This window comes from Hyphomicrobium sp. 99 (genome assembly GCF_000384335.2).
In the GTDB taxonomy this organism is placed as follows: Bacteria; Pseudomonadota; Alphaproteobacteria; order Rhizobiales; family Hyphomicrobiaceae; genus Hyphomicrobium_B.
The window spans coordinates 684,913-1,146,285 of sequence record NZ_KQ031382.1; the positions used below are offsets into that span (position 1 = coordinate 684,913).

Annotated in this window: 413 protein-coding genes, 2 tRNA genes, 1 other RNA gene, 3 pseudogenes and 1 riboswitch (2 of these 420 cut by a window edge); of the genes and pseudogenes, 208 read left to right on the forward strand and 211 right to left on the reverse strand. The window is 59.8% G+C overall.

Features of this window, described 5'->3' with window-relative positions; translation table 11 throughout:
- A protein-coding gene (locus G359_RS03605) for an amylo-alpha-1,6-glucosidase (RefSeq protein ID WP_045837604.1) crosses the window boundary here: on the forward strand, positions 1 to 1,634 show its 3' portion. 544 nt of this gene lie to the left of the window's left edge; only the last 1,634 of its 2,178 coding nucleotides appear in the window; its start codon lies beyond the left edge, outside the window; the stop codon is at positions 1,632 to 1,634.
- Between the two features lie 35 nt (positions 1,635 to 1,669).
- Here G359_RS03605 and G359_RS03610 read toward each other — a convergent pair whose 3' ends face one another.
- A complete protein-coding gene (locus G359_RS03610; RefSeq protein WP_045835021.1) occupies positions 1,670 to 3,445 on the reverse strand; it encodes an ABC transporter ATP-binding protein in 1,776 nt (591 codons plus the stop codon).
- A 228-nt stretch (positions 3,446 to 3,673) separates the two neighbouring features.
- On the reverse strand, positions 3,674 to 4,237 hold the full coding sequence (locus tag G359_RS03615; RefSeq protein ID WP_156150660.1) for a hypothetical protein: 564 nt from the start codon (positions 4,235 to 4,237) through the stop codon (positions 3,674 to 3,676).
- Between the two features lie 390 nt (positions 4,238 to 4,627).
- On the opposite strand from G359_RS03615, the gene G359_RS03620 reads away from it, so the two are divergent.
- Complete coding sequence (locus tag G359_RS03620) at positions 4,628 to 5,887, forward strand: DUF763 domain-containing protein (protein ID WP_045835023.1); 1,260 nt, start codon at positions 4,628 to 4,630, stop codon at positions 5,885 to 5,887.
- Here G359_RS03620 and G359_RS03625 read toward each other — a convergent pair.
- Positions 5,884 to 6,297: an NUDIX hydrolase gene (locus tag G359_RS03625; protein WP_045835024.1), complete on the reverse strand. Its 414-nt coding sequence runs from the start codon at positions 6,295 to 6,297 to the stop codon at positions 5,884 to 5,886. The two genes, G359_RS03620 and G359_RS03625, sit on opposite strands and share 4 nt — an antisense overlap.
- A 143-nt stretch (positions 6,298 to 6,440) precedes the next feature.
- On the opposite strand from G359_RS03625, the gene G359_RS19880 reads away from it, so the two are divergent.
- Positions 6,441 to 6,704: a hypothetical protein gene (locus G359_RS19880; RefSeq protein WP_082072781.1), complete on the forward strand. Its 264-nt coding sequence runs from the start codon at positions 6,441 to 6,443 to the stop codon at positions 6,702 to 6,704.
- A gap of 110 nt (positions 6,705 to 6,814) precedes the next feature.
- Here the strand turns inward: G359_RS19880 and G359_RS03635 are convergent, their stop codons facing one another.
- Complete coding sequence (locus tag G359_RS03635; protein ID WP_045835026.1) at positions 6,815 to 7,024, reverse strand: hypothetical protein; 210 nt, start codon at positions 7,022 to 7,024, stop codon at positions 6,815 to 6,817.
- A gap of 195 nt (positions 7,025 to 7,219) precedes the next feature.
- Between G359_RS03635 and G359_RS03640 the strand changes: the two genes are divergently transcribed.
- The gene (locus G359_RS03640; RefSeq protein ID WP_045835027.1) at positions 7,220 to 7,435 is read left to right on the forward strand and encodes a 2TM domain-containing protein; all 216 of its coding nucleotides are present in this window, start codon (positions 7,220 to 7,222) and stop codon (positions 7,433 to 7,435) included.
- A 137-nt stretch (positions 7,436 to 7,572) separates the two neighbouring features.
- Positions 7,573 to 9,474 (forward strand): aminodeoxychorismate synthase component I, encoded by a 1,902-nt coding sequence (gene pabB, locus G359_RS03645; protein ID WP_052699173.1) that lies wholly within the window; start codon positions 7,573 to 7,575, stop codon positions 9,472 to 9,474.
- Here the strand turns inward: pabB and G359_RS03650 are convergent.
- From G359_RS03650 to G359_RS03660, 3 genes are all read right to left on the reverse strand, one after another.
- A complete protein-coding gene (locus G359_RS03650) occupies positions 9,439 to 9,684 on the reverse strand; it encodes a hypothetical protein (RefSeq protein ID WP_045835028.1) in 246 nt (81 codons plus the stop codon). The two genes, pabB and G359_RS03650, sit on opposite strands and share 36 nt — an antisense overlap.
- A gap of 120 nt (positions 9,685 to 9,804) precedes the next feature.
- Complete coding sequence (locus tag G359_RS03655) at positions 9,805 to 10,020, reverse strand: hypothetical protein (RefSeq protein ID WP_045837606.1); 216 nt, start codon at positions 10,018 to 10,020, stop codon at positions 9,805 to 9,807.
- Between the two features lie 130 nt (positions 10,021 to 10,150).
- A complete protein-coding gene (locus G359_RS03660) occupies positions 10,151 to 11,962 on the reverse strand; it encodes a hypothetical protein (RefSeq protein ID WP_156150661.1) in 1,812 nt (603 codons plus the stop codon).
- A 486-nt stretch (positions 11,963 to 12,448) separates the two neighbouring features.
- Between G359_RS03660 and G359_RS03665 the strand changes: the two genes are divergently transcribed.
- A complete protein-coding gene (locus G359_RS03665; protein ID WP_045835030.1) occupies positions 12,449 to 13,339 on the forward strand; it encodes an alpha/beta hydrolase in 891 nt (296 codons plus the stop codon).
- A gap of 103 nt (positions 13,340 to 13,442) precedes the next feature.
- On the opposite strand, the gene G359_RS03670 is transcribed toward G359_RS03665, so the two are convergent.
- Entirely contained in the window at positions 13,443 to 14,195 is a 753-nt protein-coding gene (locus G359_RS03670; RefSeq protein WP_045835031.1) for a DUF2147 domain-containing protein, read from the reverse strand.
- 278 nt (positions 14,196 to 14,473) lie between these two features.
- On the opposite strand from G359_RS03670, the gene G359_RS03675 reads away from it, so the two are divergent.
- From G359_RS03675 to G359_RS03685, 3 genes are read left to right on the forward strand one after another with little or no spacing between them, the layout of a single operon-like run.
- Complete coding sequence (locus tag G359_RS03675) at positions 14,474 to 15,604, forward strand: ABC transporter permease (RefSeq protein ID WP_045835032.1); 1,131 nt, start codon at positions 14,474 to 14,476, stop codon at positions 15,602 to 15,604.
- Positions 15,601 to 16,353: an ABC transporter ATP-binding protein gene (locus tag G359_RS03680; protein ID WP_045835033.1), complete on the forward strand. Its 753-nt coding sequence runs from the start codon at positions 15,601 to 15,603 to the stop codon at positions 16,351 to 16,353. The genes G359_RS03675 and G359_RS03680 overlap by 4 nt, the downstream gene beginning before the upstream one ends.
- Positions 16,346 to 17,449, forward strand: a complete 1,104-nt coding sequence (locus G359_RS03685; protein ID WP_045835034.1) for an HlyD family secretion protein — start codon at positions 16,346 to 16,348, stop codon at positions 17,447 to 17,449. Before G359_RS03680 ends, G359_RS03685 begins: the two co-directional genes overlap by 8 nt.
- Positions 17,450 to 17,524: 75 nt before the next feature.
- Here the strand turns inward: G359_RS03685 and G359_RS03690 are convergent, their stop codons facing one another.
- The 5 genes from G359_RS03690 to bcsS all read right to left on the reverse strand — a co-directional run bounded on the left by G359_RS03690 (position 17,525) and on the right by bcsS (position 25,563).
- Entirely contained in the window at positions 17,525 to 18,679 is a 1,155-nt protein-coding gene (locus G359_RS03690; RefSeq protein WP_045835035.1) for a tellurite resistance TerB family protein, read from the reverse strand.
- Between the two features lie 91 nt (positions 18,680 to 18,770).
- Positions 18,771 to 21,908 (reverse strand): efflux RND transporter permease subunit, encoded by a 3,138-nt coding sequence (locus G359_RS03695; RefSeq protein WP_045835036.1) that lies wholly within the window; start codon positions 21,906 to 21,908, stop codon positions 18,771 to 18,773.
- Positions 21,908 to 23,122 (reverse strand): efflux RND transporter periplasmic adaptor subunit, encoded by a 1,215-nt coding sequence (locus G359_RS03700; RefSeq protein WP_045835037.1) that lies wholly within the window; start codon positions 23,120 to 23,122, stop codon positions 21,908 to 21,910. The genes G359_RS03695 and G359_RS03700 overlap by 1 nt, the downstream gene beginning before the upstream one ends.
- Complete coding sequence (locus G359_RS03705; protein WP_045835038.1) at positions 23,119 to 23,775, reverse strand: TetR/AcrR family transcriptional regulator; 657 nt, start codon at positions 23,773 to 23,775, stop codon at positions 23,119 to 23,121. Before G359_RS03705 ends, G359_RS03700 begins: the two co-directional genes overlap by 4 nt.
- 975 nt (positions 23,776 to 24,750) lie before the next feature.
- Positions 24,751 to 25,563, reverse strand: a complete 813-nt coding sequence (gene bcsS, locus G359_RS03715) for a cellulose biosynthesis protein BcsS (protein ID WP_245279919.1) — start codon at positions 25,561 to 25,563, stop codon at positions 24,751 to 24,753.
- A 475-nt stretch (positions 25,564 to 26,038) separates the two neighbouring features.
- On the opposite strand from bcsS, the gene G359_RS03720 reads away from it, so the two are divergent.
- Positions 26,039 to 26,461 carry a hypothetical protein gene (locus G359_RS03720; RefSeq protein WP_045835040.1) on the forward strand — a complete coding sequence of 141 codons (423 nt, stop codon included), beginning with the start codon at positions 26,039 to 26,041 and terminating at the stop codon, positions 26,459 to 26,461.
- Positions 26,462 to 26,523: 62 nt separating this feature from the next.
- On the opposite strand, the gene G359_RS03725 is transcribed toward G359_RS03720, so the two are convergent.
- The gene (locus tag G359_RS03725) at positions 26,524 to 27,003 is read right to left on the reverse strand and encodes an invasion associated locus B family protein (protein WP_245279920.1); all 480 of its coding nucleotides are present in this window, start codon (positions 27,001 to 27,003) and stop codon (positions 26,524 to 26,526) included.
- A gap of 512 nt (positions 27,004 to 27,515) precedes the next feature.
- On the opposite strand from G359_RS03725, the gene coxB reads away from it, so the two are divergent.
- The 12 genes from coxB to G359_RS03785 all read left to right on the forward strand — a co-directional run bounded on the left by coxB (position 27,516) and on the right by G359_RS03785 (position 41,680).
- A complete protein-coding gene (coxB, locus tag G359_RS03730; RefSeq protein ID WP_052699174.1) occupies positions 27,516 to 28,496 on the forward strand; it encodes a cytochrome c oxidase subunit II in 981 nt (326 codons plus the stop codon).
- A 93-nt stretch (positions 28,497 to 28,589) separates the two neighbouring features.
- Positions 28,590 to 30,215: a cytochrome c oxidase subunit I gene (gene ctaD, locus G359_RS03735; RefSeq protein ID WP_045835042.1), complete on the forward strand. Its 1,626-nt coding sequence runs from the start codon at positions 28,590 to 28,592 to the stop codon at positions 30,213 to 30,215.
- An 87-nt stretch (positions 30,216 to 30,302) separates the two neighbouring features.
- Positions 30,303 to 31,226 carry a heme o synthase gene (locus G359_RS03740; RefSeq protein ID WP_045837609.1) on the forward strand — a complete coding sequence of 308 codons (924 nt, stop codon included), beginning with the start codon at positions 30,303 to 30,305 and terminating at the stop codon, positions 31,224 to 31,226.
- A gap of 7 nt (positions 31,227 to 31,233) precedes the next feature.
- Positions 31,234 to 31,398 carry a protein CoxF gene (locus tag G359_RS03745; protein WP_082072782.1) on the forward strand — a complete coding sequence of 55 codons (165 nt, stop codon included), beginning with the start codon at positions 31,234 to 31,236 and terminating at the stop codon, positions 31,396 to 31,398.
- A 3-nt stretch (positions 31,399 to 31,401) separates the two neighbouring features.
- Complete coding sequence (locus G359_RS03750) at positions 31,402 to 32,025, forward strand: cytochrome c oxidase assembly protein (protein WP_045835044.1); 624 nt, start codon at positions 31,402 to 31,404, stop codon at positions 32,023 to 32,025.
- A 124-nt stretch (positions 32,026 to 32,149) separates the two neighbouring features.
- Entirely contained in the window at positions 32,150 to 33,088 is a 939-nt protein-coding gene (locus G359_RS03755; RefSeq protein WP_045835045.1) for a cytochrome c oxidase subunit 3, read from the forward strand.
- Positions 33,089 to 33,238: 150 nt separating this feature from the next.
- Positions 33,239 to 33,613 (forward strand): DUF983 domain-containing protein, encoded by a 375-nt coding sequence (locus G359_RS03760; protein WP_082072783.1) that lies wholly within the window; start codon positions 33,239 to 33,241, stop codon positions 33,611 to 33,613.
- Positions 33,614 to 33,615: 2 nt separating this feature from the next.
- Positions 33,616 to 34,410 (forward strand): SURF1 family protein, encoded by a 795-nt coding sequence (locus tag G359_RS03765; RefSeq protein WP_045835047.1) that lies wholly within the window; start codon positions 33,616 to 33,618, stop codon positions 34,408 to 34,410.
- Between the two features lie 84 nt (positions 34,411 to 34,494).
- Positions 34,495 to 35,889, forward strand: coding sequence for a threonine synthase (thrC, locus tag G359_RS03770; RefSeq protein WP_045835048.1), 1,395 nt, complete (start codon positions 34,495 to 34,497; stop codon positions 35,887 to 35,889).
- A 2-nt stretch (positions 35,890 to 35,891) separates the two neighbouring features.
- Complete coding sequence (locus tag G359_RS03775; protein WP_045835049.1) at positions 35,892 to 37,193, forward strand: M16 family metallopeptidase; 1,302 nt, start codon at positions 35,892 to 35,894, stop codon at positions 37,191 to 37,193.
- A gap of 6 nt (positions 37,194 to 37,199) precedes the next feature.
- Positions 37,200 to 37,808 carry a GNAT family N-acetyltransferase gene (locus G359_RS03780; protein ID WP_045835050.1) on the forward strand — a complete coding sequence of 203 codons (609 nt, stop codon included), beginning with the start codon at positions 37,200 to 37,202 and terminating at the stop codon, positions 37,806 to 37,808.
- Between the two features lie 14 nt (positions 37,809 to 37,822).
- Positions 37,823 to 41,680: an EAL domain-containing protein gene (locus G359_RS03785; RefSeq protein ID WP_245279921.1), complete on the forward strand. Its 3,858-nt coding sequence runs from the start codon at positions 37,823 to 37,825 to the stop codon at positions 41,678 to 41,680.
- Between the two features lie 32 nt (positions 41,681 to 41,712).
- Here the strand turns inward: G359_RS03785 and G359_RS03790 are convergent, their stop codons facing one another.
- Complete coding sequence (locus tag G359_RS03790; RefSeq protein ID WP_045837610.1) at positions 41,713 to 42,330, reverse strand: YqgE/AlgH family protein; 618 nt, start codon at positions 42,328 to 42,330, stop codon at positions 41,713 to 41,715.
- A gap of 157 nt (positions 42,331 to 42,487) precedes the next feature.
- Between G359_RS03790 and G359_RS03795 the strand changes: the two genes are divergently transcribed.
- Both G359_RS03795 and G359_RS03800 read left to right on the forward strand, forming a co-directional pair.
- Positions 42,488 to 43,312, forward strand: a complete 825-nt coding sequence (locus tag G359_RS03795; protein ID WP_045835052.1) for a protein-disulfide reductase DsbD domain-containing protein — start codon at positions 42,488 to 42,490, stop codon at positions 43,310 to 43,312.
- Positions 43,313 to 43,363: 51 nt separating this feature from the next.
- Entirely contained in the window at positions 43,364 to 43,861 is a 498-nt protein-coding gene (locus G359_RS03800) for a peroxiredoxin (RefSeq protein WP_045835053.1), read from the forward strand.
- Here the strand turns inward: G359_RS03800 and rnhA are convergent.
- Genes rnhA through ispH (G359_RS03815) form a run of 3 tightly spaced genes read right to left on the reverse strand, consistent with a single transcriptional unit; the run spans position 43,853 to position 46,332 of the window.
- On the reverse strand, positions 43,853 to 44,338 hold the full coding sequence (gene rnhA, locus G359_RS03805) for a ribonuclease HI (RefSeq protein ID WP_045835054.1): 486 nt from the start codon (positions 44,336 to 44,338) through the stop codon (positions 43,853 to 43,855). The two genes, G359_RS03800 and rnhA, sit on opposite strands and share 9 nt — an antisense overlap.
- Positions 44,335 to 45,306: a homoserine kinase gene (locus tag G359_RS03810; protein ID WP_045835055.1), complete on the reverse strand. Its 972-nt coding sequence runs from the start codon at positions 45,304 to 45,306 to the stop codon at positions 44,335 to 44,337. Before G359_RS03810 ends, rnhA begins: the two co-directional genes overlap by 4 nt.
- Before the next feature lie 21 nt (positions 45,307 to 45,327).
- Positions 45,328 to 46,332: a 4-hydroxy-3-methylbut-2-enyl diphosphate reductase gene (gene ispH / locus G359_RS03815; protein WP_045835056.1), complete on the reverse strand. Its 1,005-nt coding sequence runs from the start codon at positions 46,330 to 46,332 to the stop codon at positions 45,328 to 45,330.
- A gap of 175 nt (positions 46,333 to 46,507) precedes the next feature.
- Between ispH (G359_RS03815) and G359_RS03820 the strand changes: the two genes are divergently transcribed.
- The gene (locus G359_RS03820; RefSeq protein ID WP_245279922.1) at positions 46,508 to 47,158 is read left to right on the forward strand and encodes a hypothetical protein; all 651 of its coding nucleotides are present in this window, start codon (positions 46,508 to 46,510) and stop codon (positions 47,156 to 47,158) included.
- Positions 47,159 to 47,267: 109 nt separating this feature from the next.
- Here G359_RS03820 and G359_RS03825 read toward each other — a convergent pair whose 3' ends face one another.
- The 9 genes from G359_RS03825 to G359_RS03870 form a co-directional block, all read right to left on the reverse strand.
- Positions 47,268 to 47,759, reverse strand: a complete 492-nt coding sequence (locus G359_RS03825) for a F0F1 ATP synthase subunit B family protein (protein WP_045835058.1) — start codon at positions 47,757 to 47,759, stop codon at positions 47,268 to 47,270.
- Positions 47,760 to 47,769: 10 nt separating this feature from the next.
- A complete protein-coding gene (locus tag G359_RS03830; protein ID WP_045835059.1) occupies positions 47,770 to 48,324 on the reverse strand; it encodes a F0F1 ATP synthase subunit B family protein in 555 nt (184 codons plus the stop codon).
- Between the two features lie 47 nt (positions 48,325 to 48,371).
- On the reverse strand, positions 48,372 to 48,596 hold the full coding sequence (locus G359_RS03835; RefSeq protein WP_045835060.1) for a F0F1 ATP synthase subunit C: 225 nt from the start codon (positions 48,594 to 48,596) through the stop codon (positions 48,372 to 48,374).
- Positions 48,597 to 48,658: 62 nt separating this feature from the next.
- Positions 48,659 to 49,375, reverse strand: a complete 717-nt coding sequence (locus G359_RS03840) for a F0F1 ATP synthase subunit A (protein WP_045835061.1) — start codon at positions 49,373 to 49,375, stop codon at positions 48,659 to 48,661.
- A 50-nt stretch (positions 49,376 to 49,425) separates the two neighbouring features.
- The gene (locus G359_RS03845; RefSeq protein WP_045835062.1) at positions 49,426 to 49,839 is read right to left on the reverse strand and encodes an AtpZ/AtpI family protein; all 414 of its coding nucleotides are present in this window, start codon (positions 49,837 to 49,839) and stop codon (positions 49,426 to 49,428) included.
- A 666-nt stretch (positions 49,840 to 50,505) separates the two neighbouring features.
- The gene (gene smc, locus G359_RS03855) at positions 50,506 to 53,967 is read right to left on the reverse strand and encodes a chromosome segregation protein SMC (RefSeq protein ID WP_045835064.1); all 3,462 of its coding nucleotides are present in this window, start codon (positions 53,965 to 53,967) and stop codon (positions 50,506 to 50,508) included.
- Positions 53,968 to 54,025: 58 nt separating this feature from the next.
- The gene (locus tag G359_RS03860) at positions 54,026 to 54,838 is read right to left on the reverse strand and encodes a DsbA family protein (protein ID WP_245279923.1); all 813 of its coding nucleotides are present in this window, start codon (positions 54,836 to 54,838) and stop codon (positions 54,026 to 54,028) included.
- A 13-nt stretch (positions 54,839 to 54,851) separates the two neighbouring features.
- Positions 54,852 to 55,529 carry a DsbA family protein gene (locus G359_RS03865; RefSeq protein ID WP_045837611.1) on the reverse strand — a complete coding sequence of 226 codons (678 nt, stop codon included), beginning with the start codon at positions 55,527 to 55,529 and terminating at the stop codon, positions 54,852 to 54,854.
- A gap of 167 nt (positions 55,530 to 55,696) precedes the next feature.
- A complete protein-coding gene (locus G359_RS03870; RefSeq protein WP_045835066.1) occupies positions 55,697 to 56,251 on the reverse strand; it encodes a DUF721 domain-containing protein in 555 nt (184 codons plus the stop codon).
- Positions 56,252 to 56,348: 97 nt separating this feature from the next.
- Between G359_RS03870 and mutY the strand changes: the two genes are divergently transcribed.
- Positions 56,349 to 57,479: an A/G-specific adenine glycosylase gene (gene mutY / locus G359_RS03875; protein WP_045835067.1), complete on the forward strand. Its 1,131-nt coding sequence runs from the start codon at positions 56,349 to 56,351 to the stop codon at positions 57,477 to 57,479.
- Between the two features lie 23 nt (positions 57,480 to 57,502).
- Here mutY and G359_RS03880 read toward each other — a convergent pair whose 3' ends face one another.
- The 3 genes from G359_RS03880 to G359_RS03890 all read right to left on the reverse strand — a co-directional run bounded on the left by G359_RS03880 (position 57,503) and on the right by G359_RS03890 (position 60,578).
- Positions 57,503 to 58,618, reverse strand: a complete 1,116-nt coding sequence (locus G359_RS03880; protein ID WP_045835068.1) for a site-specific DNA-methyltransferase — start codon at positions 58,616 to 58,618, stop codon at positions 57,503 to 57,505.
- Between the two features lie 164 nt (positions 58,619 to 58,782).
- Positions 58,783 to 59,433: a ribonuclease HII gene (locus G359_RS03885; protein WP_082072785.1), complete on the reverse strand. Its 651-nt coding sequence runs from the start codon at positions 59,431 to 59,433 to the stop codon at positions 58,783 to 58,785.
- A 32-nt stretch (positions 59,434 to 59,465) separates the two neighbouring features.
- Positions 59,466 to 60,578, reverse strand: a complete 1,113-nt coding sequence (locus G359_RS03890; protein ID WP_045835069.1) for a PA0069 family radical SAM protein — start codon at positions 60,576 to 60,578, stop codon at positions 59,466 to 59,468.
- Between the two features lie 151 nt (positions 60,579 to 60,729).
- On the opposite strand from G359_RS03890, the gene G359_RS03895 reads away from it, so the two are divergent.
- Positions 60,730 to 61,437 carry a TIGR04283 family arsenosugar biosynthesis glycosyltransferase gene (locus G359_RS03895; RefSeq protein WP_045837613.1) on the forward strand — a complete coding sequence of 236 codons (708 nt, stop codon included), beginning with the start codon at positions 60,730 to 60,732 and terminating at the stop codon, positions 61,435 to 61,437.
- Positions 61,438 to 61,443: 6 nt separating this feature from the next.
- On the opposite strand, the gene moaB is transcribed toward G359_RS03895, so the two are convergent.
- Both moaB and G359_RS03905 read right to left on the reverse strand, forming a co-directional pair.
- Entirely contained in the window at positions 61,444 to 61,986 is a 543-nt protein-coding gene (gene moaB, locus G359_RS03900) for a molybdenum cofactor biosynthesis protein B (RefSeq protein ID WP_045835070.1), read from the reverse strand.
- Positions 61,987 to 62,004: 18 nt separating this feature from the next.
- A complete protein-coding gene (locus G359_RS03905) occupies positions 62,005 to 62,889 on the reverse strand; it encodes a uracil-DNA glycosylase (protein ID WP_045835071.1) in 885 nt (294 codons plus the stop codon).
- 157 nt (positions 62,890 to 63,046) lie between these two features.
- Between G359_RS03905 and G359_RS03910 the strand changes: the two genes are divergently transcribed.
- From G359_RS03910 to G359_RS03920, 3 genes are all read left to right on the forward strand, one after another.
- A complete protein-coding gene (locus tag G359_RS03910) occupies positions 63,047 to 64,729 on the forward strand; it encodes an electron transfer flavoprotein-ubiquinone oxidoreductase (RefSeq protein ID WP_045835072.1) in 1,683 nt (560 codons plus the stop codon).
- A gap of 231 nt (positions 64,730 to 64,960) precedes the next feature.
- On the forward strand, positions 64,961 to 66,781 hold the full coding sequence (locus tag G359_RS03915; RefSeq protein ID WP_045837614.1) for a tetratricopeptide repeat protein: 1,821 nt from the start codon (positions 64,961 to 64,963) through the stop codon (positions 66,779 to 66,781).
- A 66-nt stretch (positions 66,782 to 66,847) separates the two neighbouring features.
- Positions 66,848 to 67,717: a 4-(cytidine 5'-diphospho)-2-C-methyl-D-erythritol kinase gene (locus G359_RS03920; RefSeq protein ID WP_045835073.1), complete on the forward strand. Its 870-nt coding sequence runs from the start codon at positions 66,848 to 66,850 to the stop codon at positions 67,715 to 67,717.
- A gap of 12 nt (positions 67,718 to 67,729) precedes the next feature.
- On the opposite strand, the gene G359_RS03925 is transcribed toward G359_RS03920, so the two are convergent.
- Positions 67,730 to 68,746 carry a polyprenyl synthetase family protein gene (locus tag G359_RS03925; RefSeq protein ID WP_045835074.1) on the reverse strand — a complete coding sequence of 339 codons (1,017 nt, stop codon included), beginning with the start codon at positions 68,744 to 68,746 and terminating at the stop codon, positions 67,730 to 67,732.
- Positions 68,747 to 68,848: 102 nt separating this feature from the next.
- Here G359_RS03925 and G359_RS03930 point away from each other — a divergent pair, with 102 nt between their 5' ends.
- The 7 genes from G359_RS03930 to glyS all read left to right on the forward strand — a co-directional run bounded on the left by G359_RS03930 (position 68,849) and on the right by glyS (position 74,814).
- Positions 68,849 to 69,082 carry a putative signal transducing protein gene (locus G359_RS03930; RefSeq protein ID WP_045835075.1) on the forward strand — a complete coding sequence of 78 codons (234 nt, stop codon included), beginning with the start codon at positions 68,849 to 68,851 and terminating at the stop codon, positions 69,080 to 69,082.
- Positions 69,069 to 69,869: a tRNA1(Val) (adenine(37)-N6)-methyltransferase gene (locus G359_RS03935; protein WP_045835076.1), complete on the forward strand. Its 801-nt coding sequence runs from the start codon at positions 69,069 to 69,071 to the stop codon at positions 69,867 to 69,869. The genes G359_RS03930 and G359_RS03935 overlap by 14 nt, the downstream gene beginning before the upstream one ends.
- Positions 69,870 to 69,964: 95 nt before the next feature.
- Positions 69,965 to 70,795 carry a S49 family peptidase gene (locus G359_RS03940; RefSeq protein ID WP_045835077.1) on the forward strand — a complete coding sequence of 277 codons (831 nt, stop codon included), beginning with the start codon at positions 69,965 to 69,967 and terminating at the stop codon, positions 70,793 to 70,795.
- Between the two features lie 20 nt (positions 70,796 to 70,815).
- Positions 70,816 to 71,025 (forward strand): hypothetical protein, encoded by a 210-nt coding sequence (locus tag G359_RS03945; protein ID WP_045835078.1) that lies wholly within the window; start codon positions 70,816 to 70,818, stop codon positions 71,023 to 71,025.
- Between the two features lie 146 nt (positions 71,026 to 71,171).
- Positions 71,172 to 72,122, forward strand: a complete 951-nt coding sequence (locus G359_RS03950; protein WP_045835079.1) for a glycine--tRNA ligase subunit alpha — start codon at positions 71,172 to 71,174, stop codon at positions 72,120 to 72,122.
- Entirely contained in the window at positions 72,119 to 72,505 is a 387-nt protein-coding gene (locus G359_RS03955) for a hypothetical protein (protein WP_045835080.1), read from the forward strand. The genes G359_RS03950 and G359_RS03955 overlap by 4 nt, the downstream gene beginning before the upstream one ends.
- Positions 72,506 to 72,645: 140 nt before the next feature.
- Complete coding sequence (gene glyS, locus G359_RS03960) at positions 72,646 to 74,814, forward strand: glycine--tRNA ligase subunit beta (RefSeq protein WP_045835081.1); 2,169 nt, start codon at positions 72,646 to 72,648, stop codon at positions 74,812 to 74,814.
- A gap of 90 nt (positions 74,815 to 74,904) precedes the next feature.
- Here the strand turns inward: glyS and G359_RS03965 are convergent, their stop codons facing one another.
- The 4 genes from G359_RS03965 to G359_RS03980 all read right to left on the reverse strand — a co-directional run bounded on the left by G359_RS03965 (position 74,905) and on the right by G359_RS03980 (position 79,144).
- Positions 74,905 to 75,207, reverse strand: a complete 303-nt coding sequence (locus tag G359_RS03965; protein WP_045837615.1) for a hypothetical protein — start codon at positions 75,205 to 75,207, stop codon at positions 74,905 to 74,907.
- Between the two features lie 178 nt (positions 75,208 to 75,385).
- Positions 75,386 to 77,287 (reverse strand): ABC-F family ATP-binding cassette domain-containing protein, encoded by a 1,902-nt coding sequence (locus tag G359_RS03970; RefSeq protein WP_045835082.1) that lies wholly within the window; start codon positions 77,285 to 77,287, stop codon positions 75,386 to 75,388.
- Positions 77,288 to 77,328: 41 nt separating this feature from the next.
- Positions 77,329 to 77,679: a DUF3147 family protein gene (locus G359_RS03975; RefSeq protein ID WP_045835083.1), complete on the reverse strand. Its 351-nt coding sequence runs from the start codon at positions 77,677 to 77,679 to the stop codon at positions 77,329 to 77,331.
- Positions 77,680 to 77,683: 4 nt separating this feature from the next.
- Positions 77,684 to 79,144 (reverse strand): DUF4339 domain-containing protein, encoded by a 1,461-nt coding sequence (locus G359_RS03980; RefSeq protein ID WP_245279924.1) that lies wholly within the window; start codon positions 79,142 to 79,144, stop codon positions 77,684 to 77,686.
- A 173-nt stretch (positions 79,145 to 79,317) separates the two neighbouring features.
- Between G359_RS03980 and ndk the strand changes: the two genes are divergently transcribed.
- Together ndk and G359_RS03990 are read left to right on the forward strand one after the other, a co-directional pair.
- Entirely contained in the window at positions 79,318 to 79,740 is a 423-nt protein-coding gene (gene ndk, locus G359_RS03985; protein WP_045835084.1) for a nucleoside-diphosphate kinase, read from the forward strand.
- A 56-nt stretch (positions 79,741 to 79,796) separates the two neighbouring features.
- Positions 79,797 to 80,312: a DinB family protein gene (locus G359_RS03990; protein WP_045835085.1), complete on the forward strand. Its 516-nt coding sequence runs from the start codon at positions 79,797 to 79,799 to the stop codon at positions 80,310 to 80,312.
- Between the two features lie 100 nt (positions 80,313 to 80,412).
- On the opposite strand, the gene G359_RS03995 is transcribed toward G359_RS03990, so the two are convergent.
- The 3 genes from G359_RS03995 to purN form a co-directional block, all read right to left on the reverse strand.
- A complete protein-coding gene (locus tag G359_RS03995; protein ID WP_045835086.1) occupies positions 80,413 to 80,607 on the reverse strand; it encodes a hypothetical protein in 195 nt (64 codons plus the stop codon).
- 383 nt (positions 80,608 to 80,990) lie between these two features.
- Positions 80,991 to 82,352, reverse strand: coding sequence for a cytochrome P450 (locus G359_RS04000; protein WP_045835087.1), 1,362 nt, complete (start codon positions 82,350 to 82,352; stop codon positions 80,991 to 80,993).
- Between the two features lie 194 nt (positions 82,353 to 82,546).
- Positions 82,547 to 83,200, reverse strand: coding sequence for a phosphoribosylglycinamide formyltransferase (purN, locus tag G359_RS04005; RefSeq protein ID WP_045835088.1), 654 nt, complete (start codon positions 83,198 to 83,200; stop codon positions 82,547 to 82,549).
- Positions 83,201 to 83,415: 215 nt separating this feature from the next.
- Here purN and G359_RS04010 point away from each other — a divergent pair, with 215 nt between their 5' ends.
- On the forward strand, positions 83,416 to 84,732 hold the full coding sequence (locus G359_RS04010; protein WP_045835089.1) for a glycosyltransferase: 1,317 nt from the start codon (positions 83,416 to 83,418) through the stop codon (positions 84,730 to 84,732).
- Here the strand turns inward: G359_RS04010 and G359_RS04015 are convergent.
- The gene (locus tag G359_RS04015) at positions 84,725 to 85,816 is read right to left on the reverse strand and encodes a glycosyltransferase family 4 protein (protein WP_045835090.1); all 1,092 of its coding nucleotides are present in this window, start codon (positions 85,814 to 85,816) and stop codon (positions 84,725 to 84,727) included. The genes G359_RS04010 and G359_RS04015 overlap by 8 nt on opposite strands.
- 196 nt (positions 85,817 to 86,012) lie before the next feature.
- Entirely contained in the window at positions 86,013 to 86,282 is a 270-nt protein-coding gene (locus tag G359_RS04020) for a hypothetical protein (RefSeq protein ID WP_045835091.1), read from the reverse strand.
- A 264-nt stretch (positions 86,283 to 86,546) separates the two neighbouring features.
- Here G359_RS04020 and G359_RS04025 point away from each other — a divergent pair, with 264 nt between their 5' ends.
- Positions 86,547 to 88,367, forward strand: a complete 1,821-nt coding sequence (locus G359_RS04025) for a methanol/ethanol family PQQ-dependent dehydrogenase (RefSeq protein ID WP_045835092.1) — start codon at positions 86,547 to 86,549, stop codon at positions 88,365 to 88,367.
- A 100-nt stretch (positions 88,368 to 88,467) separates the two neighbouring features.
- Here the strand turns inward: G359_RS04025 and purM are convergent, their stop codons facing one another.
- The gene (purM, locus tag G359_RS04030; protein ID WP_045835093.1) at positions 88,468 to 89,598 is read right to left on the reverse strand and encodes a phosphoribosylformylglycinamidine cyclo-ligase; all 1,131 of its coding nucleotides are present in this window, start codon (positions 89,596 to 89,598) and stop codon (positions 88,468 to 88,470) included.
- Between the two features lie 220 nt (positions 89,599 to 89,818).
- Here purM and G359_RS04035 point away from each other — a divergent pair, with 220 nt between their 5' ends.
- From G359_RS04035 to G359_RS04065, 7 genes are all read left to right on the forward strand, one after another.
- Complete coding sequence (locus tag G359_RS04035) at positions 89,819 to 90,955, forward strand: DUF2066 domain-containing protein (RefSeq protein ID WP_045835094.1); 1,137 nt, start codon at positions 89,819 to 89,821, stop codon at positions 90,953 to 90,955.
- A 197-nt stretch (positions 90,956 to 91,152) separates the two neighbouring features.
- Entirely contained in the window at positions 91,153 to 91,707 is a 555-nt protein-coding gene (locus tag G359_RS04040; RefSeq protein ID WP_045835095.1) for a CDP-alcohol phosphatidyltransferase family protein, read from the forward strand.
- 50 nt (positions 91,708 to 91,757) lie between these two features.
- Positions 91,758 to 92,843, forward strand: a complete 1,086-nt coding sequence (locus G359_RS04045) for an AI-2E family transporter (protein WP_045835096.1) — start codon at positions 91,758 to 91,760, stop codon at positions 92,841 to 92,843.
- 8 nt (positions 92,844 to 92,851) lie between these two features.
- Positions 92,852 to 93,526 carry a P-loop NTPase family protein gene (locus G359_RS04050; protein ID WP_045835097.1) on the forward strand — a complete coding sequence of 225 codons (675 nt, stop codon included), beginning with the start codon at positions 92,852 to 92,854 and terminating at the stop codon, positions 93,524 to 93,526.
- 93 nt (positions 93,527 to 93,619) lie between these two features.
- Positions 93,620 to 95,788 (forward strand): RNA degradosome polyphosphate kinase, encoded by a 2,169-nt coding sequence (locus G359_RS04055; protein WP_045835098.1) that lies wholly within the window; start codon positions 93,620 to 93,622, stop codon positions 95,786 to 95,788.
- Positions 95,789 to 95,803: 15 nt separating this feature from the next.
- Positions 95,804 to 97,339 carry a Ppx/GppA family phosphatase gene (locus G359_RS04060; RefSeq protein ID WP_045835099.1) on the forward strand — a complete coding sequence of 512 codons (1,536 nt, stop codon included), beginning with the start codon at positions 95,804 to 95,806 and terminating at the stop codon, positions 97,337 to 97,339.
- A gap of 77 nt (positions 97,340 to 97,416) precedes the next feature.
- A complete protein-coding gene (locus G359_RS04065) occupies positions 97,417 to 98,343 on the forward strand; it encodes a DnaJ C-terminal domain-containing protein (protein ID WP_045837617.1) in 927 nt (308 codons plus the stop codon).
- A 211-nt stretch (positions 98,344 to 98,554) separates the two neighbouring features.
- On the opposite strand, the gene rnd is transcribed toward G359_RS04065, so the two are convergent.
- The gene (gene rnd / locus G359_RS04070) at positions 98,555 to 99,709 is read right to left on the reverse strand and encodes a ribonuclease D (protein WP_082072788.1); all 1,155 of its coding nucleotides are present in this window, start codon (positions 99,707 to 99,709) and stop codon (positions 98,555 to 98,557) included.
- Between the two features lie 246 nt (positions 99,710 to 99,955).
- Here rnd and aspS point away from each other — a divergent pair, with 246 nt between their 5' ends.
- Complete coding sequence (gene aspS, locus G359_RS04075) at positions 99,956 to 101,752, forward strand: aspartate--tRNA ligase (protein ID WP_045837618.1); 1,797 nt, start codon at positions 99,956 to 99,958, stop codon at positions 101,750 to 101,752.
- A gap of 106 nt (positions 101,753 to 101,858) precedes the next feature.
- Here aspS and G359_RS04080 read toward each other — a convergent pair whose 3' ends face one another.
- On the reverse strand, positions 101,859 to 102,146 hold the full coding sequence (locus G359_RS04080) for a hypothetical protein (RefSeq protein ID WP_045835101.1): 288 nt from the start codon (positions 102,144 to 102,146) through the stop codon (positions 101,859 to 101,861).
- A 184-nt stretch (positions 102,147 to 102,330) separates the two neighbouring features.
- Between G359_RS04080 and panE the strand changes: the two genes are divergently transcribed.
- The 4 genes from panE to G359_RS04100 all read left to right on the forward strand — a co-directional run bounded on the left by panE (position 102,331) and on the right by G359_RS04100 (position 104,878).
- Complete coding sequence (panE, locus tag G359_RS04085; RefSeq protein ID WP_045835102.1) at positions 102,331 to 103,266, forward strand: 2-dehydropantoate 2-reductase; 936 nt, start codon at positions 102,331 to 102,333, stop codon at positions 103,264 to 103,266.
- Between the two features lie 88 nt (positions 103,267 to 103,354).
- The gene (locus G359_RS04090; protein ID WP_045837619.1) at positions 103,355 to 103,867 is read left to right on the forward strand and encodes a thioredoxin family protein; all 513 of its coding nucleotides are present in this window, start codon (positions 103,355 to 103,357) and stop codon (positions 103,865 to 103,867) included.
- Between the two features lie 73 nt (positions 103,868 to 103,940).
- Positions 103,941 to 104,027, forward strand: a tRNA-Leu gene (locus tag G359_RS04095).
- Positions 104,028 to 104,575: 548 nt separating this feature from the next.
- A complete protein-coding gene (locus G359_RS04100; RefSeq protein WP_045835103.1) occupies positions 104,576 to 104,878 on the forward strand; it encodes a hypothetical protein in 303 nt (100 codons plus the stop codon).
- Between the two features lie 164 nt (positions 104,879 to 105,042).
- On the opposite strand, the gene secD is transcribed toward G359_RS04100, so the two are convergent.
- Together secD and G359_RS04110 are read right to left on the reverse strand one after the other, a co-directional pair.
- On the reverse strand, positions 105,043 to 107,634 hold the full coding sequence (gene secD / locus G359_RS04105) for a protein translocase subunit SecD (RefSeq protein WP_082072789.1): 2,592 nt from the start codon (positions 107,632 to 107,634) through the stop codon (positions 105,043 to 105,045).
- Between the two features lie 9 nt (positions 107,635 to 107,643).
- The gene (locus tag G359_RS04110; RefSeq protein WP_045835104.1) at positions 107,644 to 107,937 is read right to left on the reverse strand and encodes a hypothetical protein; all 294 of its coding nucleotides are present in this window, start codon (positions 107,935 to 107,937) and stop codon (positions 107,644 to 107,646) included.
- A 370-nt stretch (positions 107,938 to 108,307) separates the two neighbouring features.
- On the opposite strand from G359_RS04110, the gene G359_RS04115 reads away from it, so the two are divergent.
- A complete protein-coding gene (locus G359_RS04115; RefSeq protein ID WP_045835105.1) occupies positions 108,308 to 109,432 on the forward strand; it encodes a class I SAM-dependent methyltransferase in 1,125 nt (374 codons plus the stop codon).
- Between the two features lie 207 nt (positions 109,433 to 109,639).
- Here G359_RS04115 and G359_RS04120 read toward each other — a convergent pair whose 3' ends face one another.
- Together G359_RS04120 and G359_RS04125 are read right to left on the reverse strand one after the other, a co-directional pair.
- Entirely contained in the window at positions 109,640 to 110,131 is a 492-nt protein-coding gene (locus G359_RS04120; protein ID WP_045835106.1) for a hypothetical protein, read from the reverse strand.
- Positions 110,132 to 110,561: 430 nt separating this feature from the next.
- Positions 110,562 to 112,277: an arylsulfatase gene (locus G359_RS04125; protein WP_045837621.1), complete on the reverse strand. Its 1,716-nt coding sequence runs from the start codon at positions 112,275 to 112,277 to the stop codon at positions 110,562 to 110,564.
- Positions 112,278 to 112,718: 441 nt separating this feature from the next.
- Here G359_RS04125 and G359_RS04130 point away from each other — a divergent pair, with 441 nt between their 5' ends.
- The gene (locus G359_RS04130; RefSeq protein WP_052699175.1) at positions 112,719 to 114,842 is read left to right on the forward strand and encodes a tetratricopeptide repeat protein; all 2,124 of its coding nucleotides are present in this window, start codon (positions 112,719 to 112,721) and stop codon (positions 114,840 to 114,842) included.
- A 6-nt stretch (positions 114,843 to 114,848) separates the two neighbouring features.
- On the opposite strand, the gene G359_RS04135 is transcribed toward G359_RS04130, so the two are convergent.
- The gene (locus tag G359_RS04135) at positions 114,849 to 115,742 is read right to left on the reverse strand and encodes a LysR substrate-binding domain-containing protein (RefSeq protein WP_045835107.1); all 894 of its coding nucleotides are present in this window, start codon (positions 115,740 to 115,742) and stop codon (positions 114,849 to 114,851) included.
- Positions 115,743 to 115,841: 99 nt separating this feature from the next.
- Between G359_RS04135 and G359_RS04140 the strand changes: the two genes are divergently transcribed.
- Positions 115,842 to 117,038, forward strand: coding sequence for an MFS transporter (locus G359_RS04140; RefSeq protein ID WP_045835108.1), 1,197 nt, complete (start codon positions 115,842 to 115,844; stop codon positions 117,036 to 117,038).
- A gap of 63 nt (positions 117,039 to 117,101) precedes the next feature.
- On the opposite strand, the gene G359_RS04145 is transcribed toward G359_RS04140, so the two are convergent.
- The 5 genes from G359_RS04145 to G359_RS04165 form a co-directional block, all read right to left on the reverse strand.
- Positions 117,102 to 117,368, reverse strand: coding sequence for a hypothetical protein (locus tag G359_RS04145; RefSeq protein WP_045835109.1), 267 nt, complete (start codon positions 117,366 to 117,368; stop codon positions 117,102 to 117,104).
- On the reverse strand, positions 117,365 to 118,762 hold the full coding sequence (locus G359_RS04150) for an FAD/NAD(P)-binding protein (RefSeq protein WP_045835110.1): 1,398 nt from the start codon (positions 118,760 to 118,762) through the stop codon (positions 117,365 to 117,367). Before G359_RS04150 ends, G359_RS04145 begins: the two co-directional genes overlap by 4 nt.
- Positions 118,759 to 119,931 carry an FMNH2-dependent alkanesulfonate monooxygenase gene (ssuD, locus tag G359_RS04155; RefSeq protein WP_045835111.1) on the reverse strand — a complete coding sequence of 391 codons (1,173 nt, stop codon included), beginning with the start codon at positions 119,929 to 119,931 and terminating at the stop codon, positions 118,759 to 118,761. The genes G359_RS04150 and ssuD overlap by 4 nt, the downstream gene beginning before the upstream one ends.
- A gap of 137 nt (positions 119,932 to 120,068) precedes the next feature.
- Positions 120,069 to 120,656 (reverse strand): FMN reductase, encoded by a 588-nt coding sequence (gene msuE / locus G359_RS04160; RefSeq protein WP_045835112.1) that lies wholly within the window; start codon positions 120,654 to 120,656, stop codon positions 120,069 to 120,071.
- A 284-nt stretch (positions 120,657 to 120,940) separates the two neighbouring features.
- Positions 120,941 to 121,225, reverse strand: a complete 285-nt coding sequence (locus G359_RS04165; RefSeq protein ID WP_045835113.1) for a hypothetical protein — start codon at positions 121,223 to 121,225, stop codon at positions 120,941 to 120,943.
- Positions 121,226 to 121,558: 333 nt separating this feature from the next.
- Here G359_RS04165 and G359_RS04170 point away from each other — a divergent pair, with 333 nt between their 5' ends.
- The 3 genes from G359_RS04170 to G359_RS04180 all read left to right on the forward strand — a co-directional run bounded on the left by G359_RS04170 (position 121,559) and on the right by G359_RS04180 (position 127,631).
- The gene (locus G359_RS04170) at positions 121,559 to 122,863 is read left to right on the forward strand and encodes an NRAMP family divalent metal transporter (RefSeq protein ID WP_245279925.1); all 1,305 of its coding nucleotides are present in this window, start codon (positions 121,559 to 121,561) and stop codon (positions 122,861 to 122,863) included.
- Between the two features lie 402 nt (positions 122,864 to 123,265).
- The gene (locus G359_RS04175; RefSeq protein ID WP_082072791.1) at positions 123,266 to 124,477 is read left to right on the forward strand and encodes an efflux RND transporter periplasmic adaptor subunit; all 1,212 of its coding nucleotides are present in this window, start codon (positions 123,266 to 123,268) and stop codon (positions 124,475 to 124,477) included.
- A gap of 1 nt (position 124,478) precedes the next feature.
- The gene (locus G359_RS04180; protein WP_045835114.1) at positions 124,479 to 127,631 is read left to right on the forward strand and encodes a multidrug efflux RND transporter permease subunit; all 3,153 of its coding nucleotides are present in this window, start codon (positions 124,479 to 124,481) and stop codon (positions 127,629 to 127,631) included.
- Here G359_RS04180 and G359_RS04185 read toward each other — a convergent pair whose 3' ends face one another.
- A complete protein-coding gene (locus G359_RS04185) occupies positions 127,632 to 128,876 on the reverse strand; it encodes an MFS transporter (RefSeq protein ID WP_045835115.1) in 1,245 nt (414 codons plus the stop codon).
- A gap of 53 nt (positions 128,877 to 128,929) precedes the next feature.
- A complete protein-coding gene (locus G359_RS04190; RefSeq protein ID WP_052699176.1) occupies positions 128,930 to 129,475 on the reverse strand; it encodes a PRC-barrel domain-containing protein in 546 nt (181 codons plus the stop codon).
- 245 nt (positions 129,476 to 129,720) lie between these two features.
- On the opposite strand from G359_RS04190, the gene G359_RS04195 reads away from it, so the two are divergent.
- Positions 129,721 to 130,569, forward strand: coding sequence for a fumarylacetoacetate hydrolase family protein (locus G359_RS04195; protein ID WP_045835116.1), 849 nt, complete (start codon positions 129,721 to 129,723; stop codon positions 130,567 to 130,569).
- Between the two features lie 2 nt (positions 130,570 to 130,571).
- Here the strand turns inward: G359_RS04195 and G359_RS04200 are convergent, their stop codons facing one another.
- Positions 130,572 to 133,916, reverse strand: a complete 3,345-nt coding sequence (locus tag G359_RS04200; RefSeq protein ID WP_045835117.1) for a hypothetical protein — start codon at positions 133,914 to 133,916, stop codon at positions 130,572 to 130,574.
- A gap of 308 nt (positions 133,917 to 134,224) precedes the next feature.
- On the opposite strand from G359_RS04200, the gene G359_RS04205 reads away from it, so the two are divergent.
- The 6 genes from G359_RS04205 (at position 134,225) to G359_RS04230 (ending at position 140,195) form a co-directional block, all read left to right on the forward strand.
- Positions 134,225 to 134,719, forward strand: a complete 495-nt coding sequence (locus tag G359_RS04205) for a Fur family transcriptional regulator (protein ID WP_045835118.1) — start codon at positions 134,225 to 134,227, stop codon at positions 134,717 to 134,719.
- A gap of 122 nt (positions 134,720 to 134,841) precedes the next feature.
- The gene (gene znuC / locus G359_RS04210; RefSeq protein WP_245279926.1) at positions 134,842 to 135,744 is read left to right on the forward strand and encodes a zinc ABC transporter ATP-binding protein ZnuC; all 903 of its coding nucleotides are present in this window, start codon (positions 134,842 to 134,844) and stop codon (positions 135,742 to 135,744) included.
- Positions 135,745 to 136,548: a metal ABC transporter permease gene (locus G359_RS04215; RefSeq protein ID WP_045835119.1), complete on the forward strand. Its 804-nt coding sequence runs from the start codon at positions 135,745 to 135,747 to the stop codon at positions 136,546 to 136,548.
- Between the two features lie 35 nt (positions 136,549 to 136,583).
- On the forward strand, positions 136,584 to 137,849 hold the full coding sequence (gene ispG / locus G359_RS04220) for a flavodoxin-dependent (E)-4-hydroxy-3-methylbut-2-enyl-diphosphate synthase (RefSeq protein WP_045835120.1): 1,266 nt from the start codon (positions 136,584 to 136,586) through the stop codon (positions 137,847 to 137,849).
- A gap of 222 nt (positions 137,850 to 138,071) precedes the next feature.
- Positions 138,072 to 139,394 carry a flavin-containing monooxygenase gene (locus G359_RS04225; RefSeq protein WP_045835121.1) on the forward strand — a complete coding sequence of 441 codons (1,323 nt, stop codon included), beginning with the start codon at positions 138,072 to 138,074 and terminating at the stop codon, positions 139,392 to 139,394.
- 150 nt (positions 139,395 to 139,544) lie between these two features.
- Entirely contained in the window at positions 139,545 to 140,195 is a 651-nt protein-coding gene (locus tag G359_RS04230) for an outer membrane protein (protein ID WP_045835122.1), read from the forward strand.
- A gap of 26 nt (positions 140,196 to 140,221) precedes the next feature.
- On the opposite strand, the gene G359_RS04235 is transcribed toward G359_RS04230, so the two are convergent.
- Positions 140,222 to 141,127 carry a polyprenyl synthetase family protein gene (locus G359_RS04235; protein ID WP_045835123.1) on the reverse strand — a complete coding sequence of 302 codons (906 nt, stop codon included), beginning with the start codon at positions 141,125 to 141,127 and terminating at the stop codon, positions 140,222 to 140,224.
- A 101-nt stretch (positions 141,128 to 141,228) separates the two neighbouring features.
- On the opposite strand from G359_RS04235, the gene mtgA reads away from it, so the two are divergent.
- From mtgA to G359_RS04255, 4 genes are all read left to right on the forward strand, one after another.
- The gene (gene mtgA / locus G359_RS20305) at positions 141,229 to 142,632 is read left to right on the forward strand and encodes a monofunctional biosynthetic peptidoglycan transglycosylase (RefSeq protein ID WP_052699177.1); all 1,404 of its coding nucleotides are present in this window, start codon (positions 141,229 to 141,231) and stop codon (positions 142,630 to 142,632) included.
- A gap of 177 nt (positions 142,633 to 142,809) precedes the next feature.
- On the forward strand, positions 142,810 to 142,995 hold the full coding sequence (gene rpmF / locus G359_RS04245) for a 50S ribosomal protein L32 (protein WP_045835124.1): 186 nt from the start codon (positions 142,810 to 142,812) through the stop codon (positions 142,993 to 142,995).
- A gap of 156 nt (positions 142,996 to 143,151) precedes the next feature.
- On the forward strand, positions 143,152 to 143,556 hold the full coding sequence (locus G359_RS04250) for a hypothetical protein (RefSeq protein ID WP_045835125.1): 405 nt from the start codon (positions 143,152 to 143,154) through the stop codon (positions 143,554 to 143,556).
- Between the two features lie 166 nt (positions 143,557 to 143,722).
- Positions 143,723 to 145,495, forward strand: coding sequence for a GGDEF and EAL domain-containing protein (locus tag G359_RS04255; protein WP_052699178.1), 1,773 nt, complete (start codon positions 143,723 to 143,725; stop codon positions 145,493 to 145,495).
- 40 nt (positions 145,496 to 145,535) lie between these two features.
- On the opposite strand, the gene phaR is transcribed toward G359_RS04255, so the two are convergent.
- Complete coding sequence (phaR, locus tag G359_RS04260; protein ID WP_045835126.1) at positions 145,536 to 146,180, reverse strand: polyhydroxyalkanoate synthesis repressor PhaR; 645 nt, start codon at positions 146,178 to 146,180, stop codon at positions 145,536 to 145,538.
- A 278-nt stretch (positions 146,181 to 146,458) separates the two neighbouring features.
- Here phaR and G359_RS04265 point away from each other — a divergent pair, with 278 nt between their 5' ends.
- Positions 146,459 to 147,649, forward strand: a complete 1,191-nt coding sequence (locus G359_RS04265) for an acetyl-CoA C-acetyltransferase (protein ID WP_045835127.1) — start codon at positions 146,459 to 146,461, stop codon at positions 147,647 to 147,649.
- A 94-nt stretch (positions 147,650 to 147,743) separates the two neighbouring features.
- Positions 147,744 to 148,472, forward strand: a complete 729-nt coding sequence (gene phbB, locus G359_RS04270) for an acetoacetyl-CoA reductase (protein ID WP_045835128.1) — start codon at positions 147,744 to 147,746, stop codon at positions 148,470 to 148,472.
- 113 nt (positions 148,473 to 148,585) lie between these two features.
- Here the strand turns inward: phbB and G359_RS04275 are convergent, their stop codons facing one another.
- From G359_RS04275 to gloB, 3 genes are all read right to left on the reverse strand, one after another.
- Complete coding sequence (locus G359_RS04275; protein ID WP_045835129.1) at positions 148,586 to 150,565, reverse strand: NYN domain-containing protein; 1,980 nt, start codon at positions 150,563 to 150,565, stop codon at positions 148,586 to 148,588.
- A 207-nt stretch (positions 150,566 to 150,772) separates the two neighbouring features.
- Entirely contained in the window at positions 150,773 to 151,222 is a 450-nt protein-coding gene (locus G359_RS04280) for a cupin domain-containing protein (RefSeq protein WP_245279927.1), read from the reverse strand.
- 22 nt (positions 151,223 to 151,244) lie between these two features.
- Positions 151,245 to 152,015: a hydroxyacylglutathione hydrolase gene (gene gloB, locus G359_RS04285; protein ID WP_045835130.1), complete on the reverse strand. Its 771-nt coding sequence runs from the start codon at positions 152,013 to 152,015 to the stop codon at positions 151,245 to 151,247.
- A 157-nt stretch (positions 152,016 to 152,172) separates the two neighbouring features.
- Between gloB and G359_RS04290 the strand changes: the two genes are divergently transcribed.
- A complete protein-coding gene (locus tag G359_RS04290) occupies positions 152,173 to 152,913 on the forward strand; it encodes a class I SAM-dependent methyltransferase (protein WP_045835131.1) in 741 nt (246 codons plus the stop codon).
- On the opposite strand, the gene metW is transcribed toward G359_RS04290, so the two are convergent.
- Both metW and G359_RS04300 read right to left on the reverse strand, forming a co-directional pair.
- Positions 152,910 to 153,575, reverse strand: coding sequence for a methionine biosynthesis protein MetW (metW, locus tag G359_RS04295; RefSeq protein WP_045835132.1), 666 nt, complete (start codon positions 153,573 to 153,575; stop codon positions 152,910 to 152,912). The two genes, G359_RS04290 and metW, sit on opposite strands and share 4 nt — an antisense overlap.
- Positions 153,572 to 154,774 carry a homoserine O-acetyltransferase MetX gene (locus G359_RS04300; protein WP_045835133.1) on the reverse strand — a complete coding sequence of 401 codons (1,203 nt, stop codon included), beginning with the start codon at positions 154,772 to 154,774 and terminating at the stop codon, positions 153,572 to 153,574. The genes metW and G359_RS04300 overlap by 4 nt, the downstream gene beginning before the upstream one ends.
- A gap of 152 nt (positions 154,775 to 154,926) precedes the next feature.
- On the opposite strand from G359_RS04300, the gene hisC reads away from it, so the two are divergent.
- Positions 154,927 to 156,030, forward strand: coding sequence for a histidinol-phosphate transaminase (gene hisC, locus G359_RS04305; protein ID WP_045835134.1), 1,104 nt, complete (start codon positions 154,927 to 154,929; stop codon positions 156,028 to 156,030).
- Positions 156,030 to 156,998 carry a prephenate/arogenate dehydrogenase family protein gene (locus G359_RS04310; protein ID WP_045835135.1) on the forward strand — a complete coding sequence of 323 codons (969 nt, stop codon included), beginning with the start codon at positions 156,030 to 156,032 and terminating at the stop codon, positions 156,996 to 156,998. The genes hisC and G359_RS04310 overlap by 1 nt, the downstream gene beginning before the upstream one ends.
- A 17-nt stretch (positions 156,999 to 157,015) precedes the next feature.
- Here G359_RS04310 and G359_RS04315 read toward each other — a convergent pair whose 3' ends face one another.
- The 7 genes from G359_RS04315 to ftsE form a co-directional block, all read right to left on the reverse strand.
- Complete coding sequence (locus G359_RS04315; RefSeq protein WP_045835136.1) at positions 157,016 to 157,438, reverse strand: hypothetical protein; 423 nt, start codon at positions 157,436 to 157,438, stop codon at positions 157,016 to 157,018.
- A 280-nt stretch (positions 157,439 to 157,718) separates the two neighbouring features.
- A complete protein-coding gene (locus tag G359_RS04320; protein WP_045835137.1) occupies positions 157,719 to 160,109 on the reverse strand; it encodes an adenosylcobalamin-dependent ribonucleoside-diphosphate reductase in 2,391 nt (796 codons plus the stop codon).
- A gap of 681 nt (positions 160,110 to 160,790) precedes the next feature.
- Entirely contained in the window at positions 160,791 to 161,093 is a 303-nt protein-coding gene (locus G359_RS04330) for a hypothetical protein (RefSeq protein WP_045835139.1), read from the reverse strand.
- 145 nt (positions 161,094 to 161,238) lie between these two features.
- On the reverse strand, positions 161,239 to 162,051 hold the full coding sequence (locus G359_RS04335; RefSeq protein ID WP_245279928.1) for a lysophospholipid acyltransferase family protein: 813 nt from the start codon (positions 162,049 to 162,051) through the stop codon (positions 161,239 to 161,241).
- Entirely contained in the window at positions 162,044 to 162,688 is a 645-nt protein-coding gene (locus G359_RS04340; RefSeq protein ID WP_045835140.1) for a YdcF family protein, read from the reverse strand. The genes G359_RS04335 and G359_RS04340 overlap by 8 nt, the downstream gene beginning before the upstream one ends.
- Before the next feature lie 175 nt (positions 162,689 to 162,863).
- The gene (locus G359_RS04345) at positions 162,864 to 163,976 is read right to left on the reverse strand and encodes a cell division protein FtsX (protein WP_045835141.1); all 1,113 of its coding nucleotides are present in this window, start codon (positions 163,974 to 163,976) and stop codon (positions 162,864 to 162,866) included.
- Complete coding sequence (gene ftsE, locus G359_RS04350; protein WP_045835142.1) at positions 163,960 to 164,616, reverse strand: cell division ATP-binding protein FtsE; 657 nt, start codon at positions 164,614 to 164,616, stop codon at positions 163,960 to 163,962. The genes G359_RS04345 and ftsE overlap by 17 nt, the downstream gene beginning before the upstream one ends.
- Positions 164,617 to 164,781: 165 nt before the next feature.
- Between ftsE and hpt the strand changes: the two genes are divergently transcribed.
- A complete protein-coding gene (gene hpt / locus G359_RS04355; protein WP_045835143.1) occupies positions 164,782 to 165,324 on the forward strand; it encodes a hypoxanthine phosphoribosyltransferase in 543 nt (180 codons plus the stop codon).
- A 94-nt stretch (positions 165,325 to 165,418) separates the two neighbouring features.
- Positions 165,419 to 165,781, forward strand: coding sequence for a response regulator (locus G359_RS04360; RefSeq protein ID WP_045835144.1), 363 nt, complete (start codon positions 165,419 to 165,421; stop codon positions 165,779 to 165,781).
- Between the two features lie 28 nt (positions 165,782 to 165,809).
- On the opposite strand, the gene moaA is transcribed toward G359_RS04360, so the two are convergent.
- From moaA to mobA, 3 genes are all read right to left on the reverse strand, one after another.
- Complete coding sequence (gene moaA, locus G359_RS04365) at positions 165,810 to 166,835, reverse strand: GTP 3',8-cyclase MoaA (protein ID WP_045837631.1); 1,026 nt, start codon at positions 166,833 to 166,835, stop codon at positions 165,810 to 165,812.
- A 259-nt stretch (positions 166,836 to 167,094) separates the two neighbouring features.
- Positions 167,095 to 167,646, reverse strand: a complete 552-nt coding sequence (gene mobB, locus G359_RS04370) for a molybdopterin-guanine dinucleotide biosynthesis protein B (protein WP_045835145.1) — start codon at positions 167,644 to 167,646, stop codon at positions 167,095 to 167,097.
- Positions 167,647 to 167,651: 5 nt separating this feature from the next.
- Entirely contained in the window at positions 167,652 to 168,284 is a 633-nt protein-coding gene (gene mobA, locus G359_RS04375; protein ID WP_045835146.1) for a molybdenum cofactor guanylyltransferase MobA, read from the reverse strand.
- Between the two features lie 156 nt (positions 168,285 to 168,440).
- Here mobA and G359_RS04380 point away from each other — a divergent pair.
- A pseudogene (locus G359_RS04380) lies at positions 168,441 to 169,667 on the forward strand (P-loop NTPase); the annotation flags it as partial.
- 30 nt (positions 169,668 to 169,697) lie between these two features.
- A pseudogene (locus tag G359_RS21090) lies at positions 169,698 to 170,003 on the forward strand (gamma-butyrobetaine hydroxylase-like domain-containing protein); the annotation flags it as partial.
- A 32-nt stretch (positions 170,004 to 170,035) separates the two neighbouring features.
- Here G359_RS21090 and G359_RS04385 read toward each other — a convergent pair.
- From G359_RS04385 to G359_RS04395, 3 genes are all read right to left on the reverse strand, one after another.
- Positions 170,036 to 171,055 (reverse strand): c-type cytochrome, encoded by a 1,020-nt coding sequence (locus G359_RS04385; RefSeq protein WP_045835147.1) that lies wholly within the window; start codon positions 171,053 to 171,055, stop codon positions 170,036 to 170,038.
- Between the two features lie 208 nt (positions 171,056 to 171,263).
- Positions 171,264 to 172,280 (reverse strand): S1C family serine protease, encoded by a 1,017-nt coding sequence (locus G359_RS04390; RefSeq protein ID WP_045835148.1) that lies wholly within the window; start codon positions 172,278 to 172,280, stop codon positions 171,264 to 171,266.
- A 143-nt stretch (positions 172,281 to 172,423) separates the two neighbouring features.
- Positions 172,424 to 174,367, reverse strand: a complete 1,944-nt coding sequence (locus G359_RS04395; RefSeq protein WP_045835149.1) for an acyl CoA:acetate/3-ketoacid CoA transferase — start codon at positions 174,365 to 174,367, stop codon at positions 172,424 to 172,426.
- 287 nt (positions 174,368 to 174,654) lie between these two features.
- Between G359_RS04395 and G359_RS04400 the strand changes: the two genes are divergently transcribed.
- Positions 174,655 to 176,106 (forward strand): MFS transporter, encoded by a 1,452-nt coding sequence (locus G359_RS04400; protein WP_045835150.1) that lies wholly within the window; start codon positions 174,655 to 174,657, stop codon positions 176,104 to 176,106.
- A gap of 78 nt (positions 176,107 to 176,184) precedes the next feature.
- Here the strand turns inward: G359_RS04400 and G359_RS04405 are convergent, their stop codons facing one another.
- On the reverse strand, positions 176,185 to 176,709 hold the full coding sequence (locus tag G359_RS04405; RefSeq protein ID WP_245280106.1) for an S-adenosylmethionine decarboxylase family protein: 525 nt from the start codon (positions 176,707 to 176,709) through the stop codon (positions 176,185 to 176,187).
- A 275-nt stretch (positions 176,710 to 176,984) separates the two neighbouring features.
- Positions 176,985 to 179,306: an AsmA family protein gene (locus G359_RS04410; protein ID WP_045835152.1), complete on the reverse strand. Its 2,322-nt coding sequence runs from the start codon at positions 179,304 to 179,306 to the stop codon at positions 176,985 to 176,987.
- Between the two features lie 255 nt (positions 179,307 to 179,561).
- Here G359_RS04410 and G359_RS04415 point away from each other — a divergent pair, with 255 nt between their 5' ends.
- Positions 179,562 to 180,287 (forward strand): thermonuclease family protein, encoded by a 726-nt coding sequence (locus G359_RS04415; RefSeq protein WP_045835153.1) that lies wholly within the window; start codon positions 179,562 to 179,564, stop codon positions 180,285 to 180,287.
- A gap of 39 nt (positions 180,288 to 180,326) precedes the next feature.
- Here G359_RS04415 and G359_RS21095 read toward each other — a convergent pair whose 3' ends face one another.
- The 3 genes from G359_RS21095 to G359_RS04425 form a co-directional block, all read right to left on the reverse strand.
- The gene (locus tag G359_RS21095; RefSeq protein WP_082072794.1) at positions 180,327 to 180,572 is read right to left on the reverse strand and encodes a saccharopine dehydrogenase NADP-binding domain-containing protein; all 246 of its coding nucleotides are present in this window, start codon (positions 180,570 to 180,572) and stop codon (positions 180,327 to 180,329) included.
- A 17-nt stretch (positions 180,573 to 180,589) separates the two neighbouring features.
- On the reverse strand, positions 180,590 to 182,494 hold the full coding sequence (locus tag G359_RS04420; RefSeq protein WP_082072795.1) for an OmpA family protein: 1,905 nt from the start codon (positions 182,492 to 182,494) through the stop codon (positions 180,590 to 180,592).
- 285 nt (positions 182,495 to 182,779) lie between these two features.
- A complete protein-coding gene (locus G359_RS04425) occupies positions 182,780 to 183,541 on the reverse strand; it encodes an FCD domain-containing protein (protein ID WP_045837634.1) in 762 nt (253 codons plus the stop codon).
- A 179-nt stretch (positions 183,542 to 183,720) separates the two neighbouring features.
- Between G359_RS04425 and G359_RS04430 the strand changes: the two genes are divergently transcribed.
- The 4 genes from G359_RS04430 (at position 183,721) to G359_RS04445 (ending at position 189,231) form a co-directional block, all read left to right on the forward strand.
- Positions 183,721 to 185,364, forward strand: a complete 1,644-nt coding sequence (locus G359_RS04430) for an L-lactate permease (protein WP_045835154.1) — start codon at positions 183,721 to 183,723, stop codon at positions 185,362 to 185,364.
- A gap of 95 nt (positions 185,365 to 185,459) precedes the next feature.
- Positions 185,460 to 185,912 carry a (2Fe-2S)-binding protein gene (locus tag G359_RS04435; RefSeq protein ID WP_045835155.1) on the forward strand — a complete coding sequence of 151 codons (453 nt, stop codon included), beginning with the start codon at positions 185,460 to 185,462 and terminating at the stop codon, positions 185,910 to 185,912.
- 2 nt (positions 185,913 to 185,914) lie between these two features.
- Entirely contained in the window at positions 185,915 to 188,275 is a 2,361-nt protein-coding gene (locus G359_RS04440) for a xanthine dehydrogenase family protein molybdopterin-binding subunit (RefSeq protein ID WP_156150664.1), read from the forward strand.
- A gap of 347 nt (positions 188,276 to 188,622) precedes the next feature.
- On the forward strand, positions 188,623 to 189,231 hold the full coding sequence (locus G359_RS04445; protein WP_045835156.1) for an HdeD family acid-resistance protein: 609 nt from the start codon (positions 188,623 to 188,625) through the stop codon (positions 189,229 to 189,231).
- Between the two features lie 57 nt (positions 189,232 to 189,288).
- Here G359_RS04445 and G359_RS04450 read toward each other — a convergent pair whose 3' ends face one another.
- Complete coding sequence (locus G359_RS04450) at positions 189,289 to 190,272, reverse strand: zinc-dependent alcohol dehydrogenase family protein (protein WP_045835157.1); 984 nt, start codon at positions 190,270 to 190,272, stop codon at positions 189,289 to 189,291.
- A 481-nt stretch (positions 190,273 to 190,753) separates the two neighbouring features.
- Between G359_RS04450 and G359_RS20310 the strand changes: the two genes are divergently transcribed.
- Both G359_RS20310 and G359_RS04455 read left to right on the forward strand, forming a co-directional pair.
- Positions 190,754 to 191,008, forward strand: coding sequence for a hypothetical protein (locus G359_RS20310; RefSeq protein ID WP_156150665.1), 255 nt, complete (start codon positions 190,754 to 190,756; stop codon positions 191,006 to 191,008).
- Positions 190,995 to 191,981, forward strand: coding sequence for a 6TM ABC transporter family protein (locus G359_RS04455; RefSeq protein ID WP_045835158.1), 987 nt, complete (start codon positions 190,995 to 190,997; stop codon positions 191,979 to 191,981). Before G359_RS20310 ends, G359_RS04455 begins: the two co-directional genes overlap by 14 nt.
- Here G359_RS04455 and G359_RS20875 read toward each other — a convergent pair.
- Positions 191,960 to 192,634, reverse strand: coding sequence for a response regulator transcription factor (locus G359_RS20875; RefSeq protein ID WP_245279929.1), 675 nt, complete (start codon positions 192,632 to 192,634; stop codon positions 191,960 to 191,962). The two genes, G359_RS04455 and G359_RS20875, sit on opposite strands and share 22 nt — an antisense overlap.
- 243 nt (positions 192,635 to 192,877) lie before the next feature.
- Positions 192,878 to 193,144, reverse strand: coding sequence for a hypothetical protein (locus G359_RS21100; protein ID WP_371199089.1), 267 nt, complete (start codon positions 193,142 to 193,144; stop codon positions 192,878 to 192,880).
- Between G359_RS21100 and G359_RS04465 the strand changes: the two genes are divergently transcribed.
- Complete coding sequence (locus G359_RS04465; RefSeq protein WP_371199091.1) at positions 193,055 to 193,789, forward strand: outer membrane protein; 735 nt, start codon at positions 193,055 to 193,057, stop codon at positions 193,787 to 193,789. The genes G359_RS21100 and G359_RS04465 overlap by 90 nt on opposite strands.
- A 110-nt stretch (positions 193,790 to 193,899) precedes the next feature.
- On the opposite strand, the gene G359_RS04470 is transcribed toward G359_RS04465, so the two are convergent.
- Both G359_RS04470 and G359_RS04475 read right to left on the reverse strand, forming a co-directional pair.
- Positions 193,900 to 194,112: a hypothetical protein gene (locus tag G359_RS04470; protein ID WP_045835160.1), complete on the reverse strand. Its 213-nt coding sequence runs from the start codon at positions 194,110 to 194,112 to the stop codon at positions 193,900 to 193,902.
- Positions 194,113 to 194,345: 233 nt separating this feature from the next.
- On the reverse strand, positions 194,346 to 194,810 hold the full coding sequence (locus G359_RS04475) for an NUDIX hydrolase (protein ID WP_082072796.1): 465 nt from the start codon (positions 194,808 to 194,810) through the stop codon (positions 194,346 to 194,348).
- Positions 194,811 to 194,840: 30 nt separating this feature from the next.
- On the opposite strand from G359_RS04475, the gene G359_RS04480 reads away from it, so the two are divergent.
- The 5 genes from G359_RS04480 (at position 194,841) to G359_RS20320 (ending at position 197,917) form a co-directional block, all read left to right on the forward strand.
- The gene (locus tag G359_RS04480; protein WP_045837637.1) at positions 194,841 to 195,254 is read left to right on the forward strand and encodes an NUDIX domain-containing protein; all 414 of its coding nucleotides are present in this window, start codon (positions 194,841 to 194,843) and stop codon (positions 195,252 to 195,254) included.
- 11 nt (positions 195,255 to 195,265) lie between these two features.
- The gene (locus tag G359_RS04485; RefSeq protein ID WP_045835162.1) at positions 195,266 to 196,201 is read left to right on the forward strand and encodes a DnaJ C-terminal domain-containing protein; all 936 of its coding nucleotides are present in this window, start codon (positions 195,266 to 195,268) and stop codon (positions 196,199 to 196,201) included.
- A gap of 17 nt (positions 196,202 to 196,218) precedes the next feature.
- The gene (locus G359_RS04490; RefSeq protein WP_052699180.1) at positions 196,219 to 196,575 is read left to right on the forward strand and encodes a chaperone modulator CbpM; all 357 of its coding nucleotides are present in this window, start codon (positions 196,219 to 196,221) and stop codon (positions 196,573 to 196,575) included.
- A gap of 26 nt (positions 196,576 to 196,601) precedes the next feature.
- Positions 196,602 to 197,525 carry a PfkB family carbohydrate kinase gene (locus G359_RS04495; RefSeq protein WP_045835163.1) on the forward strand — a complete coding sequence of 308 codons (924 nt, stop codon included), beginning with the start codon at positions 196,602 to 196,604 and terminating at the stop codon, positions 197,523 to 197,525.
- A gap of 254 nt (positions 197,526 to 197,779) precedes the next feature.
- A complete protein-coding gene (locus tag G359_RS20320) occupies positions 197,780 to 197,917 on the forward strand; it encodes a hypothetical protein (RefSeq protein WP_156150666.1) in 138 nt (45 codons plus the stop codon).
- A gap of 553 nt (positions 197,918 to 198,470) precedes the next feature.
- Here the strand turns inward: G359_RS20320 and G359_RS04505 are convergent.
- From G359_RS04505 to G359_RS04535, 7 genes are all read right to left on the reverse strand, one after another.
- The gene (locus tag G359_RS04505; RefSeq protein ID WP_045835165.1) at positions 198,471 to 200,441 is read right to left on the reverse strand and encodes a hypothetical protein; all 1,971 of its coding nucleotides are present in this window, start codon (positions 200,439 to 200,441) and stop codon (positions 198,471 to 198,473) included.
- Positions 200,442 to 200,628: 187 nt separating this feature from the next.
- On the reverse strand, positions 200,629 to 201,300 hold the full coding sequence (locus tag G359_RS04510; RefSeq protein ID WP_045835166.1) for a sulfite oxidase-like oxidoreductase: 672 nt from the start codon (positions 201,298 to 201,300) through the stop codon (positions 200,629 to 200,631).
- Complete coding sequence (locus G359_RS04515; protein ID WP_045837639.1) at positions 201,297 to 202,316, reverse strand: LLM class flavin-dependent oxidoreductase; 1,020 nt, start codon at positions 202,314 to 202,316, stop codon at positions 201,297 to 201,299. The genes G359_RS04510 and G359_RS04515 overlap by 4 nt, the downstream gene beginning before the upstream one ends.
- Before the next feature lie 117 nt (positions 202,317 to 202,433).
- The gene (locus tag G359_RS04520) at positions 202,434 to 203,870 is read right to left on the reverse strand and encodes an FGGY family carbohydrate kinase (RefSeq protein WP_045835167.1); all 1,437 of its coding nucleotides are present in this window, start codon (positions 203,868 to 203,870) and stop codon (positions 202,434 to 202,436) included.
- Complete coding sequence (locus G359_RS04525; RefSeq protein WP_045835168.1) at positions 203,861 to 205,138, reverse strand: NAD(P)/FAD-dependent oxidoreductase; 1,278 nt, start codon at positions 205,136 to 205,138, stop codon at positions 203,861 to 203,863. Before G359_RS04525 ends, G359_RS04520 begins: the two co-directional genes overlap by 10 nt.
- Positions 205,138 to 206,517, reverse strand: coding sequence for an NAD(P)/FAD-dependent oxidoreductase (locus G359_RS04530; protein ID WP_045837640.1), 1,380 nt, complete (start codon positions 206,515 to 206,517; stop codon positions 205,138 to 205,140). The genes G359_RS04525 and G359_RS04530 overlap by 1 nt, the downstream gene beginning before the upstream one ends.
- Positions 206,518 to 206,619: 102 nt before the next feature.
- A complete protein-coding gene (locus G359_RS04535; RefSeq protein ID WP_045835169.1) occupies positions 206,620 to 208,206 on the reverse strand; it encodes an amino acid permease in 1,587 nt (528 codons plus the stop codon).
- A gap of 124 nt (positions 208,207 to 208,330) precedes the next feature.
- Between G359_RS04535 and G359_RS04540 the strand changes: the two genes are divergently transcribed.
- Positions 208,331 to 209,104 carry a DeoR/GlpR family DNA-binding transcription regulator gene (locus G359_RS04540; RefSeq protein ID WP_045835170.1) on the forward strand — a complete coding sequence of 258 codons (774 nt, stop codon included), beginning with the start codon at positions 208,331 to 208,333 and terminating at the stop codon, positions 209,102 to 209,104.
- A 23-nt stretch (positions 209,105 to 209,127) separates the two neighbouring features.
- Here the strand turns inward: G359_RS04540 and G359_RS04545 are convergent, their stop codons facing one another.
- The 10 genes from G359_RS04545 to G359_RS04590 form a co-directional block, all read right to left on the reverse strand.
- Positions 209,128 to 209,670 carry a peroxiredoxin gene (locus tag G359_RS04545; protein ID WP_045835171.1) on the reverse strand — a complete coding sequence of 181 codons (543 nt, stop codon included), beginning with the start codon at positions 209,668 to 209,670 and terminating at the stop codon, positions 209,128 to 209,130.
- Positions 209,671 to 209,778: 108 nt separating this feature from the next.
- Positions 209,779 to 210,270: a DoxX family protein gene (locus G359_RS04550; protein WP_082072797.1), complete on the reverse strand. Its 492-nt coding sequence runs from the start codon at positions 210,268 to 210,270 to the stop codon at positions 209,779 to 209,781.
- Positions 210,248 to 211,033: a molybdopterin-dependent oxidoreductase gene (locus tag G359_RS04555; RefSeq protein WP_045835172.1), complete on the reverse strand. Its 786-nt coding sequence runs from the start codon at positions 211,031 to 211,033 to the stop codon at positions 210,248 to 210,250. Before G359_RS04555 ends, G359_RS04550 begins: the two co-directional genes overlap by 23 nt.
- The gene (locus G359_RS04560; RefSeq protein WP_045835173.1) at positions 211,030 to 211,893 is read right to left on the reverse strand and encodes a cytochrome b/b6 domain-containing protein; all 864 of its coding nucleotides are present in this window, start codon (positions 211,891 to 211,893) and stop codon (positions 211,030 to 211,032) included. The genes G359_RS04555 and G359_RS04560 overlap by 4 nt, the downstream gene beginning before the upstream one ends.
- An 80-nt stretch (positions 211,894 to 211,973) precedes the next feature.
- Positions 211,974 to 212,252, reverse strand: coding sequence for a pentapeptide MXKDX repeat protein (locus G359_RS04565; protein WP_045835174.1), 279 nt, complete (start codon positions 212,250 to 212,252; stop codon positions 211,974 to 211,976).
- 200 nt (positions 212,253 to 212,452) lie between these two features.
- Positions 212,453 to 212,980, reverse strand: coding sequence for a hypothetical protein (locus tag G359_RS04570; RefSeq protein ID WP_045835175.1), 528 nt, complete (start codon positions 212,978 to 212,980; stop codon positions 212,453 to 212,455).
- Between the two features lie 165 nt (positions 212,981 to 213,145).
- Positions 213,146 to 214,771, reverse strand: coding sequence for an ABC-F family ATP-binding cassette domain-containing protein (locus tag G359_RS04575; protein WP_045835176.1), 1,626 nt, complete (start codon positions 214,769 to 214,771; stop codon positions 213,146 to 213,148).
- A 208-nt stretch (positions 214,772 to 214,979) separates the two neighbouring features.
- Positions 214,980 to 215,579 carry a hypothetical protein gene (locus G359_RS04580; RefSeq protein ID WP_045835177.1) on the reverse strand — a complete coding sequence of 200 codons (600 nt, stop codon included), beginning with the start codon at positions 215,577 to 215,579 and terminating at the stop codon, positions 214,980 to 214,982.
- A complete protein-coding gene (locus G359_RS04585; protein ID WP_045835178.1) occupies positions 215,576 to 216,241 on the reverse strand; it encodes a hypothetical protein in 666 nt (221 codons plus the stop codon). Before G359_RS04585 ends, G359_RS04580 begins: the two co-directional genes overlap by 4 nt.
- Positions 216,238 to 217,008, reverse strand: coding sequence for a MotA/TolQ/ExbB proton channel family protein (locus G359_RS04590; protein WP_045837642.1), 771 nt, complete (start codon positions 217,006 to 217,008; stop codon positions 216,238 to 216,240). The genes G359_RS04585 and G359_RS04590 overlap by 4 nt, the downstream gene beginning before the upstream one ends.
- 218 nt (positions 217,009 to 217,226) lie before the next feature.
- Between G359_RS04590 and G359_RS04595 the strand changes: the two genes are divergently transcribed.
- Positions 217,227 to 218,624 (forward strand): sensor histidine kinase, encoded by a 1,398-nt coding sequence (locus tag G359_RS04595; protein ID WP_371199093.1) that lies wholly within the window; start codon positions 217,227 to 217,229, stop codon positions 218,622 to 218,624.
- The gene (locus G359_RS04600) at positions 218,621 to 219,289 is read left to right on the forward strand and encodes a response regulator (RefSeq protein WP_045835180.1); all 669 of its coding nucleotides are present in this window, start codon (positions 218,621 to 218,623) and stop codon (positions 219,287 to 219,289) included. Before G359_RS04595 ends, G359_RS04600 begins: the two co-directional genes overlap by 4 nt.
- 62 nt (positions 219,290 to 219,351) lie before the next feature.
- On the opposite strand, the gene G359_RS19580 is transcribed toward G359_RS04600, so the two are convergent.
- The 7 genes from G359_RS19580 to G359_RS04635 all read right to left on the reverse strand — a co-directional run bounded on the left by G359_RS19580 (position 219,352) and on the right by G359_RS04635 (position 227,960).
- Complete coding sequence (locus tag G359_RS19580; protein WP_052699181.1) at positions 219,352 to 220,212, reverse strand: nucleotidyltransferase domain-containing protein; 861 nt, start codon at positions 220,210 to 220,212, stop codon at positions 219,352 to 219,354.
- Positions 220,213 to 220,534: 322 nt separating this feature from the next.
- Positions 220,535 to 221,251, reverse strand: coding sequence for a TetR/AcrR family transcriptional regulator (locus tag G359_RS04610; protein ID WP_082072799.1), 717 nt, complete (start codon positions 221,249 to 221,251; stop codon positions 220,535 to 220,537).
- Between the two features lie 230 nt (positions 221,252 to 221,481).
- Positions 221,482 to 221,841 (reverse strand): YybH family protein, encoded by a 360-nt coding sequence (locus G359_RS04615; RefSeq protein WP_045835181.1) that lies wholly within the window; start codon positions 221,839 to 221,841, stop codon positions 221,482 to 221,484.
- A gap of 334 nt (positions 221,842 to 222,175) precedes the next feature.
- Entirely contained in the window at positions 222,176 to 222,556 is a 381-nt protein-coding gene (locus G359_RS04620) for a hypothetical protein (RefSeq protein WP_156150668.1), read from the reverse strand.
- Positions 222,557 to 222,965: 409 nt separating this feature from the next.
- Entirely contained in the window at positions 222,966 to 223,169 is a 204-nt protein-coding gene (locus G359_RS04625; RefSeq protein ID WP_156150669.1) for a hypothetical protein, read from the reverse strand.
- Positions 223,170 to 223,465: 296 nt separating this feature from the next.
- Positions 223,466 to 224,779, reverse strand: coding sequence for an efflux RND transporter periplasmic adaptor subunit (locus tag G359_RS04630; RefSeq protein WP_245279931.1), 1,314 nt, complete (start codon positions 224,777 to 224,779; stop codon positions 223,466 to 223,468).
- 1 nt (position 224,780) lies between these two features.
- A complete protein-coding gene (locus tag G359_RS04635; protein ID WP_045835185.1) occupies positions 224,781 to 227,960 on the reverse strand; it encodes an efflux RND transporter permease subunit in 3,180 nt (1,059 codons plus the stop codon).
- Between the two features lie 723 nt (positions 227,961 to 228,683).
- Here G359_RS04635 and G359_RS04640 point away from each other — a divergent pair.
- Positions 228,684 to 230,237, forward strand: a complete 1,554-nt coding sequence (locus G359_RS04640) for a cytochrome P450 family protein (RefSeq protein ID WP_082072800.1) — start codon at positions 228,684 to 228,686, stop codon at positions 230,235 to 230,237.
- A gap of 126 nt (positions 230,238 to 230,363) precedes the next feature.
- On the opposite strand, the gene G359_RS04645 is transcribed toward G359_RS04640, so the two are convergent.
- Complete coding sequence (locus G359_RS04645; RefSeq protein ID WP_156150670.1) at positions 230,364 to 231,470, reverse strand: glycosyltransferase; 1,107 nt, start codon at positions 231,468 to 231,470, stop codon at positions 230,364 to 230,366.
- A 1,008-nt stretch (positions 231,471 to 232,478) separates the two neighbouring features.
- On the opposite strand from G359_RS04645, the gene G359_RS04655 reads away from it, so the two are divergent.
- Positions 232,479 to 233,318 carry an alpha/beta fold hydrolase gene (locus tag G359_RS04655; protein WP_045837646.1) on the forward strand — a complete coding sequence of 280 codons (840 nt, stop codon included), beginning with the start codon at positions 232,479 to 232,481 and terminating at the stop codon, positions 233,316 to 233,318.
- Positions 233,319 to 234,111: 793 nt separating this feature from the next.
- Here the strand turns inward: G359_RS04655 and G359_RS04665 are convergent.
- From G359_RS04665 to G359_RS04695, 7 genes are all read right to left on the reverse strand, one after another.
- On the reverse strand, positions 234,112 to 235,125 hold the full coding sequence (locus G359_RS04665; protein ID WP_045835189.1) for an FAD:protein FMN transferase: 1,014 nt from the start codon (positions 235,123 to 235,125) through the stop codon (positions 234,112 to 234,114).
- Positions 235,126 to 235,148: 23 nt separating this feature from the next.
- A complete protein-coding gene (locus G359_RS04670; RefSeq protein ID WP_045835190.1) occupies positions 235,149 to 235,958 on the reverse strand; it encodes a DUF4198 domain-containing protein in 810 nt (269 codons plus the stop codon).
- Between the two features lie 30 nt (positions 235,959 to 235,988).
- Entirely contained in the window at positions 235,989 to 236,501 is a 513-nt protein-coding gene (locus tag G359_RS04675) for a DUF2271 domain-containing protein (protein WP_045835191.1), read from the reverse strand.
- Positions 236,502 to 236,512: 11 nt separating this feature from the next.
- Positions 236,513 to 237,166, reverse strand: a complete 654-nt coding sequence (locus tag G359_RS04680; RefSeq protein WP_082072801.1) for a PepSY-associated TM helix domain-containing protein — start codon at positions 237,164 to 237,166, stop codon at positions 236,513 to 236,515.
- Entirely contained in the window at positions 237,166 to 237,960 is a 795-nt protein-coding gene (locus G359_RS04685) for a tetratricopeptide repeat protein (RefSeq protein WP_052699182.1), read from the reverse strand. Before G359_RS04685 ends, G359_RS04680 begins: the two co-directional genes overlap by 1 nt.
- Positions 237,957 to 238,640 (reverse strand): Fe2+-dependent dioxygenase, encoded by a 684-nt coding sequence (locus G359_RS04690; protein WP_045835192.1) that lies wholly within the window; start codon positions 238,638 to 238,640, stop codon positions 237,957 to 237,959. The genes G359_RS04685 and G359_RS04690 overlap by 4 nt, the downstream gene beginning before the upstream one ends.
- A 73-nt stretch (positions 238,641 to 238,713) precedes the next feature.
- Positions 238,714 to 241,164 carry a TonB-dependent receptor gene (locus tag G359_RS04695; RefSeq protein WP_052699183.1) on the reverse strand — a complete coding sequence of 817 codons (2,451 nt, stop codon included), beginning with the start codon at positions 241,162 to 241,164 and terminating at the stop codon, positions 238,714 to 238,716.
- Between the two features lie 408 nt (positions 241,165 to 241,572).
- On the opposite strand from G359_RS04695, the gene G359_RS04700 reads away from it, so the two are divergent.
- The 5 genes and pseudogenes from G359_RS04700 (at position 241,573) to G359_RS04725 (ending at position 245,066) form a co-directional block, all read left to right on the forward strand.
- The gene (locus G359_RS04700; RefSeq protein ID WP_371199025.1) at positions 241,573 to 241,881 is read left to right on the forward strand and encodes an ester cyclase; all 309 of its coding nucleotides are present in this window, start codon (positions 241,573 to 241,575) and stop codon (positions 241,879 to 241,881) included.
- Between the two features lie 90 nt (positions 241,882 to 241,971).
- Positions 241,972 to 242,484: a hypothetical protein gene (locus G359_RS04705; RefSeq protein ID WP_156150671.1), complete on the forward strand. Its 513-nt coding sequence runs from the start codon at positions 241,972 to 241,974 to the stop codon at positions 242,482 to 242,484.
- A gap of 1,016 nt (positions 242,485 to 243,500) precedes the next feature.
- On the forward strand, positions 243,501 to 244,253 hold the full coding sequence (locus tag G359_RS19585; protein ID WP_082072804.1) for a helix-turn-helix transcriptional regulator: 753 nt from the start codon (positions 243,501 to 243,503) through the stop codon (positions 244,251 to 244,253).
- Positions 244,254 to 244,515: 262 nt separating this feature from the next.
- Positions 244,516 to 244,629 (forward strand): annotated as a pseudogene (locus G359_RS04720) (NYN domain-containing protein); the annotation flags it as partial.
- A 50-nt stretch (positions 244,630 to 244,679) separates the two neighbouring features.
- Positions 244,680 to 245,066, forward strand: a complete 387-nt coding sequence (locus G359_RS04725; RefSeq protein WP_371199027.1) for a succinylglutamate desuccinylase/aspartoacylase family protein — start codon at positions 244,680 to 244,682, stop codon at positions 245,064 to 245,066.
- A gap of 134 nt (positions 245,067 to 245,200) precedes the next feature.
- Here the strand turns inward: G359_RS04725 and G359_RS04730 are convergent, their stop codons facing one another.
- From G359_RS04730 to map, 3 genes are all read right to left on the reverse strand, one after another.
- A complete protein-coding gene (locus G359_RS04730) occupies positions 245,201 to 246,784 on the reverse strand; it encodes a B12-binding domain-containing radical SAM protein (RefSeq protein WP_045837652.1) in 1,584 nt (527 codons plus the stop codon).
- 310 nt (positions 246,785 to 247,094) lie between these two features.
- Complete coding sequence (locus G359_RS04735) at positions 247,095 to 248,822, reverse strand: sulfatase-like hydrolase/transferase (protein ID WP_045835196.1); 1,728 nt, start codon at positions 248,820 to 248,822, stop codon at positions 247,095 to 247,097.
- 274 nt (positions 248,823 to 249,096) lie between these two features.
- Positions 249,097 to 249,855, reverse strand: a complete 759-nt coding sequence (map, locus tag G359_RS04740; RefSeq protein ID WP_045835197.1) for a type I methionyl aminopeptidase — start codon at positions 249,853 to 249,855, stop codon at positions 249,097 to 249,099.
- Positions 249,856 to 250,371: 516 nt separating this feature from the next.
- Here map and G359_RS04745 point away from each other — a divergent pair.
- Together G359_RS04745 and G359_RS04750 are read left to right on the forward strand one after the other, a co-directional pair.
- Positions 250,372 to 252,309 carry a DEAD/DEAH box helicase gene (locus G359_RS04745; RefSeq protein WP_045835198.1) on the forward strand — a complete coding sequence of 646 codons (1,938 nt, stop codon included), beginning with the start codon at positions 250,372 to 250,374 and terminating at the stop codon, positions 252,307 to 252,309.
- A gap of 199 nt (positions 252,310 to 252,508) precedes the next feature.
- Positions 252,509 to 253,336 (forward strand): hypothetical protein, encoded by an 828-nt coding sequence (locus G359_RS04750; RefSeq protein WP_045835199.1) that lies wholly within the window; start codon positions 252,509 to 252,511, stop codon positions 253,334 to 253,336.
- A gap of 311 nt (positions 253,337 to 253,647) precedes the next feature.
- Here the strand turns inward: G359_RS04750 and G359_RS04755 are convergent, their stop codons facing one another.
- The gene (locus G359_RS04755) at positions 253,648 to 254,481 is read right to left on the reverse strand and encodes an oxidoreductase (protein ID WP_045835200.1); all 834 of its coding nucleotides are present in this window, start codon (positions 254,479 to 254,481) and stop codon (positions 253,648 to 253,650) included.
- An 82-nt stretch (positions 254,482 to 254,563) separates the two neighbouring features.
- Between G359_RS04755 and G359_RS04760 the strand changes: the two genes are divergently transcribed.
- The gene (locus G359_RS04760) at positions 254,564 to 255,211 is read left to right on the forward strand and encodes a TetR/AcrR family transcriptional regulator (RefSeq protein ID WP_045835201.1); all 648 of its coding nucleotides are present in this window, start codon (positions 254,564 to 254,566) and stop codon (positions 255,209 to 255,211) included.
- 53 nt (positions 255,212 to 255,264) lie between these two features.
- On the opposite strand, the gene G359_RS04765 is transcribed toward G359_RS04760, so the two are convergent.
- Positions 255,265 to 255,341, reverse strand: a tRNA-Arg gene (locus G359_RS04765).
- A gap of 134 nt (positions 255,342 to 255,475) precedes the next feature.
- On the reverse strand, positions 255,476 to 255,793 hold the full coding sequence (locus G359_RS04770) for a hypothetical protein (protein ID WP_052699186.1): 318 nt from the start codon (positions 255,791 to 255,793) through the stop codon (positions 255,476 to 255,478).
- A 257-nt stretch (positions 255,794 to 256,050) separates the two neighbouring features.
- Here G359_RS04770 and polA point away from each other — a divergent pair, with 257 nt between their 5' ends.
- Positions 256,051 to 259,035, forward strand: coding sequence for a DNA polymerase I (gene polA, locus G359_RS04775; RefSeq protein WP_045835202.1), 2,985 nt, complete (start codon positions 256,051 to 256,053; stop codon positions 259,033 to 259,035).
- 99 nt (positions 259,036 to 259,134) lie between these two features.
- On the opposite strand, the gene G359_RS04780 is transcribed toward polA, so the two are convergent.
- Positions 259,135 to 260,520: a polyhydroxyalkanoate depolymerase gene (locus G359_RS04780; protein ID WP_052699479.1), complete on the reverse strand. Its 1,386-nt coding sequence runs from the start codon at positions 260,518 to 260,520 to the stop codon at positions 259,135 to 259,137.
- Between the two features lie 257 nt (positions 260,521 to 260,777).
- On the opposite strand from G359_RS04780, the gene G359_RS04785 reads away from it, so the two are divergent.
- Positions 260,778 to 262,115, forward strand: a complete 1,338-nt coding sequence (locus G359_RS04785; protein ID WP_245279932.1) for an NTP/NDP exchange transporter — start codon at positions 260,778 to 260,780, stop codon at positions 262,113 to 262,115.
- A 59-nt stretch (positions 262,116 to 262,174) separates the two neighbouring features.
- Here G359_RS04785 and infA read toward each other — a convergent pair whose 3' ends face one another.
- The 3 genes from infA to G359_RS04800 form a co-directional block, all read right to left on the reverse strand.
- Positions 262,175 to 262,474: a translation initiation factor IF-1 gene (infA, locus tag G359_RS04790; protein WP_045835203.1), complete on the reverse strand. Its 300-nt coding sequence runs from the start codon at positions 262,472 to 262,474 to the stop codon at positions 262,175 to 262,177.
- Between the two features lie 92 nt (positions 262,475 to 262,566).
- Complete coding sequence (locus G359_RS04795; RefSeq protein ID WP_013214405.1) at positions 262,567 to 262,773, reverse strand: cold-shock protein; 207 nt, start codon at positions 262,771 to 262,773, stop codon at positions 262,567 to 262,569.
- A 285-nt stretch (positions 262,774 to 263,058) separates the two neighbouring features.
- Positions 263,059 to 263,514, reverse strand: coding sequence for a YcbK family protein (locus G359_RS04800; protein WP_045835204.1), 456 nt, complete (start codon positions 263,512 to 263,514; stop codon positions 263,059 to 263,061).
- A gap of 412 nt (positions 263,515 to 263,926) precedes the next feature.
- Here G359_RS04800 and G359_RS04805 point away from each other — a divergent pair, with 412 nt between their 5' ends.
- Together G359_RS04805 and G359_RS19900 are read left to right on the forward strand one after the other, a co-directional pair.
- On the forward strand, positions 263,927 to 264,388 hold the full coding sequence (locus tag G359_RS04805; protein ID WP_045835205.1) for a hypothetical protein: 462 nt from the start codon (positions 263,927 to 263,929) through the stop codon (positions 264,386 to 264,388).
- Between the two features lie 248 nt (positions 264,389 to 264,636).
- Positions 264,637 to 264,891: a hypothetical protein gene (locus tag G359_RS19900; RefSeq protein WP_245279933.1), complete on the forward strand. Its 255-nt coding sequence runs from the start codon at positions 264,637 to 264,639 to the stop codon at positions 264,889 to 264,891.
- 33 nt (positions 264,892 to 264,924) lie between these two features.
- Here the strand turns inward: G359_RS19900 and G359_RS04815 are convergent, their stop codons facing one another.
- The 3 genes from G359_RS04815 to fumC form a co-directional block, all read right to left on the reverse strand.
- On the reverse strand, positions 264,925 to 265,161 hold the full coding sequence (locus tag G359_RS04815) for a ribbon-helix-helix domain-containing protein (protein WP_045835207.1): 237 nt from the start codon (positions 265,159 to 265,161) through the stop codon (positions 264,925 to 264,927).
- On the reverse strand, positions 265,162 to 265,389 hold the full coding sequence (locus G359_RS04820) for a DUF4169 family protein (protein ID WP_045837656.1): 228 nt from the start codon (positions 265,387 to 265,389) through the stop codon (positions 265,162 to 265,164).
- Between the two features lie 189 nt (positions 265,390 to 265,578).
- Positions 265,579 to 266,970, reverse strand: coding sequence for a class II fumarate hydratase (fumC, locus tag G359_RS04825; protein WP_045837657.1), 1,392 nt, complete (start codon positions 266,968 to 266,970; stop codon positions 265,579 to 265,581).
- A 1,190-nt stretch (positions 266,971 to 268,160) separates the two neighbouring features.
- Between fumC and G359_RS04835 the strand changes: the two genes are divergently transcribed.
- Positions 268,161 to 269,081, forward strand: coding sequence for a hypothetical protein (locus tag G359_RS04835; protein WP_156150672.1), 921 nt, complete (start codon positions 268,161 to 268,163; stop codon positions 269,079 to 269,081).
- Positions 269,082 to 269,144: 63 nt separating this feature from the next.
- On the forward strand, positions 269,145 to 269,351 hold the full coding sequence (locus G359_RS04840) for a hypothetical protein (RefSeq protein ID WP_045835210.1): 207 nt from the start codon (positions 269,145 to 269,147) through the stop codon (positions 269,349 to 269,351).
- Here G359_RS04840 and G359_RS04845 read toward each other — a convergent pair.
- From G359_RS04845 to ssrA, 3 genes are all read right to left on the reverse strand, one after another.
- Positions 269,344 to 269,532, reverse strand: a complete 189-nt coding sequence (locus tag G359_RS04845; protein WP_045835211.1) for a hypothetical protein — start codon at positions 269,530 to 269,532, stop codon at positions 269,344 to 269,346. The genes G359_RS04840 and G359_RS04845 overlap by 8 nt on opposite strands.
- Positions 269,533 to 269,897: 365 nt before the next feature.
- Complete coding sequence (locus tag G359_RS04850; protein ID WP_045835212.1) at positions 269,898 to 270,578, reverse strand: SspB family protein; 681 nt, start codon at positions 270,576 to 270,578, stop codon at positions 269,898 to 269,900.
- Between the two features lie 102 nt (positions 270,579 to 270,680).
- Positions 270,681 to 271,073: a transfer-messenger RNA gene (gene ssrA, locus G359_RS19905) on the reverse strand.
- Positions 271,074 to 271,245: 172 nt separating this feature from the next.
- On the opposite strand from ssrA, the gene G359_RS04860 reads away from it, so the two are divergent.
- The 9 genes from G359_RS04860 to pssA all read left to right on the forward strand — a co-directional run bounded on the left by G359_RS04860 (position 271,246) and on the right by pssA (position 279,693).
- Complete coding sequence (locus tag G359_RS04860; protein ID WP_045835214.1) at positions 271,246 to 272,028, forward strand: CPBP family intramembrane glutamic endopeptidase; 783 nt, start codon at positions 271,246 to 271,248, stop codon at positions 272,026 to 272,028.
- Between the two features lie 47 nt (positions 272,029 to 272,075).
- The gene (locus tag G359_RS04865; RefSeq protein WP_045835215.1) at positions 272,076 to 272,870 is read left to right on the forward strand and encodes a thymidylate synthase; all 795 of its coding nucleotides are present in this window, start codon (positions 272,076 to 272,078) and stop codon (positions 272,868 to 272,870) included.
- A 433-nt stretch (positions 272,871 to 273,303) separates the two neighbouring features.
- Positions 273,304 to 273,825, forward strand: a complete 522-nt coding sequence (locus G359_RS04875; RefSeq protein WP_045835217.1) for a dihydrofolate reductase — start codon at positions 273,304 to 273,306, stop codon at positions 273,823 to 273,825.
- A gap of 240 nt (positions 273,826 to 274,065) precedes the next feature.
- Positions 274,066 to 275,262 carry an FtsH protease activity modulator HflK gene (gene hflK, locus G359_RS04880; protein WP_045835218.1) on the forward strand — a complete coding sequence of 399 codons (1,197 nt, stop codon included), beginning with the start codon at positions 274,066 to 274,068 and terminating at the stop codon, positions 275,260 to 275,262.
- A 1-nt stretch (position 275,263) separates the two neighbouring features.
- Positions 275,264 to 276,163 carry a protease modulator HflC gene (gene hflC / locus G359_RS04885; protein ID WP_045835219.1) on the forward strand — a complete coding sequence of 300 codons (900 nt, stop codon included), beginning with the start codon at positions 275,264 to 275,266 and terminating at the stop codon, positions 276,161 to 276,163.
- Positions 276,160 to 276,345, forward strand: a complete 186-nt coding sequence (locus G359_RS04890; protein WP_045835220.1) for a DUF2065 domain-containing protein — start codon at positions 276,160 to 276,162, stop codon at positions 276,343 to 276,345. The genes hflC and G359_RS04890 overlap by 4 nt, the downstream gene beginning before the upstream one ends.
- Before the next feature lie 162 nt (positions 276,346 to 276,507).
- Positions 276,508 to 277,974, forward strand: a complete 1,467-nt coding sequence (locus G359_RS04895) for a Do family serine endopeptidase (protein WP_045835221.1) — start codon at positions 276,508 to 276,510, stop codon at positions 277,972 to 277,974.
- A 44-nt stretch (positions 277,975 to 278,018) separates the two neighbouring features.
- A complete protein-coding gene (locus tag G359_RS04900) occupies positions 278,019 to 278,732 on the forward strand; it encodes a phosphatidylserine decarboxylase (RefSeq protein ID WP_045835222.1) in 714 nt (237 codons plus the stop codon).
- A gap of 49 nt (positions 278,733 to 278,781) precedes the next feature.
- Positions 278,782 to 279,693 (forward strand): CDP-diacylglycerol--serine O-phosphatidyltransferase, encoded by a 912-nt coding sequence (gene pssA, locus G359_RS04905; RefSeq protein ID WP_045835223.1) that lies wholly within the window; start codon positions 278,782 to 278,784, stop codon positions 279,691 to 279,693.
- A gap of 2 nt (positions 279,694 to 279,695) precedes the next feature.
- Here pssA and G359_RS04910 read toward each other — a convergent pair whose 3' ends face one another.
- The 9 genes from G359_RS04910 to G359_RS04950 all read right to left on the reverse strand — a co-directional run bounded on the left by G359_RS04910 (position 279,696) and on the right by G359_RS04950 (position 289,174).
- Positions 279,696 to 281,141 carry a mannose-1-phosphate guanylyltransferase/mannose-6-phosphate isomerase gene (locus tag G359_RS04910; protein WP_045835224.1) on the reverse strand — a complete coding sequence of 482 codons (1,446 nt, stop codon included), beginning with the start codon at positions 281,139 to 281,141 and terminating at the stop codon, positions 279,696 to 279,698.
- Positions 281,142 to 281,309: 168 nt separating this feature from the next.
- A complete protein-coding gene (locus G359_RS04915; protein WP_052699187.1) occupies positions 281,310 to 283,289 on the reverse strand; it encodes an ATP-binding protein in 1,980 nt (659 codons plus the stop codon).
- Positions 283,290 to 283,311: 22 nt separating this feature from the next.
- On the reverse strand, positions 283,312 to 284,187 hold the full coding sequence (locus G359_RS04920; RefSeq protein ID WP_045835225.1) for a sensor histidine kinase: 876 nt from the start codon (positions 284,185 to 284,187) through the stop codon (positions 283,312 to 283,314).
- Positions 284,188 to 284,395: 208 nt separating this feature from the next.
- The gene (locus G359_RS04925; RefSeq protein ID WP_045837659.1) at positions 284,396 to 285,121 is read right to left on the reverse strand and encodes an energy transducer TonB family protein; all 726 of its coding nucleotides are present in this window, start codon (positions 285,119 to 285,121) and stop codon (positions 284,396 to 284,398) included.
- A gap of 17 nt (positions 285,122 to 285,138) precedes the next feature.
- Entirely contained in the window at positions 285,139 to 285,588 is a 450-nt protein-coding gene (locus G359_RS04930) for an ExbD/TolR family protein (RefSeq protein WP_045835226.1), read from the reverse strand.
- Complete coding sequence (locus G359_RS04935; protein ID WP_045835227.1) at positions 285,588 to 286,256, reverse strand: MotA/TolQ/ExbB proton channel family protein; 669 nt, start codon at positions 286,254 to 286,256, stop codon at positions 285,588 to 285,590. The genes G359_RS04930 and G359_RS04935 overlap by 1 nt, the downstream gene beginning before the upstream one ends.
- Before the next feature lie 15 nt (positions 286,257 to 286,271).
- A complete protein-coding gene (locus tag G359_RS04940) occupies positions 286,272 to 286,730 on the reverse strand; it encodes a hypothetical protein (protein WP_045835228.1) in 459 nt (152 codons plus the stop codon).
- Positions 286,731 to 287,001: 271 nt separating this feature from the next.
- Positions 287,002 to 288,633 carry a Wzz/FepE/Etk N-terminal domain-containing protein gene (locus tag G359_RS04945; RefSeq protein WP_045835229.1) on the reverse strand — a complete coding sequence of 544 codons (1,632 nt, stop codon included), beginning with the start codon at positions 288,631 to 288,633 and terminating at the stop codon, positions 287,002 to 287,004.
- 163 nt (positions 288,634 to 288,796) lie between these two features.
- Positions 288,797 to 289,174: a hypothetical protein gene (locus tag G359_RS04950; RefSeq protein WP_045837660.1), complete on the reverse strand. Its 378-nt coding sequence runs from the start codon at positions 289,172 to 289,174 to the stop codon at positions 288,797 to 288,799.
- A 195-nt stretch (positions 289,175 to 289,369) separates the two neighbouring features.
- Here G359_RS04950 and G359_RS04955 point away from each other — a divergent pair, with 195 nt between their 5' ends.
- Positions 289,370 to 290,338 (forward strand): 2-hydroxyacid dehydrogenase, encoded by a 969-nt coding sequence (locus tag G359_RS04955; protein WP_045835230.1) that lies wholly within the window; start codon positions 289,370 to 289,372, stop codon positions 290,336 to 290,338.
- Positions 290,339 to 290,667: 329 nt separating this feature from the next.
- Here the strand turns inward: G359_RS04955 and G359_RS04960 are convergent, their stop codons facing one another.
- Entirely contained in the window at positions 290,668 to 292,005 is a 1,338-nt protein-coding gene (locus G359_RS04960) for an amidase (protein WP_045835231.1), read from the reverse strand.
- 234 nt (positions 292,006 to 292,239) lie between these two features.
- Between G359_RS04960 and G359_RS04965 the strand changes: the two genes are divergently transcribed.
- On the forward strand, positions 292,240 to 293,442 hold the full coding sequence (locus G359_RS04965) for a pyridoxal-phosphate-dependent aminotransferase family protein (RefSeq protein WP_045835232.1): 1,203 nt from the start codon (positions 292,240 to 292,242) through the stop codon (positions 293,440 to 293,442).
- A gap of 12 nt (positions 293,443 to 293,454) precedes the next feature.
- Here G359_RS04965 and G359_RS04970 read toward each other — a convergent pair whose 3' ends face one another.
- From G359_RS04970 to G359_RS04980, 3 genes are read right to left on the reverse strand one after another with little or no spacing between them, the layout of a single operon-like run.
- Positions 293,455 to 295,323, reverse strand: a complete 1,869-nt coding sequence (locus G359_RS04970) for a cisplatin damage response ATP-dependent DNA ligase (protein WP_045835233.1) — start codon at positions 295,321 to 295,323, stop codon at positions 293,455 to 293,457.
- Positions 295,324 to 295,325: 2 nt separating this feature from the next.
- Positions 295,326 to 296,345 (reverse strand): ligase-associated DNA damage response exonuclease, encoded by a 1,020-nt coding sequence (locus G359_RS04975; protein WP_045835234.1) that lies wholly within the window; start codon positions 296,343 to 296,345, stop codon positions 295,326 to 295,328.
- 49 nt (positions 296,346 to 296,394) lie between these two features.
- Entirely contained in the window at positions 296,395 to 296,601 is a 207-nt protein-coding gene (locus tag G359_RS04980) for a DUF465 domain-containing protein (protein ID WP_045835235.1), read from the reverse strand.
- A 246-nt stretch (positions 296,602 to 296,847) separates the two neighbouring features.
- On the opposite strand from G359_RS04980, the gene G359_RS19910 reads away from it, so the two are divergent.
- The 4 genes from G359_RS19910 to G359_RS05000 all read left to right on the forward strand — a co-directional run bounded on the left by G359_RS19910 (position 296,848) and on the right by G359_RS05000 (position 298,761).
- Positions 296,848 to 297,024 (forward strand): YdcH family protein, encoded by a 177-nt coding sequence (locus G359_RS19910; RefSeq protein ID WP_082072806.1) that lies wholly within the window; start codon positions 296,848 to 296,850, stop codon positions 297,022 to 297,024.
- A gap of 384 nt (positions 297,025 to 297,408) precedes the next feature.
- Positions 297,409 to 297,768, forward strand: a complete 360-nt coding sequence (locus tag G359_RS04990; protein WP_045835237.1) for an ArsR/SmtB family transcription factor — start codon at positions 297,409 to 297,411, stop codon at positions 297,766 to 297,768.
- The gene (locus G359_RS04995) at positions 297,746 to 298,240 is read left to right on the forward strand and encodes an SRPBCC family protein (protein ID WP_045835238.1); all 495 of its coding nucleotides are present in this window, start codon (positions 297,746 to 297,748) and stop codon (positions 298,238 to 298,240) included. The genes G359_RS04990 and G359_RS04995 overlap by 23 nt, the downstream gene beginning before the upstream one ends.
- The gene (locus tag G359_RS05000) at positions 298,237 to 298,761 is read left to right on the forward strand and encodes an SRPBCC family protein (RefSeq protein ID WP_197077528.1); all 525 of its coding nucleotides are present in this window, start codon (positions 298,237 to 298,239) and stop codon (positions 298,759 to 298,761) included. Before G359_RS04995 ends, G359_RS05000 begins: the two co-directional genes overlap by 4 nt.
- Positions 298,762 to 298,835: 74 nt before the next feature.
- Here G359_RS05000 and G359_RS05005 read toward each other — a convergent pair whose 3' ends face one another.
- Both G359_RS05005 and G359_RS05010 read right to left on the reverse strand, forming a co-directional pair.
- A complete protein-coding gene (locus G359_RS05005; RefSeq protein ID WP_245279934.1) occupies positions 298,836 to 299,819 on the reverse strand; it encodes a catalase family peroxidase in 984 nt (327 codons plus the stop codon).
- A gap of 312 nt (positions 299,820 to 300,131) precedes the next feature.
- On the reverse strand, positions 300,132 to 300,899 hold the full coding sequence (locus G359_RS05010) for a DUF1236 domain-containing protein (protein WP_045835240.1): 768 nt from the start codon (positions 300,897 to 300,899) through the stop codon (positions 300,132 to 300,134).
- 293 nt (positions 300,900 to 301,192) lie between these two features.
- On the opposite strand from G359_RS05010, the gene G359_RS05015 reads away from it, so the two are divergent.
- Positions 301,193 to 301,498, forward strand: a complete 306-nt coding sequence (locus G359_RS05015) for a hypothetical protein (protein WP_045835241.1) — start codon at positions 301,193 to 301,195, stop codon at positions 301,496 to 301,498.
- A 50-nt stretch (positions 301,499 to 301,548) separates the two neighbouring features.
- On the opposite strand, the gene G359_RS05020 is transcribed toward G359_RS05015, so the two are convergent.
- Complete coding sequence (locus tag G359_RS05020) at positions 301,549 to 302,763, reverse strand: polyhydroxyalkanoate depolymerase (protein WP_045835242.1); 1,215 nt, start codon at positions 302,761 to 302,763, stop codon at positions 301,549 to 301,551.
- A gap of 129 nt (positions 302,764 to 302,892) precedes the next feature.
- Between G359_RS05020 and G359_RS05025 the strand changes: the two genes are divergently transcribed.
- Positions 302,893 to 303,549, forward strand: coding sequence for a glutathione S-transferase family protein (locus G359_RS05025; RefSeq protein WP_045837662.1), 657 nt, complete (start codon positions 302,893 to 302,895; stop codon positions 303,547 to 303,549).
- Positions 303,550 to 303,735: 186 nt separating this feature from the next.
- Positions 303,736 to 305,697: an acyltransferase family protein gene (locus G359_RS05030; protein WP_045835243.1), complete on the forward strand. Its 1,962-nt coding sequence runs from the start codon at positions 303,736 to 303,738 to the stop codon at positions 305,695 to 305,697.
- A gap of 12 nt (positions 305,698 to 305,709) precedes the next feature.
- On the opposite strand, the gene G359_RS05035 is transcribed toward G359_RS05030, so the two are convergent.
- Positions 305,710 to 307,335, reverse strand: coding sequence for an acyl-CoA synthetase (locus G359_RS05035; protein WP_045835244.1), 1,626 nt, complete (start codon positions 307,333 to 307,335; stop codon positions 305,710 to 305,712).
- Positions 307,336 to 307,640: 305 nt separating this feature from the next.
- Here G359_RS05035 and G359_RS05040 point away from each other — a divergent pair, with 305 nt between their 5' ends.
- Entirely contained in the window at positions 307,641 to 307,958 is a 318-nt protein-coding gene (locus G359_RS05040; RefSeq protein WP_045835245.1) for a helix-turn-helix domain-containing protein, read from the forward strand.
- Positions 307,959 to 308,038: 80 nt separating this feature from the next.
- Positions 308,039 to 309,775 (forward strand): SulP family inorganic anion transporter, encoded by a 1,737-nt coding sequence (locus G359_RS05045; protein ID WP_045837663.1) that lies wholly within the window; start codon positions 308,039 to 308,041, stop codon positions 309,773 to 309,775.
- Here G359_RS05045 and G359_RS05050 read toward each other — a convergent pair.
- Positions 309,760 to 310,506: a DUF1013 domain-containing protein gene (locus G359_RS05050; RefSeq protein WP_045835246.1), complete on the reverse strand. Its 747-nt coding sequence runs from the start codon at positions 310,504 to 310,506 to the stop codon at positions 309,760 to 309,762. The two genes, G359_RS05045 and G359_RS05050, sit on opposite strands and share 16 nt — an antisense overlap.
- A gap of 241 nt (positions 310,507 to 310,747) precedes the next feature.
- Between G359_RS05050 and G359_RS05055 the strand changes: the two genes are divergently transcribed.
- The 9 genes from G359_RS05055 (at position 310,748) to mutL (ending at position 323,284) form a co-directional block, all read left to right on the forward strand.
- Entirely contained in the window at positions 310,748 to 311,185 is a 438-nt protein-coding gene (locus tag G359_RS05055) for a MaoC family dehydratase (protein WP_045835247.1), read from the forward strand.
- 51 nt (positions 311,186 to 311,236) lie between these two features.
- A complete protein-coding gene (locus G359_RS05060) occupies positions 311,237 to 312,163 on the forward strand; it encodes a bifunctional riboflavin kinase/FAD synthetase (protein ID WP_045835248.1) in 927 nt (308 codons plus the stop codon).
- Positions 312,164 to 312,348: 185 nt separating this feature from the next.
- On the forward strand, positions 312,349 to 315,507 hold the full coding sequence (ileS, locus tag G359_RS05065) for an isoleucine--tRNA ligase (RefSeq protein ID WP_082072808.1): 3,159 nt from the start codon (positions 312,349 to 312,351) through the stop codon (positions 315,505 to 315,507).
- 166 nt (positions 315,508 to 315,673) lie between these two features.
- Complete coding sequence (gene lspA, locus G359_RS05070) at positions 315,674 to 316,192, forward strand: signal peptidase II (protein WP_045835249.1); 519 nt, start codon at positions 315,674 to 315,676, stop codon at positions 316,190 to 316,192.
- Positions 316,193 to 316,254: 62 nt separating this feature from the next.
- Positions 316,255 to 316,731: a hypothetical protein gene (locus G359_RS05075; protein ID WP_045835250.1), complete on the forward strand. Its 477-nt coding sequence runs from the start codon at positions 316,255 to 316,257 to the stop codon at positions 316,729 to 316,731.
- Positions 316,732 to 317,034: 303 nt separating this feature from the next.
- On the forward strand, positions 317,035 to 318,396 hold the full coding sequence (locus G359_RS05080; RefSeq protein ID WP_371199032.1) for a M16 family metallopeptidase: 1,362 nt from the start codon (positions 317,035 to 317,037) through the stop codon (positions 318,394 to 318,396).
- 5 nt (positions 318,397 to 318,401) lie between these two features.
- Positions 318,402 to 319,823, forward strand: a complete 1,422-nt coding sequence (locus tag G359_RS05085; protein ID WP_045837665.1) for a M16 family metallopeptidase — start codon at positions 318,402 to 318,404, stop codon at positions 319,821 to 319,823.
- Between the two features lie 223 nt (positions 319,824 to 320,046).
- On the forward strand, positions 320,047 to 321,402 hold the full coding sequence (locus G359_RS05090) for a hypothetical protein (protein WP_045835252.1): 1,356 nt from the start codon (positions 320,047 to 320,049) through the stop codon (positions 321,400 to 321,402).
- 28 nt (positions 321,403 to 321,430) lie between these two features.
- Complete coding sequence (gene mutL, locus G359_RS05095; RefSeq protein WP_045835253.1) at positions 321,431 to 323,284, forward strand: DNA mismatch repair endonuclease MutL; 1,854 nt, start codon at positions 321,431 to 321,433, stop codon at positions 323,282 to 323,284.
- A gap of 255 nt (positions 323,285 to 323,539) precedes the next feature.
- Here mutL and bfr read toward each other — a convergent pair whose 3' ends face one another.
- Complete coding sequence (gene bfr, locus G359_RS05100; RefSeq protein WP_045835254.1) at positions 323,540 to 324,037, reverse strand: bacterioferritin; 498 nt, start codon at positions 324,035 to 324,037, stop codon at positions 323,540 to 323,542.
- Between the two features lie 144 nt (positions 324,038 to 324,181).
- Positions 324,182 to 324,517: a hypothetical protein gene (locus tag G359_RS05105; protein WP_045837666.1), complete on the reverse strand. Its 336-nt coding sequence runs from the start codon at positions 324,515 to 324,517 to the stop codon at positions 324,182 to 324,184.
- A 320-nt stretch (positions 324,518 to 324,837) separates the two neighbouring features.
- Between G359_RS05105 and G359_RS05110 the strand changes: the two genes are divergently transcribed.
- Positions 324,838 to 326,136, forward strand: coding sequence for a sugar MFS transporter (locus G359_RS05110; RefSeq protein WP_045837667.1), 1,299 nt, complete (start codon positions 324,838 to 324,840; stop codon positions 326,134 to 326,136).
- 2 nt (positions 326,137 to 326,138) lie between these two features.
- On the opposite strand, the gene rsmD is transcribed toward G359_RS05110, so the two are convergent.
- Together rsmD and G359_RS05120 are read right to left on the reverse strand one after the other, a co-directional pair.
- On the reverse strand, positions 326,139 to 326,711 hold the full coding sequence (rsmD, locus tag G359_RS05115; RefSeq protein WP_045835255.1) for a 16S rRNA (guanine(966)-N(2))-methyltransferase RsmD: 573 nt from the start codon (positions 326,709 to 326,711) through the stop codon (positions 326,139 to 326,141).
- The gene (locus G359_RS05120) at positions 326,711 to 327,505 is read right to left on the reverse strand and encodes a pseudouridine synthase (RefSeq protein ID WP_045835256.1); all 795 of its coding nucleotides are present in this window, start codon (positions 327,503 to 327,505) and stop codon (positions 326,711 to 326,713) included. The genes rsmD and G359_RS05120 overlap by 1 nt, the downstream gene beginning before the upstream one ends.
- Before the next feature lie 128 nt (positions 327,506 to 327,633).
- On the opposite strand from G359_RS05120, the gene G359_RS05125 reads away from it, so the two are divergent.
- A complete protein-coding gene (locus G359_RS05125; RefSeq protein WP_045835257.1) occupies positions 327,634 to 328,095 on the forward strand; it encodes a nucleoside deaminase in 462 nt (153 codons plus the stop codon).
- Between the two features lie 830 nt (positions 328,096 to 328,925).
- Here the strand turns inward: G359_RS05125 and G359_RS05135 are convergent.
- Both G359_RS05135 and purD read right to left on the reverse strand, forming a co-directional pair.
- Positions 328,926 to 329,924: a patatin-like phospholipase family protein gene (locus G359_RS05135; RefSeq protein ID WP_045835259.1), complete on the reverse strand. Its 999-nt coding sequence runs from the start codon at positions 329,922 to 329,924 to the stop codon at positions 328,926 to 328,928.
- A 41-nt stretch (positions 329,925 to 329,965) separates the two neighbouring features.
- A complete protein-coding gene (gene purD / locus G359_RS05140) occupies positions 329,966 to 331,243 on the reverse strand; it encodes a phosphoribosylamine--glycine ligase (RefSeq protein ID WP_045835260.1) in 1,278 nt (425 codons plus the stop codon).
- A gap of 92 nt (positions 331,244 to 331,335) precedes the next feature.
- On the opposite strand from purD, the gene xseA reads away from it, so the two are divergent.
- Both xseA and G359_RS05150 read left to right on the forward strand, forming a co-directional pair.
- Positions 331,336 to 332,802 (forward strand): exodeoxyribonuclease VII large subunit, encoded by a 1,467-nt coding sequence (gene xseA, locus G359_RS05145; protein WP_052699188.1) that lies wholly within the window; start codon positions 331,336 to 331,338, stop codon positions 332,800 to 332,802.
- Between the two features lie 109 nt (positions 332,803 to 332,911).
- Positions 332,912 to 333,151 carry a DUF2093 domain-containing protein gene (locus G359_RS05150; protein ID WP_045837669.1) on the forward strand — a complete coding sequence of 80 codons (240 nt, stop codon included), beginning with the start codon at positions 332,912 to 332,914 and terminating at the stop codon, positions 333,149 to 333,151.
- A 13-nt stretch (positions 333,152 to 333,164) separates the two neighbouring features.
- Here G359_RS05150 and lpxK read toward each other — a convergent pair whose 3' ends face one another.
- Positions 333,165 to 334,190 carry a tetraacyldisaccharide 4'-kinase gene (gene lpxK, locus G359_RS05155; protein WP_052699189.1) on the reverse strand — a complete coding sequence of 342 codons (1,026 nt, stop codon included), beginning with the start codon at positions 334,188 to 334,190 and terminating at the stop codon, positions 333,165 to 333,167.
- Positions 334,191 to 334,193: 3 nt separating this feature from the next.
- Positions 334,194 to 336,197: a glycosyltransferase N-terminal domain-containing protein gene (locus G359_RS05160; RefSeq protein WP_082072809.1), complete on the reverse strand. Its 2,004-nt coding sequence runs from the start codon at positions 336,195 to 336,197 to the stop codon at positions 334,194 to 334,196.
- A gap of 207 nt (positions 336,198 to 336,404) precedes the next feature.
- Here G359_RS05160 and G359_RS05165 point away from each other — a divergent pair, with 207 nt between their 5' ends.
- A complete protein-coding gene (locus G359_RS05165; protein ID WP_052699190.1) occupies positions 336,405 to 337,142 on the forward strand; it encodes a fused DSP-PTPase phosphatase/NAD kinase-like protein in 738 nt (245 codons plus the stop codon).
- A 37-nt stretch (positions 337,143 to 337,179) separates the two neighbouring features.
- Here the strand turns inward: G359_RS05165 and G359_RS05170 are convergent, their stop codons facing one another.
- The 3 genes from G359_RS05170 to ubiA form a co-directional block, all read right to left on the reverse strand.
- Positions 337,180 to 338,991 (reverse strand): ABC transporter ATP-binding protein, encoded by a 1,812-nt coding sequence (locus G359_RS05170; RefSeq protein ID WP_082072810.1) that lies wholly within the window; start codon positions 338,989 to 338,991, stop codon positions 337,180 to 337,182.
- A complete protein-coding gene (locus G359_RS05175; RefSeq protein WP_045835261.1) occupies positions 338,988 to 339,266 on the reverse strand; it encodes a DUF4170 domain-containing protein in 279 nt (92 codons plus the stop codon). Before G359_RS05175 ends, G359_RS05170 begins: the two co-directional genes overlap by 4 nt.
- 276 nt (positions 339,267 to 339,542) lie before the next feature.
- Positions 339,543 to 340,511, reverse strand: coding sequence for a 4-hydroxybenzoate octaprenyltransferase (gene ubiA / locus G359_RS05180; protein WP_045837674.1), 969 nt, complete (start codon positions 340,509 to 340,511; stop codon positions 339,543 to 339,545).
- A gap of 117 nt (positions 340,512 to 340,628) precedes the next feature.
- On the opposite strand from ubiA, the gene G359_RS05185 reads away from it, so the two are divergent.
- The 11 genes from G359_RS05185 to hisG all read left to right on the forward strand — a co-directional run bounded on the left by G359_RS05185 (position 340,629) and on the right by hisG (position 354,214).
- Positions 340,629 to 341,375: a 16S rRNA (uracil(1498)-N(3))-methyltransferase gene (locus G359_RS05185; protein ID WP_045835262.1), complete on the forward strand. Its 747-nt coding sequence runs from the start codon at positions 340,629 to 340,631 to the stop codon at positions 341,373 to 341,375.
- Positions 341,376 to 341,477: 102 nt separating this feature from the next.
- A complete protein-coding gene (locus G359_RS05190) occupies positions 341,478 to 342,860 on the forward strand; it encodes a glutamate--cysteine ligase (RefSeq protein WP_045835263.1) in 1,383 nt (460 codons plus the stop codon).
- Positions 342,861 to 343,604: 744 nt separating this feature from the next.
- Complete coding sequence (locus tag G359_RS05200) at positions 343,605 to 345,077, forward strand: FAD-binding oxidoreductase (protein ID WP_045835265.1); 1,473 nt, start codon at positions 343,605 to 343,607, stop codon at positions 345,075 to 345,077.
- Positions 345,078 to 345,079: 2 nt separating this feature from the next.
- Positions 345,080 to 346,303 (forward strand): FAD-binding protein, encoded by a 1,224-nt coding sequence (locus tag G359_RS05205; protein WP_052699192.1) that lies wholly within the window; start codon positions 345,080 to 345,082, stop codon positions 346,301 to 346,303.
- A gap of 26 nt (positions 346,304 to 346,329) precedes the next feature.
- Positions 346,330 to 347,694, forward strand: coding sequence for a glycolate oxidase subunit GlcF (gene glcF / locus G359_RS05210; protein WP_045835267.1), 1,365 nt, complete (start codon positions 346,330 to 346,332; stop codon positions 347,692 to 347,694).
- A complete protein-coding gene (gene cobT / locus G359_RS05215) occupies positions 347,691 to 348,737 on the forward strand; it encodes a nicotinate-nucleotide--dimethylbenzimidazole phosphoribosyltransferase (protein WP_045835268.1) in 1,047 nt (348 codons plus the stop codon). The genes glcF and cobT overlap by 4 nt, the downstream gene beginning before the upstream one ends.
- Positions 348,734 to 349,501 carry an adenosylcobinamide-GDP ribazoletransferase gene (gene cobS / locus G359_RS05220; RefSeq protein ID WP_045835269.1) on the forward strand — a complete coding sequence of 256 codons (768 nt, stop codon included), beginning with the start codon at positions 348,734 to 348,736 and terminating at the stop codon, positions 349,499 to 349,501. Before cobT ends, cobS begins: the two co-directional genes overlap by 4 nt.
- Positions 349,502 to 349,540: 39 nt before the next feature.
- On the forward strand, positions 349,541 to 350,740 hold the full coding sequence (locus G359_RS05225; protein WP_045835270.1) for a GNAT family N-acetyltransferase: 1,200 nt from the start codon (positions 349,541 to 349,543) through the stop codon (positions 350,738 to 350,740).
- 118 nt (positions 350,741 to 350,858) lie between these two features.
- Positions 350,859 to 352,313 carry a histidine--tRNA ligase gene (gene hisS / locus G359_RS05230; protein ID WP_045835271.1) on the forward strand — a complete coding sequence of 485 codons (1,455 nt, stop codon included), beginning with the start codon at positions 350,859 to 350,861 and terminating at the stop codon, positions 352,311 to 352,313.
- 3 nt (positions 352,314 to 352,316) lie between these two features.
- Positions 352,317 to 353,495: an ATP phosphoribosyltransferase regulatory subunit gene (locus tag G359_RS05235; protein ID WP_045835272.1), complete on the forward strand. Its 1,179-nt coding sequence runs from the start codon at positions 352,317 to 352,319 to the stop codon at positions 353,493 to 353,495.
- The gene (hisG, locus tag G359_RS05240) at positions 353,492 to 354,214 is read left to right on the forward strand and encodes an ATP phosphoribosyltransferase (protein WP_045835273.1); all 723 of its coding nucleotides are present in this window, start codon (positions 353,492 to 353,494) and stop codon (positions 354,212 to 354,214) included. The genes G359_RS05235 and hisG overlap by 4 nt, the downstream gene beginning before the upstream one ends.
- 155 nt (positions 354,215 to 354,369) lie before the next feature.
- On the opposite strand, the gene recQ is transcribed toward hisG, so the two are convergent.
- The 4 genes from recQ to G359_RS05260 form a co-directional block, all read right to left on the reverse strand.
- The gene (recQ, locus tag G359_RS05245) at positions 354,370 to 356,556 is read right to left on the reverse strand and encodes a DNA helicase RecQ (RefSeq protein ID WP_045835274.1); all 2,187 of its coding nucleotides are present in this window, start codon (positions 356,554 to 356,556) and stop codon (positions 354,370 to 354,372) included.
- A 348-nt stretch (positions 356,557 to 356,904) separates the two neighbouring features.
- The gene (locus tag G359_RS05250) at positions 356,905 to 358,263 is read right to left on the reverse strand and encodes a TIGR03808 family TAT-translocated repetitive protein (RefSeq protein ID WP_045835275.1); all 1,359 of its coding nucleotides are present in this window, start codon (positions 358,261 to 358,263) and stop codon (positions 356,905 to 356,907) included.
- A 64-nt stretch (positions 358,264 to 358,327) separates the two neighbouring features.
- The gene (locus tag G359_RS05255; RefSeq protein ID WP_045835276.1) at positions 358,328 to 358,972 is read right to left on the reverse strand and encodes a pyroglutamyl-peptidase I; all 645 of its coding nucleotides are present in this window, start codon (positions 358,970 to 358,972) and stop codon (positions 358,328 to 358,330) included.
- Between the two features lie 58 nt (positions 358,973 to 359,030).
- Entirely contained in the window at positions 359,031 to 359,447 is a 417-nt protein-coding gene (locus G359_RS05260) for a DUF983 domain-containing protein (RefSeq protein ID WP_045835277.1), read from the reverse strand.
- Between the two features lie 270 nt (positions 359,448 to 359,717).
- Here G359_RS05260 and G359_RS05265 point away from each other — a divergent pair, with 270 nt between their 5' ends.
- The 5 genes from G359_RS05265 to modC all read left to right on the forward strand — a co-directional run bounded on the left by G359_RS05265 (position 359,718) and on the right by modC (position 364,455).
- Positions 359,718 to 361,106 (forward strand): aminotransferase-like domain-containing protein, encoded by a 1,389-nt coding sequence (locus G359_RS05265; protein WP_045835278.1) that lies wholly within the window; start codon positions 359,718 to 359,720, stop codon positions 361,104 to 361,106.
- Between the two features lie 11 nt (positions 361,107 to 361,117).
- Positions 361,118 to 362,080, forward strand: coding sequence for a carbon-nitrogen hydrolase family protein (locus tag G359_RS05270; protein ID WP_245279935.1), 963 nt, complete (start codon positions 361,118 to 361,120; stop codon positions 362,078 to 362,080).
- Between the two features lie 144 nt (positions 362,081 to 362,224).
- Positions 362,225 to 363,031: a molybdate ABC transporter substrate-binding protein gene (modA, locus tag G359_RS05275; protein WP_052699193.1), complete on the forward strand. Its 807-nt coding sequence runs from the start codon at positions 362,225 to 362,227 to the stop codon at positions 363,029 to 363,031.
- 42 nt (positions 363,032 to 363,073) lie between these two features.
- Positions 363,074 to 363,772, forward strand: coding sequence for a molybdate ABC transporter permease subunit (gene modB, locus G359_RS05280; RefSeq protein ID WP_045835280.1), 699 nt, complete (start codon positions 363,074 to 363,076; stop codon positions 363,770 to 363,772).
- The gene (gene modC / locus G359_RS05285; RefSeq protein ID WP_045835281.1) at positions 363,769 to 364,455 is read left to right on the forward strand and encodes a molybdenum ABC transporter ATP-binding protein; all 687 of its coding nucleotides are present in this window, start codon (positions 363,769 to 363,771) and stop codon (positions 364,453 to 364,455) included. Before modB ends, modC begins: the two co-directional genes overlap by 4 nt.
- Before the next feature lie 7 nt (positions 364,456 to 364,462).
- On the opposite strand, the gene G359_RS05290 is transcribed toward modC, so the two are convergent.
- Positions 364,463 to 364,855, reverse strand: coding sequence for a winged helix-turn-helix domain-containing protein (locus G359_RS05290; RefSeq protein WP_045835282.1), 393 nt, complete (start codon positions 364,853 to 364,855; stop codon positions 364,463 to 364,465).
- Positions 364,856 to 365,208: 353 nt separating this feature from the next.
- On the opposite strand from G359_RS05290, the gene G359_RS05295 reads away from it, so the two are divergent.
- From G359_RS05295 to G359_RS05325, 7 genes are all read left to right on the forward strand, one after another.
- Positions 365,209 to 366,363: an ABC transporter substrate-binding protein gene (locus G359_RS05295; RefSeq protein ID WP_045835283.1), complete on the forward strand. Its 1,155-nt coding sequence runs from the start codon at positions 365,209 to 365,211 to the stop codon at positions 366,361 to 366,363.
- A gap of 54 nt (positions 366,364 to 366,417) precedes the next feature.
- On the forward strand, positions 366,418 to 367,428 hold the full coding sequence (locus tag G359_RS05300; RefSeq protein ID WP_045837676.1) for an ABC transporter ATP-binding protein: 1,011 nt from the start codon (positions 366,418 to 366,420) through the stop codon (positions 367,426 to 367,428).
- Positions 367,425 to 368,363: an ABC transporter permease gene (locus G359_RS05305; RefSeq protein WP_156150673.1), complete on the forward strand. Its 939-nt coding sequence runs from the start codon at positions 367,425 to 367,427 to the stop codon at positions 368,361 to 368,363. Before G359_RS05300 ends, G359_RS05305 begins: the two co-directional genes overlap by 4 nt.
- On the forward strand, positions 368,353 to 369,171 hold the full coding sequence (locus G359_RS05310) for an ABC transporter permease (RefSeq protein WP_045835284.1): 819 nt from the start codon (positions 368,353 to 368,355) through the stop codon (positions 369,169 to 369,171). The genes G359_RS05305 and G359_RS05310 overlap by 11 nt, the downstream gene beginning before the upstream one ends.
- Positions 369,172 to 369,195: 24 nt before the next feature.
- Positions 369,196 to 370,623 carry a gamma-aminobutyraldehyde dehydrogenase gene (locus G359_RS05315; RefSeq protein WP_045835285.1) on the forward strand — a complete coding sequence of 476 codons (1,428 nt, stop codon included), beginning with the start codon at positions 369,196 to 369,198 and terminating at the stop codon, positions 370,621 to 370,623.
- A 160-nt stretch (positions 370,624 to 370,783) separates the two neighbouring features.
- Entirely contained in the window at positions 370,784 to 371,845 is a 1,062-nt protein-coding gene (locus G359_RS05320; RefSeq protein ID WP_045835286.1) for a phosphotransferase enzyme family protein, read from the forward strand.
- Positions 371,846 to 371,974: 129 nt separating this feature from the next.
- The gene (locus G359_RS05325) at positions 371,975 to 373,054 is read left to right on the forward strand and encodes an AraC-like transcriptional regulator QhpR (RefSeq protein WP_045835287.1); all 1,080 of its coding nucleotides are present in this window, start codon (positions 371,975 to 371,977) and stop codon (positions 373,052 to 373,054) included.
- Between the two features lie 29 nt (positions 373,055 to 373,083).
- Here the strand turns inward: G359_RS05325 and fabG are convergent, their stop codons facing one another.
- From fabG to G359_RS05365, 8 genes are all read right to left on the reverse strand, one after another.
- On the reverse strand, positions 373,084 to 373,863 hold the full coding sequence (gene fabG / locus G359_RS05330) for a 3-oxoacyl-ACP reductase FabG (protein WP_045835288.1): 780 nt from the start codon (positions 373,861 to 373,863) through the stop codon (positions 373,084 to 373,086).
- A gap of 64 nt (positions 373,864 to 373,927) precedes the next feature.
- On the reverse strand, positions 373,928 to 374,737 hold the full coding sequence (locus tag G359_RS05335; protein WP_045835289.1) for an ABC transporter permease: 810 nt from the start codon (positions 374,735 to 374,737) through the stop codon (positions 373,928 to 373,930).
- A 4-nt stretch (positions 374,738 to 374,741) separates the two neighbouring features.
- The gene (locus G359_RS05340) at positions 374,742 to 375,602 is read right to left on the reverse strand and encodes an ABC transporter permease (RefSeq protein ID WP_045835290.1); all 861 of its coding nucleotides are present in this window, start codon (positions 375,600 to 375,602) and stop codon (positions 374,742 to 374,744) included.
- Positions 375,599 to 376,663, reverse strand: coding sequence for an ABC transporter ATP-binding protein (locus G359_RS05345; protein ID WP_045837678.1), 1,065 nt, complete (start codon positions 376,661 to 376,663; stop codon positions 375,599 to 375,601). Before G359_RS05345 ends, G359_RS05340 begins: the two co-directional genes overlap by 4 nt.
- Before the next feature lie 132 nt (positions 376,664 to 376,795).
- Positions 376,796 to 377,950 carry an ABC transporter substrate-binding protein gene (locus tag G359_RS05350; protein ID WP_082072812.1) on the reverse strand — a complete coding sequence of 385 codons (1,155 nt, stop codon included), beginning with the start codon at positions 377,948 to 377,950 and terminating at the stop codon, positions 376,796 to 376,798.
- 232 nt (positions 377,951 to 378,182) lie between these two features.
- Entirely contained in the window at positions 378,183 to 378,878 is a 696-nt protein-coding gene (locus tag G359_RS05355) for a cysteine hydrolase family protein (RefSeq protein ID WP_045835291.1), read from the reverse strand.
- 10 nt (positions 378,879 to 378,888) lie between these two features.
- A complete protein-coding gene (locus G359_RS05360; RefSeq protein WP_045835292.1) occupies positions 378,889 to 379,317 on the reverse strand; it encodes a diol dehydratase small subunit in 429 nt (142 codons plus the stop codon).
- A complete protein-coding gene (locus G359_RS05365) occupies positions 379,314 to 381,596 on the reverse strand; it encodes a propanediol/glycerol family dehydratase large subunit (RefSeq protein ID WP_045835293.1) in 2,283 nt (760 codons plus the stop codon). The genes G359_RS05360 and G359_RS05365 overlap by 4 nt, the downstream gene beginning before the upstream one ends.
- Positions 381,597 to 381,851: 255 nt before the next feature.
- On the opposite strand from G359_RS05365, the gene G359_RS05370 reads away from it, so the two are divergent.
- Entirely contained in the window at positions 381,852 to 383,189 is a 1,338-nt protein-coding gene (locus tag G359_RS05370) for an aminotransferase class III-fold pyridoxal phosphate-dependent enzyme (protein ID WP_052699194.1), read from the forward strand.
- Between the two features lie 33 nt (positions 383,190 to 383,222).
- Positions 383,223 to 384,701 carry an aldehyde dehydrogenase family protein gene (locus G359_RS05375; protein WP_045835294.1) on the forward strand — a complete coding sequence of 493 codons (1,479 nt, stop codon included), beginning with the start codon at positions 383,223 to 383,225 and terminating at the stop codon, positions 384,699 to 384,701.
- A gap of 9 nt (positions 384,702 to 384,710) precedes the next feature.
- On the opposite strand, the gene G359_RS05380 is transcribed toward G359_RS05375, so the two are convergent.
- The 5 genes from G359_RS05380 to G359_RS05400 form a co-directional block, all read right to left on the reverse strand.
- Positions 384,711 to 385,472 (reverse strand): ABC transporter permease, encoded by a 762-nt coding sequence (locus tag G359_RS05380; RefSeq protein ID WP_045835295.1) that lies wholly within the window; start codon positions 385,470 to 385,472, stop codon positions 384,711 to 384,713.
- A complete protein-coding gene (locus G359_RS05385) occupies positions 385,469 to 386,395 on the reverse strand; it encodes an ABC transporter ATP-binding protein (protein ID WP_045835296.1) in 927 nt (308 codons plus the stop codon). The genes G359_RS05380 and G359_RS05385 overlap by 4 nt, the downstream gene beginning before the upstream one ends.
- Before the next feature lie 62 nt (positions 386,396 to 386,457).
- Positions 386,458 to 387,207, reverse strand: a complete 750-nt coding sequence (locus G359_RS05390) for an SDR family NAD(P)-dependent oxidoreductase (protein ID WP_045837681.1) — start codon at positions 387,205 to 387,207, stop codon at positions 386,458 to 386,460.
- 53 nt (positions 387,208 to 387,260) lie between these two features.
- Entirely contained in the window at positions 387,261 to 390,476 is a 3,216-nt protein-coding gene (locus G359_RS05395; protein WP_045835297.1) for an efflux RND transporter permease subunit, read from the reverse strand.
- Between the two features lie 33 nt (positions 390,477 to 390,509).
- Positions 390,510 to 391,679, reverse strand: a complete 1,170-nt coding sequence (locus G359_RS05400; RefSeq protein WP_245279936.1) for an efflux RND transporter periplasmic adaptor subunit — start codon at positions 391,677 to 391,679, stop codon at positions 390,510 to 390,512.
- A gap of 509 nt (positions 391,680 to 392,188) precedes the next feature.
- Here G359_RS05400 and G359_RS05405 point away from each other — a divergent pair.
- The 9 genes from G359_RS05405 to G359_RS05445 all read left to right on the forward strand — a co-directional run bounded on the left by G359_RS05405 (position 392,189) and on the right by G359_RS05445 (position 402,174).
- The gene (locus tag G359_RS05405) at positions 392,189 to 392,806 is read left to right on the forward strand and encodes a TetR/AcrR family transcriptional regulator (RefSeq protein WP_045835299.1); all 618 of its coding nucleotides are present in this window, start codon (positions 392,189 to 392,191) and stop codon (positions 392,804 to 392,806) included.
- 130 nt (positions 392,807 to 392,936) lie between these two features.
- Positions 392,937 to 394,253: a PQQ-dependent sugar dehydrogenase gene (locus tag G359_RS05410; protein WP_052699195.1), complete on the forward strand. Its 1,317-nt coding sequence runs from the start codon at positions 392,937 to 392,939 to the stop codon at positions 394,251 to 394,253.
- Between the two features lie 33 nt (positions 394,254 to 394,286).
- Positions 394,287 to 395,288, forward strand: a complete 1,002-nt coding sequence (gene hpnA, locus G359_RS05415) for a hopanoid-associated sugar epimerase (protein ID WP_045835300.1) — start codon at positions 394,287 to 394,289, stop codon at positions 395,286 to 395,288.
- The gene (locus G359_RS05420) at positions 395,285 to 396,442 is read left to right on the forward strand and encodes a glycosyltransferase (RefSeq protein ID WP_045835301.1); all 1,158 of its coding nucleotides are present in this window, start codon (positions 395,285 to 395,287) and stop codon (positions 396,440 to 396,442) included. Before hpnA ends, G359_RS05420 begins: the two co-directional genes overlap by 4 nt.
- Positions 396,439 to 397,329: a squalene synthase HpnC gene (gene hpnC / locus G359_RS05425; protein ID WP_045835302.1), complete on the forward strand. Its 891-nt coding sequence runs from the start codon at positions 396,439 to 396,441 to the stop codon at positions 397,327 to 397,329. The genes G359_RS05420 and hpnC overlap by 4 nt, the downstream gene beginning before the upstream one ends.
- On the forward strand, positions 397,319 to 398,161 hold the full coding sequence (gene hpnD, locus G359_RS05430) for a presqualene diphosphate synthase HpnD (RefSeq protein WP_045835303.1): 843 nt from the start codon (positions 397,319 to 397,321) through the stop codon (positions 398,159 to 398,161). Before hpnC ends, hpnD begins: the two co-directional genes overlap by 11 nt.
- Positions 398,162 to 399,415 (forward strand): hydroxysqualene dehydroxylase HpnE, encoded by a 1,254-nt coding sequence (gene hpnE / locus G359_RS05435; protein ID WP_045835304.1) that lies wholly within the window; start codon positions 398,162 to 398,164, stop codon positions 399,413 to 399,415.
- 30 nt (positions 399,416 to 399,445) lie between these two features.
- Complete coding sequence (shc, locus tag G359_RS05440; RefSeq protein ID WP_045835305.1) at positions 399,446 to 401,446, forward strand: squalene--hopene cyclase; 2,001 nt, start codon at positions 399,446 to 399,448, stop codon at positions 401,444 to 401,446.
- A gap of 47 nt (positions 401,447 to 401,493) precedes the next feature.
- Complete coding sequence (locus G359_RS05445) at positions 401,494 to 402,174, forward strand: phosphorylase family protein (RefSeq protein WP_045835306.1); 681 nt, start codon at positions 401,494 to 401,496, stop codon at positions 402,172 to 402,174.
- Here the strand turns inward: G359_RS05445 and hpnH are convergent.
- Positions 402,118 to 403,266, reverse strand: coding sequence for an adenosyl-hopene transferase HpnH (gene hpnH / locus G359_RS05450; RefSeq protein ID WP_045835307.1), 1,149 nt, complete (start codon positions 403,264 to 403,266; stop codon positions 402,118 to 402,120). The genes G359_RS05445 and hpnH overlap by 57 nt on opposite strands.
- Positions 403,267 to 403,312: 46 nt before the next feature.
- Positions 403,313 to 404,242, reverse strand: a complete 930-nt coding sequence (gene ispH / locus G359_RS05455) for a 4-hydroxy-3-methylbut-2-enyl diphosphate reductase (protein ID WP_045835308.1) — start codon at positions 404,240 to 404,242, stop codon at positions 403,313 to 403,315.
- Positions 404,243 to 404,592: 350 nt separating this feature from the next.
- Between ispH (G359_RS05455) and G359_RS05460 the strand changes: the two genes are divergently transcribed.
- Positions 404,593 to 407,202 (forward strand): hopanoid transporter HpnN, encoded by a 2,610-nt coding sequence (locus G359_RS05460; protein WP_045835309.1) that lies wholly within the window; start codon positions 404,593 to 404,595, stop codon positions 407,200 to 407,202.
- Positions 407,203 to 407,268: 66 nt separating this feature from the next.
- Here G359_RS05460 and hpnJ read toward each other — a convergent pair whose 3' ends face one another.
- Positions 407,269 to 408,693: a hopanoid biosynthesis associated radical SAM protein HpnJ gene (gene hpnJ, locus G359_RS05465; protein ID WP_045837683.1), complete on the reverse strand. Its 1,425-nt coding sequence runs from the start codon at positions 408,691 to 408,693 to the stop codon at positions 407,269 to 407,271.
- A gap of 11 nt (positions 408,694 to 408,704) precedes the next feature.
- Complete coding sequence (hpnI, locus tag G359_RS05470; RefSeq protein WP_045835310.1) at positions 408,705 to 409,838, reverse strand: bacteriohopanetetrol glucosamine biosynthesis glycosyltransferase HpnI; 1,134 nt, start codon at positions 409,836 to 409,838, stop codon at positions 408,705 to 408,707.
- Positions 409,839 to 409,970: 132 nt separating this feature from the next.
- On the opposite strand from hpnI, the gene G359_RS05475 reads away from it, so the two are divergent.
- On the forward strand, positions 409,971 to 410,921 hold the full coding sequence (locus G359_RS05475) for an MlaA family lipoprotein (protein ID WP_045837684.1): 951 nt from the start codon (positions 409,971 to 409,973) through the stop codon (positions 410,919 to 410,921).
- Positions 410,922 to 411,106: 185 nt separating this feature from the next.
- On the opposite strand, the gene G359_RS05480 is transcribed toward G359_RS05475, so the two are convergent.
- On the reverse strand, positions 411,107 to 411,691 hold the full coding sequence (locus G359_RS05480; RefSeq protein WP_245279937.1) for an ABC transporter substrate-binding protein: 585 nt from the start codon (positions 411,689 to 411,691) through the stop codon (positions 411,107 to 411,109).
- 313 nt (positions 411,692 to 412,004) lie between these two features.
- On the opposite strand from G359_RS05480, the gene dxs reads away from it, so the two are divergent.
- The gene (dxs, locus tag G359_RS05485) at positions 412,005 to 413,939 is read left to right on the forward strand and encodes a 1-deoxy-D-xylulose-5-phosphate synthase (protein ID WP_045835312.1); all 1,935 of its coding nucleotides are present in this window, start codon (positions 412,005 to 412,007) and stop codon (positions 413,937 to 413,939) included.
- A gap of 72 nt (positions 413,940 to 414,011) precedes the next feature.
- Here dxs and G359_RS05490 read toward each other — a convergent pair whose 3' ends face one another.
- From G359_RS05490 to G359_RS05510, 5 genes are all read right to left on the reverse strand, one after another.
- Positions 414,012 to 414,287, reverse strand: coding sequence for a hypothetical protein (locus tag G359_RS05490; RefSeq protein WP_245279938.1), 276 nt, complete (start codon positions 414,285 to 414,287; stop codon positions 414,012 to 414,014).
- A 447-nt stretch (positions 414,288 to 414,734) separates the two neighbouring features.
- Complete coding sequence (locus G359_RS05495; RefSeq protein WP_045835313.1) at positions 414,735 to 415,193, reverse strand: hypothetical protein; 459 nt, start codon at positions 415,191 to 415,193, stop codon at positions 414,735 to 414,737.
- A 146-nt stretch (positions 415,194 to 415,339) separates the two neighbouring features.
- A complete protein-coding gene (locus G359_RS05500) occupies positions 415,340 to 416,212 on the reverse strand; it encodes a DUF1289 domain-containing protein (protein WP_245279939.1) in 873 nt (290 codons plus the stop codon).
- Positions 416,213 to 416,318: 106 nt separating this feature from the next.
- The gene (locus G359_RS05505) at positions 416,319 to 417,035 is read right to left on the reverse strand and encodes a CbtA family protein (protein ID WP_045835315.1); all 717 of its coding nucleotides are present in this window, start codon (positions 417,033 to 417,035) and stop codon (positions 416,319 to 416,321) included.
- A gap of 18 nt (positions 417,036 to 417,053) precedes the next feature.
- Positions 417,054 to 417,266: a CbtB domain-containing protein gene (locus tag G359_RS05510; protein ID WP_045835316.1), complete on the reverse strand. Its 213-nt coding sequence runs from the start codon at positions 417,264 to 417,266 to the stop codon at positions 417,054 to 417,056.
- A gap of 42 nt (positions 417,267 to 417,308) precedes the next feature.
- Positions 417,309 to 417,442: riboswitch (cobalamin riboswitch) on the reverse strand.
- Positions 417,443 to 417,470: 28 nt separating this feature from the next.
- Between G359_RS05510 and G359_RS05515 the strand changes: the two genes are divergently transcribed.
- The 3 genes from G359_RS05515 to G359_RS05525 all read left to right on the forward strand — a co-directional run bounded on the left by G359_RS05515 (position 417,471) and on the right by G359_RS05525 (position 420,726).
- Entirely contained in the window at positions 417,471 to 418,031 is a 561-nt protein-coding gene (locus G359_RS05515) for a histidine phosphatase family protein (RefSeq protein WP_045835317.1), read from the forward strand.
- Between the two features lie 270 nt (positions 418,032 to 418,301).
- Positions 418,302 to 420,023: a pyrroloquinoline quinone-dependent dehydrogenase gene (locus tag G359_RS05520; RefSeq protein ID WP_052699196.1), complete on the forward strand. Its 1,722-nt coding sequence runs from the start codon at positions 418,302 to 418,304 to the stop codon at positions 420,021 to 420,023.
- A gap of 91 nt (positions 420,024 to 420,114) precedes the next feature.
- Entirely contained in the window at positions 420,115 to 420,726 is a 612-nt protein-coding gene (locus G359_RS05525; protein ID WP_045835318.1) for a c-type cytochrome, read from the forward strand.
- Positions 420,727 to 420,728: 2 nt separating this feature from the next.
- Here G359_RS05525 and G359_RS05530 read toward each other — a convergent pair whose 3' ends face one another.
- The 9 genes from G359_RS05530 to G359_RS05570 all read right to left on the reverse strand — a co-directional run bounded on the left by G359_RS05530 (position 420,729) and on the right by G359_RS05570 (position 428,687).
- The gene (locus G359_RS05530) at positions 420,729 to 421,571 is read right to left on the reverse strand and encodes an ankyrin repeat domain-containing protein (protein WP_156150674.1); all 843 of its coding nucleotides are present in this window, start codon (positions 421,569 to 421,571) and stop codon (positions 420,729 to 420,731) included.
- A 115-nt stretch (positions 421,572 to 421,686) separates the two neighbouring features.
- Positions 421,687 to 421,977 carry a hypothetical protein gene (locus G359_RS05535; RefSeq protein WP_045835319.1) on the reverse strand — a complete coding sequence of 97 codons (291 nt, stop codon included), beginning with the start codon at positions 421,975 to 421,977 and terminating at the stop codon, positions 421,687 to 421,689.
- Complete coding sequence (locus G359_RS05540; protein ID WP_045835320.1) at positions 421,974 to 422,648, reverse strand: hypothetical protein; 675 nt, start codon at positions 422,646 to 422,648, stop codon at positions 421,974 to 421,976. The genes G359_RS05535 and G359_RS05540 overlap by 4 nt, the downstream gene beginning before the upstream one ends.
- Before the next feature lie 61 nt (positions 422,649 to 422,709).
- Positions 422,710 to 424,095 (reverse strand): APC family permease, encoded by a 1,386-nt coding sequence (locus tag G359_RS05545; RefSeq protein WP_045835321.1) that lies wholly within the window; start codon positions 424,093 to 424,095, stop codon positions 422,710 to 422,712.
- Positions 424,092 to 424,277, reverse strand: a complete 186-nt coding sequence (locus tag G359_RS05550) for a hypothetical protein (RefSeq protein WP_045835322.1) — start codon at positions 424,275 to 424,277, stop codon at positions 424,092 to 424,094. The genes G359_RS05545 and G359_RS05550 overlap by 4 nt, the downstream gene beginning before the upstream one ends.
- Positions 424,278 to 424,286: 9 nt before the next feature.
- Entirely contained in the window at positions 424,287 to 424,673 is a 387-nt protein-coding gene (locus tag G359_RS05555) for a hypothetical protein (protein WP_045835323.1), read from the reverse strand.
- A 17-nt stretch (positions 424,674 to 424,690) separates the two neighbouring features.
- Entirely contained in the window at positions 424,691 to 424,981 is a 291-nt protein-coding gene (locus tag G359_RS05560) for a hypothetical protein (RefSeq protein ID WP_045835324.1), read from the reverse strand.
- 358 nt (positions 424,982 to 425,339) lie between these two features.
- Complete coding sequence (locus G359_RS05565; protein ID WP_082072815.1) at positions 425,340 to 427,310, reverse strand: glycosyltransferase; 1,971 nt, start codon at positions 427,308 to 427,310, stop codon at positions 425,340 to 425,342.
- A 12-nt stretch (positions 427,311 to 427,322) separates the two neighbouring features.
- Positions 427,323 to 428,687 carry an HlyD family secretion protein gene (locus G359_RS05570; protein ID WP_245279940.1) on the reverse strand — a complete coding sequence of 455 codons (1,365 nt, stop codon included), beginning with the start codon at positions 428,685 to 428,687 and terminating at the stop codon, positions 427,323 to 427,325.
- A gap of 530 nt (positions 428,688 to 429,217) precedes the next feature.
- Here G359_RS05570 and G359_RS05575 point away from each other — a divergent pair.
- Both G359_RS05575 and G359_RS05580 read left to right on the forward strand, forming a co-directional pair.
- Entirely contained in the window at positions 429,218 to 431,515 is a 2,298-nt protein-coding gene (locus G359_RS05575; protein ID WP_052699199.1) for a TonB-dependent receptor domain-containing protein, read from the forward strand.
- A 275-nt stretch (positions 431,516 to 431,790) separates the two neighbouring features.
- Complete coding sequence (locus tag G359_RS05580; protein ID WP_197077530.1) at positions 431,791 to 432,705, forward strand: cell envelope integrity protein TolA; 915 nt, start codon at positions 431,791 to 431,793, stop codon at positions 432,703 to 432,705.
- A gap of 153 nt (positions 432,706 to 432,858) precedes the next feature.
- Here G359_RS05580 and G359_RS05585 read toward each other — a convergent pair whose 3' ends face one another.
- The 5 genes from G359_RS05585 to G359_RS05605 form a co-directional block, all read right to left on the reverse strand.
- Positions 432,859 to 433,254, reverse strand: a complete 396-nt coding sequence (locus tag G359_RS05585) for a hypothetical protein (RefSeq protein ID WP_045835327.1) — start codon at positions 433,252 to 433,254, stop codon at positions 432,859 to 432,861.
- Positions 433,255 to 433,347: 93 nt separating this feature from the next.
- Positions 433,348 to 434,238 carry a dienelactone hydrolase family protein gene (locus G359_RS05590; RefSeq protein WP_045835328.1) on the reverse strand — a complete coding sequence of 297 codons (891 nt, stop codon included), beginning with the start codon at positions 434,236 to 434,238 and terminating at the stop codon, positions 433,348 to 433,350.
- A gap of 159 nt (positions 434,239 to 434,397) precedes the next feature.
- Positions 434,398 to 435,264, reverse strand: a complete 867-nt coding sequence (locus G359_RS05595) for an efflux RND transporter periplasmic adaptor subunit (protein ID WP_045835329.1) — start codon at positions 435,262 to 435,264, stop codon at positions 434,398 to 434,400.
- Entirely contained in the window at positions 435,264 to 435,470 is a 207-nt protein-coding gene (locus G359_RS05600; protein ID WP_045835330.1) for a DUF1656 domain-containing protein, read from the reverse strand. The genes G359_RS05595 and G359_RS05600 overlap by 1 nt, the downstream gene beginning before the upstream one ends.
- The gene (locus G359_RS05605; RefSeq protein WP_045837690.1) at positions 435,467 to 437,500 is read right to left on the reverse strand and encodes an FUSC family protein; all 2,034 of its coding nucleotides are present in this window, start codon (positions 437,498 to 437,500) and stop codon (positions 435,467 to 435,469) included. Before G359_RS05605 ends, G359_RS05600 begins: the two co-directional genes overlap by 4 nt.
- 198 nt (positions 437,501 to 437,698) lie before the next feature.
- Between G359_RS05605 and G359_RS05610 the strand changes: the two genes are divergently transcribed.
- Positions 437,699 to 438,355 carry a TetR/AcrR family transcriptional regulator gene (locus tag G359_RS05610; RefSeq protein ID WP_045835331.1) on the forward strand — a complete coding sequence of 219 codons (657 nt, stop codon included), beginning with the start codon at positions 437,699 to 437,701 and terminating at the stop codon, positions 438,353 to 438,355.
- Between the two features lie 70 nt (positions 438,356 to 438,425).
- Positions 438,426 to 439,466 (forward strand): LLM class flavin-dependent oxidoreductase, encoded by a 1,041-nt coding sequence (locus G359_RS05615; protein WP_045835332.1) that lies wholly within the window; start codon positions 438,426 to 438,428, stop codon positions 439,464 to 439,466.
- Here G359_RS05615 and G359_RS20325 read toward each other — a convergent pair.
- A complete protein-coding gene (locus tag G359_RS20325; protein WP_156150676.1) occupies positions 439,456 to 440,004 on the reverse strand; it encodes a hypothetical protein in 549 nt (182 codons plus the stop codon). The two genes, G359_RS05615 and G359_RS20325, sit on opposite strands and share 11 nt — an antisense overlap.
- A 1,016-nt stretch (positions 440,005 to 441,020) precedes the next feature.
- Between G359_RS20325 and G359_RS05625 the strand changes: the two genes are divergently transcribed.
- The 7 genes from G359_RS05625 to egtD all read left to right on the forward strand — a co-directional run bounded on the left by G359_RS05625 (position 441,021) and on the right by egtD (position 448,545).
- On the forward strand, positions 441,021 to 441,842 hold the full coding sequence (locus G359_RS05625; RefSeq protein WP_045835334.1) for an ABC transporter permease: 822 nt from the start codon (positions 441,021 to 441,023) through the stop codon (positions 441,840 to 441,842).
- A gap of 18 nt (positions 441,843 to 441,860) precedes the next feature.
- Positions 441,861 to 443,129, forward strand: coding sequence for an ABC transporter ATP-binding protein (locus tag G359_RS05630; RefSeq protein WP_045835335.1), 1,269 nt, complete (start codon positions 441,861 to 441,863; stop codon positions 443,127 to 443,129).
- A 1-nt stretch (position 443,130) separates the two neighbouring features.
- Complete coding sequence (locus G359_RS05635) at positions 443,131 to 444,162, forward strand: glycosyltransferase (protein ID WP_197077532.1); 1,032 nt, start codon at positions 443,131 to 443,133, stop codon at positions 444,160 to 444,162.
- 6 nt (positions 444,163 to 444,168) lie between these two features.
- Positions 444,169 to 445,560: a glycosyltransferase gene (locus G359_RS05640; RefSeq protein ID WP_045835337.1), complete on the forward strand. Its 1,392-nt coding sequence runs from the start codon at positions 444,169 to 444,171 to the stop codon at positions 445,558 to 445,560.
- A gap of 117 nt (positions 445,561 to 445,677) precedes the next feature.
- A complete protein-coding gene (locus G359_RS05645; RefSeq protein ID WP_045835338.1) occupies positions 445,678 to 446,124 on the forward strand; it encodes a VOC family protein in 447 nt (148 codons plus the stop codon).
- A 127-nt stretch (positions 446,125 to 446,251) separates the two neighbouring features.
- Positions 446,252 to 447,580, forward strand: a complete 1,329-nt coding sequence (egtB, locus tag G359_RS05650) for an ergothioneine biosynthesis protein EgtB (RefSeq protein WP_045835339.1) — start codon at positions 446,252 to 446,254, stop codon at positions 447,578 to 447,580.
- On the forward strand, positions 447,580 to 448,545 hold the full coding sequence (egtD, locus tag G359_RS05655) for an L-histidine N(alpha)-methyltransferase (protein WP_045835340.1): 966 nt from the start codon (positions 447,580 to 447,582) through the stop codon (positions 448,543 to 448,545). The genes egtB and egtD overlap by 1 nt, the downstream gene beginning before the upstream one ends.
- A 21-nt stretch (positions 448,546 to 448,566) precedes the next feature.
- Here the strand turns inward: egtD and G359_RS05660 are convergent, their stop codons facing one another.
- Positions 448,567 to 448,839 carry a hypothetical protein gene (locus G359_RS05660; protein ID WP_197077533.1) on the reverse strand — a complete coding sequence of 91 codons (273 nt, stop codon included), beginning with the start codon at positions 448,837 to 448,839 and terminating at the stop codon, positions 448,567 to 448,569.
- A 373-nt stretch (positions 448,840 to 449,212) separates the two neighbouring features.
- On the opposite strand from G359_RS05660, the gene G359_RS05665 reads away from it, so the two are divergent.
- From G359_RS05665 to G359_RS05675, 3 genes are read left to right on the forward strand one after another with little or no spacing between them, the layout of a single operon-like run.
- A complete protein-coding gene (locus tag G359_RS05665) occupies positions 449,213 to 450,616 on the forward strand; it encodes a sensor histidine kinase (RefSeq protein ID WP_245280108.1) in 1,404 nt (467 codons plus the stop codon).
- 31 nt (positions 450,617 to 450,647) lie between these two features.
- Entirely contained in the window at positions 450,648 to 451,061 is a 414-nt protein-coding gene (locus G359_RS05670; RefSeq protein ID WP_045835343.1) for a response regulator, read from the forward strand.
- A 2-nt stretch (positions 451,062 to 451,063) separates the two neighbouring features.
- Entirely contained in the window at positions 451,064 to 452,092 is a 1,029-nt protein-coding gene (locus G359_RS05675) for a sensor histidine kinase (RefSeq protein ID WP_045835344.1), read from the forward strand.
- Here G359_RS05675 and G359_RS05680 read toward each other — a convergent pair.
- Both G359_RS05680 and G359_RS05685 read right to left on the reverse strand, forming a co-directional pair.
- Entirely contained in the window at positions 452,087 to 452,431 is a 345-nt protein-coding gene (locus G359_RS05680; protein WP_052699200.1) for a response regulator, read from the reverse strand. The genes G359_RS05675 and G359_RS05680 overlap by 6 nt on opposite strands.
- 62 nt (positions 452,432 to 452,493) lie before the next feature.
- Positions 452,494 to 454,887 (reverse strand): hybrid sensor histidine kinase/response regulator, encoded by a 2,394-nt coding sequence (locus G359_RS05685; protein WP_082072817.1) that lies wholly within the window; start codon positions 454,885 to 454,887, stop codon positions 452,494 to 452,496.
- A gap of 168 nt (positions 454,888 to 455,055) precedes the next feature.
- Here G359_RS05685 and G359_RS19595 point away from each other — a divergent pair, with 168 nt between their 5' ends.
- The 8 genes from G359_RS19595 to G359_RS05720 all read left to right on the forward strand — a co-directional run.
- Entirely contained in the window at positions 455,056 to 455,346 is a 291-nt protein-coding gene (locus tag G359_RS19595) for a hypothetical protein (RefSeq protein WP_052699201.1), read from the forward strand.
- Positions 455,347 to 455,541: 195 nt separating this feature from the next.
- On the forward strand, positions 455,542 to 455,976 hold the full coding sequence (locus tag G359_RS05695) for a response regulator (RefSeq protein ID WP_052699202.1): 435 nt from the start codon (positions 455,542 to 455,544) through the stop codon (positions 455,974 to 455,976).
- 18 nt (positions 455,977 to 455,994) lie between these two features.
- On the forward strand, positions 455,995 to 456,411 hold the full coding sequence (locus G359_RS05700; RefSeq protein ID WP_045837695.1) for a response regulator: 417 nt from the start codon (positions 455,995 to 455,997) through the stop codon (positions 456,409 to 456,411).
- A 305-nt stretch (positions 456,412 to 456,716) separates the two neighbouring features.
- A complete protein-coding gene (locus G359_RS05705) occupies positions 456,717 to 457,760 on the forward strand; it encodes a cupin domain-containing protein (protein ID WP_045835345.1) in 1,044 nt (347 codons plus the stop codon).
- A gap of 92 nt (positions 457,761 to 457,852) precedes the next feature.
- A complete protein-coding gene (locus tag G359_RS20335) occupies positions 457,853 to 458,017 on the forward strand; it encodes a hypothetical protein (RefSeq protein WP_156150678.1) in 165 nt (54 codons plus the stop codon).
- Between the two features lie 102 nt (positions 458,018 to 458,119).
- Positions 458,120 to 459,115 (forward strand): UDP-glucuronic acid decarboxylase family protein, encoded by a 996-nt coding sequence (locus G359_RS05710; RefSeq protein ID WP_045835346.1) that lies wholly within the window; start codon positions 458,120 to 458,122, stop codon positions 459,113 to 459,115.
- 6 nt (positions 459,116 to 459,121) lie between these two features.
- Positions 459,122 to 460,147 carry a glycosyltransferase gene (locus G359_RS05715; protein WP_082072819.1) on the forward strand — a complete coding sequence of 342 codons (1,026 nt, stop codon included), beginning with the start codon at positions 459,122 to 459,124 and terminating at the stop codon, positions 460,145 to 460,147.
- Between the two features lie 113 nt (positions 460,148 to 460,260).
- Positions 460,261 to 461,373: the start of a Tex family protein gene (locus G359_RS05720; protein WP_045835348.1), read on the forward strand. It continues 1,188 nt past the right edge of the window; the window shows 1,113 of its 2,301 coding nt (coding positions 1-1,113); its start codon is at positions 460,261 to 460,263; the stop codon falls past the right edge of the window.

Here is a 461,373-nt window from a genome sequence, read left to right on the forward strand (position 1 = left end):
TTGTCTATTCGGGTCTGGACAGCGTTGTCCGTCAAACGACCGTTTATATCGATCCTGAGCCCGTTTCTTTGAGGGAGACGTCGGCGTTCTTTCGTCTACATATCCCGGCCAAAGGGACACAGCGCGTTTTCGTGACGGCGGTGGCGGAAAGTGATCGGGCAAGAGCCCCATGCTCTTACGCCAAAGGATTGCGCGACGCGCAGCGCCACCTCCGCCGAACCGAGCAGCAAGCAACGAGCATCGAGGTTTCGCAACCCGATCTCGACCACGTGCTGAAGCGCTCTTTGGCGGATTTGAGGTTGCTGATTACAGAGACGCCCGACGGACCCTATCCCTATGCGGGAACGCCTTGGTATTCGACGACTTTCGGCCGCGACGCGCTGATAACGGCGCTGCAAGTATTGTGGCTTGATCCGTCCATAGCCCGCGGCGTCCTTCGTCGCCTCGCGCGTTATCAAGCTCAATCGCACGATGCTGCGGCCGACGCGCAGCCCGGAAAAATTCTCCACGAAATGCGCAACGGAGAGATGGCGGCGCTGCGCGAAATCCCCTTTGGCCTCTATTACGGCAGCGTAGATTCCACTCCGCTCTTCATCGTCTTGGCTGGAGCCTACATCACAGCCACTGGCGACAAAGATTTCCTTCGCGAAATTTGGCCCGCGATCCTGAAAGCGCTGGAATGGATAAATGGTCCTGGTGATCCCGACGGCGACGGGTTTGTCGAATACGCGCGTGAGACGGAAGAAGGTTTGTCGAACCAGGGATGGAAGGACAGTCACGACGCGATTTTCAATAAGGACGGCAGTCTTGCCGAGGGGCCGCTCGCGCTGGTCGAAGTGCAAGGCTATGTCTACGAGGCAAAGAACGTCGCGGCGCGTATGGCGACCATGCTCGGCCAGGATGATCTGGCACGCCGGCTGCAGGATGAAGCCGCCGCGCTACAGAAGAACTTCGAAGAGCAGTTTTGGTCGCCGGAACTTGGCACATACGCTGTGGCCCTTGATGGCCGCAAACGACGTGTCGATGTGAGATCGAGCAACGCCGGTCATGCGTTGAGTTCGGGCATCGCCGATTCCGAAAGGGCGATGCGCGTCATCAAGCAGATGCTGTCGCCGAATTTCTTCTCGGGCTGGGGCATCAGAACGATCGCGACGACGGAAGCTCGGTACAATCCGATGTCGTACCACAACGGATCGATCTGGCCGCACGATAACTCGATGATTGGGGCGGGTTTCGCGCGCTACGGACGATCTGATCAGATCGAGGCCGTCTTCAATGGACTGCTCGATGCAGCACTCAATATGTCCCAGGGCAGATTGCCGGAACTGTTCTGCGGCTTTCGGCGTCGCGCTGGGCGCGCGCCCATTCTCTATCCGGTGGCGTGCTCGCCGCAAGCTTGGGCAAGCGGCTCGATGTTGCATCTCTTGAAATCGTTGATGGGCCTTGAAATCGACGGAGCATCCCGGACCATCACGCTGAAGGCTCCGTACTTGCCGGAGCGTGTCGGCGAGATGAGAGTTCGAAATATGCGCGCAGGCGCGGGCGTCGCAGACTTTATTCTCCGCCGGAAGAACGGCGCCGTGACGATCGACGTTGCGGATTGCCGCGACGGCGCAAAAGTCTTGCTGAGATAATTGGTTTCGCCGCGATTGCGCGGCGAAACCAATTCCTATGCGGCAGCCGATTTCAGACGCCGCACTTCAAGATCGACGAGCGATTTATACGCGCCGGCCTTGTTGATCAGGGTTTCGGGAGTGTCGTCTTGCACCACCTCGCCATTTTGAATGACGATGATGCGATCGAAGTTGCGAAGCGTCGAGAGCCGGTGCGCAATTGCGATCACCGTTCGCCCGTGCATAAGCGTCGTGAGCGCCTCTCTGATCATCTCCTCGGAATGGCTATCGAGCGCGGATGTCGCCTCGTCGAGGAGAAGGATGGGCGCGTTCTTCAGAAACGCTCGCGCGATCGCGACCCGCTGCCGTTGACCGCCCGAGAGCTTGGCGCCTCGGTCGCCGACGATGGTATCAAGCCCGGCGGGCAGCTGCTCGATGAAGCTCAGGCATCGCGCCATTCGGGCCGCTGCCATAACTTCGTCGTCGCTGGCGCCGGGGCGGCCATATCGAATGTTCTCGCGGAGCGTCCGATGAAACAGGCTGACGTCCTGAGGCACGACGGCAATCGCCTTTCTTAAGGAATCGTCGGGCAGAAGCGCGCCAACTTCTCCATCGATGAGGATCGCGCCGGATTGAACGTCATAGAACCGCTGGATGAGTGAAAAGATCGTCGATTTTCCAGCGCCCGAGGGACCGACGATACCAACTCGCGTGCCGGGATCGATTTTGAAATTCAATGACGAAAAAACTTGCTTCCCATCCGGATAGGCGAAGCTGACATCGCGGAATTCTACCGCACCTCGCGCGGCAGCAACCCGCTTCGACGAGGAATTGACAGGCATCGCGTGCGGCGTCAGCAGCGTCCTCAAAGCTTCGGAAAAGCGCGCCAGATGTTGCGTAACGTCAACGAGTGCCACCGCAAGATCGCGCGTAGCACTCAGAATGGAAATGCCGAGCGTCGAAACGAGGACGACATCGCCTGCCGTTGCCTGTCCCCGCTGCCAGAGCACGATCGACCATGCAAGCACGCAGCACGTCAGCACGGCGGTCACAACGGCATGAAAGATCCGAAGACGCTCGAGAAAGTACAGGCTCTCCTTGCGGGCGCGCACCTCACGGCTGATGACGCCGCCAAGGCGGCGATGTTCGCTCCGCATCCGCCCAAAGGCTTTGACGACCGAAATGTTGGAAATGACGTCGATCATGTCGCCGTCGACGTTCGCTGCTTCGCGAGCGTACCCATGATGAAGCGGCGTGCCGCGAGCTGCCCAGTAAAACATAAGGACGACCACGACACCGACGATCGCGGTCAGCGTCAAAGCCATCGCGACACTCACTGTTGTCAAATAGATGATTGAAACGGCCGTCGCGATGAGCGGAGGCATCGCGTTGAACGTCACCATGGTCTCGGTCGTATAAAGCGCATTAGCCGTGGCCGTGATCCGGCTGGTGAGCGCGCCTGGAGCTTGCCCGTGGAAAAAACTCGGAGCATGGCCCGTCAAATGCCGGAAAAGCTTTCGCCGCACGCGCCCGGAAACGCCCGTAAACGTCGAATGGCCAATCCAAGCTGCTAGCCGCCAAGAGAGGTTGTCGGCCGCAATGAAACCAATGAGCAGTGCGAAGGCGAACCAAACGGCTCCGTGTCGTGAAGGATCAGAAAGCGCGTCCACCAGCTTCTTCAAACCGTATTGGGTTGAAACCGAAAAGGTGACGGCAGCTGTCACCGACAGCAGAATCGCAACGTGGCTCCACCGGTAGCCACTCAGTATCGCGATGATAAAACGGTATGGGTGCTTTGCAAAAGCCGACAAGTCGCTCGTCAAAATACGCATCCCTCAAGCAGCACTTCAGTTCGCCGGTCGCACTACAATTTCAGCAGTCGACGGACGATCTCCATATGTGGATGATCTAAAGATCTTCGATCCGTTTAACTCAGTCGATGTGGCGATCAGGCAAGCGCGCGGCTGCGACTGGTTAACTCAGTGTGAATGACGAACGTGCACTCCCGTTCGAGAGCGTCCCCGCTTGCCGTTCGGAACTGTGATTTCGCTCCTAAGTTCCTACATGATGACGGGGCAAGTAGGATTGAAGGCCATGACGAAGATTTTGATTGCCCTCTCTACCGCTCTCATTTTCGGCGCCTCTTCGGCTGTTTTAGCGCAGGAGATCGTCAGCACGCCGTCGGGAGCGTCGCCGGTTACGACTCCGACAACTAGTCCGCTGACGCCCACGGCGCCGAACAATATCACCACAGTGCAGTCGAGTTCGGCGGTTCCCGGAGCCGTTAGCCCCACGGCGACGGAGGCCGATAGGGTCGACCCATCCGCACGGAGTTCGTTGCAAGTTTTAATTGATCCGTCGAGTTCGAATGTATCGATTTTGAGTGGGGACGTACTGTCGTCGCCTCCGCCGGCAGCATCGGGTGTGGCGCTTAACGCGCTGCTTCTGCCGACCGCGACAACTACGCCTTCTGCCCCCTCTGCCCTGTCACCGAGCCTGTACCCCTCCATCATCGCCGAACCGACCTCCACCGCGACCTTCCTGTCGGCATTTTCCGGTGTAACGTCGACAACCGGTCTGTCATCTGTCGGAGCTATAAGAGGTTCATCTTCTGCGACGCCCACGCCACGGATCACGAGCAGGAGTGCGCGTTAGGGCCGGTAAGTTTCGAGCCGCCGGATGCGCTGGTTCGACGCAAGAAAAACTTTGGGCACGGTCTGCCGGAACAATCAAGCTGAAGCGTGGTTCATTAACCGCAAGGGGCAAGGCCTCACATTCTTGAGGACGGCTCCCAGCAGAATTTCTCGCAGATATCCAAAATTGAAAGAGGAATTTGTGCATGAAGCTAGGTGAGTTCACGCGGCGCGCACGTGCGTCCCGGCTAGACAGGAAAGCGAAATTCGAGGCGGCGTTCGAGCGCGCCCGCCGCGATTTGCAAATGTCTGAAGGAACGTCATTGTGGTCGCGGCCGACGACTCATCATACGTTTATCAGAGGCAGTTCTGATGGGACCGATGGCACAACGTACAGGTAGCGCTGATCTTCCGCTTCACAGCGGTCACGTTCCCGCGTGGCTTTCGGCTCGCATGGCCGCGCTCGGTGCGGTCATATGCCAGGCGATCGTGCAAGAATACGGGCGAGACGAATTGTTGGCGCGTCTCGCCCATCCGTTTTGGTTCCAATCGTTCGGCTCCGTGATGGGAATGGACTGGCATTCTTCCGGCGTCACGACGAGCGTCATAGGAGCGTTGAAGCGCGGGTTGCGGCCCTCACAAGACGAACTCGGGGTTTATGTGTGCGGCGGTCGCGGCAAGCAATCGCGTCAGACGCCGCAGGAATTGAACGAAATCGGTGAACGGGTTGGCATCGACGCTGACGAATTGATAAGGACGAGCCGTCTCGTCGCCAAGGTCGACAGCGCCGCCATTCAGGATGGCTTCGACCTTTATCTTCACGGCTTCTTCGTTACCCGTGAAGGCCACTGGACCGTCGTCCAGCAGGGTATGAATACGGATAATCGGCAGGCTCGCCGTTATCATTGGTGTTCGCAGTCGAAGTCGAACTTCATCGATGAGCCACATACCGCGATCGACGGTCCGGTCCAGGGCGAAATCGTCAACCTCACGGATCGTCGGGCGGAGGCATCACGATCTGCGCAACTCGATCTTCTTTCGACGTTAGGTCCCGATAAAATCGTTTCACGGTTGTTGGCGGACTCGGAGCTCGATGCTCCGCAAGAGCAACAGCTCTCCCTGCCGCATCTTTCGCTCCCAGATCGCCACGAGGTTCGCTCGAGCGACGTTTTTATCCGCCGCCTTCATGGAACATTGGCCGCGGCCGCCGAGCAGGGTCCGAAAGATTTTCCCGATTTGCTGCTGACGCCAGGCGTCGGAGCAAGAACGGTTCAATCGCTGGCGATGGTCGCGGAGGTCGTCCACGGTGCCCCCTACCGCTTTCAAGATCCCGCGCGATTTTCGCTGGCGCACGGTGGCAAGGATCGGCACCCTTACCCGGTGCCGACGAAGGTTTACGACGAGACGATCAGGGTTCTGAAGTCCGCCGTCCAGAAGGCCAAGCTCGGAAACAGCGAGACGCTCGCCGCGCTTAAGAGATTGGATGAGCAGGCGCGGCTGCTGGAACGCACGGCCGATGGGCCGACCTTTGACGACTACCTCGCTCAGGAACGAGCAAATTCATCATCCTTTGGCGGCCGCTCGGTTTTTGGATGGGAGAGTTCCCCGCAACCGTTGTCAAAGGCCCGCGGCGCCGCTTAGCGTTTGCGTGGCGTTTCGAGACCGGCGATGAGTGCTTTCAGCCCAGGCTCCCGCACCTTCTTGATGGCCTCGTCCTGAGAAAACCAAACACGCGTTCGTTGGCCCTGCTCGCGCCAGGTCTTCCGTTCCTTCTTCACCCAAAGAATGTAGCAGGCGACGGTAAGCACGCGCGTTTCATCCGGCATTTGCTTCCGGTAGCGATAACTGCCAATCGGCAGACTGGCGATTTTGCCGGTCACCCCGGCTTCCTGTTTCGCCTCTCGCGCTGCCGCTTTAGGATCGCTGAGCCGCTTTGAAGGCCATCCTTTCGGGATGACCCATCGTCCCGTTTCTCGAGAGGATACGAGAAGGACCTCCAGTCCCTCGCGCGTTTTCCGAAGGGGCAGGGCACCAACCTGTAGAATTGTCATAAATTGTCTTCCAGTTCTGCAGGTAAGACCACATCGCTCATTATCATCGATTTGAAGGACGCCACAGAGTTCGGAGGGCTGCCCGGAACCTTCCTCTCTTGGGGCCCGTTATTTTTCCAATCCCGATAATGGAGGAAGCATAGATGGCAATCTATACCGATCCGCACACCGGTCAGCGCCGGGAGGTCGATAACCTTTCACGCTCTCGGATAACTTCGTCGTCAATTGGAATGATCGCACTGCTGATCGGGTTGGCGCTGATAGGCTGGTATTTGTTCGGCCGCGTCATTCCCACGGTCGATAGAACGAATACTGGCGCTTCGACAGTTACTGAGCCCGTAACCTCGCCGACATCGCCGAACGCAAGCCCGACGCACCCCGCACCTTCGCCAAACCCTGGCCCGTGATACGCCGGCATGAGTAAAAAATTTCGGCCGGATAACCCGCGTTATCCGGCCGAATTCTGTTATCGTCGTTCCTCGACCGCTGAAGGGATCCAGGCTAAAGTGAAGCCCCGCTATTTTGACTTTATCTGTTCGGACTTCGCCTGTTCTGAGAGTTTCTCAACGAGGCCTTTGTCAATGAGCGGAGGTCGGCGATCGACGGGCCGCACCGGCTCGTCACGGGTACGATCGACGGCGATCGCATCGCTGCCCGGGAACGTCTCCCGGAGGGCCTCGTCGAGTTCCTTATCGACCTGAGCCTTCGGCTTCTCGCTACTGCCCATCGGGATCTCCAAATCGCCCTCGTGATCGGGCTCTCAAGCTGCGTGCCCGCAACGGCATCAAATCCAAACGCCCGCGAGTAAAACAAGGTTCCGATATCGCGGACGGACGATTGACAATAGATTTTTGAGCGCGAGCACCGGAAACCCGTTAGATAGCAGCAGCGGATTTCGCGCGATTGTTGGTCGGAGACCGAAATGGACAAACTGCTCCAAAACAAAGGCTTCAGGATTCACTTGCTGGCTTACGTCCTCGTCAATGCACTTCTTGCGATAATAAATTTTTTGAACCCGCAGACGATCTGGTTCTACTGGGTGCTCATCGGCTGGGGCATCGGCCTCGCAGCTCATGCCTATTCCGTATGGCGCGCGCCATCTCGCCCGGTGAGACCCGTGCGGCCCATTCGTAGGTGAACGGTTTCATCATTGTCGAGACACAGATTCAACCGCGACCGTATTTGGCGGCCGGCTGAATCTGCTGGGCGAAATCTCGCAGATTTGTTGAGCACGACGCAGTGGCAATCCCGCGACGGCCGCGCTAGAAGCGGCTCATGCATTCCTCTTCATCAAAGACCGCGGGGACGGCCGCTGCGGACCCCTCCCAAGCAAGTTCTGCCGGCTCGGCCAGGCCCACCTCGCCAAGCCTCGCCGAAGGCTTCGTGCTGCTCGACAACAGCACGAGCCTCGAAGCCGTATCGAAGCTCTTCGAGAAGCCGGTCGAGATCATCCGCGCCGACGCTCCGGAAGACGTTGAGGCTGCGCTCGTAGCCTTGCAGGCCGGCATTGCCCGGGGCCTGCACGCAGCCGGGTTCTTCTCCTACGAGCTTGGCTATCTGCTCGAGCCGAGGCTGACGCATCTTCTGCCCGAACGGCGCAAGGTCCCGTTCCTCTGGTTCGGCCTTTACACCGCGCCGCGCGAGATGACGGGCGCCGAGGTGCAGGGTTGGCTGACGGAAGAGGCGATCGGAAATCCGACTCTGGGCGAGCTGGCCCACAGCTGGGATAGCGTCTCCTATTTGAAGCGCTTCGAAGAAGTTCAAAAGAACATCCGCAGCGGCGACATCTACCAGCTCAATCTCACTTTCAAGGCGAAGTTCAATCTCGAGGGCTCTCCGCTTGCCCTCTACCGCGACCTGCGTCTGAAGCAGCGCGTCGCCTATGCAGGCCTCGTCGATACCGGCGATGTCACCATTGTCTCCGCCTCGCCCGAACTCTTCATCGACCTTCACGATCGCATCATTGAAACCCGCCCGATGAAGGGAACCGCGCCCCGCGCCGGTACGCCCGAAGGCGAGGCTGAGGTGCGCCAGGGGCTTTCGACCGACATCAAAAATCGCGCCGAAAATCTGATGATCGTCGACCTGATGCGCAACGACTTGGGGCGCATCGCCGATCTCGGGTCGGTGACCGTGACCGATCTCTTTACGATCGAGACATTCAAGACCCTTCATCAGATGACGTCGGGTGTCCGCGCCCACCTGAAGGACGGCGTCGGCATTCGAGACATCCTGAAGGCCATCTTCCCGCCGGGCTCCATCACGGGGGCTCCAAAAATCCGGGCAATGGAATTGATCCGCGAACTGGAAACAGAACCGCGCGGCGTCTATTGCGGAGCTATCGGAAGTTTCTCTCCGGACGGTTCGGCGCAGTTCAACGTCGTCATCCGCACGGCCGTGATCGACCGGAAGGGCGCCGGCGAAATGGGTATCGGATCCGGTATCGTCGCCGACTCCGACGGGCCGAAAGAATATGCCGAGTGCCTGCTCAAGATGAAGTTCCTGACGGATCCTGTTCGCCGGTTCGAGCTGATCGAAACGATGCTCTACGTGCCGGGCGATGGCGTGTGGCTGAGGGGCTATCATTTGGCGCGGCTGGCCGCGTCCGCGGCGTACTTCGGATTTGTCTACGACGCCGAGAAGGTGCGCGACGCGATCGATAAGGCTATCGCTGAACAGCCCGGCCAACGGCTGCGCGTAAGACTGCTTCTTGACGAGGACGGAGCCGTTAGCGCCACAGCAACGCCTCAGCCGGAAGGCGCCGCCGATGCTGTCATCCGCTACGTCATTTCTGATACGCGCGTGAACAGTGGCGACCTGTTCCTGTATCACAAGACGACCCGACGCGAGCTTTATGACCGGGAGTGGAAACACTATTCCGAGACGCTCGGCGCCGATGAGGTGGTCTATCTCAATGAGAATGGCGAACTTGCCGAAGGCAGCCGCACGACGATATTTGTCGAACGTGACGGCAAGCTCCTGACGCCACGACTCGCGGCCGGCCTGCTACCCGGAACGCTTCGGGCTGCGCTGATTGATGAGGGAAGAGCCGTCGAAGCCAAGCTGACCATCGAAGACGTCAGCACGGCAACCGCGATATATCTCGGAAATTCCGTGCGCGGACTTATTCGCGCCGAACCCCTAGTGCCGCGCCTCTCTGGCGACAACCGGCACTAGAAGCGATTCGCTTTCAACCGTTACTTGCGTAACGGGACTGATCGTCTTGACCGAAGTCTTCGTCTCTCGATGAGAGGCGACGGCGATCGCCGCAAGTGCCGCAAGCGTCAACGCAACCGCTGTTATTATGGCTTTCGATGAAAGCCGTGCGCGGCGTGCAAAGACTTGAGGAATTTCTTTCGGCATGCCTTCTCGGATACTCAGCAGCATGACGATGCTCTAGTCCGCTCGATGCCGCGCGTCACCTGCGCACATCGTAAGCAGGCGGTCTTACGAAAACTAAAAATTGCAACGAACTCCACTGAACATTGATCGATTTTCAGTGTCGCCTCACATGCCTCGAACCATGCAGCCGAGCATAAGGATCGTATACGCGGCAAGCATTGCCCAAGATTCATTTCCCGTTAGCCAAGGGATCTCCGCGCCGAAGAATTTCGACATCAGAACGATCACTGTCAGGACCACTGACAGCATAAAAGTAACAATGCCTGGCGCCTTCAAACCCATGTCGTGCACTCCCTCCTCGGCTCTCAATCGAACGCGCATGTCATCCCCCCTTGGTCTCATGGGTTCACGATCGCGAATCCTTATAGCAGGCAGCAAAGCGCCTTGAGACAAAGCGTGGCCGATTGCATGTGGAAAGCTTCGGGCGGTGCCGATTTGCCCAAGCGGCTATCTAGGCACGGCTCGCGGGCGCACCGGATACGCGCCTCGGACGAAAGAGGCGAGCAAGCCACGCCAGCAAAATCAAGCCGATAAGACCGGCTCCCGCGACCGCTTGCGGATGCTTGTCCCACAGTAACAGCGGGGCCACCCGGCCATCCCAGACGAGCTTGAGGTCGTCTCCCAGGACCTTGGTCGAATAGCCCGCCGCCGGCGCCAGCATCATGTCGGCCGCGGCGCCCTGATCGCTGCTCGCGATGATGCGCTCGCGAACCCGGCGCGAGGCGAGAATTTGCATTTTGGCGGGATCGGCCGAGACGGCGCGCAGAACCTTCTCCCGCGGCCCGGGCTTCAATCCCGAAAGATAACCGGCGAGCTCCCGAAGCTCGTCCTCCGAAAGCGATCTGAGAAGGCTGTCGAGATCGCCCGAGCTGAGCGTGAACAGCATCTCTCGTGCATCCGGCGGGACGCTCGCAATCCGTATGATCGCAATCCGGTCATTGAGAGCCAGAATACGGTCGAGCGACGCGCGGGTGAGGTCCTTCGGCGAAATGCGTTTATGCAACTCGTAGTCAGTCACCTTTCCGAGTTGATCGCCCGCAAGCGCGGTCCAATCGAGCCCGGCTCCGATGGACTTCAGGTCGCGAGCGATTTCGAGGCCCTTGTCCGGCATCAGGTGCACGGCGCTGTTCAGCGATCCGTCCTTCAGGCGGCTGAGAATGGCAGGCTCGCCTTCCGAGGCGACCAGAATCGACACCACCTCATCAAGCCGAGGCAAGGCATCGGGCTTCACACCATCCAGGAATTTCCGGAACTCGCCGTTCTCGTCCGCGACCCTCAGAACGAGCGCGTGCGCCCGCCGGAACGTCTGCCAAACGTTGATGACGTTATCGGCCGCGGCGTTCGCGATCTCCGCAACGTGTTCGTTCATCTGCTCACGAAGAGTATTGGCTAGCTCTTCGCGAACCTTATCCTTAGTCGCCGGAGCCTTCATTTCGGTGGCGATGATCGGCAGCACGCCGTTGCGGAAGTCCCAGAGGTCCTTTGCGATGAGGACAAGGCCGACGCCGCCCGCCACGACCGATACAAGTCGTGAAAGCACGCTGCCGACGATGCGCTGGCCGACGCGCTCCGCCAGATTGGCAAGCTGGCGCCGCACGATGAGGATCGTCGCTCCAGCGAGGCCCCCGCTCGATTCTTTCAGTACCGAACCTGCCGACACGCCGCTCGACCCTTTGCTGGGATCAACGACGACGCCCTTGCTCGCGTCGCTGGCTAGGGCATCGGCGACGGCGCTTCCATAGCGAGGCCCGACGTAGGCCTTCAGGCAGTCGAGGAGAGGTCCCGTCGCGTCAGAGCTCGCGAATTCGATCGATTTGCCGACCTCCGTCGCAACGCCCGATGCCAGATCCTCGATCGCGGTCTTCACGGCATCCGAGCGGTAAACCCGTTCGGCGACTGCGGTGGCGAGCTGTTGCGACTTTTCGCTGTCGGCAAGCGACTGAAGCCGGTCCGACCAGCTCGTCTCGCTTGTTATCTCGGCAACCGCGATATCGACGCGGTTATCGATGATCTGGTCGAGATTGCGTTGCCGCCACTGGTCGGCGACTAAGGCCTTGTAGTCGATAGATTTTGTGCCATTCGTGATCGCGTCTGTCGCGATGGTGACGACGGCGGCCCTGAGCGCAGCGTCATCCTTGGCCTGGCAAGCCTCATAATCCGCCCTGCTGATGGGCTCGGCAACGGCAGTCCGCAGCGGAAGCTGGCACAACACCATTGCCGCAGCGGTCAGCAGCGATACGGGCAGACGCAAGGAAACGGTCACTTCAGCTCAGTCCCCGGCAGATCCTACCGGTGTGTTTCCGCGGGAACGCGGCCGGTAACGCCAGTTTAAGTATAAAGCATCGATTACGCGGGAACAGTGTCTAGAAGCTAGCGGTTGCTGGATAATCGTCTTGGCCAGATTCGATTTCGCCACCAGTTCAAAAAAGAAACTTCATCTCGAAGGAGCTCTCAATCCTGAAGAACCAAAGTTTCCCCCAGGAAGGCGTAGCCATGTGCCGCAATGCAGCAACATTTAGCGGCAAACTGCGGCGCGGCATGAAGTCCGCCTTAACCAATCGTAAGTAACCTGACGTCAAAACATATGGTGTTTTCAGCTACTTCGTCATACCTTCACAAACTGAATCTGAACTGCGAGTATCTGCAAAAAAGCTCAAATCCGCGGCGACGCGACAAAGTTGCGTTGGCATCCGAAGCGCCCACGTCGTAATTAGCGTCCCACAGGGTAATAACGAGTTCAACGTAGGTAATGAAAAACCAAGAAAAATTTCAGCCTCCTCGCGGAAGCGTTTACATCCCCGGCGGGAAATCGGGCGTTTTGCTGGTTCACTCCTTGGGCGGATCGCCGCTTGAGATGAAAGCAGTCGCGCATGCCCTCTCCCGCAAGGGATTGACGGTGTATTGCCCCGTGGTTCCGGGCCTCACCTTCGGTACCGACGTCTCTGGCCTTTCGACGTGGCAGGACTGGTACAAGTCGGTTTCGGACGCATTCGATCATTTGCGCAGCGTTTGCGACAACGTCATCATCGGTGGCGCTTCAGCCGGCTCTATCCTGGCTTTGAGGCTCGCAGCCTACCGTCAAGACCAAGCCTGTGGCGTGATGCTTTACGCGCCGACGCTTGCAGTCAACGGCTGGGCCATTCCGAAGGCCATCAAGCTGTTCCATCTTGTCACCGACAAGTGGACCGCCCGCCTTTTCAAGTTTCGTACCCCGGCTCCCTACGGCATCAAGGATGAGCGCGTACGTAAATTCGCGCTCGATTCGATGCGCGGCACCGATAACATGCCGGCCGACATTACCGAGCGCGGCGGCGGCACCGTCTATGAATTCTTCTGCCTCGTGCGCAACGTCCGGCCGATGCTGCCGCTCGTGAAGCTTCACACGCTGATCTTCCATCCCCGCCACGACGACCAGAGCGACATCAAGAATACGATGGCACTCCAGCGTCAGCTCGGCGGCATGGTCGAAGTTTCCGTTCTCGACGACAGCTACCACTTGGTCACGCTCGATCGTCAGCGCGGCTATGTCGTTGACCGGACAATGGAATTTGTTGACCGCGTGCTGGCCCGTCAGGCCGACAAGGTCGCAGTTCAAAAGCCTGCGTCGACCGGCACCAAGCAGCTAGGCGCGGCTGAGTAGCCGCCGCCTTTCTCGACATCGATTTCGTATATGGCACTATCGTGAAAAGGCGGCTCCAACAGATGTTGGCGCCGCCTTTTGTGTTTCAGAAATGGGTCTTCGATCAGTTCGAGGCAACCGGCGGCTGGGCCTTCGGCTGAGGCTGTGTCGCCACTGCCTTCTCGGGCGGCTTTTTCTTCTTATGCGTCGCGGCCGCGACGTCGGTGGCTCCCGCTTTAGAGGCGCCGGAAGCAGAGGTGCCGGAAGCGGTCTTGCTCGGCTTCTTCGTTGCGCCGGTCGCCTGCTTCTGCTTCTTCGCGTCGCCCGGATGGACAGCCTCCGGCGCCGAGGCCGCATCGGGAGCGCAGGACGGCAAATCGGCAGGAGCGCGCGTCCAGATGAACGACTTGCCCAAAAAGCGCATGCCCTTGTAGCCGGTCACCTTGAGCGTATCGGGACCGACGAGATCAAGCGCAACGCTATAGGATTTGCCTTCCTTCGGATCGTAAACCCAGCCGTTGTCGAAACCGCCGCCGGAGAGCTGCTCGAGATCACCCAACACCGGCAGGCCGCAAATCGGACGCGTACGCTGCGAAGCATCGGGATTGTATCTGTCGACCTTGGGTTGGCCGTCGCCAGCCATCGGCTCTTGCAGCCAATAGATCTTTCCGCACAGCGTCGTCGGCGTGCAGATCTCGATTTTGACGGCGCCTTTCCCCGTGTCGTCATACCAGACGCCGACCTCTTGTGGATCGGCCGCAGCTGGGGCAGGGCGGATGGTGGTACCGAGTAAGCAGGTTGCGGCTACGAGTGCAGCGGCTGAACAATTCGCAATATTGAAGCTACGCATGACAATAAACCGCAGATGAAAGTTCAACTTGATTACTCCTATGCCCCGAAAGCGGCAAAACATTGGAACTTATTTGTTAAACGGTTGCTAAGGCTTTCGGAGAAATCGTCACGATGCCGACGATTAACCTCTGTCAGGGTGCGAAAGCGGAACGTGACGCGGCGAGTTTTGGAGTTTGGCTGTGGTGGCAGCGAGACAATAGAGCTATATGACCCTGCGTGAGGCGCGCCGGTATTAATGCGGAGTTCGCGCCCTTTGTAGGCCCTAAGGCCAATTAGAAACACTCTGAGAGATCCGGCAGATACATGGTTTTTACTCTCGCGCTTCGTAACTTGTTGCACGATCGCGTTCGCTTGGCGGTTACGCTTATTGGTATTCTTTTCTCCATCGTCCTTGTGGCTGTGCAACTCGGTTTATACCTCGGGTCGAGCCGGATGATCACGGCCAATATTGCCCGCTCGAACGCAGACCTCATCGTGACGACCTTCGGCGCTAAAAGCTTCGAAGACGGCGGTCTCCTGTTGGGCGATCGCGAGCGTCACCAGGCGCTGGCGACCCCCGGCGTCGAAAGCGTCGTGCCTTTGGTCGTCGCCTTCGCAGAATGGCGCAAGCCCGAAGGCGGTTCCTCGCGTGTGGTTCTTATCGGCGCCGATGCTGACGATCAGGGCCTCGTTCCTTGGGGCCTGACGCAAGGAACGGTTGAAGACATCAAGGCGCCCGACGCCATCGCCGTTGATCGCACGTACCTGAGCGAGCTCGGCGTCAACGGCGTCGGCGACACGGCCCAGGCCGCGAACGGCCGCGTCAAGATCCGGGCACTGACGGAAGGCATCCGCTCCTTCACGCAATCGCCTTATGCATACACGACGCTCAGCCGTGCTCGGCAGTTGCTCGGCGTCGATGACGATAAGACAACTTTCCTGCTCGTGAAGCTTGCTCCCGGAGCGAACATCACCAACGTTCAAAAAGATCTCGCGCATCGCCTCGATTCAGCTGACGTGCTGACCAAGGACGAATTCGAAAGCCGCAGCCTCAAGCAATGGCTCTTCCGCACGGGCGCGGGCTTGGCGCTTATCGGCGGCGCGATCCTCGGCAGCCTCGTGGGAACCGTCATCGTCGCTCAGACGCTGTACTCGAGCACGAAGGATCACATTCACGAATTTGCAACGCTCCGCGCTCTCGGATCGTCTAGAGGCTACATCTACAAAGTTATTTTGGCTCAGGCCGGCTTGAGCGCGATCATGGGTTACGTGCTCGGCATGGTAATTGCCTTATTGATACTCTACTTGAGTAGGAATTCGTCGTTGCCGTTGGTGATGACGCCGGGCTTGGCATTCTGGCTTTTCGCACTGACGCTATTCATGTGCGCGATCTCGGCGCTTTCGGCCATCGTCAAAGTAACGAAGATAGATCCGGCTACGGTGTTTGCGAGATGACAACGACCCCCGTCATGCAAGCGGATAATATCGTCAAGGAGCTTGGCTCCGGCGCTGGCTTGGTGGTCGCCGTCAAAGGCGTCTCACTGGAGCTGGTCCCCGGGGAGCTGACGCTTCTGATGGGGCCTTCGGGCTCTGGCAAAACCACGCTTCTCTCGATCCTCGGCTGCATCATGAAGCCGACATCGGGAAGCATCCGCATCGCCGGTAAGCTCATCGACGGCTTGTCCGCTGAAGAACTGGCCAAGGTGCGTAGGGAACACCTCGGTTTCATTTTCCAATCCTACAACCTGTTCCCGACGTTGAATGCGATCGAGAACGTTCGCATCGCTCTCGACGTCAGGGGCGTCAAAGGTTTCGCTGCTACGAGCCGCTCGGAAGAGGTTCTGCGTGAAGTGGGTCTCGGCCACCGCCTGACCAACTATCCGCGCAACCTGTCGGGCGGCGAACAGCAGCGGGTCGCGGTCGCTCGCGCGATCGCAAGTTCACCCTCGATCGTGCTCGCTGACGAACCGACCGCCGCGCTCGACAGCGAGAACGGACACGCGGTGATGGCGCTACTGTCGCGCATTGCCAAGGAACAGCATCGCAGCGTGCTTGCTGTAACGCACGACCCGCGAACCTTGGGTTACGCCGATCGCGTCGTACGCATCGAAGACGGAAGAATCGTCGGCGAAGAGCGCCGGCCGGAAGGCATCGATGCCCCCGAAATCACGGATTTGACGAAGAGGCGAAAGCTGCATGCTTAAGAAGATTGATCCCAACGTCTCGGCCATTCTGGCCGCTGGCGCCCTGGCGTTGCTGGGTGGTTTTGCTTTTAACTCCCTGACGCACAGCGAGACGATGTTCTCGGGTGTGACAGGCTCGGCGCACGCCGATACCACGGCGCCTGCCGCGCAATGGGCGGCATCCGCCACCGCGAGAGTTGAGCCGAAGGACGGTGAAGTTCGCATCGCCAGCGAAGTCGGCGGCAAGATTGCCGAGGTCCTGGCTAACACCAACGATCAAGTGAAAGCCGGCGATCTCCTGATCCGCCTCGACGACGCCGATTATTACAACAAGATCGCAGCGGCCTCCGCCGAAGCCAGCGTTCGCGAGCGTGAGCGCAGCGAAGAAGCGGCAACGGGTCCGGCTCTCGATCGCCGCAACGCCGAAGACGCGGTCGCCAAAGCGCAGCGTGACGTTTTCGCCGCCCACGAGGCTTTCGACTCAGCTTACCGCGCTCAGAAAACCGAAAAAGGCGATGCCGACGCGGTCGAAAAGGCTCGCAAGAATCTCGCTGATAAGGTCGACGCTTTGGCCGCCGCAAAGAAGAAGCTTGCGCAGGTCAATGCTCAGCCGAACATGCCCCTGCAGCAGCGTTTGGAATCGTCACTGGCTCTCGCCCGTTCGGATCTGACCTCGGCTGAACTCGCCCTCGAGCGTACGCGTATTCGCGCACCGGCTGACGGCACCGTTCTGAATGTTTTGGCCCGCGTCGGTGAAACCGCGGTTCCCTCGCCCGAAAGCTCCGTCGTGGTCTTCGGCGACATGTCGAGTCTTCGCCTTCGCGCAGAAGTCGAAGAGCGAGACGCTGCAAGAGTTCACGTCGGTCAGCGCGTCGTCGTGAAGGCGGACGCCTTCCCGGATAAGACCTTCGAAGGCACCGTCACATCGATCTCGCAGTCGTTGGCAGCTCCGCGAATTGCAACCCGCGGTCCGCGCCGTCCGAACGATGTCGAGGTTGTCGAAGTCATGGTCTCGCTCGATGATCACCCGCCGCTTTTCACCGGCATGCGCGTCGACACCTTCTTCAAGCTCGACAATCAGGCCGCGAACGCATCGAGCGGCACGAAAACGAACTAATCAGTTTAGCCTGACAGCAAAAAGGGCGTCCGCGATCAGCGGGCGCCCTTTTCTTATTCGTTCGAGACGGCAGCTTCAGGCTGCCGCCCGCGCCGTCGCATCGATCTGCGCAGTCAGCCGCGGATCGAGTCTAAGGGCACTCGCGAGTGCTGATAAAAACTGCGCTTCCGCTGGAGAATTGTCGGAAATGGCGATGCGAGCTGCCGTGTAAAGTTGGCAGGCTTCCTGTGGCGTCGCGCATGACGCCGCCAGTTCTTCAACAGATTTCGGATTGTTGAGTTCATTCGCGAGGAACTCTTCCGACTGACGGTCGAGACCAGCCTGGCTTAGACCGGAAATGATCTTCTCGTGCTCGCTGGCGTCTATCCGCCCGTCGGCTGCCGCCGCCGCGATCATCGCTTGCACGTAGTTGACCGCCGCGTCGTTCGTCACGGCTGCGGGCTCGAAGCCTGAGCCCGTCGGCGGCACCTCGGTCGCGGATGGCGTAGCGCCTGTAATGAGGGGTTTTCCTGCCTGGTAGTTTTGCAAGGCCTTGTAGGCGAGGCCACCGATCATCGCGATTGCGCCGAGCTTCGCAGCGCCTGCCGCAACCGATCGGCCCGAACTCGTTCCGAGCAGCAGACCGCCGAGTCCGCCCGCAGCTGCACCCGCGGAGTAAGGATTGTTTTGAATGAAGTCTTTCAACTTTCCGAGGATCTGTGCCGCTTGCGGATCAGATGCCAGGCGCCCGAGAGCATCGCTCGCGCCGGTCTCGTTGCCGATGCGCGCCGAACCTTCTCGAACGCCCTGCGTCGCCTGTGTAAGGACATTGCTCAGAATATCCCCGATGCTGCCGCCGCTGCCTGTAACCGAACCGCCTGCTTGGCCGAGCTTGTTCTTGATCTCCTCGAAGATGCTCTGCAAATCCGAACCGGAAGTTCCACCCATCTGCCCGGGCTGAGTCTGACCAGATGGCGGCGACGTTTGCGTTGCACCGGGTGCTTGAGCCTGCGCTTGGGAAAGGCTTCGGCCGATCTGGTTCAGAATATCTCCAAAACCGCCGCCGCTGCCGGCGCCCGTTTGCGCACTTGCACCACTTCCGCCCCCGGCGTTCCGGAGAATGTCATTCAAAATATCTCCAATGCTGCCGCCGTTCGGCTGGCCGCTGCCATTCGGTTGTGTTGGTGTTGAAGAGTTCGCAGGCGCTGCTCCGCGAACAATATTTTCGAGCATGGATTTGGCGTCGAACATGGCGGGGGTCCTTCTGTTGCAGCCGCTCGGGCTGGAACGTAGGCACGCGCTCCCTCATGCACAATCAGCCCTCGCAACATTCCTTTCGGATTTATTCCGCGGCGAGCGGCAACGGACGATGGCTCTGGGCGTTGGGCGACTTGGCCGGTGTCGTCTGGGCTTCGTCAGGCGGCTCGTCCCGCGGACCGATGAAGCGCCCGAAAACGCGCTGCATCAGATTGCCGAGGTCGTCCATCACGGTAAAGAACGACGGCACGAAAACCAGTGACAGCATCGTCGAAACCAACAAGCCGCCAATCACCGCAATCGCCATCGGCGCGCGGAATTCGCCGCCGTCGCCGAGTGCAAAAGCGCTGGGGAGCATGCCCGCCGCCATCGCCAGCGTCGTCATGATGATGGGTCGCGCGCGCTTGCGGCCAGCATCAATGATCGCAGTGCGGCGATCCACGCCTGCAGCAATCTCCTCGATCGCAAAGTCGACGAGCATGATCGCGTTCTTCGTCACAATGCCCATGAGCATCAGGAGGCCGATGTAAACCGGCATGCTGATCGGATTGTTGGTGACGAGCAAACTCAACGCAACGCCGCCGAACGACAGTGGCAACGACAAGAGGATCGTGATCGGCTGAAACACGCTACCGAAGAGCAGGAGCAACAGGCCAAGCACGATCAAAACGCCGGTGCCCATCGCTGTGATGAATCCATCCGCGACCTCGTCCTGAACCTCCGCATCGCCGGACGGCTGCAACGTCACCGTTTCAGGCAGCTTCAAACCCTGAACGACATTGAGAAACTCTTCGCGCGCCGTACTCAAAGCTACGCCGCGATCGAGATCGACCCCGACGACCGCGCGCCGCAACCGATCGAAGCGCTCAACGGACGCCGGACCGCGTCCGAATTCGACTGTCGCAACCGCCGTCAATGGAATTGCTTTTCCGGCGGAGTTGGTCAGGCGCAATTGCTCGATCTGTTTGAGGTCCGACCGCATGCTCTCCTCGAGCTGCACGCGGATCGGAATTTGCCGGTCGCCGATCGTGAACTTCGCAAGGTTGAATCCCGTGTCGCCGATCGTTGCGACACGAATGGCCTCCGCGATCTGATCGGGAGCGATGCCGAGGCGAGCCGCAACATCGAGGCGCGGCACGATGCGAATTTCGGGCCGCTCCGTCGAGCCGGACGCGGCGACGTTGCGGAATCCCGGAACGCTGCGCAATGCCGTCTCGACCTTGCCGATAGCATCGTTCAAATCATCGCCGTTGCGCGACAGCATCGAGAACGAAAGCTCTCGCTCGCCGCGCTCGTTGACGTACCAGGCGCGCGTATCGGGAACGTCGGAAATCTTTGCAGCGATGATCGACTTGAGCTGCTTCTGCGTAAGCTTGCGCTGTGTCTTGGGAACGAGCTTCACGAAAAGCGACGCGCGGCGAACTTCAAGCTGACCCGTCGGGCTCGTGCCACCAAGCACGAACACCTGAGTGACCTCGGGAATGGTCCGAAGCGACTTGACGAGTTCATCGGTCGTAGCGCGCGTCTCGTCGAGCTGCGTTCCCGGCGGTAATTCAACCGACACGACGATGCGAGATGTGTCTTCATCGGGAAGGAAGCCGGTCGGCAACAGCGTCGTCGCATAGATGGACGCGGAGAAAAGCGCGACGCCCGAGATCAATGTCAAATAGCGATGGCGCAGCGTCGCCCCAAGAAACCGGGTGTAGGAGCGCATGATCGCGCCGTCCACGTGCGGCTCTTCCGGAATGGGGCGCAACAGATAGGCAGCCATCATCGGCGTTATCAGACGCGCCACTAAGAGTGACACGAGCACCGCCACCGCGACGGTCATGCCGAACTGCTTGAAGTACTGGCCCGCGATGCCGCCCATGAACGACACGGGCGCGAAGATCGCGACGATCGTCAGCGTGATGGCGATGACGGCGAGGCCGATTTCGTCGGCGGCCTCGATTGCCGCGCGATAGGGGGATTTCCCCATGTGCATATGGCGCACGATATTCTCGATCTCGACGATCGCGTCGTCGACGAGAATGCCGGTTGCGAGCGTGATGCCGAGCAGGCTGACGAGATTGAGCGAAAATCCGAGCGCGCTCATCGCCCAGAATGTCGGTATGGCCGCGAGCGGCAGCGCAATAGCGGAAATGAGCGTCGCGCGCCAGTTGCGAAGGAAGACGAACACGACGAGCACCGCCAGCACGGCGCCCTCGACCAGCGTTTCCATCGCCGCAACGTAGTTGCCGCGCGTATAGGCGACCGCGTCGTCGATCTTCGTCAGTTTGACGTCGGGATATTCGGCTTCGAGACTTTTGAGCGATGCGTTGACGGCATCCGCCACCGAAAGATCGCTCGTGCCCTTGGTGCGAAAAACCGAGAACGAGACGACAGGCTGGCCGTTGAGACGTCCGAAAGATCGCTGCTCGCTGGCATCGTCGATGACACGGCCCAGGTCCTTGAGGCGAACTTCGCGTCCACCCGCGAGGATAATTTTGGCATCTGACAACGCCTCGACCTGGCGCGCGCCGGCAAGCGTGCGGATCGCTTGCTCCTGGCTGCCGACTTCCCCGCGGCCCGACCCGAGATCGACGTTTGTCGCACGGACTTGGGCGTTCACCTGCGCCGCGGTGATGCCGTAAGCGAGAAGCTTATCGGGATCGAGATTGATGCGAATTTCTCGATCGACGCCGCCGTAGCGCTCGACGCGGCCGACGCCCTTCGTCGCCTGCAGCTTGCGCTTGATGACGTCGTCGACATGCCACGAAAGCTCTTCGAGCGTCATTCCGGGCGACGTCGCCGCAAACGACAGGATCGCTTGGCCTTCGACGTCGACGCGTTCGATGACCGGCTCGTCGATTGTACGCGGAAGATCGGCGCGAATTTTCGCAACGGCGTCTCTGACGTCGTTCAACGCCCGGTCGGTATTCGTCTCGAGCCTGAATTCCAGCACGGTTGCCGATAGGCCGTCGGTCAGTGTCGAAGTGATGTGCTTGACGCCGGTGATATTGGCGACGACGTCTTCGATGACTTTCGTCACCTGTGTCTCGAGTTCCGCAGGCGCGGCGCCTGATTGCGTGACCTTCACCGAAATGATCGGAACGTCGATGTTGGGAAAGCGCGTGACGGGCAGCGATTTAAAGCTCAGCGCGCCGAGCAGCATCAGCACGGCGAAGAGCACGATAGACGGAACCGGTCGGCGTATCGACCAGGCGGAAATATTGATGCGCATTACTTCGCCTCGCTCACCCGCGCCTCGGGCAAGACCGGGCGCACGACGTCACCGTCGCGTAAAAAGGTCCCCGAACGCGTGACAACCAGATCGCCATCTTTGACGCCGTCTTTGATCTCGACGAGATCGCCGGAAACCAAGCCCACCGAAACCTGATGTTTTTGAACCGTATCGTCCCTGACGACCTGTACGGATGTGGAACCTTGATTGAAGGTGACGGCCGAAGCCGGAACAGCAAGGCCGCGGCTCGAATCCGTCTCGATGCGGCCGCGTGCGTACGAACCGATCCTGAGCGCCGGATTGACGCCGAGGAAGATCTTCACGCGGCCAAGCCGGGTCGTCTTGTCGACTTCGGGCGAGACGAGGCGAACCGTTCCTTCGAAGTCGCCGTTCTGGGGCACGGTGACGACCGCCTTTTGCCCGACCTTGACCTTCTTCAACTCGGTTTCGACGATCTCGGCATCGAGTTCAATTTCACCGTTTTCAATGATGCGGAACATCGGTTCCCCGACCGTTGATGCCATCGCGCCGATGCGTCCCATGCGCCGGCTGATGACGCCGTCTGCAGGCGCGGTCACTTGGGTATTGTTCCGGCGCCACAAGAGTTCTCGGCGTTGCGCCTCGACTTGCGCTTTCTCTGCTTTCGCGGCCGTAAGCCCGTCGCGCGCCGCGATGAGCTGCGCCGCAGTCGTGTGTGCCGCACTCTCGCGCTGATCGTAGGTCGAGCCTGAGAGATATCCGGATTGCTTCAAGGGCACGGCGCGTTCGAATTGCGCGGTCGCTTCTTTCGACTGCGCTTCCGATTGCACGATCTGGCTCTCAGCCTGCGCGATGGCAGCATCGGCCCGCGCAATATTTGCATCGTTTTGCGCAAGCTGCGCATCGAGCTGCTCCGCGACGAGGCGCGCGAGAACCTGACCCTTTTTGACTTTGTCGCCTTCGTCCGCGAGAAGCTCGAGAACGCGCAGACCATCGACCTCGGGCGATACGAGAATTTCCTCGCGCGGCACGAGCGAACCTGAAACGGCGGCGGTCTCGACGAAATTTTCGATCGCGACCTTCGAAACGGTGACGGAGGGAGCAGCAACGGGCTTTGCGGCTTCGAGCCTCTCGGCTTGCACTTCTGCCGTATGTTTCTTCTCGACGTAAACGTAGGCGCCCCCAGCCGCTGCACCCGCAGCCAGAAGACCGAAGAAAAATTTTCTAAGACTCATCGACGCCCCTCACGTGCGGAAACCTTCGAGCGGGAAACCTTCTGTTCCACCGGTTCCCGCTTAACTGGATTGAGCAGACTGCCGATGAGGTCGACGACCACAGGCAGCATGGCGGCCATGTCGGCATCCGGATAAATGGCGCGGCGCCAGAACATTCCGTCGCCGACGACATTGAAGACGCTCACGAGCGTCTGGATGTCCGCGCGCGGAGCAATGCGCCCTTCCTCCTGGAGACGCCGAAACAACGCTTCGAAGTTGTCCGAGCAGAATTTGTCGACGCTCATGAAAATTTCGGCGATGCGCGGATTGCGTGTCGCCTCGATGCCCATCTCGACGACGAAACGCTGCTTCTCGGGTCCCTCATTGATGAAGTAGTGCTGGCCGATCGCGCTCAGCGCCTCGAGAAAATCGGGCGCGGCCGCAAGCGCGGCGAACCGCTCGGCAAATTCCGCCCGGTCGCGTTCGCAGAGGCCAGCGATGAGCGCTTCCTTGCTATCGAAATAAACGTAGAGAGCGCCGGGACTGACGGCCGCTTCCCGACAGATCGTCTGCATCGTGGTGGCGTGGAACCCACCGCGAGAAAAGCATCGGAGCGCCGCGTCGAGAATGTGTTCTCGCCGGGCGCGCTGAGTGTCTGGCTTGAGCTTCGGCATCGCCGTGATCGTCCGTGTGCAAGCGAGAATAAAAACGAATAGTCATTCTGTTTGGTTCACGATTGCGGAGAGGTCAAGGCGAATAGGTGTTCGTTTTGTAGAAATTTTCGGGGTGTGGTCGGAAGGCTGATGCAACTCAAGCGCCGCGGGAAAGCTCTGTCGGGATGGCCCGCGGGGCGGGCAAGGGGGCGCAAAAAAGAGGAGCAGTAGGTCCCGCAGCCCACCGCTCCTCTCTCAACCGCCCGAGCCTGTGGCCGGGCGGATTCCATCAATCTTCGAAATCGAGATGCGCCGCGCAGGTCCTGCCAAACGGCCGCCGCGCGCGTTGGAAGATTGATTTATGTTCTCGAAGGAGTAATTCGCCTCATATCGGGCGCGCCTCTAAAAGCAAATCTGAAACAACGCAACAACAATGAATGCATAATTCTTGAGTAATTCGTCCGGTCATTAAGAATGCGATCCCTCCTAATCGGCCATACGAGCGGGACGCCTCCGTCCCTGTCTTATAGCGCACTTTCAGGAAGTCGAATTCTCAAATCGCCGAAATGTTTCCTGATCAGCGCAATGGAATGCGATCCGTCGCGAGGTGAGATTGAAATGCCTCACGCCGATCAGGGTGTGCAGGGCGTGCCCGTGAAGATGCAAACACTTCCGGCCGGCCCAGTAAGGCAGCGTTCTTCAGTATCTTGCGCTCGCGCCCAATTTGAGAAGTTCGGCCCAAGTCCAGAAATGGCTCGAACTTTTGCGCGCCAATTCGCTCTTGCCTTTGTTTTCGCAAGCCAGACGTAGCGAGCTTCTTCGCCGCGGGCGACGACCGGAGCAGACGCGCAATTATTCGCAAGCACCTGCATTGGAAAGGTCGCGAGGAAAAGCATTGTGAGCGCGAGAGCCGAAGTCTTCACAAACGCCATCCTCATTATCGATTTCCCTCCAAGCACCGCACCGTCGGCAGAAAATGAATATTCGCGATCGCGCTCAATATTGGAAGAGCACGTTGATGTTTCCGTAGGCTGAAGGGACGGCAGGCGACCAATCGTCGACCCTCCACAGTCCACCTCCAGCCAGCGATATCTCGCCGCCGCTCCATTCGTAACGCGTGAAGAGACCGGCCCGACCGTTCCAAGCGTTGTCCCCCGTCTCGATGTTTTTGTCATAGCGAAGCTCCGGACCGATCGACAGCTTTGGCGAAAAGCGCCAGCCCGAACGCCACCGAGCGGAGGATTCATTGCGCGCCGTCGAGTAGCTGAGGTCCAGCGATGTCCAGGAATCCGCGTTGAGCGTAAGCCACAATTCCAGCGCGCCCTTGACGCCGAACGTGGTGCCATCATCACCTTTGTTGGGATCGCGCTTGAGATGTTGTTCGGACGACATCGATGCACCGGCGAACGCCTTCGCGGTCAAGCGGCCGAGCTGAAGATAATATCCGAGCAGAACCTCGGCGTAGGAATGCGCCACCTGGAAATGTTGCGCGGCCCGTCCGTCTTCGCTGCAAATGTCGTTTTGGTTGGCAACCCCGCAGTTTGTATGGGGTGGGGCGCTGTCGTAACTGTATCGGCCATACCCGCCGCCAATGCGAAGTCGCCAGCCGTCGCTGTAGATATCCGCGCTCCGAAGCGCGAACGTCATTCCGGAATAGGCGAGCCACTGATCGCGCGCGACGTCAAAGCCGCCGTAAGCTTCGCGCCATCCATATTTCTCTCGGACCCAGTTGGTCGGGGGATCGCTCGTTTGTGCCTTCGCCGACGTGGGTAGAAATACCAGCGAGACCGCGATGACCGAGCCGGTCACAACGGAGAGCAGCCCCCACCACCGGCATCCCCCGAGACGCAACATCAAACGCAAAACGCTTTATCTAAACGCGTATTAACCAACTTGAACATAAGGCGAGATGAAATGAACGGCGTCAAGAAGAACGCAAGATGAACGAAGAACAGTTTTCAACCCAATCGGAAATAAGCAGAATTTACTATTGTGTAACTATGGTTGTGTAGCGTTGTCTTTTCGGGGTGCCTGCATTTTTTCATCACCGCGTAATTTGACGTGAGTCATCGAACTGCAGTGAAGGCGGCGTACCTTCCGTAGGCGGATCGCACGTATGCCGCCGCTTCGAATTGATTACCGGAGCACGCATCTGTGAACTGCAGCCCGAGGACTGCCGTGTTACTGACCCACAATTAGCCCAAGTCAGACTTACGAGCTCAGAAGCATTGAAAAACCGGCCTTCAAAGGCCGCAGCATATTTTGTGTCTGGGAGGACGCAGCAATGGCATATCAAGAGGGTGCGCGTACGGCGAATACTTCGCTATACTACCAATTCTACCAACAAGCCTTTGAGATGGTTGATACAACGTCAATATTTTGGCAGCCATTTCTGAAAGCTGCTGGCCGTACCCAGCTCGAAGTCGCAAGTCTGCAAGCGCGCCAAGCCCAGGCATTCGTGTATTGGGCTCATCGAATGATGCAGCCGGCAACACCGGCGGATGTTTACTCCGCTCATGCTGAACTTTGGACGACGATCGCCGGCCAATACATGGAGACAGTTCCGCGCGTCGCTGCGGTGGTGGAGAAGGCGGCCGGGGCCGTCGCGCCAACCGTGCAGCCTCTTCCGACCAAACAGAAGAGGGACGGTCTGATCCTGCTCGACCGGCAAAGCCAGGGCGAATTGGCTGAGCGCAAGGTTGCCTGACGTTCAAGCGCGTCAGCTGAAGCTTTCCAATTTGGCCGATTGGCGTCGCCAATCGGCCTTTATCATTTCAGTTCGCTCAGAGCGTCGCCAAAGCCTTTGAGCGATATCGGAATGCCGATGCCCGCTTCTTCGGTCTGAAAGATAATGAAGATGGCTGTCTTTCCAGTCTTCAACTGCTCGATGAGCGTATCTTCGACGACGACTTGCGCGTAGCACGCAAAGCTATGACACCGCAGGAACGGTGCATGGCCGACATCCTTGTCATCGATCTTGAGGCCCAGCCCTGGCGGCAATAACACGCCGAGGGGCGCAAAAACCCTGAGCACGCGCGTGCCGTTCGAGAATTTCTGGAAATAAACCGTAAGGCCAATGTTGTTCTTGTCCTCGGCTGTCACGCTTTGGACGAGCGCGCAGACTGGACTTTTGGAGCCGGCCGGCGGGTCTTTGCAGACGACCTGCCAGTCCCCGTGCTGCGACTTGACCGTGCCCTCGGGCGCATCGACGGCGAACGCTTCGTTCGGGAACGCCAGCATTGCCGCCATTTGTGCACATGCGAGAAGAGCGGCGAGCGGCCCCGCGGTCCGCCTCCTATTCGAGTTGGGGATCATTTTGTGCAAATGCGTGAGTGGACGGCATCGGCTCCAGAAGCCCGTTTTTTCCGGTGACAAAAGATGGTCCTTGCTTTCGCGGGCCGAGCCCAATGATAAAGCGGCTAAGGAAGAGCGCGCTTCGTCGTCCAGGAATCCGGCCGAATTCTGTCGCGAAAGGTGCCACCGCTCGTTGATGAGGAGTATTGATTCGCCGATCCGGTACAGCGATTTCGCGAAGAAATGACGCAGAAAGCTTGACTTGAGAGGCACGAACAGATTGTGCTCTTTATCAACCCGCCTTAACAAATCGATGAGGCATTCGTCCGCAGCGACGGCGGGCTCTCCCGGCGTGAAAGCTGGGCAACAAACAATCGCAATGACACGCCGGCCCGGGGTGTCAGGAAAATGGATCTGGGAGGCTGTCGGTCCAGGGGGATCTGAACCGACGTATTGGGAGCGAAGGAATGTCGAATAGGATGTTTGGCGCGGTTGCCGTTCTGGCAGCCGCGTGTTTGGCGATTGCCCTCGGTGGGCTGTCTCCAGCCATGGCCGGCCTCGGGCAGCCTACGAGTGGCGAGCTGGGTCTGCAGGTTCCTGCAACCCCGATCATGGGGCAGATCTTCGACCTCTTTCATGTCGTAAATACGATCCTCACCGTGATCGTTTTGTTCGTTCTCGTTTTGCTGGTCTACGTGATGTACCGCTTCAACGAGAAGCGGAACCCAACCCCGTCCAGAACCTCGCACAACACGATGCTTGAGGTTGCTTGGACCATCGTCCCGATCCTCATCCTCGTCGGCATTTCGATCCCCTCCTTCCACCTCCTCTTCAATCAGTACAACTTCCCCAAGCCCGATCTGACGATCAAGGCCACCGGCAACGCTTGGTTCTGGGAACATGAGTACGTTGACGACAAGGTGACGATCACCTCGAACATGGTCAACGACGAGGACGTTGTCAGGGCGAAGATCGGCGACGAAGCTTTCGACAAGCAGTTTGGTTCACTTCAGGGCGCCGCGCTCCACAACGCTCTCTATGAGGCTTCGATTCCTCTCTGGAACGAGGACAAGAAGCTTCGCCGTCTGACGGTCGATCAGGAGATTGCTGTTCCCGTTAACAAGGTTGTTGACGTCCTGGTGACGTCCAACGACGTCATCCACTCGTGGACGATCCCGTCTTTCGGCGTAAAGATGCAGGCCGTTCCGGGTCGCGTCGCGGCGGTTTGGTTCAAGGCCACGAAGATCGGTTCCTATCACGGCCAGTGCGCAGTGCTATGCGGCAAGCTCCATTCAGCCATGCCGATAACCGTTCGGGTTGTCGATCAGCCGGTCTATGATGCATGGATTGCGGCAGTGAAGGCCAAGGACAAGAAGAAGGCCCAGCAGATCCTCGATGCGGATACTGCGAGCAAGGTTGATTTTCAGTCGGTGGCTCAGGCGCAGTAACGGCAGTGAATGATGGCCGGGCGCTAGCTCGACATATCTGACGCTCAACAAAAAAAAGTTCAGACAAAACTTCCGGGACAAGGGCTCTACGAAATGGGAAGCACTGCACACGCAATAGGCGAAGGGCACGATCACGCCCCGCCATTTTTCAAACGGTGGTTCTGTTCGACGAACCACAAGGACATCGGCACCCTCTATTTGCTGTTCGCGATCTTCGCGGGCTGCATAGGCCTGTTCCTTTCGGTGGTGATGCGACTAGAGCTCCAGGAGCCGGGTCTGCAGTACTTCGCAAACGAAGGCATCTATAACGTCTTCGTCACGGGCCACGGCTTGATCATGGTGTTCTTCATGGTCATGCCCGCCATGATCGGCGGCTTCGGCAACTGGTTTGTGCCGTTGATGATCGGCGCGCCGGATATGGCGTTCCCGCGCATGAACAACATCTCGTTCTGGCTGCTGCCGGCAGCGTTCGCGCTGTTGCTCATCTCGTTGTTCGTGCCTGGCACGGCCGACGCTGATGGCGTAGGCGCGGGCTGGATCCTCGTCGCCCCGTTGTCCGAACGTATTGGCCATCCGGGACCGGCGGTCGATTTCGGCATCTTGGCGCTGCATCTTGCGGGCGCTTCGTCGATCCTCGGCGCCATCAACTTCATCACGACGATCTTCAACATGCGCGCTCCGGGCATGACGCTGCACAAGATGCCGCTCTTTGCCTGGTCGGTGCTCGTCACCGCGTTCCTGCTGCTTCTGTCGCTGCCGGTTCTCGCGGGCGCGATCACGATGCTGCTCACGGACCGCAACTTCGGAACCACCTTCTATGATCCGGCAGGTGGCGGCGATCCGCTGCTTTACGCGCATCTCTTCTGGTTCTTCGGTCACCCCGAAGTTTACATTCTCATCCTGCCGGGCTTCGGCATGATCAGCCACATCGTGTCCACGTTCTCGCGGAAGCCGATCTTCGGTTACCTCGGCATGGCCTACGCAATGGTGGCGATCGGTCTCGTCGGCTTCATCGTCTGGGCCCACCACATGTATACGGCGGGTCTGAGCGTCGACACGCAGGCCTACTTCATGTTCGCGACGATGGTCATCGCGGTGCCAACAGGCATCAAGGTGTTCTCGTGGATCGCAACGATGTGGGGTGGTTCGCTTCAGTTCCGCGTGCCCATGCTCTGGGCGCTGGGATTCATCTTCCTCTTCACGGTCGGTGGCGTGACGGGCGTGATGTGCGCAAACGCGGGCATCGATCGTTCGCTGCACAACACCTATTACGTCGTGGCGCACTTCCACTACGTGCTGTCGCTCGGCGCAGTGTTCTCGATCTTCGCGGGCTGGTACTACTGGTTCCCGAAAATGTCGGGCTACATGTACAATGAAACGCTCGGCAAGCTTCACTTCTGGCTGACGTTCATCGGCGCCAACGTGCTGTTCTTCCCGCAACACTTCCTTGGACTGTCGGGCATGCAGCGCCACTACGCCGACTATCCGGAAGCGTTCACCTACTGGAACCGCGTGTCGTCCATCGGCTCGTACATCACGACGGCTGGCGTAGTCGTCTTCCTGTTCGGCATGTTCTACGCCTACTTCATCCGCAAGGAGAGAGCGGCGGGTAATCCGTGGGGTCCCGGAGCGACAACGCTCGAATGGACGCTGTCGTCACCGCCTCCGTTCCACTCTTACGAAACGCTGCCGCGGATCGCCGCGACGGACCACCACTGATCTAGAATGGGTGAGCGGCGGGGCGAGGCATTTGCCCCGCCGCCCATCCGATTTACTGAAACTGAATTTTTTGACGGCGCCCGCGATATGAGCATTCAAAGTGAAGTTGGCCAAGCCGACCTGACGCTGGAGCCCAGCGTGAGCGATTTCATCCAGCTGATGAAACCGCGGGTAATGACGCTTGTCGTCTTCACGGCGCTTGCCGCTATGGTCGCGGCTCCCGGACCGATCAATCCAATCCTCGGCTTCATTGCGATCATCTCCATCGCCATCGGAGCGGGCGCCTCGGGCGCTCTCAATATGTGGTACGACGCCGACATCGACGCGCGCATGGCGCGCACGGCCGCTCGTCCTTTGCCTCGTGGCCGCGTCACGGGCGACGAAGCACTGAACTTCGGCGGCGTCTTGAGCGTCTGCTCTGTTCTGACGCTTGGCGTGCTGGTCAACTGGACCGCCGGAGCGCTGCTCGCTGTTACGATCGGCTTCTATCTCTTCGTCTACACGATGTGGCTGAAGCGGCGTACGCCCTACAACATCGTCATCGGCGGCGCGGCGGGTGCATTCCCGCCAATGGTCGGCTGGGCCGCCGTCACGGGCAGCATCAGCCTCGATAGCATTCTGCTGTTCCTCATCATCTTCATGTGGACGCCCCCGCACTTCTGGGCGCTGTCTCTCTACCGTTGCCGCGATTACGAGCGCGTCGGTGTGCCGATGCTGCCGGTCGTTAGGGGCCTTCCCGAAACACGCAAACAGATCCTGCTCTACTCCATCGCTCTCGTGCCTCTGGCCGTTGTGCCCTTCTTCACCGGTCTCGGCGGGATAACGTATCTCGTCTGCTCGGTGGCGCTCGGCGCGGTCTTCCTCGGTCTTGCCGTTCGCGTTTACTTCACGACCGAAGGCCGTGAAGCCGATACGGCGGCGCGTCAGCTTTTCTGGTTTTCGATCCTATATTTGTACGTGCTGTTTGCCGTTCTTTTCGGTGAAGCGATATTTAATCGTTTTTTTGCGTGAGGCTCCTTTGACCGACGATCCAAAATTCCCCCAACGTCTCGATCCGGCCGCCGAGAAAATTCGTCGACGCCGTTCGATCGCGATCGCGTTGGCGCTCGGCTTTATGGTTATAGCGTTCTACGTCGCGACCTTCGTCCAACTCGGCGGGAACGTCGCCAAAGGAACGATGTAAGGCATGAAAGAGGACCACACCGTGCATCGGGATGACGACGGCGCTGCGAAGGCCGTCCGCCAAAACCGGCGGGCTGTATTCGGCTGCCTCGCCGCGCTCGCGGTCATGGGCTCGATCACCGCCGCTTCGCCGACGCTTTACTCCATGTTCTGCAAGGCGACCGGTTACGCCGGCACCGTTCAGCGCGCGGAGAATAATAACGCCGGGAAGGTGCTCGACCGCACGCTGACGGTCCGCTTCGATTCCAACGTTGCTCCGGGCCTCCCATGGACATTCGAGCCCGACGTTTCGAAGATGGAAGTGAAGATCGGCGAGACGACGATGGCCTTCTTCCGCGCCACGAACAATTCCGACAAGCCGGTCAAAGGTCAGGCGATATTCAACGTCACGCCCGAGGCCTTCGGCTCGTACTTCAACAAGATCGAATGCTTCTGCTTCAAGGAGCAGACGCTGCAGCCGCACCAGACTGTTGAAATGCCGGTGACCTTCTTCCTCGACCCGAAACTGGTCGAAGACAGCTCCACCGCATTACAGCCCGAGGTCACGCTGTCATATTCTTTCTTCCCGGCCGTACCTAAGGCGGCGACGGCAGAGGTTACGCCTCCGCAGCCGAAGGCGGGGGGCTGAAACGAGTGCATTCTGAAGAAAGCAAGAAAGTGGATCTGAGAGTTAGATGGGGCGCTAGAACCGCCGTGTCGAATTCTCTATCCAAGCAAGAACGGGCCAGAGCCTGAAGGGGACGGAGACGGAAATGGCTGATACCCACGCAAAACATCATGATTATCATCTCGTAAATCCGAGCCCTTGGCCGCTGTTGGCCTCCCTTTCGGCGCTCGTCATGGCGATCGGCGCCATTGCGTGGATGCGCACGCATGTCGATGGCGAAGGCATCCTCGGCGTCAAGGGCCCGTGGCTCTTTGCGATCGGTGGAGCAGCCGTTCTCGCGTCCGCATGGGCATGGTGGATCGACGTCATCCGCGAAGCCAATCAGGGTTTCCAAACGCCCGTCGTTCAGCTGCACCTGCGCTACGGAATGATCCTGTTCATCGCTTCGGAAGTGATGTTCTTCGTCGCTTGGTTCTGGGCGTATTTCGACGCGGCGCTCTTCCCCGCCGGCGTTCACGAGCTGATGAACAACCCCGGCCAGATCGTCGGTATGGTCACGCGCGATGAAGTCTTTGGTGGCCACTGGCCGCCGGCAGCCGTCGATCCGACAGCAGCCACAGTTCCGGGCTTCTTCAAGCACACGTTCAACCCCTGGGGTCTGCCGCTCGTCAACACGCTCATCCTGTTGACTTCGGGCTGCACGGTGACCTGGGCTCACCACGCGCTGCTGAAGAACGACCGTCGTGGCCTCGTCATCGGCCTCATCCTGACAGTCCTGCTTGGCATGACCTTCACGGCGCTCCAGGCGCTTGAATACAGCCACGCTGCCTTCAGCTTCGCCGGCCACAGCTATGGCTCGACGTTTTTCATGGCGACGGGCTTCCACGGCGCGCACGTGATCATCGGCACGATCTTCTTGGCCGTTTGCTTGGTCCGTTCCCTGCGCGGTGCATTCACTCCGCAACAGCATTTCGGCTTCGAGGCGGCTGCCTGGTACTGGCACTTCGTCGACGTCGTCTGGCTGTTCCTCTTCGCCTGCATCTACGTGTGGGGCGCAGGCCCGATCGTGCCGGGCGCCGAATAACGCTCGCTCATCGGAAGCCAACGGAACTTTGCAGGAGGCGGCCCAAAAGCCGCCTCTTGTCTTTGAGGCGCGGCACTATTCAGAGTTGCGTCGCGGGTCCTGCCGGGCCAGGATTCGCTGCAAATAGAACCATCAGAAATCGAGATCGCCGTGGTCCATGACGCTAGGCCCATTCCGCCACTCGTAACCGCATTGACCTGCCAGTGCCCGAGCTGCGGCAAAGGCAAACTCTTCGTCAATGTCCTGAACCTGCGCGATCACTGCGATGTTTGCGGATTGGATTACAAGTTCATCGACACCGGCGACGGTCCTGCCGTGTTCGCGATCTTCATCCTCGGATTTCTTTGCGTCGGCGGCGCGCTCGTCGCCGAATTCAAGTTCGGCGTACCATGGTGGATGCACGTGCTGCTCTGGGGTATTCTCACCCCGCTCATCGCGGTTTTTCTGCTGCGCTTCCTCAAGGCGGGATTGATCGCGTTACAATTCAAAAATAAGGCCGAGGAAGGCCGTCTCACCAAGGAGTGACGATGTTCGCGCGTTGGCGCGCCGCAGGTCTGGTCGTCCCAACCATTCTGACGCTGATCATGCTGCCGATCCTTGTGGGACTCGGCAACTGGCAATGGCATCGGATGATTTGGAAGGATTCGCTGATCTCAAAGATCGACGAGAGGCGGACGGCTGAGCCCGAGTCTTATCCGGCTGTGCTGTCGGAATACGTCAAATCCGGCGACGTCGAATACAAGCACATGCGCATCACCGGCACATTCGACTACGGCCGCGAGCGCCACCTCTACGCCCCGACGACCGCTTCGCAGGGCTGGCATATCTACACCTTGCTCATCCCGGAAGGCGGCCTGCCGCCCATTTTCGTCAATCGCGGATGGGTTCCGAGCGAACTGAAGGACCCTTCGAAGCGTGCCGAAGGTCAAGTGACGGGCCCGGTGACGATCACCGGACTGGTCCGCCTCGCCCATCCCAAGGCATGGTTCGCCCCCGATAATGATTACGCCGGAAACCGCTGGTATTGGCGCGACCTCGACGCCATGCAGTGGGGACCGCAAGGCCCGCCCTCGGTCCTGCAGTTCAATGCTGAAAAGAGCCAAGCTTACGCGCCGTTCTCGCTGGACGCGGACGCGTCTGTCGAAAATCCCGGCGGCTGGCCAAAGGGCGGCACGACGGAGATCAATATCCCGAACAACCATCTCCAGTACGTCGTTACATGGTATGGGCTCGCGGCGACGCTTCTCGTTGTTTTCGCGATCTTTGCTCGACAGCGACTTGAGAGCGTAAACGGCAAAAAGTTACAACCTAAGGAAGAATGATTCGGCCCGGCGGAATTGGGGCTCGGTTGTTCGCTGGCACCGGTCCAATTAGGCTTGTGGCAGGATTAGTCAAAGAGAGCAGATTTGAAATACATCTCAACGCGCGGGGAAGCTGAACGGCTTGGTTTCGAGGACATTCTTCTCGCTGGTCTCGCGCGAGACGGCGGCCTTTATCTCCCCGAAAGCTGGCCGACGCTTTCGTCCGAAACCATCGCCTCGTTCCCGAAAAAGTCGTTCGCGGAAATCGCGGTCGAAGTGATCGCGCCCTTTACCGGCGATGACATCACGCGCGCCGAGCTGGCCCGCATGGCCGAAGAAGCCTACGCGACGTTCAACAGCACCGAGGTCACGCCGCTCCACACGTTGAAGCCCGGCCTGACGGTCCTCGAACTCTTTCATGGGCCGACGCTGGCGTTCAAGGACGTCGCGATGCAGCTGCTGGCGCGGCTCATGGATCACGTTCTCGCCAAGCGCGGCGCTCGAGCAACGATCGTTGGCGCGACGTCCGGCGACACGGGCGGCGCCGCCATCGAGGCGTTCAGGACGTCAAAGCGCGTCGATGTCGTGATCCTCTTTCCCGAGGGCCGCGTCTCCGATGTCCAGCGGCGCATGATGACGACGCCGAAGGAAAAGAACGTCCATGCGATCGCCGTTCGCGGCACGTTCGACGACTGCCAGGCGCTCGTCAAAGGAATGTTCAACGACCACGCTTTCCGAGATCGGGTCGAGCTGTCCGGCGTCAACTCCATCAACTGGGCTCGCATCGTCGCCCAAGTCACGTATTACTTCTACGCCGCGTCGCGTTTGACGGGCGTCAAGGGCCCGCTGTCCTTCGCGGTGCCGACCGGGAATTTCGGCGATATTTTCGCAGGCTACGTCGCCAAGAAGATGGGCTTGCCCATCGACAAGCTGATCATCGCGTCGAACGAAAACGACATCCTTCCGCGCGCTGTCGAAACTGGCGTTTACGCGATGAAAGGCGTCGTACCGACGACGTCTCCCTCGATGGATATCCAGGTTTCTTCGAACTTTGAACGCTATCTGTTCGAAGCCTCGGGGCGCGACGCCGCGCTCGTCCGAAGCCTGATGACCTCTTTGGCCTCCAACGGCCGGTTCGAACTCGGAACCCTGTGGCCGACACTGAAAGCCGACTTCGCCGCCGTCTCGGCCTCCGAGAACGACGTCGCCCGCTGCATTCGCGCGACCGCCGCGGAAACCGGATATGTGGCCGACCCCCACACGGCCTGCGCCCTTGTTGCGGCCGAAAGAGTGCCTCAAGGCGAAACCGTCGTGCTTGCGACGGCCCACCCGGCGAAATTTCCCGATGCCATTGAAGCGATCACCGGCAAGAACCCGGCGCTGCCGAAAGGCTTCGAACACCTGATGACCGATGAGGAACGTTTCGAAGTCTTGCCGAACAGTTTGGACGCGATCGAGGAATTCGTATTGCGCCACAGCCGCGTCGCGTCGGGGGTGTAGCGATGGCGACCGAACTCACGACGCTTCCGAGCGGCCTGCGCATCGTCACCCACCGGATGCCGTCTCTCGAGACAGTCTCGCTCGGCGTCTGGGTTGCTGTCGGTGCACGCCACGAGCGCGAGGACCAACATGGCCTCGCGCATTTTCTCGAGCACATGGCATTCAAGGGCACGAAAACGCGTTCCGCCCGCCAGATCGCCGATGAGATCGAAAGCGTGGGCGGCGACCTCAACGCGTCAACCGGCCTCGATACGACGGCCTACTTTGCGCGCGTTCTGAAGGGCGACGAGCCCGTAGCGCTGGGCCTCATTGCCGATATTCTGCTCAATTCGAAATTCGCGCCCGACGACCTCGACCGCGAACGCGTGGTCATCCAGCAGGAAATTGCGGCCTCCGACGATAACCCCGATGACATGGCCTTCGACCTGATGCAGGGGGTCGCGTTTCCGGGCCAATCGATCGGCAGACCGATCCTCGGCACCAAGGCGAGCGTCGGCCGATTTACGGCGGCCGATCTGAGATCGTATCTGGATGAGCACTATATCCCTGACACGATTGTCGTTTCTGCTGCCGGCGCAGTCCAGCACAAAGACATCGTCCGCCACGTTGAGGCCCTATTCGGCGGGCTCACTCGGAGGACACGGGGGCTCGAGCGAGCCGCGCATTATCGGGGCGGCTTTGCGGCGTCGAGTAAGCCCTTCGAGCAGAGTCACGTTCTCATCGGTTTGCCGTCGCCCTCGTATCTGGACCCGGCTTTCTACACGGCGCAGGTGTTCTCGGGATTGTTCGGCGGTGGAATGTCGTCGCGGTTGTTTCAGGAAATTCGAGAGGATCGAGGCCTTTGCTACTCGATCGACTCTTCGATTTGGGGACTGAGGGATACCGGAATGCTGTCCGTGCACGCAGCGACTGGACCGGAGATGGTTGGCGAACTCGCCGACGTCGTGGTCCAGCAGCTGGAAGAGATCGCGGAAACCGGTCCGACGGACGCGGAGCTGCAGCGTTCGAAGGCACAGCTGAAGGCCGGTTTGCTGATGGCGCTCGAGAGTTCCGCCGTCAACGCCGAACAGATGGCGCGGCAGCTGCTTTCGCAGGGACGTCTCATCCCCGTCGCGGAACTGATCCAGGAAGTCGATGCTGTGGATCGCCAACGCATCAAGGCTTTCGCGCAAACCTTGACGGAAGAGGCGCCCTCCGTCGCCGTTATCGGCTCGGGCCGCAAATCCAACGGCCAGGCCTCGCGTATCGCGGGACGGTTTACGCCGCGCGATCAGCGAATGCCCGCCGCCGAAGGAACGAGGTGAGACAGAGTGGCTTTTCTCCGGTCCATCCGTCCCGATGAAGATTTCGAAGTCGTCCAAGGCGCGGCGCTGACACTGCGGCAGCCCGTTGCGGCGGATTACGCCGAATGGGCGGAACTCAGGGCCGCCAGCCGCGGGCACCTCACACCGTGGGAGCCGACTTGGTCGCAGGATGATCTATCTCGCACCATGTTTCGCCGCCGCCTGCGCGCCTACGCCAAGGACGTCCACAACGACGTCTCCTATCCGTATTTCATCTTCGAAAATGCAACGGGCGCCCTGATCGGCGGCATAACGCTTTCGAATGTCCGGCGCGGGTCCGCGCAGACGGCTTCGCTCGGTTATTGGATGGGCGCCAACTTCGCGGGCCGCGGCCACATGCGTGTGGCCGTGAGCATGATCCTGCCCATGGCCTTCAACACGCTGCGGCTCCATCGCATTGAAGCCGCGATCATGCTGTCGAACTTCGCGTCGATGCGCGTCCTCGAATTTGCCGGTTTTCAGCGTGAGGGGCTTGCCCGCGCCTATCTCAAGATCAACGGGCGGTGGGAAGATCATTTGCTTTATGCGCGGCTTGCCGATGGGCCGGTTCCCGGCGGATCGGAGCGGGGGCGCTGATGGGAGCAGGGGGGATGAACCGGGGGAGACACGGCAGATCCTGGCTTTCCGCGCTGGGCATCCTGGCGTTGTGCCTTGTGGCGCTTACAGGTCGTGCCGAAGCCCTGACGCCCATTCCCGTGCAGAGCGATCAGGATCGTCTCGAGATCACCACGCTCGGCGAGGCCTACGAAGGCCGCGGCGATAGTCTTCAGGTCGAGACTGCTGCGGGTTCCGATGGCGTTTCTGGCCGCATGACGGTCCGCGCCTCGGTGCCGGGCACCAGTCCGAACTGGATGGTGTTCGCGCTGACCAACAAGACCGATAAATCGCTCGAACGTTTGCTCACCGCCGACCGCTACACGATCGTCGGCTCGGGAACCATTTGGCCCGATCTCGACGCACGCCGCATTGAAAGCGTCACGCCCTCCGTTGGCTTTGTTCCCGAACGCATCAAGAGCGATAAGGCCGACGTATTCCGCATCACGCTGGAACCGGGTCAGACGATTACCTACGTGGCCGAACTCGCCGGCGAGCGCTACGCACGCATGTATCTCTGGCAACCGATCGATTACGAAATCAAAAGCCGCGACCGTCAGCTATTCAACGGCGCGATGCTGGGCCTGACAGGCCTGCTCGCAATCTTTCTGACGTCGATATTCGCGGCCAATCATAAATTGATCTTCCCGGCCGCCGCCCTCGTCGCCTGGACGGTGCTCACCTACCTCTGCGTCGATTTCGGTTTCTTTCACAAGCTGTTCAACTTGCGGCCCGAGGACAACGCCGTTTATCGCGCGGCGGGCGAAGCCGCGATGGCATCGAGTTTCGTCATCTTCCTCACGACATTCCTGCGCCTCGCGCTATGGCACGGGCTCGTTCGGATGATGATCGGCGTCTGGATGGTGGCGCAGCTGACGCTCATCGCCGTCGCAGTCATCGATCCTCGTCTTGCCGCGACCTTCGCGCGGCTCTCGTTCCTCGCGATCGGCGGCGTCGGGGGACTCTTCACCGTTTTCCTGGCGATGAAAGGCCAGGACCGCGCGCTCTCGCTCGTTCCGACGTGGCTACTTTTCCTCGTCTGGATCTTCGCGACGGGAATGACGCTGAGCGGACGGATGTCGGGAGATGTCGTCGTCGCAAGCCTCGTTGCAGGCCTCGTCCTCGTCGTCATCCTCATGGGCTTCACCGTTACGCAGTTCGCGTTCCGCTCGGCCGATACGTCGTACGCCGGCGCGCCAACGGAACTGCAGGCACGATCGCTGGCGCTTGCCGCATCCGGATCGACCGTTTGGGAATGGAACATCCGCCGCGACGAGATCAAGGTCGGCCCCGAAGTCGAAGTCGCACTGTCGTTGATGCCGGGCGAGCTGTCGACCAAGGTCGACGAGTTCCTGAAGCACGTCCATCCAACCGACAAGGAACGCTTCCGCGTCACGCTGATGTCGGCCCAGGAGCGCTCTGGCATCAGGATCAAAAGCGATTTCCGTCTACGCCACGCGGACAACAGCTGGCGCTGGTTCGAGCTTGAGGCGGCGAGCGTGCCGAACTCCGACGGCCGGACGTTGCGATGCGTCGGCCTCCTGCGCGACGTGTCGGACACCAAGCGGGCGCACGAGCGCTTGCTGCACGACGCCGTACACTGCAGCCTGACCGGCCTCCCGAACCGCGAGCTATTTCTCGATCGCCTGAAAGCGGTCATGATCCGCGCCAAGACCGACAACACCGTGAAGCCCGCGGTGATCTACATCGACCTCGACAAGTTCAAGAGTGCGAACGCGTCCCTCGGCCTCGTGCGCGGCGACAGCTTGCTGCTGACGGTCGCGCGCCGTCTGCAACGCCATCTCGGACCGCAGGATACGGTCGCGCGCGTCGGCGGCGACCAGTTCGCTATGTTGTTCATCGGCGAGCGCGAAGCGCGCAACCTTCCGGCGCTTGCCGAACGCGTGCGCCGCTCGCTCCGTGCGCCGATACCGCTCGCAAATCAGGAAGTCGTGCTGACGGGCTCGATTGGCATTGCCCTCTGGGACGGAACGCAGGGCGCCGACGGCGATCTGCTGAAAGATGCCCAGCTCGCGATGTACCGCGCAAAGCAAGCGGGATCCGATCGCATTGAGGTCTTCGAACCCGGAATGCGCCGCGAACGTCAGCTCGACGACGAGGTCGAAGCCGATCTCGCGCGGGCGATCGAAAAAGGCCAGCTCAGGGTTCTCTACCAACCGATCGTCTACCTCCCGACGAAAGAGCTGGCGGGCTTCGAAGCTCAACTCCGCTGGGAACATCCAAAACTCGGCCTCGTAAATCCTCTCGCGGCGATCTCGGACACCGAAGACACGGAGCTTCTGATCAAGCTCACGTCTCATCTCCTGCTGCGCGCGGCAAAGGATGTGGCGCGCTGGGTATTGGAGCTGCCGCGTTCCGAGCGACCGATTTTCGTGACCGTAAACGTTTCAGGGCGCCAGCTCTTCCGGCCCGAGTCGGTGCAGGAAATCCGTCACGTTCTCGGCCGCAACATCGCGCCCGTCGGAACGATGCGGCTCGAGATTTCCGAAAGCCTGCTCATGGATAACCCCGAGCAGGCGGTAGAGGTTCTGAAGCTATTGAGCGGTTCGGGCGTCGAGCTGACGCTTGACGATTTCGGCACGGGCTTTTCCTCGCTCGCGTACCTCCATCGCTTCCCGTTCGACACGATCAAAATCTGCGGCGAGCTTATCCGCGGTGGCAGCACGGGCGAGGGCGCAGCGATTGTCCGGTCGATGGTCGCATTGGCGCACGAGCTTTCAAAAACGATTGCTGCGGAAGGCGTCGAACGAGCCGATGAAGCAGGGTTCCTGCGTTCGATCGGCTGCGAATACGCGCAAGGCTATCATTTCGGCGAGCCAATCCCGGACCGTGCCGTCTCGCAGCTTTTGAAAATGGTTCGCCGCTCCGAGCGGAAGATGCAGCCGCGTGGCTTCTTCCGGCCGAAGACAAAAACTCCGAGCAAAGAAATTGCTGCGCAGAAGCCGACGCGAGCACTCGCATCTCCGGCGAAATCGCCATCACCTGACGACAAGACAGCGCCTCCTGCACAGACGAAGCAGGCCGCCCTGCCGCCGGGATCCGTGGTGCGCCATCGGCAGAAAGCGGCACCCGCGCCCGCAGCAAGCGCAAAGCCGCCAGTGAACGGTGCAGTGACCCTCGCAGCACCTCAGAACGGTGCGCCAGCGGCGCCGATGAATGGTGCGCGCAATGGTGCACATAATGGCGCGCACAACGGTGCGGCGAACGCGCCTTCAGATATCCGTCAGCGGATTAATGATGCCCCTGCGGCCCCGCTTCCGCTCTCGGCTCCATTCCCGCCGCAGATGCGGCCACAACCCCAGGGCCAGCCGCAACAACAGCCACCGAGGCCGCCGTCTCAGCCACGGCCGCTCGCAGCGAAGGTGCCCGATGCGGCGCCAATGCCGCAGCACGCGCCGCCGCCTCCCGCGAACCTGCAGAATGGAAGTCCGCTTCCGTCGATCATGCAGCCCGCGAAGGATCGACCGCCTGAGACATCACAGCCGAATATCGTTTCGCCGCTCGCAGAAGCCTTGGCTCGGGCAAGCGCAACGCCGCCACCACCACCGGCCCCGCCGGCTCCCTCTGTCGCTCCAGCTTCGCTGAGAAGTGACAGCCCAACCGGAATTCCGCCCGCGGCGCCGCCACCGCCACTGCCTGCGAACGGCGCCGGTTTCTCCTCTGTGCCTTCAACCCAGCCGGACTTCTCGACCCTGCCGCCATCGATTGCCGCAAGTCTCGCGAGGCTCGCGGGAACGCCCCTTCCTACCGGAAGAACGAGTGGCGGCCCCGCAACGCCCGGCGCGACAGGCGACGAGACGAAAGCCCCGAAGGTCAGCTCGGGCAGCGCTTAAGAGAGAGAAGCTTAGAACGGAACGCTGCTTGCTCAGGCGTGTCCGGCGTCGCTGACGAGATGTGAGAGATCGATGCCCATTTTCGCCAGCGCGCGGGAATACTTGCTCTCGAGATCCTCGTCGAAAATCAGCTCCGGATCCGCCGGACAATGCAGCCAGCCGTTGGCCAGCAACTCGGTTTCGAGCTGTCCCGGCGACCAGCCGGCGTAGCCGAGCGCCAAGAGCGCCCGGGCCGGGCCGCGACCCTGCGCGATGGCTTTCAAAATATCGATCGTTGCCGTCAGACAAACGCCCTGCTCGATCGCGAGCGTCGAGTCCTCGGAAAAATAATCGGAGCTGTGCAGCACGAACCCGCGGCCCGTCTCGACCGGACCCCCGACTTGAATGGAAAGCGATAGAACTTCGCTCGTGATCTCGTCATCGGGATTGCGCGCCGAAATGCCGAGCCGTTCAAGCAAGTCCGGCGCCGTAATGTGATTGGCGCGCTGATTGATGATGAGGCCCATGGCCCCTTCGGAAGAATGCGCGCACATGTAAATGACCGAGCGCTGAAACCTTCGGTCTGTCATCGCTGGCATGGCGATGAGCAGCTGCCCCTCGAGCTTTATTTCGGGGCCCGCTGTCTGGGCCGCCGGTCGGTTTGCTTTCATATTGTTCAGACTAACCCCATAGAACGGCGACGTGAAGACGTCCAAAGGTGCAATAAGGACGTCGCGATAACGTCAGGTTTCGCTGCAACGTATAATTGGACAGGAACGTGCTGGCGGCGCGAGCGATCCATCAACGAGTATCGAAAGGCGAAACGTTGTGATCAGACTGGCTATAGCATTTTTGGTTCTGGGCACCGCCGTTGCCTGGAGCGATCCTGGCCCCGTTGCGTCCGATTGGTACCAAGGCTTCAACAACAAGGCGCGGCTTCTGGCCGGGACCGCAACGAGAAACGGAGACCCTGGACTTTACGCTGGCGTCGAGGTGACGATGCCGGAAGGTTGGAAGACCTACTGGCGCTCGCCAGGTGACGCGGGCGGCGTGCCCCCCGAATTCGACTGGCAGGGATCGGATAACCTCGCATCCGCGACCGTCCTCTTCACCGCGCCTCACCGGATGCACGACAAAGCCGGAGACGTCGTCGGATATAAGAATGGCGTGGTCTTTCCGGTGGCGGTGAAGCCCGTTGATCCGAGCAAGCCCGTCATGCTTCATGGTAAGATCGCTTACGGCGTCTGTAAGGATATCTGCATCCCCGCGGAAGCCGAGCTGCAACTCGTGATCCCGCCAGACGTTGGGACTTCCGAAGAACTGACGAACGTCCTCGCCCGCGTTCCCGTCGCGCTGCCACGACCGCGAATTGATCCCACTCTGGCCGGATGGCGCCTCGATCAAAACAATGGAAAGCCGAAGCTCGTGCTGAACGTTGAAACCGCCGAACTCGCGACTGCCGATACGTTCGTCGAAGCTCCTGGGGGCGTTTTCGTACCGTTGCCGAAACGCGTAACGGACGCGTCGGGGAAGGCCGTATTCGAAGTCGATCTGACCGATGGGGTCGACATCAAAGATTTGAAGGGCAAGCCATTGACGGTCACGATGATCGACGGCAAAGGCCAGTCCGAGACGACGATTACTCTTGAGTAGCATTTCGCAGCCGCTACATAGCAACCGCCAGCACGAACTCAGAGGGATACCATGACGATCAAAGTCGGAGATCAACTGCCGGACGGCAAGTTCACAATCATGGGTGCTGACGGTCCGGAGCCCAAGTCGGTAAGCGAAATCTTCGCTGGAAAGAAAGTGGCGATCTTCGCCGTTCCGGGCGCCTACACGCCGACCTGCAGCAAGAGCCATATGCCGGGCTTCGTCGAACGTGTTGACGAGCTGAAGGGCAAGGGCATCGACACCATCGCCTGCACGGCCGTGAACGACATTTTCGTTTTGACGAACTGGGCGAAAGACACCGGCGCGACGGGCAAGATCGAAATGCTGGCGGATGGCTCCGGCGATTTCGCCAAGGCCGTCGGGCTTGAGATCGACCTTTCGAACTTCGGCCTTGGGCTTCGATCGAAGCGCTACGCGATGCTGGTCGATAACGGTGTGGTCAAAGTCCTGAACGTCGAGGACAGCCCGCCCATCGCGGAAAAGTCGAGCGCCGCAAACCTCTGCTCGATGATCGACCGCTCACTTTAGAGTGTTGGCCGGGTGCACAGCCCGGCCGCCCGCCTTGAACGGGGCCATCGCGATACGCGCCAGTTCATCGGCGCGTTCGTTTTCCGGATGACCGGCATGGCCCTTCAGCCAATGCCACTTGACGTGATGCTTGTTGCGCAACGCGTCGAGTTCCTGCCAGAGCTCGGCGTTTTTCACCGGCTTTTTATCGGCGGTCCGCCAGCCGTTTTTCTTCCAGCCGTGAATCCACGACATGATCCCGTTACGGACGTAGACGCTGTCCGTCCAGAGTTCGACATCGCTTGGCTTTTTGAGCGCTTCGAGCGCCGAGATCGCCGCCTTCAGCTCCATGCGATTGTTCGTCGTCAGCTTCTCGCCGCCGTTGATCTCTTTGCGGTGATCGCCGGAAATCAGGATCGCGCCCCAGCCGCCTGGCCCGGGATTTCCCGAGCAGGCGCCGTCGCTGTAGATCAGAACTTTTGGACGTTCATCGGTCATGAGGTCAGCTGTGCAGTGTAATCGGCGATATCGCCGACCGATTGGTGAAATTCAAGCCGCTGAACATAGTCGGCGGGATCCTTGCGCGCGACGAGCGCATCTTTCGGCGTGTTGAGCCAGTCGTAGCTCCGTGTCAGCAGAAAGCGCATCGCCGCCCCGCGAGCAAGAACCGGCATGGCCGCACGCTCCGCTTGGCTGAGCTGACGAACGCTATTGTAGCCCTCGAGAAGCGCGCCGCCCTTCGCAGGATCGTATTGTGAATTCGCGTCGAAGCACCACGCATTGAGGCAGATCGCGACGTCGTAGGCGAGAGCGTCGTTGCACGCGAAGTAGAAGTCGATGATGCCGGAAAGCTTGTGGTCGATGAAGAAGACATTGTCCGGAAAGAGATCGGCGTGGATGATCCCTTGGGCAAGATCCTGTGGCCATGAGCGTTCGAGGTAACGAAGCTCATCCGCGATCAGATCGTGCAGGCCGCCGCAAATCTCTTCTGTCCGCGACGAGAATTTATCGAACAGTGGTCGCCATCCGGCGAGGCCCAAAGCATTGGCGCGCTTCAACGCAAAGCCTTCGCCCGCGATATGCATTCGCGCGAGCGCTTTCCCGAGCTCGAGGGTATGGAAAACCTTGGGCTGCTTCGGCCAGACACCTTCGAGGAAGGTGATAAGCGCGGCCTGTCGCCCTGCAAGCTGGTTCAGAACCCGCCCGTTCTTGTCATGTACGGGAAGCGGGCACGTCACGCCGCCTCCGGAAAGATGTTCCATCAATCCGAGAAAGAACGGCAGATCGGCGGGATCGACGCGCTTTTCGTAGAGCGTCAGAATGAACGTGCCGGTCGTCGTATGCACCAGATAGTTGGTGTTCTCGACGCCCTCGGCAATTCCCTTGAATGAAAGCAGCTGCCCGAGCGCATATCCATCGATAAAGCGCGCAAGCTCATCGTCGCTGACTTCTGTATAGACGGCCATGTTCCCGCGCGCTGAATGGAGCTAGTGCTGTTGCTCGATGGGAGCGCGCGCGACCCGGACTTCCCGCGGCACATTGAAGATCACGCGCTCCTCGAGCGTCGTGACGACCTCGATCGTCACATCATAGCGGCCGCGAAACGCTTCCACCACTTCTTCGACGATGACCTCGGGCGCCGACGCACCAGCTGTGATGCCGATGGTTTCCGCGCCGTCGAGCTTCTCCCACGGAATGTCCGCTGCGCGTTCGACGAGGAAGGAAAACCGGCAGCCCGCGCGTTCCGCGACTTCGACCAGGCGGAGAGAATTCGAGCTCTTCGGACCGCCGACCACGATCAGTCCGTCGATACGCGAAGCCAATGCCTTGACCGCATTCTGACGATTGGTCGTCGCGTAGCAGATGTCCTCTTTGACGGGGCCGCCGATCCCGGGAAAGCGCTCTTTCAGAACCGCAACGATCTCCGCGGTATCGTCGAGCGAGAGCGTCGTCTGCGTGACGTAAGCGAGATTTCCTGCGTCCTTAGGTGTGAATGCCCGCACATCCTCAACGGATTCGACCAGCGTGATCGCGCCTTCGGGCAATTGCCCGAGCGTTCCGACAACCTCGGGATGGCCACGGTGGCCGACGAGGATGATTTCGCGGCCCTGCTCGTGGTGACGAGCCGTTTCCATATGAACTTTTGAGACAAGTGGACAGGTCGCGTCGACGACGAACATGTTTCGGCCGCGCGCCACTTCGGGGATCGCCTTGCTCACACCATGTGCCGAAAAAATCACGGGCTGCGAAGTATCTGGAATCTCATCCAGCTCCTTCACAAAAACGGCACCTTTGGCTCTCAGTGAGTCAACGACGTAACGGTTGTGCACGATTTCATGTCGGACGTAGACGGGGGCGCCGAATTTCGTCAAAGCCTGTTCTACGATTTGAATGGCACGATCGACGCCGGCACAGAAACCGCGCGGGGCAGCGAGTAGGATTTTGAGAGGCGGCTTTTGCACGGTCGCTTCGGTTTGGTTAAGGCCCGACATGGAAGAAAGACGTCCTTTATACTCGTTCGGCGCGCATGAAAATGCATTTGGGGGCCGAAGCTATCGGATGCTACGGTGCTTTTTAGACAAAACAAGGGGCCGACATTTTGAACCTTGGGGGACAACGTTGCTCAATTCGGGTTTTCGGCATCCTTATAGCAGGGATGTGACGGCGGTGCGCCGTTGTCTTTCGCCGGCCCGGATAGGCGCGACCGCTTCGCTTGCAGTCGCGCTGACGGCTCTCGGCGGCTGCGGAATGTCGTCTTTGACGTCCGGCCTGGGCGGCGGCATGTTCGGCAGCTCGTCTGACAATCCACAGATTTCATCGGTGTCCGAGACCCAATTGCTCGACGCCGCCAAATCGGGCGACCCGACCACGGGCAGCACCTTCGTCGGTGAGGTCGACGCCGGCTGTCCGCGGCTCATCATCGCGCCGCATGATAATTACATCACGTTCTATCAGGTCGGCCACGTGGGCGATGCTCTCGCCGTCGCGCAGCGCGGCGAAATCACGAAAACGGCTCGCGAATGTCAGATTGAGCCGGGGCGCGTAACCGTGAAATACGGCTTCTCCGGCCGTCTTCTTCTGGGGCCAAAAGGACAGCCAGGCAACGTGACGTTGCCGATTACGGTCGCCGTCAACGATTCCAAGCGCACCAAAGTTACGAGCGACAGTGTGAAGGTTGATGTCAACGTCGGCCTCGATAAGCCGATCAGCTATTTCTCGGCGGTGCGAACGGTGACTTTCCCGATCGCCGAAGGCTCACGGCCCGGCGAATATGAACTCATCGTCGGCTTCGATAGCCGGGCTCCAAGCTCCGGCTGAGGCGAAGCCCGGCCGCAGCGGCAATCTTCGAAACTCTTCAAACTCGCATAACAAAAAAGGCCAAGCGTGAAGCTTGGCCTTTTTGATTCTGGATTGTCGGAAAGCTCGTTTAGTTGAGCTTGCCCTTGAGGTCGTTGATCGAGCTCGACACCAGCGTTTCGCCTGTCGCGCCGCCAGCACGCGTCTTCAAGATCTCATGAGCGGCCGCGATCGCGGTTTCCACTGCCGTCGAACGAACTTCGCTCAAAGCCTGAGCTTCGGCGCGCGCGATCTTTTCCTCGGCGATCTTGGAACGTCTCTCGAGGCTCTCGACGAGTGCCTTACGCGAGTCGGTCGCAAGAGCCTCAGCTTCGCGCTTGGCCTGCTCGATGATCGACTTAGCTTCGTTCTCCGCTTCGCGAGCCTTACGCTGGTAATCGGCAAGAAGCGCCTGAGCCTCTTCGCGCAATTTGCGCGCCTCGTCGAGTTCCCGGCGGATAGCGTCCGCGCGATCGTCGAGCGACTTCGTAACGATGGACGGCACGCGATAGTAAATCACGATCGCCACGAAAATGACGAAGGAGACGAGGACCCAGAAAAGTGGATCGTTTGGATCGAACATCTCTAAATCCTCACTCGCCCGCCACTGGGCGGAGCACCTTCTTCACGTCATCAGGCGTAACGCTCTGCCCGATGAGCTTCTCGACGACAGCTCTTGCTGTATCCGATGCGATCTCGCCGATTGCCGAACTCGCCTTGGACTTAGTGACGGCGATACGCTTATCGGCTTCACGAAGCTTCGCAGCGATTTGATCGTCGACGCGATGACGCTCCGTCTCCGTTTCAGAAGCAAGCTTTTCGCGCGTTTCCTTGGCAATGCCCGAGGCATTGGAACGAGCGTCGGCAAGCGCCTTTTCGTAGTCGGCGAGCGCTTTGTCGGTTTCAGCCTTCAGGCGTGACGCGGCGTCAATATCGCGCTTGATGCGGTCGCGACGCTCTTCGAGAACTTCGCCGACGCGCGGAAGCGCAATCTTCGACATTACGAAAAGCAGAGTCGCGAACGTCACCGCCAGCCAGAAAAGCTGCGGCAGGAAGTGATGCGCGTTGAGCTGCGGCAAGCCTACCGATTCGGGCGGCAATGCACCCGATTCGGCAACTGCTAGCAGCATAGTCGTGCCGGCAAACATACGAGCCTCCGGTTGCTTGGGCGTGTCTTAGTGGTACCGGCCCAGTCTCAACCGTAGAGAATGATGAGAGCGATCAGAAGACCGAAGAGGCCCGTTGCTTCGGCAAGAGCGAAGCCGATCAGCAGGTTCGTGAACTGGCCGGGTGCAGCCGACGGATTGCGCATTGCGCCCGAGAGGTAGTTACCGAAGATGTTGCCGATGCCGACGCCGGCGCCGATCAGAGCCGAGCAGGCAAGGCCCGCACCGATCATCTTTGCTGCTGCGAGTTCCATTTCAAAGTCTCCCTTTGCTTCGCTTTTTGCGTTGGAATTTCGAGGTCCTGCGAGAAGACCTATCAGTGGTGCATGTTCACAGCATCGTTGAGATAGATGCAGGTGAGCACGGTGAAGATGAGCGCCTGAAGGAACGCCACGAGAAGTTCAAGGCCTGTAAAGGCGACCATGAAGCCCGTCGGCGCGATCTTGCCCCACCAGGGAAGCATGACGGCGAAGCCAGCGAACACTTCGAGCATCGTGTGGCCCGCCATCATGTTGGCGAAGAGACGCACCGAGTGGCTGATTGGACGGATGAAGTAGGAAATGAGCTCGATCGGCACGATGACGGGCATCAGCCAGATCGGCACGCCCGAGGGCACGAACAGCTTCAGATAGCCGAAGCCGTGCTTCCAGAAACCGATCAACGTCGACACGATCCAGACCATTGCGGCAAGCGCGAAGGTCACGATGATGTGGCTGGTAACGGTGAAGTTGCCTGGGAGAAGACCGATAAGGTTCAAGACCAGGATGAAGATGAAGATCGAGAACACCCACGGGAAGAACTTCATCCCGTCTTCGCCGAGGTTCTCTTTGACCATACCGGCGACGTATTCATAAACGATCTCAGCCATCGACTGAATGCGCGAGGGAACGAGCGAACGCTTGTTCATCGCGTAAATCATGAAGGTGGAAATGAGAACAAGCGCCACGATCATCATCAGCGACGAGTTCGTGAACGATATGTCATGACCTAGAAGATCGAGATCGAAAAGCTTTCGGATCTCGAACTGTTCCATCGGACCGTGATGTCCGGCACCTTCAGCGGCCAAGGTAACCCCCTAGTGTCTCATTCCCCGTCGTCATCTTTGACGGACGGTGCCGCTCTTTGTAGCGGCTCGTTTTCTGCCTGCGCCTTTTGAGCAGCGCGGACAACATTTAGAAGACCCGCCGCAAAGCCCATGATCACGAGAAGGATCATCAACCACGGCGCCGTGCCGAATTGCCTGTCGAGTGCCCATCCGAGCCCACCGCCGACGACAACACCGACAACGAGCTCAGCAGCAAACTTGAAGGCCGTTCCATAGGCGGATTGCTGAGATCCGCCCGTCGCCGACCGACCGGCCCTCGCCCGTTCCGCTTTCTGCGATTGAAGCGCATCGAGCTTTTGGCCGATTTCTGCCGACCGCTTGCGAATTGCTTCGCGGTCTTCCGGGCTAATTTCTCCGTTTTCCGGACGCTGACCCTTGCCATCGGCTGACATGGTTCAATCCATCCAGATCACGAGGAAAACCGGCCTCTCAGGGAGATCGACGGCGCGGACCATAGATTTGGGGTCTAGGGGTGTCAAGGAATTGGGCATTATCATATCCACCGCCAGGGTACGGCTAAACCGCGCAGGGTTTGTCGCGCCTTTTGCGTGTGCGATGCAAAAGAAAAAAGCCTCCCCGGAAATGGGAAGGCTTTGAGTGACGATGCATATTTTTTTATAAATTCTAAGGAGTGGAGGGCGTCTGTTGGCCCGCCGGATTCGGTGAGCCAGGCGCGGCCTCAGGCGCAGCAGCTGGAGGGGCTGTGGGTTGGGCGGCAGGCGCGCTTTGCGGCGTCGGGCCCTGCTCTCGGAGCTTGCCGCCGGACGAGTAGTCCATCTCCGGTGGCGTCGCATGCCAATAACCTGCGACCAAAACGACACCGACCGCTACCGCGAGGGCCATAGACGCTAGCAGTACCCGAAAGTTTCCTTTCCGGGGCGAGGCCTGCCGAGCTTCCGTCGGGTCGAGGGAAGTGCGTCGTGCGCGAGGATCATTCGGTGGTTGCATTGGGCGGTCTCCTGTCTCCAGGAAAACGAAACGTGCGCCCATGTCCGTGGTTCCCGAGAGGTTAACCTCCCTGTCCGCATAAATCGCGCAATCGAAGATATTTCGGCGGTTTAGCTCGCTTCTCGGAAGCTTTGTGCAGTCTGCAGATCGACCGACACGAGCTGCGAAACGCCCTTTTCGGCCATCGTGACACCGAACAGCCGGTTCATCCGCGCCATCGTCATCGGATGGTGCGTAATGACGAGGAAGCGCGTCGCCGTCTCGGTCGACATCTGCTCCATGAGCCGGCAGAAGCGGTCGACGTTGGCATCGTCGAGTGGCGCGTCGACTTCGTCCAGAACACAGATCGGCGAGGGGTTTGTCAGAAACACCGCGAAGATCAGCGACAAGGCGGTCAGCGTCTGCTCGCCGCCCGATAGCAAAGAGAGCGTCGCAGGCTTTTTGCCGGGTGGCTTCGCGATGATTTCAAGGCCGCCCTCGAGCGGATCCTCCGGGCTCTCGATCATTTCGAGCCGTGCCTCGCCGCCGCCGAACAGATGCGTGAACAGCCGCTCGAAATGCGCGTTCACCGTCGCGAACGCCTCGTCGAGCCGCGACTTCCCCTCGCGATTGAGCTGCTGAATGGCGCCCCGAAGCTTCGCAATAGCTTGCTCGAGATCGTCGCGTTCGGCGATCAGACTTTCGAGCTGCTTGGAAACCTCGACAAGGTCCTCGTCCGCTTGCAGGTTGACGCCGCCCAGACGCTCCCGGTCGGCCTTGAGCCGCGTCAAATGCCTCTCCACATCGGCAAGTGCTGGAATGGCCGAGGCCTCGGGAAGTCCCGCGAGCGTGAGGCAAGCTTCCGGCGCGACGTCGAATGTCTCCCGGATATGCCGGGCCGCTTCCTGCCGCCGCTGCCGCGCATTCTCAAGACGCGTTTCGATGCGCGCATTCGCTTCCCGCGCAGCAGAAACTTCGGCTTGAATGGCTCGGAGAGACTCGGTCGCAACGCGGATCGCGTTCTCCGCGGAAGCGAGCTTATCCGCGGCCTCGCGCCGTTCGTCGTCGGCACGGGAGAGAGCCGACAGCAGCGTTTCGCGTTGAGCCGCGATGCGCTCTGGCAAATCAGCTGTCGCCGCCATTTCATCGCGCGCCTCTTTGAGGCGAGCATCAAGAGCCTGAACTTGCGCTTCGGCGCTTTGCTGACGGGCATGCCAACGCGCGATTTCTGCGGTTGCGTGACGGATGCGCTCGGCTCGGATCTGCTTGTCCCGTTCGAGACTGCCGAGACGCGCCCGCGATTCCGCGACCTCGCGGCGGGCTTCTTCGGCTTCCGTTTGAGCGGTTTTGAGCTGCGGTTCGAGATCTTCGCCAACGCTCATCGTCACGATGTGCGCTTCAATTTCGACGTGGCGTGCCTGCGCGTTGGTCAACTCTTCGTCGGCGCGCGCACGTTGCGCCGTCGCCGCGGCAAGCCGCGTTTCGCTCTCGCGCTGAAGCTTCTCGAGACCCGTCAGCTGCTGGCGGACTTGTGCAAGTTCGTTCTGCTTTTCGCGCCAAAGCTGGCGAAGCCTGCGTTCCTCGGCCTCCGCATGCTGTTGAGCCGCAGCCGCTTTGCGCTCACCGTCGATCGTGTCCTTGGCTTCGTTGAGAACGGCCTGCGCACTGCGATCGAGTTCCGCCAAGCGGTTCTTGTGGGCGAGCCGCTGAGCAGCAGGCGTAACGCCCCCGGCAGCAGCGACAAATCCATCCCAACGCCAGAGATCGCCTTCTCGCGAAACGAGACGCTGCCCCGTTTTCAAATGCGGCTGCAGACGTGCGCCTTCCGAACGTTTGACGACACCGATCTGACGAAGCCGGCGCGTCAGCTCCTGCGGCGCTTCCACGTGCATGACGAGCGGTTCGGCATCGGCCGGCAGCGGGTGGTCTTCAGGCGGAAGATCGAGACGTCGCCAGTGTACGGCAGCTTCCGGAGCAATCGGCGCTTCGAGATCATCGCCCAAAGCAGCGCCAAGCGCCGTCTCATAGCCCGGAGAAACGCGGATATTATCGACCGCCGGCGGATAAGCGCCTTCATCGGAACGCGCAAGCAGCTTTGCGATCGTCTCACGCTCGGTCGAGAACGCATTGGCCGCGAGACGAACGCGCTGCGCCTCGTCGCGCCGGGCCTTCGCCTCAGCTTGAGCCGCCTTGACGGTCTCTTCAGCCGTCAGCGTATCGGCTTCGATCTTGCTGATTTCCTGAGCGAGCGCCTGGCCGCGATGAGCCATGTCGGAAACCCGCTCGCCGTCCGGCGCTTTCGACTTCAGATCTTCGATCTGCGTATCGAACGCCGCGATCTGACGGGCGATCTTCGCAACAAGATCTTTGCGCTCGGCGAGAGCGGCTTCGAGGCTTCGAAGCTTAGCGCGGGCATCCGCAGCGCGATGCGTGATATCGGCGAAATGTGCGTCGGTCCGAACCCGATGCGCTTCCGCCGTCTCGAGTTTGCTCTTCTCCTTCGCCGCTTCCTCGATCGCCTTGTGATCGGCCTCTTTGATTGCCGCGAGATCGGCATCGAGGTGCAGCAACGTTTCCTTGGCTTCGTGAATGAAGCCCGTTTCGCGAGCGAGATCGGCTTCGAGTTGCTTTCCGCGGGATTCGAGTTCGCGTGCGCGTTCGGCAGCCCGGCTCGCCTCGCGCTCGAGGTTCTCCTGCTCGATCTTGAAGCGCGCGAGCGCCGCTGCCTTCACGGCCTCCGCTTCGCGAAGGGGCGGCAACTCTTCGGCAAGGCTTAGCTCTTGCTTGAATGCCTTCGCTTCTGCTTCCGTCGCCACGCCGAGACGCATCATCGTTTCGGTAAGCTGGGCTTCCTCGTGTTCAACGCTCTGATGCGCATCCTGCCACGTCAGATGCAAGGCAAGCGCCTCTTGCTGACGAATGTCCGTCGACAGCTCTTTGTAGCGCCGCGCCTGCCGCGCTTGCCGCTTCAGCGATTCCGTTTGCGATTGCAGCTGGCCGACGACATCGTTCAAGCGCTCGATGTTGGCTTCCGCGGCCCTGAGCTTCAGTTCGGCTTCGTGCCGCCGTGTGTGCAAGCCCGCGATGCCCGCCGCGTCTTCGAGAATGCGCCGGCGTTGCTCGGGCTTCGAGTTGACGATTTCGCCGATCTGACCCTGACGCACCAGCGCCGGCGACCGCGCGCCCGTCGCCGCATCTTCGAACAACACCTTGACGTCGCGCGCCCGCACTTCGCGTCCGTTGATGCGGTAGGCGGAACCGGCTTCCCGCTCGATGCGCCGCGTGATCTCGATGATGTCGCCGTCGTTGAATTCGGCAGGCGCTTTTCGCGCGCTGTTGTCGAGGAACATCGTGACTTCGGCGCTCGACCGTTCCGGCCGTCCGCCGCTGCCCGAGAAAATAACGTCGTCCATCGCGGCGGCGCGCATCGACTTGTGCGAGCTCTCACCCATCACCCAGCGAAGCGCTTCGAGAAGGTTCGATTTTCCGCAGCCGTTGGGGCCGACCACGCCAGTCAGGCCGGGCTCGATGACAAGCTCCGTCGCATCGACGAAGGACTTGAACCCCAGAAGCCTGAGCCGCGTAATTTTCATTCTACTCGTCAGTCCTCGATGCCGTGTCGTCGTGGCTCAGGACCGTTGCAAACTGCCCCTAGGGATTTGCAGCTGCTGTTGGCGTGCCGTTTCGACTGGCTTGCTCGACGTAGTCAGCGATCTCGGTGAACGTCAGCTCTTTCTTGATAAGTTTAGTGCCGATGAAGAAGTTCGGCGTGCCGACGATTCCGAGCTTGCGACCGCGATCCTTTACCCACTTCAAGTTTTCGATCATGCCTTGATTCTGCAGGCACGCGTCAAACTGAGGGCGAGTCATCCCCACCTGTCGTGCAACAGCGTAGATGGCGTCAAGTCGCACTTCCTGCGAGACCCAGGACGCCTGCTGGTCCATGAATTTCCCGTAGAGTTCCAAGTACTTGTCGGGTGGTGCGCAACGCAGCGCGATCGTCGCGTTGCCCGAGGTCTTCCCGATCGGGAACTCGCGCAGGATGTACCGCACCCTGCCGGTGTCGATTAACCGGCGCTTCAATTCAGGAAACGTCGTCTGGTGGAAGTTGCGGCAATGCGGGCAGGTAAGTGACGCATACTGCACGATTGTCACCGGGGCATCGGGCCGGCCCCAGCTCATCTCGGGCAAGGGGCTCGGCGCCATGATGTCGGCGACCGTTGGGTTCTGGATGACCTCGCGGCCGCCGGCGCCAGATGCCGTAGCATTTGGATCGCCGAACGGCGTCGGCATGCCATCGGGCTTTTCAGATCCGGTCGTCGGATAGGCAGCGCCGGAAGCGCTTCCGTCTGCCGAAATGCTCGCCGTTGCGTCTGGAGAAAGCGGCGGGAACGATGCCCCGCAGCCCGACAGCCAACCAGCGACGAGTAGGGTGGCGGCAAGACCCAGCGAACGGACGAGCATCAAGGATTCCCAATTACTTCGCGGCTAAGAGCGGCTCCAGCACCTTATCAAAAGCTTCGACCGAAGGAGCCTCCTGCAACCGCTTCCCGTTGATAAAGAAAGTCGGTGTGGCATTGACGCCGAAGGTGTCGCTCGCGCGCGAGCGCTGGGCTGTGATCTGGTCCAGAAGTTTCTGATCCGTCAGGCACTTATCGAAGCTTTCCTGGGTGAAGCCAGCCTGCTTCGCAATGTCGAAAAGCTTCGGCACCGGGCTTCCGTTGGCGAAGGCCCAGTCCGCCTGCTTCTCGTAGAACGTCTCGATCAGCGGAAAGACTTTGTCGTCGCCCGCGCAGCGCGCCAGCATCGAAACGGCAGCGGCGAGGTTGTCGAGCGGGAATTCGCGGAAAATGAAGCGGACCTTGCCCGTATCGATGTACTTTTTCTTGATGGGTTCGAAGACCTCGGTAGAGAAGTGCGCGCAGTGCGGGCAGGTCATCGATGCGTATTCAACGATGGTCACCTTCGCGTCCTTGGGCCCAATGGCGAGGTCGGCAAGATCCGTCGGCTTCATCAATTCGTCGACGGAAACCTCAGCGGGACCCTTCTTGCTCTGAGCAAGGGTCGGATTGGCGCTTGCGAAGGCCAAGCCCGCGACTGCTGCCAAAGCCAACAAACCGAAGCGAACGCCTCGCTGAGAGGACAGGCCCGGCATAAAATTTCTGAATTCGATCAAGGTCCAACTCCTCATCGCGATGCATGCCGTGGGGGAACGGCGTTCGATGACGCCGCCTAGCACGGATCTGGCGCCGGAATAAGCCGAAACCGCAGGTGATGGCAACTAAAGGCCCAGTAATATCCCAGCAATATCCGCGTATGCCGTCAGCGGGTCGAGGAGGCGGCAACGCTTCTGCCGAGCGCTTCGAGGGCGGCGGCAATATCTCCCGGGGGAACGGCGGCGGTCTGGGCCTCAGCTTTGGGTCCAGCCGGCTTTGGGAAGCCTTTCTGCGGTGAAGCCGCGTTTTCGACGCGGGGCACCTGATGGACCTTGAGCTGGCTGACGGCCCGGTATCCGAAATACCGATTGATCCGGTCGATGATTTCCTTGTGCCGGTAGGAGACCTCAAGGGCGAAAGCCGGGTCACAGGCGACGATCAGCGTCGCCCCGGCACTGCGTCCGGCTTCGTCCGCATCGACGGGCGCACGCGCCCCGCGGGGCCATTTGATCGTCTCCGGCCGGGTAAGCCTCGCAAGGTCTGCGCCGACAATCGTTTCCCACGACGACATGATCTCGGCGCTGTGAAAGCCGTACTTTTCGAACACGGCCGCCGTCACTTTGGGCACAAACGCCCCGACAGCCTTCGCAAATTGGCCCTTTACAGTCCGCACGTCCGGAGGCAACGGGCGCATCTGAGCTGTGGGTTCTTTAGTGCTCAAGGGCGTCTCTCATCACGGTAGGCTTGTGGCGACGGAAAGGAGGTCTAGCATTGTCGATGCGATTCGAGGTTTCCGCGCAACCGGAGATAAAGGGCGCATGGGCGCGGTCCAGGAAAATGCAGCTCTTCGCAGGCGACAGCAGCAGCTGCCGTTGCGTCCGGCTGGGCCGATGACGGTCAAGGCGCTGCTTGCCTGGTATGAAGCCGAGCGTCGCGACCTCCCTTGGCGGTATGGTCCGCGCAAAAAAGCTGATCCCTACCGCGTCTGGCTGTCCGAAATAATGCTGCAGCAGACGACCGTGAAGGCCGTCGTTCCATACTTTCAGAAATTTGTCGCCCGTTGGCCGACGGTCACCGCGCTCAGCCAAGCGCAGCTGGAAGAGGTCCTGCAGCAATGGGCTGGCCTCGGGTATTATTCACGCGCACGCAATCTCAAGGCCTGTGCTGACGCGGTCGCACGCGATTACGGCGGTGAATTCCCGAAGAGCGAAAGCGAGCTTCTGAAGCTGCCGGGCATCGGCCCGTACACGGCCGCGGCGATTTCTGCGATCGCGTTCGGCGAAAAGGCGACGCCCGTCGATGGCAATATCGAGCGTGTCGTGTCGCGGCTGTTTGCGGTGAGGCAACCTCTGCCCGCCGCCAAGCCCGAAATTCGCAGACTCGCCGCAACGCTCACGCCGCAGCGACGCGCGGGCGACTTCGCGCAAGCGATGATGGACCTCGGCGCCGAGATCTGCACGCCGAGAAAGCCGTCGTGTCTCGTCTGTCCCTTGCAACAGGATTGCTCGGCAAGCGCTCAAAACCTCGCCGAACTCCTGCCTATGCGCGGCGTGAAGACCGCGCGCCCGTCACGATACGGAGTGGCTTTCCTCGTGCAGCGGGAAGATGGCGCGGTCCTTTTGCGTCAACGTCCCGAAGCCGGGCTGCTCGGTGGAATGCTCGAGGTGCCGTCGACGCCGTGGGTTGACGCATTGCCCGCGAAAAAGGAGGCCCTGCGCGGCGCTCCCGTTACGACGTCGTGGCTACCGGTGCCGGGCGCCGTCGTCCACGTCTTCACCCACTTTCGGCTCGAGTTGATCGTCTACCGCGCGCTCGTCCCAATCGATACGAGCTTCACGCTCTGGGCCGAGCAGGAGCGCTGCCGATGGGTTCATCGCCGCGACCTTCACGCGCAAGCCTTGCCGAGCGTGATGAAGAAAGTCATCGCGCACGGCCTAGCTGACAACTGAGCCTGATAATCGAGAGACGAACTTTAGATCGAGATACGGCTGCTGAGTCCGAGCTGACGCTTGGCTTCGGAACGCAGATCGTCGATCGGCTTCAGCTTTCCTTCCGCCTCGAAGTGCCAATAGGTCCAGCCGTTGCATGCGGCCTTGCCTTGGACGATGGCGCCGAGGCGGTGAATGGACGCCTGCTGACCATCATAGAAGAGCGTGCCATCGGCGCGCACTTCCGCCCGGACTTCGCGCCGCGGACCGAACAGCTTGCGGCCCGGCTTGATGATCCCGAGTTCCAAAATCTGACCGAACGGAATGCGCGGCTCGTTGCGCTTCGACGGCAGCGTCTCGATCGCCTCGAGCTCGAGCGGCACGACTTTCGCGATCCGCTCGTCGGCAGCCGTCGCATAATCGAGATCGCGTTCAATGCCGATGAACTTGCGGCCAAGCCGCTTCGCGACGGCACCCGTCGTGCCCGTTCCGAAGAAGGGATCGAGCACGGTGTCGCCCGGCTTCGTTGATGCGATGAGGACGCGATGCAGAAGCGCTTCCGGCTTTTGCGTCGGGTGTGCCTTGCGCCCGCCGTCGTCTTTCAAACGCTCCGGCCCCGAGCAGATCGGGAAAAGCCAATCCGACCGCATTTGAAGATCGTCGTTCGAGGCCTTGAGGCTTTCGTAATTGAATGTCACGCGCGATTTGCGATCGCGGCCTGCCCAGATCATCGTTTCGTGCGCGTTGGTGAAACGCTTGCCGCGGAAGTTCGGCATCGGGTTCACCTTGCGCCAGATGACGTCGTTCTGAATCCAGAAGCCGAGGTCCTGGATCGCGGCGCCGAGCCGGAAGATGTTGTGATAGGAGCCGATGACCCAGATGGCGCCGTCGGGCTTCAGCACGCGGCGGCACTCGGTGAGCCATGCGCGGCAAAATGAATCATAGGCCGCGAAGTCGTCGAATTTGTCCCATTGGTCGTCGACGCCGTCGACCTTCGTATTGTTCGGGCGCATGAGATCGCCGGCGAGCTGCAGATTGTACGGCGGATCAGCGAAGACGAGATCGACGCTAGCGGTTGGGAGCTTCTTCAGCTCGGCGATGCAATCACCAACGAGAATCTTTCCGCTCTGCGAGCGGACTTTGACGCGACGCGAACCCATGTACTGAACCTGCTACGCTACGAATTACAAATCGCTCGCGCCTGATACTCACAGCGCGGGCCGGAGAGCTTTGTACATGATCGGAAGCGCTCGTGAATACTCGTTCGACACACGCAAGCGATTTATATTTTTCGATTCGATGTGCAACTTGAGCCGCTTGCGGACTAAGCGTCGGCAAACCCAAGTCCGAGGCCGAGTGCAAGCTGCACGGGTTTGAACGATCTCCGGTGCGCCGCGGAGACGCCGAGCTTGTCGATCGCCGCCTGATGTTCAGGCGTGCCGTACCCCTTGTGGCGTTCGAAGCCGTAGCCGGGAAAATCGCGCGCCATCTCCATCATCAGACGGTCGCGCGTGACCTTCGCCACAATCGAGGCTGCTGCAATCGAAAGGCATTTGGTATCGCCTTTGACGATCGTTCGCGTCGCCATCGAAACTCTCGGCGCCTTATTGCCGTCGACGAGCACCAGCTTCGGAGCCTCGGCAAGCTGGCCGATGGCCTGAGCCATCGCCCACAGAGTGGCGCCGAGAATGTTCTCGCGATCGATCCGCTCGACATCGGCCACGCCGACCGCGACGACCGCGACCTTCATGATGCGCCGGTAGAGATAAGCGCGAGAGTCTTCGTCGAGCGTTTTGCTGTCGTCGATATTCGCCGGGATCTTATCTGGATTGAGGATGACGGCTGCCGCAACGACAGGTCCGGCCCACGGTCCTCGTCCCGCCTCATCCACGCCGGCGATCGGCCGGAAGCCGAGCAGATGCTCTGCGGCCTCGAGTTCGAACGTCGGCTTTATGCGCGAATCGGCGATTCTCATTCGCCAGTTTGGTCATCGCGCTTGACCGCCTGTCAAAGAAGACTGAGTTGTTGTCCACCGTTTCCAGGCTTGATGAAGAGATCTTTTCGAAGCGAAACGCGCTCCTCGCCGATACCGAGCCGCTTCTTTGCGAGCCGGAAACGTAGGCCGATCTGTGTCGCGTAAGGCCCTTGGCCACGCTGGCGGACTCCGAAATCCGCCGTGTAATCGCGGCCGCCGTGCATCGAACGGAGCAGCGAGATGACCTTATCGGCACGGTCCGGAAATTCTTCTCGAAGCCACTCGCGAAAGAGATCTTTGATCTCGAGAGGCAAGCGCAACAGCACGTAGCCCGCTTCCCGCGCACCGGCGTCTCGCGCAGCTTCCAGTATCGGCTCGATTTCATGATCGGTCAGCCCTGGAATGATCGGCGCGACCATGACGGTCACGGGAATTCCGGCATCGGCGAGCCGCCGCACGGTTTCGAGCCGCTTCGATGGCGTCGCGGCGCGCGGCTCCATTGCGCGCGCAACGTGACGATCGAGTGTCGTGATCGAAACCGCAACGCGTGCCAGATTCTTCGCGGCCATCGGCCCGAGGATGTCGATGTCGCGGGCGACAAGCGCCGACTTCGTGATGATGCCGAGCGGATGATTGGCCGTTGCCATGACTTCCAGGATCGATCGCGTAATCCTGCGCTCCCGTTCGATCGGCTGATAGGGATCGGTATTGCCGCCGATCACGATTGTCTCGGGCTTGTAGCCCGGCCTTTTGAGTTCCCGCTCCAGGAGCGCAGCCGCATTGGGCTTCGCATAGAGTTTCGTCTCGAAATCAAGACCCGCTGAATGTCCGAGATAGCAATGCGTCGGCCGCGCGTAGCAATAAATGCAGCCGTGTTCGCAGCCCTTGTAGGGATTTATCGAACTGTCGAATGAAATGTCGGGACTGTCGTTGTGCGAGATGATCGTCTTGCTGGTGTCCTCGAAGACCTCGGTCTTGAAAGCTTCGAGATCACCGAGCGTCTCCCATCCATCGTCGAATTCTTCGTGCGCTTGGCTCTCGAAGCGTCCAGTCTTGTTCGAGCGCGCGCCCCGGCCGCGGCGGCGCTCGGAATCGACGACGTCCGGCATCGCCGGAAAATCAGAAAGGTCTCTGTTTGAAGCCATATTCGGAACGCGTTCTCAGAAGCTCCACCGTTGCCTACCAGCATTCTTGGAACAAATAAAGAACAAAACCCAGCTGACGCGGCCGTCTTTAGCTAAGCCCCGCGACTTGGCGCGCCTTGCCGCAGGTTCCCGGCCGTGCCAGGAAATGGAAATGATCTCGGTAATCATCCCTGCACGCAATGATGAGCAAACGCTGGCGGTGACGCTATCTGCGTTGGTTCCCTCAGCCGTGGACGGCATCGTCAAGCAGGTCATCGTGGTCGATGGTGGGTCGACAGACAGTACCGCTGAGGTCGCGGATCAGGCAGGCGCAGACGTCGTCGTCAGTGCTCCGGGGCGCGGCGGACAGCTCGCCCAAGGCGCCGCAATGGCACGCTTCCCATGGCTTCTGTTTCTCAACGCCGACACCGTTCTCGAAGATGGATGGGAACGTAGCGCAACGGCTTTCATGCGCCGCGTCGACCGCGGTGAACGTCCGATGGCCGCGGGCGCTTTCACGTTCCGTCTCGACGACAAAGGCATTGCCCCGCGTGTTCTCGAACGCCTCGTTCACCTGAGATGCAAGATCTTGCGCGTTCCCTACGGCGATCAGGGTCTGCTGATCCCACGCCAACTATTCGATGCCGTCGGCGGTTACAAAAATCTGCCGATCATGGAAGACATCGATCTCGCACGGCGTCTTGGCCGCAGCCGCCTCGCAATGCTGGACGCAAACGCCGTGACCTCGGCCGAGCGATACAAACGCGACGGATATTTATTGAGTTCTCTTCGCAATCAGATCTGCCAAATGCTTTACGGCGTCGGCTTGCCCATCAGCATGATTGCGCGCCTTCACGGAAATATCGAAACGGCGCCTTAAGGCCTCTCAACCTGCCTTACGATGCTCCTCGAGCCGCGGCATGATCTCCACGAAATTGCACGGACGATGGCGGGCATCGAGCTGCAATTTCAAAATCCCATCCCAGGCATCGCGGCATGCGCCCGTCGATCCGGGCAGGCAGAAAATAAACGTCCCGTGCGATACGCCTCCGCAAGCGCGCGATTGAATGGTCGACGTGCCGACCTTCTGAAATGACAGCATGTGAAAGAGGATCGCGAAGCCTTCGATCTCTTTTTCAAACAGCGGCTTCACCGCTTCCGGCGTGACGTCGCGGCCCGTGAAGCCGGTGCCGCCCGTTGTGATCACGCAGTCGACCGAAGGATCGTTGATCCACCCCTGGACGATGCTTCTGATGAGGGCCGTGTCGTCCTTCACGAGCTGGCGCCCGGCAACGACATGCCCAGCTTCGCCGATCGCGCGTTCCAGATAATCGCCGGACGTATCTTCCGCGATCGTGCGTGAATCGGACATCGTCAGGATGGCGATCCTGACAGGGACGAATGTACGCTCTGGGTCGATGCCGGCCATGACGGTCCTCGTGAAGCTCTAAAGCTTTGATAGCATCTGCAACAAATCCATCCACGCGAGCTGCTTCGCAGCCGGCGTCCGGAGCAGATAGGCAGGATGCAACGTCGCGATCGCCGGGATTTTCCGGTCGCCGATCGTAATCTCTCGCCATTTGCCTCTGAGCCGCATGATGCCTTCCGTTACGCCCAGAATTTCCTTCGCCGCCGAGCCGCCGACTGCAACCACGATCTTCGGAGATACGAGTTCGATCTGCCGTTCGAGGAACGGGCGGCACGCAAGCGTCTCCTGCGGCGTTGGTGTGCGATTGCCCGGTGGCCGCCAATAGACGACGTTGGTGATGTGAACGTCGGCCTCCGTGCGTCCGATCGCGGCCAGCATCTTATCGAGAAGCTGCCCGCCTTTTCCGACGAACGGTTTGCCGGCGAGGTCCTCGTCGCGGCCCGGCGCTTCACCGATGATCATCAGGTCGCTCGTCGGCGAACCTCGGTAAAAACAGAGCTTTGTGGCGGTGGCTTTCAGCCCGCAACCGTCGAAGTTCTGCAGCGCCGCCTCGAGTTCCGGAAGCGAGTTTGCCGCACGTGCGATGCGTCGCGCACCAGTCTCAGCTTCGCTCGCACCGAGCGGCGTGACGGCGCGCGGCCGGGCCGCGTCGGGCGACCCCGTGCTTCCTGAGGCTCTAGGTCGAGGCGGTGCTTGCCTCGTGTCCGCGCGGACGGCATTGGGCCCGGATTTGCTCCCAGGTCCCTGATCGCGGAGGTCCGGCCAAGGGAATGCCGCCCCCGGCGCGTCGTTTCCGCGCGAAAGCCAGTCATGCGCTGTATCGTCCACAGCGGCGTCCACGCCCATGGTTTGCAACCAATTGAGCAGCGAAAGCATTTCGTCCTGAGCGTTCGATTTCACCATCGGTCACGAGAATAGAGGCGTAGCAACACAAATGCACGCGGTCGCGCGCTGCCGGGCTTCGCGGAGGACTTCTGCCATGTGCACCGGTCGCTTGACGCCTTCGATGCCGGGACCTAATCGAGCATAAATGGTTTTCTAGCAATCCATCGAGGTAAAGATGTCCGCTGACGAGGCCGAGCTGCCGCCGCGCGAGGCTATGGATTTTGACGTCGTCATCGTCGGGGCCGGGCCCGCGGGTCTCTCAGCTGCCATACGGTTGAAGCAGAAAGCCGCCGCAGCAGGCACCGATATCTCCGTCGTCGTCGTCGAAAAGGGGTCCGAGGTCGGAGCCCACATTCTTTCGGGCGCCGTCATCGATCCCATTGGCATCAATCGCCTCATCCCCGATTGGAAGGAACGCGGCGCTCCCATCGAGACGCCCGTGACGGAGGACGTGTTTCGCGTGCTCGGCCCGGAAGGCGATATTCGCCTGCCGAGCTGGCCGATGCCGCCGCTTCTGAAAAACCACGGCAACTACATCGTGAGCCTTGGTTCCGTCTGCAGATGGCTCGGCGAGCAGGCGACGGAACTCGGCGTCGAAATCTACCCCGGCTTCGCCGCGAGCGAAGTTCTCTATGATGAGAACGGCGCGGTCGCCGGTATCGCGACCGGCGACATGGGCGTCGGACGCGACGGCGCTCCGTCGGACAATTACGTGCGCGGCATGGAACTGCGCGCCAAGTACACTTTGGTTGCTGAAGGCGCCCGCGGGTCTCTCTCGAAAGTTTTGATCCGTCAGTTCGATCTGGCGAAAGGCCACGAGCCGCAGAAGTACGGCATCGGATTGAAAGAGCTTTGGCAGGTCGCGCCTGAGAAGCATCGGCCCGGATCCGTGCAGCACACGTTCGGCTGGCCGCTCGATAGCCGCACCGGCGGCGGCTCGTTCCTCTATCATTACGGAGACAATCTCGTTTCCGTCGGCTTCGTCGTGCACTTAAACTATAAGAACCCATACCTCTCGCCATACGAGGAATTCCAACGCTTCAAGACGCATCCGGCCATCCGCGATGTCTTCGAAGGCGGCAAGCGCATCGGCTACGGCGCTCGCGCCATCACCGAAGGCGGCTGGCAGTCGATGCCCGATCTCGTGTTCCCAGGCGGAGCCCTGCTCGGTTGTGCCGCGGGCATGGTGAACCTGCCGCGCATCAAAGGTAGCCATAACGCTATCCTTTCAGGCATCGCAGCCGCAGATGCGGTCGCGGACGCGCTCGCGGCCGGCCGCGCTCACGATAAGCTCGACGATTACGAGAAAGCCGTTCGCACGGGCGACATCGGACGCGACCTGAAGACGGTGCGCAACATGAAGCCGCTCTGGTCTCGCTTCGGCACCTATCTCGGTGTCGCTCTTGGCGGCGCGGATCTTTGGCTCAACACAATCATTTCGGGCATCGGTCTCGGCTTCACGCTGAAGCACGGCAAAACGGATGCGGCGGCAACGGGGCTCGCTGCCGATTACAAGCCGATTGCTTACCCGAAGCCCGATGGCAAGCTGACGTTCGACCGCCTGACGAACGTGTCATTCTCCGGGACCAATCACGAAGAGAACCAGCCCGTACATCTGAAGTTACTTGACCCGGCAGTTCCGATTGCGATCAATCTGCCCGAGTACGCGGAACCGGCGCAGCGCTATTGTCCAGCTGCGGTCTACGAAGTTGTGACGGACGAGGTGGGCCAGCCGAAATTTCAGATCAACGCGCAGAACTGCGTACACTGCAAAACCTGCGATATAAAAGATCCGAGCCAAAATATTATCTGGACATGCCCTGAAGGCGGCGGCGGGCCCAATTACGCCGGAATGTAACGCTCAAAGAACTGGAGGGAATGTCTCCCTCCAGTGCGTTCAGCAACATAATGGGCCCGGCGGTCGCCGTTTTTCTGTGTGGTTGCGCGTTTTTTAAGGGCCATTAACGGTTAGCAATTTCGACTCCTGTCCCATTTTTCATGTGAAGCGTGTCGCCAAGCGAGCGATAACTTTGCTAGGCTTCAGGCCGCAGGAATCAAATTGCCTTCCGGCAGCAAAGGAAAAATGTCGATGCGGGGACCCCTCGGGCGTGTGCTGAGTGTAGGCCTTGGTGCGATCGCGATGACCGTCGCCGGGTTTTTCAGCGAGGCTCCGGCCCGCTCTCAAGACCAGGACCTTGGTCAGGACGAGGCGTCGACCTCGGTACTCGGCAACTATCTGGCCGGACGTTTTGCGCGCGCCGCGCAGGATACCCAGGAAGCCGCAAATTTCTACGGCAAGGCCCTCGAGCGCGATCCGAAGAACGAAGTTCTGCTGGAGCAGGCGTTCCAGATGGAGACGATGTCGGGCAACTGGCCGAAGGCCATTCCTCTCGCCGAACAGCTGACGGCGACGCGTCAGTCGCATCGGATGTCCCAGTTTCTATTGGGCGTGACCGCTTTCAAGAGCGACGACTTCAAGAAAGCCGAAGAGCATTTCGCCGCGGCGTCCGAAAATCCCATTGGCGAGCTGACGAGCGCGATCGCCGTCGGCTGGACACGTCTCGCGGCCGGCGATGCCGATGGCGCGCTGAAGGCGCTCGATATGCCGAAGCAGCCGGACTGGGCGCAGTTCTACCTGCGCTATCACAAGGCGTTGATAGCCGACCTCGCCGGGCGCAAGGCCGATGCGCGAGCGTCATATGAGAAGGTCTTCAAGCAGGATAGCCGTACGCTCCGTACCTCGCTCGCCTACGCGCAGTCCGCTGCCCACTACGGCGACTTCAAGACCGCGCGTCAGGTGATCAAGGAGCAGCTTGCGAAGACTCAGGGCGATCCACATCCGCTCGCGAAAGAGATGCTGGACATCATCAATCGCAAAGAGAAGCCGCCACTCTTGATCTCCAATGCGAAGGACGGCTTGGCGGAAGTATTCTATGGCCTCGGCGAGGCGCTTGCCGGTGAAGGCGGCGTCAGCCTCGGAACGATCTATTTGCAGCTCGCACTCGATGCGAAGCCAGATCACGCTTTTGCGCTCGCGGCACTCGCCAACGCGCAGGAAGCCGTAAAACGGTACGGCGACGCGATTGCGACATACGACAAGATTCCCCAAGGCACGCCCTTGCAGAGCGCGATCGACATCCGCAAAGCTTTTGATCTGAACTCTCTCGACAAGTCCGACGAAGCCAAAGCAATCCTCACAAAGCTCATCGAAACAGACCCGAAGGATGTTCGTCCGCTCGAGGCTCTTGGCAACATCATGAGAGCGCGGAAGGATTACGCGGGCGCCGTGACGTACTTCACAAAGGCCCTTGCGGTTCTCAATAAAGGTGACCCGCGCAACTGGGGTTACTACTATGCACGCGGCACGTCTTACGAGCGGCTGAAGAACTGGCCTGCTGCTGAAGCGGATCTGAAGCGCGCGCTCGCGCTTGCTCCTGATCAGCCGCTGGTTCTGAATTATCTCGGCTATTCCTGGGTCGATCAGGGCAAAAACCTCAAGGAAGGAACGCGCCTGATCGAGAAGGCCGTGCAGCTGAAACCGGATGATGGCTATATCGTCGATAGCCTCGGATGGGCGCACTTCAAGCAGGGCAACTTCAAGGAAGCCGTGCGCTTCCTGGAACGCGCCGTCGAGATCAAACCCGAAGATCCGACGTTGAACGATCACTTGGGTGACGCCTTCTGGAAGGTCGGACGCGAACGGGAGGCACGGTTCCAGTGGAGCCAGGCGCTTTCCCTCGAACCCGAACCGCAGGACGTCGATAAGATCAAGGCCAAGCTCGAACGCGGCCTCGACGCGAAGGGCGAAGCCAAGAACGCCGAGAAGACGCGGCAGGTCGAGAGGGATGAAAACTCCCGCCGGCGCAGCGAAAATAAGGCCGGATCGCCCCAGAGCAGGGCGGTGGAGTAAACTGCTGCAAAGCCGGATAACAATGACGGGCGCCAGTGGCGCCCGTTTTCATGCTGCTGAGATCTCATGCCCCTGAAGCCGGAATTCGCTCCCGCCAAGATCAATCTGACGCTTGAAATTCTCGGACGGCGTAGCGATGGCTACCACGAGCTTCGGAGCCTCGTGGCATTCGCGGCCGATGCTGGCGACCGCCTGACGCTAACTGGCGAAACGCCCGCGTTGACGAAAGTCGAGGGGCCCTTCGCCGATGCACTCGGCCACGCCAATCTCGTCGATGCCACCGTCGAGACGCTCACGCGTATTCTTCCCAATGTCATTCTCGGTGGTCTGACGCTGGAAAAAAATCTGCCCGTCGCCAGCGGCATCGGCGGCGGATCGGCAGACGCGGCGGCGGCGCTTAGGCTTCTGAGCGCGGCGCATCCGGAAATCGCGCGGCTCGATTTACCCGTGATCGCGCGCACCCTCGGCGCCGACGTGCCGGTCTGCCTGCGCAGCCGCAGCGCGATGATGACAGGCATCGGCGAGACGATTGTCGACGTCCAATTGCCGGGAGAGATCTTCGCGATCCTCGCCAATCCGCTCATCGAAGTTCCGGAAAACAAAACGGCGGAAGTATTTCGTCTTCTCCGCGCCCCGCCGCTCGCCGCCGGTGCCACGAGCGAACGGCCGCCGGTCCTGTCGTCCTTCGGCGAGCTGATCAGATACGCGGCAACGCGCGGCAACGCGCTCGAAGCGCCCGCGTGCCAGCTTTTCCCCCAAATCCGAATGATGCTGTCGGAACTCGCAAAGCTCCCGCGTTGCAGGCTCGCGCAGCTCTCGGGCGCCGGGCCAACCTGCTTTGCCCTCTTCGACACGCAACAAGCGGCGGCGTATGGCGTGCGCATTCTCAAGGCCACCCAGCCTGAGTGGTGGGTAGCCGCGACCCGCTTGATCTAGTTCGCTAGCTTGTCAGTGGGTCCGGCTAATGCAGAAGCCGATGACCTGCTCGAGCGCATCCTTCTCCCGGCTCTCCGGAAAAATTGCCAGCGCATCGCGCGCAATCGCCCCGTAGGAGCGCGCCCGCTCGAACGTGGCCTCGATCGCTTTGTGCCGTCGCATGAGGCTGACTGCGTGTTCCAGATCGCCCTCCGCGATCTCGCCGTCGGCGATGGTACGGTTCCAGAACTGTCGCTCGTCGCTCGTGCCGCGCCGGAATGAAAGAATGACCGGCAGCGTGATCTTGCCCTCGCGGAAATCGTCGCCGACGGATTTGCCAAGGCTCCTGCTGTCGCCGGCATAGTCGAGCGCGTCGTCGACGAGCTGAAACGCCAGGCCCAGGTTCTTGCCATACGAACGAAGAGCAGCCTGCTCTTCCACCGGCCGCTGTGCCAGCGCCGCGCCGGATTCGGCCGCGGCAGAAAACAGCGCTGCAGTCTTGGAATTGATGATCGAAAGATAATCGTCTTCGGTAGTCGACGTGTTCTTCGCCGCCGCAAGCTGCATGACTTCGCCTTCAGCGATCGTCGCAGCAGCATTCGACATGATGCGAAGAACTGTCAGCGATCCGACGTCGACAAACATCTTGAAGGCTTGGCCCAGAAGAAAATCGCCGACCAGAACGCTCGCCTGATTGCCCCAAATCATCCGCGCCGTTTTGCGCCCGCGCCGGGTCGCGCTCTCATCGACGACGTCGTCGTGAAGCAGCGTAGCCGTATGCATGAATTCGACGGCGGATGCGGTACGGATGTGCCCGTTGCCGCCGTATCCGCAAAGCTTCGCACTCGCAAGTGCCAGCATGGGCCTGAGACGTTTGCCGCCGCTGTCGATCAGGTGATGGGCAAGCTCGGGGATCATATCGACATCCGACACTGCCTTGTCGAGAATGATCCGGTTTATGGCCTCGAGATCATCGGATACGAGATCGAGAAGCGGTTGAAGCTTCTGCCCCGTCTCACGAACGTCTTCGAGTGGAATCACGCGACCCAAGTTGGCCCCCAATTTTTACACCGTGCTAATATAAGTAGTTGCCTTTAGGCCGTCACCCAGCCTTCGCCGGTCCTGATTTCGATTAATAGTTTAGGATTTGCCATGCGCGAGTTGATTGTGACGAATGACCCCGTCCTCATCAGTTACGCAGAAGCGCTGCTGAAAGATCAGGGCATCAAAGCGGTGGTATTTGATCGAAATATTAGTCTTATGGAAGGGTCAATCGGCGCTTTCCCGCGACGTCTTGTCGTTCTCGATGAGCTATGGGCCAGGGGCGCCGAGATCCTGAAACAGGCTGGACTGGGTCAATGGGTGATCGGAAATGAGATTAAGTGACCCCGAGCAGTCCGTCATCGAGGCCGCAAGCGAAGACCTCTTTCTTGGTGAGGCGTTGACCGTTCGCCAGCCGCGCAACGGCTATCGCGCGGGGACCGACGCGGTGTTGCTTGCGGCGTGGCTAAGCCCGGAGACGGCAGGCGAAGGCCCGGTTCTCGATGTCGGAGCCGGTGTTGGTGTCGTCGGACTTTGCGTCGCGGCGCGTTGTCCGAACGCCAAGGTTCTGCTCGTGGAGCGCGAACCCGATCTTGCGGTGCTCGCGCGTCATAATGTCGAACGCAACGGACTGAAAATGCGCGTCTCGGTTGTCGAAGCCGATATCGCGCGCTCTTCCGATGCACTCTTACGTTCGGGTATCGCATCCGAGTCGTTTCCAGTCGTCCTGGCCAATCCGCCGTACCACCAGGAAGGGCGAAGCACGGCCGCGCCGAGCCCGCTGAAGGCCGTTTCGCATCAGATGGCGGAGAGTGCTTTGGAGACCTGGGCGCGCTTCATGACCCGGATGGCCAAGCCTGGGGGGCGCGTCGCGATGATCCATAAGGCGGAGGCCTTGCCCCAGATTTTATCCGTTTTCGAAGGCCGGTTTGGCGGCATCGATGTGCTGCCGATTTATCCGCGCGCGGGTGCATCTGCAATCCGAGTGATCGTCAGCGGCATCAAGGGCAGTCGAGCGCCGATCACGATCAAACCGCCGCTTGTGCTTCACGGGCCCGAGCAGGCGTTTCTGCCGGAGATCGAGGCCGTTTTCAGGCACGGCGCCGCACTTCCCGCGCAATTCGGCGGCTGATCGCCTCTGGCAAGACGCGACCGGTTGCACTAGATCATCCAACTCCCTTTCATGACGCAACGTCAGAGCAAAGTTGCTCGCAGGAGTGAAGCTTCATGTGGCCGTTTTCGCGCAAGCCCGTCGTCCCCGTTTTGCGTTTCAGCGGCCCAATCGGGATGGCAACGCCACTGCGTCCGGGGCTATCGCTCGCGAGTTACGCCGGTGCGATCGAAAAGGCGTTCTCGCTTTCGAAGCTTCCCGCCGTCGCAATTGTAATCAATTCGCCCGGCGGCTCGCCGGTGCAATCGAACCTGATCTTCAATCGCCTTCGCCAGATGGCGGCGGAAAAAGAAAAGCGCGTCTACGTTTTCTGCGAGGACGTCGCCGCATCGGGCGGTTATTTTCTCGCGATCGCCGGCGATGAAATTTACGCCGATCCGTCGTCGATCATCGGTTCGATCGGCGTCGTGTCCCGGAGCTTCGGCTTCGTCGATCTATTAGAGCGGCTCGGCGTCGAGCGGCGCGTCCATACGGCGGGCGCCGACAAAAACCAGCTCGATCCGTTCCTGCCCGAAGATCCAGACGACGTCGCGCGTCTGAAGGCGATCCAGCAGGACGTACACGACGTATTCATAGGTCTCGTAAAGGAACGCCGTCTCGGCAAGCTGAAGGCGCCTGATGCCGAACTCTTCTCGGGCGCATTCTGGTCAGCCTCAAAAGCCACCGACTTCGGCTTGATCGACGGCATTACCGACGTCCGCACCAAGATGCGGCAGATCTTCGGCGATAAGGTAAGGCTGAAGGTTGTCGAGCCTGAAAGGGCAGGGCTGCTTTCGCGCCTTCGCCGCGCGCCGGGCGCTTCAGGGCTCGGCAACGGTCTTGCATTTGCCGACGATCTGGTGTCGGCTGTGGAGACGCGATCTCTCTGGTCGCGGTTTGGGATTTAGGCGGCCCGGAGGGCCTTGCAATGCCCCCAGTCATGTTTCTCGCAATCGTAGGTATTGCTGGAATTGCCGGCTACCGGCTTTTGTCGGCGCTGTCCCGTAATGCTCAGTCCGGCGCGCGCAAGGCGGATCAAGCGATGCGGCGCGCGGCGGCCAATGTGCGCGACCTCGGGAATCTCGAATGGGATGAGGCGGCCGGCGTCTATAAGCCCCGGGCGAAGCGCGACAATTAGAAGTTCGCGCCAGATCGTTACGCGCCACCCGCCAAATCGCTGCGCTCCATGGTGCAGGAAAGTTCCCACCCGCGACGAGCAGAGCGTGACAAGGTTCCGGTAACGCGTATATTGCGCGCGAATTAAGCCCGAACGAGCAAAGACCAATGTCCCAAACGACGGTTTCGACGCGAGCCGCACGGCTTCCCGCGTTGCGTCCCAAAGATGCCTTTCAAGATCTCATTCTGACGTTGCAGAGCTTCTGGAGTGCTCAGGGCTGCGTCATCCTTCAGCCGTACGACATGGAAGTGGGAGCCGGCACCTTTCATCCGGCGACGACATTGCGCGCGCTCGGCCCGAAGCCCTGGTCCGCAGCTTACGTGCAGCCATCTCGCCGCCCGAAGGACGGCCGCTACGGGGAGAACCCCAACCGGCTGCAGCACTACTATCAGTTTCAAGTCATCATGAAGCCGTCTCCTGCGAATATTCAGGAGCTCTATCTCGCGAGCCTCGATGCCATCGGCATCGACACGTCGCTAAACGATGTTCGCTTCGTCGAAGACGACTGGGAAAGCCCGACGCTCGGCGCTTGGGGTCTCGGTTGGGAGGTCTGGTGCAACGGCATGGAAGTCTCGCAATTCACCTACTTCCAGCAGGTCGGCGGCTTCGACTGCAATCCGGTCGCGGGCGAGATCACCTACGGGCTCGAGCGCCTTGCCATGTACGTTCAGGGCGTGGACCGGGTTTATGATCTGAATTTCAATGGCCGTGATGACGACAAACGCCTGACATACGGCGACGTCTTTCTGCAGGCCGAACGCGAGTATTCGCGGTTCAATTTCGAGCACGCCGACACCGAGCTGCTGCTCCGCCATTTCAGGGACGCTGAGGCCGAGTGCAAGGCATTGCTCGAGGCCGGGGCGAAAGGTGGCGAGGAGCACTTGCTCGCGCTTCCCGCCTACGATCAGTGCATCAAAGCGAGCCATATCTTCAACCTGCTCGACGCTCGGGGCGTGATTTCGGTCACGGAGCGCCAGAGTTACATCCTACGCGTCCGGGACTTGGCGAAAGCCTGTTGCGCCGCGTGGCTAAAGACAGAAGGAGGAGGACGCGCATGAATGACACAACGCTCGGCATAATCGCGCTCGCTGTACCGCTACTCATTGTCGGTTTCTTCGCCCTGCGGCGAACGCCCGCGATCTTCGCATTTTTCGTGGCGCTGATTGCCGTCGGCATCGGCTACCTCCATACGACCGGCGCGACGCGCGACATCGGGCACACGGTCAGAGCGACGCTTCCTGCAGGGATCTTGCCGGAACACAAGCAGGCAGCCCAGGAAACGGCGCCGGCCGCGGAAGGTGCCGCTATGAAGGCGGAGACACCCCCGCCGGCACCCGCGCCAGAGGCTGCGCCAGCGGCGCCTGCGGCACCCACGAGCCCGGCGCCCGAAAGCACGCCCGCTTCGACGCCAGCTCCGGCACCGGCGCCAACGAACCCTTAACGACTTTCTCTCCCCGTTGCGTCACGCAATGGGGAGAGGCCTAGGGTGGGGCGCGCCAGAAGCGGCCCGCATCTCTAACCCTCGCCCGTGCTCTTTCCTGTATGACGGGATGAGAGCCATTTCACCGAGATCGATCTTGCATGTCTGAACTACTACTCGAGCTCCTGTCGGAGGAGATTCCGGCGCGCATGCAGTTGCGCGCAGCGGATGATTTGAAACGCCTCGTCATCGACGGCCTGAAATCGCGTGGCCTCGAAGTCGGCGAAGCGCGGAGCTTTTCGACACCGCGACGGCTTGCGCTCGTCATCGAGAACGTACCCGCAGGCTCGCCCGCAATCTCCGAAGAAAAGAAGGGCCCGCGCGTCGGCGCGCCCGAGCAGGCCGTGCAAGGCTTTCTGAAATCTGCGGGGCTCGCGTCGATCGACGACGCGACGATCGTCAAGGACGAGAAGAAGGGCGATTATTACGTCGCCAAGATCGAGAAGCCCGGCCGCCCCGCGCCGGAAATCATCGCCGAAACGGTGACGGACGTCGCCAACAAATTCCCCTGGCCCAAATCCATGCGCTGGGGCTCGCAGCCCTTCCAGTGGGTGCGCCCGCTGCAGTCCGTGCTCTGTCTGCTCGGCGGCAAGGTCGTCCCGTTCGAGATTGCGGGGCTGGCATCGAGCAATGAAACGCGCGGTCATCGCTTCCTTGGACCGGGCCCCTTCAAGGTGAAGAGCTTCGCCGACTATGAGGCAAAGCTCGCAGAGCATCACGTGAAGCTCGATCCCGCCAAGCGCGTCACGACGATCTCCGAAGAAGCCCACGCACTCGCGAAGGAAGCAAAGCTCGAACTCGTCGAGGACGAGGCGCTGCTCAACGAAAACGCCGGGCTCACCGAATGGCCCGTCGTGCTGATGGGCACGTTCGACAAAGCCTTCCTCGAAGTGCCGGGCGAAGTTCTGATGACGTCGATGAAGACGCATCAGAAGTGCTTCTCGCTGCGCGATCCGAAATCGAAGAAGCTCGCCAACAAGTTCCTGCTCGTGTCGAACCTCGTGGCGACGGACGGCGGCGCGCAAATCGTCTCCGGCAACGAGAAGGTGATCCGCGCCAGACTTTCGGACGCCAAGTTCTTCTGGGAACAGGACTTGAAGCATCCGCTGGGTGAGATGGCAGGCAAGCTCGCGGGCATCACGTTCCACGAAAAGCTCGGCAGCCAGAAAGACCGCGTCGATCGCATCGAAGAGCTGGCGTTTGAACTCGCGGGAGCCTGCGATGCCGATCCGCAGGACGCGCGCCGCGCGGCCGGTCTCTGCAAGGCCGATCTCGTTTCCGAGATGGTCGGCGAATTCCCCGAGCTTCAAGGATTGATGGGCCGCTATTACGCGGAACACGTCGGCACCAAGCCTGAAATCGCCCGCGCCATCGAGCTGCACTACAAGCCGAAGGGCCCGACCGATGTCGTGCCGCGCGAGGATCAGGGCGATGCCGTGGCCGTTGCCGTCGCGCTCGCCGATAAGCTCGATACGCTCGTCGGTTTCTGGGCCATCGGCGAAAAGCCGACAGGCTCAGGCGATCCCTACCAGCTCCGCCGCGCCGCGCTGGGCGTCATCCGCATCGTGCTGGAAAACGACCTCCGCCTGCCGTTGATGACCACTCTCGAAGCTGCAGCGACCTCCGCGGAGAAAGCTGCTCATGCGCGCGCACTAGCCGACGCTAAAAAGAAGTCCGGCGCGGGGGGGGCAGCACATGCCCTTGCGCTTGTGGATTGGGCAGACAGAAAGGTGAGGTCAAACTCCGTAGACCTCCTCTCATTCTTCGCCGACCGTCTGAAAGTCTTCCTCAAAGATCAGGGCAAGCGCCACGATCTGATCGATGCCGTGTTCGCGCTCGGCGGCCAGGATGATCTGGCGCTCATCGTCCGCCGCGTCGAAGCGCTCGACGCGTTCCTGAAATCGGATGACGGTGCGAACCTTCTCGCGGGCGTGAAGCGCGCAGCCAACATCCTCTCGATCGAGGAAAAGAAGGACAAGAAATCCTACGCCGGTCCTTATGATCTGGCACTTCTGAAAGAGACCGAAGAGACGGCACTCGCGGCCGCCATCGAGGCGGTGAAGCAGGATACGGTCGCGGCGATCCAGGTCGAGAATTTTGCAGGCGCCATGCGCGCACTGTCGGAACTCCGTGCGCCGGTCGATCGGTTCTTCGATAAAATTCTCGTCAACGCCGACGATCCAAAAATCCGCGAGAACCGCCTCCGGCTCCTGTCGGAAATCCGCGCAGCAACGCTGACTGTCGCCGACTTCTCGAAAATCAGCGGCTAATCAATCACGCAAAAAAAATCCCCGGCGGAAACGCCGGGGTTGAAGTTATGCGGAGGAATAGGCTCGAAGCTAGTTAGTAGGTCGTCAGTCTCAATTCTTCGCGGCGGTAGGCTCAGAAGCAGCCACCATCGCGAATTTCGTCGGCGCAGAGACTTTCTCGCTCGGATAGGTCACACGCTGTGTTTCTGAGGTGAAATAGTTGGGACCGCTCACGGCGCTGAGCCAATGAACGGTGATATTCGCTGCGTAAGCAAATGTGATGATCGCGACCACGACGCCGATCGACAGCACCGCGACGTAAGCAAGGTATTCAGAAACCACCAACTTCGCGCTCGCAGCCTGTGCGCGAGAAGGCTTCGGATTGAGGGGGTGGTAGACGAATTTCTGCTTCATGGCTGTTCTCTGCTGGCGCAGTACGTGGGGGGCACTCTCTGCCTGCGCGATCACTTGAACTTCGTGAAGCTGAAATGGGTTCCGAATCCCCTTTCGTCCAGATGTGGGCAACAGCGACGAATTCGCCGCGACGGCTACGATTGCCGCACGAAATGTCCGAAAATTGGAATTTACGAGCCTAGGCTTCGACTTCCGCCGAGGCTTCCTCGTAGGCCTCAGTCGCCGAAAGCCATGCATCTTCAGCGGCCTGCAGTTCGCGAGCGAACTGTCCGCGCTTCTGGGCCGCAGCCTGCGCACGCGGAGGATCGGCGGTGTAGATCTCGGTATCTCCGAGCACGGCATCGAGAGTAGCGATCTCTTTGGTGAGCCTATCGACCTGCTTTTCAGCCGCGACCATCGCCTTCTTCAGCGGCGCAAGCTCTGCCCGCCTTTCGGCAGCTGCACGCCGCTGATCCGTACGCGATGAGCGAGCATCTCCGTTCGCCTCGTCGCGACGTTCAGAAGTCCGCGCCCCGCGCTCCTCGAGCAATAGCGAACGATAGGTTTCCATGTCGCCGTCGTAGGACGAGACGGCGCCGTTGCGCACGAGCAAGAGCCGGTCCGCGCTCGCTTCGATCAAGTGCCGGTCGTGGCTGATCAGAATGACCGCACCGTTGTATTCCATCAGCGCACGGATCAAAGCTTCGCGGCTATCGACGTCGAGATGGTTCGTCGGCTCGTCGAGGATCAGCACATGCGGACCATGGAACGCTGTCAGCGCTAAGAGCAGCCGCGCCTTCTCGCCCCCTGAAAGCTTCGAGCACGCCGTATCGGCCTTCGCGGCGCTGAAACCAAATGTTCCGAGCTTGGTCCGCCGTTGTGCCTCCGTCGCGTCCGGCATCAGCTTCAGCATGTAGTCATAAGGTGTCGCATTCGGCTGCAAATCGTCGAGCTGATGCTGCGCGAAATATCCAACCTCGATTTTCTGCGCGCCGAACGTGTTGCCGGATAATGGCTTGAGGCGCCCCGCAATCAATTTCGCAAGCGTCGACTTGCCGTTGCCGTTCTGTCCGAGCAGCGCGATGCGATCATCATTGTCGATGCGCAGATCGATGCCGGAAAGAATGGGCCGCTCCGGCTCATATCCGGCGCTCGCCTTTTCAATTCGCAAGAGCGGGCTGGCGATAATCTTCTGCGGATCGGGAAAGTGGAACGGCACCACGCGCTCATCAACCTGCTCGGCGATCGGTTGCATTTTTGCAATCGCCTTGATGCGGCTCTGCGCCTGCGAAGCCTTCGTCGCCTTTGCTCTGAAGCGATCAACAAATGCCTGCAAATGCCGCCGCTGCTCGTCCTGCTTTTTCTTGAGCTTCATCTCAAGGCGCTGCTTCTCGCGCCGCGTCTCCTCGAAATCATCGTAGCCGCCGGAGTAGAGCGTCAGCTTCCCCTTATCGAGATGCAGGATCGACGACACGGCGCGATTGAGGAGATCGCGATCATGGCTGACAATCAGGACGGTGTGCGGATAGGCCTTCAAATGGTTTTCGAGCCAGAGCGTGCCTTCGAGATCGAGGTAGTTCGTCGGCTCGTCGAGCAGCAGAATATCGGGCTTCAGGAACAGGATCGCGCCGAGCGCCACGCGCATACGCCAGCCGCCGGAGAACTCGCGGCAAGCGCGCCGCTGCGCATCCTCATCGAAGCCGAGGCCTGACAGAATGCGCGCCGCCCGCGATGGCGCCGAATGCGCCTCGATGTCCGTCAGCCGCATCTGGATTTCGGCGATGCGCTCGGGGTCTGTTGCGTGTTCGGCCTCGGCGAGCAGGCTTGCCCTTTCCGTGTCGGCCGAAAGCACCCAATCGAGCAGGCTATCGTCGCCGCCGGGCGCTTCCTGCGCGACGTGGCCGAGGCGGGCATTCCGTGGAATGGAAATCGACCCGTCGTCCGGTGAGATCTCGCCCTTCAGAAGACGCAGGAGCGTCGTCTTGCCCGCACCGTTGCGACCGACAAGCCCGACCTTATGGCCAGACGGAATAGCGGCCGTCGCCGCTTCCAAAATAGGTCTGCCTTCGATGCGATAGGTGAGATCATTGATATGGAGCATAAGCGAAGCCGATAGCCGGTCCGCCGCGTCCTGTCACTGGGTCAGAGAGCTACGCCTAAGCGCGCCAGAATACTGGCCATCAATGCGTAGGCCGCGAATGTCACGGCGCAGGCAATAACAAGGCTCAGCCAGAAATCGAAGCCGCGCGCCAGAAGCAACGGCAGTACGATGAACAGCACCAGCGACGGCAGCACATACCAGAAGATGCTGTAGGAAAGGCTCGCGACCTTTCCCGCGTCGCCCGTTTCACCATAAAGCCAGATGAACGCTAAGAGCGATGTGAGCGGCAAAGAAGCGATTATCCCGCCGAAAACGGTAGAGCGCTTGGCCACCTCGGAAATCGCAACAACCAGGACCGCGGTCAGAAGAACTTTGATCGCGGTGTAAATCATGGCTTCAGCCCGATACCACAGGCTTCAGCGTTTCATAGAGCAACCTGTCGCGCACGGCTTTGTCCTGCACGGCGAGGTGCGCGATGAACCACTCCTGCACCATCTTGCAGACCTGTTCCGGCTCGCGCTTCGCAAGCAGCTTCGGATTGGAGAAGACCTGCAGATCTTCTTCTTTCCAGCCGAGCTTGCTGAGCTCTTTGATCAGGAGGTCGTAGTCGCTCTTGACGGCCGAGTCATGCTTGACCGGGTTCTTCGTGCCTTCCGAGATGGCCTCGAAAATCGCGCCGGCCTGCGCATTGAGCGCCGTCGCCGTCTCCGGATGCTCCATCATCTGTACGACGGCCGGGCTGGTCTCGCCTTTCGAAATGAAGCCGAAGCAGGCGCTGACGCTTTGCGCTCTGAGCGATTTCAGATGATCGAGGAAAGCCTGAGCGATCGCTTGCAGCCTGTCTGAACTCGCGTTCAACGCCTTATCAGCGTTCTGTCGCCGAAGATTGACGAGACCCTGCGCCAACAGCGCAGCGACTTCGTTATCCGACTTGTTTTCGGCGACGAGCTTGTTCGCATCCCCGACCTGGGAGGCGTACCAATCCGGGTATTCTTTCTTGATCAGCGACCACACCGCAACTTTTTGCAGGCGCTGGTCGAGCGGCGACCCATCGATGCCCGTTGATGGCAAAGCCGCAGGCGGTTGCGGATCGATGGTCGCAACTTGCGTCCGCGTGTTCGATGTATCGGGAGCAGGCGTCGGATCAGGCTCGGGCGACGATACGGACGAGGTCGTCGTCGACGCATTCGAAATCACGTCGCTGGCTGCCGGAGGCGCGGAGGTCGTCACTGAATCGCCGGACGGAGAAGGCGTTGGCTGCGCCTCGGCCACTGCGTTGGAGTGAAGATCGGTAGCGGGAGCGGAAACGATGGGCGCGTGCTCAGCCGATGTGTTGGGACCCGAAACCATATCGGCGATCGGGCCGCGATACGTCGCGAGCGCAAATGCACCGCCGCCGATGAGCGTGATGGCAACGCTCGCGAGCGCCAACCGCTTCACGACGTTGCGTTCTGGCCGCGGAGCGGTTTGCTCGGAATAGTCGACGCCGTTGCTGTCCTGGTGCGCGCTAACCGGAGTGGGGTAATGGGCCGGCTGAGAGAACGAGCTTGCGCTTGATGCCTGAGCACGCGCGGGAGCTTGCTTCGGTTCCTCGCCGAGCGCTTCGAACGCCGTCGGAAAAACGGTCGGCGCCGATTGCCACTCGGGCATCCCTGGCCGCCAGATAAGATCGCTGAGACGAAGGTAATTATGCGCCACGAACGTGCGCATCTCGACGTCAGTCAGCGGCCCGTGCTGCTTGCCGTCGCGAGCAATGTACCACTGAATTTCGTTGGCCTGTCCCGTCATCATCGCTTCTTCGCACACGTAGGCATCGATGCCTAACCTCTCGACCGTGCGCCTCGCGCCGGTCCACACTGTTCATACGCAATTGCGCCCGTCAATCGGGCGATTATGCGGTAAACCACGACTTTTACGTATGACGTGCAACCGAATGCCTCGACTCGGGCACGCCAAGCGCTTGCTGGCGGCTGTTCGCGTCGCTATAAGCCCGCTCATCCCACATAAAATCCGCAAAGCGAGACAGACTTATGGCCATCGAACGCACGTTTTCCATTATCAAGCCCGACGCAACGCGCCGTAATCTTACAGGCAAGATCAATGCCGTGATCGAAGACGCGGGTCTGCGCATCGTGGCCCAGAAGCGTGTCCGTTGGACCCGTGCGCAAGCTGAGAAATTCTATGAAGAACACAAGGCGCGGCCATTTTACGGCGAACTCGTAGATTTCATGACATCCGGCCCCGTCGTTCTCCAAGTTCTGGAAGGCGAAAACGCCATCGCGAAATACCGCGAAGTCATGGGCGCGACCGACCCGAAAGAAGCGGCTGACAGCACGATCCGCAAGCTGTTCGCCGAATCCAAGGGCTCGAACTCAACCCACGGATCAGACAGCGCAGCTGCCGCCGATCGCGAAATCGCCCTCAATTTCCGTCTCGATGAAATCGTCGGCTGAACGGTCGGCAATTTTGCCGGCCTGGTTCGGATCATAACGCTCTAGGGATCAGGGATATGATCTCGCCAAGCTATGTTCGCACTCTGGCGCGCTATAACAGTTGGCAAAACACCAACCTTTATGGCGCGTCCGAAAGCCTTAGCGACGCGCAGCGCAAAGAGGATCGAGGCGCTTTCTTCGGCTCGATCCACGCTACGCTCAATCATCTTCTATGGGCGGATCAGACTTGGATGAACCGGTTCGGCGCAGCGCCGCCCCCCGGGAAACGCAGTATCGCGGAGGGCGTGAGCCTCTTTGAGGCCTGGGACGAACTGAGGGAAGAGCGCCGCCGGTTCGACCGCGTCATCCAGGATTGGGCGGACAACCTTGAGCCGTCGGCTCTGGAAGGTGAGTTGACGTGGGTCTCCGGCGCCACCGGGCGCGAGCTGACGCGACCCAGAGCCTTGCTGATCGCGCATCTGTTCAATCATCAGACCCACCATCGGGGCCAAGTGCACGCCCTGCTGACCGGCTTTGGCATCAAGCCGGGCATGACCGACATGCCGTTCGGAGAAAATATTTACGCGGGCTGAAACTCTTCCGCGCTCGGCGGCCGGCTCTCCGAAGGAGAGAGTCGCCGAGCGCCATTGGGGTACTCGGCTCGGCGGCCGGCTCCCCGCAGGGAGCCGCCTATCAGGCGGCCGCGACCCAGCTCCCGGCAACAAATCCGAATGCGACGGCATCGGGATTGCGACGCGCTGTTTCGAGAAGCTTCTCTGGCGATTCGACTTCGAGCGAATTCGAAGTATGTCCTTTTGATTTGCGAGACTTCGCACCCGTCAACAAAAAGACGGGCTTGCCAAGCACTACAGTTCTCACGGACTCCATGGTGAGGGGCCTCCTGGAGTTTGGAACCTAGGTGGATGTCACCGGGGGAAGTGACACCTGGAAAGTCCTTTTAAATCGCTAACGTGCCATCAGTATGACAGTCTCGCCCCGCCTTGAATACCAAGTGGGTTCGCATCTGCGAGGCGCTACAACTGAATTCGCGAGTTCATTCAGCATTTGGCGCATGAGAGAATATGCGAATAGGTCGCGAATTAGCTGTGGAAAAGATTGCTCACACGCTTCCAGCGACGGCATCAATCGCAATTCGCGCAAAATTGTAGAAGCCCGGACGAGTCGCTTTCATTCGAGTTCGGAAGAATTGAAAAAGGCCGGAACGTCAGTCCCGGCCTTCTCCGAAAATTCACGCACATCGAGAAGAGACGTCAGCTCAACTCTCTGATTTTGAACGGCAGTCCGCCCTTCGGCGTCAGCGTCACCGTGGCATTGAGGCCCGCAGGATATTTGCCCACGTACTCCGGCCGGAAACGGCGGAGCAGCAGCGAGAGCGCCAGCGTATTCTCGACTTGGCTCATCGCGCCGCCAATGCATGAACGCTTGCCCGCGCCAAACGGGATGTAGCTGTATTTCACCTGCTTCTTGGCGTTGCCCGCCATCCAGCGTTCCGGCTGGAAGGATTCGGGCTCCGGCCAGAATTTTGCGTTGTGATGAGCGCCATAAGCGAAGAGCGTCACCCGGTCGCCCGGATTGATCTTCACGCCGCCGATCTCGTCTTCCGCCTGTGCGACGCGGATCAAGCCCCAAACGGGCGGATAGATCCGCATCGTTTCCTGGATGACCGCGCGCGTGTAGGCGAGCCCGGAATAATCCGCAGCGGTCGGTTCACGGTCGCCGTAAACCTGTTCGCCTTCCTGGCGAATGCGCTCGGCAGCCTCTGGCCGCCGGGAAATTTCATAAAGGGCCCAAGCAAGCGTCAGCGCCGTCGTCTCGGTGCCCGCCCAGAGGTATTGCTTCAGCTCGTCGACGGCCTGATCGCGGTCGAACTCGGGAACCGTCGGATCGGCCACCGCCGCTTCGATCATCTTCAGAAGCGTGCGCTCGCGTTCCTCACGCGGGTCGGCGCCCATGACCGCCGGCGGAACGCTCGCCCAGACTTCCATCGCCTTGGCGGGATCGACTTCCGTCATCTCGAAGACTTCGCCGGCCTGCTTGCGCAGGCGGATGTCGCGATGGTTCATCACGTCGGTGTAGGTCTTCACGCATTTGAAGACGACGTGAGGATTGAACGGCATGTCCCGGTCGAACAGCGCCTTGCAAATCATGTCGGCCGCGAGCGTCCACGTCTGCTCGACCATTTCGACCGTGTCGCCGCTCTTTGCGAGTTCGCTCCACAGCGCCATCTTCGTCTCGATGGCCTTGAGGAAGTACGGAATGTATTCGGCGAACATGTCGGGATGAAACGCCGGCTGCTGCGGCATCCGGATCTTCTGCCAGAGCGCGCCGTCGTTGGTGATCATCGACTTGCCGAAGATCGGCTTGAGACCGTCGAAATACTTGGTGTAGCTGTCAGCCTTCGTCACGAGCACGTGCTTGAAGTACTCGGGTTCCGAAATCAGCACCACGCGCTGGTTCGCCATCGTCACGGGCAGAACCGGGCCGTAGCGATCCATCATGTGCATCAGGATGCGCATCGGGTTCTCGGGATCGCCGCGCAGCAGCGGCGTCAGTTTGAACCAGATGCTAGACTCTTCACCTAGTCCCAGAGCGGTGCTGGGGGTAGTTTCCATAAGCATTTCTCCAATCGGAATCCGGCAGTGCCATGCGCGCGCGCACCCAAAGGGAGCTTCGAACAGCTCGAAACTGCGCGCTGCACGTCAGATCACCGGATCTCCCCTTCCGGATGCCACAGAATTACCACGGTTCGGGGGGTGCCTGTCCATGCGACGGCCAGCGCAAGGTAACTATCAAATCTCGGTGTGTCTTAGATTGCAGGGGAAAATAGCGTGTCAGTTCCGCCAGAATGCTGATTTATAGTTACTTTTTGAACTCCGAATTGAATTCCACCTGCGGCGACAAGTCTTAGCGCTGCCGGGTAAACTCGGTGTTCAGCTTCAAGCACGCGCGCCGCAAGCGTATCTGGACTGTCGGTTGGAAAGACCGGAACCGCAGCTTGAGCGATGATCGGCCCCTCATCCATCTCCGCCCGGACGAAATGCACCGTGCAGCCCGCGATCTTTACGCCAGCTGCCAGCGCTCGCTCGTGGGTGTGAAGACCTTTGAAGCTTGGCAGCAATGAAGGGTGAATGTTGATCATGCGATCGCGCCATCGTTCGACGAACGCCGGTGTCATCAGCCGCATGAACCCCGCCAGCGCGACAAGTTCCACGCCGTGCTCGTCCAGCACCGTTTGCAGGCGGGATTCAAACGCTTCCCGGGAGGGAAACTGTTTGTGGTCGACGACGGCGGTCCGCAGGCCCTGCTTCTCCGCCCAGCCGATACCCGGCGCCTCCGGCCGGTTCGAAGCGACAAGCACGATTTCGGCCGGATAGTCGGCCGTGCGAGAAGCCTCGACGAGCGATTTCATGTTCGAGCCGCGGCCCGAGATCAAAATGGCGGTGCGTTTTTTTGTGCTCATGGCGCGGGTCTAGCAGAGCCCGCCGCATCAGGCGAGAGCGGCTTTTGATGCCGATCAGCCACGAAATTCCAACTTGTTAGCCAACGTTATGCTCAGAGATTGCGACAAGTATTCGCCTCACGCATGCTGACGGCGATCGGGCACGATCGAATAAATTCAGCAGGGCGGGTCCGCGACGTGACGAACGCGGGCGCTAAATCAGCAATCGGACGGCAATGGCGCGCAGAATTTCGCTCCTCACAGTCGGGACACTGGGTGATGTCGAGCCCATGGTCGCACTGGGGCTCGCACTGAAAGAGGAGGGGTACGAGGTCAGCCTCGCCGTCCCGGAGGACTTTCAAGATTTCGTCGAGAAGCACGGGCTGGAATCGCGCCGCTGCGGCAGCGACTTCTCCAAATTCATGAAAGACGGCGAAATGGCTGAAGTTGCCGGTCGCCACACCCTCGTGATGATGAAGAAATGGCTTTGGCCGGGCCGCGATATGCGGGCTTTGTTCGAGGGCATCTATCGCGATGCCGTCGCTGCCTCCGCCGACGCCGATGCGATCCTGTTCCACCCGGTCATTTCGGTCGGCGGCGAAATCGCGGAAGCAAAGCGCATCCCCGCGATCCTTGTCGGTCTCGGATCGGTTTCACCCTCGGCGGAAGCGCTTCTTTCCTGCATCCCCGGAACCGGGAAGCCAGCCTGGAACAGGCACGGCTATTCGGTATTGGGCCTGCAGAGGCTCGCCTACTTCTCAGTCATCAATGAAATTCGGTTGTCGCTTGGACTGCGGCGAACCTATAGGCTGAAACATCCCCATCACGTCGATGGCCGCCGCGTACCGGTCTTGTACCCGGTCAGCCCGGTTCTACAGCTCCGTCCGAACACCGACGGCGATGAGATTTACTTCACGGGCTACTGGTCCCGCGAAACCGCGCCGGACTGGCGACCATCCCAGAGACTGGCCGACTTCCTGTCAGCCGGACCGCGTCCGATCTATATCGGTTTCGGCAGCATGCCCGCGCTTGGGCTGGAGCGCTCGGAATTGATCTTGCGAGCCTGCGAAGCAGCTGGACAGCGCGCGATCATCGGCAACGGCCGAGGCGAATTCCATCGCCTGCCGCTGTCGGAGAATTTCTATCTGCTCGACGAGTACGCACCCCACGATAAGCTTTTCCGGGAGGTCGCCGCAGTCGTTCACCACGGTGGCATCGGCACAACGCACTCTGCTCTTCGTGCGGGTCGCCCGAGCTTCGTCTGTCCCTTCATGCTCGATCAGAAATATTGGGGACACACCGTCTTCCAGCTCGGCGCCGGACCCGATCTTCTCGAAATCCAAAATTGGACTGAAGCGTTGCTGACGGAAAGAATCCGCGACGTGGCGACCAATCCAAAATATGCCGCTCGCGCTGGGGATATCGGCCGCGCGATGCAATACGAAAACGGCACCGCTCGCGCCGTCGAGATCGTCCGCAGCATCGTCGGCGAACCGCTCGAAAACGCGTCTCCCGAAATCGTTCTCAAACCGGTGAAAGAATTCGCTAGCTGATCGGGCGCGCGCTTGGCTTGATTTGCGGGCCGCCGGCTCTAGCTCTGAATAGCCGCCTACCAAGCCCGGTTGCCCGCCGCGCCTGGTAAACGTTGGCAAGGAAGATGTTTGCGACCCGTGCCCAATCGCGCTGCATCGCCTGGACGCGAATCTGATCGCGGTCGAGCTTCAGGCTCGCGAGCGCCGCGGCCCTGAGGTCTTCGTCGAGATATCCGGTGACGCCGGGCGTCACGACGTCGATCGGTCCAGTCACCGGATAGGCGGCGATGCCGAGGCCCGAAGCCATTGCTTCCAGCAACACCAGTCCGAACGTATCGGTCCGGCTTGGAAAAACGAAAACGTCGGCGTTCGCATATTCGCGCGCGAGATCATCCCCAGTTTTCGATCCCTTGAAAATCACGTCCGTATACTGACGACGCAGCGTGCCGAGAATGGGGCCGTCGCCGACGACCACCTTCCGCCCCGGCAGATCGAGTTTCAAAAACGCTTCGACGTTCTTTTCCAGCGACACTCGTCCGACATAGAGAAAGGTCGGCCCCGATTCGTTGTCGGCGCCCTGCTCATCGGACGGCGCTCGCGGCTTGAATTGATTGGTATCGACGCCGCGCGACCAGAGCATCAACCGGCGAAAGCCGCGCCGCGCGAGATCCGCTCTGAGAGACGGCGTCGCGGCAAACGTACCGATGCTTGGCCGGTGAAAGCGCCGCTGAAAGGCGTAGCTGATCCAAGCAGGCAGCCCGGTGTACGTCTCGATGTACTCGGCAAACCGCGTGTGAAACGACGTTGTAAAGCGAATGCCCCGCCGCAAGCATACCGCGCGCGTCGCCCACCCGATCGGCCCTTCCGTCGCGATGTGAACGTGGTCGTAGGCGCCGTCTTTGAGCAGCGTGGCGATCACAGACCGTCGCGCCAGAGCCAGCCGGATCTCGCGGTAACCTGGGCAGGGAACCGTCGCAAAATCGAGCGGCGATAAGATCGTGACGTAATGACCCGCCGCCTCGAGCTCGCGTTTCAGGTTCTCATAGGTGCGCACCACACCGTTGACCTGCGGCTTCCAGGCGTCTGTGGCGATGAGGAGTCGCATGACGCTACCTCGAAGTTGGGCTGCAATCCCCTCGGTCAGCGGAGTCTGCGAGGCAGCCAGGTCGGCCCAAGCCTATGCTTGAGCCCATAACGAGAGGCGATTCCGAATCTTGTGTTCGGTGCACCTCGCTTCTGACGCGTGCTCTTTTCGTTTGTATGACAGTCGGGCGGAATTACCGGTAGAACGGGCCGGTTAATCATCTTTGAGCTTGGGCCCGCGTTGTCGCGAAGTCGCGGCCACCGCGTCCCGCAATGCGTCGCCAGGTCATGAATGGACGAATATCCGTAAACTGACCGTCGGCTAGCCGTGCCATGGGCGGCGTATCGTGATCCTGGTAGATAACCTCGGCGACGAACCACCGGTCTGATAGGCACGGCTCACCGCTGTCCTCGAACGCCCGCAGGGGAATCCGGTACTTGATTTCGATGATTTCTCCGACCACGAGGTCGGCGGCATTGCCGGACATGTGGTTCCTCCGATAACCGCGTTGATTCCGGCGCAAACTAGCTCTGAAATTTTTCATTTCCGTGGCGTTCTTTTGCTCACTTCCGCTGCAAAGGATTAATGAGAGAATTGAGTATCAGCGGTCGCGCGGGCGTAATCGGGATGTCGCGGACGCTTCAGCTTGCCGCCTTTAAATTTTTTTCATTCCGCAGCTCTGATGAGCGCCATGTGCTCCAAGTCCGGATTTCCACGAATTCCGCGACTGAGCTCACTCGGAGGTTAGGGAATGAAGAAGCGGCTGTGCCTCGCGATCATCGCGCTAGCGGCGAGTTTTGCGACCGGTGCGCGAGCCAACCAGGATGTCATCGCGCATGCGAACGATCCTGCGAACTGGGCTATCCAATCCGGCGATTACAGCGGCCAGAGATATTCCACGCTCGATCAGATCAACAAGGACAATGTCGGCGAACTCAAAGTCGCCTGGACGCTCTCGACCGGCGTCCTCCGCGGCCATGAAGGCGGTCCGCTCGTCATCGGCAACACGATGTATCTCGTCACGCCTTTTCCGAATGTCGTGATGGCTCTCGATCTCGCCCACGATCAGAAGATCCTCTGGAAGTATCAACCCAAGCAGGATCCGTCCGTCATCGCCGTGATGTGCTGCGACAGCGTCAATCGCGGCGTGCAGTACGCCGAAGGCAAGATCCTCGTTCACACCGCCGATACATCTTTGATCGCACTCGATGCCAAGACCGGCATGGAGCTTTGGAAGGTTGCCGACGACGATCCGAAGAAGGGCGCAACCGGCACAGGCGCGCCGCTCATCGTCAAGGATAAGGTCATCGTCGGCGTCTCGGGCGGCGAATTCGGCGTGCGTGGTTACATCACCGCCTACGACTTGAACTCCGGTTATAAGCTGTGGCGCGCGTATTCGATGGGCCCCGACGAGGACATCCTTGTCGATCCGGAAAAAACGCTCGTCCTCGGCAAGCCAGCCGGCAAGGATTCATCACTCACGACTTGGAACGGCGATCAGTGGAAGATCGGAGGCGGCCCAGTTTGGGGCTACATGGCTTACGATCCGGAGCTGAACCTCATCTATTACGGAACGGGAAATCCCTCGACGTGGAACCCGGTTCAACGCGCCGGTCCGGGCGGCAAACCGATCGATCAGAAATGGGCGATGACGATGTTCGCCCGTGACGTCGACACCGGGGTCGCGCGATGGGCCTATCAGATGACGCCGTTCGACCAATGGGATTACGACGGCATCAATGAGCCGATCCTCGCCGATCTGGAATTCAACGGCTTCAATCGCAAAACCGTGACGCACTTCGATCGCAATGGCTTTGCCTACACTTGGGATCGCGCAACGGGAGAGCTGCTCGTCGCCGAGAAATTCGATTCCGATACCAACTGGGCGACGGCGATCGTGATGGACAAGAACGATCCGAATTACGGACGTCCCATCGTCGCAAAAAAGTTCGCGCCCTTCGAGACCGGAACGGATGACACGACGAAGGGCATCTGCCCATCCTCGCTGGGCTCCAAGAACCAGCAGCCGGCGTCATATTCTCGTCTGACAGGCCTCTTCTACGTGCCGGTGACGCGCATGTGCATGGACTATGAGCCTTTCAAGGTTTCCTACACCGTCGGCCAGCCCTACGTCGGCGCGACGCTCACGATGTATCCTGCGCCCGACGCCAAAGACGCAACCGGCGGCCTCATCGCTTGGGACGGCCCGAAAGGAAAAATCGTCTGGTCGAAGCCCGAGCGCTTCGCCGTTTGGTCCGGCGTGCTGACGACGGCAGGCGGAATAGCGTTCTACGGCACGCTGGAGGGTTACTTGAAAGCCGTTGATCAAAGAGACGGCAAGGAACTCTTCAAGCTCAAGACGCCGTCCGGCATCATCGGTAACCCGATGACGTACATGCACGCGGGCAAGCAGTACGTCGCGGTCTTCTCCGGCGTCGGCGGCTGGGCCGGCATTAGCCTCGCCGCCGGTCTCACCAATCCGGACGATGGTTCCGGCGCCGTCGGCGGCTTCGCCAAGCTCGCCGATTACACGAGCCTCGGCGGATCGCTCACCGTTTTCGCGTTGCCCTGAGTTTTAACGATGCCTCCGGCCGGCTCGCGGCACGCGTGTCGGAGGCATCAAGCAAAAAGCCTACGCTTCCGGCCGGCTCGCGGCACGCGTGTCGGAAGCGTCAACTAAATTGCAGTTTGCCCTCGTACTTCACGGCCCAGGCTTCGCCTTTGCCCTTCGCCTCGGACTTTTCTCCGGTCGGAGGGATCACATCGCCCATGATAACCGGCTGTTCGCCTGCTTCCTTGAGCTTCGCGATGACCTCGTCGACGCGGCCCTTCGAAACGACAGCGATCATGCCGATGCCGCAGTTGAACGTCCGAAGCAGCTCGGCGTCGTCGATGTTGCCGCTCTTGGCGAGCCATCCGAAAACCGGCGGCACGTCGAAGGAAGCAAGATCGATGCGCGCTGCCACGTCCTTCGGCATCACGCGCGGAACGTTTTCAGAAAGGCCGCCGCCCGTGATGTGCGACAGCGCTTTGATGGCGCCGTTCATTCCCGATCCGCCCGTTGCGCGGATCGCGGCGAGAAGCGGTTTGACGTAAATGCGCGTCGGCGTGAGAAGCACTTCCGCGATTGATTGCTCGGGCGCAAACGGCGCGGGCGAATCCCAATTCAGCCCGGCGTGTTCGACGAGCTTTCTGACGAGGCTGTAGCCGTTCGAGTGCACGCCCGACGATTTCAGCCCGATCAGAATGTCCCCGACGGCGATATCGGCGCGCGGCAGAATTTCATCGCGTTCGACGGCGCCAACCGAGAACCCTGCGAGATCATAGTCGCCGCTCTTGTAGAGACCCGGCATCTCGGCGGTTTCTCCGCCGATCAGCGCGCAACCCGCATCCCGGCAGCCATCGGCAATGCCGGCGATGACTTCGCGCGCCGCCGCGACGTCGAGTTTGCCCACGGCAAAGTAATCGAGAAAGAACAGCGGTTCCGAGCCCTGGACGACGAGATCGTTGACGCACATCGCGACAAGATCGATTCCGATTGTCGAATGCCGTCCTGTCTCGATGGCGATTTTGAGCTTCGTGCCGACCCCATCATTCGCAGCAACGAGGATCGGATCGCGAAAGCCGGTCCGCTTCAAATCGAAGAGACCGCCGAATCCGCCGAGATCGACGTCGGCGCCGGGGCGGCTCGTTGCGCGCGCCAGCGGCTTGATCGCAGCGACCAGCGCATTGCCGGCATCGATGTCCACGCCCGCATCGGCATAGGTGATGGATTGTTTCGGATTTTCGTCAGCCGCGGGCATTAGTCCTCATCGTGGGGAGAGTTTGGGGATAGAAGCTGCGTCCATGAACGGCGCGGCGAGGAGGCATCGGTTAAACTCACTTTTGCCCCATTGCCAACCCGTGATGGGGGTCGTAGCAGCGACTTGACCTGAGAGCAAACGAAGGGATCGTTGGCAGGTTCCGAGGATGCTTAACTCGCCTGCCATATACATCGCCTAAATCGGGAAACGGGGGATTAAGGTGTCCGTTGGTCGCTGCCTAGCCATCGCAATAGCCATCTGGACGGCGACCGTTGGTCTCAACTCTGGGCCTGCGATCTCAGCAAGCGCTGACGTCGCCTACACCGTCGCCAACTATCCGGTCGAAGCGACTGCGGATAACGCCGTCGCGGCCAAGGATCAGGCGATGGCCGATGGTCAGCAGGCAGCCTTCCGTTCGCTTCTGAAGCGGCTGGTGCCGGTGACCGCCTATAAGCGGTTGTCCGCCGTCTCGGATTTGAAGGCCGGAGATCTGGTTTCGGGTGTCTCTGTGCGTTCGGAGCGCAATTCCGCGACCGATTACATCGCGAGTCTGGATTTCTCGTTCCAGGCGGACGCGGTTCGCTCCGCGCTTTCGCGCCAGGGGATTCCTTTCGTCGATCAGCAGGCGCCTCCGGTCACGGTTTTGACGGTCATGCAGCAAGGCAATCCGCCGGCCGCCGGAAACGATTCCGGCCTGTGGCGCCGCGCCTGGACGGGGCTCGACCTGAAGCACACGGTCACCCCGATAACAGTGAAGGATCTGAAGCCGTCGATCCGCCCCGATACCGTCGCCGCAATGCTCGCCGGCGACGACCAGGGCCTGCGCGCGCTAACGAGCGACTACGGAACCGGCCTCGTCGTGATGGCCGTCGCCGAGCCGGATATGGCGTCGAAGAAGCTGACCGTAACCCTCGCCGGACGCGACGCGGTCGGACCGCTGCTTTTGAAGCGAACGTACCGTATCTCCGACGGCGATCTCGATTACGCGTCCCAGCTCGCAGCCGTCGTGGCGCTGGGCGTCCTGGAAGGCCGCTGGAAGGCCATCAAAACCGCCGGGCCGCCGCCCGCCGCCCCGAGCGCGGATATGCCTGTGTGGGCCGCGTCGACGAGCGGCAATGGCGAGGATGTTAGCCTCGTCGTTGAATTCTCGAGCTCCGATCAGTGGGACCAGATGCGTGCACAACTCCTCGACACGCCGGGGGTTGACGCGCTCAACATCGCCACCGTCACGGAAAACAGCGCTGACGTCTCGCTCAAATACCCGGGCGGCGCGCAAAGTCTGGCGAAAGCCCTCGGTGCCCGCGGACTGAGCTTGACGGGCGCCAACGGTGGCTGGGTTCTTCGTTCAAGTTATTGAAATAACTTATATATATCCGCGTAAGCTGGAATATCTTTTGCGTAGGAAGGCGCCAGAGGCGCACTCTCGTTGCTCCTGCATTACCGCAGTGCAAGGGAGGATGTTCTCGACGAAATAATCATCCAAAGGGTAGGGTCGCGCCGCTTGATCGGTTGCAACTTCGCCCAGGCCACAAAAAAGACGGGGACCATTTCGGCGTGAGCATTCCAAATCTTATTACGCTCGGCCGGGTCATTCTCGTCCCTGTGGTCTTTTGGCTGCTGCTGACGGGAGAGATCCAGGCTGCCTTCCTGGCGTTCGTAGTGGCCGGGATCTCGGACGCAGTGGATGGCTTCCTCGCGAAGCGCTTCAATTGGGAAACCGAACTCGGGGCCTATCTCGACCCGATTGCCGACAAGCTGCTCATCGTCTGCATCTTCATCGCCCTCGGCGTAACGGCCCGCTTGCCCTCCTGGCTGGTCATCCTGGTGGTGTCGCGGGATGTGCTGATCGTCATCGCGGTCGTCCTGTCCTGGCTGCTCGATCATCCGACGCCGATGAAGCCGCTCGCGGTCAGCAAAATGAATACCGTCGCTCAGATCGTGCTCGCCGCCACCGTCCTGGCGGATGAGGGGTTCGGGCTGAAGTTGAAAGGGCCGGTTCAGCTATTGACGCTGCTCGCGGCCGCGACGACGATCATCTCACTTGTGGCTTATTTGCGCGTCTGGCTGAAACACATGACGTTCTACGAAACGACGGGCTCGAAAAGCTGAGCGTTCCGGCGCATGTTTTCCCCGGGCTTATGATTTAAGGATCGAGAGAAATGCATTTCGAGCGGCACGCGCTGTTTTGGACGGCGACTGCGCTGCTGTTCGCCTACATCGTTCAACTGATTGCGCCGGCACTCGTGCCCTTCGTGATTGGTTTGGCGTTCGCCTACTTTCTGAACCCGATCGTCGACACGATGGGCCGCGCCGGCATCCCGCGCTGGATCTCGGCTATTTTCCTGCTCGCGGCGACGGCGTGCGTAATCACGTTAGTGCTCGTTTTCGTCGTCCCGATCCTCGTGCAGCAGGCCGCCGGGCTCGTCGAAGCCGCTCCGCGAGAAATCGCCCGTTTGAAGGATGTGATTGAAACGCTCGCGCGCGATCATCTGGGGATCCGATATCCTCAGGCGGAAGCAGCCGTCAGATCAGCGCTCGATTCCTTCACGTCCTCGGTCCCGTCTTTGATGGGGACGTTTGCTCAAGAGCTTTGGAAACAAGGGACGGCCGCCGTCAACTTCTTCACCGTGGTCCTCATCACGCCGGTCGTCTTTTTCTACGTTGTCGTGGATTGGCCGAAGATGATGGCCAAAATCGACTCCTGGCTGCCGCGCCAGGAAGCGGACCAGATCCGCGGCCTCGCCATTGAGATCGACAGCCGCATTTCCGCGTTCATCCGCGGACAGGGCGTTGTGTGCATCCTGCTGGCGCTGTTCTACGCGATCACTTTGAGCCTCGCCGGACTGGACTATGGCTTGCTCGTCGGCTCGCTGACGGGCCTTGCAGCCTTCATTCCCATCTTCGGATGGTCGCTCGGCGCGCTCACCGCCATGATCATCGCGTTCGTGCAGTATTGGCCGGATTTCACGCACATCCTGATTATCGCGGGCATCATGCTCGCCGGACAGGCGCTGGAATCGGGGATTCTGAGCCCCTACGTCATCGGCTCCGAAGTCGGGTTGCATCCCGTCTGGGTTATCTTTGCGCTGTTGACGTTCAGCTATCTGTTCGGATTTCTTGGCCTTCTTGTCGCCGTGCCGGTTTCTGCCGCAATCGGCGTGCTCGTACGCTTTGCCCTCCGATCCTATCTCGAGTCATCGGTCTATCAAGGTGAGGTGGAGCTCACTTTGAAGGACAAGCCTTGAACAGCGCCATGACGACGACCCCTGAGCAGCTTGTATTCGAACTGCCGCACAGAGCGGCAATGGGCCTCGAGGACTTCCTCGTTTCAGAGTCGAACGCCGCAGCCGTCGCGCTCGTCGACCGCTGGCCGGACTGGCCGATCGGCGCCGCCGTGCTTGCAGGCCCGAATGGAAGTGGAAAAACCCATCTCGCCAACGTCTGGCTGAAGCGGGCAGAGGCAACGCAATTCGAGGCCTCCGCGCTTTCGCGAGAAGCCGTGCCCGCGATGGCGTCTGAGGGCGCCCTTCTCATCGAGGACGTCCAGAAGATCACCGATGAAGCGGCACTGTTTCATCTTCTGAACCTGGTGCGCGAACAGCGCCTACAGATCCTTTTGACGACCGACACCGTGCCGGGGGAGCTGGCGATCGCACTTCCCGACCTTCGCTCTCGCTTGAAAGCGCTTCCGCTTGCGACCATCGAGCCGCCGGATGACGCGCTGCTTCGCGCCGTTCTGGTCAAGCTCTTCGCCGACCGCCAGTTGAGCGTCGAGCCGCAACTGGTAGACTATGTTCTCGTTCGGATGGAACGCTCCATGCTGGCCGCTGAACGCTTCGTCGCGGAGGCGGACCGCCGCGCCCTCGTGCTGCAGCGCCGCGTCACGCGATCCATTGCCGCTGTTACGTTGGACGCGCTGGGCTATTAATCGTCCTATACTGAGCATTAAGGCGCCCGATCGTCATTTGGGTGTTATGTATTGTGTAGATCTAACGGCCGGATTCGGAGCATCTCCCCAACTATGGCAACCGCGCAGAAAAGAAGTGGCAAGGCGAACGTCGATATCGTCCCGGAAGGGCCGGACCGCTTCTACAACCGCGAGCTGTCATGGCTTCAGTTCAATCGTCGCGTTCTGGAAGAAGCGGGCAATGCCCATCATCCGCTTCTCGAACGACTGCGCTTCCTATCGATAGCGGCGGCCAACCTCGACGAATTCTACATGGTTCGCGCTGCCGGCGTTTACGGCCAGATCCGCGCCGGCATCACGACTCTCTCCCAAGACGGCATGACGCCGATGCAGCAGCTGGCTGCGATCAACAAGTTCGCGACAGGTCTCGTGGCCGAGAAGCAAGCGAGCTGGCGTACGGTCACGAGCGAACTGGCCGGAGCCGGATTTTTCGTGCTGCAGCCCGATGAGCTGACGGATACGCAGCGCGATTGGCTCGAGCGTCTGTTCATGACGCACATCTTTCCGATCCTGACGCCGATCGCCGCCGATCCCGCACATCCGTTCCCATTCATTCCCAACAAGGCGATGACCATCGTCGTCGAAATGGTGCGCCCCATCGACGGCAAGACGATGAACGGGCTCATTCCCATTCCCGGCCAGCTCGAGCGCTTCATCCGTCTTGAAGCCGAGCCCGACAAGCCGAAGGAAATCCGCTTCATTCAGCTCGAATACGTCATCGGCATGTTCCTGCCCGAGCTGTTCACCGGCTTCGAAATAAAGAGCAAAGGCGCGTTTCGCGTCCTGCGCGACAGCGATATCGAACTCCAGGAAGAAGCCGAAGATCTCGTCCGGTCCTACGAAAGCCAGTTGAAGCGGCGCCGTCGCGGCAACGTCATCCGGCTCGAGATCGAATCGCGGATGCCGGAGCGCTTGCGCAAATTCGTCATCGACGAGCTTGAGGTTCGCGAAGAAAGCGTCTTCGTCAAAGATGGTATCTTGGCGCTCGCCGATACCTCGCAGCTCATCGTGCAGGACAGGCCTGATCTACAGTTCAAGCCGTTTCCGATACGTTTTCCCGAACGCATCCGCGAATTCAGCGGCGACTGCTTCGCGGCTGTCCGCAACAAGGATATCGTCGTCCATCATCCCTACGAAAGTTTCGACGTCGTCGTTCAGTATTTGCGCCAAGCGGTGGCCGATCCAAACGTCATGGCGATCAAATGGACGCTCTATCGAACGTCACGCGATAGCCCGATCATTCAGGCGCTGAAAGAGGCGGTCGAAGCCGGCAAATCCGTCACGGCCGTCGTCGAGCTCAAAGCCCGCTTCGATGAAGCCGCAAACATCCGCTGGGCGCGCGATCTTGAAAGCGCGGGCGTGCACGTCGTCTACGGATTTACCGAATTGAAGACGCACGCCAAGCTCGGGCTGATCGTCCGCCGCGAGGGCACCGAGCTGACAACCTACTGTCATATCGGCACCGGCAACTATCATCCCCAAACAGCGCGCGTTTATACGGATCTGTCGCTCTTCACGACGGACCCGGTGATGGCGCGTGACATCACCCGCATTTTGAATTTCGTGACGGGATACGGCGAGCCCGTCGAACTCGAGTGCATGGCGGCAAGCCCGCACGGTATCCGCAACCGGATTATGACGCACATCGCCGAAGAGATCAGAAACGCCAAAGCCGGAAAGCCTTCGGGCATCTGGTGGAAGATGAACGCGCTCGTCGACGCTCAAATCATTTCAGCGCTTTATGACGCGAGCAACGCCGGCGTGCCGATCGACCTCGTCGTACGCGGCATCTGTTGCTTGCGCCCAGGAATTCCGGGGCTTTCGAGCAACATCCGGGTGAAAAGCATTGTCGGCCGCTTCCTCGAGCACGCGCGCATTTACTGTTTCGCGAACGGTGGGGCCTTGCCTTCGGCCAAGGCCGCCGTCTACATCAGCTCCGCCGACATGATGCCGCGCAATCTCGACCGACGCGTCGAGGCCCTGTCGCCCGTCAAGAATCCTACGGTGCACGAACAAGTGCTCGCTCAGATCATGGTTGCGAACTTGAAGGACAATCAACAGAGCTGGCGGATCAATTCCGATGGCAGCTCGACCCGGATACAACCGGGTCCTGGGGAGGAAGCCTTTAATGCCCAGAAGTACTTCATGACCAATCCATCGCTTTCGGGCCGCGGGCAATCTCTCAAAGAGAATTTCCCGCAACGCTTTCGCCAGCCCGGTTGAACCGGGAGTCCAATCTTGACACGGTGGAAAGAACTCTCGGGCGCAAACGAGCGTACCGCGGAAATGGAACCTATCGGCGTTGTCGATATCGGTTCGAACTCCGTGCGTCTCGTCGTCTATGAAGGCGCGGTTCGCGCGCCCACTCCCGTATTCAACGAAAAGATTCTGTGCGGCCTTGGCCGCTCGGTCGCGACCACTGGCAGCCTCGGCAGCGAAGCTGTGGAGCGCACCCTGTCGGCGCTCGCGCGCTTCCGCGTGATCGCGCAGATTCTCAGCGTCAAAAATCTCAAGGTCATCGCCACGGCAGCCGTTCGCGACGCGCAAAACGGCCGGGACTTCATCGAAAAGGGCGAGCTGGCCATCGGCGCCAAGATCGAGGTTCTATCCGGCGAGAAGGAAGCGCGCCTCGCCGCACAGGGTATCTGGATGGGCTTCGTCGACGCTGACGGCGTCGCGGGCGATCTCGGTGGCGGCAGCCTCGAGCTGATCGATCTGGAACAGTATAAGTTGAAGGAAGCTGCCACGCTTCCTCTCGGCGGTTTGCGGCTCATCGATACGACCGGCAACAAAATCGAGCGCGCGATTGATGTCATCGATAACGCGCTGGCGAGCCTGCCGTGGATAAGAAACGGCGCCGGCCGCACATTCTACGCGGTCGGCGGTACATGGCGTTCGCTCGCCAAGATGCAAATGGATCGCGTCGATTATCCGTTGCGCGTGATGCAGGGCTACCGCCTGATGACTCGCGAAGCGCTCGACCTATGCGAGCAATTTCGCAAAGCCAAAAAGCCGCTCGACCTCCCGGGCATCACCGGTGTCGCCAGGGCACGCCGCGAGGTACTGCCGTTTGGCGCGCTCGTTCTCGAACGGCTGCTTCGCCTGATGGAGCCGCGTCAGGTCGTATTCTCCGTCTTCGGAATTCGTGAAGGGCTGATCTACAGTCTCCTGCCGCCGCTGGAGCAGGCCCGCGATCCACTGATTAGTTTCTGCGAAGATTACGCCGCCCTGCGGTCGAGATCGCTCGCCCACGCTTTCGAGCTTTGCGACTGGACCGATCAGCTCTTCGCGGATCCCGCTCAGGAGGAGACAGCCGACGAGCGCCGCCTCCGCCACGCCGCCTGTCTGCTTTCCGACGTCGGCTGGCGGGCTCATCCGGATTATCGCGGCGAGCAGAGCGTCAACACGATCGCCCATGCCGGCCTCGGCGGGGTCGATCATCAGGGCCGCATCTTCCTCGCCCTCTCCGTTTTCCATCGCCATGAAACATCGGAGGATAACGGCCAGCATCTGTCGGACAGGCTGCGCAGCCTGGTCAGCAAACGGGTCCAGCGCCGGGCGAGGATCGTTGGCGCCGCGATCAGGGCTGCCCATATGCTTTCCATCGGAATGGCCGGTGTCATCGACCAAACGCCGCTTAGTTATGAAGACGGCACCCTTGTGTTGACGATTCCGGCAGCCTACGCAGCCTTGGACGGGGAGAGGTTGCGCCGCCGATTCGAGACGCTTGCGGCTTTGGTCGGCAAAAGGCCGGAAATCCGAATTACCCGTTGAGAGGCAGTACGCCTCGCTTGCAACGCACCAATTTCTGATAGTCTGTTACAAAAGTTACCGGGATGAAGACAGCCTCCATGGCCGAAGACCTTTACGAAATTCTCGGCGTCTCGCGGGGAGCCACCGAGGACGAGATTCGTGCGGCATTTCGTAAGGCGGCCAAAGCCAATCATCCCGACGTCAACCCGAACAATGCCGGCGCCGCCGAGCGTTTCAAGAAAATAACCGCCGCCAACGATATCCTGAGCGACCCCGAAAAACGCCGCCAGTACGACGCTGGCGAGATTGACGCCAAGGGCGACATACGCCGCCCGCAGTGGAATAGGGCGGCAGGAGCGCAGCGCGGTCCATACTCGGCAAGAGGCTTCGAAGGCCGCCCCGGTGCAAGCGGCTTCGAGGATTTCAGCTTTTCCGACATTTTTTCCGATGTCTTTGGATCAGGCGGCGGCGGCCGCCGCGCAAGCCAGGGCTTCGCGCCCCGTGGCCAGGATCTGCGCTATTCGCTCGAGGTCGATTTTCTCGAGGCCGTACTAGGCGCCAAAAAGCGCGTGACACTGCCCGATGGCGGCGTGCTCGACCTCACAGTGCCCGAAGGCGTGATGGACGGCCAGACGCTGCGCCTGAAAGGCAAAGGCACACCCGGAGGCCCGGGTTCCGAGGCGGGAGACGCGCTGGTCGAAATCAAGGTGCGTCCGCACGCTGACTTCAAGCGCGACGGCGACGATATTCTTCTCGAACTGCCCATTACGATCGACGAAGCGGTCCTCGGAGGCCGCGTCGAAGTCCCGACACCGACGGGCCGGGTGCAGCTCAATATTCCGAAGGGAAGCAGTTCAGGAAAGACGTTCCGCCTCAAAGGCAAGGGCGTTCGCGGCAAGAACGGCGCGCACGGCGATCAGCTGGTAACCGTCAAGATCGTACTGCCGCAGGAGATCGACGATAGCCTGTCGTACTTCTTCTCCGAATGGCGCCAAAAACACGCCTACGACCCCGGCCGGAAGTAGTTCGTCCACCCATTTAACGTCATCCCGGCGCAGGCCGGGATCCAGCCAAGCATCTGCACCCGTTATGTGGAGACTTGCCTGGGTGCCGGCCTCCGCCGGCATGACGGTGATTGGTGCGGTTCCCCGAAGATGAGTCGGCAATCGCCATAAAGAAACTTGCGATTGGTGGCTTGCTCTCCGAAGGAGAGTCCCCAAGCGCAACATAAAACTTCTATCTAGCGGCAGGTACCGCGCGAACTTCGCCATCGACGAGCGTCAGGGCCAGTTCGCCGCGCTTGAGCTTCAAAGCCGCATCGCCGAAGAGCGTCCGCCGCCAGCCCTGGAGGGCCAGGATGTCGGCTTCATCAGACGTTGCAAGCGCTTCGAGATCGTCGCTGTCCGCGATGATACGGGGCGCGACGCCATGCTCCGCTGCAGCAGCCTTCAAAAGCACCTTCAGCAATTCGAGCGTGGCGCTCGCTTCAGCCGAAAGCGCTTCGTTGCGCTCGATTTTCGGCAACGTCTTGGGATCGCGCGCCAGACCCGCCTTGACGACGTCGACGATTTCCTTGGCCCGCTGCGATCGGGCGAAGCCGTCTGAAAGCGTCCGAAGCTGGCCGAGCGAATCAGCGCTCGCCGGAAGCTGGTTGGCGATGTCGTACAAGGCATCATCCCTGAGGACGCGTCCGCGCGGCACGTCGAGCGATTGCGCCAGACGCTCGCGCCAGGCCGCAAGCTCGATCAGGACCGCCAGCGATTTCCGTCCCTTCACGCGAAGCTTGAGCCGCTGCCAGGCGTTTTCCGGCTTCGCGTCGTAGGTCGCGGGGCTCGTGAGAACGTGCATCTCTTCCTGCAGCCACGGCGTACGGCCGGTCTTCTCCAGCGTCTGCTTCAGGCGCTGGTAGACGTCTCGGAGATGCGTCACGTCGGCGAGCGCATAGTCGAGCTGCTTTTCCGAAAGCGGCCGGCGGCTCCAATCGGTAAAGCGCGAGCTTTTGTCGAGATCGACGGAGGTCGTCTTCTTGACGAGGTTCACGTAGCTGATGCTGTCGCCATAGCCGCAGACCATCGCCGCGACCTGCGAATCGAACACGGGCGTGGGCACGATCCCCGACTTCAGGAAGATGATCTCGATATCCTGCCGCGCCGCGTGGAACACCTTGACGACCGCGGTATCAGCCATCAGCTGGTAGAAGGGCGCGAGATCGAGACCCGGACTGAGCGGGTCGACCACAGCCTCGGCTTCCGGCCCAGCGAGCTGGATAAGGCAAAGCAGCGGCCAGAACGTCTGCTCGCGCAGAAATTCGGTGTCAACTGCAACATATTCACTTTTTGCCAGCACCTCGCAAAGGGCCGACAGTTCTGACGTGGTCGTGATCATTCGCATCAAGGCAGCCCTATAGCGCATGGTCTGGAAATTGTCGCCATCAGCTTGATTGGGGAGGTAGGGCGTTTTTTCGCAAGGGATCGGGGAAGCGGGTCGGCCGCCGGCAAAGGTCCGGACCGGGCCCTGACCCGTTCGACCATTAACGTGGTGGGTGCTAACCTTGACTTTCGCGCGGCCGCATGCGCTTTTCCGCGGCGATTTTCACCCACATCGATCAAAGGGTTTCCGGCCATGGCCGAGGCTAAGCTGCATCGTTATCGCTCGCACACATGCGGCGCCCTCCGAAAGAGTGACGTCGGTTCACACGTGCGGCTTTCTGGCTGGGTGCATCGCGTCCGCGACCACGGCGGCGTGCTCTTCATCGATTTGCGCGATCACTATGGCCTGACTCAGGTTGTCGCAGACCCGGACAGCCCCGCCTTCAAAACGGCCGAGACCCTCAGGTCGGAATGGGTCGTCCGCATCGATGGCAAGGTCCGCGACCGGCCCGAAGGCACGACGAATTCCGATCTCCCGACGGGCGAAATCGAGCTTTACGCAACCGAGATCGAAGTTTTGTCGGCTGCGAAGGAACTGCCCGTTCCGGTCTTCGGCGAGCCCGAATACCCGGAAGATCTGCGGCTACAGTACCGCTTCCTCGATCTCCGCCGCGAGACGCTGCATTCGATCATCATGAAGCGGCTCGAGATCACGCGCTCGATGCGCCGCCGCATGCACGACGAAGGCTTCAACGAATTCCCGACGCCGATCCTGACGGCCTCGAGCCCGGAAGGCGCACGCGACTTCCTGGTGCCGAGCCGCATCCACGCTGGGAAATTCTACGCACTCCCGCAGGCACCTCAGCAGTATAAGCAACTCTTGATGGTCTCGGGCTTCGACCGCTATTTCCAGATCGCGCCCTGCTTCCGCGATGAAGACCCGCGCGCCGATCGCTTGCCGGGCGAATTCTACCAGCTCGACGTCGAGATGAGCTTCGTCGAGCAGGAAGACGTCTTCGCGACGATGGAGCCGGTCATCACGGGCCTCTTCGAAGAGTTCGCTGAAGGCAAGCCGGTGACGAAGAACTGGCCCCGCATTCCCTACGACACGGCAATCGCGAAATACGGTTCCGACAAGCCGGATCTGCGCAACCCGATCGAGATGGCCGACGTCACGGAGCACTTCCGTGGCTCGGGCTTCAAGGTCTTCGCCGGCATGATCGAGAAGGATCCGAAGGCGCGCATCTGGGCCATCCCCGCGCCGACGGGCGGCAGCCGCGCCTTTTGCGACCGCATGAATTCATGGGCGCAAGGCGAAGGCCAGCCGGGCCTCGGCTACATCTTCTGGCGTGAAGGCGAAGAAGGCGGAGCTGGACCGGTCGCGAAAAACATCGGACCGGAACGCGCGACCGCAATCAAATCGCAGCTCGGCCTTAAAGAGGGCGACGCCGTATTCTTCGTCGCGGGCAACCCGGCCAACTTCTACAAGTTCGCAGGATTGGCGCGCGACCGCGTCGGCCAAGAGCTGAAGCTCATCGACGAGAACCAGTTCGCGCTCGCTTGGATCGTCGACTTCCCGTTCTACGAATGGAACGAGGAAGAGAAGAAGATCGACTTCTCGCACAACCCGTTCTCCATGCCGCAAGGCGGCGGAGAGGCGCTCGACGCGGCGACGACGACCGAAGAGCAGCTGAAGCTCAAAGCCTACCAGTACGACATCGTCTGCAACGGCTACGAGATCGCATCCGGTGGCATTCGTAACCACAGACCGGACGCCATGATCAAAGCCTTCGGCATCGCGGGCCTCGGACCCGAAGTCGTCGAGCAGCGCTTCGGCGGCCTCTTCCGTGCCTTCCAGTATGGCGCGCCTCCGCACGGCGGCATGGCTGCCGGTCTCGAGCGCATCGTCATGCTGCTGACGGGCTGCAAGACCGTTCGCGAAGTGGCGCTCTTCCCGATGAACCAGCAGGCCGCCGATCTGCTGATGGGCGCACCGAGCGAAGCCGCGCCAAAGCAGCTCCGCGAACTCTCCATCCGCGTCGCTGCGCCGGAGAAGAAGGCTTAACGTCGTCGGCCTCGCATCAAGCCGACTGATATGTCGCGCGAATAGAAAATCGGCGCCCATCCGCTAGGCGGAGAGGCGCCGATTTGATGTTAGCCCGGGAGAAACATTACTCCGTCGCGGCGTTCACCGCGCGCGGTTCTATGACCGCTACAAATACTGTTTTGCCATCTTTCGTGGCTGTGCCGACCCAACGGCCGGACTCGCGGTGAAGGGGCGAAATCTCCGTATATCCCTGATGCGCCAGCTGCTGCCGCGCCTGCTCGGCATTGGCCGCGTTGGCGAGTTCAGCGCTGAATGCCGCTGTTTTTCCAGCGTCGATCGAAGAAGATTCTTCCGCAACGGCCGGAAGCGCAAAGAAGGCTGTTGCCAGTCCAACTGAAATTATGCGGATCATATAAACTCCGTTATGTTTCGCTGCGGATCTCTCTCTCCGCGTCATCCTCCACATAGGGAGCTTTACGCATCACCGCCAAACAACTCCCCGTGCGAGAAACGTTGCCAATCGTGAAATGATGTGATCATCGCGGGAAACCTTCCCGCATTACCGTTTAGACAGAAACAAAAGCGGACCTCCCTCCATGCGAATTCTCTTTCTCGGTGCCGGGGCAACCGGCGGCTATTTCGGCGGACGGCTGGCGAAGGCCGGCGGCGATGTGACGTTTCTCGTTCGGCCGAAACGCCGCGATCAGCTCATCCGCGATGGCATCAAGATCGAAAGTCCCGTGGGGAATTTGACGACGCCCGTAAAGGCGATCACGCGCGAGGAAATCTCCGCTCCTTACGACGCCGTTATTCTAAGCTCGAAGGCTTACGACCTGAGCGATGCTATCGAAACGATACGGCCCGCAGTCGGCGAAAACACTTTGGTTTTGCCATTGCTCAACGGCTTGAAGCATCTTGAAGCGCTCGACGATGCATTCGGTGCCCCACGCGTCCTCGGAGGCATGTGCCAGATCAGCGTCACGTTGACTGACGACGGCACGATCCAGCACTTCGGGCCGTTCGCGGCTGTCACCCTCGGGCCGAGACTCGCCGAACAAAAGACCGCGTCGGCAAAGCTCCACGATGTGCTCGCGAAAGGCTTCGATGCGCGTTACTCCGACGACGTCATCGCCGCGATGTGGGGCAAGTGGTTTTTCATAGCCGCGCTCGCATCGTCCACGTGCCTGATGCGCGCGACCGTCGGCGAGATCAATCGCACCGAAAATGGCCGCGAATTCCTGGCGAATATCGTGAGCGAATGTGTGGCCATCGCCACCGCGAACGGCTATCCGCCGGAGCAGGCGATGCTCGAATTCACGAAGTCCTTGATGAGCGACTCAAACTCCAAGATTTCGGCGTCCATGCTTCGCGACATCGAACGTGGCGGCCGGATCGAAGCCGAACAAATCGTAGGCGACATCGTCCGTCGAGGCCGAGCGCAGAACGTCGCGACTCCGCTTCTCGAAACGGCCTTGATACATCTACAAGCTTATGAGAACCGGTTTACGCCGAGTGAGCCCGTCAGCCGCTGAGGCGGATTACCTGATGTTAATTTTGGCGGTCTTGTCTCGCGGCCGCAAAAGCAGGAAAAGCGGAGCACAAGCGTTGGAGTTCCGAAGCATGATCCGTCCACTTGTCTGCGCCGTGCTGTTGTTGGCCGTGCTCCCCTTTGCCGCCCTCGCACGGACGGCGAACCACGCGGGCGATTGGAACGGCGCCGAGATCAACTGGCGCGACGCGCGTTCGGGCATCTATGAAGCGTCGAAAACCCGCCGCCCCGTTTTGATGGTCTTCCACGCGACGTGGTGCTCTTTCTGCAAGCGCTTCCGGAAAGTCTTCAAAGATCCCGCTGTTGTCGCCGCCTCGCGCGATTTCGTCATGATCCTCGCAGACGCGGACACCGAGAAGGAGCTCAATGGCGCCCTCTCGCCTGACGGGACCTACGTGCCGCGCACGCTTTTCATCGATCCCGACGGCAACGTCTCCGACAAGCTCGTTGGCTCGGACCCGCAATATCCGCATTCGCTGGATGTCGAATCGCCGGCCGAGCTTCTCTCTCTGATGAAGAAAGCTCGCCACGTATTCGATATGGCTCCCGTGTCGTCACCGGCAGCGGGCGCAGACCCGATCTGATACGCGGGCAGGGCAGGATTTGCATCCTGGCCTGTTGCACTCCGCCGTCCAAATCGCCATAAGTCCGACCGGCGCGGACGTGGTGGAACCGGTAGACACACAGGACTTAAAATCCTGAGACGGTAACGTCGTGAGGGTTCGAGTCCCTCCGTCCGCACCAAGCGGATCTGCCAGTGAAAAGTCGATTTGACCGACCGCGAACTTTTTCGCGGGAACGGTGCATTTGGGCACGTCTGTTTGGACTTTCGCGCGGACAAACCGACGTGAGCTTTGCCGAGAAATCGGACGTCGAAATAAACGCGAACGGTCGTTTTAGTCACGGAAGCGATAGGTCTGCTAGGGTGCTGCGAGTGGACATTACGTTTACGCCGCTTCTCGACGCTCAACGATCTGCTCTTGGCACGCTCGCCTTACCCGACGACCGATGCGGACGCTGTGTTTTTGGCCCTGACACCTATCGATTTTGCAAGCTGATAGGTGACACGTTCAAGACGGCCGGCGACATCGGCTGGGGGTAGGAGCCGGAGGCATGAGGTTCTATTCCGCATGAGCCGAGCCGGGCACTACGGGCCGCCGGATGGGTGGCAAATGCGGCACGCTTTCCGGTTCCTTTCGGGAGAACCGGCTTGCAGCAGGCCGATTCTGTTGTCCAGGACCACGCGCTCAACTAGTTTCCAGACTGGGATGACTCATTTTTCGGAGGGGCAAATGCGTTCTTTGAAACTAGGCTTAGCCGCCGCGGCGGCCTTCTGCGCACTTTCGGCAACGGCTCAGGCTGATTGCGTCAAGGTCGGAGCGGTCGGCGAAGCTGTGACCCACGATATCGCAGTGCTCTTCTCGACGCACGGCCTTGCAAACATCATCTATGGGCAGGGCCGCGTCGGCAAAGGCCCGGTCCACACGAAGTGCGAAGACGGCTCAGGTACAACGACGTGTCACTCCTCGCAGACGGCGTGCAAAGTGACGACACCCAAAACCTGCTTAGGCGCTTGGCTTTGCTTCCCGGCGTGACCGCGTCGCTCGGCGCAAATGTAGAATAGCGCGACTTCGAAAGAGGGACCGTGACCATCCCGTGGTCGGCGGTCCCCGTTCCCCGTTCCACTGCCGACCACGTCCGCTTACCGCCCTGTTACGTCTGCGATCAGAAGTCGATCTTTTCTGCGATCTCTGTCGCGTCATCGACCTCGATTCCGAGGTAGCGAAGCGTGCTTTTGGACTTCGAATGTCCGATCAGGACTTGGACGCTTGTCAGAAGCGTTGGTGCCGACCAGAGTGACCTCAACGGGCCTTTGCGTGCCGTAGCGCCTCTCCCCCAAATTGAGAAGGATCGGAGCAGCGATAAAAATCGAGGAACTCAGCGCGAGAAGCAGTCCAAATAATAGAACAATTGCGAATTCATGCAGCGCGGGGCCCCCGAACAATGCCAGGGGAGCTATAGCCAGGAAGAGACCGATGGACGTCGCCACGGTCCGCGTGAGGGTTTCGTTGATGCTGAGATCAATCAACTGATGCAGCGGCATTCTTTTAAAGCGAGAGAGGTTCTCTCGCACGCGGTCGTAGACGACGATCTTGTCGTTGATCGAGAACCCCATGATGGTCAGAATCGCTGCGATCGAGGTCAGATTGAACTCGAAGCCGGTAATGGCGAAAAAGCCGATCGTCTTCGTCAGATCCAGAAACATCGTCACAATGGCGCCGACGGCGAAAGGCCACTCGAACCTGAAGGCGATGTAGACGAACATCGCGATCGCGGCGAGGCCTAAAGCCATGAGGCCATCCTGCAGCAGTTCGCTGCCGATCGCAGGCCCCACGACGTCGACGCGCCGGATTTCGGCTCCCGGCAACGCCTGGAGGATGTTCTCTCGAATAGACGCGATGCCAGCCTGCTGCGCCTCGGTATCGCCTTTGGGAGGTTCAAACCGCACGAGCACGTCGGTAGGCGAGCCGAACTCGCGAACCTGGACGGGGCCCAATCCCCGCGCACTTAGCTTGTCGCGCAACTCGGAATGATCGACAGGAGCCGGAGCACGCGCCTCGACGGCAACGCCGCCTGAGAATTCAACGCCCATTCTGAGGCCCGGATAAAACACAAGCCCAATCGAAGCCAGACTAAGCACAGCCGATACGACAAGACCCGAGTAGCGAGCTTTCATGAATGGGATGCTGGTGCCTTCAGGCAACAGATGCCAGCGCGTGCCAATCTGCAGCGACTTGGGGCGCATATTTTGCAGCCAGTAGGACGTCAGCAACCGGACGAGAACGATCGCTGTGAACATCGAGATAATGATGCCCATGCTGATCGTCAGAGCGAAGCCGCGTATGACGCCCGCACCGAATATAAATAGGATCAGCATCTTGATAAGTGTCGTCGCATTCGCGTCGACGATCGTGCGATAGGCTCGGCGGAATCCGCTCTCGAGCGCTGAAACAACGCCGCCGGCTTTTCGCGCCTCTTCCCTGCTCCGCTCGTTGATAAGGATATTGGCGTCTACGGCCATGCCGAGGGCAAGCAAGATGCCAGCGATGCCCGGTAGGGTGAGTGTCGCTCCGAGCAGCGACAAGCCCGCGAGGGTCAACATTAGATTGGCGAGCAGAGCGATCGCGGCGAAGATGCCAAAGCGCCCATAGATCGCGATGACGAAGGCGACCACCAAAAAGAATCCGACGCCAACCGCCATGAGGCCGGCTCGGATCGACTCGGCCCCAAGGCTTGGACCTACCGACCGTTCCTCGACGGCGGTCAGCGGAGCCGGCAGGGCGCCGGCCCGCAACAAAACAGAAAGATCGTTCGCACCCTGCGCCGAAAAGTTGCCGCTGATCTGGCCCTGACCACCAAGAATAGGCTCGCGGATGACAGGTGCGCTGATCACCTTTCCATCGAGCACAATAGCAAAGGGTTCGCCGACATGGTGCGTGCTGACCTCGGCAAAGCGCTTGGCACCGACACCGTCGAGCCCGAAATTCACGACCCACTCGCCTGTCCGCGAGTCCTGCCCTGCGCTTGCTTTCGTCAGATTCGCGCCGTCGACTTCGATGTGCCGGCGGACAAGGACACGTCCTTCATCGCCGCCATTCTCAGCGCGCGGCAACAATTCCGTCTCGGAATCGACTTGCGAGCCCTCTGGCGCCACAAGATGGAACGTCATTTTCGCTGTCGACCCGAGCAGGCGTTTGATACGGTCAGGATCGGACACGCCCGGCAATTCCACGAGAATGCGATCTTGTCCTTGGCGGGCAACGACAGGCTCGTTGACGCCGACTTCATCGATCCTGCGGCGGACGATCGATATCGACTGCTCGGTCGCCTTGGAAATCATCCCGGCGACACCTGCCGATGAGAGTTGCAGGTTGAGTTGGTTTCCGTCGACCTTCAGGTCGACCAAGCGTGCACTGCCAACGTCGCCGCTGTTTTCATTTATGATTTCGGCGAGAGCTTTCTGAGCTGCACCCGCATCACTCTCGCTTGCGAGCGTCACTCTGACGGCCTGATCCGTGCCAGCGATACCTTGGGTCGGCACATGCGCCTTTATCAACGCCTGCCGGATCTCAGCGCGCATGCTGAGCAACCGCTCTTTCACGACGGTCTTGGTGTCGACCTCAAGGACAAGATACGACCCGCCCTGCAGATCGAGACCGAGGTTCACAGTACGTTGCGGCATCCATGCGGGCAGCGTACCGGGCCTAAGAAAGTTGGGTACGCTTAGGAGTATGCCGAGCAAACAAACGCCGATGATCAGCGCGGATTTGAGTCGCGAGAAACGGAACATCGGGTGATCCTAGAACAATGGTGCATTCGGCGAGTAATGTGAAGGTCCGTGTCTAGCGCTCGCGGCAAGACCACGAGTCCTGCCGTGATCGATCAAGCGGATCACCGGCGGCGACTCGGGGTCGTCGGCATCGATGAGTTTTGACGGCGCATCGCCTTGTCCGCTGCCACGCTCCAGAAAGCGCGCAAGTACCGCGAGCGCTATTCCCACCGCCGCCGCGCCAAGAAGGGCCACCGCTACCGCAACCCAAAACGCATGCTGCAATGGAGCAAGTCCATCCATGAGAGAGATGAAGCCTGACATCGGAAATCCCTCGATTGACGCATCGAAAGTGCCTGCGCACGAACGGCCGGGACGCTCGCACACATGGCCATATGAATTCGATGGAAACCGAGGACGAGAATTGTAAGAGCGGAATATAAAACCCGGTGCGGTTTTATAAATACGCTGACTCGAAATCGATGATGAACGCCTGCGGCGGTCGCAGAAATGAAGACAATTACTGAGTGAAGCCACGCCGATATGAAGGAACGCCGGCACGCCGGCTGCGACGCTAAATCTCCATTATGAGATTCTTAGAAATACAGCGCTCCGGCACCGTTGAGCTTTAACGGTCTCATGACGAAGTCTTCGGCCCGGGCAGCATCTATCGCTGCTCCAACGGAGACCGCTTATGCTTCACATCGATGACATCAAATACACAAAACTTCGCTCGAGACGTAAGGCCCTCGGGTCTGATACGCACGAATTGGTCAATGTTCCGAAGATCAGATCTCTTAATTCGTCGCCCGAGGGTCAGACAGCCAGCGCGTACAACTACGTTGGCAATGACTACACCAGTTACGCCGATGGGAATGTTGACAAACTAAATCCCGAACCAGCCGCCGCAGCTCATCGCTTCGCCCACGCCGACACGATCGTGTGGCAGGCGGTTCGCAGCGCGCTCGATGAACTCCGCAAATCCGGAGCGTCGGAAGTACGCGTACTTGATGCCGGCTGCGGTCCTGGCATCTGGACGAGAAGAATTGCCGACTATGCGAACCATATCGGGCTTGCCGCCACAGTTGTTGGCTTCGATATTTCCACGACCCAGCTCGAAATCGCGCGCAAAGAGACCGAGCGCTACCTGGCCAGCTTCTCAAAAGGACCCAAGCCAACTCTCGAATTTCAGGAGCGCGATCTTTCCAAGGCGCTGCCCTGGGCCGCAGGATCGTTCCAGCTTGTGCTATGCAATTATACGGTTCTCAATCATCTCACAAAACATGCGGTGCCCGCAGCCATCAGCGAGCTCTGCCGCGTTTCGACCGGCTGCGTGATCGCAACTCTGCGCGCCGTTGGCAGTGGTGCCTCGGCGTGCATCATCGGCATGGAGCATGTGCGGGAGTATCGGCACGATCCGGCGCGCGGCCATCTTGCGTTGACGCTTGATGACGGCAGTCAGCACCGGCTGCCGATGATGATGTATTCCGCGCAAGCGCTCGAGGCGATGTTTCTTCCCCATGCCGAAGTTGTGGACCTTAGGGCGATGGACCTCTTCGTGAACAGGTTCGCTGCGGATGAAAACTGGACATCGTCTCTGCTCGACCGCCTGCCGGATCGGCCGAGCTTCTTAGAAAAGCTAAAGGAGATGGAGGAAGGCCTCTGCCGTCTGCCGGGCTGGATCGATCACGGTACGCACGTTCTCATCGTCGCAAAACCAAGATCATGCGGGAGCGGAGCCGCAACCGACTCGACTCAAGCACCGGCCGATTCTTCGGTGATCACATCCTTCGCCGAATTTCTCTCCAACAAATCGTGATGACGACTGATGCTTTGCCCGTGCCGAAGCGCATGGATACGCCTCGGCGCGGGCAAGCTGGAGATCGGAACGATTAAGGACGAGTGGAACGCATGTCGGAAATTATCGGCTGGGTCGCCATCGCCATCGCCTGCGCCGCCTGCGTTTGCGTCATCAACTCTGCATTCGATGACCAACAGTAGCGCCCGCGAGACGTAACGTGTCACGTCAGCGTCGGGGCTTATGATTTTCATATGCGAAATCAATTTGGCCATCATAGCGTTCGAACGACACGCCGCTTATCTCATGCTGCTGGAGGAGGCCGCGAATGGCGTCAAACCCATCAAAATTAGTCTCCGAAGTGAGAGCGCAGAATTCAACGGGTTCGGGACTCAGTCTCTTCTGCTGCGCACGTCTTGTCGAATTGAGCTCAATCGCCGAGAGGGCCAGTCGCAAACCTTCTGTTCCTGATGAATCGCGTTCCGATGCGGGAGGCACACGCGACTGGCCATCTTCCCAAACGCGTCGACGATAGATCTCTTGTTTCCGGAGAAGCTGACAAACATGCTCCATGACCAACGACAAATCCAGAATGCGATCGTCTATATCGAACGAGAGGAGAACGGCCATTGGTCGGTGACCGAAGCCGATCATCGGTTCGGGGGTGTCTTCGGAAGCTCCAATGCCGCGATAAAATTTGCCCGTGAAGAAGCTGAGCAACGCAAGACTTCGATCATGATTGCGCCGACTTCCACACCCAGGCAATTTCGAAGTTGAAAGGCTTCTCCGCCGGAGGCTGCAGGAGGCAAAAGCGTATCTACGCGTTGATCTCGTCGGCGACGTTAACTCTCGGCCCGAAGCAGACGTTCGCAGAAAGCGTCGGCGCTACGGCTCGAATGCGAAAATCCGCTTCGATGGTAGTGGGTCTATCGCCTGAGCCAGCGCGAAGGATGGCAACAACAGAAGACCCACGAGCGTGCCGAGGGCCAGAAAAGCAGCACGCAAGCGATGATCATTGCACATCACGCTTCCGATCTCCAATCGTGGCCTCTAGGAGACGTTTCCGAAAGACGCGAGTTCCATTCTCGTTACAAGGCGCGGGCGCCCGTTGAGGAGCGCCCGCTTCGTTGGTCACATTTCCGGCAAGCACCTACTCGCCCGCGTGACTTATCGATTGGGCCTTCTTCATCTGATCCATGATCTGACTGAGATTGTATGATTCTGGAGCCTGCAGCGGCGGATATTTGATGTAGCTCTCCAGGTGTTCCGCCCAGAGCTGCTGACCGATGGGCAGCATGTTCCAGTCGTATTGAAAGGCGGTCACTGGGCCCGCGAGCGCACCGCCGAGGCTCATCGCTGTTTTCTGATCGACGCCAACCGCCTGCTCGAACGGATCACGCTTGATGTTCTGGACCAAGGTGAAGTGGAACGGGATCAACGGCATGATCCAACCGGCCGGGCCGGGCTGAGACATCGTGTAATACATCTTCCAATTCTTGTAGCGCACCGCAGACGGCGTCGCGCCCGAGAAGTAGAAGAAGTAGTCGCGCGCCGACTTCTCCGAAGAGCCTTCGAGATAGGCACGCTGATCGAAGCCATCGAGCGTCGTCTTGACGATTCCGGGATATGCACCCGCTTCAATCTTCTGCTTTAGCTCGTCGCCCTTCGGGCCACCGGCGATGTCAACGAATGTCGGCACCCAGTCGAGAGCCGCGAACAGCTGGTTCTTGATCGTTCCCGGCTTGATATGACCTGGCCAACGCACGACCATCGGCGCGCGGTAGCCACCTTCCCAAGCCTCCCCTTTCTGACCCTTGAACGGCGTGACGCCGCCGTCCGGGAAACTGATCGCCTCAGCGCCGTTGTCGGTCGTGAAGACGACGACGGTGTTATCCAGCTGGCCCATATCCTCCAGCTTTTTCAAAACGACACCGATGTTGTCGTCCATCTGCTTCATGCCGGCTTCGTTGACGCCCCAATCCTTTCCGCCAGGCTCTCCCACCATGGCCATGTACTTGTCCGACAGCACCGTCGTGACGTGCATGCGAGCCGGATTGTACCAAACGAAGAATGGCTTGTTGGTCTTCTTTGGGTCGTTGCGATCAAGGAAATCGACCACCTTGGCGGAGATTTCCTCGTCCACCGTCTTCGAACGTTCCAGTGTCAGCGGACCTTCGTCCTTGCACGTCTGGTTAGCTTCCGTGCCGTCGGATGAGTTGCACCAAATGACAGGGCGCGGCGGCATCAAGCAAAGTGTGGTTTTCTGATCGACCGCTCCCGGAACCTCCGGGAGACCCGGAACCGGCGTGTTCTTGCACGGCGGCGCGACGGCCTGGGTCGTAGGTGTCTTGTTGATGTCGGGGAAGCTCACGCCTTGCATCGCATCGAGGTGATAGAGATAGCCCCAATATTCCTGGAAGCCATGCGCGGTCGGCAGCGACGCGGTGTGATCACCGAGGTGGTTCTTTCCGAACTCGCCAGTCGTGTAGCCAAGGTCGTACAAAAACTTGGCGAGTGCAGGAGTTCCAGGCCGCAGATAAGACGGGCTTCCCGGCAGCTGTGGTGGGATCATCCCCGTGCGCAACGGGTACATGCCGGTGAAGAAGGCATTGCGGCCGGACGTGCAACTCTGCATGGCCACGTAATCCATGAACTTTGCACCCTCGTGGCCGATGCGATCAATGTTCGGGGTTTCCCCGACCATCAGACCTTCATGGTAGATACTCGGCTGCATCCAGCCAATGTCGTCGCCCATGATGAACATGATGTTGGGCTTGCTCGCTTGCGCCGAGGCCTGCGAGCTAATCGCTGACAACGCACCGAGTAGTGTGAGAAGACCGAGCCCGATCTTCGGAGTGATTTGCATGTTTGGCGCTCCTTCAAATTGAAGACGCAGCGCACCGACCCGCACACCCAAAGCCAAAACTGCCTAAGATCACGCCTCTGCGCAATCGACGAGGACGCAGATCGTAAATAGGCGCTATACAGTCAACTGATCATCGTATTGATCGCCGGTAATGATGGCGACAGTCGCGGCCTTACTCCTATGCTCGAGCCCAATATGAAACACCCGGCGTGTGCTACTTGGTGGGGCAGCGTTGCAAGGGATTCATGGCTGATCCTGGCCTGCCTAGCTTTATTTTCGATGGTCGGATTTTGGCTGGAAACGCCTCTCTCACACGCGCAAGAAACGCCGGTGAAGACAACTGACCCCGCTGCGCATCCCAATTTCATCGGATCAGACCGATGTGCTCAATGTCATTCAGCAGAGCACAAAGACTGGCTTAGCTCGCAACACGCGGTGGCTATGCAGAAGGCGACGGAGCAAACGGTGCTTGGCCGTTTCGACGGTGTCACGTTCCGCAACGGCGACGTCATAAGCACATTTTATAAGAAAGGCGGCGAGTTTTGGGTCCGGACGGATGGGCCTGACGGGACGCTCGGCGACTTCGAGATCAGCTACACGTTCGGCGTCTGGCCGCTACAGCAGTACCTCATTGAGCTTCCGGGCGGGCGGATGCAAGCGCTCGGCATTGCGTGGGATGCGCGCCCGAAGGAAGACGGCGGCCAGCGCTGGTATCATCTCTACCCAAATCGCAAATTAACGGCCGGAGATCCGCAGCATTGGACCGGAATCGATCAAAACTGGAACTACCAGTGTGCGTGGTGCCACTCGACCAATCTCAAGAAAAACTACGATCAAGCGAGCCGGCGATTTAGCACAACGTGGTCCGAGATCAGCGTGGGATGCGAAGCCTGCCACGGTCCTGGCTCGAACCATCTGTCTTGGGCGACGACGTCAAACGGCCGGGAGAAGTTCGATCAACCAGCGAAGGGGTTCGCGCAAAATTTTGATGAACGCAAAGGGGTGACGTGGCCAATGGATGCAACTGGGCAGGCTAAGCGCTCGGTCCCTCGGTCATCGGCGAAGGAAATTCGTGTTTGCGCAGGCTGTCATTCGCGACGCCAACAATTCTCCGATGATCCAGAAAGTGTTGGCCGCTTGTTTGATGCCTTCCGCCCGTCGCTGCTGGAAGATGGGCTCTATCATGTCGATGGCCAGCAGCGCGACGAGGTCTACAATTTCGGATCATTCCTCGAGAGTCGCATGCATTCCGCAGGCGTCACCTGCTCTGACTGTCATAACCCCCACACAGGGAAGCTACGCGAAACTGGAAATTCACTCTGCGGGCAGTGCCACGCCCCTGAGCGATTCGACGTCAGTGCGCATCATCACCACGCGCAGAATTCAAAAGGCGCTGAGTGCGCCGCATGTCATATGCCGGCAACGACGTACATGGGCATTGACGCCCGCCGCGACCATTCAATCCGCATTCCTCGGCCCGATCGAACAGTGCTGCTCGGAACGCCCAACGCGTGCAATCAATGCCATACGGACAAAAGCGCCAAATGGGCCATGGATGCGATCAAGGCTTGGTATCCGTCGCCAGCGCCGGGGTTCCAAGATTTTGCTGAAGCCTTCGATCGCGGCAATTGGGGAGCTCCTGGCGCTCAGCTCGGTTTGATCGCAATTGCAAAAGCCAGCACCGAGGCGCCTATCGCACGCGCAAGTGCGATTGCCCGGCTTGGACGATTTCCCTCGCCTCAGGCCTTGGACGTCGCCGCGAGATCCTTGAAGATCGACGATCCTCAAATTCGTGCCGCTGCGGTGTCGGTGATTGCCGGTGCCGACCCCGAGACGCGGCGCTCGCTTCTCTCGCCTTTGCTTCGCGACGAAACCCGCTTGGTTCGTATGGATGCCGCGCGGGCCATTGCCGGAGAACCGGAACGGAATTTGTCGCCCGACGATCGCGCGTCATTTGAGAAGGCGATAGCCGAATATGTCGATGCCCAATTGTTCAATTCAGAACGGCCCGAGTCGCAGGCCAATCTCGGCACACTTTATCGCGATCGCGGCAAGCCAGACGACGCCCAAACAGCCTTCGCAAGGGCTATCGAGATCGATCCGACCTTCATCCCGGCAGTCATCTCATTGGCCGAGCTGAAGAGAGGGCAGGGGGACGAAAGTGCTGCTGAATCAGTGTTACGCAAATCGCTCGACGCAAATCCCTCCTCCGGCGCGCTGTGGCATGCCCTTGGTCTCAGTCTCATTCGTCAGAAGCGGCTGCCTGAAGCGATGGTTGCTCTTTCGAAGGCCGCCGAGCTTGCTCCCGAAGATCCACGCTTCAGCTACGTTTATGGTGTCGCTCTTCACGATACAGGTAAGCCGCGAGAAGCAGCAGAAGCGCTGAAGAGTGCTCTCACGCGCCACCCGTACGACCGCGAAATCTTGTGGGCCGTGGCGGCATACGAGATTGAGACCGGTGATTATGCATCGGCACTCAGCCACGCAGAACTCTTGCATCAACTCGAACCGGATCGTTCAGATGTCATGCAGTTAATCGGACAATTGAGGCAACGAACTCCCTAGTTGTAATCAGCAGGGCGCCGCCTCAGCCACGAGCCAATCGATAAAGTGTGTCAGCGATGATGTTTTGTTCGCATCGAAGGGGATGAGAGCAACATATCCCATTCGCGGCACGAGGATGGTCGGAAACGGCGTCACCAGACGTCCGGATTGAATATCGGATTGAAGAACCGGCAACGGCCCGACGCCAATTCCAAGACCATCGGTCACCGCCTGAAGCGTTACGAAGAAATGATCGAAGACGCGTCGCCGCTGCCCCGCTTTCTGTATCAGCCCCGCGTGATCGAGCCAGTCGGCCCAGTCGCCCGGGCGCGTCTCGCTGCCGAGAAGAATATGGTTCGCGATGTCGGCAGGCTGACGAAGCGGTGAGCGCTCCAGCAACGCGGGACTGGCGATCAGCGTGTCGGCCTCCTGCAGGAAATGCACGGCGCGGTATTGCGGCCAGACAGATTGCTCCGCCACTCCACGTCGAATGGCGACGTCGAAGCCGCCGCGCAGTTCGTCGTGAAGCGTCGTTGCCGTCGTCACGACGAGTTCGACGTTCGGCCGCTCAGCATGAAACCGATCCAGGCGCGGGATCAGCCAGCGCATCGCGAAAGTGGTCGGAGCGTTGACGCGGAGGATATGGCGCACAGACGGATGTCCGCAGGCTTCAGCGGCCATGCTCACCCGGTCGAAGCACTGGCTGACTTCGGCGGCAAAGGCACGCGCGGCGGGTGTTGCTGCCATGCGACGGCCCACACGCGCGAAGAGGCGCTGGCCGAGCCATGATTCCAGCGCCGCGATCTGCCGGCTGACGGCGCCGTGGGTCAACCCGAGCTCTGCCCCGGCTTCGGCATAACTGCCGGTCCGGGCGGCGACCTCGAAGACGCGCAAGGCATTGAGAGGAGGTAGGCGGCGCATTAGACCCGTGAGAAAAGTTGACAACACTGGTGAGAATTCGAAGTCTATTCGACAAAAAATCACCGGTATAGGGTTTCGCCACAGGGAGGCGAAGCCAGCATGCAGAGCACGACGGTGGCGACGGAACGGGACCAAAACACGCAATGGTCCCCGCAACGACGCAACCTCGCGGGCGCCTGCCTCGCCCATCTCCTGCACGACGGTTTTACCGATCAGCTCTACGCACTTCTGCCGGTCTGGCAGAGGGAGTTTGGCCTCTCCTATGCCGGTCTCGCGGTGGTTCGGGCGCTCTATTACGGAACGATGGGAGGCTTGCAGGTTCCGGCCGACAGGCTTACCGCCCGGCTGAGCGCGCGTGCAGCGCTCGCTATGGCGACATTCCTTGCCGCGGCGGGATTTCTCGTGATGGCGCTTCCCTTCGGCTTGCCGGGTCTCTGCGCCGGTCTCATCTTCGCTGGCATCGGATCAAGCATTCAGCATCCGCGCGCGTCGCTCCTCGTGACTGATACCTACGGAAACGCAGCGCGAGGACCGCTGGGCATCTACAATTTCGCTGGCGACCTTGGGAAAGCGATCTTTCCCGCGATCGTGGCACTGCTGCTTCCGCTCATGGCGTGGCGGCCGGTGGTGGGCTTGATGGCTGTCGTCGGTTTGGCGGTTGCCTCTGCCTTGCTGATGCTCTTACCGCAGCAGCCCTCCACGCCGCATCTAAAACAGGAAAAAGAAGGGAAAGGGCAAGACGGGCGCGGTTTCGGTCTGCTTCTCACCATCGGCGCTTTCGATACAGCGACGCGAATGGGCTACCTTCTGTTCCTCCCGTTCCTTCTCCACGCCAAGGGCGGCGAGGAAGCGACCGTCGGCATCGGCCTCGCGCTGCTGTTCGCCGGTGGCGCACTGGGCAAGGCCTGTTGCGGATGGCTCGGCCAACATCTTGGCGTCGTCTGGAGCGTGATCATCACGGAAGCGATGACAGCACTCTTGATGATCGCGAGCTTGAGCCTGCCGCTCACGCCGACGCTAATCGTTCTTCCGCTTCTCGGGATCTTCCTCAACGGCACGTCGTCGGTCCTCTACGGGACCGTGCCGGAGCTCTCGAAAAAAGGCGAGGTCGGGCGAGCCTTCGCACTGTTCTACACCGGCGTCATCGGTTCCGGAGGATTGGCGCCGATTGCCTATGGCGCCATCGCAGACCACTGGGACCGCACCGCCGGCATCGTCGCGGCGGCTTTGACGGCGGCCGCCATCATTCCCATGGTTCTGGCCTTACGTCCCTTCCTTGGCACACGCGCGCACTAACGGAGTGATGGACCTGCGCGGCGGCAATCCCGCCGCGAACCAGAATCTTTGAAGCGCACCAGTTCAGTGCTCGGGTCCCGACACAGCGTCACGAGTGCGAGCGTCGACGGCTGTTGACCGCGTTTGCGCGGCGTCCGCGCCATGACTCAACTGATGGTTCAGAGTTTCGTTCGGGAGCGGCGTACTTTTCGCCAGCTCTTTGCCTTCGGGCGGCGCTGCGGACAACGCCTGCTCCCACGCGCGTGCGAGAGAATAAAGAAGGACGATTGCGAATGTGAGTGCGCTCACGAGAAAGAAAATTACGGGAGCGGCTTCGTCTGGGATGTTCATGCGTATTCACGCGCGGCTTCGAAAACATTATTGGCAACGCGTGCGGCAAACTCTGAGATTTGCGGCAATCCCATCAATTCGCCGACTGCAGCCCGCGCAAGAGGTCCGGCTATCCAAAGGCTCTGATCCGGTCGACCTTGGGCGTCTATGGTCCGCCCCTGAGCATCGCAAGCGATCCCAAGGCCAAGAGAATCCGCGTGGATGAAACCGTCCTGCGATAAGCTCTTCAGAAATGGCTGAGTCGAAAGGATGCCCCCATGATTGGGGCCGGTCGCAAGGATAATGCGGTCGACGGTGCGGGCGAGCCGCCGGTGCGATTTCGAGATACGCAGCACGACTTCCAATTCACTCGTCGAAGCTTCGAGGCTCTCTATCGATGCCGCAACGAACTGCAGAACGCCCGCGTTGACGCGTTTTTGGATGATGGCTTCCGGCTGCGGAGCGATGCGGAAGCGGTGAACATCCCAATAGGGCCGGAGATGGCGAACGATGCGGCGTTGTTCGGCAACCGGCAACGCCGGCCAAAAACGCTGTGCCTGAGCGCGTACCGCATCAATGACGGCCTGCCACGGTATGCCCTGAGCGGCCGCGCGTCTGATGGTCTCTCGCGTTCTCCGCAGTAGCTCGGAGGCACTTTTCGGCAAGGGATCGGAAAAATCGCCAAAAGGCTCCTGTGGGGATTTCGCGTGCGTCTTCGAACGAAGACCCCGGCGAGAGATCGCAGTTATTTTTCCGTAGTGGCCTTGAGCATCAAGGGTCGCCACGATATCGGCCATTGTGAGCCCGCTTCCGACAATCAGCAGGCGGTCGTTATTCTGAACGCTTGCAAGCGCGTCGGGAAGCGTCGCATCGGCAATCAGTCTCGGGTCGCCTTCAAGTGCGCTCAAAAGAGGCGAGGGAATGCGCGGCTCAGGATGCGTGGTGGCGATAATCACAAAGTCCGCATGCGCCGACGTATTGGTGCTTCGCACCGTCCATCGGTTTCCCTGCTTTTCGATCGCCGTGACGGGTTCGCGGACGTGTTCCACTGCTCCCGACTCTACGAACGGACGAACTTGTTCGTTCATGTAGCGCCCGAAAACGGATCGTCGAGGATAGGCAAATCCGTCGCCACCGATGACATCCGGATCATCGGAGATTGCTCCCGTCTCGTTGATCCAGCGTAAGAAGTGTCCCTCATCGCCGGGAATGAGGCTCATCTTGGCCGCTGGTACGTTGGTGCGGTGGTTCGGATCGCTCGCACCGTACGCGAGACCTGCGCCGAGAAGCGCGCGCGGCTCATAGATGATGACCTTGATCGGTCCGCCAAGCCGCGCCAAATGATAGGCGACCGCGGCGCCGCTAAAGCCACCGCCCACAATGGCGATGGTTGGCCGCCGCACTTCCACGTTCATGATTGGCTCGCACGTGCCGCTGGTCGATGGTCACCGGCAATCGTTTCACCGAACGGTCCCGTATTCAAAGAAAGGCCCGCACGTTTTGTTTCATGCTGAAGTGGCAGCTTCGGCAACAATAGTTCTCCAACGCGATAGGCTTCTTCAAGATGCGGATAGCCCGAGAGAATGAAGCTATCGACGCCGAGACGTCTGTATTCGTCGATGCGCTCCGCGACCGTGTCGGGATCGCCGACGAGGGCGGTGCCAGCTCCGCCACGGACAAGCCCGACGCCCGCCCATAGATTTGGACTGACCTCGAGCTTCTCGCGGCTTCCGCCGTGCAACTTCCGCATCCGCTGTTGACCGACGGAATCCATGCGCGCGAACACTTTCTGCGCCGCTTCGATCGTATCGTCGTCGAGATATTGAATGAGAGACTCCGCCGCTTCCCAAGCTTCCTTGTTGGTCTCACGCACGATGACGTGCAAGCGGATGCCAAAGGTGATCTCGCGGCCTTGAGCCTTCGCGAGTTTTCGAACGGTCTCGATTTTTTCCGCGACGCTGGCAGGTGGTTCGCCCCATGTCAGGTACTTGTCGATGCTGGTCGCAGCGACGTTGTTTGCAGCATCCGACGAACCGCCGAAGTAAAGCGGCGGATAGGGGGCCTGCACCGGCGGGAAAAGAAGGCGCGCATCTTCCGCGTGAATGTGCTTGCCGTGGTAGTCCACGGTCTCGCCCGAAAGGATGCGCTTGTAGACGTCGAGAAACTCTCGCGTGATCTCGTAGCGTTCTTCGTGGCTGGCGAACAATCCGTCGCCTTTGTTCTCCAAGGGATCGCCACCGGTGACGACATTGATCATCAATCGCCCGTTCGAGATGCGGTCGAGTGTCGAGGTCATCCGTGCGGCAAATGCTGGTGGCTGCAACCCTGGTCTGACTGCAACAAGAAAACGGAGGTTCTGAGTGAGCGGCGCCAAGGCGGCCGCGACGATCCAGCTATCCTCGCAGCTTCTGCCAGTTGGCAGAAGCACGCCGTAGAAGCCCAGCTTGTCGGCGGCCTGTGCGACTTGCTGCAAGTACGGCAAGTCCACCGCACGGCCGCCCACGGTCGTTCCGAGATATCGGCTGTCGCCGTGCGTCGGCAAAAACCAGAGAACGTTGATTTTTTCCGGGGCAAAGCCTGTCATGTAATCTCCTGAAATGCTCGGCTGTCGCAGTGGGCTTGGTGGCGTTCGTCAAGAATGTACGGGTTCTGGATTGCGCGACTTGGTGGGCTTTTTGTTCGCGCGTTTCTTCAGCATGGGGATGCCGACGATAAGTCCGCTCAGGCAACAACGGCCTTGGGCGGGGATACTGCGTCCGGGGAGGCGGGGCGGGAGTGCCGCGTCAGCTGGATCAATGCCTCGTTCGCGACGCGTTCGATGCGTTCATGAATGGCGGAACTGCCAATCGCATAGTTCGAGAAGTCGCCTTCGGTCGCGTAGACTGCCGTCGGCAGGGTGAGTGCATTCAAGAACCCGAACAGCGGGCGAAGTTGGTGCTCAATCACAAGGCCATGCAGCGGACTGCCGCCGGTCGCGGCAAGTGCGACCGGCTTGCTGCCGAAACGCCGGTGATCGACCAGATCGAAAACGTGTTTCAAGGCGCCGGTGTACGAGGCGCGATAGACGGGCGTTCCAACCACGAGCAGGTCGGCGCCCTCGATCAGATCCAAGAATTGCCGCGCGTCCTTGCCGACATCGGCCGGCGAAGTAGCGGCAAACAGTGCGGGTGCAGAGTCTGACAGCTTCAGGAGCTTCGTCTTGTGGCCGCTGCGCTCGGCGACGGCTTTCAAAATGGCGTCGACGAGCACGGTCGTTCGTGAGGGATTTGTTAAACTTCCTGATATTCCGACAATCGATAAGGCTGTCATTATCTGTCCCGGTCTTGCGCGAGAGTTGGCTCGCGCGTTCGAATGAAATCCGGGACGATTTAGGATTGGCGGTTTTGGCAGAGCAATAGTGCCGAATGGCGCTACTCGTTAGTTTTTCAGTAATTACGGCTTATATAAATTTCCGCTATGCTTTGCAGAACGCGACGCAGTAACGCTTCACGGCGCCCGCCGCGTGAGAGCGAGTAGCAGTGGCGCCAAGCCGGCCAGAAACATCTGGACCGTCTCTCGCGCCAGCCACCGCCTCTCGATGGAGCTATCGATTACTAGCCTTCACATGCGCGGTAGCGTCGCCACATGTGCCGCGATCCGGTCTCGATCGCGGCTGCGCGCAAGCCCGCGCAATCTTTCGGAGCGCGGAAGCCCATCGTTGCCTGATGGGAATGCGTGACTTTGCCGAAATCAGAATGAGTTGCGGCCCAAGTATCTGCGGGGCCCGGGTTGCCGTCAGCCAAGCCCAAATAGTTCGCATTTGCCGTGGAGACGGAAACCGCAACCAACGAAAGGGAACCAACGAGTGCGGCCGCGAAGTGTTTTGAATTGATTTTCATCCGACAACTCCTCTGAACTGGGATGCAAAGGCCCCCCACCAGAGCTGCCCTTAGGCTTCATTGTGCACTCTCACATCGTAGATGTTGGCGCGATTGCAATAGTCTGCTCGAACTAGCCGACTGGATTTTGCAAACCTCGAACGGAAAATGGATAGGAAGGATAGGTGCCCGGCGCTCGTGACAGTGTTGGCACGATCAGATTATTATGAACTTATTAAGAACGTGACTTTCGAAGGCCGCCCTGATCTCCCCTAGTATGCCAGCGGTTGCAGTTGATCTTGGTACTGGCTATGGCGTTCTGAGGAGCTTTGCAGCTCGCAGGAGGGGGCGGAGATGTCGATGGATCCGAGCGCGACTGAAACGACCTCTGACATTGTCAGGATTGAGCCACAGCCTTCGTCCGCCGGGTTCTTGCAGACGCTCGGACCAGGATTGGTTACGGGCGCAGCAGACGATGATCCAAGCGGCATCGCGACTTATAGCCAAGTCGGCGCGCAATTCGGCTATGGGCTCGCTTGGACCATGCTGTTCAGTTTTCCCCTGATGGTCGCTATCCAAGCCGTTGCCGCAAGGATCGGCTGCGTAACGGGGCATGGCATCGCGCATAATTTACGACGCCACTATTCGCCGTGGCTCCTCCGCGGAGTTGTCTTTCTCTTGCTCGTGGCGAACGTGATTAACCTCGGTGCCGACCTGGGCGCCATGGGTGCTGCAGTAGGCTTGCTGATTGGCGGCCCGGAGCGTGTCTACACCGTGTTGCTCGGCATCGTGTGCATTCTTCTGGAGACGTTCATCAGCTACGCCCGGTACGCAGCCGTGCTCAAATGGGCAACGCTATGCTTGTTCACGTATGTGGGCGTCGCTTTCACCGCGCATGTGCCGTGGGGAACGGCCCTCTTCGGAACGTTCGTTCCACAGTTTGTATTTGACGGTCCCCATGCAATGGCCCTGGTCGCCGTTCTCGGCACGACCATCAGCCCATATCTGTTTTTCTGGCAGGCCGGCCAGGAAGTGGAGGAACTGCACCGGCGTCACGTCAAGCCTTTGTGCGTCACGCCGCGAGAAGCGGGCCCGGAGCTTTCGCGCATTCGCATTGACACGATGTTCGGAATGGGGGTGTCGAATCTCATCGCCCTCTTCATCATCTTCGCAACGGCCGCGACGTTGAACGCCACCGGCGTGACCGATATCCAAACCTCTTCGCAAGCCGCAGAAGCGCTGCGGCCTGTGGCGGGCGAATTCACGTTTGCACTCTTCGCGATCGGAATCATTTCAACAGGCATGCTCGCCGTACCGGTCCTTGCCGGTTCGGCCGCCTATGGCGTGAGCGAGCTCTTTTCCTGGAGGCAAGGTCTCGATCACAGGCTGCGAGAAGCCAAGGCGTTCTACGCGACGATAGCGGTCGCGACGCTCGGTGGCGTGTTGCTAAATTTCACGTCCATCGATCCCATCAAGGCGCTGTACTGGACCGCGGTGGTCAATGGAATATTGGCAGCGCCGCTCATGGCTGTGATGATGGTAATGTCGATGAACCCTCGCGTCATGGGGCGGCTGACGCTTCCGCTCCCGATGCTTGTAATTGGCTGGATCGCGACATTCGCCATGGCCCTTGCATCCATCGTGTTCCTGGTCGTCTGATGATCGTTGCCTGAGGGCGATCGTCGCTCGCCTAATCCATTCGGGCCGGATGTGCTCACCGAAGTGGTGCGTGGTGCGTAAACAATGCCGTGGACTGAAGGTCTGGAAACGCTGCCGTCCCGTGACTAAACCGCAAGTTCTATCCCGGCCAGCTGTTTCGCCCGTCGGCGACGAATGGGATCGGCAGAAATAAAGGTTTCAGCAGGTCATCGCAATTGAGCGAAACCTCTCTCGACACGAGGCGTTCGCATTACAATATTTACCGTAGCAAATAGGTATGACCGCCGTCCATTGACCGGTACGTGCGAAAAGATTTCCGACGGAACTGCTGCTTGAAACCGTCGTTTATGCGAGACGGGGTATCCGCCTCACAGCTCCTCAGTTGCTACGCACGGAGTAGACGTGTCGAGGTCCCGCGCCAGAACGTTCATTTGGCTGATAATTCTGGCAGGCTTGGCCGGCGGCGGCTACTGGGCTTGGCAGCAGCATCGTGGGCACACGGAAACGGCTCAAAAGAAGCCCGACGAACGCGTTCCGGTTTCGGTGGCAACGGCCGAGATTAAGAATTTTCCCGTTTACCTGGATAGCCTCGGACAGGCGCAAGCCTGGAATACGGTGACGGTTCGCTCGCGCGTTGACGGTGAAATTACCAAGGTGGCCTTCGATGAGGGCCAGTTCGTCAAAGCCGGTGATCTTCTGATCCAGATCGATCCGAGACCCTATCAGGCGGCCCTCGATCAGGCGGTCGCAAAGAAATCGCAGGATGAAGCCAATCTCTCCAACCTGAAACGCGATCTCGAACGTTTCGAGAAAGTCGGCACGCTCGCAACCACGCAACAACAGATCGACACGCAACGCTCCAGCATCACTCAGCAAGAGTCGCTCATAAAAGCCGATGTCGGAGCGATTGCAAACACGCAGGTCCAAGTGGTCTACACGACCATCAAGGCCCCGATCTCCGGCCGCGTCGGTTTTCGTCTCGTCGATCAGGGCAACATCATTCACGCCGGAGATACAGGCGGCGTCGCGACCATCGCGCAAATTCAACCGATCGCGGTGATTTTCACGGAGCCCGAAGAAAAGCTTCCGCACATCCTCGATGAGCTGAAGCACGGACCGCTTCCCGTCACCGCCTTCACCTCGGACGGCAAGCAGGAACTCGCCAAGGGCGAGCTTTCGCTCGTCGATAACCAGGTCGACACGACGACGGGCTCGATCAAATTGAAGGGAAAATTTACGAACGAGCAAACGACACTGTGGCCCGGACTGACCGTCGTGACGCGTCTGTTGATCAGGACGGAGAAAAATGTCGTCGTCATTCCCGATGCCGCCGTCCAGCGCGGCCCTGACAAACTGTTTGCCTATGTCGTTGGACCCGACAAGAAAGCCGAGCGGCGCGATCTCGTCGTCGGCGAGATTCAAGATGGCCAAGCCGTCATCAAGAGCGGCGTGAAAGCCGGAGAGCAGGTCGTCACATCCGGCTACTATCGCCTGGAGCCCGGTTCGACCGTCGATCTGCCAGACGACCAGAAAAAAAAAGATCAGAAGGAAAACCAGAAGCCGCCGCGCGCCACGGCATCCGAGTCAAAGCGCACCGTTTTAGAGGCTGAGTGACATGGCGAGCGGTGGCGTTTCCGGCATTTTCATTCGCTATCCGATCGGGACCTCGCTGATCATGGCCGGCATTCTGTTTGTCGGCATCATCTCCTTCCTGAATCTTCCCGTCGCGCCGCTGCCGCAGATAGACTTCCCAACCATCCAGGTCTCGGCCACGCTTCCCGGCGCCAGTCCCGAAACGATGGCATCGAACGTGGCGCAGCCGTTGGAGCGCCAGTTCGCACAGATCCCCGGGGTCACTCAGACGACATCGACGAGCGGCCTCGGCGTCACGACCGTCGTCGTGCAGTTCGATCTGGATCGCGATATCGACGGCGCCGCTAACGACATCCAGGCAGCCATCAACGCCGCTGGCGGCCAGCTGCCAACAAATCTGCCGCAGCCGCCGATTTATCGGAAGGTCAATCCGGCTGACAGCCCCATTTTGATCCTGTCCGCGTCGTCCAACGAAATGCCTCTGACGGCGGTCGACGACAACGCCGACACCAAGCTCGCGCAGCAGATCAGCCAGATCAGTGGAGTGGGACAGGTGACGATTGGCGGCGAGCAGAAGCCAGCGATTCGCATTCAATTGGATCCCGCCAAGCTCTACGCGCGCAATCTAACTCTTGAAGAGGTTCGCACACCGCTGTCGATCACAACCGTCAACAGCCCCAAGGGCTCACTCGATAGCACCAATCGCGGCTACACGATTTACACCAATGATCAATTGATCGACGCGAAATCCTGGGACGACGTGATCATCGCTTACCGCAACGGAAGTCCGATACGCGTTCGCGATGTGGGTAAGGCAATCCGCGGTCCAGAGGACGCGAAGAAAGCGGCGTGGACGAACGGCAAGCGCGGCGTGTTTCTCATCGTATTCAAGCAACCCGGTGCGAACGTCATTGACACCGTGGATCGCATCAAAGCTGAATTGCCACGCCTTCAGGCATCGATGCCGAAGGCGCTTCAAATCGAAATTCTGAGTGATCGGACGGAAACAATCCGCGCCTCCGTTGACGATGTCGAATTCACGCTTCTTCTTTCGGTCGCGCTCGTCGTCGCGGTCATCTTCGTGTTCTTGCGAAGTTTGTGGGCGACCATCATTCCGAGCGTCACCGTTCCGCTCGCGCTATTTGGCGCCTGTGCCCTGATGTATGAGATGGGCTACAGCCTCGATAATCTCTCTCTCATGGCTTTGACGATTTCCGTCGGCTTTGTCGTCGATGATGCGATCGTCGTTTTGGAAAACATCGTCCGCTACGTCGAGGACGGTGACTCGCCCTATGACGCCGCGATGAAAGGTGCCGAAGAGATCGGCTTCACGGTTATATCGATCAGTATTTCGCTCATCGCCGTGTTTATCCCATTGTTGTTCATGAGCGGCATCATCGGTCGCTTGTTTCGCGAGTTTGCGGTCACGGTCACGATGACGATCGCGGTCTCCGCCTTCGTTTCGCTGACGCTGACGCCAATGATGGCGTCGCGGTTTTTGAAAAGCGAAAAGGACGTCAAACACGGCCGGCTCTACAATTTGAGCGAGCGCGGCTTCGAGGCGCTGCTGAATGGCTATAGCCGAGGCCTCGATTTCGTTCTTCGCCATCAGTTCATGACGCTGATGACCTTCTTCGCGACGCTGGCGCTGACCGTGGTTCTCTTCATCGAAATCCCGAAGGGCTTCTTTCCGCAACAGGACACGGGCCTCATCACGGGCATTTCCGAAGCTGCTCAGGATATTTCGTTCCAAGCTATGCTCAGTCGTCAGCAGCAGCTTGGGGATGTGGTCGCGAGCGACCCCGCCGTCGCAACCGTTGCGATGGCTATCGGAGCTGGGGGTTCCACGGCGGCACTCAACAATGGTCGCGTCTACATTACCTTGAAGCCCAAGGACCAGCGCGACGCTTCGGCGTTTCAGGTCATTCGCCGGCTTCAGCCGAAGCTTGCGAAAGTCGAAGGTGCGCGTCTCTTCATGCAGGCCGCCCAAGATGTGAACGTCGGCGGTCGCGCCTCTCGGACGCAGTTCCAGTATACGCTGCAAGACGCAGACTCCAACGAGCTCAACAAGTGGGCGCCGAAAGTTCTCGATAAGCTGAAAACGCTGCCCGAACTTCGCGACGTCGCGAGCGATCAACAAATGGCGGGCACGACGCTGACCGTCGACATCAATCGCGACGAAGCCTCGCGCTACGGACTGACGCCCGATGCAATCGACGCCACGCTCTACGACGCATTCGGGCAGCGCCAAATCGCCCAATATTTCACGCAGCAAAATAGCTACCACGTCATTATGGAGGTGCTGCCCTCCATCCAAGGCGATCCGGAAAGCCTCGACAACATTTACATCCGCTCGCCGACGACCGGCGGCCTCGTTCCGCTCGCAACGTTCGCAAGCTGGACCACGCGTCCCACTGCGCCGCTTTCGATCTCGCACCAGGGACAGTTCCCCGCGATCACGATCAGCTTCAACCTAGCGCCGGGAAGCTCCCTCGGTACCGCAACGGACGCGATCAAAGCAGCCGGGCGAGAGCTTCGCATGCCCGCATCGATACAGTCGACATTCCAAGGCAATGCTCAAGCGTTCCAGCAATCGTTGACGACGATCCCGCTGCTGATCGCAGCCGCGCTCTTTGTCGTCTATTTGATCCTCGGCATTCTCTATGAAAGTTACATCCACCCGATCACGATCCTTTCCACGTTGCCGTCAGCTGGCGCAGGCGCACTCGCGACGCTCATGATCTTTGGATACGATTTCAGCCTCGTGGCGATGATCGGCATCATCTTGCTCATCGGCATCGTCAAGAAGAACGGCATCATGCTCGTCGACTTCGCCATTCACGCTGAGCGGAACGAGCATCTGTCCTCCCTCGAAGCGATACGCAAGGCATCGCTGTTGCGCTTCCGGCCGATCATGATGACGACGCTGGCGGCGCTGCTCGGCGGCGTGCCCTTGATGCTCGGCTCGGGAACCGGCGCGGAAATCCGTCAGCCTCTCGGCTACGCGATGGTCGGCGGTTTGGCCATCAGCCAGGTCCTCACGCTGTTCACGACGCCGGTCATCTTTCTCTACATGGATCGCCTGTCCAACTGGCTAACCGGGGCGAAGCGCGAACCGGCGGACAAGCAAATTGTGGGCGCGCCAGCGTCCGGCGCGAAACCGGCGCGGACTTAGCTATTCGCCGACAGGCTCTTCGATGTTCCTCGTTTCAGGCATCGCCAGCGTAACGACAAGGAACGCGATCAATCCGATCACCGCGAGCGTCAGAAACGCCGCGGACGTTCCGAAATGCAGCGCGATCTCACCAGCGAGCGTCGTGCTGATCGATGCGCCGAGCCCCATCGAAACGCCGACGAATCCGAGTGCGAGATTGAAGTTTCCTGAGTCCTGCGTCACGTCCGCCACGACGCCAGCGACCAGCACGCCAAGCGCGCTCGCCGAGATGCCGTCGAGCAATTGGATTGCGACCATCACGATCGGATCGGAGCTGTAGGAGAACAGGACCGCACGAACAGGAAGGGCGGCAAATCCAAGAAGCAGAAGGGGCCGGCGTCCATGTTGATCGCCGTAGCGGCCCATCCAAGGCGAGATCAACGCGACGATGAACTGGGGAACGATGATGCAAAGCGCGACGAGAACGGTGGCGGCCCTGCTCGAGCGCAGCGTGATGAGGTTGGCGGCGAGCGGCAGCACCGCGGCATTAGCGAGATGGAAGAGCCCAACGGACGCCGCGAGGATCAAGAGTGGCCGCTTACTGATGATCGTCTTTGCGGCATGCAGAGGGTGATATTCAGGCTCCGGTTTCGGCTCCAGTTCTTCGCGATGAAAGTCTGACGGCTGGATCAAGTAGAGGGCCATTACCGCCGGGATCGTCATCGCAGCCGAGACGAAGAAGACGGCCTGACTTGACAGATAATAGCCGCAGGCTCCCATGCTCGCGGCCGCGAACATGCTGCCGAGCGAGGAAAACCGGGCATTTCTGCCCAACCGCTCGCCGATGAGATTATGACCAACAAGCCCAAGGCTGATCGCTGCCAGCGCGGGCCCGATTACGACGCTCGCCCCCGAGTGAAACACTTGCGCCAGAAACACGGCGTAGAACGTCGGCCAGATCGCGATAGAAAATGCGGTGGCGCCGACGATCAGGGTGCAGGTGGCAGCCAGTGTCCGCTCTCGTCCGACCGCATCGACGAGCGCTCCGGCAGGCAATTGTCCGAGAAGAGCGATGAGGCTGCCGACCGTCAGCACGATACCTATGTCGGCATTCGTCCATTTTTCTGATGTCAGATAAACAGTCAGAAACGGACCGAACCCGACCTGAGCATCGGCGAGGAAAAATGCGAACCAGTCGACGCCGATCTGGCTTCGTTTGGACGGTGCGTGGATAGAAGGCGCCACCGGCCCTTTGAAGCCGCGCATGTCTCAATCCGCGGCAGAGAAAGGGGAAGATGAGACGGACGAATGTCTGGCCGTCATTTGGTTGCCGCCGGAGATTGCGGCGGAGGCGAGGGGGGATTCTGTGGCGGCGGCATGCCGGCCGCGCCGACAATGACGATGGGTTCGCCCGGATGATATTCCGGCGTCACGCGCAGCGCATCGCGTCCCATCTCGAGGGTGATCCCCTGAGGCGAAAAATGCAAAACCGGCCACGCAACAGCGATCTTGCGCGAGCCGACGCCGAGGAAACCGCCGAAGTCGATGACCGCGGCGCGCACATCACCTGAATGTCCGACGATGATATCGGTGATCTGCCCAAGCTTTTCGCCGGTTGTGCTTTTCACGTCCTTTCCAAGCAAGGTCGAGACCATACTGTCGTCCACCACCACCGCCGGTGTTCCGGAAGGCGCGGGCTCCACCGGCGCTGGCTTGATCTCCGGATTGGCAGGCGGCGCGGCGTCCGGCTGGGCGACAGGTTGTTGAGCTAGGGCGGCAGTGTCGGCGATCGCAGTTCGAGGTCCGGCACTCGCGGCGCCAACGATGACCAGGAGGCAAAGGCCGGCCCAAAACCTCGTTCGCATCGATCATTCCCCAGACTGAAAGGCTGAGACATGCCGTCTGGCGTGGTTCGCAACTTCTGCGAACGCTTCGCAGCCTCATAACAACCAGCGGAGAAGGCTCAAGTTCCGATGACGCCTCTTATTTTGGGGCACGCACGCTGACAGGTTCCCAGCACCGCTTATCGCCATGCGATTGGCAGCCCGGGCGTTTTCTGCTTAGAAGCTCGCCCGAACGGTTTGGCGGCAGCCTCTGGAGACACCTGTAGATGAAACTCGTACGCTTTGGCGCCCCGGGTGCCGAAAGACCCGGCATCCTCGATAAGGAAGGCGCCGTTCGCGATCTCTCAGGCATCATTCCGGATCTTGCAGGCGAACACCTTTCGCAAGCGGCTCTCGCACGGTTGCGCAGCCTCGATCTCGCGTCACTGCCCAAGGCGCCCAGCGATGTCCGTTTCGGACCTCCCGTCGCCGGCACGCACAACTTCATCGCGATCGGCCTCAACTACGCCGACCACGCGAAGGAGACGGGACAGGAAATCCCGGCCGAGCCCATTCTCTTCAACAAGGCCACGACGTCGATCTGCGGTCCCAACGACGACGTCATGTACCCGCGAAACTCACGCCATCTCGACTGGGAATGCGAAATCGCCTTCGTCATCGGCGCACGCGCGCGATACGTGGAAGCGAAGGACTGGGCGAACTACATCGCCGGCTACTGCATCTGCAATGACGTGTCGGAGCGCGTCTTCCAAAGCAAGCGCGCAGGTCAGTGGGTAAAGGGCAAGTCGGCGGAGACGTTCGGCCCGATCGGTCCCTGGCTCGTCACGCCGGACGAAATTGCCGATCCCGATAACCTCGCCATGTCCTTGGACGTCAACGGCGTGCGCAAGCAAACGGGCTCGACGTCCACGATGATTTTCAAAATCCCGGAGCTTCTCGCCTACGTAACGCAGTTCATGGTGCTAGATCCCGGCGACATCATCACCACCGGCACGCCCCCCGGCGTTGGCACAGCGCGCAATCCGAGGGAATTCCTGAAGCCGGGCGACGTGATGGAGCTCAAGATCGAAGGCCTCGGAACGCAGCGTCAGAAGGTCGTCGAATTCAAGCTCTGACCTCAAGCCTCGCCGTCTTCGTCCGGAGGAGGCTGACCAAACGGCCTCTTCATCAGGCTCCGGAAATCCGTTCCAGTCCTAAGCGCAAGCTTCTGGCGAATTTCGTCCCAGGAGCGCGGATTGTCGAGGTCCAGCCGGCCGAGCGCTTCCTGAACGTTTTTGAGCTGATCCTTCAGATCCTGCTCGCCGTGGGCGAGACCCTCGTCCGGCTGCGCTGCAGTCTCGAGGTCGTCGATCAAAGTGCTGATGAGACCTGTTTCTGGGAACAACAGATAAAGGGTCAGGTCTTCGTGCACGCGGTCGTCAACGGTATCGATCAGACGTTGTTTCCGATCGTCACCACCGGCTTCTCTGCGGAGACGAGAAACAACGTCCTCTAGAAGACGCTCCTGTCCGTTTTGAAATTCGCGCAGCAGGAAATCGAGGTTCTCGTTTTTCTTGCTGTGTGCGTTGAGAGCTCTCCACGCTTCCAGGATCGCGTCACGCGATTGCGGAAGGCTCAAACGCGTATCGACGATGTCGGACCGCAAATTCACAGCTTCAAGCAACGCTTCACGATAGTAAGCGACGAGCTGCTGACGTTCTTCAGGCGAAAGCGGTTGGACCGGAGGCAACGCCTGCTGCTCGCGCCGCCGTTCGATCTTGGGAGCGTTTTCCCTCGCCAAAGGCAATTCTTGCTGCGTGTCCCGTAACACGCCGCCATCCAGCGCCGGGCGATGCTGCACGCCCTCGAACCGCCCCCAGTCACCGCGATATCCCGGACTCTCGGGAGCCGTCGCCCGGATCGTGAGAAGCGTTTCGTAGAGCGCGGGGCGAATGTAGTAGCGATCATCGATCTTGACGTCGGGCGCCACGGCCTTGACGGCCGCACCGGCGTTCATCACGCGACGGACGACGCGCGAGTCGTAATCATTGCTGACGTCCGTCAGCGTCACCATCGAGGTGAAGCCTTCTGTTTCGCGGATCGGCTCAAGCGTATTCAGCACGATCTCCGAATGCTCGCGCGGATGCGGCGCGAGCGCTGCGGCGACAAGCTGATCGAGCCTTGCCCGGTCTTTGGCGGTCGCGTCGGTCTTGAACTGCTTGTCGCAAACGGACGAGAGGTATTCGCGCAACTCGCTTCGGACGCGGTAACGCTCCGGATTGTGGCTGACGTTCTCGACGGCGCCGATATCCGCGCCCGCTGTCAGCACCATGCGAACGCGATCGGCTTGCGACCGCTCCATCGCGCTCAAATCGGCAAGCGCGGAAAACCCGTCCTGATTGGTGATCGGCCTCAGAGACGTCAGCGTCAGCCACGCAGTCTCATAGGGATGCGCGCCGAGAGCAGCGTTGATCGTCGCCTCGAGCTGGGCGCCCGAGCGCGTTCTGAAGCTCGGAATATCGGAAAGCGGCGAGCGAACCGCATTGGCTCCGAAAAGGCCCGACATGAAGATCAACCCGTCAAGGCCGATCGCGATCGCGAGCGCGAGATAGGCAAGCCGGTTTCCATCCTGGAACGCGTTGAGCGTCACGACGAAGCGATGCGCCTTGTCATCGCGCGCGAGCTCGATGTGATTGATGTGCGTTCTGAGCGCGTCCGTGTCGGCGCTCGGCAACGCGCTGTCGGAGAGGCACTGCCGCGCGAACGCGAAGAGATCGTCCGTCGATTTGTTGGCATTGAGCTTGTCGCCGCCGACACACGTATTCTCAAAAACCTTCGTGCCGGCCTGCAGCGCGAACAGCGTCGACGCTGCGTCGGCCGTCGTTTTCGGATCGCAATCGACGCTCGAAACGAGAGCCTTCGTCTCCGGCGTCGCCTGCATGGCGGTGGTGATGTCCCCGCACATCCGCTGGACAGCGCCGAGATGTTCGACCGTCGGGTCGGCCCGGAACTCGGATTTCGTCTGCTCGAAGAGCGGCAGGATGCGCGCCGGATCGATCTTCGGTCCGGTATCGGTCTCAAGGGTGCCCTCGGCGAGCTTGATGCGCTGCTCGGCCGTTTCCGCCTCGCCCTTGTACTTCGCGAGATCGCCGTCGAGCGTCGCGAGTTCGCGATCGACGGCCGAAAGCCGGGACTCGACACCCGTGAGACGCTTCTGCGCGTCCTTCATCCGCTCCTGGGCAATCTGTGCGGCGGCCTGAAGCTGGCCAAGCTCGTCCATCCGCTGACGGTAAAGCGGGCCGCGGCCAGCCTTGCCGCTGCCTTCGACGCCCTTGTCTTCAGCCAGTGCTTCGACGCGCTTGGCATCGACATCGCGGAGCTTCGCGTCGTACTCGGCCTTCTTGGCCGCATAGTCAGCGGCAAGCTCCGGCCTCTGCGCGGCGAGGTTCGACTTCTCATCCGTCAGCGATGTCTTGCGATTGGCCAATCCGGCCTGACCCGCCTGCGCCGAGGATATCCGCTCCTGCTGCTCCTTGACCGAGCGCCGGTGCTCCTCGATCTGATCGTTGACGTAACGCTCGATGACGCCCTGCGATTGGGCCGCCGCCTTCGTGATGTTTTCAAGCTGCTGCTCGTAGCCCTTCCACGCATCCGTCGTGAAAAGCTCCTCCGCAAGGCTCCCGCGACGTTTCGCGATCGCCTGCTCGATGTCGGTGATGATACCGGAGACTTGGTTCTGCGCACGCAGCTCCGCCGCGCGCACGCGCTCCGATGGCGGAAAGATCGCCGTGAAGAAGCTGTCGAACGAGAAGAAAACGCTCGTCGCCATGCAGGCGAGGAACATCAGCCAAAGCATCGAATTCCGGATGATGACGCGGACGACCTGCACGTAGGGGCGCACCAGATCGCTCGCCGCATAGAGTGCAAAAAGCGCAAAAAGGAGCAGGCCTGCTCCGAACATCAGGAATTTGTCGCTGGCGGCGGACCAGTTGATGTCCTCGACGCCGCCATGTTTGACGTCGGCCGGTCCCGACCATTGGAGAAACAGGACGAACCCGGTGATGAAGAGCAGGAGCCCGATGAAAGAGCCGATCCACGGCTGCGCGGCGGAGCTGACGAGCGAAGACTGCCCCGGTCGCGCACGCGAGTTCATTCCGGTCGCGAAGCTTTCGCCGATCAGCCACGCGACGATCAGCATGATGCCTTGAATGCCGAACGTCACCATGCCGGAGAGCAGGGGCTCGCCGGTGAAATTGTACATTCCTTCCCAGGTCCGCCAACCGGCCGCAGCCGATAGAACGATGCCGGTCGTGCCGAGCAGGGCTAGGCGCCAATTCGAGAATACGGTCTCTTCGATGGCAGTTCGGATGCGCCGGGCGACCCGTGTTCGCAGGAGAAGGGCGACGGTGCACGCCAGGAAAACGGCGATGCCGATCGGCCGTGCGTTCTCCGCCAGCCCGTCGATCAGAAACTTCACGTCCATGCTGAAAACCGTCCCAGCCCTGTGTTTCCGGCGAATCGCCCGCTGCGTTGCTTAATAATTGCGCGGCCGAACCGGCCAATTGGCGGCAACATTAAGACGAAAAGTGCTCATCGCATGAACTTCTCTTTAGATTTCGGAAGTTGAATCGTTAATGCCAGAGGGTCAAGCACATAGCTGCGCCGCACAAAAAGCGCAGCGCCGCCTTGAACTGAATAGCGGGTAATCACGACATGTTATATTGTCCGCCAGCCTGAGGACTCCAAGCGGCGAGCGTTCCAAGTGCGTCTGATCGGGCTTAGAGGACTGTTATGGTAACAGCAGCAGCCGAAGAACAACGCGCCCGCGAGCGAGTTAAAACCTCGGTCGAGCAGGCAACCGCCATCTTCGCGGAAAAGAACATCCGGTTCACCGACCTCCGCCGCAAGGTGTTTGAGGAAATCGCCTCGACGCTCGCGAGCGTCGGCGCCTATGAGGTCCTCGATCGTCTCGCCAAGAAAGGCACGAGGCTCGCGCCCATATCGGTTTACCGAGCGTTGGATGCGCTACTCGAGGCGGGCGTCGTCCATCGGCTCGAAAGCAAGAACGCATATTTCGCCTGCCGCCGCTTGCACCAACCTCGAACCGGACGCCGTCCGATGTTCTTGAGTTGCGAGAAATGCGGGGTTGTGCAGGAAGTCGATGGTGACGACATCTTCCACGCCATCGACGCCGCGGCCGAAGGCGCCAAATTCGAGCCTCGCGTGCGGTTTGTCGAAGTCTCCGGTACGTGCCAGGAATGCGCCGCGCGCCGCAACAAGGCATAGAGAATATCAGCAAGACCGCGAGCCGGAGCATTTTCAAGCAAAGTGGGCACCGGTTTGCGTGAAGAAAATGCGATGAAATAAAGAAGTTTCGTCGCCGGGCCTGCGGGCATGGAGAAACACGTTTGTCATCACGTGACGCACCAGGAATGCCGACGCCAAGTGGCAAAGGCGCAAATAGCGCCGCGGCCGTTCCGTGCAGCTGCGGACATAACCACGGCCACCAAGCATTTGCCGCGGAACTCGAGGGCGAGCCCGACCCTAAAGCGCTGATTTCAGCACGTGGCGTCACGATGTGGCGCGGCAGCCGCGAGGTCCTGTCCGACATCAATCTCGATGTCCGGCGCGGCGAGATCGTCACGCTGATCGGACCGAACGGCGCCGGCAAGACGACGCTCGTGCGAATTCTGCTCGGGATCGAGCAACCGGAACAGGGGCGCATCGTCAAGCCCGCCTCGACGCGCATCGGCTACGTCCCGCAGCGCTTCGAAGTCGACTCGGCGATCCCGATGACGGTCGGATCCTTTCTCACACTCGGTGAGCATGCAACTCAAAGGGACATCAAGTCGGCGCTCGAAGAAACGGGCGCGGCGAAGACGATCAACCAGCAGTTGTCGAAATTGTCCGGTGGCGAAACGCAGCGGGTCTTGATCGCCCGAGCGCTTCTCCGTAAGCCGAACCTTCTCATTCTTGATGAGCCCGCGAGCGGCGTCGATTTCACCGGCGAAGCCGATCTCTACGATCTGATTGACCGTCTCAGGGCCAAACATGACCTTGGTGTTCTTCTGGTCTCGCATGATCTTCATGTCGTCATGGCGCGCAGTGATCGCGTGATTTGCGTCAACGTCCATGTCTGCTGCTCGGGCAAGCCCGAAGACGTGTCGCAGCACGCCGCTTATGCTCGCATCTTCGGACCGCAGGCCGCTTCCGTGCTCGGGGTCTACCGCCATCACCACGATCATCGGCACGATCTGACGGGCGAACCCAAACCTCTCGCGGACGTGCCGCCTCCCGGGCGAGGCTCCTGAGTGTTTGAGTGGCCTGAGCCGTTCGTCTGGCGCGCGCTGTTCGCCGCTCTCGGACTAGCAATCATCGCAGCGCCTTTGGGATGCATCGTCGTCTGGAGACGGATGTCCTACGTCGGCGAGACGCTGTCGCAGGCTGGCCTCTTGGGCGTCGCGCTTGGCCTTGCGGCGAATGTCGATCTGACGCTCGCTGTTATTCTCGCGGCCATCGCCGCTGCGGGCGTACTGACGCTTCTCTCTCGCCAGCAAATGGTGCCGCTCGATTCCGCGCTGGGCCTCATGCACCACGCGACGCTCGCCCTCGGCATCGCGGCCATTGCGCTCGTCAAAGGCCCCGCGATTGACCTGATGAGCTATCTCTTCGGCGATGTCTTTGCGGTCACCAAAAACGATCTCTACTGGATCTATGGCGGGGGCGCGGTCGTCGTCGCCATCACCTTCTACCTTTGGCAGCCCCTCGTGCGCCTCTCATTGCACGAGGATCTGGCGACGGCCGAGGGCATCAACCCACGGCTTCCCCGGGCGGCGTTCGATTTTCTGCTGGCAGTCGTCATTGCGGTCGCCATGAAGATCGTCGGCATTTTGCTCGTGATGGCGTTTCTGGTGGTTCCAGCCGTTGCCGCCCGGCCACTATCCGACACCCCGGAGAGAATGGCGGTTCTGGCCGCGGGCATGGCCATTTTGGGCGTTTTCCTCGGGCTTTGGCTGTCGCTTTCGAGCGATGCGCCCGGCGGCCCCAGCATCGTCATAGCGCTGTGCACAATAGCGTCCATATCGCTTCTGGCGGGAAGCCGCAGAGGGCGCTAGAAGAAGCCACACAGGGGTTGGGAAAGGCCTTTACGATGTCGCACAGCGGCAGCATCACGATGAAAGCCCGGCACGAAACCGTCGCTGTCAACGTCGGCGGCGTAAAGGTTGGCGGCGGTGCGCCCGTCGTCGTCCAGTCGATGACCAACACCGACACGGCGGATATTGCCTCGACGGTGAAGCAAGTCGCTGACCTCGCGCGAGCGGGCTCTGAACTCGTCCGCATCACCGTCGATCGCGACGAAGCCGCGAAGGCCGTTCCCCATATTCGCGATCAGTTGCGCCAGCGCGGCGTCACCGTACCGCTGATCGGCGACTTCCATTACATCGGCCACAAGCTCTTGGGCGATAACCCCGCTTGCGCCGAAGCGCTCGACAAATACCGTATCAATCCCGGCAACGTCGGCTTCAAAGACAAAAAGGACCGCCAGTTCGGCGCCATCATCGAAACGGCGCTGAAGCACGGCAAGCCTGTCCGGATCGGCGTCAACTGGGGCTCGCTCGACGCTGAGCTTCTCACGCATCTGATGGACGAGAACGCCAACTCTCCGGCCCCCAAATCGGCCCGCAGCGTCATGCACGAGGCTATGGTGCAATCGGCTCTGCTTTCCGCCGAACGCGCCGAGGAAATGGGCCTCGGACGCGACAAGATCATCGTATCGGGCAAGGTGTCGTCGGTGCAGGATCTGCTCGCCGTCTATGCGATGCTTGCCGATCGCAGCCGCTACGCACTCCACCTTGGCCTCACCGAAGCGGGCATGGGCTCGAAGGGCATCGTCGCCTCGTCGGCCGCGCTGGGCATTCTCCTCCAGCAGGGCATTGGCGATACGATCCGCTATTCGCTGACGCCCGAGCCGGGCGGTGATCGTACGCAGGAAGTGCGCGCCGCGCAGGAACTGCTGCAGACGATGGGCCTGCGGTCCTTCGTTCCGGTCGTTGCCGCGTGTCCCGGATGCGGACGCACGACGTCCACCGTCTTCCAGGAACTCGCCCGCGACATCCAGGATATGATCCGCGATCGCATGCCGGATTGGAAAACCCAGTATCCCGGAGTCGAGACTCTCAATTTCGCTGTGATGGGATGCATCGTGAACGGTCCGGGTGAAAGCAAGCATGCCGATGTCGGCATCTCGCTCCCTGGTACAGGCGAATCCCCCGCAGCACCGGTGTTCATCGACGGAAAAAAGGCAATGACCCTTCGCGGGCCGAATATCGCAGGTGATTTCAAGGCAATCGTCGAGGATTACATTCAGCGCCGTTTCGGAGTGACCGAAATTGCCGGTGGCGCGGCTGCTGAATAGCGCCGCCCTAACGGTAACCAAGAAAAGCTCATTTTTTTCCGTATAATAGTGGAGCGCGGCATATCCCACCACGCTTTGCGACGATCCTGCGCTCGCATTGCGCGCCCTCAATGATGTATCGAGGTCTAACTTCGACAAGTTACCACCTCTTCGAATGGACCCCCACGCTCCGAAAGCAGTTTGCTAAAGAACGTGTGCCTCAGCCGAAGGAATGTTTGTAGAATGAGCGAAGGAATAAGCACGCTCGAGCGCCACCTCGTCATCGGTGCAGGCCCGGTCGGCCTCGCGATGGCGGCAGCATTGAAGCGTCACGGTATTCCCTTCGACCTTGTCGATGCAGCTCCGGGTGTCGGTGGCAACTGGCTGCATGGCGTTTATCGGCACGCGCACATCGTCTCGTCCAAGAAGGCGACGGAGTACACCGATTTCCCGATGCCGGATGAATATCCGGATTTTCCATCCGCCGATCAGATGCTCGCCTACCTAACCGCATTCGCGAAAGAGCGCGGCCTTCTGGGCTCGAGCGAGTTCAATAAAAGCGTAGCGCACGCGTCGCCCGATGGTGCCGGAACCTGGACTGTGAAATTCGCCGACGGCGAAAAGCGCAAATACAAAGGCGTCGTCGTCTGCAACGGCCATCACTGGGACAAGCGCTATCCCAGCTTCCGTGGGAACTTCACGGGAGAAATTTTGCATTCCAAGGATTATGTGGGCCCTGAGCAGCTTGCCGACAAACGCGTACTTGTCATCGGCGGTGGCAATTCGGGCGTCGACATGGCGTGTGACGCAGGCCGCTTCGGCCGCTCATGCGACATCAGTTTGCAGTCCGGCTATTGGTATTTGCCAAAGACCTTTTTAGGTCGTCCGCTGACGGATATTCCGATTTGGGGATTGCCGGTATTACTCCAGCGCGCGATTTTGAAGTTGATCGTAGCCGTCACCATTGGTGATTACCGGCGCTACGGCCTCCAAAAGCCGAACCACAAGATCTTCGACCGCCACCCCGCATTCGGGACCGACCTTCTGAACGCCATCCGGCTCGGACGCGTCAATCCACGGCCGGCGATCGATCACGTGGAAGACAAGACTGTTACGTTCGCCGATGGCACCACCGGCACCTACGATCTCATCATCGCGGCGACGGGCTTCAATACGTCATTTCCGTTCCTTCGCGAGGGCCTCGTGAAGGTCGATCGCGGCGTCGTGCAAGTTTATGGAGGAGCATTCCCGGCGGGCGTTCGCGGGCTCTACATCGTCGGATGGGCTCAAGCCCGCAACGGTTTCGGCCGCCTTATCACGCCGCTGGCTGATCTCTATGCGCGCATGATCGCATTGCAGGACGAGCTGACACTTCCGCTTGGCACGTTGATGGAGAGTTCATTCACGCAGCGATTGCCGACGACGCATTTGGTCGATCCGGAAAAATCCCGCCGCGAGATCCGTCTCGCCCACTGGATCTTGCCGCTGCTGAAACTGCGTGATCGGCGACTGGCGCGCAAACAAAAGCTCAAAGCCGAGAAAAGCGGAATAACGGCACGCGCATAAAGATTTTTGAAATACTCAATTTAGATCAAATTAATCATGCATACCTGTTTCCCTGAATTAGCACCTCAGTTGCCAAATTGGAAACCTATATCCCGGTAGGACGTTATCGGCTCAAAGATGGCCGACCGGCCAAATCACACGGGGTAGAAAATGAAATCGTTTCCAGTCAAATCCGCGTTCGGCGGAGCCTTGCTCTTGCTCACCGCGAGCGGTGGCGCCTGGGCTGCCGATCTTGGCCCTTATCAGCCCTACAACCCGCCGCCCCAGCCGGAAGTGCGCTACGAGTCGCCTTCGATCTGGCAGGGCGCTTACGTTGGTATCAACGGTGGCTATGGATGGTCGAATTCGAACTTCACGAAGCCTGAGGGTGGCTTCGGTGGTGCTCAGGTCGGTTACAACTGGCAGCGCGGGCGCCTAGTCTTCGGTATCGAGGGCGACTTCCAAGGCGGCGATATTGGCGGCCGGGCCACGACGGCCTTCGACGACAACGTTCGCTCCAACATCAACTGGTTTTCGACCGTTCGCGGTCGCGTAGGTATCGCGACCGGACCTTGGCTGCTTTACGGCACGGGCGGCGTCGCGTTTGCCGATGTCGACACGCGCATTCGCTTCGATAACGGCGACAAATGGAAGAGCTCTGGCACCCAGACCGGCTACGCCGTCGGCGGCGGTGTGGAATGGGCATTCGCTCAGAACTGGAGCGCCAAAGCCGAATATCTCTATGTCGGCTTGGGCGAGGATGCTTTTGGCTTGAACCAAGACTTCCAGAGCGTACGTCTGGGCTTGAACTACAAGTTCTGATCTCGAATTGGAGCGGAGCCTCCCCTTTAGCTTTCGCGACGGCCCATCAGTCGCGCAGCTTCAGCCAGGGGCTCCGCTTTGTTTCCGAATACCGCGAGCGCATCAATGCCAGCGGCGATGGAGCGGTCGAGGTAGCGACGCGCTTCCGCAATTCCAAGCATGCCGATCAGCGTCGCTTTGCCCGCGGCGGCGTCCTTGCCGGTCGCTTTGCCGACATCAGCGCTTGAGCCTTCGGCATCCAAGAGATCGTCGCTGATCTGGAACGCCGCGCCGAGATACTCCCCGTAAGTTTTGAGAGCCGCACGTTCATCCGCGCTCGCGCCGCCGACGATCGCACCCATTTCGCAAGCCGCCGTAATCAACTTGCCCGTTTTCATCGCCTGCAGTCGCATGACGTCCGAGATCGTCGGATCGGGGCGCGCGCCGAGCTTTCCGGCCTCAAGATCGAGAACCTGGCCGCCGACCATTCCGATGGAGCCCGAGGCAATCGCAAGAAGGTGCACCAACTCCGCCTGAGCCTTCGGATTGTCGCGGCCCTTCGGCCCGGTGATCAGTTCGAACGCTAGCGCTTGCAGCGCGTCTCCGACCAGAATGGCCGTCCATTCGTCATAGGCTTTCCAAACGGTCGGGCGGCCGCGCCTCAACTCGTCGTTGTCCATGGCAGGAAGGTCGTCGTGGACGAGCGAATAGCAGTGGATGCACTCGAGCGCGGCGGCCGCTGGAAGGGCAGCCTCTTCACCCGCGCCGAACAGGGCGGCGCTGTGGAAAACGAGAAAGGGCCGGAAGCGTTTGCCGCCGCCGAGAACGGCGTGACGAAGCGCCTCAGCCAGCCGGGGCGGCGTTCCCGCGGCCTCCTGCTCGGCAAGAACGGCGGCTAAAAAGGCCTCTACGACTGTTGCCGAGTTGCCAAGCTGGACAAGAAACGGTGACACTGCCTTATGCTCTCCCCAACGATCATTCCGCCGCTTAAACAAGGCCATGGTTTGGCGCTATGCCGGACGCGGTATCACACTGTCATCGATTGAATCAAAGCATGGATCGGCCGGACGGAATATCGGGCACAACTGCCGCGCCCCTGTCGCCCTTGGGCGACAGCTTGGACATGCTCTTACCGCCACGACCAATCGCAGCCGCTGAAGTCGGCGCGGCGCTCGCCCGTTCCCTTGCCACCGACCACGCATTGAGCGCACCTAACGTCGTTGAAACTGGCAAATACCACGTGGCCCTCGAGACGGCGCTGGCCGATCACCAGCAAGATCAATGGCAGCCGCCGTTGCCGCTTCCGCCTCGCGCTTTTCTTAAGCCCCCTGAACTCACCGAACCAACCTTCGGAACGGCCCGGCCATTCGAGCCGCTGTTCCCCGATCGATCGGCGACAGAACCGGAACCCCAACAGCTGGAACCGGCGATCACACTCCCCATCGAAGAGCTGGCGCCCATAGGCGATGTGTTCGCTGAAATAGACGCCGAAGTCTCATCTCGCTCTCACCCCGCTGCAGAGCCTGAAAATACCGATCCATTTGCGCAGCCCGGTGTCCTTTCGGAACCCGCACCTGAGTTCGCGTTGCCCGGAGGCACTGAGCCGACGAAAGAGTTTCTCGGCCAAACCGTGCCGCAGCGCATGCTGGAGCCGCGCCTGTGGGCGCCGCCTCCGCCGCCCGCATTCGATGGTCTGACCGTTGATCCCTCGATGCGGCCGGATCTCGTGCCAGTGCCGACGAAGCAGCCGGTTGCGAAGAACAAAGGCTCACTTCTCAAACGAACAGCGAAGCTTTTGGCGTGGATTGCCGTCGGCTGGCTCGCTCTCGTCCTGCTGCTGATCCTCGTCTACCGCTACGTTAATCCACCGGCTTCGGCGTTGATGCTGCAGCAATGGATCACGGGCCAGTCGGTTTCTCAGAAGTGGGTATCGATAGAGGATATGTCGCCGAATATCGTTCGCGCAGTACTGCTGAGCGAGGACGGTCGCTTCTGTCAGCATTCCGGCATCGACTTCGAGGCCTTGGAGGATGCGTATGAGAAAGCGAGTAGTGGATCGTTGCGTGGCGCCAGCACCATTTCGATGCAGGTCATCAAGAACCTGTTCCTTTGGCCGTCGAAGAGCTATTTGCGCAAAGCCATCGAGCTTCCGCTGACCTACGTGATGGAGCTCGTTTGGCCGAAGCATCGCATCATGGAAGTTTACCTAAACATCGCCGAATGGGGCCCCGGCATCTTCGGGGCCGAGACGGCCTCTGAATTCTATTTCCGCAAACCCGCCAGAAGCCTCTCAGAGCGGGACTCAGCCCGCCTTGCGGTCGCCCTGCCGAACCCCCTGGCGCGCAACCCTGGGAAGCCAGGGCCCGGCCTCCAGCGCCTCGCCAATGCCATCCAGGTCCGTATGCGGCTCGCACCGTCTAGCCAGCTGGCCTGCGTCCTCCCGAAACGCCGCATTTAATGGTGCGGCGGGGGGACTGGCATTTCTTCCACAACTTGCGTATAAGCGCCGCCCAAGGTACCGAGCGCCCGGAAACGGAGCCGCCGGTTTATCCAGCGATTTGAGATTGGCTTTCCCGCCGCTCGTTCGGCGGCCCGTCCGCTTTGGCGGGACGGTTGTTACATTTGGAGCAAGACGATGGCAGTTCCGCGCAAAAAGACGTCCCCCATGAAGCGGGGCCAGCGTCGTTCTCACGATGCCCTCACGGCGAAGCCGTACGTTGAGGACAAGGACAGTGGCGAGCGTCGCCGTCCTCACCACATCGACCTGAAGTCGGGCAAGTACCGTGGCCGGCAGATCCTGCCGCCCGCAGTCGAAGAATAAGACGTTCCAGGCTGTCAGGCTGAAAATTTAAAGCGCCGTTGCCAACGCGACGGCGCTTATCGCCTTTTGCTGGCCACCGTTGCTTGGCAAAAGCCGTTCAGCGTGCCAAAAAGCGCGGGCTCACCCCGGGGGGTGGTTAATGTCAGGAGAGCATCCATGTCCGTTAGAGCCATTCCGCTCTTGGTTCTCGCATTCATCCTTTACAATGCGATCGTCCTGACGTTGGGGCCGGACGCCCTGAAAAGCGATATTTTCACAGTTCATCTCCTGAGCGGCGGCAATTGGTCGTTCAACTGGGGTGACTTCATATTGCTCATCACCCTGATCCTCCTTTTTATCGAGATCGTAAAATCGACGTTCACCACGACGTCGACGCTGATCGACCACGCGCTCTCGATGGTCGTCTTCACGGCAGTCGGTGCTGAGTTCCTCATGGTTCCTCAAGCCGCAACATCCGTGTTTTTCTTGATCTTAATCGCCGCTCTCATCGACGTGATCGGCGGTTATACGATCGGCATCCGCGTCGCGCGACGCGATCTCAACATCGGCGCCGATCAGTAATTATTCACCATTCAATTCACGGGCTCCGGCAACTTCGATGCCCGGCGCCCGTGAATTCGAGATTTTGGCGCTTGTGAAGCTGCCCAAATTAGTTTTCCCTTCAACTTAAGCACCTTCTACCTCTCGATATTCGAAGGGTCGCGGCGAGACAGCTTGAGGGTGAAACGTGATTTCCGGACGTGACTCTGACGGGAGATCTGCGGGCCCGCCGCCTGAGGACAAGACGCCGTCCGAAAATTCCGAACGAATTGAACTCCTCCCGGAAGCTGAGGGGCTGGATCTCGTCAGCATTCTCTCGTCCGTTGAGGAAACAGCCTACGTCTGGGACCTTCGGACCGGCCGGGTAGACTGGGAAAGCAACGCTCCCGAAATTCTCGATGTCAGCGATCTGAGCCAGATCTCGACAGGCGCAGCCTATCACGCGCTGATCGCACCCGAGCATCTGAACGTCCGTCTCCAGGCCTTTTCACGCAGCGTCGGAGCCGACAACCTGCGAGGCGTTCCCTACCGCATTCAGTATCGCCTGCGCCCTGGTGGCCTGCGCAGCGGCAAGGAAGTGCGCCTCGAAGATCAGGGTCGATGGTGGCCGGGGCCGGACGGACATCCGCAGCTGGCACGCGGCGTCGTCCGCATCGTCGACGACCAGTATCTCGAACAGCAGCGCCTGCTCGTGCGCAATGACCTCGACGAACTGACAGGCCAGCTCAATCGCATCCGTCTGACGCAAGCCCTAGGCACCGTGCTCTCGCGCACCGAACGCGACCGCCGCTCCTGCGCGTTCCTCATGATCTCCGTCAACAACTTGGCGGTCATCAACGAGACGTTCGGCTTGGAAGTCGGCGACGAGGTCATTGCGGAGGTCGGACGCCGGATTAGAGCCAAGCTGCGTGGCGGCGATGTCATCGGCCGCTACTCCGCGAATAAGTTCGGTATCATCCTGATGAACTGCGGAGCGAGGGCCGCTGAAACAGCAGCCGAGCGCTTCATCGAAGCCGTCCGCGATACAACCATCAAGACCACGGCAGCTCAGCTGTCCGCAACGATCTCTCTTGGCGGCGTCATCATCCCTGACCAGGCCAATTCCGTTCAGGACACGGTGAACTTCGCTTTGCGGACGTTGGACATCGCCAAATCGAAGCGCTTTGATTGCTTCGTGCTCTACGAGCCTTCACCCGCCGGAGACGGAGCGCGCGTTCGCAATAAAACGATCGCCGAAGGCGTAGTCAGCGCTCTCGACGAAAATCGCATGCGTCTGATGCTTCAGCCGATGATCGCGACGAGAAGTGGTAAGGCCGAGATCTACGAGGCGCTGCTGCGGATGGAACGGCATGACGGAAGTCTCGTTTCTGCCGGCGAGTTCGTGCCCATTGCCGAGCAGCTTGGCCTTTCGCGCCTCATCGATCGCCGGACGCTCGAATTGACGGTCGATCTCTTGATGAAGCACAGCGATTTGGTCGTGTCCGTCAACGTATCGGGCCTGACCTGCACTGACAAAGAATGGCTGCTGACGCTACACCGTTTGACTGCGGGCCAGCCCGACGTGCTCGGACGGATGATCGTTGAGATTACGGAAACGGTCGCGCTTCAGGAGATCGATCAGTCCGTCACCTTTGTCGATACCTTGCGGGAACTCGGTTGCCGCGTGGCAATCGACGATTTTGGCGCGGGCTACACGTCCTTCAAAAATCTGAAGCTGCTCAATGTCGATATGGTGAAAATCGACGGCGCTTTCGTGAAGAACGTGGCCGACGATAAGAGCGACCAGATCTTCGTAAAAACAATGATCGATCTTGCGAAGTCGTTCGGCGTGGAAACAGTCGCCGAATGGGTCGGCGATGAGCGTTCCGCGAATTACCTGATCGACGCTGGCGTCACGTACATGCAGGGTTATTACTACGGACAGCCCTTCGACAGCTCTGACTACGTCAAAGCTGCCTGACGCGTTGAGACGCGCTTACGGGGCTTGCGCTAAGGCTGGCTTAGGGCCGCGATTGCGAGAGCTTTTCGATTTTCTGCTGCATCGCTGAGAGCTGAGACTTGAGCTCGCTCAGCTCGTCGCGATCGCCGGTCTGTTCGGTGCCGGTAGCAGCCGCACCAGAAGCTTGGCCTTCGCCGGGCTTGCCGCCCTTGCCAGGGCTTCCGAACGACGCCCACATCGACATCGCCTGTTCGAACATGGCCATGTTCTGCCGGGCTTGCTGTTGATAGAAATCGAATGCTGCCGCTGGGTTTGAGAAGGCCGACGCGAACTGCTCGCGAAAACGAACCTGCTCTTTCGCCAAATGTTCGAGACTGAATTGAAGATAGCTCGGCACCATGCGGGCGATGCTATCGTCGTAGAAGCGAATGAGCTGCCGAAGGAACGGGATGGGCAGAAGGGCTTGCCCGCCTTCGCGGCTTTCCTGCTCGACGATGATCTGCGTAAGAACCGCGTGGGTCAGGTCATCGCCGTTCTTGGCGTCGTAAACCACGAAGTCGCGATCACCACGCACCATTTTCGCCAGATCTTCCAGCGTTACGTACGTACTGGTTTCGGTATTATAAAGCCGCCGGTTGGCGTACTTTTTAATAACGACGGCCTCGCGCTTCGGAGCTTGGGTCTGTGGATCTGGATTGGTCAACATTGCGTTCGCGATCTCTCCTAACGGCGGCTAACCGGCAGGTTGCTGCACTGCGGCAGCTTACCACACCCTTACACCTCACCGCCAGACGTTTCTGTCACTCTTTTGGGCGGGAAAGAACCAGTGCGTGTGGGCAGTCCAGGCAAGACGTCGCAATTGCTGAAAATAACCACGCACTGCAAAGTGCCTCTGTCTGCTGATTGAAGCTGTAATAACTGGCGCGCCAGCAGCGTGTTCGATAAATCTTAAGCAAAAGACTTGTGCCCAGGGAGGGGCCGCCAATGAGCCAGGACGCTTCGACAATTGTTATTGCGAGTGCGGCACGCACACCTGTCGGTTCCTTCAACGGCAGTTTGGCGTCACTGCCCGCCTCGAAGCTGGGTGAGATCGCAATCAAGGCGGCGCTCCAGCGCGCCAATGTGCCGGCAGGCGATGTCTCCGAAGTTATTCTCGGACAGGTTCTGACCGCAGCCCAGGGCCAAGGCCCAGCCCGCCAAGCTTCTGTCGGCGCAGGCATTCCAGTGGATTCTCCGGCCTGGAGCATCAACCAGATCTGCGGTTCCGGTCTCCGCGCCGTGGCGCTCGGAATGCAGCAAATTCAAACGGGCGGCGCATCGATCGTCGTCGCTGGTGGCCAGGAAAGCATGAGCCAGTCGGCTCACGCGGCCCATATGCGCGACGGCACGAAGATGGGCGACATCAAGTTCATCGATACGATGGTGAAGGACGGCCTCTGGGACGCGTTCAATAATTATCACATGGGCACGACGGCCGAGAACGTCGCCCGCCAGTGGCAGATCACGCGCGAAGAGCAGGACAAGTTCGCCGTCGCTTCGCAGAACAAGGCCGAAGCTGCTCGGAAGGCCGGTAAGTTCAAGGACGAAATTGCGCCCGTCACGATCAAGGGCAAGAAGGGCGATACCGTCGTCGACCAGGACGAATACATCAAAGACGGCGTCACCTATGACGGCATCGCCAAGCTGCGTCCGGCCTTCGACCCCAAGGAAGGTACCGTCACGGCTGCGAACGCATCTGGCATCAACGATGGCGCAGCCGTCGTCGTGCTGATGACCGCGGAAGAAGCCAAGAAGCGCGGAATTACCCCGCTGGCGCGCATCGTTTCGTGGGCGACCACTGGCGTCGATCCCTCGATCATGGGCACCGGTCCGATCTCCGCCTCGAAGAAAGCGCTCGAGAAAGCCGGTTGGACGATCAACGATCTTGATTTGATCGAAGCCAACGAGGCCTTCGCAGCGCAAGCACTCGCAGTGAACAAGGGCCTCGGCTGGGATACGGACAAGGTCAACGTCAACGGCGGCGCCATTGCAATCGGTCATCCGATCGGCGCATCCGGCGCGCGCATCTTGAATACGCTCGTTTATGAAATGCAGCGCCGTGACGCCAAGAAGGGCCTCGCCACGTTGTGCATCGGCGGCGGCATGGGCGTCGCTATGTGCGTCGCGCGAGACTGAGCCTCCTCAATTTCTAAGCGCAGCCGTTCTGAATAGCGGCTGCGCTCTCGCATCCAATCACAAGCAGAAACAAAAAAAATCAGGAGAGAATGATATGGCTCGGGTTGCCCTCGTCACCGGAGGCACGCGCGGCATTGGCCACGCAATTTCGATCGCTCTTAAGAGCAAAGGCTACCGTGTCGCCGCTAGCTACGCCGGCAACGATGCCGCTGCGCAAGCATTCCAGGCCGAGACGGGTATCCCCGTCTACAAGTTCGACGTCGGCAACTACGACGCGACGGAAAAAGCAGTCCAGCAGATCACCAAGGATGTCGGCCCCATCGAGGTTCTCGTGAACAACGCCGGCATCACGCGCGACGTCATGTTCCATAAGATGACGAAGCAGCAGTGGGACGAAGTCATCGGAACGAACCTCAACGGCTTGTTCAATGTCACCCGTCAGGTTTGGGAAGGAATGCGCGCCAGAAAGTTCGGACGCGTCATCAACATCTCCTCGATCAACGGTCAGAAAGGCCAGATGGGCCAAGTCAACTACTCGGCATCGAAAGCCGGTGACATCGGGTTCACGAAGGCATTGGCGCAGGAAGGCGCGCGCGCCGGCATCACCGTCAACGTCATCTGCCCGGGCTACATCGCGACCGAGATGGTCAAGGCCGTTCCCCAGGACGTTCTCGAGAAGAGCATTCTTCCGCAAATCCCGGTGGGCCGCCTCGGCGAACCCGACGAGATCGCACGCTGCGTGGTGTTCCTCGCATCCGACGACGCGGGCTTCATCACCGGCTCGACGCTGACTGCCAACGGCGGCCAGTATCTCGCGGGCTGATAGCCCTTCGCGATCCGGCGACGAGTTCGCTGACGTCAATTTACGCATATGAAAAAGGCTCTGCTGGAAATATCCGGCAGAGCCTTTTCGTTAGGCATCGTTGAAGGAGAGCGTCAGCCGCGGAACCGCGATGTGACGATGCGCGGAAACTGCTCCTCGTCTTCGCTCTGGTTCTGCGCGTAGGCATTGGCCGTGCGCCGCTCGTTATCGCGCTGCTGCTCGGCCATCTGCTGGCGGCCCTCTTCATGGTTCCACCAGCGTTCGCCGGACGGTGCAGGCGGTGCCGGCATGGACGTCGACGTCTGCTGTTGAGGGGCAGCCCCCGATGCAGGACGCCCGCCGTAAGCCGGCTGCTGACGCGCCGCCTGCTGCTGTTGCTGAGGCGCCGAGAACCAAGCCTCGATCAGATCGAGTTCGTCGGCAGACAGGCTGAGGCCCTGACTACGGCAACGCGCCACGACGAAGTTGCGGAAGCGGCTTGCAAAGAGGCTCGCCGACATTCCCTGCTCGAACCACGGATCGCTCTCGCTCACCACGTCATAGATGAAACGCAGATCGTCGCGCTTGATGTCGAGACCGAATTCGCGAGCCCTCTGCGTGATGTTGACGAGCGTTTGCGCCCCCTGAAGGTTGTTCGCGGAGATCTCTTGCGACATGACATCGAAGAGAACGCGATATTCCGCCGGGGCCAGCGCAGGCGCCTGGCAAGCCTCGTGGATACGCGCGATCGATTGCTGGATCTGGGTTGCCTGATCCGAGCCACGCGGTGCCGTCGTCATCGGCGGCGGAGGCGTTTGCTGACTCTGCGGCCGCGCCGGCTCCCGGCGAGGCTCCGGCTGATAGCTCGGCTGCTGAGGCGGCGGCGCAATCGGCTGGCGGCGCGGCGTCAATGCCGGAGCAGCCGCAGCCTGAGCGATCGAAGCTTGCGCAGCTGCCGGAGCAATGGCCGTGAGTTCCGGCATGCGCGATGACGGCATCGGCGGAGCCGGAGGCGCAGTAGGCGTCACGCGATCGATGTATCGCGACGGCGGCACGGCCGTCTGATACGCGTTCGGCGAACCAGCTGAAGGCGCGGCAGATGGAGACATCCGTGCCGGTGCAGACAACGCGGCCTGATGCGGCTGCGCTTCGATGCGCACCGGCTCAGGCTCGGGTTCGCGACGACGCGGCTCCGTGACAGGAGGAGCGATCAATCCGGCCGCCGAGATATGCCGGTTGCCGTCGAACACCGTGTAAGGCGCGGTGTCGCTGAGGTGGATATCATCCGGTAGATCGGCAAGAAGCAGATCGCGGAAAGAGCCGTAGCCGCCCCAGTTCGTGCCGACCGTCTTATCGCGGCCGACGACGCGCACTGCGCGGTCTGCCAACGTTTCGAGCGGCACGGCCTGCGGCGCAACACGTACGAATTCCACGACCTCGGCGAGGATGGCTTTCCGTGCCGCCTCGACATCGATCGTCGGAGCAGGTGCTGAGATCTCGCGCGGACTTTCGCCCGAAATCGCCCGGCTGCCGTTGGTCAACAGCGTGATGAGGTTCGATTCGCGAATCTCGCCGTCGCTGATCGCCGTATAAGGCTGCGCGGTATGATCGTTCGCAAAGACAACAGTGCGACGAGCATGCGCGCGCAGGCGATGAAGCAGCGGCGTGAAATCGGCGTCTCCCGACAGGATGATGAACTCATCGAAATGGGTGTCGTGATTGAGAATATCACGAACGTCCATCACGATGCGAATATCGGCCGAATTCTTCAGCTGCGCCGTCAGCGGCGGGCAGTCGATCACCTCGAAGCCAGCGCGCAGGAAGTGGTGCCGGATGAACGGGAACGAGTTCATGTCCGTCGAATTGTCGTGCGCATTGCGGCGAGGAACAGGATTGCCGTAGCAGCGGTTCATCGCGATCCGGCGTTCACCGGGTAATGAATACGAGTTCGTGGACGTGATGAGTTCGCCGGACGCAATTGCTTGCAGCCACACAGCACTGTCTTTGGCGAAACGCTTCGCAGCGTCTTCGTTTTTACGTTTCAAAGATAGGTAGATGTTGTCGTAGTCGACAAACACCGTTGATAGGACGGGTCCTGAGGACTCGCGTTTCATGGACTGCAACCCCCGTGAATCGGAACATGATTCGCCGTTACTGTTGACGAGTCGAACGCCTCCAGCAAGAAGCGCTACCCCACTGTTGGCGGAAAGGGTCAATTAAGCCGTGGATGGAAGGCCATCACGCCACGGAGTTCAAAAACGCAGTTGGGGACGACGTGTGGATTGTTGGCGAAAGGCTTTCTGCTGTTGCAGCTTCGCCGCTCAATCGACGGAAGGACGCGCGATCGGAGAAAAATCCGGCGCCGTCAGCGTGAAACCTTCGAACGTGAATGCGGGCGCGACGGTGCAGCCGACGAGCGTCCATTTTCCGAGGCACCGCGCCTGTTGCCAATGACCGGCGGGAACGACGGCTTGCGGCCGCTCGCCTTCGGCGAGATCAGAGCCGAGACGAATGCTCGTGATCGGCCCGCCTGTCGGCGACACTTCGAGCAGTAACGGATCGCCCGCATAGAAGTGCCAAGCCTCAGCCGCATCCACTGCGTGCCAGTGCGAGCGCTCGCCCGCTTTCAGAAGGAAGTAGATGGCAGTCGAGGCCGCGCGCTTCCCGGGCTCGGCTGCATCCCGGAACGTCTCGCGGAAATATCCGCCCTCAGGATGAGGAGAAAGCTCAAGCATCTGGATCACGTCGTCGCCGGAGAGATCTTGCTTCAAAGGACGCTCCTACCGCGACCGGTCAGGCCTTGTTCTTCAATTGGCGGAGGCGCGCAAAGACTTCCCAATCCGGCGCGCCGAGCATGCCCAGGCGTGCCTGGATCGCGCGCGACTTCGGCCGGAGAAACGGGTTGGTCGCGCGTTCGACTTCGATCGTGGTCGGCAGCGTCGGCAGTCCGGCCGCGCGCATGGCCTCGACCTCGGCCACTCTTTTTTTCAGCGCGTCGTTTTCGGGCTCGACGGTCAGCGCGAAACGGGCGTTGTTGAGCGTATATTCATGACCGCAATAAATTTGAGTATCGCCTGGCAAGCCCGCGATCTTCGAAACGGACTCCCACATCATCTCCGGGTCGCCCTCGAAGACGCGTCCGCATCCGAGCGAAAAGAGCGTATCTCCCGCGAACGCTATTCCGTCGTTCGGGAAGTAATAGGTGATGTGTCCGAGCGTGTGGCCCGGGGTTTCGAGAACTTCGATCGGATGGCCCGCGAATTCGAGCTTGCTCCCCGCCTTGACGACCCGCGTTAGGCCAGGGATCCGGTCGGCCTCGGCTTCAGGCCCCGTCACACTCGCGCCGTAGAACGCCTTGAGTTCGGCGATACCGTCGGTGTGATCGGTATGATGGTGCGTTATGAAGAGGTGATTGAGCCGCCAGCCGCGTTCGGCCAAGGCGGCCTTGATCGCAGGTCCGCTCGGCGCGTCGATGACCGCCGTTTCGCCGGTCTCCGGCTCGTGCAGAAGAACGCTGTAATTGTCTGCCAGGCACGGCAGAAGAACGATTTCGAAAGCTCCCATGGCGGGGGACTTTGGTTGGACGCGTCGGCTGTGTCAAACGGAACGAAACGACGCAGCGAAGCGAGGTGTTTTACCGGCTTGGGCTGTCTCTGCCGGTCCGGATCGTTTAGAGACAAAGCCCGTAAGGCCGATTTTATCAATCCCGGTAAGCGCCAAGATGCCTCTCGACGCCAAGACCTTGAGAGATTTCTACAGAACCCCGCTTGGCCGGGTGGTTCGGCGTCAGCTTGCGACCGCGATCCGCGAGCGCTGGAATCGGGTTAACGGATTGACCGTCGCTGGCGTCGGGTTCGCCTCGCCGTTTCTGGGTACTTTCCGCACCGAAGCAGCCCGCCTCGCTTGCCTGATGCCGTCCCGCCAGGGCGCGATCGTCTGGCCCCGGTCCGGCCACTGTCATTCGGTTCTGGTCACGGAGAACCAATGGCCATTGCCCGACAATTCGGTTGATCGCCTCCTGGCCGTCCATTGCTTGGAGCAGGCCGAGCGGGCAGGACCCCTGCTTCGGGAGGTATGGCGGGTGCTGAAGCCGGACGGCCGGGCGCTGTTCGTCGTTCCCAATCGCCGGGGCCTCTGGTCTCGGATGGACCGGACGCCCTTCGGTCATGGCCTGCCCTTCAGCCGGGGCCAGCTTGAAACCCAGCTCATCGACGCGCTCTTCACGCCCGTCGACTGGGGTGAAGCACTCTATTTTCCCCCGGTGAACCAGCGGCTTTTGCTGCGGGTCGCGAACCCGCTGGAGCGGTTCGGATCGAGTATGTCGATCGGCGTCGCGGGCGTCATTTTGGTCGAGGCAAAGAAGGAAGTGATGGCGCCTGTCGGCAGCGGCAAGCGCCTATCGCAACCGGCAATCCTGAAACCGGTCGATACGCGAAGCACGTCCGGGATCCGGCGCTTCTAGGGATTGGCGGCGGGCCGTCCAGGGCCGCGCAGGAGAAACACGGCCTTTTCCCCGAAAAGGTTCTGCATCGACAACGACCATTTGATCGGCAGACGCGCACCATAGGCATTGAACGCGACGGCCTGCTCGACTTCCGCATGAACAAGCTCGCAGAGGTCGGCGAAATCACGGATCGTGCAAAGATGCGCGTTGGGCGTCAGATACCACTCATCCGGCAGGTTATCGTTGACGGGCATGCGGCCCGTAAAAAGCAGCTTCGAGCGCACCTGCCAGTGACCGAAATTCGGGAACGACACGATCGCTCGGCGGCCGATCCTGAGCAAATTCTCGAGCACGGTTTTAGGCTGCCGCGTCGCCTGGATCGTCAATGACAGAATGGCGTAGTCGAACGCTTGATCGGGATAATTATCGAGGTCGCGATCGGCGTCGCCCTGGATGACGGAAAGGCCGTGCGCCACACAGGCGTTGACCTTATCGCGCTGCAGCTCGACTCCGCGCCCGTCCACGCCCTTGCGCTCGGACAACAGCTGAAGAAGCTCGCCGTCGCCGCAGCCGACGTCGAGAACGCGCGATCCCGCTTCCACCATCTCCGCGATGAGCACATGGTCGACGCGTGGGACTTTCTGTCCCCCAACGATTTTTCCGATATCGGGAGCGTTCATTTCCGCGCCTCCGCTACGCCGAGGCCGTGCTTCACCGCGGCGGCATTGAGAAAGCCACGGATCGTTGCAAAAAATGTCGGCTCTTCGAGAAGAAACGCATCGTGGCCCTTGTCGCTCTCGATCTCGACGAACGAAACGTTGGCGGCAACGGCGTTCAGAGCCTGCACGATCTCGCGGCTCTCGCGCGTCGGATAGAGCCAGTCCGAGGTAAACGACACGACGCAGAAACGCGTCTTCGTGCCACGAAACGCATTCGCGAGAACGCCACCGGCGCTTTCCCGCATGTCGAAATAATCGAGCGCGCGCGTGATGTAGAGATAGCTGTTGGCATCGAAGCGATCGACGAAGGTCGATCCCTGGTGGCGCAGATAACTCTCGACCTGAAACTCGGCATTGAACGAGAACGACAACGACGACCGGTCCTGCAGGCTGCGGCCAAACTTTCGATGCAGCGCTTCTTCCGAAAGGTACGTGATGTGGGCTGCCATGCGCGCGACCGCGAGACCATTCTTCGGCACCGTGCCCGCAGCATAATAGTTGCCGCCCGACCATTCGGGATCAGCCATGACCGCTTGCCGGCCAACCTCGTGAAACGCGATGTTCTGAGAGGAATGCCAGGCAGCCGTCGCGATCGGCACGGCAGCGAACACGCGATCCTTGTAGCGCGACGCCCACTCGAGAACCTGCATGCCGCCCATTGAGCCGCCGATCACCGCGAACAGCTGATCGATGCCCAAATAGTCGATGAGACGCGCCTGCGCTTCGACCATGTCGCCAACGGTGATGACCGGGAAGGTCAGCCCGTAGGGAGCGCCCGTTTTCGGATTGATCGAGGCCGGGCCCGTCGATCCCATGCAGCCGCCCACGACGTTCGAGCAGATGACAAAGAACCGGTTCGTGTCGATCGGCTTGCCCGGACCGACCATATTGTCCCACCACCCGGGCTTGCCGGTGATGGGGTGACGGCTCGCCACGTACTGGTCGGCGGTCAGCGCGTGACAGATCAGAATGGCGTTGGACTTCGCCGCATTGAGCTCGCCATAGGTCTCGTAGGCGATGGAAAACGGAGCCAGATCTTGCTGGCAGGCAAGGCGCAGGGGCGCGCTCGCGTCGAAATGCACCACCGGGCTCGACGGCGTATCCACCTCGGGGTGCCGCCGTGAGAGCGGGGCAACAAGATTGGGCGAGGCGCCGGTCATTGTATCGTTTCGATATTCCAGGGGCTAAATGGTAGGGCGGGCTTGCTAGGCTGGCTGCAGATAAAGTCAACTTTAAACTTTGATTTCAAGTGGTGAAGACCCTATCAATGCGCCCGAAATCGGCAATCCCGTTCAAGAATTCGAGATAATATATGGTGGTTACTGCACCAATTGCACGTCCTGGCATTCTGGACATTGCGGCTTATGTCCCCGGCGAGAGCAAGGCAGGCGGCGGTTTGCCCCCCGTTAAGCTGTCCTCGAACGAGACACCGCTCGGACCGAGCCCTGCGGCAATCGCGGCATTCAAGTTGGCCGCAGGCGAGCTTGAGCGCTATCCGGACGGCCAGGCGACGCTCCTACGCGAAGCCATCGCGCGGCGCTATGGGCTGGACGCGCGCCGCATCGTCTGCGGATCAGGGTCCGACGAGCTTCTGGGTCTCCTGGCTCGCGGCTACCTCGGTCCAGGAGACGAGGCCATCTACACCGCGCACGGCTTCCTCGTTTACCGGATCGCGATCTTAACGAACGGTGCGACGCCGGTCGTGGTGCCGGAACGTGACCTCAAAACCGATGTCGACGCGATTCTCGCGGCCGTCACGCCGCAGACGCGTGTGGTGTTCATAGCCAACCCGAACAACCCGACGGGCACATACATCCCGATCGAGGAAGTGCGCCGCCTGCGCGCAGGCCTCCGCGCCGACATTCTGCTCGTGCTCGATGCCGCCTATTGCGAATACGTCAGCAAAAACGACTACGAAGCCGGGCTCGAACTCGTCGCTACCACCGCCAACACGGTGATGACGCGCACGTTCTCGAAAATCTACGGGCTCGCCGCGCTCCGTATCGGTTGGGCCTATTGCCCGCCCGAGATCGCCGACGTGCTCAATCGCATCCGCGGACCGTTCAATCTTTCCGCTCCGGCGATCGCCGCTGGCGCCGCTGCGATCGAAGACATCGAGCATTTGGAGAACGCCCGGCTCCACAACGATAAATGGCTGCCGTGGGTCGTGGATGAACTCAAGAAGCTTGGCCTCACCGTGACGCCAAGCGTTGCGAACTTCGTCCTCTTCCACTTCGACGGCGTCAGCGGCAAGACGGCGACGGAAGCAGATGAGTTCTTGAAATCGCAGGGCATCATTCTGCGCAAGGTTGGCGCTTACGGATTCCCGAACGCGCTGCGCATGACCATCGGATCGGAAAACGACAACAAGCGCGTCATCGAAGCGCTCACCCGTTACTTGAAGGGCGCGGCTTGATGGCCAAACCCGAAAGCGTAACCGAGATCACCACAGAGCCGATGTTCAAGCGGCTATCGCTCATTGGCGTCGGCCTCATCGGCTCGTCGATCAGCCACGCTGTGCGTCGCGCCGGGCTCGCAGGCGACATCGTCGGTTGCGCGCTCGCACCCGCGACACGCGCGAGGGCCGAAGAACTCGGCCTCGTTAGAAAAGCATTCGCAGATCCCGTCGACGCCGTGAAAGGCGCCGATCTCGTCATCCTCTGCACGCCCGTCGGCGCGTACAAGGAAATCGCCGAAGCCATCGGACCGCATCTCGAGCCGGGCACCATCGTGTCCGACGTCGGCTCGGTAAAGGCCGCGCCCATCCAAGATATCGCGCCGCATATTCCCGAAGGCGTTCACTTCATTGCCGGGCATCCGATCGCGGGAACCGAACAATCGGGCCCGGATGCGGGGTTTGCCGAACTCTTCGACGGACGCTGGTGCATCCTGACACCCGACGACGCGGCAGACGCTTCAGCGCTCGCGAAACTGGAAGAGTTTTGGCGCAAGCTCGGCTCGAACGTCGAGATCATGTCGCCCGAGCATCACGACATGGTGCTCGCGATCACGAGCCACGTACCGCACTTGATCGCCTACAACATCGTCAACACGGCAGCCCATCTCGAGCGCGTGACCGACAGCGAGGTCATCAAGTTTTCGGCCGGCGGCTTCCGCGATTTCACCCGCATCGCCGCGTCCGATCCCGTGATGTGGCGCGACGTCTTCTTGAATAACAAAGACGCGGTTCTCGAGATGCTCGGCCGCTTCTCGGAAGACCTCATTACGCTTCAACGCGCCATCCGCTTCGGTGACGGCGAAACGCTGGAGCGTCTCTTCACGGAAGCGCGCGCGATCCGGCGAGGGATCATCCAGGCGGGCCAAGATACGGCAAAGCCCGACTTCGGCCGGAGCAATGGACGCGCGAAAGACGCCTCCAAATAGGCCGCTACGCTTCGCGTTTAAGCCGAGTGCGGCTCCATCAGGAACTGCGCGGTGATGAGATCTGCCTCGACAGCTTCCGCTTCCTGCGATGACGATGCGAGCAGGTGCACGTGAACTTCATCGGCGCCAAGCACTGCCGAATGCTGGCGGATCTCGGCCAGGTTCTGCGTCGGGCAGCGGTTGGAGAGGCGGCCGATGGCGAGCACCGTGCGCCGCGAGCGATCGCTGCGGCGAACGAGAATGTAGTTGGCATCTTCCAATGTCGGGCAGTCGAAGAGGCTGTAGACAGTGTGCACGTAGCGTTTGCCCGACGCGCCGGTCCAGAAATGGAATCTCGGTGGAGCTTCAGGAAGCGTTGTTCCGAGGTTCGCCAGCGGGGCGGCTTCGACCGCCTGCCGGTGAGAACGGAACGCAGCAAGCTGAATAATTTCGGCACTCATAACGCACACCCCTTGTCGGCAACACATACCGATTACTGCTTTTCAAACCGTGATACCCGCCCGAGCGTGAGGAATGGTGAACTTTGGTTCGAAAATTTGACGCGATTGCCTCATCCGCGCCTCGATGGTCAATGAAGTGTTGAGAAAGGAGTGGATTGAAAACACTCTGCCCGAGTATGCGCGGATCATCGGCGCAAACGTCAACGCGCGTTAGCAATTTGATGCGAGATCGGGCGGCAGATGCAAACGAGGTTACTTTGATATTGTTAATTGCCGCGCATCAGCCGCAGCGGGAATAATCGCAATTCGCGCAGGTCCAGCAGCCTTCGATATGTCTCAAAGCCCGCTCTCCGCATTTGGGGCAAATGCGGGCCGAGGCGAAGGGAGAGACATGCTCCGAGGCGGCGTCCTCTCGTGGCCCCGCATCGGCAGCGATGCGCTGCACAGCTGCAATGGGCTGGAGTTTTGAATTGATGTCGTCGTCGCGGGTGAGAAACCCGATGTGGATCATGTGCTGCTCGATGACGTCGCCGATGGCCGCCAGCAGGCTCGGAACGTAACGCCCGCCCATCCACCGGCCACCTTCGGGATCGAACACGGCCTTTAACTCTTCGGCAACGAACGTGACATCGCCCCCGCGGCGGAACACGGCGCTGATCATACGCGTCAGCGCGACCGTCCAGGCGTAGTGCTCGAGGTTCTTCGTGTTGATGAAGACCTCGAAGGGCCGCCGCCGTCCGTCGCGGACGATGTCGTTGATCGTGACGTAAAGCGCATGCGCGCTCGCCGGCCATTTGATCTTGTAGGTTACGCCTTCGAGCGCCGCATCGCGCTCGAGCGGCTTCGTCATATAGACGACATCGCCGGACTTCGCCGGATCTTCGATGGCTCTAACCATCGGTGCGCTTTGAATAGCTGAAATTTCGTCGATCGATCTCGCCCCTTCACCTGAGGCTTTATCCGCACGCGAGAGAACGGCCCCGGTAATCGCATTGGGCCGATAGGTCGTGCAGCCTTTGAGCCCGAGATCGAAAGCCTCGGCATAAATGTCTTCGAATTGCTCGAAGGAAATGTTCTCCGGACAATTGATCGTTTTCGAAATGGCGCTGTCGACATAGGGCTGCAGCGCCGCCTGCATCGCGATGTGCTGGACAGGCGATAGCGTATCGGCAGTGACGAACGCTTCGGGCAGGGGCGCATCTTCTCCCGCCAGCGCGCGAAACTTCTGGTGCGCGTAGTCCTCGACTGTCTCTTCGGTCGCCGTCTGCCCCTCTCCGAGGACACGGCGTCGATAGACGAAATCGAAAACGGGTTCGATGCCGCTAGAAACGTTGCCAGCCAGAAGCGAGATCGTGCCAGTCGGAGCGATTGACGTGATGCAGCCGTTGCGAATGCCATTCGCCGCAATCGCATCACGCACATCGGCATTGAGCCGCAACACGTTCGGACGCGCTTGGAAAGCCTCCGCATCGTAAAGCGGAAACGCGCCTTTCTCGGCGGCGAGAGCCGCACTCGCCCGATAGGCGGCATTCTGGATCGCAGACATCCATTCGGCAGCCTTTTCGCGCGCAGCCGGACTGCCATAGGGGAGGCCGAGAAAAATCAGAGCATCCGCGAGCCCCGTGATGCCGAGACCGATGCGGCGCTTCGCATGCGCTTCCCGAGCCTGCGCTTCGAGGGGATAGCGCGAGATATCGATGATGTTGTCGAGAAAGCGAACGGCAGTCGCGACGCGCGCTTCGAGCTTTGCGCGGTCGATCCTGGCCGCAGGCGTAAAGGCATGCTCGAAGAGGCGCGCGAGATTGATCGACCCCAAAAGACAAGCGCCATAGGGAGGAAGCGGCTGCTCCCCGCACGGGTTGGTCGCCGAGATCGTTTCGCAATATTCGAGATTATTCGCGGCGTTCACCCGGTCGATGAAGATGACGCCGGGCTCCGCGTAATCGTAGGTCGCGCGCATGATCTTGTCCCAGAGAGCGCGCGCTTCGACAGTCTTGTAAACCTTGCCTTCGAAAACGAGATCCCACGGCGCGCCACGCTTGACGGCATCCATGAACGCGTCGGTCACCAGAACCGACAGGTTGAAATTCCGCAGCCGCAGCGAATCCGCCTTCGCCGCGATGAACGTCTCGATATCGGGATGATCGCACCGAAGCGTCGCCATCATCGCGCCGCGTCTCTGACCCGCCGACATGATCGTCCGGCACATCGCGTCCCAGACGTCCATGAAGCTCACAGGGCCCGATGCGTCCGCGCCGATGCTTTTGACCGCCGCGCCTTGCGGACGAAGCGTCGAAAAATCATGACCGATGCCGCCGCCGGCCTGCATCGTCAGCGCCGCCTCTTTGACGCTTTCGAAAATGCTCGTGAGATCATCCTCGATCCGGCCGAGAACGAAGCAGTTGAAGAGCGTGACGTTCCGGTCGGTCCCGGCCCCCGCAAGGATGCGCCCCGCCGGCTGAAATCCGAAGTCGGACATCGCGTCGTAAAAGGCGCGGGCCCACGCCTCTTGGCTCCCGGCTTCCTCGACCGACGCCGCAGCCACCGCGATGCGCCGGAAGGTATCTTCCAGGGTCTTGTCGGCCGCCACCGTCGACGATCCGGCAAAGCGGTACTTCCGCCGCCAGATAGCGTCCGAAATAGCCGGAAGATCTGAAAAAATCGCACTCATCAGGTGCCCGGAATATGGGTATTAAAAGCTCATTTTCAATTCATGTTCACTATATGTTCCAAAAGCTCTTCTGTCAATCGGGTCGTGTCTCAGTTTGAAAAACGCGGAGACTGATATGGGAATTGCAACACGACCTTCGACGGCACGTCAGAATTGCGGCCGTGATCCGCGCGATAGCGCCGTTATTTGGGACCGATGTCGGAAACTACCGCAGGGCTACGCCAAATGAGATTTCACAACTAGGCGCCAGCGAACAGTGCCTTGATTGGCGGTATGCTGGTGATGGTTTTGCGGGGGAATGTTCTTCCCTTTCACGAAGGTGGCGCTCACGCCGCAGCCCTCGCATCGATAAATACCAGAATCGGGTGTTAGAGTATTGGGTTGATGGAGTTGATCGAACTCGGGGCCATCTTGCTGAGCGAGATACTTCTCGTACTTGTAATAAGCCATAGATCACCTGTGCTGCAGTAGCGGAAAAATGCAGTCATGAAATGACGTGTTTCTTATACGTTTTAGCCCATCCTGGTTTTGGTGCGGCTGCATCCATCAATCCAATGATTTCTTCTGCCGTCAACAGATGATCCGTAATCCCCGCAGTTCGCCGGTGCTCCACATGCAAAAAAACCGCCAGCCCGGATCAACGGGCAAGCGGCCTTATAAACCAGTCGAAAATCTTCGCCCTTAGAGCTTGCAGAGCGTCGCTTCGCCCTTGCACTGCCAGCCGATCGTTCCGGCGCTGCACTTATAGCGGCGCGGACCGAACGAATAGCCGGGCGTGCCGTTGCCGGAGACCCAGGTGAAATAGATGCTCCAGTCGGTTGCCTGCAGCAGGGCTGCGTCGACCTGGAATTGAGCGAGTTTCTCGGTAAGGGCGACGCCTTCGGCGGCCTTCTTGAAACAGTCTTTGGCTTCAGCCGGTGCGGCTGCCATGGCAGCGCCAGCGACGGCAAGAACGGCCCACATCGATCGGGCGGCAGTGCGCATTGGGAGTCTCCGTGATTGAAAACGATGAGAACTCGACCGTGCCATATCGAACTGGCGGCCGCGCATCACAAACCATGCGGGGAGGACGATTTCCCCCGCATTGCGGCATCCGCACATCATGCTTTTCGGGCGGCTGGGGAAAACGTCAGCCCGCGTGCGCGCGCCGATAGTCCAGCGCAAGCGGCGGAGGCGAGGGGCTTCTTGCAGCTTCCTCGATCAATGCCGTGCTCGCCGCCTCGATCGCCGCCTCGATGCGCGAACGAAATTCGGCACGCGGCAATCCGGGCGGCAGCGGCGGTAGGAACTCGACGACGATCGTTCCGGGATATCGCCAGAGGCTGCGCCGTGGCCAGAAGAGACCCGAGTTCAACGCCAAAGGAACAGTGACGACGCCAAGCGCCTCATAAAGCGCAACATAACCCGGCTTATAATCGGGAGCAGCGCCCGGCATCGTGCGCGTGCCCTCCGGAAAGATGACAACCTCGCGATTGATGCTGATGCGCTGCCGCGCATCGCGGATCATCGATTTGAGCGCCGCCGAAGCCTTCTCGCGCTTGACGAGAATGTGCTCGAACTTCACGCAGAACCAGCCGTAGAACGGGATCCATTTCAGTTCGTCCTTGAGCACGATCGCCGGATCGCGAAAGAGCGAAATGAGGCCGAAGGTGTCCCAAGCCGATTGATGCTTGGAGATGACGAGACAACCCGTCTTCGGTAAATTTTCCTGGCCGCGAACTTCGAGCTTCGTCCCGCAGATCATGGCGAGCAGCCAGACGCAGGTTCGCCCGTGCACCTCGAGCCCCTTCATCGCCCACGGCCGAGGCCCGAGCAGCAGCCACGAGCCGAGCACGAGATAAAGGGCCGTTACGACGTAAAAGACGACGAAATAGATCAGCGAGCGCGCGATGACCAGCGCGCTAGGCCGGGGCAACTTTCTGTCCATTGAGCTGTCAACCATCGACGCGCTTCTGCGGCATGATCGCGACCGATTGCCCGTCATGCCAGTCCATGACGCGCTGCGCGGTCAGGCGCGCGACGGCCGGAAGAAATTTCAGATATTCGGAAAGCAGAACCCTCGTCGTCGCAACGTGAAGCCACCACGCGGTTTCCGGAAAGCGCTTCGGAGTAACAGCGTAAGGCACCAGCGTGACGCCCGGCATGGCGAGAGCGAGTTCCGCGAGGCTGCGCGGCATGTGATAGCGCGAAGTCACGATAATGAGCTTCGTGTAGCCGTTCGTATTGGCCCAAGTCCTCGTCTCGTCGGCATTCCCGACCGTATCCAGAGCCTCATATCCGAGATCGACGCAGCAATTGAAAACCTGATTATCGATTTTGACGATGCGTTGCATCTCTTCGCGGCTGACTTTGCGATTGACGCCGGAGATAAGCATGCGCTTCGCGCGGCCTTCGCTCATCAGTCTCGCACCGGCCTCGATCCGATTGTCGCCGCCCGTCAGAACCACGATGCCGTCGGCCTTGTCGAGGTCCGCGGCGTCATCCCGAGTGACCGAAACCGCAAATAGCACGAAGCCAAACGCCAACGCGGCCGCGCCGAGCGCCAGCAAGAAAATCATCGCGTGCGAGAGCTTCTTCATTTGCGGGATATGCTGTTCGTGTCGCCTGTCTGCCTGCGGTTCGCCGGCCGAAGTGTAACCGATTTGGACCGCTCACGCAGCCTCCTCGCCGATCCGGCACGGCGTTGCCCTACACGAAATCGCGCCGGTTGGCACGCGGCTCGGATCGAGTTTTTTTTAAGCGGTGGCCGATAGGTTAGTGCTGCCCATTCAGAATGCGGTAGACCCCGACGCGGGATGTCACCATGCAGAGCCCAGCTATCGTTACGACGACAAATCCCAGAATAACGTAACCGAGAGCATCGAGCGCGCCCGTACCGATCAGCCGCTGCATCTCAACGGCGCTGACGGCGCCCCCTCCCAACAACTCGGTAATGGCTGGCATACAAATGAAAACCAGCATTGCGCAGCTCGCGCCGACGATGCCGGCCTTGATCCCGAGCCTTAGGAAATGCTTCTCGAATTCGCGAGAAATGAACTTATCGGTGGCGCCGACGAAATGCAGAACCTCGACGATCTCGCGGTTCGAGGCCATCGCGCTGCGCGTCGCCGATACGATGATAGCCATTGTCGCTGCGCCGACGAGCACGAGGATCGCAATCCCGCCCAACGCCAGCGATCGTGTGACAGCCCGGATCTGGGCTTGCCAGCGCCGGTGATCATCGAGCGAAGCGCCTTTGAAATCCCGTCCGAGAGCAGACCCGATTGCTGCGAGATCCGGTGGATCGGTCCGGTTGACCTCGACGGCGATCAACCGCGGCACGGGGAGCGACTTCAAAGCGTCGGCCGAGCCGAGCCAAGGCTGAAGGAGTTCCGCCGATTGATCGAGGTTCAACGCACTGACGTTCGCGATGCCGTGCTGCTTTTTCAGATAGCCAACGACGTCCCCGACCACTTTGTCGATATCGCCGTTTTCTTGCGGAGTGACCTGAACCGTAACCTCGCTCGCAATGTCGTTGAGCCAGGCATCGGATGATTCCTTGATCATCCAAACCGCGCCGGAGGTGAGGCACGCGAGGAAGCACATGATGCCGATGACAAGCGTCAGCGATCGGCCGGTGACCGAGCCCGGCGGAACGACCGGAGCCGTCACTTTCATTTTGCGCGCCCGGTCGCGATCACGCGCCGGAGGCTTGAGATTGCGTTGCGGATCTTCCGCCGTCACCGTCGGCTCGGCGTCGCCATACTGCGGCGGATAGCCTGCGGTACGCGCCGTCACGCTTGTCACGGGCTCGTCATAGGGATCGTATCCCGGCAGCGGCATCGCCGGTTCGACACGTCCGGGAAAGCGGCTAGATGATCCGGACATGGCCCTTGTGCACCTCAATGCGCGGCGCCTTGAACTGCCGCATCAGCTGATGATCGTGCGTCGCGATCACGACGGAGGTACCCAGTCTGTTCAACTCGACGAACAGCCGGAGAAGACGCCGGGCCATCTGCGGATCGACGTTCCCCGTCGGCTCGTCGGCGAGCAGGACTTCCGGCTTCCCGATGACCGCCCGCGCGATGGCCGCGCGCTGCTTCTCGCCGCCCGACAAGACGGAAGGATTAACATACATCCGATCGCCGAGACCAACCCATTGCAATAGGTCCGTCACGTCCTCGCGGTAGTCGGACGGCTTCTTGCCGACCACCTGCAGAGGAAGCGCGACATTCTCCCAGACCGTCAAATGATCGAGGAGCCTGAAATCCTGAAAGACGATGCCGATGCGTCGCCGCATCTGAGCACGCTTCTGCGGCCGGACCTTCGTCACGTCCTCGCCGAACATTCGGATTTCACCGCGGTTCGGATGCAGCGACATGAACATCAGCCGGAGCAGCGATGACTTCCCCGCCCCGGATTCCCCGTGCAAAAAGTGGAACGAGCCCGGCCGCAGATGGAAGGTCACATCCTGCAGCACCTCGGGCCCTCTGTCGTATTTCAGTCCGACATTCGTCAAGCGAATCAAGAGGTATTTGCCTTGGCAGTGGATATCCGGAGCACTTTGCGAAGTCCGAAACTTATAGACACGTCGCGGACACAATGATCAATCGATTACGATTGTGGCGTGGTCGTGTACACAGGATCCTGAAGGGTCCGCCCCGCCGGTCACCCTGAATGACAGGATGAATAAATGCCCGATTCAAATACCAAGCACACAATCGAAACAATATTTTCTGCTGAGGATATTCGCGCCCGTCTCCAGGTCCTTGCTGCCCAAATCGCAGCCAAAGGGCCCCAGAACCTTCTGGTTGTGCCGGTTCTCAAGGGCAGCTTCGTTTTCGCGGCCGATTTGTTGAGGGCCCTCTTTGAGGCTGGCCTCGCGCCCGAAGTCGATTTCCTGACGCTCTCGAGCTACCGGAAAAGCCGGGAATCCTCAGGTCAGGTGACGATCCTGCGCGATTTGGATCTCGATGTTCAGCATCGGCACGTCATTTTGATCGACGATGTTCTCGATTCCGGCCGTACGCTGGCTTTTGCCAAGGATTTGATTTCGGCCCGGGGCGCGACGCGCATCGAAACGTGCGTATTGCTCGACAAGAAGGCACCGCGCGCCGTATCGATCGAACCGGACTATTGTGCTTTCGAATGTCCCAACGTCTTTGTCGTCGGCTACGGCATGGACGTTGCGCACCGCTACCGGGAGTTGCCTTTCGTAGGTCGCCTCGTCGATTAGGATTTGGAATGCGGGGTTCTTTCCGCGCATGACGGCCGGCTCGCGGAACGCGAGTCGTCATGTGCAAGGTAGAAAGAGGGAGGGGGCGGTAACAATGGCGACGATCCTGCTCGCAGACGACGATGCTGCGGTTCGCGACCTCGTCAGGCGGGCGCTGAGCTCCGACGGTCATACGGTCCACGTCACGCAGGACGGCGTCGAGGCGCTCGAGCAGCTCGGAGCGAATGGTGTCGCCTTTGAGATCCTGATCACCGATGTGGATATGCCCCAGCTTGACGGCATCTCCCTCGCGGAGAAGGCCCTCGTCATGAAGCCGGCGCTCGCGGTGATCTTGATGTCGGGCTTCTCAGATCAGCTTGAGCGCGCCGCCCGCCTCCGAGCCCGCCGGCTGCTTTCCATCTCGAAGCCCTTCACGCTCGACCAGATCAAGCAGGTCGTCAAAAGCGTGCTCACCTGAAGGAAAAGGCTGCTCTGCATGGGCAGCTTCAGCCGCCGGTCACGCTCATATGGCGCCGGACCGACGGTTTCTTCGTGCGCCGGTCGATGACGAAGTCGTGCCCCTTGGGCTTGCGCGAGATGGCTTCAACGATGGCGGCGTCGAGCAATGCATCGTCCGGAGACGCCCTGAGCGGAGCCCGCAGGTCCGCGTCGTCTTCTTGGCCGAGACACATGTAGAGTTGACCCGTACACGTGACACGCACGCGGTTGCAGCTTTCGCAGAAGTTGTGCGTGAGCGGCGTGATGAAGCCAAGCCGGCCGCCCGTCTCTTTTACAGTCACATAGCGGGCAGGTCCGCCCGTGCGATACGGATTGTCTTCGAGCGTCAGGCGATCCATCAAACGTGCGCGCACGATCGACAACGGCAAGTATTGATCTGTCCGGTCTTCGCCGATATCGCCGAGCGGCATCGTCTCGATCAACGTCAAATCGGCGCCGCGGGCATGCGCGAAGCGAACGAGAGTTTCGATCTCGTCTTCGTTGATGCCCTTGAGTGCAACGGCATTGAATTTGACGCGAATGCCGGCAGCTTCCGCAGCGTCGACGCCGCGAAGAACAGTCGCGAGGTCGCCCCAGCGGGTTACCGCCTTGAACTTGACCGGATCGAGTGTGTCGAGCGAAACATTGATCCGCCGCACGCCAGCCGAATAAAGCTCGCCCGCGTACTTCTCGAGCTGGCTCGCATTCGTCGTTAGCGTCAGCTCATCGAGCGCGCCGCTTTCGAGATGCCGGCCGAGAGCCCGGAAGAGCCAAAGAATGTTGCGGCGCACCAGAGGTTCGCCCCCGGTGATGCGCAGCTTCCGGACGCCTTGCCGGACGAATGCCGCACACAGCCGGTCGAGTTCCTCGAGCGTCAGAAGATCCCGCTTCGGCAGGAACGTCATGTGTTCGGTCATGCAGTAAACGCAGCGGAAATCGCACCGGTCCGTCACGGACACGCGCAAATACTCGATCGCCCGGCCGAAGGGATCGATCAGCGGCTGCACAGTCGTTTGGGCAGGCGTGCCCAGCATGCGAATATCTCCGGAAGAGGCCCTGAGACGTTCCATATCGTACCTCCGAGCGTCAAGGGCAAGCTCGGGTCTCGCGTCAGGGTGTCTTAAATCGTATTAAGGCCGTCTGGCGGGAGGAAAATATGAGAAGTCCAACGGTTTACTTTGTGCTGGGTTTCGTCACGGCATCCGTGATCTGGCTGTTCGTTTTCGCCTTTTTGAATGACCAGCTGCTACGCACTTTTTCGAGCTTCAGCGGCCATTCTTAGAGCTTCTGGGCTTAGGCCCGCTGACGAACACGGTTGAAAGGGCCGAGCGTCCGGACGATCAGCGCCGCGATGCTGTCGATGTCGTTGAGATCGAACACGGGCTTGCCGTGCGCATCGACCTCATAATCGGCCGCGATGGCGAGTACGAGCGGATCGTTCGGGGCCAGAAGCTTCTCCGAGGCGACAGCCGCACGCCGAACCTCGATCTTTGGAATATTAGCTGCCTTATACCCCTCGACGAGGATGATGTCCGACGGATTGAGCCTGCTAGCGACCGCCTCGAGTGCGGGCTCGCCCGCGGTATCGATTTCTTCGATCACGGCAACGCGCGAGCCCGAGACGATCGCCGTTTCCGCAGCACCGGCCGCGCGATGCCGTGCCGTATCGCTTCCCGGCGCATCGATATCGAACTTATGGTGCGTATGCTTGATCGTCGCGACGCGAAGCCCTTCGCCCGCGAAGTGTCGCGTCAGCTTTTCGATCAACGTCGTCTTGCCTGAGTTCGACCACCCGGCGACGCCGAAGAGCGGCAACGGATGTGCCGGCCGAAATGCATTGCCCAAGTTTCTTATCCTTCTGTGGAACCTGCGAGGAGAGCGCGGGCGGTTGAAAGATCGTCAGGCGTATTGATGTTGAAAAAAGGGTCGAGCCTCGCCCCGTGAATGTCGCGCATCGGAAAAGCGACCGCAACAGCATTGAGATGGGCCGCGAGCTTATCGACACTCAAGGCGCGATTGTTGAGGGCTTCCGCAATTGTTTGCCTGGCGCTTATAGGCCAGATCGCGATTGTCGGATGACGGCGCTCGCCCGATATCGCTATCGAAACGCCGCCGCGCCGGCTTGCGTCGAGCCTTGCGACGAGATCGTTTGGTAGGAACGGAACATCCGCTGAGACGGTCGCGATCGCACTGCACTCGGGCGCATGCTGCGCCGCCCAATCCAGGGACGCGAGAAGGCCGCTGAGCGGACCGAGCTCGGGATTTTCATTATCCGATATGGTCTCGAGATCGAATTCCGCGAACCGGCCGGGATCGCCGTTGACATTGAGGATCAGCCGGCCGACCTGCGGGCGAAACTGCGCGATGACGCGCGCCAGGATCGATTGCCCTCCGAGATCGGCAAGCCCCTTATCCCCGCCGCCAAAGCGCCGCGAGCGGCCTCCCGCAAGAATGACGCCGAGGATCTGATCGGAAGTAGCCATGCGTAACGATTAGGGTCCGCGCTGAAAGTCCGCAAGTCGTGGAAATATTTGAGCTCTGGCGGTTTAGCGGTCACAATGGTCCTTTCCACCAGAGCCGCCCGGACTTATATCGCGCGGATAGAAATTGGCGCTGCTTCGGCGCCCCGGGAGACGCTCATGCCAGTCGATAAGACACAGGTGCTTGCCGCCCTGCGTCGGGTCAAAGGTCCTGACCTCGAAAGCAACATCGTGGATCTTGGCCTCGTGTCCGAGATCTTCATCAAGGATGACCATCCGTATTTTTCGATCACCATTCCAGCGAGCCGCGCCGAAGAGCTGGAACAGCTGCGCCTCGCCGCTGAGAAAGTGGTCGCCGGTATCGAGGGCGTCACGGGCGTGACCGCCGTGCTGACCGCTGAAGCCGAAGGCGGACAATCAAGGCAGCCCCCGCCGCCGCGCGCACCTGCTGGTGGTATCAAAGCCATGTCGGGCCCCCGTCCCGAGCACCCGCGCGTGCAAGAGGCGCGAGCAAAGGGCGCGACGGGGGATGCTGCAGGTCCACGTCAGGCTGCTGCCGCGGGCGCGAACCCCGCCGCGAAAGCCCAGAGCATTCCCGGCGTCAAACACGTCATCGCGGTCGCCTCCGGCAAAGGCGGCGTCGGCAAATCGACCGTGGCCGTCAATCTCGCGCTCGGTCTTCAGGCGATCGGCATGAAAGTCGGCATCGTCGATGCCGACATTTATGGTCCGTCGCAGCCGCGTTTGCTCGGCATCACCGGAAAGCCGACGGTCAGCAACGGCAAAGTCATCAAGCCGCTCGAAGGCTGGGGCCTGAAAGTCATGTCGATGGGCTTCCTCGTCGATGAGGGAACGCCCGTCGTCTGGCGCGGACCGATGGTCGTCTCGGCGCTGGGACAGATGCTGCGCGAAACCGATTGGGCAGGCACGACCGGCGAACTCGATGTCCTTGTCATCGACATGCCGCCCGGCACCGGCGATGTGCAGCTGACGATCTCGCAGAGCGTGCCCCTGTCCGGCGCCGTGATCGTCTCGACGCCGCAAGACCTCGCGCTGATCGACGCCCGCAAAGGCATCGCGATGTTCAAGCGCGTCGAGGTTCCGATCCTCGGCATCATCGAGAACATGAGCTACTTCCTCTGCCCGAAGTGCGGCGAACGCTCCGACGTGTTCGGCCACGGCGGCGCCCGCGACGAAGCGGCGAAGTTCGGCGTGCCGTTCCTCGGCGAAGTGCCACTGCACATGGATATCCGCGAGACATCCGACAGCGGCAAGCCCGTGACCGTTGCCGCGCCCGAAAGCGTTCACGCGGGAATTTTCCGCGAGTTGGCGGCCCGCACGTGGACAGAGGTCGAGCGCGCCAAGGGAACGCTGACCCCGCCGCCCGTTCTCGAAATCGCCGACGGCGGCAAGCTTCTGAAAGCGGCCTTCCCCGACGGCCGCTCTTTCGATTTGCCCGCCGAATTCCTCCGCGTCGTAAGTCCGTCGGCGGAAGTGCAAGGTCACTCGCCCTCGCAGCGCATAACCGTGCCGCGAAAGAAGCACGTGAAGATCACGGGGCTCAGTCCGATCGGGAATTATGCGACGCGCATCGCCTTCGACGACGGCCATAACACCGGGCTCTTCACCTGGGGTTATCTCCACCTCATCGGTCGCGAAAAGGAAACGCGCTGGGGGCAATATCTCGAAGAACTCGCGGCCAAAGGTTTGACGCGCGAATAGTTGGGCAGGCGTGCAGAGAGCCTGCCGAGCCGCTAACGCTGCGCGTCGTGCGTTTCCTCGAGCTTCTTGATTGCCGCTTCGATCGGAGCGAACGGCCCGTACTTGTGCTGCTCCGCCGAAAACCCGTCCGCATACGGCCCATAGGCCGTATCGACCGGCTTTTCGATCCTGTTCGGGTAATCGCGATCCAGGTCCGGCACGGATGGGCGCGGCTGGGAGTCGATATAGGCCGCAACGTCCCAAGCATCCTCAGGTGAGAGCGCCGGAGCTTTCCATGTCGTCCCCTGGGGCATGTTGCTGTGAATGAAATTTGCGGCTTCGATGAGCCTGTCCATTCCGGCGCCGTCGTTGAAGCTGTCCGGTCCCCAAAGCGGTGGAAACGTGTAGCCCTTGGCATCGCCAACCTTGCCAACGCGCTGACCTTCTCCGTTCGCGCCATGGCACACCGCGCAGTTGTTCGCGTAGACGGTTCGACCCTTTGCCGGATCGGCTGCGCGGTCGAGCTGAGCCATCCGGCCGCTACCGCGTCCTGGCGTTTTCCCGCCGACGGGGCGGCCCTTCGACAGGAACATGAGATAGGCGGCCATGGCTGTCATCTCGGGACCTTCGGGCGGCAGTCGTTTGCCGTTCATGCTGCGCTCCATGCAACCTTGGATGCGCTCCTGGATAGTATCGACCTGTCCCAAACGGGCCGAATACGCGGGAAAATCCGCGTAGACGCCGACCAGCGGCAGTCCGAATTCTTGCGTGCCCGCGTTGATGTGGCAGCTCTGGCAATCGAGATTGTTCCCGGCGAACCTGCGCGAGGCGTCCGCGACTTCAGGACCAATCAGCGACGACGTCTTGCTGATGAGATCGCGTCCATATCGGACGGTTTTTCCCAACACATCGTCCGGCAGCTTGTCGATATCAGGAACGGTCCACGCCGATGACGTTGCCGCGACAGCCGCGGACGGTGCGGCTCCATCGTCTGCACGGACGTGAGACGTCACCAGCGCGCTGATCGCAATGATACCTGCGCAGCGCAAGACTGCGAATTTCGAAGAGGCCATGATTCGAATCCGGTTGAGCTTTTCCGGAAGCTACAGAGAGCGATCCTTCTTCGAAAGAGTGTTCCTGCCGTCATGGTTTGCTGTCAGTTTCTCGGTGCACTTTGACAGGCAACCAAAAAGGAAAATGCACGGGCGCGAAGTTGAGGCCGGAAACTCGCGCACGGCGGCCGGCTCCGCGAAGCGGAGTCGCCGTGCGCAAACATAAAGCCTAACTCCGCTCCTCCGGCACAATCGAGAACTCGAGCTTCTCGGTCCCGCGTAAGATCGTGACGATCGCCTTCTGGTCGATGTGCCGGTGATCGAGAACGCGCGCAACGTCATCGACGCCGGCAATCGCGACACCGTCGAGCGCGATCATAATATCGCCCGCCTTGAGACCCGCCGCTTCCGCAGGCCCGTTGTTCTGCACGCTGCGAATGCCGATGGCGCCAGTTTGCGTCAGGCCAAGGGCATGGCGAAGCCGCTGAGGCAGCACGACGTGCTCGGCGACGATGCCCATCACGCCCCGCCGCACGCGGCCATGGCTCAAGATCTGCGTCAGCACATATTCGGCCGTATTCGACGCGACCGCGAAGCAGAGCCCCTGCGCACCCATGATGGTCGCCGTGTTGATGCCGATGACATGCCCAGACGAATTGACGAGCGGACCGCCGGAGTTTCCGGGATTGAGCGCCGCATCCGTCTGGATCACATCGTCGATCAGGCGGCCGTTCTCCGCCCGAAGCGAACGCCCGACCGCACTAATGATGCCGGCCGTCACCGTCGATTGAAAGCCGAGTGGATTGCCGATCGCGATGGCGATTTGACCGGGGCGCAGCTTCTTGGAATCCGCCAACCGCGCGAACTTCAGCCGCTCCGTCGTCTCCGCGCGCAAAACGGCAATGTCGGTATCGGGATCACGCCCGATGAGCCGCGCGCCGAAGCGCTGACCATCGCCCTGCGCAAGCGTGATCGATTGCGCACCGTCGATAACGTGATTGTTCGTCAGTATGATGCCGTCGGGCGAAACGATGACGCCGCTGCCCGAGCCCTGTCCAGCGCGTCCGCCGCGTGAGCTGCGAACCTGAACATGCACCACGGCAGGCGACACTGCGTCGACGACATCGACAACGGCGTTGCTGTAGGCATCCATGAGCGCCGCATCGCCGCGCTGAACGCCGTCCTGGCGGGCGCCGTCGTGTTCGGTGCCGCTATCGTCGAGAACCCGAAAAAAGCTGTGTTCCATGATGCACCCGATGGAATGAAGTCGCGAACAAATGGCGACGAGCCTCATTTCCATCAAGTGCCGCACAGCACTGCGGCGCATTCCAGGCATGCGCCGCCGTTCGGTCAAACTTGTTGCCGCACGAACGATCCGCTGTCGGAAGGCTATTCCGCTGCTTGCCGCTGCAGGTGCTCGAACGCTTCGGTCGCGTTCGCGAAGACGTGCGTATCAAGCCCGCGCCGTCTCAGCGCTTCCAGCAGCTTCTGCCGGGTAAGCGCGCTCGTCGCGTACCGGGCGGAGCGGCCATAATGGTGCTTCGTAACGTACGCGACCATATCGGCGTATTCGTCGTAGAGATCTTCCGCGATCCGGCAGCTTGCCTGATTGATCACGACGTTGACGCGGCCGCCGATGCGCTCGCAGGCATCGATGATCACCTTTTTCAAATCCGCGATATCGGCCTTCTTGCGAACGCTCCAGCCTTCGAGATCGAGGACGAGGATATTTTGCTTCGCGTCGAAGGTAACGCGGTCCTTGAGATTCTTGTTCTGGAGATCCGCGAGCAGATCCATTGGCTGATCGATGAAGATCCGCGGGTTCATCGTCACCGGAGAGTGGATGTGCGGCTTGAACGCCATGTGCGCAAGAATATCGCGGTCGATATCGATGCCGGGTGCCACCTCGATGAGCTCTAGACCGTGATCGGTAAGCTGAAACACGCAACGCTCGGTGACATAGATGACGGGCTGCGACTTCTGCGCCGCGTACTGGCCCGAGAACGTTACCTGCTCGACCTGCTTCACGAACTTGCGAGCGCGCCCTTCTTTGACGATGCGCAGCTTGCCGTCCTCGATCGCGACTTCAAGGCCGCCGGCCGTGAACGTGCCGGCGAAAACCACCGCGCGCGCGTTTTGCGAGATGTCGATAAAGCCGCCGCAGCCGTTGAGCTTGCCGCCGAACTTGCTCGTGTTGACGTTGCCGAGGCTGTCGCATTCGGCCATGCCGAGACACGTCAGATCGAGGCCGCCGCCGTGATAGAAGTCGAACATCTGATTTTGATCGAGGATCGAATGCGCGTTCGCCGATGAGCCGAAGCTCGATCCGCCCGCAAGCACACCGCCGACCGCACCCGCTTCCGTCGTCATGACGAGGTAGGGCGTCACCTTCTCTTCGTTGGCGACGTTGGCAACGCCATCTGGAGCGCCGACGCCGAGATTGATGACGCCGTTTGGCGGGAGTTCGAATGCCGCGCGTCGCGCAATGATCTTGCGTTCATCCAGCGCCATCGTCGGCAGGCTGTCGACGGTGACGCGAACTTCGCCCGCGAGACCCGGGTCATAGATCACGCCATAGTTCATGCGATGCATCTCGGGCGGATCGGCAACGACGACGCAATCGACCAGAATTCCCGGAACCTTCACGTCCTTCGGTTTGATCGAGCCCTCGGCCACGATGCGTTCGACCTGCGCGATCACGATGCCGCCATTGTTGTGCGCGGCCATCGCCTGCGCCAGCACGTCGAGCGTCAGGCACTCTCTCTCCATGCTGAGATTGCCGAGCGGATCGGCGCTCGTCGCGCGGATGAGAGCGACGTTGATCGGCGTAGCTTTATAGAAGAGCCATTCCTTGCCATCGACCTCGACGAGTTTGACGAGATCCTCTTTCGTCTTCGTGTTGACCTTGCCGCCGCCGAGGCGCGGATCGACGTAGGTGTGTAGGCCCACGCGGGTGAAAAGACCCGGGCTGCCGGATGCGCAGCTGCGATAGAGTTTGGAGATGACGCCTTGGGGAAGGTTGTAACCCTGGATCTTGTCTTCCTGAGCGGCCTGCGCAACCTTCGGCATGCGTCCGAAGTTCGCCGCGATCACGCGCTTGAGCAAACCTTCGTGATGGAGCCGCCCGGTGCCGAGACCTTTGCTGTCACCAGCGCCTGCACACATGATCAACGTCAGATCGCGCGGCGCTCCCGTTTCCACGAAGCGCTTCTCGAGCGCGGCATGCAACGCTTCCGGAATGCAGCTTTGGACAAAACCCGTCGTCGTGACGACATCACCCTCGCCGATGAGGGCGATGGCTTCATCAGCCGAAATGACCTTGCTCGTAGTCATGCGATGCGTTTCCCCGAGAGTCACAGTCTAGGCTTCGACGAGACTTCGAGCGGTCTCTACAGAGCCGTGCTGTTGTTTATTTTGTGTTCGGATACCGGATTGGTGGCCGGGCCCGTCATTCGCGCATAGCTTAGCTCGAATGGGCATGCACCACTCAACGGGGTAATGGGACCCTATCCGAGGGGGAACGGGCGGCTTATGCCGCACCTTATCGCAGACGAGACCTGCAAAAGCCGCACGGCGGAAAGGTTGCCGGGTGAACGTTTCATGCATACCAGACACCAGCAATGACAGAACTGTTCCGCCGAAATCTTATTCCTTTGATCGTCGCCACCGCTCTCTTCATGGAGAACCTGGACGCGACGGTGCTCGCCACATCCTTACCGGCAATCGCTAAGGATCTGAACGCTAATCCGATTCATCTTAAACTCGCGCTGACCACTTATCTCCTGGCGCTCGCGGTTTTCATTCCAGCGTCAGGCTGGATGGCCGACCGCTTCGGCGCCAAAAACATCTTTCGCGCTGCGATGGTCGTGTTCATGGCCGGCTCCGTCGCCTGCGGCTTCTCGACGGATCTGGGCTCTCTCGTCGCGGCACGCATTCTTCAAGGGATCGGCGGCGCGATGATGACGCCTGTTGGCAGGCTGATCGTGCTCCGCACGATCCCCAAGGCCGACATGATCAACGCCATCGCCTGGTTGACTGTCCCGGCACTCGTCGGGCCCGTCATGGGCCCCCCACTCGGCGGCTTCATCACCACCTACTTCAATTGGCGCTGGATCTTCTGGATCAACATCCCGGTCGCGCTTCTCGGCCTCGCATTGATCACCCGCTTCATTCCGGACGTGCGCGAGCAGGACACGCGGACGTTCGACTTGAGAGGCTTTCTGCTGATCGGCCCCGGCCTGTCGATGTTCCTGACTGGCATCACGATGATGGGGCTCGGCATCCTTGATAGAGAGACGGTATTCTTGATCTCGGCAGCTGGTGCGGTGCTGCTCGGAGCCTACGTCTGGCACGCGCTTCATGCGCCGGCGCCCATCATCGATTTGAGGTTGCTCACCATCCCGACCTATCGAGCGGGCGTCGTAGGCGGCTTCCTTTTCCGCACGGGTCTCGGCGCGGGACCTTTTCTATTGCCGCTGCTGTTTCAATCGGGCTTCGGCATGACGCCGTTTCAATCGGGCCTGATGACGTTCGCGACCGGCGTCGGCGCCATGTTCATGAAGACGCAGGCCGCGACCATCATCCGGCGCTACGGTTTCCGGCGCGTGCTGATGTTCAATGCCGTTATATCGAGCCTCTTTGCGGCTTTCCCGTCGCTGTTCTCGAGTGCAACGCCGCCGCTGCTGATCGTCGGGCTCTTTTTACTGGGAGGCCTGTCGCGATCGCTTCAGTTCACGAGCGTCAATACGCTGGCCTACGCCGACGTGCCACCTGAGAGGTTGAGCTCGGCGACCAGCTTCGCCGTCGTCTGCCAGGAGCTGTCGGGGTCGGTCGGCGTCACCATCGCCGCGCTTGGTCTTGAAGGCATGCAGCGCTGGGTCGGCGGCAGCTCGATAGACGCCGGGCATTTCCCCCCGGTCTTCATCCTGATCGCGATCGTGTCCGTGTCGTCGATCTTGTTCTTCAGGACGCTTTCGCCATCGGCTGGCGCGTCGCTCTTGCCGACGGAAGCGATGAAGGTGGCGGAGCCCGCAAAGGACGTCGCCCGCCTCAGCGAAGGCCACGTCGGCTAGGCCAGATACAAACACTGAAAGCCGCGACCGGAAATCCCGATCGCGGCACTATCGCTGGTCGTTGGAGAGCGAAGCGGTTTAGGCCGCTTTCCTCGCTTGAGCCTTCTGGCGCGGAGCCTTGCGCGGTGCCTTCGGCACGACGCGAAGGGCATTCACGGTCAGATCCGAGACCTTGCGCTCTCGACGGATGACGGCCTCGCGTGCGCCGAACGCCTGCGCGAGAGCGAGCAGAGCCGCTGACGGCTTGAGTCCCGCACATCCGCGCGCGTCGACGGCAGCAAAGCCCGTCCGCGAGCAAGCCTGCAAAGACAGGTGCCCGGAGCCCAAGACCGCGACACCCGATACGCCGCCGCCGGCGACGCGATCGAGGTGGAGGCTCTTGAGCTTGAGGCCCAAGCTCTCGACGGCACGCTTTGTCGCACGCTCGGCCGACTTGACGTCGTCGAGGCGCTGGGCGCCGTGGAGATCGATAAAGATCGTAGTCCCTGCACTATTGACGCTATGCTCAGCAGACGGACTCCTAGTCGAGTCCTCGGCTTCCGTGTTGAACGCAGCGCGCGAAAAATCTTCCTCTTGGGCGGTGCTTGAACGAGTCAAGTCCATCCCCAATTGGAAGAGGGTGTCATTAAAGGCCATGTGACCCTCCCCAACCAGCAGATAGGTTTGACTCGCCCGCTCCTTACCTCATTGGTTCTGGAAAACCTCGACCATGTTGGCAGGTGGACAGACGAGAGAGGGTGGATATGAGGCCAACGCCCCCCCCACGCAAGAGCTTTTTGACCCCTCTGCGGATTTTTTTTAAGCTAGGGCTTCCATCAACTTAACTGAAGATAAAACATCCCGCCGATCGAGCGATTGAATCGCGACATTCGTGCACGTCACTCGTCCTGTTTGCCGAGCAATTTGTTCAGCAGATCTTTTGCTTTCTTCTTGTTGGTCGCAGCCGGGCTCGCCGGATCCTCGTCGGCTTTTTTGCCAAACAGCTGATCGACAATTTCGTTGGGATTTTTGCCTTTGAACTTTTTGCCGATCTCCTTGATCGTCTCGACCGTCTTGTCCTTGTCCGAAAGCACGGCTTTGAAATCCGGACGATAGGATGGCTTGTCCCAGGAGCCCGTGATGTGGACCGGAACTTCTATCCCGGAGGCCTCCGCATCGTTGGAAGCGATGAGCTTCGGCCGGATCGTGTAATCGACAGTTCGCTCGGGCATCCGTGCGGTGCCAGCGCCACTAACCCGCAGCATCGGGCTGATGAGCTGCAGATCCTGGTTCTGCGCAACGCCGTTGGTGATTGTGAACGTCGCGCCGAGCGCGCTGAAGTCCGTTTTTTCAGACGGTGCCGTTTTGAAGCCTCCGAGGTTTCCTTGCGTCAGGCCGTGTATCGCGCCCGGAAGATTAAACCCGACGATGGCGCCGTCCGCGAACTGGAAGCCGGCCGTCCCATTGAGGCTTTCGATCAGCTGCAACTGGTTCGCGCCATTCGCCGTCAGCTGCAGTGCCACGTTGGCGTTGCCGGAGATCCAGCCGAAATTTGCAGAATCCTTGAGGAACGGCAGCGCCGAAACGCCGTCGATCTTGAAGTTTGCGTTGACGTTCGCGCTTCCCGACGAACCGTCGACGGCCAGCACGCCGCTACCATGCCCACGGTAAAGCGCGACGTCGTCGAATTTCGCCTGCATCGCGAGATTTTTGACCGCGACTGCGACCGCGGATTTGCCGATCGACATGTTCTTGAAATGAAGCTTGTCGACACTCACGCGCGCGTTGCCGTCGGCGACACCGAGAAGCGTCAGGTTCAGCGGCTCGCTGGACCAGCCCGCGCGCTGCTCGAAGCCGTAGACCTTCGATCCTTGCAGCAGTTTCTCGATCTGGTCGGGCGTTGCCGGCGTCGGCTGCCGCGCGGGCGCCGGTGAGGCCGGCGTCGGCGTTGGATCGGGCTCGGGATCGGCCGCGGCGCCTTCGGACGTCGGTGGGCCGGTCACCGCGCCGGTCAAGTATTTGTTGAGATCGAGTTCCGACACGGCGAGGTCGGCCTCGACGTAAGGCCGGATGCCGCCCGTTGTAACCTTGATCGTGCCTTTCGCAGCGGCGCCGTCGAGTCCGAATTCGGCATCCGAGAACACCGTCACATTGCCGGCCGTCTTCAAAGTGCCTCGGATCGACATGGGTCCGAAACCGGTGACAGGCGGTAGCTGAGTGCCAAACCAGGTGGCAAGCCCGCGCGACGAATCCGATTGCGCGCTGACTTTGCCGTCGAGGTATGCGCCGTCTTTGACAACGAGGCCGCCGTCGTAGGACGCGACGATCAAGGAGTTCTTCGCATTGAAGGAGAGGTGAGTGGGCTTCTCTGAGGCGAGCCCGCGAACGTCGTCGACCTTGCCGTTGAAGTCGAGCCGCTGGTTGTGCCAGACAAGATTGCCGTTGGCGGCGAGCGGACTTTCGAGCGAAGGCAGTCCGAGCGAAACGTTCACCTTCGAGACTTCCGAAACCTTCCCCGAACGCTCATCGGTAAAGCGAAACGTTCCATTCTGCAGCGTGACTTTCTCGATCTGCACGTCGGTCGCGGCGGCGTTGGAGCCGCCGTCTTCCGCCATTGCGATCGCAATCGGAGCGGTGTCGCGCTGAGTGCCGCGCATCTGCAACTCCGCAAGCCGCGTCGGAGTGCTAAGCGCTGCGAACTTCCAATTTCTCCGGCCGTTCTTATCGACGCGAAGGTCGACGGTTGGATTCTTGAGCGTCACCGCGTTGATCTTTGGCTGCCGCTGCAACAGCGTCATCGGATCAAGGCTCGCCTCGAGCGCCTGCGCTTTGAGGAACGCGCCGCCCATTCCCGCCGGACCCGAGAGCGACACGTCTTTCAGTGAGATGCCGAGAACCGGGAAAAAGGTGAAGGAAGCTGGTCCCGCGATGACGAGATCGCGGCCCGTTTTGGATTTCACCTGTTCGCTGATCTTCTGCCGGATCAGATCGCTCGGCGGGTTGAGCAGGAGATAGCCGGCGCCAGCGCCCACCACGGCGATGACGAAAAAGCTGGCGTAAAGCACTCCCGTCCAGAGACCGCCGCGACGAGCCGGCGGTTTCCGTCGTCCACCTCCGCCCCCCGGCGGTGGCGGTGTGCGGCGTGGACCTGACCCAAGGGGCGCGCGCTCGAAGCTCGGCCGTACGGACGGCAGCGGAGGCGGCGCGGAATTATACGACATGCAGTCCTCTTAAGAGCGGCGAACGGGCCGCGTAACGCGGCTCAAAATATCGATGCGAATTGTGTCACTTACGGGCCGCCGATCGCTTCTGCGCAAGGTCTAAACGCCTCGGGCAGGGACCTATTCCCGTCTAACAAAACGGCCCCATCACCTTCCTCCTTTTAGCACCAGCAAATTGCGATAGCACTCATAGGTTGCGTAATTGGAACATAACTTCGCCAAGGCTGCGCCACGTCTTCCGAGCACGCTGTCGCAATGCCAGAATCGTTTTTCCCGTTACGACTATCGCGCATCTGCCTTCGGGCAGGTGCGCTCTTTCTCCTGTCGCTTCCGCCAATTGCAGCCATTGCGACGACAGCCCCGGAAAACGGACAGCCAGCAATCATCGCAGGTTTAGGTCGAGTCGTTGACGGCGACACGCTCGATGTGGGCGGCACGCGTGTTCGCCTCGAAGGCATCGATGCGCCGGAAATCGCGCAGACATGCCAAACCGCAAGCGGGGAGACCTGGGAATGCGGCAAGGCCGCCGCCGCCATGCTTCGCAAATTGGCCGAGCATCAGGAAGTCGCGTGCGACCGCACGGGCTTCGATCGTTATCGCCGGACGCTCGCGACCTGCTTCGTCGATGGCATCAACATCGATGAAGCAATGGTGCGCGCCGGGCTCGCCTGGGCCTTCATCAAATATTCGACGGTCTACATCGGCATCGAAGCCGAAGCCCGAAAAGAAAAGATCGGCGTGTGGCAAGGTCCCGCGCAAGCGCCTTGGGACTTCCGCCGCAACGAATGGCAAGTCGCCGAGGTCGCCGCTCCGAAGGGATGCGCGATCAAGGGCAACGTCTCATCGCACGGCCGCATTTATCACATGCCGTGGGACCCTTGGTACGACAAGGTCAAAATGGACGATAGGCGCGGCAAGCGCTGGTTCTGTTCCGAGGAAGAAGCGGCCCTGGCAGGCTGGCGCCCCGCCTCACCCAACTAGCTGCGGACAGAAGCGACATCCGTTTTCTGCGTGAGAGCCTCACGTCGACGTCGCGCGCCGGTGACGGCAAACCGACGCAAGGCGCGCGATGCTCGACCGATCGTCCCGGTCAAAAGCAAAGGGGGTGCAATGTGCACCCCCCTCTAATTTTTGCGCGAGAGACTTGGCGCGCTCTTCACTCCGCGACGTGAGCGTAAGTTCCACGCCCCCGAGCGTTGAAAGGCACCGTGCCAGCCGCTGTCCGAAGAAGCCTGTCGCTCCTATCAGCACGATGCGGCGGGGCACGCTTGTCCCTCACGACCTTAGTACCGCGGATCACGTGGCGGAGGGCCATCATACGGACCATAGCCGCCCTGCGGAGCATCACCGTACGGCCGGTCTCCACCCGGAGGCGGCGGCGGAGGCCCACCATCACGTGCGAGAAGCGGCGTGATGCGGCGAACAGCGACGCGGCGGTTCAGCCGTTCCGGGGCTTGGGTCGGCACTTTCAGGTACTGTTCGCCGTAGCCCTGGGTCGTCAGGTTTTCGAACGGCACCTGGAACTGCTCGCTCAACACCGTCGCGACGGACTCGGCGCGCCGGTCCGACAGCGAGAGATTGTCTTCCTCCGAGCCGACAGCATCCGTGTAGCCTTCGATCATGAAGACCTCGTTGGGATTGCGGTCGATGATGCGGTTCATCCCTCGCGCAATGCGCTCGAGCTTCCGGTATTGGCTCGGATCAACATCCCATGAGCCGAACTCGAAGGTGATATCGTCGAGATCGACGCGGCGCATGCGATCACGAATACCGACCGTCGCCCGGATTTCGTCGAGCGTGTAGCGATCTCTGAAATCATCGATCGGTGGGGCGCTCAGCGCCTCGTAGACGTCGTCGTCGCTCGCGCGGCCATAATCGACGATGTACTTGTCGCGCGGAATTCGGACGCGCGGCGGCGGCACGTCGAGGACGGAATTCAGGATCGCTGCACCGGCAGCGACGCCGATACCGATGCCGATGCCCGTAGCGAGGCCTTTGCCGATACCGCCACGGCGGCGATTGTCGATGATGATAACGTCGCGTCCGTCCGGGCCGCGGCGGTAACGCCGCAGAAGCTGTCCGTGCGCGTCCGTCTCCGAATAAATCCGGACGCCACCTGGACGCTCGATAATCGAAACGTTCGTGCCGCCCTGGCCTTTTTCAAAGCGCGCATTGGGTGCCACGCGCCGCAAGCGCTCGTTCTCATCGTGCTGGATGACGACGCGATTGTTCTCTCTGATGATGCGACGGTTGCCCGGCTCTTCGATGACGAGGCCCTTGCCGCCATCGATCTTCACTTCCTTGCGCTGGCCACGCATGTTTTCAAATCGGCGCTTGGCGTCTGCGGCCGAAAGCGGCCTGTCCGGCGCGCCGAACGGCTGGTTGCCCGCGCCGGGATTGTCGACGATGGGGCGATTGGGTTGCGCATTGAAGCCCGGGTTCGGCGCCTGATCGCGTCCGAACTGCTTCGATTTATCAGGCTGGTTCCGGTCATTGCCGGCGCCGGGATTGTCGACGACGGGGCGATTTGGTGGCGGATTGAAGCCTTGGTTGGGCGCCTGATCGCGTCCGCCGAACTGTTTCGATCTATCTGGTTGGTTCCGGTCGTTGCCGGGGCCGGGATTGTCGCCGACAGGGCGATTGGGCGGCTGATTAGAACCCTGGTTGGGCGCCTGATCGCGCCCACCGAACTGCTTCGATTTATCCGGCAGGTTCCGGTCGTTGCTGGGACCGCCGAACTGTTCGTTGAAGTTTTTCGGCTTGCCGTTGAAAGGCTGCTGTTTCGGTTGCGGCTCGGCCTGCTGCTGCTGCTGCTGCTGGTGAGGAACCTTGATCGGGTTGTTCACGACCGGCGGCTGCTGATTTCTCGGCTGCTGATTGCCGAACGGGTTGGGATTGCCCTGAGGTCCGTCGCCGCCACCAAACTGCTTTGAAGGTCTTTCGCGTTGCGGGCGTTGCTGATCCTGCTGCTGGCCCTGCCGCTCACGGCGGTCCTGGCCAGGCTGCTGCTGCCCATTTTCCCGGCCGCCACGATCATCCTTCCCGCGGCGCTTCGAATTATCGTCCTTGCCGTTGTTGTCGCCGTTCGGCGGCGGACGCTGATCTTCGGCGCGAACCAGTGTCGGCGTTACTGCAACTATTGCCAGCAGCGAAGCGGCCGCCATGATCGCGTGTCGGGTAGATTTCATGCTCTTTCCTCGGAATATTGCCGCGTTCCCGTATGACGCTGCGAATCGATTTAGCCTCGACGTTCTTCTTAGTTGGAAATCCGGCAATAGCCGCATTTGACGTTCGCCGAAACTATCCCTTCCACACTGAGGGATAAAGGCGGCCGTATGAAGCCCAAGTGAATAGGTTGCGGCGAAATAGTGGCGGGAATTTCGGTCGACGCGGCAATCGTCAGGAATGAGCACGCAAAATCCGCGCTGCCGTTTTAGCGGAGTGCACGCTCGATAGATTCCGAGGTCTCGAAATTAACCCGCAAGCAGATCGCTTCGCCGCGCGCGAAGCAGCGACGTATCGAGCCTCGCGTCGGCCCGCTGGATCTCCGCGACGGTGTCGAAAACGAAGCCGATGTGATCGGCGGCTGCCGTCTCCGCGCGCTCCGGATCTTCCGATATGACGGCATCGCCGATCGCCATGTGCTGCGCCAGAAGCTTCTCGCGAACGCCGGCTTTCAGATAAAGGTTCTTGCGGTTGAAAAAGATATTGTTGCGAAGAAGCTCGCTCAGTGCGCGCATGACATGCAGCACGACGAAATTGTGACCCGCCTCGTAGACGAGCATGTGAAGCGCCACATCTGCTTCCGCCTCTTGCGCCGGATCTTCGAGCTTATGGGCTTTGCACATGCCATCGAGACAAGCGCGAATGGCCGCTCTTTCAACGTTCGTTGCGCGAAGCGCAGCGTCTCGCGCAGCTCGCGCTTCTACGCATTGGCGAAATTCGAAATAGTCCGCAAATGCTTGCTGATTGCCACGATAGAGGTTCGCCAGCGGCGCCATGACAGGCGACAGGAACTGCGCAACGTATGTTCCGCTCTTTGAAGACGTGAGCAGGCCGCGCGCGACGAGCTTATCGATGCCATCTCTGAGCGAGGGCCGCGATACGTCGAGCTTTTGCGCGAGATCACGCTCCGGTGCGAGCTTCTCGCCCGGCCGAAGCGCACCCTCGAGAATGAGCTTCTCGATTTGCGCCGCGATTGCGTCGGCGATCTTTGGCGTTCGTACGGTAAGCATGCCGCTCAACCCTGAAGAATTGCGCCTGTCTTCTATTCCTGCGGGATGACCAATGCCATCGGCTATTTCCATTCGACTATATAGCCACTGAATTTGACCATTCCCGACGTCTGGTATAAAAATTTTACCAAAAAGCCGCCGCACTTTAGCAGCCGCGATGTCGGGGGGAAACGGGTCGCATGTGGTCCCAGGTTTATGACCCGTTTGGCAACATGCTGGTCTCGGCATCCGTGGCCGTCATTCCAGTCGTCGTCTTGCTTGCGAGTATCGGCCTTTTCGAAGTGCGCGCGCACATCGCCGCTCTTCTCGGATTGACTGCCGCGCTTCTGGTCGCAATTTTTGCCTACGGAATGCCGGTGCAGATGGCTGGCATGGCCGCCGTCTACGGCGCGGCTTTCGGCTTTCTTCCCATTGGCTGGATCATTCTCAACGTCATTTTCCTCTATCGCCTCGCGAACGAAAAAGGCGAATTCGACGTCCTGCAGAAATCGATTGGCGCGATCAGCAATGACCGGCGCCTGCAACTTCTCTTCGTTGCCTTTTCATTCGGCGCATTCTTCGAAGGCGCAGCCGGTTTCGGAACGCCCGTCGCGGTGACGGCTGCCATGCTGATCGGCCTGGGCTTTCCGCCGCTCGCAGCGTCAGGTCTGTCGCTCATCGCTAACACGGCGCCGGTCGCGTTCGGCGCGCTCGGAACCCCACTCGTCGCGTTGGCTGCCGTCACAGGTCTCGATCTCTACGAGTTGAGTGCCACCGTCGGCCGTCAGCTCGCGCCGTTTGCGATCATCGTGCCGTTCTGGCTGCTCTGGGCCTTCGTCGGCTTTCGCAAAATGATCGAAGTCTGGCCGCCGGTGCTCGTCGCCGGAGTATCCTTTGCGATCCCCCAGTATCTCGTTTCGAATTTTCATGGCCCCTGGCTCGTCAACGTGGTTGCGTCTGTCGTCTCTATGGCGGCGCTCGCGCTCTTTTTGAGAGTCTGGAGCCCGGCCGTTCCGATGACCGAAGTCCCGAACGCGTCAGTTTCGGATATGCCCACCAAGTCGCCCGCCACCTCGCATTCGAGCGCCGTAGTGCTGCGAGCCTGGACGCCCTGGATCATCCTCGCGGTCTTCGTCTTTCTTTGGGGAACACCGCAAGTCCGCGCCGCGCTCGACGGACTTTGGATTCAGAAAATTCCGGTCGGGGGCCTGCACGAGCTCGTTCAGAAGATGCCGCCGGTCGTCGCGTCGCCTCGCGCCGAGGCCGCGATCTTCAACGTCAACCTGCTGTCTGCCACCGGAACAGGTATTCTTCTTTCGGGCATCATCTCGGGTCTGTTTCTTGGCTACAGTGTTCCAGAACTGCTGCGGATGTACGCGAAGACGATCTACGTCGTTCGCTACTCGCTGCTGACGATCTCATGCATGATGGCGATCGGTTTCATCACGCGTTACTCCGGAAGCGACGCGACGCTTGGGCTGATGCTTGCGCAAACAGGATGGGCCTATCCGTTCTTCGGAACGTTGATCGGCTGGTTGGGTGTGGCGCTCACGGGATCGGATACCTCGTCGAACGTGCTGTTCGGCGGCTTGCAGCGGATCACGGCAGAGCAGCTCGGCATCAACCCGGTTCTCATGGCAGCGGCAAATAGCGCAGGCGGCGTCATGGGAAAAATGATCGACGCGCAGTCCATTGTCGTCGCATCAACGGCGACCAAATGGTACGGCCACGAAGGTCAAATATTGCGTTTCGTGTTTTTCCATTCGCTCGCGCTCGCGACACTCGTTGGATTGCTTGTCATGGGCCAGGCTTATCTCTGGCCGTTCAAGCTTCTCGCGCCCTGATGAGACATTGAAGCCAAGACAAAGATCGCACTCGCGATCGCGCATTCATTGAAGTCTGAAATTCGAAACACCGTTCTAAGAAGGAGAGCGTGGATATGTCATCCATTACGATCAACGGCGAAGCTCGCGAGTTCAGCGGCGATCCGAACATGCCTCTGCTCTGGTACGTCCGGGACATGCTCAATCTCACTGGGACGAAATTCGGCTGTGGCGCAGGCGTATGCGGCGCATGCACGGTTCATCTCGATGGCGTTGCTGTCCGCTCGTGCCAGACGACCCTCGGCGAAGCGGCCGGAAAATCCGTCACGACGATCGAGGGGCTGAGCCCAGATGGCGAGCATGCAGTCCAGAAGGCTTGGCGCAAGATCAGCGTTCCGCAGTGCGGCTTCTGTCAGGCCGGCCAGATCATGCAGGCGGCTTCGCTGCTCGCCAAAAACCGCGCGCCGTCCGACGCAGAGATCGTCGAAGCCATGACAGGAAATATCTGCCGGTGTGGATGCTATCAGCGCATTCACGAAGCCATTCGTCTCGCTGCGGGAGGTGTTTGATCATGCTGCATTACCTCAAGAACGAAATTGCGGCTGGCGGCGAGCAGAGCTTCAATGCCGAGATCTCGAACGTCAGCCGCCGCGGCGTGTTGGGTGGCTTGTTGACTGCAACCGGACTCGTGCTGGCTGCGCGCTTCACGCCCGCGAACGCGAGCGAACATTTGAAGGCCTATCCCACCGGCGGCCTCAATATGCCGAGCGGCGTCGTCTCCGATCCGCACGTCTTCATCGCCATTGCGCCCGATGGCGCGCTGACGATCGTGACGCATAGAAGCGAGATGGGCACCGGCATCAGAACGAGCCTCCCGATGGTCGTCGCTGACGAGATGGGAGCCGACTGGTCGCGCGTAAAGCTTCTGCAGGCGCCGGGCGACGAGCCGAAATACGGCAACCAGGATACCGACGGTTCCCGCAGCATGCGCCATTTCGTTCAGCCCATGCGTCAATGCGGGGCCGCGATGCGCCAGATGCTGGAGACGGCGGCCGCTGCCAAATGGAACGTCGACCGCTCGCTCTGCCACGCACGCAATCACGAAGTGGCGCTGCTCGACACGAATAAGAAGGAGACCGGTAAGGTTCTGTCCTTCGGCGAACTTGCCGAGGCTGCGATGGCGGTGCCAGTGCCGGCTCCGGAAACGATCCTCTACAAGTCGCCCAATGAATTCACGTTGATGGGGAAGGGCGAAGTCCAGATCGCCGATCTCCATAACATCACGACGGGCAAAGCCGGCTACGGAGCCGACACGCGCTTGCCCGGCATGAAGTACGCGGTTATCGCGCGTCCAGCAGTCCTCGGCAGTAAGTTGAAATCGTACGACGCCTCGGCAACGCTCAAGGTGCCGGGCGTTGAATCCGTGCACGAGATCGAAGGCGTGTTCACTGTCCCGCGCAAGTTCGGTCAGCTCGGCGGCATTGCTGTCGTCGCGAACACGACGTACGCCGCGATGCAGGGTCGCGACGCACTGACGATCGAATGGGAGGACGGCCCCAACGTCAGTTACGATAGCGATGCTTACGCGGCTGAAATGTCGGCGACGGCGGCAAAGCCCGGCAAGGTTCTGCGCAACCAAGGTGATCCGGACGCCGCGTTCGCCAACGCCAAGGATATTGTCACGGCCGAATACCATGGCCGCCACCTCGCGCAGGCGCCGATGGAGCCGTTGGTTGCCATCGCGCGCATCGTCGACGGCAAGGCCGAGGTCTGGTCGTCCGTGCAGAGCCCGTATGGCGCACGGAAAGACATAGCCGAAGCTTTGAAAATGCCGATCGAGAACGTGACGGTTCACGTCTCGCTGCTCGGCGGCGGCTTCGGAAGAAAGTCGAAATGGGACTTCATGCTTGAAGCCGCTCTTCTCTCGCAGAAGATGGGAGGACAGCCCGTTTTGCTGCAATGGACGCGTGAAGACGACATTCAGCACGCGTTTTACCATACGACGTCGGTCGAGCGTATCGAGGTCGCGTTGGATGACGCAGGCAAGGTCTCGGGCTGGCGCCATCGCACGGTCGCGCCATCGATCGTCTCGAACTTCAAGCAGGATGACGGCTACCAGTTCCCGATCGAATACGGCATGGGTTTCATCGATATGCCGTTCGATATCCCGAACATTCGCTGCGAGAATGGGCGAGCGATGGCGCACACGCGCATCGGCTGGTTCCGGTCGGTCTCGAACATCCAGCGCGCCTTTGCCGTGCAATCCGCCGTCAGCGAAGTCGCTCACAAGCTTGGCCGCGATCCGAAGGATTTCCTTCTCGAGATCATCGGGCCGGACCGCGAGATCGATCCCAAGAAGGCGGGCTTCCCCGACGACTTCTGGAACTATGGCGAACCCTACGAGCAGTTCCCGATCAACACGGCGCGTTTGAAAAACGTCATTCGCGTCGCGGCGGACAATGCGGGTTGGGGCAAGAAATTGCCTGACCGTCAGGGTCTCGGCATCGCTGCCCATCGCTCGTTCGCGAGTTACGTCGCGACGGTCGTCCACGTCGCCATCGACGACGATGGAACGATCCGCGTGCCGCACGTCACGTCGGCGATCGATTGCGGCTTCCACGTCAATCCGGAACGCATCCGCTCGCAGATGGAAGGCGCCGCCGTGATGGGCATGTCGAACGCGATCTATAGCGGTATCACCTTCAAGAAGGGCGCTGTCGAGCAGTCGAACTTCACCGACTACGAGGTGACACGGATGAGCAATTATCCGCAGAAGGTGTCAGTGCACATCATCGATGCCGACTGGAGCGTCCACGCCGGTGGTGTGGGTGAACCGGGTGTGCCGCCGTTTGCTCCGGCGCTCGCCAATGCCATCTTCGCGGCAACCGGCAAGCGGCTGCGCAATCTGCCCATGGGCGAGAAAGTCATTTGATAGAATGCGAGGCTCGGCGGTGAGAAGCCGCCGGGCCTCTACAATTCGAATTGTAGAACTTCTGGGCGGCGGTCTCGGACGAGATGAAAGTTAGCGAGCGCAGCGGAAGCGCTGCCTGATCGCAATCCTTGGGCCGACGCGACCAACAGCGCAGATTGCAAGCGCAACTAGTTGGGCGCCTCAGCAACTCTTCGTCCCGAGCGTCCCCCGACCAATGCTGAGCAACGGAATTTCCCAACGCTAGTCATAAGTTGTTCACGACGTGACGGCTCTTCTTAAGGCGCTTGACCGGGTTTTGTCGTATTGTCAGCAGTGATTTCTCGTTCCAACTCACGGGAGTTTGACAAATGACGTTCGATCAATCGGGTGCCCGCAGCTTCAGACTGGAGCTGGCGTCGTCACTCCACGCCCATTGGAAGCTCTATCTATTCGAAGGCATCGTCCTGATCGTTCTCGGCATGGCTGCGATCATCATTCCGCAGATCGCGACGCTGACGGTCGAGCTTTTCATCGGCTGGCTTTTGCTGTTCAGTGGCATTGCGGGCCTATTCACGACTTTCACCGTCCGCCCGATGCCAGGCTTTTGGTGGTCGCTCATCTCGGCGTTGATCGCCATTGGAGCCGGTTTGGTGCTGCTCTTCTGGCCGATATCGGGCGTAGTAACTCTGACGCTCATCTTGATCGCCTTCTTCATCATAGAAGGCATCGCGTCGATCATGTTTGCTCTCGAGCATAAGAACGAGCTGCCGGGAGGCTGGTGGGCAATGCTGTTCAGCGGCATCGTCGATCTGGTTCTTGCGGGCTTGATCTTTTTTGGTCTGCCGTCCTCGGCGGCTTGGGCAATCGGCCTCCTCTTCGGCATCAATCTGATATTCGGCGGATTTGCATTGACTGCGATGGCGCTGCAGGCTCGCAATATCGACTCTTCCGGCGCACCGTCTTCTGCGTCTCGTTGAATGATTTGAGTTTGCTTTTCAGATGAGCAGTCATCGGGGCGGCACGGCCAACGGGCTCTAGGGAACGAGCACGGCCGCCCCTGTAAAGCTTCCCGCCCGTAGATCCGCCAATGCTTCATTCGCGGCCGTCAAAGGATAGACAGTCGTCGTTGTCTTGACCCCGGCCTTGGGAGCAATGGCGACAAACTCCTTGCCGTCTTGCCGGGTCAAATTGGCAACCGATCGAATTTCCCGCTCTTCCCAAAGTATGTAGTAGGGGAACGTCGGAATGTCGCTCATGTGGATTCCTCCGCAGACGACGCGACCGCCCTTGCGAACGGCCTTGAGTGCGGCGGGAACAAGCGATCCGACAGGGGCAAAGATGATTGCAGCATCCAGAGCGTCCGGCGGCGTTGCATCCGCTGGACCACTCCAGCGCGCTCCAAGGGAGAGAGCGAAGCGCTGTGCGGCTTCGTCGCCAGGTCGGGTGAACGCGTAGACCTCGCGCCCCTGCCAATTGCACACCTGAGTGATGATGTGCGCCGCTGCACCAAAACCGTAGAGACCGATCCGCTCTCCCTCGCCCGCTAAACGCAATGACCGCCAGCCGATGAGGCCGGCGCACATCAAAGGTGCGGCCGCGACGGGATCGTCGAAATTCCCCATCGGAAATGCGAAATCGGCATCCGCGATAACATGCGTCGCGAACCCACCGTCACGCGTGTAGCCCGTGAAGAGCGGGAAGTCGCAGAGGTTCTCTTTTCCGCTGGCGCAATAGTGACAGTGTCCGCAGACGTGCCCGAGCCATGGCACTCCGACACGATCGCCGACACGATGATCCACCGTATCTGGACCGACGGCGTCCACGATGCCGATGATCTGATGACCCGGAATGAGCGGAAGCTTCGGAAACGGCAATTCACCGTCGATAATGTGGAGGTCCGTCCGGCAGACGGCGCACGCTTCGACTCGAATCCGGATCTGGCCGCTTTCCGGAGTGGGATCAGGCCGCTCTTCGAGTTCGAGCGGTTGACCGACGGCGCGGAAGACCATGGCTTTCATCGGTCAATCTTTCGGAGCAAAAAGTTGACGTTGCTCGGCGTTCAAGCCTCGAGCCAATTGACCCTACAAAACGCGCGCGCGCCATTGGCTTTTCGAGCAAATACCCCTGACGATTTCGACAGTTGATTGGATCCGCATATATGGGATCATGGGACGGGCCAGCGAAGCCTCCGTCCGCGCGCTGGCCGGTATATAGCGGGCGTCTCGATGCTCTCCCAAACCGAGGCGCCCGCCCGCGAAAGCTCTCGCGAGGTTCTCTGGGCGGACATTAGTAACCGGAAAATTCGGCCAAGTGCATAGGCTCGCGCTTATGACCGCTCTCTTTATCAACTTGTCTGCCGATCTATTTCTAATTTGAGCAGAATTTTCGCTCCGCCACTGTCGTTCCGATCAGGTTCTCGAACGATCCTTCTTCGGCATTGTCTGGACCACGTCAAAACGTCCCAAGCAACATCGCCCTGCTTTCGATGGGAGAGGCAAAATGAATGATCAGACAGCGTCGCGCTCTCGAAGAGTTGCCCGTCGCCTCCACTGCCATCTTGCCCATCGCCTGCGCCGGAACATTATCAGCCAGCGTATGGCACGGTCCCGGCGCCGCGTGAGATCGCTCCATCTATATGAGATGGGGGCCGCCCTGCAGCCTTTGCCGACCCACCATTTGACGGCATCGAACATCGATCTCGATCAACTGACCAGCACGCTCAATCTCTTCGATTCCGGCCATGCCAAAGGCTGAGCAAAATGCGCGGCCGGAAGAGTATCCCGGCGCAACTGGATCCATTATTCCGCATCCGGCACTAAGGCGGCTTGCAAACATTCGATGCGAGTTCGAGCGGTCCTTCGCGACGGAACTCTCCGGTGAAGCATGGACTGCACAGCTGAAGCAAAATATCGAAGCGCTAGCGCTTTGGAGGTCGACGGCGAAAGGAACGCTCATCCGCGTCGCGATATTCTCAATTTTCGCCAACCTTTCAATGCTGGCGCTACCGGTCTTCCTATTTCAAATATCCGATAAGGTTGCGCTCGGTCACGGACTTGTGCCGCCTTTCGGCTTGCCGCTCCTAACGCTGATCCTGCTCACGACGATGTCGATGCTCGATATTCAGCGGAGCAGGATTTTATACGGCCTTGCGTCTGCGATGGAGACGATCCTCGGCGGCGCTCTTATGTCGGCCATGTTGAGATCGCAGTCAGCACCAGAGCGAGGTTATGCGCAAGACCTGCGCAGCTTGCATAAAGTGCGCGGCTTCCTCGGAAGTCCAACCATGTTGCTCCTGTTTGATGCACCGATGCTCCCGTTCTTCTTCGGAGCGATCATCCTCATAAATACCAGTCTCGGCGCTATCGTGTTGATCTCGGCGCTCGCTTTGAGAATCTGGGCTCTGAAGTCAGCGAGTGTCTTGTTCGTCGCGCGTGCGATCACGTCAGTCGCGATACTTGCCTGGAATATGCATCTTGCTCTCGCCGGTACCATAACCATTGGAATGTCGATCGCAGCGTCCGTCATCGCTGGCCGAGCGCTTCACGCGTTCGAGGGTATGATCAAGGTCCAGCAATCGTCGATGCAAGCATGGGCCGAGTATATCCGCGTATGTAGAGCGCTTGACGAGGAGAACGCGCGTTGGCCGTCCGCGCCGCCCACGACCACAAATGTGGTCGCGATTGAAAATTCAGAGCAGAAAAGCCGTCATATCGCGATCAGTTGTTGAGCAACGACCTTGGCGACGGCTTGTGTCGTCGTTGTGCAGTTCAGCTTTTCCCGCGCGGAATTCAGGTGGAAGCGCACCGTGCGTTCGCTGATCCCGAGGATGACGCTTGCTTCCCATGCCGATTTGCCGGCTGCCACCCATCGCAAGCAATCAAGTTCTCTCGCCGATATCACGAGCGCATCGGACGTATCGATCCCGTTCCGGCGGAGCATATGGCTATGGAAATAGTCGCCGAGGGTTTTGAGTTCGGTACAAGAGGGCGGGCCTTCGGCATCTGCGTCACCCATCGGAGGTAAGCTGCGAGAGTAGCCCAGGATCGCGATCTCGCGGCCGCGCGCAGTTAGCTCGATAGCTGACTCCGCGGCCTCGCCGCTGCTGCAGCCTTTCAATTGTTGCGTCAGCTTGATGATTTTCAAGCCTGCCAATTGCGCAGCGGAAATCGGATAAGGCGTAATCGCCTGACTCGCGAAATCACTGCTGAACGCACAATGCACAAACGCGCGGCTCGAATGCCGCGGAATGTTCACGCATAAATAGAAAAGATCATTGAGATGATAAATCGAACGCGTGGCGGAAAGAAAAGCGACGCCCTTGTCTCGCTCGACGATCGCCGCCCGATCCGGCACGATCTGCGCTAATACGCCCTTCAGCACTGTGAAAAATCCAGGAAACAAATACGCTGCAAAATATTCTTGATTGTAACTCAGGGCGCGTGGAGTTTGCGTAAAGCTGCGCCACATCATTTTAAATGAAAAGGTGTGTACGGAGTAATGTTCCGAAGGTGTCGAGCGCTATCCTGTAGGACATCCCAGCGTGGAGGTTGAGCAACGCCGCTCCGCAATGCGAGAGAGAATGCAGCTCCCGGCTCGACGTTGTGCGTCGAATCACATCCCCTGTCAGCGAAGCTCACGCTCTCTTTCTTTTATTTGCGGTTCCGTATTTCTGACTTTGAGTTTTTCGTTTTCGAATTGCCAGAGTTCCGATTTTCCAGATGTCGACGTCGGAATTTTCAAATAAGTTTTCAGATAGGTTCTCATATTATGAAAACGGTTCGGCTGTTTACAGCGCTCCTCTTGTGCCTTCTCGGAGCATCGGCAGCGCACGCCGACGGCCCAAATCTCCTCTGGGGCGGACCGCCAGGCACACCATGCGGCGGCATTTATTCAGGTCTATACGTGGGCGGCGAACTCGGCGGTGGCAGTATGAGAACGAGGGCTACCGGCGATGCCGGCTCAATCGCCGCGAACGATAAAGGATTTACCATCGGTGAGTACAGCGGCTACAACTACCAATGCGGTGATGCGCTCATCGGCGTTGAATCGGAATTCAGCTACTTCGGCGCCGAAACCCGGTCCGGATGCGACGGATGCGGTGAGGCTTTCCACTCATCGATGAACTGGTTCAGCTCGCTTCGCGGTAGAGTGGGTGTCGTAGCGGATGACAACATTCTGTTGTTCGCCACCGGCGGACTCGCATATTCCACTGTCGAGCACGAATTCAGCGATCCATTTGCGCCGGGCGGACCGTTTAGTCGGTCGGATAGCGATACGAAATTGGGCTGGACAGTCGGCGGCGGCTTCGAAATGTTTCTGAGGGACAACTGGGCACTCCGCGCCGACGCTCTGTTTGTCGATTTGGGGAGTGACGGCCAAAACTTTTCGTTCGGTTCCTGCGACGGCGGACCTTGCAACGTGCACGTAACCTGGGATGATAGCTTCTGGGTAACCCGTATTGGTCTGACCTATCTTTTCAACGCCGGGTCGGCGCCGCCTATCCCGGAATATGCTCCCGAGTACAGCGTGAAGTGAAGCCGGTCGGCAAATTGCCTGTTTTATAAGTCGAATAAAACTCCGGACACAAAAAGAGCGGACGATGCTGCGTCCGCTCTTCCCTTGCGACCTCTGGACGAGCGGTTCTGTTACGCCGCGGAGACTTCCTCGACTTCGGGCTGCCACAAGCTGGATGCCTGAGCTGCGGACGTTAGGCCGACGAGATACATCGTCGATATTTCGCCGGACTGGAACATGGCGTCGACCCGAGCGGCCTCCGCCATCATGTCCGCGATTTCGTCGTCGGAAAGCCGCTCGGTATAAGTCTCGGAAAGCTCGATCTTTGAATTGCATTCAATCATGACGCCACTCAATCCCGTTGAATTTTTTCGCGCTTGTCCGGCGATCTCAGTCTTCGAGATGATCGGCGCGCATATGATCGATATCCACGATATTCCCTAAGATCCTCAAAGCTTTCGCCCGCCGCATGAGGAGTTGCTTAAAATCCGGTTAGCGCTGCTTCTTATTGGATCGAAATAAGCTGAGCGGCTTTCGTGAAGTGATATGCTAGGCACTTTCGGCCGCACGCCTGCCTTCACCCAGACTGCCGCAACAGTGCAAGACGGTTCAAAAATTCGGCCTGGCTCTTTAGGATTTTTGCGTGCGCTGTAGCCAGATCAAACCACTGGGCACGGTCGATCTCAGGAAAATCTTGCATCCGGCCGGAACGGGGAGGCCATTCTATGCTGAACGTATTGCTAACGAGTGTCTCGGGATTCCAATCATCTTCGATCGCCCATACATGAACGCATTTCCCACCCGCTTGCCGAACGGACCCGAGCGGCACAGCCGAACCCTTCGGATGAAATCCTATCTCTTCGACAAACTCACGCAACGCAGCTTTATATAAGTCCTCGCCGCCGATAACTTCACCTTTCGGCACGGTCCAAGAGCCGTCATCCTTCTTACGCCAGTATGGTCCGCCGGGGTGACCGAGCATGACTTCAAGCCCGTTCCGGTCGCGATACAACAAAAGTCCGGCGCTCGTCGCGGTTTTCACGTTCGCGCTTTCGACGTAAACAGGATGGTCATGTCGCTCCCTCAAACGCCCGCTCTCACTGCCGACTGCGTCGTCCTCGACCCGAACCGCGGCGTGCTGATGGTCCGGCGAAAAAATCCGCCCTACAAGGGTTATTTGGCGCTTCCGGGTGGATTTGTCGAAATGGGCGAAGCGGTCGAAGACGCAGCGCGGCGCGAGCTCAAGGAGGAAACGGGACTTGAGGCAATGAACCTCGCGCTCGTCGGCGTCTATTCGCGGCCCGATCGAGATCCCCGCGGCCACGTCTGCTCGGTTGCGTTCCTGACGAACGACGCCCAAGGCGACGCGAGAGCCGGCGACGATGCGGATGCCATCGCGTGGGTAAAGATAAATGATGTCAATGGAGTTGAAATTGCCTTCGATCACCGGGAAATTATCACTGATGCGCTGAACCTGATCCGATGATGTGAGCCCCAATGGAATTCAAGGACTACTATAAAATCCTGGGTGTTGAGCGAAACGCAACCGAGGATGACATCAAGCGTGCCTATCGCAAGCTCGCGCGCAAATACCATCCCGACATCAACAAAGAGGACGGCGCCGAGGCGAAGTTCAAAGAGATTGGCGAAGCCAACGACGTTCTCAGCAATCCCGAAAAGCGCGCGGCTTACGATCAGCTCGGCAAAGATTACAAAGCCGGACAGGACTTCCGGCCGCCGCCGAACTGGGACGCTGGATTTGAATTTTCGGGCCGCCCCAGTGAGGGTGACTACAGCGATTTTTTCGACGCTATGTTCGGCGCCGCCCGCGCCCAGCGGTCTGGCCGCACGCACACGACGTTCCGGATGCGCGGTGAAGATCATCACGCCAAGATCGTCATCGATTTGCAAGACGCACTCGATGGCGCCACGCGCACCATCACGCTTCGCGTGCCCGAGGTCGATGACGGCGGTCACGTCCTGGTCCGCGATAAAAATCTGACCGTACAAATTCCCAAAGGCGTCACTGAGGGGCAGAGCATCCGCCTTCAGGGGCAAGGCTCACCCGGAGTAGGCGGTGGCCCTGCAGGCGATCTCTATCTAGAAATCCGTTTCAAGCCCGGTTCCACCTACCGCGTTGTCGGCAAGGACCTTTACCTCGATCTGCCGATTGCCCCTTGGGAAGCCGCATTGGGCGCAAGTGTAAAGATGCCGACCCCGGCAGGGGCCATCATGCTCAAAATACCGCCGGGCTCCGCGCATGGCCGGGAGTTGCGCGTGAAGGGACGCGGAATTCCAGCGGGTCCATCTGGCGATCTCTACGCGGTTCTGAAAATTGTCTGGCCGCCCGCGAACAACGAAAAGGCCAAGCACATATATGAGGAAATGGCGAAGGAACTCGCGTTCGATCCGCGCGCCGGACTGAATGTTTGAGATTGGGAGTTTGAGATATGGCAAATGGAGAGCGCGAGCCGATGCACGCTGAAGCGATTGGTCCGGCAGCTGTTTATTCACTCGAAGAACTCAGCCAAAGTTGCCAAGTCGAAGTGTCTTGGATCTCGGAGCTTGTGGCTGAGGGCATCATCGAGCCACAGGGAAGCAACCCGTCCGAATGGAGGTTCTCAAGCCTCAGCATCGTTCGTACAGCGAAAGCCAAGCGCTTTGATCGAGATCTGGGATTGAACCCCGCCGGTATCGCGCTGGTTTTCCAGCTGCTGAACCAGATCGAGCAGCTGCATGCCCGCTTGAACGTCGTCGCGAGCACGAAAAGCTCTCTTGCTGACAGGGCGGACGAGCACCTACCCTGAAATCGGCTTTCGCCGCGAAAGGCTTCATGCCGGGAAAACACATCATTGCAGTCGGTCATGCCGCGCTCGATTACGTTTATCGGATCGGAACTTTTCCCTCGTCGCCGACCAAAATTCGCGCGCTCGAACACGTCGCGAGCGGCGGCGGCATGGCGGCGAACGCTGCAGCCGCTATCGCTCGGCTCGGAGGCGACGTCGCGCTGTGGGCGCGCATCGGTGACGATCCGTCCGGCGGAATAATTCTGCAGCAATTGAAAGCTGTGGGCGTCGGCACTGCCCATGTTCGCGCCTACGCCGGCGTTTCCTCGGCGACAGCTGCGGTGATCGTGGATCGCAACGGTGAACGTCTCGTCATCAGCGAAGACGATCACGAATTTCCTCTACCGGCGGACTGGCTTCCGATAGCCGATGTCAAATATGCGAAAGCTGTCTTGAGCGACCTGACATGGCTGGAAGGAACGATCGCCGCATTCAGCGCGGCTCGTGCGCTCGATATCCCGACCGTCCTCGACATTGACCTAAATAGCGGACAGCTGCTTTCGAAAGTCCTCGCGCTGGCCGATTACGCAATTTTCTCCGCGCCCGCTTTCAGGCAGTTCGTAAAAGGCGGGAGCGACGAGGAGCGTCTTGAAAAGCTCATTCAATCAGGCACTCGCCACGCTGGCATAACGCGCGGCGCGCAGGGATATCTTTGGATGAACCGAGAGGGAGAGCGAGGTCTCCAGCCCGCGTTCCCGGTGGACGTCGTCGACACGACCGGCGCCGGCGATGCCTTCCACGGCGCCTTCGCATGGGCGATCACCGAAGGGTTGAAGGATGCGGACTGCGCGCGCATTGCATCTGCCGTCGCGGCCATGAGCTGTCGGGGACTTGGCGCGCGATCTGCTCTTCCGACTCGAAACGAAGTTCACCATTTTCTGGCGGCGCATCAGGCCCAATCGCAGGCTTAAGCGCCCGAGCGCCCTCTTTTTCTGTTGCGTCGCGGGATGGCGACACATCGCTGCCGCGCCATTTTCGTAAAGCATGCGGACACAAGCGAATGTGAATGTTCGCTAAATTCGTACTTGGCAATTTCGGGTTTATTTGCATCGCGTTTGTGCGGTGCGGGGCAAATCAAAAAAAAAATGGCCATTGCTGCAGTCATCGATAGCTTTTTGCGAAGGATCAGCGTTTCATCCTCATACAAAAACAACGGGGAAGTGAAATGCCCGATTCAGCCTATACGATGATCTTCGCAGTCCAGGCTCTTCTTGTGTTTGGCGCCGTAGGGACGGGCTTAGTGGTCTTCCTCACCAATCGCAATCAGCGCGCTGATCGAAAAGTCGTAGCGCGCAGCGAGTAGCTGCATTCAGTTCAAGACTGACGATCTGCTGTATGCGGGTCCGGCGGGGCTACGTCCGCGAGATGCTTGCGCGGGCATGCGGAAGCGTCCGCCAATAGTGATACATTTTCAGAGCCTATGAGATATCGCTTGTGACAAGCCGGCAGGCGTCCAGCGATTGGTGTAAATTTTTTTTGAGGACGAAACACGACTTCCCCCCATTGAGCCGACAGAAATAGCGCTGAAGCCGCTATTATATTTTTCCGATGACTTTCCCGCGACATCATTAGCGAGTCTTCGCAGACGCTTTGAAGTGCAGTCGAGTTTGGCTCTGTCTATGACTTATCGTTAGGCCGGATTGGGAAGCGAATTGGCCTCTATTAATGACGTCGAATAGGAGGTACACTGCCAAATGTATATTGCAGGAATAATTTTTTCTTACGTATTGATTTAATCAATCTTCGAACTTGACCCCGTCGACACGGCAATATTGCCGTTAAAGCCGTCGGGGTCTTTTCTATGTCAGAGCGAAAAATTCCCAACGTCCTGCATTCGAAAAATGGAAATGCATCGGCTATTCGCCGCGCGCTGGACGGCGGCGATCATGAAACCAAGCGCGATACTCCGCCATCTTTGCTCGCTGTGCTGAAGGGGCGCGACGCTTGCACGTTTGAGCCTCACTGCTCTTATCCGGTGCACCCCAACGGAGCTCGACGCAGTCGTTGACGTTGTAGGCCATCTCGAGATCCGCCGCCCGATCAACGACGTCCTTCATTGCCAACGTCCATGTCGAACCATCGCTGCGTGGATAGGAAAACTTTCGCGCAGCGAGCTCGGCAGCGAGCGTGCTTTCTAATTCAGCTTTGACCTCTGCCGGGGATTTATCCTTGGGCATTGCATACCGGTCAGCGCGCCGTGCGACCCGATCCGGAAAGCCACGCACGACGTCGATCGCGATCAGCAGGCGCAGATCTCGCGAGGGCGTCGAATAGTCTTCCCACGCCCCTGTCGTCTCGAAGATCGACGAGCCCGCCGGTATCGCGACCTCCGCGCCACCGCCATTTTGATACTTCCTGCCGTTCTCGACGGACGTGACGCGTGTCTTGATTTGCTCCTCAAGCGCTGTGATTGTTTCTTTCATCGCTCGCATTGGATCGAGCGCATCCGGCGACATCACATCGTCCATGCGATCATAAAAGTCTTCAATCCCGAGCTTGGATTGCTCTAACGAGAAATCGCCGTATTCCGCATCTTTCGAAATCTCGGCGTTGGCGAGCCGCCGCAAGCCGCCATTCGCATCAGCCACGATCGGTCGGAAGCGCTTGAAACCGGGACTTCCGAGCGACGGGTTCTGCGCAAAGAGAAAGTTGCCGCGCCAAAAACGCTTTCGCGCGACGGTGCCATCAGGCTGCCCATCGACGGCTAAAAAGACTCCGGCCGACTCGCTCGTCTGGGCAATGCGCTTCACCAGCACCAGAACATGCCCGTAGGGATCGGCGTAGATCGTTCCTGGGCGAAGTGTTTCAGCTTTGAGCGGAACGGGATAGTAATCGGTATTGTCGTCATTGGCGGCCGTGCGGCCTGAACCTGAATGGACGGCATTTGCGACTGTCGTGCGCACGTAATAGCCAAAGCCTGGCACGAGGCCCTGTGGCCGCGAAGACGTTTTCGCCGGGGTGGTTTGAGGAGCCGTTGCTCCAAAAACAGCAAGGATGGAACCCGCTCCGGCTTGCGCATCCTTCTCTTCGGATGACGGCGTCGAAGACTCCTCGCGCTGAATATTGAACCACTGCGGACACCTGGGCGCCTTGCCGCCCCCGCCGCGCGAGCACTTCGAATATCCGAATGGCAGTCCGACCTTAAAAGCAAAATAGGCGCGAAGAAAATACGGAAGGTCGGCGCAATCCGGCTGCATAATTAACTTTTTGTCGTCTTCGCCGAGTCCGAGATGGTTGAAGAGAAAATTGCGTGACTTGTCGCGCAGTACCTCATGCAGCGCCGGCCACGAGAGCTCTTGGTCAATTGGCGCATCGAAAAGTTTTTCAATCCATGCGGAATAAAGATTTTCAGTGGAGCGATTCCACTGAGCGCGCACGGGCCAAACGCTTTTGCTTGTTGCGCGGATCGGCGCCGACGCAGCACGCCCGACGCTAATCTCCTTAGTGATTGTCGCGCAGTCCCCATCGGCGCCTTCGCGCGTCAGCTTCGCGTGCCACGTCCCTGCAGCCGGTGCTGTGACCTCGGCGAACCAGAAGTAGGGTGGCCCGCCGTGACGCTCGCGTGAGGTGACCGCGACCGCACCGTCGGGGCCCGAGAGGGAAAGTTCCGCGGTGATCGGTTGCTCGGACGAGAAGACGACTCGCAACGGGGCGCCTTTCCACGGCGCAACGGGCGAGGCAAGCATTGAGAGCCCGATTGCGCCTTCACAACCGCCTGCACCGTCCTTTGCCTGCGCATCGGTTGCCCGACTGACGAGAGCAAGACCAATGGCCACGATCGGCAAAAGTGCCGCCGCGACGCCCGAAAAACGTCGATGGGGAAACAAGTCCACCCCCTTTGAAATGCCCGCGATCAGACCCCGACACTAGCGCGAGTGCTTCGCCGAAACGATGGAAGAATTATCGGTAGATGCTGCGCTGCGAAGAGCGATGCGCTACCGGCCGTTTTAAAGCCCAAAGATGTCATCATCTGCGGACGTGAACCGATTGAACCAGCGCCCGAGCGAGGTTGCGTCAATCGTCGGAATAGCGTTGTTCCAACCACGGATCAGCGCGGTTGTGATAGCCGTTGACTTCCCAGAACCCCGGCGCGTCACGGGTCGTGAATTCTATTCTTTTCAGCCACTTCGCACTTTTCCAAAAGTAGAGATGCGGCACGACGAGGCGAACGGGCCCGCCGTGTTCTCGCGCCAGCGGCTTCTCCTCCCACGAGTGCGCCACGATGGCATCTTCGGCCGCGAAATCCTCGAGCGTGATATTCGTCGTGTAACGATCGTAGCTGTGCAGAATAACGAAGCGGGCTTCCGGTTTCGGCATGACGAGATCGAGCAGATCCCGCGCCGCAACGCCCGTCCAGCGGTTGTCGTATCGCGACCAGCTCGTGACGCAATGAATGTCCGAGGTTTTGACGGTTTGTGGTTCGCCCTGAAACGCCGCCCAATCCAACGTCACCGGATTTTCGACCGCGCCATCGATCTGAAGTTTCCAGTCGGTGAGAGTAATCTCGGGCTGCTCGCCGAGATCGAGCACGGGCCAGTCGCGGGAGAGATGCTGTCCTGGCGGCAGCCGCTCGGCTTCGGGACGCGCAGTTCTTCCGGTCAGAAAGCGGCCTTCACGAGCCCAGCGTCGCTTGCTTCGCGTAAGCTTGCTGGCTTCCGGCGGCGTCTCGTTTTCCTCGTTGCTCATTGGCAAGCCTCCGTCGTCATGTTCGCGCGCGAGCCGGCCTTGTTTACGGCTGCGATAAGCTCGAACGAGCGCAAGCGCGCGCCGTGATCATAAACGTCGGAGACGACCATAAGCTCGTCTGCGCGGGTTTCGTCAACGAGCGCATCGATGCCGGCGCGGATCGTCTCCGGCGAGCCAACGATGGAGCGCTGAAGCATCTGCATGGCCTGAGCTTTCTCCCGCGGCGACCAATAGGCCTCGATGTCGTCGATCGGCGGCTGGCTGAGCCCGCGCGCGCCGCGAAACAGGTTCGTGAACGACATCTGCTGCGTCGTCCACAAGCGGCGCGCTTCCGCGTCGGTTTCGGCGGCGATGATATTCACGCCGACCATCGCGTGCGGACGATCGAGCTGTTTCGATGGTTTGAAGCGACTGCGGTAAATCTCGAGAGCGGGCAGCAGCTGCTCCGGCGCGAAATGCGAAGCGAAGGCATAAGGAAGCCCGAGTTCCGCCGCGAGATGCGCGCCGAACGTGCTCGATCCGAGGATCCACAGCGGCACATTCGTTCCAGCTGCCGGTACGGCCTGCACACGCTGACCCGGAGACGCCGGTTCGAAATACGCCTGCAACTCGAGCACATCCCGCGGGAACGTATCGGCCGCCGAGGGCGATCGCCTGAGAGCCTGCAGGGTCAGCTGGTCGGTTCCGGGTGCCCGGCCGAGGCCGAGATCGATGCGACCCGGAAAAAGCCGCGCCAACGTTCCAAACTGCTCAGCGATGATGAGCGGCGAATGATTGGGAAGCATGATGCCGCCCGCGCCGACGCGAATTGTCGTCGTGCCGGCAGCGATGTGCGCAATGACGAGGGAGGTCGCCGCGCTGGCGATACCCGGCATGTTGTGATGCTCGGCAACCCAGAAGCGCCGGTAGCCCCAGCGTTCGGCATGGGCGGCGAGATCGCGCGCATTATCGAGCGCACCGCGCGCGTCGGTGTCTTCGGTGACGCGAACGAGATCAAGTATCGATAGTGGAACCATGGGACCTCCAACGTGCCCCATGATGTAGGCGTTCGCGAGCGCAATGCCAGCTTGCTCGTGGTCCACGACGCGAACGTCTCAGCTACATTCTCGGAACTCACCTTGAAATAGAGCGCACTAGCCCGCGCGTGGTTCGCCGAGATCTCGCCAGCCCTTCGAGCGCGAAACAGCCTCGCTGAAGCGGGCCCGGATCGCGACACTATCGCAGACGCGCGGTGTGAACGTGCGCGAAACGGTGTCCGGCTCCGGCAGCACGACGCCTGACCCAAGTGCGGCGAACGCGGCCGTGCCGAAAGCGGTACGCTCGTCAAAGCTCGTCGCGATAACGTTGCGTCCGATCATGTCCGCCAGAAACTGCGCGAAATATCGGCTGCGGGCGAGGCCGCCGTCGATGGCAATTGAACGGCCGATCGGAACATGCGCCTCCATCGCTCCGACGACATCGGCAGCGCTGAGTGCGATGCCTTCGAGCAATGCCTGACACAGATCGGCACGCGTCGTCGCCGCCGACATTCCCAGGAACAGCGAGGCGGCCGTCCGATCCCAGTGCGGGCAGGCGAGCCCCGAAAGCGCCGGCACGAAGACAACGCCGCGGTCGATAGCTGGCGGAGCGTCGAACCAATCGAGATCGGCGGTAAGATCGGACACGAGCCCGATGCGGCGCGCCCATTCGATCGCCGAACCGGCATCATAGACCCCGCCGTCAACCGCGTACGTCATGCGTCCCTCGATCGACCAGGCAACCGTGGGCAGCAAACCTTTTTCCGGCGCGCGTGCAATTTCCTCGCCCGTTACCGCCAACGCGAATGCGCCGGTTCCGAAGGTGATCTTGGCGTCGCCCGGCTTCCGGCATCCATGACCGAAGAGGGCCGCCTGCTGATCGACCACGGCCGCCGTGATCGGCACGCCGTTGAAATGTCCGTAATCCGCGACCGTCGGCAAAATCTTCGGCAGGCACGACATCGGAACGCCGAAGAGGAGGCACAGCTCCTCGTCCCACTGCCCCGTTTCGAGGTTCATCAGCGACGTTCGCGACGCCGTCGTAACGTCGGTTGCGAAAGTGCCGGTCAAACGATCGAGAAAAAACGCGTCGGTCGTGCCGAGCCGCAAATTCCCGGCTTCCAGCGCGGCCTTCGCCGCGGGGATATTGTCGATGATCCAGGCAAGTTTCGACGCCGAGAAATAGGCATCAAGCGGCAACCCGGCTCGCGCTAGCGTCGTTGCCTCCGCACCGGCTGCCTTCAATCGCTCGACTGCATCGGCAGTTCGATTGTCCTGCCAGACGATGACAGGGGAGAGCGCCGCGCCGGTTCGCGCATCCCAAGCGAGACAGCTCTCGCCCTGATTGTCGATCCCGATCGCGTCTACGGCACCCGTCGCATCGAGACATCGCTGGATGTTAGCCAGCAGCTCCTCGGGGTCATGCTCCACCCATCCCGGGTGCGGATGGCTTTGCTGATGCGTAATCGCGCAGGCGATCTCCGCCTTGCCTGCAGTGTCGACAACGAGTACGCGTGTAGAAGTCGTGCCTTGATCGATCGCCGCTACACGCATTTAGCGTCGCTCCCCAATTCTGTTGATCGCCCACTGTCGAAACTGAAGGTTATGTCGGTTTGCGCCCGACGAAATGCGGAGCGTGGAGCTAGGATTCGTCGCTCCGGCGCCGATGTCATCACTTGCGTTCTGATTTTCTCGACCCCGCAGCGCGCAACCAATGCTCCCGAAACATCATCGCTCGCACGCAGTTGGATATGGGGTAATCCGCCGTCGCCGCGCACGAGACGTTGCGGGACGACATATTGCACGCCTTTTCCAGCAGAGAGGCTGATCGCATTCTCCGTTGAGGGCAGCCAACCGGCGAGATCGGCAGCGAGGAAGTCCGCGATGCGCTTGCCCTCTTGCCACGACCAGCCGGCAGTCTCGACCGGATGCAGAACATTGCCCGCTGCAAAGATGCGAGGATCGCTGGTGCGTCCAAACTGATCGATTGTCGGTCCGCCGGTCCCGCTATCGACGTTGAGCCCCGCGGCGCGAACAAGCGGCGCTTCCGGCGTGAAGCGACCGGTGAAGAGCACGCCATCGCATTCGACGTCTTCCAAAACGCCGTTGGCGCGCGCCAGCGTCACGGCTTCCACGCGGCGGCTTCCCTTGATGTCGGCGATCTCTGTTCCATAGCGCACCGGCACACCGAGCAGGCGCGGCAAAGCCATGAACAACCGGCGCGTCGTCGGCCTATCGCGCTTCTCGATCATGGCGACGGGCCGCGCGCCGATCTTGCGGCACGTCAGCAAGCTCGATAGGGCCACCAGCTCGGTCCCGACGATGATCGGCCTGCGAAACGGCACCAGATGCTGCAGATACGCGTAGGCCTGCAGCGCACCGGTATTCAGAATGCCGAGGGGCCGGTCGCCGGACACAAGCCGCGCCGAGCGCGGCGTTTCCCGCACGCCCGTTGCAAGGATAATGCGCTTGGCTGAAATACGAACCGTGCCTTGGCTGCTCGCACATGTCGCGACCAGCGGCTCGCCACGGTCAATCGAGACGACGCTATGACCGAGCATCAGCTCGACACCCGCGATGTTCGCAGCATCCACCAGACGCCTTGCGTAAGCCGGTCCAGTCAGCACGCGTCCGAATTCCCGCATGCCGAACGGCGGATGTCCGCAGTGCCGGGGAACGCCGCCCGCTTCAAGTTCGCGATCGACAACCACGACGCGCATCACACCCAGTCGCTTCAGCCGCGTCGCCGCAGCAAGACCGGCAGGGCCGGCGCCGATGACGAGTGCGTCAGTGATCTTGGCAATTTCGGAAGCTGCTGCCATCACGCGGCGTCTCCGACCGCTAACGGCGCCTCGAAATGTCCGGCGGTAAGTTCAGCCAGCCGCGCAGTGCAATAAAAGCCCTGGCATCGGCCCATGCCGCACCGCGTGCGACGGCGAAGGCCGCCAAAATTACCCGGCGGCAACGGACCGGAAAGAGCCTGCTGAATTTCGCGCAACGTCACCATCTCACAATGACACACGATCTCGCCGTAACCGGGCGATTGCCAATCCCTCGGGCGGTGCTCGGCGAGATTGGGCATCTGCGGCGAAACCGGATCTGCAACGGGCGCGTGCCGATGACCCATCTCTTCATAGAGTTTGTAGATATGTTGCGCGATCCCGAGCGACGCGGTCATGCCCGTCGAACGGATGCCGCCGACCGTGATCCAGTTCCGGTCGCCATGCACGGAGATGCGATAGTGCTTCTCTTCCGTCGCTGGCCTCAATCCCGCGTAAACCGCTGTCACGTCCACAGTCGACAATGCCGGTATCATTTCCACGGCCCGCGCGATCAAAGCGCGCAGCGTCTCGTCTTCGACGGTCGCGCGTTCGCGATCCTGTTGCTCTTCAGCGGTCGGTCCGACGAGGACATTGCCGAAGGCGGTGCGCGTGAGAACGACGCCTTTGGTGCGCTCCGATGGAACCGGCAAAATAATGGTTCTGAGAAGCTCCGCCGCCGCCTTGTCGAAGACGACGAACTGACCCTTGCGCGGCCGGACCTGAAACGATGCCGTTCCGAGCAGACGTGCGTCAAGCCGGTCGCCGTAGAGCCCGGCACAGTTGATGACCGTGCGCGCCCGCCGTTCGCCCGTGCCCGTCTGAAGGGTCCAGACGTCGCCGTCGAAGCGGCCAGCAATGACTTCGGATCCGAACAAAATCTCCGCGCCGTGCGCCTTGGCTTGCAGGAGATAAGCAAGGAACGGCGACCACGGATCGATGACATGCTCGCCCGGAACCAGCAGCGCCTCGAGCGCGCGAGGCGAAAGATGCGGCTCGCGCTTTCGAATGTCCGCCGACGTCAGACGCCGCACATCGTGGATGCCGTTTGCGCGCGCCTGAGCCTCGATGCCGTCGACCGAAGCTTTCTCGGCGTCCGTCCACGCGACGACCATCGCGCCCGTCTCGAGCAACGGAAGATTGAGGCTTTCGCGGATCGCTTGATACTCGGCATACCCAGCTTGCATGCAATTGAGTTCGACGCTGCCGGGAGGCGCGTCGAAGCCCGTATGCAAGATCGCGCTGTTGGCCTTGCTGGCGCCCGAGAGCAGGTCTGCGCCACGTTCGAGAAGAACGACTTTGGCGCCTTGGAGTGTGAAACGTCTCGCTATCGCGCAGCCGACAACGCCTGCGCCAACGATCGCGACATCAGCGACCGACATTTGCTTTTCCTTCAGCCATTCGGCGCATGTCGATACCAGCGCCGGAACGGAAAACAAGAAGGCCGCGAGCCAATCCGGCGCGCGGCCTTCGTGACGATAATCTTAAGCGGATTCGCCGACGGCGCGTTCGGCTGCAGCGATCTCAGCCTGACGCCGCGCAATCTCAGCTCCGAGCGGAGGACCCTTGAAGCGGCGAGATTCGATGCCGAACCACAGCACAACGAGCAGAACGACAAGACCGATCGCGTAGTTGATCAGGATGTCGAACGGCGGCTGAATGCCCGCGTACATCAATACCAAGACGCCGAGTACGGTCAGCAGCGCCAACGGCTTCGACCAGATGCCGAGGCGGAACGGCCCGAACTCGGTCCAGGTCTTGCCTTCAGCGAGGAGGCCAGCCGCGATCGGCATCGCATACGATACGTAGAGGAACAACGCGCAGCCGGCAGCAAGAGCGGCAAAGGCCGGCGAGTAGAGCGTTGCGGCAACCGAAAGCACCGCTCCGAGCCAGATCGCCGGAACCGGCGTTCTCCACGTCGGGCTGACCCTCTTCCACAGGCTCGATCCGGGCAGGCCGCCGTCGCGGGCGAATGCGAAGATCATGCGCGAGGTCGAGGTGAGGCCGGCAAGGGCGCAGATGAAGTTCGCGACCACGATCGAGACCGCAATCACGTCCTTCAGCAGCTGCGGCGCAGGCAGGTTGTTGAAGAGGTTGAACCACGCATTCGCGCCGTCCTTGGCCGTCGCCGCCGGATCGGAGCTGGCAAGCACGAACGAGAGCGCCATTACGAAACCGAAAACGAGCGACCAGAACACCGAGTGGATCATGCCGCGCGGCACGGCATTGCGGGCATCGCGGGTTTCTTCAGACGTATGCGCCGACGCGTCGAAGCCAGTGATCGTATAAAGCGGATAGAGCAGGCCGATGAGGAACGCGATGAGCGCCGTACGTGGCTCCGGTACATATCCACCGCCGGCCTCGCCCGTGTTGTTGACGAAGGTCGTGATACGCGAAAAGTCCCAGGTCGCTCCCCAGACCAGGAACATCGCGGTCAAGACCACCGCAACGACCAGAATGAGGTAGCCGGAGAAATCCGTGAGTGCAGTGGTGAGCTTGATGCCGAAGTGGTTGCAAAGCGCCTGACAAAAAGTAATGAGACTGACCGCTATGACCTGAACCAGATACGCATGGTTATTGTTGACCTCCACTTGCGCGGCCGTCATGCCGGCCGGCAGCGGATCGGTCGGCAGCGTGGTCCACGTTGTGACGTCCATGTGGAAAACACCGGCGAGAACGAGGTCTCGAAATAATAGCCATACGCCGACGTTGACCGACGCGACGACGAAGATCAGGCCGAGAAGATTGATCCAAGCCGTTGCCCAGCCCCAGCCGCGACCGCCAAGAATGGACGACCAATGATAGAGGCCACCGGCCGTCGGGTAGGCAGATGCGATCTGCCCGAGCGACGTGGCAACGACGAGGGCGAAGACGCCGCCCACGATCCAGCCGATGGTTGCTTGGAAACCGCCGCCCGTAGCCATTGCCAGCGGATATGACGTGATGCCGCCAGCGAGGATGCAGATGATGGAAAATGAAATTGCGAAATTCGAGAATGCACCCATGCGCCGGGACAATTCCTGCGCGTAGCCCATGGAGTGCAACACCTTGGTATCTTCGTCCTGACCCATTCCCAACCCCCAGTTGTTAAATCGGATCCACGCCAAGAATTTGCCCGTATGGGCACAATATTCGTATCATGCTCCAATAGATTGGCTGAACAGTCAAATAAAATGACCGAACGGGCAGGAACTTATGCGGCCTAACATAAGGCGTGAACGGATCGAGAAGATGGTGCGCGAGCGAGAGCGCGTCACAGTCGATGCGTTGGCGGAACTCCTTGGAACTTCACGGGAAACCATTCGCCGGGACCTCACGGATCTCGCCGAGCGCGGCCGTGTTCGCAAATTTCATGGAGGAGCGACCGTCGCCGAGCCCCGGCTGCCTGAGGTGGATATCGAAGGACCGTTTCAAGGTCGGCTGCTGGCGAATGCGGAAGCCAAACGCGCTATCGCAAAACGCGCCATACAACTCTTCGAGCCGGGCGATACTCTGTTTGTCGACACCGGAACGACGACATTGCACTTCGCTGAAGAACTGGCGCTGGCAAGCGGTCTGACGGTCATCACCAATTCAGCGGCCATCGCGGCCCTTGCGGCGCGCGGCGCGTCCAACACGACATTCCTGATCGGCGGCGAGTATCGCGCCGAAAGCACCGAAAATCTCGGGCCGCTCGCGATCGAGCAGATTAGCCAGTTCCACGCCGTCCATGCCGTGCTGGCCGTAGGCTCCGTCGAGACGGTCGGCATCCTCGACTATGATTTGAGAGAGGCCGACGTCGCCCGGGCAATGATCGCGCAATCGCGGTCGGTTACCGTGCTTGCCGATGGTTCGAAGTTTGGACGTGGCGGATTGATCAAGATCGCACCGTTGGACGCGATCCAGCGCGTCGTCACCGAAGCCGAACCGCCTGAGGAAATAGCTTATGCGCTCAAAAACGCAGGCGTTACGGTGGTTATGGCTTCTTAGAGCGAAGCGCGGTTGAGCGCCGCCTACGGGTGCTTGGCCTTCCAGCTTTCGACTGCAGCCATCGTGTTTTTGACATGCTCCGAAGGATCGAGCGACGTGTATTCGTATGAAATCCGCCCGTCGGGCGTGACGACGTACGACGTGCGGTTCGCATACGGCAGGAAGCCCATCATCACGGAGTCGTAAGCGGTCATGATCCGCTGATCCTTATCGGCCGCGACCGGAAACTTGCTTCGGCATTCCGACGTCGAAAACTTATTGAGCGTTGCGATGTCGTCGTTGCTGATGCCGATGACCGACGCGCCGAGGGCGTTGAATTTCGCCATGGCCTCCGCGAATTCGTGCGCTTCTACCGTGCAGCCGGACGTGAAGGCCTGCGGATAGAAATAGACGACGACCGGTCCTTTTTTCAGCGCCTCGGCGAGCGAGAACGTGAACTCTTTGCCGCCCATCGAAGCGCGCGCCTTGAACATCGGAGCCTTATCACCGGCCTTGAGCGCCGCGAAGGCCGGGTTCGACGCGAGACAGAAGAGCGCGACCGCGCCGGTGATAAATCGAACGAGCATATTGTTTCCCCTTGGAACGGCCACACCCAGAGCGCCTAAAGCCTAACATCGTATCACTATACGGAGATGACGCGTGGTCGGATCTTCAACGCCGAAATTGCGACGCCGTCACGTCCGACGATACGCGTCGAAGGACAAGGGGCCTGCTCCGCCGATGACGAGCGACGCCAAGCAGGCGAGATAGAGCAGATCTGTCTCATAACCCGGCTGCCCAAATTGCGCCCCGGCCGGTGTTATGGCTTGCAACTTGATCGAGCTGAATCCGTATTGCCAATGCACGCTGAACATCGCAACGAGGAGAACGATCGCCATCGGGATGCTCGCCAATGCGACGAACGCTCCAGCCAAGATCATCGCGCCGCCAAGAATTTCGATAGCGATCGTCGCAACCGACATGAGGTAGGGAAATGGCACGCCGAGCGCATTCAGGATGTTCGCGAAGTGATCAGGTCCTCGTCCCAGTTTCGCCAAGCCATGCGCAATGAAGCCATAACCGGTGATCAGGCGTAGAAGCATCGGCGCCCACTCGGCCAAAGTCTGCCGGGATTTATTTATCAAAGCGCCCCCCGCGAACTGCTCAGATCCCTGCGTACCAGTCATAACCGCGGTCTTCCCAATATCCGCTCTTGCCCAGACCGAAACGGCTGAAGCTATCGACGAGCTCGATTGTGTGAACATATTTGGGCTGCTTGTAGCCGAGGGCCCGCTCGATGCGGACACGGATCGGCGCCCCGTTGGCAACGGGCAAGCTTTGGCCGTTGAGCCCATGTGCCAATATGGTCTGCGGATGACGAGCGTCGATCAAATCGCAGCTCTCGTAATAAGCCGCCGGGTCGCTTTCATCGTAAATATCGTAGCAATGAAAGACGACGAAGCGCGCGTTGGGTTTCACGCCGGTTTCGTCGAGAATCCGGGAGAGTTGCGGGCCGGTCCATTTGGCAATGCAGCTCCACCCCTCGACACAATCGTGTCGCGTGATCTGCGTTCGGGCCGGCATATTGCGAAGCTCCGCCAACGAATAGCTGCGCGGCTGCTCGACGAGCCCGGTGATCGCGAGACGATAGTCGGCAAACGAATTGCCTTTGAGTGATAGATATTCGGCCGTTTGCGGATCGGTCGATCCGTTGGGCCGCTGCCCCTGGCGAATTTCTGTCTCGGAATACTCCGGCGCGAGAGCGCCATTGCGGATCAGCAGCCGCTGAGCGTGGTAGGTGAGATCGTTCGCCTTCTCGAGGACTGCACGCGTCTTGCTATCGCCCTCGCCCAGAAAATCGAACGTATCGCAGCCGGCAAGCATAAGGGATGATGCACCGACAGCACCCGCGGATAAGAAACTGCGGCGGCTAAGCATGATCTTGCTCATCGCTTGTCTCCTTCAGTATCCGGCGTGCCGGGGCTGGCGCGATACCATCCTGTGATCATCGAGCGCAGTTCGTTGAAGGGACCGGCGGCTACCACCATCAAAACGTGAATGACGAAAAATAGGACGAGCAGGAACATCGCGAGGAAGTGCAACGTGCGCGCCGTCTGCCGTCCGCCGAACAGCTCGAGTAGCCACGGAAATCCCGCGTCCATGCCCGGGCTCATCGTCAAACCGGTCGCAATGATCAGCGGAAACAGAATGAAGAAGACGCCGCAATAGGCAAGTTTCTGCAGGACGTTGTAGCTATGCCCATGATGAAACCGGAAGCGCACGTGATCGGCGACGTCCCTGGGAAAATTCTCCAAGTCTTTGCGCGTCGGCGCGAGGTCGCGGCGCAGGTGACCATTGAGAACGCTTGCCGCCAGCCAAACGAGAAGCGTTGCAACCAGCAACCACGCGAAGAAGAAATGAACGACTCGGCCCGTGCCGAGATCCCGATATGAGGGAATGGTGAGCGCCGATGGAATACCGCGAACCTTGAGATCATCCGCTGGCCCGCTCAAACCGAAAACACCCGTCGTATTGAATTCGTGTCCGAGGATATTCGTCCGGCCCTCCGGTCCTTGCGGAGTATCGACCGCGCGCATGCTCAACACAGCATTGTCGTATCCAAAGCCGCTTTCGTTGCCGATATAGAGAGTAGGACGCGCATTGAAAATCTGCAGCCCGGACAGCAGTAGGAAGAACAAGCAAACTGCCCATATCCAGTGCGTGATCCGCGTCACGACGCTCTGTCGGTAGATGAGCGGTCCTTGCGCCGGCGCATCCACAGACTGCGCATTCTCACGTGTTATGGACATTGGCTCTTTCCGTTCGCGAAAGTGCAAAGAGGCAAGTTCCGCGCTTCGCGCTGAAGCGCGGAACTTTGAATTCCAGAGTCTTACTTCTTTTCCGGAGCCATCGTGTCATGCGACTTGGCCATGGAGTCGGATCCCATGCTGTCCTTCTTCATCGTGGCATCTTTCCCCATGCTGTCTTTGTGCATGGCGTCCGATCCCATAGTATCCTTTTTCATCGAGTCCGAACTCTTAGCCATGCTGTCGCTATGCATGGCATCGCCCGTTTTGCTCATGGAATCCTCGGCAAAAGCTCCGCCGGAGGCACTCCCGGCGACGGCAAGCGCGACTACAAAAGCGATCTTATGGATTGAACAGGCCATGAACAGTCTCCGGGACCGAAGCGTGACCACCCGGGCCCTATGGCCGGCGCGCACGCTACCTCCCCGTAGTTCGAACCCGGCCGGTCGAAGGTTACACTAGGTCCTCAAAAAAAATCCGGACCGTCTGCAGCCTTACGAAAACCAGCGACGAGCGAGCGTTGCCACTCTTGGGCCTTAAGCGAAGCTGCGTCTTCGCACTCTCAGTTCGGCCTATGATCGCGTTTCGCCTGGGCCCTGGCATTCGCCTTCAGGATGCTGCCAACTTTCGAGCCGGGAGTGCGAACGCGCTTCGGCGCACCGCTTTTAGCTTTTTGTCCTGGGCTTGCACTGGGTCCTGCCTCCGGATGGTGCACGAATTGGCTCGCACGGTGCAGAGCCAAAGCGCGGTGCGCAGCTTCCACGTTTGCAGACCGTGCTTCGAGATTGTAGAGGCGAGCCCGCTCCTTCTTTACACGCTTCAGAGCTTGGGCGAAAACTTGCTTTCGTTTTGCAGGCTGTTCGGCAGTGCCCGGGAAGCTCTTGCCGCGCGCCTCTGATTTCCCCTTCGCCTCGCGCCGTTTCTGGCGTGCGAGGGTTTTCGCCTTGCCGCGATAGCTCTCGAGCCGCAACGCCAGATTTCGCAGCCCATCCTTGTCCAGATCATAGATCGCCGGATGATGGGCCGATTTGACGGCTTCGTATTCCTCGTGATTGAGAAGTTTTTGTTCGTCCTTGTTCGAATAAGACATGGCGCACCTCATCGAAAGCGACGTTCGGCGCAAAATCCTACTTTAAGATCACCGAACAGCCCTCTTACGCGAGGCTACTTCGTTAACGAGGAATGTATTGGCGTCCTCTGTCAGGCTGAAAATATCGCCAGACCGCATGACCAACTTCTGCGAGCGGTGTTCGGCTTAAGGTCTCTGTAGGCCCGGCGCCTCATAGCCGGTACGTTCGACGTATTCCGTGTATCCGCCGCCGTACTGATGAATACCGTCCGGCGTGAGTTCCAGAACCCGGTTGGATAGCGCCGCGAGAAAGTGGCGATCATGCGAAACGAAAAGCATCGCGCCCTCATATTGAGAAAGCGCGGTGATGAGCATCTCCTTCGTCATGACGTCGAGATGGTTGGTCGGCTCGTCGAGAACAAGGAAGTTTGGCGGGTCGAACAGCAACTTCGCCATGACCAGCCGGGCTTTCTCGCCGCCCGATAGAACACGGCACCTCTTCTCGACGTCGTCGCCGGAAAAGCCGAAGCAGCCGGCGAGTGAACGCAGCGAACCTTGTCCCGCTTGCGGAAACGAGTATTCGAGCGACTGAAATACGGTCTGCTCGCCGTCGAGCAGATCCATCGCGTGCTGAGCGAAATAGCCCATCTTCACGCTTGCGCCGATTGCGACCGTTCCTTCGTCAGGTTTGGTCGACCCGGCGATCAGCTTCAACAACGTGGACTTGCCCGCGCCGTTGACGCCCATCACACACCAGCGCTCTCTACGGCGCACCTGGAACGTCAGCCCCTCGTAGATACTTCGCGAACCGTAACTCTTGTGCACGTCCCTGAGCGTCGCCACGTCCTCACCGGATCGCGGCGCCGGGGGAAATTCGAACACCACGCTTTGCCGGCGCTTCGGCGGTTCGACGCGTTCGATCTTTTCGAGTGTCTTTACCCGGCTTTGCACCTGTGCAGCGTGCGATGCGCGCGCCTTGAACCGCTCGATGAATTTCAACTCTTTGGCCAGCATGGCCTGTTGGCGGTCGAATTGCGCCTGCTGCTGCTTCTCGGCGAGAGCGCGCTGCTGCACGTAGAACTCATAGTCGCCGGAGTACGTCGTCAGCGTTCCGCCATCGATTTCGACGATTTTTGTGACGATGCGATCCATGAACTCGCGATCATGCGAGGTCATCATCAACGCGCCTTCGTAGCCCTTGAGGAAGTCCTCAAGCCAGATCAGGCTCTCGAGATCCAGATGGTTGCTCGGCTCGTCGAGCAGCATCACATCGGGGCGCATGAGTAGAATACGCGCCAAAGCAACGCGCATCTTCCAGCCGCCAGACAGCGCGCCGACGTCACCGTCCATCATGTCCGGCTCGAAGCTTAATCCAGCCAGCACTTCGCGGGCTCGGCCCTCCAATGCATAGCCGCCAAGCTCTTCGAAGCGCCCTTGGACTTCGCCGTAGCGCTCGATGATCTCATCCATCTCGTCCGCGCGGTCGGGATCGGCCATGGCGGCTTCGAGTTCGACAAGCTCGGCGGCGATTGTGCTGACCGGCCCGGCGCCGTCCATGACTTCGGCCACGGCGCTGCGGCCTCGCATGTCCCCCACGTTCTGGCTGAAATAGCCAATCGTGATGCCGCGATCGACGGAGACTTGCCCCTCGTCCGGTTGCTCTTGTCCCGTGATCAGTCGAAAGAGTGTGGTCTTACCCGCTCCGTTGGGACCGACGAGGCCGATCTTCTCACCCTTATTGAGGACCGCAGAGGCTTCAATAAAGACGATCTGGTGACCATTCTGCTTGCTGATGCTGTCGAGACGAATCATCTGGGGCCGCGCCTTGGAAGAGTTTTGGCGCTCTTAGGCCAGATGCCTCTGTCGCGGAAGTCCAATGTCGCTGAGTGTGCTTTTTTGCGCGACGACGTCGGCCGGCGCAGATGGCTGCACCGGCCTAAGACGATGATGAGATCTCCTGCCAAACTGCGGCTTGAGACTGAAATCGATTTATGAAAGACGAGTCCCGCAGGTTACCACGTCATGGATCGTCCTTGGGTGGCAATGTCGGCGGGGGCAAAGGCGCGAATTCGAGCGAAGGTGCGCCACCGCCGAGAAACTTCGTATCGAGAAGTCCGCCACCCGACGGATCTCCCCCAATACCGCCCCCTATGCGAACGGCCGCGCCACCAGGATTATCTTCTCCGCCTCCAGAGCCGAAATCTTTCGGCTTCCCCCACAGGTGGTGACCGAGCATCAACTCGCTTTTGGCCGCTTCGACCTTTTGCGCGAGTGCGGCCGAATAGGGGAGTACGAAAGCACGCGGCACGAGGCTCGGCCGATTTTTTTCGTCCAGCTCTTCAACCCACAGATGGATAGCGCCCGGTTCGTTGTTGACGATATTACTTTCGACGACGCGCGCCCATAGAAGTTCAAATTTCGGCGGCATGGCTTCGTAAGCCGACCAACCAAGAAGCCCCTGCAGCCTGAAGAAGACAACAACGTAGAGGACGCTGGTCGCGATGATCGCACCCGTCTTGGCTCTCACTCCGAGATTGGTTCGCGTGAGCGCAATCAAGAGAAGGACGCCGAGTGCCGCATAAGCGAGCGCAAGACCTAGAATTTCGCTTTGCAGGCTCATTTGCCGTCGCCTTTGTCCATGCCCATGCCGGTCCACACCGTGCCGGTGAAAGACGCGAGCTGGCGTAACAACGACTTCTGCTCGCGATTGATTGCGGTGACTTGGCCTTCTTTATCCATCGTGAAGCGGACGGCCGTTTTCTCTTCGCCACTGGCGTCTAGCTCGATCGTATCGTAGTGCACGACCTGCACCGTGGGATTGAGCCTCTCGACCTTCACCGATACCGGCACAGGTTTTCCCGTAGTCGCCGTGAAATGATAGACATTGACCGTGTATTCGCCCGGAACAATGCCGCGAATGCTGACGATTTCTTGCCGGATCGGCGAATTGACCTTCGTGTCTCCGACCAGGATGAAGTCGTTCGCGCCGCCGCGATCGTCGCGGTCGAGCACCAGGAACCCAGCCTCACGCCGGCGATAGAAAGCGATATGCCCGAGCGGGTCTTGCACGAAGAGATCGATATCGTCGGGATGGTTATCCGGCCACGATATAGTGATCAGAAACTCCGCCTTGGTATCGACTTTGCCGCTCTTTGCATCCGGCGCCACCATCAGCAGCGTGATGAAGAACAGAAAAGCGATGACCTGAAGCGCCTTGAACAACATGACGCCAAAGGGATCGAAGGGTTCGTCGCGATGGACGAGATCAAACTCGTCAATCATTTGCTTGCCGCCGATTGCCGTTCCAACGCCGAGACGACATGGACCTCGGTCACGCCGACCGCGAGGTTGAACAGCCTGCTCGTGGCGTCATCGAGCATGTAGTATTGAATTTTGATGAGGATCGAGCCGACGAGCCCGGCAAGCGTCGTGTACATGGCGACCGCCATGCCGTCGCTCATCAGCGTCATGGACGACTTGAGCGCACCGCGGTTTTCGGCATCGAGACCAGCGATGGGAGCCAGCATCATGATGAAGCCGACGATCGTGCCGAGCAGGCCGAGCTTCATCAACGTGTCGCTCGCGAACGAGCCGAAGTGATTTGAGCCCCTGAGCTGTCCCGCCAAGCCTCTGAGCAGCAGCGTCTGATCGAGCCGAGCGGCGCCCTGGAGGCTCGCCTTCGTCGCCAGATTGCGGATGTGCGAAGTGATCAATCCCTTGGGGAGTTCGCCCGCAACATTCGGGCCGCCCTTGTCGAATGCGAGATGACGGCTATCTGCGGCCAGGAGTTCTCCCGCCAGCCGCGCCGCGTCTTCTTCCCGAGAAATGATGATAGTCCGCCAGAGGCAATGCAGAGACGCCCCGATATAGAGAAGCGCGATCAACGACGAAATGTGCGTGCGGTCGCTGACGACCATCTGCTGGATGAGGCCGAAGTGCCATAGCAGAACCGCCGCGAAAGCCGTCACGCCAGTGAAAATCAGCCAATACAACAGCGGCGTGCGGCGAACCCACGTTGCCGTCTCATTCCGAGGGTCACCCCTGAGAATCTTCCGAAATTCCTCGCGATATTCCAAGTTCACATTCCCACGCCGGTTGAAGTCCCCAATCGAGGCCGAAACTGAGGACAGCCGGACAATTTAGAGAAGGGCACGGGACACGCGATGAGTTGGGCAATATGCCCGACGATGCGCTAGGGTCTTGCCAATAGCGCCCTTGTCGGTGCCAATTCAGTCGACGCGAAATATGGAGCCGTGCCGTGCATTTGATGTTCCACCTCGTAGGGCGCCTTTTGGCCGTTGTGCTGCTGTGTCTCGCAGGCGCAATCGGCTGGGTCATGATCGATGCCCACCGCTCCATTGAGGCTGAAACGGCCGCGACGGCGGATCGCGTCAGCCAGCGCCTCGAAGGACTTTACTGGCAGAAGCTTCTGTGGCGCGACGGCATGAGCAAGGACACGCTGCTGCCGATGCCCGACTGGGAAACATTGGCGACGGCCAGCGTCGTTTCACCCGGAATTTGTGTGACGTTCGCGCCGCCCGGCGTCGATCCTCGCCAGCTCTGCAGTCAAATCGAAGCGCTCGGCGAGCCCGCGCCTGCTTGGTTCGGGGCAACCTATGATTTCCTCTTCGGTCTGCAGACCCCGCAAAAACGCTATCTGTCGATCCGCGATAAGGACGCGGGTTATGTCGTATCTGCCGCCCAGCGGGATGCCGCCTTGCGCCTCTCTTGGCAGCAGGTCTCGATCGTCGTCGGCGTCGCGATCGCCATGGCGGCAGCAATTACCATCCTCGCGACATTGATGATCGGGCACGCGCTGATCCCGGCGCGGACCATCATCGAGGGCTTGCGAAAGTTGGAGCAAGGCAATCTTGGCTGGAGGCTGCCGCGGTTTCGCACAGCGGAATTCAATCTCATCGCCCGCGCCGTCAACGATCTCTCGGAGGAGCTGGCCCGCACCAACGCCGCCCGGACCGCGCTGACGACACGGCTCTTCCAAGTACAGGAAGAGGAGCGCCGGGCACTCGCGCGGGATCTTCACGACGAGTTCGGCCAGTGCCTGACTGCAACGGCCGCTCTTGCGGCGAGCATCGAGGCTGGAGCCCCGCCCGATCGCCAGGACCTCGCAGACGATGCGCGCGCAATCACTCGCGCCCAACAACGCATGATGGAAAACCTTCGGGGCGCGCTCGTGCGTCTACGATCGCAGAATATCGATGAGATCGGGCTCGAAGCCAGCCTTCACCAGCTCGTCTCCGATCACAACACGCAGGCGTCGCGCGCTGTCGTCCGTTTGAACGTCATCGGCAAACTGGCGGCTTTGCCGAAGCAGGTCGCGATCGACATTTATCGCGTCGCTCAGGAATGTCTGACCAATGCGATGAAGCATGGATCGCCAACCGAGGTGCGCCTCAGAGTTGAGCATATGGGCACGGAACGCGACACGATCAGCCTGACCGTGGAAGATGATGGCGGCGGCGATGCAACCCACATCAATCGCGGCAACGGTCACGGCCACGGAATTCTCGGAATGCGCGAACGCATATCCGCACTCGGTGGCAGTCTGTCCATTGGCAAGGCCGCAAAGGGCGTGCGCGTGGCTGCTATTATCCCCGTTCTCGGATCTCGTAATGGGCTAACGTTCGGCGGCGAGGCGACCGCATGAGTGCGGTTACGATTCTTCTCGTAGACGATCACCCGATCGTTCGCGAAGGGTACCATCGACTTCTAGAGCGTCAGGCGGAATTTCATGTGTGCGCCGAAGCCGGCGACGCGCAGGAAGCTTATCGCGCCTACAAGGAACACCGGCCGAACGTCGTCGTCATGGATCTCGCTCTCCCTGGCGCGAGCGGGATCGAAGGCGTGCGCCACATCCGCCAGTGGGACAAGGACGCTAAGATCCTGGTCTTTACGATGCACCTCGGCGTCGCATTCGCCCTCAAAGCTTTCGAAGCCGGAGCGTCCGGTTATGTAACGAAGAGTAGTGCACCGGGAGAACTCGTTCGCGCCGTGAAGGCTATAGCAGCCGGTGGCCGCTTCTTGAGTGAAGATATTTCGCGCGCCATCGCCGCTGATCGCCTCGCTGGACCGGACCGCGCGATCGATCAGCTCGGGCCCCGCGAAACCGAAATTCTCCGGCTGCTGGCGTCGGGACTGACCAGCGAAACGATTGCTGAGATGCTCAACCTCAGCACGAAAACAGTTCGCAACCATCACTACGCGATCAAGGGCAAGATTGGCGCGCAAAACGATGCGCATCTCGTCTGGCTCGCGGTGAGTGCGGGGCTCATCAAGATCGACGATGCGATCTTCGACGGTCATTCGACTTAGATTTCGTGTCTCGCCGCAGCTGCTGGCACGGGCTGATGAGCCGACCCTCGTCGTCCAGAACCTCAGTGGGTTCTGAGCTTGGACCAGCCTATGCCCATCCGTTCCGCGGTCCACCGCATCGGAGCGGTCAGACGCCACGAGATTGATTTTCGCATCGTTTTCAATCGCGCGCGCAACGCTCTGTGCTCTTCGACAAGGCCTGCATGCTGCGCGGTTAGCTGCGAGTGCCGGGCGCTGAGCTCCGCGTGCCTTGCCGTCAGTTCCGTGTGCTGAGCACAGAGCGACGCGACATGCCGGAAGCGGAACTGCTCCGCCGCATTGACGACCTCGTTGTCCGTCAATGGTGCCTCAACAGTCTGAATGGTCTGCCGACCTACTCCTTCGCCCACGCCGAACACTTCGAGCAGCGAGATGATATCCCTGAGGTCGGCCGAGACGCCGTCTGCGCGAATTCTGTCTGGCGCCCATGGCGAGTAACGTCTTTCCACCTTCTGACGTATTTGCTCAGCGGCGGTGGTGCAACGGACAACGCGGCCGTCGATGACGCCGACTCCCGTTAGGCCGGCTGATGAAGAAACATAAACGTATTTTCGATCGGATTTGTCTTCATCGATATGAATTGATGAGCCGTCCGGGTTGAACGTAACCGGATGGATGTCGACCTCGAGCCCCGCAGAATCCCGAAAAACGGCTCTGGTTGGCATATTTGTTTGGCGGTTATCCATTTGGAATCCCAGCGTGCCAAGAATGGCTTCGGCAGGACCCAAGCTATCTATCGGAACGATAAGATCCACATCCGAATGCTCCCTCGATTCTTTTCTGAGCAACGCATCGATCGCCCACCCTCCATCAAGCCAAACCGGCACCCCGCCATCTTCGAGAGCACGAAAAATCTTTGTGACGTCCTGTCCCGAAAATTTCATTTGTCGAATCCCGTCAGCGACCGGCATGCGAGATAGCCATTGGCTTCTGCGCCAACTCCGCGCTGCGAGCCTAGTGAACATCGGCGCGAAGCATTCAAAGCGCAGTGGCCGTGCACGGCGGTAATAAACGCACTGGAATTTGCTCAAGTGCTCAAAATGAAATGAAGCAATCGTCGGATGTGACAAGCGAACGCTAACTCTCGGTCACGCGCAGGTCAACCACATCTCCTCGTCTCAAATCGGCGGCGAGCCAAAGGGCAGTTCATAGATTTGCAAAGCGAAGGACGACCAACTCCGAGTATAATTTCAGGAAGGCTACGCGCTATCCCGAATGCGCCCTCTCTCTTAAATTGCGCAACGCCGCTGGCGCGCCATCGAGAAAGCGGGCAACTGCGGACTGAATGACGGGCCGAAGGTCGTCAGGCGCGGGCATGTCATAAACCCACTTGCGGATAGCCAAATAAAAGAGTTCGCCATGCAGGCTCCAGGCGATCTCCAACTCATTCGGCGAGAGAGGACGGTTTGCTTCTTCAGGGAACCCGGCCACGCGCCGCAATTCATAACCGAGAGGCTCGATCACCTTCTTCTGAATGAAGTCGAGATAGCGCTTGGTGATGCCGACGTTCTTGAGCCCTGCATACACAAAAATTCGCACCCAATCATAGCGGTAGATCGCCGGAAAATACGCCTGATAGAAATCGATCAAACGCTGCTCTAGCGGCCGCAAGGGGTTTCTGAGAAGCGTTTCCCATTCGCGCTGCCAACGGTTGAGGTAGACTTCCTTGTAGACGCGTTCGATCAACGCTTCCTTTGTCGCGAAGTAGCGGAAGAGATTTTGGTGCGTGATACCAAGGCGCTCGGCAAGATCGCGCAAGCCTCCATCGAAGCCGACCTCGGCAAAAAACGCGACGGCACCGTCGATGATCTCGCGTTCCCGATCTTCCGGATCAAGACGCCGCCGCTTCTGCGGCTCCGCTCGGCCGACAGGCTTCTGATCCCGGTCACCGGAGGCCTTCTTTGTCCGCGTGCGCTGTGCCATCGGCCCTGTATCGATGCTCCGCTAACCGCATTATCGATGGGGACAGGTTGGCATGTTAGTTGCCATTCGGCAATTACAGATCAAACCCCGATAGCGCGGAGTTTCAAACTTATCGCTGCTCGGTGGTATGACCCTTGCGGGCTCGAAGCCTGCCGCGGGTTCATTTAAGATCGGCACAGTGCGCGCCGCGCCGATCTTGATTGTCAAAGTTCGATTGTAAAAACGCGGCCTCAGTTCCAGGTGTGCAAGAGAGTGCGCCAACCGTCTCCAGTGCGCACGAGAACATTCACCCAGTTGCCGCCGTATTGCTTCGTCGCTCCATCTTCTGACGGACCGCTCAGTTGCCATTTGCCCGTTGCAACCTGGGTCTCCTCTTCGCCGAGCACTTTTTCGACCGTAATCTTGTGATCAGAGAAGCCCTTGGACTTGAGATCCGCGAAAAACTTGCCGATTTCCGAGCCGCTAACGGCAGTGCCGCCTGCGGGGATGACCAATGCTTGAGGGGCATAGAAGCCCTCGAGCCGCTTGATATCGCCGGAATTGAAGGCGTCATCCCACTTGGTCGCGTTCGCCGTGATTACTTCATTCATGTTCGGACTCCATTTCCTTTTACCAAAGTGAAAAGCTGTTCGGATCAACGCGGGGGGGGGCATCCCGTTCGCGAGCTGCGGCACTCATTGATCAGCGAGGAGTGACGGTTTCCATATTGTCACCGCGTACGCGGGATGCGTGCTCATGAAGGCACGCCGCCGTCTCCGAGCGGCCTGATATCTCATCTAATTACCACACGGTAACTATCTAGTGTCGAGAAGCGATTTGTCAACTCAAATGAGCGATGGGTAATTAAGCCGGGGCAGGCGCGGTCTGGGTCCGTGCACGAACCCCTGGCTCAACCAGCTTTGGGCGTGCATTCTGTTCTGTGCATCAGGAGCGATTGGCGGTCCAGACACCCGAGCACAGGCCCGAAGGCCCGCGACCCGCCCAGGTCCCGCTGCCGCTAATCTGATTGAACCGTCCGATGCCGCGGGCGATACGCGGGCCGGCCACAGCATTCATTCTGGCCTGCCCTGAGCCAGAAACACGGCCGCCCAACTGAATTGGATAAAAAGCGAAAGATCCACGCGTGGAATAAATGCGGCCTCGAACGATCTCGAGGCCAATCTCAATAAAACCGCAATGGCCTCGGGTCGTCTCAGCGACCATGCTCCAGTTGCCATCGAACCGCGCCGCATTTGCTAGCGGAGTCATACAGATCATTGCTAATGCGGCCGCTAAAGAGATTTTGCACATACGATTGCCGATCATGGGGAGACCTCATACGTGAATTTGCCGACATCAATGCGTGCCGTCCCGACGGTAACGATCCGTCGAGCCACCGAATTCCCATTACTGACTTCACCGTCTGTTCGGATGACCAGTTGCTTGCGCCGGCCTCGCAATCCAACTTCTACGTCAAACGCCGGTTCCGCGCCTTAACGACTTCGATAACGGAACAATGCACGGAGGCGCAGTCCCTCTCGGCAACGCATGGTCGGGTGTGAATGCATCGTGCGAAATGAGCGATAATCATTCGCTGGAATCAAAGTCGCATGATGTAAATAAGTTTGTAGTACGGCGGCGGACTCTTCAGCGGTGGAGTATCTGCATACACTCGAATGGTCATTCTGGGTGCCTGACTGCTCACATAAATGACCAGGCCGCTGGCGGCACCGAACTAGCCTTCGATGTGTCCGCCTTCAACGTTTCGATTTTGCGTCGGCGACGTTCGCCGATAACGCTTCTGCATTTTCTGGCGCCACTCTTTTTGTTGCCTCCTGAGAGACTGCTGGCGACGATATTTTATGATCTCGACCGCAACGACGAGCACCACGATGAGCACGAAGCCGAACTCGAAATATCGGATTGGCGCATCAGCCATTTGCCAAAATTCAGCGGCTTCGTGCATTGCACGATCCAAACATCGGATAACTCTTGTCGGCGCCTGAGCGCCGCATCATCCAATATGAACGATTAGCTATGCAGCATCCGTCGGGTGCGATGCGGCTTTAATCGGCGAACGAGTGACTGAGAATGAGATCCAAGATCTAGCCGATTGATCTAGACCATTTGCACAACCAAACTTCGTCAGAAGCGACTGTTCCCAACGACTTGGAAACCAAGGGTTCGTGCGTTGATCGAGAGTCCAGCGGAGCTCGGCAGATCGTGCGCAGGTGATTATGTGCGATTCTTCGTCGGCGGGCGCAACGCCGGCTCGCTAGCCGTTTTATCCGATGCATCGGAGCGCACCTCGACTTTACTTCCTTGGGCTAGGTCGACCGGCGGGTTGAGAACCAACAAATCGCCCTTCTTGACGCCGTCGTGCACCTCGACGACGGTCCCGAAGTCGCGTGCCACAGAAACTTTTTGCAGATGAACAATTCCGTCCTCAACGACCGCCACGTGCAGGCCGTTCCGATCAAATACGATGGCTTCCGCCGGTACTAACAGCGACGGCTCCTTTCGCGGGATATGAAGCTCGACGGTGCAGTAGACGCCGGCAGACATGGCTCCGTCCGGGTTGGGAACGTCAATCTCTGTCAACAGCGTCCGGGTAATGGGATTCAACGCATCGGCAATGCGTGTAACCTTCCCCGGGAATGTGCGATCCGGAATTTCCGGAATCCGCACGACGGCTTCGACGCCGGGCTGTATCCCGAACGCCTGATCCTGAGGAACATAAACCTGGGTTCTGATGATGTCAGTCTGCTGGAGATTGAACATGAAGGTGCCGCTCGTCGCATCCGCTTGAACCAGACTTCCGACATCGATATTGCGTTGAGTGACGACCCCGTCGAACGGAGCGACGACGCTCTGATAATCCTTTTGCTGCTGAAGAACCTTGATCGTCGCTTCCTGCGCAGCGATGCTCTGTTCAGCGACGCCTACACCGGCGATCAGCGCCTTGAGATTTTGCTCATCGATTGAACCTTGCTGTTGCGTCACCCAACCTTTGGCGACCACGGGCTTGTCTCGATCCCACGTGATCTTGGCGAGGTCCCGGTTCGCCACGTTCTGGCGCAGCGTCGCTTTGTTCTGTTCGAGAGTGGCTTGCGCTTGCGCGATCTGATGATCGAGTTCGGGGGCGACGATTTCCGCCAGCAGCTGTCCTTGCTTGACGCGATCACCGATGTCGACGTTGCGTTTGCCGATATAACCGCTGGCGCGGGCAAAGATGTTCGCCGTTGTGAATGCCAACGTCGTCGCCGGCAACGACACGGTATTAAAGTCGCTGCTGGCTTTCACCGGGGCCACGCGAACTTTCGGCACGAAATTGGCGTGGCGCTCGGACGTGGCCAAAGTCTGTTGTCGCAGCGCTCGGGCATTGATGCCGCCAAGGACCAGCGCGCCGGTCAAAAGCAGGAGTACTCCTAGTCCGAGCCATAGACCGCCATGACCTTTCGGTGCCGGGGTCGCGACATCGGGCTTGCCTCTTTTCTCGCGTCTCTCATCCGGCGGCCGGACCGATAGCGTGTCGTTTGAATCGGCCACGTCAGACCTGCCTTTCAAACACGCCCTTGGCGGGCTTTCCGTCATTACGCTTGCGCAGCTTGGCAAACAGGTACGGAACAATGAGCAGAGTGGTGGGCGTCGCGAACAACAGACCGCCGATCACGGCGCGAGCCAGCACGGCGTTCTGTTCGTCACCCGCACCGCCGATCGCCATCGGGATCATGCCGACGATCATTGCCGCCGCAGTCATGAGCACTGGGCGAATACGGGTACGCCCGGCATCGACCGCAGCCTCGCTCGCGGGCTTTCCTGCAAGCTGCTGCTCGCGGGCGAACGTGACAAGCAGAATTGAGTTCGCCGACGCCACGCCGACGGCCATGATTGCGCCCATCAGCGACGGAACGTTAAGCGTCGTCCCAGTAATGAACAGCATCGTAAGGATGCCGCAGAACGTCACCGGCAATGCCAGGATTACAACGAAGGGATCACCGAAGTTCTGATAATTGACGACCATTAAAAGATAAACAAACACGGCTGCAAACAGAAGGCCGATGCCGAGATTATGGAACGAGTCCTTCATGCTTTGGATTTGTCCAACCACTTGGATTGTATTCCCTGGTGACAGCTGACTCTGAAGGTCCGTAACGATCTTATTGATATCGGCCGCGACACCACCGAGATCGCGGCCCTGTATACTGGCGTAAACCTCGTAAACGGGTTGGATGTTGGTCTGGTTGCTGTTGGTCGGCACCGTGTCGCGCTTGAATGTCGCCACGTTGCTAAGCAGCCCCGGTATCAGGGCGCCTGCAGCCGTTACCGCGGCGGAAACCGGCGTGTTGGCCAAGTCGTTCAACGACGCTATCCGCGGCTCAGGTGTCTGCACCGCGAGGTAGTATGGAATGCCGGATTTCGGATCAGTCCAGAAATTCGGTGTAACCTGTTCGGACGAACTCAAACTGATATTGACGTTGGTCGCGACCGTGTTCGCATTGAGGCCGAGCTGTTGAGCTCGAGCCCGATCGATAGTCGCGTAGAACGCCGGCCCATAGACCTCTTGCTGCAGATGCGCATCAACGACGCCGGGAATGGCCGCCATTCGCTTTCGCAATTCCTGCGCGACGTGAAGGTTCGTCGTGCGGTCGTAGCCGACCGTCCGCACATCAATCTGCGCCGGAAGACCGAAATTGAGAATCTGAGTGACGATGTCGGCGGCCTGGAAATAGAACACGTCCTCGGGAAACGCGGTGGGCAGCGCCTCGCGAAGCTGGCGGACGTAGTTGGCGGTCGGCGCGTGGCCTTCTTTGAGGGCCACCAGGATGACCCCATCGTTGACGCCGATCGTCGAACCATCTGCGAATGCGAGATTGTACGCACGCGCCGGCAGTCCGATATTGTCAACGATCAGTTCGCGCTCGCTTTCGGGGATGACTTCGCGAATCTTATTCTCGACGGCCTGGAAAATTTTCTCAGTTGTCTCAATTCGTGTTCCTGCCGGCGCTCTGACATGCAGCTGAATTTGCCCGCCATCGATGACCGGAAAGAAATCACGGCCCACCATGAAGAACATGGTGACGCCGAGACCGAGGATTAGAACAAACACAATAGGAACTATAAATTTTCTCTTCAGCAGCGTCGTCAGTAAAGCCACATAGCCGATGCGCATGCGCTCGAAACCGCTGTCGAAGGCGGCCTGAAATCGGCGCGGCCAACTTCTCCGGCCGTCGTCCGGTCCATGATGCTCGCTCTTCAGAAGAAGCCCGATCGTAATGGGAGTGAGCGTACGCGAGAGCCCGTACGAGGCCAGCATTGCGAAGACAACCGCAAGTCCGAGCGGGGTGAACAGATATTTCGCCGGGCCGTCAAGAAAGACGACGGACGTGAACACACAGCTGATGGCGAGTGTCGATACGAGTGTGGGTATGGCGATGCCGGCCGCACCGTGAAGTGTCGCCTCGGGGAGCGGCATGTGTTCTTCGGTCAACAGCCGATGCGTATTCTCGATCGTCACGGTGGAGTCGTCGACGAGAATGCCGACCGCAAGTGCCAGGCCGCCAAGGGTCATCGTATTGAGCGTCTCTCCGAGGAAATACAACACGACCAGCGATGAGAGGATCGCGAGTGGGATCGAGATCATCACCACCAGAGTCGACCGCCAGGAGCCGAGAAAGAGCAGGATCATTAGAGCGGTGAGACCTGCCGCGATCGCACCTTCGCGAAGAACCCCCTGCACGGCCGAAGTGACGAATTTAGATTGATCAAACAACTCACTGAATTTCATGCCCGGCGGCGCCGAAAGGCGCATGGTCACCAATGCAGATTTAACCCGATTGACCACATCAAGCGTGGAGGCATTGCCATTCTTGATGATGCTGAGCAGCACTGAGCGTTTGCCGTCGCCCCGCACGATGTTCTGCTGGACCAACCATCCGTCGTGGACCTGAGCGACGTCCTTGATGAAGACGGTGGCGTTGTTCGTAAACCTGATCGGAATATTGTTGAGATCATCGATGCTCGGCGGCATCGCGTTCGTGCGGACTGTGTATTGCGTGTCACCAATCTTCGCTGTGCCGGAAGGCAACGTTAGGGCTTGCGTATTGACCGCGTTGACGACATCGAGCGGTGTCAGGCCGCGCGACTGCAACTTATCAGGATCGATATCGACCATGATCTGTCGGTACTTTCCACCGGCCGGAGTCGGCAGCGTGAGGCCTGGAATGGGCGCTAACTGCTGACGCACACGGTAGATGCCGTAATCATAAAGCTGTTGTTCGTTCAGCGTGTCCGAGCTGAGGCTGATTTGAAGAACAGGAACGCTCGAAGCATTGAACTGAACGACAATCGGCGGCTCAATTCCAACAGGGAGCAGCGCACGGATCGCGTTCGTCGCAGAGACGATCTGGGCGATCGCGAGGTCGAGGTTCACGTCCGACTGAAAATATAGCTTCTGCACAGACAGCCCGTTCAGTGTCTGCGCCTCCATATTCTTGATGCCGTTGACGTTCGCGCTGATCGCGTACTGGCTGTAGGTCGTGACGCGCTGTTCCATTTCCGGCGTGCTGAGGCCGGTGAACTGCCAAATCACGGTGACGACCGGGATATTGATCTCCGGAAAGATGTCGGTCGGCATCGTGCGGATTGCGGTGACGCCAATGAAGACGATGAAGGCGGCGAGGACGTAAAAAGTATACGGAAACCTCAGCGCGAAGCGGACGATGCCCAACCTCTACCTCCCGGTCTCATAAGGGTCTTGGGACCCGAAAGCTCAGAACATGCGCTCTCGCAATAAAGCTGATAACGCGATGCGGTCAGGGTGCGTCGGCGACAGTCAAATTTTGAAGCGACTTTGCGGACAACGCCGAGCCCCGCCGCAACAGCAACGGCAGATAAAGGCGATCATAAATGCTCTTTTGAAATGACGTTTCTTTTGGGGGTTTCAAGGACCCACCTTATCCTAGCGTAGCTTGGGTGCTTAACGGCGCGAGGACGAAACAATTACGCATACAATCCAAACGAACTGCTCACCGCAGCGCGTCTTGACCATTCACCCCGAGCGCATCCCATTTGAAGATCGGCCCTTGCTGATCGCATCAGCATTGAATGACCTTTGCCAATTCTGCTGACCAAATTTTATTTAAAAAGACGATGACGGGATTTTCAGAATGATCCGAACACCGTGCGCTCCTTGCTTATCAAATTGTTCCCTTTGCGCGCGTATTCAAAGTCGGCCGCGCGCTGACGAGCTTTTAGCGTTAACCCCGGGAGCAGTTGCGGCGAAAAAATGGGGCGCATAGCCTCACTCGTGCTGAAATTTCTGCAACTCGGCGCAACCGCGCTCATATCGAACAGCCTCTCGCTAACGACAACCTAAGCACGCCAAGCCACGATTTTCTGGCCGATACGCGTCTGCCGATCGGTGAAGTCTCCCAATTGCGAGGAATGCCAAATGGAACGAAGAGCATTTTTGGTCGGTACGGCAGCAGCAGCTACAGCGATAACCGCCAAACCCGCCGCCTCTCAACCTCAATCTCCCCCGGCCGCCGGACAGCCACTTGCGCCTGGCGATATCGAAGCAGCGGTGGCGCGACTGCGCCAACAGTACCTCGCGGAATTTGACCCGTCGTACGTCGAGAACGTGATCGTTCCGCATTTTCTCGTGAGCACTTATGCAGGTGAGCGCCTTTTTCTTCCAATGATCGACGTCAAATTCACGAAGGAGAATGCGCTTCCCTACGATCTTTGGGGTTTGCTGAACGAAGGCTGGAAGCCCGCCCCGCAAGATGGCGTCACCGTCTTTCTGCAGGGGCTGGAAAGGCGAGGTCCGGACAATCGCCGGAAGCGCATCTACATGTCAGCATTGACGCCGGATTTATATCACCCGATGTACGGCGAGAAGGTCGGCGCTTTTTTCGATAAACTTCTAGACGAGAGCAATGCGAATAAGCCTCTGATGCGTCCCTACCTGGAAACGTATTTCGATTTGTACTGGGATTTGCACCTAGGAGTTAAGGGAGATGCAGTCCCCGCGCGCGTCCGTCAAATCGGGGAGAGTTTCAACACGGTTCTTGCCTATCGCGATCCCACCCAGAAGATCGTCTACGATAACTACATGGAAGTGCGTAAGCACCTTCCCTACCTGAAAGAGTGGATCGCCCAGAGGATCGCGGATCTCAACAGCGGCGCGACGCCCAATCCAGAAAAGACCTTCACTTATTACTGGATCAAGAATGCGGCCGATGGCGAATATTTTGCTCACCAGGATGTGGTCTTCGAGGTCTTTCACAACTTCGTGGCGCTGAGCCAGTGGGGCAATACACTCTACAACATCATGCTGATGCTCGCGAGGGACACTGGCGATCCGGATACGAAAGCGTGGTTCACGAAGACCATGGAAAGCGATTACGACAACGCTGGAGGCAATGCGTTTACCCCGCTCGAGCGATTTGTCATGGAACTGTTCCGTACGATCACGCCCAACGGCGGAAGCATCTCTGCGATGCACGAGACGAGAATGCCGCCATTTCAGCGCTTCGGTTACGTCGTCAGCCCGCATTGGGACACGAGCTTCGATCCAGTGCAGTGGAAGGATCCCGATAAATTCGATCCCGATCGCTACAACAGCGTACCGACAAGCCATCAAATCGACGAAGCCAAAGCCGAGCAGATTGGGTTTGCCAAATGCCCGTTCGACAGGACGGCGTTCGATGTACGTGACGGCCGGAAGGCAACGATGCACAATAGCGGCTTTGGCACGGTCTATGGCATCGTCGACGAGAAGCCGTTGCCGGTGTGCGACCATGCCGGCTTTGCGTCATTTGGCTTCGGATATCGGCGCTGTCCAGGCGAGCAACTTACCATTCAAGTCTTCGAGGACTTCCTGCGGAAGGTATGGAAGAACAAGATCGATTTTCAAAAGCTCAACATCGCCAGCGCCGAGCCGCTGCCGATCGGTCCCACAACGGTTATCGCTGACAACGTCGGATTTACGCGGATGGTTTAGCTGTGGTCCAACCGCGCTTCGGAATTGAGGAGCGCGGTTAGTCAATGGCTCAGATAATTCCAGCCTGAATTCCACGAGTTGATCTTCTGAGGCAACGCGAACCGGGGATCGCGGTAGCAGATGAGTCTACGATGGGTCGCCAACTCGACGTTCTGAAGTCCGCTGTTCGACTTGCCAATCCGCTCTTATTTTGCGCAGGACCGCGGCGGCTGCTTTGATGTCCGGTTCTGCCCAGCAGAGATTTTCGCCTTCGTAGGCGAAGGTTCGATCTTTATAGGGTGTGAGCTGGTAGGGAATAGGAAACGCGTGAGCATAGCGCCCCATATATTCCATATTGCCAGACCAGCCCGTTGCGATCGTCGGCACACCTATTTCCAGCATTTCATGAATGTTGAGGCCGTATCCCTCAGCGCGATGGAGAGATAAATAGACATCGGCCATTCGTTGAAACCGCGAGATTTCCTGATCGTCAAAATTCTCTTGGACAAGAGTAATATTTTTAGCGCCGGCGATCTCGCGTTTGAGCGCGGTTAGGGCGAATTGCGTGGCTTTTTTGAAGCGCACCTTCATCAATAGGTGGACATCGGGATCGTCGGCAAATGCTTGAACCCAGGCGCGGACATGGCCGAGGGGGTTCTTGCGATCGGGACAAGCCGCAAGATCCATAATCGCAAGGCCGAGAAATTGCTCGTCACGCACTCCAAATCGCGAGCGCGGAAGCGGAGTGTCCTTCGGGACGACAACGGCGTGTGGTACCACTTTGATCGGAAGATCCGTTCCGCTACGCAGAGCATTGGCACTGAACTCTGACGGCGTCCAAATCTCGTGCACGATGTCGAGGGCGAATCGCCAGTCGGACGGAAATTGTTCAAGTTCCCAGACCCAAAGCCCAATGCGGTAGGCACGCTGAAACCATTCGGGTGGCTCCGCGAGAAGACGCGGATAGTCCCACGGCTGCGCCAATATAAGTGCTTGCTCGGCAGTACGTTGGGGAGGATTGGCCCCATAAATAGCGGCCCAGCGATCCATTTCATAACGAAATGCGCGCGACAGGCCGTTGGTAGACTGAAGGTCTCCGACAAACCTCAAAGGTGAATTGGGATCGAACTTGGCCGCTGGTTTAGTCAATACACTCGCAAGCTCGACACCCCTTCTGAGGCGTCGTCTGCGCCTACGATTCTGTTTGTGCCATTGCGGAAAAAGCCAAGGCGGAAAAAGATCAGAGGCAATCACAAAACACCAAAGTGCGAATGTCCAAGCCTTATAATCGTCAAAGGTCTATCGCCGGTTCCCTGCCGAGGTGCAACACCACGTAGAGCGAGGAATCCGAAATAGGACGCAGACTGAGGTGGAGTCGCAACACTGCGTCTGGTGTCCAATAAATCTCGTCGTCGAAGGGTACTCCTCGTCACGGAGACCGACCGGGCGCACGATGTAGCCGGACTATCACGCCGAGGGAAATGGTTCATTGGCGCTCGCGGTTTCAAACAGCACCATCTCCCTTAGGGATGCCATTTGGCAAGAATCGGACCTCTTCCTAAACGACCACGATTTTTGATCTGACGACCAGCGTCTATGAATGGCCCACAATGACGCGGGCTCGAATACTGCATTACGAAGAGATGGCCCCAATCCAATGATCAACTTTGGCCTCCGCGTCGCGCTCACCGTCTGAAGCGAAAGTCGGAACGCGCTTCCTTCCGCCGTGGGCATCGGGTTCGGTCCTCCACGAGCCGCCGCGGACGAAATGGCGGCCAGCCTGCGTGTTAGCCATGCCAATCCTTCCGTCGGCGCGCAAATCTTTCAGGGTCAAATGCGATCGTAAGCGTCGGGCATCGGGAAGAAGCTCACGCCGGAGGGCGATAAGGATCGAAGAAATTCTTTCTTAGGAATTGTTGCTTCAGGCGCTACTCTCACGCGCTCAGTAACTACCGTCGTCGCCACGTGACTATGCGAAACATCTCGCAAATCATCAGAACTCACCCACGAAATCTGCGGTGCCCGCCGGCCTCCTCAGCAGTGCTGCAGGCCTTAGCGGCCTCGGCGGCAGTAATGTCCCGGTACTGTTGCTGATCGAGTTTCGCGCGCAATCGCTACGGGAGAATTTGCTAACCAGGACGCAGAGCAGGCACTACAACTGAGACAAATGAATTGCGGTTCGATCAGAGCGGAACGGCGTGCATCGGCTCGATTGTGGGCGCCCGACCATCACAGCTTGCTTAGAAAATGAGGATGACGATCATGCGCTTTTCTGCGCTCGTGCTTTTGAGCTTATCCTTAGCAACGCCATCGCTGGCGGCAGAAAAGTGGGAGATTTTACCTCCCACTCCCGCACCCATTGCCACGGATCGTAGTGGCGAAGTCCATGCCAACGGCATCAGCATCCACTATGCAGTCTACGGGCAAGGCTCGCCGGTGGTCTTCCTGCACGGCGGCCTTGCGAATACCGATTATTGGGGCAATCAGGTTTCTGCTGTCGCCGCGCATCACACCGTCATTTTGATCGACAGTCGTGGTCATGGCCGCAGCACGCGTGACAGCCGTCCCTACGGCTACGACCTTATGGCAGATGATGTTGTGGCGGTGCTCGACGCTTTGAAAATTCCGAAGGCAGACATCGTCGGCTGGAGCGATGGCGGCATTCTCGGCATCGACCTCGCTTTGCGGCACAAGGATCGCATCGGCAAAGTCTATGCTTTTGCGGCGAATACCCTGACCTCCGGCGTCAAGGAGGGCGTTGAAAAGAACCCGACGTTCGCTGCTTATATCGAGCGAGCCGGCCACGAATACGAGGCTCATTCCACGACGCCAAAAGAATATAACGCATTTGTCGATCAGATAAGCAAGATGTGGGCTGAGCAGCCAAATTGGACGGAAGAGCAGCTCAAATCGATCGATACGCCGATCCTGGTCGTTGATGGCGATCACGACGAAGCGATCAAGCGTGACCATACGGAGTATATCGCAGCCACGATCCCGCACGCGGGCCTATTGATCCTCCCGAACGTCAGCCATTTCGCTTTTCTGCAGGATCCGCCTCTCTTCAACGCCACAGTGCTTCATTTCCTCGACGAGAAATGAGCCGCGACTGGAGATGAAGGCGTCCCGGCGGAACTCCCTGAGCTGGCCTTGCATTCATCAGCTTTCGGCGCAGTCCGAGTTGAAAAGTGAGCTCAACAAGCTCGCCGAAAAGATAATTCGATGCGACGAGCCTCAAGGGATCGCTTTTCTGGATAGGGAGATCGCCGACCCTATAGACCTGGAAATTGTTGTCATGCTCGTATCGGACGATGAACACGATCATGGTCGGGTTTCGGAGCTTCGAACGCTCTTGCCACCTCAAAGCTGAGTCCCATGGACAGCAGCTGCAGAAACTTGAAGTGCAACAGCTTCGGATCGGCGCCGGATAGCGCGGCGCATCCGCTCTATAGGCATGTCGGTGAACTTGTCGAGTCGACCAGACCTCCGAATGGCCCTCCTGTTGACAGCGCTACGGCCGACTTAAACTCACGCCGAATGCAATTCAAGAAATGCTCAATGTCAGGAATTTTCCGGCAGCGGTGCGCTCAATAGCCATATGAAGATCTCTGCTCCGATCGGCGATTGGCTCATCGGCGTCTGCTCCACGGCACGCATTGTAGCGTTCGACTAATTGGTCCGTTCTTTTATCCGTCTTCTAGATTTCACGTCGGCGTAGCGTCGTGGACCTCGAAGATGCAGGGCTAATTGTGCAAGATGGCGTTTGGGACCTGTGAGATGTTGAAGGAAATGCTGTCCTTGCTGGGATGTCCAATGGCAATCCTTGAGCGGGCGGCGCGACTTGTGACCCGTGGCGCTCCGTAGAGTGTCGCATTTGGCGTCAACACTATTTTGGTTAGGTCATCGCCGCCATGGCCGCCGACATGACCGGGCGCAATTGCGCGCCGTCCCGAATGACGAACAACGCCGCAATCTCGTTGCGTTCCGCATACGAAATGCCGTCGGCAGGCCCGAGCACCATCAGGGCGGTGGCAAGCGCATCCGCCTTCATGCACGACTTCGCGACAACGCTGACTGAAGCCAGGCGATTGGCAAGTGGTAGCCCAGTGCGGGGATCGAACGTATGCGCAATGATCTTGCCGCCGATCTCAAACCATCGGCGGTAATCGCCGGATGTTGCCACCGAGAGGCCGTGCAAAGCGATAAGGAAGTCGCATGATTGTCGGAGCGACTGGCTTTCAATATCGGGCGATTCAATTGCGACCCACCACGGCTGGTCGCCCCCCTTGAAGCCTTCCCCTCTCAGTTCTCCGCCGATCTCGACGAGAAAATTACGGATGCCTTGACTCAATAAGTCTTCGGCAATTTTGTCGACCGCGAAGCCTTTCGCAATCGCTGAAAAATCCAGATAGGCGCCGCCCGGCTGATGCACGCGGCGGTTCACTACATCAAGTAGCACGCGTCCCCATCCGATCGCAGAACGTGCTTCATTGACAATCTCCACCGGAGGAATCCGAAAGGGATTCGTAATCGGGCCGAACCCCCATGCGTTGGTCAGATGACCAACCGTCGGGTCAAACGCGCCGCCCGTGTCGGTCGCGATATCGATCGCGGTTTGAATGACGTGGAAGAAGTCATCGGGTAGGTCTTGCCAATGTCCCGCAGGAGCCCGGTTGAAAACGCTGATGTCCGACGTCGGCAACCAGGTACTCATTTGGGCATTCACCGAGTCTAGGTTCGACAGAATGCGGCGCTCGATATCTTCGGCATTCGCGCCATCGGGCAGGACGAGATTCGTAGTCCACGTCGCCCCCATGGTCTGGCCGTGAAGGATCGTGATGGCTCCGCTGTGCCGCCGCTCATCATGCGGCGGCACAGCGATTTGGTGAGGCACGAGAACCGTACGCATCACTTCTGACTTCAATTTGGTTGTTATTCGGGAAGCACCTCGAGCGTTACCGCGTAGGTAACGCGACGTTCTTTCGCTTCCTTGACCGTACTCTTATCGTCGGTGATTTCGGCCTCCATCCAATACATGCCGGGTTCTGGCCAAGTGACCGAGAATTTCCCATCCTTGTCGGTGGTGGCCGACTGCTCGTCGGGTTTGGTGCGATAGCGTTCACCGCCGCGGGCGATGGCGACCTTCACGTCAGCCGCAGGTTTGCCATCGATCTGGAGCACGAACGACGCCGTCGACTTGGCGAAGAGATCGTTGGGGTGCGTGACAGGGATAAGCTCAAGACCCTGGCCTGTTGGCTTCAGCACAACATCATTCGGCTTACCTGCCGTCACGAACGTCTCAAGGCGTCGGAGGTTCTGCGTTACCTTCAAGTCTTCAGCGCCCGCCGGAATGTCCTTCGACAGGTTTTCGGGCTTCCCCCGCCAGCGCTTCCGTTCGCCATTTTCCTTGTAGCTCGCGGAGACCCCGTCGGACACAACTGCCAGCTTATAGGTTCCGGGCTTCGAGAGATGCACATCGAAAGTGCTGCGGTATTTGCCCGTGGAGGGGTTCTCCGGATTGAGCGCGCTCCCGTCCGGTGCCGTCACGACGAGATTATCGAGGCGGAGCGGCTGGTGCTCGAAATTGAAGAGACCGTTCGAGATCGCAGCATCGACCGAAATCCATTCATCATTACCGGACAACACCGTGGCAGACGGGAGGAGCCATGCGCGGTGGGCATCTGCCGAGATCGGCAACACGAGGGCGACGGCGAGTGTGGACCACTTGAGCAGCGGCTTCATGGGTTTTCTCCGTAAGGTTGATTGATGAGATTAGTGTTTGATCTCAAGCGATAGCGCGCCGATCTCGCTTTGGCCTTTCGCCTCGAGCTTGGTGGGATTTTCCAACGGCCATTGAAACGGGATGCGAAGAACCTCCCGGCCGCCAACCTCGCGTGCCGCTTCCACCACGAGTTCATACTGAACAGGGCTCAAGTCTTTGAGTAGCGGACCGTCACTCGCGAATTCGAGAGTATGTGTGCCGACCGGGCGAGTTGCACCCGTGACGCCATCAATGGGAACCTTCAGATCGCGACCGGCCCGTCTCCACCATTGACGCAGATCTGCGAGCCACTTCTCGCCTTCTTTCTTTTTGTTGGCGACATCATACCAAACGGCAAGATTTGCGGCGACCGAGTGATCCGGACGCTCCACCCATACCGCGATATAGGGTCGATGATATTCAGCCACATCGAGTTTCGGAATCTCGAGCTGAACTTGCAGATCAGCGCCAAATGCTGGGCTGGCGAGAAGTCCGGTCGCACCCAATGTAACCCAAATTCGCATGGCGTTCCTCTTCAGTGGATCAAAAAGATTGCAATTGCCAATGGCACCCCGATGCCGAAACCAACTAACGGCCATGTCGATGGACGGCTCTTTGCGAAGAGCTGCAATAAGACGAGGCCCGTGATCGAGAACACCACGCAGGAAACCGCGAATACGTCGATGAACAAGCTCCATGCCGCTCCCGCATTGCGACCTTTATGGAGATCATTCAGATACGAGATCCAACCGCGATCAGTCAGTTCCGAACTTGCGGCACCGCTTTTGCGATCAATACTCAACCAGCCATCGCCGCCGGGGCGTGGCAGCGAAACGTAAACTTCATCGTCGGACCACTCGGCCAACTGATCAGCGACTGCGATGCCCATATGCGCCTTTGCCCAACTGTTCACTTCCGCTGGCAACGGTGCTTTCTTTGCTGCCGGATCGGCTTTTAGAAATTCAAGTATCTTTGGTGGAACTATCGCCTCGTTACGGGTGACCACCGCTTTGGATGATATTGCTGCAGCGTGATTGAGAGTAATGCCCGTCACCGCAAACAACAGCATTCCGATCAGGCTGATGGCGCCGCTAATCCAATGCCATTGCTTGATCTGCCGCATCCATTCGGCGCGTCTGTTTGAGCGCGCCATGCGCTGGGCCGGTGTTAGCTTGTCGAGCGCGGCCATTACGTTCCGCCTCCTTCGATAGCGAGCACCACTTGGCGGATCTCAGCAATCGTTGACGTGCGAAGCACAGCCACCACTTCCCGAACAAAATCATCCGGCGCCGTAGCGAGAGATTTGGTCAGCCATTCGACGGCTTCATCGATACGACCGGCGCGACAAAGATAACGGCTCAAATGAAACTGCCCGCGAAAGCATCCGCGTTCGGCAGCTCGACGATACCAGCGCATCGCAGAAGAGGGCTTCGCTTGAACATCCCATCCTTCTTCACGGAACCGGCCCAGCATATTCATCGCTTTTGCATTGTCGCGCCGCGCCGATCTGAGCAACAAGGCGAGCGCGGCGCGATAGTCGCGTGCAACACCAACTCCCTTGACGAGCAAGTTTGCGAGATTGAACTGCGCCCAGTGATCTTGTTTATCGGCAGCGAGACGGTAGCTGCGCGCGGCTTCAGCGAAATCGACTGGGACGCCCCAGCCTCGCTCGTAGCATCGGCCGAGCATGTTGAGCGCCGCCGGGTCGCCTTCTCTTGCAGCGATTTCAAACCAACGGAATGCTGCATCGGGATCGCGCTCTGTGCCGTGTCCATTGAGCAGCATGTGAGCCCAAGCGCATTGACTTGCGATCGAGCCTTTGAGGGCTCCATCACGCGCCAGCCGCGCTGCTTCGACTGGGTTTTTCAGCTTTTGCTGGACGAAATATTCGAAGCTGACGTGTACGGGAACAGTATGCGATATCCGCCAACTGTCGGGCGACTGCGCGAAGTCGTCTTCGTCCAGAGATTCGTCAAAAGTCAAAGTTCGCCCCAGCGTCGCAGAAGATTGTGATAATGGCTGGTGAGGGCGACGACGGCGCGATTGTCGTCCGGCAGCAACTGCCGAACTTCCATGATGGCTTTGTCGAGCTCATAAAGCATCGTCCGCTGGCCGTCGTCTTTGACCATGGATTGGGTCCAGAAGAACGACGCCCAGCGGCTGCCGCGCGTGATCTTGCTAACGCTGTGAAGGCTGGTCGATGGATAGACGACCATGTCTCCAGCGGGCAATTTGATTGAATGACGGCCATAGGTGTCGTCGATCAGCAGTTCGCCGCCGTCATAGTCTTCGGGTTCCGACAGAAATAATGTCGATGAGACGTCGGCACGCATCCTCGCACCGGTCCCAGGAATACCGCGGATAGCGCCATCGACGTGTGCGTCGAAGGACATGCCCGTGTCGTAGCGATTGAACATCGGCGGCAAAACGCGAAACGGCAAGGCGACGGCTGTGAAGGTAGGGTTCCTGCCGAGTGCGCGGAGCACGATATCGCCGACTTCACGTGCAGCGGCCGAATCTTCGGGAATCTGAAGATTGTGCTTGGCTTTTCCCGCTTGTTCCCCCGCGGTTACTTTGCCGTCAACCCAACTGGCCTCTTCAAGAATTTTCCGGCATCGAGAAATCTCTTCGGGAGAGAGCACTCCCGAGATGCGAACGAGCATTCCTTCTTAACTCCACAACGAATAATGGGGAGCGCGGGGTGCGCTCTCCATGCAATTGGCTCGTAGATGACGATCAGAACTTCACGCCTGCGGTGAACGTAACCGAGCGGCCGGCACCCGGCGTGGCGCGAGACGAGAACGCGTTCTCGCCCTGGAAATAGCCGTCGTAGTACAGCTCATCCGTCAGATTGTAGCCGTTGAGCGCGAAGCGATAACGGTCGATCTCGTAGGAAACCATGCCGTTGAACACCAACGTTTGCGGCAACTTATTAGTCTCGTCATTGCGGATAAACATATCCTGGGCGTAGGTCACGCCGCCGCCAACCAAGAGCTTGCCCGGTACGTTGATCAGCGAAGCAACGTCATACGTCGTCCAGAACGTTGCGGCATTCTCCGGAACGCCGGGGACGTGATTGCCGATGAGAGTTGAGTCATTCGCGAACCTGATCTCGGAGTCCATGTGGGTGTAGGCGACAGCGACCATCCACTTGTCGGTGACCATGCCATTCACGCCGATCTCGACGCCTTCAACGCGCTGCTCCTCGCCCGATTGGACGATGCTTCCATCGGGTTGAGTGTAATAGGCATTCGACTTGTCGACGCGGAACGCCGCGGCCGAGATGCCTATTCTGCCGTCGAGAAGCGACCACTTGGCCCCGATCTCGTAGGACTCGTTTTCTTCAGGACTGAGGGTATCCTGACCGGCCGTGGTACCGATCGGATTCACGCCCTGAGTAATAAACTGCCCAGCCGGTGAAGAGGAAGTCGCCCAAGACACATAATAGGTCTGCTGCTTGGTCGGCTCCCAGATTGCGCTGAGCTTCGGGCTCCAGAAGGGGGTATAGGAACCGACTTCCGGATTCCAAACGCCCGTCGTCGTATTGGTCCATGAATAGTTGGCCTGATAGGCGTCCCAACGAATACCGCCGAGCAAAGAGAACTCCGGCGTGAGCCACATACGATCGCTCGCGAAGAGGGCATAGTCGGTCGCATTTGCCGCCTTCTTGTTGAGCGGATTGGGAACAACGACGTAGTTGTCGCTCGAGTAGTTGGGGTTCTGCAGCGTGCCGGGGATCTTCGTCGCAGCCCCGCCCGTGGTGGGGTTCACGTAACGCCCCGCGATGCGATCGTCTTCCTGGTGGAAGACGTCAAATCCCGCGACGGCCTCATGACGGAACCCGCCCACGTTGAGCTTCGCGATTGCTGTTGTGATATTCTGGAAGCCCCAGCTCTCCTGTTCGTATGAGCTGCCGCCACCGGCGCCAAAATAGTAGGGTGAATCGCCCGCCGGTCCGAAGAACGCTGCGCTACAGCCGTCAGTGGCGACGTTATTGACCGTCAGCGCACAGTTCGCCGCTGTCGTGCTGATATCGCGATCGAAGAATTCCAAGCGCGTGTCGTTGTTGATCGTCAGCCACGGATTGACTTTCTTCGTCAAGCGAGCGGTCAGCATGTCGACGGTCGTCTGGTCCCGGTCCGTGTCCTTGCCGAAATAATTGGATCTCGGAACTCCGAATTCCGTCGACGGCAAGCCAACCGTTGTGCCCGGCGCGCGCAGGAACGGCACGCCATAGTCCGGTACACGATCGTTCTCCTGATGGAGATAGTTGACCGTCAGCTCGGTATCGGTCCCTAAACCGAAGCCGATGGAGCCCAGGAAGCCCCAGCGATCGGAATAGACGTGATCGCGGTCGGCAATGTCCTGATTGTGATACATACCGACGGCGCGCGCGGCTGTCGTCGCGTTGATCTGCTTGTTGACGTCGATGATGGAGCGGACGAACGAATCCGAGCCGACCGTGATTTCCGCGCTGTTTGCATCACCCAAATGGGCGTTCTTCTGGCGAAGATTGATAGCGCCACCGGTGGTGCCCATGCCGAAGCTTTCGGAAGACGGGCCTTTCAGCACATCGACCTGCTCGAACGCGAAGCTATCGCGCACGTACACCCCGAAGTCGCGCAGGCCGTCGACATAGAGGTCGCCCTTGGCATCGAAGCCGCGGATGCGGAACTGGTCGCCGTTGAAGCCGCCGTTACCCTCTCCGACCGTCACCGTAACGCCAGGTACCGTGCGCAGCGCCTGATCGATGGTCGTCAGGTTCTGCTCCTGGAGCTGCTGCTGTGACACGACATTCACGATCTGCGGCGTGTCCTGATACGTGCCCGGCAGACGGCTAAGGCCAGTACCGGACTGCAGCGTATTGCCGCTCGCCGGCGTCACGCCGGAACCCGATCCCTCGGAGCTGGCTGCCGGAAGCGGAGCCACGGGGTTTGCGGTGCCCTCCGTCCCAGACGGAGGAGCTTTCTTCTGAGCGACCTTCTTCTTCTGCTTCTGCGATTTCGATACAACTTCGACTGGAGGCAGCGACGTTTCAGGCGTCTGCGCCATCTGTGCGCTCGCGCCACCGGCGAGGAACGCGGATGCTACACCAAGCGACAATGCGCCCAGGCCAGCTTGCTCTGATTTTCCGGAGTTTGATTTTCCGACGGCGCTCCAGCCCCGCGCCGATTCGTGTCCGAGCATTCTAGAAAGGCCCCCAAATCTGTTTTGATCCCCTGGGATCGCACAGAAATTCTTGGCTGGCGTGAAGCTGGCAACTTGAAATGCTCATGCGATCTTAGAGCTACGACTAGAAAAGCGTACTATTTGAGTCAACTTCTAAATCACAAAAAATTTGCGACCAATCACGACCAAAAGATCAATCATCCGCGGCTCCAATCGACGACAAGGCATCGAAAATTGCGCGTGCTCGTGCGCGTAGTTTGCGTCAGTTCTCGACGGCATAAAACCGATACGGATTTTTCTTCTGCGGCTTTTGGCGCGACGTATGGCAGGCCCGCGATCGGGGACCATCGATAACTACGTTGTCGAAGACTTCGTCATCACCACCGGCGGCAAGGAGATAAAATCGCGCGAGAGATTCAAGATTGGGTGGTGGACTTTCAGTCGCGCGTCGAAAATTTGCGCATCGAGGATCTCGAGACTTTTGCGAGCGCCGATGGAACCCGCACCGTCTCTCGCCTTCGGCTCACGGGAACCAACAATGGCATGATGGGGCTTCCTGCAGATGGACGGCCGTTCACGCTCACGGCGAACTCAATCCTCGCTTGTCGCGAGGACGGCAAGATCCTCCAAAATTGGGTCGAGCGAAACATTGAGAGGTCTACGGCGCACTCTCCAACAAGCCGTGACGTTGGCCCCAAATACGGCCGAGAGGGCCGCGTCATGACAGCAGGGTAGACAATTGGAAGCTGCAATCGTGATCGCGAGTGCCCGATTCTGAGCACATTATGATGTTGAACGTCGGGGAAACCACGGGGGATTTCTCTAGTGAAACATCGATTTGTGCTGATTTTCATGGCGGCAGCCATCGCGACTGTCTGTGTGCACCGTGCCGAGGCGGAACCTATCAAAATTGGAGGCCAGTCGATGAGCTGCGGCTCAACGCCTGTGTTCTCGAATTCCAGTATGCCGATGGAAGGTCGGTTCGTGCCGGGCAAGGGAATTTATATTAACCATGCGCTGATGCAGCAACAGCCGGCGACGGTCCAAATGTTCGTGTTCAAGCACGAATGTGCACACAAGTCCGTCGGCGGAAATGAACTCGCCGCAGACTGTGGCGCTGCCCAATCGGGTGCGCGCGAGAAATGGCTGACGCCGGCGGGCATCGACACGGTGTGCAAAGCATTAGCTGGCGAACCTGCGGGCGGGGGATATCCGTCCGGAGTCGCACGATGCGCCAACATACGAAAGTGCTACGCCAATTCGTCAGCAAAAATTGCGTACCAGAAAGCTAATATACAGAAATCGGCCGGCAGCGGCCGACTTCGGTCCGGATATTGAAATCCGCATATTGAAAAAAGTGGCTGACGGAATTTTTTCGTCAGCCACATCGATATTGCTTTAGCGGCGGAAGCCACCCCTCCAGCCTGCACCGCGCCAACCCCAGCCACGTCTGAACCCAACGCCTCGCCAACCATATCCGGCGCCCCTCCAGCCTGCGCCGCGCCAGCCGTAGCCGGCTGCTCTCCAACCCCATGGTCTCCGCCAGCCCCAGCCGGCTGCCGGGTAGCCTGCCCTCCAACCCCAACCTCTGCGCCAGCCCCAGCCAGCGCCTACTACTGGATAGGCTGCCCTCCAACCCCAACCCCCGTCGCGCCAGCCCCAGCCGCTGCGCCAGCCGTAGCCCGCAGCGACCGGATATGTTGAATCGCGAAAGCCATATCCTGCACGCCAGCCGCATGCTTCTGCCGATGTCGCGAGGGTGCCGCTACCAAGCGCCAGCACCATTGCACATATAGCCAATTTGTTTTTCGAAGCATTTCCGATAGCCATTTATTGTCTCCTTAAGCTACCCGAGCGCTTTTGCCGCTCACCGCCCCAACTAGAGCTTTGCTTCGCAGTTCCCTCGTTCGCTTCTGTATGCTTAAGCAATTGATTCGCAGCGTCGCGTATGGCCATCGCTTTTATTTGAGACAGCAGATATGCGGAGAACCAAGCGCGGTGTGCGCCTCCTACGTTTCGGGATGCTGAACTAAAAAAGCGGCGGACAGCATTCAAAAAAACTCCGTCTACAGCCCGGTTTGATTGCTTGCGATGCGCTTGAAAGATCGCGCGCAGTGTTCTCAGATGCACTCTTGGCCCGATAACGCCGACCGCGCCGGAGACGCATTCAACAACGGCTTATGACTCAAGCGATATCCCAGATTTTACGCTCACTTTACTATTCGGAGTCGTCGTCAGTGCGCTGATCGAACAATAAAGCCGATAAAGAAAAAATTCGGCAAACGCCAAAACGGAACATCGGCAGGACGGGTCTGAATTCGACACTAGGCCATTAAAGCTGAGCGCCGGCACCCATGCATTCCAAGGTTCTAAAGCTTGGTTCAGAAATGCTGCGATTTATTAGCAGCATCGATAAGCTCGAAACGCCAGACGCGCTCCTGGATGGCTTGCACAAAGCCACGCATTCAAACGCTTCAGTCAACGTGCTTGGCGCCGCGCTTTTTCCTGTGCGGTGGGGTGATTGGAACGGTTTTGAAAAACGCAAAACCATCTTCCTCCACAAGTGCGTGTCGGACGCTTGGTGGGAGGAATATACCGAACTGACTAGAAAGCATCCTGGGCCCAGCGTCATGTTCGCTCAACTTTCTCTCGCTCCATTCACGTTGTCAGAAATCATGCGAACACTCGAGCCACTGGGCATTGACCGATGGCCGATTGATCTCGCGCAGAAATATGGAATGCGCGACAGTTTCAATTGCCCCGTGGGTGGCAGGTGGGTGGTTACATTTTGGTCGCCGAAGGTATTAGGACTGTCCGAGGAAATTCGCGCCGTCCTATTCATGGGCGCGACATTCACCGCTATCCGCTTACAAAAGCTCGTTGGACCCCAAGTCGGGCGGATCGGTAAAGGTTACGCGCTGACGCCACGTGAACTCTCTGTGCTGCGGCTAATCTCAATCGGGCATTCAATGAAAGAGGCCGCTTCCACTCTTGAGCTTGGCGAGGAGACCGTCCGCAGTCATCTCAAAAAAGCCCAAGCCAAACTTGCCGTTCACGACCGAAGTCACGCAGTAGCTCAAGCGCTACGACTGAATTTGATCCCCTAGACTAAGTCTCCCCCAAATCGGGGATGACACTGCCGCTAAACTTTGGCCAATGTCACAGCGTTGCGATGCTGAGGGACGGAGGAAGAGCAAAAGCAGTGTTTTCTCTTTTGCTCCGCCGAGTGGGGCCGGAGCGCCAAGTCGGGGCGGGTTGGCCTCTGCAATCCCGGGAGCCGCGTTCAACGGAGCCGTTTGCGGCTTCGCGGCTTCCGGGATTGACTGATTTTGCAGAGGTGGTTTCGGATGAGTATTGAAAGTGAGCAATATCTATCCGGCCGAGCGCGTCGCACTCTTCATTGATGGTGCAAACTTCTACGCAACCGCGAAGTCGCTCGGGATAGATATTGATTTTAGACGGCTGCTTGGATTTTTCCGTCAAAACCGTGCTTCACGCCCGAAGTTGGTGCAGCGCGCATCCTTGATACGGATATGATCGCTCTATTTGTTGAAGGCACGTTGAACGTGCTCAAACATTATGGAGTGGTCAGCGGGCCCATAGGCCGAACCGCCGCGGATGCAAACGTGCTCATCGGCAACGCAGCGTTTCCGATCATCGCGACGCACGGCGGCTTGGTTGAATTTCACGCAAAGCTCAACGATGAAGTCAAAGCCGGCGAGATGATTGCCGTGCAGCGAAATATGTTTGGCGAGGTGGTCGCGGAATATACGTCCGCGGTGAACGGCAAATTGGCAGCCTATCGCACTGACGCTTCGTCGGATCCCGCCAACGTGTTGGCCTTCATCCTATTCAGTCAACCAAGTTCGCTCCCGCAGAGTGGGGCGCAGCACTACAGCGAAAATTCTTACCCCGAGTAGTGGCTTTGTCGGTGCGCGGCTCGTCGCCGAAGTTCGTTAACCGAGGCCATCGTCCCGCCAGCGCACAGCGAAGATGATCTGCACGCCAACAGCTCAATGAAAGCACTGATGTTTGAATCCAAGTCGGACCAGGGCTATTCGGCTGCGATTGCTGGCTCAAGTAGCCTTGCAGAGTAGTGCGAAGCATTGCGCCGTCCTGCGACTGCCTCGCGAGAAAACATGATGAGATGATGCGCCACGAGCGGGACCGCGATAAGATTCTCTATGTCCCCGCGTCGCAGCAGTGGTCGCGCAAACTTCCAGAATTCCTTGCGATAATTGCTGCGGACGCCGACCTCCCAGATAATCCGACACAGCATGTAGACGGCCCGGCGAATGTTGCGAAATGACAGCCGTTGCGGGCTGTTTGGCAGCTTGATGCGATGCGGATAGGTTTCGCGGATCTGATAGGCAAAGCGTGCGAACACCGCTTCGGGTCGATAGGCGCGGTCCATACAATCTCTCCAGGTGGCAAGCACCTCCTCGTATGGGAGTTTGAAATCCACATTGGACTCGCGTGAGTCGTCGTGAATCAGCCGCCCTTCGCGCGCGAGCCGGTCCCATAGCGGGGTTCGCGGCAGCGCCTGAAGCAGGTTGATGGTCAGCATCGGAATATTGGAACGTTCGATGAATTCGACCAACGCCTCGCCGGAATTCGCCTTGTCTGTGTCGAGACCAAGGATGATGCCTGAGACCACTTCTAATCCGTAACTGTTGAGGGTTCGGATCGCCTCAACGATCGGCACCATCAAGTTATGCTCTTTCGACATGGCCCGCAGCGCGTCTGGGTCCGGCGTTTCGATACCGCAGAACACCGTTCCGAATGAGGCCTCCCGCATCAGCTCAAGTATCTCGGGCCGCTTCGCGATGTTGAGAGTGGCTTCGCAGGCAAAATAGAACGGATAGCCATTGCGTTTCTGCCATTTCACGAGATGGGGTAAGAGCTCTCGAACTGCCCGGCGGTGCGCAATAAAATTATCATCGACGAAATAGACCGCTCCATTGGTGCCGCGCGCCAGCAGGATATCCAGTTCGGCGATGATCTGTTCCGGCGTTTTGAGCCGCGGAGTTCGGCCGTAGAGGCCAGGTATGTCACAGAATTCACACTGATACGGGCAACCACTGGAGAATTGGATGCTGCCGATGAAATACCGTTCGAGCGGCACGAGCCCATATGCCGGAATCGGAAAGTCGCCAAGCTCTCGCCGTGCGCGAGTCGTCAGGACAATCTGCCGAGTAGGGCGGGACGGATCGCGCGCCAGCCGCGAGATCACTTCGTCGGTAGCGTCTCCGAGTTCGCCCACGTGTAGGTAATCGAACTCAGGATATTGTTCAGGACAAGCCGAAACGGAGGGCCCTCCGAGTACGGTCGTCTTGCCATACGCGTGAGCACGGCGGCAGATATCATTTATTTGGGGACGCTGGATGTGCATGCCGCTGACGAACACGGCATCGGCCCATGCGAAATCCTCGGCTGTCGCTGGTTCAAGGTTCTCGTCGCAAAAACGGACGTCCCAAGTCGCCGGAAGCGCGGCCGCCACAACGAGAAGGCCCTGCGGTGGCATGAAGGCACTCACGCCATCTAATAACGGAAACGAGTACTCGAAGGTCCCGAAAGATGGCGAATAACGGGGAAACACGCAGAGGATTTGGCGACGCTCGGTCGGCAAGCTTGTCATGCGATGCTCCAGGCGTTCGTGGACCGTGGGCAGGGGACGCTCGTAGGGCGATTCGGGTTTGCGGTGCAACTTGCTGCAAAGAAGAAGTGGTGGAAATCGCGCGATATGACGGTGCGGCCGTAGAGGAGATTGGATGAAGCCGACCACTACGGCGCCAGGAAAGGCAAAATCCTTCCTCGATCGTGAGCGCGGCTCTGGTTCAGATGTGGACCTTCACGTGAAATCGCTCAGGCGTCCGAAGAGTGAGACGCCGGTCATCGCATGTCTTCTAGGAGAGACGTGGTGCGGTGGAAGGGGACTGATGCTGGGCTCAGCGTGCCTCGATCAGACCGGAATCCATAAGCCTCCGGTGAAACGCTAGGATCTCTTGCGACTTCTGGCACGTAAAGTAACGGCCGTCGCAAAGCGCTAGCAGGCGCAACCGCTCTTGGTAGGAATCAGGCAAGGGCAAACGTGCAGCCTGCAGCATGATCGTGCCGAGATAGGGCACATCGACAACGTCGACCTCCGGCAAGGGTGGAGGATTATAGTTCACGCCATCAACGGAATAGTAAGTCAGCAGGCCGCGACTGTCAGGCGTCAGCTTGATGTCTTCCGCGAACGAACTCGCGTCGAAGCCGAGCAGTGTGCGCGTTGCGATCGGTTGGTGGTCACCGTATTGCACGATGAGGAAACTCTCGTTTGGAAAACGTTTCGAGAGCGTAGTGCGAAATTCGTCGTAGTCCATGTGCGCTAAGCTGAGACGGCGCAGATATTCATTCAATTCCGGATCTGTTCCGGGACCGCCGCCCGAAACGTGGACGTCGGGCTCATACGTCTTGTTGTAGGGAAGGTGCGTCGCCGACGTTATTATGAACGTGAAAAGCGGGCTATTCGACAATGCAATGTGGCGTTTGATGTCGTTCAACGCGTTTGCGTAGTAGAACCGATCGCGCTCATCGAAGCGTTTTGCCCCCTGCGCTCTGTAATCGAAAATCTCAGGCATCCCAACGGTCGCGTAGAAGCGATCGTTGGAAACGAATGCCTTCGGAACCGGATAGAAGACGCTGTTGTGATATCCGCAGCGGGCCAGGACCTGCGGAACGGCGTCATGGATCTTCCCCTGCATGAGCGATTGAACGAACGTGCGCATCCCGCCAAATGAATAGGAAGATACGCCAGCGAGGACCGAGAATTCGGTGAGCCAGGATGCTCCGCCGTAAGTTTCCACGCGCAGTTTGTGCAGGCGTCCGTCGAACGACTTGAAGAACGGGTCGAGCCCGTGGTCGTAACTGATTTCGGAGAAGTAGGAGGGAGGAAAGACGCTTTCCTGGTGTATGAGGATGATGTGCGGCGGCTTCTGGTTGAGAGCGCATGTCGGAATTTTGAAGGGCGGCATCGGTTGCGATTTTAGCGCGTCGAACAACTGGCCTTTCCACAGCGTCTGCAACGTCTCCGACCATGATGAATAAAACGACGAAACGTAGAGATGGTCCCAGAAAAACTGCGTATTCCGCGGTTCCCCTTTCGCGTAGCTCGCTCCCACGCCAAGGGCCACGCAAATGATGAACAGCGCGCCACTCAGGCGACGCGGGACCCGTGAGCCGTCGATGCGCCAGAGCAGTAGGCCCAAGACGAGGGCGACCGTGATCATCGCCAGAAGGGCGAGCAACATCGATTTGTGGTCCGTCCAGAGGTAGACGATTGTCGACCAGGACGTCAGATAAAACACCACGTCGTAGGCATGCAGCACCATCTCGATGTAGTGCTGCTTGATATCGGATGCGATGACGATCGACGCGACCAAGAGTGCAATAAGCGTGATCGAAAAAAGGATGCGCCGTGAAAGAAACGTCAGCGCACATATTAGAGCCGCGGTGATCGCTCCTGCGAAAATGATGGTTTCGCACCAACCTTCATAACACCAATGATAATAAGCAAGACCGACTGCAATTGCGCTCGTTGCATACCAAACAGTGGAAGCCGAAAGCTGACGCTGAAATGGCTGGTCACCGATGCGCGTCAGCGACCCGGTCTGGTCAATCAGTTCGACACTCATGGGACTGCAATCGCCTTCAAGACCCCCGGCCGGCGGGCAAAATAGCGTAGCTCTCGGCCGCTTTAATTCAATACGTTTCTCCGCATTCGGCTTCAGATATATTTTGGATGATCATGAATTGACCGCATGCTGCAATGCAACCGTCCGGATTGACGTTGGTTCGCACAGACTCACTCCATCGTTGGAAGCGATGTGTCTTCTATTCCGTCAAAGCGGAGATGAGCACTGCGCCGTTGATGACCCTTATGAGTCAGAAGCAACCGTGGCCCGAGATCTACGCGGGTAAGGTCACGACCAGGGGCCCGTTACGCGTCGCGACGACGGTGTGCTCGTATTGCACGGTCGGTGCTCGGGGGCTGCTGAAGAGCGTCCACGCATCTCCAGCTTCGCCTCCATCCTCCGCCCACTCAGCGCCAAGCGAAAGAAACGGCTCCACGGTGAAGACGAGGCCTTCATTCATGATCCGCCGTTCGGATTGAACCGGCCAGGTTGCGATCTCCGTCGGCTCCTCGTGCAATGAATGCCCGACGCCGTGGCTGGCAAGATTTTGAACGAGCGTATAGTGATTTCGGCGAGCGAACGCGCCGATCGCCTTTCCGATGTTGCCGAGCGGCTTGTTCGCGCCGATCTGCCTGATGCCAGTCCACATGGCTCGTCGCCCATCGCGGCAAAGGCGCTCGATCGCTTTCGAGACCGGCGGCACGGCGAATGATGCGCCCGTATCGGCAAAGACACCATTCTTTCGCGCGGAAACGTCGATGTTGATCAGATCACCCGCAGCAATCCGACGGTTCCCCGGAATACCGTGAGCGATCTCTTCGTTGACACTGATGCAGGTCGCACCTGGGAAACCGTAGCAAAGCTCGGGAGCAGATGTGGCCCCTGCTCTTTCGAGAAGAGCTCGACCCAACTCGTCGAGCTCGCCCGTCGTCATTCCTGGCTCGATGGCCCTTCCCATCGCTGCCAGTGTGTTGGCGACAATGCGGCCGATCTCCTTGAGCCTGTCGAACTCTTCATCGCTTGAAATCGTCATTCGCTATCCCTCAATTGGTGTGAAGTCATACGCACGGGACAAGCTTTTCGCAAACACCTCCAGCTCCTGCTCGGACATTCAAAGATCGAGAGCACCGTGCGCTACCTCGGCATCGAGGTGGATGACGCGATCGAGATCGCTGAGAGATCGACATCTAGCCGCCTTACTCGGGCAGAGCACGGAGGCTCTGCCTAACCTGGATTGCATCAGAAGCGTTTGCGATGGTCCGACGGGTCAGATCCGCAGACCCCTCGAAAGCGGTCATGGTTACGACTGGCTCGGGCGAGGGCGGTTCAGCACGGCCAAGAGTCCCCTTTTTGGGATTTTCCGGCCGAAAGGCTTACGTGGCCGAAGTTTGTAGGAGACTAACTAACATTCGAAGCGCGCCAACATGCCTGCTAGCGGTAGGGCCGAATACCGGCTAGGCAATGCAAAATTGCGACATTCTTAGCGATGTGCGCCTGCCGCTCGAACAGAGCCCGGCGGGCTTCCTCCATTCGAAAAGTCTACCCAATCATGACCTTCCCGTCGGTTCATCCCGCGCTCGGGCGCGCAATCGTAGCGCGCGGCTACTCGGCGCCGACCGCCGTGCAACTCGCCGTTCTCGATCCCACCACGGTGGGGCGCGATTTGCTGGTCTCTGCCCAGACCGGCTCCGGGAAAACGGTCGCCTTCGGACTTGCAATAGCGCCGACGCTGCTTGGAGAAGCGGAACGTCTGCCGCAAGCCGCCGAGCCGCTGGCCCTTGTCATCGCTCCAACGCGTGAGCTTGCCATGCAGGTTCAGCGTGAACTCGACTGGCTCTATGCAGACACCGGAGCGCGTGTCGCGCTTTGCGTCGGCGGCATGGACGCGCGTGCGGAAGCCCGCCAACTCGGCTTCGGCGCCCATATCGTGGTCGGCACGCCCGGACGCCTGCGTGACCATTTAGAACGAAGACGGCTTGACCTGACGAAACTCGCAGCCGTGGTGCTCGACGAGGCCGATGAGATGCTCGATCTCGGATTCCGCGAAGATCTGGAATTCATTCTCGACGCGACCCCCGCAACTCGCCAGACGCTGCTATTCTCAGCCACCATGCCGCGCGAGATTGAAACGCTGGCGCGCCGCTACCAGCGCGACGCCGTTCGCATCGAGACGGCAAAGCGCAACGAGCAGCATGCCGACATCGACTATCGCGCCATTCGCGTGGTGCCGAGCGACACTGAAAACGCCATCGTCAACGTACTTCGGTTTCATGAGGCCGGCGCCGCGATTGTGTTCTGCTCGACGCGTGAAGCCGTTAAGCGGACGCACGCGCGCTTGTCGGAACGGGGCTTCTCTGCCGTAGCACTATCGGGAGAGTTGACGCAAAACGAGCGCACGCATGCTCTGCAAGCGCTGCGCGATGGCCGCGCGCGCGTTCTCGTCGCGACCGATGTGGCGGCGCGCGGGCTCGACCTGCCGGCTCTCGCGCTCGTCATTCACGCCGATCTGCCCAACAATACCGAGACGCTCCTTCACCGTTCGGGTCGTACGGGCCGGGCCGGCAACAAGGGCCTGTCTATGTTGATTGTGCCGTTCAACCGCCGGCGCAAGGCCGATGCTCTGCTGGCTGGCGCCAAGCTCAAGGTCACGTGGGGTTCGGCACCGACTGCTGAGGAGATCCGCGCACGCGATCAGGAGCGCTTTCTGGCCAGCTCTATCTTCACCGATCCCGCGACGGACGAGGATTTGAAGCTTGCGCAATCGCTTCAGGCCAGCCGTACCGCAGAAGAGATTGCTCTCGCTCTTGTCCGCATCCACCGTGCCCAGCTTCCCGCGCCGGAAGATCTTACTGAGGATACCGGTCCGCCGCCGCGGCGCGATGACCGTGCGCGAGCACCACGGGATCGGGTCGACCATAGACAAGTACGCAGTCATGCGCCGCAAGGCCGAGACGAGCGCGCGAGCACGCATCCGAGAGACAGCCGCTCCACGCGCCCCGTGCGGGATCAGGGCCGCGAGATGGTGTGGTTCCGGGTTGATATCGGCCGCGAGCGTAACGCCGAGCCCCGCTGGCTGCTGCCGCTTCTCTGCCGCGCCGGCAATGTGACGAAGGCCGAGATCGGTTCCATCAAGATCTTCGACCGCGACACGCGCTTCCAGATCGCCGCGGAATTCGCAGACAAGTTCGCTGATGCCGCGCGCGCCATGAAGCCTAACGAGGGGCGGATCTCGCGCATCGGCGCCTCCATGGAGGACGACGGGGCCAAAGCCGCAGCCTCGTCACATCCGGAAACGGGTCCGCGCGCGAAGACGCCATGGCGGGATCGAAACAAAGAGAAAGCCGGCGCCCATCCCCATCGAAAGGGTGACGCGCCAAGAACTCATCCCAAGGGCACTGGACCTCACCCCGGTTCGTCAAAATCAAACGGCGAATATAAGCCTGGGTCAAAATACTCCCATAAGAAGAAGCACCGCCCGGCCTCGTAACCTTACCGCCGCATTCACGTGCCTCGGCGGCACGAAGGTTAGGGAATAAACGCGAAGCTTGCGTGTCTCGCCTCTCCAGCTCCTCCCTACGATCACTCTAGGAACCTTGCCTTAGGTGTGCAGGTAATTAGGCAGTAGAATTCGGTAAGCGGGAACAGCCTGTCTAATCTTGAGATTAGTCACGCGATGGAGTCTTGCGATGCTGGAAGGCAGTCAGCGCCCGCTCACGAAGCCGCAGTGGTGCGCCGCACTGGCATGGGCCAGCCTTGCGGCTCTTACTGTTGGGCTCGTCTCCGCCTCCGCCGAAGAAACCGACAAAGCGCAAAAGGCGCCGGAGCAGATCCAAGCAAACCCGGCCGCCGAAAGCGCGCCGCCAGCGATGGCGCTCGAGACATTTCTCGACCGCCTCATGATGGCGGAGTCAAGTGGCCAAAATACTGCGCGCAATCCAGGTTCCACTGCCGTCGGCCCATTTCAATTCATCCAGGAAACGTTTCTCGATATTGTCCGACGGCACTTCGCCGAGGAGACGATATCGCTATCGGCCGTCGCGCTGCTAGCACTGCGCCAAGACCGCGCGTTCGCCCGGCGAGCCGCGGAGGCATACACAAAGGACAACTCCGCACATCTTGCGAGAGAAGGCCTGGCGACGAGCTTCATCAATCTGCGCCTCGCATACCTTGCAGGTCCAAGCGGCGCCGTGCGCGTGTTGCGCGCGCTGCCCGAAACGAAGGTCTCGGTGCTGCTCAGTTCATCTGCTATTTCCGCCAATACCTTCTTGGCGCAAATGACCGCCCAAGAACTCATTACCAAGTGCGCGCGCGATCTCAACGTCGATCCCGCCAGCGTGGCCGGCGTTGCCGCGGACAGTTCGCCCGGCGCCCAGTCAGGTCGCCCGAAGATCGACGTGAAGTGCAATCAGAAGCTGCCGTCCTGCCGGCGTTGGGTCGCACTTCGCTTAGCGCAGCCCGACCGGAAGCTGGGGCGAAGCCAGGGTCGGTCGTCGGCTCACTCAGCGCAGAGATGATGCACGTCGCCGCAATGTTCTCTTCGGGCTCATTTGCTATCGTTTTGAGATGGCGGTCGAACCGTCCTCCACCGCGATGCGGAAGATCACCGCGGTAGTGGCCGGTGCGAACGCTCTCCTTCCGGCATTTCGTGCCGCTCCGCGAGTTGTCGACTAAAATTTCGCCCTACGCGAACGCCTCAGACCGGCCTCTCGTCTTCGCACCGAGGGCGAGGAGAAGCAACTGCGCTTCAAAGACGGCTAGGTCGAGCTTTTTGAATTGCAAGCCGCAGCGTAGCGTCTTGATAGGGCGCAGATGCTTTGCCACTTGATCACGCGAAATCGGTCGAGAGAGACGTCTTCTGCCAAGTGGCTATTTCCGTCTTCATGCTCTCGATCTTGTCGCCGACGAGCTTTAGAGCATCACCCCCAAGGAAAAGGCGGGTTGGGGGACTCTCGGATTCAACGAGGGCAAGCAACGCTTGCGCCGCTTTGGCCGGATCACCCGGCTGATTTCCGTTTTTGGTTTGGCGGGCCGTCCGGATGGGATCCATGATGGCGTCATAGTCGGAGATGGTGCGCGGGGCGCGTTCCATGGAACGGCCTGCCCAATCGGTGCGGAATTGGCCAGGCGCTAGCGCTGTTACAAAGATGCCAAGGGGCCGGACTTCCTTACCGAGCGCTTCGGAAATGCCCTCGAGGGCGAACTTGCTGCCGCAGTAATAGGAAATGCCGGGCAACGTGATGAAGCCGCCCATCGACGTGACGTTGACAATGCGGCCGGAACGGCGCTCGCGCATTCCGGGAAGGACGGCTTTGATCATCGCCACCGGCGCGAAGACGTTGGTTTCGAACTGCCTGCGAAGGTCATCCATGGAAGATTCTTCCAGGATGCCCTCCTGACCATATCCCGCGTTATTGACGAGCACATCGATGGCCCCGTGCTTGCGTGCGATTTCGGATGCGGTCGAAACAACGGCATCGAAGCGAGTGACGTCGAGGATGACCGCGTGTGCCCGCCCCGGTGCGAGAGCCTCGAAGGCCCCCGCCGCTTCCGGTTTGCGAACCGTACCGATGACGGTGTGGCCCGCACCAAGAGCGCCTTCCGCAAAAGCTTTGCCGAGTCCCGAGCTAACGCCGGTGATGAGAAATGTTTTGTTTTTCATGGATCGCCTTTTCCTATGGATGTAATATCAGGATATGATATCTATATCATGATATAGAATTCAACCAGAGAGAGCTGGGAAGATGATCCGCGATAAGTCGTCGCTAAGAGAGCAAAATCGGCGCGCCGCGCGGGAAGCGGTTCTCGACGCTGCCGAACGGCTTCTTGAAAGCAGCGACACCGCAGATTTCAGCATGCGGTCCTTGGCAGCGGAGGCGGGAGTCGGCTTCGCCACGCCTTTCAATCATTTCGGAAGCAAGGCCGCGATCATGCAGGCGCTCTCGATGCGGCTGATAGGGCGGATGGAAAAAACGTTCGCCGAAACAACCCCAAGGGGCGACGCGGTCGACCGCGTTTTGAAAATGGGGCGTATCGCCGTAAACGTTTTGCGTGATCGAGCCGACGTTTCAAAGCGGATCGTCGGTTCGCTTGGGAGCGCGACGGGAGAACCCGGCGCAGTGATGGGGCAATCAACGAGACTTTGGGCAACGGCGCTCGGTGACCTCAAAGGAATTGCCGTAAACCGCCAACCGTTGGCGAAGACTCTTCTTCCTCGGCAACTGGCCTACAGTTTTCGGGGCTGCATCTCGTTTTGGGTGGCGGGAGAGACTGGAGAAGATGAACTCGAGCGTGCCTTTCAGGAGGCGGCCGCGTCGCTGATGCTCGGATTTTTGGTAGAGGACCGGCGCGGCAAGGCGCTCACCCTGCTGGAGAAAACGGTTCGGCTCTAAAGAGAAGCGTCAGGTCGCTGGGGCTCTGAGGGGTGCCCGGTCTTGTTCGCAAATGGCGCACCCGGCAGGATTCGAACCTGCGACCTTCGCCTTCGGAGGGCGACACTCTATCCAGCTGAGCTACGGGTGCCTTCGGCGAGACTGATAGCCCATTCGTTGATGGGCCGCAAATGCAGTCGCCTGCGGCCCGCTGGCTTATGGAGAATTGGCCGCGAATTAAGGTGAGACTTGGCGCCTCACCTCCACTACGCGCCGCTACAACCCTCAGTAACGGCAGGGCTTGGCGACGACGACGCATTTTGCCAGGAGGATCGCGCCCTTTTTGCAATCCCACTGCTTGCCCTGCGCGTTCCAGAAGTCGGCATAACGCGGGCCGTAGAGGTTCCGGACAGTGTTCTTCCAGTTTTCGCGGGCTTCGATCCGGGCCTTTTCCGAACCCTTGCCCAGAATGCCGGTTGCTGTCGCGACGCCTTCGACCGGGGCGCGGCAACGCGGCAACGCATTCGCCTCGACGGCACCAAAAGTTGAAACGATTGCGGCGGTAGCGGCGACAAGGCCCGCGAATTTGACGGTCGTGCGCATGACAAATAGTCTCCCCGAAACGACGGTTTGCAACTATGCCGGGCGGCATCCTACATAGGTGCTGGCGGACATCAGCCATGGGGCACAGGCCGCTGTCAACGGACTGCCAGACCCAATGGGCAGATTGATCCGCTAGCGTGCGATAATGGCCGCGATTTCGCTGGGAAACGTATTTTCTGCGGCTTTCGCGCGACCTTTTTTATTAGCCGCGCACGACGTCATTCGATAGGCCTCGCGCCATGGCCAAAAGAGCAAAGATGCAGCAGAATAAAGTTGAGCAAACGCCAGTCGGAGATGCGGCGGAAAAAGTTCCCGTCATCAAGGGAAGCCACGTCTATCTGATTGACGGCTCAGGCTATATCTTCCGGGCGTTCCACGCGCTCCCGCCGCTGACGCGCCCGTCCGACCGGCTGCCCGTCGGCGCCGTACACGGCTTCTGCGCGATGCTCTGGAAGCTTTTGCGCGAGTCGAAGGTATCCGAAGCGCCCACCCACATGGCCGTCATCTTCGACGCCGGACGCGAAACGTTCAGGAACGAGATTTATCCCAAATATAAATCGCATCGTCCGCCGCCGCCCGAGGAACTCGTTCCGCAGTTCCCGCTCATCCGCGACGCCGTGAAGGCCTTCAACGTCGCCTGCATCGAGCGCGAAGGGTACGAGGCTGACGACCTGATTGCGACCTACGCCAAAATCGCTGTCGACGCTGGCGGCGATGTCACGATCGTGTCTTCCGATAAAGACCTCATGCAACTCGTGCGGCCCGGCGTCACGATGTTCGACGGCATGAAAGCCAAACATATCGGCCGCGATGAAGTGATCGAGAAGTTCGGTGTGCCGCCCGAAAAGGTCATCGACGTGCAGGCGCTCGCGGGCGACTCGATCGACCACGTCCCGGGCGTGCCCGGCATCGGCATCAAGACGGCCGCCGAGCTTATTTCGACATACGGCGATCTCGATTCCCTGCTTGAGCGAGCAGGTGAAATCAAGCAGCCGAAGCGGCGCGAGAAGCTTATTGAATTCGCCGAGCAGGCACGCATCTCGCGGCAACTCGTCCTTCTGAAAGAGGATGTGCCGCTCGAGATCGAAATCGCTGACTTTGGCGTTCGCGACCCCCAGGCCGATACGCTTCTGGGCTTCCTGCGCGAAATGGAATTCAGCACGCTTACGAAACGCATCGCTGAAGGCCTGGGTGCGGAAGCCCCGCCGCCGCTTGCGGTCTCCGTCGGCGCAAGCATCAAATCCAAGGTGCAATCGACCTCCGATCAGATCGAAGCGCTGGGCGAAGAAACGTCGTTCGAGGAAGCAAGTCCGGCAGCTGCCGTCGCAGCCGGAAGCGCGATCGCGCGCGGCAAAGCGATTGATCGCAGCAAGTATGAAACGGTCGTGACGCGGGCAAAGCTCGAGGAATGGGTCAGCAAGGCCCGCGCAACCGGCTACGTCGCGTTCGATACCGAAACCACCGACCTTGACGCGACGCGCGCCGATATTGTCGGCATTTCCCTCGGCATTGCGCCGGGCGAAGCTTGCTACATACCGCTCGGCCACACGGGACCGAGCAACGATCTTTTCGGCGGCGACGATAACCGTCCGCCGCAGCTCGCGATCACCGAAGCCTTGGAACTTCTGCGCCCGCTGCTTGAAGACGCCTCCGTTCTCAAGATCGGCCAGAATATCAAGTACGACGCGCTGGTGATGAAGCGGTACGGCGTCGAAGTGGCACCGTTCGACGATACGATGCTGATCTCCTACGCGCTCGATGGTGGGCGCAACGCTCACGGCATGGACGTGCTCGCCGAGCGCCACCTCGGCCATGCGTGCATGACCTTCGCTCAAGCGATGGGACAAGCTCCGGGCGCGAAGAAGTCGGAAAAGACCTTCGCTGCGATGCCTCTCGACAAGGCAACCGAATACGCAGCCGAAGATGCGGACGTGACGCTCAGACTCTGGAAAGTCCTGAAGCCGCGCCTTGCTGCGGAGCGCGTGACGACAGTTTACGAGACGCTCGAGCGGCCGCTCGTCCCCGTCATCGTCGCGATGGAGCATGCAGGCATCAAAGTCGACCGCGATATCCTCGGGCGGCTGTCGAGCGCTTTCGCGCAGCGCGCCGTTCGGCTCGAAGAAGAAATCAATGGATTGGTCGGCCACAAATTCAATCTCGGCTCGCCGAAGCAACTCGGAGAGCTGCTGTTCGATCGGCTGAAACTGCCGGGCGGCAAGAAGACAAAGACCGGCCAATGGGAAACACGCGCCAACCTGCTCGACGAACTCGCGGCTAACGAGGACATCGACGGCGATGCGCGCCAGCTCATCAATACGATGCTCGAATGGCGGCAGATCTCGAAGCTTCGCTCGACCTACACCGACGCGCTGCCCGAATTCATTGATCCATCGACGGGGCGCATCCACACGAGCTACGCGCTCGCTTCGACGACCACCGGCCGCCTCGCCTCGTCAGATCCCAATCTGCAGAACATCCCGATCCGCACGAAAGAGGGCCGCGAGATTCGAACCGCCTTCATCGCCGATAAGGGCATGAAGCTCATCTCCGCCGACTACTCGCAAATCGAGCTGCGCGTATTGGCTCACGTCGCTGATATTCCGCAGCTGAAGAAAGCCTTCGCCGAAGGCCTCGACATTCACGCGATGACGGCATCGGAAATGTTCGGCGTGCCTGTCAAGGACATGCCGGGAGAAGTGCGCCGTCGCGCCAAGGCGATCAACTTCGGCATCATCTACGGCATTTCGGCGTTTGGCCTCGCGAACCAGCTGAGCATCAGCCGCGAGGAAGCGGGCGACTACATCAAGACGTATTTCCAGCGGTTCCCGGGCATTCGCGACTACATGGATGCGACGAAGAAGTTTGCGCATGCCCACGGTCACGTCGAGACGATCTTCGGGCGGAAAATCCACTATCCCGAGATCAACACGAAGAACCCGTCCATGCGTGGCTTCCTGGAACGTGCGGCGATCAACGCGCCGATCCAGGGCTCGGCAGCCGACATCATTCGGCGCGCGATGATCCGCATGCCGGAAGCAATCGAGAAGGCGAATCTGGATTCAGCCCGCATGCTGCTGCAGGTCCACGACGAACTCGTCTTCGAGGTGGCCGAAGCCGACGCGTCGAAGCTGATCGAAGTCGCACGCCGGGTGATGGAGACGGCAGCCGAACCCGCCGTCAAACTATCGGTGCCGATCCACGTCGATGCGAAAGCCGCAAACAACTGGGACGAGGCGCACTAGAGCATCGCGCACAAAAGTGGGCACCGGTTTTGTGCAAAAGCGATGCGACAACAAAAACTTAGAGCGTCGGTCCTGTTTCTATCCGGGCCGACGCTCTAATCATTCGCCCGCGGCAGACGGCGGATGTTTGCCGTTGACGCCATTGAGCGTGGCGTTCGATGCCGGCGAGCGCCAATCGGGTGCGATGTCGGGCGCATCCTTCAACACGCGGTAGGGCTTCGGCATGCGTGTTGTCTGGTCGCCCGTCAGCCGCTTGTAATTGATCGTCCGAAAGAATTCGCGAATGCGCGGCTGAATTTCCGTGCGCCAGCGCGTGCCGTTGAACACGCCATAATGGCCGACGCCCTGCTGCACATAGTGCACCTTCTCATCGTGAGGAACGCCCACGCAGAGATCCTGTGCAGCTTCCGTTTGTCCGAGGCCGCAGATGTCGTCGCGCTCACCTTCGACTGTCATCAGCGCCGTCCTGCGGATCGCCGAGCAATCGACGAGTTCGCCGCGGTGCATCAGTTTCTTATCGGGCAGCAAGTGATCCTGGAACACCGTTTTGACGGTCTGCAAATAGAACTCGGCGGTCAGATCCATGACCGACAGATATTCCTCGTAGAACGTCTGATGCTGGTTGACGCTGTCGCAGTCGCCTTTGACGAGGTTATTGAAGAGGTCGACGTGGGCATTCATGTGCCGTTCGAGATTCATCGTCATGAAGCCCGTGAGCTGCATGAAACCCGGGTAAACGGGACGCATGAATCCGGCATGCGGAAACGGCACGGTCGAGATGACGTTCGACTCGAACCATGAAAGTGATTTCTGCGCGGCGAGATCGTTGACCTTCGTGGGGTTGCGGCGCGTGTCGATCGGTCCGCCCATCAGCACCAGCGATGCCGGCTGACAGACTTCGTTACGCGCAGCCATGACCGCGGCGGCAACGAGCGCCGGAACGGCAGGCTGGCACACCGCCATGACGTGCGTGTTCGTGCCGGTGAAACGCATGAAATCGATCAGGTAATCGACGAAGTCGTCGAAATCGAATTGGCCGGCGGCGAGCGGCACGTTGCGAGCATCCGCCCAGTCGGTGATGTAGACATCGTGCTCGGGAAGCATGGCTTCGACCGTGCCGCGCAACAGCGTCGCGTAGTGGCCGGACATCGGCGCGATGATCAAGACTTTCGGATCGTAACGCTTGCCCGTTTCCGACTGATCGCGTTCGAAATGCAGCAGATTGCAGAAGGGTTTGGCGAGAACGACGTTTTCACGGATCGGAATTGTCAGCCCGGCGAGCTGCACGCTCTTGATGCCGAATTCCGGTTTACCGTATCTGCGGGTGATGTTCTCGAACACTTCGCACGCGGCGATCATGTTCTTCCCCGCCGCAGTGTAGCTCACGGGGTTGAGGGGCCATCCGAGCGTCTGACGGAGCGCCTGAACACCGAATCGGACAGGGGACATGAACGCATGGGCCATTTCATAGGCGTAATAGTTCATATCGTTCGCAAGTCCTTGTATTAGTAAGGATTTCTCGCTGTCGACCAACTCACTCAACAGCTTGTTGTTGCTGCACTGCGTCAGTATAGAACGATTATTCATAGTCACAATCCAGAAAAGCTTTCCATGCCTAAGGATAAGGCAAGCTTATGCAGGAAAGGTACACTGTCCGGCAGCCTCGCCGCTCGCGTCTCTCTGCTGCGTCGCATCAATCAGAATGACGCGCGTTCTTCCCGGTTAGTTCCGCGAAGACAACAATGGAAAATGCTGCGAGAACCCTGACCGGCATGTCATCAATCCAATCCCCATCATCGGCGACGATCCCCGACCGCGCTCCGTGGTTTCGGCGCCTTGTCAACGTCGCGCCCGGAGAGATCGCAGCGCTTCTCGCATCGTTTGCGATGTTCTTCGCGCTGCTGTCCGCGTACTACATCATCCGCCCAGTGCGCGATGAAATGGGCGTCGCGCTCGGAAAAGAATCCCTGCACCAGCTCTTCACTGTCGTCTTCGTGGTGATGCTCGTCCTGGTGCCGCTCTTCGGTTTTGTCGCCACGCGATTCCCGCGCCGCTATGTGCTCCCATCAATTTACGTCTTCTTCGCCGCAAACCTCGTGATCTTTTGGCTCGTGTTGAAAGCGTCGCCTGAGGATCGATTGGCAGCCGGATCGTTCTTCGTCTGGGCAAGCATCTTCAATCTCTTCGTCGTATCGCTCTTCTGGAGTTTGATGTCTGAACTCTGGTCGCACGAGGAGGCGACGCGGCTTTACGGCTTCATCTCCGCGGGCGGCACCGCTGGCGCGCTTGCCGGTCCCTTGCTCACGCAGGGCCTAGTCAGGGTCTTTCAACCTGTCGATCTGCTGCTCGTGTCGGCGGCGCTGTTGACCGCTTCGATGCTGGCGAGCTTGCAATTGCGCCGCCTGCGTCCGGCAGAAGCAAAGGGAAGCGGCGAACCCGCCGGCGGTGGCATACTCGATGGCGCGACCAAGGTGTTCACAAATCCGATGTTCGCGCGCATCGCGCTTTTCATCTTCGTCGCAAACATCATCGGAACGTTCTTTTACTTGGAGCAGGCGCGCCTCGTCGCGGCATCGATAACGAACAGCGCCGACCGTGTGCTGTTCTTCTCCGGGCGCGACCTCGCGGTCAGCACCGTCACGCTCCTGATCGAAGTGTTCGGCACGGCCAGAGTTCTGCGACGCTTCGGCGTGACGGTCGCATTGCTGTCGTTGCCCGTGACAGGCGCGATAGGCGTGCTTTTATTGACGTTTGACGCCGCTCTCTGGATCGTCGCAGCCGTAATGGTCGCTGAGCGGATCGTCTCGTTCGCGCTCGCCAATCCGGCGATCAAGGTGATCTACACGCTCGCCACGCCCGCCGACAAATACAAGGTGCAGAATTTCATCGACACGGTCGTATTTCGCGGCGGCGACGCGACGTCCGGATGGCTCTACGCGATCGTTGGAAGCGGACTTGGATTCGCCGGTGGAGCGACGGGCGCAATCGCCGTCCCGATGGTCATCGTCTGGCTCTGGACCGCCAAGCGCCTCGGCGCCAATCACAAAGAGCGCGCCGCCGAACTTTCCGTTAGTGACTAAAACCCGTTAGCTCACGGGTGAGCACTGCGGTTGAAGGCAGCGCGCAATTCGTAATTCTTTTAGCGTCCGCCGCGACGAGGGGGACCGCCGCTCGACCGTGCAGTGCCTGCAGGTTCGCCACCGCCAGCGCCCGGACGACCGTCTTTGTGACGGAAGTTGATGCGGCCCTTGGTCAAATCATAAGGGGTCATCTCGACCGTCACGCGGTCGCCGGCGAGAATGCGGATGCGGTTCTTCTTCATGCGCCCCGATGTGTAGGCAATCACTTCATGCCCATTGTCGAGTTTCACGCGACAGCGGGCGTCCGGCAGAACTTCGTCCACCACGCCCTCGAACTCGAGCATCTCTTCTTTCGCCATTCGATCTCCCGAACTTCTTGTTTGATAACCGGATAAGAAAAGCGGGGAGCAGCCGAGCTGCTCCCCGCATGAGTGGAGTGGCCTCGAAAACCTTAGAGCGGACGGAGGTTCACGGCAGCGATTTTGCCGTTACGTCCACGCTCGGTTTCGAAGTAGATCTTCTGGCCTTCGCGGAGCGACTGAAGACCTGCTCTCTCAACTGCGGAGATGTGAACGAAAACATCGTTTCCACCTTCCTCAGGCTGAATAAAGCCGTAGCCCTTCTGGCCATTGAACCACTTCACAGTCCCGTTCGACATTAATTGCCTCCAAAGCAAACATGCATTCTCCGGCAGAATTGACCGGAGTTAATCAAATCGCGCGATGGAGACGTCTTAGGGCAGGCGGTAGCGCTGTCGAAGAGTAAGCCAAGGCGTGTTCGATGGCGACCTATATGCCTTGCAAATTCAAGAAAGGCAAGATCGTCGCAGGCGGCCGCGGGACTGTGGGAACCCGCTTCAGGGCCCTGAAATGCATGCTGTTTCGGCATTCGGCAGACAACGCCTGATTGAAAATAAGGCGGGCCACACGGCCCGCCTTCTGACTTAGGTTCGGCCGCTCGGACGGTTAAGAGCCACGAACCGCGTGCCGACGTCGACGTGGATATGATCCATATCGTAATAGGTCATGATGCCGCCGTTCCGATAATTGGCGATCAGCCAGCGGACGACTTCGGCTTTACGTCCCGGAACGCGGAAATCGATCGCCTGCCCCGAAGCATGCTTCGAGGGGTGGTTCGTGCCGGCGATCGTGGCGCCGGGTCGGCAGGTCGAAACGATATCGACGTTGTTGAACTGGCTGCGGATACGCGCGAGGACGTTGCGGGCTTCCGACGTCAGGCACGCGATGTTGTCACCGCTCGACTTCATTCGGCGGCTGGTCATCGCCCGGTCCCTGAGGCGGTAACCATCGCCATTGTACGACTTGGCCTCGACGAGACTTGGCGCGGTCGTCGCGGCAAGTACAAGAGAAAGCACAGCAAAATTAGATCCCTTACTCATGGGAAGTCCTCGTGATTGATGATGGGAAATGGCCAATCGGCGGCGCCCGCTCCCACGAAGGAGCGGCTTATGACGAGCGCGGAGCTCATGCTGCGAAGCTGATTGGAATGGGCAGGGGACCGCGAGCGCCAGCCCCCCGGAGCGCCTCACTTCCGTGATCTCGATGAGACCGGAGATGCCCTGTCACCAAGGACGAGTTGCATCTTATGTGCGGCGTATACTGAAAGCCCGACGCAATAGGCTAAAATAAGGCGCGTTGTATCATCAAGAGCAGAACAGTTGCTTCCCGCGAACAGCCTTCAGCGGAAATCCGCAAATCGAGCATCGGGCATGGAATAGTTCGAGCAGGCAATGTAGCAAGAAGGTGTGGGGGCGCGTCGCGCAAGGGGAATAGACGGGGAAGGGGACGACCATGAATGCCTTGAAGAGTATCGTGTTGGGCTTCATCGCCGGGGCGATTGCCGCAGCCACGGCCCAGGAGGCGATCAGTTGGATATTCGTGCACTATTGGACTGGCTGGAACGCCGTTCCCTGGAGCACGGAACCTGTGCCGAGCCTGCTTGTGCCGACGCTCGAATTGCCTTGGATCGTCGGGACTACATTGACTGGCGGCCTCTGGGGCGCGCTGTTCGGTCTGATCCTCGGTTGGAAGCCTCAGGGCATGATGACCATTCGCGGCGCCATCCTCGGCCTCTTCGGTCCGGGCCTCATCAGCGCGTTTATCGTGATACCTTATCTCGCGCACAAGTCGTCGCCACTACTCGAAGGCAACCTCAACGTCAGCGAAATCGTACCGATACTGTGCATCACCGCTGGTTTCGGCGCGGTGGCAGCCTGGCTGTACGGCCTCTTTAGCTGGGGCCGCCTGCCATAACGCAGAGCGGGGGGCTCGGCGATCGAGAACACCTTTCGCAGCCGGCGTTGATCCGCCAACGGTGGAATTCCGCAAAAGCTTCAGTTGCGCCGCTTCCATAGAATGGCGTTTCGCGCTGGCGCCCCGGGAGGAGCGCCTGAAACGTCGCGCCTGTCAAAGCAGGCGGCTCACTGGCGGTCGCTTCGTGGAATACCTATGTCAAAGCTCCCGCGGCCGGCGACGCGACAGCCAGATAAAGGTCACCCGTCTTGAAAACAGCCCTGCTCGTCATCGGAATTGCGTTCGCAGTCACTGCGGTCTCTGCAACCTCAGAAGCATCTGCGAACCACGTTGCGGTCAGTTCGAAGAAGGCGCGGCATGCGAGGCCCGTAGAGCGCGCGGAGCGCGACTGCACGCCGATCAACGGCCGTTTCGGTTATTACGGCAACCCCTGGTGCGACACCGGGTCGAGCCGCCCGCCGGATATCGATTTCCGCGAGCGTCAACGAATGCGGGGCTGGTGAGAGACGGACGCCGGTCGAACAACGGCCCGCTCGTTAATCGCGCTCTTTCGCCGGTGCCTGCGCACGCGCTTTCAGGCGGTCGAGGAGCCAAACGCGTACAGCACTCGAAAGCCCCGCTTCGCCACGTCCTTTATCGATGGAATTTATCAAGCTCGCCAGCGTCGTGCCGTCTTCGACGGCAGCTTCCTTGAGTGCGAGCCAGAACGCCTTCTCGAGCGAGACCGACGTTCGATGCCCCTGAATTGAGAACGAGCGCTTCTCAGGCCTCATTTACGAGGCGGTGCCGGGATCGATATCGTCGGCGTCGTCGGTGGTACGATCGTCTTCGCGCCGGGCCCTGTCGAGCTCGGCCTGTGACTTGCGATGCTGCGCGTCGACAAGACTGCGCTCCGTCTTCGATTGCCCGAACTTTAGCCGGTTCTCATTTGCCTCGCGTTCGCGGTCGGCGCGCTCGCGGGCTTTTCGGACCTTGTTGAGATTGATGATCTCGGCGGTCATAAAATGCACTCCGCAAAGGATGCAAATCACATCCAGAGTTTCAGTCATTTTATCTGCAGCAATGTAAATCCGTCAAACGGCGACGCAGCACTTGCTAGAGCAAGCGCCGTTCGGTCGCAACGAAGCGTTCATGAAAGTCTCTCCGCGAACGCGTTGAACGTCGCGGAGAGTGTCGTGAAATCGAAGACGTCACTCAGGCCCGATCATCTTCTCCGGCCGCACGATCTCATCGAATTCCTTGTCTGTTACATAACCGCCGCCGACGGCTTCCTCGCGCAACGTCGTGCCTTTCTTGTGCGCGGTTTTCGCGATTTTGGCAGCGTTGTCGTATCCGATCTTCGGAGCCAAAGCCGTGACGAGCATCAGCGAACGCTCGAGTCCGGCCCTGATGTTGTCTTCCCGGGGTTCGATGCCGGTGACGCAATTGTCGGTGAACGACACCGCAGCATCGCTCATCAGGCGGACGGATTGCAGAAAGTTGTAGGCCATTACAGGATTGTAAACGTTCAGCTCGAAATGCCCTTGGCTTCCGGCGAAAGAGATCGCAGCGTTGTTGCCGAAAATCTGAATGCAAACCTGCGTCAGCGCCTCGCACTGCGTCGGGTTAACCTTGCCCGGCATGATGGACGAGCCCGGTTCGTTTTCCGGCAGCGAAAGCTCGCCGAGGCCTGAACGCGGGCCCGAACCCAAGAGCCGAATGTCGTTCGCGATCTTGAAGAGCGACGCGGCAACCGTGTTGATCGCGCCGTGCGAGAACACCATCGCGTCGTGCGCGGCAAGCGCTTCGAACTTGTTGGGTGCGGTCTTGAACGGAAGCCCGGTGATGGCCGCGATGCGCTCTGCCACCATTTCCGCGAAACCTATTGGCGCGTTGAGGCCGGTACCGACCGCCGTGCCGCCCTGCGCGAGTTCCATCAGCGCCGGCAGCGTTTGCTCGATCCGCTTGATGCCGTTCTCCACCTGCTGGGTATAACCCGAGAACTCCTGGCCGAGCGTCAGCGGCGTCGCGTCCTGCGTATGCGTACGCCCGATCTTGATGATCTTCGACCAGGCGTGCGCCTTGTCGTTCAGCGCGTTGCGCAGATATTGAAGCGCTGGCAGTAGGCGATGATGAATCTCTTCGACGCACGCGATGTGCATGGCCGTCGGATATGTGTCGTTCGACGACTGGCTCATGTTGACGTGGTCGTTGGGATGCACGGGCTTTTTCGAGCCCATCTCCCCGCCCAGCATCTCGATCGCGCGGTTCGAGATGACCTCGTTGGCGTTCATGTTCGATTGCGTGCCCGAGCCCGTCTGCCAGACGACGAGCGGGAAATGCGCGTCGAGCTTGCCCTCGATCACTTCCTGGGCCGCTTTGATGATGGTGTCGCCGATCTTCGGATCGAGCCTGCCGAGCCCCATGTTCGTCTCGGCTGCGGCGCGCTTGACGACGCCGAGCGCGCGGACGATCGGAGCAGGCTGCTTTTCCCAGCCAATCTTGAAATTACCGAGGCTGCGCTGGGCCTGCGCGCCCCAATAACGATCGGCCGCGACTTCGATCGGGCCAAAGGTGTCGGTTTCGGTGCGCGTCTTGGTCATGGTGTGCTCGGTCCCGTGAATGTTCAGCTGTCTCGGAATTCCCGCTTCGTCGCGCATACGAGCCGGTTTGTCGAGCCGGTAATAAGTTGGGTCGGGCGTAGCCCCATGCATCCGGGCCGAAGCGCAGCGAAAAGCCGGGAGCCAGGGCACTATCCACACCACTGTCATCCTCGGCTTCATGCCGAGGATCCATCGCGCAGCGGGCACGGTCGATGCGGATCAATGGATCCTCGGGCCAAGCCCGAGGATGACAACGGTGGTCGGTCCTCGCTCGTCCCCACCCGCCGTCATCCCGGCGAACAATGCGCCGGCGGCCGGCTCGCGGAACGCGTGTCGCCGGCGCCAACGGAAAACTCGCGGGATCCAGACAAAGTGCAGCGCATTCGGACGTGCTGTCCGCTCGGAGCGAACCGCCACTGCCGTTTTGTTGAAACCTGACTGGGTGCCGGCGTCCGCCGGCATGACGGCGGTGGAGGGGCGACAATCTCGAACGCCAAGCGCAACCAGCTGGCTCCGCGAAAGCGGAGTCGGTTGCGCCAAAAATAGCAAGCGCAACCGGCCGGCTCCGCGAAGCGGAGTCGGTTGCGCCGACAAAGACCAACCGGCCGGCTCCAACACAAGCGTGCACGGCGGCCGGCTCGCCGGAGGCGAGTCGCCGTGCACAAAACAACAAAGGGACGGGGCGGCAGGGCCTCGCTCTTTGCAATTGGATTGGGGATGCGGACCGATGCCGCCCCGTGCATGCCAACTCTCCGCCTCGGCTCCGGCCCTTGCGTCCGGCGCCTCTCGTATGAGTGCGAACCGCCCTTGAAGGCGATCCCTGAGCCGTCGAACCCGCCATCCGCCCCCGCATCTCCTTTCGAGCGGCGTTTCACCGCGCCGCCTCCTTAGAGGCCCACGCGCGGCAGGCAGAAAACCCGCGGCATACCGATTTCTCCGCGCGGCCCCACATGCTCTTCACCACACATGTCTCGCGGCACGAGCTCATGCCCTTTGTCAGCGTGGGAAGATGGAGGGGAGTATGCGTTTGCGGGCGAGAGCGGGGATAAGTTTTGGAGGGGAAGTTGGTGGGATGGTTAGCACGCTGATTGTGGAAAGCCGGCGGCTAACGCCTGTTGATAGGGGACAAGTCCATCTTTCCCTTTACACTTCTCGCATATCGACATCGATTCGGCTCGAAGGAACTCCGCGTGACAACCTTCATAGTAAGGACGGTTCAAGACCTCGAACATCTTCAGGCCCTCTGGATCGCTGGGGAAAACCCGTACGTGCGATATGAGAGAGTACGTTTCGAGCAGATTGTGCCACTCGGCATCGATACCCTCACACGCGCTAACGCGGTCAAAGCGGTGTCGTCCTTCCTCCACCGAACCTATGCCCTGATCCGCTATGGACGGCCCAATGCTCGGTATTTGACAAAGCGCGAGCGCAGTGAGGTTAAGGTCGATTTCGTCGAAGACGGCGATAAGACGCGCTTCGCCTACGATGCAAGCCGGGCCCTAAATAAAATGCAGGAGGCTGGCGAGCGGCAGGGCAAGGACTTCAAGGACCGCAGCAGCCTTTTTGAGCGACTGACCGACGTTGCCTTGCGGCTGACGGGCAAAGAAGAAAACGGCGGCTGGGTGAAACACATCAAAGATGGCTTTGTCGAAGCTTTCGCGATGGTGCCGGAGAAGGATCGGGGCTCAACCCTTTCTCGCTGCGTCGCGGCTGTCGCCCTCTGCATCATGGGATGGCAGGTTATTCCACATTTCGCTACGCAGCATCAGGTCGCTGTATCGGATCCACGCCAGGCGGTGATCGGGGACCTCGAGCAGACGACTATATACAAAACAACGCATGGCGCGCCCGTTGAGCAGGCGGCGCAGATAGTGCTCGCCAAGGCGACAGCGGAGGATACCGAACGCTATCGCAAGATCCTTGTGACCAAAGGGCCGACGGGGTTTGCGGTGCGTTACGTCATCGACGAGTATCGCGCCGTCGTGCCCGCGATGCTCGACATGGCGGCGGATTCCGCGACGGTGATGAATGGGGCGGCCTTCGAAGCTAGAGTGGTGAAGCAGCTGAGAGCGAAAGCGAGGGGTTGGAAAACCACCGTCACGGTGTCTTAGAATTCTCTTCGCTCTGGCCGCATCTGGCTGAACCCGCGAAAGAAGTGACGACCAAGTCAAGCGATGCTGGCGCAGAAGCGCACCGAGAACTACGCGCCGCCGCGTCCGCTACTTCTTCCTGAACTGATCCAGGCTCAGGATCTTGGCGCCGCCTTCGGGGACGGATTCCTTCGTGGCGAGTTTTTCCAGCCGAGCGCGATCCATCCCTCCGTCCACTGCGGAACGAAAAGCGAAGCGCGAATTCAAGCTCAGCGGTCGAAGTTCATCTGACGAGGAAGAAATACATTCCCAGCAGGAGTACCGCGATGAACACCAGGAATATTCTCACAATACGCAGCGCGCTTTGGTAGAAGCGCACATGCTCGTCAAAGTCTTGGGTGTCGGGAACATGGCCCGAAGCGCCACGCCGCTCGCCCTCACGTCGCAGAATACCCATTGCAGAATCGGCCATGAAACCACCTTCCCAAAAAATTTGGTCTGATTTTTCGTGCCATTCGCGCAGGTGAATGCGTGGAGTTCACAGGGCGGAGTAAGCAAGTCAGATTTTGGAAATATGATTTTCGGCAGTGCAGAGAGGAATGTCTTCGCCCCGTCGCTCACGGCAAGATTGCCAGCTTCCGGGCCGGCGTTCAATGCACTCTGTAGGGGCTCGAAAGAAAACTGTTTGCCCAAGTATCCGATAGGGCAAGCGTCGAACGACGAAACCGTCGTGGGAAAGCCTCACGACGATAAGTAACTTCAAGTCCGACAGAGAAAATCAAAGCGAGCCGGTGAGCACACTACCGCGACGCAACAATGTGCCGCCTGAACCCGGCGCTACTTCTTCCGGAACTGATCGAGGCTCAGGATCTTCGCGCCGCCTTCGGGGACTGCTTCCTTCGCGGCATCGGCGTCGTCGCCGTCCTTCGGCGCGTCTTCGCCGGCCCGCGTCGCAGGTTCCGGATTGGGCGGCATCGCATGATCGGATTTCACGGCAGCCAGAGCCGGAGCGCCGGTGAGCGCATCCTTGTCGCCACGCGGCTTGCGAGCCGTGCGGGTCTTTTTGGTCTGCGTGCGTGGAATGTCGGTTGCGTCGCCGTGCTCGTAGGTCGCGTCAGCGGTCACCGCGCGCGGCGCCGGGGGCGCATCCCGATCGCTGGCTTCGTCGTCGAACTGCAGCCCGTAGCGCACGCTCGGATCGATGAAGACCTTGATCGCGGCAAACGGAATGACAAGCCTTTCAGGAATGCCGTCGAAGGTGAGCTTCACCTCGAACCGGTCTTCCGAAACGATCAGATCCCAGAACCGATGCTGGAGAACGATCGTCATCTCGGTTGGATATTTTTCCTTCAACCGCTTCGACAGGATCACGCCCTGCGCCTGCGTGTGAAACGAGATGTAGAAGTGGTGCTCGTTGGGCAACCCGGTCTTTACGACCTGTTGCAGAACCGCGCGCACAACGCCTCGCATCGCCTCCTGTTGCAGCTTTGCGTAATCTATGGACGGCCCCGATGCCATGCCTCAGCCTTCAATCGCTAATTCCTCGTCTGACCTCTGAAATCAGATTTGCCGTCCCGTCAAGTCCAAGTGCCGATGGACCACTATGGGACGCAGTAAAGAAGTGGAGGGCTTCTGTTGCCCGGTGCCCTCCGGACCGCGCCTTATTCTGCTAGGAATAAGGGCTTCGAGTTCAGGCTAGTCGCACTGCATTACGCAGCGAGAGCGGCCTCAGCATAGTTGTCATTGGCAACTATTCTGTATGACCCGATAACGGTGGTATCATGCCGGGCAAAAGCTAAGTCCTTTACGCCTTCGTCGATCCTATTTCGCCCCCATACCCACCGGGCCTTTCGGCCGGCTTCCCGAAGGGAGTCGAAAGACCCCAACGAGAGAATGGTGGAGGCGCCGGGTACCGCCCCCGGGTCCGATCGGCTTATTACGACCGCGTTTATCACCATAGCTGGCAGAGCCAGCACCCCGAATATAGGGTGCAATGCTTTGGAAAAAAAGCGTTTCCACGCCTATGCTCGCATCCTGACGAAGAAATCTGTTATCGGCAGGCGACGATTGGACAAGGTGCTGGCCGCAGGAAGCCCCCTATTTTGGCGTTGCTGTTGGGTTTGGTGCGGTGATTTGATCGTTGGGCGCGAGGCGCGCCGGAGAATTTATCGAGAGAACTTATAGAGTGAGCGTTTCGTCGCAAGATAAGGTTCCGGTGCAAACGCCAGCTGCGATTTGGAAGGGGATCGCCGTCGCGATCGCCCTTGCCGTCGTAATCGTCGCAGCAGCGAAAGCCTTCGGCGATGCCGCCGCGAGAGCTTTTGATCTCTGGAGTGGGATCCATGAAGCGCGCGCCTTCACGGCCGGCGAACCCGAAGCCCTGCTGACCGGCCGCGTCGCCGCATCGCTCTTTGCCTTCCAGGCCGTGACGGTCGGCTCGCTATTTCTGCTTAACGTGCGCCGCCGGCGCGTTGCGGGTGTGCCGTTCCTGAATTTCGGCATGCCGCCGGGCGGGTTCAAGACGCTCGTGCTCTCCATCCTTGCCTTGGTGGCGCTCGCGATGGTGTTCGCCTCCTGCGTGTTCGTTTTCAATCCGGACGCGCTGAAACACGACCTGCAGCCTTTCGCTGAAATGATGAACTCGCGGACGTGGTGGCTCATCCTCATCGCGGCCGGTATCGGCGCGCCGCTCGCCGAAGAGTGCCTGTTCCGAGGCTTGCTGTTCGATGCGGTGCGGCCGTCGCCATTGGGATTTGCCGGTACGGCGTTCACCACCGCCATCACGTGGGCGTTCCTGCACGCCAATTATTCACCCTACGGCGTCGCTGCGATTACGCTGATCGGGCTTTATCTCGCGTGGCTCCGCGAGCGCACTGGAACGCTATTGACACCGGTCGTTTGTCATGGCGCCTACAACTCTCTGATCATTCTTTTGATGGCGTTCTCAGCTGGCGGCTCGCTCGGCTAAGGCCTCCGGAATCGATCAGCGGTCCAGAATCGATTAGTGCTGACCCAATGCAACAATATCTCGACCTGCTGCGCCGCGTGCGAACCGAAGGCGCAAAGAAAACCGACCGCACCGGTACCGGCACGCTGTCGGTCTTCGGCCATCAAATGCGCTTCGACCTTTCCGAAGGCTTCCCGCTGGTCACGACGAAGAAGCTGCATCTGAAGTCGATCATCGTTGAGCTTCTCTGGTTTTTGTCGGGGGCGACGAACACCCAGTATTTGAAAGAGCACGGCGTCAGCATCTGGGACGAATGGGCGGATTCGGATGGCAACCTCGGCCCGGTCTACGGCAAGCAGTGGCGCAGTTGGGAAACCGCCGACGGCGGCACGATCGATCAAATCACGAATGTCGTCTCCGATTTAAAGCGCAACCCGGACTCGCGCCGCATCATCGTGACGGCTTGGAATCCCGGCGACCTTCCGAACATGGCATTGGCGCCGTGCCATTGCCTTTTCCAATTCTACGTCATCGACGGCAAGCTATCCTGCCAGCTCTATCAACGCTCGGCCGATGTGTTCCTCGGCGTGCCCTTCAACATCGCGAGCTACGCGCTGTTGACGATGATGATGGCGCAGGTGACGGGACTGAAGCCGGGAGACTTCGTGCACACGTTTGGCGACGCGCACCTTTATCTCAATCACCTCGAGCAGGCGGATCTACAGCTGTCGCGCGCGCCGCGCCCGCTGCCCGAGATGAAGATAAATCCCGCAGTCTCATCGATCTTCGATTTCAAATACGAAGACTTCGAACTCATGGGCTACGACCCCTTACCCCACATCAAGGCCCCAGTGGCAGTGTAACGGCTTCCGTCATCCTCGGCCGAGCGCAGCGAAGATGCGTCGAAGGCGACCACCGTCATCCCGGCGCAGGCCGGGATCCGTCCAAGCGAGAAATCTGCAATGAACATCTCCCTTGGATGGATCCCCGCCTTCGCGGGGATGACGAATGAAAGCAACCACCGTCATGCCGACGAAGGTCGGCACCAAGACAATTATCAACATAGAGATCTTTGCTGACATGACTGGATCCCGGCCTCCGCCGGGATGACGGCCGTGGAGATGCTCGGGGTTGTCATCCGGGCGAGCCCGCTTGCGAGATCGGGAACCCAAGACGTCGAGCAATGATCTTGCGGTTCAGGTCTGGGTCCCAGCTCTTTGCTGAGCCTTCGCCGAGATGACAACGCGATGCGCAGACAGATTTGCTTCTTGCCCGCGCCGTTGCTATGCGATCGCCATGAATGAAATCACTGTTTCCTTGATCGTTGCCGTCTCCGAGAACGGCGTCATCGGCCGCGATGGCGGCCTGCCGTGGCGGCTCTCGTCCGACCTGAAGACGTTCCGCCGCTTGACGATGGACAGGCCCATCATCATGGGCCGCAAAACATTCCAATCGATCGGCAAGCCGCTCGATGGCCGCGACAACATTGTCGTCACGCGGGACCCGGCCTTCGAGGTCGCGGGCGTCTCGACCTGCGATACGGTGAGCGACGCGCTGACCCTTGCGCGCATTCTGGCGAGGACCCGCGGCGTCGAAGAGATCATGGTTATCGGCGGCGCTGGGGTCTACGAGGCGGCGTTTCCCGTTGCAGATCGCATCTATCTAACCCGCGTTCATGCCGTCGTCGAAGGCGACCGGCACTTCGCGCCCCTCGATACATCGGAATGGATTGAGGCAAGCCGGGAAGAACTGCCGAAGGGGCCGCGCGACGACCACCCATCGACGCTTTACGTTTATAATCGCCGGACATCCCAATGAAACGGGGCTCGCCGCTCTTGAAGGCGCGCCGTGAAGCCCCAAATTGCGATTAGCCAAACTAAGCGGAATTTGCGATCAATCGGGCACTGCCCTATAAGCTCCGCAAAATCTGGTTTTGACGGCGTGGCTCAGGCCTTAACAGGCGTGCCTGACGTTTGGCGGCAGCAAACGGTTGCCGGCATCTTTGAAGCGGGGGTCACGATTTCGCTCTTCAACTCAAATTTAATGAGGCCCTGAGTTATGCCCTGGACGAGTCAAGGCGGTGGCGGCAACCCCGGTGGGAATGGCGGCCGCAAGGGCGGTGGTGGCCCGTGGGGCCAGGGGCCGTGGGGTCCGTCCGGTGGCGGCGGGGGTGGTGGTAAAGAGCCGCCCGATCTCGATGAAATTTTGCGTCGTGGCCAGGATCGCATGCGCCAAGTGATGCGCGGCGGCGGTGGTAACGGCAATGGTGGCAGCGGCTTCGGAGGCGGCGTGCCCAAACCGTTCATTTTCTTCATCGCGATGCTGCTGCTTGCAGGCGTCGCGTTCTACGGCTTCTTCTTCCGCGTCAATCCGGACGAGCAGGGCATCGTCCTGCGCTTCGGCAAGTTCGACCGTTGGGAGCCATCGGGCCTGCACTTCCGCTGGCCTTACCCGATCGAGGAAGTCCGCCTGCCGAAAGTCACGCAGCAGCGCACGATCGAGGTCGGCGCCGGTCGCAGCGTCATCGGCGGCCAGGATAGCGGTTTGATGCTGACGGGCGACGGTAGCGTCGTTGACGTTCGCTTCGTGGTGTTCTGGCGCATCAGCCCTGAATCGGATCCGACGACCGGAGAGACGGGCGTCGAGCAGTTCCTCTTCAACATCGCACAGCCTGAGACGACCGTCCGCGAAGTTGCCGAAAGCGCCATGCGCGAAGTCGTCGGCCAGTCGGCCCTTCAGCCGCTTCTGACCGGCGGCCGCCAGAAGACGCAGGAAGACGTGCGTAACCTGATGCAGAAGACGCTCGATTACTATCGGGCCGGCATCAAGATCGATCAGATCCAGCTCAAGGAAGTCGACCCGCCGGCGGAAGTCATCGGTGCGTTCCGCGAAGTTGCGGCAGCTGGTCAGGAGAAGGAAACCCTGATCAAGCAGGCGCAAACCTACCAGGATCAGGTGACGCCGCGTGCCCACGGCGATGCCGACCGCATCATTGCGGCCGCCGAAGGCTATCGTGATCAGACAGTCGCCGAGGCGACGGGCCAGGCTGCCCGCTTCACCAAGGTTTACGACGAATACAAGAAGGCGCCCGACGTGACACGCGAACGGCTCTATCTCGAAATGCAGGAACGCGTTCTCTCCGGAGCCGACAAGATCATCATCGATCAAAAGAACACCGGCCAGGGCGTTGTCCCGTTCCTGCCGCTGGAGCAGCTCCAGAAGCGCGACCAGCAACAGACCGACGGAGCGAAATAATATGCGCGCGTTCTTCGCTTTTATCCTGACCATTCTCGGTCTCGCCGCGCTGGGGCTCTACGCCTCCGCGTTCATCGTCCACCAGAACGAGCAGGCGCTCGTGCTCCGCTTCGGTAATCCGCAGCAGGCCATCACGACGCCGGGTCTCAAATGGAAGGTGCCGTTCATCGACACCGTCGAAAAGTTCGACAAGCGTATCCTCGATCTCGATACGACCGAGCAGGAAGTGACGGCGTCGGATCAGCAGCGGCTCATCGTCGATGCCTACGCCCGCTATCGCATCGTCGACCAGCTGAAGTTCTATCAGAACGTCCGCTACGAAGACCGCGTCCGCGAGGTCGTCGGCCCGCTGATCGAATCCGAAATCCGCCGCGTGCTTGGCTCTGCAACTCTGCAGGAAGTCGTCAAGGACAAGCGCGAAAGCCTGATGAAGCAGATCGCAGCGCAGGTGAACAAGGAAGGCCGCGACTACGGTCTCGAAGTCGTCGACGTGCGCATCAAGCGCGCCGACCTTCCGAAGGAAAACCTCGTTAAGGTCTATGACCGGATGCGGGCTGACCGTGTTCGCGAGGCGACCGAGTTGCGCGCCCAGGGCGAAGCGGAAAGCAACCGCATCCGCGCCAACGCCGACAAGGACGTGACCATCATCAAGGCAACGGCGACGCAGAAGTCCGACGAAATCCGCGGCGACGGCGAAGCCGAGCGCAGCCGGATCTTCGCGGACGCCTTCGGACAGGACCCTGAATTCTTCCGGTTCTATCGCTCGATGCAGGCCTACACGTCGGCCATCAAGCCGGACGACACGCGCATGCTGCTATCTCCGGACAGCCAATTCTTCCGGTATTTTCAGGACCCTAACGGCAAGGCGCCAGCCTCGCCGGCCGCCTCCGCCCAGCGATGAACGATCTTCTAGCTGGTCTCGGCGTCGCCCTCGTCCTCGAGGGCCTGCTTTGGGCCGCCGCGCCTCTCAAGGCGCGGCGAGCCGTTGAGGAAATTGCAAGTTTAAGCACCACACGTATTCAGGTCTGCGCCGTCGCCGCCGTGGCGCTCGGCGTTTTTGTCGTTTGGCTGGCCCGGGGATAAGTCGCAAGGCCAACTTATCCCCGCGGCGCGGCGGTATGCTAACGTTGCCATGTTGACGCTCGGATGTTGCGCCAATAACGCCTGTCCGGCCAAACCCGAAACCCGGAATCCAAAGCCGGGCCAAATTGGCTTGCGACCCGATCAGACCCTGGAGTTCTCGCGATGATCAAGAAACGTTCGGCACTTTCTGTCGGGGTTGGCTTCGTCGCGTTGCTGTTCTTGGGCGTTTCACAGCCGGCCTTCGCTGATTTCCCCAATGGCCCGACCTCCGTCGCACCGCTCGCCAAACGCCTCTCCGATGCCGTCGTCAACATCGCGACATCCCAAACCGTCAAAGGTCCAGCCGGCGTTCCATTGCCCAAGGTGCCGAAGGGTGCGCCCTTCGAAGATTTCTTCGACGACTTCTTCAACAAGCGCGGCGGCGTGCCCCACGGAGACCGCAAGATCTCATCGCTGGGCTCCGGCTTCGTGATCGACGGCAAGGAAGGCCTGATCGTCACCAACAATCACGTCATCGAAGGCGCCGAGGAGATCGACATCAATTTCCACGACGGCTCCAAGCTCGTCGTCGAGAAGATCCTCGGCCGCGATACCAAGGCCGATCTCGCGCTGTTGAAGGTCTCGCCGAAGAAGCCGCTCGCCGATGTGAAATTCGGCTCCTCCGCCGACATCGAAGTGGGTGATTGGGTGATGGCCATCGGCAACCCGTTCGGCCTCGGCGGATCCGTTTCGGTCGGCATCATCTCGGCGAAAAGCCGCGATATCAATTCCGGCCCCTATGATGATTATCTGCAGACGGATGCTGCGATCAACAAAGGCAATTCCGGCGGTCCGCTGTTCAACATGAACGGCGAGGTGATCGGCGTGAACACCGCAATCATCTCTCCGACGGGCGGATCGATCGGCATCGGTTTCGCGGTCCCCTCCGATACCGTCTCGAAAGTCGTCGAGCAGCTGAAGCAATACGGCGAAGTGCGGCGCGGCTGGCTCGGCGTCAAGATTCAAACCGTCACCGGCGACATCGCCGAGACGCTGGGACTACCTGAAAACACCGGCGCGCTCGTCGCGGCCGTGACGCCCGACAGCCCGGCATCGAAAGCCGGACTGGTCGCGGGCGACGTCATTTTGAAATTCGACGGCAAGGACGTGACGAGCATGCGCGGCCTGCCGAAGATGGTCGCTCAAGCCGCTGTCGGACAAGCCGTCGATGTCGAGCTTCTCCGCAAGGGCCAGAAACAGAACACACAGGTAACCGTCGGCCGTCTCGAGGACGATGATGACAATACGAGCGACCTGAAGAGCGACGCTGGCAAGGAGGATGATCCGAAAGGTTCCGACATCATCGGCCTCACGCTTTCGCCCCTGAGCGACGATCTGCGCAAGAAGTACAACCTCGACGACAAGATCAAAGGCGTCGTGGTCGAAGCGGTCGATCCGCAGAGCCCGGCCGCAAGCAAAGGCCTGAAGCCGGGTGACGTGATCGTCGAAGCGGCGCAGGATATCGTTTCCGATCCCGACGACGTCGCAAAGAGCATCGAGAAGGTCAAGAAGGCCGGTCGCAAGGCCGTGCTGCTTCGTGTCGAGGACAGCAAAGGCGATCTTCGCTTCGTAGCAGTGCCGGTGTCGTGATTGCCGTGCTATCGCAATTAGAAATTCTCTTCAGGAGGTAATTCGTGTCCAAAGGCCACGGCATTCTCGATACGATCTTCGACCAGCTATCGCCCGTGCATCCCGATGGACACAAGTTCATTGCCATCGCCGCGGCAGTGACGCTGCTGTTCTTCTTCCTCTATCCGCCGCTCGGATGGGTCTGCGCCGGCGTCACCGCATGGGTCGTCTATTTCTTCCGCGATCCGCAGCGCGTCACGCCGTTACGGCCAGGCTTGGTTGTGTCGGGAGCTGACGGCAGGATCTCGGGCATCGAGAAAGTCGTGCCCCCCGCCGAGATGGGCATGGGCTCGGAGCCGCGGGTCCGTATTTCGACGTTCCTCTCCGTATTTGACGTTCACATCAATCGTGCGCCGGTCGCCGGCCGAATTGTTCGCTCGGTCTACATACCCGGCACTTTTGTGAATGCCGCCCTCGACAAGGCGAGCGAAGACAACGAGCGACGCCTTATCGTCATCGAGACGCCAACAGACGGCGAGGTTGGCGTGGTGCAGATTGCGGGTCTCGTCGCCCGCCGCATCGTGACGTTTGTCGAGACAGGTGACACAGTCGGAGTGGGCCAGCGGTTCGGCCTCATTCGTTTTGGCTCGCGTGTGGACGTTTATCTCCCGCCGGGTAAAACCGCTCTCGTCAGCGTCGGTCAACGTGCGATTGCAGGCGAGACCGTTTTCGCAGATCTTCAGTCGGTCGAACCGGAACGCGAGGCGCGCCGCGCCTGATCTCAGGCCGGTAGATCGCAACTGAGGCAAAGGCCACAAGGAGCCTGCCATGGATACGGATGAGCCATTCATCGAGACCGAAACGCGCCGTCGCAGGCGCCGGTCTCTCTTCCGTCACCGGCGCGTGCCGGTTCGGATGCTCGTGCCGAATTTCTTCACGCTCCTCGGCCTTTGCGCCGGCCTCACATCGATCCGCATGGGGATCGAGGGCCGGTATGATCTGGCGCTCGCGGCGATCGTTTTCGCCGCCTGCCTCGACGGCATTGATGGCCGCATCGCGCGCCTCCTGAAAGCATCGTCCCGCTTCGGCGCCGAGTTGGACAGCCTCGCCGATTTCGTAAACTTCGGCGTCGCGCCCGCTTTCCTGATTTTCAATTGGGGATTGGGCGACCTGAAGAGCGCAGGCTGGATCTGCGTCATGATCTTCGCGCTTGCTTCGGCGCTACGCCTCGCGCGCTTCAATGCGGCGCTCGATGACGATAAACCGAAGTGGCAGTCGAACTACTTCATGGGCATGCCGACGCCCGCAGCCGCCATCGCGGTGCTGCTGCCGCTCTATCTCGATCAGCTCGGGCTCGCCGATATCAAGACGCAGTGGGCGTTGAAGATCGTGCTCGTCTATACGGTATTCATCGCCTTCATGATGGTGTCGTCGATCCCGACGTACTCCGGCAAGCTCGTCGGTGAGCGCGTGGGACGCGAATGGGTTTTGCCGATCTTCGTCGTCGCCATAGGTATCGTCGCGTTCCTGTTCACGTACCCTTATGAAACGCTGACGGCGCTGACGGTCCTTTATCTCGCCTTCATTCCGGCGAGCTGGCGGAACTTCCGCGACAGGAGCGAGGGAGAGAGCGCCGCCGCTGCCGCCGCGCAAACGGCTTCTCCCGCGACGGAAACGCCGGCCAACGAGCAAGGGACCGGGCGGATCTTCACCTTCCGGCCAACCGACCCGACGAAATAAACTTACTTCGTCTCTTCGGGCTCGCGGTGATAGATGTCGTCGGTCCGCATGATATCGTCCTCGCCGAGGTACGACCCGATCTGCACTTCGATGATCTCGACAGGAACCTTGCCCGGGTTCTGCAGGCGGTGCCACTGCGTCGCGAAAATGTAGACGCTTTCGTTCTCGCGAACGAGCTGCTCCTTCTCGCCGATGGAAACCTGCGCCGTTCCCTGCACGACGATCCAATGCTCCGACCGGTGATGATGCATTTGCATTGAGAGCTTGCCGCCGGGCTTCACATGCAGAAGCTTCACCTGGAAGCGCGGCCCGATGTTGAGCGTCTCGAAATAGCCCCACGGCCGGTAGTTCCGAAGGTGCTGCTCTTGCTCTTTCCGGTTCGATTGCTTCAGCTGCTGCACGATCTTCGAAACGTCCTGCGTGCGGCTCTTGTCGGCCACGAGCAGCGCGTCCGGCGTGTTGACGATGATGAGGTCGTTGACGCCGATCGTCGACACGATCGCGCGCTCGGAATGGACGTAGCAATCCGACGTATCCTCGAGCACCGCTTCTCCCTTGATGAAGTTGCCCTTGTCGTCGCGAGGCGCGATATCCCACAGCGATGACCACGAGCCGACATCGTTCCAGCCGACGTTCATCGGCAGGATCGCCGCCGCTCGCGTCTTCTCCATCACCGCATAGTCGATCGAGATGTTGGGAGCGGCCGCGAAGCACTTGCGATCGAGACGCAGGAAGCCGAGGTCTTCGGTGGCATGGGCGAGTGCCGCGCGCGCCGCCTCGAGGATCTTCGGCTCAAGCCGCTCGACCTCGGAGAGATACGTTTTGGCGTTGAGCGCGAAAATTCCGCTGTTCCAGAGATAAGACCCATTCTCGAGATAGCTCTCGGCCGTTGCGCGATCGGGTTTTTCCGCAAAGCTCTCGACTTCGAAAGCGTACCCGGCAAAACCCGGTAACGCCTCGCCGCGCTTGATGTAGCCGTAACCCGTATGTGGCTCCGTCGGCTTGATGCCGAAGAGAACGAGCTTGCCGGTCGCAGCGACCTCCGCCGCGCGCCGGATGTTCTCGGCGAACGCCGCACCGTCTTCGATGACGTGATCGGACGGCATGACCGCGAGGATCGCATTCGGATCGTCCTGCAGCGCGATCAGCGCCGCCACCGCGATCGCCGGGGCCGTGTTGCGCGCAATGGGTTCGAGCACGATCGCACGCGGCTCGAGGCCGGCGCGTTCCAACTCCTCGCGCACGAGAAAGCGATGGTCGTTATTGCAAAGGAGGATTGGCTTCTCAAAGCCCGCATGCTGCGGCAGCCGGCCGAGAGCCGTTCCGAGAAACGACGAGCTTTGCCCGTTGAAGAAGCGAATGAACTGCTTCGGGTACATCGCGCGCGACAGCGGCCACAACCGCGTGCCCGAGCCGCCCGACAATATGACTGGGTGAATTTTGCTCATGAAGAATACTATCCCCCCAGATCTAAAAGATTGATGTCTGGCAGCGTTCATTCGCCCTCGATAATAGGGAGAAGGCATTTCGCTCCAAACGCCATTCTGACGCAACGTATACGGCTGAATGCAAATTCCGTACGGCAAATGCAAGGCTTGCGCCAAACGGCGAGGGGATCAGCCGACGGGACGCGTCAGCCGTTCACGCAGCGACCTGAGCGCCTCGCCAGATCCCGTAGGCTTGCTGCTCTGCGGCGCGCCGGGAGCATTGGCCGAAGCCAAAGGAGGCGGGACTTCGCGGCGCGGCAACGGTGCGCTGGTTCGCGGCGAGGAGGTGGGCGACGGGCTGGAGTAGGGCGTTGGCGGCATCGGAATTTTGTAGGAAGCCGGGCCCGCATCCGGGATGGCTTGATGGATCTCCGGTGATGCGGGGTGCGGGGTTCCGTGCAAGCCGAGGGCATCGGCCATCATCGCGAGATGGTGCCCCCCGTCGCCGTTCGCCGGAATTCCCGAAGCGCGCCAACGCTCGACGATCTGATCGAGGAAGCCTTCGTCGCCGAGCGACTTCTGCCATCTCTCCGAGAAATTCGCAGACGACGATTTCGGCAACGCCCGCTTTGGCAATTCATCGAACTTGATGCGAACCGGCAAAGCCATGCCGTCACCGAAGGCAATGGCTTCACGCTGCCCGAGCGATGGCAGGAATTCCAAGAGTCCAGCGCCAGTATCGGCAACCGCCGAGGCGACGATCTCCTGGTCGCGGTCGTTCGACATGCGCAACGCAAAGACCGTATTGCACTGGGAAAGAATGGTCGGATCGATTTCTGCCGGACGCTGCGTGACGATGCAAAGCGAGGCGCCGTATTTGCGGCCTTCCTTCGCGATCTTGGCGATCGCGCGCTTGCACGGCTCGAAGCCGAGCGTCGAATTCGCCGGAACATAACGATGCGCTTCTTCGCAAACGAGCGTCACCGGCACCTGGCCCTCGCTCCAGAGCGCGAAGTCGAATGTCATGCGGCAAAGCACCGAGACGACGACGTTGACGACCTCCGACGGGATGCCGGTTAGCTCGAGAATCGTGATGGGCTTGCTGTTGACCGGAACCCGGAAGATGCGTCCAAGAACTTGCGTCATGCCGTCGTAAACGGTCAGCGACCCGAACATGAACGCGTAACGGCCATCCTGCGAGATCGTCTCGATCCGATGCTTGAGAAGCCGGTAGGGCGCGAGATCCTTCCTGTTCTCGAGCTTGCCGAGCCGTTCGTCGATCAGCAGCAGAAGATCGGAAATGCGATAAGGGACGGGCGTATCGACGGTATAGCGGCTGGCGTCGCTCAAGCCGCGGCGGAGCTTCGCCGGCTCGGTCGAACGGCCGCTATTGTAACGCGCCTTCGCAATCGGGATCACTTCCTGCAGGATCTCGACTTCGGCCTTCCGGTCGCCGTCGCCGACGAGAACTTCCTGGATCTCTTCGAACGTCAGCAGCCAGTAAGGCAGCTGCATGTTCCGCGGCGAGATCACTTCGGCCCAATCGCTGAACGCCGTCGCATACTCGTTGTGAGGATCGAGCAGTACGATGTGGGCATTCGGATTTTTTTCGACGATCGATCGCAGGATCAGCGCCGTCGTGCAGGATTTGCCGGTGCCTGTCGTGCCGAGGATCGCGAAATGCTTGCCGAGCAGTTCATCGACGCGCACCATTGCCGGGATCGTGCTGTCCTGACGAATGGAGCCGACGCGCACCATGGCGCCGCTATCGCCGCAGAATGTCGCCTCGAGCTCCGTTCGCAATGCGAGCCGCACGCGATCGCCGAGCGCGGGATAGGCGGTGACGCCGCGGTTGAATTTCGGCGGCTTGCCTTCGCCCGCACTCGTCAATTCGCCGACGAGGCCGAGTTCCGCGATCCAGACTTCGCTGTCGCCGTCACGCTGCGAGGGAACCGGAACGCTCAGAGCTGAAACGATGGCGAGCACTGTCGTGCGCGAGGTTTCCACGGCAAGCAGCGTGCCCATTTCGGGACGCCCGTCAGGCGAGCGCGCTCGCAGCTCGCCTGCGCCGTCGAGCAAGACGATCGCTTTCGATCCGGTGACCGAAACGATGCGCCCAATTGAGGCATCCAAGCCATTCATTTGGTTCTGGTTATGATTGCCTGACATTCGGATCCGGATCTCGGGCTTGCTAAGCGCCGTTGGAAATCAGTTTCTCTGAGGCGACCGCGCTTACACTATCCCGGGCAGGCAGGCCGATGACGACCTCGGTGCCGGTGCCCTTGTTGGAATGGAGTTCGAGCGTCCCTCCATGAAGCTCGACGAGCGCCTTGGCGATCGGCAACCCGAGGCCCGCGCCCTCACGCCAGCGCGAACGGCCGCCGTCGACCTGTCCAAACGGCGTCAGTGCAATTTCGATTTCTTCTTCCGTCATTCCAACGCCGCTATCGCGGATGGTGACGACGGCGCCGCCGCTGGTAGTACGCCGCGCAGTGACGTCCACCGTGCCGTTCGCCGGCGTGAACTTGAGCGCATTTGAAATGATGTTCGTGAAGATCTGGCGCAGCTTTTCCGGATCACCACGGATTGGGCGCAAATCAGGCGCGATGCCGAAGCGCAAATCGATCTGCGCTTCGCTTGCCATGGTCCGGAACGAGCTGATGCTGCCGGCGAGAATTTCGCCGATATTCACCTCACGCGCGTCGAGCGTATATTTTCCGCTCTGAATTTTAGAGATGTCCAGAATGTCGTTGATGACGGAGAGTAGGTGGCCCGCCGCATCTTGAATGAGTGTCGCGTATTCGACGATCTCTTTATCGGCCAGACGCCGTTGGCTGTGCTGCGTCAGAAGCTTTGAAAAGCCGATGACCGTGTTCAACGGTGTTCTGAGTTCATGGCTCATGTTGGCGATGAACTCGGATTTCACTTTGCCGGCGAGTTCCACCTCGATGCGAGCGGATTGCTCTGCGACGCGGGCGCGATGACGCAAAACGGCATCGCTCAAAAGCGATGCATACTCGTTCATCAATGAGTTGGATTTGGCGTTTCCAACTGATCCAAAAATCATAACGCGAAACCCAACGCACAGCCGAATGCGGTTTCAATCTAGGGGCGAGTAGCTAACTCAAGGTTAATCCAAACCCTTTGAGAACCGCGGTGGGCCGCAGCAACACGAATGATTTTTAGAAAAATTGTTTGTATTTACTTATGCTTACTACAGATGACGCATGCGGCTACGCTTCGCGGAGCGGGCCGCGAGCGCCAAATCAAAAAACCTACCGCATGATGAATTTGAACGGCTGGGTGAACGCCAGCGGCTTCACGCTGACCTCCGGCGGGATCGGAGGAAACGGCGCCGCCCGGTCGAGGGCTGCCGTCGCCGCGTCGTCCAGGAGCTTTGAACCCGAGCTTGCGGCGACTTCCTTGGACAGCAGTTTCCCATCGACGTCGACGATGAATTTCATCACCACCGTACCGGCGACTGCCGACCGCGGATTTATCTTCGCTCGCTGCACGCGATCGTTGATCTGGCCGAGATAACGGCCGAACGCCTTGGCCTCGCCGCCCGTCTTGGCTTCGCCCGAACTCTGTTCGGTCACGATCGCGACCTGTTCAGGCTGCGACTTGGTCTCGACGACCTGCGGCTCGGGTGGCGGAGTTTCGAGAGGCGGAGGCTCTTGCGTCTTGACCGCGTCCGCTACAACTTCGCTGGCATCCGACGTAATGACGTCGCGAAGCTCGTCCGGCTTCACCTCTTCCGGGGGCTTGGCGTGCTGCTCCTGAACGGGAACGATCTCGCTCGTCTCTATAGTCTCCATAGCGTCGCCGAGCTTCGAGATGCCCTCGGTCGCAATGCCTTGCTGGACGAGCACGACGTCCACGCCGTTGCCTTGATCGAGAGCTTCGATATTGGAGTTTTCCAGATCCGGAAGCATGGCGTAGCCAATCGTCCCGTGAATGAGCAGGGACAATAAAATGGCGATCGCTCGCAATGCGTCCATTCCGGCGGCTCTCGTCATCAGTTCTTGACAGTCTCTCCAGACGGCGACGGCTGCGACAGCAGCGAGACCCGGGCGTAGCCAGACTCTCCCACGCGTCCCAACAATTCCATCACGTCGCCATACGCAATTTTTCTATCGGCGCGAACGTAGACGACGCCGTCGCCTTCGCTCGACTTGATCTGCATGAGACGGGAAACGAGCGTCTCGCGCGTCACTTCCTCGTCGCGGATGTAGAGCTTGCCGTCGGGCGCCAGCGAAACGACCATCGGCTTTTTCTGCGCCCCGAGCTTCGAGGCGGACGTCTTCGGCAGATCGAGCGGAACGCCCTGCACCATCAACGGAGCAGCGACCATGAAGATGATCAGCAGCACGAGCATCACGTCGACGAACGGCGTGACGTTGATCTCGGCGAGAGGCTTGTAGGAGTCGTCTTCGTCGCCCGAAGAACTGCCAACGGACATTCCCATCAGTTCACACCCTCAACGCCACGACGAGAAAGAGTCCGCGCCAACGCGACGATGACCGGCGCAACGCGTTCCGACGCGCGGCCGAGCGCGACCGTGATCTGATTGTAGAAAATAACGGCCGGGATGGCGGCAGCAAGACCAACGGCCGTTGCGAACAACGCTTCGGCGATACCGGGCGCGACGACGGCCAAGCTCGTATCTTTCTGCTGAGCGATAGCCGTGAACGAATTCATGATGCCCCAAACGGTGCCGAACAATCCGATGAACGGCGCGGCCGATCCGAGCGTCGCGAGAAACGGCAAGCCTTGTTCGATGCTTTTCAGCTTGCGCTTGACGGCGGCGCGCATGGCGACTTCGAGACGGTCGCGAACTTCACCTGCCGACGCATCGGTGCCAGAGCCTTCCGCCCACTCCGTGCGGGCCGCTTCGCTGACTGAGCCGACGAGACTGCTCGTGCGCCCGGAAGGCAGAGTGGCGGAAGCGCTGTTTCTCTCGAGTACGCGGATCTCGCGATTGACGAGCCAAACGCGGATAAACTTCTCGAACGCCATCGCCCAGCACACGACCGACGCCAGCAACAGGCCGATAATGATGCACTTCACGACGATATCGGCATGGTGGAAGAGGCCGAGGATCGATAAGTCTCTTCCGACAATTTCTTCAGTCATCGAGCGGTCACCGCGTTACTTTGAAAGTTGCACGTTCGTCAGGGTCGACGTCTTCAGGCTGTCGAGACAGCCGGAGACCGGACCGCCATCGGCCTTACATTCCATCACATCATTGATGAGAAGCGAGCCGACCTTATCGCATTGAATTCCGTCAATCTCGAAGAGCTTCACGGATTTCTTTCTGGGCTTCAGCGGTGCCAAATCGATCGAAAACCGTTTGCCGATGACGCCATCGGTTTGAAACAGAACGAGATCGATCTTGAACGACTGATAGGTCGTTTCGCCCGGATTATTGACGACCATATAAGCTCGGCAGCCTTTCTCCGAAGGCTCAAGCTTGTTCAACTCTACGTGTGTGCCTGAGGCGGATCCGGCCGGAGTGGCGGCAGGATCGGCAACAACCTGTGTTGCAAACGCACTGATCGGCAGGGCGAGCGCGTAGGCAAGCCAAGAACGCTTCAAAGTTCTGATCACGCGATGACCTTCTCTAGCGAAAGAATGTCGGATTTCCGAAACGCGTGTAGCGATTTTGCTGGTCGGTTGCCAGTGTGAAATTCGTAAGGCGCGATGGTTGTGCCGAGGCGTGCGATTTTGATTTAGAACAGTTTTTAGTTCACCGGCATTGGCGACGCGAGCATCGTTTTTGCAATCGCACCGCATCGAGAATAATTCCCGAAACGCGAGGGAAAAGTACCCAGTCTGGCACGGAAGGATTGAGCGGTGCAGCGGCAGGTTGTGCCGTCGCTCAGGCGGCGCGCGCCATGGACGACATACCAGTGGCTCGGCGGATCTCATCGAAAATCGCGGCGAAACTCATGACGCCCGTTGCCCGATCCTCGGCGACGTCTGTCAGCACCGCGCCGACGACTTTCTTCTGATTGGCCTCGAGCAGCGTCAGCGCCTTCTTCGCGAGCGATTGCGGCGTCCGGTGCCACGCCGTCAGAAATACGATGTCGTCGGCGAGTTCAGCTAATACGCGTGCGTCCGAAATCGGCAGCAGCGGCGGCGCCGAGAGCACAATGATCGGGAAACGCGATTTGAGACCGGAAATGGCATTCGAAAATTCCGCCGACCGGATGGCAGTCGGAACCGCGAGCGGAATGGGTGCGGGTCCGGAAGCAGGAAGGAAATGCAGCCCTGTGAGGCAATCGCGCAGGATCACTTCCTCGATGGACGCCCGTGCCGCGATCTGATCGAGAAGGCCGCCTGAAATCTGCGGGGTCAATTCGCGCGTGAGGCCCTTGCCGCGAAAATCGCAATCGACGAGGAGTGTCTGCTGAGCGGAAACCGCAAAGTAGTGAGCGATGTTCGACGCGAAAATTTCCGAACCTTCATCAGGCAGCGCCGACGCGACCAGAATTACGCGTGCGGCCTCATCGCTTTTCCGCTGACCAAGTTCGTTGCAGACCTTTCTGACCGCGTCGGCATAAATGCCTTGAGGCTCCGCGATGATCATCCGCGCACCGCGAGTGCCCGCTAAAGGATCCATCGGCGCCCCCATTGCCGGAATGGAGATCATGTGCGGGCAGGCGAGCGTTCTCTCGACTTTGCGCGTCCGCAGCAACGCTTCGCGTTCCAGCCACAAAGCGAGCATAATCGCCAACAACAGCGCCGATCCGGCTGTAATCGCGACGTTGCGGACGCGCTTGGGTCCTGCAGCGCGGCCGGGTGGCCCAGCGATGCTGACAACGCGTGGACCGGTAAACGTGAGGGCCGACCCATACTTCTCGACAAGCGACGAAAACATCCGTTCGGACGCGGTGAGTTCGCCCCGATTGCGCGCAGGAACGACGGGGGTCGTAACGGACGTTTGCTTCTGCGCGAGGAATTGGTTCGCGATCGCATTCGCGATCCGCGCTGATTTTTCGCCATCGGTCGACGTGAATTGAACGTTCACGAGAAAGGTGCTGCGGACGCGGCTGACGCTGAGCTTTTTGGCGATCGCCCTGCGAAGCTCTTCCCCAGGCGCCGGGCTGCGGAAAAACGCCATGACGCGCGAGAGCATCGATCGCTTATTGAACTCTGGATCGTTCGCGAGTTGAAGCTCGGCGATGACAGGGTCGATGATCGATGCCGACCGCATGAAGTCCATCTGCTTCTCGATCTCCTGCCTCTCGGCTTCGGAAGCGAGCGTATCGGCAGAAGGCGGGGCGTCTTCGGCTGCCGTCGGCGTGGGAGCCTTCCGCAGGGGATCCGCCTGGACCAACGCCGTGGCGGTATATCGATCGGGAATGACGGCGACGACTGCCGTAGCGATGAGGGCGGCGAGAACCGGCAAACCAACGACCGCCTTGGCGCGCTTGACGACCGCCGACCAGGCAATCGGAAACCCGAGCCATTTGCTCCGCTTTGCCGGTACTGCCGTTTCTTGAGCCATCGTCCCGTAAGTGCCAGTGAAGTCCCGGGCGCCGCGTACCTTCGCCCCCGCGCCGGCAAAGCCGACTCACTTCGCCATTGTCAGACTCAATTATGAACGAGGCGTTTTTGGTTAAGATTTTGCGCGCAATGCGTGCATCCGATACTCATCCCGGTGCTCGGTGCTACCGGAGCGAGAGCTTGGCCCCACCCTCATGCACGTCATAGGCGCAACGTGCGCTGGTGCCGCCGGTCGAGGCGGTCAGGATCAGGTGCGGATCGCGAAAACGCTGGGTCCAAAGCGGGTTTTGCGTATCCCAGATCGCGACGGGAATATCGGGATTGCCGATGACGGCCTCGATCGACGACGCCGGTCCCCAGGCGACCGCCGTATCGGCGCGAGCTCCGGTGGCACGCTTCGGCGCATTCCTCCGGCAAACCTCGATGGCGCGCTCGCGATAGGCTTCGACGACGGCTTCGCCCATGGCGGTGCGATAGGCGTGGTCCTGGTACCAGATCTTGGCACAGGCGAGCACGACCAAACCTAGCAAGATCTTACGCATGACGGGTGTCTCAAACGCGAAGGCAGGCCAACCGATTGGCGGAGCGTTATTCTGATCCCGTCTTGGTGAAAAAAGTGTTTCGCTTCGGCCGGTTGCGGTGCAGCGCAGCGGGGCACCGGGCTTGTCAGGGCGGCCTTGGTCGGGCACAAGCGGTGCCTGCGATCAACGTCCGATCTCCCGGAGAACCATCACCTCATGTCGAAAAAGAAGATTCTAATCACCTGGCCTTTGCCTGAAGCCGCCATGGCCCGCGCCCGAGAGACTTATGATGTTATCGCGCACGGGGATAACCCGAAGATCACCGTCGATGAGATGCTCGAAACGGCCAAGTCGGTCGACGCGATCCTTCTGACGCTCAATGAGAAGTGCCCGGCGCCGGTGATCGAGAAGATCCCCGAGAACATCAAGTGCATCTCGACGTTCTCGATCGGCTTCGATCATATCGACCTCGAGGCCTGCAAGAAGCGCGGCATCAAGGTCGGCAACGCCCCGCACGGTGTCACGGTGGCAACGGCCGAAATCGCAATGCTGCTGCTTCTGGGAGCGGCGCGGCGCGCGGGCGAAGGCGAGAAGATGATCCGCACGCGCTCATGGCCCGGCTGGCAGCCGCTACAACTTGTCGGTCAGCGGCTCGACAACAAGAAGCTCGGTATCTACGGCTTCGGCAAGATCGGTCAGGCGCTGGCGCAGCGCGCGCGCGGCTTCGACATGGAAATCCATTATTACGACATCTACCGCGCGAAGCCCGAGGTTGAGGCGAAGTACAACGCCACCTATCACGACAGCCTCGACAGCCTGCTGAAGGTCTCGCAGTTCTTCTCGATCAACGCGCCCTCGACGCCGGAGACGCGCTACTTCTTCAACAAGGACGTGATCGAGAAGCTGCCGCAAGGCGCCATCGTCGTGAACACGGCGCGCGGCGACCTCGTCAAGGACGAGGACATGATCGCGGCGCTGAAGTCGGGACGCTTGGCTTACGCCGGCCTTGATGTCTTCGCCGGCGAGCCGAAGATCAACGAAGGCTACTACGATCTGCCGAACACGTTCCTGTTCCCGCATCTGGGCTCTGCCGCCATCGAGGCGCGCAACCAGATGGGCTTCGAAGCGCTCGACAACATCGACGCCTTCTTCGCCGGCAAGGAAATGCCGTTCAAGCTGGCCTAAAATCGTTTCATCACGACTTTCAAAATGGCCGGGCTCGCCCCGGCCATTTTCTTTTTCGTCATCCTCGAACGGCGAGCCTGTGAGCCGTTCGGGAATCCAGCGTAAAACTGCCGAAGGCTCGATATATTTCGTGTCCTCGACGAGTCTTACGCTGGATCCCCGGCCATCATTCGCTACGCTCATTCGGTCGAGGATGACGCGTGGGCCTGCCCCTCAGCAACGTCATCCCCGCGTAGGCGGGGATCCGTCCAAACAAAATATTCGTCGCAAATCTCTGGCCTGGACAGATCCCGGCCTTCGCCGGGATGACGAAGATGTTTGCCTTGTCGTTACTTCCGCATCATCCACGCCGCAGCACGGAGCAGCCGCGCATCATCGTTGCGCGCACCGACGAGCTGTATGCCGAGGGGAAGCCCGCCGATGTCCAGGAGTGGCAGCGAAATGCACGGCATTTCGAGATAGGTCCAAAGCCCGTTGAACATCGGACTCCCCGTTCCGCCGAGCCCAACTGGAGCGACGCCCTGCGCGGCCGGCGTCAGAATGGCGTCGCACGTATCGAGAATCGGACGAAGCGCCTCATAGAGCGCGCTCTGCTTCCGCCGCGCCGCGTCGTAGTTCGCCTCGGAAAACGTCCGGCCCTCGGCGATGATCTCCGTGAGCTTCGCCGACACGCGATCCGGATTGGCGTCCGCGATCGGACCATAGTTCCGCGCAATATCGGAAAACTGCACGATCTGCTGCAGACGCAAGATCTCGTCGAACTCCGCCGGTAATGGCGTCTCGATAATTCCGAAGCGCCCAGCGAATTGCTCCAACGCCGCGCGCATTGCTTCATCGCCGTTCGGCCACGCAGGCGTTTTCACGAACGCCAATCGCGGCGCGCGGAGTTCAGATGATTTGAGTGCCGCCAATAGCGAAGGCTTCGCTCCTGCCGTCATATCGGCATCGGCAGCATCGAATCCGCTGATGCAGTCGAGAAGCAGCGCGATATCGTCGACTGACCGCGCATAGCCGCCGATCGTATCGAGTGGCGGCGACTGCGCCAGAACGCCGGTGCGCGATATGTAACCGAATGTCGGTTTGAAGCCGATGACGCCGCAATAAGACGCGGGCCTGATCACCGATCCCGCCGTCTGCGTGCCGAGTGCGAGCGGAACCTGATTGTCGGCGACAGCCGCTGCCGATCCGGACGAAGAACCGCCGGGAGTGCGTTCGGGGTCGCGCGGATTGCGCGTCTTTCCAGGGCCAAAGAACGCAAGCTCCGTCGTCACCGTTTTGCCCAAGATGATGGCGCCCGCGGCCTTGAGGGCCGCGACGATGAACGCGTCTTCCGACGGTTGGCGCCCGGAGAAAACCTCCGAGCCGAGTTCCGTCGGAAAGTCCCGGGTATCGATGACGTCTTTCACGCCAACTGGAATGCCGGCGAGCAGAGGCATCGCTTCGCCGCGTGCGCGTTTGGCGTCGCTCTCCCGCGCAGCATTGAGCGCTCGATTGGGATCGAAGTGCGCCCACGCGCCGACGTCCGCGTCGCGTTCGCCGATCCGGGCAATGCAGGCACCGACAAGATCAGCCGACGTAATGTCTTGTGCGATCAGCGCCTCGCGCGCTTCCACAGCCGTAAGGCGGCCGAGTTCGGAAAGATTTGTGCTGACTTTTGCCTGACTCAATGGCTCGTCCCTTTCGGCTCGATCGGTTGTGTAGCAGCCCGGCGCGGCAAGGCAGCGCGGGTGTCAATATCGCGGCATTTACAGGAAAGAAGCATTTTTTCTCGTGGACACGCCAACCGAGACAAAAAGCGCCGCGGATCGGCCTGAATTGGTCCCCGAGACAATTGTATCCGGAGCAGTTCAGTACTAGGACACCCCCGGAGACGAATAAAAAGATCCTTGAGGACTATAATAATGACGAGAGAACATCGCCGACCAGGCCGCCACTTCTTGCAGATCCCGGGGCCGACGCCCGTTCCGGAGCGCATTTTGGCGGCAATGGCGCGTCAGATTCTCGATCATCGCGGCCTTGAGTTCGGCCAGCTCGGCCGGCGCGTACTTTCAGGCATCAAGGGCCTGTTCAAAACGCAGGGCCACGTCATCATCTATCCGTCGTCCGGCTCGGGCGCCTGGGAAGCTGGCCTCAGCAACACGCTGTCGCCCGGCGACAAAGTTCTGATGTGCGAGACGGGCCAGTTCGCCGTGCTGTGGGAAGTCATGGCGCGCCGCCTCGGTCTCGAGACCGAAGTGATCCCGACCGACTGGCGTATCGGCGCCGATGCCAACCAGATCGAACGTAGGCTGAAGGCTGACACCTCGCACACGATCAAGGCCGTCTGCGTCGTTCACAACGAGACGTCCACGGGCTGCCTCACGCGGCTCGATGAAGTTCGCAAGGCCATCGATGCGGCCAAGCATCCGGCACTCCTCATGGTCGACGCGATTTCCTCGCTCGCCGCCGCCGATCTGCGTCACGACGAGTGGGGCATCGACGTAACGGTTTCGGGCTCGCAGAAGGGCATGATGATGCCGCCGGGATTGTCGTTCACGGCCATCAGCGCCAAGGCGATCGAAGCCTCGAAGACGGCTCAGCTCAGGAAGTCTTACTTCGCCTGGGACGAGATGCTGGCTCTGAACGCGACGGGCTACTTCCCCTACACCCCGGCGACCGGCTTGCTGTACGGCCTCGCCGAGTCGATCGACATGATCAATGAGGAAGGGCTCGAGAACGTCTTTGCGCGTCATCAACGTCTAGCGGAAGCGACGCGTCGCGCCGTCCAGGCTTGGGGCTTGGAGATTCAGTGCCGCGATCCGAAATATTATTCGCCCGCTGTGACGACGGTCGTCGTGCCGGAAGGCCATAACGCCGATGCCTATCGCAAGCTCGTGCTCGACAACTTCAACATGTCGCTCGGAACCGGCCTGAATAAGATCGCGGGCAAAGCTTTCCGCATCGCCCATCTCGGCGATACGAACGAGCTGACGGTCCTGGGCGCGTTGACCGGCGTCGAGATGGGCTTCGAGCTTGCGGGCATTCCGCACAAGAAGGGTGGCGTCGCCGCTGCGATGAACTACATCGCCGAAACGGCAGGCTCGGTGAAGGCCGCCGCCGCTTAAACGAGATCGGACTCAAACAAGATCGGATGGTGCCGCTGCATTTGCAGTGGCACCACCGCCGACGAGCTTTAAAATCGTCTCAAGAGTATCGGCTTCCGCGGCAGGCTTGTCCCAGCGGATGCGATGGATGCGCGGAAACCGCATCGCGACGCCCGATTTATGCCGCGTCGATTCCTGCACAGCATCGAACGCGACTTCGAACACGAGTTCCGGCTCGACGGCGCGAACCGGCCCGAACGTTTCGGTCGTATGCCCCCTGATCCACTTATCGATCAGCAACAGCTCTTCATCCGTAAATCCCGAATACGCCTTGCCGACAGGCACGAGCTGGCGCTCGCCATCCTCGTCCGTGCGCCAGACGCCGAACGTGTAATCTGAATAGTAGGACGAGCGCTTGCCCGAGCCGCGCTGGGCGTACATCAGGACGCAGTCGAGCGTCAGCGCCGCGCGTTTCCACTTGAACCACTCGCCTTTAACGCGGCCCGCCTGATAGGGGCTCGCGCGCCGCTTCAGCATCAGCCCTTCGATGCCCTCCGCGCGCGCCGACGACCAAAGCTCGCCGAGTTCGTCGAACGTCTTGAAGTCGACGAGTGGTGAAACGTCCGTCAGTCGCGGATGATGCTTCGCATGCCAGGACTCGAGCCGCTTGCGGCGCTCGCCGAACGAAAGCGCGCGAAGGTCTTCGTGTCCGTCGAAGAGAAGGTCGTAGAGACGCACGTGCGGCGGATACGCCGTCATCATTTTGGCGGTCACCGACTTGCGATTGAGCCGCTGCTGCAAGTCGTTGAACGGCGCGATCTCGCCGTCGCGCATGATGAGGAGTTCGCCATCGACGACGCAATCGTGACCGTGGAACGCCGAGCGGATTTCTGGAAACGCGCCGGAGATATCGTCGCCCTGCCGCGAGAACATGCGAACCTCTCCGCCGCGCGCCGCGACTTGCACGCGAATGCCGTCCCATTTCCATTCGGCCGCGAAGTCTTCCGGCGAAAGGCGCGGCCAGTCTTCCTCCTCGATTGGATGCGCGAGCATGACGGGACGAAAAACCGGTTTCGCGCCGGGATCCGGACGCTCCGACTTGCCGTCGAGCCATTGGAAGAGTTCGAGATAGGGAGGCGCGAGCGCATGCCAGACCTCTTCGATCTCGGAAACGTCGCGGCCGTAGCTTTCCGCAAGTGCGGTTCGCGCCAGACGCGCCGACACGCCCACACGCGGCGCACCGCCGAGAAGCTTCAGGAGCGCCCAGCGGCCGGACGCATCGAGCTGATCGAGAAGGTGCCCGAGACGCTCGGTACGCTCCGGCGTCGTGCCGTTCGCCATCGCGTCGATGACGGCGCCGAGCGAGAGTTCAGGCGGCTCGCCTGAGTTATGTCCGACATCACCCCACCCCCGACCCCTCCCCGTCATGGGGAGGGGAGAAGTGTTCTGTTCCCCGCCCGCGCCGAGTCGGGAAGCGTCTCGTTCCCCTCCCCCTTGCGGGGAGGGGTTAGGGGTGGGGGTGAAATCAAGCACCAGCTGTTTCGGCTTTTCGCTGTCGCTTCGCTCCCGCCGATTTTCCGGCAAGGGGAGAGGAGATTTCTCCTTTTCCAACGGAGAAACGACGGCACGATCATCCGGCCAAAGCAGCGACACGGTTTCGGCCGTGTCGCCAACGTAATCGCGCGACAAGCGGTAGAGCGTCGGATCGATGAAGCGGGTGACGAGGTCGTTCAGCATCCGCCGGAGCGGCAGGCGGATCGGCACGCCGTCCGTCAACGCGGCGAGCGCCCAGCCGCGATCGGGATCGGGCGCCGTGCGGAAATAATGGCCGAGCAGCGCCACCTTGCGATTGCGGCTCTGCGTATAGACGAGACAATCGAGAAGGCTGGCGAACGCGCGCATCGCTATTCGGCCTCCTCGCCATATCCGACGAGCGCGAGCGCGCGAGCCTTGCGGCCGAGCGTGCCCAGATAATGCACCAGCGCATCCTCGCGGCCGTGCGTCACCCAGATTTCTTCCGCTTCCGTTTCAAGGACGGTCTGAATGAGTTCCGGCCAATCGACGTGATCTGAGACGACGAGCGGAAGTTCGACACCAAGCTGACGGGCGCGGCCGCGCACACGCATCCACCCGCTCGCGAATGCATTGACCGGATCGCCAAAGCGACGCGACCAGCGATCGCCGAGAGCGGAGGGCGGACACATGACGATACCGCCGCGCATCGACTTCGGATCGGTGCCCGCAACCGGCAGAAGCTCGCCGAGATCGATGCCGAGCTTCTGATAAAGCTCACTCAGTGCAACGACTGCGCCGTGCAGATAGATCGGCTGGTCGTAGCCCGCATCGCGAACGACGCGGATCATTCGCTGGCACTTGCCGAGATTGTAAGCGCCGATGAGATGCGTCCGGTCCGGTTCGGCCTTGAGGGATGAGAGAAGCTTCGCGGCCTCGTGTTCCGCCTTCTCATGACGAAAAACCGGAAGCGCAAAGGTGGCTTCCGTCACGAACACATCGCAGGTGACGAGTTCGAAGGGCGCGCAGGTCGGGTCGGCCGCGCGCTTGTAGTCGCCGGAAATGACGGCGCGCCGCCCGGCCCACTCGATGACGACCTGCGCTGAGCCCAGGATATGCCCGGCCGGCACCAGCCGCACGCTAACGCCGTTGATGTTGACGGTTTCGCCGAGGGCGAGCGGCTGGAATGCGCCCGCGCAATCCTCGCCGTAGCGCACCTTCATGATCTCGATGGTTTCAGGGGTCGCAAGCACCGCGCGATGCCCGGCGCGCGCATGATCGCCGTGCCCGTGCGTAATCACGGCGCGGTCCACAGCCCGGCCAGGATCGATGTAAAAATCGCCGGGCTCGCAATAAATGCCGGAACCGACCGGGTAAAGCCACGTGTCGACGGGGGGTGCTGTCGAGATCATGAACCATTAAACGCGCGTAACTGCAAAGCAGCCAAGCGCGGAACGTCGTTCACGCGATAATATCAGGAAGCAGCTTGTCTTCGATCTGCGTGATCCGGTCCTTCAAGACAAGCTTCTTCTTTTTCAGCCGCTTGATGAGAAGTTGGTCAGCCGAGGGGTTACCTTCAAGAGCGGCGATTTCGCAGTCGAGCTCACGATGCTCGCCCCGCAAAGTCACTAGCTCTTCCCTGAGCTCGCGTTCGTCGCGCCGCTCCATTTCGATTCCCTGCCGCTGCCCGGTCGATCGCAGCCTTTTGGGTGATTGCCCTCGATATGGCAACAGGGCAAAAGCGCGATTCTGAGCTAACTTTCTAATTCTATGAATTTATTTTACCGATCACCACGGGCAAAAACCCGCATCGTAACAAAAATCAAACATCGCAGCTTTGCCGCAGGAGGCGTTGGACAACCTGAGAAACGTGTGGCACGATTCACACGTCTGCAGCTCTATAGGAGGCGACTGATGACGATAACGGCTCATCTGGCTGAACTCGCGGAGAAGCATCGGGCTCTCGAACAAAAAATAAATCAAACGGCCGCGAGCCCCGGATCTGACGACATCGAGATACGCAGATTGAAGCAAGAAAAATTGAAGCTCAAGGACGAGATAGAGCGGCTGAGACGGGAGACGCGCCACTAGGTTCGGCGCAAAACTTATCCCTTCCAAATCCCTTCCACGCCCTGCCAGCGGAGCGCAGTCTCCGGGCGGGGCTTTTATATTTTTAGCCGAATTTCAGTCACCAAGACTCCCGTCATCCTCGAACGGCGAGCCCGCGAGACGTCCGGGGATGACAGAAAAATCTAGATCGTCATCAGGGCCGAAGGCCGGGACCTGTCCAAGCCCAAAACTTGCGATGGATGTCTATTTGGACGGATCCCCGCCTACGCGGGGATGACGGGGATTTGGAAATTCAGAATCCCCGACTTCGGTCGAATGAAGGAGACGACAAACGCCTAGCCGCTTGACGCGCGAAGTCAGCGCCTATATTTAACCGAATGGTTATTTAACGAGATGGCTAAATAAATGCCCAACGCCGACCGGCTCAGTGAAACCTTCGCAGCCCTTGCCGACCCCACGAGGCGCGCAATCCTGGCGCGGCTGGCGCTGGGCGAGACGTCAGTCACCGATCTCGCCGAACCCTTCGACATGAGCCTTCCGGCCGTCTCCAAGCACCTCAAGGTTCTGGAGCGCGCGGGCCTCATTGCGCGCGGACGCGAGGCGCAGTGGCGTCCCTGCCGGCTCGAACCGGGGCCGTTGAAGGAAGTCGACGACTGGGTCGAGCACTATCGCAAATTCTGGGAGCAGAGCTTCGACCGGCTGGACGAGTATCTGCGTGTGTTGCAGGCAAAGGAGAAAATAGGTGGACGCAAGAAACCGAAGTGATGCGAGCGAAGCCGACAGAGAAATCATCACCACCCGCGTCTTCGATGCCCCGCGCGAACTCGTGTTCGAGGCATTCAGGGATCCTCATCACATCAGCAATTGGTGGGGGCCGAACGGCTTCACCACAACGACGTACGAGATGGACGTTCGACCCGGCGGCCAGTGGCTGTACACCATGCACGGGCCTGACGGCACGGATTACCCAAACCGAGTGCGCTACACTGAGGTGAAGGATCCCGAACTTCTCGCCTACGATCACGACGCCGGCGCTGAGAGGCCCGACTTCGAGCCCTTCAAAGTCTGGATCACGTTCGAAACTGAAAACCGCAAAACGCGTGTCACGCTCCGCCATCTCTTCGCGACGCGTGAACGACGCGACGAGATGGTGAAGTTCGGCGCCGTCGAGGGTGGGCAACAGACGCTCGCGCGGCTGGATCTCTATCTCACTCAAAAAGAAGGCGCGACATCGTGAGCAAGGTCAGCGAAAACCGGCAGCCAAGGCCGTTCGTCATCTCGCGCATTTTCGATGCACCGCGCGAACTCGTCTACAAAGTGTTCACCGATCCCCAGCACATGAAGCACTGGTGGGGACCGAAAGGCGTCGAGATCGTAAGCCCCAAGATGGATCTGCGTCCGGGTGGCATTTTCCACTACGGCATGCAGACGCCAGACGGCTCGACGATGTGGGGACGGTTCGTCTATCGCGAAATCTCAGCGCCCGAACGCATCGTGTTCGTCAATTCGTTTTCGGATGCGGAGGGCGGCGTCACGCGCCACCCGATGAGCCTCGATTGGCCGCTGGAGATGCTGTCGGTCTTCACGTTCGAAGAACTCGACGACGGCCGGACGAAGCTAGCCGTTACCTTCACACCGCTGAACGCAAGCGATGAAGAAATCGCAGTCTTCGACAACAACCACCCGAGCATGACGCAGGGCTTCGGCGGGTCTTTCGAAAAGCTCGATGCCTATCTCGCAAGCATCCAGAAGCACTGATGTTGCGAACGAATGCGAAGATCCCTGTCATCCCTCGGCGACCACCGGGATGACAGGGATATCGCATATTATTGTTATGGCGCTTGCCGGCGCGAGAACGATACGGCGTAGGCCTGCGACCGCATCGGGAAGATCTTGTCGTTCGCCGGGCCTTCGACGCCGTCGACGACGTTCGTCGGATCGAAGATCGCCTCATCGCACGTCTTCGGATCTTCGAAGTCGGTGATCGAGATCGTTCCGAGAGTGACGGACTTCCGCTTATCTTCCGGCCAGAGCGCGGTCGGATCGTCGAGCGGATCGCCGTCCTCACCGAGGATCGCCGTCAGCGTGAACTGAGCCGGTCCCTTGGCTAAGCGGTCCTTGAGTTCGGGCCTGTAGAAGTCGGGGTCCTTCTTCTTTGCCTCGTCATCCGAGATGCTGGCTTCGCCGCCGACCGGCAGCGCCTTGTATTTGAAGATCTGCTTCTTGCCTTCCGCGTTCGTGAACGTGAAGGCGTGAACGCCCCAATAATTGACGGTCCCGTAGCTTGCCGGAACCGGCCGCGCGGTGAGCCACTCCTTCTGCCGCGTAGAGTTCGGATTGTCCTTGAAGTAGGCGCCAATCTTCTCCTTGTCTTTCGTCGCGACGGTCGTCAGCAGTTTCAAGAATTGATCCGGATCTTTCGCGACAAATACGGGCGCCGAGATCAAAAGCAGGTCCGTATTGTTGCCCTTGCCGAGATCGAAGTGCAGCGCTATCCCGCGCACGTTGTCTTTCTGCGCGTTCGGCGCATCGGGATTGCCACCGCCCATTGAGAAGCGCCCGACGACGCCGACCGGCGTTTTCGAATTGAAATGCGGCGCCTTCGTCAGGCTCGCCGCTTCCGTCGACGGCACGAAGTTGCCCTTGACGCAGATCCCGTGGGTGTGGGCCGCCCGGACGCCGGGGTGCTTGCCGAAGACGGCATTGAGCGCATTGACGAGACTTTCCGCGTCGGCCTCGGCATGCGCACGAGCTATCGGAATACTGATAACCGCCGCTGCGCAGAGGGCGGCAATGAGCCGGTTGGAAACGATCAAGAGACACTCCATTGCAAGATTTTTCTAGACCGCACGGACATACGTCGAAGCACGCTACTGTGTTACAATTTTTATAAATTTCGAAAGTCGAAATCGTTATAACGAAATACGAGGGGAAGGACGTCCAAGGCTATTAAGGCATATTCCCTCTTCAGACGATATGACAATATCCGAAGTGAGCCAAGGTGACGGGCGGCTAAAGCATAACGTGGTCGTTGCGGGCGCAGGATGCAGCTAAACGGGTCCCACGAAAAAAAACCGCCGAGGGGCTACCCCGGCGGTTTCCACTTCGATTGATACTTCAGCGGACGGTTACGCGACGACGATGATGTCGACGACTTCCAGCGTATCGGGATCAACGATCGCGACGTGGCTCTCGTCGATCATGAAATATTCATAGTCGCGATATTCCGGAACGATGGCGATGATGTCCGACGGCACCGTGTAAATGCGCACCGACCTCGGGATCCTGACGCCGACATTCACGGAGACGCCGATGTCATGTGCAGGCGCCACGCGATGGCTGGCGAAGGCAGATCGAACACGTGTCTTCTGTTCTGAACTGATGCTAGTGATGGATCCCTTCGGACCGGCTTTACCTTCGGCGCCTTCGCTCTTACCCGTCGAGGCCCTGTCGCGGTCGTTGTACTCATTCCGCTCTGCGCGGTCTGAAGACTTGGCTTTGGCGTTAGGATCTTCGTCCTTCGCCTGACGGTCCTTGACTTGATCGCGATCGCTGGCCTGCTTGTCTTTGTTCTTCAACTGATGGTCGTTATCGTTGGCCTGCTGCTTCGAGTGATCGCGAGACCTTTCGTCGGACGCCGAATTTTCTTTTGCCGACCCGGGCCCATTATCCCGCGCGCCGCGCTCTTCCTTCAGCGAGCCGCCGGATTCCCGCGACGGACCACCGGACTCTTTCGACGGACCGGCGCCTTTTTCCATCGATGAACCGCCGGAACGTTCCATCGCGGCGCCACCGCCGGCCCCTGCCGACGATGGACCCGCGCCGTTGTTCGGATCGGCGAATGCACATGTAGATCCGGCAACAAGTGCCAGGGCAGCAATCGAATATCTCAACATTATCGAGTCTCTCCTGTGTTGACTTCACGTTTGGGGTTAATCGCGACTGCCCCCGCGATTGAGTGGTCAACGTGTGAACGGGCGTGCCGTTCCGGCCCTGCCGACGCGCCCTGAAAAAGGAAGAGATCGGCTTGGAAAAGCGAGACCTATTGCGCCGCGAAATACTGCACCGCACAAGAATTGGATAAAAAAAACAGGCTTCAAATAATGGAGCGTAATTAGAACTCTTCTTGTGCCGGGCGGGTTCTCAACATACGATTCTGAGTATTCGAGGTATTCAAACGGTGACTGCAATGACAGACACTGCAACAACTACCCGTCCAACAGATACCGCAGCTCCAACGCGCGACCTGACGAAGGCCGAGGTCGACCGCTTCCTGTTCGGGAAACACATTACCAGTTGTCCCGTCTGCGGACGTTTTCGCTCTAATTGCGACGTCGATATTCACATGTTGACGTGCGAGCGGAAGTCTTCGTCGAGCAACGCGCCGGTCAATGTGCTGATGATCGTCTGTCAGAACTGCGGCGCAATTCAATTTCACGATCGCACCGTCATCGCCCGTTGGCTGGATTGTCAGCACAAGGTCTGGGTGAAATAGCGAAACCGGACTTCGCTATTTCGTGTAATGGGCCGCAATCGCCGCGGCGGCTATTCCATGGATAGAACGAAGTTCCGCACGACGGGATAGATCTCCGTCTCCCACCGCTTGCCGTTGAACGTGCCGTAGTGCCCGACGTTGGCCTGCAGGTGATGACGCTTGAGATGCGGCCGTAGCGATTGGCAGAGATCGTGCGCCGCCGCCGTTTGACCGAGCGCGCAAATATCGTCTCGCCCGCCCTCGACTGTCAGCAACGCAGTCTTGAGAATCTTGCCGGGATCGACCTTGCGGCCGTGATAGGTGAAATTTCCGGTCGCTAGATCTGCCCGCTGAAAAATCCGGTCGATCGTCTCGATATAGAATTCCTCGGTGAGATCGAGCACCGCGAAATATTCGTCATAGAACGTCTTGATCTTCTCCGCCTCGGCGAATTCGCCGTGCACGAGATGATCGTAGAGCTTCTGGTGTTGCGCGCGATGACGGTCGATGTTCATCGCGAGAAAGCTGAAGAGCTGAATGAAGCCCGGATAGACGCGGCGGCCAGCCCCTTTGTAGCGGCCCGGAACGCGCGCCGTCACATTCGACTTGAACCAGGAGATCGATTTTTCCATCGCGAGCTTGTTGACGGCAGTCGGGCTCTCGCGTGTGTCGATGGGTCCGGCCATCAGCGTCATCGAGCGCGGCGTCGCCGGATGCTTGTCTTCCGACATGATCGCGACGGCGGCGAGCGCCTGCACGCAGGGCTGACAGACCGCGAGCAGATGCGCACCCGGACCGATCTCTTCGAGGAAGCGGATGATATAGTCGACATGCTCGTCGACGCCGAAGCGGCCGGCTTCGAGCGGCACGTCGCGAGCGTTCGCCCAATCGGTGATGTAGACGTCGTGATCGCGAAGCAGCGTCGCGCAGGTCTTGGCAAGCAGTGTCGCGAAATGTCCCGATAGCGGCGCGATCACGAGAACTTTCGGCTGCGCAGTGTCGACATCCTTGCGGAAGTGCAGAAGGTTACCGAACGGCAGGTTGAGGGCCACTTCCTCGATGACGGGCACATCACGGTTTCCGACGCGAACGGAGGAAATGCCGAAGTCGGGTCGTGAATGCGTAAGCTGGAACCGCGAGATCATCTCGAATCCAGCCGCCAGATGATGCCTCAAAGTATCGACAGTCGGCGACACTCGGTGCTCGATGGCAGCCTTGGAATGCCGGGCTGCCTCTCGAAAGGGCGCCCAAAGGTCATCCTGGAACTGGTAAGCTTGGTAAAGCATCGTGCTGACGTTTCCCCTCCGCAAGGGCGCAAAAAACCCATGCGACGGAAAAACTTAGTGCATATTCTGCTGCGCTGCGAGAGGATTGTCGCCGCACGTAAACGGCGGAAGAATGGAGTGGCTTCGTCGATGTCGAAAGCAACGTTGACGATCTCGTCCAAGAACTACTCGTCCTGGTCGCTCCGCGGCTGGTTGCTTTGTCGCATGGCCGGGCTCGATTTCGATGAGCAGCCTATTGCGACGGACGATGCCGAAGCACGGCAGGAGCTATTATTGCTCTCGCCCTCGGTGCGCGTGCCACGGCTGACCCACGGCAACGTAACGGTTTGGGACACGCTCGCCATTGCCGAATACCTGCGCGAGATCGCCCCGAACGCCGGTCTGCTTCCCGAAGATCAGATCGCACGCGCCCATTGCCGCGCTGTGTCGGGTGAAATGCACTCCGGGTTCTACAACCTGCGCTCGGCTCTGCCGATGAACCTCAAGGCGCGCCACGCCTCCTTCAAGATTTTTTCGGGCGCGCGTCCGGATGTTGAGCGCATCAAAACCATTTGGACGGAGTGCCTTGAGAAGTACGGCGGGCCGTATCTCTTCGGAGCGAAGCCGACGGTCGCCGATGCGATGTACGCGCCGGTCTGCACCCGCTTTCGCACGTATGCCGTATCGCTTGAGCCGGCGCTCCAGGCCTACTGCGAAACGATCTTCCACTGGTCGCTGATGCAGGAGTGGACGCAAGGCGCCCTCATCGAGCCGGACGAGATCGTTGAGCTCGAGGTCGAGTTCTGACTTCGGATCGAGTTGAGATCGCGCCATGCCGCCATCCATAGTTGTAGTCGGCGATAGAATTGAAATCTCTGCAGCCAGCGATATCGTGCCCGCGGTTTTTTCGCTGAAGCGGATGAACGTCGTTCGCTTCTATCGACCGGGGGAAATAGGAAATGTCGTTTCTTATGGCGCGCGCAGTGAACGCGCTTGTCTGATTTCGCGTCGCATAAGGGCGTTGCCTATCGCAGCGATCTCGACGGTCTCAGGGGCATCGCGGTAGCAGCCGTCGTGGCCTATCACTTCGGATTCCCTTACGCATCGGGAGGCTTCGTCGGCGTCGACATCTTCTTCGTATTATCCGGCTTTCTGATCACGTCCATCATCGCCGCGGAATTGGAAGCCGGCACCTTCAGCATCGCGAATTTCTACGACCGGAGAGTTCGCAGGATTGTGCCCGCGCTCGTTTTCGTTTGCGCCTGTACGACTGCACTGGCACTTTTTCTTCTGTTCCCCCGAGAATTGATACGGTTTGCGTCGAGCCTGATCGCGACGGCGTTATCCGCCAGCAATTTCTGGTGCCTGTTCCATTCAGGTTACTTTGATCCGTCGGCTGAACGTCAGCCCCTCTTTCATACGTGGAGCCTCGGCGTCGAAGAACAATTCTATATTGTCTTTCCGTTGCTCTTGATGGCCGCATTCAAATGGCGAAGAAACCGCCTCGGGTTGATCATCTGGGGCCTATTTGCGGTCTCGTTGCTCTTGAGCGTTCTGATGCTCGAGCGAAACCCGAAAAGCACGTTCTTTCTCCTGCACACGCGGGCCTGGGAACTGCTGACCGGAAGCATCATCGCGTTGGGCCTCATCCCGAGGCCGGCCTCTCGACTAGAGCGTGATGCGGCCGGTGCGCTCGGGCTACTGGCTATCGCGATTGCTGTTTTCAGCTTCACGTCGAAAACACCCTTTCCCGGATTGGCCGCGCTGCTGCCGTGCGCAGGAGCCGCGCTCGTCATCTGGGGAGGCCAAGGCGGGAAGGAGAATACGCCCGCGCGATTTCTCACGGCTCGCCCGCTCGTCTTTCTCGGGCTGATTTCCTACAGTCTCTATCTATGGCATTGGCCGCTGATCGTATTCGCGAACCTGTTCAGCATCGAGCCCTTGACTGGGTTTCAAAAGACCGCCGTTGCCGGAACCTCGATAGCATTGGCAGCTCTCACGTGGCGCTTCATCGAGCTGCCATTCAGACGGAGAGGCGTGGGCGGCTTCACGCGACCGGCGATACTTTGGAGCGGCGGCCTCAGTCTTGGAAGTTTGGCTGCAGTCTCGCTCATCCTAATTTCATTGCACGGCGTCCCCAGCCGGTTTCCGCAGCAGGTTCTCGACCTCGCCGGCGCCGAAAGCGACTCGAGCCCATTTCGCGAGAAGTGCCATTTCGGTGGAGCGCTCAAACGCACCTACGACGATACCTGCGTCCTCGGCGGCAATGTCGATCCCAAGATCATTGTCTACTCCGATAGCCACGGAGCCGAGTTCAGCGCCGCGCTTGGTTCGCTCGCAAAAGAGCGGAACGAAAGCGTTCGCCAGATTACGGCATCGGCTTGCCCGCCAGCCGCAAATTACTCCTTAGACCATGGAACGCGATGCGGTGACTACAACGCGGCAATGCTGGCGAGACTGATCTCCATTCCACCGTCCACCATCTTGCTCGCAGCAAATTCCATGAGCTGGTCGATGTTCCAGCCCGACCAATATTGGAAGGGGCTGCAAACAACGCTCGCGGAACTCCACCACGCTGGCCACCGATTGATCGTATTGGGTGCCGTCCCCCCTTTGCCAAACCACAAGCCGGCTCACCAGGCGCTTAGCAGATGGGCGTGGCTCGGGAACGATCCGGTCAACTTCACATTCGCGCCGGATGCCGAACGGTTGCGCGATGTGAATGAGAAGCTGAAAGACCTCGCCGCAGAGGTGAACGCAACGTTCGTGCCCGTATCTGCGGCCTTCTGTAAGGACGGGCGCTGCAGCGCTTACCTCGAGGAAGCCGTGCTCTATTTCGACGATAATCATCTGTCGCTGCGGGGAGCCGGCATCCTCGCAAAAAAATTGCTGGTGCCGCTCCTCTGGCCGGAAGCCAGCGCTTCTATCTTCGCTGGCACCCAGTCCCCGCCGTAGCAGAAGCGCCCGTTACGCCTCTTTCGCCAGCTCGCGCAGCTTGAACTTCTGGATCTTGCCGGTCGATGTCTTCGGCACTTCCGAGAAGACGATGTGCCGGGGCACCTTGTAGCGCGCGAGGCCCGCGCGGCACCATTCCAGGATCTCATCGGCCGTAGCCGAGCTTCCCGGACGCAGCTCGATGAAGGCGCACGGCGTCTCGCCCCACTTCTCATCGGGCTTCGCGACGACTGCGCAGAAAGCGACGGAGGGATGCTTGTAGAGCACTTCCTCGACCTCGATCGACGAGATGTTTTCGCCGCCCGAGATGATGATGTCCTTTGAACGGTCCTTGAGCTGAATGTAGCCGTCGGGGTGCAGGACGCCGAGGTCGCCCGAATGGAACCATCCGCCTGCGAACGCTTCGTCCGTCGCCTTCGCGTTCTTGAGATAGCCCTTCATCACGATGTTGCCGCGGAACATGACCTCGCCCAGCGTCTCGCCGTCGGCCGGAACTTCCTGCATCGTCTCGGCATCGAGCACGGTGAGGCCTTCGAGCGCGACGTAGCGGATGCCCTGGCGGATGCGTTTAGCGCCACGTTCAAGCGGCGGCAGGTCGTCCCACGAGGAGTCCCACTCGTTGATCGTGGCCGGGCCGTAGGTCTCGGTCAGACCGTAAAGATGCGTCAGCTCGAAACCGGCATCCGCCATCGCTGCCATGACCGACGCCGGAGGCGGCGCCGCGGCATGGTTGAACGCCACGACATGTCCGATGTTTTTCTTCTCCTCGTCCGTCGCGTTGAGAAGCGTGGACATGACGATCGGCGCGCCGGACAGGTGCGAGACCTTATGCTCGACGATGGAGTCATACATCGCCTTGGCGCGCACCCACCGGAGGCACACATGCGTGCCTTGAACCATCGTCACGGTCCAGGGGAAGCACCAGCCGTTGCAATGGAACATCGGCAGCGTCCAGAGGTACACGGGAAAGCGCGTCATGCCGGTTGAAATGGTGTTCGCGTAGCACATCAGCGCCGCGCCCCGGTGATGATAGACGACGCCCTTCGGATTGCCTGTCGTGCCCGAAGTGTAGTTGAGCGAGATCGCCTCCCACTCGTCTGCCGGCCACCGCCATTCGAAATTCGGATCACCCTGGGCGACGAACGCTTCGTAATCCTCTGACGACAGCGCCTCGCCCGTCTGCGGAAATTCGAGATCGTTGTAGTCGATGATGATCGGCTTCACCGTCGCGAGTTCGAGGGCGGCCTTTATGACCGGCGAGAATTCGCGGTCCGTGATGAGGAGTTTCGTGCCGGCGTGATCGAACTGGAACGCGATGATCGCCGGATCCAGCCGCGTGTTGATCGAGTGAAGAACGGCGCCGACCATCGGCACGCCGAAGTGGGCTTCGAGCATCGGCGGCGTGTTGGCGAGCATCACCGACACCGTATCGCCGACGCCAATGCCGCGCGCGGCGAGGGACGAGGCGAGCTGACGGCAGCGCGCGTAGAATTCTGCGTAGGTTAACCGCGCATTGCCGTGAATGATGGCGGTGTGGTTCGGAGCCGCGACCGCCGTCCTGGAGAGGAACGATAGGGGCGTTAGCGGTTGATAGTTCGCTGCGTTCTTATCGAGATGCTGCTCAAATGGGTTCGTCACGATTAGTGCCCCGGGTTCCTGCCTAGCTCCAAGCTTTCGACGGGCGAAAGCGTTTTTTATTGCGATTGACGCTAGCGAAACCAGAAACGGCCGACAATGCCGCATTTGAGACCGAGACCGCCCTCAGCGGTCAAGTTTCGAGCGGGCCATTTCGGCAGACGCCGGGGGCCAAAAAATCAGAACAAAAGCCCGCGTGCAGGAAGCAGGGGCAGACTTGATCCACGTCATGTCTAAAAAACATATATTGATGTATAAAACATCATATGTTAGCTTTTTTGCATGGCTAATCGCGGGAAGGACAGCGCTTGATTACTGCCGCGCAAATGCGCGCTGCGCGTGCGCTCATTGGTATCGACCAGCAGACGCTGGCGGATCGCGCCGGTGTTTCGTTGCCGACGATCCAGCGCATGGAGGCAAGCGAAGGTAACGTTCGCGGCGTCGTCGATACGCTGACGAAGGTCGTTGCCGCCTTCGACGCGGCCGGCATTGAGCTCATCGGCGAGAATATGCCGAGCGTGGGTCAGGGACGGGGCGTGCGTTTCAAGGAACGCATTCCGGTCAGGACTTCCGCGCCGGCCTTGGCGCAAGGACGCAGGAAAAAAGGCCTGTTCGCGCGCTCGTAACCACTTTTACCACTGCGACGACGACCGCCGACGATTTGGCCGACGATCTCGCCGCTCCATAATGGGGACGGAGAATGGATATGTCGGCAAGACGCGAAGCGACTCGGCCCCGTCCGAGTCTTGCTGAGCTGTTTACGCCAAAGCTCGTTACGGTTCTGCGAGAGGGCTATCGCTTAGCTGATTTGCGCGCGGATACGATCTCCGGCTTGACTGTCGCGATCGTGGCGCTTCCGCTCTCGATGGCAATTGCCATCGGCTCCGGTCTATCGCCCGAAAAGGGTCTCTTTACCGCGATCGTTGGCGGCTTCCTGATCTCGGCGCTCGGAGGCAGCCGATACCAGATCGGCGGCCCAGCCGGCGCCTTCATCGTTCTGATCGCGACGATCGTCGAGCAACGTGGCTACGACGGCTTGGTTCTCGCGACTGCAATGGCCGGCCTGATCATGATGGCGGCCGGGTTTCTGCGTCTCGGGACCTACATCAAATATATCCCGTTCCCGGTGACGGTTGGATTCACCGCCGGTATCGCCGTCATTATTTTTGCAAGCCAGATCAAAGACCTGCTCGGCCTCGACATGACCCATGAGCCGGCGGCGCTTTTCCCGAAGCTTGCCGCGATCGCCTCGAACCTCGGAACGTTCAAGCCAGCAACGATCACGATCTCTCTGCTCTCGATAGTGATTATTATCGGGCTGCGCCGCATCAGGCCCAAATGGCCCGGAATGCTCATCGCAGTCGGCGCCACGACGACCCTCGCCTGGGCTTTGGGTCTCGACGTGGTGACGATCGGCTCGCGCTTCGGCGAGGTGCCGCGGATGCTGCCAGCGCCGCATGTGCCGGCCTTCGATCTAGCCAAGTTGCAGGCCGCTTTGCCCGACGCGATATCGATCGCTTTGCTTGGTTCCATCGAGAGCCTGCTTTCTGCCGTCGTCGCCGACGGCATGACCGGACGCAAGCACCGTTCGAATTGTGAGCTGGTGGCTCAAGGTGTCGCCAACGTCGCCGCTGTTACATTCGGCGGTATGTGCGTGACGGGCACGATCGCCCGCACGGCGACCAACGTCCGTGCCGGCGCGCATGGACCCGTCTCAGGTATCCTGCATGCGCTGTTCATCCTGCTCTTCATGCTGGTGGCGGCGCCACTCGCCGCCTACATCCCGCTTGCGAGCCTCGGCGGTGTTCTCGCCGTGGTCGCCTGGAACATGGCGGAGAAGGAAGAATTCGCAACGCTTCTGAGATCGTCCTGGGGAGATGCGGCCGTTCTGCTGGCAACGTTCCTGCTGACGATCTTCGTCGATCTGACAACCGCCATCTCAGTTGGAGTTACCCTCGGGGCATTCCTCTTTCTGCATCGGATGGCAGAAGCGGTTGAAGTCGAGACCGGGCGCACGTTCGTCACCGGCGACGTGGCAGACACGCCGGAATCGGAACTGCCTTCAGGTCAACCCACAGGTGCCGACGGTGACGTCATGGTCTACAGGATCTCAGGCGCATTCTTCTTCGGCGCGACAGCATCGGTCAGTGCCGTTCTCGACCGGATCGGCGCTCATCCGAAGGTGTTCATTCTCGACTTTGCGGACGTGCCGATCGTTGACAGCACCGCCGCCCGCACCCTCGAAACTTTCGCTCACAAGCTCAATCGCGGCGGCACAAAACTATACTTCACCTCCGCGAGCAGGAGCGTTCGCCGGACGCTCCTTGCCGCAGGTTTGAGAAAGCCGCTCGTGCAATACGCGGCTCGAATCGAGGACGCCGTCGCGATGAGTCGCGGAGAAAGACCGGACCGTCGCAACGTCGGGAATTACTCGTCCTCCTGATCCGTCTCCTTGGACGATGTCATGCCCTTGAGCTTCGCCAGAACGCGGGCCTGCTCCTGCTCCGGCGTCTCCTCGGCAGCTTCTTCCGGACCCTTCGGCGTCAGGATCTCCGCCCGCGCGGGTGACGCGCCGGTGGTCTCCGACGTCGGCAGCAGCGTGCCGGCCTTCTCCTCATCGCCCGAGTCCTTCACGCGGTCGGTACGGCGTGCGGCCTTCTTCACTTCCGCGTCGAGGTCGATCTGAGAGCAGAGACCGAGCGTTACCGGATCCTGCGGCGTCAGCTGGGCCGAGTTCCAATGCGTCCTTTCGCGGATCTGAGCGATCGTCGGCTTCGTCGTGCCGACGAGGCGCATGATCTGGCTGTCCTTCAACTCGGGGTGGTTGCGAAGCAGCCAAAGCACCGCGTTCGGCCGGTCGTGACGGCGCGAGACGGGCGTATAGCGCGGACCCTTGCGCGTCTGCGGAACTGGCGGCAGCTGCACCTTGCTTTCGGCGAGGCGCAGTTTGTACTTCCCATCCTTTTCGGCCCGCGCGATCTCCTCGCGCGTCAGCTGACCGTTCGTGACGGGGTCCATGCCCTTGATGCCCTGTGCCACCTCGCCATCGGCAATACCCTTGACCTCGAGCGGATGAAGACCGCAGAACTCGGCAATCTGGTCGAATGAGAGCGCCGTGTTTTCCACCAGCCAAACGGCGGTGGCTTTCGGCATAAGGGGGCGACGATCGCTCATGGGTGTCCTCTTTCGGTCTTTCGCGGGGGATCGCGAAAGCCACCTAAAACGGTAAATTAAGGGAATTTCCTTTTATAACGCCTCAGGAGGCCCTGACGCAAGGGCTCAAACCCGCCGCAACTGCAACAAGGCCGCAGCCCGATCTGACGCGCCGCGGTTGCGGTTAGCGTTTATGACGGGTTACTGTCGCGAAAAAAGGCCCGTCCGAAGATGGGCCAACATAACGTGCAGGGACGCTTGAATGCTAGCAACCGCCGGCCGGACAAAGTATTTCGAGGATTTAGAGGTCGGGCAGGAAGCCTCGATGTCGAGGATCGTCAGCGAGGCGGATATCGTCGCCTACGCCGCACTTTCAGGGGACTACAACCCCGTTCACCTTGATGCCGAATACGCCGCCAAGACGATTTTCAAGGAACGCATTGCGCACGGCATCCTATCCGCCGGTTATATATCGGCCATTTTTGGGATGAAGCTTCCCGGCCCTGGCGCTATCTACATTTCCCAGTCTCTGTTCTTCAAAGGCCCGGTGAAGATTGACGATCGCGTTGAAACTCTCGTCAAGCTCGTGGAGCTCATACCCGACAAGAAGCGGGCCCGGTTCGAGTGCCTCTGCACTGTCGCCGGTAAACCTGTCCTGACGGGCGAAGCAGTGCTGATGGTCCCAGGACGGCCGCGATAAGCGCGGATACAATCCGCAGTTCGATAGGACCGGGGCGAGGCCGCGCCAAGCATGCACGTCATCCATGGTCACAAGCATGTCATGCCGGAATTCCGAGGCACTTCGATCGCCATCGGAAATTTCGATGGCGTGCATCGCGGCCATCGCGCGCTGATTGCTGAAGCCAAAAGGCACGCGCGCGACGCAAGAGTGCCGTCGGCGGTGATGGTCTTCGAGCCGCATCCGCGCGAATTCTTCCAGCCGGACGAGATGCACTTTCGTCTGACGCCGCTGAAGAGGAAGATAGCGCTCCTGGAAATACTGGGCGTCGACATCGCATTCGTCGAGCCCTTCAACGCCGAACTCGCGGCAATGACCGCGGAACAGTTCATCGAGCGCGTACTCGTGGCTGGACTTGGCGTCGTCCATGTCGTCATCGGCTACGATTTCTATTTCGGCCATAAGCGCGGCGGCAATCCGGAGCTGATGGTTCGCGCAGGGGAAGAACTTGGATTTGGAGTGACCGTCATGCCGCCCATCGCGGAAGCAGGCGAACCGTTCTCATCGTCCGCGGTGAGGCTCTATCTCGCCCAAGGCGACGTGAAGGGCGCGGCCCATGTGCTCGGCAGCCATTGGCGGGTCGCGGGCAGGGTGGTCGGCGGCGCCAAGCGCGGCACCGATATGGGCTACCCGACCGCTAACCTGCCGATGCCGAAAGGCACGACGCTCGGCCACGGCATTTACGCGGTCCGCGCGTATTTCGACGGTGTGCCGCACGACGCAGCGGCCTATCTCGGAACCCGGCCCACGTTCGATGACGGAATGCCGGTCCTCGAAGTGTACCTGTTTGATTTCAACGGCGACCTATACGGCCGTGAGATGGAAGTCGAGTTCATCGACTTCATACGCGGCGACCGCAAATTCCACTCGGTCGAAGAACTCGTCGCCCAAATGGACGAAGACATCGCCAAGGTACAAGCCGTCCTGGCGAAGGCTTGATCCCAACTCGTCATCCCGGCGAAGGCCGGGATCTGTCCAGGCCGGAAAGTTGGCCGGATCCCCGCCTCCGCGGGGATGACGTTATAAAAATCGGGTTCCGGCGTGGTGACGGAGCGCGGGATGACTTGGCGGGCGCACCTTGCTAGAACCCGCGCTGATTTCCTTTGGAATTGAAAGTTTAACCGATGTCGAAAGACGCAAAGGCTGCCGGCAAAGCTGGTGCTGCAACTGAATCCCCCGCAGCCGAGGGCGGCCGCGATTGGAGCAAGACGCTGTACTTGCCGCAGACGGAATTTCCGATGCGCGCCGGTTTGCCTGAACTCGAGCCGAAGCTGCTGAAGCGCTGGGACGAGATCGGCCTCTATGAAAAGCTGCGCACGCAGTCGAAAGGCCGCGTGAAGTTCACGCTGCACGATGGCCCGCCCTATGCCAACGGCAACATCCACATCGGCCATGCGCTGAACAAGATCCTGAAGGACCTGGTCGTCAAATCGCAGCAGATGCTCGGCCACGATTCCAACTACGTGCCGGGCTGGGATTGCCACGGCCTGCCGATCGAATGGAAGATCGAGGAGCAGTATCGCGCCAAGGGCCGCGAGAAGCCGAATTTCCTGGATCCAGCCGCGATCAATGCGTTTCGTGACGAGTGCCGGAAGTTCGCGGACCATTGGGTCGGCGTCCAGCGCGAAGAGTTCAAGCGCCTGGGTGTCGTCGGCGATTGGGAACGCCCGTATCTGACGATGGACTACCGCGCTGAAAGCATCATCGCCCGCGAGCTGATGAAGTTCGCGGCAACCGGCCAGCTCTATCGCGGCTCGAAGCCCGTCATGTGGTCGGTCGTCGAGAAGACTGCGCTTGCTGAAGCCGAAGTCGAATACCAGGATTATCAGTCGGACACGATCTGGGTGAAATTCCCGGTGAAGCAGGTCGTCCAGAACGAAGAGTACGCCGCAGCCGAAACGCCGCCCGAAATTCATCCAGAAGCAACGCCCGAGAATATGCACGGCGCGTCCGTCATCATCTGGACGACGACGCCTTGGACGATTCCGGGCAACCGCGCGATCAGCTTCTCCTCCCGCATCGCCTACGGCCTTTATGAGGTGACGGAAGCGCCGGAAAACAATTGGGCGAAGAAGGGCGATCGCTACATCCTGGCCGACAAGCTTGCCGCCGATGTGATGAAAGCGGCGAAGGTCGAAGCCTATGAGCGCCGTTGGCCCGTCGGCGCGTTCGAGCTCAATCATCTCGTTTGCGAGCATCCGCTGCGCGACCTCGGATACACATTCGATGTGCCGATGCTCGACGGCGATCACGTGACCGACGATACAGGTACGGGCTTCGTCCACACTGCGCCCGGTCATGGCGCCGACGACTACATCATCTGGACGAAGAACCAGAAGGCACTGCGCGACCGCGATATCGACACGACCGTGCCATTCACCGTCGACGCCGATGGCGTGCTGACGAAGGCCGCGCCGGGCTTCGAAGGCAAGCGCGTGTTGAAGGAAACCGGTGACAAGGGCGACGCCAACGACGCCGTCATCAAGGCGCTGGCCGAAGCCGGCAACATCATCGCGCGCGGTCGCCTCAAGCATCAGTATCCGCACTCGTGGCGCTCGAAGAAACCAGTCATCTTCCGCAACACGCCACAGTGGTTCATCGCCATGGATAAACCACTCGCGTCGGGCGGCCGGCTCTCCGAAGGAGAGTCGCCCGACGCAATCAAAAGAGGTCACAACTCGCCCACGCTTCGCCAGATCGCGCTCGACGAGATCAAGCGCGTCGCTTGGGTTCCGGCAGCGGGCGAGAACCGCATCAACGGCATGATCGAGAACCGGCCCGACTGGGTCGTGTCGCGTCAGCGTGCCTGGGGCGTGCCGATCACCGTCTTCCGCAATACGGAAACCGATCAGGTCATCCCTGGGCCGGACTTCGAAAAGTCGGATGAACTGATCGCGCGCATCGAAAAGGCGTTCGCCGAAAAGGGCGCCGACGTCTGGTTTGAGGAGGGCGCCAAGGAACGCTTCCTCAAAGGCTTCATTCCCGCGAAAGACCTGAAGAAGTGGGAGCAGGTCAAGGACGTACTCGACGTGTGGTTCGATTCAGGTTCGACGCACGCCTTCACGCTGGAAGACCCGACGGCCTTCCCCGGCTTCAAAGGCCTGAAGCGCAAGCGCGATGGCGGCCAGGACCGGGTGATGTATCTGGAAGGCTCCGACCAGCATCGCGGCTGGTTCCACTCGTCGCTTCTCGAAAGCTGCGGCACGCGCGGAGAAGCGCCCTACGACATCGTTCTGACCCACGGCTTCGTCCTCGACGAGAAGGGGCAGAAGATGTCGAAGTCGCTCGGCAACGTCGTCGCGCCGCAGGACGTGATGGCGAAGTCCGGCGCCGATATTTTGCGGCTCTGGGTGGCGGCATCTGATTATTCCGACGACCTCCGCATAGGCGGCGAAATCCTGAAGACGTTCTCCGAGACCTACCGCAAGCTCAGAAATACGCTGCGCTGGATGCTCGGCGCGCTCGCGCATTTCAAACCCGAAGATGCCGTTGGCCTGAAGGACCTGAAACCGTTCGAACTCGAACGGCTGATGTTGCATCGTCTCGCCGAGCTCGATCACGAAATCCGCAAGGCTTACGAGCATTACGACTATCGCAAGATCGTCGGCCTGCTGACGCAGTTCATGAACACCGAGCTGTCGGCGTTCTATTTCGACATTCGCAAAGACACGCTCTATTGCGAAGCGCCGTCGAGCATGAAGCGGAAGGCTGCGCTGACCGTCATCGACAAGCTCTGCGATACGCTGATCCGTTGGCTCGCGCCGATCCTCTCGTTCACGGCGGAAGAAGCTTGGCTTCTCTATCGCCCGGACGAAGCGGAAAGCGTCCATCTGTTGCCGTTCCCGAAGATCCCGCGCGAATGGCGCGATGACAATCTCGCGGCGAAGTGGGACCGCGTGAAGGAAGTCAGAAGCGTGGTCACCGGCGCTCTTGAAATTGCCCGCGCGGAAAAGAAAATCGGCTCGTCTCTCGAAGCCGCGCCCGAGGTCTACGTCACCGATCCCGACCTGATGGCGGGGCTCGACGGTGTCGATATGGCTGAAGTTTCCATCACGTCGGATATTTCGATTTCCGATCAGCCGGCGCCGGAAGGTTCGTTCACGCTTCCGAACGAGCCGGGTGTCGGTGTTGTCGTCAAACGCGCGGAAGGCCGGAAGTGCGCGCGATCTTGGCGCATCACCAAGGACGTCGGCTCCGATCCCGATTATCCCGACCTGTCTGCACGCGATGCGGCGGCGATGCGCGAGATCGATGCCAAGATCGATGGCGGTGCGGCTGCATGATTGCGATCATGCGCTTCCGATCTACGATCATCACCCCACCCCTAACCCCTCCCCGTCAAGGGGAGGGGAATCCAAGCGGCGCTCCCTCTTCTCCCCTCCCCCTCGCGGGGAGGGGCTGGGGGCGGGGGGATCCGACAGCGCCCGCATTCAACGATGGAGCGATGTGATGGCCGATAGCGGACAACGGATCGCCTCGCGCAGCGTCGTCTGGAGCAGATGGGCGCCGCTGGCGCTTGCCATCCTCCTCGCGACGATCGCCGTCGATCAGGCGCACAAGTTCTGGATGCTCGACGTCTACGGCATCGAAGCGAAGGGCCGCGTCGAGGTCACGCCGTTTCTCGATCTGGTGTTCGTGAAGAACATCGGCGTCAGCTATTCGCTGTTCAATCAGGAAAGCGCCGAGGGCCAATACCTGCTGGTCGCCTTCGCCGCTCTGGCGAGCGCGGGTCTCTGGTTCTGGTTGAACTGGAGCAGGGGAAACCGGCTGATGGCGGTAAGCCTCGGCTTGATCATCGGTGGCGCCATCGGAAATGCCATCGACCGGCTGCGAATCGGCGGCGTCGCCGACTTCATTTCGCTGCACGCCTTCGGTTTCCACTGGTATGTCTTTAATGTCGCCGACGTAGCTATCGTTGCTGGCGTCATTGGCCTGTTGTATGAGTCCTTCAGGGGCGAGTCGCATTAGCGCCGCAAAGTCGGCTTATCCGCACTCGGGGGCGTGTCGATTCAAGGCACGGGCAAATAAGCATGTCATTGAATTTAGGTCACAAAATCAGTTTGTCCATCGCGCTCTCGCTGTTCTTGGCGGGCTGCGGCGGATTTGATGGCGTTCAGCTCAATGGCAAAGTCTTCGACGCCATGGGCCTGAACGGCGATGGCGCTCCCAAGGGCGATCCCAAGATGGCCGCCCGCCAGCCTCTCGTCGTGCCGCCCGGCCTCGAAGCCCTGCCGCCACCCGGCAGCGGCAAGGTGGAACAGCCCTCGCTTGCCGAGATTCAAGACCCCGACAAGAAGTTGAAGGTCTCGCAGGCGGATCTCGAAAAGCAGCAGGCCGACTACTGCAAGAAAAACTACGAAGAAGCACAGTTCCGCGGCGATTCTTCCGCCGATTCTGCGTCAGGGCCGCTCGGCTCTTGCAAGCCGTCGATCTTCAACGCTGTTAAAAAATGGACGACCGGTTCGACCAATTCCGGCGATGCCGACGACGACTCTCAGGACCAGTGAGTTCGGCTCGATCGCCTCATAATCAATTCTTTTCTGCCGCATAAAAATGCTGATCAGGCCGCATATTTGCTGCCTCAGATGAACGCCTTGTCATTTGACTTTAACCCCCCGAGCACCGCTCATTGGGGAAACATTTTCGCACTGGCGTGCTTCCCTCTAGGCACAAAGTAATCCCCGCAATTCGCTTTCGGTTTAGGATGAAAAACGTCAGACAGCGCTTTAACGCTTACGGTTCGAAGGATCGCCATAATGCGTCTTGCGACGTCCTCCCGATTTAGCCTCTTAACCCTATTGGCCATGCTCATGCTCGCAGTGAATCCACAAGCCCACGCCTCTGACGGAACGACCCGCGCCAGCGAATTCAAACTCGCGAACGGCATGGAGGTCGTCGTGATTCCCGACCACCGGTCACCCGTCGTGACCCATATGGTCTGGTACAGGGTCGGCGCGGCCGACGAGCAGCGCGGAACCTCGGGCATCGCCCACTTTCTCGAGCATCTGATGTTCAAGTCGACGGATAAGATCCCCGTCGGCGAATTTTCGAAGATCGTCGGCCGCCTCGGCGGTCAGGACAACGCTTTCACCGGCAACGACGCGACCGCCTACTTCCAGCGCGTCGCGAAAGACCGCTTGGGCAAGATGATGGAGATGGAAGCCGACCGCATGGTCAATCTCCGTCTCGACGAGAAGGAAGTTCTGACTGAGCGCGACGTCATCCTCGAGGAACGCCGCTCGCGCATCGAGAACAATCCGTCGTCGCTCCTCGACGAGCAGATGAACGCGGCGCTCTACCTGAACCATCCCTACGGCAAGCCGGTCATCGGCTGGTACCACGAGATGGCGAAGCTCTCGCGGCAGAACGCGCTCGATTTCTACAAGCACTATTACGCGCCGAACAACGCCATCCTCGTCGTCTCGGGCGACGTGACGGCCGATGAAGTCCGCAAGCTCGCGGAAGAAACTTACGGCAAGATCCCGGCGAACCCGACGGTTCCGACGTCACGCCAACGGCCGAGCGATCCGCCGCAGCTCGTCGCGCGCCGCTTGACGCTCAAGGATCCGCGCGCCGGCAACTATTCGTTCCAGCGCTATTATCAGGCCCCGAGCTACGTCACGGCTCAGCCTGGCGAAGCCGAAGCGCTCGACATCCTCATGAAGATCGCGGGTTCGGGATCGACGAGCCGCCTCTACAAGAAGCTCGTCGTTGAATCGAAGCTCGCATCAAGCGCCGGAGGCGACTACTCGGGCTATGGCCTCGATGGCGGCACGATCTCGCTCTACGCAGTCGCCGCCGACGGCATACCGCTGGAAAAGGTCGAGGCCGCAGCCGACGACGTTCTGGCCAACATCGTCAAGAACGGCGTCACCGATGCCGAGCTGACCCGCGCCAAGAACAGCTACCTCGCTGACTACGTCTACGACAGCGATAACCAGGCGACGCTCGCGCGCCGCTACGGCTGGAACCTCGCAGTCGGCCGCACCGTCGCCGACGTCGAGGCCTGGCCCGCGAACATTTCGAAGGTGACGGCGGATGACATCAAGAAAGTCGCTGCCAAGTACATCGATCTCAAGGACTCGGTGACCGGCTATCTCGTTCCTGATCAGTCCGGCGTCGCGCAGGCCGAAGATCTTCCCGCCCCATCACCGACCGGCGAATTGAGGTGAAATTGATGATAGGTTTTTCTCGAACGGCTGCTGGGCTTTTTCGCAAAGCAGTCCGTCCCAACATCGCCTTGGCGCTTCCGGTGCTGGCCTTGTTGTTCACTGCATCCGTCAGTCACCAAGCAGCCGCAATGAACATTCAGAAAATTAAATCACCCGGCGGAATTGAAGCTTGGCTCGTCGAAGAGCACGGCGTCCCGCTCATTTCGTTGCGCTACGCCTTCGATGGCGGCAACAGCCAGGACCCGGCAGGCAAGGAGGGTCTCGCCAACTTCCTCACCGCGATGATGGATGAGGGCGCAGGGGACATCAAATCCGAGCAGTATCAGGAGCGCATGGAAGATATCGCCATGCGCATGAGCTACGACGACAGCAAGGACTCGCTCTACGGATCCTTCGAAACGCTGTCGGCGAACCGCGACAAGGCCGTCGAGCTTCTGAAGCTATCGGTGCAGAAGCCGCGCTTCGATACGGATGCCGTCGAGCGCATTCGCCAGCAGCTCATCGCCAACCTGCTCTACGCCGACAAGGACCCCGAGAAGGTCGCGATGCGCGAATGGTACGCGCAGGCTTTCGCCGGACATCCCTATGCGCGCCCGTCGAACGGCACGGTGGAGTCGGTCTCGAAGATCACACGCGATGATCTCCTCGATTATCACAAGCGCACCTTTGCTCATGATAACCTCAAGGTTGTCGCTGTCGGCGACATCACACCGGAACAGCTGGGCAAGCTCATCGACGATGTGTTCGGCGCTTTGCCCGCGAAGGCTGATCTCTTGCCCGTCTCGCAGACGGAGCCTGTGAAGGGCGGAAGCCAGAAGATCGTCGAGATGGGCGTACCGCAGTCGGTCGCCGTGTTCGGCCTCGGCGCCATGCCGCGCAAGGATCCCGACTTCATCACGGCATTCGTCGTCAACCACATCCTGGGCGGCGGCGGCTTCTCGGCGAAGCTGATGGAAGAGGTGCGCGAGAAGCGGGGCCTTGCCTATTCGGTCTACACCTACATTCAGCCCTACCAGCAAACCTCGATCCTCGTCGGCAGCGTCGCGACGAAGAACGCGGCGATGGGCGAAAGCCTCAGCATCATCCGCAACGAGCTGAAGAAGATGGCCGACAACGGTCCGTCGAAAGAGGATCTTCAGGCGGCCAAGGATTATCTCACCGGCTCTTACGCATTGCGCTTCGACACGAACTCGAAGATCGCCTCTCAGCTCCTGGGGCTGATGCAGGAAGGCTTCGGGCCGGACTACGTCGAAAACCGCAACAAGCTGATCAACGAGGTGACTGTCGAGGACGCCAAGCGCGTCGCCGCACGGCTTCTGAAGCCGGACGATCTCGTCGTCACCATCGTCGGCAAGCCAACCGGCATGAAGTCGGCTTCGCCCGCGGCCCTGCAGCAACCGGCGCTCGCCGCACCGGATCGCGGTTGAAATTCGTATTTCGTAATGAACGTCATCCCGGCGGAGGCCGGGATCCGTCCAAGCCCGCAATTCGCGATGAACGCATGCTTGGATAGATCCCCGCCTTCTCGGGGATGACGCCTGCGCGATGGTTTCTCGCCGCGCAACATCCGCATCGCTATGATGCGCTCTTGGCCGCTCATCTGAAATCGGCTAGGCCGGAACCGATTTGAACAAGGAGCGTTGAGCGGCGATGCAAGACGGGCACCGGCACGACGAAATTTCATTTAGACAGAGCATCGACGGATGTCTCGAAGGCGCGATTGGCGAACATGGCCTCGCGTCTTCTAAGCATGCGGCATGGCTCGATCGCATCGCTCCCCATGTCGAAGCGCTGAAAGACGATTATCGGACAGGCAAGCTTCCGCTGCTTCGAATCGTCGAAGACGAGCGCGACATCGCCGATGCCGTAGCCGCCTACGCGAAGCTGAGTGAAGGCGCGAAGACGATCGTGTTTTTCGGAACCGGCGGATCGAGCCTCGGCGGCGAACTGTTCGCGCAGCTTGCCGGATGGAATATCGCGGGCGTCGCGCTGCCGGGCCAGCGCAACCGGCCGCGTACGAGATTTTACGCCAACCTCGACGGCGGCACGCTGCAGAGCGTTCTTCAATCCCTCGACCTCGCAACGACGCGCTTCATCGTAACGTCGAAGTCCGGCGGCACGGCCGAGACGTTGGCGCAGGCCATCGCAGCGCTGACGGCGGTCAAGGACGCGGGTCTCGAGGCCGAGATCCCGAAACTTTTTCTCGGCATCACTGAGCCGGATAAGCCCGGCAAGGCGAATGGCCTCCGAACACTATTCTCGAAATTCAACATTCCGCTACTCGAGCATCACACCGGCATCGGCGGCCGTTTCTCGTGCCTGACGAACGTCGGTCTGATGCCCGCCATCGCCCGTGGCCTCGATCCGCGCGCCATCCGCGCCGGAGCTAAGAGCGTGGTCGATGCGCTCCTCGCGTCGAACCAGCCGCAAGACTTCGCGCCCGCCGTCGGCGCCGCGACAGCGGTCGCGCTCTCGAAAGAGAAGAGCATCAAGACGCTCGTCATGATGCCGTACAACGACAGGCTCGGACGCCTCGCGGCATGGTTCGTACAACTCTGGGCGGAAAGCTTGGGCAAGGGCGGCGAGGGAACGACGCCGCTCGGCGCGCTCGGCCCCCTCGATCAGCACAGCCAGCTTCAGCTCTTCATGGACGGCCCACGCGACCATTATCTGACCGTTGTTCGCGTTGCGAGTGAGGGCGTTGGCCCCCGAATCGATTCCGAACTCGCGAAGATCGCAGGCGCGGATATGCTCGGCGGCCACACCGTCGGCGATATCGTTTCCGCCCAATCGCACGCCGTTCCTGAAGCTTTGGCCCGCGCCGGGCGCCCGGTGCGAACAATCGACATTGCAAAACTCGACGAAAAAACGATCGGCGCGATCGTGATGCACTTTATGATCGAAACGATTCTCGCGGGCCGTCTGCTCGGGGTCGATCCGTTCGATCAACCGGCGGTCGAGCTTGCGAAAATCCTGACGAAGGAGCGCCTCGCGAAAGGCGCTTGAGGCGCTTATCGATTGGGGGACGTTCGCGGTGGCGATCCGGCAGCTTTCGCCAGAAACGGTCAACCGCATTGCGGCCGGTGAGGTCGTCGAACGTCCGGCGAGCGTCGTCAAGGAACTCGTCGAAAACGCGATAGACGCGGGCGCGACCCAGATCGAGATCGTCATCGCGGCTGGCGGCCTCTCGCTCATCCGCGTGACGGACGACGGCTCCGGCATGACGCCCGAGGATTTGGCTCTTGCGGTCGAGCGCCACGCAACGTCGAAGCTCGATGAGGAAGATCTCTTCGACATTCGCTGTCTCGGCTTTCGCGGCGAAGCGCTGCCGTCCATCGGCTCGATAGCTCGTCTAGAAATCAAATCGCGCCCACGGGATGCGAACCAGGGCGCGGTCGTCGTCGTCACGCGAGGTGCGAAAGCGCCGCTCGCGCCCGCCGCCGTTAATCGCGGAACAGTGGTGGAAGTGCGCGATCTCTTTTCCGCGACGCCCGCCCGGCTCAAGTTCCTGAAATCCGAGCGCGCCGAGGCCATGGCCGTGACGGACATCGTCCGCCGTCTCGCGATGGCGCATCCCGACATTGGCTTCACGCTGCAGACCGGTGAGAAGAAGCCGGCGATCTTTGCACGCGGCGACCGCTCATCTGCGGCTTGGCTCGAACGTATCGGCGCCATCATGGGCCGCGAATTCATGGACGACGCGCTCGAAGTCTCAGGCGCCGGAAATGGAGCGTCCGCGCCGATGCGCGTCTTCGGCTTCGCCGGATTGCCGACGCTTCACCGCCAGGACAGCACGCAGCAATTTCTCTTCGTCAATGGCCGTCCTGTGAAGGACAAGCTGCTGATTGGAGCTGTGCGCGCGGCCTACGGCGATCTCATTCCGCGCGGCCGCTCGCCGTTGCTCTCGCTGTTTCTCGATGTCGCGCCGTCCGATGTGGATGTGAACGTCCATCCCGCCAAGGCCGAGGTTCGGTTTCGCGATTCCGGCCGCGTGCGCGCGCTGATGGTCAGAGCGCTTTCTGATGCATTGGCGACGGCCGGGTACCGCGCGTCCGCGCAAGGTGGTGTGCTGACGGTCGAAAGCTTCGCGGCTGGCGTTTTACCGAACTCAGCGGTGCCCCCGCCGTCCTATTCGGGTTCGCCCGGAACCTCCGACTATCAATGGATGGCGCCGAGCCGGGCGCCAGACTTATCCGAACGGGCATTCTCGGGTTTCTCCGAGCGAGCTCAGACGCCTTTTGCCGTGCTCAACACGCCGAGCGCCGATGCGCGGACATCGACAGAACCGGCCGCGAGCGAAACGCTCGATAAACCGCTCGGCGCTGTGCGGGCGCAGGTTCACGAGAATTACATCGTGGCGCAGACGCGCGACGGCCTCGTCATCGTCGATCAGCATGCCGCGCACGAACGCCTCGTCTACGAGAAGCTCAAGGCATCGCTTGCGAGCGGCGGCGTCGCCCGGCAAGGGCTTTTGATCCCGGCAATCATCGAGCTCGACGATGACGACGCCGATAGTCTCGTCGCCCGCAGTGACGAGTTGGCGGAACTTGGCCTTGTGATCGAAAGCTTCGGCGGAGGCGCGGTCGCGGTGCGTGAGGTTCCCGCACTTCTCGGCGAAACCGACGTGGAAGGCCTCGTCAAGGATCTCGCAGCCGAGCTTCGGAGCGACGGCACCGCTCGCGCCCTGAAGGACCGGCTCGACAGCGTCGCCTCCCGCATGGCGTGTCACGGCAGCGTCCGCTCGGGACGCAGGCTCACGGTCGAAGAGATGAACGCGCTCCTTCGCCAGATGGAAGCCACGCCCTATTCCGGCCAATGCAACCACGGCCGCCCTACCTACGTCGCCCTAAAGCTCACCGACATCGAGCGCCTTTTCGGACGGAGGTAACTCCCCGTCATCCCGGCGAAGGCCGGGACGACGGAGATGGATACGACTGTCACGCCCGCCCCAGAACGTCATCCCCGCGCAGGCGGGGATCTGTCCAACGGTCCGTTCATCGCAAGTATCCGGCCTGGATGGATCCCGGCCTTCGCCGGGATGACGGCGAGTGAGCCCCGCTGAACCTGCCGGACATAACCGGCCGGAAAATGCTTGCGGCCGCCTCGGGAGAGACGGCCGCAAGTCAAGCGATCAGAACTGAAGTTACTTGCTCTCGCCTTCGGCCTTGTCGCCGCTGGCCGCATTGAGCTGGCCGTAAAGCGCGACGCCAATCGTGTTCAAAAGCTCAAGCTGCGTTTCGAGGAAGTCGATATGGCTCTCCTCGTCCTTGAGGAGGTCATCGAACAGCATCATCGACACGTAATCGCCGAGGTTGAAGCAGATCTCGCGCGAAGTTTTGTAATATTCGCGGGCGATGTTCTCGCCCTTGAGGTCGCATTCGAGAACTTCCTTGATGTTCTCGCCGATCATAAGGGGTGCGACGTACTGAAGGTTTGGATGCCCTTCGAGGAAAATGATGCGATCGATCAGCCGATCCGCGTGATGCATTTCCTCGATGGATTCTTCCCGCTCTTTCTTTGCGAGCTTCTTGAAGCCCCAGTTGTCGAGCAGCCTGAAGTGCAGCCAATATTGGTTGACGGCGCCCAGTTCGAGCTTAAGTGCCTCGTTCAAACGGGTGATAATTTCGTCGTTGCCCTTCATGCGCCGCTCCCAAGTCTGCCTCTTTACGCTTCTGAACCGCAGTCCAGAAACATTCTAAAGTAGACACGTAGCGGATAAGAGCAAGCTTCACCAGAGGCTTCCGCCATGATGGACGGCGAAAATGCAGAAACTGTTCTGGAAGATCTAAGCGATGGCGCGCTGGGGACGACGGGCGCGCTTGGCGATCTCGGCGTTGATGCGAAGCTGCCGCTGCTGGCGCCGTTCCTCGATGCGGATGAGCTTGGCGCGGGCCTCGGCGAGAACGAACGGGCAGACGCGCGTCGTCTGGGCCAAGCGATCCATGGCTGCATAAATCGCCGCGACCGTTACGGGCGCGCACGTGCAGCAGTTCATCTTTTTGTTGAGGTGCCGGAACACGACGCCGGGCGTCGGCAGGATGCCGGGTCCTGTGCTCATGATTTCGGAGACGGCGACATCGATATCGCGGTCAGATATTACGGCGCACGAACAGACGATCAATTTCGGCTCCAATCAAACGGGGTTCAAGGCCCCGGCATCGGATACCCGATAGGGTAATCAGGCTATAGTTGGTCAAAAAAGTATACTTTCGTCAAGCACCTTTTTTGCCACTTGGAGATAGATAGTACGTCAGGCGGGAATAATCAAAAAAATCTGAGCAAATGCAGGGATTGAAGCTAGATTTTGCCTGCGGCCCGGCGTCCACGACGACGCGAGAAATGCCGGTTTGCTGGAGTTTTCGACAGTAATCGTAGTTTCCATCGCAATCCCGGATACCAGACGCGCGCCCGCCGCATAATAGTATTGAGCGAGTGCCGACCTTGAGCTCACCGAAGGTTCAGACGCCCATCGAAGAGGCGACCGGCGTCATCGCCATAGGCGTGCTTTTCTTCATCTTTGGCTTCGTGACGTGGCTCAACGGACCGTTGATTACCTTCGTCAAACTCGCGTTCAATCTCGACGACGTGAACGCCTTCCTTGTGCCGATGGCGTTCTATCTCTCGTACTTCTTCCTGGCACTGCCCGCGTCCGCCATTCTGCGCCGGACCGGCATGAAGCGCGGCATGGCGATTGGCCTGTTCGTGATGGCGATCGGATCGGTCGTGTTCGGCGAGTTCACGACGATGCGCCAATATTCCGGCACGCTCGCCGGACTGTTCGTCATCGGAGCCGGGCTATCGCTCCTGCAAACCGCTTCGAACCCCTACGTTTGCATCCTCGGACCGCATGAGAGCGCCGCGCGCCGCATCGCCCTGATGGGTATCTGCCATAAGTTTGCAGGCGTCATCGCACCGTTCGTTTTCGCAGCGCTCGTGCTGAAGGGCATCGACAGATTCGACGCCGACGTGTCGAACGCGCCGACGCCGGAAGCCCGCGAAGCGTTGCTCGATGCCTTCGCTGCGCGCGTGTACGGACCGTACATGTTGATGGCAGCGCTGCTCGCGATGCTCGGAGTATGGATCGTGCGCTCGCAGCTGCCCGATCTGAAAGCCGCACCGGCCAATGCGCCGGATCGAGCTGTTGCTTCCGGAACATCGAGCATTTTCGCGTTTCCGCACCTCTGGCTCGGCGTGCTCTGCCTCTTCCTCTATGTCGGCGTCGAAGTGATGGCCGCGGACGCAATCGGCCTATACGGAGCGGGCTTCGGCCTTTCGCTCGACGCGACGCGGCTTTTTACGTCCTACACGCTCTTCGCGATGCTTGTCGGCTACGTCGCCGGACTGCTCGTCATTCCACAACTCTTCTCGCAGCAGACTTATCTCGCTCTATCGGCGGCATTGGGCGTTGCGCTGACAATCGGCGCTTATGTGACGACGGGATATGCGTCGGTGGCATTCATCGCCGCGCTCGGCTTCGCCAACGCGATGATGTGGCCCGCGATCTTTCCACTCGCGATCCGAGGCCTCGGCGCGCACACCGAGACGGGCTCCGCGCTGCTGATCATGGCGATTTCTGGCGGCGCGCTGATGCCCTATGCGTTTGGCCTGCTGAAGGAACACGTCGATTTCCAGCTCGCCTACCTGCTGCTCGCGATTCCGAGCTATCTCTACATTCTCTATTTCGGCGCGAGCGGATGGCGTCAGTCAGAGGCGAAGGGCGGTCTCGTAAGGGCTGGCTAAGCTTATGGCTCTGCGCGTTCGCCGAACTTCAAGAACGTGATCTCGGTATCTCCGTAAACGCGTGAATCGAGCACGACGAATCCGTTGGGGAACGTCAACGTCACGCCCGCGCGCTCTTCCAGCAGGCAGATGGCGCCAGGCTTCAGCCAATTGCCCTGAGCGAGCGCATTCAGCGCCTTTTCGCCCAAGCCCTTGCCATAGGGCGGATCAAGGAACGCCAGATCGTAGGGGTCCATGTTGCCCGCAGGACCGAGGTCCGTCGCATCACGCCGGAAGATGCGTGTCTCGCCGGTCAGACCCAAATTTTCGACGTTCGTGCGAATGAGCGCGCGCGCGTCCGGCGCCTCTTCGACGAACAGACAGTAGGCGGCGCCACGCGACACGGCTTCGATGCCGAGCGCGCCCGTGCCGGCAAAGAGATCAATCACGCGCGCGCCGTCGAGCGAGAAATCCGCAATGCCGTGCGCGATGATATTGAAGAGGCTCTCCCGCACGCGGTCGGAAGTGGGCCGTATTTTCATGTCGTCCGGCGCTTGCAGAGCGCGGCCGCGAAACCGTCCGGCAACGACCCGCATCAATCGTCCGCCTCGCTCGCAGCCTTCCCGCGCGCGTGTCGCGCCTTGCGGTCGGCTTGGCTTTCGGAAAATCCGAGCGCTTCCGAAGCTCTCGGTCCGAGCTGCGCAACGAGAATTTTCCGCCGCACCGCTTCAACCGCGCCGGGCGCAAGATCGAGAAGCTGGAACGGCCCGAATGAAACGCGAATGAGGCGGTTGACCGTCAGCCCGAGGTGCGCGAGCACGTTTCTCACCTCGCGATTTTTGCCTTCGCGGATCGAGATCGAAAGCCAGGTATTGGCGCCTTGCACGCTATCGACCGTCGCTTCGATCGGCCCGTAAACGGTGCCGTCGATCGTGATGCCGTCCTTGAGCTTCGCCAGATCGTCGGGCGACACGCGGCCCTTCGCGCGGACCCGGTACCGTCGCACCCAGCCGTTCGCGGGCAGTTCGAGATGCCGGGCAAGCGCGCCGTCATTGGTCAGCAGCAGCAACCCTTCAGTATTGAAATCGAGCCGCCCGACGGAGATCACGCGCGGCATCTCGGGCGGCATCTTGTCGAAGACCGTCGGCCGTCCTTCAGGATCGGAATGCGTAGTGACGATGCCTTTCGGCTTATGATAACGCCAGAGCTGCGGCGGTTCGGCCGAAGGGAGCGGCTTGCCGTCCACGAACACCTTATCGGACGGACCGACTTCCACGGCCGGTGTTCTGAGCAGCTTGCCGTTGACGCTGACGCGGCCATCGGCGATCCAGCGTTCGGCCTCGCGGCGCGAGCACAATCCTGCCCGCGCCATCGCCTTGGCGATGCGCATCGGCCCATCCCGTTTTTCAGGGGCGGGAGCAGGGGCGCGAGTGGCTGCGCGAGCGGCAGGTTCGGCGACTTTGGTTCTTGGTGGTCTGGCCATCGGTAACACTGAGCTTTCGGGAGCGAAGCGAGCTTATGACATCGAAGGACGCCGTAAGCCATATGTCCCTTGCGCTGGAGGAGGCGAAAGCGGCGGCCAATCGCGGCGAGGTCCCGGTCGGCGCCGTCATCGTCGCAGCCGATGGCAAGGTCCTGGCAGCGGCCGGAAACCGGACGCGCGAGCTCTGCGATCCGACGGCTCACGCCGAAATGCTGGCGATCCGGGCGGCTTGCACGAGGGTCGCGGATGAGCGCCTCGTCGGCTGCAGCCTTTATGTCACGCTCGAACCGTGCCCGATGTGCGCGGCCGCGATCTCATTCGCCCGAGTGAAGCGTCTTTACTATGCCACCAGCGATCCCAAAGGCGGCGGCATCGAGCAAGGCGCCCGCGTCTTCAGCCAGCCGACCTGCCACCACGTCCCCGAAATCTACCCCGGGATCGGCGAAGTCGAAGCCAGCACCCTGCTGAAAGACTTCTTCGAACAACGCCGCCTGTAAACAGCCCCCTTCAACGTCATCCCGGCGAAGGCCGGGATCCAGTCAACCATCAGCGCATTCGCGCTGCTGTCCGCGCGGAGCGCTCCGCCACTGCCGTTGTGTCGAAGCTTGTCTGGGTGCCGACCTGCGTCGGCATGACGGTGGTGTGTGTGGGAAGCCCCGAGCCACTGCCGACACCTGTCATCCCGGCCGGAGCGTCAGCGCAGAGCCGGGACCCAGAACACCATCCAACCCACCTGTCATCCCGGCGAAGGCCGGGATCCAGGCAAAGCGCAGCGCATTCGCGCTTGCTTTCCGCGCGGAGCGAACCGCGCCTGCCGTTGTGTTGAAGCTTGTCTGGGTGCCGACCTGCGTCGGCATGACGGTGGTGTGTGTGGGAAGCCCCGAGCCACTGCCGACACCTGTCATCCCGGCCGGAGCGTCAGCGCAGAGCCGGGACCCAGAACACCATCCAACCCACCTGTCATCCCGGCGAAGGCCGGGATCCATCCAGGCTCGATACTTGCGATGAACGGACGCTTGGACAGATCCCCGCCTGCGCGGGGATGACGTTCAAGCGATTGATACCGTCAATCTCATATCCATCTCCGTCATCCCGGCGAAGGCCGGGATCCAGGCAAAGCGCAGCGCATTCGCGCTTGCTTTCCGCGCGGAGCGAACCGCGCCTGCCGTTGTGTTGAAGCTTGTCTGGGTGCCGACCTGCGTCGGCATGACGGTGGCGATGATGCTGAATTACGGCAGACCCCGCCAGCACGTCATCCCGCGCTCGGCGGCCGGCTTCGCGAAGCGATGTCGCCGAGCGCCAACAAAACCGAGCGCAAACGTGAAAGCTAATCCAGCTCGCGATTGCGGCGAGGACGCGGAAGCAACCGCCGCTTGGCGCGCTTGGGCACCGCGATCATCTTTTGAACGGGGACATGATCCACTTCATCGAGCGCGGGCAATGTCTCGACCGATAGGACGCGCGAAAGCTGCTGTTTCAGCCGTTCTTTTGCCGGCTGCGCCGCTGCGAGAATGTCGTCGCACTTCAGGAAATCGAGCACTTGAAAATTGCTGGTTCCGGCTCTGATGAAAATGTCCGGCTTCTTGTTCTTGAGCTTTTCCTCGATGATGGTGTGCTCGAACAGAAACGCGCTCGAAAAGAGCGCCGAGAACGCCGTCGGAACGGTGCGCTTGGCGTCTGGAACCGGCGAGCCTGAGACGTCGATCGCAACGACGATGTCGGTTTCGGGAAGCAGCAAGTCGAAGGGCAGCGGGTTCGTCAAGCCGCCGTCGATCAGTGCTCGGCCGTCGATAACGACGGGCTGGAACAGCAGCGGCAGCGCCATGCTCGCAGCGACCGAAGTCCGGATTGAGCCCTCGGTAAAAATCTTCGGTTCCTGATCATAGAAATCGGACGCGACGATCTTCAGCGGAATTTGGCAATCGGCGAAGGTCTCCTTCACCTCTTTCGGCAGAATGACGTCGAGAATGACAAACGGATCGAGAAGGGCGTTTCGCGCACTGAAGGCGCTGAGGAGGCGTTGAAAGGGCTGCTCCGTCTTCGAGAAGAGATCGCGGATCAGACCGAAGCGCTGCGAAAGGATAAAGCGCGTGTGATCGCGCAAGTCGCGGCCCGACATTCCCGACGCATAAGCCGCACCATAGACCGCGCCGATAGAAGTCCCTGCAATGACGTCGGGCTTGATGCCGAGTTCATCGAAAGCCTCGATCATGGCGACATGCGCGATCCCACGCGCGCCGCCGCCGCCGAGGGCAAGCCCGATCGTCGGCTTCCGCGTTGGCTTGCTGCCATTCAGCGACGATGCTTGGGGCTTCTGAATGGTCATGCGATGTCGCTATCCCATTGTCCGCCGCCGCGGCGGCTCGTCTAAGTCTCGTCTCGCTGCAACGCGCGCCAGCCGATGTCCTTGCGATAAAAACCGCCCGGCCAGTCGATCTTGGCAATCGCCGCGTAAGCAGCGTCGCGTGCCTCCGCAATTGTCTTTCCGCGGCCGGTGACGTTTAGCACGCGGCCGCCGTCCGCAATAAGACGGGCGCCGTCGCGACGCGTCCCGGCGTGGAATATTTCCACGTTCGGAACCGCCTGTGCCAGTTCCAGCCCCTTGATCTCCGTGCCTTTTTGAGGCGTTCCGGGGTACCCGTTGGCAGCCATCACGACTGTCAGGGCTGCGTCGTCGCTCCAGCGGAGATCGAAGTTCGACAGCACGCCGTCGGTCGTCGCGATGAGCGCCGCGAGCAGATCCGATTTGAGCCGCATCATCAAAACCTGCGTTTCGGGATCGCCGAAACGGACGTTGTATTCGATGAGTTTCGGCCCCGTATCCGTGATCATCAGCCCGGCAAAAAGTACGCCCTTGAACGGCGTGCCGCGCGCCGCCATTTCTTTGACGGTCGGCAAAATGATCTCGCGCATGACGCGATCGTTCATGTCTTGCGTGATGATGGGAGCAGGGGAGTAAGCGCCCATGCCGCCCGTGTTTGGCCCGGTATCGCCATCACCCACGCGCTTGTGATCTTGTGCAGTCGCGAGCGCCAATGCGGTGACGCCATCGCACAATGCAAAGAAACTCGCTTCCTCGCCTAACAAAAATTCTTCGATAACGACTTCGGCTCCAGCCGAGCCGAAGGTCCCTGAGAAACATGCGTCGATCGCTGCCTCGGCTTCTTCGCGAGTCGCGGCGATGATGACGCCTTTGCCCGCGGCCAAGCCATCGGCCTTGACGACGATGGGGAAGCTCTTGTCCGCCAGATACGCGCGCGCTGCTTCCGCCTCCCTGAAACGGCCATAAGCGGCCGTCGGAATGCCAGCTGCGCTGCACAGGTCTTTGGTAAACCCTTTGGAGCCTTCGAGCTGTGCCGCACTCTTCGTCGGGCCGAAATAGCGAATACCGGCCTCAGCCAGGGCATCGCCCAGGCCCGCCACCAGCGGCGCTTCGGGTCCGATCACGACGAATTCGATGCGCTCATCGCGACAGAATTGGATGATGCGCGCTTGGTCGCCCGGATCGAGAGGGATACATTGCGCCACGTCCGCGATACCGGCGTTGCCCGGTGCGCAGAAAAGTTTTGTCAGAAGAGGACTCGCGCTCAGGGCCCACGCAAGCGCATGCTCGCGGCCGCCCGAGCCGAGAAGAAGGACGTTCATCAGGTCGCCTGTTGCAATCCGGGTCTCGGTGTAGCATCGGGTGTAGCATCGAACGTGAAACAAGCAAGACCGCGAAACAGAACAGTAAGCTATTGAATTCCATTCCCAACACGAACGAAGCGCGCCCAGGCGCCAATGCTCCGGAATTCTCGGTGTCCGAACTTTCCGGCGCGATCAAGCGCGCCCTGGAGGACGGCTTCGGCTACGTGCGCCTCAAGGGCGAAATTTCGGGCTATCGCGGCCCCCACGCGTCCGGCCATTGCTACTTCGCGCTGAAGGACGACAAGGCGAAAATCGAGGCCGTGATCTGGAAGGGCGCCTTCGGACGGCTCCGCTTCAAGCCCGAAGAGGGCATGGAAGTGATCGCCCAGGGCAAGATCACGACGTTTCCGGGGTCGTCGAAATATCAGATCGTTATCGAGGCCTTGGAGCCCGCAGGCGCCGGCGCGCTGATGGCGCTGCTCGAAGAGCGCAAACGCAAATTCGCCGCCGAAGGCCTTTTCGAGGAAGCCCGCAAGAAACCGCGCCCCTTCCTGCCGAAGGTCGTCGGCATCGTCACATCGCCGACGGGCGCCGTCATTCGCGACATGCTGCACGGCTTCAATGAGCGCTACCCGGCGTGCGTTCTCGTCTGGCCGGTGCGCGTGCAAGGCGACGGCAGCGCTGCCGAAGTGGCCGCCGCGATCCGCGGCTTCAACGCGCTCGAAGCGGGCGGCAAAATTCCGCGTCCCGACGTGCTGATCGTCGCGCGCGGTGGCGGCAGCCTTGAAGATCTCTGGAGCTTCAACGAGGAGATCGTCGTCCGCGCGGCAGCAGAGAGCCGCATTCCGCTGATTTCCGCCGTTGGCCACGAAACCGATTGGACGCTCATCGATCTCGTCGCGGACGCCCGCGCGCCGACGCCGACGAAAGCCGCCGAATGGGCCGTGCCGAAGTATTCCGAGCTGATCGACGCGCTCGAAAAGCTCATGCTGCGCAAACGCACCGCGGTTCGTCGCTCGCTTGAAGGCGCGAAGACGCACCTGAAGGCCTCCTCGCGCGGTCTGCCGAAACTGCAGGATCTCGTGGCGCTGCCGCGTCAGCGGTTCGATTCCATCGATCGCCGGCTGTCGCGCGCGCTGCTCGCTAATACGCGTGCCCATGCAACGCGGCTTGCACGCGTCAGCGGACGGCTTTCGCCCGCTCCGATACTTCAGAAGCATTCGAGATGCGGCGAGCGGCTGCAGGCGCTCGAACGGCGCGCTGGCCGCGCCCTGCTCAACCGCGTGGCGGTCAGCCGCAGAGTGCTTGATGGTAAGGCTGCATTGCTCAAGTCGTTGGGCTATCACAGCATCCTTTCGCGCGGCTTTGCGCTGGTCCGCGACGAGACAGGCCGAACGATCCGGCAAGCAGCCTCCGTTACCGCGGGCTCAATGATGAACGTCGAGTTTTCCGACGGCAGCATTGCGGCGAGAGCGGAAGGCCCTCTAGGATCGGATGTCCCTAAATCCGACAAAGCTTCGGGTAAAACGTCGCGCCAAAAGCCTGGCGGACGCGGGGGACAAGGCTCACTTTTTTGATACGCTTAGGATAAATTGAGGCGTTGGCGTGCGGCCGGAAATGCGGCATTCATATCATCCGATGTCGGATGATGTCCGGAAGCAAAAGAATGGTACGGCTTGGAAGCTGATGAATCGAATTGAGAAATTTTTTGGTCTGCGCAACGAAGCCAAGCTTCGCTACCTGGACGGTGAATTCGAAGTGTTATCGCCGGGCGATTTTGTGCGCTGTGCAGTGACCGGGCAGCCGATTGCGCTTCCCGATCTTCGCTATTGGAGCGTCGACGCGCAGGAAGCTTACGCATCGGCTGAAATCTCCGCGAAGCGTTACCTGGAACTTAACGCCAGAGACAACGCACCCACGCGCTGAGTGAGTTCGCGCCCTAGCGAACGATCGCGCCTCGGATCAGACGGCGCAAAACGTCGAGATCATTATCTTCGATAGACGTCCGGATCGCGATCGCTCGCGCCCGTTCTCTGAGCGCGCCGCAAGCACCCGTTGCCCCGGCAAGCCGGACGAGATCTTTTTCCGTCGTCACGAGAAGAGCACCCTCGCGTTCCGCGCCTTCCAACAGACCGCGGGCTTCCGCGTCGCTGAACATGTGATGATCGGCGAAAGCTTTCCGCGCGATGATCTCCGCTCCGAGTGAACCGAGCGTCGTGAAAAATCGCTCGGGGTTCGCGATGCCCGCGAAGGCAATCACCTTCTGGTTCTGAAACTGCGCGCTGTCGTCATCCGCACGTGTCGCGGCGGCAATGACCGGTGCCGTCGAAATCGCTTTTAGCATTTCCACGATCGCTGGATCAGGGGCGCCTTGCCCCGTGAGCACAATCAGCTGCGCGAGCTTTCCCTGAACGTCGAGCGGCGCGCGCAACGGTCCCGCAGGAATGACGAGGCCGTTGCCGAAACCGCGCCGATGGTCGACGAGGGCGATGGTGAGATCTTTCGCGAGAGCGGGATTTTGCAGGCCATCGTCCATGATGATGACGGCCTTTTTCGAGGCCATCGCCTCGATCGCTTCCGCGCCCTTGCGGCGATCACGCGAAACGACAGTCGGTGCGGAGCGGGCAAGAAGCAGCGGCTCGTCTCCGACCTCGCGAGCCGTCTGACGCGTGGGGATCACACGCACCGGACCCTTGAGCTTCCCACCGTAGCCCCGCGAGAGAAACCACGGCTCGCGACCTTCGTTCGCGACGAGCTTGGCGAGGAACAACGCAAGCGGCGTTTTTCCGGAACCGCCCGCTGTGAAGTTACCGACGCAGATGACAGGCAGCGATGAGCGATAAGGCTTTGCGTTTTCGATCCGCCGGCTGGCGATCAGGCCGATGAGCGCGCCGACAGGAGAAAGAAGCGACGTCTGCCACCCGCTGTCCGGACTGTACCACCAGCTCGGTTCGGAGATGGGCACGCGTCACGCTCGCTGTTTTTCAAGTAACGGCTGTATCGCGCCGAGCGTCTTTGCCAGTGCGCCACCCATCGACTGCAGCGCCAGATCCGCGCCCTGCCGCATGCGCTTGGCTGCAGCCTGATCCGCGAGCAGCAACGTGACTTGCCGCGCGATGTCGTCGGAAGATCGGACTTCCACGGCGCCGCCTTCCCGGAAGAGCGCGGCGTAGGCATCGCGGAAATTGTGCGTGAACGGACCGGTCAAGACGCACGAGCCGAGACGAACCGCTTCGATCGGATTTTGTCCGCCATGCTCGACGAGCGAACCGCCGACGAGCGCAACCGGCGAGATCGAATAGAATGTTCCAAGTTCGCCGATCGTATCGGCGACGTAGATTTCGGTGTCGCTTTCTGGTGTGGAGGAGCGCGTGCGCAATTGCGTCCTGAGCCCGAGCCCGCCGAGCGACGCGGCGAGGCCACCGCCGCGCTCGGGATGACGCGGCACGATGATCGTCAGCAGTCCCTCGATCTCGCGCCGCATTAGCGAATGCGCGGCCGCGATCATGGTGTCTTCGCCGGGATGGGTGCTCGCGGCCAGAAACAGAGGTCGCCGCCCGACGGCGTTTCGCAGCGCTGCCAATGCGTCGGCGTTGATAGGAGGCGGTGGTGAATCGATTTTCAGATTGCCCGCGGTAATGACGTTCGGCGCGCCGAGACGTTGCATGGCGCGCGTAATCTGCGGGTTCTGCGATAGAACGGCTGCGAAGCGCGAAAAGAGCGGCCGGCCGACGCTCGCATATTTGCGCCAGCGATTGATGCTGCGCGGCGACATGCGTGCGTTGACGAGCACGAGTGGAATTCCTCGTTCCGCCGTGCCGAGAACGAGATTTGGCCAGATGTCGGATTCCGTGAAGATCGAGATCGACGGCTTCCAGTGATCGAGAAAGCGATTGACGTAGTGCGGCACATCGAGCGGCACGTATTGATGAAGGGCCCGCGGCGGCAGGCGGCGGGCCGCAATTTCCGCCGACGTCTTCGTGCCCGTCGTCAACAGAATGTGAATGTGCGGATTGGCTTCGAGCAGGCTGTCGATGAGCGGCAGGATCGCGTTCGTCTCGCCGACGCTTGCGGCATGGATCCACACCACCTGTCCCTCGGGACGCGGCTGACCGGCAAACCCGAGGCGCTCTCCGCGACGGCTCGGATCTTCCTTCCCCTGTTGACCGCGCACATTGAGAAGTAGCGGCACCGCTGGCCTGAGCGCAGCTGTTCCGGCGCGATAGGCTTTCAGAACGAGCCCCGGTTCCGGCGCCGAGCTTGCAGCGAGAACATCGAGCGGCGTGGCCCTCTTGATGTCCGCGCCCGCGAGTTCATACGCGCGGAGCGTTGCGGAATTGAGCGCGGTCTCGAGCTCGACGCGCTTGCGTTCGACCAGAGCGTCATCCGCCGTAGGCGGAACTTCGATCGGATCGCCGATGACGGCAGCGAGCGTCGAGTACGGAAGGTTGATCGTCAGCCTGCTCCACGTATCGAACGAAGCGAAACGCTTCGTCGCGAGCGCAACTGGAACGATGGGCCGACCTGACATGCGGGCAATCGTGACGATGCCGGCACCCGCGACGCGCGCTGGCCCCGGCGGAACGTCAGCCGTCATCACCAGCGAGTTGCCTTCAGAGAGCGCCTGCAGCGACAGCCTCAGAGCCGCCGCGCCACCCCGGTCGCGCTTGCGCCAACCTGCACCCGCGCCGCGAATGAGTTGAACGTCGATGGCTTGTAATGTTTCACTGATGATCTCGGCGTCGCCGTGGCGAGCGACCATAGCAGAAATCTTGACGTTCTCCGGACGAAGCGTCGCAACCATCATGAACTGGCCATGCCAGCATGCGACGATGCAAGGATGGGCATCGGCGAGCCGCTCCATCAGGTCCGGCGGCTCGTGAATAATCTTCGATGAGCTGGCAACGTGCCGGATAAGGCGTGCGAGCGTCTGGCCGCCAAGTCGCAAAAGCTTCTGCTTTGTCTCTGCCATGCGGCAATGGCTGCCTTATCGTTGTAGCGCGAGAATGTGCAAGACGAAGCGTGTTTCTACTCAAGCCCCTTGCGGGTCGTAGCTATAGCGAATAACTAGCAAGTTCAATCACGATGGACCGCGGCTTCTTGTGAACAACGAGTAGGACTTAGAGCTGGCACTATCGGCAAGGCTGCCCGCGAATCGGGAGCATCGAGACAACTCCTGATGGCAAGTCCCCTTAAAGAAGCAAAGCGTGGATTGCGCCGCACGAGCGGTGCATTTTTGCACAGTGCGGTGCACTCGCCTCCATCCTGGCTGGGCAAGCGATTCGCGTCCGCGCTTTGCTACACCGAGATGCTTTTGATCGATTACGGCCTCGTACGGATGGTTTACAATAACCGCCATCGCGTGGGCTCCGACGCTTGGCGTTCGGCGCAGCCGGCCCCCCATCACATCGCCTGGGCACGAAAGCGCGGCATTAAGACTGTCATCAACCTTCGCGGCGAGCAATCCTACGGCACGCGCTGGCTCGAACAGCAGGCATGCGCGCGTCATGGCTTGAAACTCGTCGATCTGACATTGCGCTCGCGCGCCGCGCCGTCACGCGCCGAATTTCAGGCGATGAAGGATGTATTGGAAAAAGTCGAATACCCGATCCTCGTCCACTGCAAATCGGGCGCCGATCGCGCTGGGTTAATGAGCGTCATGATCAGCCATCTTCACGATGGGCTGCCAATTCGAAAAGCTCTAAACCAGCTGTCCTTGCGCTACGGGCACGTTCGCAGCGCCGATACCGGCGTGCTCGACGCCGTGTTCCACCGCTACCTCGCCGACGAAGCGCGAACGGGCATCGCGTTCTGGGATTGGATCCAAACGGTCTACGACCAGCGCGAGGTGAACAGCACGTTCAAGGCGCGCGGTTGGGCGAACCGGCTCGTCAACAACATCCTTCACCGCGAATAGCGGAAGCCACAAGGTTAGCGTTGATGAATGGTCACCGTCACTCGGCGATCACCGCCTGCGGTCCATGCGCCGACCGGCTGAGGCGCGCATAGTAGCCCGTGCGGGCAAGAAGCTCGGAATGCGTTCCGCGCTCCACGATCTGGCCCCCATCCATCACGCAAATCATATCCGCTTTCTGGATCGTCGAAAGCCGGTGCGCGATGACGAGCGTGGTGCGCGTACGCGTGAACTTCGCAAGCGCTTCTTGAACCAGTTGCTCGCTCTCGTTATCGAGCGCGCTGGTCGCTTCGTCGAGCAGCAGGATCGGCGCATCCTTCAGAATGGCCCGCGCGAGGGCGACGCGCTGCCGTTGCCCTCCCGACAGCCTGCTGCCGCGATCGCCGATCATCGTCTGATAGCCGTTGGGCAACGCCATGATGAAGTCATGCGCCGCGGCTGCTTTCGCGGCCTCTGCGATATCCTGCGAACTCGCGCCAAGGCGGCCGAGCGCAATGTTGGCTTCGATCGTATCGTCGAACAGAGTGATGTCCTGGCTGACGATCGCAATGTGATCGCGCAGCGACGCAAGCGTCACGTCTCTCACGTCCTGGCCATCGATGAGGATCTGGCCTTCGGTCACATCGAAGAGCCGGGGAACGAGATTGATGATCGTCGATTTGCCCGCACCCGAGCGGCCGACGAGCGCAACGGTGGATCCGCCCGGCACGTCGAGTGTCACGTCTTGCACCGCGCGCTCGTCCGAATTCGCATCGTAGGCGAACCCGACATCGCGGAAGGCGATCCGGCCCTCGGAAACGTTGAGACGTTTAGCATTCGGCTTGTCACCGATTTTCGGCAACTCGTCGACCAAGCCATAGAAACTTTCTGCCGCTGCTAAGCCCTCTTGCAGCCGTCCGGCAAGATTGCCGAGTGCGCGAATGGGCTGCGCCGCCATCAGCAATGCCGTAACGAAGCCCATGAAATCGCCAACCGTCGAGATGCCGTGCGAAATGCGCAGGTATGCAAACGCGACGACGCCCGCAATGGCTAGGCCACCGAGCGCTTCGAGGATCGGATCCATCCGCGCGCGCGTTTTGACCGACTTCATCTTGAGCGAGTAGATTTGCTCGAAGCTCGCATCCAAGCGGTCCGCCGCGTAATTCTCGAGCTGGAACGACTTGATCAGCCGGGCACCCGCGAGCTTTTCGGAAAGTAGCGAAGTCATGTCGCCGAGCCCGCTCTGCGTCTGCTTGGCGACGCGACGAAGCCGCTGGCTGATGGCGGCGACGGGCAAAGCCGCGAGCGGATAGACGCTCAACACAACGAGCGTCATCGCCCAGTCGAGATAGAGCATCGCGATCACGAGCGCGATCACCGAGAACGTATCGCGAAAAATCGAGTTCAACGCCGACATCATCGCGTTCTGAATGAACCCGATATCGTTCGTCAGCCGCGACATCAGACGTCCCGGCGTCTCCCGCGACAGCCGCGCGAAATCGGCACTGATGAGATGCCGGAAGGCGAGCTTCTGCATGTCGGACGTGATGCGCAGAATAAAGCGGTTCGTCGCGACGGACTGCAGATAGAGAAGGGTCGCGCGAGCAAGCGTGATGCCGACAATTGCCGCAAGAACGAACGGCAAGGCGCCGCTCTGGCCGCCCATCAGCATGTCGAACGATTTCTTGATGATGCCAGGGTAGCCGCCGGTCACCGCCGCAAGACACGTCGTCAGAAAGAGCGTCCAGGCAAGCTGCCAGCGCCGCGGCCAAACCCAGTCGCGGACGAAACGCCGAAGGAGTTCGCGCGAAGCAGCGTCGAGACGAAGGCGGGGCCGCTGCTTCTTCTCTGGTTTGAGCAGATTTGCCGTCACGTGGCTGATGTTGCCGGCTGGGCCTGCTTCAGGCCGTTAGGCTCGAGCAGCCGGTGCAGGTGCACGATGAAATACCGCATCATGGCGTTGTCGACCGAGCGCTGCGCCGCGTTCTTCCAAGCCGCATATGCCGACTGATAGTCCGGAAAGATGCCGACGATATCGAGCCCTTCGAGATCACGAAATTCGTGGCCCTCGAGCGTTTCGAGTTCGCCTCCAAAAACGAGATGCAGGAGTTGCGGCTTTGACTCGGATGAAGATGAGGTCTGGGACATGGACGACAGTTCGTCTCCTGAACAAATGCGCCGGGCGTTTTTCCAAAAACCGCCTAGCCTGATAGCCGTCAACGGCGCAAAGCGTCCTTGGGCATCAGGAATGTGACGACAATGAGCGTAAGCTTTTGTTTACGCTATTTCTTAAGTCGATCGGAAGAGAATTCTGCCACCATCAGATCCAAAGCCAAGTAAAATGGCTCGGAACGTCAACAGTGAGACCGAACAGCGCGGCGCGGGACCTCTCGGGCCGCGTTCCTGTGGGCGGTGAACTGATCCTCAGCTGAGGCCGGCGAACCACGACAGCGCCATATCCGCGACCAGCCCCGCAAAGACGGCAAGACCGACATCGCGGTTCGACTTGAAGCGCCAGAGACAGTTCGCGGGATCGTTGATATCGAGCGTCGCGACCTGCCAGGACATCTGCAGGAACACCAGAACGACCGCTAGGAAGTAGACGAGATGAGCGCCGGCGAACGCGCCCGCCGCCAGCCACAGAATTCCGGCCAATCCGTACATCGCGCCGACGAACGAAACCGTGTCTTCGCCGAAGCGCAGCGCCGTTGAGCCGAGACCGAGCAGCGCGTCGTCTTCTTTGTCCTGATGCGCGTAGATCGTGTCGTAACCGACGGTCCAGAAAACGCAGCCCGCATAAAGAGCGAGAGCGGGAAGCCCGATCGAGCCTTTGATCGAAGCCCATCCGACGAGAGCCCCCCAATTGAAGGCAAGCCCCAGCACCAGCTGCGGATAGGATGTGACGCGCTTCGCAAACGGATAGATGGCGACGATCAAAAGCGACGCGATAGCAAGCCAGATCGTAAAGCTATTGAAAGCGAAAAGCACGACGAGGCCAATCAGAGCCGTTGCAGCGACGAAGCTAAGCGCGGCTTCCGGCGACACTTGCCCTGACGGTAGCGGACGATTGACGGTACGTTCGACACGGCCGTCGATGTCGCGGTCGACGAAGTCGTTATAGGCGCAACCGGAGGCGCGCATCGCGATGGCGCCGATGGCGAACAGCAGGAGATACCAAACGTTCGGCAGGTGATCGTCGGAACTAACCTGGGCGAGCGTTTGCGACCACCAGCAGGGAAACAGCAACAGCCAGGTGCCGATAGGCCGGTCCAACCGGCCGAGCCGAAGGTACGGCTGCCATGTGACCGGGGCCCAGCGGTCCACCCAGTTCCACGGCGGTGCATCCGCAACACGCAAGTTGGGCTTGGGCGAAATCTCGGCACCCGTCGTCAATTGATGTTTCTCCGGCAACGTCGAAAAAGACCTATCCGGCTCGTCGCGGCGACGCAATACCGGGACATCGGTGCGACATAGGTTTGACTGCGAGCGAGGCTTCGATAAGACCGCACTATGGCTATCCGCGACCTGACCTCAGAGCGTTTGTTTCTCGACGCTGACCTTGCCGCCGCCAAGCTCGTGGAGCTTGAGCCGCCGCAAGCGCATTATCTGACGGCCGTCCTGCGTCTCCGGCCGGGGGCGCAGCTGTTGGTTTTCAACGGCCGCGACGGCGAGTGGGTTGCAACCCTCGCCGAGACAAAAAAACGGGGTGCGACCCTGACGGTCGAGCATCAGACGCGCCCCCAGGAAACGGGCCCCGACATCGATTATCTGTTCGCGCCGCTGAAGCGGTCGCGGCTCGACTACATGGTGCAGAAGGCGACGGAAATGGGCGTTTCGCGCCTCAGACCCGTAATTACTGAAAGAACGATCGCCGAAAGAGTTAATAGCGATCGCATGCGCGCCAACGTCATCGAGGCGGCCGAGCAGTGTGGTATCCTGGATGTGCCGTCCGTCGAACCGCCGGCGAAACTCGATGACGTTCTCGACGATTGGGATGAAGCGCGCCGTCTCATCTATTGTGACGAGCATGAGCAACTCTCCGACCCGATCGAGACTTTGGGGAAGCTCCCGGCCGGGCCGCTGGCTGTACTCATCGGACCTGAAGGCGGGTTCTCTCCTCGCGAGCGGAACCGGCTGGTCGGCAAACCATACGTGGTGCCGCTGTCCCTCGGCCCGCGAATCATGCGCGCTGATACCGCAGCTGTTGCGGCGCTCGCTCTGGTCAATGCTGTCGTCGGTGATTGGCGTCGCCGCTAACCGCGTTCTCGCAGACTCTTGCCGTTCCCGCCGGTCATCGCCATAAGGCTCAGGCTGCGGAGACTGCTCCGCGCCGGATAAGCAAGGCTAGGCCGCTCGAGAATGTCGACGCGAGAACAAGGCGCTGCAAGCAAGACGATCGAGAGCCGCGAGGATCTCGTGCGCTGGATCGCGGCTGGCGAAAAGCCAAAAGCCGACTGGCGGATCGGCACCGAGCACGAAAAATTCGTATTTCGCACCGTCACGTTGGACCCCGTTCCCTACGGCGGCAACGATGGCATTCGTGCCTTGATGGAGGAGCTGATCCGCCGCTACGGCTGGATCGCGATCAAAGAGGGCGAAAACATCATTGCCCTGAAACGTCCGGATGGCGAGAAGGGCGGCACGATCAGCCTTGAGCCCGGTGGCCAATTCGAGCTCTCGGGTGCGCCTCTCGAAACGCTTCACGAAACCGCAGCGGAAACGGACGAGCACCTGCGCGAAGTGCTCGACGTCGGCGAAGATCTGGCGATCGGATTTCTGGGCGTCGGTTTCTCGCCGAAGTGGCGTCTCGACCAGATCCCGCATATGCCCAAAAAGCGCTATCAGGTGATGACGCGCTATATGCCGACCGTCGGCAGTCGCGGCCTCGACATGATGTACCGGACGGCGACGGTTCAGGTGAACCTCGACTTTTCGTCCGAGGCCGACATGGTGAAAAAGCTGCGGGTGTCGCTCGCGCTTCAGCCGATAGCGACCGCTCTGTTCGCATCGTCGCCGTTCACCGAAGGCCGCCCAAACGGCTTCCAATCAATGCGGAGCGAAGTTTGGCTCGATACCGATAAGCGTCGCACCGGCATGCTGCCGTTCGCGTTCGAAGAGGGCATGGGCTACGAACGTTACGTCGATTACGCGCTCGATGTGCCGATGTACTTCGTCTATCGCGACGGCAATTACATAGACGTCGCCGGCTCGTCGTTCCGCGATTTCATGGCAGGTCGCCTTCCGGGCCTGAAAGGCCAGCTCCCGACCGTCGATGATTGGTCGGACCACCTCACCACGCTGTTTCCAGAGGTCCGCCTCAAACGGTTTTTAGAAATGCGAGGCGCCGACGGCGGGCGCTGGGGAACGATTACGGCGCTCTCGGCGTTCTGGGCTGGCATTCTTTACGATGAAGCCGCGTTGGATCAGGCCTGGACCCTGATCCGCGATTGGACCACCGAAGAGCGCGAACAGCTTAGAGCGGGCGTCCCGAAAACAGCGCTCGCAACCCCGTTCCGTAACACCACGGTGGGTAACATTGCCCGCCAGGCGCTGCGTATTTCGAGGACGGGTCTCAAGAACCGTGCGCGCATCAACGCGAAAAACCAGGACGAGACCCTCTACTTGACCCCGCTCGAGAAGATTGCTGGCAACGGGCAGACCGTTTCGGATGAATTGCTCCGGCGATATTCCGGCGAGTGGCACGGCAACATCGACCGGATTTTCGAAGAATTTGCCTTTTGATGATGCCGCCCGGCACGGGTGCCCTGCAGTCCCCGGTTCAGCCCATGTTCATGGTTCCGGCACTAGCTTCCGCCGCTTGCCTAGGCTCAGCCGCCCAGCACGGCCCGGGGATTTAGGAGGCGGTACGTGTTTGAGGCTGCATTGAAATCGCTGAAATTTGCCGGGAGAGCGTCGCTCGCTGTCCTGGCGATGTCGGCTTTTGCTGCCCAGAGCGCGCACGCCGATCCGTGCGCCGAGGCCTGTCGGTCGCAGCACAATTCCTGCCGGATGGCCGCAAAGCTCCTCTTTTCGGCGCATTGCGACGCTCAGTTGCAGTCCTGCATCACTCAATGTTTCGCTGGCGCCCGTGTCCGTGACGGACGCGATAATCGCGATGGACGCAATCCGCGGGAGGGCCGTCCTCCGGACATGCGTGACCGCGATGTCCGTGGCATGGGCGACCCGCGGGGGCAAGGTGAACCGCGCGACATGCGAGGGCCGCCGCCCCGTGAGCTTCGCGAACCTCGTGACCAAGGTGGCCAGCGTTGGCTCGGGGCCGGCGATCGTCGTTGATGAGCCTTGCGTCTTTCCGTGGGGGAGGCCGAGGGCCATATTGCCGGTCAGGGGCGCACGTGCGAGGATGATTAACGTCTGCGGCCACGCGTCGAGGTTGCCGTGGACGCCATCGAATTCGGGCTGCTGCGTCTTGAGTGGACGCGCCCCCGAAAGCGAGCCAGCTGACATGCCTATTGGAGACTGAGGACGATGCCGCATATCGAGCTGCCTGAGCCCGATGTTGGCGTCTTGCGGCGGCTGCCCATTCTGATCGAGGGCTTGAAAAGCCGCGTCGGCCAGGATCTTCTGATCGTCGACGAAGACGGGCGCCGCGCCTACGAGACGGACGCTTTCACGTCTTACCGCCGCGTGCCGATGCTCGTCGTGCTGCCGCGTACGACCGAAGAAGTCTCCAAGATCCTGAAGTACTGCCACGAGAACGACGTCAAAGTCATTCCGCGCGGCGCAGGCACGTCGCTGTGCGGCGGCTCGCTGCCGACTGAGGACGCAATCGTCCTCTGCATCTCGAAGATGAACCGCGTCATCGAGATCGATTACGCCAATCGCTTGGCGCGCCTCGAAGCGGGAATAACAAATCTTCAGATTACGGCGCAGGTCGCGGCCGAAGGCTTCTTCTACGCACCCGATCCCTCATCGCAACTCGCGTGCACGCTGGCGGGCAACCTCGCGATGAATTCCGGCGGCGCGCATTGCTTGAAGTACGGAGTAACGACGCACAACATCCTCGGCGTCAAAATGGTGCTGATCGATGGCACCGTTGTCGAGATCGGCGGCTCCGCACTCGAGCGCAACGGATACGACCTCCTGAGCTTGGTGATCGGCTCGGAGGGCCAGCTTGGCGTCATCACCGAAGCCACCGTGAAGCTCGTTCCATCGCCGGAAGGCGCGCGGCCGATGATGATCGGATTTCGCTCGCCCGAAGCCGCGGGAAGCTGCGTCTCGGCGATCATCGCAGCCGGCATCATTCCGGTCGCGATCGAATACATGGATCACGCCGCGATCGAAGTTTGTGAGGCCTTCGCCGGAGCCGGATACCCGCTCGACGTCGAAGCGTTGCTGATCGTCGAGGTCGAAGGCTCGGAATCGGAAATCGGCATTCTTCTTGGCCGCATCGCTGAAATCGCCGCGCGCTTCGATCCGAAAACAGTTCAAATCAGCGCCGATGCCGACCAAAGCGCGCGCATTTGGGCGGGCCGCAAAGCAGCCTTCGGCGCAATCGGACGTATCTCCGATTACCTCTGCATGGACGGCACGATCCCGCTCGCGCAGCTACCGCACGCCCTGACGCGCATCAGCCAGATCTGCGCCGAGTACGGACTGAAGGTCGCCAACATTTTCCATGCGGGAGACGGCAATCTTCATCCCCTGATCCTCTACGATGCCAACAGCCCCGAGGAAGCCAACAACGCCGAAATGGCCGGCGAAGCGATCCTGAAGCTTTGCGTCGAACTCGGCGGCTGTCTCACCGGCGAGCACGGCGTCGGCATCGAAAAGCGCGAGCTGATGACGACCCAGTTCTCAGCCACCGATCTCACCGTGCAGATGCGGATAAAAACCGTATTCGACCCGACGTGGCGGCTGAACCCGGCGAAGGTCTTTCCGCTTGCCTTTTCCGATGTCATGCGCGCAGGCAACGCCGCCAGCACGCCGGAGGCCGCCTAATCGTGAGTGAACTTTTTCGCCCCGCCGCCGAGTGGGAATTGCAGTCCATGATCGCAAGGCTCGCGCGCGAGAAGCGCGGCATTGAAGTCGTTGGCCACGGCGCGCTTCGCAACACCGGCCGCGTGGCAAGTTCGGATGTCGTGCTGACGACATCGGGCCTCAAAGGCGTGACGCTCTATGAGCCGACCGAACTCGTCATGTCGGCGCGGTCAGGAACGCCCGTTTATGAAATCGAGTCGGTCCTCGCCGCACGCGGACAAATGCTGGCATTCGAGCCCGTCGATCTCGGCCCGACGACGGGCGCACCAGGCGGCGCACTTTCAATCGGCGGCGTGTTCGCGACGAACTTTTCCGGCTCCCGGCGCATTTCGGTTGGCAGCGCGCGCGATAATCTGCTCGGCGTCCGCGCCGTCAACGGCCGCGGCGAGCTTTTCAAGTCCGGCGGCCGCGTGATGAAGAATGTCGCCGGCCTCGACGTTGCGCGCGGGTTGACCGGCAGCTGGGGAACGCTCGCCGTCATGACCGAAGTGACGTTCAAAGTCGCGCCGCTTCCCCAAACCATGCAGACGCTGGCTTTCGTGGGGCTGCCCGACGATCTGGCTATTGAAGCGCTGAGCGTCGCGATGGCGACGCCGCTCGAGGTTTCAGGTGCCGTCCATCTGCCGAAGAATTGCGCCGAGCGGCTGAAAGTGGCGAAGCTAAAACACGTCGGACAATCGCTGACGCTTCTGCGTCTCGAGACGTTTTCAACGTCCATTGATGAGCGCAAGGAAAAGCTGAAGGCTGCGCTCAAGGTCTATGGCAATCCGATCGAACTCGATCCGGAAGAAACATTCAGCTTGTGGAGCGAATTTCGCACGTTGTCGGTCATGCCGTTCTCGACCGATACGAGCCTGTGGCGGATTTCGACGCTTCCGACGAAAGCGCCGGAAATCGTCGCCGCGATACAAAAGTTTATGGACGCGGTGGCGTTCTACGATTGGTCTGGAGCGCTCGTCTGGCTCGAAGTCCCAGCCGCCGCCGACGCCGGTGCGGCCGACGTCCGCCGCGCTGTCGCGGTACGCGGAGGTCACGCGACTTTGATCCGCGCTGAGCCCGAAATTCGCTCGACCGTCGATGTTTTCGAACCTTTGAAACCCGAGATCGAAAGATTGACACGCGGCATCAAGTCGGCGTTCGATCCGAACGGATTGCTCAATCGCGGGCGGATGTACGCCGATTTCTAGACACGTCGTTTCGGCAATAAGGCGCAATGCAAACCAATTTTTCAAAATCGCAGCTTGAAGATCCCGAAGTCAGGGAAGCCGAACGCATCCTTCGACGCTGCGTACACTGCGGGTTCTGCACAGCGACATGCCCGACCTACGTCGTGCTGGGCGACGAGCGCGACAGTCCGCGCGGCCGCATCTACGCGATCAAGGACATGCTCGAAAAAGGGCTCGACGCGAAGCCCGAGGTCTCGGTTCACATCGACCGGTGTCTCTCCTGCTTCTCGTGCATGACGACGTGCCCCTCTGGCGTCGATTACATGCATCTCGTCGAGATCGCGCGGAAGCACATCGAGAAAACCGGCAGCCGCAGCTTAAAGGAGCGCCTGATCCGGCGCGCGCTCACCGAAATCGTCCCCTATCCCAATCGCTTCCGTTGGGCGATGCGCGCCGCGCCTCTAGGCCGGCGGTTCTCACGTGTCTTCAAGGCGCTGAACCTTCCCGAACTCACCGCGATGGTGAACCTCGCACCAGTCGAAGCGCCGCGTACCGGCCGTTTCCGCGGTCCCGGAAGGGCGTCGCCGACGGGTGTCCGAACCGGCCGCGTCATCATGCTCGCGGGTTGCGCCCAGCAAGTGCTGAGGCCCGAAATCAACGACGCTACGATCAGGCTTTTCGCACGCGGCGGCATCGACGTGATCGTGTCGGCGGGCGCGGGCTGTTGCGGCGCCTTGAGCCAGCACATCGGCCACGAGGAACAGGCGATCAAGGCAGCCAAGATCAACGTCGATGCCTGGAGCAAGGAAATCGCCAAGGGCGGCGTCGATGCCATCATCATCAACACCTCGGGCTGCGGCACCACCGTCAAGGATTACGGCCACCTTCTGAAGCACGAGACCGAATACGCCAAACGCGCCAAGGACATCGCGGCGATGGCCAAGGACGTCAGCGAATTTCTCGATGCCTACGACATCGGCGCGCCGAAACGCTGGTCGAGCCTCAAGGTCGCCTATCATGCCGCCTGCTCGCTGCAGCACGGTCAACGCGTGACGAGCCAGCCGAAGTCTCTGCTGAAAAAAGCCGGCTTTACCGTTTTGGATGTGCCCGAAGGTCACCTCTGCTGCGGCTCGGCAGGCGTGTACAACATCCTTCAACCCGAAATCTCAGGCGCGTTGCGGGATCGCAAGGTGACAAACATCAAATCGTTGCGGCCCGACGTCGTTGCCGCCGGCAATATCGGATGCATGACCCAGCTCGCACCCTCACTCGATGTGCCGGTAGTACATACGGTCGAGTTGCTCGATTGGGCGCATGGTGGGCCTATTCCCAAGGGCCTGGAACATCTTGCTCAATATTCCACCGACGTGCCCCAGCCCAAACGCAGCGTTGAGGACTACATAGGCGCATGACAGTCAAAGCCGACGTCAAACAATCCAGGACGCTGCTCGCCGACGAGCTTCGCGCCCGTCTTCGCGGCAAGGCGAAGCCGGTCGGTTCTCTCGGACGGCTCGAAGATCTGGCTGTTCAGATCGGCCTGATCGCAGGCTCGACACACCCTGATCTCGGCGTCGCAAAAATTCTGGTCTTTGCGGGCGACCACGGCATCACCGCCGAAGGCGTAACCGCCTATCCGTCAGTCGTGACGCGTGAGATCGCGAAGTTCGTTCTGGCGGGCACCGCAGGCGTCAACGTGCTGGCGCGTGCCGCAGGCGTCGGCGTCGAACTTGTCGACGCGGGGATGCTCGAGCCCTTGCCGCCGCACGATCTCCTCCTCGATCGGCGGATCGCAAAAGGCACGCGGAACGCGCGGCGCGAACCTGCCATGTCCGTCGAAGAATGTGAGGCCGCACTCAAAGCCGGTCGCGCTGTCGATGCCCACTTGGATGGCGAAAACGTCGGCATTGTCGGCTTCGGCGAAATCGGAATCGGCAATACGAGTTCCGCCGCGTTGATTGCTCATGCCTTGACGGGCCTCGATCTCAAATCGCTGGTGGGTCCGGGAGCAGGCGCGCCGGCGCTGGGCCTCGATCACAAATACCGAGTGCTGAGCGAAACCGTCGCCCGCGCCGCGATCGAACCGTCCACGTCAGCCGAACGTACATTCGAAGTCCTTCGCCAATTCGGCGGCTTCGAACTTGTCATGATGGCAGGCGCGATGACCGCTGCCGCTGCCAGAGGACGCGTGATCGTCGTCGATGGCTTCATCTCGACCGCTGGAGCGATCGCCGCCGAAGCCTTGAGCCCTGGAACGATCGACAATTGCATTTTCGCGCATTGCTCGGCCGAACCGGGCCATGCCGCTCTCCTGAAGCATCTGAGCGTCAAGCCGCTGCTCGAACTCGAGATGCGGCTTGGCGAAGGCACGGGCTCCGCACTCGCCATTCCCATCATCAGGGCCGCCGAGCTGCTGCTCCGCGAGATGGCGGATCTGCCGGGCGAACACCCTGAATGATCTCGCTTGAACGAATGCGGTTCTACATCGCGTTGCAATTCCTGACGCGTATTCCGCTGAAGCACATCGATCCCCTGCCAAGAGATTGGCTGGTGCGGGCGGCAAAATATTTGCCATTGGTCGGCGGCCTGATCGGCATCGCGACGGGCGGCATCATCTTGCTGGCGTCACACGTCCTTCCGTCGCCGTTGCCGGTGATTCTGGGTCTCGCGTTCGCCATCCTGGTGACGGGCGGACTTCACGAGGATGGACTGGCCGACACCGCCGACGCATTCGGCGGTGGACGAACCCGCGAACGCTGTCTCGAAATCATGAAGGACAGCAGCATCGGGACGTTCGGAACGCTCGCGCTGATTGTAACTCTGGCGCTCAAGGCGGCGGCGCTCGCAGTTGTCGATCCGCTCTCGGCTGCCAAAATTGTCATCGCCGGATTTGCGGGCGCGCGCGCTGCCGCCGTGCTGGCACTCGCGAGCCTCTCCTACGCGGGAGGCGAAGTCGCGAAGGTTAGCCGTACAACGTCCGACATGACCCAAAGCGAAATCGCGGTGACGCTGGCAACCGGATTGATATTCGGACTTATCTGCCTCAGCCCGCTCGTCTTCTTGCTCTCGACACTGTTCGCAGGCGCGGCGGCGGGCATTGTCGCATTGATTGCGCACCAGAAAATCGGCGGTTACACGGGCGACGTCTTGGGCGCGATCGAGCAGGTTTACGAAACCACGTTTTTTATAATCGCCGTGGCCATAATCGCCGGTCCAGGATAATATTCCCGAAAAATAAGTTCGCCGCAGAGTGTATCGCGTATGGCGACGATGGAAACGGGGGGTGGCGCGTTCTTGCGCGCCGAGGGTGGTTGGTCGCGAGTGCTTGACTCGCGCGGCAGTCCCTTCATTGCCGAAATTTTCGACGGCGCCGATGACGCACTCGCCGCTTTCGAAGCGGTCGAGGCGGGCCTTATCTCCAATGGCTTTCAAACACTCGATTGGTTGACGGTCCTCTATGAGGAACTGGCGCCGTCGCGAAAGGCGATGCCGCGTCTCGTCATCGTGACGGAACGCCTTAGCGGCGATGTCGCGCTCGTTCTCCCGCTCGTCGTTCAGAAAGAAGGCAGGCTGAAAATTGCGAGGTTCGCAGACCTCGGCGTGTCGGATTACGGCGGACCGATTTTAGGACCGGCGCAAACGACGGATCGGAAAACCATTCGCCGCCTCTGGCGCACGGTGCGTGGCGCGATGGGCGACGTCGATCTCATCCGCTTCGAGCGGATGCCTGCAGAAATCGCCGGCCATCCCAATCCGCTGTTGGCACGGCGCGGAATCTCGCCTGCACGAAATTCGGGAAGCGTGCTGACCGTTCCTGACACGGTTGAAGCTTATCTTCGCGGCATTGGTAATAACTACCGGAGGGAAGTCGACCGCTGCCACCGGCGCTGGCAGGAAGAAAATGCGCCGCGCTTCTATCGCGCCACGACAGCCGAAGAAATCGCGCATGTCTATCTGGCGCTCGAAGAACAGCGGGCTCGCCGCCGCGTCAGCCATCATATGGAAAACATCCTCGACGAGCCGAGCTATCGCTCCTTCTACGAGCGCTTGGCAATCGACGGGTCCAACGCCGGTCTCGGCGCGCTCTTTGCGATGGAAGCAAACGGCGAGATCATCGCCACCCTTTTCGGCATCGTCCACGGCGGCACCTTCACGCGCCTCTTCGTTTCGACGGCCGGAGAAGAGTGGGGCCACCTGTCGCCGGGCAGGCTCATCATGATCGAAGCGATGAAATATTTTGCAGCCCAAGGCGTCCGCCGGTTCGATATGGGCATCGGTCAGCATCCCCTGGCCCGCGGCTTCGGCGCCAAGCCCGTGCCGCTTTACGACCTGGTGGTGCCGATGGACGGGATTGCCGTGCCGACGGCCCTGTATCATGCCCTGAAACGACGCCTCCGCGCGAAATGGGCATCTCGGAGCGCGGTCAGGCCCGATCAAGTGGCTGGGCCGCGTAGATTTTAAGGACTTTGGAGCCGCTTTCCTCGTGCCGGTGCATCCGATATAAGGCGGGCTCGCGCGCTGGACACCGGAGAGGTGTCCCGGCAACTTTTCCATTTGCGGTACGGCCCCTCATCACCTCATGTCCAAAGTGAATACAAGCACGCGCCCTGAAGCGCGCCTCGCAAAAGGCTTCCGCGATATCGAGGCGGCGGAGCTTCGGGGCCTGAACGACATGACGGGTAAGATCCGCGACGTCTACGAGCGCTATGGCTTCGAAGCGCTCGAGACCCCCGCGATCGAGTACACCGACGCGCTCGGCAAGTTCCTTCCTGATCAGGACCGCCCCAACGCCGGCGTCTTCTCGTTCCAGGACGAGGACGAGCAGTGGATGAGCCTGCGCTACGATCTGACAGCGCCGCTCGCCCGCTATGTCGCGCAGAATTTTCAAGGCTTGCCGAAACCGTTCCGCCGGTACGCGTTCGGCAACGTCTACCGCAACGAGAAGCCGGGCCCAGGCCGCTTCCGCCAGTTCATGCAATTCGACGCCGATACGGTCGGCGCGGAAGGCGTCGCAGCCGACGCCGAGATGTGCATGCTCGCCGCCGATACGCTCGAAGCGCTGGGCGTCAAGCGCGGCGATTACGTGATTAAGGTCAGCAGCCGTAAATTACTCGACGGCCTGTTGAGCGCCGCCGGACTTGAAGGCGACGAAAACGCCGCGCGCCGTCTGACCGTGCTTCGGGCTGTCGATAAGCTCGACCGCCTCGGTATCGAAGGCGTCTCCCAGTTGCTCGGCAAGGGCCGCAAGGACGAGAGCGGTGACTTCACCAAAGGCGCCGATCTGACCCCCGCGCAAACGATGGGAGTGATTGGCTTCCTCGAACGGCCCATCGCTGAAAGCGCCAATGATCCTGCCTTCAGGGCTGGAGTCGATGATCTCCTTCAATTGCAGAAAATCTGCGCGGCGGCGGGTTATGATGAAACGCGCATCCGGCTGGATCAGACGGTCGTCCGCGGCCTCGAATACTACACTGGTCCCGTGTTCGAAGCCGAGCTGACGTTCGAAGTCAAAGACGATGAGGGCAGGCCCGTGCGCTTCGGCTCCGTCGGCGGCGGCGGCCGTTACGACGATCTCGTCGCGCGCTTCACCGGCGAGAAAGTTCCGGCCACCGGCTTCTCGATCGGCGTCTCGCGCCTGCAGGCGGCGCTATCTCTGATCGGCGACAAGAAAGCCAAAGCCCTTGGCCCCGTCGTCGTGCTCGTCATGGACAAGGCCGAGATCGCGACCTATCAGCGAATGACGCAAGCGCTCCGCAACGCCGGCATTCGCGCCGAGATGTACCTCGGCTCGTCCGGCATGAAGGCGCAGATGAAATACGCCGACAAGCGCAACAGCCCGTGCGTTATCATCCAAGGCTCCGATGAGCGCGCCAAAGGCGAAGTGACGATCAAGGACCTGATCGAAGGCGCGAAAGCCGCTGCCGCGATCAAGGACAATAAAGAGTGGAAGGAAGCGCGCCCGGCGCAGTTCTCTGTCTCCGAGGCGAACCTCATCCAGGAAGTCCACAAGCTCATCAAGCTCCACCAGGAATAGAATATGGCCGCGGAGACGGCGCAGAATCTCGAAGCGCTAGCGATGCAAGCGCAGACGTTGATGTCGGTCTTTACGAAGGCCGGCTACGACGCCGTCGCGCCTTCCATCATTCAACCAGCCGACGTCTTTCTCGACGTCATCGGCGAAAGCCTGCGCGCACGCACGTATGTCTTCACCGATCAGGACGGCGCCGAGCTGTGCCTGAGGCCCGATATCACCGTGCCGACGTGCCGCCTCCATTTGGAACGCCACGCTGATCCCGCGACGCCAGCGCGCTATTGCTACAACGGCCCCGCATTCCGCTATCAGCCGCAAGGCGCCACGGCTTCGCACCCGCGCGAGTTTCGCCAGGCGGGCATCGAGCGCTTCGGCGACAAGTCGCGCGAAGCAGCCGAAGCGGAAACGGTCGCAATCGTCATCAAGGCGATCGAAAAGGTCGGCCTCAAGGATTGGACGCTGAGGCTCGGCGACCTCGGATTGTTTTCGAGTGTCCTTGATGCAGCCGACGTCTCGCCGAATTGGAAAAAGCGGCTCGACGACGCTTTCCTGAAGCCGCAGTCGTTTCGCGAAGCGCTCAAAGCCTTCGCGACGGGCGCGCGCGTCGCGTCGCAGAGCATCCCCGAAGATCTGTTGGCGTCGCTCCGGCGTGACGATTTGGAAAAGAGCGAAGCCGCGGTCGCCGTCTATCTCGAGGAAAACGCCATCGAGCTTCTCGGCACGCGCACGCTGTCAGACATCACCGAGCATCTGATCGTCATTGCCGAGGATCGGCAGGAAAAGCCGCTCGACGCAGCTGCGATCGAACTGATCGCTCGCTACGTCGAAGTCTCAGGGCCAGCGACGACAGCCGGCGACAAGATCGCGTCTCTCCTCAAAGGCGCGGCCAACGGCGCCGGCATGGCGCTGGAAACGTATGACAGGCGTCTGGCACTTCTCGCCAATGCGGGTATCGATCTCGAACGCGTGACGTTCTCAGCCGAATTCGGCCGGACGCTCGCCTATTACTCAGGGCTCGTTTTCGAAGTGAATTCGGCTTCTCTTGACGCGAAAAGCCCGCTCGCCAACGGCGGCCGGTACGATGGGCTGATGCGCTCGGCCGGAGCGCAGGTTGAAGTTCCGGCGGTCGGCGCCGCCATTCATTCCGAGCGTCTTCTCGCAGCGACGCTCAAGAGGGCGCCATGAGCAAACTGACGCTCGCGATACCCTCCAAGGGTCGCTTGATGGAGCAGACGACCGACATGTTCGCGCGTGCCGGATTGGTCGTGCGCAAGGTCGGACACGTTCGCGGCTATCGTGGCGAGATCGACGGAATTCCCGAGATCGACGTCGCATACGTTTCGTCTGGTGAGATCGCAGCCGCGTTGAAGGCCGGTAGCGTCCACCTCGGCATCACGGGCGAAGATCTCATCCGCGAAAACATTTCAGACTCGGCGACCCGCATACGTTTCCTGCAGAAGCTCGGCTTCGGTTTTGCCGATGTGATCGTCGCCGTGCCGACATGCTGGGTTGATGTGGCGACGGTCCAGGACCTGGAAGAAATCGCGCTTCCGTTCCGTCGCCTGCATGGACGCTGGCCGCGCGTTGCAACGAAATATGTGAACCTGACGCGGCGTTTCTTTGGCGCAAAGGGCTTCGGCGACTACCGCATCATCGAGAGCGCGGGCGCGACCGAAGGCGCACCGGCAGCGGGCACGGCTGAGCTGATCGTCGACATTACGACGACGGGCGAAACGCTGCGCGCCAACGGTCTCAAAATCCTCGACGACGGCGTCATTTTGAAATCGCAGGCGAACCTTTGCGCTTCAAACGCCGCCGCATGGACGCCCGAGCTTGAGGCCATTTGCTCGACGCTTACAGAGAAGCTTGCAATCTCCGTTCCCGCCAAGGCGACCGCACGCTAGCGTACCTGCCCCCACGCCGCGATTCTCGCGTTTAACTGCGTCATCCCGGCGAAGGCCGGGATCCAGTCAACTTTCAACATTGCCCGTGTTTATGGCTGTCTGGGTGCCGGCCTTCGCCGGGATGACGTTCTTTGCGGTATGGTCCTCAGCAAGCCTCACACACTGTCGGCGAGATGGCATTTCAAGATGCCGTAGTCGTATTGCCCGCCGAGCGCGGAAAAGGCCGGACCGAGCTTTCCCGTCTCGCGCGTTTGGCATCGCTCGAACGCCTCTTCGATCTCGTCGATCTCCGCGGGGTCGAGCTTCAATGCGTCCGCTGCCGTGATCAGTCCGGCTTCGATAGCTTCCGCCAAGTGACCATAGACCGTCGATACTTCAATCTTTCGTTCAGTGGCGATCGCCTCCGCATCGAGACCGCGCAGGTGTGCGGCGAGTGTGGCATTCACGGTCGCCGACAACCGGTTGTTGAGCACCGGATGCTTCTTGAACTGTGAGATGACGTCGAGGAAAGCCACGCCGTAACGCGCAATCTTGCTGGCGCCGAGGCCGAGAATATCGTGCAGCGCGCTCTCCGTCGTCGGCTGCTTCTCCGCAAGTTCGATCAACGTTTTGTCCTGCGCGACGACGTAGGGAGGAAGCTTGGCCGACGCCGCGAGCTTCTGCCGGAGCGTTCGAAGCGCATCGAACAGCGGCTGATTTTCCCGCGCCACCCGCGAAGCGGCAGCAGACGCGGCGCGCTTCGAGCCCTTTGAAACCTGCCGCGTGACGCGCAACAGAAAGCGCTCTTCGCCGCGGAGCAGTGGTCGCGCCCGCTCCGTCAGTATGAGCGAGCCCATGCCCTCGTCGTCGATGGTCAGATAGCCCTGCGCGGTGAGCTGGCGGAAAAGCCCCTTCCACGTCGTCTGCGGGACGTCCTTGCCGATGCCGTAGACGGTCAGCCGGTCGTGACCGTTGCGGATGATCCGCTCATCCGCAGCGCCAGTCAAAACGTCCGTGAGATACGTAACGCCGAAACGCTGCTCGGTGCGATAGACGGCGGACAGCGCCTTCTGCGCGAGAACGCTGCCGTCTTCCGTATGCGGCGGGTTGAGGCAATTATCGCAGTTCCCGCAGGGCTCGGGCCGCGTTTCGCCGAAATACGCCAGCAGCGCCTGGCGCCGGCAACCCGGCATTTCCGCGAGCCCGATGAGCGCATCGAGTTTTTGACGCTGAACCTTCTTGAAGGCTTCCGCGCCGTCCGATTGTGAAATCCATTGCCGGAGTTGCACGATGTCCTGAAAGCCATAGGCCATCCAGGCATCGGCGGGCTCGCCATCGCGGCCCGCACGGCCGGTCTCCTGATAATAGGACTCGATGGATTTCGGCAGGTTCAAGTGCGCGACGAAGCGGACGTCCGGTTTGTCGATGCCCATGCCGAAGGCAATCGTCGCGACGATGATCAGACCGTCCTCGGTGAGAAACTTCGTCTGCGCGCCAGCGCGAATGTGGGCGTCGAGACCGGCGTGATAGGCAAGCGCCCTGCGGCCCTTCGAAGAGAGCCACGCTGCCGTCTCCTCGACCGACTTCCGCGAAAGGCAATAGACGATGCCTGCGTCCGTCGGATGTTCGGTTTCAATGAACTGCCAAAGCTTCTCTTTCGCGCTGAAGCTGCCAAGCTCCGCAATGGTGTAGCGAATGTTCGGCCGGTCGAAGCTCGCAACGAAGCAAGCAGCGTTCTCGAGCGACAGCTCCGAGATGATGTCCTGGCGCGTGCGTTCGTCCGCCGTGGCGGTCAGCGCGACGCGCGGCACGTTTGGAAAGCGTTTGGCGAGAACCTTGAGCTGGCGATACTCGGGGCGGAAGTCGTGGCCCCATTGCGAAACGCAGTGGGCTTCGTCGATCGCGAAGATCGCAATGTCGCTGCGTTCGAAAAGATTGAGCGTGCGCTCTTGCACGAGGCGTTCCGGCGCAACATACAGAAGATCGAGCGCGCCTGCCGCGAATTCGCGTTCGATTTTATCCTGCGTCGCGCGATCCTGCGTCGAATTGAGGAAAGCCGCCTTGACGCCGAGGTCGAGCAGCGCGTCCACCTGGTCCTGCATCAACGCGATGAGCGGCGAGACCACGATGCCGGTGCCGCGACGGATAAGCGCCGGAATTTGATAGCAGAGAGACTTGCCGCCGCCCGTCGGCATCAGCGCCAGGCAATCGCCGCCCGCAAGCAGGGTACCGATAATATCGCTCTGGAGCGGCCGGAAGCCCTTGTATCCGAACACCTCTTCGAGCGTCGCGCGCGCCGCCGCCATGTCGTTCTCTGCAACCGGCGAGAAGGGAAGGGAAAGCGGCGCGGCGGTGGCCGGCATCGGGAAAACCTACTGCTTAGGAAGTCGATGCCGGAAGTTAATCTGATTCGACTTAGGCAGATGCAGCTTCCGCCCCTGCAACACGAAAAACCCGTTGATTTCCCGAGATCTTTTGAGTCAACCAAACGTTGCGACTTTTTAATCCCACGTTCAGAATGAGTTCATCTTTGTCAGGCTAGTGTGTCTCTCAAGCTGGTGATGTCACTTCCCCCCGTGCACACCAGATGCTGCTGAGCCCGGCCAAGCCCTGAGACATCCCCCCGTCTTCCCCGCTTGGTCGGGCCAGCCCCAACTCCCCAAAACAATCGGACATATCGAAGGCGCGGCTTTTATCGCCGCGCGAAGCCGTTAAACGGCGACATTGCCCGCAAGCTTCACTCGATCATTGGCGCTTTGCTGATCGATGAGGTCGGGGCCCACCATTTTGCCGAATTCCATTTCGCGGATGGCCCCGTCCTGCGCATTGGAAATCAGGTTGTTGGCGATGAGGCATTTTCCGGCGTCGCTCGCGCCGGTAACGGATATGCCGACCCGGGCATGACGAATGACGTTCCCGGTCACCGCAATATCTCGCATGAATGAGCCCCAGCCGATCTGAATGCCGACTGTCGGAGCGTTCTCGATCGTATTGCCTGAGACGACCGCATCGGCCTCGACGCCAATGCCTTCGCCTCGCTTGTCCTCAGGCTCCTGTTCGCGCCGGAAGAGGTTGCGAATGAGGTTGCCCTGAATGACCGCGAGGCGGCCGCCCTCGTTGAAATTCGTGACCGAAATCCCGGCCGCGGCCGTATCGACGATATTGTTCGCGATGACCGCGCCCTGGAAACCGAACTCGGCATAAAGCGCAACCTCGCCAAGCCGCTCGCAGCTGTTGGCGATGATCTGAATATTCGAGGCGGAATTCCCTCTGACGGCGGTATACGCGCAATCCGAGATGCGATTGCCGGTAACGAGAACGCTGCCAGCGCGAAAGACGTTGATGCCGTTGCCGTATTCTCCCGTGCCGCCCGAAGCGCTGCGGATTTTCGAGATGCGATTGCCGGAAACGGCGGATCCGTCTTCGCCGGGCGTCGAGCGCCAGACGAGAATGCCGTTGTTCCCGCAGTCCGAGATCGTGTTGTCCTTGATGTCGAGCCCGGCGGCATCGAGGCTCTTCAATCCTGCGTCGAGCGCGCCAGTAATCGTCACGCCGCTGACGTGACCGCTACACGCGAACAGAGAAAGTCCGCTGCCGATGCTGTTCCGAATATCGAGATCGAGGAGACGGATGTCGTTCGAGCGTGAGATGGTGACAGCCCCATCCGCGCGCGTTCGGTCGAAGGGCTTATAGGCACAATCAAAGACGATGCCCTCGAGCACTAGGCCATGCGCGTCCTCGGCAGTGACGAAAGTTTCGCCGCCGCTATAGGCGAGAATAGTCGTCCGCGCGCTCCCGATGAGGCGCGTTCCCGCGCGAAGCTGCAGGCCGCCGACGAGAAAAGCGCCGGACGGCAGGATGACGGGCATGTCCTCCCGGGCGGCCTCATCGATCACGGCCTGCATGAAGGCTGTCTGATCAAGCGAGGTATTGGGCACGAGGCGAGAGGCGAGATTTTTAGGAGACGTCTCCGGCAGCGCCTTTGCAGCTTTCTGGGCCGCGTGCACGGCGGTGGCGGCCGCGCCGAGCCCAAGGCCGGCGCCCAACACCGAACGACGATCGAAGGTCATGGATGGCGCCCCGTTCCCTGCTTTACCGTGCGAAAGCACAGCAAATGAGCGAGCGCGAGAGACGTTAAGCCGAGGTTAACGATGTCTCGTCGGGGGCCGTCTCAAGCGCAATTTTGATGATTTCGAGCGCGGCCTCCGTGGCCTCTTCAAACCGAAGGGGAGGCTCCGTGAGATCAGAAGGAATATGCACGAACCCGACTTGGCAACCGCCGCGCGCTTCCGCGAATGCCAACGAGTGATAGAGGACGGCGTTGCAGAGATAGCCGCCGGCTTCGTTTGAAATAGAGGCGAGATATCCTTTGACGTGGAGGGCGGTCACGATTTCCCGAACCGGGATCGATGACGCGCGGACAGCCGGGCCATCGGCCGATAAGCTCAGGGAGCGAGGCGTAGCACCCGCAGCGTCGACGGCATTCCGGCAGAAATTGCGCGCCTCGGTTTCGAGGCGAAGGCTCTTGGCTCCCGAAGCGACGCCGAAGTGCAAGGCAAGAACGGGCCGATGCTGCTCATGGAGCTTTGCGACGAGCCTGGGCGCCCGGTCCCATTCGGTCGGCAGGGTCGCGGAGGCAAAACGCGCTTCCGGGAAAACGACGCGCGCTCTCCGGGCAACCCGGCGCGCAAGACTTGCGGATGCGTTGACCGGCACACCCGGAAATGAGCCGAAGCCGGTCAGCAATACGGTCGGACGTGGAACGATTCCTCTCGGCATCGGGACCCATTATAGGCTGCCGATGCCGCTGACCAAACGGGAAGGTCCGGATCGGACTCTACGAGCTGGCGTGGCGTTGACGCAGCTGTTCTCTTTGATCGAAGACGAGGCGCCCTTCCTCGGCCTTGTGGAAATACTGACTATTGATGAGCCAGCCCTTCAACGGCCGCAGCGGCGGAATGCACGTCAGCAGGATGATGGGCAAGCTGGTCAGCAAGTGCATCCAGAATGGAGGTCCATAGGCGACCTCGAACCAGCAGGCAAAAGCTGCGCTCGGGATGCACGCGAAGCAAATCACGAAAAACGCGGGGCCGTCTGCAGGATCAGCAAAGGAAAGATCCAAGCCGCAGGCCGGACAACTCTTTTTCAGCGTGAGAAAGCCCTCAAAAATTTTGCCCTTACCGCACCGTGGGCAAAGACCTCTTATTCCGGTTTTGAGGGGAGATAGCTTTGGCCACTGATGTTCGCCGCACATGGCGATGTCCTTTCTAGCATCTCAACTAAGGAGCCATTGTATGGCAATTGTACAGGCTGGAAAAGCAATGTATGCGTCCTGCGCCAAAATGGCAATTTTCGGGGCATTATTGAGATTATATAGGGGTTTAACGAGAGGCTTTGCGCAGTTTTGATAATCGCGGAAAGCACAGACTATCCCAGGACTGCCATACATGCTATTTAATGTATGGCAGTAGGGATCCATGCACGCTATATAATGTATGGATCGTAAAAGGAGAGGCCCGTAGCTATGTCTTCTTGGGAGCCCTGGCTGGCCGAAGGCGAACAGCTCAAATACCGCGGCATTGTCGAAGCCATCGAGGCCGACCTGCGGGCAGGGCGCATTCTACCGGGCGATCGGTTGCCGCCCCAGCGAATGATTGCGGAAATCCTCGGCGTTGACCTGACGACCGTGACGCGGGCTTTCAACGAAGCGAGGCGGCGAGGTCTCGTCGAGGCCAATGCAGGACGCGGCACCTTCATTCGCCGGCGCATGGACGATGGCCGTTTTCTCGGCGCCTCACCCATACCCGCCGTCGACCTCAGCATGAACATCCCGCCGCAACCGGTTGCCGCCAACCTGAAGCGGCTCATTCCTGAAACCATTGCCACGCTCCTCAACGAGGAAAACGGCATGCAGAACCTGCATTATCAGGAGAGCACGGGAAGCGAATCCGATCGCGCCGCGGCCGCAGTGTGGCTCGAGCGGCGTATCGGCGACGTGAGGCCGGCATCGATTGTTCTGGCCAACGGCGCTCAAAGCGCACTCTTTGCAATCTGCGAATGCCTCGCTTCGCCTGGAGATTCCATCGCTGCGGGTTTCGTAACCTATCCGGGCCTCAAGGCCGTCGCACAGCAATGCGGATTCAGGCTTCGACCACTGGCAATGGATGCGCAGGGCATCGTCCCGGAGGCGTTCGAAGCGTGTTGCGTGTTGGACGCGCCCAAACTCCTCTACGTCATACCCGCAATCGATAATCCGACGACGGCAACGCTATCCGAAGAGCGGCGGCATGAGATCGTTGAGATCGCGCGCAAGTACGATGTCGCGATTATCGAAGATGATCCGTATTCGGCGCTTCAAAGCGATCCGCTGACCCCCATCGCCGCTTTGGCCCCGGACATCACTTGGCACATTGCAACTTTGTCGAAGTGTGCAACCCCGGCATTGCGCATCGCGTATGTCGTCGCGCCGGCCGCAGCTCAGGCAGCGCGGCTCGCAGCTGTGATCAGAGCCGTCAATCTGATGGTGCCTCCAATCAATGCCGCCGTGGCATCACGTTGGATCGCGACTGGAATTCTCGATGATGTGACCGTCGCAATCCGTGATGAGAACATCGCCCGCCAGAAAATCGCGAAGGCGGCACTCGGCGATGCAGAGATCGCGGCGGATAAATGCGGTTCCCACATCTGGATGCGCATGCCGCCGCATTGGCGCGCGACGGATTTTGTCCACCACGCGGGCCGCTCGGGCATCTCGGTGGTGCCGGGATCGGTATTCGCCATCGGCGCGACGGAGCCCGAAGCATTGCGGCTGTCGCTGGGCGTCGCGCCTGACCGGGACGCGCTTCTTCAAGCATTGAAGCAGCTCGCGGGCCTTCTCTCGCAACCCTCCGGCGCCGCGAAGGCCATCGTCTAGCGATTGCAGAAATGGAACGCCCGCATATGGAAAAGCCGGTCGTCAGAGCTGCCGTGGTTCAGGCGGCGCCTGTTCTTTTCGATACGTCAGCCACCCTTGCGCGGCTCGAAAATCTGGTGCGCGAAGCCGCCGGGCAAAAAGCTGACATCGCGGTGTTTCCAGAGGCATTCGTCGGAGGCTATCCCAAGGGTCTCGATTTCGGCGCGCGCCTTGGAATGCGAAGCCCCGAAGGCCGCGATGCGTACCGCAGATATTTTGAAAGCGCGATCGCCGTGCCCGGGCCGGAGTGCGCTCTGATTGGCGAGATGGCGCGAACGTCTCGCATGCATCTCGTGATCGGTATCATCGAGAGAGACGGCGGTACACTTTACTGCACGGCGCTCATGTTCGGACCGGATGGTCGTCTTCTCGGGAAGCATCGAAAGCTGATGCCGACGGCGTTGGAGCGGATCGTCTGGGGCCAGGGCGATGGTTCCACCTTGACGGTCGTGGATAGCGAAATCGGCCGGATTGGAAGCGTCATCTGCTGGGAAAACTACATGCCGCTTCTACGCATGGCCATGTATGCGCAGGGCGTGGAAATATATTGTGCGCCAACAGTCGACGATCGCGAAACCTGGTTGCCGACGATGCGCATGATCGCACTCGAAGGCCGTTGCTTCGTGCTCTCGGCTAGCCAATACCTTTCGCGCGCGGACTGTCCGCAATCCTTTAGCGAACTGCTCGACGGCGAACCGCCCGCCGTTCTGATCCGTGGCGGCTCCTGCATCGTCGATCCACTTGGAAACGTCCTGTTGGCGCCCCACTTCGATGGACCCTCCGTTCGCGTCGCCGAACTCGATCGGCGAATGATCGCGCGTGGCAAATACGATCTCGACGTCGTCGGACATTATGCGCGGCCCGACGTGTTCGCTTTGAGCGTCAATACCGCGCCGCAAGCTCCGGTAAAATTCGAGCCCGTCCCGCCGGTTTGAAATCAAGCCGCACCGGGCCCGGAACCGTTGCGCCGGATGCCGACCGTTGCTTTCCGGCAAAGTGTCACGAAACGCCAGTTGCAAACGCTCGGAAGCTAGATATCCTTACGGCTATATCGGAATCGGCAAAAGGAACTGTCCGCAATGCAGGCAGCGTTCAATTTTTCGCGTCTATCACTCAAGATAGCTCTGGCCGGCATCATGCTGGTTTCGGCGCTTTTCGTCGAAGCTCAGGCCCAGAAGACTGACACGACGACCGTCACCATCTTTGCGGCGGCCAGCCTCAAGAACGCATTGGATGGCGCCGCGGCGGCGTATGAGAAAAGCACGGGCAACAAGGTCGTCATCTCCTATGCCGGATCGTCCGCGCTCGCGAAACAAATCGAGCAGGGCGCACCGGCCGACATCTTCGTTTCGGCCGACCTCGATTGGATGGACTACGTCCAGAAGGCGAAGCTCATCAAGGATGACTCGCGCTTCAATCTTCTGGGCAATCGCCTCGTTCTGATCGCACCGAAGGAAAGCACCGCCTCGCTCAAGATCGGCAAGGATTTCCCGATCGCTGCAGCGCTCGGCGATGGTCATCTTGCGATGGCGAACGTGAAGTCGGTTCCGGCCGGAAAGTATGGCTCGGCAGCTTTGGAAAAACTCGGCGTGTGGACAGCCGTCGAGCCGAAAGTCGCGCAAGCCGACAACGTCCGTGCTGCACTCGCGCTCGTCGCGCAGGGCGAAGCGCCGCTGGGCATCGTCTACGAAACCGACGCCGTGGCGGAGCCCAAAGTTAAGATTGTCGACGTCTTTCCCGAAGACTCACACCCGCCGATCATCTATCCGGTTGCAGTCATCGGCGCGACCAAGAATGGCGACGCCGCCAAGGCCTTCATCGACTATCTGAAATCGCCGGAAGCCCAGGCGTTCTTTAGGAAGCAAGGGTTCTCGATCCTCAAGTAGCAACGGATCGAACGACTGAGCGGCGAACCGAGAGGCGGATCAGTGTTTGGATTTTCTCCCGACGAGTGGAAGGCGATTGAACTCAGTCTGCGGGTCGCCACCGTCGGAACGCTGGTCGGCCTGCCGGTCGCGCTTCTCGCCGCCTATGCGCTGGCGCGGTGGCGCTTTCCGGGGAAGATCATCGTCGATGGCGTCCTGCACCTGCCGCTCGTTCTGCCGCCCGTCGTAACCGGTTACTTTCTGTTGCTGATGTTCGGCAAGCAGGGTCCGCTCGGAAGGGGAATCTACGATCTCTTCGGGATAACGTTTTCCTTCCGATGGACCGGCGCCGCACTCGCTTGCGGCGTCATGGGCTTTCCGTTGATGCTGAGAGCCATACGGCTTTCGTTCGAAGCCATCGACCGCAGGCTTGAGAAGGCGGCCGGTACCCTCGGCGCCAACCCGTACTGGACGTTCTTCCTTGTCACATTGCCGTTGGCGCTCCCCGGAATTCTCGTCGGCGCCATTCTCTGTTTTGCCAAGGCCCTGGGCGAGTTCGGCGCCACGATCACCTTCGTTTCGAACATCCCGGGCGAAACGCAGACGATTCCTTCAGCGATCTACACCTTCACGCAAGTTCCCGGCGGCGAGGCTCAGGCACTTCGGCTATCGTTGGTGTCGATCGTCATCGCAATGGTGGCGCTCATCGTGTCGGAAGTGTTGAACCGCCGTATCCAAAAGCGTATCGCCGTATTCGAATGAAGGAATTGAAACCACTTCTGAGCGTCCGCGCTTTGCAAAAGCGACCGGACTTCACTCTCGATGTTGCCTTCGAAAGCGATAGCGCGCTGACGGCTTTGTTCGGTCCCTCAGGATCGGGGAAGTCGACCATCCTCAATATGATTGCCGGCATCCAGAAGCCCGAGAACGGTCGCATCGTCGTTGCCGGGAACGTGCTGACCGACACGGCCGCACGAATCTTCATTCCCCCGCACAAGCGCCGCGTCGGCTTCGTCTTTCAGGACGCGCAACTCTTTCCCCATCTGACTGTGCTGCAGAACATTAAGTTCGGGCAGTGGTTCAACCGTCGGGAAAAACAGGGGCTGCCGTTCGAGACGATCGTCGATGTCCTCGGCATTGGAGCGCTGCTGAAGCGGCGGCCCGCGACGCTATCGGGCGGCGAAAGGCATCGCGTTGCGTTGGCGCGGGCCCTCATGTCCTCGCCGCGCATTCTGCTGATGGACGAACCTCTTTCCGCGCTCGATGACGCCCGCCGCGGCGAGATCATGGGTCTGATCGAACGGATCCGCGACGAGTTTGCCGTTCCGATCGTTTACGTCACCCATAACGTCGATGAAGTGCGGCGGCTTGCATCGCGCGTCATACGCCTCAGAGCCGGTCGCGTCGTCGCCACCGGCGATGTCAACCAGGCGCTGGGTCCGTAACCCAGGATTAAGCGCGAGCTGCTTGTGGCGATTTCTTCGCCGGCTTCGTATCGCTCTTCTGGTTTCGAGCAAGGTGCTTTTCTATCGACGCCAGCGGCTTTGCGAAGACGCTGAGCGCTTTCGCCTCCATGTCGCGATACTGCCGGACGAGGTCGGCGCCGAACGGCGTCAGCTTTGCAGCTCCACCGCCGCGACCGCCGTGCTGGCGTTCAATCAACGGGTCGGTGAACAGCGCGCTGAAGTCGTCCATCAAATACCAGGCGCGCTTGTACGACATGTCCATGGCCTTCGCGGCCTTCGAAATGGAACCGTGCTGACCGATCAACTCGAGAAGTTGGATGCGACCGTGTCCAATGTAGCGATCGCCATCAAAGTCGATGCGGATCTTAATGACCGTCATTCGCTCCCGCTCCGCAATTCAAAAACCAATCCGCCGGTTTGTTACGCCGGACGCCGCCTCCGGCAAACCTGCCAGTTGAACGCCCCGTTTGGTAAAATCCTACGCTAAAACCAATCGTGACCGCAGCCAATATGCTGAGTCCCTTTGCAAATTGGGACTAAAATTTTGGCGGGTGGAGGCCGCGCTGCCGAAACTCTATTCAACCCTCGCTTTTCGTTCGATAGATCGATCATGCGTCCCTGGCGCGACCGCAATTACTAAACTAACATCAACAAGGTATGCGCGGTGATGGGGAACAAGGGGTGAAACTCCGATCCCTGATCTTGGCGTGGCAATCGGAGGAGTAAGCACACATGATGCCCAGCCGGAAGACACTTGTTACGTCCGGAGCGTTTCTCTTGGTCGGCAGTTTTGCCGTCTGGGGCGACCCGGCCAAATCCGTCGGCGAAGGAGAAGGCCAGCTCGATATCGTAGCCTGGCCCGGATATGTCGAGAGGGGCGAGTCGGACAAGAATTACGACTGGGTGACTGGCTTCGAAAAAGAAACGGGCTGCAAGGTCAACGTCAAGACGGCGGCGACATCCGATGAGATGGTCACGCTGATGAACCAGGGTGGCTTCGATCTGGTCACGGCGTCAGGCGACGCCTCGCTGAGGCTCGTCGCAGGCAAGAAAGTTCAGCCGATCAACATCGATCTCGTTCCGAGCTGGAAGACGCTCGATCCGCGGCTGCAGAATGCGCCTTGGCACACCGTCGATGGCGTCCATTACGGCGTTCCCTATCAGTGGGGACCGAACGTCCTTGCCTACAACACAAACGTTTTCAAGGAAGCGCCGAAGACTTGGTCGGTGGTATTCGAGGAACAGACCCTTCCCGACGGCAAGAGCAACAAAGGCCGCGTGCAGGCCTATGATGGTCCGATCTACATCGCTGACGCTGCGCTCTACCTGAGCAAGAAGAAGCCGGAGCTCGGCATCAAGAACCCTTACGAGTTGAACAAGGAGCAGTACGCTGCGGCCGTCGCGTTGTTGCAGTCGCAGCGCGCTCTCATCGGCCGCTATTGGCATGATGCGACCGTGCAGGTCGACGACTTCAAGAACGAGGGTGTCGTGGCGTCGTCCTCCTGGCCCTATCAGGTGAACCTACTGCAGGCCGACAAAAAGCCGATCGCCTCGACAATTCCTGAAGAGGGCGCCACCGGCTGGGCCGATACGACGATGATGCACGTCGACGCAAAGCATCCGAACTGCGCGTACAAGTGGCTCGAGCATTCCTTGAATCCGAAACTCCAGGGCGATCTGGCCTCGTGGTTTGGTTCGGTACCGACAGTACCGGCCGCCTGTAAGGGCAACGCTTTGCTGACGGAGACGGGCTGTGCGACCAATGGCTCGGAAAACTTCGATAAAATCTGGTTCTGGCGCACGCCGACGGCGAAGTGCGAGAAGGAAAGCTCTTGCGTGCCCTATTCGCAATGGGCGAAAGATTATATCGCCATTCTCGGTAAGTAATCACACTCCCTGCGGTCGGCCGTCTTGGCCGGCCGCAGGCATCCGATGAGTTTCATGTCCCCAGCAGTTCGCTTTCAAAACGTATCCCGTCGCTTCGGCTCCGTGCGCGCCGTCGACGGCGTTTCTCTCGATATTGAGCCGGGAGAATTCTTCGCCCTTCTTGGGCCCTCCGGCTCCGGAAAGACGACGTGTCTCCGTCTCATCGCCGGTTTCGAGCAGCCCGACGAAGGCCACATCGAAATCTTCGGCGAACGCGCCGACGGCGTCCCGCCCTACAGGCGCAACGTCAACACGGTGTTTCAGGACTACGCGCTCTTCCCGCACATGACGGTCGGCGAGAACGTCGCCTACGGCTTGATGATCAAGGGCGTCGGAAAAGCCGAGCGGGAAGCGAAGGCGAAAGACGCCCTCGCGATGGTCAAACTCGGTGGCTACGAGATCCGCCGCACCGCGCAACTTTCGGGCGGACAGCGCCAGCGCGTTGCACTCGCGCGCGCATTGGTCAACGGACCGAAAGTTCTCCTCCTCGACGAGCCGCTTGGCGCCCTCGACCTGAAGCTGCGCGAGCAGATGCAGGAAGAATTGAAGACGCTTCAAACCAAGCTCGGCATCACGTTCGTCTTCGTGACGCACGATCAGAGCGAAGCGCTGTCGATGGCCAACCGAGTCGCGATCTTCAATGAAGGCAAGATCGTCCAGGTCGGCACGCCCACCGACGTTTACGAACGCCCGACCTCACGCTTCGTGGCCGATTTCGTTGGCTCATCGAACGTGCTGTCGCCCGAATTCGCGGCGGCTCACGGCGGACGAGCCGCTTGGACGAGCCTCCGGCCCGAGAAGATCCAGATCGCGTCGCAAAATGCCCTGGTCCCGGCAGCCTGCGCGCAAGCCAAAGGGATCGTTACCGCAATCAGCTATCAGGGCGCGGTAACGCGCATCACGGTCGCGACTGAGAAACTGGCGCTCATCGCGTCGACACAGGCGGGAACCGACGTTCGCAAGGGCGACAGCGTCGCTCTCATTTGGCCGAAATCCGCAATGGTGGCGATGGGAGAGAGCGCGTGACCGCCGCCGTTGCAGAACGCCAAAGGGGGATCGGCGGCGCGATCTCGGACATCTTCTTCGCGCGTCCCCAACTCCTGACGTTCCTCTTGCTGACGCCGCCACTGCTCTGGATTGGCGTCGTCTACATCGGCTCGCTGTTCGCCCTGCTGCTGCAGAGCTTCTATTCGCTCGACGATTTTTCGGGCTTGGTGGTCCACGAATTCACACTCGCCACCTACGAGCAGCTGTTCGAAGCGTCGAACGCGCAGATCATTCTGCGCACCGTCCTCATGGCGACGCTCGTCACGATCACGAGTGCAATCATCGCGTTCCCGATTGCCTACTACGCGGCGCGATACGCGCGCGGCTGGACCAAGGCTCTCTTCTATCTCGCGGTGATGATGCCGCTCTGGTCGAGCTATCTCGTCAAGGTCTATGCCTGGAAGCTGATCCTCGCCAAAGAGGGGATCATCACGTGGTTCGCCAACGTGCTGCATCTAAGGTGGCTGCTCGACGGCATCTTGGAGTTGCCCGTCGTCGGCGGCCCATCACTGTCGTTCAGCTATCTCGGCACGTTTCTCGTCTTCGTTTATATCTGGCTGCCGTACATGATCCTGCCGACACAGGCGGCGCTTGAGCGCGTTCCCGTGAACTTCATCGAGGCCTCTGCCGATCTCGGTGCCGATCCTCGCCAGACATTCCGGACCGTGATTTTCCCGCTCGCACTTCCCGGCATCGTCGCCGGATCGATCTTCACGTTTTCCTTGACGCTCGGCGACTACATCATTCCGCAGATCGTCGGCAATTCGCGTCTCATGATCGGCCAAGCCGTCTATACGCTGCAGGGAACCGCCGGCAATATCCCGCTCGCGGCAGCCTTCACCGTCGTGCCGATGCTGATCATGGCGGTCTACCTCTGGATGGCTAAACGCATGGGGGCATTCGATGTCCTCTAACGCCAACCGCACGACGCCGCTTGGCCTGCGGATTGCGGCAATTGCCGGGCTGCTGTTCCTCCATCTGCCGCTGGCGCTGATCTTTCTTTACGCCTTCACGACGGAGGAAAAGAGCTTCGAGTTTCCGCCACCCGGCCTCACCACAAAATGGTTCGGAATCGCGTGGACGTCGCGGCCGGATATCTGGCCGCCGCTTTATCTGTCGCTGCAAGTCGCGGCCATTGCGACGGTGCTCGCCCTGATATTCGGGACGCTCGCGGCAGCCGCACTTTCGCGTACGCGCTTTTTCGGCCGCGAAACGATATCGCTTCTTTTCGTCCTCCCGATCGCGCTGCCCGGCATCATCACCGGCATCGCGCTCCGCTCCGCCTTCGACATCATGAGCATACCGTTCTCGGTCTGGACGATTATCCTCGGCCACGCGACGTTCTGCATCGTCGTCGTCTATAACAACGCGGTCGCGCGATTTCGCAGGCTGAACGGAAATCTTGTCGAGGCCTCGATGGATCTCGGCGCCAACGCTTTCCAAACCTTCCGCCACGTCATCCTTCCGCAAATCGGTACGGCGCTACTCGCCGGCGGAATGCTGGCGTTCGCGCTCTCGTTCGATGAGGTGATCGTCACGACATTCACGGCCGGCCAGCAAACGACGCTGCCGATTTGGATGCTTGGTGAACTCATTCGACCACGACAGAGGCCGGTGACGAACGTCGTCGCCGTCTTCGTATTCGTCGTAACGTTGCTGCCGATCCTCGCGGCCTACTATCTGACGCGAGAAGGCGAGCACACCGGCGGTTCTTCAAAGTAACGGGACTTGATACTGGAGGATAAGATGCTCGACACGAATATGCTGATCGGCTCTGAGTTCGTCGCCGGAACAGACGCGCCGGAACCCATCGTCAATCCGAAGACGGAAGACGTCATCACCAATCTGCCGGATGCATCCGCCGCGCAGGTCGATGCTGCGGTCATAGCCGCCGATAAGGCTTTCAAGGCTTGGTCGCAGACGACGGTCGCCGAACGTTCAACACTCCTCTTGAAGCTCGCCGACGCGATCGAGCGCGACGCCGAAAGCTTCGCGACGCTCGAAGCGCTGAACACCGGAAAGCCGCGCATCCGCGTCCTGCAGGATGAAATGCCGGCGATCGTCGATTGTTTCCGCTTCTTCGCCGGTGCCGTTCGCAATATGCATGGCCCCGTCGCTGGTGAATACATGGCCGGCCATACATCGATGATCCGCCGCGATCCAGTCGGCGTCATCGGCTCCATCGCACCCTGGAACTATCCGTTGATGATGGCGGCATGGAAGCTCGCCCCGGCGCTCGCTGGCGGAAACACCATTGTTCTGAAGCCTTCCGAACAGACACCGCTGACGCTCCTGAAGCTTGGCAAGATCATTGCCGATATTTTCCCTGAAGGCGTCGTCAACATCGTCGTCGGTAAGGGCGCAACGACTGGCTCCGCGCTGATCAATCATCCGAAGGTCGCGATGGTGTCGCTCACGGGCAGCATCGGAACCGGTCAGAAGGTGCTCCAAGCAGCCGCGACCAACATCAAGCGCACGCATCTTGAACTCGGCGGCAAAGCGCCAGTCATCGTATTCGACGATGCGGACATCTCGGCCGTCGTCGAGGGCGTGAAGATTTTTGGCTACTACAACGCTGGTCAGGACTGCACTGCCGCGTGCCGCATCTACGCGGGCAAGAAAGTCTACGACAATCTCGTTGCCGATCTCTCGAGTGCCGTGAAGAGCCTGAAGTACAACCAGGCCAACGACGATGAGAACGACCTCGGCCCGTTGATCTCTTCCGCGCAGAAATCCCGCGTACAGTCCTTCGTCGAACGGGCAAGCCTGCAAAACCACATCACGATGGCAGCCGGCGGTAAGCCCGCAGAAGGCAAAGGCTTCTTCTTCGAGCCGACGCTGCTGGCAGGCGCCACGCAGAACGATGAGATCGTGCGTAAGGAAGTGTTCGGCCCCGTCGTCTCGATCACGCCGTTCGACGATGCCGATGAAGCAATCGCCTGGGCCAACGACAGCGATTATGGATTGGCGTCTTCCGTTTGGACGCAAGACATCGCGAAGGGCATGAAGGTTGCGTCGCAGCTGCAGTACGGCTGCACCTGGGTCAACACCCATTTCATGCTGGTCAGCGAGATGCCGCATGGCGGCGTGAAAATGTCGGGCTACGGCAAGGATCTCTCGATGTACGCGCTCGAAGATTACACCGTCCCGCGTCACGTGATGGTGAAGCTGTAGTTCGCTTTCGCAGAGCAGCAGCAAAATGCCCGGCTCACGCTGTCAACTGACGCGGCGGCGAGGTCAAGTTCGCTTTCCCGTCGCCCCGTAGTGTTTTCAAAAATCGAGAAGCGGTCGCAAGGCCGCTCCTCAATGAAGCGCTTGGGAGCCAAAGCCGGGTATGACGGGCACTGATGAGCTGACACACGAAGAACTGCTGCAGCGATTGCAGGTCCTGGCTGAGCGCGCAGTGAGGCGCTACGGTCTTGCCGATGACTGCACGGTCAAGCTGATCAACGTCTCCGAGAATGCAACCTACCGCGTCGAAACCGGTGCGGGACAAAAGTGGGCGCTGCGCGTCCATCGCGACGGCTATCATTCGCGAACCGGCATTGCTTCGGAACTCGCGTGGCTGTCCGCCCTTCGCGAAAATGGTGGCGTTGCAGCCCCGACGGCGGTGAGGGGCCTCGACGGCGAATTTATCCAGACAGTGGCGGCCGAAGGTCTGCCGAACGCGCGCAACGTCGTGCTGTTTCAGTGGGAGAACGGATCCGAGCCGGCGCAGTCCGACGTCGCCGGTTTCGAATTGCTCGGTGAGACCGCGGCGCGCATGCATGCGCATGTTCGCAAGTGGCAGCGGCCCCCGTGGTTCGAACGCTTCTCCTGGGACTTCGAGACCAGTCTCGGCAGTCGTCCCCATTGGGGCTCCTGGAAAGACGGTATGGGAATGACGCCGGAAGCGCTTGCGGCCATCACCGAAACCGTCGCGCTGATCAAGCAGCGGCTCGAGAATTTCGGCCAGTCACCCGATCGCTTCAATCTCGTGCACGGCGATATGCGCTTGGCCAATCTGCTGATGGATGGCTCGACCGTTAAGGTCATCGATTTCGACGACTGCGGCTTCTCCTGGCTTCTTTACGACTGCGCGACCACCGTTTCATTCTTCGAGCACGAGCCCGAGGTGCCGGAGCTCCTGAAAGCCTGGGTGCGCGGCTATCGCCGTGTCGGAACCCTGAGCGAAGTGGAAGAAAACGAGATCGCGACGTTTGTCATGCTCCGCAGACTTCTGCTCGTCGCGTGGATCGGGTCGCATTCGGAAACGGAGCTCGCCAAATCGATGGGCGTCGCATACACGGCGAGTTCGATCCCGCTTTGCGAGCAATACCTCTCCCGCTATGGCAATCCCGCCAAAGACACCGCCGCACCCCCCAAGAAGGGCATTCTGGGTCGTCTCTTTGGCTGAATGCTGCACCGCAAATATGCAGTCTCGGCCGTTAATTGCCGAATAATTCACCGCGCATGACGGTTGACCCGCGAGCCGCTTCTGCTAGCCTTTTTCTCTGGGATATTGGCACCTGCTCACCAGGAAACGATGGGACTCGGCATTATCGACTTCGCAGCGAGTGGCGCCGCTTCCCCCATCGGGAAGGGGGCGGATCCGTCCGTGCTGGCTTCTGCCGCGACCGGTTTAGTCAAGTTCATCGAGCGCCAGCGTGGCGACGTCGATAGAATTTTCGGCAGCGCCGGCATTTCACCTGAGATGGCCGGCTCACCGACGCTGCAGTTGAGCCTCAACTCCTACTGCCGCCTGTTCGAAGAAAGCGCGCGGATCACGCGCAACGATAACTTCGGCCTCTGGTTCGGCAACGCCTTCGATCCGCGAGACCTCGGCCTCTGGGGATATGCCTCGCTTTCGGCTCCGTCCCTCGGCGTTGCACTCGAAACGCTCGTCGAACTCTTTCCGCTGCACCAGCAGTCGTCGTCGATGGCGCTGAATACGTCGCCCGAAGGCTTGGTCAGGCTCGAATATCGCATCGACGCGCCACAAATCGTCGAACGCCGGCAGGACGCGGAATTGTCGCTCGGCATGTTCCTCAATCTCATTCGCGAAGCGATGGGCCAGAGCTGGGCGCCCGAGGAAGTTCACTTCGAGCATCCGAAGCCCGAAGGTTGGCGTGAGCACGAACGCGCCTTCGCAGCTCCCGCGTTTTTCTCGCAGCCGACGAATGCAATCGTCTTCCGCCCACAAATCCTGAAGCAGGTTATGCCGGCAGCCGATCCGCGGCTCATGTCCGCAATGAAGCTGTGCCTCGAACGGCTTTCGGAACGTCGCGACGTCCGCTCCAGCATCACCGATCGTGTTCGCAGCGCCGTCCGCTCGAGGCTTCCCGAAGGCTTTCCGCAAATCGAGTGCGTTGCCGCCGAGCTGCGTCTGCCTCTCTCGACCATTCAGCGCGAGCTTCACTACGACGGCCTGAGCTACAGCACGCTCGTCGAGAACACGCGGCGAGACCTGGCGCTGTCATACGTGCGCCAGCGCCAACTCTCTTTCTCTGAAATCGCGTTCCTCGTCGGCTATTCCGAACTCTCGGCCTTTAGCCGCGCCGTCCGCCGATGGACGGGACTCTCTCCGCGCGCATTGCGCGCGGAGGTTTTACGCAGCCAAATCTAATCGACTTCTCGAAGACCTGACGCAATGCGCTAGGCCTGCGCGATCGCATCCATGCTCTCGGGCAGGATCTGACCGCCGTCGACGATGATCGTCTGCCCGGTGATGTAGGCGGCTTCTTTGGAAGCAAAAAACAGCGCCGCGTAGCCGATGTCTTCGACCTTTCCAAGCTTCTGCAGTGGAATGGAAGCCGCCGCCGATTTCTCATACTCAGGTCCGAGGGCCGCGAGACCTTCCGTTGCGATATTGCCCGGGAGAACAGCGTTGACGGTAATGCCGTACTTCGCGAACTCCATGCAGGCCGTACGCATGAAGCCGAGCTGTCCGGCCTTCGTCGCACCGTAGTGAGCCCAGCCCGGAAAAGCCGTGATAGGACCGGTAATCGACGACGTGATGACGATGCGGCCCTGATCCGATTTCTTCAGATACGGCAGGCAGGCCTTGACCGACAGAAACGTTCCCTTGAGGTTCGTGTCGGAAACGAAATCCCAGTCTTCCGGCGACAGCTCCTCGATCTTGGTCTGCGGAAAGATGCCGGCGTTGGCGCAGAGGATATCGATGCCGCCGTAAGCTCTGGCGGTCGCCTCAGCGAGCACCTGCAAGTCGCCCATGCTCGTGATGTCGGCGGCGAAACCCATCGCCGTGCCGCCGGCCGCGCGCAACTCTTCCGCCGTAGCTTCAGCTTCGGCGAGCTTACGCGAGACGACGACGACCTTGGCACCGCTCTTTGCGAAAACGCGGGCGATACCCTTGCCAATGCCCTTGCTCCCACCCGTGACGATGACGGAGCGGCCTGCGATAGACGTGAGCATGAACAAATCTCCTCAGGGACGTGTTGTTGGTCTTGTTAAAGTCTCAGCTATTGAGAGCTCATCTCTAAGCCGCGGATTTGCGGTTGCGCGTGAGCAGGAGCATCGCCGCGTAACCTCCGAAAAGAACGATTGCAGCGGCCGCGGTCGAGATCGTTCCGAGCACGGGCACACCGGGCGTATAGCCGGCGACCATCTTTGCGTAGAGATACTTGGGCAGCGTGTTGTCGGCGCCCGTCGTAAATAGCGACAGGGGGAAGTTGCCCCATGACAGCAGGAAAGCGAACAGGCTGCCCGAGAAAATTCCAGGCATGAGAACCGGCAGCGTCACCTCGCGGAAGGTCTGCCACCGCGAAGCGCCGAGATCTGTCGCCGCTTCTTCCAACGATGGGTCGAAAGAGTAGACCTGGATCGCCATCACCAGCGTGACCACAGGGGCAATCCAAACGAGGTGCGCAAGCACCGCGGTCTTCCACGACAACGTAAAGCCCATGGCGTTGAACCACAGTAGCAGAGCGAGGCCGAGAACCGATTGCGGAAAGAAGATCGGGAGAAGGATGAACTTCTGATAGAGCTTCCGTCCGCGCCAATCGTAGCGGGCAAACGCGAGCGCGCCGAAGAAGCCGAGCACGACCGCGAGGACGGTTACGACCGCTGCTATCGACAAAGACGTGTAGGCGAGCGACCTCACTTCAAGTGAGTTGAGGGTTTTTGTCCACCAGTCGAAGCCGAAAGCCGAGATCGGGAATGTGAAGTAGCGGCTGGCCGTCATTGAAGCGAGCAAGATCGTCGCGCTCGGAAGAAACACGAAGAGCAAAACCGCGGCGGTCCAGACGCCGATCAGAATGTGACGAACGCTGTAATTGCTGTCGGACATCGCGTTACCGCTTTCCAAGAATTTGATCGAGATCGAAGCGCCTCAGCACGATGAGGACGAGCACGCTGACGACCAGCATCAGCAGCACTGCGAGCGCAGCGCCCAGTGGCCAATTCTGTGCGTACGTGAAGGCAATCTCGATATCGTGTGTGATGGGGATGATGCGCTGGCCGCCGAGAACCTTTGCCTCGGCAATCGCGCCGACCGCGAGCACGAAGGTCAGAAGCGAGCCAATCATCAAGCCCGGCGTGGATAGCGGCAGTTCGACTTCGCGAAAAACCTGCCACCGCGTAGCGCCGAGATCGCGTGCAGCTTCGCGCATCTGGTTCGGAACCATCGCGATGCCGAGCGTCATGGGAAACAGCATGAACGGCAGGTAGACGTAGACCATGCCGAACAGGACCGCCGCCGGAGTAAAGAGAAAATCTCCCATCTCCACGCCGAAGAGCGCTTTCAACGTGCCTGGAAGCACGCCGCCCTTGATGAAGAACAAAACCCAACCATAGAGACGAATGTTTTCCGAAACGATGAGAGGGATGGTGAAGAGCAGCGTCAGCGCCGTCGACCAGCGGCCGAACACGCGGACGAGACCGTAAGCAACGGGGTAGCAGATGAGCGCGAGCAGAACGACCGTCGCCGATGCGAGGCCGAGCGACCACAACAGCGAGACGTAGGTGTTGTCGGTGAAGATCTTCTCGTAATTTTCGAGAGTGGGCTCGTGCCAGAGCCCGAAGGTTCTGGGCGGCATGAAGCTGAAGCCGACGACAGCGAGAAGCGGCGCAATGAATCCGAGCAGCAGCAAAACCACGATCGGCAAGGCCGCACGGCGCCCAGGCTGGGCAAGAAACGAATTGGTGCCGCTCATTCGTCAGCCACCAGAATAGCGTTTTCCGGATCCCATCCGATCAGGACTTCGTCGTCGAGCGAGCCCTTGAACGGCTGCTGACGCAGCTTCTCGACAAGGAATACTTTTTCGCCGACACGCACCTGATACTGGATGCGCGAGCCGAGTGCGTACTCGTTGTAGAGTATTCCCTTGAGGCAATTCTGCGCGTCATTTGGAGTGTCGAGGAAGCGCAGGAATTCTGGCCGAACGACAAGGCACTGTGCTTTGGCTTCGATCGAATTCGGCGGAACCTTGAAGCTCGCGCCGAGCGATTGCGAATGCACAGAGCCCGCACCGTTGGCTTCAACAGGAATGACGTTGACGTCACCCATGAACTCGGAGACGAAACGCGAGCGCGGCGTCGAATAAATTTCATTCGGCGAGCCGACTTGAATGAGCTTGCCGCGGCGCATGACGCCGATCCGGTCGCTCATCACCATCGCTTCTTCGAGGCTATGCGTGATGTAGACGAACGTCTTGCCGGTTTGGCGGTGAATGTCCTTGAGCTCTTTCTCGAGCGTCTTGCGGAGCTTGTAATCGATCGCGGACAACGGCTCGTCGAAGAACAGGATTTGCGGGTCGAACGCGAGCGCCCGGGCAAGCGCCACGCGCTGACGCTCACCGCCTGAGCACAGTGTGACGTTCTTCCCGTAATAGTCGGCGGGAAGCTGCAGCTGCTGCATCAGCTCGCGGGCGCGCTTCTCGCGAACGGCCGGATCGACATTCCGGATCTTGAGCGCGAATTCGATGTTCTGCCCCACCGTCCGGTGTGGGAAGAGAGCGAGCGATTGGAACACCATGCAGGTCGGCCGCTCGTTGGCCGGGGTGTCGTTGATGCGCTTGTCGTGAAGCAGAATGTCGCCCGAGGTCGGCTTTTCCATTCCGGCGAGCATGCGGATCAAGGTGGTCTTGCCGCTGCCGGAGGGGCCGACGATCGTGAAGAATTCGCCTTCGCCGATGGAGAGATTGACGTCATCGACGGCGGCGAGACTGCCGAACGCTTTACGGACGTTCTTCAATTGCAGGATGGGCTTTGACATTGCGGTCAACGTAGGAGTTCCAACTTTAAGCAAGCCGATGAGAAATGCTTTGGGCCTTCCGCTCATCAACGGCGGAAGGCCCATGCGATATGTTATACGCCACGCGCAGAGGTAACGACGCGGCGCACTAGCTCAGCTCTTCTTCGCTGCGTTCCAGATGTCGAGCAACTTGTCGTAATCGGGAACGATGTCGTACTCGACGGATCCGGCCATTTCCTCTTCGAGGCTATCCCACTGGATGGCGTCGAGCTGCTCCTTCGAGAAGAGCTTGAAGCACTCGGGATTACCCATTTGGGTGACCGGGTTGAAGGTGCCCTCGGCAAACGCAACGGTGTGAGCGACGACAGGATCCTGCACGTATTCGAGGAAGGCTTCGGCGAGCGGTGAGCTCTCCGGATTATTGACGACCGACGTGATTTCGATCCACGCGATGCCGCCCTTGCCGCCGGCGAGAGGTCCCTTCTTCGGCGTGATGCCGCGAAGGTTCAAGTGACCGTCAGCACGTGCCGGAGACACGGAGTACGATCCGCCCGTCAGGTGGCAATCGATTTCGCCGGACACCAGCGCCTGGTTCATCGTCGCGATGTCGCCGACAACCTTCTTGTTCTTCAGAACGCGCTTCGCAGTTTCCTCGAACTTTGCAACTTCTTCAGCAGAGTGCGGCTTGTACGGATTGAAGCCGGCGATGCAGCAGATGCCGAACACGTTCCAGTCGTCGGATTCGAGAATGCCGAAGCGGCCCGCGAGCTTCGGGTCGTTGAAGAGATCCCAGCCCTGATCCTCGGCTGTCGCCCGGCTGATCTTGTCGGTGTTGACGACGAAAGAGTATGGCCCGAAGCGCTGCGCCATGCCGAGCAATTCCTTGCCCGAGTCGTCCATCGCCCATTTGTACGGCGGCTTGAACTGCGGCAGCATCTTTTCGAAGTATGGCTCGAACTTCGCGCGATCCAGCGGCTTGATCAGCTTCTCGGGCAACATGACTTTGCGTGCCCAGGGATTATTGACGTTGATGAGATCCCAAACGTTGATCTCACCGGCGCGCAGGCGGTTGATCATCGTCGGATCGTTGGTCAGGCTTTCTGCCTTGACCGTCGCGCCCTTGGAGGAGCGGAACGGATCGAGCACCTGAGCCGAGTTATAGCCTTCCCAACAAAGGATATTGAGTTCCTTGTCACGGGCCGCGAATGCGGGCCGTGAGAATGGACCCATCTGGCTGGCGGCCAGCGTCGCCGCGACAGACGCGGACGTTTTCATAAAGTTCCGGCGCGTGAGGTTGCTGTCAAACATGCCTGTCACTCCTGGTGGGCGAAAGATGATGTTGTTGCCCAAAAAACGGGCCCGAACGAAAGCGATCGAAGGGGGCTCGCCAATGGACGAGCACGAGTCGGAAGGAGCGTTTCAACAGTCGATCACGTCATATTCAGTTCCCCCTATGACAAAATCACTGTAGGCGCGCAGCCGCCAAGTTGATTTGACTTTCGTCTACGGAAACTTGACCCTCTGAGCCGAGTCAAGCCGTTTAGGTTAGCTTCATCAGAGCGTTGAGATCCGAACTCGACATGACGTGGCAATAGATCATGTTCATGATTTCGAGTTCTTTGTGATGAAGCTCGTCGGAACCCGCAGCGCAGCAATCTTCGACCACGACGACCGAGAAGCTCTCGTCGGCCAGACTGCGGACGGTTGAAGACACGCACTGGTCGGTAAAAATTCCGCAGCACACAACGGTTTTGATGCCGAGGTTGGTCAGGATCAGCCGCAAGTTGGTTCCGGTCAGCGCACTGTCGGTCGTCTTCGTGACGACGATCTCGTCGCCCACCGGGGCAAGCTCCGGCACGATCTGCGACGGCGCCTCGTCTTTGGGCAAGAGCAGGTTGTTCCAGCCCGGCATCTTTTGCGACAGCGACCGGTCGCGGCCATCCTTGGTGTGGCAGGCGATGCGGGCAAACAGGCATTCGATGCCGTTCTTCCGGAATCTTTCCAGCAGCTCCTGCGTCCGCGGCAGAACGATATTGTGCATGCGGTCGTGGAACGGCGTCCAGGCATCGTACCGCCGCTGATCTTCCGCTGAAAGTGATGCGCGGTCCGGCCGGGCGAGATAGGTGTTTTGAACGTCGATTATGAGGAGGGCCGTGGTTTCCTTGGAGAGATCCGGATCATCTGGCTCCGGCGCGCCGTCGTAATAGATGGATCGATAGGCTGTCTTCCAGCTCATGCCCGCCCCTTTAGAAACGCTTTTTGTAGAGAGAGCGGCGTTCGTAGACGTCCGCTGCCTCTTCGATGAAAGCCGCGACGCCCTCAGCGCCGTAGGTCTCGCGAAGTTCCCGCGCGGCCGCGACGAGTTCTTGCCTGGAGCTTGCCCGTCCCGGACGCAGCAGCTCGTAGATCCGCATGATCACATCCTGAGGCACGTCCACGAGTTCGGCGCCGCGCTCGAAGTTGGCGGCAAGTGTCGGCCGCCCCGCAGCCGTCGCGATTTCCGCCTGCTGGCGAAGCGCCCGGTCCGTGATCCGAAGATCTTCGAGTTTCACGCGGTCGGAGATCACGGCATCAAGGGTGATGTCGTCCAGCTTCTTGCCGGCCTTCGTTTCGACGACGTCGGGCCGGTTCTCGGCGAGCGGATAGTCGGCAACCGTCAGAGGCTTCCCGGTCATGCGGCGGCTCCGATGAAAGTCACGTCGATCTCTTCTGGCTCCGCGCCTTCCGACGTCATTTCCGTCTCGATCGCGTAGATGAGCGAAACCCGCGCATGGTAACGCGAGCCCATCGCTTCGCCCCGCGTCGGCACGATGACAGGCTCGGGCATTTCGCCGAGCGCGTAGGCGGCCGCGTTGAGCCCCATGCGCTTGTAATGTTCGAGCTTCGTGATCGGCGAATTCGAGAACAGCTCGAGATTGTTGTGCGGCAGCCGGTCTTTCTGATGGATGACGGCAGTGCCCTTCGCCTGAATGCCGATCCCGATCCCCGAGCCTGCGAGCCTTGCCGCGCTGAGCCCCAGGAACGAGGTATCGGCCGTATGGCGCATGCGAACGACGCGAGCCGTGCCTCCGCCTTCCGTAATGCCCGCGATCAGCACACGCAGAATGGCAGAGAGCGGATGCCCCGCAACCGTTTGGAAAAGCTTCACACCGAAGGCAGGACTGATGCCGATCACCACCTCCCGCTCATTGCGCGTCGTGGCGGCGGGGCCGACCGGTTTGTAGGCAATCCGCGTGACTTCCGCGGGCCTGAAGGTCGCCTCGACCCTCAGCACCTCTTGCCGTGTCAGCACATCTCGAATGGCGACGATTTCATCGCGTCGCTCATCTGTCAGACGGTAGCCCGTGCCCGGACCCTGATAATCGTTGGGATTGTTGACCGCGCTGACGATGCGCCCATCGCGAACGACCGCCGAGGTTTGCAGATAGTCGCCGGAGACGCGGAGCCGCACGAGCTTTAAAAGATTTTCGGCTTCCTCAGTAAATCCCCGCGCTGCGAGCGCTTTGATAACGTCGATGACCGTAATCGATCGCGCAAAGATGGCTTCGCTGATCATCGCCACGTCTCGGCCCGAGAACGTCCGCGTTTCGTCCGAGCCCGACGCCGCGACGACGCTCTGCTTCATGTCCTTCGTGGGCTTCGCTAGTTGAAGCTCCTCGAGGACGGCGCTGATCGCATCGACGGCCCGAGCCCTGAGTTCCATGACGCGCGTCTCGCCGACCGGAGTGAGCCCGCCATCGGCCTCGAAGTCGCGCTGCAGAACCAGATAATCCTCGAGTTCCTCGCCGTTGAGCAGCGAGGCATTGAACGAATTGTCGTACTTCAGGATCGAACCGAAACCGGAACAGATGAGATCCGACCCGGCAATGAGATACGGCAGGATCTTCGCGCCGACCCGGATCTCCGATTCCGTCGCGCGTGCATCGTTGCCGGACGCGCATTCGAGATCGAGCCAGACGGCGATAAGGTTTTCCGCCATCAATTCGCGCATGCCGCCGGGAACGGTGCAGGTGACGGGCGCACCGTCGATGCCGCCGTTCTGCGTGCCCTGCGCGCCCATTGCGCGCTGGAGGCAAAGGCAGCGCGCTTCGAGATAGAGCAACGATTTGCGATCGTGAAATCCCATCAGCAACTCTGAGCCGGCGCCCGATGTGCACCGCATCTTGATGCCGCGCGAAGCGTAAGCTGCCGCGAGAAACGCCTTGGACCAGGGCGTGTCGTCGCCATCGATGAAGCTCTTCTCGGTGCCGTAGACCGAGACCGTCTCGGCATAGGACGTAAACCCCGCCATGCCGATCTTGAGCTCTTCAGCCTCTTCGCTGGAGCACTGAAAGAGCGTACCCCAACGTCCGACGGCGGCCCCAACCGCACAAGCAACGGCGTTTGACCACGAGTTGCGAGCGACCCGCATCGTCGTCTCGATTTCGTCGAAGCCGAATGCTACGGCGGTTGCCGCGTCCGCCGCCATCTGCAACGGATCGTCCTTCGCGTTCGTCACGTGCGCCTGGTTGCCGGGCGTCTGGCGAGCCCGCATTTTGCTGTAGGCAAACGCGATCTCGAGCGACGACAGGTGACCGACCACCTCCGCCAGCTTCGCAGGCGTCATACCGCGCGCCAAGCGCACGAGCGTCGTGCGCGGCACGTTCATATCGACGAGCATGCGCGCGACTTCGAGCGACGGCATCGCCATCGCTTCCGGCGCAATTTCAGGATCGAGGTGATATCGCGCGATGAAAAAGTCGATCATATCGAAATCGCGGGACGCGATGCCGTCCATCGATTCAACGACCCCCGCGGCAAGCGAAAACCCGGGTTTCGGATCGAAAGGACTCTTGAACGCCGCAAAGCCGTTAGCGGCATCCTCCGCCGCGAACTTGTCGAGCCGGAGCGGGCGTTCATCCCAATCGGAAAACCGCTTCCAGCGATTTGGCCGTGCGTGCGATTCATCCGTCATGGCTGCGTTCTCAACGATGGGTGATGCGATTGCAATCAAGTGACGATAGCCTGAGCCCTGTCAGGGGATTTGACCAGAGCCGCCTCGAAGTTGACGTGTCTCCGGGCTCAAGACCACGACCGGCCGTGCCGCTCAAGCGCAAACTGAACAGACTGAGCCGCGAAGGGTCAAGCCGTTGTCGGCCGCGTACCCTATATTAAACGAAATCGATGCGAATACGCAGCGCAGGATCAAGGAGCTTGCCCAAGGGGCGTTATGGAAGCTACGCGAAAAATTCTCGACCTCAACGCCTTCGACATGAACGCGGCCGACACGCTCGCGCCCGAGGTGACAGAGCTCGTCAAGCGCCGGAAACAGACATTCGGCCCGACCTCGATGCTGTTTTACCAACGCCCATTGAATCTCGTCAGGGGCGAGGGGGTCTGGCTCTACGACGCCGACGGCACCCGCTATCTCGACGCCTATAACAACGTGCCGTCCGTCGGGCATTGCCACCCGCGCGTCGTCGAAGCCGTATCGCGCCAGCTCGGCACACTGAACACGCACACGCGCTATCTCTACGACAACATTTACACTTACGCCGAACGGCTGCTCGGCTCCATGCCAGAGCCCGTCTCGAACATCGTCTTCACCTGCACTGGCAGTGAAAGCGGCGATCTCGCCCTGCGCATTGCCCGCGCAGTCACCGGCGGCACCGGTTTCATCGTCACCGATAATGCCTATCACGGCAACACCACCTCGATGACGGAGATATCGCCGTCATCCGCCAGCGCCGAGCCGAGACCGCCCTATGTGTTCCTCGTGCCGGCGCCGGACACATATCGCTACGGCAGCGATGCCATCGGATCGAAATTTGCCGCGGACGTTCGCGCGGCCATTGCGGCAATGGAGAAAGCGGGCATTCGCCTCGCCGCGTTCATGGCCGATAGCATCTTTTCGAGCGATGGCGTTTTTCCGGGCGAGCCGGGCTTCCTGGCCGAAGCAGTCGCGGCGGTTCGTGACGGTGGAGGCGTCTACATCGCCGACGAAGTGCAGCCCGGCTTCGGCCGTACGGGCGAGAAGATGTGGGGCTTCCAGCGCCACGGACTGGTGCCCGATATGGTCGTGATGGGTAAGCCGATGGGCAACGGGTTCCCGATGGGCGGCGTCGCGGTCAAACCCGCCATGCTCGAGTCGTTCGGCTCGAGGTCCGGTTACTTCAACACATTCGGCGGCAATCCAGTCGCGGCCGCTGCGGGATTGGCTGTCTTGGATGTCCTAAAAGACGAAGGCCTGCAGGAGAATAGCTTTGAGACCGGCGCCTATCTGCGCTCGGAGCTACGCATCGCCGGAGCCGACGGCGACCGCATCGGCGATGTCCGAGGCTCCGGACTTTATATCGGCGTCGAGGTCGTCACTGATAAGGCATCAGCCAAGCCCGACCGCGCGCTTGCCGAGAAAATCGTCAATGGCATGCGTGCGCGCAATGTCCTTATCGGAACGGCCGGGGGGCACGGCAACGTCTTGAAGATTCGCCCGCCGCTCTGCTTTACTCGCGAGCACGCCGACATCTTCATCGAGGCGTTCAAAGGCGCGTTGGCCGAGGCATCTTAAAACCGCTATCGAACGCATTCAGCTGGAGCCGAGATGGAATCGAAGCTTTTCATCGACGGAAAGTGGTGCGACGCGCTGGGCGGGGGCACCCTCGATGTCGTCAACCCGGCGAACGAGCGGATCTTCCATTGCTGCGCCGCTGGAACTGCAGCGGACGTCGACGCGGCGGTCGCCGCCGCGAAGGCGGCAATGGCAGGTCCATGGTCGCGCACGACCGGCCGGGATCGGGCAGTATTCCTTCGCGCGATCGGCGCGGCGATTGAAGAGCAAAAGCAGGCGCTCGCCGAAATCGAGGTGAAGGATAACGGCAAGCCGCTGCCCGAAGCCCTTTGGGATATCGGCGACGCCGCGTATTGTTTCAATCTCTATGCGACCTATGCCGAAGAATTGGACGGACGCCAGGGCGAGATCATCGCGGTGCCCGACGCGCGCTTTCAATCGCGCGTCAAATACATGCCCTCAGGCGTCGCCGGTCTCATCGTGCCGTGGAATTACCCGCTGTTGATGGCCACGTGGAAGGTCGCGCCAGCCATCGCAGCAGGCTGCGCGGTCGTTCTGAAGCCGTCGGAATATACGCCGCTTACCGCACTCGAACTCGCACGCATCGCCGCCGAAGCCGGTCTGCCGAACGGCGTGTTGAATGTCGTGACGGGATATGGCGCGGACGCGGGCGCTCGTCTCGCATCGCATCCCGATGTCCGCAAGCTCGCCTTCACAGGCTCAGTGCCGACGGGCATCGCGGTCGCATCCGCCGCCGCACGCGACGTCAAAAGCATCAGCCTCGAACTCGGCGGCAAATCGCCGATCGTGATCTTCGACGATGCCGACATCGAGCAGGCCGTCGAATGGGTGATGTTCGGGATTTTCTGGAACCAGGGGCAGGTCTGCTCTGCCACATCGCGGATGATCGTTGAGAAGGGCATCGCGCCGAAGCTCATCGACCGGCTATCGGCGGAAGCCAAGAAGATCAAGATCGGCGACGGCATGGCAGCCGGTACACTCCTCGGACCGCTTGTCAGCAAAACGCAATATGAAAAGGTGCTGGGCTTCATCGACGCCGGAAAGAACGAGGCGACGCTTGTGACCGGCGGCGGTCGCCCCTCGCATCTCAACGAAGGCTATTTCCTGGAGCCGACAATCTTTGCCGATGTGACGCCGTCAGCGCGCATTTGGCGCGAAGAAATCTTTGGTCCCGTCCTCGCGGTGACGACGTTCGATACGGAGGCCGAGGCCGTGGCGTTGGCGAACGACAGCGAATTCGGTCTCGCCGCGGCGGTTATGTCCGGCGATCTGAAGCGCGCAGAACGTGTCGCCGATGCATTTGAAGCGGGCGTCGTCTGGATCAATTGCTCGCAGCCGAACTTCCTCGAACCCCCGTGGGGCGGCGTTAAGAAAAGCGGCGTCGGGCGTGAACTCGGAACGTGGGGCCTGAACAACTTCCTCGAGCCGAAGCAGATCACCGCCTACACAACCCAGGAGCCATGGGGCTGGTATTTGAAGGGCGCCGAATGAGAGCGGCCGTCAGGCTTTGAGGCGGTAGCCCGTCCTGAAGATCCACCAGGCGATGGCCATACAGACCGCAAGGAACACGAACGTCATCAGCAGGCTCACGCCGACATTGACGTCGGAGATCTCAAAGAAGCTCCAGCGAAATCCGCTGATCAAATAGACGACAGGATTGAAGAGCGTCACGGTTTGCCAAAACGGCGGTAACATCTTCACCGAATAGAAAGTACCGCCGAGAAACGTCAGGGGCGTGATGACGAGAAGCGGGATGATCTGAAGCTTCTCGAACCCGTCAGCCCAGATCCCGATGATAAATCCGAGCATGCTGAAAGTTAGCGCTGTAAGCAGCAAGAATAGGATCATCCAAAAGGGATGCGCGATGCGAAGCGGCACGAAGAGGCTTGCCGTGACCAGGACGAGCAGCCCGAGGATGACTGATTTCGTCGCCGCGGCGCCAACATATCCGAGAACGATCTCGAATGCGGAGACCGGAGCTGAGAGATGCTCGTAAATGGTCCCGGTAAAGCGTGGGAAGTAAATGCCGAACGAGGCGTTGAGCGTGCTCTGCGTCAAGAGCAGCATCATCACGAGGCCGGGAACGATGAACGCCCCGTAGTCGACACCATCGACCTGCGAAATGCGCGAACCGATCGCTGAGCCGAAGACGATAAAATAAAGACACGTCGAGAGCACAGGCGAAACGATGCTCTGCATCAAGGTGCGTCCCCAGCGGGACATCTCGAAACCGTAGATTGCGCGGACAGCCTCGATGTTCATCGCTTTTGCCTTACGAGATCGACGAAAATGTCTTCGAGCGAGCTTTGTATCGTCGCGAGATCCTTGAATGACACCCCGGCCGCGCGCATGTCGTTCAAAAGCGCGGTGATGCCGGTGCGTTCAGCTCGGGTGTCATAGGTGTAGGTCAGTTCGTTGCCATCGGCGCCGAGATGCAAATTGTAGGCGCTGAGGCCGGCGGGTACTTCTGTTAGCGGCGATGACAATTGAAGCACGAGCTGCTTTTTGCCGAGCTTGCGCATCAGCTCGTTCTTTTCTTCAACGAGAATGATCTCGCCCTTGGCGATGACGCCGACACGGTCGGCCATCTCTTCCGCTTCTTCGATATAATGCGTCGTCAAAATGATCGTCACGCCTTCCGCGCGCAGATCCCGGACGACGCCCCACATCTCGCGGCGAAGCTCGACATCGACGCCCGCCGTCGGCTCGTCGAGGAACAGAATGCGCGGCTCGTGCGCGAGCGCCTTGGCGATAAGCAGACGCCGCTTCATTCCGCCCGAAAGCGTCATGATGCGGCTGTCCTTCTTGTCCCACAAAGAAAGCGCGCGCAGCACTTTCTCGACGTAAGCATAATTCCGCGGCTTGCCGAACAATCCCCGGCTGAAGTTCACCGTCGCCCACGGCGTTTCGAACATATCAGTCGATAGTTCCTGCGGCACCAGACCGATCATCGCGCGCACGGCGCGATAGTCGGCGGCGACGTCCATGCCGTCGACGCTGATTGTGCCGCTCGTGGGATTGACGATCCCGCAGATGGCACTGATCAGCGTCGTCTTGCCTGCGCCGTTAGGGCCGAGAAGGGCGAAGATCTCGCCCCTTTTGACTTCGAGATTGATATCTTTGAGCGCCGTAAATCCCGAAGCGTACGTCTTGGAAAGATGTTCGACACGGATAACTGGCTGCATCGATGGGCTCTCTGCAATGGCGTGCTTTAATCGAGCACGCATCGCAGCGTCACCCATGGTTGTCAACGGGACCCGCCCGAAACAGCCAGTCTTTCGCCGGTAACCCAGCCCGATTGATCAGACGCCAGGAACACCGCGACCTTGGCGATATCATCCGGCTGCCCGACGCGTCCAAGCGGCGTTTCAGCGACCACTGTATTCGCGAAATCGGAGCCCAAAATGCCCTGCGCGTGCACGCCTTCCGTTTCGACCAGACCCGGAGCAAGCGTGTTGACGCGAATTTTCTTCGGGCCCAGTTCCGCCGCTAGAACACGCGTAACCTCATCAACGGCGGCTTTCGTGCTCGCGTAGACGACGGATCCTGGTATCGAAGCTTGGCTGGCGACCGAGCTCACATTGATGATGCTGCCACCGTCGGGGCCAAAATACTTAGCCGCTTCCTGCGCAGCAAGAATGGTCCCAAGAACGTTTGTGTCGAACTGGCGGTGAAACTCCTCTTCCGTCACGCTCTCGAGCGGCTGGAATAAATAGACGCCGGCGTTGTTGACGAGGATGTCGACCGAGCCGAACGCCTTCTTCGTCTCAGCGAAGATGTTTTTGATGTCTTCACCATTGGCAACGCTGCCTTTGACGGAAATGGCTTTGCCGCCTTTGCTCTTGATATCGGCGACGACGCGATCGGCACCTTCTTTGCTCGAGGCGTAGTTCACGGTGACGGCTGCGCCGGCTTCCGCGAGAGCCCTGGCGATTTCGGCGCCGATGCCTTTTGAGGCGCCGGTGACGACTGCGACTTTGCCTTTGAGATCGGTCATTGGCTTTTTCTCCATGAGGTTGGGGGAGGGGGGAGCGTTAAGTTTCGGCCGCGTTATTCCGCGGGCGTTGGTGACAAGTGGCCATGCGATCCAGGGGCGCCAGCGACTGGTGCAACAACCTCACCGGTATGCTTCAAAGGTTTGTTGCCGCTGAGCTTGCGCAGGATCACGTAGAACACCGGCGTCAGGAAGATGCCGAAGAACGTGACGCCGATCATTCCCGAGAAAACGGCAATGCCCATTGCACGCCGCATCTCGGCACCGGCTCCAATCGAGGTCACGAGCGGGACGACGCCCATGATGAACGCCATCGACGTCATCAGGATCGGACGAAGACGCAAGCGGCTCGCTTCGATCGCCGCCTGCACGGGATTTCGCCCGGCGAGTTCAAGCTCGCGCGCAAACTCCACGATTAGAATGGCGTTTTTCGCCGAGAGCCCGACGAGAACGATCAAACCGATCTGCGTGAAGACGTTGTTGTCGCCGTGCGAGAGATAGACGCCCGTGATTGCGGCGAGCAGTCCCATGGGCACGATCATGATGATCGACAGCGGCAAAACGAGACTTTCGTACTGTGCCGCGAGCACCAGGAAGACGAGGAGGATCGACAGCGGGAAAACCCAGACGCCGGAATTGCCGGCAAGGATTTCCTGATACGTCAGCTCCGTCCATTCAAAGCCGATGCCCTTCGGCAAGACTTGCGCTGCGATACGTTCGACCGCTGCCTTCGCTTGACCCGATGAGTAGCCCGGCGCCGCGCCGCCGTTGACGTCGGCAGTGAGGAAGCCGTTGTAGCGCATCGCACGTTCCGGACCCGCAACCTGCTTCACGTTGAGAAGCGCCGAAAGCTGGATCATCGCGCCCGTGTTTGAGCGAACTTTCAACAGACCGATGTCCTCAGGCCGCGCGCGATACTTCGCATCGGCCTGAACGCGAACCGAATACGTGCGGCCGAATTTGTTGAAGTCGTTGACGTAGAGCGATCCAAGATAGATTTGCATCGTCTCGAACACGTCCGTCACCGCGACGCCAAGCTGCCGCGCCTTCGTCCGGTCGATTGCAGCATAGAGCTGCGGGACGTTCACCTGATAAGAGGTAAAAACACCGGCAAGCTCGGGCGCCTTGTAGAGCGCGCCTGTGAAAGCCTGCATCGCATCGCTCAAGGCGTCATAGCCAAGCCCGGCACGGTCCTCGACCTGCAGTTTGAAGCCGCCGATGGTTCCAAGCCCCTGAACGGGCGGCGGCGGAAACATCACGATGAACGCATCTTTGATGCCGGCATATTGCTGATTGAGCTTCATCGCGATTGCTGGGCCGCTGAGTTCCGGCGAGCGCCGCTCTTCAAACGACTTCAAACCGGCGAAAACAATTCCGGAGTTGGAGCTGTTGGTGAAGCCGTTGATCGACAAGCCCGGGAACTGCACCGCGTCCTGGACGCCCGGCGTTTTCAGCATGATATCGCCCATGCGCCGAATGACCTCTTCGGTTCGGTCGAGCGTGGCGCCGTCCGGAAGCTGCGCAAAACCGACGAGATATTGCTTGTCTTGGCCCGGCACGAATCCGCCAGGAACCGCTTTGAACATCGCGCCGGCAGCTCCGATCAGAAGCAGATAGATGAGAAACGCCGCTGCCTTGTGCGACAGGATGCGCTTGACACCGCCGCTGTAGGCATTCGATCCCTTGGTGAACGCCCGATTGAAGCCCCTGAAGAACCAGCCGAAAGCGAAGTCCATCGCCCGTGTCAGCCGATCCTTCGGCGCGTCATGGCCTTTGAGCAGAACGGCGGCAAGCGCGGGCGACAGCGTCAGCGAGTTGACGGCCGAGATCACCGTCGAAATCGCGATTGTGAGCGCGAACTGTTTGTAGAACTGACCGGTCAACCCGGTGATGAGCGCGAGCGGCACGAAGACCGCGACCAGCACGAGCGCGATCGCGATGATGGGACCCGAAACCTCGCGCATCGCTTGAATGGTCGCCTCGCGCGGAGCCAAGCCGTTTTCGATGTTGCGCTCGACGTTCTCGACGACGACGATCGCGTCATCGACCACGATGCCGATCGCGAGCACCAGCCCGAAGAGCGTCAGCGCGTTGATCGAGAATCCGAAAACATGCATCACCGCAAACGTGCCGATGATCGAAACGGGAACTGCGATCAGCGGAATGATCGACGCGCGCCACGTTTGAAGGAAGACGATGACGACGAGCACGACGAGCGCAACGGCTTCGAGCAGCGTGTGGATGACGGCTTCGATCGAAGCGCGCACGAACTGCGTCGGATCGTAGACGATGCTGTAATCGACGCCTTCTGGCATGTATTGCTTCAGCTCAGCCATCGTCGCGCGGACGTTGTCTGAGATTTCGATCGCGTTCGATCCGGGAGACTGGAAGATCGGAATCGCAACCGCCTGCTTGTTGTTGAGCAGAGAACGCAGCGAATAGTCGGCCGCGCCGAGTTCGATCCGCGCGACATCACGCAACCGCGTGACTTGATTGTTCGCACCAGCCTTGACGACGATGTCGCCAAATTCCTCTTCGCTCGCGAGACGGCCTTGCGCGTTGACGGAAAGCTGGAAATCGAGGTTCGGTAGCGACGGAGACGATCCGACGACGCCGACTGCGGCTTGGACGTTTTCGGCGCGAACCGCATTGACGATGTCGCTCGCCGAAAGCCCGAGTTCGGCCGCCTTCGCCGGATCAACCCAGACCCGCATCGAATAGTCGCCTGATCCGAAGATCTGGACGTCGCCGACGCCGTTAATGCGCGCAAGCCGGTCTTTGACGTTGATCACCGCATAATTGCGCAGGTACGTCATGTCATAGCGGTCGTTCGGCGACAGCAAATGCACGACCATCGTGAGGTCAGGTGAACTCTTGACGGTCGTGATGCCAAGCGCGCGGACGTCCTCGGGAAGGCGCGGCTCTGCCTGCGAGACGCGGTTCTGTACGAGCTGCTGCGCCTTGTCCGGATCTGTCCCGAGTCGGAAGGTAACGGTCAGCGTCATCAAACCGTCGGTCGTCGCCTGGCTGCTCATGTAGAGCATGCCCTCGACGCCGTTGATCTGCTCCTCGATGGGTGTCGCGACCGTCTCGGCGATGACTTTCGGATTGGCGCCCGGATAGTTTGCACGGACGACGACTTGCGGCGGCACGACTTCCGGATATTCCGAAATCGGCATCGCAGGCAAAGCCAACAGGCCACCAAGGAAGATCAGTGTTGAAAGCACGCCTGCGAAGATCGGGCGATCGATGAAGAACTTGGAGATATTCATGGCAGGCGCGCCCTATTGGCTTTGCTTCAATATCTATTGCTGTGCGGTGGCAGATGTTTTGTCTGCCGCCGCGTGTTCTTCCGACAACGGACGCCCATCCATCGCGACGGGTTCCGGCGCGACTTCGACGCCCGGCTTCACGTGCTGCAAGCCAGCGACGATGATGCGGTCACCGGCCGCAAGGCCGCTCGTGATGATCCGAAGATCGTCAGCCATCCCGCCGAGTTTCACTTCGCGATAGGCGGTCTTGTTATCGCTGCCGACAACCATGACGTACTTTTTGTCTTGATCGGTTCCGATGGCGCGCTCGGAGATCGCAATGATCGGTGCGCTGCGCGGTTTCGCCATCCGCACGCGGACGAACTGCCCGGCGATGAGCAGCCCGTCGGCATTTTCGAAAGTCGCGCGAAGCCGCACCGTGCCGCTCGCCACGTCGACCTTGTTGTCGATCAGCTGGAGCGAGCCGCGGCGCCACTTGCCTTCATTCGCTGCGGTCGACATCGACACTGGGATTTGTTCGATACGAGCCGTTGCGTTCGCTTCAGGCGAAAGCGTAGCCAGTGCGCGGGAAACGACGTTCTCATCCGCATTGAAGCTCGCGTAAATCGGATTGACCGATACGATCGTCGTCAGCACCGGCGCGTTGGAGCCGCCTTCGACAAGGTTGCCGACGGTGATTTCGTGCCGGCCGACGCGCCCCGATACCGGCGCTCGCACTTCTGTCCACGAAAGATTGAGCTTGGCGGTTTGAAGTGCAGCCTGCGCGCTCTTCAGGTTGGCGACCGCCGCGTCATAAGCGTTCGCGCGGGTATCAAGCTCTCGTTCCGAAAGCGCATTGCCGATGATCTGGCGCGCGCGTGCCACGTCCGCCTTCGTGAATACCACTTGCGCCTGCGCAGCTGCGACGAGGCCCTCCAAGCGTTCCACTTCGGCGGCGTAGGGGGCTGGATCGATCGTCACCAGCGAGTCGCCCGCCTTCACCAGCGCGCCTTCGCGGAAATGAATGGCAACGATCTGACCGGCAACACGAGGACGAAGGTCGACACGCTCGACCGCTTCGAGCCGGCCCGAGAATTCATCCCAGGTATCGACTTCGTGCGGCTCGACGGTCGCGACGGAAACCGGTATCGCCCCACGTTCCTGGGCTAGGGCAACGCCAGCGTGCCCCGTCACAAGAAGTGACGCGATGGCGGCCGTTGTCATTAGGCCCCTGAAAGACTGGGATGGTGCGCGAAGTCTCATGATCAATCCCTCGAATGTTCGCGCCTGACGCGCGTCGTTTCGCCAGAAGCGATCCGGCGGAGATGGCTGAGAGTGGAGTGAGAGCGGCGAGCGTGACGCGGACGGTTGCCGCTGTGCTCGTTGTTAGGAGAAGTTGTCGACGTTGAGCCCGGGAGGCCAGCGGTCGCGCAGGGCGTCGAACTGCCCCGTCTTTTCCACGGAATCTCCTTCGTCCCGAGATTGATATCCGCAGGCGGATACGACGAACGGGACACGGGGGGCATCGTCGTACATTTGACTGGAGGTACGTCCTGAGACCCAACCCGCAAATCCCCGGAGGATCGCAGTCGCGCTAGTGAAAGAGCTTTTCATCGTGCGCAGTTTCCCTATATATGTACCAAGCGGTACCGATATAGGGCGACGACGGAACGTGTCAACCACTATTTGTATCGATGAGTATGAAAATGTATAGGTGTAAAACGAATAAGACAATGACCGGGAGCGAAGCGGTGCAAAAAGGCCGCCCAAGGGAATTCGACAAGGAAGAGGTGCTGGATAAGGCCCTCCACGTGTTCTGGGAGCGCGGATACGAAGGAACGTCGCTTTCCGACCTGACGGAAGCGATGGGCATTAACCGTCCGAGCCTCTACGCGGCGTTTGGAAATAAGGAAGAGCTCTTCAAGCTCGCTCTCGATCGCTACGTCGAGAAGGGCCCGGGTTCCGTGCATCGCGATTCACTCGCGCAGCCGACTGCAAGATTGGTCGTGCAGAACCTTCTCACATCCCTCGCAACGTCTTTGACTGACCCGTCAAATCCCCCCGGTTGTCTCGCAGTCCAGGGCGCGCTGTCATGCGGTTCGGCCGCTGACTCAATCAAGCAGGAACTTTGCCGGCGCCGATCAACGGGCGAGCAAAATCTCTGCCAGCGTTTCGAGCGCGCGAAGGCTGAGGGCGACCTTGCGCAGGATGCCGATCCAGCGGGCCTTGCCCGCTACGTCATGACGGTTGCGCAAGGCATGGCAGTACAAGCAACGGGCGGAGCGTCGCGTGCCGATCTCCTGGCAGTTGTGGACATGGCAATGAAAGCGTGGTCGGCTTCCAAGGACTAGTCCACCAGACGGGCTTGTCCATGGTCCCGAGGTCTTGTAGCCCGCGTCGCAAGCGGCCCTAGAAACGCTTTGGGTGATCCTGCTTTCAACGCGCGATCGATTAGCTAAAATTCATCTGCGGAGTTCTTCAATGTCCCTCTGGCTCGGCGTCGGCATGAGAACAATCCGCGTGTCGATGGTGACGTCTATCCTGTGGTTTGCTTTCAGCGCCCTGACGCCGTTGTCGATGTCAGGTGCCGCCCTAGCGGCGGAGGAGCAATCTTGCAACGCGAACGCCGGCATCACCTTGCCGAAGGGCTTCTGCGCAACGATTTTTGCAGACCACGTCGGCGCCCCGCGTCATCTGGCCGTGGGCTCTGACGGAACTGTCTACGTCAACAATCGCCACCGCAAACCGACTCCTGGCGGCTCATTGCTCGCCTTGAAAGACAGCAAAGGCGACGGCCACGCCGATATCATCCAACGGTTCGGACCGGCTGACGGTGGCGGAACCGGCATCGCAATCTATAAGAATGGCCTCTTCGTAGACATCGGCGACAAAATCATTCGCTACGACCTCGCGCCCGGCGACATCGCGCCCAAGGGCAAGCCCGAAACGGTCGTGTCCGGCATCCCGCAAAACGGCGATCACAAATCCCGGCCGTTCTCGATCGATCCCAAAGGCAACCTTTTCCTCGACATGGGCTCGGCGACGAACTCCTGCCAGAAAGACAATCGGGCGGACGAATCGCCAGGCATCAATCCCTGCGTCGAACTCGAAACGAACGCCGGAATTTGGCGCTTCGACGCCAACAAAACGGGGCAGGTGTTTTCACCCGCCGGACGCTACGCGACCGGCCTTCGCAACGCCGAAGGCATTGACTTCGATGACGCTGGCCGGATCTTCGCGACCCAACACGGCCGCGATCAGCTCTACGAGAACTGGCCGAAGCTCTATTCCTCGCAGCAAGGTACGGATCAGCCGGCGGAAGTCCTGGTCGAGCTTCGTGAAGGCGGCGACTACGGTTGGCCGTACTGCTATTACGACGGCATTCAGCAGAAAAACGTTCTCGCGCCCGAGTACGGCGGCGACGGCGGCAAAGCCGTCGGACGCTGCGCCGATAAACTTCCTCCGGTCGCCGCGTATCCCGGTCATTGGGCGCCGAATGACCTCAAAATCTACAGAGGAAAGGCCTTTCCGGAGAAGTATCGCGGCGGAGCCTTTATCGCGTTTCATGGATCTTGGAATCGGTCCTCCGGTCCCCAGCAAGGCTACAATGTGGTGTTTCAGCCGCTTGCAGACGGCAAAGCCTCGGGCCCTTACTCCGTCTTCGCCGATGGTTTCAGGAACGGAGACGCAGCAGGAACTGAGCACCGTCCAACAGGGCTTGCGGTCGGACCCGACGGTGCGCTTTACGTCAGCGACGACGCGGCCGGCCGTATCTGGCGCATCGTCTTCAAAGGGTGACATGACTTTCGACGCGTTGGGGGCTCGAGAAAATTGGCGGCAAAAGATATCGCGTTTTTGACGGGCGCCTCGGGCTTCGTAGGCTCCGCCGTTGCGCGTCGCCTCATCGAGGAAGGATTTGCCGTCCGTGCGCTGGTTCGGCGGACCAGCAATCGCGCCAACCTCAAAGATGCCGGCCTCGAGATCGTTGAGGGCGATATTCGCGACGCAAACCTCGTCGCCAACGCGGTGCAGGGCGCGCGCTACGTTTTCCACGTTGCCGCCGACTACCGCCTTTGGGCGCCGGATCCGGAAGAGATCGTCGCAACCAATACGGAAGGCACGCGTGCAGTTATGTCCGCCGCTCTGAAGGCGGGTGTCGAACGCGTCGTCTATACGTCGAGCGTCGCGACGCTGAGACTAAGGGGCGATGGTTCGCCTTCGAATGAGACCATGCCGCTCGATGCGGCGGATGCCATCGGCGCCTACAAGCGAAGCAAGGTACTCGCCGAACGTGTGGTCGAGCAGATGGTCGCGGAAGAAGGATTGCAGGCCGTCATCGTCAATCCTTCGACACCGATAGGTCCGCGCGATGTCCGCCCGACGCCGACCGGACGCATCGTGGTCGAGGCTGCATCGGGAAGAATGCCCGCCTACGTTGAGACGGGATTGAATCTCGTGCATGTCGATGACGTCGCGGATGGCCACGTTGCTGCCTTGAAGCACGGGCGAATTGGCGAACGTTATATTCTGGGGGGACAGGACATGACGCTCGGAGAAATGCTCGCCGAGATTGCGCGTCTCGCGGGTCGAAGGCCGCCGGCAATCAAGCTGCCGCGCCAGATCATCTATCCGATTGCCTACGGCGCTGAAGCGATGGCGCGTATCACGGGACGCGAACCCTTCGCTACCGTCGATGGTTTGCGCATGGCCAAATACAAAATGTTCTTTTCCTCCGCCAAAGCCGAGCGCGAGCTTTCATATCGCGCGCGTCCCGCCACGGAAGCATTGGCGGAAGCCTACCGCTGGTTTCGCGAAGCGGGGTATCTGAAGTGACCGCCATCGATCTGATTGCGGCATTCAGTCTTGCGGCCTGGGCCTACCTTCTGTTCTTCAACGGCGGGTTCTGGCTGACGACCGAGCGCGAGGAATCCGAGCGAGCGAAATCATCCGTGCCCGATGCGTGGCCGCGCGTGACGGCTGTCATTCCCGCGCGAAACGAAGCCGATATGCTGCCCTTGTCCCTCACGTCTCTGGCGGCTCAGGATTATCCTGGCGAGTTCTCGATCGTTCTCGTCGATGATCAAAGCACCGACGGCACGGCCGATATCGCGCGAGCCATTGCCGCGAATGGCACCCGAAAAATTACCATCATCAACGGCGCGCCTCTTCCCTCTGCGTGGACGGGCAAGGTGTGGGCGATGCATCAGGGCATAGCCGCCGCCTCGTCATCGAATCCCGACTATTTGCTCCTGACGGATGCCGATATCGGATACGCGCCTGAAACCCTCCGCTCGCTCGTCATGGGATCGCGCGCCAACGGCCGCGCCATGACCTCGGTGATGGCCAAACTCAAATGCCAAAGCTTCGCTGAGCGAGCATTGGTGCCAGCGTTCATTTTTTTCTTTCAGATGCTTTATCCATTTCGATGGGTAAACCGGAAGACCGCCGCAACTGCAGCCGCTGCGGGCGGTTGCATGTTGGTTGCTCGCAGCGCGCTGGAGCGTGCCGGCGGCATCGCCGCCATCCGAGGTGCGCTCATTGACGATTGTGCTCTCGGAAAACTGTTGAAAAGAGAGGGCCCGATTTGGCTCGGACTTTCCAACAACGTGACCAGTTTGCGGGAGTATCCCGCATTCGAGGACATTCGCCGGATGGTTGCGCGGTCGGCCTACGCCCAACTGCGATATTCGCCCTTGCTGCTACTCGGAACAGTTGGCGGTATGGGCGCTATTTACTTGGTGCCGCTCGTTTTTGCCGTTTTCGCCGGTTACCCGGCGAATGTGCTCGCGGGCGCAGCATATCTATTAATGATAATCGCGTTTCAGCCGACGTTGCGCTTTTACAACCGTTCGCCACTTTGGGGCCTCGCGCTACCAGTTATCGCGATGACCTATGTGGGTTTCACGTTAGATTCGGCGTATCAGCATAGACGCGGTCGCGGGGGTCTCTGGAAGGGCCGGGTACAGGCCGAAGTAGGAAAGCAATGACGGTCGACGGCAAGTACAAATCCGGCAAGTCGGAGCGTGACGAGAATTTTCCTGTCGCGTCGCGCATCATTGCCTCGCGTCACCGCGCGCCGATCCTCGCGTTCTATCGCTTTGCCCGTGCCGCCGATGATGCCGCCGATCATCCGACACTCGATGCGCAATCGAAGCTTTCGATCCTCGACGCTCTCGAAGAGACGCTGCTCGGCCGGTCCGATGCCGCAGCGGATGCACTCGCGCTCCGCGATCAGGTGCGGCTGAGAAATCTGAACCCGCAACACGCCCTCGACCTTCTCAAGGCCTTTCGTCAGGACGTTACGAAGAACCGGTACAACACGTGGGACGAGCTGCTCGATTACTGCCGCTATTCGGCGATGCCGGTCGGCCGGTTCGTGCTCGACGTTCACGGCGAGCCGACGTCGACGTGGAAGCATTCGGATGCATTGTGCACGGCCTTGCAGATCATCAATCACCTTCAGGACTGCGCGAAGGACTATCGCAACATTGATCGGGTCTACGTCCCGCTCGACGAACTTGCATCGCATGGAGCGAGCGTTCGCGATCTGGCCGGGTCCAAAGCCTCACCGGCATTGCGCGCCTGTTTGCAAACGCTGGCTGCGAGAACGGAAAGCCTCATGCCCGAGTCGGCGCTACTGCCGTCCAGCGTCGCCGATACGCGCCTTGCCGTTGAAACGTCTGTGATCGTCGGACTAGCACGCAAGCTGATCGGGCTGCTGAAAACGCGCGATCCGCTTTCCGAGACCGTACACCTTTCAAAACCCTACGCAGCGGTGATTGCTGCGCGCGCAGCGGCCGCCACTCTTGCGGGGCGGACATTCACACGCGCTGCGTTTACGAAGTCGTCAAGGATGATGCCGCATGAGCGCTGAAATCAACACTCTGGTTGCTGAAGAAACGCCCGCCGCGGCAAGCAGCTCGTTTTATGCTGCCATGCGGGTTCTTCCGCGTGAGCAGCGCGAGGCGATGTATCACGTCTATGCATTTTGCAGGGCCGTGGACGACGTTGCCGATAACAGCGGCCCGAGGGATCTCCGCCTTGCCGACCTCGTCCAATATCGCGACGACATCGAAGAACTCTACGCAACCGGCCGCCGGACACCGCGAACGCGCGACCTCGCGGGTCCGATCGCGCAATACGGCCTGCTGAAGGAGGATTTCATCGCCGTCATCGATGGCATGGAGATGGATATCGTCCGCGATCTTCGCGCGCCCGAATGGAAAGTCCTCGATCTCTATTGCGATCGTGCCGCCTCGGCGGTCGGAAGATTGTCCGTTCGAATTTTCGGCATGGAAGAAGCGCCAGGAATTGAGCTTTCGCACAACCTAGGACGCGCGCTGCAGCTGACGAACATTCTGCGCGATATCGATGAAGACGCGAGCATGGGCCGTCTCTATCTCCCGAAAGAGGCATTGCGCGAGAGTGGTCTTGCAGAACTTTCAATCGCCGAAATTCTCGCTGATCCGCGGCTTGATGGCGTCTGCCGCGGCATCGCCGAGAAGGCGCGGAAATACTACGACGTGTCGGAAGCCATCATGGCGCGCAGCTCACGCCGGTCGGTCAGATCGCCGCGAATGATGGCAACCGTCTATCGGGGTATCCTCGAGAAACTGATTGCACGGGGATGGCGAGCGCCGCGCGTTGATGTGCGCCGCTCCAAGCGCACCGTCCTCTGGGCGGTTCTGCGTGACGGCATTTTTTAGATGAGCGACGGCACTGTTCACATCGTCGGGGCCGGTCTCGCCGGTCTTTCGGCGGCGGTCACGCTTGTCAGCCGCGGGCGCAAGGTCGTCATCCACGAGTTGGCGCGCCATGCCGGCGGACGCTGCCGCTCATATTTCGAGTCTGCGCTCGGACTGACGATCGACAACGGCAACCATTTGCTGCTGTCAGGAAATGACAGCGCGCTTCGCTACCTGAATACGATCGGCGGCAGGCATCTGCTCGACGACCCGGAGCACTCGGAATTTGCTTTTTGCGATTTCGCATCCGGCGAGCGCTGGACGCTGAGACCGAACGACGGGCCGCTGCCGTGGTGGATCTTCTCGGAGAGCCGCCGCGTGCCGAACACGCGCGCGATTGATTACCTTCGGCTCGGAAGTCTTCTCCAAGCGAAAAGTAGCGATACGATCACGCAGCGGGTTGATTCCGGGTCGCCGGTCTTCACGCGCCTCCTGCACCCGGTGTTGCTCGCGGCGCTGAACTGCGATCCCTCCGAAGGCTCCGCAAAACTCGCCGGCGCAGTCATTCGCGAAACACTCGCGCGCGGTGGAAAAGCCTGCCGCCCTTTGTTCGCGGCTAACGGATTGGGACCGGCGCTCGTCGATCCCGCGCTTTCGTTTCTCGGCAAACGCGGCGCGGAATTGCGATTCGACCATTCATTGAGATCGATCGAATTTGGCGCCGGTCGCGTCCGCGCGTTGCAATTCGCTGAAGGCGCCGTTGAACTCAAGGATGCCGATGATGTCGTTCTGGCAGTGCCCGCGTGGGTCGCCCGGACTCTGATTCCAGATATCGTCGTGCCGACTGAATACCGGTCGATCTGCAACGCGCACTTTGCCATCACGCCGCCCGCGAACCTCCCGAAGATCATGGGCATCGTCAACGCGACGACGGAATGGTTGTTCGCATTCGAAAACCGTTTGTCGGTTACCGTCAGTTCTGCAGATCGCTTCAATGAGGCAGAGAGAGAACCGCTCGCACGCCAGATCTGGACTGAGGTTGCGAAAATCGCCCGCCTCGACGCAGAGCTTCCGCGTTGGCAGATCGTCAAAGAGCGGCGCGCGACTTTTGCCGCCACACCCGGACAGAATGCCCTGCGGCCGAAAGCGCGCACACGCTGGAAAAACCTGATTCTCGCAGGCGATTGGACTGATACCGGACTTCCGGCCACGATTGAGGGCGCGATAAGGTCAGGTGAGGGGGCCGCGAAACTGGCGATGTCGGCGCACTTCTGATAGGACGCTCGAACTTCTGGGAGAGCATCTATGAATTTCGACTCTGCAGCGCAGTCCGCTCGGCTGGCGTCCGCCACCGCGACGCGCGAGATCTCAACGCCTGACATCGAAAACGCGATAAACAAAGCGAAGAACGCGCTTCTGTCACTACAGCGGGACGACGGTCATTTCGTGTTCGAGCTCGAGGCGGATGCGACGATCCCGGCAGAATATGTTCTGATGCGCCATTATCTGGCCGAGCCGGTGGACGCAGCCCTCGAAGCCAAGATCGCCAACTATCTCCGCCGGATTCAGTCGGAAGACGGCGGCTGGCCGCTCTTTCATGATGGTGAGTCGAATATCAGCGCGAGCGTGAAGGCATACTTCGCGCTGAAGATGATCGGCGTCGGCACCGAAGAGCCTTACATGAAGAAGGCGCGCGGCTGGATCCTGTCGCAAGGCGGCGCGTCCCACAGCAACGTGTTTACGCGCAACCTGCTGGCGCTTTTTGGCGCCGTGCCTTGGACAGGCGTCCCAGTGATGCCCGTCGAGATCATGGTGTTGCCGCGATGGTTTCCGTTCCATCTCGACAAGATTTCTTACTGGGCGCGCACAGTGGTGGTGCCGCTCACCGTGCTCAACGCCTTGAAGCCCAGGGCGCGGAATCCGAAAGGCGTCGGCATTCCCGAACTATTCACGATCCCGCCGGAGGACGTCAAAGTCTGGCCGAAGGGTCCGCATCAGAAATCCCCGTGGTCGGAAATTTTTGGCGCGATCGATCGGGTGCTCCGTGCCACTCAGCCGTTCTTTCCGAAGTCGATACGCAAGCGCTCGATCGACAAGGCCGTTGCGTTCGTCGATGAGCGATTGAATGGCGAAGACGGCTTGGGCGCGATCTTCCCCGCGATGGTCAACGCGCTGCTGGTCTACGACGCACTCGGCTATCCGCACGACCATCCGAATTACGTGACCGCTCGGGGATCGATCGAGAAGCTGCTGATCGTCAAGGATGACGAAGCTTACTGTCAGCCTTGCCTATCGCCGGTTTGGGACACCGCGCTTTCCACTCATGCGCTCTTGGAAGTGGGCGACACCCAAGCCGAAGCAAGCGCTGAGCGTGCGCTCCAATGGCTGAAGCCGCTGCAGGTGCTCAATACCGTCGGCGACTGGGCCGCGAGCCGGCCAGGCATTCGTCCTGGCGGCTGGGCATTCCAATATGCAAATCCCCATTATCCCGATACCGACGACACCGCCGTCGTTGTGATGGCGATGGACCGCTCTTTGGGACGCGCTCCGCAAGCCGACAATTCCTATCGTGAAGCGATTGAACGCGGCCGCGAGTGGATCGTTGGCATGCAAAGCAAAAATGGCGGCTGGGGTGCTTTCGACGCCGACAACACGTACGAATACCTCAATCAGATTCCATTTTCCGATCATGGGGCTCTGCTCGATCCGCCGACGGCCGACGTCTCCGCGCGCTGCGTCTCAATGCTGGCACAACTCGGTGAGCGCCACGGACAGAGCTATGTGCTCGACACTGCGGTGAGCTACCTCGAACGGACCCAGGAAAAGGACGGCAGCTGGTATGGCCGTTGGGGGATGAATTACATTTACGGCACATGGTCGGTGCTGTGCGCTCTGAACGCCGCCGGCGTCGACCCGAAGTCGAGCGTCGTCCGCAAGGCGGTCGGCTGGCTTCTGTCGATCCAGAATGCCGACGGTGGGTGGGGCGAGGCCGGGGATAGCTACAAGCTCGACTACAAGGCCTACGAAACGGCCCCGAGCACGGCATCGCAAACGGCATGGGCGCTGATGGGATTGATGGCAGCCGGCGAGGTCGATCATCCCGCTGTTCGGAAAGGCATCGCTTATCTAGCGACGTCCCAAGCCTCTGACGGCTTCTGGAACGAAAAGCATTTCACGGCGACGGGCTTTCCGCGCGTCTTTTATCTCCGCTACCATGGTTATTCGAAATTCTTTCCGATGTGGGCTTTGGCCCGCTATCGCAACCTCAAGGCCTCGAATTCAAGATCAGTGACAGTTGGGATGTGAGCGGATAGTCTGGGGTCGGGGACTAATCTGAGGGATGATGTGAGGGAATGAAGGGGGGAATACTCGCCGCAACGGGGCTGCGAGCGGAAGCTCGGGTCGCGCAACGATCCGGGCGCGTGAAGGCGCTTGCCTGCGGTGGCAACGAGAAACGCCTCGTCTCCCTGATCGAGGAAACCATCCTGGGCGGTGGCATCCGCGGCATCATCAGCTTCGGCATCGCGGGAGGCCTGAGGCCGGGTTTGCCGTCGGGAACGATCGTCGTGGGTACCTCCGTCATCGCCAACGGCACGACTTACGTTGCCGACGAACGCTGGAGCGACAGCCTGTTCGAGTCGCTACCGAAAGCAGAGACAGGCGCAATCGCAGCATCGAATGCGGTCGTTTCACGCCCCGCCGAAAAGCAAGATCTCTATATGACGACCGGCGCGTTCGCAGCCGATATGGAAAGCCACGTCGTTGCGCATTTGGCCAAACAATACGGATTGCCGTTTGCCGTGCTGCGCGTAATTGCTGATCCGGCAAGTCAAAGGGTTCCTCCGGCAGCCATCAACGGCCTTAAGCCGGACGGAACGCCGAACATTCCCGGCGTTCTCAAATCGTTGATGTCTCAGCCGGGTCAGCTCCCGGATCTGTTGCGGGCCGCCGCCGCGACCCGCCGAGCGATGCAGCGATTATTCGGCTGCCACCGGTTTCTGGGCCCGGGCCTCGGCTTCGCTGATCTCCGCTAGCTTGTTCTCGACGTGCCGCGAGAATACGAACTCAGCCGGACGCTGCTTATCGAGCGCAATTTCGGGCGCCATCGGACCATCCGTCTTCACGCCTCTCAGCGCGACGGCGGCGATCTTCCAGGGCTTCTTCACCGCGTCCATGACGGCCGTCGCTTCAAAGCCTGAGTGCACCATGCAGTCCGCGCACTTCTCGTAATTGCCGGTGCCGTACTTGTCCCAGTCGGTGCCTTCCATCAGCTCCTTGAAGGTCTTCGCGTAGCCTTCGCCGAGCAGGTAGCAGGGCCGCTGCCAGCCGAACACCGTGCGCGTGGGGTTGCCCCATGGCGTGCACTGATAGGTCTGGTTGCCGGCAAGGAAATCGAGGAACAAGCCCGACTGGAAGAACGGCCACGCACGACCGCCCTTTCCGAGCTTGAAGATATCGCGGAAGAGCTGCTTCGTCTTTGTGCGATTGAGGAAGTGCTGCTGATCGGGCGCGCGCTCATAGGCGTAGCCGGGTGAAATGGTGACCCCGCCGATGTCGAGCTTTTTCATCTCATCGAGGAACTTCGCGACCTGCTCGGCCTTTGCGTCGCTGAACAGCGTCGTATTGATGTTGACGCGGAAGCCCTTCGCCTTTGCGACTTTGATCGCCTCGATCGCGCGATCGTACACGCCCTTCTGGCAAACCGACCTGTCGTGCATCTCCTTGTCGCCGTCGAGATGAATCGACCAGTTGAAATTCTTGTGCGGCTTGTAGAGATGGATCTTCTTCTCGAGCAGCAGCGCGTTGGTGCAGACGGTGACGAACTTGCCCTTCTTGAGCGCGCCTTCGACGATCTCCGGCAGCTCCTTGTGAAGCAGCGGTTCGCCGCCAGCCAGCACGACGACCGGCGCTCCGCATTCATCCATCGAATGCAGCGCGTCAGCGACCGAGATGCGCTGATTGAGGATCTTATCGGGATAGTCGATCTTTCCGCAGCCCGCACACGCGAGGTTGCAGCGGAAGAGCGGCTCGAGCATCAGCACGAGCGGATAGCGTTTGCGGCCCCTGAGGTGCTGTCCGATGACGTAGGCACCTACCGACAAAGCTTGGTTTAATGGAATTCCCACCCGATAGGGCTCCTTCTAGCGGCGCTCGAACCAGTATTATCACCGATCATGATGCTTCGAGCAATTCAGGCGGTAGGCGGAAAGTAATTTTCTCCTCGACGCCATCGAGTATTTCGATCTCGATCGGCGAGATCCGTCCGATGGTGGCAAGGACATCTTCGACAAGAACATCAGGCGCCGAAGCACCTGCTGTTACGCCAACTACATTCATTCCGGCAAGCCATGCCGGATCAACCTCGCTGCCGTCTGCGACGAGATAGCTTGGTATGCCGCATTCGGCGCCGATCTCGCGCAACCTGTTCGAGTTCGAGCTATTACTGGCGCCCACCACCAAAAGCACTTCGGCGGATTGGCAGAGGTCACGAACAGCCGTTTGCCGATTTTGCGTAGCATAACAGATGTCGCGCGTTTCCGGTCCAATGACGTCGGTGAACCGGCTTTTCACGGCCTCGATGGTCGACCGGGTGTCGTCCACGCTCAACGTCGTCTGCGTGATGTAGGCAACCGGCGTTTCATCCGGAAGATCGAGGTTGGCGACATCCTCACGGTTCTCGACAAGGTAAACGGGTCCCGAGATGCGTCCGAGCGTGCCTTCAATCTCAGGATGTCCGGCATGCCCGATCAGGATCACGGTACGTCCGAGCGACGAATAGCGCTGGCCCTGCTTATGGACCTTTGAAACGAGGGGACATGTCGCGTCGACGACCCTGAGGCGGCGCGATTTCGCATCGTCCTCGATGCCGTGCGATACCCCGTGAGCGCTGAAAATCGTGACCGCGCCGTCCGGGATTTCCGCGAGATCCTCGACGAAATGCGCGCCCTTAGCCTTCAGATCCTCGACGACATGGCGGTTGTGAACGATCTCGTGGCGCACGTAGACAGGTCCGTCCCGCCGCGCGAGCGAACGCTCGACGATATCGATCGCCCGAACTACGCCTGCGCAAAAACCCCGGGGCTGCGCCAAAATCACTTTCATGCAGAAACCCCCGTTCTGCCGGCGCGCAATTGCTTTGCGCCGTGGAAGACTTAGTACGGCAATGCAGTCCGATTGATGACGTTCAACGCGCCGTGCCCCACTCGTCCCCGACATTTACGCATTATCGAGATTGATCGGCAGCCGGGGCAACGTCGCGGCTTTCATGCTGTTGACGTGACGTGTCTCAAAAGCAACACACTGGACGAGGCCACGTCATTCATCTGCTCGACAGGTTCGGCATCGTAGGTGAGCTGCTAACAGATCCATCAAAGATTATCATGAGTCCGTTCTAGAATGATCCTTCACGACCTCGATATCCAACACCATCCAAGACAACCATCGGCGGCTGCATGATCGAGCGCTTCGTAGCTGGGACCGTTGCCATCTCTGTGCGGCAGCGCTGGCTTACCATTGTGCTTGGGCTGGCGCTCACCGCGGGCGCGATCCTTTACGTCATCAACCATTTCGCAATTACGACGGACACGAGCCAGCTCATTGCGTCCGATCTCGATTGGCGGCAGCGCGAGCGCCAGTTCGATCTCGCTTTTCCCCAGCACACCGACACGATCGATATAGTCATAGACGGCAAAACGCCCGAGCTGACTGAAGCCGCCGCAGCCAAGCTCGCGGCTGCCTTGAGCGAATCGCAGCCCGATCCTTTTCAAATTGTTCGCCGGCGTGACGGCGGTCCCTTCTTCGAAAAAAATGGCCTGCTTTATCTTTCAGTCTCCGAACTCAAGGAAACGACCGAGGGGCTGATCAAGGCGCAACCGGTGCTCGGCACGCTTGCCGCCGATCCGACGCTCAACGGACTGGCAAAGGCGCTCTCGTTCGTCCCGCTCGGCATCAAGGAAGAGCGCGCGAAGTGGTCGGACTTCGAAAAGCCGCTCGGCGTGTTGGCCAATGCCATTGACGATCTGATGGCGGGAAAAGAGACGAACTTTTCCTGGGGCGAGCTTTTTACGGGCGGAAGCCCCACGCCTTCTGAACTTCGCCGCTTCCTCGAGGTGAAACCCGTCCTCGACTATTCCGATCTGCAGCCCGGCGCCGATGCAACCTCCTTGATTCGCAAGACGGCCGAACGGCTTGGGCTGACCCCCGAGAACGGCGTGCGCGTGCGGCTCACGGGATCGGTCCCGATGGCGGATGAGGAGTTTGGAACCGTTGCCGAAGGCGCGGTCATCAATACGGCCGTCACGATCGCGGCCGTTCTCTTCATTTTGTGGCTGGCCCTGAAATCGGGTCGCATCGTCTTTGCCGTTCTTGTCAGTCTTTTCGCCGGACTGGCGATGACGGGGGCGCTGGGACTTTATCTTGTCGGCGCTTTGAATCTCATCTCGATCGCGTTCGCTGTGCTGTTCGTCGGCATCGGCGTCGATTTCGGCATCCAGTTTTCGGTGAGGTATCGCCACGAGCGCTTCAGCAAGCAGGGCCTTTGCGACGCGTTGATCGCTGCGGGCAAGAACGCCGGAAAACCGCTCGCACTCGCCGCCGCCGCGACGACAGCGGGCTTCTACGCCTTTCTGCCGACCGATTATCGCGGCGTGTCCGAGCTTGGCCTCATTGCCGGCAGCGGCATGATTATCGCGTTCCTGACGAGCATCACATTTTTGCCGGCGATGCTTTCGCTGTTCAATCCTCCAGGCGAAGCACACGATGTCGGCTATCGCGCGCTCGCGCCGGTTGACCGCTTCATGGCGCGTCACCGCCACATCATCCTGGCGCTGACGGCGATCTGCGTCGTCGCCGGACTGCCGCTACTTACGAAGCTAGAGTTCGATTTCAATCCGATCAACCTGCGCAGCAATAAGGTGGAGTCCGTCGCCACCTTCAATGATCTCATGCGCGATCCGGCGACCGCTCCCAACACCATCGAAGTGCTCGCTCCGAATTTGACGGATGCGGAAGCGCTCGCAGCCAAGCTCGATAAGTTGCCGGAAGCCGCTCAAACGGTCACGCTCGCAAGCTTCGTCCCCGACCATCAGGACGAAAAGCTGGCGATTATAAGGGATGCCGCAGACTTACTCGGCCCGACGATCGAGCCCGACGAAATCGCGGCGGCGCCGACAGACGCTGAAACGCAGACGAGGTTGCGGGACACGGCGTCGGCGTTCGAGGACGTGAGCAAACTTCCCGGCGCCCCGCCCCTTGCCGTTCACATGGCGCAAACGCTGCGCAAGCTCGCAGACGCGCCGGCAGATGTGCGTGCGAAGGTCGAGAAAGCGCTGCTCGACGGGCTGAAGTTGCGCCTCACGCAAATTCGCTCAGCTCTCAAGGCCGAGCCCATAACGCTCGAGAATTTACCGCCCGAGATCATAGCCGACTGGATCACCGCCGACGGCCGGGCACGCGTCGAAGTCGCACCGACGGGCGATGGTAACGACAACGCCAACCTCCGTCGTTTCGCAGCAGCCGTCCTCGCGGTTGCGCCCGAAGCGACCGGGGTGCCGATCCTCATTCAGGAATCGGCAAAGACGGTCGTTCGATCGTTTATCCACGCCGGTCTCTTGGCACTCGTTTCGATAACGATCATCCTGTTCGTTGCCTTGCGCCGCGTCTCAGACGTGCTGATGACCCTCGTGCCGCTATTGCTCGCAGGCGTCGTGACGCTCGAACTCTGCGTGCTGATCGGGCTGCCGCTGAACTTCGCGAACATCATAGCGCTGCCGGTCTTGCTCGGCGTCGGCGTCGCGTTCAAGATTTACTACGTGCTCGCATGGCGGGAAGGCGAAACGAGCTTGCTGGCCTCACCGCTGACCCGCGCCGTCATGTTCAGCGCCATGACGACGGCCGTCGCCTTCGGAAGCTTGTTCTTCTCCAGTCATCCCGGAACATCGAGCATGGGAGAGCTGCTGGCGCTCTCGCTCGTCACGACGCTTGCGGCCGCCGTTCTCTTCCAGCCGATCCTGATGGGTCCGCCGCGGAACGCCAAGCCCGACGACAAGGTCCAGAAAGACTGACGGCGCCGGTTGAAATTCCGGCGCCGCGTCGTGTTCTCATTCGCAATGTCTGCGTTTCTCGATGTGTTACGCGGCGTTGCGGCGCTCACGCAAGAACTGGAAGAATTCGACGCCCTCTCTGAGGCGCCGCTTCATCATGTCGGGCTGCGTTATCATCTCGCCGACGATCGAAGCAATCTTCGGCACCCGGAAGTAGAACTTGCGATAGAACTCCTCGACCGAAGTGAAGATCTCGGTGTGCGACAGACCTGGATAGTGCAGCGGCGCGATTTGGATGCCGTTAGCGTTGATGAGTTCGGCATTGTCGATGTCGAGCCAGCCGTTCTCGGACGCCTGCTTGTAAAGGAATGTGCCCGGATACGGCGCGGCGAGCGAGACCTGGATCGTATGGGGGTTGATCCGCGTCGCAAACTTGATCGTCTCCTCGATCGTCTCCTTCGACTCTCCCGGAAGGCCGAGGATGAAGGTGCCGTGAATCTTGATACCGAGCTCGTGGCAGTCCTTGGTGAACTTCTCCGCGACCTCGACCCGCATGCCCTTCTTGATGTTGTGCAAGATTTGCTGGTTGCCGCTCTCGTAGCCGACGAGCAGCAGGCGCAGGCCATTGTCCTTGAGCACCTTCAGGGTCTCGCGCGGCACATTCGCCTTGGCGTTGCACGACCACGTGACGCCGAGCTTGCCGAGTTCCTTGGCGATCGCTTCCGCGCGCGGCAGGTCGTCGGTGAAGGTATCGTCGTCGAACATCAGCTCTTTCATCTGCGGGAACGCCTTGAGGATGTAACGCACCTCCTCGATGACGTGGCCAACGGAGCGGGTCCGATAGCGATGGCCGCCGACGGTCTGCGGCCACAGGCAGAACGTGCAGCGGCTCTTGCAGCCGCGCCCCGTGTAGAACGAGATGTACGGGTGCTTCAGATAGCCGATGAAGTAATTCTCCATCACGAGGTCGCGCTTGTAGACCGGCGTAACGAAGGGCAGCGTGTCCATGTCGTGCATCACGGCGCGGTCCTCGTTGTGCACGATGACGCCCTGCGCGTTGCGGTAAGACAGACCCTTGATGTCGCTCCAGGCCATGCCGTCGGCGACGTCTTTGATCGTGAAGTCGAACTCGTTGCGGGCAACGAAGTCGACAATCGGCGCGTCCTTTAAGCTCTCGTTGGATTGCACCGCGACCTTGGCGCCGATCAGCCCGACCTTGAGGTTCGGGTTGGTCGCCTTCATCGCCTCGATGACCTTGACGTCAGAATCGAACGACGGCGTAGAGGTGTGCAGAACCGCGAGGTCGTAATCGCGCACTTGCGCGAGCACATCCTGCAGGCTGGTGCGGTGCGGCGGCGCGTCGATCAGCTTTGAGTTCTCGACCAGAGCGGCCGGCTGCGCCAGCCAGGTCGGGTACCAGAACGACTGAATTTCGCGACGCGCCTGATATCGAGATCCCGCACCTCCGTCGAAGCCATCGAACGAAGGAGCCTGCAAAAATAACGTGCGCATGTGAGCGCCTTTCATATAGGCCTAACAGTCCCGTCGGCGCCGACGCTGTAGCGACGACCCCTCCAACTGACAGCTCCGGGTACATAGCTCGCGACAAAAATCGCGAAGCTCAACATGTCGCGTAAAGGAGTGAGCAATATCGAACTCTTTCCCCCACCGGGCAGCCGCTCAACTTGTAACGGAACGAAAAGCCGACATGCAAGCGTCCCCAGGAGGATCATCCACGCTATGGCGTTGAAGCCACTCAAAGGCAACGCTGCCAACGCAAAAGGCAACGGATGCGTTATGACGGAACCGGCATAACCGGCGCCATCGACGAGGCGTATCGTTCGCGCCCATCGAAGCTCATGCGCGAGCAGTTCGCCGAACGTATTTTCCGAAAAAGTATGCCCGACGGTGAAAGGTGCGATCGCAACCTTGAGGCCCTTTTTCCTCACAGCGTCGCCCATGGCGTAGTCGTCGGCCAAAGTATCGGCGAAGGCCTCGTAACCGCCGATAGCGGCCAGCGTGCTGCGACGAATTGCGATTGTCGATCCGAAGCAGGGCTTCGCGAGGCCGAACTGAACGCCAACCAGTACACTCGGCAGAAAATGCTGATCGACCGCCGCCGCGGCAAGTCGAGACCAGAACCCACCTATCGCGCAGCCGCGATAGAGACACGTCACAAGGCCAACCTCGGGTTGCTGAAGCGTGGCGACGACATCGCGAACGTACTGAGGCTCGACACGCATGTCGCTGTCGCTGAGAATCAGAACATCGTGTTGAGCACGCGGAAAAATATTGAGGACGTTGGCAATTTTTGGATTGCCGCCAGCTTTGCGGGCCGAAGCGACGAGTTCGATCTTCCCGGAAGAAAATCTCTCTTCAAGGTTGCGCACGACCGCTATCGCCGGGTCGGCAGGGTCCTGCACTCCGCATATCATCTGAATGTCGGCCGGGTAGTCTTGTCGAATGAACGTTTCGAGACTGGCGCCGAGGCCCGGTTCAGCGCCGTAAAGCGGCTTGATCAAAGAGACATTTTCCCCTCGCCCTAAAATCGACTTGGGCGAAGACGCAAATCGTGCCACCAATAAAGCAGCCAAAAGAGCGTAGACGCTGCCGATAACGGCGACGAGGGTGCATACAAGCCACAGACAGGACGTCATTCTGACGTTACTTTCTGGTTTGACCTGGGGGAAAGCCTACGGGCTTCGACGGGTAAGCTAGCGTTAAGAGCGTGGCTGCGATAGATCTGAGGTTGCTTGGCCGCAGGGCTTGGCATGGGGGAATATCGGGACGTGAGATTCACTACCATCGCTAATTGGCTCGGCTGCATTTTGGCCGGTGTGGGTCTGTCGGCTTGCGCCAGCACATCTGCGCCGCAAATCGCACCACAGCACTTGGCTTCGGTCGAAAGCGACGCTGAGCCGAAATCCATCGCCGATCCTCACGAGCAATTCAATCGCTCGGTTTTCGATACCAATCAGGATTTCAATCACGACGTCCTCTATCCGGCTGCCAAGTCGTATAACGAGAACGTGCCTGAAGGCGTGCGCGATCGCATCGACGCATTCACGACCAACCTTTCCGAGCCGATGGTTTTTGCAAACAACGTTTTGCAGCTCCGTCCGGCTGCTGCGGCCACGACGCTCGGCCGCTTCGCACTCAATTCGACGCTTGGTCTCGGCGGCCTCTTCGACGTCGCGGCGACACAAGGCATGGCTCATCAGTCCGGCGACTTCGGACAGACGATGTACGTCTGGGGCTATCGGGAAAGCGCCTATCTGGTGCTGCCCATCCTCGGCCCGACGAACGTGCGAGATGCGATCGGAACTGGTGTAGAATTTGCCGCGCAAATTCCGGCAGGCACGTTTATACCGACGAAGGTCGCGACGCTGTACAGCCGGGTCAATCTTGCAGGCAGCGTGACCAGTCCGCTCACGAACCTGAGCAAAGCAGAAGATATGCAGACGCTCGAGGAAAGCTCGATCGACTTCTATTCGATGCTGCGCAGTGTGACCGATCAGAAGCGCCAGGCGGAGCTTCAGGAAGCTCTGACAACGAGCGTTTTGACGGGCGAGCCCTTACCACCCGATCCCAACGCGATCGAGCCTGTCATGGAACTCGTTTCATCACCGACGATGCTCAAGAAGCGCCAGATGACCGACGTGCCGAAAATGTCGAGCGCCGAGGATCATGGCGGTACGATCGTTGTCGTCGGTCCGCCGACGCCGGTCGAAGCGCGCTAATTCGATCCGAATTTTAGCCAGGCCAGAATCAGCTGGCGCGGCGTTGCAAAACGTCCGCGCGGCTTAGCTGTTCTCTATATCAATGACGACCGTGAAGACGTCTCAGTGCGCCGTATAAGGTGCGTAGGGGCAGGAAGATCGCGGCCGGCTCATCGTCGACAAGGCCGGCCACGAATGTCGTGCAATCAGCTACCCGATAGCAGCCTATCGCCCTGCTTCTTGAGCGAAGCAATCAGAGCATCGGGGCCGCCTGCTTTTAGGATCGATGAGAACTCAGCGCGACGGCTGGCAAGTTCGCTGATGGTACCGTCGAGATAGACATCGACGATCCGCCATTGCTGTCCCGTCTTGCGCAGCAAGTAATTGATCGCAACCGGCTTGCCGTTGCTTTGAACGATCCGGGTCTTCACCATTTTGTCAGACGGCGGCCGATCCGTAATCTCGGCGATTTCGAATGTCTCGCCGGAGAATCCGTCAAAGCGCTTCGCATAGGTCGCAATCATCATGCGAGCAAACGCATCGGTAACGGCGGCCTTCTGCTCGGGCTGGAACGTGTCCCAGCTTTGTCCGACTGCCACGCGGGACATCGATTGGATGTCGTACGTTTTCGACAGAACGGGCGCGAGAGCGTTGAAACGGCCTTGCACGCCAAGCGCCTGCGCCTGCTTCATCGTGTCGAGTAGCGTAGCGTTTAGGCCGCTAATCGTCTTTTCTGGCGCGTCGAAGGCTTGCGCGCTCGCAAGTTGAGGTGAAGCGAGAAGCGCTGTCATCAAAGCTGCGATCGAAGCCCCAAAAATACGTGATTTCTTGGCCGGGACCATTGCCCCTCCCTCATTGTTTTCAAATTCGGTGTGCCGCCGGCGAGTAGAATCCTCAGCGGCGGGAATGTGTCCTAGGTGGACACGGTGGCGGCATTTAGCCAACTTCCCCACTGTTGTCTGCCATTTGTGAGGCTTGGCTGCAACACTTCCCCGTAGAGTCCGGTTCGATGTGCATGTTCCATTTTTTGCGCCGTGTCATGGGTTCATATTTGGAACAGTTACAGGGACTCGGGCTAAGGCTGTTTTGGGGGGAGTTTGGTCGATGGATGTAATGGTGCCTCGGGTATCCAAAACACCGCTTTTGGACCAAGTCGATACGCCGGCCGATCTTCGGCAACTGTCCGAGAGCGAACTGCCCCAGCTTGCGTCGGAACTTCGCGCTGAACTCATCGATGCCGTATCGCAAACCGGCGGCCATCTTGGCGCTGGCCTGGGCGTCGTCGAGCTGACGGTGGCGCTCCACTATCTTTTCGAAACGCCGCGCGATCGCTTGATCTGGGACGTCAGCCACCAGTCGTATCCGCATAAGATCCTGACCGGCCGCCGTAGCCGGATAAGGACATTGCGCCAGCCCGGCGGCCTTTCCGGTTTCACGAAGCGCACCGAGAGCGAATACGATCCGTTCGGCGCTGCTCATTCATCGACGTCGATTTCCGCTGGCCTCGGCATGGCTGTGGCGCGCGAATTATCCGGCGACACGAATAACGTGGTCTGCGTCATAGGCGATGGCTCCATGAGCGCGGGCATGGCCTACGAAGCGATGAACAACGCCGGCGCGCGGAGCGAACGGCTGATCGTCATACTGAATGACAACGATATGTCGATCGCGCCGCCGACAGGGGCGCTATCGTCCTATCTTGCCCGGCTGACGTCGAGCGACTCGTACTTCTACGTTCGCGACATCGCCAAGCAGCTGGCGAAGGGATTGCCGAAAAGCTGGGAACGGCGCGCCGCGCGCGTCGAAGAATATACGCGTCATCTCTGGCAGGGCGGTGCCTGGTTCGAGGAACTCGGCTTCTACTACGTCGGCCCGATCGATGGTCACGACCTCAATCAGCTATTGCCGGTCCTGAAGAATGTTCGCGACGCCGACCAGGGTCCGATCCTCGTTCACGTCGTGACGCAGAAGGGCAAAGGTTACCCGCCCGCTGAAGCATCGGCGGACAAATATCACGGCGTCGCCAAATTCAACGTCGTGACGGGCGTGCAAGCAAAGCCCGTAGCGTCGGCGCCGTCGTATACGCGCGTATTCGCGGACAGCTTGATCGCCGAAGCCAAGAAGGACGAGAAGATCGTCGCTATCACCGCGGCGATGCCCGACGGAACGGGTCTGGACATCTTTGGTCGCGAATTTCCGGATCGGACGTTCGATGTCGGCATTGCCGAGCAGCACGCGGTAACTTTCGCGGCGGGCCTTGCCACCGAAGGCATGAAGCCGTTCGCCGCGATCTATTCGACGTTCCTGCAGCGCGGCTACGATCAGGTCGTGCATGATGTCGCCCTGCAAAGCTTGCCGGTAAGATTTGCGATCGACCGCGCAGGCTTTGTCGGAGCGGACGGCGCGACGCACGCCGGAACGTTCGACCTCGCCTATCTCGGTTGCTTGCCGAATTTCGTTATCATGGCCGCGGCTGACGAGGCCGAGCTGAAACACATGGTCGCCACGGCGGCGTCGATCGACGATCGCCCGAGCGCCTTCCGTTATCCGCGCGGCGAAGGCACGGGCGTTGCCATGCCCGAAATCGGTATCCCCCTCGAAATCGGCAAGGGACGCGTTTTGCGCGAGGGATCGACAATCGCGCTCCTCTCATTCGGTACGCGCCTGCAAGAGACCTTGAAGGCTGCCGATCAGCTGGCCGCGCTCGGACTCTCTGCGACCGTCGCCGACGCTCGTTTCATGAAGCCGCTCGACACCGAGCTCATCCGGCAACTTGCCGAAAATCACGATGTCCTCGTCACGATCGAAGAAGGCTCAGTGGGCGGCTTCGGCAGTCATGTGCTGCACTATCTTGCCGAGAACGGATTGCTGGATCGCGGGCTCAAGGTGCGCTCGAAGGTCATGCCGGATGCCTTCGTGGATCAGGACAAGCCCGAGGTTATGTATCAGCGGGCTGGGCTCTCGGCCCAAGGGATCGTTGAGACGGTCTGCAACGCGCTTCAGCTGAATAAGCCGACGGTAGCCCGCGGTCGCGCCTGATAACTCCAGATCATAAATCTGGATCGGATCGCGTTTCCCATGACGCGATCCGCCGGTGATCGTCCGAACTATTCAGCGTTTGCTGCGATCATCCTTCTTGTCCGGCGGTCCGTCGATTACCTTGCGGCATGCCGGGCTCAATTTCTTGATATTCTTGTTGAGGCACTCAACGATCCGGTCCTCGTTCGGGATCTGCCAGAAGCAGAGACTGAGCACATCCGGAGTGCAAGCAGCTTGCTCGTCAGCTGTTCCGCTGTGAGCAAACGAGGCGCCGGTCTGCGCAAATGTGATGACCGCAGCCGCAACGCAAACGACCAGCATTTTTTCGATTAGAATTTTGCGTCGCACCGGTTCTGTCCTTCGCCAGGAAATGTCGCGTCTAAAATCGTTGGACTTATTGCGGACGGGTTTTTCGTGTGACCGGGGTTCCCGTCATGACCGAACGGCAATCGGGACTGAGCTTGCTGAGATACCGGTGGAGACACGCAACGATACGGTCTTCATCAGGAATTTGTGCCGAGCAGAATCGGAAGACGTCGGGTGTGCATGCGTCTTGCTCTTCTTGCGTGCCGCTGTGAGCGTAGCCTTCAGTCGAAATCCCACAGACGAGCACAGCGCCAATTAGCGCTAACGATGCCCTGAGCGCTCCCGAATTCGTCACTTTTCCAAGCCCTCACTGATGAAAGGGGAAGTGGCTTCGGCATATGCCCAGAACCCGTGTTGAGACTAAGGCAGCAGGCCCGGAGAACGGCGCTCGCCGGGCATTTTACCAAGTCTCAGAAAGCGTCGGCGTACTTAAGGGGCGGTTCCGGATGCCGGAGCGCTGGGCGAAGGCGTGGCGGCCGGCGGTTCCTCGGACGTCGAAGGTGTGGTCGCGGCCGGAGGTTCGGTGCTCGATGTCGTGCTCGGCGCCGACGACGGCGCAGCAGCACTTTCCTGGGTCGCTGCTGAGCGAACTTCACAAAGCGTCGACGAGTCGAGCGATGTCTTGTTCATGAAGGCCCAGTTCGCGAACGCGACGTAGCAAACCGCCACGGCTTCTCTGTTCTGCAGCGTAACGATGACGTTGTCGGTCTTCACCTTTTCGGTGACGCGCTTCGCAACATCGAGCGGTATCAGCGTTACGGATTTGACTTCGAAGCCCTTGGCGACGAGCGAAGTAAACGACGACTGCATCCGCTCGTCCGCCGAAGCTGTGACGGGAAGCAAACCCATGATGGCGGCAAATACGAGTCCGGGGCCAATGCTGCGCATAAGATCCTCACTGCTCCTGGGGACGTTCGCTATTCCGTAAAAACGTCACTACTACGGCGCGGCGCACCCCTCAATACGCCAACTCATGGCGCACGTTTAGACTTGGGGACAAGAATCGCTGTCCAAGCGGCAGCTAATCGCCAGCGCTAATTGGTGGATTCGTGAGGATAAAAAATCGCCACTGGCGCGGCATAGTCGGGCGGAGCGAGGCTAGATGGGATTTCTTCGCCGCTCTTGAGGAAATCAGGCAAAAAATGCGTATGGGCGCCGGTCGGTGATTGTTCTCCCGGCGAGGGAATCTTGGCGAAGACCTCAATGCGTGCCGCCGCACTCTCGACCACGCGGTTCGGACTGGCAGATATGATCTGCATGCCAATCGTGGCCATCACTTCGGACCAGTGACGGCCACTTTGACCCGCCAACGAAGATGCAAAAACGTCATCGCCGGTGCGGACGCAGAACCGCGAGTTCTTGCGGCCGATGCCATAATCAAAAAGCTGCTGCCCCTGATGATCGGCATCGATCGCATCTCTGTCCGGGCCGAGCGATTGAAGGACCGACGACGAAGCGATCGTCGCGCGGGCCTTCGGGAGACCGAGGACGATCGGGCCGCCTTCGCTAAAAGAAAAGGCCCGAACTTTGTCGCTCAGGCGCAGACGGAATGCGGCATCTGGCGCGCGTGCGATGATCGGATCCGATCCAGCTTCGACACTGATCGTGCGTGCGGCGGTACAAGGGAATTCCGCGACCGCACCCGGCGCGCCGGTCACCCACGTCCCACGTCGCGCTTCGATGGTCTCAGCCGCCCAGTCGACGAGTTCCTCGCGCGTCCAAGGCAGAAGCCGCACGCGAACGGATAGTTTGGAAAGCCGCGCAGGCAGATTCGACCAGACGGCGTCGCGCTGGCTTTCGCTCATGGCAACCCAGTCGCCGATCTCGCCGCCAGTACGGCCGCATCCGAGGCAATAGCCCGTTGCATCGTCGAGCTTGCAAATGCCAATGCAGGGCGAGTGGCGCATCAGGGCGAAACGTCTTTCAAACGGATGATGAGAGGAAAATCATATTGAAATGGAGGCGGCACCCTTGGCGCGCCTCCACTTTGCGTTCTGAACATGAACACGGTCGTTAGCGCGCCAGTCTTTCGCGATCGCCGGCAATGAGCCAGCCGAACAGCAACCCGATCGCCGCCCAGAGAATGAACTGGGTACCCAATGAGGCGATGCGGAAGTTCCAAAGCAGATCCGCAGGAAACTTCTCAGGCACTTCGTTGATCACCGGCAGAGCGTAGGCAGCGATGACGACCAGCACGAGATAGACCGCAGCTCCGACGATCGATGCAGTCCAGCCGCCCAACGTATCGAAGGCTTGCCTTCCGAAGCTGATGGCGATGGCCAGCGCAAAGAGCGAGAAGACAATCATCCCGAAATAGAGTTCGGTCCGATAGCTAATCGTCTCGCCTTGTCCCACAGCCGGCGGATTTGCCGGATACTTGAGGTAAGGCACGAGATACAACACCAAAAAGCCGACTGCGGCGATCACGAGCGCCGTGCTACGCGGTGGTAGATGGAGTAGACGGCCGCTGATGAATGCGTAGGCGAGTGCAAAAAGACCGCCAAGGGCCGTCCCATATAACGCGACGCCGGTTAGAAGGCCGACGCTCGCCTGCACATCACGGCTGACGAGCTCAGGTTCCTCGGCTTCGCCTGGGGCAGGCGTATGAGCCGCTTCCTCGAACGCAATTGCGCGGTCGACCTGCGGTTCGCCGATGATCTTCGCAAACCCAAATGCCAATAGACTAGCGATGAGCCCAGCAATCATGCCGCGCATCAGCAGAGCTCCCATGTCGAGGTCTCCGCAACGTTAATGGCAGGGGAAGCCGAGCAGATGGCGCCCGTCGTGCACGAACTCGTGCACATACATGCTATTGAAGAGTGAGGTAGCGCCTTCTTCGACGCCCACGAAGTACATGGCGAGAATGAACAGCAACCCGGCGAAAACCGCCCAGGGCAAAATCTCTTTGAGAGGGATGGGCGCGCCAATCGAGCTGCCCGAAATGATTGCAGATTGTGACATAGGCAAGTGCCTCCTTGGGATTTACGCGTCCCGTTTCAAGCTGTGGCGCTAATCATAGGAGGGTCTGACTTTCGATGGACGGTATGGACGTCCCCGATTACAGTGGCGCGACCGTTCCGGAATCTCACCGGCTTCCTGCCTATGACGATGCGCCCACCACCATAAGCCCGGCCGTAATTTTGTCAACGTAAGCAACCGGCCTGCATGAAGTCGCGCCTCACATTCATCGCCAACGCCTCGACCGCTGCCGTCAGGGCCGCCGCCTTTCCGCTAGACGAGGGGATCGACGACTTCGGCAAAAGAGATGCCGCAGCTCTCGCCAAGGAGCTGAGCCGCTCTGGCGTCGCCCTGACGAGCCCTGCCGCGCGGGCAAGGGAAACGGCCTCGGCACTCGGGTTCGATGCGACAATCGAGGATGACCTGCGAGACCTCGATCTTGGTCGCTGGGCGGGACACAAGCTTTCCGAGATCGCCGAGACCGAGCCGGAGGCTTTCCAAAGCTGGCTGTCCGATCCGGGCTCTATCCCACACGGCGGAGAGAGCGTTGAGGCACTTGTCGCGCGCATGGGAACTTGGCTGAACGCCGTATTGCGACGCCAGGAAAATATTATCGCAATTACGCATCCAGCCATCATGCGTGCCGCGATCATCGCGGCCCTCAACGCAGGTCCGGCATCGTTTTGGCATATTGATATAGCGCCGTTGAGCATTCTCGAACTAAGTTCCAACGGGCAACGTTGGACGCTTCGCGCACTCAAGAACTGAAGTGCCGCGAGAATTATTTCTCAAAACGGCGGACATTCGTAATCGGCAGTCCAACACTTTCAAACACGCTGACGGACAGTTCGTTCGCAAAATTCGTCCCGGAAAGGGGCCCGCGATAACATCCCAGATACTCTAGAATATCATACCCGATTGTCGGGAAAAACTGGCACGTGCACTAATTAGACGTGAGCTGACGGAATGCTCGGCACCTATTCCACTCCCATTCCGTGTCGACGCTCGAACTGAGCCCCCCAGTTAAGCGAGGACAATATGGTCGGTATAAAAAACAGCCACGCTGGTGCGGCGCTGATGACGCTGTTCGCATGTGCTTCATTAACTCCCGCATCCGCTCAGGAAATCGAACACCATAAGAAAGAAGCTCCGAAAGTCGAAGCACCCGCTCCAACTGTGACTCAGGAGATGCTGACGAACGCTGCGAGCGACGCCAAGCAGTTCCTGCACACGAACGCCAACTACGAGCAGACGCGCTTCTTTCCCGGCAAGCAGATCAATACCTCGAGCGTCTCGAAGCTTCGCCCCGCGTGGATCTTCCAGTTGGATGTGAAAGAGTCGCTCGCGACGACACCGATCATCGTCGGCGATGTCATGTACGTCACGACATCGTTCGATCATGTCTATGCGCTCAACGCCAAGACCGGCGAGCAGTACTGGCACTACAAGCACAAGATGGGACCGATCACGACCTACTGCTGCGGACCGAACAATCGCGGCGTCGCGGTGCTCGGTGACAAAGTTTATTTCGCAACGCTTGACGCCAAGCTCGTCGCTCTCAACGCGAAAACGGGTAGCGTCGTCTGGGAGACGCAGCTCGCGGATCCCGAATTGGGCTACAGCGAAACGATGGCACCGACGGCTGTCAACGGCAAGATTTTGATCGGCACCAACGGCGGCGAATACGGCATCCGCGGCTTCGTTCGCGCATACGATGCCAATACCGGCAAGCAGGTCTGGAATTTCGATACGATCCCGGAAAATTCGGTGGGCGTCTGGGCCACGAAGGACGCGACCGGCAAGGATTTGCTTCGCAATATCGAGGCCGAAAAGGCGCAGCTCGCAAAAACGGGTGACCCATATAAAACGCTCGGCGGCGGCGTATGGCAGAACCCCGCAGTCGATCTCAAGCTGAACCGTGTGTACTTCGTCGTCGGCAACCCATCGCCCGACCTAGACGGTTCGCTGCGCCCGGGCGACAACCTCTACACGGACTCGCTCGTCGCCGTCGATCTCGAGACTGGCAAGTACGTTTGCCATTTCCAGTTCATTCCGCACGACGTATGGGATCTCGACGCCGTTAGTCCGCCGGTTCTCATCGACGTCAAGGATAAGGACGGCAAGACTGTTCCGGGCGTGCTCCACGCCGGAAAGACGGGGCACGTCTACGTCAACAAACGCGATGACTGCAGCATGATCCGCTTCTCGGAGCCGATGGTCGCTCAAGACAATATGTGGACCCTACCGACGCCGGAAGGCGCGCGCATGCTCCCCGGAGCCAACGGTGGCGTGGAATGGTCGCCAATCGCGGTCAATCAGAAGCTGAACCTCGCCTACGCCGTCAATCTTCATCAGCCCATGACGTATCAGGTGCAGAGTAGCCCCTATCCCGATGGCAAGCTGTGGCTCGGCGGCGCTTTCAAAGTCATCCCGACCGAAGAGTCATTCGGCAATGTCTCGGCGGTGAACTACAACACCGGCAAGCTCAAGTGGAAGGTGGAGACGCCGCAGCCCATGATGGGCGGCGCGCTCGCGACCGCTGGCGATCTGGTCTTCACCGGCGAAGCAAACGGCTGGTTCCGCGCCTACAACGCCGAGAGCGGAAAGATCTTGTGGTCCTTCCAGTGCGGCGCCGGCGTCAACGCGCCGCCTGCCGCCTACACGCTCGACGGCAAGGAATACATTGTTGTCGGAGCAGGCGGAAACACGCAGATCGATTTCAAGCGAGGCAACAATATCATTGCCTTCACGCTTAACTAATCGAACGAGAAGCGCCCGGAAGGAGTGCCGAACGCTCCTTCCGGATTCGTTGAAGAGATCGTGACCAATTCTGTCACTCGGAGTTCGCTCGATGAAAGTGAAGCATTCTTTGCCGATCGCAATTGCGACCCTGGCCGTGGCGTTTCCGTTGACCTCGAGGATTGCGTCGGCCGCCAGCGTCGAGGAAAACGCGCAACTTTGTGCGAGCTGCCACGGCGAAAGCGGCATTCCGCAAGAGAAGACGACGCCGATCATCTGGGGGCAGAATGAAGGCTACCTCTACCTGCAACTTCGCGACTTCAAGAGCGGTGCGCGGAAGAACGATATAATGTCCGGGGTGGTCGCCGGTCTCGAGAAGGCTGATTTCAAGGCACTGGCCGCGCACTTCGCTGCGCTGAAGTGGCCCAATATCCAACAGCCTTCACCTCCGAAGGATGTCAGCAAAGCGGCACTGACGGTTATCGGCTCGATCGGGTGCACCTCGTGCCATCTCGATCAATATCAAGGTGACGGGACGACAGCGCGGCTTGCCGGGCAACAGGCGGAATACTTGCTGAAAACCATGACGGCATTTCGCGACGGGTCGCGGGCCAACAACCCCGGAATGTCGGATCTCATGAAAGCAGCGCAACCCGCCGATCTCGGCCCCGTCGCACAGTATCTTGCGAGCCTTCAGGTCATTGGCGGCAAGGGCAACCAATAGCCTTATCTGATCGTCAGTTTCTTGCGCAAAGCGTCATTGGTGGCAAGATCGGCTGCCGACTTGCCGGCTTTGTCGTGCAAAGTTTTGTCGGCCCCCCTGGCCAGCAATACATCGACAGCTTTGTCGTGTCCGAGCGATGCGGCAATCATCAAAGCCGTCCGTCCGAGATTATCCTGATCGTTGATGTGTGCGCCATGATCGATGAGAAGCGCGAGCACGTCCGCCACATCATTTGAGCCGGCACCATCTTCGTGTCCTGCGGCCCACATGAGCGCGGTAAGATCATTACCGTAGCGAGCGTTGACGTCGACGGCATGATCGAGAAGCAAACGCACGACATTCGGAAAGCCACGGGCAACCGCGTAGCAGATCGGCGCCTTGCCAGTCGCGTCGGCCTTTTTCGGATCCCCGCCTTTGTCGAGGAGCAGGCGAACGACCTGTTCGTTGCCGGCAAACGACGCTGTTGCGATGGGGGTAAGACCGGTTCGGCCGGGAATGTTCACGTCCGCGCCGTGGGCGATAAGAAATCGGACTGCAGAAGGATTGTCCTCCTCCGACGCCGCAAAAAGCGCGGTTCCACCATCGAGATCACGCGCGTTGATGTCCGCGCCACGCTCAAGGAAAAGCTCGACGATATCGGTGTGGCCTGTCTTTGCGGCGTGAGCGAGGGGCATCGCACCAAGCCGATCGCGTGACGAAAGCGATGCGCCATCGTCCAGCAGTCTGCGCGCGAGTTCGATACAACCCTTATCGGCCGCAGCAACGAGCGCTGCGTTCATCTCGAGGGGGCCTGCCGCTTGCTTGATCTGAATGTACCGCTGCTCTTGTTCTTGACAGACGCGCACGTTTGCGAACGCGGCGCCTGCAAAGGTCAAGCAGCAAAAAGAGGCAACGAGGAGGGAGTATACCGAAGTGCGGAGACCATGGGGCACGGGAGGCTCCTTTGCCGGAGCCAAATGTTTAGCCCCGGAACCTTTTCGATTTCCATACTTCGTAACGGATCCGCGCGAGCTTGTAAGCGTCCGGTATGGACAAGGCCCACACGAACAGGCCACCGGCGGTGCGGCCGACAAGCGACTGCTCGGGCGTTGAGAAGTGCCAGGTGAAGAGCGCCATCAGTAACGTGAAGAAAGCAAATCTTAAGCCTCTTTCCAGGAAGCCGGCCGCGATATGCCCGCCGCCAGGAAAAACCACGGCGATGGCCAGAACCAGATAAGGGTTCAAGGGTGGACGTTCAACGATGGTGCTCATGCGGCTTGAACTTCTCGCGCTTTATCGATTGCGGCACTCAAATCATCGAAATCCTTGAGGCGCGCCGCGAGCGCCTCCGGAGCAACGGCAGAGTCATCAAAACGAGATTGCCGTAAAATTAAATGTTGACCTCTGTCGCCTTCGCCCGCCTGCCAAATGAGGCGAAGACCCTTGCCTGTTACGGCAACTTCTTTCATGCGCTGCTCGGCAAAGATCCGTCGAAGAACGGGCGAGAGGCTATTGAGTAGATCCTGTGAAGCCCGTCCGCCGCCTTTTACGAGGATCTCCTGCGGGAGGCCCGAAGGCGGTTCGAGTATCCGCGCGTGATCGTGTGTCAGCGAGTAGAACTCGTTACCGGTCGGTCGGGCGAGCATCGAAAATTCCGGAAGCCCTGGGCGACGCTCAATCCGCGTCAACTTCATCCAGAGCTGAGGAAGCCTGCGAATGGTCATCGTATCTGGAAGGAGTTCGACGCGGATAAAGCATCCGCTGTGAAAACCTTCAAGGCTCGGAAACCCGTCTCCGCCATGAGTGATCACGGCATCGGAAAGAAGGTTTGCGCAACCGTCGAGCAGGGGGCGCCGCGCGGCTATGACCTTCGCGTGTTCGCGCATTGCGACGAACACAGTAGTCACCACTCCGATGATGGCGAACGTCAGGGATAAGTACATCGTGTTCCCGCCGAAGGATAAAGAATGGCCGACGACAATCGCCGGCCATTCTTCGTGAGGTTTAGTAGCCTACCGGCCGCGGCCATTGCATCGTGAACTGATCGCCACGCCGCACGTATTTGTAGCGGTGGAAATGGAACCAGAGCGAAGCGACGACGAAGAAGATCATCATCGCGACGAGCTGCGTACCGTAACCAAGGAACACCGCAAAATACGTCGTCGAGCAGATCGTCAAGAGAACGAGTGCAGGCAACGGGTGGAAGGGATGAATGTAGCCGCGCTTGATCACGTCGAGCGGCCACTTCTTGCGGAACATGATGACCTGGAGCGACATGTACGTGTAGCCAAGAAGTCCCGACAGGATCGAGAACGTGATAACCTGATCGAGCGGCGCGAAATACGCAAAAACGAGCGCCACGGGAACAAGAAACACGATTGACCGGAACGGGGTTCTATTCTTGGGATGCACCGCGCCGAACCATGTAGGCAGGTAGCGGTCACGACCCATCGAGAACCATGCCCGCGATGCGTCGTTGATGCAGCCGTTCGCCGAAGCCAGCGTCGAGAACATCGTTCCAACGAACAACAACACCATGAGCGGCATCGAGTTCGTCAGGCGTGCGGCATCAAACAGCGGCGTTGTTGCCTGGCCGAGATATTCCCAGGGCATCAATCCGGTGCAGAGATACCACGTCATCGTTGCGGCGATGAGCAGGGTCATAATGCCTGTCATCGTGCCGAGCGGTAGCGACCGCGCGGGCGAACGCACCTCTTCTGCCGCCTGACACGTCCCCTCGATGCCGAGATAGTACCAAAGGCCGAAGTGCAGCGAGGCGATCACTCCGAGCCACCCGTAAGGCAGACCGTTGAGAAGCTCACGATGGTTGAGGAGTTCGTTCGACCACGGTTTGACGGCGGCGAACAGCACGACGACCGCGATGAACGCGATGGCCGTAAGCACGAGGTTGACCGTCAGCGTCGCATAGACGCCCCGGTAATTTAGCCACGCGAGAAACATGATCGACAAGACAATGAATGGCTTGTCATGCGCCTCCGCGAAGCCTGCCATCTGGCCGACTGTTTGAACGAGATAGCCGAGCGTGATGGCATTTGCCGCTTCGAGCATTGTGTACGCGAAGACAAGATAGAGACCGACGTTGAACGCCATAAGCGGTCCGACGATATGTTTTGCCTGCGCGTACTGACCGCCTGCGGCCGCAACCGTCGAGGTTACCTCCGAGTCGATCATCGCGACGCAGGTATAGAGCAGGCCAGCTACCCAGCATGCGATCAGTGCCGCGATTGCGCCGCCCTTGCCGACGGCGAAGTTCCATCCCATGTACTCGCCGACAAGAACGATGCCGACGCCAAGAGCCCACACATGCGCGGGACCGAGCACGCGAAGGAGCGAGATTTTCTCGCCATGAACAACTGTAGTTTGGTTCACCGGTGTCCCCCTTGATGTGTCGGGTCGATGACGAGTGCGTCGTCGATTTCGCCTTCTTTCGAGGACGTCAGCAGGTCCTCATCGTAAGCGAGATTGGTTTTGATCATGTCGAAGAGCATCCACAGGCCGAGGACGGCAGAAATGGCCCAGGCTGCGTATTCGATGATTTCAAAGTTGTTCATTGCTGGATCTCACTTTTTGCCGAAGCGTTCTTCGAGGACTTCCCGGTATTCACGTTTGGAAAACGCGAACAGCAACGCGAAATAACCGATCACGACGACTGCCGTGATGATCAGTTCGACCACGCTGAAGCTGTAATCGAAACGTGAGGTGATCAATGGCGCCGCGGTCTCAGGCGTCATTCCCAGTTTAACCCACTGTGCCTGCTGCACGGCATTTTGGCCGAGCCCCTCCCAAGTCTTCGTGTCGGCAAGCACGAGATCGGTTTTGCCGCCGCCGGCGAGCTTGAGATAAAGTGGAGTGAAGAGCGCCGCGAATACGAGGACCAGCAAGAACAGGCTGTCGAAAAGCTGTCCGATAGCGGATTGCTTCGGAGGTTCATAATGAGGTTTGTTCACGATGCCACCAGATGGTTTCAGGAATTGCGCTTAGACAAATCGAGATAATGCAAATCGAGACCGTAGATCTCGTCGCGCTCTTCGCTGAGATGCGCGACCATCGCGAGGATCGCCGCCGTGTTGAACAGGAGCACTAGGCTGCCAGCCACGGCTAGCGCCCAAAAGACTTCCGTTGAACCGAGGTAGTCTTTGATCTTGAAGAAGACGAATGCGTAGAGAACCCAGAGAACCGCCACCGCAGTGAGCGACCAAGTTCGATCACCTGAAAATTTGCTCGCGATTCGAGGATCGGTATTTGAATGTTTCATTTTCCCTCCTTCTGTGGTGGGGCGCGCACTGCCAACCGAGGCCTCTCGACCATTGATCTGGTCAATGCTGAAATCGAACCGAGATCCGCTCGCCCCGTTGGGTTGGTTTTTCCTGCGACATTTAGTGACGCAGGGAGGCTGCTCGCCGTCAACATTTTTTCGTAAGACGAAACAAATATTCGATGACGCGGCGCGAGATTCATGCTGCAAAGCAGCACGCCATTTGAATAAAATCAGGGACTTAGCGCGAGTGCGCTGCAAAGCTCCGCCGAGAGCTTAAGCCCCATGCATCATTAATGATCGGCAGAGTGATTATCGTTTGAGCTTTGGTAGGAGAATGGTTGGACGCGCTCGGTCCTTATCGAAAAACGCGCGCGGCGAGCGCTGATACAACGAGATGCGGCTTGATGTAGCCGACGGACGTAGACGCTCTGCCGGAAAAAATGAACCTTAGCAGATGCGCTTTCGAGCCCGCAGAATTTTCAAATTCAACACCAAATCCGTGTTGGGTCTTTCGCCGAATATAGGCGCCGATTGAAACGTCCGCGAACCCCACTCGAACTTGGCTCCCGAGAGGCAAGGGCGGCTCACCCAAGAGATGCATGCCGCTCACAGAAACGTCGGACGCATAGAATTCGAACGATGCTCCCTCAGTACCGAGCTTGACGGGCACGCGAACATCGAAGCGCTCTCCCTTACGGCGTTGTTGCTGCTCGCTACAGACGTAGCAGCACAGAGTGAGCACGACGATATTATACCAGCTCCAGAAGAGCGCGATGGCGCTCGATTCCGCCAATGCTCGAGATGGATCCATAAGAAAGGCGATGACGATGCCGACTGCGGTCAGCGCGAGCAGAGAGCCAAATATTCTAAGGAGCGGCCATTGAATGAATTGCTTGCTGCGATCGCCGCCCTTGGCCGTCACTTTGAACTTCTGACCTTTCGGTCGCAAAATTCCGGCGGCGACGGATTTCAAGACTTCGGTCGAGCACAGCATTTGATAGAGGTCAGACATCAGAGGCAGCACGCGCCCTTCGGTCAACCAAAGGAAGATCGAGATTTGCGCGGCGAGAAACGGCGCCAGATACCAGATTGCATCGATAACGTTGGCGTGCACGGCCTCTATGCCGAAGAGCAGGTAAAGCGCCGGCACGATGACGCCAAGCACGCGGAAAAGATGCGTCGCCGACCAGTGAAGAAACGTCTCGCAAAGCATGATGCGATCGACGAACGGCAGGCCGTTCCCGATTTTCAATGGGCCGCTCGGGCCACGGCAGATCTGCACGAAGCCGAGGCACCATCGGGCGCGTTGACCTGTGTACTCGGCGAGCCCTTCCGGCGCGAGACCGAGCGAAAGCACCTCATTCAAATAGACTGTGCCATAGCCTTTCTCACGCAGGCGAAGTGACACGAGATAATCCTCGGTCACCGAATCCGTGGGAAAGCCACCGATGCTCTGCAGGGCATCGAATCTGATGATCGAGGAAGTGCCACAGCAAAACGCGCCTCCCCAAGCATCCTTCGACGCCATGACGATGTCGAAGAAGAAGCGCTGCTCGTCTGGCCACACGCGCGTCAGCGCCAGATTGCTTTGAATGGGATCGGGATTGAAGAAGTGCTGCGGCGTCTGCACGACACCCACTTTGGGGTCGAGCGCCAGGGATAGTCCTCGCGTTAGGAATTCCGGAAGCGGCACGAAATCGGCGTCGAGGATCGATATGAAATCCGGCTTTTCGTCGAGCGCTGCGAGCTTCTTCAGAGCCGCATTGATGTTGCCGGCCTTGGCGTGCGCGTTGTCGCTCCGCGTCAGATAGCCGACGCCATGTCGCTCACAAAGCGCTCCCAGCCAAGACCGTCGCCCGTCGTCGCAAACCCACACACGGAAGTTCGGATAATTGATCGCAAGCGTGCCGATAATCGTGCGTTCGAGAATGGTCTCGTCTTCATTATATGTGCAGATGAGAACGTCGACTTTTGGCAACTTCGGAAGAGCCAGCAGCGCCGGTACGTTCCGATTGGCTTCGGCGGTGCGGTTCCGTGTGCGCGTCAGAAATATTTGCGATGCCGTCGCGCCGATCATCGTTATGGCTTCGACGGCGGTGAAGAGAACGCCGACGATGAAATCGGTGGGGCTGCTGATCGAAGGAATGGTGTTGAATATCCGCCATGTCATGTAGCGCCAGCCGAGACCGAGGCAGATAGCGATGGCGCAGGTTCGCACGACGGTGTTGTTGCGATTGACCCACGGCAGGATCGCCGCCGCAAGCAAGCCGATGATGAAGGCCGGCAGCAAGGCGTCGAAATAGTTCATTCCGGAAGCGGACGTCATGCCGGCGCTCGCTCAATAAGTGCGGGAAAATTCGGCGGCGCTGGCGGTGTCGAACTGAACGAGCCCGGAACGCCCGATGCGGCAGTCGGCGTGCTTCAGGAGGTCCGGAAATCTAAGAGTAACGTGATAGGGCTCGCGGCTGAGCGCGTTTTGTAGAATGGCGCTGTTGGAGGCGACTGCAGCAAGGCCGTTCAAGCTCACAACCGTGCCCGTCAAGATTTCTCCGCCGTCGCGCGGTCTGAAGGTCGCTGTCTGCCCGACAGCTAATCGTTGATAGACGCCTTCGCTGACGCTCGCCGTGACGATCGCACTACCGCAATCGAGAAGCTTGACGAGATCTTGCCCGGCGTTGACGTGCTCGCCCGGTGCCGTCAGCATTTCCCATACCCGCCCGTTCACCGTTGAGCGAATTGCCGCCTGCGAAAGATCATCGTGGCGCTCTTGCTCTTTGAGAATTTCGGCCTCGACGCTCGCGAGTTCGGCGCGGCTGCCGACAAGGCGCGCCTGCACATCTGAAAGCTCGAGCGAGACTTCCATCTTTCGCTGAGCCGACTGAGGTGTGTCGTTATAGCTGTCGCCGACATACGTTCCCTTTTTCGCGGCTTCGAGTTCGACGAGCATGCCCTTGCGGCGCTCGACTTGGCCCTTGACCGCCTGCTCCGTAACATGCGCTTCGCCCGCGGCCTTATCGAGAAATGCCTGGCTCACAGCGTCCGTCTTGCGCAATGTGCTCGCTCTGGCGAGCGCATCGGAAGCAACCGAATATTGCGCCTCAGCCGATGCCATATCCGTATCGGCCTGTCTCAATCTCTGCTCGAGTTGCTCGATCCGCCCGATGCGAAAGCGCTCTTGCTGCGTTGACAGCTCTTCCAGACTGGCGATGAGAAGCTGCTTCTTTCCTTCCAGCGCGCCGATGGTCGTCCGCAGCTGATTGCGATCCCTCGTCAAGTTTGCGAGGTGCGAAGAGTCGGCCCTCGGATTGCGAACGACGAGAATGTTTTGATCAACACTGAACATGCTGCCGACATCGGTATCGGCGTTCGCCATGCTGACCTCGCCCTCGATGGGAGCCCTCAGAGTGATCACCCGCGCGTTGACGATTGCTTCGGCGCTTGTTGTTGCAAGCAATCGCTGAACCGGAAGCCAGCCGAGTGCCAGTGCAAGCGCAACGGCGATGAGAGACTTGATGATCGTCGCGGGCCGCACATTGGCGGGCAGTGCGATTGGCCGGGCTGCTTTGGCGGGTTCCTTGGCAGGTTCGGGAACCGGCGTGACCTGGGGTTCGGGAATTTCGCTGGGACGGCCATCGCGCCAGTCCTTGACCACGGATTCGAGGTAGGCGAGCTGCACGTCGGCCGTGAACTCGTTTTCGCGCACCGCCTCTAATTCTGCGGACTCCGTCGAACCCGGCAACGCCGATGCGCGCAGCCGAGGGGACCTCGATATAAAAGTCTTGCTGGATGATGAATTGGACGACATGGGCCACGCGATCGATTGAAACGCTCCGTGTGCGCCATGGTACGTGCAATAGATAACGTAATGCTGAGGATTTGATTTAATTAGTTCTTACGGATGATCAGAAGAGGGACGTTTTCAATTCCGCTGGTCCGTCCAAGCTTAAAAATTCTTAAAAATTCACGTCGACGGGTGCTCGTCTCTGACCTGTGCATCTTATTGGGTAAGGGCCTGGAAAAGCAGTGGAGGTCCCTTCCGAAAAAGTCTTTTCATCGTTTGTTGACTATTGGTGTACACTTTCATAATGTGCTTATGCTCGATCCGTTATCGGGCCGTCTTTGCGTCCGCTTCCGGGGGAGGCTTCGCAAGGAAAAGAGGCAAGCCCGCCATTGAGCGCAGCAGCGCTCAGCCAGCCAGCCCGTAACAATTTGTAATCACGGGGGACGTTGGGAATGGCTGTGCGTGGCTTCAGTATTTTGAATTCGAGACCGATAAGCTTCGGCGCCGGGGGGCAATCGGGGGGAACGTTCGGTAAGGCCGCACTTACGCTGACGGTTTCGGCCACCGCGCTTGTGCTGGCCGTACCGGCATTTGCGCAAGAAACACAGCTGCCGGGTATCAACGTCCAGGGAGCGCAAGCTAAGAAGAGCAGCGCGCCGAAAGCGAAGCCAAAGCCGAAGCCCGTTCAGGCGGTGCAATCGGAGCCTGCTGCTCCAGCTGAAGCTGACGGTGGAAACCAAGCCGCGGCGGCGAGCGATGCGCCCTACAATACGCCGGCCAGCGTCAGCGTCGCTGGGCAAAGCGAGATCCAGACTTTCGGCCAGGCCGATATCCAGGACGTCTTCCGCGCCATGCCGGGTGTGTCGACCGGGAACGATCCGAATAATCCCGGCATCTCCGTCAACATCCGCGGTTTCGAAGGTCAAGGCCGCGTAAACACGATGATCGACGGCGTGCGGCAGAACTTCAGGATTACCGGGCACACCGTCGGGGGGTTCGCCTATGTCGATCCGCTGCTTCTGGCAAGCATCGAAGTGCAGCGTGGCGCGGTTTCCGGAGTCGGCGGTTCTGGCGCCCTTGCGGGTTCTGCAAATTTGCGCACGCTCGACGTGGATGACGTGTTGAAGCCCGGAAAGGATTACGGCGCGCTCACCAGCTTGACGTGGGGCAGCAACGGTCTCGGCTTTTCAGAAATGGGCGCTGGCGCTATTCGCAGTGGCGCGATCAGCATCGTCGGTGCGATCAGCAAGCACGATCAAGACGACTACGAGAATGGTCGCGGCCAGCGTGTTCCCTATACGGATCAGGATCTGATCTCCGGATTGGCGAAAGCCCATATCCGGATTGATTCCGCGCAGCAGGTTTCGTTCGGCACTATTCTCTACAACAACGACTTTACGGCCAATTCCTACAATCAAAACATCGATTCGAAGATCTATACGGCCAGCTACGTTTATAATCCTGCAGCAAACGATCTCATAAATTTTCGCGCCAACTTCTCTGGTAGCGACCTCAATATGCGTTATCTTGGTGGGATAGGAAATTCAGCGACCTCAGCAGGGCGCAACATCGAAGATCTGGGCCTGGGCTTTGATGTCTCGAACACGTCGCTCTTCAATTTGGGTGGAATTGCCGTCAAGTCGACTTACGGATACGAATATTTTCACGACGACGTCGATGCCACGAACACCATCGACCCATCCAAGGGGGGCGGCACCAATCCATCAGGAAAATCGACGACACGCGGCGCATTCTCCGAAACGACGTTCTCTAAGAACATCTTCGATTTGATCGTCGGTCTTCGGTACGATGATTTCAACCTCAATGGTCATGGCGTCGTAGACCCGCATGCCCCCAGTTTTCTTGGGCCGAACTTTCCAATTCCTCTGCCGCCGGGCATTGAGAAGGGTCCGTTCAGCGTTGACAATTCCTACGGCGATCTCAGCGAGAAGTTCACTTTGGCGGCTAAGCCCGTCGAATGGTTCCAACCTTATGTGACGTGGTCGAATACATTCCGCGCTCCGTCGATATCAGAGACGTTAATTGACGGCACGCATCCAGGCAGTGGGTTCGAGCCGAATTTCTACCCCAATCCGTTCCTGCAGCCTGAAAAGCAGCGAGGATGGGAATTCGGATTCAATTCAAAAGTCGATGGCCTCATCAAGCCCGGAGATTCATTTCGCTTCAAAGGTGATTACTACACGATGGACGTCAACAATTACATTACTGCTGCGTGCGAGGTCTATAACCCGACCTTTGGGCTGACCAATTGCTGGTTCGTCAATAATCCCGGCACATCGAAAGTCGAAGGCGTCGAGTTGGAAGGCACTTATGACGCTGGCTACTTCTTCGCTGGCCTGAGCTACAGCCATAGCCACACGACTTTGCCGTCACAGATGGATGGTCTGGGTCTACATAGCTATCTGCCGGGCGATGTCACGACGATCACAGCGGGATTGCGGTTCTTCGATGAACGCCTGACGATCGGAGCCCGTAGCTATATTACCTCGAAGAGCCAGAAGGGCGACGTCAACGTCGAACCAGGCGATCCGCTGTTTTACGATGGCTACACGACCTACGACCTCTTCTCCAACTACAAGGTCAACGACGATATCAATGTCGCTTTGACGGTCACCAACCTGACCGACCTTCCCTACACGCCCGCGCTTAGCAGTCCGGGTACAGGCAGTGGTGTGATGGATACGGGACGCGGTCGCACGTTCCTGCTGACGACACGGGCTCAGTTCTAGTCGCTCCGCGGAAGCGAGACGTATCGAGAAAGTTCTGCATCGGCGGGCGTAGGTCCGCCGATGCGCTTCGAAGAAGCGAGTTACCAGGGAGACGAGCGAAATTGACGTTCCTTGAACGGCATGATCGTCGGCCGCGCGAAATGCGCTCGTCGGATTCTCAATCCCGCACGTTCGAGTCTTGGCCTATCCAAGGCAACGTCGTCCCGTTTGCTTTCGATAGGGTCGCGAGCAGCGACTGGAGAACACCGCATAGAGAACGGGTCGAAGCGGCGAAGGTGGCTCCGCCATCAAACCTCACGAAAGCGGAATCGCGAAAGCTGCTTGTCGCCACGATCGTCATTTCGGCGACCATTCACGCAGCTGCGATCGCATCAGTGATGTCGGGCGACACCGGCGAACAATTCGGCATGCTCGATAGCAAGACCGATACGTTCAGCCTCGCGACGACCCAATCGGTCGTTCTTGAATCGATTTCCACCCATGACGCGCAAACGGCGTCGGCTGCTGCTGCAGCGTCTCAGGCCGGAAGCGTCGAATCCGCGGAATCGGCGCCGCAGGACATGGCGGAGGTCAAGGAACCTCTTTCCGATGACCCGCCGCCGACACCGATCAAAGTCGCCGATGTGACGCCGACAGCGGTCGCGCCAACGGAAGACCCTCTGCAGGTGATTCGTGGTGGCGGCGAACCTGACACGGTGAGCGAGATCAAAGCTGCGGAGTTTTCAGAAACGCCCGTCGAAGAAATGCCGGAAGCGGTTGAGACGAAAGATGACGCGCCCGCAAAGGCAAAGCAGGAAGAGAAGGTCGAAAAGGAACGCAAAGTTCAGCAGGAGGAATCGCATTATCAAACAGCGGGCGGCTCGGCATCGCGTTCAAGCGCCGAGCATGCGGTGGTCGATGGTCGGGCTTCTGCTAGCCGCGGAAATGCGTTGAGCTATGCGGCGGGCGTCCGGGCTCGTGTCGAACGCAATAAGCCGTCGGGCAACGGCCTCCGCGGAACGGTCCGCGTTTCATTCGGGATCACGACGACGGGCGAATTGAGTTATGTGAAGCTTTCCGAATCCTCCGGCAGCGCCAAGCTCGACCAGGTTGCGATGGATGCTGTCCGGCAAGCCGCACCATTTGACGAACCGCCGTCCGATCTGTCGCCGTCCCAGCTTGCCTATGTGATCCCGTTCTATTTCCGCTGAGGCCTTCGCGAAGCTGCACTTTAGGCAACAACGGCTCAACGCGGCTATCGCGCATTACATAAAATGCGGCCCGCCCTAAAAACAAAACCGAAAACCACGAGAGCACTCGAGTTCACACGAGTGCTCTCGGTAATGATCGTTGAAGCCCGATCGTTAAACGAGGGCTTCTTCCTTCACTTCCGTCTCTTCCTTTAGCGGCATAGCGAGTGGACGTTCGATCTGCGTGTCGCAAACGCGAGCCACGACGCCCGGTCCAAGAGCCTGAAGCGTTATCACTCTGCCATTCCGAAATCGGATGGCGTCGCGGTGAAATGGTCCGTCCACCTGCGTGAACGTAGCACTTTCCCGGTCCGATACATCAGCATGTTCTTGGATGAACGACGAAATGCCGGAAAGCTGGAGCTCCATATCGCACGCCATGCAAACAGCGACCGACTGATCACCACGGGCTACAAAACCCACGGTTCCACTCGGGAACTTATTGCTGATGTACTCCTCGCCCCGTCGCGCCGGCCGGCTCTGAAACATTTCGAGAGAATAGTCGCACATGTCTGACCTCATCAGTTGGTGCCACTAATTCAAAGAACTTGGGAGCCGACTGCGAAGTTCCTGCGATACACCCTCAATGTTCAACGAAACGATTCAAGGCAGGACTGACCATCGCTTGAACCAGTTCTCCGCCTGTATCCAGGCATCTTTGGCAGCTTCTGCATGGTAACTGGGACGGTAATCAGCATGGAAGCCATGCGGAGCGCCCGGATAAATTTTGAATTCTGCAGTTTTTCCCCCTGCTGCTAAGGCGGCCTTCATCATATCGACTTGCGCCGGGGGGATGCCCTGATCATCACCGCCGTAAAGACCGAGCACCGGCGCCTTCATGTCCGCAGCAAGCTCGATGGGGCTTTTCGGCCAAACCTCCTTTTGTGCTGCCGGATCGACAAGCGAGCCGTAGAACGCGACGCCCGCTTTAACATCGGCGTTGGCGGCGCAATAAACCCAAACAGCCCGGCCGCCGCGGCAAAAGCCTAAAATGCCGAGCTTCGATGCGTCACCGCCTTGGGCTTTGGCCCAGCGGACGGTTGCATCGAGGTCGGCGACGAGCTGGGAATCTGGTTTTGAGTTGACGAGGGGCACCAGCTCCTTGATGTCGCTGATCTTCGTCAGGTCTCCAAGCTTGAAGTAATAGTCCGGAGCAATCGCAAAAGCGCCAAGCTTTGCAAGCCGCCGCGTCACATCTTTGATGTACTCGTGAAGACCAAAGATCTCCATACAGACGAGAATGATGGGCGGATTATGTGCACCCGCGGGCTTCGCGTAATAAGCCGGCATAGCGCCTTCCGGCGTCTCCACCTTCGCGGTGCCGGTGTCGAGACCGGCGGCGCTCGTTGTGATTGAATTTGCCCGCACCGGACCGGCTGCGAGCGTATAGCCGGCCGCGGCAGCCGCAGATGCCGTCATGAAGCGGCGTCTTGACAGGTATGCGCGCCGAATAAGCCCTATGAGGTCGGACGCGACGTGGTGATGAGCGGCCATATCCAAATCCCTTTCGACATCGACTAAATCCTACATCGATCTCAGCCGGTCGGCTTCTCACGATATATGGGCCGGGGAGGCGGCAGAATGACGACGCGAGCACACGGGCCGTCTCGCGATTATGCGCAGCCGTCATGCAATGCTTTTTCGGTCAATCGGTTAGGGGTTGATAACCACGGTCGACGTCCGGCCCGCAACGAGACGCAGGCCGTCCGGAACATCATCCAATGCGATGCGCACAGGAATGCGTTGAGCGAGGCGCACCCAGCTGAACGTTGGATTGACGTCGGCAAGCAGATTGCTGCCATTGCTTCTGTCGCGATCCTCGATGCCGCCGGCGATGCTCTCCACGTGGCCTATGATCGCCCGATCTTCACCCATCATGTGAACCGTCGCTCGGTCGCCGACATGGATCAACGGCAACTTCGTTTCCTCGAAATATCCATCGACGTGATACGAATCCTGATCGATGAGCGCCGCAACGCCCTTGCCTGAGGTCACATAGTTGCCCGGCTTCAAATCGAAGTTCGTGATCGGACCGTTGACCGAAGCGCGGACGTCGGACCGCTCAAGATTGAGCTTCGCAACATCGCGATCTGCCTCGGCCTGATGTAAATCCGCTTGGGCCTTGGCTTCCGTCGCTGTCACCTGCTCAACCTTCTGCTGGCTGACCGCGATGCTGCTCATCGTGCGGTAGCGCACGAGATCCTTCTGGGCAGCCTCAAGCGTAGCTTTCTGCCCCTCGACATTGGCCTCCGCCTGCCGGAGCGCCAGCAGGAAGCGATCGCGGTCGATGCGAAAGAGAACATCGCCTTTGTGAACGAGCTGATTGTCCCGCACGAGAACCTCGGTGACGAGACCGGAAACGTCCGGCGCAATCTCGATGATGTCTGCGCGCACGCGCCCATCGCGCGTCCAGGGCTCCACTTCGTAATGAACCCAGAGCCGCCAACCGACGGCGATCGCAAATCCGAGTGCAACAATGGTGACAGCAAAGCGGCCGAGTTTCGATAATAGGGAAATCATCAGTGAACCTTCGAGAAATACATGACGCTTGCACCAAGCAGGCAAACAAAAACGCAGAGATTGAACAACGACTGGTGCCACACAAAACGATAGACGCCGAGATATCGCAGCCCGCGCGCGATCACGGCCATCGCGAAAAAGGACATGACCGCGCAGACGAGGATCGACGGCACGAAGACGCCGAAGATGTTGAGTTCTGGATTCATTCGGCTGCCTCGAGCATTTCGGGCGCAGGCGGGAGATATGGCGGCGACGGTTCTCCCGGGAAGAGGCTGCGCCTCAGGCCGACAAGCCCAAGCAACGCCTTGCGGCTCGACGAGCCATCCTCGTCACGCACCGCGACGATGGCGCGATTGATCCTGTCGAGCACCGAAGTCGGCGCCTCTGCTGTAGAGCTTCCGTTGTAATGTTGCTTCAAAGCCATGAGAACCGCATCGACGCGCCGCCTCGAATACGTCGAGAGACCCGGACGCGCGCGTCGAAGATCGATAATATTGAACCCCTGCCGCAGCTCTCCGATCGCTTCGGGGATCCTGTGACCGGCCGCTTTAGCGCGTGGAGCGAGGAGGATCAGGCGGTCGAGCATGACGCCTGTTAACCGCGCGTCCTGAGACGAATCTTCTGCTTTCGCTATCTCGGCAAGCGTTGCTCTGTTCGCGTTGGCAAGGCGGCGAATGCTCCACTCCGCGCCGACGGGGCGTAGCAAAGATGCCATGACAGCAGCAATACACACCCCAAACGTAGTCGCGATGCTCCCGTTGAGAAACGCGGCGGTGTCTACGCTGAAGTGCGCCTGGATACCAATCGTGGCGAGACCGTTGACGCCCAGAGAAAGGCCGATCAAGAGCGTCTCGGGCTTTGACAAGAGCAGACCGATAGTCAGGAGCGCAGGCGCAAACACCAGCATGAGCGTTTCGAAGTTGTGGACGTGCGGAAAAACGCCGAAGACATAAATTCCGGATAGAATGGAAGCAGCCACCGCCCACTTGGCGAAAGCCATGATGGAAGGCACTGGATTGTCCTGGGCTGCGAAAAGGCTTCCGGCGACGGCGGCCATCATCGCTGCCGTACCGCCTTCCGGCCACGCAAGTAGAATCCAGAAGGTGCAGCAGACGATAACCGTCGAAAAGCTGACCAGCGCGGACACGGCCGCCTGCCCGCGATCGGAATGGCGCGTGCGAATGGCTGTCCCCTCGATCTGATACGCGAAGTCATTCGGGCGAGGCGTCGCATTTCCCGCCATAGCGGTCATCACATGGAGACAATCGCCTCGGATTGCGGTGAGATCGCGCAGCCGCATGAGTAGGGTGAGCTCAAGCAGATCATGCCACGTCCGATGGACACTGGGTGTGTCGATGCGTCGGTCGATATCTTTTCGCAAATTGTCGAACTGCTGCGCATCGCCTGGACGCTCCGGCGTCAGCCATCGATCGAGGCGTTCTACGAGTGCACGCACCGGGCCCGACGGACCACCCAGCGAAGCAAGCTCGCGTAGCCCGTCAGAAATCGACGATAGAATAGGAAGAAGCAGAAGCATTCGCGGCTGGATCTCCCGAACGAGCCGCGGCAGTTCCGGATGGCCACCGGCATCATAGGCGAGATGGCTTGCGAGGTTTTCAATCTCGCCCGTACCGGCGGCGAGACGCAGACGGTGCGCGTCGGCTTCCGGACCAGATTTTGCTTCGAGCGCGTCGCGCGCGCTGGCGTCAGAATTTTTTAGCCACGCCTCAAGTCTTTGCGTTACCGCCTTAACGACGGGTCGCGGAAACACGATGCTCGAGACCACAGCGGCGCAGACGATGCCAAGGGTGATCTCCTCTGTTCGTGCCAGCGCAACGTCAAAAATCGTGTCCGGGACGTTGACCGTCGGAAATCCGATCAGAGCTGCGGTATAGCCCGCGAGCATGAACACGTAGCTTCTCGGACTGCGGTCGAGCAGCGATATATAGAGACAGATCGACGTCCAGCCTGCCATGGCAAGCACGAGCAGAACGGGCGCGTTTGCAAGATTGGGAACCATGACGACGGCGGCAACAGCGCCGATCAGCGTTCCGAACACGCGGAAGACAGCCTTCGATCGCGTCGCGCCCGACAACGGGTTGGAAGCAATATAAACCGTGGCTAACGCCCAGTATGGGTTTGTCAGCGGTACCCAAAGACTGATTAACAGCGCCAGCGAAGCAGCCGTGAACGTCTTAAGGGAGAACAGCCATTGTTGTGTCGTGGGCAGGCCCATCGCGCTTCCTGAACTGAGGGGCAGGCCCGTGTTCGCAGTTAGAACTTGAATATTGCCCCTAGGCATCATAAATGACTTGCCAGTCACTTTTGTCAAGATCATGCGGCAGTACGGACCGTCCCACAAACGCATGGGTCCTAGTCGCAAACGGAAGACCTCAACTGAGAACGCCCCGATCGGGTAGGAAAATGAGGGCATATGCAAAAGACCGTTCAGGAGCCTCGTCAGGCAACGCGCCGTCGAGAAGTGGTTCGCCGCCGTGGCGCGAGTCCGGAGAAAACGGCTCAGACGCGGCAAACGATCGTCGATGCGGCACTCGCGGAATTTCTCGAGAAAGGTTTCGCCGACGCCACCATAGAAAGCGTGTCGAAGCGCGCAGGCGTCGCAAAGGGACTGATCTACCGCTATTTCGAAGCCAAAGAAGCGCTGTTCTCCGCAGTGGTGCAGCAGGAGATCGTCCACGCTCACATTGATGTAGAAGAGTCGAAAAGAGGGCCCAGTGAGACCGTCGAAGCGTTCCTGCGGCGAACGCTCTTGGTGTCTATTCGAAACATCGACAAGAAGAGCCGCGCAGATATCGCCCGCGTCGTCATCGCAGAAGGTGCACGGTTCCCGGCTCTTGTCGAGATCTATCGCCGCGACGTGATCGATCCGCTTGCGCAGAAGGTCAAGCGTCTCGCGGTCTCGGCGAGAAAGTCAGGTGAGCTGGAGAGCGATTACCTCGCAAAAAATCCGCATTTTCTTCTGGCGCCGATTTGGGCGGGCATCGTGCTCAATAAATTTTTGGACAAGGCCAATCCCGTCGATATCGGTGAGATGTTCGAAGCGCAACTCGACGTAATTTTTTCTCGCTAATTGTTGGTTGCGCGATCGCCCCGCCCAGACGAAAACCTAACTGCGTGAGCGCTAGGTTGGAGGCACTTTATTGGAAATCGGAATCGATAGTTTTGCAGCGATCATGTCCGGCACGTCGGCCGACACCCTTTCGCCCGCCGGCCGGATAGCCAATCTGATCGAAGAAATCGAGACGGCCGACCGATGCGGCCTCGACGTATTCGGCATCGGTGAGCATCATCGGCCCGAATTTCTCGACTCCGCACCTGCCATCATTCTCGCAGCCGCCGCAGCACGAACCAAGTCGATCCGGTTGACGAGCGCAGTCACCGTTCTAAGCGCGGCCGACCCCGTGCGTGTTTTTCAAGAGTTCGCGACGCTCGATCTGATTTCAAAGGGCCGGGCCGAAATCGTTGTCGGCCGCGGTTCATTCGGCGAAGCCTATCCATTATTCGGACTGCGCTTCGAAGACTATGACGCGCTATTCGCCGAGAAACTTCAGCTGCTGCTCGAAATCCGCGCGAACGATAAAGTCCATTGGTCGGGAAAGTTTCGTCCCGAGCTTTCCGGTCAAGGCATTTATCCGCGCCCATACCAAGCCGAGCTTCCGATTTGGTTGGGTGTGGGCGGCACGAGGCAGTCATTCGCTCGTGCCGGCCTTCTGGGATTGCCTTTGATGGTCGCGATCATCGGAGGCGAGTTCCGGCGCTTTCGGCCCCTCGTCGATCTCTATCGCGAAGCGTGGCGCCGCGCCGGGCATCCACCGGAAAACCAAAGAGTGGGGGTTCATGCACTTGGTTTTGTCGCGAAAAGTTCGGCCGAAGCAAGGGACGCATTTTTCCCTGGATGGTCTGACATGTTCACTGAGATTGGCCGCGAACGAGGATGGCCACCCGTCACGCGCGCTCAGTTTGAAGCCCAATGCGGTCCGGGTGGCGCGTTTCTAATTGGCGATCCCGAAACGGTCGCTCGCAAATTGCACGAAGCGAGCGACGACCTGGGCGGTGTTTCGCGTTTCACATTTCAGATGAGCTCCGCGTCGACGGATCATCAGGCAATGCTGAAGTCGATAGAACTTTTGGGAACGCAAGTTGCGCCCATCGTGCGTGAAAGCGTCAGCGTTAATCCTTGAAAATGTCCTGAAGCGTATTCGAAATCCAAGATTGATTTTTCGGCGGTAGCTTTTGTGGCGGAGGCGGCGGCTCTGGCTCCGCGGGACCGCCTAGGAAAAAGAGAAGTGGCGGAAAAACTGGCTCCTGCTGCTCGACAACGACCGTCTCGACGATGGCGGGCGGCATGCGATTGACCCTCGGAATACGACGAGAATAGGCGAGAACTCTTTTGCGCCGTTCAGCCAGACGCTTCGCTTGCACGAGAGGAGCGACAACCGGAACATCGTTCTGCGCAGCAATGCTCTCTATCTCTTCCGGAAAGCTCGACGCATCGACCTTCGTCTTGAATGACGCTTGCGGGCTCGTCGGCAAATCGGTGACCGCATAATTCTGACTGTTGAACGGCAGACTCCATTGTCTTTCGTCCATGACGAGCGCCGGTAATGGAATGACGGCCGTCCGAGCTACCGGCGATGAAAAAGTTAGTGTCGCCGAATCCTCGGCGACGGGGACCGCAGCATCGGCCTTCAATTCCGCAATATTTTCTACTTTTTCCAAACTGAGGGCGACAGCCCCCGACGCCAACCGCTGCCGCAAACCATCACCAAAACTCAGGCGATCTTCTAAAACAAATTGGGACGGGTGAGTTTTTGAAGTTCGACGCACGCCATTTGGCGAGAGCGCAATCGCAAGAGGAACGAACAAAAGCACAAGCGCAATTCGCGCTATGAGCTGCGTTTCCTTCTCGGTGGGGCAGCGAATGGAGAGGTCCGAGATATTTTGAACCAGCCAATTTCTCCACGCTCGCCACCTTTCTGCGAATGTCTCGGCAATTTCTTCGGCGAGCGAAGGTTCAGGCGGGAAAGAAAGATTTTCATCAGGCGCAGAGGCTAGAAAGACAGGAAAGTCTCGCTGGTTGGACTCGTCCAACCGCGATGGTCGTGTAAAGCGGAGTTTACGAAGACGCCGGACTGTACCGCTGCCATCGTCGTTATGACCATCGGCCGCCACGTTGTGATTTCCCGATATAAAAAATAATCTATTCGGCTGTTAATTAGCGAAAAATTGAATGTGCTATCGAAAGCAATACGCCGGGTCACCGGCAACCGCAGAGGATTTGCTCGGCAAGGTTGACGGTTTGTTTCTAAATGTCAGTACACGGCGGATAATTAAATTAGATGGCTCTTTTCGTTGCGTTTGTTCTCGTGAGTGAGCATCGTTTTGCCGGCGGGCGGGGCACTGGAAGCCAAGGAGATGCAAGCCAGTATCGCGCGTGGCCCAATGTCCACAGATGTCTGGTAATCGGGGCAAATAAGGTTGACGGTGACGCTTGTTATCTGCGAAATGAACTTATCGGCGAACGAACAATGTTCGCTCCGGGCACCGTAACGAGGCCCTAAATCTGAGATCGGGTGAACAGGTTTCACCCGTAGTTCGGAAGATTTCTTTCAAGCATATCTCGGCGCATCCGCTTCGCCCGTATTACCGGCGATAGCGGTTCCGCGAGATCATCGACGAACATATTCATCGCGATAGAAGAGCGGAGGGATCACTCGATTTCTCAATCTGAGCAAATGCGTCTGCACGTTCTCGAAGCCTCGCGCAGCGAGCGGAATTACTGGTCCGATCTCTGGCATTACCGCGAACTGTTCGCCATCCTTGCGTGGCGGGACGTTGCGGTGCGTTACAAGCAGACGGTCATCGGTGTGGCCTGGGCAATCGTACGGCCGCTGCTGACCATGGTCATCTTCACTGTGGTATTCGGAAAACTCGCGAAGCTGCCAAGCGATGGAGATGTGCCATACCCGATCTTGGTTTTCGCTGGCATGCTCCCCTGGTTTCTATTCTCGAGCATCCTCAGCGAAGCATCAAGCAGTCTCATCAATAATTCGAGCTTGATCGGCAAAGTCTATTTCCCGCGTTTGATCCTGCCCGCTTCTGCCGGAGTCGTTGCGCTCGTCGATTTCATGATCAATCTCGCAATTCTCTTTGGCTTGATGGCTTGGTATGGCTATCAACCGAGCTGGCACGTTGTGTTCCTTCCCATATTCATCGCATTCGCCGTCGTCGCTAGTCTGGGGCCCGCGCTCTATATCACCGCACTCAATGTCAAATATCGCGACGTCCGGTATGTCATTCCCTTCGTGATCCAATTCGGCCTTTACGTTTCCCCCGTTGGCTTTTCGAGCGAGATCATCCCTCTGGAACTGCGGTTCTGGTATAGTTTGAACCCGGTCGTCGGCGTTATCGACGGATTTCGTTGGAGCCTTCTTGGCGGCGAGAGTCAGCTCTATATGCCGGGCTTTCTCGCGAGCATCGGCGTCGCGGCGTTCATGATGTGGTACGGCCTCAGATATTTTCGCGGCGCCGAGCGGGCGTTCGCGGATCTGGTGTAAAGCACTTCGCACCAGAAGATGACGGACATAGTCATTCGTGCCGATCACCTCAGCAAGCGCTACGTCATCGGGCATCGGACCGAGCGCGAACGCTACACCGCTTTGCGCGACGTGCTGATGCGCTCGGCAACGCGATTTTTCCACGGCGCGTTGGACGTTGCGCGTGGCCGGCAACTCATCCAAGGTGACGAAATAGAAGAGTTCTGGGCGCTGAAGGATATCTCCTTCGAACTCAAGCGCGGCGATGTCGTCGGTGTCGTCGGCCGCAACGGCGCGGGCAAATCAACGCTTCTCAAAGTCTTGTCGCGCATCACCGAGCCGACCAGCGGGCGTGTCGAAATCAGAGGTCGCCTCGCGAGCCTGCTTGAAGTCGGCACGGGCTTTCATCCAGAGCTGACGGGACGCGAAAACATCTACCTCAACGGCGCCATCCTCGGGATGAAGCGCGCCGAGATCGCCCGGAAGTTCGATGAAATCGTCGCATTCGCAGAGGTCGAGAAATTCCTCGATACGCCTGTAAAGCGCTACTCGAGCGGAATGTATGTTCGCTTGGCCTTCGCTGTCGCGGCACACTTGGAATCGGAAATTCTCGTCGTTGATGAAGTCCTGGCCGTGGGTGACGCGGAATTTCAGAAAAAATGTCTCGGCAAAATGAAGGATGTTGCCGGGCACGGGCGCACAGTCCTTTTCGTGAGTCACAATTTTGCTGCCGTCAAAGCTCTTTGCAACCGGAGCCTCCTCCTCGTCGGAGGCTGCGTTGCACGCGATGATTCAGTCAACGCCGTCATCAAGCAATACGTCGGTTCGAGTGACGCCGCGCATTCAATTTCTTTCGCGGCAAATCCAGGTAAGCCCGCAATCACTGCGATCGACGTGAATAGCGAAGCACTTTCTGAGCGCGACCTGATCGTCGACATCTACTTTGCTTCGCCGAAGCCATTGCAAATGGCTATCGGCGGCGTTGTGCTGCGAGCAGATACGGGCGAGTCGGTATGGGGATCAAATAGCCGGTTTCACCCGAGCCGCAATCCAGTCAAGGGCGCGACCCACGGCGTACTGAGATGTGAGGCGCGTCGATTGCCGATCCGTCCCGGTAGATATTCACTATCGGTTTGGTTGGGTGATTGGCATGAAGACTACGATGCCAGAATTGACGTCCTGAACTTCACACTCGGTGAAGATGACGCTCATCGCATGCTTCCGCCCACATCAGCCATTGGCCATCTCGATTGGCCCGCGGAATGGGGCACCGCCGACGAATATGGTGTCCGGCTGCCGGTCCGCTGATATGAACGGTATCACCGTCGTCATCTGCGCTCACAATAGCGCGGAACGCATTCGTCCGACTATTGAGGCGCTCGCTCGATGTCACGCGGACTTCCCCGTCGAGATCATTCTCGTCGATAACAATTCTACCGACGCTACCGCGGACCGCGCCAAGTCAGCGTGGAGCGCCTGCGATAATAATCGGTTCACCTTCTCAACCATTGACGAGCCGCAAGCCGGACTCGCATATGCGCGCCGCGCTGGAGTGCGAGCCGCATCGTTCGGCATCGTGGTCTTCTGTGACGACGATAACTGGATCGCCGAAGATTATTTGATGCACGCCATGAGGATCATGCGCGATCCCGATGTCGGCGCCGCAGGCGGCTGCTCGACACCGGCAAACCCGGAAATTTTGCCGCCATGGTTTTACACATTCTCCTGGGGCTTCGCAGTCGGAGTTCCATTATCGAAAATTGCGCATCTGCCCGATGAGCCGGAAACGGAGACAAGGGTCAACGCGCTTTGGGGTGCAGGCCTCGTCATCCGGCGAGACGTCATCGAATTTCTCTACACATTGCCTGGATTTCCGGCGCTCAGTGGGCGAAAAGGCGCGGAGCTTCTTTCTGGCGAAGATCTCGAGATCTCAGCCTGCCTATTGGGCGCTGGATACAAGCTCATTTTCAGCGAGAGACTGCGGTTCAAGCACGATATCGCATCGAAGCGGCTGACGGCTGCATACGCTAAGCGCCTCTTGGCAAATTTCGAAGGAGGCTTTGCGGTTCACGGACAATATACGAAAATGATCGAAGCCTTCAAATTTCCGGCGCGTGCGGCGGCTATCGGATGCGCCCGTATAATCAAGCACGGTTTTCTCTGTCGATTGAACCGCGAGTCTTTCCTCTCGCTGCTCGCGGCCTTACGCCTTCCTGCATTGATGACGCGTGATCAACGGCGAATATATGGGACGGTGAGAAGCCTCCGCTCGCGCCAGTCTCGCCCGCTCATCGCATCGACACAACTATCCCAGAAACTCGCTCCGCAAATCTCCATCTAGCGCCACATGAATATGATCGGCGTCGAACGGCCATCAGCAGTGGGCCGTCCGATTTGCCTCCATTTCGTCGGCGCTTCGAGTGTCACGGGTGGAGGTGGTTCCAACACATTCGTGCGCGCCTTGGCGAGGCGACAGGCCGATCTCGGTTGGCGGCCGATCATCGTCCTCAATCAGAACGCCGGAGATATTGATCGTCCACTAGCTGAGCCTGCGCATGGTGAGCTCGAAATACGTGTGCTGCCTCCCGTGCTCGGGATCACCCGAAAGGCTTATTACGCACGCCGCCCGGATGCCGCGCCCAGCGTTTGCAACCTTTTCGAAGAGCTGAAGCCAGCTGTTGCGCACTTTCATACACTCGGGCTGACGGCGGGAATGTTGCACCTTGAAGCAGTGAAGGCTGTAGGCGCGCGGACAATCGTCACTTACCACACCGGCGGTATTTCATGCCCTCAGACCGGCTTGCTCGAAAATGGCGTATCGCCATGCGACGGCCGTCTTGAAATCACCCGCTGCACCCGCTGCCGATTGGCCAACCGCGGAATGCCGGTGAAACTGGCACAGCTTCTCGCACGAATTGATCTGACCGATGGTACCGAACGCCGCGAAGGCGTGATCGGCCGAATTCTTTCATCGCGCAGGATGACCAAAACGTTCATCACCGCTTTTCATGCCGCGATCGAGCTGATCGATGTCTTCCATATCCAATCTCGGTGGATCGCCGACGTGCTTCGTCAAAACGGCGTGCCCGAGGAAAAGATCGCATTCGTCGAGATGGGTGTCTCGCAAAATCCCGTAGCATTCGATGCCCATTTGCCAGAGATGTTCAATGAGACGCGACCGCTGCGGTTGGTGTTCGCAGGCCGCTGTAGCGACGTTAAAGGCATCGAAACGATCCTCGAAGCGCTGAAAAGAATTGACCGGCGTGCACCGTTGACGATTTCGCTGTTCGGTTCCGGGTGGAACTCCGATTACGGCGCGCGCCTCCTCGGGCCGTTCGAGGGCGACAAGCGACTGCTGCCGCCCAGAGTCGTGGTTGCGGAAAGAATGCTCGAAGAACTTGTCGCGCACGATGCCTGCCTGGTGCCATCGGTCTGGCTCGAAACGGGACCCCTCGCGGTTTATGAGGCCATGGCCGCCGGGCTTCCGATCATAGGTAGTCGCCTCGGCGGCATTGCGGAGCGCGTTCGGGATAACGTCGACGGGTTGCTGTTCTCAGCCCGAAACGCGATCGAATTGGCGAGCCGAATCGAAAGCCTGCTCGCCTCTCCCGCTGAACTCCGCAGACTCCGTCGCAATATCCGTCCGCAGCGCACTTTTGATCATATGGCGTGCGAACTCGACGCAATCTATCGGTGCGCGACGCCTGATGTGGGTCCGCAGCTCACGTATGGGCCCTGAACGGATAAAATTACAATTGAGCTGAGCGTTTTTACCGCCCCGGCCGAGGGCGGAAGGAACGCAGTTAGCGATTGGCGGTTTTTGCACCGAGCTTAATTTTCAATCGGAGAGCAAGCCATGTCGCGTGTCACCGGCATCGACCACATATCGGTCCGCGTGAGCGATTTTCCAAAATCGAAGGCCTTTTACAGCGGTCTTTTTGATTTTCTCGGTTTCGAGGTCTTGGACGAGTACGAAGACTCGATCGGATGGACCAACGGCAAGACCCGGTATTGGATTGGCCAGGCTGATGAAGATGGGCGAAAGCATAAACATCAGACTGGCGACGTAGGTCTCCATCATTACGCATTTCAGCTGCGCAATCGGAAGGATGTCGATGAACTGCAAGACTACCTGAAAAAACACGACATAAAGATCGTTGATCCTGCTGCTGAGTATTATGACGATTACTATGCAGTTTTCTTTCTGGATCCGGACGGCATCAAGCTTGAGGGCATGAAATACGGCGAAAAGCACGAAAAAGCCGAGACGAAACATAAAAGTAAGGGTGCGGCAAAGGGGTAAGCGGGTGATGCCTCATTTCCATTCGCTATTGCGGTCGGCGAGGGAACCATGCTGGATAGACTGGCGTTTGAGGGTTTGGTGCCAGTGATCTGCGCGGCGGCGCGGGCTAAAATCCAGAGAAGTTCGTTTGGAACATCCTGCGGCCGAGAAGGCTCCCCAAAACCAAAACGCCTCATTCTCATTTGGAGAAGAGGCGACTTCAAACAGTCGCGACGCGCTTGCGGCTCGCCTGTTTGAGACACGACGCCATTCTCTTGATTTAGCGGAGCCGCTCTCCGCCGAAGACATGGTGGTTCAGGCGTCCGACGATGCGAGTCCTACCAAGTGGCACCTCGCGCACGTAACTTGGTTTTTCGAAAACTTCGTTTTAAGGCCTCATCTCGCCGGCTATCAGGTTTTCGATGAGGCTTTCAACTATTGCTTCAATTCATATTACGAAGCGCTCGGGCCTCGTCATCCGCGACCCAAAAGAGGTCTGCTGACGCGGCCGTCGTCCGAGCGTGTTTTCGCATATCGTACACACGTGGATGACAGCCTTCGCCGCCTTCTCGCGAGCGATGGCATTAAGCACGACGAAGTAGCGCGGCTTATTGAAGTCGGAATCAATCACGAGCAGCAGCACCAAGAGCTATTGCTGACGGATGTTCTCGCGCTCTTTGCATCAAATCCCTTGCGCCCGGCCTATCAGGCGAAACCATTTGCCCTCGATCTCGCCAAACCCGAGCCACTCACGTGGACGGAATTTCCGGGTGGCATTGTTAGAATAGGTCATGCGGGCGACGGTTATTGGTGGGACAACGAACTCCCGTCGCATGAAGCTCTAGTTCAGCCGTTCAAGCTCGCGAACAGACTCGTGACGAACGCTGAATGGCTCGCATTCATGAATGATGGCGGTTACGCGACGCCGGCGCTTTGGCTCTCGGATGGCTGGGCGGCCGTTAATCGCGAAGAGTGGGAATCCCCGCTTTATTGGGAGGAGACGGCCGACGGCTGGTCGCAAATGTCTCTTCAAGGGCTGCTGCCGGTCGCGCCTGCAGAACCTGTGACCCACGTCTCTTATTATGAGGCCGACGCTTTCGCGCGATGGGCGGGCAAGCGTTTGCCAACAGAATTCGAATGGGAAGTGGCGGCTCTCTCTCATAATGAGGAAGCGGCGAAATCATCCGGTGTGCTGCGGCCGCAGCGAAGCGAGACGTCGAACTCAAAAGCGCCGAAGCAGCTTTTCGGCCAAGTCTGGCAATGGACTGCGAGCGCCTATCTCCCCTATCCCGGCTACAGACCGCCCGCAGGCGCAATCGGCGAGTACAACGGGAAGTTCATGGTCGGTCAGCATGTGCTGCGCGGCTCCTCCTGCGCCACGCCGCCCGGACATTCCCGCGCGACTTATCGAAATTTCTTCTATCCCCATCAGCGCTGGCAATTCCTCGGCTTGCGCCTTGCGGCGGAGGTCAAGTAATGCGTCATGTTCCAACGCTCGAAAGGTTGCCGGCATGCGTAACGACCATCACCGATGATTTCTCGCTGAGCGTCATTCACGGATTGTCGCGTGTGCAGAAAACACTGCCGTGCCGCTTTTTCTACGATGCACGCGGAAGCAACCTGTTTGAGGAAATCACTCGTCTTGCCGAGTATTATCCGACGCGGACCGAGATCGGAATTCTCAATGGATGTGCCGCAGAGATCGTTGACGGCTTTTCAAGCGGCGATGTTCTCCTAGAATTCGGATCGGGCTCGAGCCTGAAGACCGAGATACTTCTAGACCATATCGCCGATCGCATTACGTACGTCCCCTTGGACGTCTCTGAAGCAGCCTTGGCCGACGCAACGGCGCGCTTGGGAGAGCGTTACCCGGAGCTTGAGATTAGACCACTCGTCGCGGATTTCTCTAGTCTAACGAAGCTTCCAAATGGGTTTCGCGATTCACGCAAGACCGGGTTTTTCCCCGGTTCGACAATCGGCAACCTTGCGCCGAACGAAGCAATCACTCTTCTTTCGAATTTCAGGAAGGTGTTGGGAAAGCAAGGTCGGCTCATTATCGGCGTTGATCTGAAGAAAGACCCGCGCGTTCTTGTTCGCGCCTATAACGATGCGTCGGGTGTCACAGCCGCCTTCAATTTGAACTTGCTCGCTCGAATTAATCGCGAACTCGCTGGCACATTCGACCTGACAGCATTTCATCACAAGGCGATTTATAATCCGCGCGTGGGTCGGATTGAAATGCATCTAGTCAGCGATTGCATGCAAGACGCCACGGCCGCCGGGCGGAGCTTTCACTTTAATATGGGCGAAAGCATTCACACCGAGAACTCTTATAAGTACACACTCGCGGAGTTTCGCGAACTCGCCGAAAAGGCGGGCTGGAAAGCCAATCGCGTCTGGACGGATGACGGTGAGCAGTTCAGCGTTCACGAGCTGATCTGACGATCGGCGAAACGCAGTCGATTATTTGCGGGTTTCTGGACTGCCGTTCGAAGGAATGGTGTCGGGACGATCAGGTTTCGGAGCACGCGCCTCTTCTATGTCGTGCAAACGGTTGAGCCGATCGAGAATAGGCCGTGACGTCATCCAATCCATGTCTTCCTGCAGGATCTCTTTCAGTCGCTCGGTCACGCGAGCGGTGAAGATCTCGACCCAGTGCCGCTGATGTTGATCGGGACCCGCGGACTCCAATGGCTGGCGAACTGTGCGCCGGTTACTCAACTTACTCAAACTCACTGCGATGTTCCAAAGGGGTAAAATTTACGGCCGTCACGGCCGAGCCTCAGGCGCTCAGGGCTTAGGCGAAATTAACGGATAAAAACGCCTCTTCCTGGCCAGGACGAACCAAGCCGATACTATTCAATTCGCGGCTGAGCCTTTGGTTCCGAAAAATGAGATCAACGCGGAATAGTACGTCCGCTCTAGCTGCGGTAGTTTAATATATTGTCCATTTCGGGCGGTCGTGACGGCTAGTCACCAGGAGGGGCAGTTGGTAATAAGGCCATCCCGTGAATAATCGCCTAAGAGCTTAATGCCCCCCGATACTCAGCGACTTCTTCGAACAACGTATGTTTTCGGCGCCGCAGCTTTCGCGGCACTCATCCTTTTGATGATCACTTCGTTCTGGCTTGTCCAGCGAACCCAGTCGACCACGGAAAACGTCTTGAAAGCCCGCGCCCAGCGGACGACGCTCGTGCGGCTTCTCTCGACAGTCCAGGACGCGGAAACGGGCCAGAGGGGCTATCTGTTGACGGGTGAGCCTCGCTACCTCGAGCCCTACGAAATGGCCGTTTCAAATTTGGAGAAGCGGCTTGCAGAGGTTGGGGCGGCATTCGAGGACGGTCCACAGGACGGTCCGAGAATTGAGCAGATAAAAAAGGAGATCGCTCAAAAGCTCTCGGAGTTAGCGGAAACCATCCAGACGTACAAAGCCGGAAAGGCGTCCGAAGCCCTCGATATCGTCAAGAGCGACCGAGGGAAGGACTTGATGGACCAGATCCGCACTTCGATCGGAGATATGTTTGAGCGCGTCGACAAGAAACTGAGTGAAGGTGTGGAAGGACAGCGCGTCGACGCGGCCGCAGCTCGTCAGTTCTCGCTTTTAGCAGGTGCTTTCATTCTGCTTGCAGCTCTGGGCGGCATTGCAACCATCGTCAAATACACGCGCCAACTTGTCTTGGCCCGGAATGAATTGCGGGAACTCAACACGGGGCTGGAAAATCGCGTCAAGGAACGGACTGCGGACCTGCAACGCGCAAACGAAGAGATTCAACGGTTTGCCTATATCGTAAGCCACGACCTGCGCGCGCCGCTCGTTAACGTTATGGGTTATACGAGCGAGCTGGAGGCAAGCCTGGAAACGTTGCGGGCTTTGACGAACAACCCCGAGATCAACGCGCTCGCGAATGCCGAAGCCGCGAAAGCCGCCGTTACAACCGATCTGCCGGAATCCATCGGCTTCATCCGCACCTCGACGCAGAAAATGGATGGCCTCATAAAAGCTATATTGAAGCTTTCCCGTGAAGGGCAGCGGGTGCTCGCTCCGGAAAGCATAAACCTCGGTGATTTCTTCGATTCCATAGCGGGCGCCGTGCAGCACCGTGTTTCCTCGGCTGAGGGAGAAATTCGCATCCTGAAGCCCCTTGCCACCATTGAGGGTGATCGGCTGGCTCTTGAGCAAATCTTTGGAAACCTCGTGGATAATGCCCTGAAATACCGCGCCAAAGATCGTCCGCCGGTGATTACGATCCGGCAGGCATCGAGCCGCTGGGGGATGGTTGAAATCGACGTCGAAGACAATGGACGTGGGATCGCCGCCGATGACCGCGATAGGGTTTTCGACCTGTTCCGCCGGGCCGGGCCGCAGGATCAGCAGGGGGAGGGCATCGGTCTTGCGCATGTCCGCGCCCTGGTCAGAAGGCTCGGCGGTGAAATAACCATGACATCGGAACTGGGGCGAGGCACCAAGTTTCGTGTGACGCTGCCGACCAAGTTGAATATTCGAGGGGAATGATCGCGTGAGTGGGAATCCAGTACGGATCGTGATGATCGAAGATGACGCCGGGCACGCACGCCTCATCGAGCGGAATATCCGCCGCGCGGGCGTCAACAACGAAATTCTTCCCTTTACTACGGGGACGGATGCCTTGGCCTACCTGTTCGGACCCGATGGTAGCGGCGAAGTCAGCGCTAAAAGGCATCTCCTGGCGCTCCTGGACCTCAATTTGCCGGACATGACGGGCGTGAGCATCTTGGAAAAGATCAAGGCGAATGAGCATACCCGCCGCATCCCGGTGGTCGTACTGACGACGACCGATGACGAGCGCGAAATCAAACGCTGCTATGACCTTGGGGCGAACGTCTACATCACCAAGCCCGTTGATTACGACAACTTCTCCCACGCCATTCGCCAGCTCGGGCTGTTCTTCTCGGTGATACAGGTTCCGGAAACCCAGTGACGATGTCACGCTCCAAGGTCCTGTATATTGATGACGATCCCGGCATCTCGCGGCTCATTCAAAAGACGCTGGAGACGCGTGGTTTCGAAGTCGTCATCGCTCTTTCTGGCGCCGAAGGCTTGGAGCTGCTGACGGACACGCGCTTCGATATTGTCGCGCTGGATCACCACATGCCCGGGCACACGGGCCTCGAAATTCTGAGAAGTATCCGCGCGCTTCCGAATGCGCCACCGGTCGTCTACGTGACGGGTTCGGAAGACAGCCACATTGCCGTCACGGCATTGAAGTCCGGCGCCGTGGATTACGTCTGGAAGGACGTGCAGGGCCATTTCCGCGAACTGCTCGCAAAAGCCATCGCGACGGCGCTGGATCAAGAAAGACTTCGCCGCGAAAAGGAAGCGGCCGATAATGAGGTCCGCTTGGCGCGGGACCGCGCGGAGCTGTTGCTCAAAGAGGTCAATCACCGCGTCGCCAATTCGCTCGCGATCGTGGCGGGCCTCGTCGGACTTCAGCGCAATTCGATCCGCGATGCTTCGGCACGCGATCTCCTCGCCCGAGTGCAGGCGAGGATCATTGCCGTAGCAAGCGTCCATCGCCGGCTCTATACGTCGCCCGATGTCCGCAGCGTCGACGTCAGCGATTACCTGGACGGACTGGTGGAAGATCTCACGGCCGCCATGACGGATGAGGGCCGAAACCATCCCATCCGGCTCAGCTGCATGAAAGTGCTTCTTCCGACAGACAAAGCCGTGTCGCTCGGGATTCTAACGACCGAGCTCGTGACGAATGCCTACAAATATGCGTACCCCGATAATCGCGGTGGCGAGATCCGCATCATACTTACGGTGGAAGTCGGTCAGGGTTTGCTGTCAGTTGAAGACGATGGCGTCGGCCTGATTGCGCAGGCACCGACAGGCGGAACGGGCTTGGGATCAAAGGTCATCGCTTCGATGGCGAAGAACCTCGGCGGAGAACTGAAGTTTGCGACGGTGGCGCAGGGAACGCGCGCCACGCTCTTATTCCCGCTATGAAATCATAGTCGCCAATACGCGCTGCACGTCCTCGAAAATGTAGGGCTTCGCGATCATAGGACGTTGCTTGAAGCCTTCCGGCAAGGCGTCGTGCCCGCGTCCCGTGGCGAACGCGAAGGGAATTCCCGCTTTAGCAAGCGCTTCTGCAATTGGCGTGCTTTCCTGACGTCCAAGCGAGCAGTCGAGAATGGCGCACGCCGGATGTTCGCGGTTCAAGAGCAAGAGAGCCTGCTCGACGGTCGCCGCAGTCCCAACGGACTCGTGCCCCATCTCCTCGATGTACATCGCCAACAGCTCTGCGATCAGAGCCTCGTCCTCGACGATCAGAATTCGCGCCAAACTGTTCAGCTCTCGCTTGCTCGATTGAGGGGGCCAACTTTGTAAGGAAACGGAAGTCGAAGTCACTTATCCTTTTCCGTTCTAACGGCGCGGAGCCGCTTGGCGTCTTGAAGATCAACCAAGTTTTGACCGCTTAAACCTGCGCTGCGTGCGTGCAATAACTTTTGCACCGCGCGATCGAGTTCGGTGATCTGATAGGGTTTTTGCAGCGTAGTGAAGTGGCCTTGCGCTTCTTCTACCCGCTTGTTGGAGCCGCTTGCGAGCAGCACAGGAAGGGTCGGCCACGTACTGCGGATGAGCTTAGCGAACTCCAATCCGTCCATTTCGCCGGGCATCATGATATCGCTGAAGACCAGATCGAATGACTCTTGTTCGAGAATACGCAAGGCGGCATCCGCACTGCCGGCCAGCCGAATCGTATAGCCGAGTTGCATGATGAGCGCGGCCGTGACCTCAGTGACGTCAGGGTTGTCTTCGATAATCAAGATGCGCGCACGGTGTCGTTCGGACGGTTGATCCTTCGCGATCGGTTCCTTCTGGCCTTCCGGATGGGCCCGCGGCAGGAACATCGTAACGCGCGTCCCATTTCCAACTTCGCTGTCGATGGTGACTGTGCCGCCGGACTGGTGCGCGAAGCCATAAACCTGCGAAAGACCGAGGCCGGTGCCCTTGCCGGCGGCCTTGGTCGTAAAGAACGGATCAAAGACTTTCTTGAGGACGTCCTTGGGAATTCCGGCGCCGGTATCGGAAACGCTGAGCGCCACAAATTCTCCTTTCAGTCCTTCTTCGGTCTCATCGCCCGATAGTGTGAGGTTCTCGGCGGTTATGGTGATGATGCCGCCCGCCTGAAGTGCGTCTCGCGCATTGAGAACGAGGTTCATGAGCGCGAGCTCGAGCTCATTGGGGTCAGACATGATCATCCACGTGCCGGGAAGCACATCACCGATGAGGCGGGTATTGGCTGGCATCGAGGTCGCGAGCATGGACTGCAGTCCCGGCAGGCGCTCCTCAAGAGAAACCGGCTGCGGCTCCAGTCTCTGCATGCGCGAGAACCCGAGGAGCTGCCGTGTTAATGAAGCGCCGCGCTGGACAGTCGCCTCGATGCTGCCGATGGCTTTGCTTCCGCGCGGTTCCGTTACTTGAGATTTGAGAATGCGCGCTTGGCCGCCGATGATCGTCAGCAGATTGTTGAAGTCGTGGGCGATGCCGCCAGTTAGTTGACCCAACGCTTCCATTTTTTGCGCGTGAGCCAACTGCTGTTGAGCGCGCTGAAGCGCGATCTGCGCATCGCGCCGCTCGGTGATGTCGCGGGTGATCTTGGCAAAACCGATGAGATGACCGCTTTCGTCACGGATCGGATCGAGAACCACATTGGCCCAGAACCGCGTGCCGTCTTTACGAACGCGCCAGCCCTCGCCTTCGAACCGGCCTTCGTGGGCAGCTTCATAGAGCGCGCGCGCAGGTACGCCGGCGAGGCGGTCTTCCTCGGTATAAAATCGCGAGAAGTGGCTCCCGACGACCTCATCAGAGCGATAGCCTTTGATCTTTTCGGCGCCCTTATTCCAGTTGATGACGACCCCGTTGGGATCGAGCATGAAAAGGGCGTAGTCGATAACGGCCGAGACGAGCAGGCGGAACTGTCGCTCGCTGTCGCGCAGCGCTTCTTGCGCACTTCGACGCTCGGTGATGTCGCGTGTAACTTTTGCAAATCCGATGAGCTCGCCGGTCTCGTTGCGAATTGGCTCGATGACGACTGAAGCCCAAAAACGGCCGCCGTCTTTGCGCAGACGCCAGCCTTCGGTTTCGAATTTGCCTTCCCGCCGGGCCGTTTCCAGCGCAATCGCCGGGAGCCCGCGCGAGCGATCTTCTTTTGTGTAGAACCTGCTGAAATGGCTGCCGACGACTTCGTCGGCTCTGAAGCCTTTGATGCGCGCCGCGCCGGCATTCCAGTTCGTGATGACACCGCTCAGATCAAGCATGTAAATGGCGTAGTCGACAACGCTATCGACGAGCAAACGGAAGCGCCGTTCGCTCTCCACCAGAGCTTGCTGCCCTTCATGCCGGTCGGTAATGTCGCGTGTGACCTTGCCAAACCCAAGAAGCGTGCCCTGGTCGTCCTTGATCGCTTCGATGACGGACAGAGCCCAGAATCGCTTTCCATCTTTGCGAATGCGCCAGCCCTCGGACTCATATCGTCCGGCCTCGAGCGCGATCGAAAGTGTTTTCTGTGGAAGTCCCCGGCGCTGATCCTCCTCGGAAAAGAAGCACGAGAAGTGTTTCCCGACGATCTCTGACTCTTCATAGCCTTTGATGCGCCGGGCGCCGGCGTTCCATGTCGAGATGAAGCCGTCCGGATCGATCATGTAGATGGCATAATCGCTAAGCGCCTGGACCAGGAGTTCGAACTGTTGGCCACGATCAAAGTGACGAACTCCGGCATTGTCGGGTGATGACATGGATGGTTACTCGACCTCTGCAGGCAAACGGCGTATCGGCAGGGCTTGCGCAAGGCCCAAAACATACCATAGGCTAGATGCAGCCGAAATGCCTTCCGCTGAGTAAAGCCGCATGCCTTCTCAAGAAGTGACCGTTAATTCCATGACCCCAGGCGTAGATTTTCGCTGATGATGGGCCGACGAGCCTGCTATCGTCTTTCGACCGCCGATGATCCAAATGGTGGATCCACCGGAGCTGAACGCTCTCCGACTGATCTATTTCGTCTGAGCGAGCTTCCTTATAGCGTCGAGATATGGGATCCCGAAAAATCCACCGTCGAACTTGTGTTGGCGGCGACGGTTAGTGGCAGCATCGGATATGCTGCTTATCATGCGGCGACCGTCGAATTCCCCGACCGCTATATCGTATTGAGACGTCTCGACACCGTCTTATCGCGCTGGAACGCTCCGGCGCATTAATGGCCGGTTGGAATGAGCGCAGGTAATAACGCGAGTGATCCAGAATTGGTTTCATTCGCAGGCTTCTAAATTTCTTTCCGATTTAATCGCTCTACAACTATCATCGCTCCGTCTTGCATCCCGGCAGCGTCCCGGGTTACTTCGATCGAGGAAGATGCACTCGGCCGCCGGAACTAAATTGGCCTGACTAAATTTATGTGTCAGCAGGCAAAGGGAGATCTCAAAATCGAACGGGCGCCTGCAGGAAAGGGTGAAGTCCTAGCACAGCGTTCGATACTCGTTGTGGAGGATGAAGTCCTCATTCGGCTGCATCTTGCCGAAGAGCTGCGCGACGCCGGATATACGGTCGTCGAAGCAGCCGATGGCCACGAAGCAATGAAGTTGTTGACGAGCCTCAATGAGATCGGGCTCCTGCTAACGGACATTCGCATGCCGGGGAGCGTCGACGGGATAGACCTCGCGCGCTGGGTGCGCGGAAAGTTCCCCGAAATCAAAATTGTTCTCGTTTCTGCAGAATACTATCCAGAGACATTCGCCGAATTCGATGCAGGCTTCACGAAGCCGATCCGAATGAATGAACTTATGCGTCGTGTGCGGCAGTTGCTACCCCAAGCGGAACACGGAAGTTAGACAAGTCGTTAAAGCTTGGTGACGAGATCTGACACCAAACCCCCGAGCCCACCGACAGTACTGATCGTCGAGGACGGCGTGCTCATCCGAATGGCGATCGCGGCATATCTTCGGGATTGCGGATACCGCGTTATCGAAGCTGCAAGTAGCGATGAAGCGCTCATTGTGCTGCAGCAGCATCCCGTGATGATCGACGTTCTGTTCAGTGATGTGGAAGTGGCAGGATCGCTTGACGCGTTTGCGCTTGGTCAGTGGTCGCGCAAAAATCGACCCCAGACCAAAATCGTCATGGCCGGCTCCCCGACAAGCGCCTCGCTGGCCGCTGGCAAACTCTGCGAAGAAGGTCCGCAACTGGCCAAGCCCTATGAGCCTCAAGCAGTCGAAGATTACATTCGCAGGTTGCTTGCCATCCAACGCATCGAACAATCCAGCTAATCGGATCGCAATTTCCGCTGACCGCGCTCAACGGCTCCGATCGCTGCGGCTGACCTGCCGTAGTGCAAGGTGCGGATGATTTCAAATGTACTTCCCGGACGCGCACTTCATTAAGCGAGCCGGACTTTATTTTTAATGCGTGATTGCGTCTGCTCTACGTGAGTGGGCGATCGCTACGGTTCGCATTCAAAAGCGTCCACTTCGCCGATGAAATTAAAGCATCCAATAACCCGGAAGAGCTTGTTTGAGCACCGGGTACCTCAATCGGAAGAATGAGCTTCTCGCTTTAGCGCGGAGGATGAATGATGGGGAATGCAAAAAATACCTATCGCTTTCAGTTGGAGAAGGAGCCGGCCAGCCACGTCAAGCCTGGCGGAACGACCCGCGAAGCTTCTGCAAAACAATTTCCAATAAGTCAGGGAATTGCCGGCGTCTCGATGCGTCTCGCTCCGGGTGGCATGCGTGAATTGCACTGGCACGCCAACGCAGGGGAGTGGGGTTTTGTCGTCACCGGCAGCGTCCGGAACACGTGCCTGCACCCTGACGGCTCTTCATACATCGACACCTTTGGGCCGGGGGACGTCTGGTATTTTCCAAGAGGCTTTGGCCACTCGATACAATGCGTCGGCCCCGGCGAAAGTCATTTCATCCTCATCTTCGACAACGGCTATTTTTCCGAGGATCACACCTTCAGCATCACCGATTGGCTTTCCCACACGCCCGTGCCGATCGCCGCCCAAAGCCTCGGAGTGAGTCCCGACGTTATCGCCAGGATGCCGAAGGGCGAGGCCTATTTTGCGGGACCCGGTCCCATCCCGAATGATCTTTCACCATATTCCACACCGCGTCACGATCCGACCCTATTGACGACCCATCGCTATCCGCTCATGTCTCAACAGCCGAGGCGCACGCCGGGGGGCGGCACGCAGCGGACTGTCGGCGTCGAAGAATTTCCGATCTCTACGACAATGGCGGGCTCGGTCCTGGAAATCGAACCCGGCGGCATGCGGGAACTCCACTGGCACCCCAACGCCGACGAATGGCAGTACTATCTTGAAGGAACGGCAGAGATGGCGGTTTTCCTCGCCGAAGGTGAAGTCGTCATGAACGAATATGAAAAAGGTGATGTTGGGTACGCGCCCATGGGAACGGGCCATTACATCAAGAATACGGGAAAGGACCTCCTGAAGGTGCTCGTAGGATTCAATAACGGCCACTACCAGGCCAATGATCTGTCCGCCTGGATCAGCACAAATCCTTTCGACGTGCTTTCTACGAACCTCAACATTCCATTTGAAGACGCCAGGAAATTGCCCAAACACGAGCACTTCTTTGTTCCGGGGCGATAGCTGCTCTTATCTCGACGGGGGGATCAGCCCTCCATCGGGACCTCGATACCACGCACTGCAAATTTAAATTCTCACCAAGCGGCAAAACTCAGATGAACTTCTTGATCGACTACGTGAAGGCCGTTGATGTCATAGCGATCATCGCATGCGTCGCGCTCGTGATTGCGGCATTCGTTCGTCGCGAAAATATTTGGCTCGGCATCCTCGCGGTCGTCGTGGTCATTTGGGCCGCGACTAGGCTTCCCGGTCTTGTTTGAAGGCCCCTTCGCCCGAAATTAGGGGACGTGCGCAGATTGCAGCTAGCCACAATCTGAGTTTTGCTGCTACCCCCGCTGCGGTCGCAGAGGACGGAATATCGTATGGCCCGCAATGGGGTAGCCACAAAGCGAATCCTGGTCACAGGAGGAGCAGGATTTCTAGGTTCGCATTTGTGCGAGGCTCTGATCGAGCGCGGGCATGAAGTTCTCTGTGTCGATAACTTCTTTACCGGGTCTCGGAGAAACATTTCCGAGTTACTTCAGGTCGAAAGATTTGAGCTGTTGCGCCACGACGTTACGCATCCTCTTTTTGTCGAGGCAGATGAGATTTATAATTTGGCCTGCCCCGCATCGCCGGTTCACTACCAGTTCGATCCGGTTCAAACGACCAAAACGAGCGTTCTCGGCGCCATCAACATGCTCGGGCTCGCAAAGCGGCTGAAGGCGAAGATCCTTCAGGCATCCACTTCCGAAATTTATGGCGATCCCACCGTTCATCCGCAAACTGAGCGGTATTGGGGAAACGTCAACACGACCGGACCGAGAGCCTGTTATGACGAAGGTAAGCGCTGCGCCGAAACGCTGTTCTTCGATTATTGGCGGCAGCATAGGCTTCGCATCAAGGTTGCGCGCATTTTCAATACCTATGGGCCAAGAATGCTTCCAGATGACGGGCGCGTGGTCTCGACGTTTATCGTCCAGGCACTGAACGGTGAAGATCTGACGATCTTTGGTGACGGTAGCCAGACGAGGTCGTTCTGCTATGTCAATGATCTCATCGATGGGCTCATCGCATTGATGGAAACGGAAGACGCTTTTACCGGCCCAGTGAACCTCGGAAACCCGGTCGAATTCACCATGCTTGAGCTTGCGCAGAAGGTGATCTCGCTGACGGGTTCGAATTCGAAAATCGTCTTTCGTAAACTTCCGGAGGACGACCCGAAGCAACGCCGCCCGGACATAAGCCTCGCGCGCACGACGCTCAACTGGCAGCCGTCGGTGCAACTCGACGAAGGGCTTCTGCGGACAATCGAGTATTTCGAGCAGTCGCTCCGCACTGGCATTCCCGGCGTCGCAGCCGGTGCTATGTCGAGATAGGGCCGAATGACCATAAATTATACCTATGGGAATCTATGTGCGATGCCGCGCGTGACTGTCGCTGTGTGTGCGTACAATCAAGAAGCCTATATCGAAGCGGCGCTGAGTTCGGCATTCAATCAATCGTACGAGAACATCGAGTTTGTAATCGTAGACGACCAGTCCCGCGACGGTACCGCCGAAAAAATACGCGCGCTCGTCAAGGCAAATGAAAGGCCTGCAAAATTCATCGTCCGCGAACGCAACGGCGGTCAGATGGCCGCTATGCTCGATGCGCTGGACGCTTCCAGTGCTCCCTTCATTGTCTGGGTTGACGGCGATGACGTGCTTCAGCCGGACTTTGTCGAAACACACGTTCGATACCATTTGAATCCCGCTGTGACCTGCGCATTTACGTGCTCGAATATGGCGGTGATCGATTCCAAGAACCAGATTATAGCCGGCGTCATTCCAGCGTTATCGAACACGGGAATCCTCCGAACGAAGGACGAGCGGATCGAAGTGTCTCCTCTGTCCAGGAAACAAACTGAGGTCGGATTCCTAATCGATAAGCATTATCGATCCTGGGCTTGGTCCGCGACTTCCGGAATGATGTTCCGAAGAGCGGTGATCGAGTTGATCCGCCCGGAACGGCCTGAGACGATCCGAATATCTGCTGACAACTATTTCGCGCGCTTCGCTCACGTCGTGGGTGGTTCGTTGATTATCCCCGAGGTGCTCGGATTTTATCGAATGCACGGAGACAATAATTTTTCTCGTTATCAAATTCTGGGGGATCGTGCTGGCGGTGTCACGAATACCGCGGTTCAACTCAATGCCATGAATGAGGAGTTCGCGAGGGTCTTGCAGCGCAAACCTGAAATTATATCGGCATGCCTTGAAAAGACCGGTCTCTACAAGTTCGTCCGCCGTATTGCTTCTTCAAAAAGAATAGCGGCTGTGTTGCTCGCTAACAAAGCCCTTCGCGAGAAGCTGTCGTATCGCCAAAGGCTCTCAATCCGTGTCCGAAAGATTGCTCTCGGCCCTGAGTGAGAGGCGGAAGAACGCGGTTCTTGCGACCTACTGCTGACTTGACCATCAGCCACAAAATCCTCCAGGATTCATTGGACATAAGGCAAGCTCAACTGCCTCTCAGAGGATATCGCTTGGACTTGATCAACACCCGTATCGCCAAGGAACTTAATGTCCAGCCGGCCCAGGTCACTGCGGCTGTAGACTTGCTCAAGGAAGGTGCTACCGTCCCGTTCATCGCGCGCTACCGCAAAGAGAAGACCGGCGGGCTCGATGATACGCAACTTCGCAAGCTCGAAGAGCGGCTTGGATATCTGACCGAACTTGAAGATCGCCGCACGGCAGTTCTGAAGAGCATCAACGAGCAAGGCAAGCTGACGCCGGAGATACAACGCGCCGTCAACGCCGCAGATACCAAGGTCGAGCTTGAGGATCTCTACGCACCCTTCAAGCCGAAACGGCGAACCAAAGCCCAGATAGCGCGCGAGGCTGGCCTCGAGCCATTAGCCGATGCGCTGATCGGCAATCCGATGCTCGATCCGTCAAAGGAAGCCGAGAAGTTCGTGTCTGCCGATAAAGGCGTGAGCGACCCCAAGGCGGCGCTCGAAGGCGCGCGTTCCATCCTCATCGAGCGGATTGGCGAGAACGCGAAGCTCGTCGGTGATTTGCGACAGTGGCTGTGGTCAACTGGCCTCATCATCTCTAAGGTCTTGAAGGGCAAACAGACGGAAGGCGCGAAGTTCTCCGACTATTTCGATTTCCGCCAGCCGATCCGCCAGATCCCATCGCATCGCGCGTTGGCGCTTTTGCGCGGGCGCAATGAAGGCTTCCTCGACCTCGATCTTGATGTCGAATTGGAGCCGAACCGGCCGCACCCGGCCGAGGGAAAAATCATGGCGGCGTTCAACATCGCCGAGCGGGGCCGCCTTGCCGACAAATGGCTGATCGATACGGTCAAGCTCGCGTGGAAGACGAGACTTCACACATCGCTCGCCGCCGATCTGCTGACGCGAGTGAAGGAGGAATCCGACACTGGAGCCATTGGCGTTTTCAAGACCAACCTCAAGGATCTTCTGCTCGCGGCGCCCGCTGGTCCTCGCGTGACGATGGGACTTGACCCGGGCATTCGTACTGGAGTGAAGGTCGCCGTCGTCGATCAGACCGGCAAGGTGCTGGATACGGCTACCGTCTATCCGCACGAGCCGCGCAACGATTGGAACGGCGCGCTGGCGACGCTGGCCGCGCTG

Bases quoted from the DNA above. Each gene is read 5' to 3' on its own strand.
- G359_RS04625 (WP_156150669.1), bottom strand. From the start codon at position 223,169: ATGGCTGATGCGCCAATCCGATATTTCGAGTTCGGCTTCGTGCTCATC.
- G359_RS19880 (WP_082072781.1), top strand. From the start codon at position 6,441: ATGGCAATCTATACCGATCCGCACACCGGTCAGCGCCGGGAGGTCGAT.
- G359_RS05670 (WP_045835343.1), top strand. From the start codon at position 450,648: ATGATCGAAGATGACGCCGGGCACGCACGCCTCATCGAGCGGAATATC.
- G359_RS04845 (WP_045835211.1), bottom strand. From the start codon at position 269,532: ATGGCCGATTCTGCAATGGGTATTCTGCGACGTGAGGGCGAGCGGCGT.
- G359_RS04000 (WP_045835087.1), bottom strand. From the start codon at position 82,352: ATGGAAACTACCCCCAGCACCGCTCTGGGACTAGGTGAAGAGTCTAGC.
- G359_RS05500 (WP_245279939.1), bottom strand. From the start codon at position 416,212: ATGCGCCACTCGCCCTGCATTGGCATTTGCAAGCTCGACGATGCAACG.
- G359_RS05540 (WP_045835320.1), bottom strand. From the start codon at position 422,648: ATGTACTTATCCCTGACGTTCGCCATCATCGGAGTGGTGACTACTGTG.
- shc (WP_045835305.1), top strand. From the start codon at position 399,446: ATGAATTTCGACTCTGCAGCGCAGTCCGCTCGGCTGGCGTCCGCCACC.
- G359_RS04915 (WP_052699187.1), bottom strand. From the start codon at position 283,289: ATGTCAGGCAATCATAACCAGAACCAAATGAATGGCTTGGATGCCTCA.
- G359_RS05075 (WP_045835250.1), top strand. From the start codon at position 316,255: ATGTCATTGAATTTAGGTCACAAAATCAGTTTGTCCATCGCGCTCTCG.
- G359_RS04935 (WP_045835227.1), bottom strand. From the start codon at position 286,256: ATGACTGAAGAAATTGTCGGAAGAGACTTATCGATCCTCGGCCTCTTC.
- G359_RS03840 (WP_045835061.1), bottom strand. From the start codon at position 49,375: ATGGAACAGTTCGAGATCCGAAAGCTTTTCGATCTCGATCTTCTAGGT.
- G359_RS05715 (WP_082072819.1), top strand. From the start codon at position 459,122: ATGACCATAAATTATACCTATGGGAATCTATGTGCGATGCCGCGCGTG.
- G359_RS05710 (WP_045835346.1), top strand. From the start codon at position 458,120: ATGGCCCGCAATGGGGTAGCCACAAAGCGAATCCTGGTCACAGGAGGA.
- infA (WP_045835203.1), bottom strand. From the start codon at position 262,474: ATGGCGAAAGAAGAGATGCTCGAGTTCGAGGGCGTGGTGGACGAAGTT.
- G359_RS03675 (WP_045835032.1), top strand. From the start codon at position 14,474: ATGGTTTTTACTCTCGCGCTTCGTAACTTGTTGCACGATCGCGTTCGC.
- G359_RS05460 (WP_045835309.1), top strand. From the start codon at position 404,593: ATGATCGAGCGCTTCGTAGCTGGGACCGTTGCCATCTCTGTGCGGCAG.
- G359_RS05375 (WP_045835294.1), top strand. From the start codon at position 383,223: ATGGAATCGAAGCTTTTCATCGACGGAAAGTGGTGCGACGCGCTGGGC.
- G359_RS05410 (WP_052699195.1), top strand. From the start codon at position 392,937: ATGTCCCTCTGGCTCGGCGTCGGCATGAGAACAATCCGCGTGTCGATG.
- G359_RS05480 (WP_245279937.1), bottom strand. From the start codon at position 411,691: ATGACAGCGCTTCTCGCTTCACCTCAACTTGCGAGCGCGCAAGCCTTC.
- G359_RS04530 (WP_045837640.1), bottom strand. From the start codon at position 206,517: ATGTCGGTCGCTGATGTCGCGATCGTTGGCGCAGGCGTTGTCGGCTGC.
- G359_RS03695 (WP_045835036.1), bottom strand. From the start codon at position 21,908: ATGCGCATCAATATTTCCGCCTGGTCGATACGCCGACCGGTTCCGTCT.
- G359_RS04315 (WP_045835136.1), bottom strand. From the start codon at position 157,438: ATGAGTGCCGAAATTATTCAGCTTGCTGCGTTCCGTTCTCACCGGCAG.
- hisC (WP_045835134.1), top strand. From the start codon at position 154,927: ATGGTGGTTACTGCACCAATTGCACGTCCTGGCATTCTGGACATTGCG.
- G359_RS04920 (WP_045835225.1), bottom strand. From the start codon at position 284,187: ATGATTTTTGGATCAGTTGGAAACGCCAAATCCAACTCATTGATGAAC.
- G359_RS04655 (WP_045837646.1), top strand. From the start codon at position 232,479: ATGCGCTTTTCTGCGCTCGTGCTTTTGAGCTTATCCTTAGCAACGCCA.
- rsmD (WP_045835255.1), bottom strand. From the start codon at position 326,711: ATGCGGGTCGTTGCCGGACGGTTTCGCGGCCGCGCTCTGCAAGCGCCG.
- G359_RS04100 (WP_045835103.1), top strand. From the start codon at position 104,576: ATGCGTTCTTTGAAACTAGGCTTAGCCGCCGCGGCGGCCTTCTGCGCA.
- G359_RS04840 (WP_045835210.1), top strand. From the start codon at position 269,145: ATGCTGGCGCAGAAGCGCACCGAGAACTACGCGCCGCCGCGTCCGCTA.
- G359_RS05590 (WP_045835328.1), bottom strand. From the start codon at position 434,238: ATGGCCGCTCATCACCACGTCGCGTCCGACCTCATAGGGCTTATTCGG.
- G359_RS04875 (WP_045835217.1), top strand. From the start codon at position 273,304: ATGAATGAAATCACTGTTTCCTTGATCGTTGCCGTCTCCGAGAACGGC.
- G359_RS03625 (WP_045835024.1), bottom strand. From the start codon at position 6,297: ATGACAATTCTACAGGTTGGTGCCCTGCCCCTTCGGAAAACGCGCGAG.
- G359_RS04990 (WP_045835237.1), top strand. From the start codon at position 297,409: ATGCCCAACGCCGACCGGCTCAGTGAAACCTTCGCAGCCCTTGCCGAC.
- G359_RS05125 (WP_045835257.1), top strand. From the start codon at position 327,634: ATGACATCGAAGGACGCCGTAAGCCATATGTCCCTTGCGCTGGAGGAG.
- G359_RS05495 (WP_045835313.1), bottom strand. From the start codon at position 415,193: ATGCGCAGCATTGGCCCCGGACTCGTATTTGCCGCCATCATGGGTTTG.
- G359_RS03940 (WP_045835077.1), top strand. From the start codon at position 69,965: ATGTGGCCGTTTTCGCGCAAGCCCGTCGTCCCCGTTTTGCGTTTCAGC.
- G359_RS04150 (WP_045835110.1), bottom strand. From the start codon at position 118,762: ATGAACGTGGAAGTGCGGCGGCCAACCATCGCCATTGTGGGCGGTGGC.
- G359_RS05685 (WP_082072817.1), bottom strand. From the start codon at position 454,887: ATGTCATCACCCGACAATGCCGGAGTTCGTCACTTTGATCGTGGCCAA.
- rpmF (WP_045835124.1), top strand. From the start codon at position 142,810: ATGGCAGTTCCGCGCAAAAAGACGTCCCCCATGAAGCGGGGCCAGCGT.
- G359_RS05160 (WP_082072809.1), bottom strand. From the start codon at position 336,197: ATGGCAGAGACAAAGCAGAAGCTTTTGCGACTTGGCGGCCAGACGCTC.
- G359_RS04335 (WP_245279928.1), bottom strand. From the start codon at position 162,051: ATGGTTGACAGCTCAATGGACAGAAAGTTGCCCCGGCCTAGCGCGCTG.
- G359_RS04620 (WP_156150668.1), bottom strand. From the start codon at position 222,556: ATGATCGGCAATCGTATGTGCAAAATCTCTTTAGCGGCCGCATTAGCA.
- G359_RS04405 (WP_245280106.1), bottom strand. From the start codon at position 176,709: ATGGACTTGACTCGTTCAAGCACCGCCCAAGAGGAAGATTTTTCGCGC.
- G359_RS04110 (WP_045835104.1), bottom strand. From the start codon at position 107,937: ATGTCAGGCTTCATCTCTCTCATGGATGGACTTGCTCCATTGCAGCAT.
- mutY (WP_045835067.1), top strand. From the start codon at position 56,349: ATGGGCGCGGTCCAGGAAAATGCAGCTCTTCGCAGGCGACAGCAGCAG.
- G359_RS04230 (WP_045835122.1), top strand. From the start codon at position 139,545: ATGAAATCGTTTCCAGTCAAATCCGCGTTCGGCGGAGCCTTGCTCTTG.
- G359_RS04975 (WP_045835234.1), bottom strand. From the start codon at position 296,345: ATGATCTCGACAGCACCCCCCGTCGACACGTGGCTTTACCCGGTCGGT.
- G359_RS04730 (WP_045837652.1), bottom strand. From the start codon at position 246,784: ATGACAAGCTTGCCGACCGAGCGTCGCCAAATCCTCTGCGTGTTTCCC.
- G359_RS04815 (WP_045835207.1), bottom strand. From the start codon at position 265,161: ATGAGGCCTGAGAAGCGCTCGTTCTCAATTCAGGGGCATCGAACGTCG.
- G359_RS04195 (WP_045835116.1), top strand. From the start codon at position 129,721: ATGAAACTCGTACGCTTTGGCGCCCCGGGTGCCGAAAGACCCGGCATC.
- G359_RS05225 (WP_045835270.1), top strand. From the start codon at position 349,541: ATGGCGACGATGGAAACGGGGGGTGGCGCGTTCTTGCGCGCCGAGGGT.
- G359_RS04570 (WP_045835175.1), bottom strand. From the start codon at position 212,980: ATGTCTTATTCGAACAAGGACGAACAAAAACTTCTCAATCACGAGGAA.
- G359_RS03700 (WP_045835037.1), bottom strand. From the start codon at position 23,122: ATGAGTCTTAGAAAATTTTTCTTCGGTCTTCTGGCTGCGGGTGCAGCG.
- G359_RS03785 (WP_245279921.1), top strand. From the start codon at position 37,823: ATGAACCGGGGGAGACACGGCAGATCCTGGCTTTCCGCGCTGGGCATC.
- G359_RS04455 (WP_045835158.1), top strand. From the start codon at position 190,995: ATGCCAAAGGCTGAGCAAAATGCGCGGCCGGAAGAGTATCCCGGCGCA.
- moaA (WP_045837631.1), bottom strand. From the start codon at position 166,835: ATGCTGGGCACGCCTGCCCAAACGACTGTGCAGCCGCTGATCGATCCC.
- G359_RS05445 (WP_045835306.1), top strand. From the start codon at position 401,494: ATGAAGGGGGGAATACTCGCCGCAACGGGGCTGCGAGCGGAAGCTCGG.
- cobT (WP_045835268.1), top strand. From the start codon at position 347,691: ATGACAGTCAAAGCCGACGTCAAACAATCCAGGACGCTGCTCGCCGAC.
- G359_RS05535 (WP_045835319.1), bottom strand. From the start codon at position 421,977: ATGAGCACCATCGTTGAACGTCCACCCTTGAACCCTTATCTGGTTCTG.
- G359_RS05585 (WP_045835327.1), bottom strand. From the start codon at position 433,254: ATGTGCGACTATTCTCTCGAAATGTTTCAGAGCCGGCCGGCGCGACGG.
- ileS (WP_082072808.1), top strand. From the start codon at position 312,349: ATGTCGAAAGACGCAAAGGCTGCCGGCAAAGCTGGTGCTGCAACTGAA.
- G359_RS04025 (WP_045835092.1), top strand. From the start codon at position 86,547: ATGAAGAAGCGGCTGTGCCTCGCGATCATCGCGCTAGCGGCGAGTTTT.
- G359_RS04610 (WP_082072799.1), bottom strand. From the start codon at position 221,251: ATGGCACAGCGCACGCGGACAAAGAAGGCCTCCGGTGACCGGGATCAG.
- G359_RS19585 (WP_082072804.1), top strand. From the start codon at position 243,501: ATGCATTCCAAGGTTCTAAAGCTTGGTTCAGAAATGCTGCGATTTATT.
- G359_RS05190 (WP_045835263.1), top strand. From the start codon at position 341,478: ATGTCGACGCGAGAACAAGGCGCTGCAAGCAAGACGATCGAGAGCCGC.
- G359_RS05395 (WP_045835297.1), bottom strand. From the start codon at position 390,476: ATGAATATCTCCAAGTTCTTCATCGATCGCCCGATCTTCGCAGGCGTG.
- msuE (WP_045835112.1), bottom strand. From the start codon at position 120,656: ATGACAGCCTTATCGATTGTCGGAATATCAGGAAGTTTAACAAATCCC.
- G359_RS03990 (WP_045835085.1), top strand. From the start codon at position 79,797: ATGATCTCGCCAAGCTATGTTCGCACTCTGGCGCGCTATAACAGTTGG.
- G359_RS05150 (WP_045837669.1), top strand. From the start codon at position 332,912: ATGAATCGAATTGAGAAATTTTTTGGTCTGCGCAACGAAGCCAAGCTT.
- G359_RS05320 (WP_045835286.1), top strand. From the start codon at position 370,784: ATGACGGGCACTGATGAGCTGACACACGAAGAACTGCTGCAGCGATTG.
- G359_RS04435 (WP_045835155.1), top strand. From the start codon at position 185,460: ATGTCATCCATTACGATCAACGGCGAAGCTCGCGAGTTCAGCGGCGAT.
- G359_RS05400 (WP_245279936.1), bottom strand. From the start codon at position 391,679: ATGACAACGGCCGCCATCGCGTCACTTCTTGTGACGGGGCACGCTGGC.
- G359_RS04930 (WP_045835226.1), bottom strand. From the start codon at position 285,588: ATGGGAATGTCCGTTGGCAGTTCTTCGGGCGACGAAGACGACTCCTAC.
- G359_RS04360 (WP_045835144.1), top strand. From the start codon at position 165,419: ATGGCGACGATCCTGCTCGCAGACGACGATGCTGCGGTTCGCGACCTC.
- ispG (WP_045835120.1), top strand. From the start codon at position 136,584: ATGTCGCACAGCGGCAGCATCACGATGAAAGCCCGGCACGAAACCGTC.
- G359_RS04600 (WP_045835180.1), top strand. From the start codon at position 218,621: ATGAGTGCGGTTACGATTCTTCTCGTAGACGATCACCCGATCGTTCGC.
- G359_RS04525 (WP_045835168.1), bottom strand. From the start codon at position 205,138: ATGGCAGCAGCTTCCGAAATTGCCAAGATCACTGACGCACTCGTCATC.
- G359_RS03680 (WP_045835033.1), top strand. From the start codon at position 15,601: ATGACAACGACCCCCGTCATGCAAGCGGATAATATCGTCAAGGAGCTT.
- G359_RS03845 (WP_045835062.1), bottom strand. From the start codon at position 49,839: ATGTCAGCCGATGGCAAGGGTCAGCGTCCGGAAAACGGAGAAATTAGC.
- map (WP_045835197.1), bottom strand. From the start codon at position 249,855: ATGACGATTTCAAGCGATGAAGAGTTCGACAGGCTCAAGGAGATCGGC.
- G359_RS04340 (WP_045835140.1), bottom strand. From the start codon at position 162,688: ATGAAGAAGCTCTCGCACGCGATGATTTTCTTGCTGGCGCTCGGCGCG.
- G359_RS04410 (WP_045835152.1), bottom strand. From the start codon at position 179,306: ATGTCGTATAATTCCGCGCCGCCTCCGCTGCCGTCCGTACGGCCGAGC.
- G359_RS04640 (WP_082072800.1), top strand. From the start codon at position 228,684: ATGGAACGAAGAGCATTTTTGGTCGGTACGGCAGCAGCAGCTACAGCG.
- G359_RS04310 (WP_045835135.1), top strand. From the start codon at position 156,030: ATGGCCAAACCCGAAAGCGTAACCGAGATCACCACAGAGCCGATGTTC.
- G359_RS03830 (WP_045835059.1), bottom strand. From the start codon at position 48,324: ATGTTTGCCGGCACGACTATGCTGCTAGCAGTTGCCGAATCGGGTGCA.
- G359_RS04755 (WP_045835200.1), bottom strand. From the start codon at position 254,481: ATGAAAAACAAAACATTTCTCATCACCGGCGTTAGCTCGGGACTCGGC.
- G359_RS19910 (WP_082072806.1), top strand. From the start codon at position 296,848: ATGACGATAACGGCTCATCTGGCTGAACTCGCGGAGAAGCATCGGGCT.
- G359_RS05165 (WP_052699190.1), top strand. From the start codon at position 336,405: ATGGCAAGTCCCCTTAAAGAAGCAAAGCGTGGATTGCGCCGCACGAGC.
- G359_RS05355 (WP_045835291.1), bottom strand. From the start codon at position 378,878: ATGAGCTGGAAGACAGCCTATCGATCCATCTATTACGACGGCGCGCCG.
- mobA (WP_045835146.1), bottom strand. From the start codon at position 168,284: ATGGCTACTTCCGATCAGATCCTCGGCGTCATTCTTGCGGGAGGCCGC.
- G359_RS04300 (WP_045835133.1), bottom strand. From the start codon at position 154,774: ATGACCGGCGCCTCGCCCAATCTTGTTGCCCCGCTCTCACGGCGGCAC.
- G359_RS05290 (WP_045835282.1), bottom strand. From the start codon at position 364,855: ATGACGGTCATTAAGATCCGCATCGACTTTGATGGCGATCGCTACATT.
- G359_RS04785 (WP_245279932.1), top strand. From the start codon at position 260,778: ATGGAAAATGCTGCGAGAACCCTGACCGGCATGTCATCAATCCAATCC.
- G359_RS03915 (WP_045837614.1), top strand. From the start codon at position 64,961: ATGCGGGGACCCCTCGGGCGTGTGCTGAGTGTAGGCCTTGGTGCGATC.
- G359_RS05255 (WP_045835276.1), bottom strand. From the start codon at position 358,972: ATGCCGAGAGGAATCGTTCCACGTCCGACCGTATTGCTGACCGGCTTC.
- G359_RS04895 (WP_045835221.1), top strand. From the start codon at position 276,508: ATGATCAAGAAACGTTCGGCACTTTCTGTCGGGGTTGGCTTCGTCGCG.
- hflC (WP_045835219.1), top strand. From the start codon at position 275,264: ATGCGCGCGTTCTTCGCTTTTATCCTGACCATTCTCGGTCTCGCCGCG.
- G359_RS05665 (WP_245280108.1), top strand. From the start codon at position 449,213: ATGATCACTTCGTTCTGGCTTGTCCAGCGAACCCAGTCGACCACGGAA.
- G359_RS19595 (WP_052699201.1), top strand. From the start codon at position 455,056: ATGATGGGCCGACGAGCCTGCTATCGTCTTTCGACCGCCGATGATCCA.
- G359_RS03975 (WP_045835083.1), bottom strand. From the start codon at position 77,679: ATGATTTACACCGCGATCAAAGTTCTTCTGACCGCGGTCCTGGTTGTT.
- hflK (WP_045835218.1), top strand. From the start codon at position 274,066: ATGCCCTGGACGAGTCAAGGCGGTGGCGGCAACCCCGGTGGGAATGGC.
- G359_RS04800 (WP_045835204.1), bottom strand. From the start codon at position 263,514: ATGAGTAAGGGATCTAATTTTGCTGTGCTTTCTCTTGTACTTGCCGCG.
- G359_RS04865 (WP_045835215.1), top strand. From the start codon at position 272,076: ATGCAACAATATCTCGACCTGCTGCGCCGCGTGCGAACCGAAGGCGCA.
- G359_RS05520 (WP_052699196.1), top strand. From the start codon at position 418,302: ATGGTCGGTATAAAAAACAGCCACGCTGGTGCGGCGCTGATGACGCTG.
- G359_RS03905 (WP_045835071.1), bottom strand. From the start codon at position 62,889: ATGGTGAAATCGAACGCTCAGGACGAAATGCTTTCGCTGCTCAATTGG.
- G359_RS05020 (WP_045835242.1), bottom strand. From the start codon at position 302,763: ATGCTTTACCAAGCTTACCAGTTCCAGGATGACCTTTGGGCGCCCTTT.
- G359_RS05045 (WP_045837663.1), top strand. From the start codon at position 308,039: ATGTCGGCAAGACGCGAAGCGACTCGGCCCCGTCCGAGTCTTGCTGAG.
- G359_RS04440 (WP_156150664.1), top strand. From the start codon at position 185,915: ATGCTGCATTACCTCAAGAACGAAATTGCGGCTGGCGGCGAGCAGAGC.
- egtD (WP_045835340.1), top strand. From the start codon at position 447,580: ATGCGTCATGTTCCAACGCTCGAAAGGTTGCCGGCATGCGTAACGACC.
- pssA (WP_045835223.1), top strand. From the start codon at position 278,782: ATGGATACGGATGAGCCATTCATCGAGACCGAAACGCGCCGTCGCAGG.
- G359_RS04200 (WP_045835117.1), bottom strand. From the start codon at position 133,916: ATGGACGTGAAGTTTCTGATCGACGGGCTGGCGGAGAACGCACGGCCG.
- polA (WP_045835202.1), top strand. From the start codon at position 256,051: ATGCAGCAGAATAAAGTTGAGCAAACGCCAGTCGGAGATGCGGCGGAA.
- G359_RS03935 (WP_045835076.1), top strand. From the start codon at position 69,069: ATGAGATTAAGTGACCCCGAGCAGTCCGTCATCGAGGCCGCAAGCGAA.
- G359_RS05350 (WP_082072812.1), bottom strand. From the start codon at position 377,950: ATGTTTGACAGCAACCTCACGCGCCGGAACTTTATGAAAACGTCCGCG.
- G359_RS03920 (WP_045835073.1), top strand. From the start codon at position 66,848: ATGCCCCTGAAGCCGGAATTCGCTCCCGCCAAGATCAATCTGACGCTT.
- G359_RS05200 (WP_045835265.1), top strand. From the start codon at position 343,605: ATGCCGCATATCGAGCTGCCTGAGCCCGATGTTGGCGTCTTGCGGCGG.
- G359_RS05295 (WP_045835283.1), top strand. From the start codon at position 365,209: ATGATGCCCAGCCGGAAGACACTTGTTACGTCCGGAGCGTTTCTCTTG.
- ssuD (WP_045835111.1), bottom strand. From the start codon at position 119,931: ATGACAGGCTTTGCCCCGGAAAAAATCAACGTTCTCTGGTTTTTGCCG.
- G359_RS05505 (WP_045835315.1), bottom strand. From the start codon at position 417,035: ATGGGAGCTCTGCTGATGCGCGGCATGATTGCTGGGCTCATCGCTAGT.
- G359_RS05565 (WP_082072815.1), bottom strand. From the start codon at position 427,310: ATGACGTCCGCTTCCGGAATGAACTATTTCGACGCCTTGCTGCCGGCC.
- G359_RS03860 (WP_245279923.1), bottom strand. From the start codon at position 54,838: ATGCTCGTCCGTTCGCTGGGTCTTGCCGCCACCCTACTCGTCGCTGGT.
- G359_RS04510 (WP_045835166.1), bottom strand. From the start codon at position 201,300: ATGAGCAACGAGGAAAACGAGACGCCGCCGGAAGCCAGCAAGCTTACG.
- G359_RS03610 (WP_045835021.1), bottom strand. From the start codon at position 3,445: ATGCGTATTTTGACGAGCGACTTGTCGGCTTTTGCAAAGCACCCATAC.
- G359_RS03880 (WP_045835068.1), bottom strand. From the start codon at position 58,618: ATGGGTTCGCGTCGCGTCAAAGTCCGCTCGCAGAGCGGAAAGATTCTC.
- G359_RS04980 (WP_045835235.1), bottom strand. From the start codon at position 296,601: ATGGAGCGGCGCGACGAACGCGAGCTCAGGGAAGAGCTAGTGACTTTG.
- purM (WP_045835093.1), bottom strand. From the start codon at position 89,598: ATGCCCGCGGCTGACGAAAATCCGAAACAATCCATCACCTATGCCGAT.
- G359_RS05010 (WP_045835240.1), bottom strand. From the start codon at position 300,899: ATGTTGAGATATTCGATTGCTGCCCTGGCACTTGTTGCCGGATCTACA.
- G359_RS20320 (WP_156150666.1), top strand. From the start codon at position 197,780: ATGCCCGATTCAGCCTATACGATGATCTTCGCAGTCCAGGCTCTTCTT.
- G359_RS03635 (WP_045835026.1), bottom strand. From the start codon at position 7,024: ATGGGCAGTAGCGAGAAGCCGAAGGCTCAGGTCGATAAGGAACTCGAC.
- hpnC (WP_045835302.1), top strand. From the start codon at position 396,439: ATGACGGTCGACGGCAAGTACAAATCCGGCAAGTCGGAGCGTGACGAG.
- G359_RS05250 (WP_045835275.1), bottom strand. From the start codon at position 358,263: ATGACCTTCGATCGTCGTTCGGTGTTGGGCGCCGGCCTTGGGCTCGGC.
- G359_RS04680 (WP_082072801.1), bottom strand. From the start codon at position 237,166: ATGGCCGCGCTCGACAAGCTAACACCGGCCCAGCGCATGGCGCGCTCA.
- G359_RS04695 (WP_052699183.1), bottom strand. From the start codon at position 241,164: ATGCTCGGACACGAATCGGCGCGGGGCTGGAGCGCCGTCGGAAAATCA.
- G359_RS04400 (WP_045835150.1), top strand. From the start codon at position 174,655: ATGACAGAACTGTTCCGCCGAAATCTTATTCCTTTGATCGTCGCCACC.
- G359_RS05510 (WP_045835316.1), bottom strand. From the start codon at position 417,266: ATGTCACAATCTGCAATCATTTCGGGCAGCTCGATTGGCGCGCCCATC.
- G359_RS04050 (WP_045835097.1), top strand. From the start codon at position 92,852: ATGACGACGACCCCTGAGCAGCTTGTATTCGAACTGCCGCACAGAGCG.
- rnd (WP_082072788.1), bottom strand. From the start codon at position 99,709: ATGCGAATGATCACGACCACGTCAGAACTGTCGGCCCTTTGCGAGGTG.
- G359_RS03970 (WP_045835082.1), bottom strand. From the start codon at position 77,287: ATGCTCCATATCAATGATCTCACCTATCGCATCGAAGGCAGACCTATT.
- G359_RS05525 (WP_045835318.1), top strand. From the start codon at position 420,115: ATGAAAGTGAAGCATTCTTTGCCGATCGCAATTGCGACCCTGGCCGTG.
- G359_RS04330 (WP_045835139.1), bottom strand. From the start codon at position 161,093: ATGCGCACTGCCGCCCGATCGATGTGGGCCGTTCTTGCCGTCGCTGGC.
- G359_RS05560 (WP_045835324.1), bottom strand. From the start codon at position 424,981: ATGAAACATTCAAATACCGATCCTCGAATCGCGAGCAAATTTTCAGGT.
- G359_RS04080 (WP_045835101.1), bottom strand. From the start codon at position 102,146: ATGATCCGCATAATTTCAGTTGGACTGGCAACAGCCTTCTTTGCGCTT.
- G359_RS05185 (WP_045835262.1), top strand. From the start codon at position 340,629: ATGGCTATCCGCGACCTGACCTCAGAGCGTTTGTTTCTCGACGCTGAC.
- G359_RS04820 (WP_045837656.1), bottom strand. From the start codon at position 265,389: ATGACCGCCGAGATCATCAATCTCAACAAGGTCCGAAAAGCCCGCGAG.
- glyS (WP_045835081.1), top strand. From the start codon at position 72,646: ATGTCTGAACTACTACTCGAGCTCCTGTCGGAGGAGATTCCGGCGCGC.
- G359_RS05635 (WP_197077532.1), top strand. From the start codon at position 443,131: ATGAACGGTATCACCGTCGTCATCTGCGCTCACAATAGCGCGGAACGC.
- G359_RS05575 (WP_052699199.1), top strand. From the start codon at position 429,218: ATGGCTGTGCGTGGCTTCAGTATTTTGAATTCGAGACCGATAAGCTTC.
- G359_RS03945 (WP_045835078.1), top strand. From the start codon at position 70,816: ATGCCCCCAGTCATGTTTCTCGCAATCGTAGGTATTGCTGGAATTGCC.
- G359_RS05260 (WP_045835277.1), bottom strand. From the start codon at position 359,447: ATGTGCGGCGAACATCAGTGGCCAAAGCTATCTCCCCTCAAAACCGGA.
- G359_RS05235 (WP_045835272.1), top strand. From the start codon at position 352,317: ATGGCCGCGGAGACGGCGCAGAATCTCGAAGCGCTAGCGATGCAAGCG.
- G359_RS04165 (WP_045835113.1), bottom strand. From the start codon at position 121,225: ATGAAAATCAATTCAAAACACTTCGCGGCCGCACTCGTTGGTTCCCTT.
- G359_RS03895 (WP_045837613.1), top strand. From the start codon at position 60,730: ATGATCTCGGTAATCATCCCTGCACGCAATGATGAGCAAACGCTGGCG.
- G359_RS04670 (WP_045835190.1), bottom strand. From the start codon at position 235,958: ATGAAGCCGCTGCTCAAGTGGTCCACACTCGCCGTCGCCCTCGTGTTG.
- G359_RS19580 (WP_052699181.1), bottom strand. From the start codon at position 220,212: ATGAAATTTTCGGGACAGGACGTCACAAAGATTTTTCGTGCTCTCGAA.
- ispH (WP_045835056.1), bottom strand. From the start codon at position 46,332: ATGTCGGGCCTTAACCAAACCGAAGCGACCGTGCAAAAGCCGCCTCTC.
- G359_RS05675 (WP_045835344.1), top strand. From the start codon at position 451,064: ATGTCACGCTCCAAGGTCCTGTATATTGATGACGATCCCGGCATCTCG.
- hisG (WP_045835273.1), top strand. From the start codon at position 353,492: ATGAGCAAACTGACGCTCGCGATACCCTCCAAGGGTCGCTTGATGGAG.
- smc (WP_045835064.1), bottom strand. From the start codon at position 53,967: ATGAAAATTACGCGGCTCAGGCTTCTGGGGTTCAAGTCCTTCGTCGAT.
- G359_RS04140 (WP_045835108.1), top strand. From the start codon at position 115,842: ATGCAGAGCACGACGGTGGCGACGGAACGGGACCAAAACACGCAATGG.
- hisS (WP_045835271.1), top strand. From the start codon at position 350,859: ATGTCCAAAGTGAATACAAGCACGCGCCCTGAAGCGCGCCTCGCAAAA.
- G359_RS04415 (WP_045835153.1), top strand. From the start codon at position 179,562: ATGCCAGAATCGTTTTTCCCGTTACGACTATCGCGCATCTGCCTTCGG.
- fabG (WP_045835288.1), bottom strand. From the start codon at position 373,863: ATGCTCACGTCTATCGCAGGCCGCTCCGTCATCGTCACGGGTGGGAGC.
- panE (WP_045835102.1), top strand. From the start codon at position 102,331: ATGCGAATTCTCTTTCTCGGTGCCGGGGCAACCGGCGGCTATTTCGGC.
- G359_RS05515 (WP_045835317.1), top strand. From the start codon at position 417,471: ATGAAGTCGCGCCTCACATTCATCGCCAACGCCTCGACCGCTGCCGTC.
- G359_RS04065 (WP_045837617.1), top strand. From the start codon at position 97,417: ATGGCCGAAGACCTTTACGAAATTCTCGGCGTCTCGCGGGGAGCCACC.
- G359_RS04135 (WP_045835107.1), bottom strand. From the start codon at position 115,742: ATGCGCCGCCTACCTCCTCTCAATGCCTTGCGCGTCTTCGAGGTCGCC.
- hpnJ (WP_045837683.1), bottom strand. From the start codon at position 408,693: ATGCGCACGTTATTTTTGCAGGCTCCTTCGTTCGATGGCTTCGACGGA.
- G359_RS05595 (WP_045835329.1), bottom strand. From the start codon at position 435,264: ATGATTTCCCTATTATCGAAACTCGGCCGCTTTGCTGTCACCATTGTT.
- G359_RS05090 (WP_045835252.1), top strand. From the start codon at position 320,047: ATGCAAGACGGGCACCGGCACGACGAAATTTCATTTAGACAGAGCATC.
- G359_RS05340 (WP_045835290.1), bottom strand. From the start codon at position 375,602: ATGAGCGGCACCAATTCGTTTCTTGCCCAGCCTGGGCGCCGTGCGGCC.
- G359_RS05610 (WP_045835331.1), top strand. From the start codon at position 437,699: ATGCAAAAGACCGTTCAGGAGCCTCGTCAGGCAACGCGCCGTCGAGAA.
- ispH (WP_045835308.1), bottom strand. From the start codon at position 404,242: ATGAAAGTGATTTTGGCGCAGCCCCGGGGTTTTTGCGCAGGCGTAGTT.
- G359_RS03910 (WP_045835072.1), top strand. From the start codon at position 63,047: ATGTCCGCTGACGAGGCCGAGCTGCCGCCGCGCGAGGCTATGGATTTT.
- G359_RS03835 (WP_045835060.1), bottom strand. From the start codon at position 48,596: ATGGAACTCGCAGCAGCAAAGATGATCGGTGCGGGCCTTGCCTGCTCG.
- G359_RS03755 (WP_045835045.1), top strand. From the start codon at position 32,150: ATGGCTGATACCCACGCAAAACATCATGATTATCATCTCGTAAATCCG.
- G359_RS05380 (WP_045835295.1), bottom strand. From the start codon at position 385,472: ATGAACATCGAGGCTGTCCGCGCAATCTACGGTTTCGAGATGTCCCGC.
- G359_RS03995 (WP_045835086.1), bottom strand. From the start codon at position 80,607: ATGGAGTCCGTGAGAACTGTAGTGCTTGGCAAGCCCGTCTTTTTGTTG.
- G359_RS04345 (WP_045835141.1), bottom strand. From the start codon at position 163,976: ATGTCCGGATCATCTAGCCGCTTTCCCGGACGTGTCGAACCGGCGATG.
- G359_RS04595 (WP_371199093.1), top strand. From the start codon at position 217,227: ATGTTCCACCTCGTAGGGCGCCTTTTGGCCGTTGTGCTGCTGTGTCTC.
- G359_RS04780 (WP_052699479.1), bottom strand. From the start codon at position 260,520: ATGAACTATTACGCCTATGAAATGGCCCATGCGTTCATGTCCCCTGTC.
- G359_RS05325 (WP_045835287.1), top strand. From the start codon at position 371,975: ATGGGACTCGGCATTATCGACTTCGCAGCGAGTGGCGCCGCTTCCCCC.
- G359_RS04225 (WP_045835121.1), top strand. From the start codon at position 138,072: ATGAGCGAAGGAATAAGCACGCTCGAGCGCCACCTCGTCATCGGTGCA.
- G359_RS04575 (WP_045835176.1), bottom strand. From the start codon at position 214,771: ATGATTCGTCTCGACAGCATCAGCAAGCAGAATGGTCACCAGATCGTC.
- cobS (WP_045835269.1), top strand. From the start codon at position 348,734: ATGATCTCGCTTGAACGAATGCGGTTCTACATCGCGTTGCAATTCCTG.
- G359_RS03865 (WP_045837611.1), bottom strand. From the start codon at position 55,529: ATGCCGGGCCTGTCCTCTCAGCGAGGCGTTCGCTTCGGTTTGTTGGCT.
- G359_RS03885 (WP_082072785.1), bottom strand. From the start codon at position 59,433: ATGAGAATCGCCGATTCGCGCATAAAGCCGACGTTCGAACTCGAGGCC.
- phbB (WP_045835128.1), top strand. From the start codon at position 147,744: ATGGCTCGGGTTGCCCTCGTCACCGGAGGCACGCGCGGCATTGGCCAC.
- gloB (WP_045835130.1), bottom strand. From the start codon at position 152,015: ATGGGAGCTTTCGAAATCGTTCTTCTGCCGTGCCTGGCAGACAATTAC.
- G359_RS04675 (WP_045835191.1), bottom strand. From the start codon at position 236,501: ATGCGAATTTGGGTTACATTGGGTGCGACCGGACTTCTCGCCAGCCCA.
- G359_RS05345 (WP_045837678.1), bottom strand. From the start codon at position 376,663: ATGTCAAAGCCCATCCTGCAATTGAAGAACGTCCGTAAAGCGTTCGGC.
- G359_RS03655 (WP_045837606.1), bottom strand. From the start codon at position 10,020: ATGCGCGTTCGATTGAGAGCCGAGGAGGGAGTGCACGACATGGGTTTG.
- G359_RS05060 (WP_045835248.1), top strand. From the start codon at position 311,237: ATGCACGTCATCCATGGTCACAAGCATGTCATGCCGGAATTCCGAGGC.
- G359_RS05055 (WP_045835247.1), top strand. From the start codon at position 310,748: ATGCTAGCAACCGCCGGCCGGACAAAGTATTTCGAGGATTTAGAGGTC.
- G359_RS04925 (WP_045837659.1), bottom strand. From the start codon at position 285,121: ATGGACGCATTGCGAGCGATCGCCATTTTATTGTCCCTGCTCATTCAC.
- glcF (WP_045835267.1), top strand. From the start codon at position 346,330: ATGCAAACCAATTTTTCAAAATCGCAGCTTGAAGATCCCGAAGTCAGG.
- G359_RS04420 (WP_082072795.1), bottom strand. From the start codon at position 182,494: ATGAAATCTACCCGACACGCGATCATGGCGGCCGCTTCGCTGCTGGCA.
- G359_RS04735 (WP_045835196.1), bottom strand. From the start codon at position 248,822: ATGAGTGTCGAACTGATTGACCAGACCGGGTCGCTGACGCGCATCGGT.
- G359_RS04850 (WP_045835212.1), bottom strand. From the start codon at position 270,578: ATGGCATCGGGGCCGTCCATAGATTACGCAAAGCTGCAACAGGAGGCG.
- G359_RS04540 (WP_045835170.1), top strand. From the start codon at position 208,331: ATGCGGCCTAACATAAGGCGTGAACGGATCGAGAAGATGGTGCGCGAG.
- G359_RS04020 (WP_045835091.1), bottom strand. From the start codon at position 86,282: ATGTCCGGCAATGCCGCCGACCTCGTGGTCGGAGAAATCATCGAAATC.
- G359_RS04090 (WP_045837619.1), top strand. From the start codon at position 103,355: ATGATCCGTCCACTTGTCTGCGCCGTGCTGTTGTTGGCCGTGCTCCCC.
- G359_RS03950 (WP_045835079.1), top strand. From the start codon at position 71,172: ATGTCCCAAACGACGGTTTCGACGCGAGCCGCACGGCTTCCCGCGTTG.
- G359_RS04115 (WP_045835105.1), top strand. From the start codon at position 108,308: ATGCTTCACATCGATGACATCAAATACACAAAACTTCGCTCGAGACGT.
- G359_RS04045 (WP_045835096.1), top strand. From the start codon at position 91,758: ATGCATTTCGAGCGGCACGCGCTGTTTTGGACGGCGACTGCGCTGCTG.
- G359_RS05335 (WP_045835289.1), bottom strand. From the start codon at position 374,737: ATGTCCGACAGCAATTACAGCGTTCGTCACATTCTGATCGGCGTCTGG.
- G359_RS03750 (WP_045835044.1), top strand. From the start codon at position 31,402: ATGAAAGAGGACCACACCGTGCATCGGGATGACGACGGCGCTGCGAAG.
- G359_RS04170 (WP_245279925.1), top strand. From the start codon at position 121,559: ATGTCGATGGATCCGAGCGCGACTGAAACGACCTCTGACATTGTCAGG.
- G359_RS05270 (WP_245279935.1), top strand. From the start codon at position 361,118: ATGGAACGCCCGCATATGGAAAAGCCGGTCGTCAGAGCTGCCGTGGTT.
- G359_RS05175 (WP_045835261.1), bottom strand. From the start codon at position 339,266: ATGTCCCAGACCTCATCTTCATCCGAGTCAAAGCCGCAACTCCTGCAT.
- G359_RS03800 (WP_045835053.1), top strand. From the start codon at position 43,364: ATGACGATCAAAGTCGGAGATCAACTGCCGGACGGCAAGTTCACAATC.
- G359_RS05265 (WP_045835278.1), top strand. From the start codon at position 359,718: ATGTCTTCTTGGGAGCCCTGGCTGGCCGAAGGCGAACAGCTCAAATAC.
- G359_RS04250 (WP_045835125.1), top strand. From the start codon at position 143,152: ATGTCCGTTAGAGCCATTCCGCTCTTGGTTCTCGCATTCATCCTTTAC.
- G359_RS04745 (WP_045835198.1), top strand. From the start codon at position 250,372: ATGACCTTCCCGTCGGTTCATCCCGCGCTCGGGCGCGCAATCGTAGCG.
- G359_RS04265 (WP_045835127.1), top strand. From the start codon at position 146,459: ATGAGCCAGGACGCTTCGACAATTGTTATTGCGAGTGCGGCACGCACA.
- G359_RS03725 (WP_245279920.1), bottom strand. From the start codon at position 27,003: ATGGCGGCAATGCTGGCGTTCCCGAACGAAGCGTTCGCCGTCGATGCG.
- G359_RS04205 (WP_045835118.1), top strand. From the start codon at position 134,225: ATGGTAACAGCAGCAGCCGAAGAACAACGCGCCCGCGAGCGAGTTAAA.
- rnhA (WP_045835054.1), bottom strand. From the start codon at position 44,338: ATGACCGATGAACGTCCAAAAGTTCTGATCTACAGCGACGGCGCCTGC.
- G359_RS04565 (WP_045835174.1), bottom strand. From the start codon at position 212,252: ATGGCCTGTTCAATCCATAAGATCGCTTTTGTAGTCGCGCTTGCCGTC.
- G359_RS04910 (WP_045835224.1), bottom strand. From the start codon at position 281,141: ATGAGCAAAATTCACCCAGTCATATTGTCGGGCGGCTCGGGCACGCGG.
- G359_RS04890 (WP_045835220.1), top strand. From the start codon at position 276,160: ATGAACGATCTTCTAGCTGGTCTCGGCGTCGCCCTCGTCCTCGAGGGC.
- purD (WP_045835260.1), bottom strand. From the start codon at position 331,243: ATGAACGTCCTTCTTCTCGGCTCGGGCGGCCGCGAGCATGCGCTTGCG.
- moaB (WP_045835070.1), bottom strand. From the start codon at position 61,986: ATGGCCGGCATCGACCCAGAGCGTACATTCGTCCCTGTCAGGATCGCC.
- hpt (WP_045835143.1), top strand. From the start codon at position 164,782: ATGCCCGATTCAAATACCAAGCACACAATCGAAACAATATTTTCTGCT.
- G359_RS04945 (WP_045835229.1), bottom strand. From the start codon at position 288,633: ATGGCTCAAGAAACGGCAGTACCGGCAAAGCGGAGCAAATGGCTCGGG.
- ndk (WP_045835084.1), top strand. From the start codon at position 79,318: ATGGCCATCGAACGCACGTTTTCCATTATCAAGCCCGACGCAACGCGC.
- G359_RS05360 (WP_045835292.1), bottom strand. From the start codon at position 379,317: ATGACCGGGAAGCCTCTGACGGTTGCCGACTATCCGCTCGCCGAGAAC.
- G359_RS04010 (WP_045835089.1), top strand. From the start codon at position 83,416: ATGGCGCGCAGAATTTCGCTCCTCACAGTCGGGACACTGGGTGATGTC.
- G359_RS04955 (WP_045835230.1), top strand. From the start codon at position 289,370: ATGTCGAAAAAGAAGATTCTAATCACCTGGCCTTTGCCTGAAGCCGCC.
- G359_RS05310 (WP_045835284.1), top strand. From the start codon at position 368,353: ATGTCCTCTAACGCCAACCGCACGACGCCGCTTGGCCTGCGGATTGCG.
- G359_RS04770 (WP_052699186.1), bottom strand. From the start codon at position 255,793: ATGCGCACGACCGTCAAATTCGCGGGCCTTGTCGCCGCTACCGCCGCA.
- modA (WP_052699193.1), top strand. From the start codon at position 362,225: ATGCAGGCAGCGTTCAATTTTTCGCGTCTATCACTCAAGATAGCTCTG.
- G359_RS05630 (WP_045835335.1), top strand. From the start codon at position 441,861: ATGACGGACATAGTCATTCGTGCCGATCACCTCAGCAAGCGCTACGTC.
- G359_RS04450 (WP_045835157.1), bottom strand. From the start codon at position 190,272: ATGAAAGCCATGGTCTTCCGCGCCGTCGGTCAACCGCTCGAACTCGAA.
- G359_RS05550 (WP_045835322.1), bottom strand. From the start codon at position 424,277: ATGAACAACTTTGAAATCATCGAATACGCAGCCTGGGCCATTTCTGCC.
- G359_RS04485 (WP_045835162.1), top strand. From the start codon at position 195,266: ATGGAATTCAAGGACTACTATAAAATCCTGGGTGTTGAGCGAAACGCA.
- G359_RS05405 (WP_045835299.1), top strand. From the start codon at position 392,189: ATGACCGGGAGCGAAGCGGTGCAAAAAGGCCGCCCAAGGGAATTCGAC.
- G359_RS04520 (WP_045835167.1), bottom strand. From the start codon at position 203,870: ATGCGTGTAGCGGCGATCGATCAAGGCACGACTTCTACACGCGTACTC.
- G359_RS03930 (WP_045835075.1), top strand. From the start codon at position 68,849: ATGCGCGAGTTGATTGTGACGAATGACCCCGTCCTCATCAGTTACGCA.
- G359_RS04970 (WP_045835233.1), bottom strand. From the start codon at position 295,323: ATGCGCGCGTTCGCCAGCCTTCTCGATTGTCTCGTCTATACGCAGAGC.
- G359_RS04480 (WP_045837637.1), top strand. From the start codon at position 194,841: ATGTCGCTCCCTCAAACGCCCGCTCTCACTGCCGACTGCGTCGTCCTC.
- G359_RS04015 (WP_045835090.1), bottom strand. From the start codon at position 85,816: ATGCGACTCCTCATCGCCACAGACGCCTGGAAGCCGCAGGTCAACGGT.
- G359_RS04585 (WP_045835178.1), bottom strand. From the start codon at position 216,241: ATGATTGACGAGTTTGATCTCGTCCATCGCGACGAACCCTTCGATCCC.
- G359_RS03690 (WP_045835035.1), bottom strand. From the start codon at position 18,679: ATGTTCGACGCCAAATCCATGCTCGAAAATATTGTTCGCGGAGCAGCG.
- G359_RS03720 (WP_045835040.1), top strand. From the start codon at position 26,039: ATGGCATATCAAGAGGGTGCGCGTACGGCGAATACTTCGCTATACTAC.
- G359_RS04125 (WP_045837621.1), bottom strand. From the start codon at position 112,277: ATGCAAATCACTCCGAAGATCGGGCTCGGTCTTCTCACACTACTCGGT.
- G359_RS04555 (WP_045835172.1), bottom strand. From the start codon at position 211,033: ATGAGCAAGATCATGCTTAGCCGCCGCAGTTTCTTATCCGCGGGTGCT.
- ctaD (WP_045835042.1), top strand. From the start codon at position 28,590: ATGGGAAGCACTGCACACGCAATAGGCGAAGGGCACGATCACGCCCCG.
- G359_RS04665 (WP_045835189.1), bottom strand. From the start codon at position 235,125: ATGCGTACGGTTCTCGTGCCTCACCAAATCGCTGTGCCGCCGCATGAT.
- G359_RS04145 (WP_045835109.1), bottom strand. From the start codon at position 117,368: ATGAACATCCCAGACGAAGCCGCTCCCGTAATTTTCTTTCTCGTGAGC.
- G359_RS05385 (WP_045835296.1), bottom strand. From the start codon at position 386,395: ATGCAGCCAGTTATCCGTGTCGAACATCTTTCCAAGACGTACGCTTCG.
- G359_RS05050 (WP_045835246.1), bottom strand. From the start codon at position 310,506: ATGAGCGATCGTCGCCCCCTTATGCCGAAAGCCACCGCCGTTTGGCTG.
- G359_RS04445 (WP_045835156.1), top strand. From the start codon at position 188,623: ATGACGTTCGATCAATCGGGTGCCCGCAGCTTCAGACTGGAGCTGGCG.
- G359_RS04950 (WP_045837660.1), bottom strand. From the start codon at position 289,174: ATGCGTAAGATCTTGCTAGGTTTGGTCGTGCTCGCCTGTGCCAAGATC.
- G359_RS04965 (WP_045835232.1), top strand. From the start codon at position 292,240: ATGACGAGAGAACATCGCCGACCAGGCCGCCACTTCTTGCAGATCCCG.
- metW (WP_045835132.1), bottom strand. From the start codon at position 153,575: ATGAACGCTCCCGATATCGGAAAAATCGTTGGGGGACAGAAAGTCCCA.
- hpnI (WP_045835310.1), bottom strand. From the start codon at position 409,838: ATGACGTCCTGTCTGTGGCTTGTATGCACCCTCGTCGCCGTTATCGGC.
- G359_RS05640 (WP_045835337.1), top strand. From the start codon at position 444,169: ATGAATATGATCGGCGTCGAACGGCCATCAGCAGTGGGCCGTCCGATT.
- G359_RS04395 (WP_045835149.1), bottom strand. From the start codon at position 174,367: ATGACTACGAGCAAGGTCATTTCGGCTGATGAAGCCATCGCCCTCATC.
- G359_RS04805 (WP_045835205.1), top strand. From the start codon at position 263,927: ATGAATGCCTTGAAGAGTATCGTGTTGGGCTTCATCGCCGGGGCGATT.
- G359_RS04430 (WP_045835154.1), top strand. From the start codon at position 183,721: ATGTGGTCCCAGGTTTATGACCCGTTTGGCAACATGCTGGTCTCGGCA.
- G359_RS04425 (WP_045837634.1), bottom strand. From the start codon at position 183,541: ATGCTTACCGTACGAACGCCAAAGATCGCCGACGCAATCGCGGCGCAA.
- purN (WP_045835088.1), bottom strand. From the start codon at position 83,200: ATGAGCACAAAAAAACGCACCGCCATTTTGATCTCGGGCCGCGGCTCG.
- G359_RS05015 (WP_045835241.1), top strand. From the start codon at position 301,193: ATGACAGACACTGCAACAACTACCCGTCCAACAGATACCGCAGCTCCA.
- modC (WP_045835281.1), top strand. From the start codon at position 363,769: ATGAAGGAATTGAAACCACTTCTGAGCGTCCGCGCTTTGCAAAAGCGA.
- G359_RS05135 (WP_045835259.1), bottom strand. From the start codon at position 329,924: ATGACCATTCAGAAGCCCCAAGCATCGTCGCTGAATGGCAGCAAGCCA.
- G359_RS05315 (WP_045835285.1), top strand. From the start codon at position 369,196: ATGCTCGACACGAATATGCTGATCGGCTCTGAGTTCGTCGCCGGAACA.
- G359_RS03965 (WP_045837615.1), bottom strand. From the start codon at position 75,207: ATGAAGCAGAAATTCGTCTACCACCCCCTCAATCCGAAGCCTTCTCGC.
- G359_RS04290 (WP_045835131.1), top strand. From the start codon at position 152,173: ATGCCTCTCGACGCCAAGACCTTGAGAGATTTCTACAGAACCCCGCTT.
- G359_RS04515 (WP_045837639.1), bottom strand. From the start codon at position 202,316: ATGGTTCCACTATCGATACTTGATCTCGTTCGCGTCACCGAAGACACC.
- G359_RS03620 (WP_045835023.1), top strand. From the start codon at position 4,628: ATGGCACAACGTACAGGTAGCGCTGATCTTCCGCTTCACAGCGGTCAC.
- dxs (WP_045835312.1), top strand. From the start codon at position 412,005: ATGGATGTAATGGTGCCTCGGGTATCCAAAACACCGCTTTTGGACCAA.
- G359_RS04180 (WP_045835114.1), top strand. From the start codon at position 124,479: ATGGCGAGCGGTGGCGTTTCCGGCATTTTCATTCGCTATCCGATCGGG.
- G359_RS04385 (WP_045835147.1), bottom strand. From the start codon at position 171,055: ATGGCCTCTTCGAAATTCGCAGTCTTGCGCTGCGCAGGTATCATTGCG.
- G359_RS20310 (WP_156150665.1), top strand. From the start codon at position 190,754: ATGAATGATCAGACAGCGTCGCGCTCTCGAAGAGTTGCCCGTCGCCTC.
- G359_RS03955 (WP_045835080.1), top strand. From the start codon at position 72,119: ATGAATGACACAACGCTCGGCATAATCGCGCTCGCTGTACCGCTACTC.
- G359_RS04390 (WP_045835148.1), bottom strand. From the start codon at position 172,280: ATGGAACACAGCTTTTTTCGGGTTCTCGACGATAGCGGCACCGAACAC.
- G359_RS04795 (WP_013214405.1), bottom strand. From the start codon at position 262,773: ATGTCGAACGGGACTGTGAAGTGGTTCAATGGCCAGAAGGGCTACGGC.
- G359_RS04690 (WP_045835192.1), bottom strand. From the start codon at position 238,640: ATGCTCGTTCGCATCTCGGGAGTGCTCTCTCCCGAAGAGATTTCTCGA.
- coxB (WP_052699174.1), top strand. From the start codon at position 27,516: ATGTCGAATAGGATGTTTGGCGCGGTTGCCGTTCTGGCAGCCGCGTGT.
- G359_RS04545 (WP_045835171.1), bottom strand. From the start codon at position 209,670: ATGCTCGTTCGATTTATCACCGGCGCGGTCGCGCTCTTCTGTCTCGCG.
- G359_RS05645 (WP_045835338.1), top strand. From the start codon at position 445,678: ATGTCGCGTGTCACCGGCATCGACCACATATCGGTCCGCGTGAGCGAT.
- G359_RS05625 (WP_045835334.1), top strand. From the start codon at position 441,021: ATGCGTCTGCACGTTCTCGAAGCCTCGCGCAGCGAGCGGAATTACTGG.
- G359_RS03765 (WP_045835047.1), top strand. From the start codon at position 33,616: ATGTTCGCGCGTTGGCGCGCCGCAGGTCTGGTCGTCCCAACCATTCTG.
- bfr (WP_045835254.1), bottom strand. From the start codon at position 324,037: ATGAAGGGCAACGACGAAATTATCACCCGTTTGAACGAGGCACTTAAG.
- G359_RS04490 (WP_052699180.1), top strand. From the start codon at position 196,219: ATGGCAAATGGAGAGCGCGAGCCGATGCACGCTGAAGCGATTGGTCCG.
- G359_RS04550 (WP_082072797.1), bottom strand. From the start codon at position 210,270: ATGACTGGTACGCAGGGATCTGAGCAGTTCGCGGGGGGCGCTTTGATA.
- G359_RS05695 (WP_052699202.1), top strand. From the start codon at position 455,542: ATGTGTCAGCAGGCAAAGGGAGATCTCAAAATCGAACGGGCGCCTGCA.
- G359_RS05605 (WP_045837690.1), bottom strand. From the start codon at position 437,500: ATGGGCCTGCCCACGACACAACAATGGCTGTTCTCCCTTAAGACGTTC.
- G359_RS05600 (WP_045835330.1), bottom strand. From the start codon at position 435,470: ATGAATCCAGAACTCAACATCTTCGGCGTCTTCGTGCCGTCGATCCTC.
- hpnD (WP_045835303.1), top strand. From the start codon at position 397,319: ATGAGCGCTGAAATCAACACTCTGGTTGCTGAAGAAACGCCCGCCGCG.
- G359_RS05390 (WP_045837681.1), bottom strand. From the start codon at position 387,207: ATGACCGATCTCAAAGGCAAAGTCGCAGTCGTCACCGGCGCCTCAAAA.
- G359_RS04190 (WP_052699176.1), bottom strand. From the start codon at position 129,475: ATGCGAACGAGGTTTTGGGCCGGCCTTTGCCTCCTGGTCATCGTTGGC.
- G359_RS05025 (WP_045837662.1), top strand. From the start codon at position 302,893: ATGTCGAAAGCAACGTTGACGATCTCGTCCAAGAACTACTCGTCCTGG.
- G359_RS04535 (WP_045835169.1), bottom strand. From the start codon at position 208,206: ATGGGTCAGGACGAAGATACCAAGGTGTTGCACTCCATGGGCTACGCG.
- G359_RS03810 (WP_045835055.1), bottom strand. From the start codon at position 45,306: ATGGCCGTCTATACAGAAGTCAGCGACGATGAGCTTGCGCGCTTTATC.
- G359_RS04275 (WP_045835129.1), bottom strand. From the start codon at position 150,565: ATGAAACGCGAGTCCTCAGGACCCGTCCTATCAACGGTGTTTGTCGAC.
- G359_RS04615 (WP_045835181.1), bottom strand. From the start codon at position 221,841: ATGAATGAAGTAATCACGGCGAACGCGACCAAGTGGGATGACGCCTTC.
- G359_RS04130 (WP_052699175.1), top strand. From the start codon at position 112,719: ATGCAGAAGGCGACGGAGCAAACGGTGCTTGGCCGTTTCGACGGTGTC.
- mtgA (WP_052699177.1), top strand. From the start codon at position 141,229: ATGGATCGGCCGGACGGAATATCGGGCACAACTGCCGCGCCCCTGTCG.
- G359_RS03775 (WP_045835049.1), top strand. From the start codon at position 35,892: ATGGCGACCGAACTCACGACGCTTCCGAGCGGCCTGCGCATCGTCACC.
- G359_RS03640 (WP_045835027.1), top strand. From the start codon at position 7,220: ATGGACAAACTGCTCCAAAACAAAGGCTTCAGGATTCACTTGCTGGCT.
- G359_RS04580 (WP_045835177.1), bottom strand. From the start codon at position 215,579: ATGAGCCTGCAAAGCGAAATTCTAGGTCTTGCGCTCGCTTATGCGGCA.
- G359_RS03740 (WP_045837609.1), top strand. From the start codon at position 30,303: ATGAGCATTCAAAGTGAAGTTGGCCAAGCCGACCTGACGCTGGAGCCC.
- G359_RS04750 (WP_045835199.1), top strand. From the start codon at position 252,509: ATGCTGGAAGGCAGTCAGCGCCCGCTCACGAAGCCGCAGTGGTGCGCC.
- G359_RS05365 (WP_045835293.1), bottom strand. From the start codon at position 381,596: ATGACGGATGAATCGCACGCACGGCCAAATCGCTGGAAGCGGTTTTCC.
- G359_RS05120 (WP_045835256.1), bottom strand. From the start codon at position 327,505: ATGCGCATCGCCAAGGCGATGGCGCGGGCAGGATTGTGCTCGCGCCGC.
- G359_RS03705 (WP_045835038.1), bottom strand. From the start codon at position 23,775: ATGCCGAAGCTCAAGCCAGACACTCAGCGCGCCCGGCGAGAACACATT.
- G359_RS03890 (WP_045835069.1), bottom strand. From the start codon at position 60,578: ATGGCTTCAAACAGAGACCTTTCTGATTTTCCGGCGATGCCGGACGTC.
- G359_RS03650 (WP_045835028.1), bottom strand. From the start codon at position 9,684: ATGCTGCTGAGTATCCGAGAAGGCATGCCGAAAGAAATTCCTCAAGTC.
- G359_RS03790 (WP_045837610.1), bottom strand. From the start codon at position 42,330: ATGAAAGCAAACCGACCGGCGGCCCAGACAGCGGGCCCCGAAATAAAG.
- G359_RS04760 (WP_045835201.1), top strand. From the start codon at position 254,564: ATGATCCGCGATAAGTCGTCGCTAAGAGAGCAAAATCGGCGCGCCGCG.
- G359_RS04560 (WP_045835173.1), bottom strand. From the start codon at position 211,893: ATGTCCATAACACGTGAGAATGCGCAGTCTGTGGATGCGCCGGCGCAA.
- G359_RS04055 (WP_045835098.1), top strand. From the start codon at position 93,620: ATGGCAACCGCGCAGAAAAGAAGTGGCAAGGCGAACGTCGATATCGTC.
- G359_RS03825 (WP_045835058.1), bottom strand. From the start codon at position 47,759: ATGTTCGATCCAAACGATCCACTTTTCTGGGTCCTCGTCTCCTTCGTC.
- G359_RS03665 (WP_045835030.1), top strand. From the start codon at position 12,449: ATGAAAAACCAAGAAAAATTTCAGCCTCCTCGCGGAAGCGTTTACATC.
- G359_RS05370 (WP_052699194.1), top strand. From the start codon at position 381,852: ATGGAAGCTACGCGAAAAATTCTCGACCTCAACGCCTTCGACATGAAC.
- G359_RS05080 (WP_371199032.1), top strand. From the start codon at position 317,035: ATGCTCGCAGTGAATCCACAAGCCCACGCCTCTGACGGAACGACCCGC.
- G359_RS04470 (WP_045835160.1), bottom strand. From the start codon at position 194,112: ATGATTGAATGCAATTCAAAGATCGAGCTTTCCGAGACTTATACCGAG.
- G359_RS03685 (WP_045835034.1), top strand. From the start codon at position 16,346: ATGCTTAAGAAGATTGATCCCAACGTCTCGGCCATTCTGGCCGCTGGC.
- recQ (WP_045835274.1), bottom strand. From the start codon at position 356,556: ATGCCGGCCACCGCCGCGCCGCTTTCCCTTCCCTTCTCGCCGGTTGCA.
- pabB (WP_052699173.1), top strand. From the start codon at position 7,573: ATGCATTCCTCTTCATCAAAGACCGCGGGGACGGCCGCTGCGGACCCC.
- secD (WP_082072789.1), bottom strand. From the start codon at position 107,634: ATGTTCCGTTTCTCGCGACTCAAATCCGCGCTGATCATCGGCGTTTGT.
- lspA (WP_045835249.1), top strand. From the start codon at position 315,674: ATGGCCGATAGCGGACAACGGATCGCCTCGCGCAGCGTCGTCTGGAGC.
- G359_RS04320 (WP_045835137.1), bottom strand. From the start codon at position 160,109: ATGAGTGCGATTTTTTCAGATCTTCCGGCTATTTCGGACGCTATCTGG.
- hpnE (WP_045835304.1), top strand. From the start codon at position 398,162: ATGAGCGACGGCACTGTTCACATCGTCGGGGCCGGTCTCGCCGGTCTT.
- G359_RS04495 (WP_045835163.1), top strand. From the start codon at position 196,602: ATGCCGGGAAAACACATCATTGCAGTCGGTCATGCCGCGCTCGATTAC.
- G359_RS04725 (WP_371199027.1), top strand. From the start codon at position 244,680: ATGATCGCTCTATTTGTTGAAGGCACGTTGAACGTGCTCAAACATTAT.
- fumC (WP_045837657.1), bottom strand. From the start codon at position 266,970: ATGACCAAGACGCGCACCGAAACCGACACCTTTGGCCCGATCGAAGTC.
- G359_RS04185 (WP_045835115.1), bottom strand. From the start codon at position 128,876: ATGCGCGGCTTCAAAGGGCCGGTGGCGCCTTCTATCCACGCACCGTCC.
- G359_RS20335 (WP_156150678.1), top strand. From the start codon at position 457,853: ATGAACTTCTTGATCGACTACGTGAAGGCCGTTGATGTCATAGCGATC.
- phaR (WP_045835126.1), bottom strand. From the start codon at position 146,180: ATGTTGACCAATCCAGATCCACAGACCCAAGCTCCGAAGCGCGAGGCC.
- G359_RS05705 (WP_045835345.1), top strand. From the start codon at position 456,717: ATGGGGAATGCAAAAAATACCTATCGCTTTCAGTTGGAGAAGGAGCCG.
- G359_RS05085 (WP_045837665.1), top strand. From the start codon at position 318,402: ATGATAGGTTTTTCTCGAACGGCTGCTGGGCTTTTTCGCAAAGCAGTC.
- G359_RS05300 (WP_045837676.1), top strand. From the start codon at position 366,418: ATGTCCCCAGCAGTTCGCTTTCAAAACGTATCCCGTCGCTTCGGCTCC.